Source organism: Planococcus faecalis (genome assembly GCF_002009235.1).
GTDB lineage: Bacteria > Bacillota > Bacilli > Bacillales_A > Planococcaceae > Planococcus > Planococcus kocurii.
In genome coordinates this window covers 1,402,571-1,863,943 of the sequence record NZ_CP019401.1, presented here as the reverse complement: position 1 = coordinate 1,863,943, position 461,373 = coordinate 1,402,571, and the positions used below count along the sequence as shown (strand labels likewise).

At 40.5% G+C, this 461,373-nt stretch carries 455 protein-coding genes, 1 tRNA gene, 1 other RNA gene, 4 pseudogenes, 4 riboswitches and 6 other annotated features (2 of these 471 only partly in view); of the genes and pseudogenes, 142 read left to right on the top strand and 319 right to left on the bottom strand.

The window, feature by feature from the left end; all coding sequences use genetic code 11:
- Nucleotides 1–295: 295 nt before the first annotated feature.
- The 14 genes from AJGP001_RS09285 to AJGP001_RS09220 all read left to right on the top strand — a co-directional run bounded on the left by AJGP001_RS09285 (nt 296) and on the right by AJGP001_RS09220 (nt 10,566).
- Entirely contained in the window at nt 296–889 is a 594-nt protein-coding gene (locus tag AJGP001_RS09285; RefSeq protein ID WP_071154572.1) for a YpjP family protein, read from the top strand.
- Nucleotides 890–1,133: 244 nt separating this feature from the next.
- On the top strand, nt 1,134–2,078 hold the full coding sequence (locus tag AJGP001_RS09280) for a thymidylate synthase (protein ID WP_078080456.1): 945 nt from the start codon (nt 1,134–1,136) through the stop codon (nt 2,076–2,078).
- A 103-nt stretch (nt 2,079–2,181) separates the two neighbouring features.
- The gene (locus AJGP001_RS09275) at nt 2,182–2,679 is read left to right on the top strand and encodes a dihydrofolate reductase (RefSeq protein WP_071154571.1); all 498 of its coding nucleotides are present in this window, start codon (nt 2,182–2,184) and stop codon (nt 2,677–2,679) included.
- Nucleotides 2,672–3,421, top strand: a complete 750-nt coding sequence (locus AJGP001_RS09270; RefSeq protein WP_058385232.1) for a lysophospholipid acyltransferase family protein — start codon at nt 2,672–2,674, stop codon at nt 3,419–3,421. The genes AJGP001_RS09275 and AJGP001_RS09270 overlap by 8 nt, the downstream gene beginning before the upstream one ends.
- A 75-nt stretch (nt 3,422–3,496) precedes the next feature.
- Entirely contained in the window at nt 3,497–4,336 is an 840-nt protein-coding gene (locus AJGP001_RS09265) for a DegV family protein (RefSeq protein ID WP_071154570.1), read from the top strand.
- Nucleotides 4,337–4,375: 39 nt separating this feature from the next.
- Entirely contained in the window at nt 4,376–5,173 is a 798-nt protein-coding gene (locus AJGP001_RS09260) for a GDSL-type esterase/lipase family protein (protein WP_071154569.1), read from the top strand.
- An 11-nt stretch (nt 5,174–5,184) separates the two neighbouring features.
- Complete coding sequence (locus AJGP001_RS09255; RefSeq protein WP_071154568.1) at nt 5,185–5,760, top strand: YpmS family protein; 576 nt, start codon at nt 5,185–5,187, stop codon at nt 5,758–5,760.
- Nucleotides 5,761–5,776: 16 nt separating this feature from the next.
- On the top strand, nt 5,777–6,307 hold the full coding sequence (msrA, locus tag AJGP001_RS09250; RefSeq protein WP_071154567.1) for a peptide-methionine (S)-S-oxide reductase MsrA: 531 nt from the start codon (nt 5,777–5,779) through the stop codon (nt 6,305–6,307).
- Entirely contained in the window at nt 6,304–6,729 is a 426-nt protein-coding gene (msrB, locus tag AJGP001_RS09245) for a peptide-methionine (R)-S-oxide reductase MsrB (protein ID WP_058385237.1), read from the top strand. Before msrA (AJGP001_RS09250) ends, msrB begins: the two co-directional genes overlap by 4 nt.
- Before the next feature lie 58 nt (nt 6,730–6,787).
- Nucleotides 6,788–7,003 carry a YozE family protein gene (locus AJGP001_RS09240; protein WP_058385238.1) on the top strand — a complete coding sequence of 72 codons (216 nt, stop codon included), beginning with the start codon at nt 6,788–6,790 and terminating at the stop codon, nt 7,001–7,003.
- Between the two features lie 69 nt (nt 7,004–7,072).
- Nucleotides 7,073–7,777 (top strand): purine-nucleoside phosphorylase, encoded by a 705-nt coding sequence (deoD, locus tag AJGP001_RS09235; protein WP_058385239.1) that lies wholly within the window; start codon nt 7,073–7,075, stop codon nt 7,775–7,777.
- Nucleotides 7,778–7,878: 101 nt separating this feature from the next.
- Nucleotides 7,879–9,393: a lmo1851 family serine protease gene (locus AJGP001_RS09230; RefSeq protein WP_078080455.1), complete on the top strand. Its 1,515-nt coding sequence runs from the start codon at nt 7,879–7,881 to the stop codon at nt 9,391–9,393.
- A gap of 55 nt (nt 9,394–9,448) precedes the next feature.
- Nucleotides 9,449–10,330 (top strand): CobW family GTP-binding protein, encoded by an 882-nt coding sequence (locus AJGP001_RS09225; protein ID WP_071154565.1) that lies wholly within the window; start codon nt 9,449–9,451, stop codon nt 10,328–10,330.
- On the top strand, nt 10,327–10,566 hold the full coding sequence (locus AJGP001_RS09220) for a hypothetical protein (protein WP_071154564.1): 240 nt from the start codon (nt 10,327–10,329) through the stop codon (nt 10,564–10,566). The genes AJGP001_RS09225 and AJGP001_RS09220 overlap by 4 nt, the downstream gene beginning before the upstream one ends.
- Nucleotides 10,567–10,626: 60 nt before the next feature.
- Here AJGP001_RS09220 and AJGP001_RS09215 read toward each other — a convergent pair whose 3' ends face one another.
- Nucleotides 10,627–12,003, bottom strand: a complete 1,377-nt coding sequence (locus AJGP001_RS09215) for an MATE family efflux transporter (protein WP_071154563.1) — start codon at nt 12,001–12,003, stop codon at nt 10,627–10,629.
- Between the two features lie 273 nt (nt 12,004–12,276).
- Here AJGP001_RS09215 and AJGP001_RS09210 point away from each other — a divergent pair, with 273 nt between their 5' ends.
- The 9 genes from AJGP001_RS09210 to AJGP001_RS09170 all read left to right on the top strand — a co-directional run bounded on the left by AJGP001_RS09210 (nt 12,277) and on the right by AJGP001_RS09170 (nt 24,092).
- Nucleotides 12,277–13,353, top strand: coding sequence for an undecaprenyldiphospho-muramoylpentapeptide beta-N-acetylglucosaminyltransferase (locus tag AJGP001_RS09210; RefSeq protein ID WP_071154562.1), 1,077 nt, complete (start codon nt 12,277–12,279; stop codon nt 13,351–13,353).
- Between the two features lie 29 nt (nt 13,354–13,382).
- Nucleotides 13,383–14,336, top strand: a complete 954-nt coding sequence (gene dapF, locus AJGP001_RS09205) for a diaminopimelate epimerase (protein ID WP_071154561.1) — start codon at nt 13,383–13,385, stop codon at nt 14,334–14,336.
- A gap of 18 nt (nt 14,337–14,354) precedes the next feature.
- Entirely contained in the window at nt 14,355–16,001 is a 1,647-nt protein-coding gene (locus AJGP001_RS09200) for a sensor domain-containing diguanylate cyclase (RefSeq protein ID WP_078080454.1), read from the top strand.
- A gap of 246 nt (nt 16,002–16,247) precedes the next feature.
- Entirely contained in the window at nt 16,248–19,058 is a 2,811-nt protein-coding gene (locus tag AJGP001_RS09195) for a 2-oxoglutarate dehydrogenase E1 component (RefSeq protein WP_078080453.1), read from the top strand.
- Between the two features lie 24 nt (nt 19,059–19,082).
- On the top strand, nt 19,083–20,342 hold the full coding sequence (odhB, locus tag AJGP001_RS09190; protein WP_078080452.1) for a 2-oxoglutarate dehydrogenase complex dihydrolipoyllysine-residue succinyltransferase: 1,260 nt from the start codon (nt 19,083–19,085) through the stop codon (nt 20,340–20,342).
- Between the two features lie 89 nt (nt 20,343–20,431).
- Nucleotides 20,432–21,022, top strand: coding sequence for a DedA family protein (locus tag AJGP001_RS09185; RefSeq protein ID WP_078080451.1), 591 nt, complete (start codon nt 20,432–20,434; stop codon nt 21,020–21,022).
- 88 nt (nt 21,023–21,110) lie between these two features.
- Nucleotides 21,111–21,311: a DUF6501 family protein gene (locus AJGP001_RS09180; protein ID WP_071154324.1), complete on the top strand. Its 201-nt coding sequence runs from the start codon at nt 21,111–21,113 to the stop codon at nt 21,309–21,311.
- Nucleotides 21,312–21,371: 60 nt separating this feature from the next.
- Nucleotides 21,372–22,229 (top strand): ATP-binding protein, encoded by an 858-nt coding sequence (locus tag AJGP001_RS09175; RefSeq protein WP_078080450.1) that lies wholly within the window; start codon nt 21,372–21,374, stop codon nt 22,227–22,229.
- A 9-nt stretch (nt 22,230–22,238) separates the two neighbouring features.
- Complete coding sequence (locus AJGP001_RS09170) at nt 22,239–24,092, top strand: vWA domain-containing protein (protein ID WP_078080449.1); 1,854 nt, start codon at nt 22,239–22,241, stop codon at nt 24,090–24,092.
- Between the two features lie 226 nt (nt 24,093–24,318).
- Here AJGP001_RS09170 and AJGP001_RS09165 read toward each other — a convergent pair whose 3' ends face one another.
- Nucleotides 24,319–25,500, bottom strand: coding sequence for a toxic anion resistance protein (locus tag AJGP001_RS09165; RefSeq protein ID WP_058385253.1), 1,182 nt, complete (start codon nt 25,498–25,500; stop codon nt 24,319–24,321).
- Nucleotides 25,472–26,179: a 5-bromo-4-chloroindolyl phosphate hydrolysis family protein gene (locus AJGP001_RS09160; protein ID WP_078080448.1), complete on the bottom strand. Its 708-nt coding sequence runs from the start codon at nt 26,177–26,179 to the stop codon at nt 25,472–25,474. The genes AJGP001_RS09165 and AJGP001_RS09160 overlap by 29 nt, the downstream gene beginning before the upstream one ends.
- A 202-nt stretch (nt 26,180–26,381) precedes the next feature.
- Between AJGP001_RS09160 and AJGP001_RS09155 the strand changes: the two genes are divergently transcribed.
- The 4 genes from AJGP001_RS09155 to AJGP001_RS09140 all read left to right on the top strand — a co-directional run bounded on the left by AJGP001_RS09155 (nt 26,382) and on the right by AJGP001_RS09140 (nt 27,936).
- Complete coding sequence (locus AJGP001_RS09155; protein ID WP_071153007.1) at nt 26,382–26,678, top strand: DUF1033 family protein; 297 nt, start codon at nt 26,382–26,384, stop codon at nt 26,676–26,678.
- Nucleotides 26,679–26,861: 183 nt separating this feature from the next.
- Nucleotides 26,862–27,062 (top strand): cold-shock protein, encoded by a 201-nt coding sequence (locus AJGP001_RS09150; RefSeq protein ID WP_058385256.1) that lies wholly within the window; start codon nt 26,862–26,864, stop codon nt 27,060–27,062.
- Nucleotides 27,063–27,220: 158 nt separating this feature from the next.
- Nucleotides 27,221–27,427, top strand: a complete 207-nt coding sequence (locus tag AJGP001_RS09145; protein ID WP_058385257.1) for a cold-shock protein — start codon at nt 27,221–27,223, stop codon at nt 27,425–27,427.
- 32 nt (nt 27,428–27,459) lie between these two features.
- Nucleotides 27,460–27,936, top strand: coding sequence for a YkvA family protein (locus tag AJGP001_RS09140; protein WP_058385258.1), 477 nt, complete (start codon nt 27,460–27,462; stop codon nt 27,934–27,936).
- 116 nt (nt 27,937–28,052) lie between these two features.
- Here the strand turns inward: AJGP001_RS09140 and AJGP001_RS09135 are convergent, their stop codons facing one another.
- The 4 genes from AJGP001_RS09135 to msrA (AJGP001_RS09120) form a co-directional block, all read right to left on the bottom strand.
- Nucleotides 28,053–29,660: an ABC-F family ATP-binding cassette domain-containing protein gene (locus tag AJGP001_RS09135; protein WP_071153006.1), complete on the bottom strand. Its 1,608-nt coding sequence runs from the start codon at nt 29,658–29,660 to the stop codon at nt 28,053–28,055.
- Between the two features lie 107 nt (nt 29,661–29,767).
- Nucleotides 29,768–30,001: a hypothetical protein gene (locus tag AJGP001_RS09130; RefSeq protein ID WP_058385260.1), complete on the bottom strand. Its 234-nt coding sequence runs from the start codon at nt 29,999–30,001 to the stop codon at nt 29,768–29,770.
- A 387-nt stretch (nt 30,002–30,388) separates the two neighbouring features.
- The gene (locus AJGP001_RS09125; RefSeq protein ID WP_078080447.1) at nt 30,389–30,706 is read right to left on the bottom strand and encodes a hypothetical protein; all 318 of its coding nucleotides are present in this window, start codon (nt 30,704–30,706) and stop codon (nt 30,389–30,391) included.
- Between the two features lie 103 nt (nt 30,707–30,809).
- Complete coding sequence (msrA, locus tag AJGP001_RS09120; RefSeq protein WP_078080446.1) at nt 30,810–31,340, bottom strand: peptide-methionine (S)-S-oxide reductase MsrA; 531 nt, start codon at nt 31,338–31,340, stop codon at nt 30,810–30,812.
- A 283-nt stretch (nt 31,341–31,623) separates the two neighbouring features.
- Between msrA (AJGP001_RS09120) and AJGP001_RS09115 the strand changes: the two genes are divergently transcribed.
- From AJGP001_RS09115 to AJGP001_RS09105, 3 genes are all read left to right on the top strand, one after another.
- Nucleotides 31,624–32,571 (top strand): LCP family protein, encoded by a 948-nt coding sequence (locus AJGP001_RS09115; protein ID WP_078080445.1) that lies wholly within the window; start codon nt 31,624–31,626, stop codon nt 32,569–32,571.
- 58 nt (nt 32,572–32,629) lie between these two features.
- Entirely contained in the window at nt 32,630–33,817 is a 1,188-nt protein-coding gene (locus tag AJGP001_RS09110; protein WP_078080444.1) for an AI-2E family transporter, read from the top strand.
- 64 nt (nt 33,818–33,881) lie between these two features.
- Nucleotides 33,882–34,301 (top strand): sporulation protein, encoded by a 420-nt coding sequence (locus tag AJGP001_RS09105; protein WP_058385265.1) that lies wholly within the window; start codon nt 33,882–33,884, stop codon nt 34,299–34,301.
- A gap of 276 nt (nt 34,302–34,577) precedes the next feature.
- Here AJGP001_RS09105 and AJGP001_RS09100 read toward each other — a convergent pair whose 3' ends face one another.
- Genes AJGP001_RS09100 through AJGP001_RS09085 form a run of 4 tightly spaced genes read right to left on the bottom strand, consistent with a single transcriptional unit; the run spans nt 34,578 to nt 37,910 of the window.
- Nucleotides 34,578–35,333, bottom strand: coding sequence for an energy-coupling factor transporter transmembrane component T family protein (locus AJGP001_RS09100; protein WP_151897509.1), 756 nt, complete (start codon nt 35,331–35,333; stop codon nt 34,578–34,580).
- Nucleotides 35,314–36,744 carry an ABC transporter ATP-binding protein gene (locus AJGP001_RS09095; protein ID WP_078080443.1) on the bottom strand — a complete coding sequence of 477 codons (1,431 nt, stop codon included), beginning with the start codon at nt 36,742–36,744 and terminating at the stop codon, nt 35,314–35,316. The genes AJGP001_RS09100 and AJGP001_RS09095 overlap by 20 nt, the downstream gene beginning before the upstream one ends.
- Nucleotides 36,737–37,318 (bottom strand): ECF transporter S component, encoded by a 582-nt coding sequence (locus AJGP001_RS09090; protein ID WP_078080442.1) that lies wholly within the window; start codon nt 37,316–37,318, stop codon nt 36,737–36,739. The genes AJGP001_RS09095 and AJGP001_RS09090 overlap by 8 nt, the downstream gene beginning before the upstream one ends.
- Before the next feature lies 1 nt (nt 37,319).
- Nucleotides 37,320–37,910 (bottom strand): YkoF family thiamine/hydroxymethylpyrimidine-binding protein, encoded by a 591-nt coding sequence (locus AJGP001_RS09085; protein WP_071154687.1) that lies wholly within the window; start codon nt 37,908–37,910, stop codon nt 37,320–37,322.
- Nucleotides 37,911–38,001: 91 nt separating this feature from the next.
- Nucleotides 38,002–38,107, bottom strand: a riboswitch (TPP riboswitch).
- Between the two features lie 973 nt (nt 38,108–39,080).
- On the opposite strand from AJGP001_RS09085, the gene AJGP001_RS09080 reads away from it, so the two are divergent.
- Nucleotides 39,081–39,485 (top strand): hypothetical protein, encoded by a 405-nt coding sequence (locus AJGP001_RS09080; RefSeq protein WP_078080441.1) that lies wholly within the window; start codon nt 39,081–39,083, stop codon nt 39,483–39,485.
- On the top strand, nt 39,478–39,792 hold the full coding sequence (locus tag AJGP001_RS09075; RefSeq protein WP_071154685.1) for a type II toxin-antitoxin system RelE/ParE family toxin: 315 nt from the start codon (nt 39,478–39,480) through the stop codon (nt 39,790–39,792). Before AJGP001_RS09080 ends, AJGP001_RS09075 begins: the two co-directional genes overlap by 8 nt.
- A gap of 300 nt (nt 39,793–40,092) precedes the next feature.
- On the opposite strand, the gene AJGP001_RS09070 is transcribed toward AJGP001_RS09075, so the two are convergent.
- Nucleotides 40,093–40,383: a hypothetical protein gene (locus tag AJGP001_RS09070; RefSeq protein ID WP_071154684.1), complete on the bottom strand. Its 291-nt coding sequence runs from the start codon at nt 40,381–40,383 to the stop codon at nt 40,093–40,095.
- Between the two features lie 241 nt (nt 40,384–40,624).
- Nucleotides 40,625–41,827: an MFS transporter gene (locus tag AJGP001_RS09065; protein WP_078080440.1), complete on the bottom strand. Its 1,203-nt coding sequence runs from the start codon at nt 41,825–41,827 to the stop codon at nt 40,625–40,627.
- Nucleotides 41,828–41,911: 84 nt separating this feature from the next.
- A riboswitch (purine riboswitch) is annotated at nt 41,912–42,011 on the bottom strand.
- Nucleotides 42,012–42,405: 394 nt separating this feature from the next.
- Here AJGP001_RS09065 and AJGP001_RS09060 point away from each other — a divergent pair.
- Complete coding sequence (locus AJGP001_RS09060; protein ID WP_071154683.1) at nt 42,406–43,695, top strand: M48 family metallopeptidase; 1,290 nt, start codon at nt 42,406–42,408, stop codon at nt 43,693–43,695.
- Nucleotides 43,696–43,963: 268 nt separating this feature from the next.
- On the opposite strand, the gene AJGP001_RS09055 is transcribed toward AJGP001_RS09060, so the two are convergent.
- Complete coding sequence (locus AJGP001_RS09055) at nt 43,964–45,010, bottom strand: bifunctional glycosyltransferase family 2/GtrA family protein (RefSeq protein ID WP_071154682.1); 1,047 nt, start codon at nt 45,008–45,010, stop codon at nt 43,964–43,966.
- A gap of 331 nt (nt 45,011–45,341) precedes the next feature.
- Between AJGP001_RS09055 and AJGP001_RS09050 the strand changes: the two genes are divergently transcribed.
- The 3 genes and pseudogenes from AJGP001_RS09050 to AJGP001_RS09040 all read left to right on the top strand — a co-directional run bounded on the left by AJGP001_RS09050 (nt 45,342) and on the right by AJGP001_RS09040 (nt 47,826).
- Complete coding sequence (locus AJGP001_RS09050) at nt 45,342–46,103, top strand: uracil-DNA glycosylase family protein (protein ID WP_071154681.1); 762 nt, start codon at nt 45,342–45,344, stop codon at nt 46,101–46,103.
- A gap of 23 nt (nt 46,104–46,126) precedes the next feature.
- Nucleotides 46,127–47,109 (top strand): annotated as a pseudogene (locus tag AJGP001_RS09045) (macro domain-containing protein).
- 81 nt (nt 47,110–47,190) lie between these two features.
- Entirely contained in the window at nt 47,191–47,826 is a 636-nt protein-coding gene (locus AJGP001_RS09040) for a vWA domain-containing protein (RefSeq protein WP_071154680.1), read from the top strand.
- Nucleotides 47,827–48,062: 236 nt separating this feature from the next.
- Here AJGP001_RS09040 and AJGP001_RS17630 read toward each other — a convergent pair.
- Nucleotides 48,063–48,209: pseudogene (locus AJGP001_RS17630) on the bottom strand (AIM24 family protein); the annotation flags it as partial.
- 102 nt (nt 48,210–48,311) lie between these two features.
- On the opposite strand from AJGP001_RS17630, the gene AJGP001_RS09035 reads away from it, so the two are divergent.
- Both AJGP001_RS09035 and AJGP001_RS09030 read left to right on the top strand, forming a co-directional pair.
- Nucleotides 48,312–49,196 carry a proline iminopeptidase-family hydrolase gene (locus AJGP001_RS09035; protein WP_078080439.1) on the top strand — a complete coding sequence of 295 codons (885 nt, stop codon included), beginning with the start codon at nt 48,312–48,314 and terminating at the stop codon, nt 49,194–49,196.
- Nucleotides 49,197–49,492: 296 nt separating this feature from the next.
- Nucleotides 49,493–50,479, top strand: coding sequence for a TIGR03571 family LLM class oxidoreductase (locus AJGP001_RS09030; protein ID WP_071154679.1), 987 nt, complete (start codon nt 49,493–49,495; stop codon nt 50,477–50,479).
- Between the two features lie 102 nt (nt 50,480–50,581).
- Here the strand turns inward: AJGP001_RS09030 and AJGP001_RS09025 are convergent, their stop codons facing one another.
- Both AJGP001_RS09025 and AJGP001_RS09020 read right to left on the bottom strand, forming a co-directional pair.
- A complete protein-coding gene (locus AJGP001_RS09025; RefSeq protein ID WP_071154678.1) occupies nt 50,582–52,114 on the bottom strand; it encodes a PH domain-containing protein in 1,533 nt (510 codons plus the stop codon).
- Nucleotides 52,111–52,605 (bottom strand): PH domain-containing protein, encoded by a 495-nt coding sequence (locus tag AJGP001_RS09020; protein WP_071154677.1) that lies wholly within the window; start codon nt 52,603–52,605, stop codon nt 52,111–52,113. The genes AJGP001_RS09025 and AJGP001_RS09020 overlap by 4 nt, the downstream gene beginning before the upstream one ends.
- A 167-nt stretch (nt 52,606–52,772) precedes the next feature.
- Here AJGP001_RS09020 and AJGP001_RS09015 point away from each other — a divergent pair, with 167 nt between their 5' ends.
- The 5 genes from AJGP001_RS09015 to AJGP001_RS09000 all read left to right on the top strand — a co-directional run bounded on the left by AJGP001_RS09015 (nt 52,773) and on the right by AJGP001_RS09000 (nt 56,187).
- Nucleotides 52,773–52,928, top strand: coding sequence for a WGR domain-containing protein (locus AJGP001_RS09015; protein WP_078080438.1), 156 nt, complete (start codon nt 52,773–52,775; stop codon nt 52,926–52,928).
- A 928-nt stretch (nt 52,929–53,856) separates the two neighbouring features.
- On the top strand, nt 53,857–54,255 hold the full coding sequence (locus tag AJGP001_RS09010) for a DUF1259 domain-containing protein (RefSeq protein WP_071154676.1): 399 nt from the start codon (nt 53,857–53,859) through the stop codon (nt 54,253–54,255).
- A 31-nt stretch (nt 54,256–54,286) separates the two neighbouring features.
- Nucleotides 54,287–54,649, top strand: a complete 363-nt coding sequence (locus AJGP001_RS09005; RefSeq protein ID WP_071154675.1) for a hypothetical protein — start codon at nt 54,287–54,289, stop codon at nt 54,647–54,649.
- A 34-nt stretch (nt 54,650–54,683) separates the two neighbouring features.
- Nucleotides 54,684–54,833 (top strand): hypothetical protein, encoded by a 150-nt coding sequence (locus tag AJGP001_RS17510; RefSeq protein ID WP_169835266.1) that lies wholly within the window; start codon nt 54,684–54,686, stop codon nt 54,831–54,833.
- A 343-nt stretch (nt 54,834–55,176) separates the two neighbouring features.
- On the top strand, nt 55,177–56,187 hold the full coding sequence (locus AJGP001_RS09000) for a DUF1835 domain-containing protein (protein ID WP_078080437.1): 1,011 nt from the start codon (nt 55,177–55,179) through the stop codon (nt 56,185–56,187).
- A gap of 52 nt (nt 56,188–56,239) precedes the next feature.
- On the opposite strand, the gene AJGP001_RS08995 is transcribed toward AJGP001_RS09000, so the two are convergent.
- Entirely contained in the window at nt 56,240–56,974 is a 735-nt protein-coding gene (locus tag AJGP001_RS08995) for a Bax inhibitor-1/YccA family protein (RefSeq protein WP_071154674.1), read from the bottom strand.
- A 481-nt stretch (nt 56,975–57,455) separates the two neighbouring features.
- Here AJGP001_RS08995 and AJGP001_RS08990 point away from each other — a divergent pair, with 481 nt between their 5' ends.
- The 7 genes from AJGP001_RS08990 (at nt 57,456) to AJGP001_RS08960 (ending at nt 64,934) form a co-directional block, all read left to right on the top strand.
- Nucleotides 57,456–58,439 (top strand): ketoacyl-ACP synthase III, encoded by a 984-nt coding sequence (locus AJGP001_RS08990; protein WP_078080832.1) that lies wholly within the window; start codon nt 57,456–57,458, stop codon nt 58,437–58,439.
- A 448-nt stretch (nt 58,440–58,887) separates the two neighbouring features.
- Entirely contained in the window at nt 58,888–59,211 is a 324-nt protein-coding gene (locus tag AJGP001_RS08985; protein WP_058385308.1) for an IDEAL domain-containing protein, read from the top strand.
- A gap of 171 nt (nt 59,212–59,382) precedes the next feature.
- Nucleotides 59,383–59,748: a DUF5412 domain-containing protein gene (locus tag AJGP001_RS08980; protein WP_151897508.1), complete on the top strand. Its 366-nt coding sequence runs from the start codon at nt 59,383–59,385 to the stop codon at nt 59,746–59,748.
- Nucleotides 59,749–60,104: 356 nt separating this feature from the next.
- On the top strand, nt 60,105–61,133 hold the full coding sequence (locus tag AJGP001_RS08975; protein WP_071154673.1) for an ABC transporter substrate-binding protein: 1,029 nt from the start codon (nt 60,105–60,107) through the stop codon (nt 61,131–61,133).
- A gap of 36 nt (nt 61,134–61,169) precedes the next feature.
- On the top strand, nt 61,170–62,912 hold the full coding sequence (locus AJGP001_RS08970) for an ABC transporter permease (protein ID WP_078080435.1): 1,743 nt from the start codon (nt 61,170–61,172) through the stop codon (nt 62,910–62,912).
- The gene (locus AJGP001_RS08965; RefSeq protein WP_078080434.1) at nt 62,909–63,979 is read left to right on the top strand and encodes an ABC transporter ATP-binding protein; all 1,071 of its coding nucleotides are present in this window, start codon (nt 62,909–62,911) and stop codon (nt 63,977–63,979) included. Before AJGP001_RS08970 ends, AJGP001_RS08965 begins: the two co-directional genes overlap by 4 nt.
- A gap of 151 nt (nt 63,980–64,130) precedes the next feature.
- Nucleotides 64,131–64,934 (top strand): metallophosphoesterase, encoded by an 804-nt coding sequence (locus tag AJGP001_RS08960; protein WP_071154671.1) that lies wholly within the window; start codon nt 64,131–64,133, stop codon nt 64,932–64,934.
- A gap of 111 nt (nt 64,935–65,045) precedes the next feature.
- Here the strand turns inward: AJGP001_RS08960 and AJGP001_RS08955 are convergent, their stop codons facing one another.
- On the bottom strand, nt 65,046–66,020 hold the full coding sequence (locus tag AJGP001_RS08955; RefSeq protein WP_071154670.1) for a proline dehydrogenase family protein: 975 nt from the start codon (nt 66,018–66,020) through the stop codon (nt 65,046–65,048).
- A 301-nt stretch (nt 66,021–66,321) separates the two neighbouring features.
- Between AJGP001_RS08955 and AJGP001_RS08950 the strand changes: the two genes are divergently transcribed.
- Nucleotides 66,322–66,882 (top strand): GNAT family N-acetyltransferase, encoded by a 561-nt coding sequence (locus tag AJGP001_RS08950; RefSeq protein WP_078080433.1) that lies wholly within the window; start codon nt 66,322–66,324, stop codon nt 66,880–66,882.
- A 383-nt stretch (nt 66,883–67,265) separates the two neighbouring features.
- On the opposite strand, the gene AJGP001_RS17590 is transcribed toward AJGP001_RS08950, so the two are convergent.
- The 4 genes from AJGP001_RS17590 to fdhF all read right to left on the bottom strand — a co-directional run bounded on the left by AJGP001_RS17590 (nt 67,266) and on the right by fdhF (nt 72,869).
- Nucleotides 67,266–67,394 (bottom strand): YhfH family protein, encoded by a 129-nt coding sequence (locus AJGP001_RS17590; protein ID WP_211272184.1) that lies wholly within the window; start codon nt 67,392–67,394, stop codon nt 67,266–67,268.
- A gap of 72 nt (nt 67,395–67,466) precedes the next feature.
- Entirely contained in the window at nt 67,467–68,759 is a 1,293-nt protein-coding gene (gene aceA, locus AJGP001_RS08945; RefSeq protein ID WP_058385316.1) for an isocitrate lyase, read from the bottom strand.
- Between the two features lie 688 nt (nt 68,760–69,447).
- Nucleotides 69,448–69,927: a helical membrane plugin domain-containing protein gene (locus AJGP001_RS08940; protein ID WP_071154668.1), complete on the bottom strand. Its 480-nt coding sequence runs from the start codon at nt 69,925–69,927 to the stop codon at nt 69,448–69,450.
- Nucleotides 69,928–69,941: 14 nt separating this feature from the next.
- On the bottom strand, nt 69,942–72,869 hold the full coding sequence (gene fdhF, locus AJGP001_RS08935) for a formate dehydrogenase subunit alpha (RefSeq protein WP_078080432.1): 2,928 nt from the start codon (nt 72,867–72,869) through the stop codon (nt 69,942–69,944).
- 256 nt (nt 72,870–73,125) lie between these two features.
- On the opposite strand from fdhF, the gene AJGP001_RS08930 reads away from it, so the two are divergent.
- From AJGP001_RS08930 to moaA, 9 genes are all read left to right on the top strand, one after another.
- Nucleotides 73,126–73,509: a Na-translocating system protein MpsC family protein gene (locus AJGP001_RS08930; protein WP_071153778.1), complete on the top strand. Its 384-nt coding sequence runs from the start codon at nt 73,126–73,128 to the stop codon at nt 73,507–73,509.
- Nucleotides 73,496–74,326: a formate dehydrogenase accessory sulfurtransferase FdhD gene (gene fdhD, locus AJGP001_RS08925; RefSeq protein WP_078080431.1), complete on the top strand. Its 831-nt coding sequence runs from the start codon at nt 73,496–73,498 to the stop codon at nt 74,324–74,326. The genes AJGP001_RS08930 and fdhD overlap by 14 nt, the downstream gene beginning before the upstream one ends.
- 183 nt (nt 74,327–74,509) lie before the next feature.
- The gene (locus AJGP001_RS08920; protein ID WP_078080430.1) at nt 74,510–75,793 is read left to right on the top strand and encodes an L-lactate MFS transporter; all 1,284 of its coding nucleotides are present in this window, start codon (nt 74,510–74,512) and stop codon (nt 75,791–75,793) included.
- 258 nt (nt 75,794–76,051) lie between these two features.
- Nucleotides 76,052–77,296: a molybdopterin molybdotransferase MoeA gene (locus AJGP001_RS08915; protein ID WP_078080831.1), complete on the top strand. Its 1,245-nt coding sequence runs from the start codon at nt 76,052–76,054 to the stop codon at nt 77,294–77,296.
- Complete coding sequence (gene mobB / locus AJGP001_RS08910) at nt 77,284–77,805, top strand: molybdopterin-guanine dinucleotide biosynthesis protein B (RefSeq protein ID WP_078080429.1); 522 nt, start codon at nt 77,284–77,286, stop codon at nt 77,803–77,805. The genes AJGP001_RS08915 and mobB overlap by 13 nt, the downstream gene beginning before the upstream one ends.
- Nucleotides 77,792–78,232 (top strand): molybdenum cofactor biosynthesis protein MoaE, encoded by a 441-nt coding sequence (locus tag AJGP001_RS08905; protein WP_058385322.1) that lies wholly within the window; start codon nt 77,792–77,794, stop codon nt 78,230–78,232. The genes mobB and AJGP001_RS08905 overlap by 14 nt, the downstream gene beginning before the upstream one ends.
- Complete coding sequence (gene moaD / locus AJGP001_RS08900) at nt 78,229–78,462, top strand: molybdopterin converting factor subunit 1 (RefSeq protein ID WP_071154289.1); 234 nt, start codon at nt 78,229–78,231, stop codon at nt 78,460–78,462. Before AJGP001_RS08905 ends, moaD begins: the two co-directional genes overlap by 4 nt.
- A complete protein-coding gene (locus AJGP001_RS08895) occupies nt 78,459–79,022 on the top strand; it encodes a molybdenum cofactor guanylyltransferase (RefSeq protein ID WP_078080428.1) in 564 nt (187 codons plus the stop codon). Before moaD ends, AJGP001_RS08895 begins: the two co-directional genes overlap by 4 nt.
- 15 nt (nt 79,023–79,037) lie before the next feature.
- Nucleotides 79,038–80,054 (top strand): GTP 3',8-cyclase MoaA, encoded by a 1,017-nt coding sequence (gene moaA, locus AJGP001_RS08890; RefSeq protein WP_071154290.1) that lies wholly within the window; start codon nt 79,038–79,040, stop codon nt 80,052–80,054.
- 95 nt (nt 80,055–80,149) lie between these two features.
- Here moaA and AJGP001_RS17755 read toward each other — a convergent pair.
- From AJGP001_RS17755 to AJGP001_RS08860, 5 genes and pseudogenes are all read right to left on the bottom strand, one after another.
- Nucleotides 80,150–80,233 (bottom strand): annotated as a pseudogene (locus AJGP001_RS17755) (citrate/2-methylcitrate synthase); the annotation flags it as partial.
- A gap of 456 nt (nt 80,234–80,689) precedes the next feature.
- Nucleotides 80,690–81,448, bottom strand: coding sequence for a peptidoglycan editing factor PgeF (gene pgeF, locus AJGP001_RS08875; RefSeq protein WP_071154291.1), 759 nt, complete (start codon nt 81,446–81,448; stop codon nt 80,690–80,692).
- Nucleotides 81,449–81,555: 107 nt separating this feature from the next.
- Nucleotides 81,556–82,686, bottom strand: a complete 1,131-nt coding sequence (gene ald, locus AJGP001_RS08870; protein ID WP_058385327.1) for an alanine dehydrogenase — start codon at nt 82,684–82,686, stop codon at nt 81,556–81,558.
- 120 nt (nt 82,687–82,806) lie between these two features.
- Nucleotides 82,807–84,048 carry a PucR family transcriptional regulator gene (locus AJGP001_RS08865; protein WP_078080427.1) on the bottom strand — a complete coding sequence of 414 codons (1,242 nt, stop codon included), beginning with the start codon at nt 84,046–84,048 and terminating at the stop codon, nt 82,807–82,809.
- A 143-nt stretch (nt 84,049–84,191) separates the two neighbouring features.
- Complete coding sequence (locus AJGP001_RS08860; protein ID WP_078080426.1) at nt 84,192–84,878, bottom strand: GIY-YIG nuclease family protein; 687 nt, start codon at nt 84,876–84,878, stop codon at nt 84,192–84,194.
- A 204-nt stretch (nt 84,879–85,082) separates the two neighbouring features.
- Here AJGP001_RS08860 and AJGP001_RS08855 point away from each other — a divergent pair, with 204 nt between their 5' ends.
- A complete protein-coding gene (locus AJGP001_RS08855) occupies nt 85,083–85,400 on the top strand; it encodes a DUF1648 domain-containing protein (RefSeq protein ID WP_078080425.1) in 318 nt (105 codons plus the stop codon).
- A 315-nt stretch (nt 85,401–85,715) separates the two neighbouring features.
- On the top strand, nt 85,716–85,841 hold the full coding sequence (locus AJGP001_RS17710; RefSeq protein WP_256204387.1) for a hypothetical protein: 126 nt from the start codon (nt 85,716–85,718) through the stop codon (nt 85,839–85,841).
- 47 nt (nt 85,842–85,888) lie between these two features.
- Here AJGP001_RS17710 and AJGP001_RS17505 read toward each other — a convergent pair whose 3' ends face one another.
- The gene (locus AJGP001_RS17505) at nt 85,889–86,056 is read right to left on the bottom strand and encodes a hypothetical protein (RefSeq protein WP_169835265.1); all 168 of its coding nucleotides are present in this window, start codon (nt 86,054–86,056) and stop codon (nt 85,889–85,891) included.
- A gap of 244 nt (nt 86,057–86,300) precedes the next feature.
- Nucleotides 86,301–86,963, bottom strand: a complete 663-nt coding sequence (locus AJGP001_RS08845) for a TetR/AcrR family transcriptional regulator (protein ID WP_071154292.1) — start codon at nt 86,961–86,963, stop codon at nt 86,301–86,303.
- 168 nt (nt 86,964–87,131) lie between these two features.
- Between AJGP001_RS08845 and AJGP001_RS08840 the strand changes: the two genes are divergently transcribed.
- The 7 genes from AJGP001_RS08840 (at nt 87,132) to guaC (ending at nt 94,422) form a co-directional block, all read left to right on the top strand.
- Nucleotides 87,132–87,869 (top strand): SDR family oxidoreductase, encoded by a 738-nt coding sequence (locus AJGP001_RS08840; protein ID WP_071154293.1) that lies wholly within the window; start codon nt 87,132–87,134, stop codon nt 87,867–87,869.
- 28 nt (nt 87,870–87,897) lie between these two features.
- Nucleotides 87,898–89,370: an aldehyde dehydrogenase family protein gene (locus tag AJGP001_RS08835; protein ID WP_071154294.1), complete on the top strand. Its 1,473-nt coding sequence runs from the start codon at nt 87,898–87,900 to the stop codon at nt 89,368–89,370.
- Between the two features lie 173 nt (nt 89,371–89,543).
- Nucleotides 89,544–90,137 (top strand): class I SAM-dependent methyltransferase, encoded by a 594-nt coding sequence (locus tag AJGP001_RS08830; protein ID WP_071154295.1) that lies wholly within the window; start codon nt 89,544–89,546, stop codon nt 90,135–90,137.
- A 259-nt stretch (nt 90,138–90,396) separates the two neighbouring features.
- Complete coding sequence (locus AJGP001_RS08825; RefSeq protein ID WP_058385335.1) at nt 90,397–90,963, top strand: RNA polymerase sigma factor; 567 nt, start codon at nt 90,397–90,399, stop codon at nt 90,961–90,963.
- Nucleotides 90,956–91,675 carry an anti-sigma factor gene (locus AJGP001_RS08820; protein ID WP_071154296.1) on the top strand — a complete coding sequence of 240 codons (720 nt, stop codon included), beginning with the start codon at nt 90,956–90,958 and terminating at the stop codon, nt 91,673–91,675. Before AJGP001_RS08825 ends, AJGP001_RS08820 begins: the two co-directional genes overlap by 8 nt.
- Nucleotides 91,676–91,800: 125 nt before the next feature.
- Entirely contained in the window at nt 91,801–93,159 is a 1,359-nt protein-coding gene (locus tag AJGP001_RS08815; RefSeq protein ID WP_071154297.1) for a copper amine oxidase, read from the top strand.
- 279 nt (nt 93,160–93,438) lie between these two features.
- Nucleotides 93,439–94,422 carry a GMP reductase gene (gene guaC, locus AJGP001_RS08810; RefSeq protein ID WP_078080424.1) on the top strand — a complete coding sequence of 328 codons (984 nt, stop codon included), beginning with the start codon at nt 93,439–93,441 and terminating at the stop codon, nt 94,420–94,422.
- Nucleotides 94,423–94,438: 16 nt separating this feature from the next.
- Here guaC and AJGP001_RS08805 read toward each other — a convergent pair whose 3' ends face one another.
- Complete coding sequence (locus tag AJGP001_RS08805) at nt 94,439–94,990, bottom strand: TVP38/TMEM64 family protein (RefSeq protein WP_143039548.1); 552 nt, start codon at nt 94,988–94,990, stop codon at nt 94,439–94,441.
- 252 nt (nt 94,991–95,242) lie between these two features.
- On the opposite strand from AJGP001_RS08805, the gene AJGP001_RS08800 reads away from it, so the two are divergent.
- Nucleotides 95,243–96,304: a DmpA family aminopeptidase gene (locus AJGP001_RS08800; RefSeq protein ID WP_078080423.1), complete on the top strand. Its 1,062-nt coding sequence runs from the start codon at nt 95,243–95,245 to the stop codon at nt 96,302–96,304.
- A 722-nt stretch (nt 96,305–97,026) separates the two neighbouring features.
- On the opposite strand, the gene AJGP001_RS08790 is transcribed toward AJGP001_RS08800, so the two are convergent.
- Nucleotides 97,027–98,685, bottom strand: a complete 1,659-nt coding sequence (locus AJGP001_RS08790; RefSeq protein WP_078080422.1) for an ABC transporter substrate-binding protein — start codon at nt 98,683–98,685, stop codon at nt 97,027–97,029.
- A gap of 97 nt (nt 98,686–98,782) precedes the next feature.
- Here AJGP001_RS08790 and AJGP001_RS08785 point away from each other — a divergent pair, with 97 nt between their 5' ends.
- From AJGP001_RS08785 to AJGP001_RS08760, 6 genes are all read left to right on the top strand, one after another.
- Nucleotides 98,783–100,033: an MDR family MFS transporter gene (locus tag AJGP001_RS08785; protein ID WP_078080421.1), complete on the top strand. Its 1,251-nt coding sequence runs from the start codon at nt 98,783–98,785 to the stop codon at nt 100,031–100,033.
- Between the two features lie 31 nt (nt 100,034–100,064).
- Complete coding sequence (locus AJGP001_RS08780) at nt 100,065–100,553, top strand: GNAT family N-acetyltransferase (RefSeq protein ID WP_078080420.1); 489 nt, start codon at nt 100,065–100,067, stop codon at nt 100,551–100,553.
- 203 nt (nt 100,554–100,756) lie between these two features.
- The gene (locus tag AJGP001_RS08775) at nt 100,757–101,872 is read left to right on the top strand and encodes a GGDEF domain-containing protein (RefSeq protein ID WP_078080419.1); all 1,116 of its coding nucleotides are present in this window, start codon (nt 100,757–100,759) and stop codon (nt 101,870–101,872) included.
- A 187-nt stretch (nt 101,873–102,059) separates the two neighbouring features.
- Nucleotides 102,060–103,013, top strand: a complete 954-nt coding sequence (locus tag AJGP001_RS08770) for an HNH endonuclease (protein WP_078080418.1) — start codon at nt 102,060–102,062, stop codon at nt 103,011–103,013.
- Between the two features lie 55 nt (nt 103,014–103,068).
- Nucleotides 103,069–103,262: riboswitch (cobalamin riboswitch) on the top strand.
- 163 nt (nt 103,263–103,425) lie between these two features.
- On the top strand, nt 103,426–103,974 hold the full coding sequence (locus tag AJGP001_RS08765; protein WP_071154694.1) for a hypothetical protein: 549 nt from the start codon (nt 103,426–103,428) through the stop codon (nt 103,972–103,974).
- Nucleotides 103,971–104,915: an ABC transporter substrate-binding protein gene (locus tag AJGP001_RS08760; RefSeq protein ID WP_071154695.1), complete on the top strand. Its 945-nt coding sequence runs from the start codon at nt 103,971–103,973 to the stop codon at nt 104,913–104,915. The genes AJGP001_RS08765 and AJGP001_RS08760 overlap by 4 nt, the downstream gene beginning before the upstream one ends.
- Nucleotides 104,916–104,973: 58 nt before the next feature.
- On the opposite strand, the gene AJGP001_RS08755 is transcribed toward AJGP001_RS08760, so the two are convergent.
- Complete coding sequence (locus AJGP001_RS08755) at nt 104,974–105,732, bottom strand: arylamine N-acetyltransferase family protein (protein ID WP_245830150.1); 759 nt, start codon at nt 105,730–105,732, stop codon at nt 104,974–104,976.
- Nucleotides 105,733–105,892: 160 nt separating this feature from the next.
- Between AJGP001_RS08755 and AJGP001_RS08750 the strand changes: the two genes are divergently transcribed.
- Nucleotides 105,893–106,909, top strand: coding sequence for a LacI family DNA-binding transcriptional regulator (locus AJGP001_RS08750; RefSeq protein WP_245830149.1), 1,017 nt, complete (start codon nt 105,893–105,895; stop codon nt 106,907–106,909).
- A 127-nt stretch (nt 106,910–107,036) separates the two neighbouring features.
- Here the strand turns inward: AJGP001_RS08750 and AJGP001_RS08745 are convergent, their stop codons facing one another.
- The 3 genes from AJGP001_RS08745 to AJGP001_RS08735 form a co-directional block, all read right to left on the bottom strand.
- Complete coding sequence (locus AJGP001_RS08745) at nt 107,037–107,771, bottom strand: YqcI/YcgG family protein (protein WP_058385347.1); 735 nt, start codon at nt 107,769–107,771, stop codon at nt 107,037–107,039.
- A gap of 107 nt (nt 107,772–107,878) precedes the next feature.
- The gene (locus AJGP001_RS08740) at nt 107,879–109,549 is read right to left on the bottom strand and encodes a DUF2207 domain-containing protein (RefSeq protein ID WP_071154696.1); all 1,671 of its coding nucleotides are present in this window, start codon (nt 109,547–109,549) and stop codon (nt 107,879–107,881) included.
- A gap of 292 nt (nt 109,550–109,841) precedes the next feature.
- Nucleotides 109,842–110,843 carry a potassium channel family protein gene (locus AJGP001_RS08735; RefSeq protein ID WP_245830147.1) on the bottom strand — a complete coding sequence of 334 codons (1,002 nt, stop codon included), beginning with the start codon at nt 110,841–110,843 and terminating at the stop codon, nt 109,842–109,844.
- 225 nt (nt 110,844–111,068) lie between these two features.
- Between AJGP001_RS08735 and AJGP001_RS08730 the strand changes: the two genes are divergently transcribed.
- The 3 genes from AJGP001_RS08730 to AJGP001_RS08720 all read left to right on the top strand — a co-directional run bounded on the left by AJGP001_RS08730 (nt 111,069) and on the right by AJGP001_RS08720 (nt 114,474).
- Nucleotides 111,069–111,530, top strand: coding sequence for a putative immunity protein (locus tag AJGP001_RS08730; protein WP_058385350.1), 462 nt, complete (start codon nt 111,069–111,071; stop codon nt 111,528–111,530).
- 311 nt (nt 111,531–111,841) lie between these two features.
- The gene (locus AJGP001_RS08725) at nt 111,842–113,272 is read left to right on the top strand and encodes a carbon starvation CstA family protein (RefSeq protein ID WP_078080416.1); all 1,431 of its coding nucleotides are present in this window, start codon (nt 111,842–111,844) and stop codon (nt 113,270–113,272) included.
- Nucleotides 113,273–114,009: 737 nt separating this feature from the next.
- Nucleotides 114,010–114,474, top strand: coding sequence for a low molecular weight protein-tyrosine-phosphatase (locus AJGP001_RS08720; RefSeq protein WP_078080415.1), 465 nt, complete (start codon nt 114,010–114,012; stop codon nt 114,472–114,474).
- A gap of 12 nt (nt 114,475–114,486) precedes the next feature.
- Here AJGP001_RS08720 and AJGP001_RS08715 read toward each other — a convergent pair whose 3' ends face one another.
- The gene (locus tag AJGP001_RS08715; RefSeq protein ID WP_071154302.1) at nt 114,487–115,341 is read right to left on the bottom strand and encodes an NAD(P)H-hydrate dehydratase; all 855 of its coding nucleotides are present in this window, start codon (nt 115,339–115,341) and stop codon (nt 114,487–114,489) included.
- A gap of 216 nt (nt 115,342–115,557) precedes the next feature.
- Between AJGP001_RS08715 and AJGP001_RS08710 the strand changes: the two genes are divergently transcribed.
- Complete coding sequence (locus AJGP001_RS08710; protein ID WP_071154303.1) at nt 115,558–116,511, top strand: MBL fold metallo-hydrolase; 954 nt, start codon at nt 115,558–115,560, stop codon at nt 116,509–116,511.
- Between the two features lie 335 nt (nt 116,512–116,846).
- Nucleotides 116,847–117,566, top strand: coding sequence for a 3-ketoacyl-ACP reductase (locus AJGP001_RS08705; RefSeq protein ID WP_078080414.1), 720 nt, complete (start codon nt 116,847–116,849; stop codon nt 117,564–117,566).
- 41 nt (nt 117,567–117,607) lie between these two features.
- On the opposite strand, the gene ptsP is transcribed toward AJGP001_RS08705, so the two are convergent.
- Complete coding sequence (gene ptsP, locus AJGP001_RS08700) at nt 117,608–119,326, bottom strand: phosphoenolpyruvate--protein phosphotransferase (protein WP_071154304.1); 1,719 nt, start codon at nt 119,324–119,326, stop codon at nt 117,608–117,610.
- Entirely contained in the window at nt 119,323–119,592 is a 270-nt protein-coding gene (locus AJGP001_RS08695) for a phosphocarrier protein HPr (protein ID WP_058385357.1), read from the bottom strand. The genes ptsP and AJGP001_RS08695 overlap by 4 nt, the downstream gene beginning before the upstream one ends.
- 188 nt (nt 119,593–119,780) lie before the next feature.
- Here AJGP001_RS08695 and AJGP001_RS08690 point away from each other — a divergent pair, with 188 nt between their 5' ends.
- From AJGP001_RS08690 to AJGP001_RS08665, 6 genes are all read left to right on the top strand, one after another.
- On the top strand, nt 119,781–120,533 hold the full coding sequence (locus AJGP001_RS08690; protein WP_058385358.1) for a DeoR/GlpR family DNA-binding transcription regulator: 753 nt from the start codon (nt 119,781–119,783) through the stop codon (nt 120,531–120,533).
- Nucleotides 120,530–121,462, top strand: coding sequence for a 1-phosphofructokinase (gene pfkB, locus AJGP001_RS08685; RefSeq protein WP_071154305.1), 933 nt, complete (start codon nt 120,530–120,532; stop codon nt 121,460–121,462). Before AJGP001_RS08690 ends, pfkB begins: the two co-directional genes overlap by 4 nt.
- Nucleotides 121,459–123,369, top strand: coding sequence for a PTS fructose transporter subunit IIABC (locus tag AJGP001_RS08680; RefSeq protein ID WP_078080413.1), 1,911 nt, complete (start codon nt 121,459–121,461; stop codon nt 123,367–123,369). The genes pfkB and AJGP001_RS08680 overlap by 4 nt, the downstream gene beginning before the upstream one ends.
- 207 nt (nt 123,370–123,576) lie before the next feature.
- Nucleotides 123,577–123,936: a nuclear transport factor 2 family protein gene (locus tag AJGP001_RS08675; protein WP_078080412.1), complete on the top strand. Its 360-nt coding sequence runs from the start codon at nt 123,577–123,579 to the stop codon at nt 123,934–123,936.
- Nucleotides 123,937–124,383: 447 nt separating this feature from the next.
- Nucleotides 124,384–124,716, top strand: coding sequence for a hypothetical protein (locus AJGP001_RS08670; RefSeq protein ID WP_078080411.1), 333 nt, complete (start codon nt 124,384–124,386; stop codon nt 124,714–124,716).
- Nucleotides 124,717–124,812: 96 nt separating this feature from the next.
- The gene (locus tag AJGP001_RS08665; protein WP_058385363.1) at nt 124,813–125,400 is read left to right on the top strand and encodes a histidine phosphatase family protein; all 588 of its coding nucleotides are present in this window, start codon (nt 124,813–124,815) and stop codon (nt 125,398–125,400) included.
- 37 nt (nt 125,401–125,437) lie between these two features.
- On the opposite strand, the gene AJGP001_RS08660 is transcribed toward AJGP001_RS08665, so the two are convergent.
- A complete protein-coding gene (locus AJGP001_RS08660; RefSeq protein WP_078080410.1) occupies nt 125,438–125,620 on the bottom strand; it encodes a hypothetical protein in 183 nt (60 codons plus the stop codon).
- Between the two features lie 149 nt (nt 125,621–125,769).
- Between AJGP001_RS08660 and AJGP001_RS08655 the strand changes: the two genes are divergently transcribed.
- The 5 genes from AJGP001_RS08655 to AJGP001_RS08635 all read left to right on the top strand — a co-directional run bounded on the left by AJGP001_RS08655 (nt 125,770) and on the right by AJGP001_RS08635 (nt 130,772).
- Entirely contained in the window at nt 125,770–126,222 is a 453-nt protein-coding gene (locus AJGP001_RS08655) for an SRPBCC family protein (RefSeq protein ID WP_078080409.1), read from the top strand.
- Between the two features lie 15 nt (nt 126,223–126,237).
- Entirely contained in the window at nt 126,238–126,687 is a 450-nt protein-coding gene (locus AJGP001_RS08650; RefSeq protein ID WP_058385366.1) for an SRPBCC family protein, read from the top strand.
- Nucleotides 126,684–127,199, top strand: coding sequence for an AAA family ATPase (locus AJGP001_RS08645; protein ID WP_083387012.1), 516 nt, complete (start codon nt 126,684–126,686; stop codon nt 127,197–127,199). Before AJGP001_RS08650 ends, AJGP001_RS08645 begins: the two co-directional genes overlap by 4 nt.
- Nucleotides 127,200–127,406: 207 nt before the next feature.
- Nucleotides 127,407–128,666 (top strand): MBL fold metallo-hydrolase, encoded by a 1,260-nt coding sequence (locus AJGP001_RS08640; RefSeq protein WP_071153889.1) that lies wholly within the window; start codon nt 127,407–127,409, stop codon nt 128,664–128,666.
- A 102-nt stretch (nt 128,667–128,768) separates the two neighbouring features.
- Nucleotides 128,769–130,772 carry an ABC1 kinase family protein gene (locus AJGP001_RS08635; protein ID WP_078080407.1) on the top strand — a complete coding sequence of 668 codons (2,004 nt, stop codon included), beginning with the start codon at nt 128,769–128,771 and terminating at the stop codon, nt 130,770–130,772.
- A 790-nt stretch (nt 130,773–131,562) separates the two neighbouring features.
- Here AJGP001_RS08635 and AJGP001_RS08630 read toward each other — a convergent pair.
- Complete coding sequence (locus tag AJGP001_RS08630; protein ID WP_071153888.1) at nt 131,563–131,952, bottom strand: VOC family protein; 390 nt, start codon at nt 131,950–131,952, stop codon at nt 131,563–131,565.
- A 235-nt stretch (nt 131,953–132,187) separates the two neighbouring features.
- On the opposite strand from AJGP001_RS08630, the gene AJGP001_RS08625 reads away from it, so the two are divergent.
- A complete protein-coding gene (locus AJGP001_RS08625) occupies nt 132,188–132,979 on the top strand; it encodes a helix-turn-helix domain-containing protein (RefSeq protein ID WP_071153887.1) in 792 nt (263 codons plus the stop codon).
- Between the two features lie 168 nt (nt 132,980–133,147).
- On the opposite strand, the gene AJGP001_RS08620 is transcribed toward AJGP001_RS08625, so the two are convergent.
- From AJGP001_RS08620 to AJGP001_RS08580, 8 genes are all read right to left on the bottom strand, one after another.
- Nucleotides 133,148–134,749 carry a pyruvate oxidase gene (locus AJGP001_RS08620; protein WP_071153886.1) on the bottom strand — a complete coding sequence of 534 codons (1,602 nt, stop codon included), beginning with the start codon at nt 134,747–134,749 and terminating at the stop codon, nt 133,148–133,150.
- Between the two features lie 205 nt (nt 134,750–134,954).
- The gene (locus AJGP001_RS08615; protein ID WP_078080406.1) at nt 134,955–136,163 is read right to left on the bottom strand and encodes a Bcr/CflA family efflux MFS transporter; all 1,209 of its coding nucleotides are present in this window, start codon (nt 136,161–136,163) and stop codon (nt 134,955–134,957) included.
- Between the two features lie 452 nt (nt 136,164–136,615).
- Nucleotides 136,616–137,377, bottom strand: a complete 762-nt coding sequence (locus AJGP001_RS08605) for a kanamycin nucleotidyltransferase C-terminal domain-containing protein (protein ID WP_078080405.1) — start codon at nt 137,375–137,377, stop codon at nt 136,616–136,618.
- A gap of 174 nt (nt 137,378–137,551) precedes the next feature.
- Nucleotides 137,552–138,469 (bottom strand): DMT family transporter, encoded by a 918-nt coding sequence (locus AJGP001_RS08600; RefSeq protein ID WP_071153885.1) that lies wholly within the window; start codon nt 138,467–138,469, stop codon nt 137,552–137,554.
- A 228-nt stretch (nt 138,470–138,697) separates the two neighbouring features.
- The gene (locus AJGP001_RS08595) at nt 138,698–139,624 is read right to left on the bottom strand and encodes a hypothetical protein (RefSeq protein WP_245830266.1); all 927 of its coding nucleotides are present in this window, start codon (nt 139,622–139,624) and stop codon (nt 138,698–138,700) included.
- Nucleotides 139,625–139,684: 60 nt separating this feature from the next.
- Complete coding sequence (locus tag AJGP001_RS08590) at nt 139,685–141,136, bottom strand: MBOAT family O-acyltransferase (RefSeq protein WP_071153884.1); 1,452 nt, start codon at nt 141,134–141,136, stop codon at nt 139,685–139,687.
- Nucleotides 141,137–141,280: 144 nt separating this feature from the next.
- On the bottom strand, nt 141,281–142,675 hold the full coding sequence (locus tag AJGP001_RS08585; protein ID WP_078080404.1) for an AMP-binding protein: 1,395 nt from the start codon (nt 142,673–142,675) through the stop codon (nt 141,281–141,283).
- On the bottom strand, nt 142,668–142,916 hold the full coding sequence (locus AJGP001_RS08580) for a hypothetical protein (protein ID WP_078080403.1): 249 nt from the start codon (nt 142,914–142,916) through the stop codon (nt 142,668–142,670). The genes AJGP001_RS08585 and AJGP001_RS08580 overlap by 8 nt, the downstream gene beginning before the upstream one ends.
- Before the next feature lie 838 nt (nt 142,917–143,754).
- Between AJGP001_RS08580 and AJGP001_RS17705 the strand changes: the two genes are divergently transcribed.
- Together AJGP001_RS17705 and AJGP001_RS17700 are read left to right on the top strand one after the other, a co-directional pair.
- Nucleotides 143,755–143,919 carry a DUF1572 family protein gene (locus tag AJGP001_RS17705; RefSeq protein WP_078080402.1) on the top strand — a complete coding sequence of 55 codons (165 nt, stop codon included), beginning with the start codon at nt 143,755–143,757 and terminating at the stop codon, nt 143,917–143,919.
- Nucleotides 143,891–144,097: a DUF1572 family protein gene (locus tag AJGP001_RS17700; RefSeq protein ID WP_078080401.1), complete on the top strand. Its 207-nt coding sequence runs from the start codon at nt 143,891–143,893 to the stop codon at nt 144,095–144,097. Before AJGP001_RS17705 ends, AJGP001_RS17700 begins: the two co-directional genes overlap by 29 nt.
- Before the next feature lie 249 nt (nt 144,098–144,346).
- Here AJGP001_RS17700 and AJGP001_RS08565 read toward each other — a convergent pair whose 3' ends face one another.
- From AJGP001_RS08565 to AJGP001_RS08525, 9 genes are all read right to left on the bottom strand, one after another.
- The gene (locus AJGP001_RS08565; RefSeq protein WP_078080400.1) at nt 144,347–145,942 is read right to left on the bottom strand and encodes a long-chain-fatty-acid--CoA ligase; all 1,596 of its coding nucleotides are present in this window, start codon (nt 145,940–145,942) and stop codon (nt 144,347–144,349) included.
- Nucleotides 145,943–146,103: 161 nt separating this feature from the next.
- A complete protein-coding gene (gene arsC / locus AJGP001_RS08560; RefSeq protein ID WP_078080399.1) occupies nt 146,104–146,520 on the bottom strand; it encodes an arsenate reductase (thioredoxin) in 417 nt (138 codons plus the stop codon).
- 53 nt (nt 146,521–146,573) lie between these two features.
- The gene (locus tag AJGP001_RS08555) at nt 146,574–146,921 is read right to left on the bottom strand and encodes an ArsR/SmtB family transcription factor (RefSeq protein ID WP_058385378.1); all 348 of its coding nucleotides are present in this window, start codon (nt 146,919–146,921) and stop codon (nt 146,574–146,576) included.
- Between the two features lie 333 nt (nt 146,922–147,254).
- Complete coding sequence (locus AJGP001_RS08550) at nt 147,255–148,331, bottom strand: ABC transporter ATP-binding protein (RefSeq protein ID WP_078080398.1); 1,077 nt, start codon at nt 148,329–148,331, stop codon at nt 147,255–147,257.
- Nucleotides 148,332–148,343: 12 nt separating this feature from the next.
- Nucleotides 148,344–149,159 carry an ABC transporter permease gene (locus tag AJGP001_RS08545; protein WP_078080397.1) on the bottom strand — a complete coding sequence of 272 codons (816 nt, stop codon included), beginning with the start codon at nt 149,157–149,159 and terminating at the stop codon, nt 148,344–148,346.
- Nucleotides 149,159–150,043: an ABC transporter permease gene (locus tag AJGP001_RS08540; protein WP_078080396.1), complete on the bottom strand. Its 885-nt coding sequence runs from the start codon at nt 150,041–150,043 to the stop codon at nt 149,159–149,161. The genes AJGP001_RS08545 and AJGP001_RS08540 overlap by 1 nt, the downstream gene beginning before the upstream one ends.
- Nucleotides 150,027–151,274, bottom strand: coding sequence for an ABC transporter substrate-binding protein (locus AJGP001_RS08535; protein ID WP_078080395.1), 1,248 nt, complete (start codon nt 151,272–151,274; stop codon nt 150,027–150,029). Before AJGP001_RS08535 ends, AJGP001_RS08540 begins: the two co-directional genes overlap by 17 nt.
- Before the next feature lie 36 nt (nt 151,275–151,310).
- On the bottom strand, nt 151,311–151,970 hold the full coding sequence (locus AJGP001_RS08530) for a TVP38/TMEM64 family protein (RefSeq protein ID WP_071153380.1): 660 nt from the start codon (nt 151,968–151,970) through the stop codon (nt 151,311–151,313).
- Nucleotides 151,967–153,850, bottom strand: a complete 1,884-nt coding sequence (locus AJGP001_RS08525; RefSeq protein WP_078080394.1) for an FAD-dependent oxidoreductase — start codon at nt 153,848–153,850, stop codon at nt 151,967–151,969. Before AJGP001_RS08525 ends, AJGP001_RS08530 begins: the two co-directional genes overlap by 4 nt.
- 191 nt (nt 153,851–154,041) lie before the next feature.
- Here AJGP001_RS08525 and AJGP001_RS08520 point away from each other — a divergent pair, with 191 nt between their 5' ends.
- Together AJGP001_RS08520 and AJGP001_RS08515 are read left to right on the top strand one after the other, a co-directional pair.
- Nucleotides 154,042–154,623 (top strand): CDP-alcohol phosphatidyltransferase family protein, encoded by a 582-nt coding sequence (locus AJGP001_RS08520; protein WP_071153381.1) that lies wholly within the window; start codon nt 154,042–154,044, stop codon nt 154,621–154,623.
- A 16-nt stretch (nt 154,624–154,639) separates the two neighbouring features.
- Nucleotides 154,640–155,731 carry an FAD-dependent oxidoreductase gene (locus AJGP001_RS08515; protein WP_071153382.1) on the top strand — a complete coding sequence of 364 codons (1,092 nt, stop codon included), beginning with the start codon at nt 154,640–154,642 and terminating at the stop codon, nt 155,729–155,731.
- A gap of 560 nt (nt 155,732–156,291) precedes the next feature.
- Here the strand turns inward: AJGP001_RS08515 and AJGP001_RS08510 are convergent.
- The 19 genes and pseudogenes from AJGP001_RS08510 to AJGP001_RS08410 all read right to left on the bottom strand — a co-directional run bounded on the left by AJGP001_RS08510 (nt 156,292) and on the right by AJGP001_RS08410 (nt 177,062).
- Nucleotides 156,292–158,013: a helix-turn-helix domain-containing protein gene (locus AJGP001_RS08510; RefSeq protein ID WP_071153383.1), complete on the bottom strand. Its 1,722-nt coding sequence runs from the start codon at nt 158,011–158,013 to the stop codon at nt 156,292–156,294.
- A gap of 133 nt (nt 158,014–158,146) precedes the next feature.
- Nucleotides 158,147–159,364, bottom strand: coding sequence for a M20 metallopeptidase family protein (locus tag AJGP001_RS08505; protein WP_078080393.1), 1,218 nt, complete (start codon nt 159,362–159,364; stop codon nt 158,147–158,149).
- Complete coding sequence (locus tag AJGP001_RS08500; protein ID WP_078080392.1) at nt 159,354–160,535, bottom strand: metal-dependent hydrolase family protein; 1,182 nt, start codon at nt 160,533–160,535, stop codon at nt 159,354–159,356. The genes AJGP001_RS08505 and AJGP001_RS08500 overlap by 11 nt, the downstream gene beginning before the upstream one ends.
- A gap of 18 nt (nt 160,536–160,553) precedes the next feature.
- Nucleotides 160,554–162,101, bottom strand: coding sequence for an AbgT family transporter (locus tag AJGP001_RS08495; protein ID WP_078080391.1), 1,548 nt, complete (start codon nt 162,099–162,101; stop codon nt 160,554–160,556).
- Nucleotides 162,102–162,570: 469 nt separating this feature from the next.
- Nucleotides 162,571–163,935: a murein hydrolase activator EnvC family protein gene (locus AJGP001_RS08485; protein WP_078080390.1), complete on the bottom strand. Its 1,365-nt coding sequence runs from the start codon at nt 163,933–163,935 to the stop codon at nt 162,571–162,573.
- A 304-nt stretch (nt 163,936–164,239) separates the two neighbouring features.
- On the bottom strand, nt 164,240–165,214 hold the full coding sequence (locus AJGP001_RS08480; protein ID WP_078080389.1) for a glycosyltransferase family 2 protein: 975 nt from the start codon (nt 165,212–165,214) through the stop codon (nt 164,240–164,242).
- Nucleotides 165,215–165,251: 37 nt separating this feature from the next.
- A complete protein-coding gene (locus AJGP001_RS08475) occupies nt 165,252–165,995 on the bottom strand; it encodes a WbqC family protein (RefSeq protein WP_078080388.1) in 744 nt (247 codons plus the stop codon).
- A gap of 77 nt (nt 165,996–166,072) precedes the next feature.
- On the bottom strand, nt 166,073–166,846 hold the full coding sequence (locus tag AJGP001_RS08470) for an SDR family NAD(P)-dependent oxidoreductase (RefSeq protein WP_058385396.1): 774 nt from the start codon (nt 166,844–166,846) through the stop codon (nt 166,073–166,075).
- A gap of 199 nt (nt 166,847–167,045) precedes the next feature.
- Nucleotides 167,046–167,612 (bottom strand): GNAT family N-acetyltransferase, encoded by a 567-nt coding sequence (locus AJGP001_RS08465; protein WP_078080387.1) that lies wholly within the window; start codon nt 167,610–167,612, stop codon nt 167,046–167,048.
- 988 nt (nt 167,613–168,600) lie between these two features.
- Nucleotides 168,601–168,936 (bottom strand): putative periplasmic lipoprotein, encoded by a 336-nt coding sequence (locus tag AJGP001_RS08455; RefSeq protein ID WP_245830264.1) that lies wholly within the window; start codon nt 168,934–168,936, stop codon nt 168,601–168,603.
- Nucleotides 168,937–169,025: 89 nt separating this feature from the next.
- Nucleotides 169,026–169,838, bottom strand: coding sequence for a S26 family signal peptidase (locus AJGP001_RS08450; RefSeq protein ID WP_078080385.1), 813 nt, complete (start codon nt 169,836–169,838; stop codon nt 169,026–169,028).
- Nucleotides 169,825–170,379, bottom strand: a complete 555-nt coding sequence (locus AJGP001_RS08445; RefSeq protein WP_245830262.1) for a sigma-70 family RNA polymerase sigma factor — start codon at nt 170,377–170,379, stop codon at nt 169,825–169,827. Before AJGP001_RS08445 ends, AJGP001_RS08450 begins: the two co-directional genes overlap by 14 nt.
- Nucleotides 170,380–170,590: 211 nt before the next feature.
- Nucleotides 170,591–171,730 carry a PstS family phosphate ABC transporter substrate-binding protein gene (locus AJGP001_RS08440; protein WP_078080384.1) on the bottom strand — a complete coding sequence of 380 codons (1,140 nt, stop codon included), beginning with the start codon at nt 171,728–171,730 and terminating at the stop codon, nt 170,591–170,593.
- A gap of 147 nt (nt 171,731–171,877) precedes the next feature.
- A complete protein-coding gene (locus AJGP001_RS08435) occupies nt 171,878–172,219 on the bottom strand; it encodes an ASCH domain-containing protein (RefSeq protein ID WP_071153362.1) in 342 nt (113 codons plus the stop codon).
- Nucleotides 172,220–172,310: 91 nt separating this feature from the next.
- Nucleotides 172,311–172,691, bottom strand: a pseudogene (locus AJGP001_RS08430) (cytidine deaminase); the annotation flags it as partial.
- A 22-nt stretch (nt 172,692–172,713) separates the two neighbouring features.
- Nucleotides 172,714–173,199: a GNAT family N-acetyltransferase gene (locus AJGP001_RS08425; RefSeq protein ID WP_078080383.1), complete on the bottom strand. Its 486-nt coding sequence runs from the start codon at nt 173,197–173,199 to the stop codon at nt 172,714–172,716.
- Between the two features lie 107 nt (nt 173,200–173,306).
- Nucleotides 173,307–174,530, bottom strand: coding sequence for an MFS transporter (locus AJGP001_RS08420; RefSeq protein WP_078080382.1), 1,224 nt, complete (start codon nt 174,528–174,530; stop codon nt 173,307–173,309).
- Between the two features lie 60 nt (nt 174,531–174,590).
- Nucleotides 174,591–174,848 (bottom strand) — a binding site (T-box leader).
- A gap of 266 nt (nt 174,849–175,114) precedes the next feature.
- A complete protein-coding gene (locus AJGP001_RS08415; RefSeq protein ID WP_078080381.1) occupies nt 175,115–176,005 on the bottom strand; it encodes a peptidase MA family metallohydrolase in 891 nt (296 codons plus the stop codon).
- A gap of 109 nt (nt 176,006–176,114) precedes the next feature.
- Nucleotides 176,115–177,062, bottom strand: coding sequence for an MBL fold metallo-hydrolase (locus tag AJGP001_RS08410; RefSeq protein ID WP_078080380.1), 948 nt, complete (start codon nt 177,060–177,062; stop codon nt 176,115–176,117).
- 260 nt (nt 177,063–177,322) lie between these two features.
- On the opposite strand from AJGP001_RS08410, the gene AJGP001_RS08405 reads away from it, so the two are divergent.
- On the top strand, nt 177,323–177,913 hold the full coding sequence (locus AJGP001_RS08405) for an ArsR/SmtB family transcription factor (protein WP_078080379.1): 591 nt from the start codon (nt 177,323–177,325) through the stop codon (nt 177,911–177,913).
- 21 nt (nt 177,914–177,934) lie between these two features.
- Nucleotides 177,935–179,185 carry an MFS transporter gene (locus AJGP001_RS08400; RefSeq protein ID WP_078080378.1) on the top strand — a complete coding sequence of 417 codons (1,251 nt, stop codon included), beginning with the start codon at nt 177,935–177,937 and terminating at the stop codon, nt 179,183–179,185.
- A 345-nt stretch (nt 179,186–179,530) separates the two neighbouring features.
- Here AJGP001_RS08400 and AJGP001_RS08395 read toward each other — a convergent pair whose 3' ends face one another.
- The 4 genes from AJGP001_RS08395 to AJGP001_RS08380 form a co-directional block, all read right to left on the bottom strand.
- Complete coding sequence (locus tag AJGP001_RS08395; protein WP_078080377.1) at nt 179,531–180,325, bottom strand: phosphotransferase; 795 nt, start codon at nt 180,323–180,325, stop codon at nt 179,531–179,533.
- Between the two features lie 34 nt (nt 180,326–180,359).
- Nucleotides 180,360–180,905 (bottom strand): P-loop NTPase family protein, encoded by a 546-nt coding sequence (locus AJGP001_RS08390; RefSeq protein WP_071154064.1) that lies wholly within the window; start codon nt 180,903–180,905, stop codon nt 180,360–180,362.
- Nucleotides 180,906–181,010: 105 nt separating this feature from the next.
- Nucleotides 181,011–181,385: a hypothetical protein gene (locus AJGP001_RS08385; protein ID WP_071154063.1), complete on the bottom strand. Its 375-nt coding sequence runs from the start codon at nt 181,383–181,385 to the stop codon at nt 181,011–181,013.
- Nucleotides 181,386–181,617: 232 nt separating this feature from the next.
- A complete protein-coding gene (locus AJGP001_RS08380) occupies nt 181,618–182,193 on the bottom strand; it encodes a nucleotidyltransferase family protein (protein WP_245830260.1) in 576 nt (191 codons plus the stop codon).
- A gap of 164 nt (nt 182,194–182,357) precedes the next feature.
- Here AJGP001_RS08380 and AJGP001_RS08375 point away from each other — a divergent pair, with 164 nt between their 5' ends.
- Nucleotides 182,358–182,888 carry a DinB family protein gene (locus AJGP001_RS08375; protein WP_071154061.1) on the top strand — a complete coding sequence of 177 codons (531 nt, stop codon included), beginning with the start codon at nt 182,358–182,360 and terminating at the stop codon, nt 182,886–182,888.
- 352 nt (nt 182,889–183,240) lie between these two features.
- On the top strand, nt 183,241–183,696 hold the full coding sequence (locus AJGP001_RS08370; protein WP_071154060.1) for a GNAT family N-acetyltransferase: 456 nt from the start codon (nt 183,241–183,243) through the stop codon (nt 183,694–183,696).
- 219 nt (nt 183,697–183,915) lie between these two features.
- Here AJGP001_RS08370 and AJGP001_RS08365 read toward each other — a convergent pair whose 3' ends face one another.
- Nucleotides 183,916–184,128 carry a hypothetical protein gene (locus AJGP001_RS08365; protein WP_071154059.1) on the bottom strand — a complete coding sequence of 71 codons (213 nt, stop codon included), beginning with the start codon at nt 184,126–184,128 and terminating at the stop codon, nt 183,916–183,918.
- Nucleotides 184,129–184,414: 286 nt separating this feature from the next.
- Nucleotides 184,415–186,106 carry an arginine--tRNA ligase gene (gene argS / locus AJGP001_RS08360; RefSeq protein ID WP_071154058.1) on the bottom strand — a complete coding sequence of 564 codons (1,692 nt, stop codon included), beginning with the start codon at nt 186,104–186,106 and terminating at the stop codon, nt 184,415–184,417.
- 54 nt (nt 186,107–186,160) lie between these two features.
- Nucleotides 186,161–186,373: a binding site (T-box leader), on the bottom strand.
- 413 nt (nt 186,374–186,786) lie between these two features.
- Here argS and AJGP001_RS08355 point away from each other — a divergent pair.
- Complete coding sequence (locus AJGP001_RS08355; RefSeq protein WP_071154057.1) at nt 186,787–187,383, top strand: hypothetical protein; 597 nt, start codon at nt 186,787–186,789, stop codon at nt 187,381–187,383.
- Nucleotides 187,384–187,686: 303 nt separating this feature from the next.
- On the opposite strand, the gene AJGP001_RS08350 is transcribed toward AJGP001_RS08355, so the two are convergent.
- The 7 genes from AJGP001_RS08350 to AJGP001_RS08320 all read right to left on the bottom strand — a co-directional run bounded on the left by AJGP001_RS08350 (nt 187,687) and on the right by AJGP001_RS08320 (nt 197,141).
- Nucleotides 187,687–189,327, bottom strand: a complete 1,641-nt coding sequence (locus AJGP001_RS08350; RefSeq protein ID WP_071154056.1) for a thiamine pyrophosphate-binding protein — start codon at nt 189,325–189,327, stop codon at nt 187,687–187,689.
- 998 nt (nt 189,328–190,325) lie between these two features.
- The gene (locus tag AJGP001_RS08345) at nt 190,326–191,915 is read right to left on the bottom strand and encodes a sensor domain-containing diguanylate cyclase (protein ID WP_071154055.1); all 1,590 of its coding nucleotides are present in this window, start codon (nt 191,913–191,915) and stop codon (nt 190,326–190,328) included.
- Nucleotides 191,916–192,465: 550 nt separating this feature from the next.
- Nucleotides 192,466–193,395: a phosphotransferase gene (locus AJGP001_RS08340; RefSeq protein WP_071154054.1), complete on the bottom strand. Its 930-nt coding sequence runs from the start codon at nt 193,393–193,395 to the stop codon at nt 192,466–192,468.
- Between the two features lie 223 nt (nt 193,396–193,618).
- Complete coding sequence (locus tag AJGP001_RS08335; RefSeq protein ID WP_071154053.1) at nt 193,619–193,987, bottom strand: type II toxin-antitoxin system PemK/MazF family toxin; 369 nt, start codon at nt 193,985–193,987, stop codon at nt 193,619–193,621.
- A gap of 83 nt (nt 193,988–194,070) precedes the next feature.
- Nucleotides 194,071–194,352 (bottom strand): AbrB/MazE/SpoVT family DNA-binding domain-containing protein, encoded by a 282-nt coding sequence (locus tag AJGP001_RS08330; RefSeq protein ID WP_071154052.1) that lies wholly within the window; start codon nt 194,350–194,352, stop codon nt 194,071–194,073.
- A gap of 203 nt (nt 194,353–194,555) precedes the next feature.
- Nucleotides 194,556–195,023, bottom strand: coding sequence for a GNAT family N-acetyltransferase (locus tag AJGP001_RS08325; protein ID WP_071154051.1), 468 nt, complete (start codon nt 195,021–195,023; stop codon nt 194,556–194,558).
- A gap of 303 nt (nt 195,024–195,326) precedes the next feature.
- A complete protein-coding gene (locus tag AJGP001_RS08320; RefSeq protein WP_071154050.1) occupies nt 195,327–197,141 on the bottom strand; it encodes a M3 family oligoendopeptidase in 1,815 nt (604 codons plus the stop codon).
- Between the two features lie 229 nt (nt 197,142–197,370).
- On the opposite strand from AJGP001_RS08320, the gene AJGP001_RS08315 reads away from it, so the two are divergent.
- Nucleotides 197,371–197,817, top strand: coding sequence for a site-2 protease family protein (locus AJGP001_RS08315; protein ID WP_071154049.1), 447 nt, complete (start codon nt 197,371–197,373; stop codon nt 197,815–197,817).
- A 225-nt stretch (nt 197,818–198,042) separates the two neighbouring features.
- Here AJGP001_RS08315 and AJGP001_RS08310 read toward each other — a convergent pair whose 3' ends face one another.
- The 6 genes from AJGP001_RS08310 to AJGP001_RS08285 all read right to left on the bottom strand — a co-directional run bounded on the left by AJGP001_RS08310 (nt 198,043) and on the right by AJGP001_RS08285 (nt 202,353).
- On the bottom strand, nt 198,043–199,374 hold the full coding sequence (locus tag AJGP001_RS08310; protein ID WP_078080375.1) for a peptidase MA family metallohydrolase: 1,332 nt from the start codon (nt 199,372–199,374) through the stop codon (nt 198,043–198,045).
- Nucleotides 199,375–199,632: 258 nt separating this feature from the next.
- Entirely contained in the window at nt 199,633–200,052 is a 420-nt protein-coding gene (locus tag AJGP001_RS08305) for a hypothetical protein (protein ID WP_071154046.1), read from the bottom strand.
- Between the two features lie 3 nt (nt 200,053–200,055).
- Nucleotides 200,056–200,247, bottom strand: coding sequence for a PIN domain-containing protein (locus AJGP001_RS08300; RefSeq protein ID WP_071154045.1), 192 nt, complete (start codon nt 200,245–200,247; stop codon nt 200,056–200,058).
- On the bottom strand, nt 200,237–200,980 hold the full coding sequence (locus AJGP001_RS08295) for an ImmA/IrrE family metallo-endopeptidase (RefSeq protein ID WP_071154044.1): 744 nt from the start codon (nt 200,978–200,980) through the stop codon (nt 200,237–200,239). Before AJGP001_RS08295 ends, AJGP001_RS08300 begins: the two co-directional genes overlap by 11 nt.
- Nucleotides 200,970–201,314, bottom strand: a complete 345-nt coding sequence (locus tag AJGP001_RS08290; RefSeq protein ID WP_071154043.1) for a helix-turn-helix domain-containing protein — start codon at nt 201,312–201,314, stop codon at nt 200,970–200,972. The genes AJGP001_RS08295 and AJGP001_RS08290 overlap by 11 nt, the downstream gene beginning before the upstream one ends.
- A gap of 484 nt (nt 201,315–201,798) precedes the next feature.
- Nucleotides 201,799–202,353: a recombinase family protein gene (locus AJGP001_RS08285; protein WP_071154042.1), complete on the bottom strand. Its 555-nt coding sequence runs from the start codon at nt 202,351–202,353 to the stop codon at nt 201,799–201,801.
- A 396-nt stretch (nt 202,354–202,749) separates the two neighbouring features.
- On the opposite strand from AJGP001_RS08285, the gene AJGP001_RS08280 reads away from it, so the two are divergent.
- Nucleotides 202,750–203,595 carry an MBL fold metallo-hydrolase gene (locus AJGP001_RS08280; protein ID WP_078080374.1) on the top strand — a complete coding sequence of 282 codons (846 nt, stop codon included), beginning with the start codon at nt 202,750–202,752 and terminating at the stop codon, nt 203,593–203,595.
- A 749-nt stretch (nt 203,596–204,344) separates the two neighbouring features.
- Here AJGP001_RS08280 and AJGP001_RS08275 read toward each other — a convergent pair.
- The 4 genes from AJGP001_RS08275 to AJGP001_RS17500 all read right to left on the bottom strand — a co-directional run bounded on the left by AJGP001_RS08275 (nt 204,345) and on the right by AJGP001_RS17500 (nt 206,641).
- Nucleotides 204,345–204,908 (bottom strand): GrpB family protein, encoded by a 564-nt coding sequence (locus tag AJGP001_RS08275; RefSeq protein WP_071154041.1) that lies wholly within the window; start codon nt 204,906–204,908, stop codon nt 204,345–204,347.
- A 285-nt stretch (nt 204,909–205,193) separates the two neighbouring features.
- Nucleotides 205,194–205,760, bottom strand: coding sequence for a signal peptidase I (lepB, locus tag AJGP001_RS08270; RefSeq protein WP_071154040.1), 567 nt, complete (start codon nt 205,758–205,760; stop codon nt 205,194–205,196).
- Between the two features lie 101 nt (nt 205,761–205,861).
- A complete protein-coding gene (locus AJGP001_RS08265) occupies nt 205,862–206,359 on the bottom strand; it encodes a hypothetical protein (RefSeq protein WP_071154039.1) in 498 nt (165 codons plus the stop codon).
- A 129-nt stretch (nt 206,360–206,488) separates the two neighbouring features.
- Entirely contained in the window at nt 206,489–206,641 is a 153-nt protein-coding gene (locus AJGP001_RS17500; protein ID WP_156423921.1) for a hypothetical protein, read from the bottom strand.
- 754 nt (nt 206,642–207,395) lie between these two features.
- Between AJGP001_RS17500 and bsh the strand changes: the two genes are divergently transcribed.
- Nucleotides 207,396–208,370, top strand: coding sequence for a choloylglycine hydrolase (gene bsh / locus AJGP001_RS08260; protein WP_078080373.1), 975 nt, complete (start codon nt 207,396–207,398; stop codon nt 208,368–208,370).
- 85 nt (nt 208,371–208,455) lie between these two features.
- Here the strand turns inward: bsh and AJGP001_RS08255 are convergent, their stop codons facing one another.
- The gene (locus tag AJGP001_RS08255) at nt 208,456–209,361 is read right to left on the bottom strand and encodes a LysR family transcriptional regulator (protein WP_071154038.1); all 906 of its coding nucleotides are present in this window, start codon (nt 209,359–209,361) and stop codon (nt 208,456–208,458) included.
- A 105-nt stretch (nt 209,362–209,466) separates the two neighbouring features.
- Here AJGP001_RS08255 and AJGP001_RS08250 point away from each other — a divergent pair, with 105 nt between their 5' ends.
- Nucleotides 209,467–210,501 (top strand): YeiH family protein, encoded by a 1,035-nt coding sequence (locus tag AJGP001_RS08250; RefSeq protein ID WP_071154037.1) that lies wholly within the window; start codon nt 209,467–209,469, stop codon nt 210,499–210,501.
- Between the two features lie 275 nt (nt 210,502–210,776).
- Nucleotides 210,777–211,694, top strand: a complete 918-nt coding sequence (locus tag AJGP001_RS08245; RefSeq protein WP_071154036.1) for an S-layer homology domain-containing protein — start codon at nt 210,777–210,779, stop codon at nt 211,692–211,694.
- Between the two features lie 150 nt (nt 211,695–211,844).
- Here the strand turns inward: AJGP001_RS08245 and AJGP001_RS08240 are convergent, their stop codons facing one another.
- Together AJGP001_RS08240 and AJGP001_RS08235 are read right to left on the bottom strand one after the other, a co-directional pair.
- Nucleotides 211,845–212,741, bottom strand: coding sequence for a DMT family transporter (locus tag AJGP001_RS08240; protein WP_078080372.1), 897 nt, complete (start codon nt 212,739–212,741; stop codon nt 211,845–211,847).
- A gap of 75 nt (nt 212,742–212,816) precedes the next feature.
- Nucleotides 212,817–213,668 carry an aminoglycoside phosphotransferase family protein gene (locus AJGP001_RS08235; RefSeq protein ID WP_071154035.1) on the bottom strand — a complete coding sequence of 284 codons (852 nt, stop codon included), beginning with the start codon at nt 213,666–213,668 and terminating at the stop codon, nt 212,817–212,819.
- A gap of 341 nt (nt 213,669–214,009) precedes the next feature.
- Between AJGP001_RS08235 and AJGP001_RS08230 the strand changes: the two genes are divergently transcribed.
- Nucleotides 214,010–214,303, top strand: a complete 294-nt coding sequence (locus AJGP001_RS08230; protein WP_342743353.1) for a DUF305 domain-containing protein — start codon at nt 214,010–214,012, stop codon at nt 214,301–214,303.
- Nucleotides 214,304–214,375: 72 nt separating this feature from the next.
- On the opposite strand, the gene AJGP001_RS08225 is transcribed toward AJGP001_RS08230, so the two are convergent.
- The 9 genes from AJGP001_RS08225 to AJGP001_RS08185 all read right to left on the bottom strand — a co-directional run bounded on the left by AJGP001_RS08225 (nt 214,376) and on the right by AJGP001_RS08185 (nt 227,718).
- Complete coding sequence (locus AJGP001_RS08225; RefSeq protein ID WP_071154033.1) at nt 214,376–214,816, bottom strand: NUDIX hydrolase; 441 nt, start codon at nt 214,814–214,816, stop codon at nt 214,376–214,378.
- A gap of 61 nt (nt 214,817–214,877) precedes the next feature.
- On the bottom strand, nt 214,878–215,327 hold the full coding sequence (locus AJGP001_RS08220; RefSeq protein WP_078080371.1) for an NUDIX domain-containing protein: 450 nt from the start codon (nt 215,325–215,327) through the stop codon (nt 214,878–214,880).
- A 203-nt stretch (nt 215,328–215,530) separates the two neighbouring features.
- A complete protein-coding gene (locus AJGP001_RS08215) occupies nt 215,531–217,579 on the bottom strand; it encodes a GAF domain-containing sensor histidine kinase (protein ID WP_071154032.1) in 2,049 nt (682 codons plus the stop codon).
- A gap of 228 nt (nt 217,580–217,807) precedes the next feature.
- Nucleotides 217,808–219,739 (bottom strand): fructose-bisphosphatase class III, encoded by a 1,932-nt coding sequence (locus AJGP001_RS08210; protein ID WP_071154069.1) that lies wholly within the window; start codon nt 219,737–219,739, stop codon nt 217,808–217,810.
- A 510-nt stretch (nt 219,740–220,249) separates the two neighbouring features.
- A complete protein-coding gene (locus AJGP001_RS08205) occupies nt 220,250–220,810 on the bottom strand; it encodes a DNA-3-methyladenine glycosylase I (RefSeq protein ID WP_071154031.1) in 561 nt (186 codons plus the stop codon).
- 130 nt (nt 220,811–220,940) lie between these two features.
- Nucleotides 220,941–222,230: a threonine ammonia-lyase IlvA gene (gene ilvA / locus AJGP001_RS08200; protein WP_058385451.1), complete on the bottom strand. Its 1,290-nt coding sequence runs from the start codon at nt 222,228–222,230 to the stop codon at nt 220,941–220,943.
- A 561-nt stretch (nt 222,231–222,791) separates the two neighbouring features.
- Nucleotides 222,792–225,218, bottom strand: a complete 2,427-nt coding sequence (gene parC / locus AJGP001_RS08195) for a DNA topoisomerase IV subunit A (protein ID WP_078080370.1) — start codon at nt 225,216–225,218, stop codon at nt 222,792–222,794.
- Entirely contained in the window at nt 225,215–227,185 is a 1,971-nt protein-coding gene (gene parE, locus AJGP001_RS08190) for a DNA topoisomerase IV subunit B (RefSeq protein WP_078080369.1), read from the bottom strand. Before parE ends, parC begins: the two co-directional genes overlap by 4 nt.
- Before the next feature lie 119 nt (nt 227,186–227,304).
- Nucleotides 227,305–227,718, bottom strand: coding sequence for a CoA-binding protein (locus AJGP001_RS08185; RefSeq protein WP_058385454.1), 414 nt, complete (start codon nt 227,716–227,718; stop codon nt 227,305–227,307).
- 130 nt (nt 227,719–227,848) lie between these two features.
- Between AJGP001_RS08185 and plsY the strand changes: the two genes are divergently transcribed.
- Nucleotides 227,849–228,442, top strand: coding sequence for a glycerol-3-phosphate 1-O-acyltransferase PlsY (gene plsY / locus AJGP001_RS08180; RefSeq protein WP_058385455.1), 594 nt, complete (start codon nt 227,849–227,851; stop codon nt 228,440–228,442).
- A 20-nt stretch (nt 228,443–228,462) separates the two neighbouring features.
- Nucleotides 228,463–228,753, top strand: coding sequence for a HesB/YadR/YfhF family protein (locus AJGP001_RS08175; protein WP_058385456.1), 291 nt, complete (start codon nt 228,463–228,465; stop codon nt 228,751–228,753).
- Between the two features lie 15 nt (nt 228,754–228,768).
- Here the strand turns inward: AJGP001_RS08175 and AJGP001_RS08170 are convergent, their stop codons facing one another.
- The 4 genes from AJGP001_RS08170 to AJGP001_RS08155 all read right to left on the bottom strand — a co-directional run bounded on the left by AJGP001_RS08170 (nt 228,769) and on the right by AJGP001_RS08155 (nt 232,995).
- On the bottom strand, nt 228,769–229,077 hold the full coding sequence (locus tag AJGP001_RS08170) for a hypothetical protein (protein WP_071154030.1): 309 nt from the start codon (nt 229,075–229,077) through the stop codon (nt 228,769–228,771).
- On the bottom strand, nt 229,061–229,501 hold the full coding sequence (locus AJGP001_RS08165) for an acyl-CoA thioesterase (protein ID WP_058385458.1): 441 nt from the start codon (nt 229,499–229,501) through the stop codon (nt 229,061–229,063). The genes AJGP001_RS08170 and AJGP001_RS08165 overlap by 17 nt, the downstream gene beginning before the upstream one ends.
- Nucleotides 229,502–229,648: 147 nt before the next feature.
- The gene (gene acnA, locus AJGP001_RS08160; RefSeq protein ID WP_071154029.1) at nt 229,649–232,363 is read right to left on the bottom strand and encodes an aconitate hydratase AcnA; all 2,715 of its coding nucleotides are present in this window, start codon (nt 232,361–232,363) and stop codon (nt 229,649–229,651) included.
- A 128-nt stretch (nt 232,364–232,491) separates the two neighbouring features.
- Nucleotides 232,492–232,995, bottom strand: a complete 504-nt coding sequence (locus AJGP001_RS08155) for a DinB family protein (protein WP_071154028.1) — start codon at nt 232,993–232,995, stop codon at nt 232,492–232,494.
- Between the two features lie 221 nt (nt 232,996–233,216).
- Here AJGP001_RS08155 and AJGP001_RS08150 point away from each other — a divergent pair, with 221 nt between their 5' ends.
- The 3 genes from AJGP001_RS08150 to AJGP001_RS08140 all read left to right on the top strand — a co-directional run bounded on the left by AJGP001_RS08150 (nt 233,217) and on the right by AJGP001_RS08140 (nt 235,287).
- Entirely contained in the window at nt 233,217–234,086 is an 870-nt protein-coding gene (locus tag AJGP001_RS08150) for a tyrosine-type recombinase/integrase (RefSeq protein WP_071154027.1), read from the top strand.
- Between the two features lie 313 nt (nt 234,087–234,399).
- Nucleotides 234,400–234,942 carry a cysteine hydrolase family protein gene (locus AJGP001_RS08145; protein ID WP_071154026.1) on the top strand — a complete coding sequence of 181 codons (543 nt, stop codon included), beginning with the start codon at nt 234,400–234,402 and terminating at the stop codon, nt 234,940–234,942.
- Nucleotides 234,943–235,032: 90 nt separating this feature from the next.
- Nucleotides 235,033–235,287: a GlsB/YeaQ/YmgE family stress response membrane protein gene (locus tag AJGP001_RS08140; protein ID WP_071154025.1), complete on the top strand. Its 255-nt coding sequence runs from the start codon at nt 235,033–235,035 to the stop codon at nt 235,285–235,287.
- A gap of 43 nt (nt 235,288–235,330) precedes the next feature.
- Here AJGP001_RS08140 and AJGP001_RS08135 read toward each other — a convergent pair whose 3' ends face one another.
- Nucleotides 235,331–235,969, bottom strand: coding sequence for a lytic transglycosylase domain-containing protein (locus AJGP001_RS08135; RefSeq protein ID WP_071154024.1), 639 nt, complete (start codon nt 235,967–235,969; stop codon nt 235,331–235,333).
- 155 nt (nt 235,970–236,124) lie between these two features.
- On the opposite strand from AJGP001_RS08135, the gene mscL reads away from it, so the two are divergent.
- Nucleotides 236,125–236,514 (top strand): large conductance mechanosensitive channel protein MscL, encoded by a 390-nt coding sequence (gene mscL / locus AJGP001_RS08130; RefSeq protein WP_058385465.1) that lies wholly within the window; start codon nt 236,125–236,127, stop codon nt 236,512–236,514.
- A gap of 284 nt (nt 236,515–236,798) precedes the next feature.
- On the opposite strand, the gene AJGP001_RS08125 is transcribed toward mscL, so the two are convergent.
- The 4 genes from AJGP001_RS08125 to AJGP001_RS08110 form a co-directional block, all read right to left on the bottom strand.
- The gene (locus AJGP001_RS08125) at nt 236,799–237,362 is read right to left on the bottom strand and encodes an SCO family protein (RefSeq protein WP_071154023.1); all 564 of its coding nucleotides are present in this window, start codon (nt 237,360–237,362) and stop codon (nt 236,799–236,801) included.
- A gap of 94 nt (nt 237,363–237,456) precedes the next feature.
- Nucleotides 237,457–237,585 (bottom strand): YvrJ family protein, encoded by a 129-nt coding sequence (locus AJGP001_RS08120; RefSeq protein ID WP_078080368.1) that lies wholly within the window; start codon nt 237,583–237,585, stop codon nt 237,457–237,459.
- 61 nt (nt 237,586–237,646) lie between these two features.
- Entirely contained in the window at nt 237,647–237,862 is a 216-nt protein-coding gene (locus tag AJGP001_RS08115) for a DUF2922 domain-containing protein (RefSeq protein WP_058385467.1), read from the bottom strand.
- Nucleotides 237,863–237,883: 21 nt separating this feature from the next.
- On the bottom strand, nt 237,884–238,102 hold the full coding sequence (locus AJGP001_RS08110; protein WP_058385468.1) for a DUF1659 domain-containing protein: 219 nt from the start codon (nt 238,100–238,102) through the stop codon (nt 237,884–237,886).
- Between the two features lie 119 nt (nt 238,103–238,221).
- Between AJGP001_RS08110 and AJGP001_RS08105 the strand changes: the two genes are divergently transcribed.
- Complete coding sequence (locus AJGP001_RS08105) at nt 238,222–238,656, top strand: DUF2621 domain-containing protein (protein WP_058385469.1); 435 nt, start codon at nt 238,222–238,224, stop codon at nt 238,654–238,656.
- Between the two features lie 14 nt (nt 238,657–238,670).
- On the opposite strand, the gene AJGP001_RS08100 is transcribed toward AJGP001_RS08105, so the two are convergent.
- The 7 genes from AJGP001_RS08100 to AJGP001_RS08070 all read right to left on the bottom strand — a co-directional run bounded on the left by AJGP001_RS08100 (nt 238,671) and on the right by AJGP001_RS08070 (nt 245,111).
- Nucleotides 238,671–239,171 (bottom strand): CcdC family protein, encoded by a 501-nt coding sequence (locus AJGP001_RS08100; RefSeq protein ID WP_071154022.1) that lies wholly within the window; start codon nt 239,169–239,171, stop codon nt 238,671–238,673.
- On the bottom strand, nt 239,164–239,487 hold the full coding sequence (locus AJGP001_RS08095; RefSeq protein ID WP_071154021.1) for a thioredoxin family protein: 324 nt from the start codon (nt 239,485–239,487) through the stop codon (nt 239,164–239,166). Before AJGP001_RS08095 ends, AJGP001_RS08100 begins: the two co-directional genes overlap by 8 nt.
- 24 nt (nt 239,488–239,511) lie before the next feature.
- Nucleotides 239,512–240,222, bottom strand: coding sequence for a cytochrome c biogenesis CcdA family protein (locus AJGP001_RS08090; protein WP_058385472.1), 711 nt, complete (start codon nt 240,220–240,222; stop codon nt 239,512–239,514).
- 553 nt (nt 240,223–240,775) lie between these two features.
- Nucleotides 240,776–242,149, bottom strand: a complete 1,374-nt coding sequence (gene argH, locus AJGP001_RS08085) for an argininosuccinate lyase (protein WP_071154020.1) — start codon at nt 242,147–242,149, stop codon at nt 240,776–240,778.
- A complete protein-coding gene (locus AJGP001_RS08080; protein ID WP_058385474.1) occupies nt 242,146–243,378 on the bottom strand; it encodes an argininosuccinate synthase in 1,233 nt (410 codons plus the stop codon). Before AJGP001_RS08080 ends, argH begins: the two co-directional genes overlap by 4 nt.
- A 132-nt stretch (nt 243,379–243,510) precedes the next feature.
- Nucleotides 243,511–244,071 (bottom strand): DUF3221 domain-containing protein, encoded by a 561-nt coding sequence (locus AJGP001_RS08075; protein WP_058386911.1) that lies wholly within the window; start codon nt 244,069–244,071, stop codon nt 243,511–243,513.
- A gap of 92 nt (nt 244,072–244,163) precedes the next feature.
- Nucleotides 244,164–245,111 (bottom strand): MBL fold metallo-hydrolase, encoded by a 948-nt coding sequence (locus AJGP001_RS08070; protein ID WP_078080367.1) that lies wholly within the window; start codon nt 245,109–245,111, stop codon nt 244,164–244,166.
- Nucleotides 245,112–245,484: 373 nt separating this feature from the next.
- Between AJGP001_RS08070 and proC the strand changes: the two genes are divergently transcribed.
- Together proC and namA are read left to right on the top strand one after the other, a co-directional pair.
- Complete coding sequence (proC, locus tag AJGP001_RS08065) at nt 245,485–246,288, top strand: pyrroline-5-carboxylate reductase (RefSeq protein WP_078080366.1); 804 nt, start codon at nt 245,485–245,487, stop codon at nt 246,286–246,288.
- A 47-nt stretch (nt 246,289–246,335) separates the two neighbouring features.
- Nucleotides 246,336–247,352, top strand: a complete 1,017-nt coding sequence (namA, locus tag AJGP001_RS08060; RefSeq protein WP_078080365.1) for an NADPH dehydrogenase NamA — start codon at nt 246,336–246,338, stop codon at nt 247,350–247,352.
- Nucleotides 247,353–247,739: 387 nt separating this feature from the next.
- Here namA and rnz read toward each other — a convergent pair whose 3' ends face one another.
- From rnz to mce, 5 genes are all read right to left on the bottom strand, one after another.
- Nucleotides 247,740–248,699: a ribonuclease Z gene (gene rnz / locus AJGP001_RS08055; protein ID WP_078080364.1), complete on the bottom strand. Its 960-nt coding sequence runs from the start codon at nt 248,697–248,699 to the stop codon at nt 247,740–247,742.
- Between the two features lie 7 nt (nt 248,700–248,706).
- A complete protein-coding gene (locus AJGP001_RS08050) occupies nt 248,707–249,948 on the bottom strand; it encodes a DNA polymerase IV (protein ID WP_071154019.1) in 1,242 nt (413 codons plus the stop codon).
- A 91-nt stretch (nt 249,949–250,039) separates the two neighbouring features.
- Nucleotides 250,040–251,158, bottom strand: coding sequence for a M20/M25/M40 family metallo-hydrolase (locus tag AJGP001_RS08045; RefSeq protein ID WP_058385479.1), 1,119 nt, complete (start codon nt 251,156–251,158; stop codon nt 250,040–250,042).
- Between the two features lie 21 nt (nt 251,159–251,179).
- Nucleotides 251,180–252,721, bottom strand: coding sequence for an acyl-CoA carboxylase subunit beta (locus tag AJGP001_RS08040; protein WP_058385480.1), 1,542 nt, complete (start codon nt 252,719–252,721; stop codon nt 251,180–251,182).
- A 14-nt stretch (nt 252,722–252,735) separates the two neighbouring features.
- A complete protein-coding gene (gene mce / locus AJGP001_RS08035) occupies nt 252,736–253,134 on the bottom strand; it encodes a methylmalonyl-CoA epimerase (RefSeq protein WP_071154018.1) in 399 nt (132 codons plus the stop codon).
- A gap of 166 nt (nt 253,135–253,300) precedes the next feature.
- Here mce and prli42 point away from each other — a divergent pair, with 166 nt between their 5' ends.
- Nucleotides 253,301–253,396, top strand: coding sequence for a stressosome-associated protein Prli42 (prli42, locus tag AJGP001_RS17365; protein ID WP_149456201.1), 96 nt, complete (start codon nt 253,301–253,303; stop codon nt 253,394–253,396).
- A 75-nt stretch (nt 253,397–253,471) separates the two neighbouring features.
- On the opposite strand, the gene AJGP001_RS08030 is transcribed toward prli42, so the two are convergent.
- From AJGP001_RS08030 to AJGP001_RS07970, 13 genes are all read right to left on the bottom strand, one after another.
- On the bottom strand, nt 253,472–254,464 hold the full coding sequence (locus AJGP001_RS08030) for an aromatic acid exporter family protein (RefSeq protein ID WP_058385482.1): 993 nt from the start codon (nt 254,462–254,464) through the stop codon (nt 253,472–253,474).
- A gap of 54 nt (nt 254,465–254,518) precedes the next feature.
- Nucleotides 254,519–254,959 carry a BrxA/BrxB family bacilliredoxin gene (locus AJGP001_RS08025; RefSeq protein WP_058385483.1) on the bottom strand — a complete coding sequence of 147 codons (441 nt, stop codon included), beginning with the start codon at nt 254,957–254,959 and terminating at the stop codon, nt 254,519–254,521.
- Nucleotides 254,960–255,025: 66 nt separating this feature from the next.
- Complete coding sequence (meaB, locus tag AJGP001_RS08020) at nt 255,026–256,093, bottom strand: methylmalonyl Co-A mutase-associated GTPase MeaB (protein WP_071154017.1); 1,068 nt, start codon at nt 256,091–256,093, stop codon at nt 255,026–255,028.
- Nucleotides 256,093–258,240 carry a methylmalonyl-CoA mutase gene (gene scpA / locus AJGP001_RS08015; protein WP_078080363.1) on the bottom strand — a complete coding sequence of 716 codons (2,148 nt, stop codon included), beginning with the start codon at nt 258,238–258,240 and terminating at the stop codon, nt 256,093–256,095. The genes meaB and scpA overlap by 1 nt, the downstream gene beginning before the upstream one ends.
- Complete coding sequence (locus AJGP001_RS08010) at nt 258,240–259,934, bottom strand: methylmalonyl-CoA mutase family protein (protein ID WP_078080362.1); 1,695 nt, start codon at nt 259,932–259,934, stop codon at nt 258,240–258,242. The genes scpA and AJGP001_RS08010 overlap by 1 nt, the downstream gene beginning before the upstream one ends.
- A gap of 97 nt (nt 259,935–260,031) precedes the next feature.
- Nucleotides 260,032–261,354, bottom strand: coding sequence for a dihydrolipoamide acetyltransferase family protein (locus AJGP001_RS08005; RefSeq protein ID WP_078080361.1), 1,323 nt, complete (start codon nt 261,352–261,354; stop codon nt 260,032–260,034).
- 214 nt (nt 261,355–261,568) lie between these two features.
- Nucleotides 261,569–262,552, bottom strand: coding sequence for an alpha-ketoacid dehydrogenase subunit beta (locus tag AJGP001_RS08000; RefSeq protein WP_058385488.1), 984 nt, complete (start codon nt 262,550–262,552; stop codon nt 261,569–261,571).
- Complete coding sequence (locus AJGP001_RS07995) at nt 262,552–263,556, bottom strand: thiamine pyrophosphate-dependent dehydrogenase E1 component subunit alpha (protein WP_058385489.1); 1,005 nt, start codon at nt 263,554–263,556, stop codon at nt 262,552–262,554. Before AJGP001_RS07995 ends, AJGP001_RS08000 begins: the two co-directional genes overlap by 1 nt.
- Nucleotides 263,557–263,570: 14 nt before the next feature.
- Entirely contained in the window at nt 263,571–264,998 is a 1,428-nt protein-coding gene (gene lpdA / locus AJGP001_RS07990) for a dihydrolipoyl dehydrogenase (protein WP_071154016.1), read from the bottom strand.
- Between the two features lie 64 nt (nt 264,999–265,062).
- Nucleotides 265,063–266,145 (bottom strand): butyrate kinase, encoded by a 1,083-nt coding sequence (gene buk / locus AJGP001_RS07985; RefSeq protein ID WP_071154015.1) that lies wholly within the window; start codon nt 266,143–266,145, stop codon nt 265,063–265,065.
- A 167-nt stretch (nt 266,146–266,312) separates the two neighbouring features.
- On the bottom strand, nt 266,313–267,407 hold the full coding sequence (locus AJGP001_RS07980) for a Leu/Phe/Val dehydrogenase (RefSeq protein ID WP_058385492.1): 1,095 nt from the start codon (nt 267,405–267,407) through the stop codon (nt 266,313–266,315).
- A 2-nt stretch (nt 267,408–267,409) separates the two neighbouring features.
- Complete coding sequence (yqiS, locus tag AJGP001_RS07975) at nt 267,410–268,342, bottom strand: phosphate butyryltransferase (RefSeq protein WP_071154014.1); 933 nt, start codon at nt 268,340–268,342, stop codon at nt 267,410–267,412.
- Between the two features lie 130 nt (nt 268,343–268,472).
- Complete coding sequence (locus AJGP001_RS07970; protein WP_071154067.1) at nt 268,473–270,521, bottom strand: sigma-54 interaction domain-containing protein; 2,049 nt, start codon at nt 270,519–270,521, stop codon at nt 268,473–268,475.
- A gap of 125 nt (nt 270,522–270,646) precedes the next feature.
- Here AJGP001_RS07970 and AJGP001_RS07965 point away from each other — a divergent pair, with 125 nt between their 5' ends.
- A complete protein-coding gene (locus AJGP001_RS07965; RefSeq protein WP_058386914.1) occupies nt 270,647–270,880 on the top strand; it encodes a DUF2627 domain-containing protein in 234 nt (77 codons plus the stop codon).
- Nucleotides 270,881–270,891: 11 nt separating this feature from the next.
- Here the strand turns inward: AJGP001_RS07965 and AJGP001_RS07960 are convergent, their stop codons facing one another.
- The 20 genes from AJGP001_RS07960 to AJGP001_RS07870 form a co-directional block, all read right to left on the bottom strand.
- Complete coding sequence (locus AJGP001_RS07960; protein ID WP_245830258.1) at nt 270,892–271,626, bottom strand: glycerophosphodiester phosphodiesterase; 735 nt, start codon at nt 271,624–271,626, stop codon at nt 270,892–270,894.
- A gap of 256 nt (nt 271,627–271,882) precedes the next feature.
- Nucleotides 271,883–272,059 (bottom strand): hypothetical protein, encoded by a 177-nt coding sequence (locus AJGP001_RS17495; RefSeq protein WP_169835264.1) that lies wholly within the window; start codon nt 272,057–272,059, stop codon nt 271,883–271,885.
- A gap of 177 nt (nt 272,060–272,236) precedes the next feature.
- A complete protein-coding gene (gene spo0A, locus AJGP001_RS07955) occupies nt 272,237–273,004 on the bottom strand; it encodes a sporulation transcription factor Spo0A (RefSeq protein WP_071154012.1) in 768 nt (255 codons plus the stop codon).
- Between the two features lie 89 nt (nt 273,005–273,093).
- Nucleotides 273,094–274,791: a DNA repair protein RecN gene (recN, locus tag AJGP001_RS07950; protein WP_071154011.1), complete on the bottom strand. Its 1,698-nt coding sequence runs from the start codon at nt 274,789–274,791 to the stop codon at nt 273,094–273,096.
- A gap of 16 nt (nt 274,792–274,807) precedes the next feature.
- Nucleotides 274,808–275,257: a transcriptional regulator AhrC/ArgR gene (gene ahrC, locus AJGP001_RS07945; protein WP_058385497.1), complete on the bottom strand. Its 450-nt coding sequence runs from the start codon at nt 275,255–275,257 to the stop codon at nt 274,808–274,810.
- 96 nt (nt 275,258–275,353) lie between these two features.
- Nucleotides 275,354–276,172: a TlyA family RNA methyltransferase gene (locus AJGP001_RS07940; RefSeq protein WP_188074734.1), complete on the bottom strand. Its 819-nt coding sequence runs from the start codon at nt 276,170–276,172 to the stop codon at nt 275,354–275,356.
- On the bottom strand, nt 276,172–278,076 hold the full coding sequence (gene dxs / locus AJGP001_RS07935; protein WP_071154066.1) for a 1-deoxy-D-xylulose-5-phosphate synthase: 1,905 nt from the start codon (nt 278,074–278,076) through the stop codon (nt 276,172–276,174). Before dxs ends, AJGP001_RS07940 begins: the two co-directional genes overlap by 1 nt.
- A 92-nt stretch (nt 278,077–278,168) precedes the next feature.
- Entirely contained in the window at nt 278,169–279,050 is an 882-nt protein-coding gene (locus AJGP001_RS07930; protein ID WP_071154010.1) for a polyprenyl synthetase family protein, read from the bottom strand.
- Nucleotides 279,047–279,283 carry an exodeoxyribonuclease VII small subunit gene (gene xseB / locus AJGP001_RS07925; RefSeq protein ID WP_058385500.1) on the bottom strand — a complete coding sequence of 79 codons (237 nt, stop codon included), beginning with the start codon at nt 279,281–279,283 and terminating at the stop codon, nt 279,047–279,049. The genes AJGP001_RS07930 and xseB overlap by 4 nt, the downstream gene beginning before the upstream one ends.
- Nucleotides 279,276–280,637, bottom strand: a complete 1,362-nt coding sequence (gene xseA, locus AJGP001_RS07920) for an exodeoxyribonuclease VII large subunit (protein WP_078080358.1) — start codon at nt 280,635–280,637, stop codon at nt 279,276–279,278. The genes xseB and xseA overlap by 8 nt, the downstream gene beginning before the upstream one ends.
- Nucleotides 280,638–280,721: 84 nt before the next feature.
- Nucleotides 280,722–281,582 (bottom strand): bifunctional methylenetetrahydrofolate dehydrogenase/methenyltetrahydrofolate cyclohydrolase FolD, encoded by an 861-nt coding sequence (gene folD, locus AJGP001_RS07915; protein WP_078080357.1) that lies wholly within the window; start codon nt 281,580–281,582, stop codon nt 280,722–280,724.
- Between the two features lie 14 nt (nt 281,583–281,596).
- Nucleotides 281,597–281,986, bottom strand: coding sequence for a transcription antitermination factor NusB (nusB, locus tag AJGP001_RS07910; protein WP_071154009.1), 390 nt, complete (start codon nt 281,984–281,986; stop codon nt 281,597–281,599).
- A gap of 178 nt (nt 281,987–282,164) precedes the next feature.
- Nucleotides 282,165–282,560: an Asp23/Gls24 family envelope stress response protein gene (locus AJGP001_RS07905; protein WP_058385504.1), complete on the bottom strand. Its 396-nt coding sequence runs from the start codon at nt 282,558–282,560 to the stop codon at nt 282,165–282,167.
- Between the two features lie 16 nt (nt 282,561–282,576).
- Nucleotides 282,577–283,926: an acetyl-CoA carboxylase biotin carboxylase subunit gene (gene accC, locus AJGP001_RS07900; protein ID WP_078080824.1), complete on the bottom strand. Its 1,350-nt coding sequence runs from the start codon at nt 283,924–283,926 to the stop codon at nt 282,577–282,579.
- Nucleotides 283,927–283,961: 35 nt separating this feature from the next.
- The gene (gene accB / locus AJGP001_RS07895) at nt 283,962–284,468 is read right to left on the bottom strand and encodes an acetyl-CoA carboxylase biotin carboxyl carrier protein (RefSeq protein ID WP_071154065.1); all 507 of its coding nucleotides are present in this window, start codon (nt 284,466–284,468) and stop codon (nt 283,962–283,964) included.
- Between the two features lie 127 nt (nt 284,469–284,595).
- Nucleotides 284,596–285,156: an elongation factor P gene (gene efp / locus AJGP001_RS07890; protein WP_058385505.1), complete on the bottom strand. Its 561-nt coding sequence runs from the start codon at nt 285,154–285,156 to the stop codon at nt 284,596–284,598.
- Nucleotides 285,157–285,173: 17 nt separating this feature from the next.
- The gene (locus tag AJGP001_RS07885; protein ID WP_211272188.1) at nt 285,174–286,235 is read right to left on the bottom strand and encodes a M24 family metallopeptidase; all 1,062 of its coding nucleotides are present in this window, start codon (nt 286,233–286,235) and stop codon (nt 285,174–285,176) included.
- Between the two features lie 2 nt (nt 286,236–286,237).
- Nucleotides 286,238–286,678 (bottom strand): type II 3-dehydroquinate dehydratase, encoded by a 441-nt coding sequence (gene aroQ / locus AJGP001_RS07880; RefSeq protein ID WP_071154008.1) that lies wholly within the window; start codon nt 286,676–286,678, stop codon nt 286,238–286,240.
- Between the two features lie 183 nt (nt 286,679–286,861).
- Complete coding sequence (locus AJGP001_RS07875; protein ID WP_078080356.1) at nt 286,862–289,423, bottom strand: vitamin B12-dependent ribonucleotide reductase; 2,562 nt, start codon at nt 289,421–289,423, stop codon at nt 286,862–286,864.
- A gap of 186 nt (nt 289,424–289,609) precedes the next feature.
- Complete coding sequence (locus AJGP001_RS07870) at nt 289,610–290,389, bottom strand: lipoate--protein ligase family protein (protein WP_211272193.1); 780 nt, start codon at nt 290,387–290,389, stop codon at nt 289,610–289,612.
- A 156-nt stretch (nt 290,390–290,545) separates the two neighbouring features.
- On the opposite strand from AJGP001_RS07870, the gene AJGP001_RS07865 reads away from it, so the two are divergent.
- Nucleotides 290,546–290,929, top strand: a complete 384-nt coding sequence (locus tag AJGP001_RS07865) for a rhodanese-like domain-containing protein (RefSeq protein WP_058385509.1) — start codon at nt 290,546–290,548, stop codon at nt 290,927–290,929.
- Between the two features lie 189 nt (nt 290,930–291,118).
- Entirely contained in the window at nt 291,119–291,316 is a 198-nt protein-coding gene (locus tag AJGP001_RS07860; protein WP_177167599.1) for a hypothetical protein, read from the top strand.
- A 264-nt stretch (nt 291,317–291,580) separates the two neighbouring features.
- Here AJGP001_RS07860 and gcvPB read toward each other — a convergent pair whose 3' ends face one another.
- From gcvPB to comGA, 11 genes are all read right to left on the bottom strand, one after another.
- Nucleotides 291,581–293,044, bottom strand: a complete 1,464-nt coding sequence (gene gcvPB / locus AJGP001_RS07855; RefSeq protein WP_071154397.1) for an aminomethyl-transferring glycine dehydrogenase subunit GcvPB — start codon at nt 293,042–293,044, stop codon at nt 291,581–291,583.
- Nucleotides 293,037–294,404, bottom strand: a complete 1,368-nt coding sequence (gene gcvPA / locus AJGP001_RS07850; RefSeq protein ID WP_071154396.1) for an aminomethyl-transferring glycine dehydrogenase subunit GcvPA — start codon at nt 294,402–294,404, stop codon at nt 293,037–293,039. The genes gcvPB and gcvPA overlap by 8 nt, the downstream gene beginning before the upstream one ends.
- Before the next feature lie 28 nt (nt 294,405–294,432).
- Nucleotides 294,433–295,533 (bottom strand): glycine cleavage system aminomethyltransferase GcvT, encoded by a 1,101-nt coding sequence (gene gcvT, locus AJGP001_RS07845; RefSeq protein ID WP_071154395.1) that lies wholly within the window; start codon nt 295,531–295,533, stop codon nt 294,433–294,435.
- Nucleotides 295,534–295,703: 170 nt separating this feature from the next.
- Nucleotides 295,704–295,795: riboswitch (glycine riboswitch) on the bottom strand.
- 142 nt (nt 295,796–295,937) lie between these two features.
- Complete coding sequence (locus AJGP001_RS07840; RefSeq protein WP_071154394.1) at nt 295,938–296,450, bottom strand: shikimate kinase; 513 nt, start codon at nt 296,448–296,450, stop codon at nt 295,938–295,940.
- Between the two features lie 22 nt (nt 296,451–296,472).
- Complete coding sequence (locus AJGP001_RS07835; protein WP_071154393.1) at nt 296,473–296,676, bottom strand: hypothetical protein; 204 nt, start codon at nt 296,674–296,676, stop codon at nt 296,473–296,475.
- On the bottom strand, nt 296,651–297,094 hold the full coding sequence (gene comGF, locus AJGP001_RS07830) for a competence type IV pilus minor pilin ComGF (protein WP_071154392.1): 444 nt from the start codon (nt 297,092–297,094) through the stop codon (nt 296,651–296,653). Before comGF ends, AJGP001_RS07835 begins: the two co-directional genes overlap by 26 nt.
- On the bottom strand, nt 297,082–297,342 hold the full coding sequence (locus tag AJGP001_RS07825; RefSeq protein WP_071154391.1) for a hypothetical protein: 261 nt from the start codon (nt 297,340–297,342) through the stop codon (nt 297,082–297,084). Before AJGP001_RS07825 ends, comGF begins: the two co-directional genes overlap by 13 nt.
- A gap of 25 nt (nt 297,343–297,367) precedes the next feature.
- A complete protein-coding gene (gene comGD / locus AJGP001_RS07820; protein ID WP_256204404.1) occupies nt 297,368–297,805 on the bottom strand; it encodes a competence type IV pilus minor pilin ComGD in 438 nt (145 codons plus the stop codon).
- Entirely contained in the window at nt 297,792–298,106 is a 315-nt protein-coding gene (gene comGC, locus AJGP001_RS07815) for a competence type IV pilus major pilin ComGC (RefSeq protein WP_071154389.1), read from the bottom strand. The genes comGD and comGC overlap by 14 nt, the downstream gene beginning before the upstream one ends.
- Nucleotides 298,107–298,117: 11 nt before the next feature.
- A complete protein-coding gene (comGB, locus tag AJGP001_RS07810) occupies nt 298,118–299,161 on the bottom strand; it encodes a competence type IV pilus assembly protein ComGB (RefSeq protein WP_071154388.1) in 1,044 nt (347 codons plus the stop codon).
- Nucleotides 299,115–300,158: a competence type IV pilus ATPase ComGA gene (comGA, locus tag AJGP001_RS07805; protein WP_071154387.1), complete on the bottom strand. Its 1,044-nt coding sequence runs from the start codon at nt 300,156–300,158 to the stop codon at nt 299,115–299,117. The genes comGB and comGA overlap by 47 nt, the downstream gene beginning before the upstream one ends.
- Before the next feature lie 311 nt (nt 300,159–300,469).
- Here comGA and AJGP001_RS07800 point away from each other — a divergent pair, with 311 nt between their 5' ends.
- Nucleotides 300,470–300,712 carry a DUF2626 domain-containing protein gene (locus tag AJGP001_RS07800; protein WP_058385521.1) on the top strand — a complete coding sequence of 81 codons (243 nt, stop codon included), beginning with the start codon at nt 300,470–300,472 and terminating at the stop codon, nt 300,710–300,712.
- A gap of 86 nt (nt 300,713–300,798) precedes the next feature.
- On the opposite strand, the gene AJGP001_RS07795 is transcribed toward AJGP001_RS07800, so the two are convergent.
- A complete protein-coding gene (locus AJGP001_RS07795; protein WP_078080354.1) occupies nt 300,799–301,437 on the bottom strand; it encodes an MBL fold metallo-hydrolase in 639 nt (212 codons plus the stop codon).
- A gap of 150 nt (nt 301,438–301,587) precedes the next feature.
- Here AJGP001_RS07795 and AJGP001_RS07790 point away from each other — a divergent pair, with 150 nt between their 5' ends.
- The gene (locus AJGP001_RS07790) at nt 301,588–301,770 is read left to right on the top strand and encodes a DUF2759 domain-containing protein (protein ID WP_058385523.1); all 183 of its coding nucleotides are present in this window, start codon (nt 301,588–301,590) and stop codon (nt 301,768–301,770) included.
- An 83-nt stretch (nt 301,771–301,853) separates the two neighbouring features.
- Here the strand turns inward: AJGP001_RS07790 and AJGP001_RS07785 are convergent, their stop codons facing one another.
- The 13 genes from AJGP001_RS07785 to AJGP001_RS07725 form a co-directional block, all read right to left on the bottom strand.
- Nucleotides 301,854–303,758, bottom strand: coding sequence for an LTA synthase family protein (locus tag AJGP001_RS07785; RefSeq protein ID WP_078080353.1), 1,905 nt, complete (start codon nt 303,756–303,758; stop codon nt 301,854–301,856).
- A 136-nt stretch (nt 303,759–303,894) separates the two neighbouring features.
- Complete coding sequence (locus tag AJGP001_RS07780) at nt 303,895–304,092, bottom strand: YqgQ family protein (RefSeq protein WP_058385525.1); 198 nt, start codon at nt 304,090–304,092, stop codon at nt 303,895–303,897.
- Nucleotides 304,089–304,664: a 5-formyltetrahydrofolate cyclo-ligase gene (locus tag AJGP001_RS07775; protein WP_071154386.1), complete on the bottom strand. Its 576-nt coding sequence runs from the start codon at nt 304,662–304,664 to the stop codon at nt 304,089–304,091. The genes AJGP001_RS07780 and AJGP001_RS07775 overlap by 4 nt, the downstream gene beginning before the upstream one ends.
- A gap of 65 nt (nt 304,665–304,729) precedes the next feature.
- Nucleotides 304,730–304,879, bottom strand: coding sequence for a 50S ribosomal protein L33 (gene rpmG / locus AJGP001_RS07770; RefSeq protein ID WP_006830468.1), 150 nt, complete (start codon nt 304,877–304,879; stop codon nt 304,730–304,732).
- A 188-nt stretch (nt 304,880–305,067) separates the two neighbouring features.
- Nucleotides 305,068–305,727: a phosphate signaling complex protein PhoU gene (gene phoU, locus AJGP001_RS07765; protein WP_071154385.1), complete on the bottom strand. Its 660-nt coding sequence runs from the start codon at nt 305,725–305,727 to the stop codon at nt 305,068–305,070.
- Between the two features lie 17 nt (nt 305,728–305,744).
- The gene (gene pstB, locus AJGP001_RS07760) at nt 305,745–306,557 is read right to left on the bottom strand and encodes a phosphate ABC transporter ATP-binding protein PstB (protein WP_071154384.1); all 813 of its coding nucleotides are present in this window, start codon (nt 306,555–306,557) and stop codon (nt 305,745–305,747) included.
- A gap of 28 nt (nt 306,558–306,585) precedes the next feature.
- Entirely contained in the window at nt 306,586–307,464 is an 879-nt protein-coding gene (gene pstA, locus AJGP001_RS07755) for a phosphate ABC transporter permease PstA (RefSeq protein ID WP_071154383.1), read from the bottom strand.
- 1 nt (nt 307,465) lies between these two features.
- Complete coding sequence (pstC, locus tag AJGP001_RS07750) at nt 307,466–308,392, bottom strand: phosphate ABC transporter permease subunit PstC (RefSeq protein WP_071154382.1); 927 nt, start codon at nt 308,390–308,392, stop codon at nt 307,466–307,468.
- Between the two features lie 111 nt (nt 308,393–308,503).
- Nucleotides 308,504–309,463, bottom strand: a complete 960-nt coding sequence (locus AJGP001_RS07745) for a PstS family phosphate ABC transporter substrate-binding protein (protein WP_071154381.1) — start codon at nt 309,461–309,463, stop codon at nt 308,504–308,506.
- Between the two features lie 164 nt (nt 309,464–309,627).
- The gene (locus AJGP001_RS07740; RefSeq protein WP_078080352.1) at nt 309,628–311,805 is read right to left on the bottom strand and encodes a peptidoglycan D,D-transpeptidase FtsI family protein; all 2,178 of its coding nucleotides are present in this window, start codon (nt 311,803–311,805) and stop codon (nt 309,628–309,630) included.
- Nucleotides 311,806–311,915: 110 nt separating this feature from the next.
- Nucleotides 311,916–312,524 carry a superoxide dismutase gene (locus tag AJGP001_RS07735; RefSeq protein WP_058385533.1) on the bottom strand — a complete coding sequence of 203 codons (609 nt, stop codon included), beginning with the start codon at nt 312,522–312,524 and terminating at the stop codon, nt 311,916–311,918.
- A gap of 128 nt (nt 312,525–312,652) precedes the next feature.
- Nucleotides 312,653–313,132 carry a DUF456 domain-containing protein gene (locus AJGP001_RS07730; protein WP_078080351.1) on the bottom strand — a complete coding sequence of 160 codons (480 nt, stop codon included), beginning with the start codon at nt 313,130–313,132 and terminating at the stop codon, nt 312,653–312,655.
- 120 nt (nt 313,133–313,252) lie between these two features.
- Complete coding sequence (locus AJGP001_RS07725) at nt 313,253–314,884, bottom strand: Na/Pi cotransporter family protein (RefSeq protein ID WP_058385535.1); 1,632 nt, start codon at nt 314,882–314,884, stop codon at nt 313,253–313,255.
- Between the two features lie 167 nt (nt 314,885–315,051).
- On the opposite strand from AJGP001_RS07725, the gene AJGP001_RS07720 reads away from it, so the two are divergent.
- The 3 genes from AJGP001_RS07720 to AJGP001_RS07710 all read left to right on the top strand — a co-directional run bounded on the left by AJGP001_RS07720 (nt 315,052) and on the right by AJGP001_RS07710 (nt 317,482).
- Entirely contained in the window at nt 315,052–315,576 is a 525-nt protein-coding gene (locus AJGP001_RS07720; RefSeq protein ID WP_078080350.1) for a DUF1189 family protein, read from the top strand.
- 175 nt (nt 315,577–315,751) lie between these two features.
- A complete protein-coding gene (gene ispG / locus AJGP001_RS07715; RefSeq protein ID WP_058385537.1) occupies nt 315,752–316,879 on the top strand; it encodes a flavodoxin-dependent (E)-4-hydroxy-3-methylbut-2-enyl-diphosphate synthase in 1,128 nt (375 codons plus the stop codon).
- 12 nt (nt 316,880–316,891) lie between these two features.
- On the top strand, nt 316,892–317,482 hold the full coding sequence (locus AJGP001_RS07710) for a hypothetical protein (protein ID WP_078080349.1): 591 nt from the start codon (nt 316,892–316,894) through the stop codon (nt 317,480–317,482).
- A gap of 46 nt (nt 317,483–317,528) precedes the next feature.
- On the opposite strand, the gene AJGP001_RS07705 is transcribed toward AJGP001_RS07710, so the two are convergent.
- The 5 genes from AJGP001_RS07705 to AJGP001_RS07685 all read right to left on the bottom strand — a co-directional run bounded on the left by AJGP001_RS07705 (nt 317,529) and on the right by AJGP001_RS07685 (nt 322,039).
- A complete protein-coding gene (locus tag AJGP001_RS07705; protein WP_071154379.1) occupies nt 317,529–317,939 on the bottom strand; it encodes a Fur family transcriptional regulator in 411 nt (136 codons plus the stop codon).
- Nucleotides 317,936–318,790 (bottom strand): metal ABC transporter permease, encoded by an 855-nt coding sequence (locus AJGP001_RS07700; protein ID WP_078080348.1) that lies wholly within the window; start codon nt 318,788–318,790, stop codon nt 317,936–317,938. The genes AJGP001_RS07705 and AJGP001_RS07700 overlap by 4 nt, the downstream gene beginning before the upstream one ends.
- Nucleotides 318,787–319,554 (bottom strand): metal ABC transporter ATP-binding protein, encoded by a 768-nt coding sequence (locus tag AJGP001_RS07695; RefSeq protein WP_058385541.1) that lies wholly within the window; start codon nt 319,552–319,554, stop codon nt 318,787–318,789. Before AJGP001_RS07695 ends, AJGP001_RS07700 begins: the two co-directional genes overlap by 4 nt.
- A 283-nt stretch (nt 319,555–319,837) precedes the next feature.
- A complete protein-coding gene (locus tag AJGP001_RS07690) occupies nt 319,838–320,731 on the bottom strand; it encodes a deoxyribonuclease IV (protein WP_071154378.1) in 894 nt (297 codons plus the stop codon).
- A gap of 12 nt (nt 320,732–320,743) precedes the next feature.
- Nucleotides 320,744–322,039: a DEAD/DEAH box helicase gene (locus AJGP001_RS07685; RefSeq protein WP_058385543.1), complete on the bottom strand. Its 1,296-nt coding sequence runs from the start codon at nt 322,037–322,039 to the stop codon at nt 320,744–320,746.
- Nucleotides 322,040–322,169: 130 nt separating this feature from the next.
- Between AJGP001_RS07685 and AJGP001_RS07680 the strand changes: the two genes are divergently transcribed.
- Both AJGP001_RS07680 and AJGP001_RS07675 read left to right on the top strand, forming a co-directional pair.
- On the top strand, nt 322,170–323,150 hold the full coding sequence (locus tag AJGP001_RS07680) for a 4-hydroxy-3-methylbut-2-enyl diphosphate reductase (RefSeq protein ID WP_078080347.1): 981 nt from the start codon (nt 322,170–322,172) through the stop codon (nt 323,148–323,150).
- Between the two features lie 276 nt (nt 323,151–323,426).
- Entirely contained in the window at nt 323,427–323,615 is a 189-nt protein-coding gene (locus AJGP001_RS07675; protein ID WP_071154377.1) for a hypothetical protein, read from the top strand.
- A 22-nt stretch (nt 323,616–323,637) separates the two neighbouring features.
- Here AJGP001_RS07675 and AJGP001_RS07670 read toward each other — a convergent pair whose 3' ends face one another.
- Nucleotides 323,638–324,930, bottom strand: a complete 1,293-nt coding sequence (locus AJGP001_RS07670) for a S41 family peptidase (RefSeq protein ID WP_245830283.1) — start codon at nt 324,928–324,930, stop codon at nt 323,638–323,640.
- Nucleotides 324,931–324,987: 57 nt separating this feature from the next.
- The gene (locus AJGP001_RS07665; RefSeq protein WP_071154375.1) at nt 324,988–325,824 is read right to left on the bottom strand and encodes an alpha/beta fold hydrolase; all 837 of its coding nucleotides are present in this window, start codon (nt 325,822–325,824) and stop codon (nt 324,988–324,990) included.
- Nucleotides 325,825–326,291: 467 nt separating this feature from the next.
- Between AJGP001_RS07665 and AJGP001_RS07660 the strand changes: the two genes are divergently transcribed.
- The gene (locus AJGP001_RS07660) at nt 326,292–327,113 is read left to right on the top strand and encodes a GNAT family N-acetyltransferase (RefSeq protein ID WP_078080344.1); all 822 of its coding nucleotides are present in this window, start codon (nt 326,292–326,294) and stop codon (nt 327,111–327,113) included.
- A 320-nt stretch (nt 327,114–327,433) separates the two neighbouring features.
- Here the strand turns inward: AJGP001_RS07660 and AJGP001_RS07655 are convergent, their stop codons facing one another.
- From AJGP001_RS07655 to ccpN, 8 genes are all read right to left on the bottom strand, one after another.
- Nucleotides 327,434–328,546: a Nif3-like dinuclear metal center hexameric protein gene (locus AJGP001_RS07655; RefSeq protein WP_078080343.1), complete on the bottom strand. Its 1,113-nt coding sequence runs from the start codon at nt 328,544–328,546 to the stop codon at nt 327,434–327,436.
- Entirely contained in the window at nt 328,533–329,246 is a 714-nt protein-coding gene (locus AJGP001_RS07650) for a tRNA (adenine(22)-N(1))-methyltransferase (RefSeq protein ID WP_058385550.1), read from the bottom strand. Before AJGP001_RS07650 ends, AJGP001_RS07655 begins: the two co-directional genes overlap by 14 nt.
- Before the next feature lie 63 nt (nt 329,247–329,309).
- Complete coding sequence (gene cccA / locus AJGP001_RS07645; RefSeq protein WP_071154374.1) at nt 329,310–329,696, bottom strand: cytochrome c550; 387 nt, start codon at nt 329,694–329,696, stop codon at nt 329,310–329,312.
- 263 nt (nt 329,697–329,959) lie between these two features.
- Nucleotides 329,960–331,099: an acyl-CoA dehydrogenase gene (locus AJGP001_RS07640; protein ID WP_078080342.1), complete on the bottom strand. Its 1,140-nt coding sequence runs from the start codon at nt 331,097–331,099 to the stop codon at nt 329,960–329,962.
- 153 nt (nt 331,100–331,252) lie between these two features.
- Nucleotides 331,253–332,407: an RNA polymerase sigma factor RpoD gene (gene rpoD / locus AJGP001_RS07635; RefSeq protein ID WP_058385553.1), complete on the bottom strand. Its 1,155-nt coding sequence runs from the start codon at nt 332,405–332,407 to the stop codon at nt 331,253–331,255.
- A gap of 33 nt (nt 332,408–332,440) precedes the next feature.
- Nucleotides 332,441–334,240 carry a DNA primase gene (gene dnaG / locus AJGP001_RS07630; RefSeq protein WP_071154373.1) on the bottom strand — a complete coding sequence of 600 codons (1,800 nt, stop codon included), beginning with the start codon at nt 334,238–334,240 and terminating at the stop codon, nt 332,441–332,443.
- Between the two features lie 199 nt (nt 334,241–334,439).
- A complete protein-coding gene (locus AJGP001_RS07625; RefSeq protein ID WP_058385555.1) occupies nt 334,440–335,246 on the bottom strand; it encodes a pyruvate, water dikinase regulatory protein in 807 nt (268 codons plus the stop codon).
- Between the two features lie 10 nt (nt 335,247–335,256).
- Complete coding sequence (gene ccpN, locus AJGP001_RS07620; protein ID WP_058385556.1) at nt 335,257–335,895, bottom strand: transcriptional regulator CcpN; 639 nt, start codon at nt 335,893–335,895, stop codon at nt 335,257–335,259.
- Nucleotides 335,896–336,220: 325 nt separating this feature from the next.
- Here ccpN and AJGP001_RS07615 point away from each other — a divergent pair, with 325 nt between their 5' ends.
- Nucleotides 336,221–337,597: a glycine--tRNA ligase gene (locus AJGP001_RS07615; RefSeq protein WP_058385557.1), complete on the top strand. Its 1,377-nt coding sequence runs from the start codon at nt 336,221–336,223 to the stop codon at nt 337,595–337,597.
- 237 nt (nt 337,598–337,834) lie between these two features.
- Here the strand turns inward: AJGP001_RS07615 and recO are convergent, their stop codons facing one another.
- From recO to lepA, 20 genes are all read right to left on the bottom strand, one after another.
- Nucleotides 337,835–338,617, bottom strand: a complete 783-nt coding sequence (gene recO, locus AJGP001_RS07610) for a DNA repair protein RecO (RefSeq protein WP_058385558.1) — start codon at nt 338,615–338,617, stop codon at nt 337,835–337,837.
- Between the two features lie 12 nt (nt 338,618–338,629).
- Complete coding sequence (gene era, locus AJGP001_RS07605; protein WP_058385559.1) at nt 338,630–339,547, bottom strand: GTPase Era; 918 nt, start codon at nt 339,545–339,547, stop codon at nt 338,630–338,632.
- The gene (locus AJGP001_RS07600; protein WP_058385560.1) at nt 339,531–339,941 is read right to left on the bottom strand and encodes a cytidine deaminase; all 411 of its coding nucleotides are present in this window, start codon (nt 339,939–339,941) and stop codon (nt 339,531–339,533) included. The genes era and AJGP001_RS07600 overlap by 17 nt, the downstream gene beginning before the upstream one ends.
- Before the next feature lie 19 nt (nt 339,942–339,960).
- A complete protein-coding gene (locus AJGP001_RS07595; RefSeq protein ID WP_058385561.1) occupies nt 339,961–340,314 on the bottom strand; it encodes a diacylglycerol kinase family protein in 354 nt (117 codons plus the stop codon).
- The gene (gene ybeY, locus AJGP001_RS07590; protein ID WP_281251064.1) at nt 340,301–340,786 is read right to left on the bottom strand and encodes an rRNA maturation RNase YbeY; all 486 of its coding nucleotides are present in this window, start codon (nt 340,784–340,786) and stop codon (nt 340,301–340,303) included. Before ybeY ends, AJGP001_RS07595 begins: the two co-directional genes overlap by 14 nt.
- A 10-nt stretch (nt 340,787–340,796) precedes the next feature.
- Nucleotides 340,797–342,917 (bottom strand): HD family phosphohydrolase, encoded by a 2,121-nt coding sequence (locus AJGP001_RS07585; RefSeq protein WP_071154372.1) that lies wholly within the window; start codon nt 342,915–342,917, stop codon nt 340,797–340,799.
- Nucleotides 342,918–343,096: 179 nt separating this feature from the next.
- Nucleotides 343,097–344,056 carry a PhoH family protein gene (locus AJGP001_RS07580; protein ID WP_078080341.1) on the bottom strand — a complete coding sequence of 320 codons (960 nt, stop codon included), beginning with the start codon at nt 344,054–344,056 and terminating at the stop codon, nt 343,097–343,099.
- 300 nt (nt 344,057–344,356) lie between these two features.
- Complete coding sequence (locus AJGP001_RS07575) at nt 344,357–344,854, bottom strand: hypothetical protein (protein WP_071154371.1); 498 nt, start codon at nt 344,852–344,854, stop codon at nt 344,357–344,359.
- Nucleotides 344,855–344,884: 30 nt separating this feature from the next.
- Nucleotides 344,885–345,871 (bottom strand): flotillin-like protein FloA, encoded by a 987-nt coding sequence (gene floA, locus AJGP001_RS07570; protein WP_058385566.1) that lies wholly within the window; start codon nt 345,869–345,871, stop codon nt 344,885–344,887.
- A 4-nt stretch (nt 345,872–345,875) separates the two neighbouring features.
- A complete protein-coding gene (locus AJGP001_RS07565; RefSeq protein ID WP_078080340.1) occupies nt 345,876–347,201 on the bottom strand; it encodes an NfeD family protein in 1,326 nt (441 codons plus the stop codon).
- Between the two features lie 224 nt (nt 347,202–347,425).
- Nucleotides 347,426–347,599 carry a 30S ribosomal protein S21 gene (rpsU, locus tag AJGP001_RS07560; protein ID WP_006828698.1) on the bottom strand — a complete coding sequence of 58 codons (174 nt, stop codon included), beginning with the start codon at nt 347,597–347,599 and terminating at the stop codon, nt 347,426–347,428.
- Nucleotides 347,600–347,694: 95 nt separating this feature from the next.
- A complete protein-coding gene (gene deoC, locus AJGP001_RS07555; protein WP_078080339.1) occupies nt 347,695–348,363 on the bottom strand; it encodes a deoxyribose-phosphate aldolase in 669 nt (222 codons plus the stop codon).
- A gap of 42 nt (nt 348,364–348,405) precedes the next feature.
- Nucleotides 348,406–349,143 (bottom strand): 16S rRNA (uracil(1498)-N(3))-methyltransferase, encoded by a 738-nt coding sequence (locus tag AJGP001_RS07550; RefSeq protein WP_071154370.1) that lies wholly within the window; start codon nt 349,141–349,143, stop codon nt 348,406–348,408.
- A gap of 12 nt (nt 349,144–349,155) precedes the next feature.
- Nucleotides 349,156–350,097, bottom strand: a complete 942-nt coding sequence (gene prmA, locus AJGP001_RS07545) for a 50S ribosomal protein L11 methyltransferase (RefSeq protein WP_078080338.1) — start codon at nt 350,095–350,097, stop codon at nt 349,156–349,158.
- 126 nt (nt 350,098–350,223) lie between these two features.
- Nucleotides 350,224–351,336, bottom strand: coding sequence for a molecular chaperone DnaJ (gene dnaJ / locus AJGP001_RS07540; RefSeq protein ID WP_058385570.1), 1,113 nt, complete (start codon nt 351,334–351,336; stop codon nt 350,224–350,226).
- Between the two features lie 109 nt (nt 351,337–351,445).
- A complete protein-coding gene (dnaK, locus tag AJGP001_RS07535; protein ID WP_078080337.1) occupies nt 351,446–353,272 on the bottom strand; it encodes a molecular chaperone DnaK in 1,827 nt (608 codons plus the stop codon).
- A 21-nt stretch (nt 353,273–353,293) separates the two neighbouring features.
- Nucleotides 353,294–353,890, bottom strand: a complete 597-nt coding sequence (gene grpE, locus AJGP001_RS07530; protein WP_078080336.1) for a nucleotide exchange factor GrpE — start codon at nt 353,888–353,890, stop codon at nt 353,294–353,296.
- 17 nt (nt 353,891–353,907) lie between these two features.
- On the bottom strand, nt 353,908–354,942 hold the full coding sequence (gene hrcA / locus AJGP001_RS07525; RefSeq protein ID WP_071154368.1) for a heat-inducible transcriptional repressor HrcA: 1,035 nt from the start codon (nt 354,940–354,942) through the stop codon (nt 353,908–353,910).
- Nucleotides 354,943–355,032: 90 nt separating this feature from the next.
- Nucleotides 355,033–356,172, bottom strand: a complete 1,140-nt coding sequence (hemW, locus tag AJGP001_RS07520) for a radical SAM family heme chaperone HemW (protein WP_071154367.1) — start codon at nt 356,170–356,172, stop codon at nt 355,033–355,035.
- A gap of 59 nt (nt 356,173–356,231) precedes the next feature.
- Nucleotides 356,232–358,061 carry a translation elongation factor 4 gene (gene lepA / locus AJGP001_RS07515; protein WP_058385575.1) on the bottom strand — a complete coding sequence of 610 codons (1,830 nt, stop codon included), beginning with the start codon at nt 358,059–358,061 and terminating at the stop codon, nt 356,232–356,234.
- Between the two features lie 216 nt (nt 358,062–358,277).
- Here lepA and rpsT point away from each other — a divergent pair, with 216 nt between their 5' ends.
- Nucleotides 358,278–358,526: a 30S ribosomal protein S20 gene (gene rpsT / locus AJGP001_RS07510; protein ID WP_058385576.1), complete on the top strand. Its 249-nt coding sequence runs from the start codon at nt 358,278–358,280 to the stop codon at nt 358,524–358,526.
- Between the two features lie 51 nt (nt 358,527–358,577).
- Here the strand turns inward: rpsT and holA are convergent, their stop codons facing one another.
- The gene (gene holA / locus AJGP001_RS07505; RefSeq protein ID WP_071154366.1) at nt 358,578–359,606 is read right to left on the bottom strand and encodes a DNA polymerase III subunit delta; all 1,029 of its coding nucleotides are present in this window, start codon (nt 359,604–359,606) and stop codon (nt 358,578–358,580) included.
- A 157-nt stretch (nt 359,607–359,763) separates the two neighbouring features.
- Here holA and AJGP001_RS07500 point away from each other — a divergent pair, with 157 nt between their 5' ends.
- On the top strand, nt 359,764–359,898 hold the full coding sequence (locus AJGP001_RS07500) for a YqzM family protein (RefSeq protein WP_078080335.1): 135 nt from the start codon (nt 359,764–359,766) through the stop codon (nt 359,896–359,898).
- Nucleotides 359,899–360,139: 241 nt separating this feature from the next.
- On the opposite strand, the gene AJGP001_RS07495 is transcribed toward AJGP001_RS07500, so the two are convergent.
- From AJGP001_RS07495 to AJGP001_RS07440, 12 genes are all read right to left on the bottom strand, one after another.
- Nucleotides 360,140–362,308, bottom strand: a complete 2,169-nt coding sequence (locus AJGP001_RS07495; RefSeq protein WP_245830256.1) for a DNA internalization-related competence protein ComEC/Rec2 — start codon at nt 362,306–362,308, stop codon at nt 360,140–360,142.
- 104 nt (nt 362,309–362,412) lie between these two features.
- On the bottom strand, nt 362,413–362,985 hold the full coding sequence (locus tag AJGP001_RS07490; protein WP_078080333.1) for a ComE operon protein 2: 573 nt from the start codon (nt 362,983–362,985) through the stop codon (nt 362,413–362,415).
- A gap of 81 nt (nt 362,986–363,066) precedes the next feature.
- The gene (locus tag AJGP001_RS07485; protein WP_245830254.1) at nt 363,067–363,492 is read right to left on the bottom strand and encodes a helix-hairpin-helix domain-containing protein; all 426 of its coding nucleotides are present in this window, start codon (nt 363,490–363,492) and stop codon (nt 363,067–363,069) included.
- Between the two features lie 337 nt (nt 363,493–363,829).
- A complete protein-coding gene (locus tag AJGP001_RS07480; protein WP_058385581.1) occupies nt 363,830–364,555 on the bottom strand; it encodes a class I SAM-dependent DNA methyltransferase in 726 nt (241 codons plus the stop codon).
- Nucleotides 364,552–364,890 (bottom strand): ribosome silencing factor, encoded by a 339-nt coding sequence (rsfS, locus tag AJGP001_RS07475; protein WP_058385582.1) that lies wholly within the window; start codon nt 364,888–364,890, stop codon nt 364,552–364,554. The genes AJGP001_RS07480 and rsfS overlap by 4 nt, the downstream gene beginning before the upstream one ends.
- A complete protein-coding gene (gene yqeK, locus AJGP001_RS07470) occupies nt 364,887–365,462 on the bottom strand; it encodes a bis(5'-nucleosyl)-tetraphosphatase (symmetrical) YqeK (protein ID WP_071154365.1) in 576 nt (191 codons plus the stop codon). The genes rsfS and yqeK overlap by 4 nt, the downstream gene beginning before the upstream one ends.
- Nucleotides 365,431–366,018, bottom strand: a complete 588-nt coding sequence (locus tag AJGP001_RS07465; protein ID WP_058385584.1) for a nicotinate-nucleotide adenylyltransferase — start codon at nt 366,016–366,018, stop codon at nt 365,431–365,433. The genes yqeK and AJGP001_RS07465 overlap by 32 nt, the downstream gene beginning before the upstream one ends.
- A complete protein-coding gene (gene yhbY / locus AJGP001_RS07460; protein ID WP_058385585.1) occupies nt 366,015–366,314 on the bottom strand; it encodes a ribosome assembly RNA-binding protein YhbY in 300 nt (99 codons plus the stop codon). Before yhbY ends, AJGP001_RS07465 begins: the two co-directional genes overlap by 4 nt.
- Nucleotides 366,301–367,128 carry a shikimate dehydrogenase gene (gene aroE / locus AJGP001_RS07455; protein ID WP_071154364.1) on the bottom strand — a complete coding sequence of 276 codons (828 nt, stop codon included), beginning with the start codon at nt 367,126–367,128 and terminating at the stop codon, nt 366,301–366,303. The genes yhbY and aroE overlap by 14 nt, the downstream gene beginning before the upstream one ends.
- An 11-nt stretch (nt 367,129–367,139) precedes the next feature.
- The gene (gene yqeH, locus AJGP001_RS07450; protein ID WP_078080332.1) at nt 367,140–368,243 is read right to left on the bottom strand and encodes a ribosome biogenesis GTPase YqeH; all 1,104 of its coding nucleotides are present in this window, start codon (nt 368,241–368,243) and stop codon (nt 367,140–367,142) included.
- Nucleotides 368,240–368,761, bottom strand: a complete 522-nt coding sequence (locus AJGP001_RS07445) for a YqeG family HAD IIIA-type phosphatase (RefSeq protein ID WP_058385588.1) — start codon at nt 368,759–368,761, stop codon at nt 368,240–368,242. The genes yqeH and AJGP001_RS07445 overlap by 4 nt, the downstream gene beginning before the upstream one ends.
- Before the next feature lie 38 nt (nt 368,762–368,799).
- On the bottom strand, nt 368,800–369,573 hold the full coding sequence (locus AJGP001_RS07440) for a phosphatidylserine decarboxylase (RefSeq protein WP_058385589.1): 774 nt from the start codon (nt 369,571–369,573) through the stop codon (nt 368,800–368,802).
- Nucleotides 369,574–369,669: 96 nt separating this feature from the next.
- Between AJGP001_RS07440 and pssA the strand changes: the two genes are divergently transcribed.
- On the top strand, nt 369,670–370,209 hold the full coding sequence (gene pssA / locus AJGP001_RS07435; protein ID WP_058385590.1) for a CDP-diacylglycerol--serine O-phosphatidyltransferase: 540 nt from the start codon (nt 369,670–369,672) through the stop codon (nt 370,207–370,209).
- Between the two features lie 58 nt (nt 370,210–370,267).
- Here the strand turns inward: pssA and mtnN are convergent, their stop codons facing one another.
- From mtnN to cymR, 15 genes are all read right to left on the bottom strand, one after another.
- The gene (gene mtnN, locus AJGP001_RS07430) at nt 370,268–370,972 is read right to left on the bottom strand and encodes a 5'-methylthioadenosine/S-adenosylhomocysteine nucleosidase (RefSeq protein WP_058385591.1); all 705 of its coding nucleotides are present in this window, start codon (nt 370,970–370,972) and stop codon (nt 370,268–370,270) included.
- A 67-nt stretch (nt 370,973–371,039) separates the two neighbouring features.
- Entirely contained in the window at nt 371,040–371,729 is a 690-nt protein-coding gene (locus AJGP001_RS07425) for a DUF1510 family protein (RefSeq protein ID WP_078080331.1), read from the bottom strand.
- A 131-nt stretch (nt 371,730–371,860) separates the two neighbouring features.
- Nucleotides 371,861–372,337 (bottom strand): transcription elongation factor GreA, encoded by a 477-nt coding sequence (gene greA / locus AJGP001_RS07420; protein WP_071154363.1) that lies wholly within the window; start codon nt 372,335–372,337, stop codon nt 371,861–371,863.
- Between the two features lie 76 nt (nt 372,338–372,413).
- A complete protein-coding gene (gene udk / locus AJGP001_RS07415) occupies nt 372,414–373,058 on the bottom strand; it encodes a uridine kinase (RefSeq protein WP_342743354.1) in 645 nt (214 codons plus the stop codon).
- A gap of 15 nt (nt 373,059–373,073) precedes the next feature.
- Nucleotides 373,074–373,679 carry an O-methyltransferase gene (locus AJGP001_RS07410; protein ID WP_058385595.1) on the bottom strand — a complete coding sequence of 202 codons (606 nt, stop codon included), beginning with the start codon at nt 373,677–373,679 and terminating at the stop codon, nt 373,074–373,076.
- Between the two features lie 90 nt (nt 373,680–373,769).
- A complete protein-coding gene (mltG, locus tag AJGP001_RS07405) occupies nt 373,770–374,894 on the bottom strand; it encodes an endolytic transglycosylase MltG (protein ID WP_143039551.1) in 1,125 nt (374 codons plus the stop codon).
- Between the two features lie 125 nt (nt 374,895–375,019).
- The gene (locus AJGP001_RS07400) at nt 375,020–375,328 is read right to left on the bottom strand and encodes a DUF1292 domain-containing protein (protein WP_058385596.1); all 309 of its coding nucleotides are present in this window, start codon (nt 375,326–375,328) and stop codon (nt 375,020–375,022) included.
- Between the two features lie 13 nt (nt 375,329–375,341).
- Nucleotides 375,342–375,758, bottom strand: a complete 417-nt coding sequence (gene ruvX, locus AJGP001_RS07395) for a Holliday junction resolvase RuvX (RefSeq protein ID WP_058385597.1) — start codon at nt 375,756–375,758, stop codon at nt 375,342–375,344.
- A 2-nt stretch (nt 375,759–375,760) separates the two neighbouring features.
- A complete protein-coding gene (locus tag AJGP001_RS07390) occupies nt 375,761–376,027 on the bottom strand; it encodes an IreB family regulatory phosphoprotein (RefSeq protein WP_058386921.1) in 267 nt (88 codons plus the stop codon).
- 89 nt (nt 376,028–376,116) lie between these two features.
- Complete coding sequence (gene alaS / locus AJGP001_RS07385) at nt 376,117–378,741, bottom strand: alanine--tRNA ligase (protein WP_078080330.1); 2,625 nt, start codon at nt 378,739–378,741, stop codon at nt 376,117–376,119.
- Nucleotides 378,742–378,783: 42 nt separating this feature from the next.
- Nucleotides 378,784–378,993, bottom strand: a binding site (T-box leader).
- A 294-nt stretch (nt 378,994–379,287) separates the two neighbouring features.
- The gene (gene recD2, locus AJGP001_RS07380) at nt 379,288–381,705 is read right to left on the bottom strand and encodes an SF1B family DNA helicase RecD2 (RefSeq protein ID WP_071154362.1); all 2,418 of its coding nucleotides are present in this window, start codon (nt 381,703–381,705) and stop codon (nt 379,288–379,290) included.
- A gap of 24 nt (nt 381,706–381,729) precedes the next feature.
- Nucleotides 381,730–382,389 carry a tetratricopeptide repeat protein gene (locus tag AJGP001_RS07375; RefSeq protein WP_071154361.1) on the bottom strand — a complete coding sequence of 220 codons (660 nt, stop codon included), beginning with the start codon at nt 382,387–382,389 and terminating at the stop codon, nt 381,730–381,732.
- Between the two features lie 14 nt (nt 382,390–382,403).
- A complete protein-coding gene (gene mnmA, locus AJGP001_RS07370) occupies nt 382,404–383,519 on the bottom strand; it encodes a tRNA 2-thiouridine(34) synthase MnmA (RefSeq protein ID WP_078080328.1) in 1,116 nt (371 codons plus the stop codon).
- A gap of 13 nt (nt 383,520–383,532) precedes the next feature.
- Nucleotides 383,533–384,666: a cysteine desulfurase family protein gene (locus AJGP001_RS07365; RefSeq protein WP_071154360.1), complete on the bottom strand. Its 1,134-nt coding sequence runs from the start codon at nt 384,664–384,666 to the stop codon at nt 383,533–383,535.
- 15 nt (nt 384,667–384,681) lie between these two features.
- Nucleotides 384,682–385,098 (bottom strand): cysteine metabolism transcriptional regulator CymR, encoded by a 417-nt coding sequence (gene cymR, locus AJGP001_RS07360; protein ID WP_058385603.1) that lies wholly within the window; start codon nt 385,096–385,098, stop codon nt 384,682–384,684.
- 332 nt (nt 385,099–385,430) lie between these two features.
- On the opposite strand from cymR, the gene AJGP001_RS07355 reads away from it, so the two are divergent.
- Nucleotides 385,431–386,720 carry a replication-associated recombination protein A gene (locus AJGP001_RS07355; protein ID WP_058385604.1) on the top strand — a complete coding sequence of 430 codons (1,290 nt, stop codon included), beginning with the start codon at nt 385,431–385,433 and terminating at the stop codon, nt 386,718–386,720.
- A gap of 128 nt (nt 386,721–386,848) precedes the next feature.
- Here the strand turns inward: AJGP001_RS07355 and AJGP001_RS07350 are convergent, their stop codons facing one another.
- The 4 genes from AJGP001_RS07350 to hisS form a co-directional block, all read right to left on the bottom strand.
- Nucleotides 386,849–387,613, bottom strand: coding sequence for a tRNA threonylcarbamoyladenosine dehydratase (locus AJGP001_RS07350; protein ID WP_058385605.1), 765 nt, complete (start codon nt 387,611–387,613; stop codon nt 386,849–386,851).
- A gap of 102 nt (nt 387,614–387,715) precedes the next feature.
- A non-coding RNA gene (gene ssrS / locus AJGP001_RS07345) (6S RNA) lies at nt 387,716–387,898 on the bottom strand.
- A gap of 44 nt (nt 387,899–387,942) precedes the next feature.
- Complete coding sequence (aspS, locus tag AJGP001_RS07340) at nt 387,943–389,727, bottom strand: aspartate--tRNA ligase (RefSeq protein WP_071154359.1); 1,785 nt, start codon at nt 389,725–389,727, stop codon at nt 387,943–387,945.
- Nucleotides 389,728–389,729: 2 nt separating this feature from the next.
- Nucleotides 389,730–391,010 (bottom strand): histidine--tRNA ligase, encoded by a 1,281-nt coding sequence (hisS, locus tag AJGP001_RS07335; protein ID WP_078080327.1) that lies wholly within the window; start codon nt 391,008–391,010, stop codon nt 389,730–389,732.
- A 56-nt stretch (nt 391,011–391,066) separates the two neighbouring features.
- Nucleotides 391,067–391,305: a binding site (T-box leader), on the bottom strand.
- A gap of 112 nt (nt 391,306–391,417) precedes the next feature.
- Here hisS and AJGP001_RS07330 point away from each other — a divergent pair.
- Entirely contained in the window at nt 391,418–392,989 is a 1,572-nt protein-coding gene (locus AJGP001_RS07330) for an N-acetylmuramoyl-L-alanine amidase family protein (protein WP_071154358.1), read from the top strand.
- Nucleotides 392,990–393,148: 159 nt separating this feature from the next.
- Here AJGP001_RS07330 and dtd read toward each other — a convergent pair whose 3' ends face one another.
- From dtd to ruvA, 16 genes are all read right to left on the bottom strand, one after another.
- A complete protein-coding gene (gene dtd / locus AJGP001_RS07325; RefSeq protein ID WP_071154357.1) occupies nt 393,149–393,589 on the bottom strand; it encodes a D-aminoacyl-tRNA deacylase in 441 nt (146 codons plus the stop codon).
- Nucleotides 393,589–395,781 (bottom strand): RelA/SpoT family protein, encoded by a 2,193-nt coding sequence (locus AJGP001_RS07320; protein ID WP_058385610.1) that lies wholly within the window; start codon nt 395,779–395,781, stop codon nt 393,589–393,591. The genes dtd and AJGP001_RS07320 overlap by 1 nt, the downstream gene beginning before the upstream one ends.
- Nucleotides 395,782–395,861: 80 nt before the next feature.
- Complete coding sequence (locus AJGP001_RS07315; RefSeq protein ID WP_078080326.1) at nt 395,862–396,386, bottom strand: type 1 glutamine amidotransferase domain-containing protein; 525 nt, start codon at nt 396,384–396,386, stop codon at nt 395,862–395,864.
- Nucleotides 396,387–396,411: 25 nt separating this feature from the next.
- On the bottom strand, nt 396,412–397,965 hold the full coding sequence (locus AJGP001_RS07310) for a glycosyl hydrolase family 28-related protein (protein WP_071154356.1): 1,554 nt from the start codon (nt 397,963–397,965) through the stop codon (nt 396,412–396,414).
- Between the two features lie 91 nt (nt 397,966–398,056).
- Nucleotides 398,057–398,569 (bottom strand): adenine phosphoribosyltransferase, encoded by a 513-nt coding sequence (locus AJGP001_RS07305; protein WP_071154355.1) that lies wholly within the window; start codon nt 398,567–398,569, stop codon nt 398,057–398,059.
- Nucleotides 398,560–400,674: a single-stranded-DNA-specific exonuclease RecJ gene (recJ, locus tag AJGP001_RS07300; RefSeq protein ID WP_256204395.1), complete on the bottom strand. Its 2,115-nt coding sequence runs from the start codon at nt 400,672–400,674 to the stop codon at nt 398,560–398,562. Before recJ ends, AJGP001_RS07305 begins: the two co-directional genes overlap by 10 nt.
- An 87-nt stretch (nt 400,675–400,761) precedes the next feature.
- The gene (locus tag AJGP001_RS17490; protein WP_169835262.1) at nt 400,762–401,142 is read right to left on the bottom strand and encodes a hypothetical protein; all 381 of its coding nucleotides are present in this window, start codon (nt 401,140–401,142) and stop codon (nt 400,762–400,764) included.
- 694 nt (nt 401,143–401,836) lie between these two features.
- Entirely contained in the window at nt 401,837–402,127 is a 291-nt protein-coding gene (locus tag AJGP001_RS07290; RefSeq protein WP_058385616.1) for a hypothetical protein, read from the bottom strand.
- A gap of 84 nt (nt 402,128–402,211) precedes the next feature.
- Complete coding sequence (locus AJGP001_RS07285) at nt 402,212–402,601, bottom strand: LapA family protein (RefSeq protein ID WP_071154352.1); 390 nt, start codon at nt 402,599–402,601, stop codon at nt 402,212–402,214.
- A 76-nt stretch (nt 402,602–402,677) separates the two neighbouring features.
- Nucleotides 402,678–404,954, bottom strand: a complete 2,277-nt coding sequence (gene secDF / locus AJGP001_RS07280; RefSeq protein ID WP_071154351.1) for a protein translocase subunit SecDF — start codon at nt 404,952–404,954, stop codon at nt 402,678–402,680.
- A gap of 282 nt (nt 404,955–405,236) precedes the next feature.
- Nucleotides 405,237–405,545, bottom strand: coding sequence for a post-transcriptional regulator (locus AJGP001_RS07275; RefSeq protein ID WP_058385619.1), 309 nt, complete (start codon nt 405,543–405,545; stop codon nt 405,237–405,239).
- Nucleotides 405,546–405,666: 121 nt separating this feature from the next.
- Entirely contained in the window at nt 405,667–405,942 is a 276-nt protein-coding gene (yajC, locus tag AJGP001_RS07270; RefSeq protein WP_058385620.1) for a preprotein translocase subunit YajC, read from the bottom strand.
- Nucleotides 405,943–405,984: 42 nt separating this feature from the next.
- Nucleotides 405,985–407,127 carry a tRNA guanosine(34) transglycosylase Tgt gene (gene tgt, locus AJGP001_RS07265; protein ID WP_058385621.1) on the bottom strand — a complete coding sequence of 381 codons (1,143 nt, stop codon included), beginning with the start codon at nt 407,125–407,127 and terminating at the stop codon, nt 405,985–405,987.
- Nucleotides 407,124–408,206 (bottom strand): tRNA preQ1(34) S-adenosylmethionine ribosyltransferase-isomerase QueA, encoded by a 1,083-nt coding sequence (queA, locus tag AJGP001_RS07260; protein WP_078080324.1) that lies wholly within the window; start codon nt 408,204–408,206, stop codon nt 407,124–407,126. The genes tgt and queA overlap by 4 nt, the downstream gene beginning before the upstream one ends.
- Nucleotides 408,203–409,201, bottom strand: a complete 999-nt coding sequence (gene ruvB / locus AJGP001_RS07255; RefSeq protein WP_058385623.1) for a Holliday junction branch migration DNA helicase RuvB — start codon at nt 409,199–409,201, stop codon at nt 408,203–408,205. Before ruvB ends, queA begins: the two co-directional genes overlap by 4 nt.
- Before the next feature lie 18 nt (nt 409,202–409,219).
- Complete coding sequence (gene ruvA, locus AJGP001_RS07250; protein WP_058385624.1) at nt 409,220–409,816, bottom strand: Holliday junction branch migration protein RuvA; 597 nt, start codon at nt 409,814–409,816, stop codon at nt 409,220–409,222.
- A gap of 124 nt (nt 409,817–409,940) precedes the next feature.
- Here ruvA and AJGP001_RS07245 point away from each other — a divergent pair, with 124 nt between their 5' ends.
- On the top strand, nt 409,941–410,474 hold the full coding sequence (locus tag AJGP001_RS07245) for a transcription repressor NadR (RefSeq protein WP_071154350.1): 534 nt from the start codon (nt 409,941–409,943) through the stop codon (nt 410,472–410,474).
- 93 nt (nt 410,475–410,567) lie between these two features.
- Here the strand turns inward: AJGP001_RS07245 and pheA are convergent, their stop codons facing one another.
- The 26 genes from pheA to AJGP001_RS07120 all read right to left on the bottom strand — a co-directional run bounded on the left by pheA (nt 410,568) and on the right by AJGP001_RS07120 (nt 431,796).
- Nucleotides 410,568–411,431 (bottom strand): prephenate dehydratase, encoded by an 864-nt coding sequence (gene pheA / locus AJGP001_RS07240; protein ID WP_071154349.1) that lies wholly within the window; start codon nt 411,429–411,431, stop codon nt 410,568–410,570.
- Nucleotides 411,432–411,446: 15 nt separating this feature from the next.
- Nucleotides 411,447–411,899, bottom strand: a complete 453-nt coding sequence (locus AJGP001_RS07235; RefSeq protein ID WP_078080323.1) for an ACT domain-containing protein — start codon at nt 411,897–411,899, stop codon at nt 411,447–411,449.
- Between the two features lie 16 nt (nt 411,900–411,915).
- The gene (gene obgE, locus AJGP001_RS07230) at nt 411,916–413,205 is read right to left on the bottom strand and encodes a GTPase ObgE (protein ID WP_078080322.1); all 1,290 of its coding nucleotides are present in this window, start codon (nt 413,203–413,205) and stop codon (nt 411,916–411,918) included.
- A 1-nt stretch (nt 413,206) separates the two neighbouring features.
- Complete coding sequence (locus AJGP001_RS07225) at nt 413,207–413,722, bottom strand: Spo0B domain-containing protein (protein ID WP_071154348.1); 516 nt, start codon at nt 413,720–413,722, stop codon at nt 413,207–413,209.
- 146 nt (nt 413,723–413,868) lie between these two features.
- Nucleotides 413,869–414,159: a 50S ribosomal protein L27 gene (gene rpmA / locus AJGP001_RS07220; RefSeq protein WP_078080321.1), complete on the bottom strand. Its 291-nt coding sequence runs from the start codon at nt 414,157–414,159 to the stop codon at nt 413,869–413,871.
- Between the two features lie 13 nt (nt 414,160–414,172).
- Nucleotides 414,173–414,502, bottom strand: a complete 330-nt coding sequence (locus AJGP001_RS07215) for a ribosomal-processing cysteine protease Prp (protein ID WP_058385631.1) — start codon at nt 414,500–414,502, stop codon at nt 414,173–414,175.
- 2 nt (nt 414,503–414,504) lie between these two features.
- Nucleotides 414,505–414,813 carry a 50S ribosomal protein L21 gene (gene rplU / locus AJGP001_RS07210; RefSeq protein WP_058385632.1) on the bottom strand — a complete coding sequence of 103 codons (309 nt, stop codon included), beginning with the start codon at nt 414,811–414,813 and terminating at the stop codon, nt 414,505–414,507.
- 14 nt (nt 414,814–414,827) lie between these two features.
- Nucleotides 414,828–414,909 (bottom strand) — a sequence feature (ribosomal protein L21 leader region).
- A 159-nt stretch (nt 414,910–415,068) separates the two neighbouring features.
- A complete protein-coding gene (locus tag AJGP001_RS17625; protein WP_245830253.1) occupies nt 415,069–415,431 on the bottom strand; it encodes a hypothetical protein in 363 nt (120 codons plus the stop codon).
- A 69-nt stretch (nt 415,432–415,500) separates the two neighbouring features.
- Complete coding sequence (locus AJGP001_RS17620; RefSeq protein ID WP_245830251.1) at nt 415,501–416,004, bottom strand: nuclease-related domain-containing protein; 504 nt, start codon at nt 416,002–416,004, stop codon at nt 415,501–415,503.
- 61 nt (nt 416,005–416,065) lie between these two features.
- Nucleotides 416,066–416,866, bottom strand: coding sequence for a septum site-determining protein MinD (gene minD / locus AJGP001_RS07200; protein WP_058385634.1), 801 nt, complete (start codon nt 416,864–416,866; stop codon nt 416,066–416,068).
- Between the two features lies 1 nt (nt 416,867).
- Entirely contained in the window at nt 416,868–417,539 is a 672-nt protein-coding gene (minC, locus tag AJGP001_RS07195) for a septum site-determining protein MinC (RefSeq protein WP_071154347.1), read from the bottom strand.
- A 16-nt stretch (nt 417,540–417,555) separates the two neighbouring features.
- Nucleotides 417,556–418,086 (bottom strand): rod shape-determining protein MreD, encoded by a 531-nt coding sequence (mreD, locus tag AJGP001_RS07190; RefSeq protein WP_071154346.1) that lies wholly within the window; start codon nt 418,084–418,086, stop codon nt 417,556–417,558.
- Entirely contained in the window at nt 418,083–418,967 is an 885-nt protein-coding gene (gene mreC, locus AJGP001_RS07185) for a rod shape-determining protein MreC (protein ID WP_058385637.1), read from the bottom strand. The genes mreD and mreC overlap by 4 nt, the downstream gene beginning before the upstream one ends.
- Before the next feature lie 13 nt (nt 418,968–418,980).
- Nucleotides 418,981–420,009, bottom strand: coding sequence for a rod shape-determining protein (locus AJGP001_RS07180; RefSeq protein WP_071154345.1), 1,029 nt, complete (start codon nt 420,007–420,009; stop codon nt 418,981–418,983).
- 93 nt (nt 420,010–420,102) lie between these two features.
- Nucleotides 420,103–420,795, bottom strand: a complete 693-nt coding sequence (gene radC, locus AJGP001_RS07175; RefSeq protein ID WP_058385639.1) for a RadC family protein — start codon at nt 420,793–420,795, stop codon at nt 420,103–420,105.
- Nucleotides 420,789–421,397: a Maf family protein gene (locus AJGP001_RS07170; RefSeq protein WP_071154401.1), complete on the bottom strand. Its 609-nt coding sequence runs from the start codon at nt 421,395–421,397 to the stop codon at nt 420,789–420,791. Before AJGP001_RS07170 ends, radC begins: the two co-directional genes overlap by 7 nt.
- Before the next feature lie 310 nt (nt 421,398–421,707).
- Entirely contained in the window at nt 421,708–422,463 is a 756-nt protein-coding gene (locus AJGP001_RS07165) for a prepilin peptidase (RefSeq protein ID WP_071154344.1), read from the bottom strand.
- A gap of 510 nt (nt 422,464–422,973) precedes the next feature.
- A complete protein-coding gene (locus AJGP001_RS07160) occupies nt 422,974–423,765 on the bottom strand; it encodes a pilus assembly protein PilO (RefSeq protein ID WP_071154343.1) in 792 nt (263 codons plus the stop codon).
- On the bottom strand, nt 423,762–424,496 hold the full coding sequence (locus tag AJGP001_RS07155; RefSeq protein WP_071154342.1) for a PilN domain-containing protein: 735 nt from the start codon (nt 424,494–424,496) through the stop codon (nt 423,762–423,764). The genes AJGP001_RS07160 and AJGP001_RS07155 overlap by 4 nt, the downstream gene beginning before the upstream one ends.
- Before the next feature lie 2 nt (nt 424,497–424,498).
- The gene (gene pilM / locus AJGP001_RS07150) at nt 424,499–425,425 is read right to left on the bottom strand and encodes a type IV pilus biogenesis protein PilM (RefSeq protein WP_078080319.1); all 927 of its coding nucleotides are present in this window, start codon (nt 425,423–425,425) and stop codon (nt 424,499–424,501) included.
- Nucleotides 425,426–425,458: 33 nt separating this feature from the next.
- On the bottom strand, nt 425,459–425,920 hold the full coding sequence (locus tag AJGP001_RS07145; RefSeq protein ID WP_078080318.1) for a prepilin-type N-terminal cleavage/methylation domain-containing protein: 462 nt from the start codon (nt 425,918–425,920) through the stop codon (nt 425,459–425,461).
- 133 nt (nt 425,921–426,053) lie between these two features.
- On the bottom strand, nt 426,054–427,265 hold the full coding sequence (locus AJGP001_RS07140; protein WP_071154341.1) for a type II secretion system F family protein: 1,212 nt from the start codon (nt 427,263–427,265) through the stop codon (nt 426,054–426,056).
- Between the two features lies 1 nt (nt 427,266).
- Entirely contained in the window at nt 427,267–428,307 is a 1,041-nt protein-coding gene (locus AJGP001_RS07135; protein ID WP_058385646.1) for a type IV pilus twitching motility protein PilT, read from the bottom strand.
- Between the two features lie 4 nt (nt 428,308–428,311).
- Nucleotides 428,312–429,970: a GspE/PulE family protein gene (locus AJGP001_RS07130; protein WP_058385647.1), complete on the bottom strand. Its 1,659-nt coding sequence runs from the start codon at nt 429,968–429,970 to the stop codon at nt 428,312–428,314.
- 22 nt (nt 429,971–429,992) lie between these two features.
- The gene (locus tag AJGP001_RS07125) at nt 429,993–431,396 is read right to left on the bottom strand and encodes a VanW family protein (protein ID WP_078080317.1); all 1,404 of its coding nucleotides are present in this window, start codon (nt 431,394–431,396) and stop codon (nt 429,993–429,995) included.
- Nucleotides 431,389–431,796, bottom strand: a complete 408-nt coding sequence (locus tag AJGP001_RS07120) for a hypothetical protein (protein ID WP_071154338.1) — start codon at nt 431,794–431,796, stop codon at nt 431,389–431,391. The genes AJGP001_RS07125 and AJGP001_RS07120 overlap by 8 nt, the downstream gene beginning before the upstream one ends.
- 314 nt (nt 431,797–432,110) lie before the next feature.
- Between AJGP001_RS07120 and AJGP001_RS07115 the strand changes: the two genes are divergently transcribed.
- The 3 genes from AJGP001_RS07115 to AJGP001_RS07105 are packed head-to-tail and all read left to right on the top strand — an operon-like array spanning nt 432,111 to nt 434,849.
- A complete protein-coding gene (locus AJGP001_RS07115; RefSeq protein WP_071154337.1) occupies nt 432,111–432,515 on the top strand; it encodes a type IV pilus modification PilV family protein in 405 nt (134 codons plus the stop codon).
- Nucleotides 432,508–433,062, top strand: a complete 555-nt coding sequence (locus AJGP001_RS07110) for a PulJ/GspJ family protein (RefSeq protein ID WP_071154336.1) — start codon at nt 432,508–432,510, stop codon at nt 433,060–433,062. The genes AJGP001_RS07115 and AJGP001_RS07110 overlap by 8 nt, the downstream gene beginning before the upstream one ends.
- On the top strand, nt 433,059–434,849 hold the full coding sequence (locus AJGP001_RS07105; protein WP_071154335.1) for a PulJ/GspJ family protein: 1,791 nt from the start codon (nt 433,059–433,061) through the stop codon (nt 434,847–434,849). Before AJGP001_RS07110 ends, AJGP001_RS07105 begins: the two co-directional genes overlap by 4 nt.
- Nucleotides 434,850–434,906: 57 nt before the next feature.
- On the opposite strand, the gene AJGP001_RS07100 is transcribed toward AJGP001_RS07105, so the two are convergent.
- Nucleotides 434,907–436,610, bottom strand: coding sequence for a sensor domain-containing diguanylate cyclase (locus tag AJGP001_RS07100; protein WP_071154334.1), 1,704 nt, complete (start codon nt 436,608–436,610; stop codon nt 434,907–434,909).
- A 46-nt stretch (nt 436,611–436,656) separates the two neighbouring features.
- Entirely contained in the window at nt 436,657–437,844 is a 1,188-nt protein-coding gene (locus AJGP001_RS07095; protein WP_071154333.1) for a bifunctional folylpolyglutamate synthase/dihydrofolate synthase, read from the bottom strand.
- A gap of 70 nt (nt 437,845–437,914) precedes the next feature.
- On the opposite strand from AJGP001_RS07095, the gene AJGP001_RS07090 reads away from it, so the two are divergent.
- Nucleotides 437,915–438,778 carry an ATP-grasp domain-containing protein gene (locus AJGP001_RS07090; RefSeq protein ID WP_071154332.1) on the top strand — a complete coding sequence of 288 codons (864 nt, stop codon included), beginning with the start codon at nt 437,915–437,917 and terminating at the stop codon, nt 438,776–438,778.
- The gene (locus tag AJGP001_RS07085; RefSeq protein ID WP_071154331.1) at nt 438,775–439,572 is read left to right on the top strand and encodes an ATP-grasp domain-containing protein; all 798 of its coding nucleotides are present in this window, start codon (nt 438,775–438,777) and stop codon (nt 439,570–439,572) included. Before AJGP001_RS07090 ends, AJGP001_RS07085 begins: the two co-directional genes overlap by 4 nt.
- Nucleotides 439,573–439,839: 267 nt before the next feature.
- Here the strand turns inward: AJGP001_RS07085 and AJGP001_RS07080 are convergent, their stop codons facing one another.
- Nucleotides 439,840–442,473 carry a valine--tRNA ligase gene (locus AJGP001_RS07080; RefSeq protein ID WP_078080314.1) on the bottom strand — a complete coding sequence of 878 codons (2,634 nt, stop codon included), beginning with the start codon at nt 442,471–442,473 and terminating at the stop codon, nt 439,840–439,842.
- Between the two features lie 50 nt (nt 442,474–442,523).
- Nucleotides 442,524–442,746, bottom strand: a binding site (T-box leader).
- Between the two features lie 1,224 nt (nt 442,747–443,970).
- Nucleotides 443,971–445,257 carry a glutamate-1-semialdehyde 2,1-aminomutase gene (gene hemL, locus AJGP001_RS07075; protein WP_078080313.1) on the bottom strand — a complete coding sequence of 429 codons (1,287 nt, stop codon included), beginning with the start codon at nt 445,255–445,257 and terminating at the stop codon, nt 443,971–443,973.
- Nucleotides 445,254–446,237, bottom strand: a complete 984-nt coding sequence (hemB, locus tag AJGP001_RS07070; protein ID WP_071154330.1) for a porphobilinogen synthase — start codon at nt 446,235–446,237, stop codon at nt 445,254–445,256. Before hemB ends, hemL begins: the two co-directional genes overlap by 4 nt.
- The gene (locus AJGP001_RS07065; protein WP_071154329.1) at nt 446,234–446,935 is read right to left on the bottom strand and encodes a uroporphyrinogen-III synthase; all 702 of its coding nucleotides are present in this window, start codon (nt 446,933–446,935) and stop codon (nt 446,234–446,236) included. The genes hemB and AJGP001_RS07065 overlap by 4 nt, the downstream gene beginning before the upstream one ends.
- Nucleotides 446,928–447,857: a hydroxymethylbilane synthase gene (gene hemC / locus AJGP001_RS07060; RefSeq protein WP_058385661.1), complete on the bottom strand. Its 930-nt coding sequence runs from the start codon at nt 447,855–447,857 to the stop codon at nt 446,928–446,930. The genes AJGP001_RS07065 and hemC overlap by 8 nt, the downstream gene beginning before the upstream one ends.
- 17 nt (nt 447,858–447,874) lie before the next feature.
- Nucleotides 447,875–448,705, bottom strand: coding sequence for a cytochrome C assembly family protein (locus AJGP001_RS07055; RefSeq protein WP_071154328.1), 831 nt, complete (start codon nt 448,703–448,705; stop codon nt 447,875–447,877).
- An 84-nt stretch (nt 448,706–448,789) separates the two neighbouring features.
- Nucleotides 448,790–450,163, bottom strand: a complete 1,374-nt coding sequence (gene hemA, locus AJGP001_RS07050; protein ID WP_071154327.1) for a glutamyl-tRNA reductase — start codon at nt 450,161–450,163, stop codon at nt 448,790–448,792.
- Between the two features lie 400 nt (nt 450,164–450,563).
- Nucleotides 450,564–451,145: a ribosome biogenesis GTP-binding protein YihA/YsxC gene (yihA, locus tag AJGP001_RS07045; protein ID WP_058385664.1), complete on the bottom strand. Its 582-nt coding sequence runs from the start codon at nt 451,143–451,145 to the stop codon at nt 450,564–450,566.
- Entirely contained in the window at nt 451,142–453,469 is a 2,328-nt protein-coding gene (lon, locus tag AJGP001_RS07040) for an endopeptidase La (protein WP_071154326.1), read from the bottom strand. Before lon ends, yihA begins: the two co-directional genes overlap by 4 nt.
- A 428-nt stretch (nt 453,470–453,897) precedes the next feature.
- The gene (gene clpX / locus AJGP001_RS07035; RefSeq protein ID WP_058385667.1) at nt 453,898–455,169 is read right to left on the bottom strand and encodes an ATP-dependent protease ATP-binding subunit ClpX; all 1,272 of its coding nucleotides are present in this window, start codon (nt 455,167–455,169) and stop codon (nt 453,898–453,900) included.
- A 174-nt stretch (nt 455,170–455,343) separates the two neighbouring features.
- A complete protein-coding gene (tig, locus tag AJGP001_RS07030) occupies nt 455,344–456,630 on the bottom strand; it encodes a trigger factor (RefSeq protein ID WP_058385668.1) in 1,287 nt (428 codons plus the stop codon).
- Nucleotides 456,631–456,732: 102 nt separating this feature from the next.
- On the bottom strand, nt 456,733–457,743 hold the full coding sequence (locus AJGP001_RS07025) for a tetratricopeptide repeat protein (protein ID WP_245830249.1): 1,011 nt from the start codon (nt 457,741–457,743) through the stop codon (nt 456,733–456,735).
- A gap of 57 nt (nt 457,744–457,800) precedes the next feature.
- Nucleotides 457,801–458,100: a TIGR04104 family putative zinc finger protein gene (locus AJGP001_RS07020; RefSeq protein ID WP_078080312.1), complete on the bottom strand. Its 300-nt coding sequence runs from the start codon at nt 458,098–458,100 to the stop codon at nt 457,801–457,803.
- 233 nt (nt 458,101–458,333) lie between these two features.
- The gene (locus AJGP001_RS07015; RefSeq protein ID WP_078080311.1) at nt 458,334–460,334 is read right to left on the bottom strand and encodes an acyltransferase family protein; all 2,001 of its coding nucleotides are present in this window, start codon (nt 460,332–460,334) and stop codon (nt 458,334–458,336) included.
- Between the two features lie 218 nt (nt 460,335–460,552).
- Nucleotides 460,553–460,626: transfer RNA gene (locus AJGP001_RS07010), tRNA-Arg, on the bottom strand.
- 138 nt (nt 460,627–460,764) lie between these two features.
- On the bottom strand, nt 460,765–461,373 hold the 3' portion of the coding sequence (locus AJGP001_RS07005) for an XTP/dITP diphosphatase (protein ID WP_078080310.1). It continues 3 nt past the right edge of the window; the window shows 609 of its 612 coding nt (coding positions 4–612); its start codon lies off the right edge, out of view; its stop codon occupies nt 460,765–460,767.
- Nucleotide 461,373 carries a 1-nt sliver of a ribonuclease PH gene (gene rph / locus AJGP001_RS07000; RefSeq protein WP_058385672.1) on the bottom strand. Its footprint extends 749 nt past the window's final position, so only 1 of the gene's 750 nt is visible here; its start codon lies off the right edge, out of view; only part of the stop codon is in view: it crosses the right edge, with 1 base visible at nt 461,373. Before rph ends, AJGP001_RS07005 begins: the two co-directional genes overlap by 4 nt.

The following is a 461,373-nucleotide window of genomic DNA, read 5'->3' as shown; positions in this document are numbered from 1 at the left end:
AAGTCTGATTTATCGACCATCTGAAACAAAAAACTCCCTGAAATTCAGGGAGTTTTTTTAGTGTTTATTAGTCTGTAAATGAAAGTGAAGTCAAGTATCCAAGCATAAACAGGAGACCCAGTCCGATTAATAATGATGCATCCACAAAAATTCCTCCTTTTCAATAAAAAAACAAGGCGTTGTTAATGACTTTATTGTACAATGAATTTCAAGAAGATGAAACCTTTACCCGCGAAATTCGTATAAATAAGCAAACCTTATGACAAAAATGTTCATAAAAGAAAAGGTGATGTTGATGAAAAATTGGTGGCAAAAGTCGCTGATGATTACTGTTGCCGTTTTAACATTGGGAGCAATCTCTCCGAACCATTTAATCTGGGAGTCGCTTCTAGACGAAAAAGGTCAACCGAAATCACATGCAGCGGAAAGTGATAACAAACAATATATCTACGATTGGGTCGACCCCAGTGAGTTCTACGACACCGGTGACTCTTTTATCCATTCTGTGTATCAATCTGCAGAAGAGCAATCGTATTTGAAATTTGGTTCGCGAATTGGACCTGTTATTGGAGACCAGTTCCAAACCATGATTTTGCCAAACATTCAACGAGCGATTGATGTCCATTTGGCAACCCTAGATATCGGCAAATTAAAAAAATTAGCCATTTCTGAAAAGCCATCTGGTGATTATGCTGAAAAAATCTTCCATGTATATAACACTGAAACCAACAAAGACGAAATCCGTTTCCACGTTAGGACGGAGAACAAACCACAGCTAGGCTATTCTTTTAATTTTCACTATCATTTAGCTGAAGATGATTTCCAAAAGCATATTACGCTAGGAGACATCTACTGGTCTAAAAATACACCGCCGAAATGGCTTTCTTAAACCGCCCAATTTTGGCGGTTTTTTTTATGTGTGCTCGATTTTTTTTGCCAAACTAGCGTAACTGGTGCGTCCAAGGGAGAAGGAGAAAGAGAAAGTGTGTGAATTTATCGGTTTATCGAGTGAACCATAATGAGAGCGAAGAGGTTTTAGTAAATACAAATTTTCCGTATAATTTAAGATGTCTAAAATCTTTATTAACACCGGTAGTATTGTTATGATTAAACTAACAACGGAGGCGAGTTATATGAAGCAATATTTAGACTTATGCGAACACATTCTACATAACGGAGCAACAAAAGAAGATCGGACCGGTACAGGTACTTTGAGTGTCTTTGGCCATCAAATGCGATTCGATTTAACGGAAGGGTTCCCTTTAATGACAACAAAAAAAACGGCGTTCCGCTTGATTGTCTCGGAACTTCTTTGGTTTATTAAAGGTGATACCAATATCCGATCTTTATTGCAAGATAATAATCACATCTGGGATGAGTGGGCGTTTGCACAGTGGGTAGCAAGCGACGAATACGCGGGACCTGACATGTCTGATTTCGGTCGCCGTGCACAAACAGATACGGAATTTGCGGAAGTATATAAGATTGAGATGCAAAGCTTTCAGCGCAAGGTAATTGAAAGTCCAGAGTTTGCTGAAAAATACGGAGACCTCGGTCCCGTTTATGGCAAGCAATGGCGTTCATGGGCGACAACAGAAGGTGGTACCATCGACCAATTGAAAAACGTCATTGAATCGATTAAAAAAAATCCAGATTCCAGACGTCACTTAGTGACCGCGTGGAATCCGGAATTTATTGATGACATGGCTTTACCACCATGCCACATTATGTTTCAATTTTATGTAGCGGATGGCAAATTGTCGTGCCAACTTTATCAACGCAGTGCAGATGTCTTTCTAGGCGTGCCTTTTAATATCGCATCTTACGCGCTATTAACACAGCTAATTGCCAGAGAATGTAACTTAGAAGTCGGTGATTTTGTTCACACAACAGGCGATACACATTTATATTCAAATCACCTGTCTCAAGTGCAAGAACAATTAGCTAGACAACCAAAACCACTGCCAACCTTAAAAATTAACGAGGAAGTCAAATCAATTTTTGACTTGAAACTAGAAGACATTACGATCGAAGGCTACGATCCACATCCTCGGATTAAAGCGCCTGTTGCAGTTTAATAGCAAGTACTAACTTTCATCTACAGTGTATCAATTAGTTTGAACTTCAAAATAGTTTAAATAATACGTATTACCCGCAAAAAGCGGGATAGGAGGAAGATACATGATTTCATTAATGGTCGCGCATGATCCGAACCGAGTTATCGGAAAAGATAACGAACTGCCTTGGCATATTCCAGCGGACTTGGCATATTTTAAAAAACAGACAATCGGAAAAGGGATTGTTATGGGCCGTAATACGTATGAATCTATTGGGCGACCGCTTCCGAAGCGCCGCAATATTGTAGTTACGCGCAACGATGATTATCAGGCAGATGGAGTAGATGTCGTTCATAATGTGCAAGATGCTATAAAGTTAGCGACAGAATTTCATGAAGAAGTAATGATTATCGGCGGAGAACAGATTTTTGAATCGATTTTACCAGATGCTGACCGTCTTTACATAACACTGGTTCATCAAACTTTTGATGGTGATACGTATTTCCCGGAATATGGACGTGAATGGAAACTCGTTTCTGAATCTGAGCAGCAAATTTCAAATGAAGTGCCTTTTTCGTACTTGGTATACGAAAGACGGCGAAAGAAAACGGCCAATGTTTAATACCATTCGCACGTTCTCTTTTTTATTTGGTTATTTACCGATTAGCGCTGTGAATTTGAAAAAAAATATCAAGCAAAAATCAACATTAAGCGTAAAAGAGTACGACCAGCTGATTCATACAGAACCTCAAAAATGGGCAGCCGGTATTATGAAGCGCACAAAAAGTACCGTTACGATTGCAGGACTGGATAAATTACCTGATGGACCGGTGTTGTTTGTCAGCAATCATGAAGGGAATTTCGATATCCCCACATTGCTTTCGACCATTCCGAAGCCTTTTGGTTTTATTTCCAAAAAAGAAGTAAATAAATTCCCGATTATTCCGATGTATATGAAAGAAATGAACTGTGTCTTTTTAGACCGCACAGATCGTCGGAGCGCATTGAAATCCATTACTGACACTATAGAAAAATTAAAAGAAGGTCATTCGATTTTGATTTTTCCGGAAGGCACAAGAAGTAAAGGTCAAAGTATGGGTGAATTTAAAGCAGGATTTATGCGTATTGCAAAAGATGCAGATGTCCCTATTTTACCGGTTGCGATTCACGGAACTTCAGACATAATGGAAAAAAACAACAATAAAGTAAAGGCAGCTACGGTCACCGTACAACTTTTGGATCCTGTCTCTGTTGATGTTCTTAAGGACATGAAGCCAAAAGAAGCAATTGCGGTGATCCATACGCAAATTGAAGAAGCTGTTTCTGCTATGTCTGCGGAAAAACAAAGAAATAATGACAACTAACCAGGAAAACAATCTGCTTTGTAGTTGTTAGATATTAAATAATTGCTTAGACTAAGGTAAAAAGGAAGTGATTTCATGTCAAAGATTCACATCGTCACGGATTCGACCGCTGATTTAAAGCCAGAGATCATTGAAAAATATGATTTGTATGTTGTTCCTTTAAGTATTCAAATTGGTGGAAAAACCTATTTGGACCGCGTTGACTTAGAGCCAGCATCTTTCCTTGAATTGATGAAAAATACCGATGAAATGCCAAAAAGTTCTCAACCAGCACCAGGCGTATTCAAAGAGTTGTACGATAAATTAGGTAGAAACGGTGATCAAGTCTTGTCTATTCATATGACAGGTGGGATGAGTGGTACTGTGGAGTCAGCAAAAACAGCAGCTCAATTGACTGATTCAGACGTTACTGTCATCGATTCTCGTTATATTTCTCACGCCTTAACTTTCCAAGTATTTGAAGCGGCAGAGATGTCAAAAGCGGGAAAATCAATGGAAGAAATCATTAAACGAGTAGAGCAGATTCGTCTCAATACAAAATTGTTCGTTGTTGTAGATACCCTTGATAACTTGGTGAAGGGAGGCCGCATTGGGAAAGGCCGTGCTTTGTTAGGATCTTTAATGAAAATCAAACCAATTGCTTCTTTAGATGATGGATCGTATACTCCGGTTGCTAAAGTCCGAAGCCATAAGCAAGTAGTCGATTACTTGATGAAGGATTTTATAGAGCGGACAGCAGGCAAAATTGTTAAAGGGGTTGGCATTGCTCATGCGAATGGATTGGCAATGGCTGAGCCACTGCGTGAAAAAATTAAAGAAACAGGCTTTAGCGATATCCAATTTGATTTTACAACGCCAGTTATTTCTACTCATACAGGTATTGGGGCAATTGGTTTTATGTACTATACGGATTAAACGAATTAGCAAGGTCTAGTTGAAAAAGGAGAGACAATCGTGAAAGTCATCCTGTTTATCATCATCTTGTCTATGGGTATACTAGCGGGGTGCAGTCCATCTTTTAACTTTGGCAATGAAAAAGCAGAACCGAGAAATGAACCGGCTATCGACTCTTATACCATACCGCCAAACTTCATTCCTCAAGCAGTGGTTATTACCGCTCTTGGGGATTCCTTATCTCAAGGTGTTGGCGATGAAGAGGAGTTAGGCGGCTACACAGGCAGAGTGGCAGCAGAGGTTAAGACCTGGCAAGGAATTAAAGGCGTGGCTGTTGAAAATACAGCAAAACGTGGACGTCGTAGTGATCAGCTGCTGGCCATGTTCCAACAAGGAAAACTAACGAGTCCTATAGCAGATGCCGATTACTTAACGCTGACCATTGGGGGAAATGATGTTATGCGAGTCGTCAAACGTGACTTGTTTTCATTGAATACAGAAGCCTTTGAAGACGAATTGGTATTTTATGAAAGTAGATTTGATCATATTTTGACAGCCATTCGAGGTATTAATCCGAATGCGCCTATCATCATCATGGGCATCTATAACCCGTTTTCACTTGTTACGGATGAAGTAGAAGAGTTTGATCAAATTATTGATTCCTATAATCAGGCGATGCAAAAAAGAGCAGAATCAGATCCACAAGCATGCTTCGTGCCTGTCAGTGATTTATTTGTTGGCAATCAGAATTTGGTTTACCATTCTGATTTTTTCCACCCGAATAGCAAGGGCTATGATTTAATGACAGAACGTATTTTAAAGCGGATGAATGAATGTGGCATGACTTATGAAGGATAGGTGGTGAACTGATGAAAAAATGGCGCGTTGCATTTTTTATTTTACTCGCAATAAATGTGTTGGCGCTTGTGGGAGTGGTACTTTTTGTTACGACTCCTTCCAAAGATTTTACGTCTTATGAGGCTTTGAAAAATACCTCTACGGAAGGAAACACGGTAGTCGTCAACGCTACAAAAGCAGATTTTGAAGGAATTGCCAACACCTATATACAAGAAGCTATGAAAGACCAGCCAATTCCTTTGGCATTATCAGTTGATGATGACGTTAGTATATCAACGGAACTTACCGTTTTTTCAGTAACTTTGCCTATTTTAATGAAATTCGAACCACTTGTACAAGAAGATGGCAATTTGCTGTTAGAACAAAAGTCAGTAGAAGTCGGTATGCTGGATATTCCTCCTGAAGCTGCGTTAAAATTGCTTAGAGACTCAGTAGAACTTCCAGAATTTATGGAAGTCATGCCTGCGGATGAAGAAGTGTTGTTAAAGTTAACGGATATTCCGTTAGATGGAGGAATTTCCGTGCGAGCGGCATCGTTCAATTTGGAAGAAGACGATATTCGATTATTGGTGACAATTGAACCATAAAGAATGGAGTGGGTATATGAATACGGAAAAAGCTACATTTGCAGGAGGCTGTTTTTGGTGTATGGTCAAGCCTTTTGATTCATTAGACGGCATTGAAGAAGTAGTAAGTGGCTACACAGGTGGAGAGTTAAAAAACCCAACTTACGAACAGGTTTGTTCGAATGCGACTGGTCATGTGGAAGCAGTCCAAATTACATTTCAGCCAGACATCTTCCCATATGAGAAATTATTGGATGTTTTCTGGACACAAATAGATCCGACAGATGCTGGTGGTCAATTTTTTGACCGTGGCGAATCTTACCAAACCGCGATTTTCTTTCATTCCGAAGAACAGCGTCTAGCTGCAGAAAAGTCTAAGCAAGAATTGGACAACTCGGGAAGGTTTGAAAAAATTGTTGCAACGCCGATACTAGAAGCAAAACCATTTTATTTAGCAGAAACGCATCATCAAGATTACTATAAGAAAAATCCTGCTCATTACAACCGTTATTCAGTTGGTTCTGGGCGGACTGCGTTTATCGAAAAGAATTGGGGTGGACAAGCATGAAAGAAGAGTTAAAAGCAAAATTAACGCCAATGCAATATCATGTAACCCAGGAAAGTGGGACAGAACCACCTTTTCAAGGTGAATTTGATCAGCATTTTGAAGACGGCATTTACGTAGATATTGTCTCCGGCAAACCGCTATTTAGTTCTAAAGATAAGTTCGACGCTCATTGCGGATGGCCGAGCTTTGCAAAACCAATCGAAGGTACAGAAGTAAAAGAAAATCTAGATACCAGTCATGGCATGAGAAGAACAGAAGTCCGATCCTCAACCGCTGACTCTCACCTAGGGCACCTATTCCCAGATGGACCATCGTCTATGGGAGGCCTTCGCTATTGCATCAATTCTGCAGCACTACGTTTTGTTCCTAAAGAGCAATTGGATGCAGAAGGTCTATCCGAATACAACAAACTATTTGAATAATGGGTCAACCGGACAACTAGTCCGGTTTTTTTTGCCCAAAATACGAAAGGAGACCGTTATGGAACGTTCTTTTTATCAATTTGCATTAAAATATCGTGGGAAAATTGACCCGGATGACTATTCAAGTTTTGCCGATGCGTTATTTTTGGATCATTCATTTCCTAAAACAGCAACTGACTTTGAACTGCTTTCTAAATACATCGAAGAAAAAGCGCATCCCGTTATGAAAGCCTCAATCTTTGATGAAATATGGGAAGACTACATAAGTGAATAGGCTTGTCGTTGCACTATAGTTAAAAAAACAGTATGATTAAATCTACTATATAAAAGTGAGGTTTTTTAGATGAGCGTTCATATTAATGCGAAAAAAGGCGATATTGCCGAAACAATTTTACTACCAGGAGACCCGCTTCGCGCAAAATACATAGCGGAAACTTTTTTAGAAGATGTAACGATGTACAATGAAGTTCGTAATATGTTTGGTTATACCGGCACATATAAAGGCAAACGTATTTCTGTTCAAGGAACTGGAATGGGTGTACCATCAATTTCAATTTATGTAACAGAATTAATGCAAGAATACGATGTGAAAAAATTGATTCGTGTTGGAACATGTGGTTCTATCCATAAAGACGTAAAAGTACGTGACGTGATTTTGGCTCAAAGTGCATCAACCGATTCAAAAATGAATGATATCATTTTTAAAGGCATTACTTATGCACCGACTGCTGATTTTGAATTATTATTGAAAGCATATAATGCAGGTATGGAAAAAGGATTAAACTTGCGTGTCGGGAATGTCTTTACTGAAGATGTTTTCTACAACGAATTTGCAGAACACGAAAAATGGGCGCAATACGGGGTGCTTGGTCTTGAAATGGAGTCTTCAGCTCTATACACATTGGCTGCCAAATTCGGTTGCCAAGCGTTGTCTATTTTAACAGTAAGCGATCACTTACTGACGGGTGAAGTGACGACTTCTGAAGAACGTCAAACGACGTTTAACGACATGATTGTTGTAGCTTTAGAGGCAGCAATTCAAGAGTAGAAAAAAGCCGTTCTTTCTTAAATTAGAAAAAGACTGTCTTGACAGTCTTTTTCTTTTCATATCCTATGGTTCTAAAGGCAATTACGAAAGTGGTGAAATAGATGGATGATAAACGCCCGGAAGACGAGCAGCAACAAACTCCGCCGGTAGAAGAATCACCGTCACATATTATTAAGATGAAAACATTCACTTTTATTATGCTTGGATTCCTCTTAATCTTGACAACGGCGGGATTAACTGTTTTTGCATTAACATTCGGCGACGATAAAGCTGTAGAAGTAAATTCTCCAGAGCGTCGCGAATTCGAGAAACTCTATACAGCTTATGATCAAATACAGGATCAATATTTTGAAGATGTCGACAGAGATGTTCTAGTTAATGGAGCCATCAATGGGATGGTCGATTCTTTGGAAGATCCTTATTCCGATTATTTGAACGAAGAAGAAGCTTCTCAATTTCTGGAAGGAATTTCATCAAGCTTCCAAGGCATTGGCGCAGAAGTGCAAGAGCGTGAAGGCTATATCACGGTAGTTTCACCGATCAAAAATTCACCTGCTGAAAAAGCAGGCGTATTGCCAAATGACCAAATTATAGCAGTTGATGGCGAAAGCATACAAGGCTTTACAACAACTGAAGCTGTCATGCTGATCCGTGGCGAAAAAGGAACTGACGTCAAGCTGAGCATTATGCGTGGTAAAAATGCAGATCCAATTGATATTACCATCACTCGCGATGAAATACCGATTGAAACTGTGTACGCAGAAATGATTGGAAACAATGTAGCTCATATTCAAATTACTAGTTTTTCTGAAAATACGTATCAAGAATTGCTTGATGCCATTAAAGAAATGGAAGCCGAAGGAATGAAAGCGGTCGTTATGGACGTTCGTGGAAATCCAGGTGGCTTACTTGATGTAGCGCTTGATATTTCTGACTTGTTTATTGAAGAAGGGAAACCATTGTTTGAAGTTCAGGCAAAAGGCGCTGAATCTGAAGTTTATATGTCTTCACCAGGTACGAAAATCAAAGTACCCGTTACCTTATTGATTGATGGTGGAAGTGCTTCGGCATCTGAAATTTTGGCCGGTGCAATGAATGAGTCAGCAGATATCAAATTGGTCGGAGAAAAGACTTTCGGAAAAGGGACTGTACAAACAGCTAACGATCTTCAAGATGGTTCGAACCTGAAGTTTACAACGGCTAAATGGCTAACACCAGACGGCAATTGGATTCATGAAAAAGGAATCGAACCAGATGTAGAAGTTGCGTATCCCGCATATGCGTCGCTTCCGCTTTTGGATACTTCACTGGAGCTAAAAGACGGCACTATTTCCGAACAAGTCAAAACCGCTGAACAAATGCTTGAAGCGCTTGGCTTCAAAGTTGGAAAAGTAGATGGCGTCTTCGAAGAGCAGATGCAAGAAGCTGTAGAAACTTTCCAAGAAGAAAACGAATTGGAAGTGACAGGTATCTTGACTGGAGAAAGTACATTCGCAGTAATGGATGCATTGCGTGAGAAAATTGAAAATGATGATCCGCAATTACAGAAAGCTAAAACAATTATAATGGAAGAAGCTGGAATCAAAGCTTCTGCATCTAAAAAAACTGATGAATGATTTGGAGGTCCGCTTATGCGGGCCTTTTCTTCTTCGAAATTGAAAGGATGAGAAGATGAAAGATGTATATTTATTTAGTGGGTTTTTAGGAAGTGGCAAAACAACATTATTAAAAACAATGATTAGTCAAATGAAAGATAAAGGGTTAAAACCGGCAGTTTTCATGAACGAACTAGGCCAAATGAACATGGATTCGGATGCAGTAGAAGAGGGCATTCCACTGAAAGAAATTCTTGATGGATGCATCTGTTGTTCGGGATCAGAGAAATCAGAAGCGCAAATTCAAACATTATTGGCAGAAGAAGATTTTGATGTCCTACTCATTGAAACAACAGGTGCAGCACACCCTGTAGAAGCACTGGATGCTATTTTTTCCCCACTGTTTGCTGAACAACTAAACTTTAAAGGCATTGTAACAGTAGCAGACAGCAAAAGATGGATGGATCGCAACAGCTTATCTCCACAAATTCGTTCGCTGTTTTTAGAGCAGATTCGCCATGCTGACCTACTACTGGCCAATAAAATGGATTTGTTGACAGAAGGACAGCAGGCCACTGTCGTATATGAAATCCAATCACTTAATCCAAAAGCACAAATCATTCAAACGATACACGCTAAAATACCATTCTCGGCATTAGAAAAATTGTCGCCATTACAAAATGAAGATGTCGTCAAAGCACCTGTTTCAAAATTGAATTTAAATGCTAAGGTGTTGAAATTTGAGGCGCCAGTTCGAAGAGAGCTATTTGAAGAATGGCTACGTGCGCTACCAGATACGGTTTTTCGAATCAAAGGCTATGTACCGCTTGAAGGCGATAAATACCCTCATGCTTTTCAGTTTGCTTACGGAATGGCACAATGGCTTCCCGAGTACATGAAAATGCAGAATCAAATTGTGATTATTGGAGAAGGGCTGGAAGGAGTCGAGCTTCCATGATTGAATCATATCGCAAGCTCTGGCCACAACGAGTAGCTGTACAACAAATCACCACTCAACAAGAACTCGAAAAATACGTACTTATCGAACTGAATGACGAACTGACTCATCCACGTGTTCGCAAAACCAAGCAGCAAAAGCTGGCGTTGGCTTCAGAGAGAATCGAGCAATCGGATTTATCAGATTCAGAAAAAAGTGAATTAATTACACTGTATAATAAGCTTGCGAACCCATAAAGAGAACGCTATTAAAAAAGCAGGACACGAAAAATCATTGATTTTTCGTGTCCTGCTTTTTTATGGTTTGGAATTAATAATCTTAGGTTGAACATGCTGCAATTTTTTTTGGATCAGTAGTAAACGGAGTGATAACGTAATTGCTCCTGCTGTCAAACCAACAATCAAGCCGATCCAATAACCGAAAGCTCCATAATCAGTGAAGTTTGCGAGTAAGTAACCTGTAGGTAGCCCAATAACCCAGTAAGAAATTAACGCCATGACGAAGGTAATGTTAACGTCTTTATAACCTCTAAGTGCCCCTTGGACGGGCGCTTGAATAGCATCTGACAATTGAAACAAAGCAGCAAACAGTAGGAACTGAACAGCCAGTTCGACTACTACAGGATCTGACGAATACAAGGCTGCAATTTCACTGCGCATAAAGAACAATACGCAAGCTGACAAGAAGCTTAACGAAACAGCCGTGCCAACACTCAGCCAGCTATACTGCTTCGCATCCTGCAAACGCTTGGCACCGACTTCATAGCCTACAAGAATTGTGGCACCCATAGAAATGCTGAGCGGTAACATGTATAGCAAAGATGCAAAATTTAACGCAATTTGATGTGCGGCAATAGTGACAGTGCCGTAAACAGCCAGCATAAACGTGACGGCAGAGAAAATACTAGTTTCTACGAATATGGATATACCAATCGGCACGCCAATGCGACTAATCTCCATCCAGCGAGTTAATGACAATTTCGGCCAAGTCCGGAAGATATTATAGGAGTTGAACGGGCTTCTCGTATGGATGATCCAGACTGCAATAACTAAAATCAGCCAGTAGGTAATAGCTGATGCAAGTCCAGCGCCCGGACCTCCGAGTTCTGGGAAACCAAAGTGTCCAAAAATTAGTAAGTAGTTAAAGAAAATATTGATAGGTGCTGATAAAAGCGAAATAACCATCGTTACGCGTGTAGCTCCAAGTGCATCGATATAAGAACGCAAAGCGTTATAGACAAAGAGCGGAATTAACCCAATCGTCATTGCGAAAATATAGCGGCTCGCAACGTCGGCAACAGTCGGTTCGAGATCCATAAAGGCAATCAAGTAATCAATGCCAAGATAGAAGAAAGCGAAGACAATAGCAGCCAACAAAATAGCCAAATAAATCCCTTGTTGAACAGCTTGTTTTACTTGATCTTTTTTCTTAGCTCCCATCAATTGTGCTACAATTGGAGTAATGGACATGAGGATACCGGCAAGTCCGATGTAGACGGGAACCCAAAATGAGGACCCGATGGAAACGCCGGCTAAGTCTTCTGTTCCGTAGCGGGAAGTCATATAAATATCAAAAAACGTCACCATGTACATCGCTATTTGTGTGACGAGAATCGGGAAAATAATTTTCACTAAAAGCAGTAGCTTTTCTTTTTTGGTTCTTGTCTGGTACATATCTCGTTCCTCCCGCAATTTACCTTTAGTAAGTCAAACTTATGCATCAAATGTTATCGATCAAAGCACAGCAAATTTTATACTATTTTGGACGGACGATTTCTAGCACACAGTCGGGATGTAAAAACGTTACAGCGCCAACTGCCCAGAAAACGTTATCATGAGATAAACTTACCCAATTACAATTTAGCAAATAAAATCCAGTATAGCATAGATAGGTATGCTTCAGGCATATCCTCTAAGCCAAATTAACAGATGAGAGTAGGACAAGAAATGAACAACAAAACAATTTTATTAACCGGAGGCGGAACAGCAGGACATGTTTCCTTGAATCAGGCATTGATTCCAGAATTAAAAAATTTAGGCTTTAACGTTGAATATATCGGTTCTAAAGACGGTATCGAAAATGAGCTAATCCGGGAGTCCTTCCCTTCCGTTCCTTACCATGCAATTTCTAGTGGTAAATTGAGACGCTATTTTTCAACTAAAAATTTCTCGGATCCATTTCGCGTAGGAGCGGGACTTATGCAAGCAGTTGCTATTATTCGTAAAACTAAGCCAGTAGCTATCTTTTCTAAAGGTGGATTTGTTTCTGTACCAGTCGTAATGGCAGGGCGTATGATGTCAATTCCGGTCATTATTCACGAATCGGACGTTACACCTGGATTAGCAAATAAAATTGCCTTACCTTTTGCTGATCATATCTTTACTGTATTCAAGGAAACTTTGGCGCATGTGCCAAGCAGCAAATCGACTTGCACGGGATCACTTATTCGTAGTGAACTCATGGAAGGCTCTGCAATAAAAGGACAGGAAATTTGTTCATTCGACAACGACTTACCGGTTCTACTGATCATGGGAGGTAGTCAAGGATCGGCTATGATTAACTCGGCCGTCCGCAACAACCTAGAGCGTTTACTAAAGCAAGTTAATATCATTCACCTATGTGGTAAAGGAAATTACATGACAGAATTAGATCATCATTCAAATTATCGCCAATTTGAGTATGTCACGCATGAATTGCCGCATCTATTACATCTGACAGATTTTGTCGTATCGCGAGCTGGTTCTAATTCCATATTTGAATTTTTGGCTTTGAAAAAACCAATGCTACTCGTTCCATTATCTATGCAAAAAAGCCGCGGTGATCAAATTCTGAATGCGAATTTATTTGAAAAACAAGGATTTGCGCATGTTGTGGAAGAAGAACAGCTGTCTGCAGATCGTTTCATGGAAGAGCTAGAGCGTTTACAAACGGATAAAGAGCAGCTAATTACAGCAATGACACAAGCAGAAGCCCCGATTACGGCGGCAGAAATGGCTAAATTAGTAGCAGTTCATACAAAATAATACCTAACTAATTTAAAGAGGTGATCAAAATGGAAATGACGTTGCTAAAAGTCCACGGCTCTATGAACACTTTTTATATGTTTGAAGGTGAGGAACATGAGGATTATGCACAATTGGCAATTCAGCTTTCTTCAATAGATCAAGACATCGATGGAATTTTAGTGATTTTGCCATCAACGATCGCTCATGCAAAAATGCGAGTTTTCAATACTGACGGTTCAGAAGCTTCCATGTGTGGAAATGGTCTCCGTTGCGTTGCTCGGTTTGTGTGTGAACGTGACGGTGTGACCGAAGCGGTGATCGAAACGATGAAAGCTTCTCTTCATGTTAAAAAAGAAGAAACCTTGAACGATAAAATCGAAACTTACGCCGTGGAAATCTCCCCGATATCATTTGCATTAAATAGTTTACCAATGAGTTACTTAAGTAACAGTGAATGGCTTCACAAACCATTGCCTTTTATATCGGAAGAAATTCCATTTTCAGCGGTATCTGTCCCCAATCCACATTTAATTGGCATCGTTCCAGCAGCATTACAGAAAGATACAAGCCATCAGCAAAAATGGGCACACTATTTTAATGAAGAAAACAATTATTTTTCAGATGGTGTTAACGTTAGCTATGTAACGCCAGTAGAAAACGGAATCTTCGTACGGACGTATGAGCGGGGTGTGGGGTTTACAAATGCTTGTGGTACAGCAATGACAGCTTCGGCACTAATCAGCTGTCTAGCAGGGCTCGTGCCTTATGGCGACGTAACGGTATACAATCCAGGTGGCATGGTGAAATGTGCTGTCTCTGAAACAGAAGATACTATTCGTCTTCAACTAACTGGTAATGCGACGTATTTATCAGTTGTTAAATTTAACTGGTCTAGCAGTGGGGAAAATAGCTGCATTTTATCTACTGAACCTTTGGATGAGCAAACAGATTACAAAGAATTTATCGAACAAGTTACAACTCTTTCAAGTCAATTTGTGTAACGGAAAGCGGTGCGTTAGATGCGAATGCCTTTTACTACAGAACAACTGGATTTGCTTTACAAAAATCTTGAAGATCCAGTTTACTTTATGAAGCAGACGGGTAATACATTCGGTTATCTGTATGTTAATCCGATATGTAAAGCAATATTTAAAAAAGAACTAATCGGAACTAATCTTGATGACAGCATGCCACCAGAACTTTCGAAGGAAATTAAAAAGCAGTATTTGATTGCCTTAAAAGTAGGGGTGAGACATACTTACCGTGATTATAACCTGTTCAGTGACCTGGATGTGGCAATGGAAACCGAATTGACGCCAATTGTGTTTGAAGGTGAGGCATTTGTGCTCGCAGTAACAAAAAATGTTGCTGATCAGAAGAAAATAGAAGAAGATTACTTGTTTTATGAATCTTTGGTCCAAAATTCTGTAGATCCGATGATTATGATTTCAGCAGAATACATGATTATTGATTTGAATACAGCCTATGAAAAAGCATTTGGAGTAAAAAAACAAGATTGGGTCAGTCTTTTTTATGAAGATATACCCGACAAGCAAAAAGAACTGTTTCGTGCTGGGAAAAATCTTTTAAAACAATTCTCTTCCACATCAGAAAGCACTTCTGTCATCATGAAGCGCAAAAAGCAAAATGGGATAGAAGCAAAGTTTTCCGTCAGTTATTCTCCCGTTAATGAAAATGGCATAATTCGTGCGTTCCACGTTGTCTTTAGGGAATTAACGAGCGAACTGTTATTAAAAAATGAACTGCAAAAAACGGAGAATATTCTGGAAAGCTACAAGGATGCTCTTAATTACGCAGCACTTGTCGCAATATGGGATGTCTCTGGTACGATAGAATTCGTCAATGATAATTTTAATGAATTAACGGGCTATAAATCTGAAGAATTAATCGGCTTAACTATCTCTAAGATAGGAAATACAGAAATTTCTGCAGAACAATACGGTGAGATTCGCAACGTGATTCGAAAAGGTCAGATTTGGCGTGGACAAATTAAAAGTATGAAGAAAAATGGGGACTTTTTCTGGGTAGACTGCACAATCATTCCTTTAATGAATGTAGACGGAAAGACCTATCAAGTTTTATCAATCTTATTTGACGTGACAGACCGAAAGCAGCTAGAAGAGCAACTACATTTTATGGCTTACCATGATAGCTTAACGAGTCTACCGAATCGCCGTTATATGGTCCAACAATTTGAGCGAATCACAAAACAGGCAGATCAAAAAAAAGAACACGTTGCATGGCTCTATGTAGACGGAGATGACTTCAAATTGATCAATGACCAATTCGGCCACGACGTAGGCGATGAATTTATTTACCATTTTGGTCAAGCAATTCAAAATAGCGTACGAAAAAACGATTTAGTCGCCAGAATAGGCGGCGATGAATTTTTAGTGGCATTGTGCGACGTTGTTCCAGAAGAAAGCCAGCAGCATATCGAAAAAGTTATTAATCGAATCAATCAAACGCTTTCTGAAGGTTGGTACATTAACGAACATCAATTCACGCCAACATCATCAGCGGGAATTGCCGTTTATCCTGTTCATGGAAATAGTTTTGACAGTTTAGTAAAAAAAGCCGATGCAGCACTCTATTTAGCGAAAGCCAAAGGCAAGGGAACTTGTCATTTCTATTCAAACTACTGACTAAATCTCTGTAAATTGGTCAGATGAGAGTAAGAAAATGGATAAAATCACATTAAATCCTGTTATGTGAATCTTTTCACGAAAATGCTTTGTTTTTCATCGAGGAAGTAGTAAGATTGATAGGGAATTTTAAACTTGTCCTACCTAAGCGCCTTCTGCTTTAAGTCTAATGGGATGCGTGATAAAATAGGCAAGACATATACAAATAAAGTGACTGCCGTCAAACAACTAGTTGGAGGTTTTTTAATGTCTAGCAATTATTCAGATGCAAAATCACCGTGGAGCTCCATTACGGGTCCTAACTTGGGATACATAATGGAAATGTATGACCTGTATCAAGAATCCCCGGAATTGCTTGATCCAGAATACGTTGAACTTTTTAAGCAATACGGATCACCCATTGAAGTTACTGTAGGCCACCAAGCTTCAGCTACAACAGCTGTAGAGCCGAATAATTTTGAAAAGGTTTTGGCTACTGTTCATCTAGCAGAAGCAATTCGTGCACATGGTCATTTGGCATCAGATATTTATCCGTTAAATGATCAACCAAAAGATACGAGTCGTATGGAACCATCAACATATGGCTTGAACGAACAAGATTTAACAGAAGTACCTGTAGCGTTGATTTTAAATAATGCACCGAGCAATGTAACAAATGGCTTGGAAGCGATTAATTATTTGAAATCTCTTTATACAGATAAAGTTGCTTTTGAATTTTCACACGTAATTCAGCCACAAGAACGCAGCTGGTTGCAGGAGAAAATCGAAGCAGGCGAAGTTAAACCAACACTCGATGCAGACAAGAAAAAACAAGTTCTTGATTTGTTAACTCGCGTTGAAGGTTTTGAAAAATTCGTTCACCGCACATTCGTCGGACAAAAACGCTTTTCTATTGAAGGTGTCGATTCATTAGTTGTCTTAATGGATGAGCTAGTTCAGTTATCTGAATCAGCAGGCACAAAAGACATCATGATCGGGATGGCGCATCGCGGTCGTTTAAATGTGCTTACGCATATTTTGAACAAACCATATGAGATGATGTTTGCCGGTTTCGCGCATGTAGGAGACGATGCTTTTCTACCAGAAGACGGTTCACTTCAAATCACTAAAGGTTGGTTTGGCGATGTGAAATACCATATGGGTGCAGCTTATAAGTCTGCCAATGGAACAAGTGTGAAACTCGCGTATAACCCTTCTCATTTGGAAATTGTCGGTCCCGTTGTAGTCGGGCAAACACGTGCTGCGCAGGAAGTAACGGATGAAACCGGTATCGCAAAAATGGATCCTAAAAAATCCTACGCGATACTTGTACACGGGGATGCGGCATTCCCAGGACAAGGTATCGTAACCGAAACATTAAATTTCAGTCGTGTTAAAGCCTATCAAACAGGTGGTTCTATTCATGTTATTGCCAATAACTTAATCGGCTTCACGACAGAGCAATTTGATTCGAGATCAACACATTATTCTTCTGATCCTGCAAAAGGTTTTGAAGTGCCTGTCATTCATGTTAATGCGGATGAGCCTGAGGCAGTAGTTGCAGTTGCTCGTTTGGCCTTTGAATACCGTGCGAAATTTGGCAAAGATATACTAATTGATTTAATCGGTTATCGTCGATACGGACACAACGAAATGGATGAGCCATTAGTGACGAATCCAACCATGTATCATGGCATTCATCAGCATGATACAGTTCGTGAACTTTATGGTAAACAATTAGCAGCTGAAAAAGTGTTATCTGAGGCTGATGTGAAGAAACTTGATACTGATACTCAAAAAGAAATGCAAGAAGCTTATGACAAAGTGAAAGAAAACAAATCTGCAGAATTCCCGAAACTTGAAATTCCGGAAGCTGTTTTAAACGGTTATCCTGAAGTGCCAACGGGCGTTGATAAAGCTGTCTTAACTAAAATGAACGAAGAATTATTGACTTGGCCAACCGACTTTTCAACTTTTGGTAAATTAGCTAAAATTTTAAAGCGTCGTGAAGAGCCTTTTAAAGGAAAAGGGAAAATTGATTGGGCGCATGCTGAAACACTTGCATTCGGTACGATTTTGCAAGACGGCAACCCCATTCGATTGACTGGTCAAGATGCACAGCGAGGCACATTTGCTCATCGTCACCTTGTTCTGCATGATGATAAAAACGGCAATGAACTCGTTCCATTGCATCACATTTCAGATGCTAAAGCATCATTTGTCGTTTACAACAGTCCACTCAGTGAAGCATCTGTATTAGGCTTCGAGTATGGTTACAATGTTGAAAATAATAAAGCATTAGTTATTTGGGAAGCTCAATATGGCGACTTCGCGAATATGGCACAAATGATGTTTGATCAATTCATTTCTGCGGGACGCGCGAAATGGGGACAGAAATCGGGCCTTGTTATGTTACTGCCTCATGGTTATGAAGGCCAAGGACCAGAACACTCAAGTGCACGCCTAGAAAGGCATCTTCAAATGGCTGCTGAGAATAACTGGACAGTCGCGAATCTTTCTAGTGCAGCAAACTATTTCCATATTTTGCGCCGTCAGGCTAAAATGCTTGAGGAAGATTCAATACGTCCATTAATCATCGTTTCACCAAAATCGCTGTTGCGTCATCTACTAGTAGGTGCGTCAGTAGATGATTTAACAGAAGGTCATTTTGAGACCATCATCGAACAGCCAAATATGGGCAAATCTGTGAAAAAAGTAGAACGTATTCTTTTTGCAAGCGGTAAAATGGCGATTGACTTAGCAGAACGAGTGAAAGACGGAACGGATTATGAATGGGCACATATCGTCCGCGTAGAACAATTGTATCCATTCCCAGCTGAGAAGATTAAAGCGGTTATCGATCGTTATCCAAATGCTAAAGAATTAGCTTGGGTACAAGAAGAGCCACAAAACATGGGTTCGTGGACATTTGCAGATCCGTATTTACGCGAACTGTCAGACGGTAAAGAAGTGAAATACTTCGGGCGCACGCAGCGTCAAAGTCCGGCAGAAGGTGACGGAGAAGAGCATAAAGTAGAACAAACACGTATTATTGACGAAGCATTAGCTAAATTGTAAGGATAATCTAAGGAGGAATTTTTTGTGGCAGAGATCAAAGTACCAGAATTAGCAGAATCGATTACAGAAGGAACAATCGCTCAGTGGCTTAAACAGCCAGGCGAATCAGTTGAAAAAGGAGAATTCATCGTTGAACTAGAAACAGATAAAGTTAACGTTGAAGTTATTTCTGAAGAAGCTGGAGTGGTTCAAGAACTTTTAGCACAAGAAGGCGATACAGTTGAAGTTGGGCAAGTGATCGCGATCGTTGGTGAAGGTTCTGGCGAAGCTGCAAAACCTAAAACTGAAGAAGCTCCTAAATCGGAAGAGCCAGCTAAAACAGTAGCTCCTGCAACTCAAGAACCTGTAGAAAAAGATCCAGCAGCTGAAGAGCAATCTTCTTCTGACCGTACCATTGCAAGCCCAGCAGCTCGCAAATTGGCACGTGAAAAAGGAATCGATCTGGCTGCGATTTCTCCAGTAGATCCGATGGGCCGTGTACGCGTTCAAGACGTTGAAGCTCACGGATCACAACCTGTAGCTAGTACACCTGCTGCAAAAGCAGAAGCACCTAAAACTGCTAAACCTTCTTCTGATGAAGAAAATGGTCGCGTTGTTCGTGAAAAAATGACAAGACGCCGTCAAACAATTGCAAAACGTCTTCTTGAAGTAAGACAATCAACTGCAATGTTGACAACATTCAACGAAATCGACATGACAAATGTTATGGCATTGCGTAGCCGCAAAAAAGATCAATTCCTTAAAAATAACGATGTGAAACTTGGCTTTATGTCATTCTTCACAAAAGCAGTTACTGCTGCACTAAAAAAATACCCATATGTTAATGCTGAATTAGAAGGTACAGATGTATTGCTAAAACAGTTTTACGATGTAGGAATTGCGGTTTCAACTGAAGAAGGACTTGTGGTACCGATCGTTCGCGACACGGACAAAAAGAACTTTGCTGAAATTGAAGCAACAATTGGCGAACTTGCTAAAAAAGCTCGCGATAAAAAGCTTTCAATCGCAGACATGACAGGCGGTTCATTCACAATTACGAACGGTGGCGTCTTTGGTTCATTACTATCTACACCGATTTTAAATGGTACGCAAGTAGGTATCCTTGGAATGCACACAATTCAAAAACGTCCAGTAGCTATTGGCGATGAAGTTGAAATTCGTCCAATGATGTACGTGGCTCTTTCATACGATCACCGTGTAATTGACGGAAGCGATTCTGTTGGTTTCTTGAAAATGGTCAAAGACATGATCGAAAACCCAGAAGATCTATTGCTAGAATCTTAATAAATGATGTAAAAGATGGTCCTGCATTGCAGGACTATCTTTTTTTTGTCATGATAAAGGAAAGAGTAGTTTAAAGGCGGAAATGTTCTATGGATATTTCATTTTTAATCGAATTGATACAAAAGCATGGATACATAAGCATGTTCATATTCAACTGGCTTCTGTTATTTGGCTTACCCATTCCAAATGAAGTAGCAGCGGCTTTATCAGGCGTGTTAACAGAAATTAGTGACTTTAAGCCAACTTATGCTTTTTTATCAGCGTATGCAGGATTGATTACTAGCAATACATTTGCTTATTTTATTGGTCGTAGCTTAGGGCATCGCTTGCTAATGCGATTAAGCGGCACCCGTCTGAAGCAACCTATCAGTCGATTTAGTGAGTTTCTGGAAAAAAGAGGAGAATGGGCAATTGCTCTTAGTTTTTTCCTGCCGGGCATTCGTTGGGCCATGCCCTATGTTGTGGGTGCTAACCGCTTTCCGGTTATGCGTTATATGATGTTTGCCTATACAGCTGGATTTGTCTGGCTGCTCGTTTATTTTAATGTCGGCAGAACATTTCCTTATGCCTATGAGACAATTCTCGAGCACGTACAAGTGTTTCTAATTTTACTGTCGTTTGTTGTTGTAATGGTTGTGCTATTGCGTTATTTGTATCGTGCGAAATTTACGAAAAAGTAACAAGGATATCCATCTAGTAAGAGTCTGTTTGAAATTAATCTGCTTTTTCCTTATACTGAAGAGAGACAGATAGAAAAGGATGAGGACAATGATTCATAACGAATGGTTAGCAAAAGAAACAATCAAAACCGTTACATGTAAGCATACAGACGCAGCTAAATTTTTGGTCTCGAATGTACTAACTGTAGGTAAAGAATATGAAGTTAAAAACGAAACCGAAGAATTCATTTTTGTAGTGGACAATACCGGAAAAATTGGTGGGTTCTATAAAACTTATTTCGAATCATAATAGAATGATGAAAAGTCGATGGTGTACATCGGCTTTTTGTGTGGAAAAGAGGAGATCCAAATGTCAGTGATTGAGCAAGATATTGCAAATAGACAACAACGAAATCATGAAGAATACGATAAATTGATTGGTAAGTCAGGGTATATTGCACCGGACGATCATCTTTGGCAAGACATTTTGTCTGCAATTGTATTGCGAAAGCCTGTGCTATTAAAAGGACCAACGGGAGCCGGCAAGACAAAGCTTGCAGAAAGTATATCATCGCTTTTTGGCCAGCCGATGCAAAGTATCAATTGTTCTGTAGATCTTGATGCAGAAGCGCTTTTAGGATTTAAAACGTTGGTACAGCGAGACGGACAAAGCATCATCGAGTTTGTTGAAGGACCTGTCGTGACAGCGATGAAAAAAGGCCATTTCCTTTATATCGATGAAATCAATATGGCCAAAGCAGAAACTTTACCAATTCTCCACAGCGCCTTGGACCATCGTCGAATGATGACCAATCCGTTTACAGGAGAAGTGATTAGAGCTCATCCTGATTTCGGTGTGATTTCAGCGATAAATGAAGGCTACATTGGGACTGCACCTATGAATGAAGCATTAAAAAACCGATTTATTGCTTATCCGATTCCATATTTAACGGGTCAGCAATTAGCTGACTTATGGGACCGCGAATTCCCAGATGCAGAAGAAAGTTTGAAATCGTTTATCCTGAATTTAGCAGAGGATTTAATGAAACAAGTAAAAAATGGCTTATTATCAGAAGAAGCGGCTTCGATTCGAAGTTTGCTAGATGCAACGGCTCTATCTCAACATATGGACCCTCTGCGCGCAGTACAATACGCCATTGCAGAAAAATTAGATGATGAAAGTGAACGTGATTTGTTCATGGACTTGGCTCATACTTGGAAAAAGTAGGTGGAAATGATGGCATCAGTTAACCGCTTTATTCAGTTTAATAATGAAACCATCGATACGAAATTGCTTCACCAAATGGAAATGCTTGCGGGTGCACTGGCCGATGCACCTTATTTAAAAGTAACAACCCGTAAACTAGTAGAGTTGCGGCCGTCAGAAGCTGCCATGTCGATTAGTGTCTTTTGGCGCCATCGTTCTAAGCGAGTCGAACGCAACGGTTATTTATCGGATATTTATTTAATGGCGGGTGGATTTTGGCGTGATTTCAGTTTAGCTGCGTGGCGCGAGTTTAAGAAAAGTAAGACGACTTTGCCCAATTTAAGAGAACAATTACTGTTATGTGCAGAAGAATTTCGGTTATCTGAAAAGATCAAGACGGCTCGACCAGGAACAGTGGCAGCTTTTGACATAAGAGACATGGTTTATAAGGAATACCACAAAGACCAATCCAAACAAAATCTCAAAAAAGGCTTTAAAGCGGATTTTTTGATCAATGCGGCCTATTTGCGTTTGCGTAATGTTGAAATAGAGATGGAGGTCCTGCCTCGGGCATTATCTTTAATTTGGACTGAATTGTATGATGCGAAAACAACGATGGATTCTATAAGAGTCGTAGATCAAATAATGGACCGTGCTGAATTTATGTTTGAAACAGACGCAATCCATAGCTATTATACATTTGGCGAAGCGTTGGAAAAAGTGCCACCTTTTCATTACCATGAAGGGATTGAAAGTGACAGAGCAGAAGAACCAGAAGAAATTGACACCATTGAAGAATGGTTTGAGTCTTGGCACCGAGAAACCGAGATGAGTGAGGCCCCTGCGATGGAGTTTGAGCTTGAACGTGGCGATTCGCAGCTTGCTGAAGGTGGCAGGGAAGAAGAGGGTACAGGAGACGTGGAACAAACGGCAAAAGGCGATTCAAGAGGCGAACATTTAGAAGATGGTGATGCAGATGACCGACAAATGACAAGCAAGCCTAAAAAAGCAGAAGGTCAATTTGGCTCAGCGAATGATCAAGTGGTTTATTACGAATCGCGGAGTCAAGTAGACGGCGATCATCGCTTAGAAATTGAAGACTGGCGTCAAAAACAAGCGCCTTACGTACGTGCGTTATTAAAAGAATTAAAAAAACGAATGACACAAAGGCAGGAAGGTGTGCGTAGTAATCTGAACGCAGGCAGGTTATCAAAAAAGTTAGTGCCGCTTGCTATCGAAGAACGACCCAAACCATTTTACCGAAAAACAGCACCTTCTAAAGAATTAGATGCGGTTTTTTGTTTATTGATCGATGGCTCTGCTTCAATGCTTGATAAGTTAGAAGAAACCAAACAAGCTGTGTTGTTGTTTCATGACGTGTTGCGAGGCTTGAATGTGCCACATGAAATTGTGCTGTTTTATGAGGATGCATACGAAGCAAGTGATGCTGAGCAGCCAAACTATTTTGAGTGGATGCATAAATTTGAAGACCGCGGCATAGACCATGCTAAAGAAATCGCTTCCTTTGAAGCCCATGAAGACAATCGGGATGGATTTGCTATTCGCTGGATGAATGGCCGGATAAAGCGCCGGACTGAAAAACACCGATTTTTACTGGTCTTTTCCGATGGTGAGCCATCTGCCTATAATTACGCGCAGAACGGCATAGTGGATACAGCAAACGCTGTAGCAGAAGCTAAAAAACAAGGCATTGAAGTGTTGCATCTGTTTTTAAGTAGTGAATCGATTTCTGAAGAGCAGGCAGCATTTTATCAGATGATGTATGGCAATAAATCCGTTAGCGCCGATTCTTTAGAACAGTTTGTTGAACAAACGTTGCGTTTGTTGAAGCGAAGCTTACATTTGGTAATTCAGACAGGCTGAAGGCGTATAAAGCTAAGCGCAAGTTTTTTTTGATTCTTTTTTGTATAATAGATTATAGTCTTTTCCAGTTAATTGGATATACTGTCCGACCGGACACAAATACTGTCGGGTTTAGCTGAAATACTGTCGGAATAGAGCCTGATACTGTCGGATTTAGATAAAATACTGTCCAAACGACCTTATAGAATAAAATGCCTCTGAAGCTTTAGCTTCAGAGGCATTTTTGTCAGTTGTTATTTGATTCATGACCATCATGAATGGCGAGCAAACGCTGTTTTAAATCTTCTTCCATGCGACCGATTTCAATCTCAGCAGCTTTCCGGTTTCTGCGACCTTCTGACTGGATTTTTAAGGTTTCTTCAATTGTTTCTAATAGATTTTCTTGTGTTTTTTTCAAGGTGTCAATTTCAACAATGCCGCGCTCATTTTCACGAGCTGTTTCGATTGAATTCATTTTCAGCATTTCAGAGTTTTTCAACAGTAAGTCATTAGTAGTTGCAGTGACTTGCTTTTGAGCTTCAACAGCCTTTAACTGTTTGTTTAAAGTTAAAGCAATGGCGATTTGATTTTTCCATAACGGAATGGATGTCATGATAGATGACTGAATCTTCTCTGCGAGCGTCTGGTTGGTTTGTTGAATCATACGAATCTGTGGTGCGCTTTGAATGGTAATTTGGCGTGATAATTGTAAATCATAAAGGCGTTTTTCCAAACGGTCTACATATTGAACCATATCGTTAACTTCTTGATAAACCATTTGGTCCTGTGACATTTCTGCTTTTTTACGTAGTGCTGGAATCGTTTCGCTCATAATTTCATCACGCTTAATTTCTGCAGCAGCGATGTAGACATTTAATGCTTGGAAATAAGTCTTGTTTTGGTCATAAAGCTGTTCGAGCATTTGCACATCATCGAGAAGTCCACGTTTGGAATGATCCAGTTGGATGCTGATGCGGTCCACTTGACTACTAAGCTTTTGGTATTTCGTCATCATTTCTTGGATCGAATACTTAGCTTTTGAAAAAATCTTGCGAATTCCTGATTTTTTACTTTGTGTCAACTCTTCAGGATTCAGTTCTTGTAACTTTTTCATCAAATCATTTAACACATCACCGACAGGACCAATATCCTTGCTCTGCACATGGTCAAGCATTTTATGCGAAAACTGGCTGAGTTGGTTTTGAGCATTGGCACCATAAGTAAGAATCGCTTCATTGTTCCCAATAGGAATTTGTTTAGCAAGCTCACGCGCTTTCGCTTGCTCGTCTTTTGATAAACGATCCATCAACGTAACAGGACGTTCTTCTGCTATCTCTCCAAGTGTTTGTTCCTGCGTTTTCATTTGCATACCAAAAGGGGATTCCAATAAATCATCTAACTCACTTCGAGTTGAAGGTTTTTCTGTCATCTTCCACGTCTCCCTCATGTTCAGATTCTGGCTGAACGAGTAATTTTTGATTGTTATGCTGATTGACAGCCAATTGTGCATAATCTAATTCCATACGCAATTTTTCAATGTCGCTAGACAACACACGTTTTAAATCCTGCTCCATTACTTTGTTAAGTGATAGCAGCATTTCCCGTGTGTCTTGCAAAGCAATGCGCATTTCTTGGTCTTTAACGGGTTGTCCAACAAGCAACGTATATTTTTCTGTTAATTCAATTGCTGAATCTAAATGAGAATAAAAAAACGGTTCAGCTAAATAGAACTTCCTTGGGTTTTGTTGCACGATGAGTATGATTTTATTGGCAATTTTCGTCATATCCATCAACTGCTTAAAAGAAGAAATCGAACGAACTTTATAATAATTGCCTTGCAACTGTTTGATTTTTTCTTTGCCTTCTTTTATTTGGGTTCGCACATTTTTTAACTCGCTGCGCGTCATGCCAAGACTTTTGGAGTCCGTAGAAATTTGAACTTGCTTAAGGGTGCTGTTGCTAGCGATATAAGTTCCGGCTGCAACTGCTCCAGAAGCAATCAACCCAATTTCTGCACCTAAATAAAGGACTGGGAACATCACAGCCATTATCGGTAGACTCACGGATTGTCTCTTGATAAAATTTTCAATTGGCTTTAAGGGCTTCATGCAAAGGGCCTCCTTCACTGCTACTTAATCTATACGTCCTGCGCATTGAAAAGTTTCATTTCACTGCACTTGCTACTCTATATTTTACGTGAAACAAGAAGTCAATACAAACTTTCGAAACTCGTAAAAAAAATGAATGAAACACTTTACAAGCCTATTAAGATTTGGCACAATGCTAACTAGGGAGAAATGAGGCTGTTGCATGCATGACATTATTTACATAAGAGCAAATTTTGAACCTTGGTGGATGTTTGAGGGATGGCAAGATCAAATTATTTCGCAACAACAGTTCACTTTAGCGGAAAACGCTAGAAACTACCTTGAAGAATTAAAAAAAGAATTCAGCCAACGATTTGCTGAAAACGAGCAAAGAGAGATAGCTTTTTCCTGCTATTGGAATGAAGAAGAAGTAGAGTACTGTGAATCATGTGAAGAAGATTTGCAAATATTTCACGGCTTGATTTGGTTATTTAATGGGAATCCTCAAACAAGTTTTTAGATTTGTTTGACATTTGTGGTTAATTTGATATAATAAATGAAACAATATGAAATCTTGACCAATCACAGCTATTCACATATTCCCAAAAGTGATCAGCAAGTAATGGTACTTTAGGGAATATGTGAATTTTTTATTGAAAAAGATTCCATATTAAAATTTTTCTTACTACAGGAGGTAATTTACATGCAAGAAGGAACAGTAAAATGGTTTAACTCAGAAAAAGGCTTTGGTTTTATCGAAGTTGAAGGCGGAGACGATGTATTCGTACATTTCTCGGCAATTCAAGGTGACGGCTTTAAAACGCTTGACGAAGGGCAACGTGTTGAATTCGAAGTAGAAGAAGGCAACCGTGGACCACAAGCGACAAACGTAACTAAAGCATAATAACCAAGAACCGCTCTTTCGGGAGCGGTTCTTTTTAATGGAATGAAAAAAGGTAATGTCCGTTAGCAATTGATTAGCTTTAATCGGCAAGGTTTTTATTAAGTGTCAGAAGGGTATAAAAAGATGACTGGATAAAGACGATATGGGAGGTTTTCAAAATGGAAGGCAAAGTGAAATCATTTGATGAAAATAAAGGAATTGGTATGATTCTAGGTGATAACGGGGAAGACTTTTTTTTCGAGGAAATGAATATTAACGTAGAAGGATTCCGAAAATTGAATCCAGGTCAACCAGTAAAATTCACCATTTTTGAAGGTGTAGCTGACAAAGAACGTGTAGCCACTAATATTACCTTAGTATTTTAATGGTTAACAGAATGCCCAAGGGGGACAAACAAATGACGAATGAGTATTTGAAAAAACCGATGCCAAGTGAAGAAAAGCAGCATGACTTTTACCAAAAGTTACGGTTAAAAGTGCAGAACTGGGTAGATAGTAAACCGGGGGTTGTCGGAACAGTGAGCGGGTATGTTTTGTTTGCTCCTGATTTGTTCCATTTGTTAACGAGGTTAATGCTTGATAGCCGAATTGATTCGAAAAGTAAAGCGGCTATTGGTGCTGGGATTATGTATTTTATCGCACCCATTGATTTCTTGCCAGAGATTCTCGTAGGACCTGGTGGATTTTTGGATGATGTTGTTGTTGCGGTATTCGTTATCAATACGATGTTAAACAAATTCCCAACAGAAGTCATTACCGATCACTGGGCAGGCGACGAAGATCTATTAGCGCTTGTTAAAAAAGTATCGAATTCAGGAAACAAATACGTTTCCAAATTACCTGCAGGGAGATTAGTAAAACGTTTCACCAAATAAACAATAAAAAAAGCTGAAGATCTGTACAGATCTTCAGCTTTTTTCTGCCTAACAGAAAAAAACAGGCTCCCTCAGTCGTGCGAGGGGAGCCTGTTTTAAGTCAACTAAACGATTGATTAGTTTGTAATGCCTTGCGTCTCTTTCCATTCTAAATATTCATCGTAGCCTAATTGCTTATCAAGAATTGAACCGTCTTCACGGATTTCAATGACACGGTTTGCAACGGTTTGGATAAACTGATGATCATGAGAAGTAAAGACCATGGCGCCTTTAAAAGCAATCATGCCGTTATTTAATGCTTGAATCGATTCAAGGTCCAAGTGGTTTGTTGGCTCATCTAGTAATAGAACGTTAGAATGAGAAAGCATCATTTTCGAAAGCATACAACGTACTTTTTCGCCACCAGATAAAACAGAAGGTTTCTTTTTCACTTCTTCACCGGAGAATAGCATTCTACCAAGGAAGCCGCGCAAGAAAGTTTCGCTTTCGTCTTCAGGTGAGTACTGACGAAGCCAGTCTACTAAGGATGTTTCGCTGCCTTCAAAGTAGGATGTGTTGTCGAGTGGCAAGTAAGCACGTGACGTTGTCACACCCCAACGGCTGTCGCCTGTTTCGGGTTGGTCTTCTTCAGCGAGAATACGAAGAAGCGCGGATTTAGCAAGTGGATCGCCAATCAAGACAATTTTGTCTTCTTTGCTCATATTAAAGCTAATGTTGTTTAACAATTTCTTGCCGTCTACAGTTTGACTAAGATCTCTAACTGTCAACACATCGTTGCCGATTTCACGGCCGACCGTAAAGTTAACAAACGGGTATTTACGAGAAGACGGACGAATATCATCCAGCTCAATTTTATCAAGCATTTTTTTCCGTGATGTCGCTTGCTTCGATTTAGATGCATTGGCAGAAAAGCGGGCGATAAAGGCTTGAAGTTCTTTGATTTTTTCTTCTTTTTTCGAATTTTGATCTGATGCTAAACGCGTCGCTAATTGACTTGATTCGTACCAGAAATCATAGTTACCTACATACAGCTGAATTTTACCGAAATCAAGATCGGCGATATTCGTGCACACTTTGTTCAAAAAGTGACGGTCATGTGATACAACGATGACTGTGTTCGTGAAGTTCATTAAGAAGTCTTCTAGCCATTGAATAGCTTTCAAATCTAGATGGTTTGTTGGCTCATCCAGTAATAGAACATCTGGTTTACCAAACAAAGCTTGTGCCAAAAGCACTTTTACTTTATCTGACCCTGAAAGTTCAGCCATTGTTTTGTCGTGAAGATCCTCAGAAATGCCAAGTCCTTGCAAAAGAATAGCTGCTTCAGATTCTGCTTCCCATCCGTTAAGTTCAGCGAATTCGCCTTCAAGTTCAGCTGCGCGCATGCCATCTTCGTCAGAAAAATCTTCTTTCATATAAATAGCGTTTTTCTCAGACATGACTTCATATAACTTTTTATGGCCCATAATAACTGTTTCAAGGACAGCATGCTCTTCGTACTCAAAGTGGTTTTGTTTTAATACCGCTAAGCGTTCACCAGAACCCATATAGACATTTCCAGACTGTGCTTCAAGTTCACCAGAAAGAATTTTGATGAATGTCGATTTACCAGCACCATTGGCACCAATTAATCCGTAGCAATTACCAGGGTTGAATTGAATATTTACATCTTCGAATAGTTTGCGATCACCAAAGCGAAGACTCACATCGTTTACTGCTATCATTTATACGTACCTCCCAAATTTCACAATAAGATTAGTATACCACGAAATCCACGGAAATCGATAGCAATCGCCCGTGGTCTCGGATAAACTAAAAATAGAAGCAGGTTTTATCTGGATTTGCGTTCTAAATAAGCTTCCAACATACCTAACTCTTTATTTAATAAGTATTCCATCTGAACATAATCACGCCGACCGGGAATATGCTCTTGGGTCAGGCCTTTCATCGAATAGATAAAATAATAGCCACCAATTTGACGGAATAAAACGACGACATGAGGAAATTCATCGAAAATCGCTTTTATATTATAGCGCTTTGCGTAACTCCAATTTACGAGTTTCATTGACAACCCGCCTTTCACACCTCTATTTTAAATGAATAGACAGTGGGAACACAAGTTTGTATTCATTTATAAAATAAATAAAATTTGAGTAAGGAATAAAAATTATAGTAGGATTATAATAGATTTGAGCGAAGATAGAGAAATGATGCTGACCAACGTTTTTTGAAAGGATTGCTTTCACATAAAGTACTGCTAGGATTCTTAAAAGGTAGGCCTTTTTATGTAAATTTTATGGTGACAGACTAGCATCGTTTATCGCAGTCAGTAACTTACCGAGTTTAGTAATTGCTATTTCGCTATGCGGACTTTTTCTGAATGGTTTGTTTATCATGTTTAGTAGATAGCGATAATTGCTGTCTTGTTTTTCTTATTGCACAATAAAAAAGATTAATCGATTTTTCCAGGTTCCATTTTAAACAAAGCTTTAATGGATTTAATTTGGATCGAAACAAGCCAAGAAAGATAGAGAGATATTAAAGGGAAGATGATGCACCAAGACGAAACCATCGTAAATGATAATTCTGAATTGGGAAAAAAAGTCGTGAAATACCAATAATTATAGCTTAAGGTTAAAACCATCGTTACAATCGGTCCAATGTAGATGCGTCTAGTGATAATGGACAGTAAAATTCCGATTCCAATAACAACGATGGGAACGACTAGCAATTGCATAATGATTGGGTCAATAGATTCAATAAACTTCAATCGAGTACCTCCCTGAAAACGAAGAATAAAGTAAAAAAATCTAAACCAATTTTTTATTAGTTGAATAATCAGTTTATTTTAATGGGTAAAAAAAGCTGACACATTAAGCGTCAACTTTTTCCCAAGTAGAGGAAAGAAATTCATCGCGACCAGATGCTGCTCGGTCGTTTTCGTAGTGTTCGGGATTTTTCTTGTGAAAGTCTTGATGATAATCTTCAGCTGGGTAAAAAGGTGTGGCCTCGCGGATTTCAGTGACAACCGGTTTAGTGAAACGTCCGCTGTCGTTGAGTTCCTGCTTTGACTTTTCCGCAATCACACGTTGGCGTTCATTATGAACGAAGATGGATGCACGATAAGAGGGACCACGGTCTTGAAATTGACCTTCGTCGTCTGTCGGATCAATTTGTTGCCAAAAAATATCGAGTAATTGTTCGTAAGAAAAGACATCAGGTTGGAAAGTGATTTCCACAACTTCCAAATGACCTGTTGTTCCAGATTTTACTTGTTCGTATGTAGGGTTTTCAACATGTCCCCCACTATAGCCTGAAACGATCTGTTCAATGCCGTCAAACTGATCGAACGGTTTGACCATGCACCAAAAACAGCCGCCAGCAAATGTCGCTTTTTCCGTCATTTAATCGTCTCCTGTCAGCTTGATAAGAAGAATCTTACCACTCTAGTGGATTTCCGACAATAAAAATGTCTTCTCTATTAATACTAGCAGTGGAACGCTTCCTTTAGCTTACTGAATTTCGGTATAATAATGTGCTGATGGTGAACGACCGCCAAGTATATTCACGGAATGGGGACCGGCACTATTTATTTTATGTCCAGTTGCACTATTTAAAAAATGTCGAAACTTAATGATCACGATAACGTCTTATTGACGTGAAAGTTTAGAAAGGAGTGCATTCCTTATGGAAGAAGAATTACAACCCATTAAAAGAAAAAGACGCAGAAAAAGAAGATTTCGACTGCGTGGTATCATCTTCCTGCTCCTGATTGTCTTGGTCGCTATTGGTACTTATGCATTCATACAATTTAAAAATGGTGAAAGTTTAGCAGATCAATCACAACAAGAACCTGTTACCTTCAATGAAGACGAAGCAAATGGAGAATATGAAAATATTTTAGTGTTAGGTGTGGATTCACGCGGGGAGGAGAAGTCTCGTACAGATACGATGATGCTCGTAACACATGACAAAGTGAACGGCGAAATTAAATTAACTTCATTTATGCGGGATATTTATGCAGATATTCCGGGCTATCAATCTTATAAACTTAATACCGCTTATTATTTGGGCGGTGTTGATTTACTTGCAGAAACGTTAAGAGGTATGTTTGGTGTAGAAATTCATCATTATGCACTAATCGATTTTTCGAGTTTTGAAAGTCTTGTTGATGTAGCTGCACCAAATGGTGTGGAAATTGATGTCGAAAAAGAAATGTCTGAATATATCGGTGTTTCTTTAACACCAGGTGTTCAAAAATTAACTGGTAAAGAACTTTTAGGATATGCTCGTTTTCGTGCCGATAACGAAGGAGATTTTGGACGAGTACGTCGTCAACAGCAAGTTATTACAGCGATGAAAGATGAAATGGCTAGTGTTACGGCTATTCCAAAACTTCCTAAGTTAGCTGGAGCATTACAAGGTTATGTCCAAACCGATATGCCGTTACTGGACCAAGTGAAGTTAGCGGCGCAATTAGCAACTGGAGGAGGCGGGGAAGTTGAACGATTGACTTTGCCGGTTGAAAACAGCTATAGCTATGGGAATTATTCTCACGCGGGCTCAGTTTTGGATATCGATGTTGAACAAAACAAACAGGCGTTACGCGAATATTTGTCGCAACCCTTAGACTAACTTTGTTATAATTATGCTAATATGAGACTATAAAGTTTATTCAGAAAAGAGGAAGCTTATGCAGTCAGAGGACAAGCCATCATTCTTTGCTACTAGTTATATTCGCTTTTTAGGTGGCAGAAACACCCTATTCACGCTAATTTCGTTGCTTTTGCTCGGATTGGTGGTATATATTTTTAGAGAAGTTTCGTTCTTGTTTCATCCTATTAGCGTTTTCATGAAAACAGTCGTGCTGCCGATTGTATTGGCATTGGTTTTCTTCTATTTATTGCGACCGATTTTGCGTATGTTGGAGAATTTTAAAATAGCGCGTATTTGGGGAATTATTATTATTTTTCTTGGTGTAATTGGACTAATCACCTTACTAATCGTCTTGGTTTTTCCTTTTTTACGCTCCCAATTCGAAACATTAATCGTTGATTTCCCAAAATATTTTATGCAATTATTGACGAATGTAGATGGATTTTTGAGAACATCATTTGTCGGCGACTACTATAGTGAATCTAATTTCACGGTTGATACCTTACTTGCCACATTGCCTGCAAATATAGCAGATACGTTGCAAAATACAGTAACCAGTGTCATTACTGGGATTACGGGGTTAATTTCGACGATTACGGGCGTTATTTTGTCGATTGTTATTGTTCCATTTATCTTGTTTTATCTTTTAAAAGACGGCGAAAACTTGCCGGATTATTTCTTGAAACTTTTGCCGCCAAGATTCCGCGATGATACACGTGAAGTATTCGCAGAAGCAGATAAGCAACTAGGTGCTTATATTCAAGGTCAGTTAATTGTTGCATTTTGTATTGGTGTCATGGTTTATATTGGGTTTTTGATTATCGGTATGGAGTATGCATTATTATTAGGAGTCCTAGCAATGGTTACGAGTGTCGTTCCTTATATCGGTCCGGCAATTGCTATTGCACCAGCTGCTATTATTGCTTTAGTAACGTCACCATTCATGCTCGTCAAGCTGGCGGTTGTTTGGACTGTTGTACAATTAGTTGAAGGCAACTTGATTTCACCGCAAGTCATGGGCAAGACCATGTTTATCCATCCAGTGACAATTATTTTCGTCTTATTAACAGCAGGTTCCTTGTTTGGCGTCGTCGGTGTAATTCTAGGAATACCGATGTACGCTTTAGTGCGGGTATTGGTTTCTCATTTTTATAAATTGTTTAAACGTCGCTATAATCGACACGAAATCAATTTAGAAAATCAATACGATTATACAGATTTGTAGTCGTGTTTCAAAATGATCGAATTGTGGTATATAAGTACTAACAAAAGTTGGGGGTTTCCACGATATGAAGTTTAAAGATTTTTTATCATCTATTGGCATTGGGTCACTAAAAGTGAATACAGTGGTTGAGATGCCACATTTAGAAGAAGGCGAAACACTGAATGGTACGATTTATCTTGATGGTGGGGACGGAGAACAGACAATTGATTTTATCGAATTGAATGTCATAAGACTCGTTGAAGATACACGAGATGACAGCGACTTTGATTTTTTTGAAACCATCATTGCGAAACAATCAATGGAGTTTGCAGGATCGGTCAAGTCAAAAGACACGGTCATGCAGCAATTTGAAATTGTTCCAGATGAGCGTTGGATGTTAGAACACCCAAAAGCTAAATTGATTTTACGAACTATTGTCCATGTCAAAAATGGCGTTAATGCAAGAGATGAAGACCTTATCACATATGGGCCGTTAGAGAGCTGAAGTGCAGCTCTCTTTTTTTTATGTAATAAAAGCGAAAGAATTTCTCAATTGAAAAGCAATGCAGTCAAATCTATTAATAATAATATTATATAAACTAAAAAGAGCCTATTTATCCCATGCAAATCAACTGAAAAGGTACAGAGGCTCTGTTTTTATTTACTATGTAAAATATTACATAAGGTTATTAATTGAAATTCAAAACAAAAAACATGCAATACAAGAAAGACGAAAAAAAGGAAATTCTCTTTAAAGAGATTTCCTTTTTTGAAAAGATTTTTAGCTCAACCAAACGCCGCCAAGACAGCTAATAAGTAAAATCGTCATAAAAACACCAGACATGAAGATATCTATGCGACCTAATCGAATAGGGCAGTAATAAGCGCTTCTAATGTTACCTGTAAACCCGCGTGCTTCCATAGCAAATGCTGATCGTTCAGCCTTTCTAACGGCTCCAGCAAGCATGGGAATTAACACACGGTGCATAGCTAGTATTCGTTGCCAACTATATTTCTTCGTTTCAACAACGCGCAGTCTTTGAGCTTGTTGGATTTGTAAAAATTCTTCTTTCATAACCGGTAAAAATTGATAGCCGACCATTACACCATACGCAAGCTTCGGGGAAAGCTTTAGCTGTTGCATGAGACTCATAATAAACTTTGCCGGATCGGTCGTAAAAGCGAATAACAAAGACAAAGTCGAGAACGCCATAACGCGAAAAGCTAGTGACAAAGCGTATGCCCATTGTGTATCAGTCACATCAATTCCAGCAAATGACCAAATAACGGTACCGCCAGTATTTGCGCCGAATACGACAGTAGTCCATAAATAACCAAAAGCACCAATCGAAAAAGGGAGCATGAAGACCAACCATAGCTTCCAATTTGTACGACTCATTGTTAGTTGTAAAAGAATGATGCCTAGCCAAAACAACAGGGGCGTCCACGGATTAAAAAAGAACGCAATAATAAGCATTGAAATCGTCACTAAGATAAATTTGATTGAAGGATTCATGTCATGCAAAAGATTTTGCAAGGTCAGCCACTCCTTTTGGTGCTAGTAAATGGTGTAACGTGAGCAGTCTTTCGTTCTGCCATACGTCTTTTGCTGCAAATTTACCTGTCAACTTGCCACCTTTAATGAGTAGCACCGAATCAGCAAGGCTCGCCGCAAATTCCATATCGTGTGTCACAATCAAAAGCGTTGTACCTTCCCGAGAGCGCTGGTCAATCAATTCAAAGAGTTCGAGCAGCGCGGCAGCATCCTGCCCAGAAGTCGGTTCGTCCATCAATAGTACTGGGCGTTTATCGGCGAGCATAGCGGCAATCGCTACACGGCGTTTTTGTCCGTGGCTAATGGCGAAAGGATGAGCGTTGTGAATTTCATCCAGACGTAAGTTTGTCATTAATCTATCGAGTTCTGAGCGACTAGAGGCTCCTGAATAAGCGACTTCTTGAGCGACTTGTTGCGTCAAAAACAAATACTCAGGAGATTGTGGAACATAGCCAATGCCTTTTGACTCAACAGTACCGGTCGACTTTTTGTAAATACCACATAGTGATTTGACGAGTGTGGATTTACCGCTGCCATTAGGTCCCGCAATAACGACTATTTCACCGCGTTCAACTGAAAAGGATAAAGGCGACAGCAATTGGCAGTTGTTAATCGTGAATGACAGTTCTTCAGTTCGTAATGCTGTGGTCTCTCGTATTGCAGAATAGCGTTTGGGGAATAAAACCGGCTCTCTCTGTGTAAAAGACTGGTCCACTACTAGCCGACCATCCCCATCCAGTTGGATTTCTCGTTCGAAAAAGGAACCCCAACTGCTTAACCTGTGCTCAACCGCGACAATAGTTAAAGAAGATCTTGTCTGTAGTTTCTCTAGCCAGTTGACAAATTGTTGTGCTGTATACGGATCCAAGTGAGAAAGCGGTTCATCTAGCAATAACACTTCCGGGTCCATGATTAGCGCACAAGCAGTTGCAACTCGTTGTTTTGTACCACCTGACAACGACTGAATGACGGTTTTTCTTAGATAGGTCAGGTCCGTCAATTCTAAAACCGCGGTAATGCGAATGTCCATGTCTTCAAAAGGTGTATGCAAGTTTTCTAATGTAAACGCCAGTTCTTCTTCAACGGTAGGCATGCAAAACTGTGAATCAGGATCTTGAAAAACTGTTGCAACGCGGTGATTGATTTCTCCAGGGGCATAATCACTAGCTGGTTTTCCAAATAGGCGAATTTCACCGTCAATTGAGCCATCGCAGTTGTCAGGATACAAGCGATTTAGTATATACAAAAGCGTGCTTTTACCGCAACCACTGGGCCCAGAAATGACTAGCTTTTCGCCTCGACAAACCGAGAATGAAAGATTTTCTAAGGTTTTTTTAGAGTCTTCAGGAAAGTGAAACGACACTCTATTTAAAGAGAAAATCTCTTCAGGCATTGATATCACCTTTTTTCGTTCGAGCAATGGCGTAACCGCGGAGTGATCCGGTCGCAAGTAAAGCGTCTCCGATATACTTTCCACCAATACCCGCAATTATTGCCCCACTAAGAACGCGAATCGTAAACATTAACGCGACGAATGATGGATCCAGTGCTGCATAACCAGAAATGAAGTAGCCGTAAACAAAGCTGAAAACAGCTGATCCGATTCCTGCAAGCATAAGCACCAAAATAGTGAAATGCTTATAACCGGTTAATGCAAATGCCGCTTCAGCACCGAGCCCTTGAATAACACCAGATAAAATGAGACGCGGGCCGACAGCATTGCCAATTAGGACTTCAATTGCCGCAGCCATCGTTTCAGAAAGAAAGGCAGCACCCGGCTTGCGGATAATATACATGCAGATTATTGATACAATAAACCAAATACCGAACATCCATTCATAAGCAAGTGGTCCAATTATAGCTGCCCAAATATTCGCTGCGTGAACAAACAATAAATAGACGATGCCGAAAACGACCGCAAATAACGACATCAATACCACTTCTTTTAATTTCCACGACTTCAACATATTATGCACCTCCATGAGACGAACTATTGATGCTCATGGATATGGTCATGACCAAATGGCGATGTTTATCAGAGCGGGCATTGGTGAATGCTTCTTCATAAAAATCGAATACCTCATGAATATCGCCATGAATACCACTTGCGTAATGCATGGAATCGTTGAAAACGCCTTGATGTTTAGCGCGCTCGACTTCACGGTAAATTACTGTCATGTAATCTGGATTGTTCATCGGGTATAGCGCAAATTGTGAAGATACGTATTGTTGTGTATTGTCGGTATTTACTAGCACATCGTCTTTTTCTAAATAGACATCACCTGACGAATCACCAGGACAACCAATTGAAAAAGTGCCGGACAGTGCGACATGTTCGCCTGTCTTTGCCGTATGCAAGGCTAGAACTTTAGCGACATTAAAGACGTGAACTTGCTTGCCTCGTATTACTGTAGAGACGTCGTCCGTATGCATCCAAACGTTCGATGTGTCGGTATCGTTTAACGCCCTTTTAATTACTTTGATAAAATCGCCAGTCATCGGATGCAGTGAAAAGCGAAATCCGACGATGGGGTTTGTGCCGCATTGCAGTGAGTCCATGAATAATTCCTCCTTAAAAATGTGCACAAAAAAGACCGCATCCGTGAAGATGCAGCCATAGTCTACAAATAATTAATAAAAGAAATTATTTCAGAAATGCGCCGCACTTCCTCACGCAGGTATTATCCTGATCGAGTTTTGAGGGATCGAAGCTTGCGCTTGCATCTCAGCCAAAGTGGGCACCCCTAGTGCAGAAAACGGTATGCGGTTTTTGTGTTCGGGTTGTTCCCGATGAGTTTAGTGTAGAGGAAGTGACTGAGGAAGTAAAGAGGGGATTTGGAGACAGTAGAAGTGGCGAGAGGGGTTGAGAAAGAGAGACAGGTGAAAGTCGCTCCGATCGCTTTGGGCATGGCTCTCGCACTAAGTCAGAAAAGAACACCTGTCTCAGTGCTTCGCCGAGCCCGTGACCGCGCCTCGCTTGGTGAGTTGACAGTAGGGGAGAAGTAAAGTTAGTTTTTTGTGATTTCTCATGAGCTTATAGTTTGTAATAGCTTGCGAAAATCCTTCAAAGCTTTTACGAATGTTTTTTGCAAATGAAATATCGGGCAACATCATACGTAGCTTTTCGATAGGATAGTATTAGTAAAAATGAAAATCACAAGATTACTTTGCTTAATACTTGTATAAAATGGAAGAACTGCACTGTGAAATGGAATTGGAATAAGACAAGCATCATTCTTCTATATTCTCATGAAAAGCTTATGAAGATGGACCTCCCCAAAGTGGAGTTGGCCTCGTATTGGTTTAAAGAATGGACAGCTGAATTAAACGGGAAATAGCCAGCAAAGACTGGTGTTTGAATGTAACTTAAGTGCAGTTAAGTTACATTCAAATTGGTCAGGAAGTAACGAGTTGGAACTTTTAAAAAGGAGTTTAGTAGCTTGAGAGAATTTTTGCATGAGCAATCAAATCGATTACAAGACAAGAATAGTAGCTTTACACTAGTGCCAAACAAAGAGAATGAGCTAGAGCATCAATTAAGCTGCTTTTTTAATATCTGAATGTAACTTAATGTGAATTATGTTACATTCACTTTCTTTTCTATGGCTCTTCAATAAGTCGCCGGTAGCCAATGTTTTTTCAGTTCGTCAAACGTTCCTTCACCCTAAAAAATGATATACTTTAAAAAAAGAAATAAATAATTTTATTTTAAAGTTAGGGGTGAAACTAATGAGTGGTATTATGCCGAAAAAAAGAGCGTCTGAACACGGACTGAAGCCCGGAAAAAAAGCAAAAAGACGGGTACGTGTTTCGCAGCAACGACAATTGAGCATCCCCAAAGATTTTTACCTGGCTCTTGGACTCACCGATGAAGCCGTCATGGAATTTACGGGGACAGAGATCATCATCCGGCCTGCCACATTCGAAGAAGTCGATTTCTCTGCAGATATTTTACAAGACTTAATCGCTCAAGGTCTTTCTGGGCAAGAGTTGTTGCAAGAATTCAAGAAAATCAAAGCCCGCATTCCAAAAGCCCTGCAAGCATTGGAACAGGAAACGATGGCTCAGCCTGTCATCCAAGGAAGTTTAGACGACTATTTAGACGCTCTGGAGGATAATGAAGAAGATGAGTGAAGACTTGTTGCCAGTTCAGCTCAGCAAACGAGCTGGAAAAGAGTTGAAAAAGATCAAGAAGTCCGACCAAGTCCTCTATCGGAAAATGGACGAAGCCATTACGAGCATCCGTAAGGATCCGGCCATTGGCGAAGCGAAAAAAGGGGATTTAAAAGGCTATTCCTGCTTGGACGTTCATCACAGAGGCACCAATTATGAGCTGTGTTATGCCCTACGAGAAAATGAAGAGGGCGAAATGGTTCTGGTTGTATTACTGGGGACTCGCGAAAATTTTTATTTGGAATTAAAACGGTATCTAGGCAACTGATAAAAGCCATCCTAAGCAAAGGATGGCTTTTTGTTGGATTAAATACAGCTAAAAAATGAAATTTTGAATGTAACTTAAGCGCAGTTAAGTTACATTCAAAACAAAGATAATTTCTGATTGACCAAATATCCGATAGTAGGATTATTACAGGATTTATTTAGTAGAAAAAGACTTTAATCACCTGATCTTTCTGAACTAAATGTTTTTCTGCATTAATCTATCACAACATTTAATTTAATGACTGGAGAAAAATCTTTCCAAAAAGATGAAGGCGAATGTATGAAATTAATATTTAAGTCCTTAACCTTCAGCAATTATTACATACAGCCTTTTTTTATTATTAACTACAGCAATATCCCCCTGGTTTGGGCTAGCTGCTTCATAGATTACTGTACCTACCGCCAACTTAGAAGCTGCCCCATTTACAAAATCATCAGCGTCATCTGTTTGAGTTTTGATTTCAAGTACTTTTTTCCCTAATTCTAATTCCGGATAAAAATCTCTGTCGATCTCCTCGGCATTGATGTAAGTAAGATCATCCACCATGATAATGTCCGCATCTGGATTTTCTGTTAACCGTTCCTCACACATTGTGAGACCCATTTAGCATTAAATAAATTAAGACATTTTAATTTGTTTACCCTATAAAAATTTAAAAAATTAAAGAAGTTCACTCTTTTTGTCGTCAAATTTGAATGTAACTTAATCCTAAGTAAGTTACATTCAGAATACTAGTTCCAGTGAAATTCGACGAGTAGCAATAGGAAACAAAAGCCCCTTAGAAAACCAGTTGATTTCCTAAGGGGCCTTCTTTTAGCTGAATAAGTAATGTTTACTTTTGCTCGAAGTTCGCTTTAACGTATTGATTGTCAGAAGCTTTGGTTGTGCGCTTGATGGCAGGACGTGTGATCGAAAACACTGCGCAGCCAAGAGCGACAACAACAATAACAGCGCCAACCCACGGCATACTTGAAACTGAGCCGGTTTGAGTCAAAGCGATTCCACCGATTGCCGAACCGAGCGCAATACCTACTTGAAGTGCAGAATTATTAAAACTTTGCTGAACGTCAGACGTTGCTGGATCCGTTTCAATCAAGTAGCTTTGCTGAGCAGGTGCAAGAGTCCAACTGAGTGCTGCCCAAATGATCATTACCGGTAAGAAGACGATCAATGAGAATGTAGTGAACGGAAGGAAAAACAACACGATCGCAAACGCAGAGATCACAAGAATGATACTCTTTTTCGAACCAATCGAATCAGATAATGCGCCGCCAATTGCGCCCCCACTTACTGCCGCTATACCAAACAGTAAATAACAAATACTGATCCACGTCGAGTTTAGCTGCAAGTTCACTTCTAAGTAGGGTGTGAAATAAGCATAAACGGTATAATGCCCAGCCAGCATAAACAAGGTTGCAAGGTGTGCAGTGCCAATTTTTGCGCTCGCCACTGCTTTTAACTGCTGTTTAAGTGGAACTGCAGTGCCACCAGGAATTGGCTGGATGTAAAGTGCAATTAGCACCATTGAACCGATCGACAACAAAGCGATACCGAGGAAAATAAAACGCCATCCAAAAGCGTCTGAAATGAGAATCCCAAGCGGCACACCAAGAACCAGTGAAGAACTAATGCCCATAAAAATAAAACCAATTGCTTTGGCACGATAACGTGGTTCCACAAGCTTCGCAACAATGGTTAGAGACAAAACGACGATAAGTGCTGTACTCGCTGCAGTGATCACGCGTGCAATCATCATCCACGTAAAGTCAGGGCTGAAATAAGTTAGTAAGTTACCAAGAAAAAAGACAAACATAGAAATTAAATAAACTTTTTTTCGTTCAACTTTGCTGGTGGCGACAAGTAAGACCGGACCGGCAATAGCAATAATCATGGCGAATACGGTAATCAGCTGTCCAGCGGTTGCTAAAGATACATCGAATTCTTCCGCAATTGTCGGCAAAATCCCCCCCACAATTAGTTCGACAAGTCCAACAGCGACGGTAGACAAGGCTAAAATATACACTTTTAAATTCATTTTTGTACGCTTCCTTTCTTGAGTGCATTAATCAAACTCTCAAAGATCTTTATGAGAAAACATAAAAAAATCCTGCTTACAAAAAACGAACAAGTCGTTTTCTGTAAGCAGGATTTTTCGGCTCCTGGTAGAGACCCCTAAGCCATATCCTTAAGGTTATACAGATGCATATAATAAGTACTTTAAAAATAGTACTACAGTCTAGAAGTTTCTGCAAGTATGCTACTAAATAGCTCAAAATTTATAATGAAAATAATTATTCAACTGCTATATGTTGAACTAATAAACCGATAGCAGTCGATATTCCGCAAAACAACTCGCTTGCCGGGGACTCGCGCTGAAATCCACTCGGGCTAAACGCCCGAGTGGATTTCAGCACTTCGCTTGTTCCCCAAGGCGTCTTCGCTATTTTGCTCTATCTCTTCAGAGACACTTCCCAGCAAAGGCTTGTCCATGGCGCCGAAGCGGCATATTTGTTGGATTCTTTAATTCAACAAATATAATTTAAAATTACATTCTCTAGATGGGCACTATGTGCTATTATATGTAAGATATTCCAATTTGAAAGGAAGTACACGATGAATCAGACGAGTATTCAGTCAAACAGAGAAACTACGTATTTTATTATTAGCTTAGTTTTCAGCATTGTTATTTACGCACTAGCAGCTGTATCGATTATCGGTATTGCCATTGTCTTAACCATTTTTATCATTTTACTTTTCACAAACGCAATTATGCTTGGTTCGATTCGCGGAAATGGAGTCCGGATTCATGAGCGGCAGTTTCCAGACGTTTATGAGCGTGTCCAAGTTTTAGCGAAACAAATGGAACTGAAAAAAGTGCCGGATGTTTTTGTCATTCAATCGGAAGGGGCACTTAATGCTTTTGCAACTCGTTTCTTCGGTCGCGACATGGTCGTTTTGTATTCTGAAGTGTTTGAACTGGCACGCGAGCAAGGGCAAGAAGAGCTAGACTTTATCATTGCTCACGAACTGGCACATATTAAACGCCGCCATGTATGGAAAAATTTATTGATTTTACCAGCTGGATTTATTCCGTTTTTAGGCGAGGCGTACAGCCGGTCTTGTGAATACACGTGTGATCGTCATGCTGCGTTTACAATTCAAAACGCGTCAGCTGCAAAACGTGCATTAACACTTCTTGGAATTGGCAAGAAGACATATGCAGAAGTAAACGAAGATGCTTATTGCGAGCAAATCGCTACAGAGTCAAACGCTGTTGTGTGGTTAAGTGAAGTGTTATCGACGCATCCCCGCTTACCAAAACGTATTCAGGCTATCAGCCAATTTGATAATAAGGATGCCAAGTTTTACGAGCCTGCTCACGGCAAAATCGTTGTGGGTGCCGTAGCAATGCTCGGTGTGCTCGGTGCTGCTTACTTGCTGACGGTTGCTCTTTTTGCCGGAAGCGCATTTGCTTTTTCGCAGTTCTTGCCGGATTTTGAAGATGCTCTTTATGAAGAGGATTACGCAGTAGAAGGCCAAACCGCTTTAATGTCTGCTGTTTCGATGGATGACCTTGCAGCAGTTGAAGAAGCAATTGCAAACGGGGAAGAGTTGAATGCAAAGGATTCTGAAGGAGCAGATGCTTTGATGTACGCCACTTATTCTGGAGATTTGGCGATGATGGCGTATTTGTTAGATGCTGGAGCAGATGCCAATACGGCGGATGACTACTCAACAGCACTTGGAACAGCTGTGATCTATGGTGAAAATGAAAGCGCATTGCTGCTAGTGGAAAACGGAGCAGATCCTGCTTTGCCTGGACCGGACGGCTTGAGTGCAATCGATCATTCGGGGGCTGAGAGTAGAGCGGAGTTTTTGGAGATGTTGGAAGAAGGAAATTGATCTTACTTGGTCTTCAATAATTACTTGAATAGTTTCGTTTTTTAACCTACATCCCAATTGATAGAGAAACCAAAAGAGTGGAAAACTCTCTTGGTTTCTTTATTTTTTTATGTAGAATGAACTTGTGATGCGCGTAAATGTTATTAGAAGGGGAGAAAGTTTTGATCATCATGCCTATAGAGAAAACTGCAAAGCACCAGTAATACGATCGGTTTTTTAAGTATGCAATAATTGTTCCTCAAAAAATGATTCGGTGCTTTTAGATCAATTATTCTTTACGAAATACCCAAGCACGCTGAGCCACAAAGCCAACGATAAAGAGAATGGCATCCACACCGACTTTCAAAATCATCTCTCCACGTCCGAGCCACTCGGCATAAAGCAAATGAACTGAACCGGCAGAAGTTAGCATGATAAACGCAGCCAGTATATAATAACGAACAAGCGACTTACTGGATCCTTGTTTAAAGACTTTATTGCGGTTGACGTAATAATTAAACAATGAAGACAAAATGCGTGCCGCAATGGTTGCTAAAATAATGAACAGCTCTGGAGCGGGATCTTTAAGCAGTTGGATAAACACCCAATAAAGTCCGATGTCCAGTGCAAAAGATGCTCCTCCTGACAACCCATAAAAGATAAATACTTTATAAATATGGTAGGAATCTCTCAACGGGTGGAAATGGGAGGTTTGGTTGTCATCTAAATAGATGGTGTCAATTGTCACTTCTCCTACACCCATCTTATTTTTTCCTAAATACGCCAACACATTCATTTCATATTCAAATCGCTCACCGATTACCGTAAGCATTTGGGGGAGGTAGTTGACCGGAATGCCTCTTAAACCGGTCTGTGTGTCAGAGAGGACAACGCCGGTTGAAAGTCTAAATAGCAACCGCGTAAAGCGATTGCCAAATCGACTTCTAAATGGAATGTTTTTTCCAGTGAAGTCTCGAACACCAAGCACAACTTGATCAGGTGTCTTGAGCAAATATTGCGCTAATTTTACCATGTCATTGGCTGAATGCTGACCATCTGCATCCGCTGTGATGACGGCTTTAAATGGAAGTTTTTTTGTGAGTATGTAGTGAAAAGCTGTTTTTAAAGCGCGCCCTTTTCCTTGGTTAACGGCATGACTCACTACTGTTATTTCTTTATGTAATTCCAGTGACTTAAATATAGTCGAATATTCTTTGCCGCTGCCATCATCAACAACGATAATGTTTTGGAAACCAGCATCGATTATTTGTTGGACTACATTCAAGCATTTTTGATCTGGTTTATATGCTGGAATAATAATAGCGAATGGTTCCACATAGGGCCTCCTTTCTGCTTTTGCTAGCACGTGAAGTTTACCATCAAGCGATTAACTAAATGCTTTGACAGTAGAGTCTTCATTATAAGAATACCCTCGTGTCATTGACTTCACACAGTATTTAAAAAAGTTAGTAGAAATTTTATCTGAATGTTAAAAGTGATTAGTAAAAAAAGAGGAACTTTAATAATATCTAAGAAGTAGAGCCTTATTTTTAAAGGTAAAATCAATAAGAGTGTTGAATGACTTTTAAAAAATTAAGTCATCAAACTATAGGTTTCCAAATAGTGGTAAGTTACAAGTGTGTTCAGTAAAAAGGAGAGTAATATCCGTGTCAATCACCAACTATGCTAAGTTTCAGCAATACAAAAAAAGGATTCAATCGATTCCATCGTCATATACAAAAGAAGAACTAATTACCGAAGAATTTTTACTGGCAAGAGACGACAAGAAAAAGTTAGAGATTTATTATGCGCCTTTTGAGTATGTGAATAAAGATGCAAAAATAGTAATTGTGGGCATCACACCTGGATTTCATCAAATGAAAAAATCGTTTTCAACGGTGATAGATGCAGCAGGGGCAGAACACAATGATGAAGAAATTCTTCGGAAAGTAAAAAACAACTCTAGTTTTGAAGGACCTATGCGAAATAATTTAGTAAAGATGCTAGATGAGTTGGAGTTGAATGAGCATTTGGGTTTGTGTTCCAGTTTAGAATTATTCGAGGAAGCTAGCCACTTGGTACATACAACATCCGTAATTGCTTATCCGGTATTCTATAATGGCAAAAATTACAGCGGCTCAACTCCGAATTTAGTGAAAAACAAGCTGTTGAAAAAATACATGACAGAGAATTTTGCGGAAGAATTAAAGGATTTAAGTGAATCTTTGATTATCCCTTTAGGTGTAAACGTTTCGAATGCCTTGAATTATTTAGTAGAGCAACGAGTGATTTCAAGCGAGCAAATTCTCTCAGGTTTTCCGCACCCTTCAGGAGGCAACGGACATCGCCATAAGCAGTTTGCAGACAATAAAGACGCGATGAAAAACAAACTGAAAGATCATTTTGCGAAAGTAAAATTCATCAACTAATTTAACGAAAAGGAGATGTCCGTATGCCACTAGAAATCGTCCGAAACGACATTACGAAGATGACGACGGATGCTGTTGTCAATGCTGCCAACAGCCATTTAAAAATGGGTGGCGGTGTGTGCGGTGCTGTATTTAATGCGGCAGGAGCTCAGGCGTTACAAAAGGCATGCGACCAGATTGGTTATTGCGCTGTGGGAAGAGCGGTGCATACAGATGCTTTTGCGCTGAATGCCAAATACATTATCCATACGGTTGGACCTGTCTGGCAAGGGGTAGCCACAACGAAGAAGAAAGGCTTCGAGAATGTTATAAAAATTCACTAGAACTTGCTTATGAGCTTGGCTGTGAGTCGATTTCTTTTCCGCTCATTTCCACTGGAATATTTGGCTATCCAAAAGAACCGGCTTTGCAGATTGCCATTTCCGCAATTGACCTATTTTTGAAGGCGCATGAAATGCATGTGTCTGTAGTGGTGTTCGACAAACAATCTTTTGGAATCAGTAAAAAACTTTATCGATCCATTTCGGCTTTTATTGATGATAATGAGGCAAGTGTGCTAGAGGAGAAGAGTACTCGCTATCGTAAGAAAAGTAGTTCAGAACCTGCCTCTAGTCCAGAAGCAGAAGCTGACGTAGCATCCCATTTACAGGCTATTTTTAAAGGTATGAATGAATCTTTTTCACAACGACTACTCCGCTTTATTGACGAAAAAGAAATGACAGATACTGAAACCTATAAAAAAGCGAATATTGATCGCAAGCTGTTTTCCAAGATTCGGAACAATACAGACTATACCCCTTTAAAAAAGACCATTATCGCTTTTGCAATAGCTCTTGAACTGGATCTGGCTGAAACAGAGGATTTACTTGAAAAAGCAGGATATCGATTATCGCGTAGCCATAAATTTGATTTGATTATTCTTTATTTCATTGAACGTAAAAATTACGATATTCATGAAATCAACGAAGCTTTGTTCGCGTTTGACCAAATGCTTCTCGGTGCGTGAGATGTCGCTTTAAAAGCGACCCATTTGATTGTTGAAAATCATATTCTTAAGTTGTAAAGAAAACTTGAGGAGGAATAGATGATGAAAAACAAAACGACAGAATTGGTGTTTATTCTCGACAAGAGTGGATCAATGGCTGGACTAGAGCAAGATACCATTGGTGGCTTTAACGCATTGATCGAAAAGCAGCGGAAGCTTTCGGGCGACATCCATGTTACAACCGTATTGTTCAATCAAGGCTACGAACTCTTGCATGACAGAATTTCGTTAAAAAGTGTTTCTCCACTAGCTGAAAAAGACTACCAGGTAGGAGGAATGACGGCGCTACTGGATGCAATCGGTTTGACAATACAGAAAATAAGCAATGTACAAGAACAGCGAGCAGGTAAAGTAATGGTTGTGATTACGACAGATGGCTTAGAAAACTCCAGCTGTGAATACACGTATAAAAAAATCCATGAAATGATTGCGATGCAGAAAAAACAAGCACACTGGGAATTCATCTTTCTTGGCGCGAATATCGACGCAGTCGCGACAGCGCGTCAATTTGGAGTAAATGAGGAATTCGCGGTCAACTACCATGCAGACGCTAAAGGAACTCAGTTAAACTATGACGTATTGAGTGAGGCTGTCACTTCTTTTCGAACTGGAAAAAAGGTCGATCGCAGTTGGAAAAAAGATATTGAAAAAGACTTTACTACTCGCGCGAAGAAATAAAGTTCCTTCGTTTCCTTTCATGAGGAAACGAAGGTTTTTTACTTGCTGAGTTAAAAGCTAAAAGTTACTTTTACTCTCTGCTACTCACTTCTTCCTGAAGATAATCTGCAAAATCAAGACAAGTAATTTTATCTGTGATTATTTCTGAATTTCTACACTCATAAATTTCACGAATACACTTACTCAAATCAATAGCAAAATTATTTTTGCTGTACTTGGTAAACTTTCTCAAAAGGCTATGCGAAGACAAAGCCATTGCTTGGAAACTTCATTTGTACCGATTCACCGCTGCCTCTGCCGAACAAGCTCTTAAGCTAACTGACTGTGACGACATCCGGTTCTAAATTACCCGACCATGCCACCGTTGCGTTTGGGTTGTAGAATGGTTCTGTAAAACGAGGCTTCTTGCGAGCGATAAAAAAGGAGTTTTTTATCTTAAAGAGAATTAAGAGGAGGAATGGCTAATGAGAAGGAGGGATCGCTTAATGGAAAACGTTACAGAAGGTTTTATCTCTGTTACAGGAGGGCGAATTTGGTATCAAGTCAGCGGTGATGGTCCCGGTATCCCGCTTTTGGTTTTGCACGGCGGTCCAGGTGGCAAAAGCAGCGACAACAGTCCACTTTGTCGATTAGGCGACGAACGACGAGTGATTCACTACGACCAACTAGGCTGCGGAAAATCAGATCGACCAACAGACACGAAACTTTGGACAGTCGAGCGTTATGTAGAAGAGCTAGGGCAAGTAATTAAAGCATTGAAACTTGAAGAAGTTCATATTCTGGGACACTCCTGGGGAACGATGCTAGCTGCTTCTTATTTGTTCGAAAAGCCAGACGGTATCCGCAGTGTTATTTTTTCTGGTCCCGCTTTAGATGCACAGAGATGGGAACGCGACCAGCGCAATTACTTGAAACAATTTCCGCAAGAGATTCGGGATACAATCAAACAAAGTGAACTAAAAGGTACGACAGACTCTGCAGCATACAATAAAGCAATGCTGGTCTTTTATAAGCGTCATGTATGCCGTGTTGATCCATGGCCAGAAGAAATGCTAGAAGACATGGTCAAGATGAACCAACAAATTTATAACTTCATGTGGGGTGCTTCCGAATTTACCGTTACCGGCACATTAAAGAACTTTGATGCAACTGGACGCTTGCATCAAATTGAAATCCCTACTCTTTTTTCATGTGGTCGCTATGATGAGGCTACGCCAGAAGCAACAGAGCGTTATGCAAAGCTCGTTCCAGGTGCAGAATTCCATATTTTTGAAAACAGTTCTCATATGCCAGCAATCGAAGAACCGCAGGCATATGTAGCAATGATTCGTGAATGGCTAAGTCGGCATGATTTGCGATCGCAAGTATAAAAGAAGTTTTATAGAGAAAGTGGAGTAAGTTGCTAAAAAAATTAGTACTATAAAAAGCTTCTTTTAACATTAAAAAGTAAACGAATCAACAGAAAATCCAGCATCCTGTGAGCAAACGACAAAAAAATGTACATTCAAAAATAATCATGATATCCTAATGTGGATAGATGTTATCCACATTGGGAGACATTCGTTTTTCATAAAAAGATGATGTACATGCACGAAAAAAAGCAATAACTGGCCTACTACTAGCCAGTTTACATAACTAGGAAATGTACCAGACAGGTGGAATACAAATGAAAGATTTTCAATCTCATAACGGCTTTGCACGAACGTTCAAAGAAAATAAATTAACGCTTGGAATTTCGTTCCCTTTAGAATCGGCTAGAGACAATCCGTTTGCAATGGACATAGCCTCACAGATGACACTAGCGAAACAAGCAGAAGAAGCTGGATTTGCTTCTTTGTTTGTAAGGGATTCTCCACTTTTTGATCCAAACTTTGGAGATAAAGGTGTTATCCACGACCCATTTCAGTTACTTGCTTACACAAGTGCGTACACAAAAGAGATTGCTCTTGGCATTGCCAGCGTCATCACAACGTTACGGCATCCGCTTCACTTAGCAAAGTCCGTTGCTTCTTTAGATGATTTATCTGATCAAAGACTCTTATTAGGTGCTGCAACGGGAGACCGTCCGATAGAGTTTCCGGCATTTAAAGTAGAACGACAAGAACGTGATGAGTTGTTTAGAGAATCTATTTGGGTCATGAGAAAAATATGGGAAGAATCGTTTCCCCAAATACATTCAAAGAGAGTGGAATTAGTCGAGGGGGACGTTATTCCTAAACCTCATTTAATGGGTATCCCAATCCTCGGAACAGGCTATTCTGGACAAACAATTGAGTGGTTAGCGGAACATACGGATGGCTGGATGTTTTATGCACAAGAGGCAAATCGTCAGAAAGAGCTAATCAAAATTTGGAGAAACGCAACAGGTCGATTTAAACCGTTTTCTCAACCATTGGTGATCAATTTATCAGAAAATCCAAAGGCTTCTCCTAGACCTATTCCGATCAAAGTTGGCTTTACGTCAGGTCACCAGTTTTTGGTCGACTATCTTCATGCCCTGCAAAGGATGGGGGTTAATCATGTCATTCTGAGTTTAACTAATGGCAATCGACCTATAACTGAAGTCATACAAGAATTAGGTGAGTATGTTGTCCCACATTTTCCTGCACATACAAACTACATGCGTGAAATAGCGGTAGATAAAACTAGGTAAAATTACAGACTAAACGGTGCATTTACTCATTTTTTGAAGCCAATGTTCTAAGAAACGGTTTGAACGAAAAAGACTCTTTGCCGGTATTTCGGCAAAGAGTCTTTAAAGTGTTGAATCCAGTTCAACTTCTTTCGTTCGATCACGGTACCAGCGGTGAAATATGTCAACAAGTGAATTGGGTACATCTTCAAGATAAGACGTATGAACGGGTCTCGCGCGCGTGACTGTTTGAAGAGAAGAAAGTCCAAATGCACGTTGAATCCGGTTTTGCGTAATTTCAACTTCCACAATTTTTTCTCGCTTCGTGATAAATAGAGTAGAAGTAAAGCCGCCATTTTTCAATTGAATCAATTCTTCATTTAAACAATAACGTGTGTGGAGGAAATCCAGGGTACGCGACATAACAACTACTATTAGTAAGACAATAGAAACGATCCACCACATATTTTGAATTTTCAAGAAGTTGGATTGGAAGTAAAACAACAATGCAGTCGCAATTAGCCATAGCCAGCTTGGCTTTAGCAAACGAATCCAAAGTGCACGTTTCGGCAGTCGTTGCATGTCTTCTTGAATGCGATAGCCGGGTAACAATTCAGTAACGATTGCATATGCTTTTCGCTTTGGCAGAAAAGGATAGAGCGAGCTAATATTTAACTCTTCTGAACCCAAAGACAGGCTGCCGGCACTAATCAGCTTAACTTCTGCCAGTCCAAGAATACGTTTTGTAAAAGATTGTGTAATTTCAATGGCTTGAACGCGCTCTTTTGCGATTGAAAAAGAGGCTTGCGACAACAGACCTTTTTTGATGTACACACGCTCACTATCAGAAGAAATCTCATAGTTCCCATATTTAATAAATGAGTGGACAATCCCGAATACGAAAGAAGCCAGAATAATTAGGGTAGTTACGATAGCAATCATCCAAGTCGATGCTAGCAAACTTGTGCCCACTCCGCTTAATCGTTCTTCAAAGCCGCTAAATTCAGAAACATTGTAGTATAGGGAAACGAGCAATGGCACAAGTAGCAAAAAGCTAAAGGACGTCATAGACGCTTTAAATAAATCCTTACGTGTCGGTTCGAAATGAATGACACGCTCTTTCAGTTTTTTCTGCCCAGGCTCGATTTGTTCAGCAGCAGGAAGCTCTTCCGTATCGTCTGAAATTGTCTCGTGTTCCGTCGCAACAGATTTGTTGCGTTGTTGGACTGCAGATTCTAGCCGCAATGCTTCCTTTCTTGTGACAACTTCGAATTTTACAGAAGAATTCTCACCAGCAATACCCGTTTCGAAACTAATCGATGTCAGCCCCAATAAACGGTGAGCAAATGATATGTGACGGTTGATGTTCTGTACTTTTGAAAAAGGAATCGACTGGTCAGTTTTACTGAACACACCTCTTCGCAAATAGAATCGTTGGTCATCGATTGCATAAGTAGTTGTGAACCAATTTAAAACAGCGAATACAACGGATCCAAGAAAAAATAGCAAAAATGCGTAACGACCGTAAACCAAAAGCATGGAGCTATTGTCTGCTTGAAAAACGAATAAGACTAAAATGAAAAAAATTGAGCTTCGAATCAGTTTTCCGATTTTAAAAAGAAGAGAAGCTGGATGATGGCGACGATTAGCAATCATTGTTCCACTTCCTTAATTTTGGCGAAATGAGCAACGCGTTCACGAAGCTCGGTTGCTACGGCTTTTGGCAATGCCGGGATGGCATGACTTGATCCCATTGTTTCCACTGAAAGAGAAGCGAGTTTAAATTTCCGCATCAACGGTCCTTGTGTAAGAGACACTGCTTGAATCTTTGTCATCGGGACCAATTGTTGTGTTTGGTTCCAAATGCCAAACTGCAGATACAAAAACTCCGCATCTAAATCATAGCGCCAAGACTTAAAAGTGAGAGGTGGACTGATAATGGACCATACGAATCCGATTACCCAAAAGATGGCTAAGGCAATCAAGACCCAAAAGATCCAGTTGTACCAGTCAAAGCGCCAATCCAAGTAAAATAAGACAGCAAGAACGATAAAGGCGATAAGGTTGGAAATAAGTTCTTCCAGACGCCAGTAGCTGACGGCATTGGGGGAAAGAGAATGTTGTGGAGCGTCGTATTGATTATTCATTTAGGGAACACCGCCATTTTCACAAGATACTACTTTATACGTTCCGTCTTTCAGAAGGTTTCATATAGTGAGTATAAGCTGAAACATGAGTAGTCAAGTATTGTGTAAAGTAAAGCTAGCAAATAAATTGAGAACAAGACTACAAAAAAGAAAGTAGCGACATTTAAATGAAGAAATCACTAGTTTGCATCACCGCTTATTCCAATAAGTTTTGGGAAATAAACGTTCAAGGAACTATTTTTATCGTGCTATATGGAAAAATAGGGAGCAAAGGCTCAGTGAATACAAAAGAATTCGTTTCTGAAGAGCTCTGTATGAAATGAGCGAACAAATTAATCGAGTCGAAGTTTAAAAAAGGATATTGGGAAATTAGAAAAGACAACGGACGGAGTCAGACAAGTATTAGTCGAAATTACTAAACACTATTTTCGTATGTTAGGGCAAGACAAGCTGTTATCTTTAACGAGCGATACACTGAATTAGTTAATTAATATCCAGCATGCTGAATAATTTTGCGCTCATTTATAGTTAGGATGCAGAAAAGAACGAGAAAATATTTGAAAGAAATTTAGCAGTTACCTTATTTTAGTAAAATATTATGAAATTAAGAAATCGATGCTTTTTCAACAAGAGCCAACAAAAAGACCGTGATGTGACAGAGTCAAAATAGAGGAGCGGCTGCAGAAATTTATGCAACTGCTCTTTTTGTGTTACGAACAGCTGTGATTCTATTTAGAAAGAAAATTTAATTCAATACGATTTGATGGCTCATAAACGCAGTTTTTGCTGGGAATACTAACAGTAAACAGTAGTTGGATTCTCTTTTTTAAACAATTGTTTTTATTGATTTAATATGTTTTCTTTAGTTGGATAACGTGAAAAAATTTTCAGTTGATTCTATTCAAATAGAGTTCTATTTTTAAAAAAAGTATATGAGAAAAACGTTTATATAATCTGAATTAAAAGAATATTCTATAACACTTTACATATTTTGTGGTGTAATATAGTCTTATCGTATTGGATGTCAACAATTTAACAGATTTTTTAATTTTCTATTGATCAAAAAGTTGTGCTCTTGGCATGAAAAACAGTTAGCTTACAGAGCTATCTGAAAAAATATTTATCTGAATTTTAAAATAAAAATTGTGTGTTAGTCAGATAATAATGTGGTGGAAAATGTCATCGCCAGGCACGAAAAAAAGATTTGATGAATAGCACTTACATAAGAGTGTAAAAGGGGTGGTTAGCGTAATGAAAACAGATTCACTGTCTTTAGCGGCTGAGAAAATCGGCGAGATTTTAGGCGCAGAAATGGAATTACATGAAGGGTTTTGGCAAGTAATAAAAAAGCGGACAATCAAAGCGCATAAGAGTTTCGATATGTGTGTCAGCTGGTCACTAGAGCTATCCATATCATTTAAACCATCTACACATAATCAAGTGGCGATTAATAAAGCTGAAGTCTTTCTTCTTCCTGAAGAACTGGCATCTTTTACAGGTGCACTTATACAGCATCCGATTCACTTTCCCAGTAGTTTTTCGCAACGGCTGTCAACAGAGCGCGGAATGCACTGCATTCGACTAGCGTCAAAAGAGCCACCTGAAGATTTTGCTAAACGTCTAACTGAAGCGCTTTGCGTGCTTAGCTAACAGTAATTATGCTTTAAAGGGGAGAAGTGAAGTGGAGCAGACAGAGCAATTGCCTCAAAAAAAAATTGACTATTATTTTCTGAGATCTAAAGATGTCCATATTGAAAATGGAACTGCTTTTATTACTTTCTTTGCTCGGTTGACACGAGAAGTATCTTTTCAAAGAAATGGAGAGCAACAAACGCGAGTTCAAACCATATGGGTAGATATTAACGAGGTAAAGTTAAAACATGCACCTATAAAAGCAAAAGCTTTACCAAATGGCATGCAGCGGTACGAGCTGTCGCAAAATGTCTTTTACAACCTGTATCAAGTAGCCAAGAAGAGTCCAAAATATCTGTTTTATGTAATTCCTTTTCACCAAAAATCCACACGTGAGAAATTCAGTAGTTAACGTTGTACGACCATACTAAAGGAGGATGAATTAGATGACTGTAATGAAAAATGGAGAAAAAAGAATAGATCAGCTAACGAAAACGTATTTGGAAATGTATAAGGAATATCTCTTTGGGTACAAACAATATAAAACAGAAAAAGCGACTTTGAGTAAGGAACTAGAGAAGCTTAAAGAAGCTTAATTGTAATTGCAGTTGAGTGTATATAAAAGTGGAATTGTCCTAATAGCCTCAAAAAAGTAAACCGAGAAAAAGAAACTCTTTTCCTGGTTTACTTTTTTGAATTCCGCGCAAAATCCTAAATTCAGTAAGGATTTTTTTGAGGTCTCGAAGGTTCGGTGTCTAAGACGATTTATTAGTTTTGATAAGTTTGAACATGGTTTTCACTTCATTTCTGCGTTATCCATTCATCCTCCAGTGTTGCTTCGGCGTTTTCTTTTATCTTGAAAAATTTGCTATACTAGACAGGAATTAGATTAATTGAACTAGCACGTATAGCCAAATGATAAAAAAAAGGAGTGATTGGATGGAAAAGCTACGCGAATCAATAGAAAAACTGAGTGGTAGTGATGCGAAAAGTTTGTTGTTGAATGTAATGTACCGTTTAGAACTCGTGAAAAAAGAAGATTTACAAGACGAAATGATAAACGAGTTGTTGTCCTTATCTAATGACTTATCTGATAGCCTGCAAAAAGAAGTCCACTACGAAATGGATGAGACTGCTGTACATATTATCAGCGGTGAGTCTCCAGCAGGTTCTTTGCGAATAGGACTAAGCCATGAAAATCGAATCATTGGTTTTCCCGATTTTTTTGCTGAAGGACCTGTTTGGAAAATTCATACAGAACAAGGGCGCACCTTACGTTATGAGTGGTTACGAGATCACATTAATTATGAAATGGATTACATAGAAGAAGAATACATAAATCGGTTCTCGAAAACACTTGCAACAATCGAAGAAATCCCTGCTAACATACCAATTGTCCTGTGGACGGCAAATAATGCAGATGAACAAACAGGCCTTCGTTATTTTCTCTATCTTCTGCGAGAAAAGAAAAACGATATCTATATCATTAATACCCCAGAAGCTTTTGAAACTCTTTATGGAAAAGGAGAAACTCAATTTAGAGTGAGACATTCGGGCGAATTAGCGTCCTATCAATTTAAGGAAATCTATCAAACGAATTTAGGGAATCCTTTGACAACTAAAGAGAAAGAAATATTACGAAATGAATGGCTCCTGTTGTCAGAAGAAGAAAACGTGCTGCGAATTTGGAAAGGCGGTAGCTTTCAAGTTATAGAAGAAGATCATTTCGATTCGATGATCATCGATGCGGTTCGAAGATTGCAAAGGGAACAGGAAGCGACTGATTTTATTTTGGCAGCGAGAGTAATTGGTGAAATTCTTTTCCAATCAGAACACCTTGTTAGTCATAGCTATTTGGAGTATCGCATCAGATATTTAGTTTACAACGGGACGTTTAAAATAAGAGGAATACCTAAGAGTATGCGGCATTACCACGTGCAGGTAAGCTGAGTCCGAGTGACTTTTTTCTGCAAATTAAAAAAACGTCCCGTAGGACGTTTTTTTACCTGCTGCGAATTTTCGACAACAATCGAAGAATTTCGAGATACAGCCAAACCAATGTGACGAGCAAACCAAAAGCTCCATACCATTCAAAGTATTTCGGTACTTGTTTATTGGCTGCACTTTCGATAAAGTCAAAATCCAATACTAAGTTCAGTGCAGCAACGATAACGATAACCACACTAATGCCAATGCCTATAGGCGAAGATTCATGCAGGAACGGAATTTCAAAGCCGAAAAAGCTGCCAATAAATGAAATCACATAAACCAAGAAGATGGCACCAGTAGCTGCTGCAACGCCGAGTCTAAAGTTCTCTGTCACTTTTATGAGACCAGACTTGTAAACAAGCAATAGACTTAGTAATACACCTATCGTGATTAAAACGGCTTGAAAGACAATCCCGCCATACTGAACTTCGTACTGTGCAGAGATTGCACCGAGGAACAAGCCTTCCAATAGCGCGTAAATAGGCGCTGTGAAAGGAGAGACTTTGGGCACGAAGATCGTGATTAACCCTGCAATAAGTCCACCAATCGCACCTACGAGAATCAAAGGCAGTACGCTATCGGGACTGTTAACAAACTGATTCCAAGAATAGACGAACGTTACCAGCAATAGCAAGAGTAAGATAAATGTTTTGTTGACAGTACCTTGGATCGTCATTTTCTGACCAGTGGCAGTACCTTTAAAATTTTCGAACGTGTCGGTCTTTAAACTTGGATTTCCACTTCTCAATTCGATCACCTCATACATTATTTTAAGCAGACTTAAGTATATCTTTTTATTGATGAAAAATACATGATGAACAAACCCGTCGAGAAATGTATAGGTCTCTAATTGCTACACCTTGCATTTTACCATAGGAGAAACCTGCGGAATGGTCACATGTAAAAGCATAGAAAAGCTGTAGAGCCTAATATGGCCTACAGCTTTTATTTGTTTCGGCGAGCAATATAGCTGACATCTCGAAATCGGCTAAAGTAAATAGCTGACAGATCAACTAACAAGAACAACGATCCTCAGTAATTTCGTCTCGCAATCAACTCTTTATGCTTTTTCCAATAGTAGAATTTGTGGAAATGGAATTATCGGTATTCTTGTGTAATTTATGTTCTTGTAAATCATATTTTTAAGTGGTGATAAATTGTTATATTAGTACCTAATACTAATAGTTGGTGGTAGAATAAGACGAGGATATCAAGAGGGAGTGATGAAAATGAATGTTTCAAAAGCTAGAATTACAGCTATCGGCTCATATGTACCTGATAAGAAGCTGACAAATCACGATTTAGAAGAAATGATAGAAACCAATGATGAATGGATTGTCCAACGGACTGGGATAAAAGAGCGTCGTATTGCGTTAGATACTGAATTTACCAGCGATATTAGTATTAAAGCTGTGGAAAATTTAATCGAACGTTATGAAAAATCGCTAGATGATGTGGATATGGTCATTGTCTGTACGATGACACCGGATTTTAAAACACCAAGTGTCTCTGCACTAGTGCAAGCTAAGTTAGGTATAAAAAATACGGGAGCCATTGACTTAAATGCAGCATGTTCCGGATTTGCCTACGGTCTTCACATTGCCAACGGTTTGATTACTTCGGGGTTGAACAAAAAGATTTTGGTGATCGGAGCAGAAACCTTCTCTAAAATTCTAGATTACAGCGATCGTTCCACGTGTATTTTATTTGGAGATGGTGGTGGTGCTGTTTTAGTTGAGTTTGATGAAGAAAATCCAAGCTTTATTGATGTGCACATGGGAACTAACGGAGAGCTTGCACACAATCTTTACTGCACGGATCTTTCCAATCAAATGTTTGGGAATGAGTTGGCAGTCAATGGCTTTGTAAATCAAAATGGACGCGAAGTTTATAAGTGGGCAGTCAACACGGTGCCAAAAGGCATTAAAGCATTGCTGGAAAAAGCACAATTTGAAACGACCGATGTGGATTGGTTCGTGCCGCATAGCGCAAATCTTCGAATTATCGAGTCGATTTGCAGTAGGACCGGTCTGCCGCTTGAGCAAACAATTTACAGCCTTGAATATTACGGCAACACTTCTGCAGCTTCGATTCCACTGTCGCTAGACAAAGGCGTAAAAGAAGGCAAAATCAAAACTAATGACAAAATGTTGCTTTACGGTTTTGGTGGAGGCTTAACGCATGCGGGTATGTTGATTAATTGGACGATTTGATGGTTTGAACATAGAATGATAAATTCGCTTCTAAGCGGATGCTTTAAATCTACAGACTAAGCAGTAGATTAGCGCAACATATTTGTAGATAACTAATATTCAAGCAACTAGCTATTTCTGAGAGGAAAAAGCTAGTTGCTTTTTTCTAAGGCTATGTTAATTTATCCGCGTATCAGTTATCTCGAAATCGAGGCAAATAAATTGTATTCACAGATAAGGAGCCGTAGAATTAGGGGTAGCAACAAGTTCACCTGGCTTTTAGAAAGTGAGCGAATACATTTCTAGCTCAAAGTACGGATGGCGTCATTTCTGATGCCCCCAAAAATTATGGAAATTTCGTGTATGACGTTTGCTTTGGTTTGTTTAGGGAAACAATGATCATAAGGTAATGTCCAAATTTTCATTGATCGGTATTGAACGATAAAAAATGTAAAGAAGGTGCATAGATATGGGTACGAATAAAACGATTCTGAAAATAAGTGATTGGGTAAAAGGAAAATCCCGCCACGACGAACTGATTATCGGCTTTATCGATTCTATGGATGTTCTTAAAGAAGCGGTAAATGTGACAGTAGTGGAAAGTGATAACGAAGAAATGATTGGCATGACGATCCCGATGTCTGTACATCAAGTAGAAAGCATTCCACAGTCAGTTAATAAAGATGCTGCGCAACTAGACTTCTTAATCGATTTAGCATTAGCGACGGACGATAAAGAATGGTTCCAAGAATTGTCTGCTCAGTTAAATGCTAAAAAAGAAGCGGTTAACTAAAATTCCCATACATTTGAATGTAAATTTTAACAGTTTAAAACATCAATAGCACTTTAATTCACAAAGCTTTTAGTAGCTAAAAATTGTGGGTTAAGGTGCTATTTTTTAGCATTTTTTTGGAAAATTGAACTTATTCTATTTTTGAACGTTATTAATCAAGAGGTGTTGAATATGAAAAAAGGTTTAGTTATTGGAGTAGCAAGTTCAGTAGTCATTGTAGCGCTCTTTGGATATGTAGTTTACTGGGCTTTTTTTGATATGCAGCGTTTGCCTGAAGGTGAATTTTTGACGGAATCTGTATCACCAAATGGCGCGTATACTATACGTGCCTATGTGACAAACGGTGGAGCAACTGTGGCCTATGCTGTTAGAGGAGAGTTGGTTTTCAACGAAGAGAATAAAAAAAATGAAAATATCTACTGGAATTACAGAGAGGATTCTGCAACGATACAATGGGTTGATGAAGATACGGTAGATATTAACGGACACTTGTTGCGTGTTCCAAAAGAAAAGTATGATTTCAGAAATGAGCAATAAACTAGATAATTAGAATTGTTTCTAGGATAGTGTTCAGAACGGTTGAGTTACTCGGGGCTTAGCTAAAATAGTACTGTGTACTTTTCCTTCAGTAAATCTGCATACTTATTTCTTTAGTAGGAATAGTGCGTCTAATTATATTTGACCTCATACACTGTGCAATTTATAGTTACTATATAAGGTAATAACTAGCAGAATCTAGCTCCACCTATAGACTGTCTTTTGCGTTCCTTCGACTTATACAAAGCGATTCTTAACACTAGTTTAACAATTACTCTAAGAAAATGTTCTATACTACTAAACAGGTAGTACATAAAAATAGGTAAGTCGAATAAAAAAACTGAGGGGGAAATAGAATGAAGAAATTTTTTTACGGTTCGGCGACAGTGTGTTTAGTAACCGTTCTTGCAGCTTGTGGCAGCGATGAAAGTGGAACAGATTCAAAAGCAGGAATAGCAGGCGAAGGCGTCTCGGGTACTTTGGATTTTTATACATCCCAGCCGGATGCGGATGCGCAAGGTTTAGTTGATGCTTTTAAAGCGCAAAATCCTGATGTCAATGTTAGTATTTTTCGTTCCGGAACAGAGGAAGTTGTGTCAAAAATCCAAGCAGAAAACCAAGGTGGTAATATTCAAGCAGACGTACTGTTAGTCGCAGATTCGGTAACTTTTGAGAGCTTTAAAGCAGACGATCTATTACTGAACTATAAATCACCAGAAACAGAATCCCTCGATCAATCACTTGTTGATCCGGATGGTACGTATGCAGGAACTAAAATCATGGCTACAGGTTTGATTGTAAATACCAATGATGTGACAGAGCTTCCTACGAGCTGGACTGACTTGACTGACGAGCCGACGAGCGGACAAGCTGTTATGCCAAGCCCACTTTATTCTGGAGCAGCTGCTTATAATTTAGGTGTCATGACGCGTCAAGATAGTCTTGGCTGGGAGTTTTATGAAGCACTTCAAGATAATGATATTACCATCACACAAGGCAATGGCGCAGTGCTAGAAAGTGTCGCGACTGGTGAGAAGAAGTATGGCATAATTGTTGACTTTTTAGCCGCACGCGCTAAAAATGACGGATCTCCAGTAGAATTAGTTTATCCAGAAGAAGGCGTTCCGGTTATTACCGAACCGGTTGGTATACTAGCCAATACTGAAAATGAAGAAGCCTCGAAAGCATTTGTTGATTTTATTCTTTCAGAAGAAGGTCAGAAATTAGCTTCACAGCAAGGCTACACACCAATTCGTGAAGGCATAGATGCACCTGAAGGTTTAAAAACACTAGATGAAATGACTATTTTGGACGCTGAAGCGGTGGAACTACTGGAAACACGGAGTGATGACAAAACGAAATTCGGAAAGATTTTCGGACAATAAAAACCAACCTGAATTTTGGTGTGAGGAGTTACGAATATGACAGCAAAACAGCCAATAGATGGGGAGAGAAAAAAGAGGGACTCCTCTTTTTCTCTCTTTTTTCAACGTAATAACTTGTATAAAATAATCGGTTTGATCGTTATTTTCATCTTCTTCTTATTACCAGTACTACGACTTATTTGGCTAAGCTTTGTCAATGATGGTTCGGTAACGATGCAATATTACACCGAAGTTCTTAGAGAGCCCACCACTTGGAAAACGGTGAAAAATACGTTAATTGTCGTTGGAGGTTCAACGATTTTGGCTTTGGTGCTCGGTATTTTGTTTTCTTGGCTTGTTGCTTATGTGCAGTTGAGCGGAAAACGAGCGATGCAACTATTTATCTTCTTGCCGTTCGTTATTCCTTCTTATATAACAACACTCGCATGGACACAGTTTTTTAGCGCATCCGGTCCAGTAACAGCGATGTTATCGTGGTTGCCCGGAGAACTCGCGGCACCAAACTTATACAGTATGAGTGGCATTATTTTATTGCTTGGGATATCGCATTACCCGCTCGTGTATTTGTTCACAGTTAATGTCTTTCGAAAAATCCCACGTGAATTAGAAGAAGCAGCGGCGACAAGTGGATTATCGAAACAGCGGACATTTTGGAAAGTCGTGTTGCCACTCGCACTGCCAGGTATTGCTAGTGGTGGCCTAATCGCGTTCTTATCAAATTTGGACAATTTCGGAATTCCAGCATTTCTCGGAACACCTGCAAATATTCGTGTCTTGAGTACGTATATTTATGAGCAGGTCGTAGGATTCGGTCCTTCTGCTTTTTCGCGCGCAGCCGTTTTATCGGTCATTCTGGGGTTTATTGCACTGCTCGGAACAGTTTTACAATGGTTCTTGTTGCGCCGTAGCCGTGTCAACGAAACAAGCAGAAGTGACTCGACGCCGCGTATCTATTTAACAGCGGGCAAACAAAGGCTAGTAGAAGCTTTATTGTGGATTTTCCTTCTCGTAACGAGCTTAATGCCCCTGATTACCATGGGTGCATTATCGCTTATTTCGGCTTATGGAGTACCGTTCAAATTGGAAAACTTATCGCTGCGAAATTACGAATACGTTTTTATGACAGATGTGAAACCCATGTCAGCTTTGTCGAATAGCTTGCAACTGGCCTTGTTTACGATGATTGTTTGTTTAGTGCTTGGAACGGCTATGGCTTATCTGCGCTTTAAGTATCCAAATTGGAGTATAAAAACAGCGGAGCTGTTTATGACGATTCCATATGCACTACCGGGTACTGTTTTTGCGCTATGCATGATTTTCATGTGGCTAGAGCCAGTGCCTGGATGGAATCCAAGTATATACGGCACAGTTTGGATTCTATTTATCGCTTATGTCACACGTTTTCTCGTATTACAAGTTCGAGGAAGCTATACGGCTTTTTTACAAATTGATCCTTCGATGGAAGAAGCGGCACGAACCTCTGGAGCTGCTGGATGGGTAAAGTGGCGCCGGATTTTATTGCCATTATTATTTCCAGGAATTCTTAGTGGAGCGCTACTGGTGTTTTTGATGGCACTCACAGAATTAACCGTTTCAAGTTTGTTGTGGTCGTCTGGCTCTGAAACGGTCGGGGTTGTGATTTTCGGCTACGAGCAAGCTGGTTACTCTACCTACTCGACGGCGTTTTCAACGGTGCTCGTACTGGGTATCCTACTTGGAGGCGCATTGTTTATGCTGCTTGGTAAGCTGTGGGACAGAAAGGTGCTGAAAAATAAATGATAAAAGTAAATCATGTATCAAAAAAATACGGTTCATTTACAGCTTTGCATGCGATTGACTTAGAAATTGGCGACGGAGAATTTATTGCCGTGCTTGGCCCATCTGGATGCGGAAAAACAACTTTGTTAAAACTATTGGCAGGTTTTATGGGGCCAACGGATGGCACCATTTCGATGGACGATACGGTTCTGGCATCGACAAAACACGTCTTGCCACCTGAAAAACGCAATATTGGTATGGTATTTCAGTCCTTCGCGCTATGGCCACATATGACGGTTGCTGAGCATGTTAAATTCCCACTTAGCTATCACCCCAATAAGGTCAAGGAAGGCCGTAAAGAGTTGCAGGCACGAATCGATAAAGTGCTGAAGTTGGTCGGTTTAGACGCTTTAGCTGAACGTTACCCGTCAGAACTATCAGGCGGTCAGAAACAGCGTGTGGCGCTCGCACGTGCCATTGCACCGTTACCGAACTTACTGTTGATGGATGAACCATTGAGCGCATTAGATGTTGAGTTGCGCATGGAGATGCGCAAAGAAATTCAAAAACTTCACAGAGAAACGAAAGCTTCTATTGTCTTTGTTACGCATGACCAAGGAGAGGCACTTGCTATCGCTGATAAAATTGTCGTGATGAACCAAGGGCGCATAGAACAGATTGCGCCACCGGAAGTTCTTTATACACGTCCAGAGACTGAATTTGTCGCGACCTTTGTAGGTAAATGCAATCTTGTAAAAGGGCAATGGCGCGGTGATCAATTTGTACCAACGATTGATTCGGACAATGTCTGGCACGACCTAGGCGTTGCGGACAGCTTTAAGACCAGTGGAATTTACCCTGTACGTCCAGAACAGTTTCAGTTGATGACAGCTGACAGTAAGGGGATGCAGGGAGTTGTGTCTTTTGTTCAGTATCAAGGATATGAAATCCATTACACAGTAGAAGTTGGAGAAGCAACCTGGACCATCCACGAATCAGTAGTTGCGACACGTTTTGAGACTGGCGATGTGGTTGGTATTTCCTTGAAAAATGCACCAAAGCAGACCGGAACAATTGTCTCCAATTAACAAATAGGTTTCTAGAACAGTTGTGCATCATTGCGCGATTGTTCTTTTTTTGTAAGGATATTCAGCAAATCATTATAAAAAACTGAAATATCAGTTATAATGAATTCAGGTAGGAAAACTTTAGCAGCTACATGCATAGGGGGGATGAGCGGTGAAAATCGCTGTCTTATCGGATATACACGAAGGGTTAAATCGAAAAAAATCAGAAACTGATATATTTGGCCTGTTGCGCGACAGTTTGATCCATCATGCACCAGATGTGTTTATTCTCAGCGGAGATATGGCAGCAAATCCTGAAAAAAGTTTGAACTTGCTTAACCAGCTAAAGCAGCAATTACCGGACATTCAGCTTTTATTTGTTCATGGAAATCACGATGTGTATCATGAAGATTCAACCGTTGCGTACGATAAATTACTAGAATTTAAAGGCAATCTAGGCAATGGTCCAGTCCAGTTGACCCGTGACTGGGTCGTCATTGGAGATGGAGGCTGGTACGATTATACGCTAGGCGTCGAGGGGTACAGTCATGAGGAGTTTGCGGAAGGTCGTTTAAATCATTTCACATGGCCAGATATGTTGTATGCGCACTGGCCAGAAAACGATGTAGCGGTCACGGAACATTATGTAAAAAAATTAGAGCATTGGTTAAAAGAACATCAAGGTAAAAACATTATTCTAGTTACGCATTTTGTGCCGTTTGCTCATTTTATTCGAGTTAAAAACGAGCCGTACTGGGATTTTTTCAATGCCATGATGGGGAGTTCTCGCTTTGGCGAACTGGCGGAAAAATACGGTGTCAAAAAAATGATTTTTGGGCATATTCATATTCGTTATCATGAGGAATACAGAGGGATCGACTGCATTTGCAATCCGCTTGGGCACTACCCAGAAGAATGGGTCAGTAGCTCAGCACAAGAAGAAATTAAGACAGCGATTAAAATTATTGAAATTTAAAGTGCATTGGTTAGTTTTCTTGCATTTTAACGATGCGAAAGTTAACCGGGTTGAATACCATTACTAAAAACCAGCAGGTCCTTTCAAGGACCTGCTGGTTTTATCATTTGCTTATGATTTTTTACTCGTTAAACGACCTAGTATGAATGCGCCTGCTAAAACACCAATTGCAGTGTTGGTCTTTTTAGTGAATACTTGCTTAACGACCAAGTTCAAGTTTTGTGGACGTTCTGCTAGTCTGCGCATGAAATAGCCGTACCAATCAGTACCGAATGGGATATACGTACAGAAATTATAGCCTTGTGCAGCAAGCTCTATCTGCATGTCTTTGCGGAAGCCATACAACATCTGGAATTCGAATTTCTCTCTTGAAATATTGTGATCAATAACAAATTGTTTTACATGATTGATCACTTCATGATCATGTGTCGCAATCGAAGTAAATTTACCATTTAACAAATGATACTCAATCAATTCGATGAAGTTTGCGTCAATTTCTTCTTTGCTTTGGAATGCGACTTCTTCAGGTTCTTTATAAGCACCTTTGACGATGCGTAAACGGTAGTTGCTATAATCTTTAATATCATCTTCTGCTCTAAAGAAATAAGATTGAATGACAGTGCCGATATTGTCGTAGTTTTTCGACAGTTCTTCTAATAAATCAAAAGAAGGTTGAAGACGTGCATAGTTTTCCATATCAAAATTGATAAAGATATTGTGTTCAGAAGCCTTATCGACAATTTCTTTAATGTTTTCTAAGCAGAAATCATAGTCTATATCCAGCCCAAGCTGTGAAGGTTTTAACGAGATATGAGCATCTACTTGATGTTTATGAATAGCATCTACAACACCAAGAATTTGATTTTTTGCGGCTAAAGCTTCTGCTTTATCGTGAACAAATTCTCCAAGGTTATCAATCGTACAGCTGATGCCTTGTGCGTTCAGTTCTTTAATGCTCCCAATAGCTTCCTCAATATTGGTTCCAGCTACAACGCTATGAGCGCCGAGCTTAAAGCCGTAGTTTTGAGCTGCTTTATTTAAAAGTTGGTTTTCTGAAAGATGCATGAAGAAGTTTTTAACGATCATTTTTTATTGCCCCAATCTTCTCTGTATTTTGTAACGGAACAAATCGTTGAAGGTCTATAAAGAAACTCTTCAACTTAATAGAATAAACCCTTACCGCAAAATTATTTTGCATTAATAATTATCCCTATCTATAATAATGCAAAAAAATAATGCATTTTGCAATCTTTATTTTTCAAATGCTAATGATATTCGTATTTTTGAACGAATAAAGTATTGTAAAGTGACGAAAAAGTGGACAGGTATGCGGAAATGACCTATTTTGCTAAACTAATAGGAAATAAAAGAGTAAAGGAGACTGCTGGTGGAGACGAACTATCTATTTGAATCAGAGAGACTGGGCTTTAGGCCTTGGAAAGATAACGACCGAGATTTTTTCGCCAGTATGACTGCAGATTTAGAAGTCATGCATTATTTTCCAGAAACCTTAACAAAACTACAAGCCGATCAATTGATCGATCGTTTTAACAGACATATGGATGATGAAGGCTATACGATGTGGGCAGTAGAAAGGAAAAAAGACAGAGTATTTATTGGCTATGTCGGCTTATTGGAAATTACGATGGCAATTGAAGGGAAGGGACGTGCAGAGATTGGCTGGCGCCTAGACAAACGTTTTTGGAAACAGGGCTTTGCGACTGAGGGGGCACTCGCTTGTCTTGCGTACGCATTCGACGTGTTACATATGACTGCAGTTTATTCGTTTACAGCAACGATCAATGTGCCATCTGAAACCGTCATGAAAAAGATTGGAATGTCAAAAATTGAAGAATTCCAGCATCCGAAATTAGCTTGCGATAGTCCATTAAAGACCCATGTATTGTACAAGATTGAAAAACAACAATTCACAAATTCAAAAGGCTGAAAAAGATGAAAAAGCAAGTGGTGGCAACAGTCAATAGCTTAGACTTTACATTATTTAAAGAATTGGCATACGGCTTTTGCAGACCAATGGAATAAAGCAGGAGAAACTGATCATGTTCCATTTTACCGCAGGCCATTAAGTGAAATCCTTAACACCTGTATAGAAATTTTTTCGATTGAACAAGTAATAGAGACGAAGCCTACTGCGAAATTCCAAAAACTAGCGCCAGAATAATACGCTCGACTAATAAAAATCGCTAATTTTTTGATTTTAAAAGTTTTTAAAAGGTAACGAGTTAATGCCAACTAAACTAATTTAGTTGGCATTGAGTTTGCTTATGTTAGAACAAAAAAGTCCCACTCGACTTCGAGTGGGACTTTTTATTAGTCGTCTTTATTACACATGCAGCGCTCACATTCGTAGATGATGGATTGCTGACGTTCTTTGATTTCGCATCCGCACTCGCGGCATTCTTTCTTCGTGCGTGTCTCATACGTTTTTGTTGTTTTCATAATGATCTCCTCCAATAGTTTGTTTTTTGAATGCCGTGGCAGTTGAGATGTTAATCAGTGGATGACAATTTGTTAGTTAGCTGTTGTGAATTGAGCTGTTTCAGTCGAACCTTTCATTGCAGTAGTTGAGCTTGTGCCACCGGAAACAATTTGGGAAATTTCATCAAAGTAGCCAGTGCCAACTTCACGCTGGTGGCGAGTTGCTGTATAGCCTTTTGATTCGTTGGCGAATTCCGCTTGTTGCAGTTTTGAGTAGGCAGCCATGCCATGATCTTTATAGTCGTGAGCCAGTTCGAACATGCTATGGTTTAATGAATGGAAACCAGCTAGTGTAACGAATTGGAATTTATAGCCCATTTTACCGAGTTCAACTTGGAACTTTGCAATCGTTTCTTCATCGAGTTTTGCTTTCCAGTTAAACGATGGCGAGCAATTGTAAGCAAGCAATTTACCTGGGAATTCCGCATGAATGGCATCGGCAAACTGTTGTGCTTCTTCTAAGTTTGGATGAGACGTTTCACACCAGACAAGATCTGCAAAAGGCGCGTAAGCTAAGCCGCGAGCAATGGCTTGATCGATGCCTGGGTTTGTGCGGTAGAAGCCTTCAGGTGTACGTTCGCCAGTAATGAATTTATGGTCACGTGGATCGATATCGCTAGTGATCAAATCAGCCGCATCCGCATCTGTGCGCGCGATAATTAATGTAGGCACTCCAAGTACGTCTGCTGCTAACCGAGCGGAAACTAAATTTCGAACCGCGTTTTGAGTTGGCAGTAATACTTTGCCGCCTAAATGACCGCATTTCTTTTCAGAAGCCAACTGATCTTCAAAATGAACACCAGATGCACCAGCTTCAATCATCGCCTTCATCAGTTCGTAAACGTTTAGTGGACCACCAAATCCAGCTTCCGCATCGGCTACAATTGGTGCAAACCAGTCAAATCCTTCAACGCCTTCAACGCCATCAATTTGATCGGCACGTTGAAGCGCTTGGTTAATTTTCTTCACAACATCAGGAACAGAGTTGACCGGGTATAAACTTTGATCGGGATACATCTGACCTGCAGAGTTAGCATCAGCTGCTACTTGCCAGCCACTCAAATAGATTGCTTTTAATCCTGCTTTTACTTGCTGAACTGCTTGATTACCAGTTAAAGCACCTAAGGCGTTGACGAAATCCTCTTCATGAATCGAACGGAATAAACGCTCAGCACCTTTTCTTGCTAATGTGTGCTCGATTTGTACAGATCCACGAAGTTTTACAACTTCCTCTGGCGAATACGGGCGTTCAATTCCATTCCAGCGGCTATCCTCTGTCCAGCTAGTTTTTAGTTCCTCGATTTGTTGAAGTTTGTTTGCGACCATGTCATCCATCCCTTTCTGATTTGAAGAATTAATTAACAAACTGTATTAATACAGTTTGTTTTCTTGTTAATTAATATATAACAGATAATTTCAGATGTCTTTAAAATTCGATAAAAGAGATTATTTTAGGACAAAAGCAGTTAATAAGCGATGAACACTAGGCTGTTGTCTTATAGGCTGTATAAATAAAACGGCTAAAAATGAAGTATCTAGCGTGTTGAAGATTGATAGGCGGTAACTCTTACTATAGATCAGCTGAGGAGTTGTTTTTTTAGCCTTCCACTCTGGGAAATTGAGTTTGTTTGCAGGATAGGGGAGTTTGTTTGCAGAACTCCAACGTTTGTTTGCAGAACTACAGTAGTTGTTTGCGCAAAAGCATAGTTTGTTTGTGGGATAATGAGCTTTGTTTGCAAAAGTGAAAAAACATCATTCTAAGTTGGAATTAATCATTTCAAGAAGAATGTGCAGGCTATTTTTTGCAGTTTCTTCTATATAATAGAGTGTTCCAGAACTTCTGAAATAATAAAAGAAAAACTGATTTTTCGGTAGTGAAGAAATCTAGTTAAAATCGTGATTCTCACATTAAGCGATTCGACAAGCTCATTGCGAAAAACTTTACACAATAAAAAACAGTTGCGGCTATAAAGAAAGCCGCAACTGCATATGGAAATTCGGAATGTTAGTTAAACTAGCGATCTAATCCTTTTCCCATCCCTTTCAGGAAATTGAGTCCAAACTTAATGGCGCGATTAATGTCAGGATCTCTGAATGCCTTAACCATTTGAAGCACACCCAGTTTCTTGCCGTTATGGTTTTGCGACTCGGCTTCTTTCAATCCATTAACGACACTTGAAGCCAGCTTTTCCGTAGATGCGGGTTCAATCGCTGTTAATGCAGCAGCTGCACCCATCATGTTATTGATGAGGTTGGTTACGGGTACACGCGTGGCTTGTCCTATTACTACCTCAGAAATGCCTTCTTTTGCCTTGACCATCGCTACGACGGCATCTAACACGCCAGCATCATCTAAATCGCCAGTGATTGCTAATAGTTTATTGAGTGCCTGATTTTGTTCAGCAATCAATGATTCCAATTCGTAAAGCTTCTGCTGTCGAATTTCTTCAGGAGTCCATTGTCTTTTTTTAATCTGTGTTATTGGACTTGCCATAGGCCATCACCTTTCTATCGTTGATCTGTTAAATGCACATAGCCTTCACGTGCCCATTTGCGCTCGACTTCAATGCCGGATTGCGGTGTGCGTTTTTTGTCACGCGGATTTGATTTTGGTAACGGACTTTTAACGTGATCTTTCAAGACTTCCATACGTACTTTTGTCTGTTTATAAGCAGGTGTGTTCGTCCGTTGATCAACAGCAGGACCTGTCAAGAAATTGATCGCTGTTTCTTTTTTCGTCGAGTTCATCGGTAAGAACAGTTCGTTTCCTTTTACACGTCCCGTTACGATAACTGGTAATTTCAATGCACCATACGGAGACACTAAGCGAACGGTAGAGCCGTCTTCAAGTCCTCGTTCTTTTGCCAATTGGGGAGACACTTCAACAAATGTTTCTGGTAATTTAGAAAGAATGCCGCGAGATTTGTCCGTCATATTGCCTTCGTGGAAATGTTCCAACAATCGACCATTATTAATGTGTAAATCGTATTCTTGTGGGAATACTACCGGCTCAACCCAATCAGATAAAGCAAAACGTGCTTTTTTATCAGGGAAGTTAAAGCCATCGACATATAGAAGTGGTGTGCTTTCGCCTTCTAAGCTACCCCATAAGAAACTGTCCCAGCCTTCCATATTTGTGTAATCTGCTTTTGCGAACAGGGGAGACAAGCTCGCCATTTCAGCAAAAATTTCACTCGGATGGCTATAGTTCCAACCTGCACCTAGACGGTTTGCGATTTCTTGGACAATCCACCAATCGGCTTTTGATTGGCCTAGTTCTGGAAGAGCTTTGTATAAACGCTGAACACGACGCTCCGTATTTGTAAATGTACCGTCTTTTTCAAGTGACGGCGCCGCAGGCAAAATAACATCTGCATATTGTGCAGTTCTAGAGAAGAAAATGTCTTGCACAACGAAAAAGTCGAGTTTGGCTAAAACTTCATCAACATGATTCGCATTAGAGTCAACTAAAGCCATATCTTCACCGACTACATACATTGCCTTCATGATGCCTTCGTCAACAGCTTGTAGCATTTGGATGTTATCCATTCCTGGCTTATCATCAATTTTCACACCGTAAGCTCGTTCGAATTTTTGACGCGCATTGTCGTCAGTAACGTGCTGATAGCCTGGTAACCAACCTGGTAATGAGCCCATATCGCAAGCACCTTGAACGTTGTTATGACCACGAAGCGGATAAGCGCCAGCACCAGGGCGGCGATAGTTACCTGTTGCCAGCAAAAGGTTAGAAATTGCAGCGGATGTGTCAGAGCCTCCTGTGTTTTGCGTAACGCCCATACCCCAAAGAATACACGTACCGTCAGCATCACGAATCATTTCTGCTGTTTGGATAATTGTTTCTTTTGAAACACCACTCCGTTTTTCAGCATATTCTAATGTATATTGAGCCAATACTTCTTTAAATTCCTTGAAATAATTGACGTTTTCATCTACAAATTGCTGATCGTGCCAGCCTTGATCAATCATGTATTTCGTTACAGCCATTAACCATACTTGGTCTGTGCCTTGTTTAGGTGTAATAAAAAGATCGGAGCGTTCGGCCATTTCGTTTTTGCGCATATCCGCGACAATCAATTTTTGTTCGTGCAATTTATGCGCACGTTTTACACGTGTGGCTAAGACTGGGTGACCTTCTGCTGGGTTAGCACCAACAATGATGACGAGTCCAGCGTTACCAATGTCTTTAATCGTACCGGCGTCTCCGCCCATCCCGACTGTGCGGAACAAACCGTCTGTCGCAGGGGACTGGCAATAACGCGAGCAGTTGTCGACGTTATTAGTTTCAAAGACTTGGCGACTCAGTTTCTGAATGACATAATTATCTTCATTGGTAATTTTCGAAGAAGAAATAACCCCGATAGAATCTTTGCCATTCGCTTCTTTGATTGTTTTGAATTTTGATGCTACTAGGTCAAGCGCTTCTTCCCAGCTAGCTTCGACAAACTCACCATTTTTACGGATTAAAGGAGTTGTGATGCGTTCTTCGCTGTTGACAAAATCCCAACCAAACTTGCCTTTAACACAAGTGGAGATTTGGTTTGCAGGTGCTTCCGAAACCGGTTGGATTTTTAGGATTTCACGATCTTTTGTCCAAACTTCAAATGAGCAACCAACGCCACAGAACGTACAAACTGTTTTGGTTTTTTTCGTGCGTGTTTCACGCATCTTCGCTTCAGCATCTGAAATAGCTAAAATACCGCTATAACCTGGCTCGACATCTTTTACTAAATCAATCATTGGGTTTAGAATTTTTTCAGGAATTGCGGTCATAAAACCTGCTTCACCGAGCATGGAGGTTTCCATTAGCGCATTACACGGACAAGCTGTTACACATTGACCACAACTCACGCAAGAAGAGTCGTTGATCTTTGCACCGCCGTCCCATAAAACGATAGGGCGATCGCGTGACCAGTCCATCGTCAAGGTTTCGTTTACTTGTAAATTCTGACACACTTCTACGCACTGTCCGCAAGCAATGCACTGGTTCGGGTCGTAGCGATAAAATGGATTCGTTAAGTCAACTTCGTCAACCGAGCATTTTGGTTCAAACGGATATTTTTGATGTTCGATTTCCATTAAGTCAACTGTATTGTGGACTTTGCAGTTACCGTTGTTATTATCGCAAACAGTACAGTAAAGCAAATGGTTTTCTAAAATTCGATCCATTGCTTCAGTTTGCGCTTCTTTAGCACGCGGTGAAGCGAGTAAGACTTCCATACCAGCAGTAGCAGGAGTTGCACAAGAGCGGACGAGTTGTCCATCGACTTCGACGATGCACGTGTCGCATGTTTGTATTGGATCAACTTCGGGCATATAGCAAATCTGAGGGTGAAGAATTTTCTGTTCATTGAGCACCTGTAGAATGGTTTTTCCTTGTTCGAACTCGGTAGGTGAACCGTTAATCTTGATGGACATGCCAAAACCTCCTTTTTTGAATAAAAAAATCCACTATGAAGAATACACTTGACAAGTGCCTCTGTTTCATAGTGGAATAGTGTCTTAACAGGACTTGTTAAATGACCAATCCAAGCGTATAGGTAGAGTGAAAGCGTTACCGCAATAACTTACGGTGACGCCAACATATGCTATTATTATAAACAGTAAAAATATGTTACACAACTAAAATATCAAATAGTCAGCAAATAATTAGTAAATTGAGGAGAAGATAGGTATGACCAGACAAATTCACGAGTTTAATGACATTATTCGAAAACTACGAAAAAATTTGTTCGGTAAAGGACCTGAGCGTATCCAAACGATTTTCGTCAACGATATGGCGATTGCTACTTTATATGGCAACTTGAGTCCGTCAGAACAATTCATAGCGAGAACAGCGGAAGGAAAAGAAATGGTTCATGCTGCGCGTACTCGTATGATCCAAAGTGTTTACGATTCTGCTGCACCAGAAGGGATGGAAGAGTTGGTCGGCGCAAAATTCGTCCATCTGTTTTCAGATATTAAAATTGAAGACGATATTGCCGTATCTGTTTTTCTTTTTGACCGACCGATTGACCAAAAAGGTATCGCGGGAGGCAAGCCAGATGAAACAAGATAAAACACGGAAAATTATGCGCTATGAAAAAGGGTCATTTACCGAAAAAGAAGATCGTGTCGTGGTTGAACAACCTTCAACCATCAAAATCAATGGCAAGGAATTTATCACAATTGTTTGTTCACCTGCACATATGGAAGAAATGGCTATCGGATTTTTAGTTTCTGAACGAATTATTCCAAATTACCAAGCCATTCAAGACATTCGAGTGGATGAAAAAACGGGAACCGTTAATATTACAGCTGAAAAAGTTTATCCATTTTTCGAGCAGTTGCAGAACAAGCGGTTTATTAGTTCTTGCTGTGGCATGAGCCGTCAAGGCTTCGTGTTTGCTCACGACGCCATGATTGCAAAGAAAATGACAGAAGTGCGTGTAACTTTGACACCAGAAAATTGTTTTCAGCTGATGACGGACATGGGCGACACAGCTGAAATGTTCAAACAAACAGGCGGAGTTCATAATGCAGCTCTTTGTGATGCGAATGGCATAATTGTTTCGCGAATGGACATTGGCAGACACAATGCGCTCGACAAAATATATGGCTATTGTTTGATGAATCACATAGACGTGCGTGATAAAGTAATCGTTTTTAGCGGTCGTATTTCTTCTGAAATTTTACTAAAGGTAGCAAAAATTGGCTGTGAAATCGTACTGTCGAAATCTGCTCCGACAGAACTAGCCTTGACACTCGCAGACGACTTAGGCATAACAGCAGTAGGGTTTATTCGCGGTAGCTCGTTTAACTTGTACACACATCCCGAGCGAATTGTCAGCGACAAAGCAACGGCAATACCTGTAAAAAAATGGGGTGACAAATAAAAAGAACGGTGCTATGATTCTAATCGTCTCATTATTTGCAAATTGACAACAAGAAATAATAAGATTATTCAACGATCGGTCTATTGTTTGAATCTCCAAGCTTGGCACAGGAAAAATTGATGGTTTGGCTTTTGGGAAATCATTTTATATAGGGAATATCAATTTTATCAGGAGGTCAAAAAAATGAAAAAGAAGCCGAAAAACAGATGGTTGATTGCATTATCCGCAGTAGGGATACATATTTCGATTGGCTCTGTTTATGCGTGGAGCAATTTTACAAACCCGCTGATTGACCAGTTTGGATGGACGACCAGTCAAGTGCAATTGACGTTTAGCATTGCGATTTTATTCTTAGGATTATCCGCCGCCTTTTTTGGTAGTTTTGTTGAGAAATACGGACCGAGAAAAGCTGGACTTGTCGCTGCACTTTTCTTTGGCACCGGTATTATTGGTTCAGGTTTCGCTGTAAGCGCTTCCTCTTTACCAATGCTTTATGTGTTTTATGGAGCACTCGGTGGAATTGGTCTTGGAATCGGCTATATTGCACCCGTTTCGACATTGGTAAAATGGTTTCCTGACCGTCGTGGTCTTGCAACGGGCTTAGCGATTATGGGCTTTGGTTTTGCAGCAGCAATCAGCAGTCCGATTATGGAAAAGTTGATCACAACTGTCGGAGTCGAGCAAACTTTTTATACATTAGGTGCTGCGTATCTAATTATTATGGTGCTATCTTCTCTATACCTTGAAAAGCCGCAAGAAGGATGGTCACCAGCTGGCTTTGAAGAAAAAGTTAACAGTGGTAAAATCGAACGGAAGACAGATTTGTCTCAGCTGACTGCGAACGAAGCTATCAAAACAAAACGGTTTTACTATTTATGGTTTATGTTGTTTATAAACGTCACCTGTGGAATTGCGATTTTATCGGCTGCAAAACCGATGGCGATTGACAGTATTGGTATGACAACAGTTCAAGCTGCAGCTTTAGTAGGTGTACTTGGAATCTTCAACGGTCTTGGTCGTCTTGGATGGGCTACAATTTCCGATTATATTGGACGTCCGAATACTTATACTGCATTTTTCGTCATTCAAATTGCATTGTTTGCTTTCTTACCCTTTACGACAAATGCAATATTTTTCCAAATCATGTTAGCGATTATCTACACGTGTTACGGCGGAGGATTTGCTTCGATACCAGCTTATATTGCTGATATCTTTGGTACCAAACAGCTAGGAGCAATTCACGGTTATATTTTAACAGCATGGGCAGCAGCTGGACTTGCCGGTCCGTTGTTTGCAGCGTTCATGAAAGATAAAACGGGCAGTTATGAAAGCAGTCTGTTATTCTTTGCCGGTCTATTTATTGTAGCGCTGGTTATTTCATTAGTTATTCGTCTCGATATTCGGAGACTTCAGACTAAAAACAAAGAAATGGCGGTATCCCGAAATACTGAAGTGGTTAGTGATTAATAGGAATTGTCTAACTTCGTTTCCGCTAATTAGTAATAGGTGATGAGCATTTTTGGAAAACCTTGAAAGTAATTATTTTCAAGGTTTTTCCTTTTGTATCAAAAGTCCGATTTGACAGCAATCCCTACTTTGTATAAGTTTAATACGACATAGACCACACTTGAAACGACAAAAGACTTGGCGAATAGAGCAAGATATACATAGTGAAATAAAAAACGAACTTTTGCTTATCCTAAAAGATTGAGGAGCTGAACAATGATGGTTGAAAAACGAACGCCTCTTCCTGTAATAAATGCGGTTGAGCGGGTATTAGAATGCGCTTTGTCACTAGGAACTGAAAAAATAGAACTCGAAGAAAGCTTCGGCCGCATTTTGGCAGAACCAATTATTGCTTCTAGCGATGTGCCATCTTTCGACCGGTCTCCTTATGACGGTTTTGCTATTCGTTCCGTGGACTCTGTGGGAGCAACAGGTGACAATCGCATCGCATTTAAGGTAATTGATCATATTGGCGCGGGAGAAGTATCAACAAAAAAATTAGCAGCTTTTACGGCGATTCGCATTATGACAGGCGCACAGCTTCCAGAAGGGGCTGATGCGGTCGTCATGTTTGAACAATCAGTCGAAACAGAAGAAAGTATGACGATTCGCAAGCCGTTTAAAGCATTGGAAAATGTATCTTTGCAAGGAGAAGATCTTCGGAAAAACGAAGTTGTCATTAACAGTGGGAGTTATATTAATCCAGGAACCATTGCACTTTTGGCGACTTTCGGCTACTCGCAAGTTTTAGTAGCCAAACAACCGTTTGTTGGCATTCTATCAACTGGAACTGAGTTGTTGGCAGTCAATGAGGAACTAGAGCCTGGCAAAATACGAAACAGTAATGGGCCAATGATTGTGGCACAACTAAAGCGAATGGGTATACGCTGTAAAATGTACGGAATATCAATTGATCAACTAGATGAGAGTTACGAAGTGGTCAAAAAAGCGGCAACAGAAACGGATTGCCTGATTACAACAGGTGGCGTTTCTGTCGGTGACTTCGATTTTTTACCGGCAATTTATGAACGACTAGGAGCCGAGGTATTGTTCAATAAAGTAGCGATGAGACCAGGCAGTGTAACAACGGTAGCTGTAGCGAACGGTCGGTACTTGTTTGGTTTATCAGGTAATCCATCTGCATGCTTTACAGGATTTGAATTATTTGTTCGACCTGCACTTTTAAAAATGATGAGTGCCAGTAAACCATACTTGCCGCATACGACAGCGCGACTAGGTGAAAATTTCACTAAAGCCAATCCGTTTACTCGTTTTGTTCGTGCTCTATATGACGGCAAAATTGTGTCGCCAGCTGGATTCAATAAATCCAATGCCGTATCATCCATCGCGCGAGGCAATGCATTGATTGTTTTGCCAGGTGGCACGCGTGGCTACCAGTCAGGTGATTTAGTAGATGTACTGCTTCTCGGTATGGAGGAAGGGTCAGACAAGTGGAAACTGTGAAAGTGTTACAAATGGTCGGTTTTAAAAATAGCGGCAAAACGACCTTGGTTTTGGATTTATTGAAACAAGCAAACGATAAAGGCAAATCAGTTTCAACAATTAAACGTCATGGTCACGAGGGTGCACTTGACATGCCACCAACTGAGACAGACAGTATGCGCTTTTTTACTGAAGGGGCAAACAGCTCGGTTGTTTACGGCGGAGGAGTCATTCAGCTACATCAACGAAAAGAACAAGCGACGCTCGACGAGTTGATTGTCCTTACTTCTTTGGGACATCCAGACTATATTTTCATCGAGGGCTTTAAAGAAGCAAGGTTTGAAAAAATTGTTTTGCTGCGGTCAGCAGACGAGTGGTTACAACTTCAAAGCTTGCAACACATCTCTTTAGTAATCACACAAGAAGTGATCGAACTGGACAATATCCCTGTGATTCTGCAGAATGACAGTAAGCAATTACGTGAGTGGTTTACTAACTGGATGGATGGTGACAGGAATGAAGGCGTTTGAAATCGTAACAGAAGCAATTAATCCTCAAATTTACGCAGATTTTGTATTACGGCCGGAAGCGGGAGCGGTCACTTTGTTTACGGGACATGTTCGTGAATGGACAAAAGGCGTGCGGACACTGCATTTATCATACGAAGCCTATGTACCGATGGCTGAGAAAAAACTGGCGCAAATTGGTGAAGAAATTGAACGGCGCTGGGAAGGAACACAAGTCGCCATTGCGCACCGCATTGGCGAGCTGCAAATTAGCGATATCGCAGTTGTCATCGCAGTTTCGTCCCCTCATCGAAAAACAGCTTACGAAGCAAATGAATACGCGATAGAACGAATCAAGGAAATCGTCCCCATTTGGAAAAAAGAAATTTGGGAAGACGGGGAAGAGTGGATTGGCGATCAAAAGAAGAAACCAGAAGGAGGATTAGCATGATCACCTTATGTTACTTTGCAGGACTCAAAGAACAGACCGGAGTTTCTGAAGAACAAGTCGATATGGCCGGACAGACCGTTGATGATTTGTGGCAGTGGGCAACGACAAAATATCCGGAGTTTCTGTCGGGTGCAGCTCGTTTAGCTGTCAATGAAGAATACGCGTTGCCGACTGATGTCTTAGAAAGAGGGGACGTCGTGGCTTTTATTCCACCCGTTAGCGGAGGATGAAGTCAACTGTCGGAATCTTGCTTGCAGGTGGACTGTCGCGCCGTTTTGGTTCGCCAAAAGCGTTTGCCGAGTTAGCAGGAATCCCTTTTTACGAGCACGCTTATAGAGCATTAACGAATGTCTGTGACCATGTAGTCATTATTACTAGGCCCGAGTTAATCACTCGTTTCCCTTCTAAGTATGATGTCATCACAGATCTAGACTGGATTTCCGGACAAGGCCCCCTTGCTGGAATCTTGTCGGGGATGAACCATATGCAAGCGGATAACTATTTGGTGCTGCCTTGTGATATGCCGTTTGTCGGTCCAGCTGAAACAGCAAAGCTTCTAGCTTTAACCGAAGATTCTTCAAATATATCAGCTGTATGGAACACCACTGAAAAAATTCCTTTGTTCAGTGTTTGGGATACCTGTGTACAAGAACCGCTACAAAAAGAATTAGAAACTGGTCAATTACGTGTGATGAAATTTATGGAAAAAGTGACCACTCAGTGGATAAACTCGTCAGAAATCCATAAAGATCAACTTGTTTTTCGCAACGTGAATCAACCTGACGACTAAAAAGGAGGTGGCGTAATGGCCATTAAACCAGTACAGGACTATTTTCAACGTCCAATACGGGATTTGCGGATTTCAGTCACCGACCGCTGCAATTTCCGTTGTTCGTATTGCATGCCTAAAGAAGTATTTGGTGATGATTATGCATTTTTACCGAAGCAGGAATTGTTGTCATTTGAAGAAATACATCGCTTGACTAAGGTGTTTGTAGCAATGGGCGTTAAAAAGATTCGGTTGACAGGTGGCGAACCTTTAATGCGCAGAGGATTGCCAGAATTGGTTGAGAAAATCCTTTCGGTTGAGGGTGTAGAGGATATTGGACTGACAACAAATGGTTTGCTTCTTGGCAATCAAGCACAGGCGCTATACGATGCTGGACTTCGCCGGTTAAATATTAGTTTAGATGCACTAGATTCGGAGTTGTTTGGAAAGCTGAATGGTAGGGGCATTGATCCATCGCATATCTTAAAACAAATCGATTTTGCGCAACAAGTTGGATTTGAAATCAAAGTCAATATGGTCGTCCAAAAAAATGTCAATGAGCAAGAAATATTGCCGATGACAGCTTATTTCAAAGAACGCGGCATTACCCTAAGGTTTATTGAGTTTATGGATGTTGGCAATGATAATGGCTGGAGCTTTAAAAAAGTTGTCACCAAAAAGCAGATTCTTGAAAAGTTGCAAACAGTCTACAACCTAGAACCCGTCGACAAAGATTATTACGGAGAAGTAGCAAAGCGCTATCGTTTTGAAGAAGGAGAGGCACAAGTAGGATTTATCACATCGGTGTCAGAATCCTTCTGCTCATCTTGTACGCGTGCTCGTTTGTCTTCAGATGGCAAGTTCTATACATGCTTGTTCGCCACAGGGCATTTCGATATTCGTGAACTGCTTCGAAATGGTTTGAGTGACGAAGAGTTATTGGAGAAAATCTCTGCTGTTTGGGAACGTAGAGACGACCGTTATTCAGATGAACGAACTGAACTGACAGCTAAAAACCGTAACAAAATCGGCATGTCGTATATCGGTGGATAAAACGATGCCGATTGCAAAAAAGGCGTTTCCTGAGTATTTACAGGAAGCGCCTTTTTATGTTTACTTTGGGTAAACCGATGTACGTGACTCAGCAAAATCGGTGTGAACAAATCGTGTTCGATGTTCAAGCTATGATAAACCGATGCCGAGTAAAAATCAACGTTCAGTGGCAAGTTTTCTGACCGGTACGATTTCATGCATCACCAATGCATTAATTTTCCAAGATTTAATTTGGGTCATTGTTAGCTGCTACAGGGGTGGGTTTTCAAACCTACCAGCGTTTGTTGGAACCGTTTTTGGTACAAAAAAATTAGGAGCAATTCACGGTTATTTATTGACGACTTGGTCATATTATTGGGCCAGCCATCGTTTCATAAATTCATCAGCATACAGAAAGCTATGTTCCTGTGTTCTACTTTTTCATTGTCTTGGTGTCAATTGGCTTCCTAATTTCTTTGTTAATCCGCTGGGGTATCTAAAGGGGGACATCTTCAACAACGTAATAACTAATTAACTAAAAAGTAGTATTTTGAAAGGGATTCTGTAGTCGCTAATGAAGCTATAGAAAAGGCGAGAAAAATCTTTATTTTCCAGAAAGACACGTCTTTTTTAGAGCTTTCTTAATACGTATCCGGTCAGTTCCTCATCACAAAAATCAAATGTCTGCCACTCCTTCGATCTTGTCGATAGGAAAATCCAGTCGGTTCTAGAAACGTACAAGTTTTATCTACGTGAATATTTTTGGGAGAAACGCCTGCTAGTTCGCATTGTTTTTTGACTATGGCTTGATTGTCAATATGGTATTTTTTCGTATCTTCGTTAACATACATAAAATTACTTGCGTAGCCAAGAGCATCGAACTTTAAATAGACGTCTCGATCGACCTCGAATTGTTGTTGACTAATAGCTGCACCAATTTGAATTTCCAAGTTAGCAGGATCGCATTGTTCAACCTCAATTAATTGGTGAAGCAATTTGAATGTAATTTCTTTGATGGTACCTTGCCAACCAGAATGAACAACACCAATCAAACCGGCTTTTCTATCATGAATAATTACAGGAACGCAGTCAGCTGCGAAACTGCACAATACGATGCCCGTATCAAATGTATAAAGAGCGTCCGTATCAGAAAAAGCATCTTCTGCATCGTATGCTCCACGTCCCTTATCTTTTTGTGATACGCGACGGAAATTGGCGCTGTGCGTCTGTTGTGCACAAATAAAACTAGCCAGAGGTACCGCTAGAAAATCGGCTAATTTTTGTCGGTTATCAATTATTGTTTGTGTGTTTTCACAAGCATGTAATGCCATGTTATTGCTTTCAGGTTCGGTCAGGTCTTTTACCGTCATGCCTGAAACAAGTTGTTTATCCTGAACATAAAATGTCGCTTTCATTTTCATCACCTTTTCTTAATATAAACGATGTTAAATCAGATGTACAGAAGAGTAAAACTCTAAAAAAACAGCCTCCCACTACTCGTAGTGGAAAGCTGTTTTTAGGACTAAATTGACGATGTCGATTGAACAAGGGCTTCATCAACGGAAACGAATGTAAAACCAAGATCTTTGGCAACAGCTTCATAAGTAACATGACCGTTCGCCGTGTTAACGCCCAGTTTTAGTGCTGGATTTTCTGCAACAGCTTTTTGAACACCTTTGTTCGCCATTTGAAGTGCATAGCCCACTGTGACATTTGTCAAAGCGATGGTTGATGTACGCGGAACAGCTCCAGGCATATTCGCAACTGCATAATGAACGACTTCGTGTTTAACGTAAGTCGGGTCGTCATGTGTACTGATGCGATCTGTTGTTTCGAAAATTCCGCCTTGGTCGATAGCGATATCGACAATTACAGAACCAGGGTTCATCGATTGAACCATTTCTTCTGTTACTAATTTAGGAGCTTTTGATCCTGGAATCAGTACAGCGCCAATAACTAAGTCAGATTCTTTAACCGCTTGGGCAATATTGAACGGGTTGGAAATCAATGTGGTCACATCCGTACCAAAAATATCATCCAATTGACGAAGACGTTCTGGACTCAAATCAATGATTGTTACTTGTGCACCAAGACCAATCGCCATTTTCGCGGCGTTAGTTCCTGCCACGCCGCCGCCAATAATAGTCACTTTTCCGCGTTGAACGCCGGGTACACCAGATAACAGAATCCCTTTGCCACCATATATTTTTTCGAGGAACTGGGCACCAACTTGAGCAGCCATTCTTCCAGCTACTTCACTCATTGGCGTTAATAAAGGAAGTGTCCGGTTTACCGATACGGTTTCATAGGCAATCGCTGTCACTTTGCTGTCTACTAATGCTTGAGTTAACGCAGGTTCAGCTGCAAGGTGGAGGTAAGTAAACAACACCAAATCTTGACGGAAGTAGTGGTATTCAGAGGCAACGGGCTCTTTTACTTTCATCACCATTTCTGCAGACCAAGCTTCTTGCGCTGTGTCGACCATTTGAGCGCCAGTCGCGATATAGTCAGCATCTGTGAAACTGCTTCCTAAACCAGCACCTGTTTCGATGATAACTTGATGACCAGCTCTAACAAAAGCATCGGCACCAGCAGGCGTAATTGCTACACGGCTTTCGTTGTTCTTGATTTCTTTTGGAATTCCAATAATCATTTTTATTCCTCCTATGAAACGAATGGTGTAGATATCCATAAGTATAGCTGTATGCTTGCTAGACTGCATTGGATGAAACAAAGAAAATAACGCTTTGCTTTTGTGAAATTTCACAAAAGCTTATTTCTTATCCATTTTGCGCATGTTCAAATCCAGATAGATACCTAGTTTTTCATGAACATTTGTCAAACGGACACTGCCTATTTCCGAAATGCGCTTTATCCGATAATGCAATGTGTTAGTATGCACAAACAGCTTTTTAGCAGCATCGTTCATATTGCTATCTTGTTGAATAAAAACTTCAAGTGTCTTCAGTAAATTGGTTTTGTGCAGGCTATCATATGCCTCGAGCTTAGCAATTGCCGGGTGTTCATGGCGCTTGTCTCTCTGTTCTTTCGGCATCAAGTTCAAGTACCTAAAAGCACCGAGTTGTCTAAAGTGAAACACATCTTCTAGTTCTTCAGGAAAGTCTTGTTTTAGCTTTAGCACGGTCACGGCTTCTTGATAACTCATTTCCGCTTTGCCAAAATCATTATAGCTTGTACCCAAACTGCCTCTGACGCCCGAAATAGAAAAGCGATTAGCCATTTCAGATGTAAAGTAGGAAATAAAGCCTTCAAAAGCATGATCGCCAGATTGGGAGGCATGAGGAGAAGCGATTAAAATCAATTCATTGTCGATAATTACTAAAAAGTGATTAGTGATTTTTTGACTAGTAGTGATCAAATAGGAAATTTGCTCTTCTATTTTCCGTGTAATGTCTTGGTCAAAACGAAAAACAAGAACAGTAAAGCGATCGGGTATTTTCAAGTTCAGTTCGTAAAATTTTTCTTGAATATCCTTTGATGACTTGTAGTGGCCACTCAAAATTTTCCATAATAAATCCTGATAGTGTTCTTCTTTTCTTTTGAGGTTTTGATGAAGTTTAGCCATCAAAGGTGTCGCTGCAATAGCCGCGTCTTTCAATAGCTTTAGTTGAATATCATTTAATTTTTTGACGCCTTCAACAATCCAAATATAGCCTAAAATCTCGTTATCCTTCCGAATGGCAATCGCTACACGGTCGCGAAGACCAATGTCTTCAATATGTGGAATGCGCAAGGCACAATCTGATTGCATCAATTTTGGGATAATGCCTTCTCTCCAAAGACGATTGATCACTTTTTCAGGTACGCGTTGAGAGATAATCGTACCAATTCGCGCGGAATCAGTATCCACTTCATGAGAGCTATAAGCATGTAGACGGTGGTTTGTATCCTCAATCGTCGTTGGGCACCCTAAATTTTCTTGGATGCTGTCAACGAGCTCTTTCAAATCGAAAAATGATTTCTTAAATGGATTTTTGAATGACATTTCGTACATAAAGCAACTCCTTTAGCGATTTGTACTTGTTAAAACCATAGTCACTTTAGTATAACGAAAAACCACAGCTTACTCTAGCGTATGCTGAGGTTTGAGGTATTAGCCTGTCCAAAAAAGCTTCTATAAATCGGGAGGAAAGGAGTTTATCTTTTAGTTAAAACGCCACTTTTCACCAGATTAGCTAAGGTACCATCATTTCTATAACGGAAATAGCTACTAAGGCGATTTAAGTCTTTTTGTGTCCAAGTCGTATATGCGTTATTTAACTCATAATCTTGTTCGAGTCGTAGCACGAGAGTTTTGGCGAATTGAATTTGTTTGAATGTCAATGACTTTTCGTCAACTTTTCCTTTGTTGGCATTGAGTTGCTTTATAACTTCTGAAGGAGAGTTGATTGTTTTTTGGATTTTATCCGTGTAGAAGCCTTGTTTGATCCAACGAATATCGTCTGCCGTCAGGTTAAACCATTCGCCTTCTAATCTTTTGTCAGAGAAATGCAGATGAAATGCGCTTTCAGTTTGATGATGATCAGCAGTCTTAATAAGAAATATTAATTTGTTTTCAAACGGCAGTTTAACATTGAAGACGTTCATACGTTTATCGATTTGCTTTGTTTTACCAATCTTAAAAGAACCTGTTATATGTTCTTGAACAAAATAAACGTAGCCGGGTGCTTTGCCTGTTACTAGAGGAAGCTTAATAATTTGATCTAACTGTTGTTGATTAGCTTCAAAAAGATAACTTTTTTCTGCAGCTATTTTATTGCCGGAGCTATTTGCGGAAAGGATAGGTGAGGACGATTTAAAAATGCTGAGAAACTTTTTTAACATGGCAAGTGCCTCCTTAAGGTGAGTAGAAAATTACTGCTTGCCATTCATTATAGTATAGGTAAACTCTATTTAGTGGATGGAAGTACAAAAAATGTAAAACATCTAACTAAACAGGGGATGTATGGGAAAAGGTTAACGTAGTTTAGAAAAAGGTTGACTTAAAGCACACTTGTCGGTCGAAGAAAAAAGATAGAGATCATTTTTATGGCAAAACAACCAGAACTAACGCTAGCAAGTTTAGTGTTTGGAAAAGGTTTCAACAGTGTGTCGGTGCTCACCTTTGTATGGTTACTAGTATTTTTCTTTACTCAATACGATTCATTGCCCGAACAGGTGCCAGTGCATTACAACGGAGCGAGTGAAGTTGATCGGTGGGGAGGAAAATCTGAACTATTCAATCTGCCAGTAATTGGTGCTGCGTTATGGATCAGTATGACAATACTCGAAAAGTATGTGCACTTGTACAATTATTTCAAATTAACGACAGAGAGTGCAAAGCTTTACTATGAAAATGGTCGATAAATGATCAATGTATTAAAAAATGAAACACTAATTTTATTCAGCTTTATCAATTTCCAGAATGTCCAAATAGCTTCTGGAGTTGAAGCAAAATTTTCATACTTACTCGTCTAATCGTAATACTTGAAGCGATCTTGTTCTTTATAATCCACGTGCCTCAAAATTAACTCGTCACTAGAAAAGAGCAGTTAGAAGTTGGTGAATTCGAATGATTTGTTTAAAATCAGTAGCTTTTTAAAAATAAGTTGATTTGGTAATAGTTTGTTCACATTTACTTTGTATACTGAAGCTATGAAAAGCCTTTGGAGGATGATCAAGATGACTGAAACTTCATGTTGTGCAATACGAAAAGTGCAAACAGCCAGTGAAATTGTCGAAAATCTGAAAAAACAGGGGATTAATGCAGAATTGTGTAAAAAGTCTGCAAGTCTGCAAGGTGTTTAGTAAAAAAACTCGCTGGCCATATTAGCCAGCGAGTTTTTAAGGATTAGTTAATAACTTAATGCTTTTTCATACATCCATCTTTTTAAATTACCGATTGAATGAAAAGAGATGGCTTCTCCTGTTTCCTTATGCTCCGCTTTAATAATGACGTCGAACTCATTCGGGGTGAATAACCAACCATCTTCCACTAATGCACGTGCCATTTTTACAATCATGCTCGAGCCTCTAATTGAGTCTAGGTTCATATTGACCATCTCCTTTTCTAGGTAGTTAATGCTTATTGTATTCTATTTGACGGAATTTTAAAACTATTATTTTGGAACTGAAAAAAACGGTCTATCTGTGTTTAATACTATTCCCAGTTGTTTAAAAATCCAAACTATTTTACCTGATTTCAAGTCAAAAAAAAAACCTTGTCACAGAATTGTGACAAGGTTTTTCGTTTTCTCACTAGCTATCTTATTCTTTCGTTAACTGGCTAACGATTACTCTCACTGCTTTTTCGATATAAGGATCTCTTCCGGTTTTTAAAACTGCCGGAACAAAAGTACGTTGCTTCATCATTTCATAGTAACCGTACATGCCGTCTTCTAACGATATGCCTTGCTCAACTAGAAAAGAAGAGTTTAAAATCCTCCGTAGAGATGCTTCATCTTGCTCAATTACGAGCGCAGGGGAGTGCGGATTAAAATCTCCATCGATGATACCGTTTTCATAAAAAGAGTGAAGTGTGACTAACCGCTCGTTCGCTAATGCTAATTTCCGTTCATAGAATGTCGGGCATACTGACTTTAATTCAGTTAAATATATTTCAGACGCGTAAACAGCAGAGAACACCGTTTGTTCAAATACAGCTGGCAACCGCTGAATATAAGGATAACAAGAATTGTTGATAAACTGGTTGCTTCTATTCAAGTAGTCGATATAGATTTCCGTCACTTCTAGGATGATGTCTTCTTTAGATGCGAAAAAATTATACAAAGAAGCGCGGCTAATACCCATTAATCGTGCCAAATCTTGAATTGTCAACGTAATAAATCCCTCTGTACGAACGGTTTCTATAATTTTTTCAGTATAGGTACGGCGCATAATCTGCCGTTCTTCTGGTGAAATTTTCCGCATCTAAACACCTCCATCTTGTGAAAATTATAACACAAGAAAACCGTGAGCAGATGTCCTTTTTTCTTCATTGTTTAAACAGGCTGTAAGGGTGGTAAACAGTTAGAGTGTAATAATAATAGACAGTTTTTATGTTAATCGTCTAAAGTGATGGGAATGGAGTTGACGAATATGGCATTAGGGAAAACTGCAATCGTTACAGGTGCAAGCAGTGGTATCGGTCAAGCGACGGCGAAGGAATTAGCTAGCAAAGGCTATCATGTGCTACTTGCTGCAAGACGGGAAGATCGATTGATCGCCTTAAAAAAAGAGATTGAAGCTGCTGGTGGTACGGCAGATTATAAAATTACAGATGTTACTTCTCGAAGTGAAATGACTGCATTAATAGAAGCTGGGCTCGAGACAAACGGTACGATTGATGTATTGGTGAATAATGCCGGATTAATGCCTTTATCATTTATGAATAAGCTAAAAGTTGATGAATGGGACAAAATGATTGATGTCAATATCAAAGGTGTTCTTTATGGAATTGCTGCTGTGTTGCCAGTTATGGAAAAACAAAAATTTGGTCATATTTTAACTATTTCATCCGTGGCAGGTCATACAATTTCTAAAGGAAGTGCGGTATACAGCGGTACCAAGTTTGCAGTTCGTGCGATTACAGAAGGGTTGCGTCAAGAAATTGATCCTTCACATGAAATTCGCGTGACGATTGTGTCACCAGGAGCGGTTGAAACCGAATTGACCGATACGATTACAGACGAAGATATAATAACTGCTTTTAAAAATGGTCAACCGATGGAAATGCTTAAAGCACAAGATATTGCCAATGCGATCGCTTTTGCCGTGGAACAACCGGCATATGTGGACGTTAATGAGATTTTGATTCGCCCTAGACAACAACCGTAAATCAAAAAAAAGAATGGAGACGATCCAAGTGAAAACCGATTTTTCAAAAATTTATATAAATGGTGAATGGATTCAAGGTTCTAGTAATAACCAGATGAAAAATACCAATCCATTTACTGGTGAAGAACTAGTAATCACACAAGCTGCCGATAAAAGTGATTTAGATTTGGCTTATAAAGCTGCTGCAGAAGCACAAGTTGAATGGGCAAAAGAACTACCGCAAAACAAACGAGCGGTTATTGAAAAAGCAATAGAAGTCATGCAGGAGAACAAAGAGCTAATTATTGACTGGTTAGTTAAAGAAGCAGGCAGTACTGTGATTAAAGCAACAGTTGAGTTTGGTGCGTCAGTTAACATCTTGAAAGAAGCAGCAACTTTCCCTTACCGGATGGAAGGTAAAATTCTTCCTTCGCAACAAGCAGGTAAAGAAAACCGTGTATACCGCAATGCACTAGGAGTTATCGGTATTATTAGCCCGTGGAATTTCCCATTCCATTTAGCGATTCGTTCTATCGCGCCTGCTATTGCAACTGGCAATGCGGTTGTGATCAAACCTGCAACCGATACACCCGTAACAGGTGGATTGTTGTTTGCCAGCATTTTCGAAGCAGCTGGATTGCCCAAAGGTCTATTAAACGTCGTAGTTGGACGTGGTTCAGAAATCGGTGATGACATTGTAACGCATCCAACACCGCGTTTGATTTCCTTTACTGGGTCTACGCCAGTCGGAAAGCGTATTGGTGAGCTCGCGGGTGGCGCGTTAAAGAAAACTGCGTTAGAACTTGGTGGAAACAATAATTTTATCGTCTTAAAAGATGCTGATGTAGATCAGGCTGTCGATTCCGCATTATTCGGTAAATTCTATCACCAAGGTCAAATTTGTATGTCTATCAACCGCATTTTTGTTCATCAAGATATTTATGACGATTTCGCAGAGCAGTTCATTACACGTGCTAGCAAATTAAAATTCGGAAATCCTGCCGAACAAGATACGCAAGTCGGACCGCTGATTAACCGCGATCAAGTCGACCGGATTCTCAAAGACATCAATGCAAGTGTGGAGCAAGGTGCCCAAATTCGTCTTGGAGGACAAGCGGATGGCAATGTGCTAGAACCAACTGTTCTAACTGGCGTTACAAATGATATGCCTCTTGCAGAAAATGAAATTTTTGGTCCTGTAGCAATTCTGATTCCTTTTGATAGCGACGAGGAAGTCGTGAAGATGGCAAATGCTTATCCGTATGGATTGAGCGGAGCTGTCCATTCCTCAAATATCGAATACGGAACGACCATCGCTCATCAAATCCACACGGGCATGATTCATGTAAACGATCAATCGGTTAACGATGAAGCGCATATGCCGTTTGGTGGAGAAAAAGATTCAGGTCTAGGCCGTTTCAATGGTGAATGGGTACTAGAAGAGTTTACAACGTTAAAATGGCTATCGGTTCAACATCAACGTCGTGAATATGGACCATTTGTTACTAACACCAAAAAATAAAAGACTGTGACATCGGCAGCCTCAGCATTGGGGTTGTCGTTTTTTGTGTTAAACCAACTAGCTGTTTCTAAAAAATGATTCGTATTCTATCATTAACTGTTAGTGAAAGGGAATGGACGAAGCTAAGTCGAATTTCATATTGAGTAAAGACATGATGAAAGGAAATGATGAATTTGGCTAAATGGTTCCCTCATATATACGATGTTGCAATGAAGCCGCTAGAAAAAATGCGTTTTGAGCGGATTCGTGCAAATCTTGTTCGTCAAGCACAAGGGAAAGTTTTGGAAATTGGTTTTGGTACTGGCGCAAACTTCCACTACTATCAGGATGTTGAACGCGTTGATGCTATTGAACCAAATCCTGCTATGAGTAAACAAGCAAACAAACGCATCCAAAAAACCCATACCCCCATTTATACCTATCAAGCAAAGGCAGAGGAATTGCCTTTTGAGGATAACCGCTTTGATACCACTGTTGCAACACTGGTTTTTTGTACGATTCCTGATCCTGAAAAAGCACTTCAAGAAATACGGAGAACTTGTAAAGTAGGAGCAAAAATCCTGTTATTTGAACATGTCAAAATGGATCAGAAGATGATGGGCAAAACTCAAGAAGCATTAACACCAGCCTGGAGAAAAATGTGCGATGGCTGTCATTTAAACCGTGATACGCTCAAACTGGTAAAGCAATCAGGATTAGAAGTGCAGAAAGTAACTTCTTATTACGGTGGACTTTTTCTTACGATTGAATGCTGTAATTCTTTATAAGCAAGTAGATCATGTTAAACTGCTCTTTTAACAAACATTAGATGCTATTGCTTTTATTTTTTTAAGGAATATTAATATCGTAAAAAAGTGATCTAATTACCGGCTTACTGCGTAGTATAAGTAAGAGAAATAAAAGACACAGCGATAATCTATTTCTCGAACTCCACATTTTAAGGAGATTGATAAAAAGAAAAGATTTTCCTGTAGCGGGAAGTATAGTAAGGTAGTAATACGAAATACGTGACAAAGGAGACAGGGGATGGAAAAAAGTACTGATACAAATTTGTATATGCGGGTCAGTCAACAAGATAAAGCCGCATTAGAACAATTATACGACCGCTACGAAAAAATCCTTTTTTCTTTTCTGTATAAAATGCTAGAAGATCGCGAGCTAGCTGAGGAAGCCTTACAAGAGGTGTTCATTAAAATTTGGCGCGGTAAAGGGGTTTACGATGAAAGCAAAGGGAAATTTACTTCCTGGCTTTTTAGAATGGCGCAGAATACAGCTATTGACTTAATACGAAAACGCAAACAGCCATCTGTTCCAATTGAAGAAGCGGCGCAAATGGTCAGCAATGATGCACCGGTTGAGCAGCAGGTCGAATGGCAAGAAGAGAAAAGTCAGATTGAAATGGCTGTTCAACACTTATCAGCAGAGCAGCAAAAAATGATCGATTTATTTTATTTCAAGGGACATACACATGAGACAATCGCGGACATGTGCAATATTCCACTGGGAACTGTTAAGAGCCGAATAAGACTGGCATTAAAGAAGTTGAAAATATCACTGCATGGAATGCAGGAAAGGGGGGCTTATGATGACTAATATAGATTGTGATTACCTACTAGATTATTTGAATGGAACATTGTCAATAGCTGAGGTTCAGCAATTTGAAGAACACTTAAAAACGTGTACGGAATGCCAAGAGATAGTAGAAGCAACTGGTCAGCTCCCTTATCTTGCAGACCCAGTGGAACCACCGACAGCGATGAAAGCACGAATTCTAGCTAATGTATTTGAAGAAGAACCTGTTCAGGATAATCCGTCAGTGGCATTAAAACCAGCAATGTCTGCGATACCGATAAGCAAAAATAAAAGCAGGAGAAACACCTGGAAACCGCTGCTCGCAGCTGTACTTTTATTGTCACTACTAGGTAATGGCTATGCTTTCTTTCAGCTATCTGACAAAGAAGGTGGACCAGAAACAGCGATTCAATCATTCCAGTTAGAGCCGAATGCAGCATTCTCAGGAACTGCAACAGCAGAAATCATCGAAGAAGATGGGTTAGTAAACCTTGTTGTCCAGGCAGATCGATTAGCTGAATTAGACGCAAGTCAAGTTTATCAAGTTTGGTTGATCAAAGATGGGAAGCCAATTCCAGCCGGCGCGTTTTCGCCTAATCCCAATGGAGAAGGTGCAAGCTACTATCAACTAGAAGAGACAGCAGCAGAATGGGATACTATTGCTGTGACGCTTGAACCTAAAGCAGGAAACCAATTGCCAGAAGGCGAAATTGTATTAAGTTCAGAAATTTAACTATCCGCTTTTGCGGATAGTTTTTTTCTTTTGAATCTTTTTTCAAATAAAGTGATCTAATGGATCGCTCCTTGCGTTATGTCTGTATAACGAAAAAAAAACAAGAAAAAGGGAGCGATTTTAGTATGAAATTAAACAAATTACTGTTAGCCCTACCACTTAGCCTAGCGTTGCTTGTACCAACAGCAGCACTTGCCGACAGCCACGGCGGTCATTCAACAAGCGAAACTGCAACAGAAGTAAGCACGACAACACCTGCGGCGGAACTGCGCATCGCACTGGATACGACCTTAACAGAGCACGCATTTCTAGCAGTTGAAGCGATGCGTAAAGGCGTCGACGGGGCAGAAGATTTTGATCAAGCAGCAGGAGCCTTACTGGCAAACGCTGACGACTTGTCTGCAGCCGTTGGTTCAGTTTACGGGGAAGAAGGCGCCGCACAGTTTGACGAAGTATGGAAGTCGCACATCGGCTATTTCGTCGATTACGTGACAGCAACCGCTGAAGACAACCAAGAAGGCAAAGATCAGGCGTTAGCGGAACTGGAAACCTACAAAGTCGAACAATCGAAATTCTTTGATACCGCCACAGGCGGACTCTTGCCAGCAGCGGCGGTTCAAGAAGGATTGGACATGCACGTCGATCAGTTGATCATGGCGTTTGACGCGTATGTGGCCGGCGATTTTGAAAAAGCTTACTCACTTGAGCGCGAATCGATTCAACACATGAGCATGTTCGCCGAAAGCTTGTCTGTAGCGATCACGACGCAATTCCCGGACAAATTTGACAACACCAGTGCCGATACACCGGCCATTGATTTGCGTGCCACACTCAACACAACATTCACTGAACACGCAGGACTTGCGGTCATGGCGATGCAAGACGGCGCGGACGGCGCCGAAAGTTTTGACCAAGCAGCAGGGGCACTTCTTGCGAATGCAGATGACTTGTCAGCAGCCGTAGGATCGGTTTACGGCGACGAAGCCGGTGCACAATTTGAAGAAACATGGAAGTCACACATTGGTTACTTTGTGGATTACGTAACAGCAACCGGTGAAGGCAACAAAGAAGGGCAAGAACAAGCGCGTGCCGAGCTTGATCAGTACATCGTAGACCAAGCAGCCTTCTTAGACGCAGCAACAGAAGGTCGTGTTCCTGCAGCAGCACTGGAAGAAGGTTTAACTGCTCATGTTGGGCAACTACTGGCGGCATTTGATTCGTATGTAGCGGGCGATTATGACGCAGCGTACAGCTCGATTCGCGAGGCGTATGCACACATGCAAATGCCAGCAGCGGGCTTGTCAGCAGCGATTGTCGATCAATTCCCAGACCAATTCGGCGCGACTGAAATGCCAGCCGAAATGCCAAAAACAGGCATGGGTGGTATGTCTGATACCGGATCATTCCCATTCATGTGGGTACTGGTCGGATTAATGTTAGCGGCATTGACGACCGTAGTCGCAGTTCGTACACGTAAACAGTAATAGCAATGCGTGTTTGAATAACTAATAAATAAATCCCTAAGTCATGTACATGACTTAGGGATTTATTTTGAGTAGGTCGGGATAAGAAAAAGCAGCGAGGCATTGTAAAAACTAAAGAATAATTTTGCGGCAAATTCTGAAGTAGAAGACGAAAAGTAAATAATTAAATTTTTGCTTTCTATCGTCTTTGACATCTCTTCGAAAATAAAGTACATTATCATATGGGCGAACAATTATTAAGTTATATAGATATATCATTCGTGTATAGGGGTGTAATTTATGGAAAATGTATTTGATTACGAAGATATTCAATTAGTTCCTGCAAAAGCAGTAGTGAACAGCCGTTCAGAATGTGATACATCAATTGAATTTGGTGGACGAACTTTTAAATTACCGGTTGTACCTGCCAATATGCAGACAATCGTAGATGAAAAAATTGCGGGATATTTAGCGGAAAATAATTACTTCTATATCATGCACCGATTCGAGCCAGAAAAGCGCTTAGCATTTATAAAAGACATGCAACAGCGTGGACTTTTTGCATCGATCAGTGTAGGGATTAAACCAGAAGAATATGATTTCATTCAATTAGTAGCTGATGAAAAAATAATACCTGAATATATTACAATTGATGTGGCACATGGTCACTCAAACGCAGTTATCGACATGATTCAGCATGTTAAAAAACTACTGCCAAACAGTTTTTTAATTGCTGGAAATGTGGGCACACCAGAAGCTGTTCGCGAACTTGAACACGCAGGGGCAGACGCGACAAAAGTGGGCATCGGGCCAGGAAAAGTTTGCATTACGAAGATTAAAACAGGTTTCGGTACAGGAGGCTGGCAGTTGGCGGCACTTCGTTGGTGTGCCAAAGCAGCAAGTAAACCCATTATCGCAGATGGGGGTATTCGTACACATGGTGATATTGCAAAATCAGTGCGCTTTGGGGCGTCAATGGTGATGATTGGTTCACTTTTTGCTGGACACGAAGAGTCGCCTGGTCAAACGATCAACCAGGACGGAAAACTATTAAAAGAGTATTTCGGTTCAGCCTCAGAATTCCAAAAAGGCGAAAAGAAAAACGTTGAAGGTAAGAAGATGTTTGTAGAATATAAAGGTCCATTAAAAGAAACGTTAGTAGAAATGGAACAAGATCTTCAATCGGCGATTTCTTATGCGGGTGGAGACAAACTATTAGCAATTCGCAATGTTGATTATGTTATCGTTAAAAATTCCATTTTCAATGGAGATAAAGTGTATTGATTTATTGAAAAGCCCATCAATTAGTTGATTGATGGGCTTTTTTCTGCTTAGTTGTTAGTAGCCAGATGATGACAGAAACCGTTAATAGTGCCCCAAACAAGAGGTATTGAACACTTTTAGGGACGACTTGTATCAAACCGTAAACTACGGCCAACTCCATAATTACAGCTGGAATTTTACCAATGGTGCTGGCGACCCAAAACTTTTTCCCATTAATCGTTGTTAATGCGGCACCCGCTGTCACAAAACCTGAAGGCATAAATGGCAGCAGACGGAGGAAAATCACCAAACTGAAAACTTGTTTTGTTGTTTGTCGCTGAAACTTTTGCCAGAACGGATGGATGAGCCATTTAGGGTCTGCTTTGGAAAAGCCAAAGCGGTAAAGATAAAATCCAAACAAGGCTCCGAATATTTCACCAGCAAATGTTAAAGTAGCGCCACCATAGAGTCCTAGCGACTGAATATTGATGGCGGTCATGAGGGCGCTAGGAATAAATCCAACAGCACCAACGACTATATTGGCGATAAGTAAAATGACGGTTTTAACTAAAGTAAGTAAAATTTCCATAAGCGATGACTCCTTTTTAGCATTCAATCTTTAACATGTTTTACAAATCCCTTACGAACAAAGAGAACGAATCATTCATATATTTTACCATCATGGGCAAAGAATAGGGAGAAGAGACTGTATCGTACTGTTAAAAAGGGGGCGATAAGTTTAAAAGTCCTTCAGTAAAACGTGTGCTAGTTGTATGATAGTGAAAGAGACTATCAGCCGGATTCGAACATAATTAGAAGATAAATGATAAGGAGTGAGCTTTTGCACAATCAAAAACGAATTAGAGATTACGGTGTAGAGATCGGATATATAAAAACTGGAAAGCTAAACGCTATAACAGATGTAACAGGCGTTACAGTAGGTCACGTCACATTGAGTAACGGCAATATGCAAACCGGGGTGACGGCGATTTTGCCGCATGCAGGAGACTTATTTCATAATAAACTCATTGCTTCTAGCCATGTCATCAATGGTTTTGGAAAAACAATGGGCACTATTCAACTAGCCGAACTAGGGACGCTAGAGACGCCAATTGTCCTGACAAACACCTTAAATGTCGGCACAGCGGCCAATGCCGTCATTGATTACATGTTGGAGAAAAATCCTGATATCGGCAGTACGACGGGTACTGTTAATCCGGTAGTCGGTGAATGCAACGATATGTTCTTAAATGACGTACGGGGGCGCTTTGTTCAAGAGCAACATGTACGTCAGGCACTCGAAAATTGTGCTGTCGAGTTTGAAGAAGGCGCCGTCGGAGCAGGCAGAGGCATGCTATGCTATTCGCTAAAAGGTGGAATTGGTTCAGCATCTCGTATTGTCAAACTAGAGCATAGAGACTACACGATGGGAGTTTTGGTGTTATCCAATTTTGGTATGCTAAGCGATTTGACTGTCAGCAGCAATCCGATTGGCAAAGCTTTGAAAGAAAAAATGCTGCACTCGCATAAAGAGGAAGACAAAGGCTCTGTCATGATTATTGTTGCTACAGATCTTCCGTTGTCTGAACGCCAGTTAAATCGTATTTTAAAGAGGTCAGTGACTGGACTTTCACGTACAGGTTCGATTATTACCAATGGGAGTGGCGAAATCGTACTCGGGTTCTCAACAGCTAACAAAATTCCTCATGCGAAAACGCAACAGTATCTAACAATTGATACGATTCACGAAGAGGATATGGACGAAGCTTTTAGAGCCGTCGGAGAAGCGACAGAAGAAGCTGTATTAAATTCATTGATTACGGCAGAAGCTGTTATTGGCCGTAATGGCAATGAAAGACCAGCGTTAAAAGAGTTGCTTGAAAAATTCAATTTAACACTCTAGAGCCTTTAACAGGTTCTTTTTTTAATGCAAAAGAATTTTGTGAATACGCATGACAAAAACTTCTGGTAAACCCACCGCGATTTTCTGCTTGAAATTGTGTGCGGGTATACAGAAATACAGATTAACACTTATAGAAAAAAGGTGGAAACTAGTTTGAAAAAATCATTACATAAAATTAATGTGCAATAAAAATAATAAAATAGTATATTTTTTTTTGCATATTGTACCATCGGCTATAGTCTAACAAGGACAAAAGAGATCTTTAAATGCATTGGAAAATAAATTTTAGTAGTCTAGAAGTCTTGCTAGTGAACAAACTACTAATTTTTATAGCTGTCTTTGAAGCGTTGAGGCCGATAACAGTAAAAGAGGGTGCTTACGAATGAGAAATGTTTCACGTGCATTTCAGCAAGTCTCTGTCTCCTGACTTTGTTGCCACTGACATTAAGCGATTCATTGGTTCGAGGGACCGCTCGATTTTCTGCTGAACCTTCACCTTCATTTCCCAAATTTACTAAGTGGGCTAGGAGTTGTAACAGCGTTGATTGGTAAAAAAGGAGATTTAAAATTCAATCTCGTACTGTTCACTATGTTGAGCTTGAGTCTTTATGTCATTTTGACCACCCACCTCAATTCCCTTTAAATCGATATCAAAAGTCAGTTAAACCAAAAAGATGAGACATAACGTAGAGTGACGTTATGTCTCATTTTTTTAGTTATCCCTAACTAGTTGGACGTACCCATAACTTGGAAAAATTGATGTATCCGAAATGACTGAGCGTGATGTTCATTAAATCCATTGCGAAAGGAATTTGTCGCTTTTCGTAGTAAAGAGGAATCATAATAGACGATGCCATCAATTGTTGTTCGATTTTTAAATTTAATGCCGTCCACTCTTCAAAAGGTGTCTGAGCATATTGCTGCAGATAATTAGCGAACTGTGGTTGAGATTTCATAATCGTTGCTATTGGGGATGAGCCGTTTGATAAAAAGTAAAAAAAGGAAAAGTTTTGATCTAGTTCAAATACTTCTCCGTGAACGAAAAGGTCCGCTGTTTGGTCTTCTGTTGTATCCAATAATTTATCTTGAAAAGACATCCACTGAATTTCGACTGCAATTCCTTCACTTTCTAGAGCCTCTTTCAGCCACAATGTAGCACCGCTTGTGTAGTTTGCCGCTTTTATGATTAAAGGCTGATCGATTTGGGGCCGTACTGGACAGCTGAAGGAAACAATTTGTTGTTGCTGACCAATTAAACAACTCGTCTGATTAGCTAGTGCCCGTGTATGAAACAGTTCAATTTTATGGCGGTGTTTAGCAATAGCATAATGAACATAATCACGCACTTCTTGTTGGTTAATGGGGGAATTTCTAAGTGCATTTAAAATTACCACTCCAAATCCCGAATCGCTTTCTACTTGAAAGGTTTTTCCCTCCAAATATTGCACAGTAGACCGATACGTAAAATCATAATCCTCAGAAACCTGAATAAACTCTACGATATCGATCAAAGGTCGTTCTTGAAAATAATCTCCAAATGCTTGCAATGTCGTTTTAAGTTCATGATTTTCTACGATAAAAAAACTTCCAGAACCGGTAAGTTGCTGTGCATTTTCTTTGTAAATACTGGCATTAATCATGCCGAGCATCTGTAAACAATAGCTGCAGCCGCTTGGAAAAGAAATATCAATAATATAGGGACTAATCGCTACAATCTCTGTAATGGGTTGCCACAAATCCACATAGGAAGAATCTGTGCGCAACCGGTTTAAACAGTCGATTACATCATTTGCAGACAAATACGAACCGTCATGAAAGCGGACTTCTTTTCTTAGGTATAGCCGAAGGTCGGTAGCTGTTAAATCCCAACTATGAGCTAGTTCAGGATATACGACACCACTAGCATCAACAAATACTAGTCTGTTGTATATAGTGGCTACCATATTGGCACTTTGAATATCTGCAGCTTCGAGAGGGTGAAGTGTTAGTAACGGATATTGTCTTGGGATAATCAGTTTGTCCGTGTTGCCCATACTATTTTGAACATAACCGAAATTAGCACGAATTTGATGCAAGATACGCTGTTTGACTTCGGGTGACCAATCAAATAAAAGATATTTGCTGACAGTTTCGATTGATTTTTCTTCTATCAGTTGTAGAAGTTGTTGTTCATATACTTCTTCTACATGTTGGTGCCACTGAAGATGCGAGGCGTTCCCTCTACCTTGGCCTGAAATAAACGTAAACCAACCCTCATCAGACCATTTGCGGAGAAGACGTGCCGTTTGTTTTGTGCTTAAACCGAGTTTGTTTGCTAATTGAGTTTGTTTAATATTGCCAGATGGGACAGTTCGCCATAACGCTAAAAGAATTTTTTCCATAATGCCTCCTGTTAAAAGTGGACATAACTATAAAAATTGTCTATTTTTAGTATTTTCCGTCTAGTTTAATATACATAAGACAAAGGAGGCTGACAAGATGAAATGGAAAGACTATCCACAGAATATTAAAGTGCGTTTAATTACTTCTTTTTTTAATCGAGCTGTGGCTTCAGCTGTGATGCCATTCATGGCTCTTTTCTTTGCACAGGAAATGAGCAAAGTTTGGGCGGGGTCTTTTTTGATTATCACCGTATTCATCGGTTTTTTTGTGAATATGATCGGTGGATACATTTCAGACCGCTTTCCTAGAAAAAAAGTACTGGTCATGACATCTTTCTTGAGTGCCTGTATGTTCTTGCTAATGGCAGTAAGCTTGCTACCTACGGATAGATGGATTGGCTTGTTTGCATTAGCCTATGTGTTCTTCATAATTGCGAGTAGTTTAGGACGCCCCGCGATGCATGCCATCATCATTGATTCAACGACTCCAGAAAATCGCAAAGCTATTTATGCCATCGATTACTGGATGGTCAATTTGTCGATGGCTATTGGCGCTGCACTTGGTGGCTTGTTGTATCTTAATCATCAAATTGAACTATTTATGTTGTTGACAGTGACATCTGCAAGCTTGCCAATTGCCTATCACATTTGGTTGAAAGATGAGCGTGTTGTGAGCTTGAAAAAACAGCATCACAATGTTCTGATTGACTTACTGCAAAACTATCGAGTGGCTTTTCAGGACCGTCCATTTGTTAAAGTAGTCATTGGATCGATGTTTATATTTTCAGCGGAATTTTCATTGAATAGCTATATTGGTGTCCGGTTAGCGGAAAGCTTTCAGACATTCACGATTGCAGACTTTGATGTCGCAGGTGTACGAATGCTTAGTTTGCTAAATATCCAAAATATGTTGCTAGTTGTCTGTTTTACTTTTGTTGTCAATCGATTCACGGATCGCTTTTCTAAAAAGCATGTTTTATTGACAGGATTATTGCTTTACAGTATTGGCTATGTCACGATTACATCAGCGAATAGCTGGTATTTATTGATTTTGTTTAATTTTATTGGCACGATTGGGGAGTTGGTTTATTCACCTGTCCGAAATGCGGAAATGGCCAATATGATACCAGAAGACAAACGGGGATCGTATTCGGCGTTTTCTAACATTTCATTTAGTGGGGCAGATCTTTTAGCGCGCTCGACCATTATTATTGGTGCTTTTTTAATTCCAACGATGATGTCTGTCTATATGGGCGTGTTGCTTATGATTGGTACGCTTCTTGTATATACAGGATTATTTGTCAGAAAGCCCAAAAGAAAACTGGCGAATAGACCCGAAATCATCTGAAAATTTCGTTTAAAAAGGTAGGAGAATGGCTGTGTTGATTAGAAAAGCAGTTCCAAAGGATGCCGAACAATTGGCTAGCCTAATGAAACAAGTTGAACAATCCGGGTTGATGCTATTTGATCCTGGTGAACGAAAGACGACTCCTGAGCAATTACAACAACGCCTTTTTTCAATGGGGCAAGAGTCAATTGTGTTCGTTGCAGAGGAAGGTCAACAATTAATGGGATATTTGTTTGCGATAGGAGAAGAAATCCAACGTAAGCAACACTCGATTCACATCGCAATAGGCGTTTCGCGGCGAGAGCGGGGAAAAGGTATAGGGTGTCAATTGTTCGTGGCCATGGAAGAGTGGGCAAAAGACAAAGAAATTCGCCGCATTGAATTGACCGTATTAGAACACAATCACGCTGCCATTGCGTTGTATAAAAAAAGAGGTTTTGTAGTAGAGGGACTCAAAAGAGAGTCGATTGGTATTGGTGGTAACTACATGAATGAATGGTTTATGTCGAAATTACTCTAGAATTTTTTTAGTCAATACATGCACTTTAGGCAGTCTTGAACTGAGATTGCTAAAGTGTTTTTTGTCTTTATAAAAAATACATGGATATGAAAAGGAAAAGCACAAATCAACTAGAATTTTGTACAATATTGTATTTAATCTATATTTTTAGACTTATTAACTGTAGACTATTATAGAATATCTTATGAATAGGAGATGTATAGATGGCAGCATTGCTTTTTTTCTTTCTTGAAAACATGGCATTAATTATCGCCTTATTGTATTTGGCGTTAAAAGCAAAAGAATTATTATTCCCAAACTTGACTGAATCAAAGTTCTTATATCTATTAAGTGTTGTCTTCATAAGTTTTTTAACCTTTTCCGTCATGTATAATCCGTATTTTTATATGGGCATGAGACTGGATTTGCGTGAAGTTCCACTTTATTTTATTTCATACATTGCTGGTTGGAAAGTTGGACTGCTATCTGCTATATTCCCGGCATACTTCCGGTACTCTTTCGAAGGTCCGACGGTTGTATTGGGTATTTTGCAAACGATTGTACTGCCAGTCGTTATTGGCAGCTTGTTTCACAATCAAAAATCATCAAATAAGTTTTTCAATTTATTGAATCTCAAAAAAATGATGGCTGGTTTTTTGATTTTCGAAATGTTGAAATCAGTCTGGATGTTTTTATTTACACCAGCAACTATTTCTATTATTATTGCCATGTTGTTTTTTGCTGGAGTTGCGGTATTGGCGATGGGTTTAATCACCAATGGAGAAAGTCGTCAACTATTGCTGCGAACAGAACTGGAATATTACTCAAATCAAGATCCGATGACGCAGTTGCCCAATATCCGTTTTTTCAAAAAGACACTAGCGCCGTTGATTGTGCAACAAATTCCACTCGCCATTGTTATGATGGATGTGGATTATTTCAAAATTTACAATGATACACATGGGCATCAAAAGGGAGATGCCGTACTTCGTTCGCTTGGCCAATTAATGAAAGACAATACGCGTAGCAAAGATCATGTAGCTCGTTATGGAGGAGAAGAATTTATTTTTTGCATTACGAACCCTCAAGACCAACGTGAAGCTTTGATGCTTGCTGAAATTGTTAGAAAACAAATAGAGCTTTATCCGTTTGTCGGAGAAGAGTTGCAACCAGCAGGAAAACTAACAGTGTCAATGGGTGTCAGCATGAGTACAGGAGACAAAAGCTTAGATGAATTGATTGGTGAAGCCGATAGTGCCATGTATGAATCAAAGCATAATGGAAGAAATTGTGTGACAGCTCATTCTGAAATAAACACACGTGAATTGGTAAAATCTTAATCGGAAAAAATGATGAAACAGTCACTGCGTATAGTGGCTTTTTTTGTTGCGGCGCTTATGCTTTTCTTAATCCCAACAAAAGCTTTGGATTTAAGTTAAAATAAAAGGAAAGGTTTTTCTTTATCTAACTTGATATATTACATAGGAGTCATTGAATTTCAGCAATGTTATTATTAGGAGGATATTCATGAATAGTTTTATTGTTATGCAAGGAGAGACCTATCAAGAAGAACGCAACGCAGAGGTTCTTTGGTCACCGAGGGTTGATAAATCGGGGATGATTCCACACTCTTGGAAACGAATGCAGGAGTTAAAAAAAGGCGATATCGTTTTTCATTATGTAAAAGGATTTTTAGTAGCTATTAGTCATGTACGAGAAGATTGTAAACATGGAACCAAACCTAAAAGTACAGACGAGCAGCAGGACAGCACTGAAGAGGTATTTATCGCACGGGCTGTTTATCGCGAATTGGACAATCCGTTATCCATTAAGGCGTTTTTTAGCGACATAGAGCCTTTACTGCCCGTAAAATACGCGGCATTTCAAGAAGATGCTAGTGGCAATTCAGGTTATTTGTATCCGTGCAATGAAGAACTGGCGATGAAATTTTTAGAACTAATTAGCGCCTTAAATATTTTCACCTTGGAAGTCGAACAATTGGAGTTGTCAATGGAAGTGATTAAAAAAACAGAGCATGATCCATTAATCAGCTTGATTGCAGAAGCAGAACTACAAATCAAAACGAAAATGCGTAGAGGTAAAGAACAATTCAGAGAAAGTTTATTGCCGCTTTGGAACGGAGAATGTCCACTTTGTGGAATTGGTATTGACACTGTGTTGAAAGCGACGCATGCCAAGCCTTGGAAAGACAGCTCAGCTGAAGAGCGGCTAGATGCTTTTAATGGCATCTTACTTTGTGCCAATCATGCTGCTTTGTATTCAGCGGGATTCATCGCATTTACCGGAGGCGGAAGTCTCCGTATTTCGAGTCAAATTCCAGAAGAACATTATCCCACCTACCAATTAAAAAGAGGGATAAAAATACCCGTTTCGCCAGAGCATGCTCTTTATTTAAGATGGCATAAACGAATCGTTTTTGCCGAACTGCCTAAAGTGAAACTGCTGGTCAATCAACAATAATCGTTCGATAAGTATGTCTTTTGTCGTACGACATATGCTAAACTAGAAACAAGTGAATAATCATGCAGAAAAAAGGTGCTGATTCGTCAGCATAACAGGGAACCCGGTTAGATTCCGGGGCTGTTTCCGCAACTGTAAGTGCGTATGAAATAAGAAAATGCCACTGTTTAGTGTTACCAACTAAACGGGAAGGTTCTTAAAGTAAAGCGATGCACAAGCCAGGAGACCTACCTTTTTTTGAACGTATTTTTACTCTTCGGAAGATAAGGGAATCATACGGCAACGTTTCTATTTTGACTGCTGAAGTATGTCTCTAAATAGCTATGCCGCCGTCCTCTTTTGAGGGCGGCTTTTTGCTGTTTAGAGAGCGTTCAATGCCATGATCTTCACCAAACGGAAGTGAGGTGGAATGATGAAAAAAGACATGCGTTATCTTTGTTATCCATTTATGCAGGAATCTGCAGTTACTGTGGATTTTGAAATTAGGACTGATTCGTTAACTACCCGAATCGGAGAAGCCCTGTCATTGACACAAGATATAGAAGCTATACAACGAGATCTGCAGATTTTACAACCTATGGCTTATCATTTGAACGGCTCAGTTCGCGGTAAAATAGCCGTTCATGAGGAAGACTTGATTGAGCTAAGTAACATGTATGATTATTATGTAAACTTCACAAAGGATAAAATCGGTAATTTTGTTTTGCCGCAAGGAACACACGCTGCATGCGTCCTGCATGTTTGTCGCAGTGAAGCGAAAAAATCAGTAAGAGCCTTGCACAAAGTGAGTTTAGAAAGAGAAATACCGAACATTCTCTTTGATTATGCCAATTTGTTAGCCAACGTGCTTTTTACGATGGCTGTTTATGTTAATCAGCATCACGGAGTGGAAGAAATCCCGTTCGTCAGCAAGTCCTATCCAACTAGACCTAAAAAGAAAGAAGTGACCAATCAACAATGAAAATTTCCTCGTTCAAATACGTAGCTATCGGAGCAGTTGTTTTAACTCTAGGTGCTTGTCAATCAGAAACAACAGAAAAAACAGATGCAGAACCAACGAATAAAGGAGAGGAACAAGCAAACTATACCGTTACAGATGATTTAGACAACGAGTTGACGTTTGAAAAAGTACCTAAAACAGTTGTCTCACTTATTCCAAGTAATACTGAAATTTTGTATGGCATTGGCGCAGGAGAAAAAGTGATTGGCGCGACTGATTATGATAATTATCCAGCAGAAGCAGCTGAAGTTGAACGTATTTCAGATTCAGTCGTTTTTAACGCAGAACGCATCATTGAAATGGATCCAGATGTCGTCATCGGTTATTCTACAGGTGCGCCAACCGGTTATGAAGAGTTAGAAGCTGCAGGTATCCAAGTATTTGTTATTGAATCAGCGCAATCTTTTGAAGATGTGTATGGCGACATCGAACAAATTTCGACCGTCATGGGTCTTGAAGACAAAGGGGATACGTTAAATAGCTCAATTCAGCAGCAAATTGAAGAAGTACAAGAAAAAATAGAAGGGGTAGAAGCGAAAAAACAAGTGTTTTTTGAAATCAGTCCTTCGCCCGAAATTTATACAGCAGGTCAAAAAACGTTCCAACAAGAAATACTGAACCATGCCAATGTCGAAAATATCTTTGGTGACCTCGAAGGGTGGCCAAAAATTTCAGAAGAAGAAGTCATTACACGAAATCCAGAAATTATCACAACAACGGTTTCTTATACGGAAGATCCAATCGGGGAGATCAAAGCACGTGAAGGCTGGAGCGATATCGAAGCGATTCAAAACGATCAAGTCTTTTTCTTGGATTCTGATATCACATCACGCCCTGGACCGCGCATTGGTGACGCTGTGGAATTAGTAGCTAAAACAATTTACCCAGATTTATTTAACTAAAACACAAAAACTCCTCGCCTTAAAAGCGAGGAGTTTTTTTATGCAGGAAATCATAGCGTTATTCCAAGCTAGCTGGATCTATTCCGAACTCCTCTTTTAATACGTTCCTCTTATCGGCTGGAGACAGCTCGATTTTTGTTTTTCGTCCATTTTCTGAGCGTGTTAACTGATGATCTGACAAAGTAATTCGTCCGTTTTGAGTTGCCCGAGTGACTAAGTCATTGTGTGTAAAAGAAGAGTCTTTAGATACTTGATTAAAGACACATCCTTCATGAAAGTCAACCAGCTGCTTTTCATCTGTTGAAAATCTATAAAGCACTTTTTCGTTCTCTTCATTTTCACGAATCAGATCATAATAAACGTCATCCACTTTTTCGATGCGGTAAGTACCACTGTGATCAGTATGGCGTTCACCACCAAGCGGAATTGGACTCATCGTCGAGTCTCCAAAACCGGCATCTACTAAGTAAAGCGTATCAAACTCCACGAGAATCGCCGCATGCGTATCAGTTTTGGCCCAAGTGCCATTTGGTCTTTGAACGGTTGCCGATATTAGTTTTGCTTGATATCCTAACTGACTGAGAAGCCAGTGAAACAACCCATTTAATTCGTAACAATACCCACCTCGCCGCTGATTAACAATTTTTTCATAAATTTTCTCTAAGTTTAAGTAAATTGGAACATGTCGCATAACGTCTAAATTTTCGAATGGGATATTTTGCATATGCAAAGATTGCAATTCAGTCAAATCTTGCAAATAATATTCTTGAATCGCAGAAGCGTTAAAACGAGCTAGGTATTTTTCTTTATTCATCATGACTAATCATTCCTCCTATTACTGTAAATGTTTTTTTTGTAGATGCTATTCATTTTTAAGTGTAGTTATTTTTGCAGACGTGATACAATGAATGGGTAAATAAATTTAGGTGAAAAATCAGTTGAATAGTGAATTCAATTAGATGAAAAAAGAAGGTAGGGTGATAGATTTGGTATCAACGACTGATGTAGCAAAACATGCAGGTGTATCACAAACGACTGTTTCACGCGTACTGAATAAACCAGATCAAGTAAGGAAAGACACGTACGATAAAGTAATGGCTGCAGTGAATGAGCTAAATTATTCATTGGGTGGAGTAGAGGAGACTGTTCCATTTACTGCGAATGCGAACCAAGTGAAAATAATTCATTTGGTAGTTGGATCATTAGATGATCCAATCTTTACTGAAGCCACCCCGGCTATTATAAATTATGCAAAGCAGCAAGGCTATGAAGTAATTAGTCATTTTATTGCAAAAGAAAATGAATCGGATGTATTCGATGCGGTATTGTCTAGCAAAGCACAAGGCATCGTTTTGATTTCTGTGTTACTGAATAAAGAAGAGTATGATAAAATAAGTGAATCGAACACACCGGTGATTTTGCTGAACTCTAATTATTCAGGTAGTCATCATTCAATTGGCTTGAATGACACTGAAGCTGGGTATTTAGCTGCCCATCATTTAATAGAAATGAACCATCAAGAAATTGCTTGGGTAGGAGGTACATTGAATAATCCCTCTTATAATAATCGTCTTCTAGGATTTATTCAAGCTATTCAAGAACAGAAAATCAAAGTTCGTAAAAAGCGGTTAGTGGTTACGGAGACAGATAAAAACTCGTTATTTAAAGCTTTTAAGAATTTACAAGCATTAAAGAAAAAGCCGACAGCTATTGTTGCTGCTACTGATGAAATTGCCATCCAATTACTGGATTTTTATCAACAGGAAGGCTATCAAATTCCACAAGACATCAGCATCGTTGGAATTGGCAATTCAGAGATTGGCCAACATTCATCTCTGAACTTAACTTCTGTCGGAACGTCCGATAGCCTGGAAAATTTAGGTCAAGAAGCGGTAAAAAGACTATTTGATATGCTTCTTTACAATCAAGACGAAGCGTTTAATGTGACTAGAGATGTGCAGTTTTATGAACGGAAAACGACTGCTCTACGTTAACAAGCCATAGTGGCTGGAAATTCATCTAGTCAATTTAAAAAGCCGTGCCGGCAAACATACCGGCACGGCTCTTTTTGGTCTTTCAGATTTATTTACAAAAAATTTTCATTAATGGTAAATCTACTGATCATTTCATTTCTTTGTGAGTAAATGGACATTTCCCTTGGATAGGTTCGCTGTCGTCACCGATGAAAAATTGCTTCCATTCGTTATGTTGTGGGTCACCAAAGTGGCTAATGTCGGGATGAGTTGGCAAATGATCCCATGCTTCTACACGTTGTCGAACTTTATCACGTGACATTATGCCGCCTTTTTCAGTTCCTGTTAATCCTTTAAAAATACGGCGGGGCTGGAATCCTAAAACCATCGCATTGCCGAGGTCACGAGTTTTGCGCTGTTTATAAGCGGGTGTATTGCCAAAAATAAAGATGGGTTCCCCTTTAAAAGTAAAATCCCATAAATAATGGTCTGGATCGCGCGGGGCTTCTTTCGGCCATTCTGTGTCATCTTCATCATGTAAGTACTGCAAAATGTCCCAAAACTGTTGCCGATAAGTTTCAAGTGAAGCTTCTTTCTTGAAAGGCTCAACAAAGACAAATAGCCCGTGGCGTTTATGCTTTGGGTCATCAAATAACGTTAAGAATGCATCAACAGCTGCAGGTAAATTGCGCCAGTCTTCTTGTGTGATATACGCATAGCGTAATTCTCCTTTCATCTCGCCGTTCATGCCGAAGTAGCATGGAAAAGTTTTATCCGTTACAGTTTTGTGAAAAGTAGTGTATTCGGCTAATAGCCATTGAGGCAAGTCTGTGCGTGTTGTAAAATCTTCTTTCGTTAATAAAGCAGAGTTTGTCGTAATCATGAGAAGTTCCTCCTGTTGTATAAAATTGCGTTTTACTTGTTGTTCCCTAAGAAACAGCGGGCAAAACAAAAAAAGGCTGAGATTTTCTCAGCCTCTTGGTCAAGCGATTAAAATGCACCAGATCCACCACCGCCACCGCTAACACCCCCGCCTGCAGATATCGCTCCTGAAGCACTAGCAGAAGTGCTGGTGCTGGAATAGGCAGCAACAAACAGTCCAGTCAACAAAACAGGATTATAAAACAATCCGAAATCTGCAAATGCCGAATCGCTATAGGCAGTGGTGAAGCTTAGTGTTGTAAGGTGGGTGGATTTTTCGTCTGCCCCAAGTAGGTAGCTAAAAGCACGCATCTTTTCGTCTTGCGTTAAATGATTCCAAGCTGTTGGCTCTAGATTTTTCATCGCAGTCCGTAGCTGTTTCCATTCTTCTCGAATCACATGGCCTTTATAAGTAATCGGAGAGTAAAAACAAAATCCAATAAAGCCAATAGCAATGATTATAGAAACAACCATCATTGGAAACAATTCTAAGAACCCGAAAAAGATGGAAGCTACACCAAATACCAGTCCGCTAGTTCCAACGATCCCACGCAACAAGGGGTGTTTGTCGTAAAGCTCATACTGTTTGACCTCTTCTTGAATGCCTTGCTGCCAAAGAGTGATAGAGTCGGTGTAAGAAGCATGATTCAGCTCTTGTTTTGTGTAGCTTTCCAACTCTTTTGTTTCAAAAATTTCACCATCACCTACTTTATCAAAAAGCAGTTCGATTAACGTAGCCTCGTGAATAAATTCAGTATTGCGGTCGATCAGTCGGAATTTTTCTTCTGATAGCTGTTCAATCTTTTGTTTACGTACCAGTTCCATTAAGGCTGCTGCTGTTACAGCAGGTGTTAAAATGGAAGACTTAGTAAAATAGAGAGTCGCTGGAATGCTCATTTTTTGCTTTGGTACGAAAAAGTGAGGCGTGTCTGGTTTTGCTTGCTGCTTGGTTTTGCGCGCATGACTAAAAGCCCAAGCGAAGAAAGCCAGTAACGCTGCTCCGGCAGCTGGAATCAGCCAGTTGCCAATAGATTTTCCTACCTGTTGTTTAGCTAACAAAGCTGCAGCGTCGTTTGCCATTTGCTCTTTGTCAGCGGCTAAGTCAGCGAGGACCAAGCCGTCTTTCTGAGGTAGACTCGGGAATAGATGTTTGTCAAAAATGACGCGGACGTCTCCGTTAGAGCCTGCTAATACCTTGCCCATGTCAAACTGAACCCCACCATCACTTTGTAAACTGCCGGTTTGGTAAGCACCATCGTAACCGATAAAAGCTGTTTTTTCTGAATCAGCAGGCGGTGTAATGGTTATTGTCATTTGTTCATAGTCACTGTCGTTGCGGTCATCAAAAAATGGCCAATAAAATTCAGCGCCGTCCGCGTATGTATCGACAGCTCCTTGAATTTCGTAACGCAATTCGATGGTAATGGTTTCATTTTCACCTGAACGGAAGATGTTGTATAGTTCTTCATCCTGTTCGACTTTTAATTCTTTCCCCTGTTCAGAAGCGGTAAACTCATGAATCGACGTTCCTTTTTTTGGAACGATTTCCCGTATAATGCCATTAAAATCATCTTGAAATTTGTACGTATGATTTTCCGTGACAGCAACCGTTCCGTTGCTAGTTACTTGCGCATCGATGGTGACTTTAGAAATGGAATAGTCCACAGCAAATGCTTGAAGAGGAAACAACGTGAAAACGAGCAGGGTCCATAAAACGATAAATTGGTTTTTCTTGTGCATTTACCTCACTCCTTTCGTTCGTTACGAAATGCTCGGTAATAAGTTTCAGAAAGTCGATTGTTTCTAATCGGATGGTATCTCTGCCGGTTAAAACAGGTCTAAACTTTCAAATAAAAGAAGTATGGAAAAAGCTTCATTGGAGTGGATCGTGTGTTAACCTCTTTTCAACTAACTGAATTTTCATTTAACATTCTAATTATAGCAAGCAACTTAGCAAAATCACAAATAACACTCATCCGCGTTTTGTTGCAAGTTAAAGGGATCGCAGACAAATGAGATCCGTTTGAGACGGTTAACTTGAAGACCATGAACGTCCATCTGCTTCGAGTCCTCCTAATAATTTTCGGCGGCGATTTTCTAACGTTGCAAATGCGTTAAGGTAATCTGTTTCTGGCATCATTGGAATTTCTGCTTCCTGAAAAATGTTGAAATTAGGAATAGGTGGAATCTGTTTGGACGGCTTATAAAATGACTTGTTCAGTGTGTCTAAATACTGATCGATACTAGAGCGCATTTCTTTCAACAATAGCTGATTCGGATGATAGCTAACGGGAACAGCGAATTTGATTAAACTCACTGCTTCATCTAAAATCGCAATTGCTGATGGCATAGCGGTCTTATGACTCACGGCATGATAGTAATGTAAAACAGGATAAGCTGCGTGTTGGGCAGCAAGTGAACTGAGTTGCTCTGAGTAGCTAGCTAGTAAAAGATCAAGGTTATGAAAGTCATGGCCGTTCCAAGCGCTACTAACTAGCTCTTCAGCAGTTTCTCCAAGACCATGAATGCTCGAAGCGAAAGAACGTTTCATCGTAACCGCGCTTAAAATGGAGATTAGATACGTAACACCAAAAGTGATGAACAGCATACCTGTACCTGTTGCAAGAACGGAAACAATTTGCGCACTTCCTTCTTTTGGGCTGAAATCGCCGTTGCCGAGTGTAAAGATTAAATAACCGGCAAAGTAAAAGCGGTCGACCCAGGAGATAGCATCAGTTCCATGAGAAGGGGCAATCGCTTGCCCAAGTCCCGCAAAAATCAAAGTCCAGCCAATCCACAATAAAGAAATCCACATCAACAACGTTGCACTCAATACGAACGGACCTGCTAAGCTAAGTGATTTGGAATGATTTCCTCCAATCATTCTAGCCATTCTCCAAATAAGTGAAGACAAGCGGTTCGTAACGGGTCCCGCACCACCATCAATCCACAAAGTCGTCCAAATAAAATCGACGATGCACAGGATAATAAATGCCATGCCAACAAGTAAATAAAGTAAATTCAGAATAATCACTCCTTTCTTTTAGAAGGTGTAACATAAAATAATGACGTTAAACTACAGCAACAGCTTTGTTACTTGGATCAGGATGAGTAAACGAAGAACCTGATTTAAACGGCCACTTTGTGGATCCTGTTAATTACTACGGTAAGTCGTTTATTTAATTATCATACCCTTATAACGAAAATCTTAAAAAAGTTTATAACTACTGCAGTTTACTGCGGTAAGGAGGAGATAGCCATGACAGATAAATCAAAAATCAAAATCGTAGATAATACGGTGTTGCGGAGTGAGATAGCAAGAGCGACAAAACGGGTAACTCACGTTCATTTGGCAACGTGGGCATTGAGTGTGGCAAAACGCGTGCTCTGTTACGTTGAAAAAGAGTTTCCGCATAGTGACCAGTTACAAAATGGGATTCAAGTTGGGGAACTGTGGCAACGAGGCGAAGCTTCTGTTCAGGAAGTTAGACAAGCGGGATTCAACGTACATGAACTAGCAAGACGATGTGAAAGTGAAACGGCAAAAGCGGCAGCTCGGGCAATTGGACATGCTGTTAGTGTGGGGCATATGCGGGGACATGCAGTAGTTTGTTCAGATTACGCCATTAAAGCAGTCGGGCTTGATTCAAAAGCTGACATGAATAAGATTACCGAAGAAAGACAGTGGCAATTAAATGAATTAGAACAGTATCGCGATTAGGTTTTTTACAGATAGACAAGGGGCTAGAGCGTTCTCAAAACAAAAAGACCTGTTTTTTGCTAGCAAGCATTAATTTGGTAAAAAGATTTGACCGAGTAAGTTGTTGCCATTGAACAAAAAAAGATTGACTCGTCCAAATTAAAATACTAATATAAAATATATTGCTAATAGCTAATGGTTTTTTGCTTGTTAGAAATCTGAAGAGATTGAAAACAAAGAATCGCATTGGAAATTTTACATAAGTTAAAGTAAATCAAGCTATTTTTTTGTTATAGCAAGAAAGCGTTTTCACTACAGGATAGGGGTGTCAAATGTATACTTTTTTAATTTCTATCGTCATTTTAGTGGTAGCCTATTTTACATATGGTAAATTTATCGAAAAACTATTTGATCCGGTTGAAGCAAGGAAAACACCAGCTTATGCGAATGCAGATGGTGTCGACTTTGTCCCAATGAATAAACACAAAAATGCACTGATTCAATTGTTAAATATAGCTGGAACCGGTCCAATTTTCGGTCCAATCATGGGTGCCTTGTACGGACCCGTCGCATTTTTGTGGATAGTCATCGGTTCGATTTTTGCTGGAGCGGTTCATGATTATTTGACCGGCATGATTTCCATACGCAATAAAGGTGCACATATCCCAGAACTTGCAGGAAAATTTCTTGGGGCAGCGTCAAAGCACATCGTCAACGTCTTTGCGTTGCTGCTGCTATTGTTAGTCGGAACAGTATTTGTTACGACGCCCGCATCGTTGCTTTCGATTTTGGTGGATGGTAAAATCGCAGCGGGTATTATCATTGGTGTCATCTTTATTTATTATTTCTTATCAACGATCTTGCCAATCGATAAAATTATTGGACGATTTTATCCTTATTTCGGTGCTGTATTATTAATAGGGACACTGGGCGTGGGCATTGCGCTGTTATTCTCTGATTACAAAATACCGGAACTCAACTTCACGAACATGCACCCAGGCAATTTGCCAATTTTTCCGATTTTGTTTTTCACCATTACTTGTGGCGCGTTATCTGGGTTTCATGCAACGCAGTCACCGATTATCTCTCGGACGGTTGAAAAAGAATCGCAAGGCCGTTATATATTTTATGGCATGATGATTGCAGAAGCCATCATCGCGATGATTTGGGCAGCTGCGGCTATGAGCATTTTTGATGGACAATCTTTGAGTGGTCTGATCAATTCAGGAACGCCATCTGCCGTTGTTAATGAAGTATCCATGACTTTGCTCGGTGCAGTGGGTGGTACCATAGCAGTTCTCGGTGCGATTGTTTTACCCATTACTTCAGGAGACACAGCATTCCGTGCAGCTCGTTCTATTATTGCAGATTACATCAAGATGGATCAGACCCAGCTAGTAAAGCGATTGATTATCGCTATTCCACTTTTTATTATTTCAGCGGCTTTGACTCAAATTGACTTTAATCTTCTGTGGCGCTATTTCTCTTGGGCCAACCAAGCAACTGCGGGAATCGCTTTATGGATCGCAACGATGTATCTCTATATCCAAGGTAAAAACTACTTGGTGTCGCTTGCGCCTGCTATCTTTATCACCTATATGGTTTTTGTCTATATACTCAATCAAAAAATCGGCTTTAATCTCGATCTTGATCTTTCATACATCGTTGGGTTAGTGCTGACTGCGGTAGTGATTGTGCTATTTTACGGCAAAGCCAGAAAAAATCGACAGCAAGATGTCCAAACAGTCGTTACAGTAGAATGACAAAAAGCAGGCTGCGACAGCCTGCTTTTTCTATGACAATTAGTTGGGAAATACCATCATCAAATAAAGAAAATAAAAAATTCTTTATTTATCCTAAAAATTTGCTAAAATAAGATGTTGAGTTGATTAGAAGCTTTCGTAGATAAAGTCGGTCGCTCGCAAAAGGGAGGAAGCGTCAATTTCTAATAACTGGTTATGGTTGCCGGTACTGATTCTGACAATGAATTGCATCCGTTACGGAGAAACAATGCTGCATAACAGTTTGGCTCTTCATCAGGTTATGCTGTTTTCATTGAATATCGTCGGCATTCTATACGTGCTGCGGGTTATGTATAAGGGTAAAAAAATACACAATAAACCAACCGCTAAAAGACATTTCAAAATCTGATCACTGGCTAAAACAGCTTGCTCCATTTACCGATGGAGCAAGCTGTTTTATTGTTTGCTGGTCAATTCGAATGGTGTCTTCCATTTAGTATGTTTTCAATGTTTGTCGTTCTAAAGGGATTTTGTACGAATGCCGTTTAGCCGAATGAAAATGGGCAGAGGACTTCAGCCGTATCATGCTTGCTGCACCATGAAGGCGCTAGCCATGCCAATTAAATAAGCCTATTCCGCACAGCATTTCCGCTAAACTTATTAAGTCAACGAATTGTCCTGAACTCACTCATAGGAGCGGTTGATTAGTGAATCAAGTTATAATGCTTAAGTATCCTAATTAAAAGAGGAGTGATTCCATGATTCGTGTGTTACTTGTTTGTCTCGGAAATATTTGCCGGTCACCGATGGCAGAAGCTGTTTTACGTGAGCAATTAAAAAGGGCGGGAATGTCCAGTTATGTAGAAGTGGATTCTGCTGGAACGGGGAATTGGCATATTGGCCAAGATCCGCATCCGGGAACTTTGAAAATTTTAAAAGACCACAGCATTTCGGCAACAGGTTTAAAAGGGCGTCAGTTGCAGCCGGATGATTTTGCTGCATTCGATTACATTCTTGGAATGGATCAACACAATATCATGGATATCCGTTTGATACTCGGTCAGACCACTCATCCGAAAATCTGTCGTTTTTTAGATTTAACCGATCAAGCGAAAGACGTACCCGATCCTTATTTCACTGGCGATTTCGAAGAAACCTATGAACTCGTAAGCAATGGCAGTGCAGCATTAATTGGAAAGATTAAAAGAGAACATAATGTATAGTTGGGTTTTTATTCATTCGGACTTTTCTAACTGAAACCACAGTTCCGGCAACAGCACGGTCAACTCATGGGCAAGTAAGGTATGAGGCGAGCGCGTTTTAACCCACTCGTCTGCGCAGGCTCCGTGAAGATAAACGGCGTTTAATACTGCGTGCTTCCAGTCAGCGTGGCAGCACAACATGCCGAGCAGCATACCGGTCAGTGTGTCGCCGGTTCCACCTTTTGCCAGCGCGCTATTGCCGGTTGAGTTTGACCAAACCTCACCATCAGGAAAGGCAGTAATAGTATTTTGTCCTTTTAAAACAATTGTCACACCCATTTTTTTCGCCCAAATCACCGCATAGAAAGCGCGGTTTTTTTGCAATTCATTTACGTCCACGCCAGTAATGTGAGAAAATTCAGCAGGATGGGGTGTTAAGATTACGGGTGAGTGACGTTTCACGTAAGTTCGCTTGCTCAGTGCACCTGCGTCCAATATAACCGGTACGTGGCTGTCGAGTAGTGTACTAACGGCGTTTTCCGTTAACGCATCTGGATTTGTGCCGGGTCCAATTGCGATCGCGCGGTATGAATCGATGGGTGTCTTTTTTTCTGCAATCTGCTGTAACCCATTTTGTACGTAAGTGGCTTCTGGCAATTGAGAGACGATCATTGCCACCACTTCAGCTTCTGTCGCAATGACTAGTTTACCGACACCGCTCCTCGTCGTACCAAGTGCCGCGAGTAGCGCAGCGCCTGGCATTTCTTTTGTACCAGCAACTAATAGCGCTGTACCGTAGCTTCCTTTATGACTCGATGGCTGTCTTTTAGGGAGTGATGCGGCGACTTGTTCGGTTGTCCATGATTGCAAGATGACGGATGAGGTCATTTTTATTCCTCCCATTTTCAGAATGTGTACAGTTCGTTTAGTTAACTGTACGCATTCTTTTTATCAATAGCAAAACTCATCATTCTTTTTCTCCATGCTCAAAAAAAGTGAAGCAGAAAAAGCCAAAGCTCCCATTATAAATGATAGAATATTCTTTCAATGGAAAGCTAAACACCGGATTGATAGGTAGTTGATAAAACAAAGGAGATGGATAAATTGATAAACTCACAACCCATTCGCTTTAGTGAACGTTTGCACTTAATTGACGGATTTGACTTAGGACTCACTAGAAGAACCGGCACTTATGTGATTGGAGAGAAAGAGTTGACTGTAGTCGATACAGGATCAAGCCCTTCTGTCAAACACGTCAAAAAAGGACTAGCGGCTTTAGGATTTACTCTTGAAGACGTCAAATACATAATCGTTACCCATGTCCATTTGGATCATTCAGGGGGAGCGGGACTGTTGTTACAAGGGTGTCCAAACGCTCAAGTAGTTGTTCATCCTAAAGGCGCTAGGCACCTGATTGAGCCTAGCCGACTGATAGCGGGAGCACGAAAGGTTTACGGAGAGCAGTTCGATCAATTGTTTGACCCAATCGTTGCTATTCCAGCAGATCGCTTACTTGTTAAAACTGAAGGCGATCAACTAGTCATTGGACCTACGTGCACACTAGAATTTTGGGATACCCCAGGACACGCCAACCACCATTTTAGTATTTACGATCCTGTCAGTAATGGCATGTTTGCCGGAGATACAGTTGGAATTCGCTATGAACAATTAGTCAGTGAAGGCATCGACTTGTATTTGCCTTCTACATCGCCCAATCAATTCAATCCACAAGCGATGCAACATGCCGTTGAACGGATGTCCATGTCAAAGCTTGATGCCATCTATTATGGTCATTTTGGAAAAACGGATCAACCAGAAAAGGCGCTTCGCCAGGTAGCAGAATGGCTAACAGTATTCGTGTCAGAAGGTCAGCGTGCTTTTGCTAATGAGATCGGCGTTGAGCAATTGGCTGACCGACTTTATGAGCGGATTCAATATTATTTACGGACGCAAGGTGTGCCAGACAATCACCGGGTATATCCATACATTCGACTGGATATGCAAGTGAGCGCCATGGGCATTTTAGATGCGTTATCGAAACAACCAAAGCACACCTAAAATTAAATGGCATTTAACTAGCTATTCATCATATATTCATTCATTTGAATATTATTCTAATCGAAACAAAGTGGAGGAATGCATCGAAATGATTCAATTGAAATTATTTCGATAACAAATGAATAAAAATAATTATTCATTTGTTATTGAATTGAAGTGAATAATGTGATTGAATTGAGGTGATTTGCTAATCTCTACTAAATTTGTGAGTCGACTGTTTAAGTTGACTGCTCTTAGGGGTAAATAAAATCCATACAGCTTTCGAATTTGCTAGTCTGACCTCTAGATGCAGACAACTAAACGAAAGAGACAAGTGAGAGGTGGAGTTTTTAGGTATGCAAGTATTAACAGAGAAAACAGCCATTATTACAGGAGCGGGAAAAGGCATCGGGCGCGCAACTGCACTGGCTTTAGCCAATGAAGGTGTCAATGTCGGATTGATTGCGCGGACCGAAGCAGATTTAATAAAGCTGACTGCAGAAATTAAGTCATTACGCGGTCGTGCGGCATATGCTGTGGCAGATGTATCTGATTTGGCGCAAGTAGAAGCAGCAGTTAAAAAGTTAACGAACGAACTTGGAACGATTGATATTTTGATTAATAATGCAGGAATCGGCAAATATGGACCGTTTTTAGAACTAGATCCAAAAGACTGGAAACAGATGATTGATGTCAATTTGATGGGGATGTACTATGTTACTAGAACAGTCTTGCCGCAATTGATCAACAAGAACGGGGGGGACATTATTAACATTTCCTCAAGCTCGGGATTGCGAGGAACTGTCGGGTCGAGTGCTTATAGCGCTTCAAAATTTGGTGTGCTCGGCATGACAGAATCGTTGTCTCAAGAAGTTCGTAAGCACAATATTCGGGTTTTCGCTTTGACACCAAGTCGCGTAGTAACAGATTTAACAGTTAAAGAAGGTGAAACAGAACAACAAAAAGAAAAATTTATGCAGCCAGAAGATTTGGCAGAATACATGGTAGCGCAGCTGAAACTGCATCCACGTATTTTCATTCCAACTTCTAGTCAATGGGCAACCAATCCATTTTGAACAAAAAAACGAGCCAGGGAGAATTTTCCTGGCTCGTTTTTTTAATTATTGGCTAGTTTTGTTACGTAATCTTCAACTTCCTGGGAATTGCTTAGCGCAAGGATGTGATCCGTGTGCTGTGCCATTTCTGCTTTGGACAGTTTGCTGATTTGCGAACGGGCTTTTAAAATCGATGAAGCGCTCATTGAGAATTCATCAAGACCGAGACCCAGAAGAATCGGAATGGCGATTTCGTCTCCAGCCATTTCTCCACACATCCCAGTCCATTTGCCTTCACGATGCGACGCATCAATGACCATTTTAACTAAACGCAAAATAGCAGGATTAAATGGCTGATACAAATACGACACGCTTTCGTTCATGCGATCAGCGGCCATTGTGTACTGAATCAAGTCATTCGTACCAATCGAGAAAAAATCCACTTCTTTTGCGAATGTATCTGCCATCACTGCGGTAGAAGGAATTTCGACCATGATACCGACTTCGATCGATTCATTTACTGCCACGCCTTCAGCTTGAAGCTTCGCTTTTTCTTCTAATAATAATGCTTTTGCTTGGCGGAATTCGTCAAGCGTTGCAATCATCGGAAACATAATTTTCAAATTTCCATGAACGCTGGCACGCAGTAATGCCCGCAGCTGCGTTCTGAACATGTCTGGCATTTCTAGGCACAAACGGATTGCACGTAACCCAAGAAATGGATTAAGTTCTTTCGGTAATTCGAGATACGACAATTCTTTGTCGCCACCGATGTCTAGCGTACGAACAACGGTAGGTTTGCCTTTCATGCCTTTTAATACAGACGAATATGCTTCGACTTGTTCATCTTCTGTTGGGAACTGATCACGTCCCATATAAAGAAATTCGGTACGGTATAACCCAATCGCTTCGCCGCCGTTATCAAGAACGCCTGCAATGTCTTTAGGTGTTCCGATGTTGGCACCCAGTTCAATCGCTTGACCGTCAGCGGTGATGGTTGCTTTGTTTTTCAAGACAGCCCATTGTGCTTTTTGTTTGTCAAAGTCTGCTTGTTTGTTTTTATACTCTTCAATGACGCTGTCTTCTGGCGCGATTAAAATCTTTCCATCTAAGCCGTCAACAATAATGATTGTGCCATTTTGAATATCGGCCATGGCTGTTTTAGCGCCAACTACCGCAGGGATTTCCAGCGTGCGTGCCAAAATCGCCGAGTGGGAAGTGCGTCCACCAATATCGGTAATAAAGCCTTTAACGAACTTCGCATCTAGTTGAACCGTATCCGATGGCGTTAAATCTTCTGCGATGATAATCACTTCGTCTGAAATCATGCTTGGGCTTTGAATCGTGACACCAAGTAGGTGAGCAAGTACTCGTTTTCTCACGTCACGAATGTCAGCAGCGCGTTCTTTCATATAGTCATTGTCCATAGCTTCAAACATCGCAATGAACATATCAGTTGCTTCTTGCAAAGCAAACTCAGCGTTAACGTTCTCAGTCTTGATTTTCTCTGTAACCGGCCCAACAAGTTCAGGATCACTCAATACTAAAAGATGAGCGCCAAAAATCGCCGCTTCTTTTTCACTAATTGCTGCAGCTGTTTTTTTCTGAATCACTTCTAGCTCTTGGATGGATAGGTCTAAAGCTGCTGTTAAACGTACGACTTCGCCATGGGCATCCAAAATTGTCCGTTTATCAACATTCAATTTCGGATCTTCCAAGCGAAAAGCTTTCGCGATCGCAATTCCATTGGAGGCTGCTATTCCGGACATGGTTTGTGTCATTGGTTTGAAATCCCTTCTTTTTCCATAACAGCTGTTGCTTGTTCAATTGCTTCGTTTTCATCTTCACCGTCAGCGGCAATCGTTACCACCGAACCACTTGGTACGCCAAGTGACATAACACCTAAAATAGATTTTAAGTTTACTTTTTTGCCTTTGTGTTCAATCGTAATGTCCGATTTGAATTTCGATACCGCTCCAACTAATGCGGATGCGGGACGGGCGTGCATACCTGCTTCATCTGTAATTGTAAATTGTTTTTCGACCATGATTAATTTCCTCCTCTAATGGGTTTTGCCATTTTAAACTAAATGACCGTTTATGACGGTTATCAAGTGAAATAAAATAAAAAACGGCTTTTTTGAGTGCTTATGACCGATTATGATTGATTTTGGAAGCGATTTCAAGTATCATCCCTTTAACAGAACATTTACTTTATTGAAAAGAGGGTGAATACTTGCTAACCAACGAACGGCATGCGTATATTTTACAGCTACTTGAAGAAAAGCAAACAGTCAAAATTCAACAACTGGTGGAATCCACCGGCGCATCCGAATCAACCATTCGAAGAGATTTGACCGATCTTGAACAGTTGCAGAAGTTAACACGTGTTTTTGGTGGTGCTACTGTAACCGGGCAGAATCTGCTAGAACCTAGTATTTTCGACAAATCGACACAGTTTTTAGATGAAAAAATAAAGATTGCAGAATTTGCATCTTCACTTGTCCAGCAAGGCGATAGTGTTTTTCTAGATGCCGGTACGACAACCTTTCAACTAATTCCGTTTCTCAAAGATAAAGATTTGGTCGTTGTAACCAACGGGTTAACGCTTGTCGAAGCTCTTAATGAGCAAGGCATCACTACTTATTTAACCGGTGGATTGATGAAGCCGCGAACTGGCGCATTTGTCGGTTCTCAAACGATTCAAGCCTTGCAGAACTACCGCTTTGATAGTTGTTTCCTCGGCATCAACGGTTGTCACCCGGACTATGGCTATACAACGCCAGACCCGGAAGAAGCAGCCGTCAAACAAGTAGCCAGTTCGTTAGCGCGAAAAACCTTCGTGCTCGCTGATCATTCCAAAATCAATAAAATCAGTTTTGCCAAGATTATGGACTTAGAACGTGCCACCTTAATTGTAGATGAAATTTCCAAAGAAGCCAATGCTATGCTTGAAAAAAAGACAATTGTAAAGGTAGTGACTCGATGATTTACACGTGTACAATTGCACCTTCTATTGATTACACCGTTTATGTACCGGACTTTGAACAGGGGAAATTGAACCGTAGCAACGACGTTTACTATTATCCAGGCGGCAAAGGCATTAATGTTTCTCGTGTGTTGCAGCGGCTAGGCGTCACAAGTCGAGCGCTTGGCTATGTGGGAGGCTTTACCGGGCATTATATAGATGCGTTTTTAAAAAACGAAGGCATCACGACGGACTTTATTGAAACGACTGAAATCACCCGCATGAACGTTAAAATCAAATCAGCAGAAGAAACGGAGTTAAACGGTCCCGGTCCAGAATTAACGAAAGCACAACTGTCTGCATTGACCGAAAAAGTGCGCCGTATGAAGAGTGGCGACTGGTTTGTACTGGCTGGGAGTTTGCCAAGTTCGATTGCACCGTCGTATTTTTTAGAACTGGCCACTATTTGTGAAGCCAAAAACATTCGCTTTGTAGTAGACACATCCGGTCCGGCCTTAAAGAACATACTGACGACACCGGTTTTTTTGATCAAACCCAATCAACAGGAGTTGGGTGACTTGTTCGGTGTTGAAATCGCTCATTTGTCAGATGCCTACGACTATGCCAGTAGGTTAGTGGCACGAGGTACACAACATGTGATTGTTTCGATGGGAAGTGAGGGTGCGCTGTTTGTAACAAAAGATCTTGCGCTTGTCGCGAGAGCCCCGCAAGGAACTGTCGTTAACACAGTCGGCTCTGGCGATTCATTGGTATCTGGATTTATCGCGTCGTACGTAGCGGGTCAAGATGTGGCGCAAGCTTTCCGCTACGGGGTTGCTAGTGGCAGTGCCACTGCTTTTCGGTCGGATTTGTGCCAAAAAGAAGAAGTTGATCGATTAGTCGAACAAGTCGTAGTTTCCCCATACGGAGAAAAGGATGTGACAAAATGAACATCACTCAGCTGTTAACCGAACAAACGATCATTTTAAACTTATCCGCCACAACCAAACAACAAGTACTAGAAGAACTGGTATCTCAACTTGAGCGTGCTGGTAAATTAGCGGATCAAGATGCTTTTACCACAGCCATATTAGCACGTGAAAGCCAAAGTACGACAGGAATCGGTGACGGTATTGCTATCCCACACGCCAAGTCCGCTGCAGTCAAGTCACCAGCCATTGCATTGGGTCGGTCGGTTGAAGGGCTTGATTTTGAATCGCTTGACGGTCAGCCTGCGCATTTGTTTTTTATGATTGCGGCGAGTGAAGGCGCTAACGACGATCACCTAGAAGCGCTGTCCCGCTTGGCGACATTTTTGATGGATGAACGGTTCCGTACGAATATTCTCGCGGCAGAGTCGAAACAGCAAATCCTGCAAGTGGTCGCAGAAAAAGAAGCTTCTTTAGACAAAGCGGAAGTTGCAGAAATGGCATCCACCGATCGTTCAGAAAAGAAAATTCTTGCAGTGACTGCTTGTCCAACAGGGATTGCGCACACGTATATGGCGGCTGAAAAGTTAAAAGAACGGGCCAAAGAGTTGAATATTTCGTTAACAGTAGAAACCAACGGCTCGAGTGGTGTGAAAAATGGGTTGACTGCTGAAGACATTGCCGGAGCGGATGCCATTATTGTTGCAGCAGACACCAAGGTGGAAATGAGTCGTTTTGACGGCAAGCCAGTTATTCAAACAGCGGTGGGCAAAGCCATTTATGAAACAGATCAGTTATTAAACCGTGCAGTAAATGGAGATGCACCGATATATAAACACGACACATCGCAAGACGAAGCGAAGACAAACGACACGAAAAGTGGATTTTATAAGCATTTGATGAACGGCGTATCGAATATGTTGCCATTTGTTGTCGGGGGTGGTATTCTCATTGCTATTTCGCTTTTCTGGGGTATTAATGCCGGCAATCCCGACAGTCCGGAATACAACGAATTTGCGGCTATGCTGAACACCATTGGTGGTGCCAATGCGTTCTTCTTAATGGTTCCGGTTCTCGCCGGCTTTATTGCGATGAGTATTGCGGATCGTCCTGGATTTGCACCGGGTATGATTGGTGGCTTGATTGCGATTACGGTGACAGGTGTTGAAGGCGCGAGTGGCGGTTCTGGATTTCTCGGCGGCCTGATTGCTGGGTTTCTCGCCGGGTACGTCACACTTCTAGTAAAAAAACTATTTTCTCGTTTACCTGAGTCATTAGAAGGATTAAAACCGGTGTTGTTTTTCCCGGTGTTTGCGATTGCCATTACCGGCATTATTATGATGCTTGTCAATCCACAACTAACGAAAGTTTATACAGCGATTTCTACATTTTTGGAAAGTCTCGGTGGTACGAATTTGGTGTTGGTCGGATTGTTACTCGGCGGGATGATGGCCATTGATATGGGTGGTCCTATTAACAAAGCAGCTTATACATTTGGTCTAGCGATGTTGGACGCGCAAAACTTCAATTTCATGGCGACGGTCATGGCAGCAGGAATGGTCCCACCGCTCGGCCTAGCCATTGCGACAAGTTTGTTTAAAAACAAATTCACCAAACCTGAACGCGAAGCAGGTAAAACCGCATACGTGCTCGGAGCTTGCTTTATTACTGAAGGTGTTATTCCATTCGCAGCAGCAGACCCAGCGCGCGTTATTCCGGCTTCAGTGGCGGGAGCGGCAGTGACAGGTGCTTTGGTCATGTTCTTTGATATCGGACTGCGTGCTCCTCACGGCGGCATTTTTGTTATCGGCCTGGTCGACGGCGGCGTTCCCAGCATCTTACTTTATATGTTGGCTATTTTAGCAGGTGCTGTCATAACGGCATTAGTTGTCGGTGCTTTGAAAAAAAGAGTAGTTTCAGCTGCCTAATCCAAAACCGTTTCAGGAAAAATCCTGGAGCGGTTTTTTGTGTACATCACACAGAAAAAGGACAGATCCAATGGATAACTTTAAAAGAAATAGGGTATTGAATAATGCAGAAAAAAGCAACGGACCGGTCGTTACATGCTAAAGACAGCTATAAATAGCTATCTCATAGTAAAACGATAACTTACTAATTGAAAGGAGTGGCGGGAGATGAATGAAGAATTTTTCCATCAATTTAATCAAGCCTTTTTTCAAGGAGACCGGCAATTCATTGAAAACTATATCGCTGAGGACATTGTCTGGACGATGGTAGGAGCCGAATCGATCGTAGGGAAACAAGCGTTTCTTGATGCGGCATTCGGGATAAATGAAGGGTACACGGGGATGAATTATTCAACTGAGTTGTCGTTAGTTGGGAAGAAGGGAGCGGCACTTACCGGTAAAATGAGTCGAAAAGGAGAAGATGGTACTGAGAAAGTCTACACGTATTGTGACTTATATGAAGTAGACGACGCAAAAGACAGCAAGATAAAGACATTGATCACTTTTGTCATTGAGTCGACTGACTAAGCGAAAAATTTTGATTAATAAATAAAAGTTTGTCAGGTTATGGAAAACCGAAAGATTCTGGTGTTTTCCGAAGCTTGTGTTACTGCAAATGCTCTTTCACATACGGAATCAGGTTACTTTTGTTGGAGGAAAAGTAACCTGATTTTTTTATATGCCGTTAGAAATGTACGGGAATCAATCGAAGGAATCCATGTAGTCTTTTACTTATGGTTAAATAGGTATGCATTCCATACTAGCCGCGAAATACAGATAGTTAAATCTTATGGATAACGAAAAGATTACAAAAAAATCAGTTCAATCTTATTTTCTCGATAACTTCTCGACAATTGGTCCTTATAATCAAAACAACAACGTTTACTATACCGGAACAAATGAACTTTCTATTAGATGAAACACCCATAAGCAGTTCATATGCATTCATGAACCTTGACTAAAGGAGGAATAACTATGGAAATCCATGTAACATGTGACGATTGTAAAATCACCGGTAAGTTTAGCTCACCGCAAAAAAATGGAGAAGTCGGAATTCATTCGATTACAACTGGTTTTCAAGTAGGGGTTAGTTGGAAAAGTGAAGTAATTGAAAATTTTCAAGAAGCGTTTATCCGCCAAGTGGGCAAAGCTACAACTGATGCACAACGAAAAGAAATCTTAGAAGAGGGGATTTCTGAAAATGCATTTTCGGAAACCATTGATTTTGAATTGTGTTTTACGTGTCGAGGTTGTGGCAATCGAATCACGCTAAATGATTTTCAATTAATCGATTTGATTGGATTTTAGTTTTGTATAGACGGAGTACGTGCTTTTTAGGTGAGTTCCATAATATTTTGTGATAAAATAGCCCAATATCAAGTTAAGATAGAAGAGGTGAACAGTATGACCACCATCTGTTTGGTTCGCCATGGTGAAACGGATTGGAATGCCCAAGGGAAAATTCAAGGAAAAACAGATATTCCATTAAATGCAGCGGGTGTCGAACAGGCGACTCGCTGTGGTCATCATTTGTCAGCTTCTAATTGGGATTTAATGATCACAAGTCCACTCCAACGTGCTCGTACAACTGCAGAAATTATCAATGAATCTTTAATGTTACCACTTATTGAAATGGAAGAATTTGCAGAAAAGCATTTTGGTGACGCCGAAGGAATGACCTATGAAGAGCGGGCACTTACTTTTCCGGATAGGTTTTATCCAAATCAAGAAGACAATGATTTGTTTGCCAAGCGATTAGAAATCGGATTGAAAAGGATTGCCGATCGGTACCCAAATCAGCGGGTGTTGCTTGTTTCACACGGAGGTGTCATCAATGCCTTGCTCGGTGAATTGTCAAATGGTGAAATTGGTTCTGGAAAAACAAGACTCCTGAATACTTGTCTTAGTCACATTCAGTTTGACCGAGACCAATGGCTAATCAAAAATTATAACCAAGTGAGCCACCTCCAAAAATCGGGTAGCAAAATTTAACCAAAAAAGCAGCAAAGACAAAAGTCTTTGCTGCTTTTTATTTACCCGCCGCTTTGTCTTTATCCATGCGGTATACATAGACAGCAAGTGCTCCCATGAATAACGCGGAATTGAACCAAAAGACAATGTCTCCCAGCCCACCATCAAAAACAACTGCGTTCGCTGTAGTGATTACTTGCATCATGACAATAAATAAAATCAATACGGTTGAAGTTTTCATTAAATCAACTCCGTTCTGTTATCCATTATAAAGCGGCTGCACATTAATTCAAGCGGCTGCCTGCAAAAAGTAGAGCAATGAGACGTGAATCTTTCGTGTGCTAATGGGATAATAGTCAAAAGAGTCGTTAACCTCAAGGAGGAGTCATTATGGTTAAATGGAAAGAAGAAATGATCATAGCTGTTGAAATCGATAAAGTTTGGAGTTTATTTCGGGATGACTGTGTACAAAAACTAATGCCCAAAGTAGAAGAGCATGTGTTGCTTGAAAACGATCACGATCAGCTAGGCGCTAAACATGCCCAAAGCTATTACGAAGGGGGGCAATTGCAAACGTACATTGTGGAGACCGTCGGTTATGAAGATTTGCCAGACAAAAAAATCAAACAAACTCAGTTTGACATGAATCAGCTAGTTGTTGTGTTTTATTCGTTTACCTTATTAAAAGACGGAGAAAAGCGCACAAAATTTATCTACGAAGGATCTAATAAAGGCAAAGGAATGATGGGCAAAGCGATGCTGTTGTCGGGCAGTAAAAAAACTCGCCAGCAAACCATTAAGACGTTTATGGAGCGGGTAAGAGACGAAGCATTAAAACTGTAAAGGAGAGTGTGGGACGTGATTCAGTGGAATGAGCAACGCATTATTGCAGCACCAATCGATCAAGTATGGGCGTTATTTTCAGATGAGCAACTGCAGCGCATCATGCCGCAATTGGAAAAACATCAATTAATTGAAGGATCACCAAACAGAGTGGGATCAAAATATGCGCAGCAAAACCGAATAGCTGGCCGTTTGGTTAGCTATGTCATGGAAATTACGGCCTACACCGATTTACCCGAACAAAAACGCAAAGACATCCATTTTGTGGCAGCCGGACTTTTCGAAATTACATTGAGTTTTGCATTAAGTCGACTGGATGCTGAACGGACTTTATTTGTTTATAGCGGTTCTAATAAAGGCGCCAATGTAATCGGAAAAACTTTACTCAAAATTGACCCTCATGACAGCAGTAAGCAACAAGTAGATGAGTTACTGGCGCGGGTAGTAAAGATCGCTGAATCGTGAAGATTTACATCATCGGCTCGGTTGGGAGCGGCAAGACCACATTGGCTCGTCAGTTGTCTAAGGTTTTAACAATTCCTCATTTTGAAACAGATAATTTTGTTTGGAGTCGGCAAGGAGACGGAGACATGCGTAATGCCGAATCAGTGAGAGACGAACAGTTGCTTACCGCTGTTAGACAGATAAACTGGATTGTCGAAGGTGTACACACGGGTTGGACAGAACGAGCGATGCATGCTGCAGATGTCGTAGTCTTTTTGGATATGCCTTATGCTGTAAGAACATATCGATTCGTTTTTCGCTATTTGAAACAAAAAGCGAGAGTAGAGCGCTCTAATTATAAACCCAGTCTTAGTATGTTAGTCAAAATGTTTAACTGGAACCGATATTTCGAAGAAACGATAAAGCCCGCGTTTCTTCTGCAATGTGAAACCTTACCCAATCAATTTATTGTCATTAAAAATCGTCAAGAGATTGACCGGTTAATAAATGATTTATTAACGACAGAGCAGTAAAAATCATTTATTTACTTAATATGTAGTATCCTACATAAGGATTTATCACATAAAATCAATTACGTCAACAAGAAAAAAACTTTGCACAACTTAAAACTAAAACCCATTCATAAAGCTGCGATTTTAAGTAGCAGAGAGCTGCCAAATTCTGTATCATACATAAAAAGTACAACAGGGTGCTTAAATTTTGCGAGGAGGGAATAGCCGGTGATAAAGGTCTACGAAAAAGAACAGGTGCTATGTGTGGAAGGATTTTTAGAAGCAACACGTAGTAAAGTCTTTGTCTATTTGGTTGACGGCATGTTGATTGACACAGGTGCTGAAAAGCTTCAGCCTGAATTGATTGATTTTTTTACGAATCAGTCATTTGATCAAGTGGTTTTAACGCATCATCACGAAGATCATACGGGAAATGCCGCGTGGCTCCAGCAGCATCAGCATAAACCCATTTTTATTCATTCAATGGGAATCGCGATCACCAAAAAAGATGGGGAATACCCAGATTACCGAAAAATTACTTGGGGAAATCGTTTCGCGTTCGATGCGTTGCCACTGAATGATCAAATCTGTTCGCGATCACTGAGCTGGCAAGTGATCCATACGCCGGGACACGCAGACGATCATATCTCGTTATTCCATGCACCATCCGGCCGGCTTTTCACTGGAGATTTGTTTATCTCACCGAAAACTCGTGTCATGATGACAAGTGAATCGCTGCCGCTCATTGCTGCTTCTCTTCGTAAATTACTAGCGCTGCCATTCCAAACCGTCTTTTGCAGTCATGCAGGAGTTTTAGAAAATGGTCGGTCTTTATTAGAGCAAAAACTGCTGTATTTAGAAACCCTTCAGCAAACAATCATTGAGCTTTATGAAAAAGGACTGCAGTTAAGTGACATCAACGAACAACTTTTTTCGAAATCTTACCCAATTACCCAATTTTCAAGCGGTGAATGGGATACCGTTCACATTGTCACCTCAGTCATAAATGATTGGCACGATAAAAAAAGTCGCCATCTTCGACCTCGAGCAACTACACTGGGAATCCTGAGAAAAGGACAATCGATTTTAGTTGAGCAACAATTTGCGCATCATTCAGCTGGAAATGGTCCGTTTTACCGACCACTGGGTGGAACCATTGAACTTGGCGAGCCCTCTACAATGACCTTACAGAGAGAGTTCAAAGAAGAAATCAATGCCAGTATTGAGATTATACGCTATGTAGATGTACTGGAAAACATCTACACACTGAAAGAACAAGTCTTTCATGAAATCTCACTCATTTATGAAGTGGAATTTACGGACAGCAGTTTTTACAATCAGCGCGTATTTGACGTGGTAGAAGGAAGCAATAAGACCAAAGCGACTTGGATTAGTTTACAAGAGCTGTCGCTTGCTGAGACCATTCTTTATCCAGTTGGATTGCTTGCAATCTTAAAAAAGATGATGGACCCTGTTAACACTAACTAGTCGTTACTTTCTATCGTTTCAAGAACATTAAACGGAGCTTTGGTATACTGAAGAAACCAAGTCCGCAAGTTAGGGATGGATGAGAAAAGGAGAATGTCCTCCATGATTTACGTCATTATGTTACTGGAATTATTGGCAATCGCTTTATTTATTTATTACGTCAGTGGCCGTTTAATGGGTTCTAAGATCAATTTCACGAAAAGAATTCTTTCTGTCTTATTGGGAGTCAGCTTAACAACATTCGTGTATTGGTATTCCTATTTACGTTATATCGATTTTATGAGCGAAGATATTGGTTTTGCGGTTGCAGATGCTAGTGCCATTATTTGGGTCGGCAGTATGTTGCTAATTTCCATGCTCTTTTATCTGTTTTTTGAACTGTTTGATCCAATTGAACTCGGTGAGCGTGGAGAACGGATCACCGGTCAGAAATTTATCTTACAGCGCATCAGACATCGGTGGAGACGTCAAAAACGATTGAGTCAAGTACTAGAAATCGCCGTCAGAAACGGGTTTTCACGCACAATTCGGTATGCGCGTCACCGGGAGAATAATCGTGATTTCGCTATTGCTTTTCGCGATACATTAGAACAAAGTGGTGGCATTTTCATCAAATTCGGGCAAGTGTTATCGACGCGCACAGAGTTGTTTTCACCGGTTTTTATCGAAGAACTAGAGACCTTACAGCAAGATGTTAAACCGTTAACGAGTGAGCAAGTAACAGCGATTTTAAAGAAATCATTAGCTGCTGGAGTGGAAGATGTTTTCTCGGAATTCAATATGGATCCATTAGCTGCAGGTTCAATCGGACAAGTCCATCAGGCTGTGTTGAAATCAACGCAAGAAAAAGTTGTCGTTAAGCTACTACGTCCCGAAGTAAAAGGCGTTATGCGTAACGATTTGGATATTCTTGTTGAGTTTGCAGAATGGGTGACGAGTAAATCTACTTGGGCTGAGAACATCGGTTTTCGTGAGTTAGCGATTGGCTTTGCGAACGGTTTGCGTGAAGAAATCAACTTTGAAATTGAAACACGTAATACCATTCAAGTCGCAAATGCCTTAAGAAAAAGTGATTATCCTGTGAAAATTCCGCATATTTTTCAGGAGTATTGCAATGATAATTTGATCGTCATGCAGTATTTTAAAGGAAAAAGCATTTCGCGCGGACAAGCTGTTTTTGATCATTTTGCTATCGATCAAAAAGAGTTTGGACGTACAGTGTTGTTTTCGTTTTTTGAGCAAATGCTGTTTTCAGGTATTTTTCATGCCGATCCGCATCCTGGCAATATTTTTATTGATGAACAAGATGGAAAACCCATATTACTCGATTTTGGAGCTGTTGGACGTCTTGCAGCGCAACAGCAAGATGGACTAAACCTCTTTATCATCGGTGTGCAACAAAACGATGCAGAAGTCATTTGTGACGCGATTAGCGTGCTTGTAGAAGACAATAGTCATATTGATCGTCAAAAACTTGAACAATCAGTTGGTCAATTGCTGTTGAAAATTGCCTATGTCGATAAGATCCAAACTGAAGAACTGATTCATGCGATGTTTGATATTGTCCGTGAATTCGGGTTATCGTTTTATCCATCAGTCGGAATGGCACTTCGGTCATTAATCAGCCTGGACGGCACTTTACACACGATAGATCCGAAATTTGATATGTTCACGGAAGCTAAAGTGTTTGCGAAAAAATACAAAACGGCTGTCTTGAAAAAACCTTTTAAAGAACCGCGTGAAACGAAACAAAGAGTAGAAGAAGAATTAGCGTTATTAATCCCAGAATTGATGAAGTTGCCTAAACGTGCCGATCAGCTGATCCAGCGCATAGAAGGTGGCAAAATGATTCTCCATCATGATGTGTTTTCCGACAAACATAATGCCAATTTCATTTTGCAGCTATTTTCTCGGTTTGTGTTATTGTTTTCGGGCATCACATTCGGGTTAATCTCAGCAGCATTACTAGCCATTGCACAGTTTATCAATACTGCCTATGCCGTTTACTTAAACACAGCAGCTTATACCGGACTGTTTTTATGTGTTATTTTACTAGTAAGGCTGTCCATTCAAGCTATTCGGGACATGAAACGCAGCAATACTTGAGAAAACCTGCATCCAATCTGGGTGCAGGTTTTTTGTGTTTACCTAATGTGTTTTTGGTAAATCTTAGCTAGATGAAGGGGGAGGTTTTACTTCTATGAAATTAATGGTCTTGTAGTAATTTTTTTGATAAGGAACTACTAACTCAATAGACTTCATAACTGGATAAACTAGGGGTTACATAGAAGGGATTTATTTATTTGTTTGTTTTTGTTATGAAGTGACTGACAGGATGCGTTACTATAGACTACGAACTAGTAGTCTATGAATTTGTCGTTGGGACTAAGAAAAAACATATAGGAAGTTTATAGCTATAGGATGAGATTAAAAAACCCAATAAGGAAACAACAGTGAACTTAATGAAGTCAGAGGGAACAAAATATAAGACAGTGGCTAGATTGCAAAGAAACTAACGTCGAATTAGCTGGATAACAAGGAACAAAGGCGGGAAGCCAGAAACCGTGCCTAATCGTTAAATTCTTTTTAAGTTTACATAATATAAATTATCGGAAGTAACGTTTCACTCATTGAGTATACTTAAGACAGTGAGACAAAATCAATTTTTTCGTCGTTTTAAGCTAATTTATAGTATAACTATTTTTGTAACTATTTTTGTAACATTTTCTGTGTAACGTTGTTTATAATTTTACAATTGATCAACAAATTTAGTAATTGAAGAATTTTAGTTTTGAAAATTCTTCTGTAAAATTTCTTTTTAAAAATTCCTTTCTAAATAAATACAAATCTTCATGTTCATATTTTAAGTAGCTTTTAATTTACAAACTTCGCTAAACTACATCACCAGCAAATTCCACCGATGTCCATCCAAATCTGCAAATCCTGCGCCGTACAATCCATTTCGCTGTGTCGGCTCGCCAAACACAAATCCGCCTGCTTGTTTCACTTTTCCAATCGTCTCATCAAGTTCTTCTTTAGTCTCTACTGAGATGGAAAATAATACTTCTGTCGACTCGTTTGTGTTTGTTAACTCATTTTGCGTAAACCCTTTAAATTGCTCGTCTGTAAATAACATAATTTGTACGGGTGGATTGCCGATTAATAAACCTAGCATTTGATCTGACTCACTGCGACTTTCCATGATTGGTATTCCAATATTGCTGAAAAACTCTTTCGATCGATTTAAATCGTTAACAGGTAAATTAATCCATAATTGCTTCATCATATTCAACCTTCTTTCTTTTTTTATTCGATTATCTTGCGTTTATTTTAGTATAATTATCAGAATATTCATATCTAGAATTGGTTTTTAAGCTATTCTACTTGAAAATCTTTATCTTTAATAGATTTTCTATCAATTCTTGTATTGACTATTGAAATTATCTTTAAATTTACCGGTATTATACAGATTTTCTTATCAATTCTTGCTAAACTTAAAGAAAAAGAAATGAGCGATTTAATTGTCTGCAGCCACGGATCCAACCTTATTTCATAGCATTCAATCTTTTTCTATCCCATATGGTACGTCGGAATATCACCCGCTCCACCACCACCCCGCAACAGTAGAGTTGCTATTAGTGGTAGCTGGAACGGTTCACTGCAAAATTGACGGACAAACCTACTTAGCCCCCGCTGGAACGGTTCTTTTCATAGAAGCAGGAAAATGGCATGAGCAACTATATGCTGCTTCTGACATGCAGAGTGGCTATCGACTCACTTTTTGTACCGAAAACGTTGAAAGTTACGCGGAATTGCCTTCTATTATTCCTATTAGTCAGATTGATAGCTTCAATTCACTCTTGATGCAATTGAAGCAAGAAACAGAACATCCACGACCGGACTCTAGCCAAATAGCACATCACTTGATAAATTTGATCTTGCTACACGTAATTCGTTCTGCGAATAACCGAGAATCAATCAGTTACTCAAAATTGGATAAAACAATTCAAGAGATCAAGCATTATATGGAGGAAAACTACACAAAATCGCTGTCATTAGAAGAACTTGCTACGCGATTTGAGTTGAATAAATATCAATTAGCACGTCTTTTTAAACAAGTTACCGGTGTGAGTCCGCTCCAGTACATCATCTCTTGTCGTATCAATACAGCGAAATACTTACTATGTACGAGTAATAGTTCCATCTCCAAAATAGCTAGTAAAATTGGATACAAAAGCGATACGCAGTTTCAAGCGGCATTTAAGAAAGTTGTGAGTGTTACACCAAGGCAATATCGGGTAAACAACAAATAACGACGATACGCAATTAGCCTTTTTACGAGGTAAAAAATGCGATAAAGACCAAGGATATTATTTTGGACGTCCCTTGCCTGCAGCGTTGCACGATTTGACCACGGTATATAAAAAATAACCAAAATAAAAAAGTGGACGAAGATAATCGTCCGCTTTTTTATTTTGAATTTAAGAAGGTGGTGTGCTGTCTTCTACAAACACGTCGATAATCACCGGTTTCCGACTACCTTTCGCTTTTGTCAACGCTTGTCTCAGCTCATCACGGTTTTTAGCGGTATACCCTTCTCCGCCACAAGCATGAGCAAAGGCGGCAAAGTCGATATTTGCTAAATCTACTTGGGTTGATTTGTTGCCCATTTCTTGTTGTTCGTGTTCAATCAATTGGAGTTTTTGGTTATTAAAAACAACGAGAATCATCGGCAAGTCGTATTTAACTGCCGTGACGAAGTCTTGCATGCCCATTGGAAATCCGCCATCCCCGAGTAAAGCCACAACTTGCTTGTCGGGATACGCCAGCTTCCCTGCAATGGCACCCGGAAGGCCGCACCCCATCGTCCCGAGCCACGCCGACACCACGAGTTGTTGATTGTTTAGTTGCAAATAGCGTGCCGCCCACAACGTAATACTGCCAACATCGAGTGAGACAATGGCGTCCTCTTGTAAAATGCGTTGTACCTCCGCTATAACTTGCTGCGGCTGCAATTGGTGAGTTTCTGTATTCATGTCTTGTTGCAACGTGTCATGCCACCGTTCACGCTTTTGCTGGTACGTTAAAAGGAAGGCATCTTCTTTTTCCGTTAGTCTGGCAGTCAACCAAGTAGCAGTTGCTGCGAGTTCACTCACTAGTCCAAGCAACACCGGATAATACTTGCCGATTACTTTCGGATCTGTATCAATTTGAATAGCAGCTACATCCGCAGGCAAATAATCTCGGTATGGAAAAGCAGTACCTGCTAGGATCAGTAAGTCTGTTTCTTGCATAGCCTGTTCAGCCGGATCAGTCCCTAACTTTCCCAATTGACCGAGATTATGTGGGTGGTCGTCCGGAATAATGCCTTTCGCTGGAAAAGAAGCAATTAATGGCGCTTTCAGCTTTTCTGCCAATGCCAATACTTCCGCTTTTGCCCCTTTTGCCCCTTTACCAGCCAATATCACGGGTTTTTTCGCAGCATTTAGCAATTTTAATGCGTCTTGCAAGTCTTCTTCAGAAGCTCGTATATTCGGTCTAGAAAAAATAGCGGACGTAAGTGGTTTTTCATGTTTGATTTTTGTACTAAACAAATCACCTGAAACAATCAGCACTGCAGGTCCTTTTTCAGCATAGGCAGTACGAATCGCTTGATTAAGCATAGCCGGTAGTTGTTCTGCATGCTGAACAGACCGATTATAAACAGCAACTTCCTCAAACAGAGATTCCATTTTAAGCTCTTGAAACGTATCTGTTCCGACCAACTTGCTATCGACCTGTCCAATGATAGCTAGCATGGGTGTTTTGTCTTTTTGCGCATCGTATAGCCCATTTAACAGATGAACCGCTCCGGGACCTGCAATAGACAAGCAAACACCGATGTTTCCTGTCAATTTGGAAAGAGCGGCAGCTGCTAATGCACCGGTTTCTTCGTGCCGAACTTGGATAAAACGGATGCTTTCTTCTTTTCGCAATTCTACCATCAATTCATTGATCGAGTCTCCGGGCATCCCGTAAATGTGATTTACTTTCCACTCTTTCAGCAACTCGGTGACATAACTCCCAGCTGTTTTGTCAAACATGAATATCCCTCGCTCTCTACTGTTGACACAAGCTTTTTTGTTCCTTATACCTCGAGTTAGGAAACGTTAAACAAAAAAGACTCTTTAATTGCGAGGTTCAACAAAAGAGTTTTCCAATTAACACCCAAGATATTTGAATACTCATGTTATTTATGAAAATTAAAAAACAAGAGCGAGATTAACTTTCCTCTGCTCTTGTTTCTCATTATTGTTTGACTTGCTGTCGATGTCCAGTTAAAAAGAAAAAGGCAATCGTTCCGAGTACAGACGTTCCAAATAAAATAGCGCCCATTGGAACCGCAGAGGTTTCATTGATTCCAACGAGCGGTGACACAAGCGACCCAATAACTAAAGGCAACATGCCCACAACGGCACTTGCACTCCCTGCTCGGTGTCCTTGTCCTTTCATCGCCAGCGTAAACGAACTCGTAAAGATCATGCCAATCGCAATCATGTAAATAAAAATGGAAATCACAAGTGTTGCGAGTGGCCCTTGGATGAGTGTCATCATCAGCAGCACAAACGTAGCACTCACGGCGACCACGACAGCTCCTTGCAGCAAACGGTGCTCAGAAACATTGCCACCAAACTTTCCGATAATGAAACTGCCCAGAATCATAGCAATACCGTTAATGCCAAACAACACACTAAACGTTTGAGGCGACACACCGTAAATTTCTTGGTAGACAAAAGGCGTCCCGGCAACATAGGCGAAGCTTCCCCCGTGAATTAGTCCGACCACAAGCGCGTAGCCAATAAAGGGACGTTCCTTAAACAAACTGGCCATTGTCCGAACCGAATGACCGATGGAACTTGGCACGCGTTGTTCAGGCGGCAAAGTTTCCGGTAAGCGCAAAATCACCACAATCACCATGATTACACCTAGTAAACCAAGGAAATAAAATATTGTTTCCCAGCCAGCAAACGGCAACGCCAAAATGGCACCCCCTGCAATAGGAGCAGCCATAGGAGCAACTGCATTAATCACCATCAATAACGCAAAAAACTTGGTCATTTCTCGTCCTGTAAACACATCGCTCACGACCGCTCTCGATAACACCACACCACCCGATGCAGTAAATCCTTGAACAAAACGAGCCGCAACCAATGTTTCAATGTTCGGAGCAAGGGCACAGAGTACGGAGGCGAGTGCAAACAAAATGACGGAAACAATGAGTGGCTTTCGTCTTCCTACCGCGTCACTAAAAGGCCCAACGACGATTTGCCCAGCCGCGAGTCCAATTAAACACGCAGTCAAACTAAGTTGAACTAATGACACGTGCGCATCTAGTTCATCTGCAATCGCTGGAAACGCTGGTAAGTACATATCAATGTTCAATGGCGCTAATATGCCGAGCATGCTTAAAATCAATGCCAGCCCGAGCCGTTTTCTTCCTGTTGGGTTTTGCATCATCTTTTGAAAACCCCTTTCACTTCTCTCTATATCCTTCATTACTATACAGCATTTTTTCACAAGATGGCAGTAGCTACGTAGAAGATACTTACTGTTTCCATCTATTTTTTTCTAAAATTCAAAGACCGCAGTTCCAGTTGAACTGCGGTCTTTGTGTATTGATTGCACTTTTGTTCAGTCACTTGAGTAGTTCTTTAGTTGCTATGTTGTGAATTTAATAGAATATCCTTAAGTAGATAACTACATTTTTAATAAAAACCCATACTTTCTTTTTCGTTTAGTTTATATCCCCTAAATACACAACATTTTTCTGATTCTCTGCAAACTGCTGGATCGGTAACCGAATCCCTTGTGGATATATACGGTACTCCTGTAATTTAGCAATTGCTATCCACTTTATAAGTTCCTCCGTTTTGAAATACTTATTATCAAAATTCATTTCCTGCTTAAAACTAAAATGGAAGTTTAGTGAGTCGATAATTTAAGCCTAATGACTCCATCCATCTATTTAACCCTGTCCATAAACTTTCACAAAGCTGGTAAACGGTTTCCGTATCCGTCAACTGTCCATTCATAACGAACTGCACGAGTTCTCGGTAACCAGTAGGCACCGACTTCATCCGTACGGACTCTTCATAAGTTTTTGCTCTTGTACTGTAGTATGTATGATTTGCAAGACCGATTAACTTGGCTGTTTCCCATACCAAATCGTTTGCGCCAAGTGGGATGTAGTTGTGGTTGCCGCTATGGTAACTATTACGAATTTTTGCCATGGTCTCATATGGCTCCCCCACCATGAATTCTTTCATTACACGGTGAGCAGATGAGCTCAACCCTTCAAAAGGCAAGCATTTCACTTGTTCAAACAGGTTTGTAGGATCGTATACAGGTAAAACATGGATAAACGCTCCTGCTTTGATCGCCCAAGCATCATCAATCTTTTTGGCTTTCTCAAAAAACGCCTGCTTGTCATGAAAACCTATTTCGATTTTGAACTTGTCGTAAACAAATTCAAGATCTTCTATCGAATGATACTCTTTTGTCACCACATGCATTTCAATATCTGAATACGGTCCTTCTGTTTCTAACGCGATAGAGCCGTATACTCCGATGGCTAGTAGCTGCTCCCCGTAAGCTGCCAACAACCGGTCTTTTAATACAGCGATCATTTCTAACTTTTCACTTCGAGTAGTAGAAACAGGATACGTTAACAAAACAACTACCTCCTTACATAAAATCTCTTTCTACTTTCAAACAGTCAAAATTTTTCCCCCGCCATTCACAAGTTAAAGTGATCTTTAATTTTCGATTCCGCTCCAAACGGTTTGTGACCATGATAAACTTTATCATATCCTCCTATTGAGTAGTAAAGAGGTTGTTTAACCAAATCACACGCCAGCTTGGTCAAATTGCTGGGGACGATTGGCTTTTTGTTTTTTTGATTCCTGTACAATAATGACCGAGCTGATCACCATAACCATCCCTACGTATTGCCACGTTGATAACGTTTCATTAAAGATAAAGAACCCTACGACCGAAGCAACGACAGGTTCAATCGTTGCGATAATAGAGGCGCGGCTTGACTCGACATATTGAAGACCTTTTGTATAAAAAATAAATGGCAACATGGTCGAAAGAAAGCCAAGTCCAATTACCAGTCCAAGCACTTTTACGTCCATCAGAAGAGTTATTTTTGCACCTAATCCACTAAAAGGGACAATTGCCACGGTCGCGAAGAGAAACGTGTATACCGTAACGGTTAACGAGTCATATTTTGATAAGGCTGCTTTTCCGAATATGCTGTAAAGCGCATAGAAAAATCCTGATCCGAGTCCGAGGATTAATCCATAAAGTGAAATGGATGCGGTAGAATTAGAAAAGATTCCAATGACAAGCGAGCATCCTACTAACGTAATGAGAAGGGCTGTGAGTTTGCGAGTGGTTAATGCTTCTTTAAAGAAGATGCGCGATAAAATCGTCACGAACGCCGGTGCTGTATACAGCAAAATAAAGGCAACCGAAATGGAAGACTCTTTCATTGAACTAAACAAACACCAATTAAAGAGAACAATACTAATAATACCGGTACCTATGAAATACCTAGAATCCTTCACCTTTATTTTGAACAACTTCCGATTTTTCATCAAAACATAAGGAACCATGAAGATTGATGCCGTTAATACGCGCACAGCGACAACTTCAAGTGGCGTAAACCCTACTTCATAAAGGTAAGTGACAAAAACCCCGATAACACCCCATAGTGAAGCACCGATTGCAATAAGTAGCCACGCTGATTTATTTTCCACCCTATCCCTCCTACTTATAATCTATTTATACTACCATAGGACTTGTTACCTCATCAAAGCCATATTTGGATGAAAATACATTTTTTTGTTCTAGTCAGATACCTTTTTAGCATTAAATAGTTCTGACTAGAAGGTATCGTGGCTTTAACCATCAATTTCTCCATATAAAAACAGCACCTCCATTGTAGTTGTGTCTACCAATGGAGGTGCTGTTTTTTAATAAATAGCTCAGAAATACCCTAAACGCTTGAGCTCTTCGTAAACAATCCAAGAATATTTTTTTCTTCCTTCACTATTCAAATGGTCGGAATCAATAAAATACGCTTTGTTGTCTGTGAAACGTTCATCGTTCATATAATTTAAAAATGGGACATCTGTTTCAAGTTTGTTTAGGTACTGAAAAACAAGTCGATTCATGACTTCTTCATCGAAATGTTCTTGGTACGTCTTGTGTACGGGCTCCATAGTTAGAATGACTTCGTAGCCTTGCTCTTGACAATAATCTATTATTTCTTTTAGCCGCTCTAGGTTTTGTTCCATGTAATTATGTTCCATTGCTTTTCTATATTGCTCTTCTACGTATTCGGTTTTTCTTTCCGCATAATTTTGCCCATTATTTGCCCAAGATTGATGAGAAGTCCATTTAAGGCCTTTCCATTTGCTTGAGAGCGCAGAAGTAAAATTGTCACTATTTGTACCTGGAAAATACATGTATTTATAATAATCCAACAATCGAAACGATTCAATTTGCGTACGATCTAAAATTTCATAATAACGTCCTTCGTCTACATCCTCGTTCTCACTATTTATGAACGTCATTTGAGAAATGGATACTATGACAACTCCATCCGATTTCAAATACTCACCATACTCTTTCAATAATTTAAAATCGTATTCGAGCGCCTGACCAGGAAGAGCTAAATCCAAATGAGCCAAACCCGTTGGCTTAAAATAATAACCATACATGGAATGAGAGGCACCTAAATTGATGACGTCAACGGGATAAGGATCTTTCTTAAACGTCAAGATGTCCTCGTTGATGTTGTAACTCCGAGACTGCTTGACAAAGTTATTGACTGGTATAAACAGCAGTAAAGCCACAGTGATGATACTAGTTAACTTAATGAATAAACGGCCCATGGCAAATCCTTTCAATCTTGTCCTCTTTTTACTAAACTGATAGTCTGGCACGCACATGAGTCCGTTTGTTTATGATTAAAACCCACCATAAACAAATCCTTGACCTGTAGCACCGAACACCAGAACTGATACAACGATTAATACATACACGGCAAAACGAGCAACTGCCGGGCGTTGCGATAGCCAGTTCCACGTTGAGGTATTGTTTCTTTCGATATAATGAAACAGTTGCATCACGATAAAGAAGAAGCTGAAAATTACTAAGTCGAGAAGTGAAAACATCTCAAACGCCGCAATGATTCCCGAAGGATTCCACGAACTTGGCGATAAGAAATGACGTGCATTTTCAAAAGCAGCTGAAACGGAAGTTGAACGGAAGAAAACGCGCGAAAAACACACGAGTAAAAAAGTGGTAAGAATTTTCATCCATTTATGCAACGACGGGCTTTGATCTAAGTAGACAAATGTCGCCACCTTCCCACGAAAATGTTTTGTGTGATCTCCAAAAGCGCGGTAAAACCCGTGAATCAATCCCCATAGCACAAATGTCCAAGCCGCTCCGTGCCAAACGCCACTTATTAAAAATGTAATGATGATAGCTACATAAATTTCGCTTCTTTTCTTTTTTCCTTTACATAAAGGCATAAAGATATAGTCTCTAAGCCATGTCGAAAGCGTGATATGCCATCTATTCCAAAAATCTCCGATTGACGTAGCAAAATGCGGTTGCTTAAAGTTTTCAGTAAGTCTAATCCCGAGCATTCGTGCGCAACCAATGGCAATGTCACTGAGTGCTGAAAAATCAGCGTATAATTGAACCGAGAATAGAATTGTTGCTAAAACAATTTGAGAACCGGTTGGGTCGGGACTATCGTAAACACTCGCAACAATTGGAGCGAGTCGATCTGCAATTAAGGTTTTCTTAAAAAATCCCCAAGCGATTCGCTTCATCCCGTAGCTTATATTGTCATAGGTTAAGGTTTGTTCAATTTTGAATTGAGGAAGCAATTTCTTCGCACGTTCAATAGGTCCCGCAACGAGTTGTGGGAAAAAGGCAAAATAGATGGAGAAATAGCCATAATGTCTTTCAGCTTTTTGCTTGCCTCTGGAGATATCTACAAGATAACTCACTGCTTGAAAAGTATAAAAAGAAATGGCTAATGGCAGGATAATTTCTTGATAGGGTATGGCGTAATTCCAATTCATATAGGTTGAAATGGCTCGAATAGAGTCATTTACAAAATTAAAATATTTAAACCAGCCGAGAAAAAACAGCAATACGCAAATACCAACCAGCATGGCTCTTTTCTTCTGTTGTTTGGTTTCCTGTTTTTCGATGACTATTCCCGTGAAATAAGTAAATAAAGTGCTGATCAGTAGTAAGACGATAAAGTAGCCACTCAGCGTAGCGTAAAAACTGTAACTTGCGGCTAGTAATAGAATCCATCTCCACTTGTGCGGAATTAAATAATACGTAAAAACGATACCTGTAAAAAATAACAAAAACTCAATCGATATAAAAGTCATCTAATCACCTGATCAAAAATAAACTTAAGATTTTACATAAAACAAGATAAACAAGTACTTTAACTACACTCAATTTCAGCTTTCAGTAGATAAGGTTTTGTCACATCTGATACATCTCCTGTTACGGGTTAAGGTGATCATAAATTATTTAGATGTAAGTAACTCGGAATAAAGGATCTTCCCAAAAGGGGTACGTGGGAATTCCTCAATTCTGATAATCTTAACGCCCCTTAAGTTTAATTTTTCCTTAATTTTTTTTTTAATGTGAAGCTGATCTTCTTTTAACGTGTAAACGATCAGTTGGTCATCTGTCCCCGCGCAGACACAGTCATGACCATGCTCAGTTAAAAGTCTTTCAACTTCATCTAAGCTGATGCGACTTCCGGCGACTTTAATCATTCGTTTGATTCGACCTGTGATATAGAAATAGCGGTCTTGATCATAGTAAGCCAAATCCCCTGTGTGCAATACCCCATGATTCTCATCTTTTTTCGATAAATCGACTAACGACTCGGCATAACCTAAAGAAACGTTGGCTCCTTTGTATACCAATTCGCCGATCTCATGATGCGCTGTAATGTTGTGGCCATTGTCATCTTGCAGCATCAGTTCGCCACCTGGTATGGCGATTCCAATGCTTCCGGCTTTAACCAGGTTTTTTTCGACCGGTAAATAGCTCATTCGTGCCGTTGCTTCTGTTTGCCCGTACATAGTAAAAAATTGAATCCCTTTTTGACTACACACATCTGAAAATTTAGCGAATAGCTCTGGACTTAATTTACCGCCTGCTTGCGTTAGTTTTTTCAAACTTGGAAGATCCATCTCTTCAAACTTCAGCCGATCGAGCATCTCATAGACAAAAGGAACGCCTCCAAAAGTTGTGGCTCCCTGCTCTTTGCATACTTCCCAAAACTCTTTTTTCATGATCGATGCATCCGTGACAATTATGGTCGCTCCACTAATGAAGTGACTGTTGATGATCGACAGGCCATAAGAGTAATTCATAGGAAGTGTGGTGATCGGTTTATCTTCTGCCTTAATATCAAGGTACTTCACGATCGATTCAGCGTTTTTGAAGATATTTTCATGACTTAAGCGTACAAACTTGGGGCTGCCAGTACTTCCTGAGGTCGTTAAAAGGAGCGCAAGATGTTCATCAAAATCATGTTGAATAGCTATCGAACATTTGAATAACGTGTAATTTCCAAACACAAAAGATTGTTCCAGTGTATTTAAGAGCTCTTGATTTTCACTACTCGCCCAAATGTACGCAGGTTTATAAAGCTCGATTAGCTTTTGCAACCGCTCTACCTGGATAGATGCATCTAACAAGACAGGGACAACATAACCTCTCATAAAGCCCACGTAGCCAAATAAAGACTCTTTGTTATTTGAAGATAAACAAAAAACAAGCGTTCTTTCACCTACATGACTGCAAATAGCGTCAGCAACCTCTACCATTTCAGCGTATGAGTATTGTCGCTCTGCATAGATAGCGGTGCGGTTGCCAAACTCCTCAAGCTTTTGGAACCTATTCATTTACAAAGTCTACTCCTAAACGATTCAAAAGCTTTTGTCCTGCCTTATACGAATCGAATTCTGTCATCCATTCAGCATCTATTGACACTTCAAAAACCTCTTCCATCGTTGAAATCAGAATCATATGTCCAAGTGAATCCCATTCTCTTGTTTTTCCTAATGCTAACTCTTCACTTACCTGGTCTTCTTCCAATTCCAACGCATCCATAAATGCACTTCTATATTTTTCGATATTTTTCATCATTTACACCCTTTCAATAGTTATGTCCACTAGCGCCTGCTTTAGCGGAACGTTGGCTTTTATAAACTGTTACTCCCTTTAACTCTTCCTAGGAAGTATCTTTCAATAATCTTATTGAAAATGATTCTCATAATCAATTATAAATATATGAAGAGAAAAGTCAATATCGTAATAACAGGTGGGTTTTTTATCTTTATAACTGAATTGTGCGTCTTTAATGTATCGAAATTTGCCTCTAATAACCATGGATTGGGTACTGTAAATCACCCGATTTAGGATGGCGTCAAAAAATAGGAATCTTTCTTGTTAGAATCAGGAAAAAATCCGACCGTTCAGTTATTCTAAGCAGAACAGTAAATGTCACATGCCTTTACATTTTTAACATATAATGAAAGTTAGGAGCGAATTTCATAAAAAAAATCATAACCGTATTTTCATCTCTCTTTTGATTATTGGAATAATCGTGGGTGCAGTTTATGTGTATAGCGAACATAAAGCAAATGAAATGGCTGCCTTTCATTACGCAAAAGATTTTATCGTAATTAACTATCACGAAAGCAACAACTTGTCTCACGGCGGGATTAGATATAATGATGGATATTTAGTTTCTATAGAAGACCATACAAGTGCCGTAATAGATTCTGGACGATAAAACACTTCAATAATGAAGACGGAAAATGGAAGGAGCGAAAGAATAATTGGGATTTTTGTAGGTTTTACTCTTCCGCTCTTCTTTTTCATGATCAAATGCGATATATATGTATGCAAAACACTTTTTTACAACTCGGCATTTATAAAAATGAAGGAGTGTGTACGTATGGAACTCGGAAAAGACTAGGTGAAGGTGATTCAAGAGAGGTGTCAAAGTGTTAAGGATCTGGGGGATCGAACCATCAATCAATTATCTCAGACGGATATACACTGGAGTTTAAACGAGGCTTCTAATAGCGTAGGAATTATCGTCAAGCATGTAAATGGAAACATGGTATTTAGAATCTTCTAGAAATCGTAATCAGGAATTTGTAGATGACATTCTCTCCATACAAGAATTGATCATCGTTTGGGGAAAAGGCTGGACTACATTGAGAAGTTTAGAAAGCCGGGATTCATTAAAAAGTATCACCATTCGTGGTGAATCGGAAACGTATTTACAGTCAGAGTTCAAGAAACACCATTCTTAATTTAACATAGCCAATAAAACGATCGGAGGAGCTCTTGATGTTATATGTACCGCTTATCATTGTTGTTGTGTTTATCGCTATGTTACTCATTAATTTTATCGTAGGATTTCTTTTACTCAATATTCGCGACAGAAATTACTGGGTGATATCAACTGTTATTAGTTTGGTGTTCACCTTAATCTTTGGAGCCGTTTTATCACCATGATGAATTACAAAAACCGGCTATTCATGAATAGCCGGTTTTTAACGTTAATTTACTTTTTTTCCACGACCCCAATATATTTCTCGTAACTGGAACTTCTGCAGTTTGCCGGTTGCAGTTTTAGGTAACGCTTCAACAAAGTCTACAGATTTTGGCACTTTGAAACGTGACATGTGTTCACGCGTATAATCCAGAATTTCTTGTTCGGTCGCTTGTGCTCCTTGATATAGCACAACAATAGCTTTTGGCACTTCTCCCCATTTTTCATCCGGCACAGCAATCACAGCCACTTCAGCAATGGCCGGATGCTTATACAAAACACCTTCAATTTCTGTAGAGGAAATGTTTTCGCCACCAGAAATGATCATGTCTTTCATGCGATCTTGAATTTCGATAAAGCCATCTGGATGCGTCACCGCCAAATCGCCTGTGTAAAACCAGCCATCGCGAATTGCTTCTGCTGTTTTTTCAGGATCTTTGTAATAGCCGGCCATCACGACGTTGCCCCGCGTGACGATTTCACCCAGTTCTTTGCCGTTCCATGCCACTTCCTCCCCATCTTCTTGGTTAACCACTTTGGTTTCTCCGTTAAAAGCGAGTTCAATTCCTTGGCGCGCTTTTATAGATGCTTGTTGTTCAGCGTCTAAATCGTTGAATTCATTTTTCCATTCACAGTACAAAATAAACGGTGACGTTTCTGTTAAGCCGTATACATGCATCATATTCAATCCCAGAATGCTTTGTGCTTTGGCAATTAACGCCGCTGCAGGTGGTGCGCCCGCAGTTCCCATGCGGATCGAGTGCCTTAACTGCAGTTCTTTTGCTTTAGGCTCATTGACGAGCATATTGACTACAGTAGGCGCCCCGCAAAGTGACGTAATGCCATGACTTTCAAATAAATCTAAAATTAGCGGTGGGTCTACTTTTCGTAAGCACACATGCGTCGCTCCCGCTGCAGTAATGGCCCAAACACCGCCCCAACCGTTTGTATGAAACATGGGCAAGGTATGCAAATACACATCATCAAATTTAATCTCCAAATGATGCAAAAAGTTTGCGGCATTCATGTAATTGGTACGATGCGTTTGCATTACGCCTTTAGGGCTAGAAGTTGTCCCACTCGTATAATTTAACGACAGCATTTGGTTTTCATCTAACTCAACGTAAGGCACTTTTGCACCCTCTGCTACATTGCTGATAAACGCTTCGTAATCTTCCCCTTTAATGGATGACTCGATTCCGTCTACAGCGACAACAATATATTTTTCAATCGGTAGCTCGTCTTGCACGTCTTCGAGCATTTTGCCAAACTCAGCATCGACAATCAGCATTTTTGCGTCACTATGTTTTAAAATATACGTTAAATCTTTTGTCGATAACCGGTAATTGAGTGGCACAATAACCGCTCCGAGTGGCGTAATGCCATAAAAGCATTCAAGCATCGCGTGATTATTCGGCAGCATAACCGCTACGTGGTCTTTATTGCCAATCCCTGCATGATGTAACGCGATAGAGAGTTGATCTACTCGTTTGCCAAACTCTTTGTATGTAAACTTCTTGTCGCCGTCAATTACCGCAACTTTCTCCGGATAGTATTTGACTGCACGTCGTTTCCAATCAAGTGGTGTTAACGTTGCCAGCATAATAGAACCCCTCTCGTGTGAAGATAGCTGAACTGTTATATAGCAAGTATAAATAGCCCCTTGAACTGTGTCAATACAGTTTTTGGAATCGTTCGATATTTCGGAGTAATGAAAAACCACAAGCTTTTGATCTGCTTGTGGTTTTGGTAAAAGTACTTTTATTAAATGCCCGTTTTCGCAAATGATTCGATACGTGTTCCAATAGCGTCACGAACCGTTTGGAACACAGCCCACTTTTCTTCTTCTGTTCCTTGTGCTTTTGCTGGGTCTTCAAAGCCCCAATGTTCGCGTCGAATATGACTAGGCGTCACCGGACATTTATCCGCTGCATCACCACATAAAGTTACGATAAAATCCGCACGATGGAGTAAATCTTCGTCAATAACATCTGATGTTTGAGTGGAAATATCTATTGCCACTTCATCCATTGCTTTCACAGCATTCGGATTCAACCCATGCGCTTCAATTCCAGCGCTGTAAACATCCCACTCTGCTGCTAAATGTTGTTTTGCCCAGCCTTCAGCCATTTGGCTTCGGCAAGAATTTCCGGTACATAAAAAGTAAATGGTTTTTTTCACAGTCAGTTCTCCTTTGCGACAAAATATCGCGAATTCATCCAATTTGTGCTTATTTAACAGCAATCTACTGGTTTTTCTTTAGCACGTAAATCTTGAAGGCGCACATCAGTATCCCCGATGTGACTTACTATACTTAGCAGTAAAGAAGCATGAACTGATTCATGATTCATAGAAGAAAATCGCCACTGTCCTCTTCTACTTTCTTTTACCAGTCCTACTTGTTTTAGCTTGCGTAAATGCTGACTAATGGCCGGCTGGCTCATACCAAACATCTCAACAAACTGACAGACACAATATTCATTCGTCTCCATCAATTTCATCATCATGAGGCGTGTTGGATCACTGACAGCCTTCAAGCAGGCTGTGACCTCAGCAGCCGTTTGTTTTGCTAACGTCTCCACTAAAACCCACTCCTTTGTAATTAGTGTATTACAATTTCGTTATATAAGTCAAAGCTTATAAACGTGTTCTTCAGATTAACAATGGGTTTCAGACTCCATAGCGATCAACTCAAAGTTTCAGGCACGCAAAGTGTTAAATTATGAATAATAAAATAACATTCCTCATGTAAATTATGAGTGAATGAATAAAATATGAATGACTAATTATTATATATATATATATATATTCATAATAGGCAACCGGCGAATGAGTGAATAACTTTTGAATGATATATTTTATTCAAAAAATAAAAATTCAACACTCATACAGACTCGCATATCTTGAATATTATATTACTCCTTCACAAACCACAAGTCTTCATTATTCACAAAAAATTCAACCGCATCACCAACCGCTATTGTGTCAGCTTGTTGACTTGAGACTGCACAGTCTACTAAATAATCACCTACTTGTATAGTAGCTGAATAAAACCCATGATTAAATCTAAGCCCATCGACCTTCCCAGTAAACTGAATGGCGTCTGAGGCCAAGTGAATGTTTTTTGTTGCAAGTTGCAGTACTTCTGGACGCAGAATCAAAAAACATGGGCCTACTTCCGTACTATTCACAGAGAATTCGATTCCATTATAGGCAGTTGAATAAAAACGTCCATCTGAAATTTTGCCTTCAATGATATTTTTTAATCCTAAAAACAAAGCGACTTTTGCGTTTTCAGGATGTTCATACAAGTCCTTGGCTTTGCCCACTTGAAGCAAAGTTCCCTCGCTCATAACACCAATTCGATCGGATAAATAGAAAGCTTCTTCCCGGTCATGCGTCACAAACAATACCGTCACTCGGAATTGTTGCTGAATCTGCAGGAGCAATTCTCTCATTTCTTCTCGCAGGCTCGGATCTAACGCACTAAACGGCTCATCCATTAACAACACGTGAGGATTAGCTACAAGAGCTCTCGCTAATGCCACTCGCTGTTGCTGGCCACCGCTAAGTTCGTTCGGAAAACGACTGCCATAACCGGCTAAGCCGACATGCGCTAACATGTTTCGTGCCTGGTCTAACCGAATCTTTTTACCAACTTTTTGCATTTTTAAACCGAACGCCACATTGTCTTCTACGGTCATATGAGGAAACAACAACGATTGTTGAAACACCATGGCAAACTTTCGTGCTTCTGATGGAACGGTCGTTAAATTGTTATCTCCTATCCAAATCTCCCCGTTATCTGCAGGCAATAACCCCGCTACTAACTTTAACAGCGTCGTCTTGCCACAACCGGAAGGACCCAGTAACGAAAAGAATTCCCCCTCATGGATTGTCAGTTGAATGGGTTGCAGGGAAAAGACCGACTCACTTTTCTGATGACTGTATGTGTAATGCTTTTCGATATTTACAATGTGCAAATCCCCCATCGTTACACTCCTTTAAATTTTCCCTGCAGTATTTTTCTTGTTTTGATAATAGCGCTTTAAGGCTAGGTCCATACCGAACAGCGTCAAAATGGCGACTCCTGCGAACAGTAAGGAATACGCAGATGCAACAGCTGGGTCACCTCCGCTTATAAACGGAAATAATAGAATGGGCAAGGTTACGACTTGCCCTGAACCGATAATGAACGTGATTAAGTATTGACTGAGTGAAATCAAGATACTCAAGCTCGCCCCTGCCGCAATGCCTGGCAATAAATGAGGAATCACCACAAAAGTAAAGCGAGAAACAGCTCCCGCACCCAGCATTCGCGCTTGATCTTCCCAGTCGGTTGATAAGGTATGATAGCTGATCATAATCGCGCGCACCATGTACGGTAAAGTCGGTGCAATATGCGCTAACACGACCCCCAAAATAGTCTCAGTCAATCCGAGCTGCAAAAACGTCAAATGAATGCCCATCACGGCGACAAAAGGTGGAATCACAATCGGCGCAAAAATAATTGCTTCGAAGAGCCACTTGCCGCGGAGCGGATAACGCACCAATGCATTTGCTGCAGGAACTGCCAACAGAACATTCACAGCTGTGACGATAAACGCAATCACTAGACTAACGCCGACCGCTTGCCAAGTACCAGAATTCCCATTAACCACATATTCCCACGCGCGAAGATTAACTGATTCTGGCACAATAGCGGGCCACTGCCATCCGAAAGAAACACTCGATAATAGTAAAGGAACAAAAGGCAGAACGATAAAAATGAACAATAGACTATATGCAATAGGCTTCATTAACGAGCAGGGCTTTTTCATCAATCCCACCCCTTTAAAACATTCCAGCGTTTACTGAAATAATAAACGACCAGTCCGAGTAAAACGGTTAACACAGCTAACACGATGTTGACGGCAAGCGCTTCTGGTCGATCAGCTAATGTGCCGCTGGTATAAAGTTGATACGAATACACCGGCAACACAGTAGGATATGTAACGCCTAGTAAAAATGGTATTTCAAATGCCGAAAAGGTGAAAACAAAGACGATAAACGTTGCAATAGTCCACGCTGGCAAGATAACCGGCAGGACAATTTCACGAATAAAATTCCAGTTGCTTGCTCCGAAAACACGAGCAACGTCGCGCCAAGACCTGTGAATACGCGACAGCACTGGATAAATCAGTAATGACACAAAAGGCGCTTCTTTCCATGCATAAGTCAAAATGATGCCCCAGCCAAACGAATCGTTTACCAGCACCGGGAATTCTGTTATGGCATCAATCATGCCAAGATTCGCAAAAATCCTCGAAATAAAGCCACTTTGCATAAACAACAACACGATAATATAACCACCCACGAGATGCGGAATCGTTAACGGCAATTGAAACAGACGGTGCCAAATTTGCGTACCACCAGAATTCGCTGATTTATTCAACATGAATAAAGAAATGGCAATGCCAGCACCTAATATTGCAGCTAAAAGTGAAGACAGCGTAGCAACACGTAGCGTCAATTCAAGTGATTCCCAAAACTCAGACGACCGCAGCAACGCAGTATAGGCGGTCAGTGTAAAGCGCGTTTCTCCGATTGCAGGAAAATAGCCGAAGCTTTTCAACAAGCCGTCAAAAAGTCCTCCAAAAAAAAGGAGGACAATGACACTGATGGCTGGCAGCAACAAAAGATAGGGTTTATTCTTTTGCCACATTTTCCATCCATCCTTTTTCGATAATTTCGATATAATCCGCTGACAGTTCTGGTATTTGATGTTCTTCCAACTCATCAAGTGACAATGTTGCCGCACCTAACTCGACATCGTTCATGGCTTGTTGCTGCTCAGCAGACAATTTATCTAAGTCGAGTGCTGTTAAATTGCCCCAGTTTTCAGGAGCCAATTTAGCAGTTTGAGCTTCAGGTGACATCATTTCATTGATGGCGACCATAGCCCCTGCTTTTGCAGAAGAATTAAATGGAATGGATAGAAAATGTGTATTAGCAAGTGTGCCTGCGTCTAACACGAATGTTCGTGTCGATTCAGGAAAACGCCCCTTCAATACTTCGCTCGCAGCAAGTATCGGATCGTAACTCATCGTCATCCCGATTTCGCCAGTTGCAAACAATTGATCTTGTTTGACTAAACTTTCTGGATACGTTTCGCCTTCACGCCACAAATACGGCTCAAGCGCGTTTAAGTAATCCCACATTGGCTCTAATTGAGTAGCTAAATCATCAATATCGGCAGCAGGTTTTTGGTATTGCTCATATCCGCCAGTCGTTTCGTATAACACGTGACGGACGAATGCACTTCCTGTGAAGTCAGGTAACGCAGGATACGTAAACTGTCCGGGATTAGCTTCTACCCACTGGGCCAGTTCTTCCATCGATTTCGGAGGATTTTCCGACTTATTTTTATCGTGAACAAAAACAAATTGTGCTTTGCCCCACGGTGCTTCTAATCCCTCTACAGGTTCACCAAAATCACTGGCAATATCAGGTGCATTTTGGTCGACATAATCATTAAAATTCGGCAATTGCCCACTAAATTCTTGCCACAACAAATCGTTGTCTTTAGCGGTTTTAAAGTTTTCGCCATTGATCCAAATAATGTCCATACTACCTGCGGTTTTAGCGGCTGATTTTTCATCAAGCAACTGATTGATGATGTCCTGTGAATCACTCATCGGTACACGATTCAACTCAACATTATGGTCTTTTTTCAAACGAGGAGCGACCCACTCGTCAAGGTAGCGATTGATGTTTTCGCTACCTCCCCACATGTAAATGTTGACTTTTTGTCCAGCGGCCAGTTCCGAAACTTGTTGCCAGTCGTCTACCAGTAAGTTATCCGCGTCTTCTGCATTACTAGTTGGATCTTGTTGAGCACATGCAGCTAAAGACAGAGCGAGTAGGCTAGAGGTCACCACTAAGTAGTTCTTCATGATTTTCACTTCCTAAATCCGTTGATGAATTTGTGGTTACTTATCGAGTAGCTGTTTTTTGTTCCAGCGATTTCGCAACGTAATCGGCACCACTGTCATAATAACAAAAACGACAACGGCGAGAATGATAATTTTCGGGTTTCCGCTAACAAAACTACTTCCTAAAAAATTGTAAGCGAAAGTGCCCGGAATGATACCAATAAAAGTAGCCAGAGCAAAGGAAGTGAAACGAACCTTTGCAAATGCGGCAACATAGCTAATCAAATCAAAATTAATGACTGGAATAAAACGAAATAGCAACACGTAAAAAAAGCCATTTTGTTCCATTTGAGATTGAATTTTTCTAACGTTTCCAGTCCAAGTTTTGCGAACTAGCTTGTTGCCTAGTGTTTTGGCAACATAAAATGACAGCATCGCGCCGAGTGTCGCGCCGATAATGGTATAAAGCGTTCCCAGCCAGGCGCCAAAGGCTAAGCCGCCGGCGATTGACAAGATCGATGCCGGAAAAAAGATCAATGGTCGAACTGTATAGATTAAGATATAGATCACTGGTGACCACAATCCAAATGACAGGATCCATTTACGGAGGTCATTGGCATCTACTTGAAATACAGAACGGCTAAGCCAAATCACCAGTCCCACTGCAACAGCAATCAGTAGCCACTTAGCTATTTGTAACGCTCTACTCTTACTCATGAGTTAAGGCGATGGGTCGAGATGCTATAGTAGCGATTTCTCATATCATCGTACCGTTTTCGGTTGACGCCCCAATCTGAGTAGCCTACACGTGAAGCAGATCGGAACTCAATTCGCTGAGTAGCATCGTTAAAGAAGAATTCAATATCATCTTTAAATTTAAGCGCTTTAGACGTAACAACAACGTAAACGTAATTTTCATCATTTTGTCGAATTTTTGCACCTTCATAACCTTTTAGCATACCGATCAAACTTTTTTTAGCATCATTTTTACTGCCGTTGTAAGGCCATGCTGGGACATACTTGTCTTTAGCAGTAGTTTGTGATGACACAGCATTGGGCGATGAAGGCATTTCTTTTAAGCGACCGTTTTCTACGCCGAGTTTCGGTTTAACATTGTTTTGAATGGCGATGTTCGCTAGGCCAATTCCTGCTACAGCCGCAGTACCATACATGGCCATTTTTTCGACTGATAATTCCCCATCTTTAGCTTTATTAAAAGTTTTAACGAGGGGTTGGTTCAATAAATTATCTACATAAACTTTCTTGCCGATTTTCACCAATACTTCACTATAAGTTGGGTACGGATGGATAACTCCTGATAATTTGCCCATATTAATTTTCAAGGTTTTAATGGTTTGGATTTGGCTAATGATTTCACCTGCACGGTCCCCCAAAATACTCGCGCCCAAAATATAGCCTTTTTTATCCAAAATAATTTTCACTTTGCCAATGCTATCTTTTTTCGTATTGGCACGGTCTAAATCCGCATACTGGTGTTCATAAACGCGAATTGAATCGCCGTATTTTTCACGCGCTTCTTCTTCAGATAAACCAGATCTGCCGAGTTCAGGATCTGTGTATGTACACCAAGTCACATGCTCGTAATCCATTTTTCGGTTAATCGGCAAAATGGCATTTTGAGTAGCGGTGATCCCTTGTGCGTTTGCCATATGGGATAATTGATAAGGACCCACAACATCCCCAATCGCATAAATCCCTTTAGTTGTTGTCTCTAAATGATCATCTACTTGAATTTTTTTGGAATCAAACTCAACGCCTGCTGTTTCCAGACCGTATCCTTTAACGTTTGCCTGACGACCAAGCGCAACAAGCAGTCCTTCACCAGAAACCGTCAGTTCGCTGCCATTTTTTTCGATTTTCAAGTCGATAATGTCGTCTTTTTGCTCAGCTCGCACAGCAGTCGCACCTGTATGAATGATGACACCTTCATCAATTAAACGCTGCTGAATCATCAATACTAATTCTTCTTCGTCTTTCGGCAAAATCCGTTCGAATTTTTCAACAAGCGTTACCTTAACACCTATTCGGTTTAACGCTTGACTCAGTTCAACTCCGATCGCTCCACCACCAAGAATAGTCATCGTTTTCGGGAACGATTTCTGTGTGAAAATGGTTTCATTCGTTAAATAAGACACGTTGTCCAATCCGTCTATTGGTGGCACCATTGGTGATGACCCTGTAGACAAGATGATTTTCTTTGCTTCGATCCGTTCACCGTCTACCTCCAATGTATGCGGTCCAACAAATTTGGCGTAGCTATTCATAAAGTCTATGCCCGATTGCTGCAATACTTCCGGAGATTCACCAGCATAAACTTTTTGGATAACTTCTTGAATGTCTGTTAACACGACTGAAGTATCCACTTGAAGACTTGGCGTGTACTTCTTGGCGTGATGAACTTCTTTTGCGATATTGATTAATGACTTACTCGGAATACACCCCGACCAAGTACATTCTCCGCCCGGTAGATTTTTATCGATTAGCACAACGCTTTTTGAGAACCCCGCTGCTGTAAATGCGGCCGTTAGTCCAGCTGCGCCAGCTCCAATTATTGCGATATCATAATTTTTAACCATCAATATCATTCCCTTTCTTTTCTGAATTAATTCTATCTTAACAATAAATACTTAAAACTTACTCTTAATTTCCCTCGGTCCTTTATACTTAGTCTTAAATCCAGTTCCTTTCAAATCCGAGTGGAATTACGGGTTAGAAACGGCTCTGTATTATATACTGAAACTATCTTGAAAATAAGAAGGTGCATTTGATGCTGGATACGCACGCACGGAAACACGTTCAGCCGACTGTTGAAAAGACGGCAGATTTATTACTTAAATTGGGTTTCACTGCGGATGGTGTAACAAAAATCGCCTTTATTGTGGGCATGTCTTCAGGCCTTTTTATTTATTTAGACCAGCCATTTTGGGCAGTTGTTGTTTTGTGGTTTTCTGGTTATTTGGATGTAGTCGATGGCACGATGGCCAGAAAAACCAAGCCGTCTGCCTGGGGGACATTGCTCGACATAAGCTTTGATCGTCTCGTAGAAATCAGTGTCATTTTAGGGCTTGCCTTCCGCTTTCCCGATTCCATGTGGGCATTGTTGTTGCTGAGTGCCTCTATTATTGTCGCCATGACTGTTTTTCTGACAGTTGGTGCATTGGCAGATAAAGAAGGAATGAAATCATTCTATTACCAGGCAGGACTAGCTGAAAGAACAGAAGGCTTTATACTCTTTACCCTAATGATTGTTTTTTCAACATACTTAACACCGATTGCCCTGATTTTTTTCGCGGTGCAGCTTGTTACGATAGGTCAACGCATGGCTGAAGCTAGGCGGATTTTGAAATAGGGAGAAGTGAAATGATATGAAAACTCTGATCTTAGTAGGAGGCGGCCATGCACATTTGCATTGTCTAGAACAGCTAAATAATGATCATTCGAAAAGTTGGCGCGTCTTGTTGATTTCTGCTTCTTCTTATCAGTATTATTCTGGCATGTTCTCAGGTTACGCAGAAGGTGTTTACAGCCTAGATGATATTCGAATTGATTTGAAAAAGCTGTGTGAAAAAATTGGTGCTTTGTTTGTAGAAGATGCCATTATCTCGATTGATCCAAAAGCGAAAACCTTAACTGGTGCAGACGATGCGATCTATTCGTATGACGCAGTATCGTTTGATATTGGATCCCAAACAGATGTCCCAGAGTCTATATCAGAACACGCCTTATCGATTAAACCCAACTACCGGTTCCCAGAACAACTCAAACACGTGCGCAATGCTGCTCACCCCGTGATTGTTGGAGGAGGGGCTTCTGGTGTTGAATTGGCCTTTTCTGTTCTTGCGTGGAGAAAGCAAGAACATTTACCGGCAAACATCGCCTTGTTTAGTTCAACTGCTTTGTTGATTGGACAAGGCAAACGGGCTTCGAAAAAAATTGAAGCGATCGCTACACAAAAAGCGTTGTCTTTTTTCTCAGGCGTGTCAATTAAATCGATTGATGACACCCGTGTTACCACCAGCACAAATCAACAGCATCCCCAATCAGCCGTTCTTTGGCTGACAGGACCCAAAAGTGCAGCTTTGTTCCGCACTTCCGGATTACCCACAGATACCAGTGGATTTCTATTAGTCAATGAGGCGTTGCAAAGCGTTCTGTACCCCGATATTTTTGGTGCCGGGGATTGCATCACAATCGCCCGCTATCCGACGCTTGCGAAAAATGGGGTATACGCTGTTCGGCAAGGTCCGATTCTTTGGAAGAACTTAACTAACCACTTCTCCAAAGACCAGCTGTTGCCATTTCATCCACAAAAAAAATTCATCGCAATCTTATCGACAGGCGAAGGCGAAGCATTTCTTTCTTATGGTAAGCAACTGCTACATGGCAAAATCCCTTGGAAGCTCAAGCAGCGCATCGACCGAAAGTTTATGAGGCGCTTTAAGGATCTTTATGAATAATCTTTTCTATTTCAAATAATTCAACAACATTTATAATTTTAAAAATAGAAGCGAAAAAAAGAGAAAAGAACAACCGGGCCGAATCCGTTTGTGTTTGGCTCTTTTTTCGATTAGTTAGCTAATTTCTTTTTTCTCTTGATGCTTTCTTGACAGTATCATTTGCATCCACAATCTATTCCATCGATTTTTTAGCTCATTCACTACCATTCCACCGTCCAAAAGATATTGCTAATAATTTTCCCTCTAGAAAACACCCCTCACTCTGTCCACCTGCATAACAACTGCCGTTGAACTTTAACTTAGCTTTTTGGACCCTTTGATATATTAAATATGGCCTAGCTGAAAGTGATGATTCATCTCGTTCTCTTTAATACCCTAAAGTATCAACAGCCAACATTTTTACTATAGACTCCAAGTCTGCTATGGTTGCCAGTCTAAAATCTATTTAGTTCTCCATCTTCTCCACTCTTCTTACATTCGTTAAATTGGATACCGTCAAGTTTTTATCAAAAATAATGCTAGTCAAGAAATAGTTTGAATGATGGCAGTACTACTGCTTACTAAGTCTTAGAATTTCTCAAAAGCTTACAGGCAAGCTGGATATTTAATAACTCATCGGGGTTTTGTAAATCTGTATTTAATAGTTCTGAAATCCTTTTTAATCGATAATGCAGCGTATTCAAATGAATATGCAATTCTTTTGCTGCTTGACCTGGAAATTGAATAAATTGTGTATAGGCTATTAGCGTTTTTAAAAGCTCTGCACTTTTTTTCCGATCATAGTCGATGACCGGTCCCAATGTCGAAATAATAAATGCTTCAATATCCTTGTCTTTATTAGATACGAGAAGTCGCTCGAAACCAAGTGATTGGTTGTCCATTACTTTATCTTTAACTCGAGAAGAGCGCATAAACGTTAATACTTTCAAAGAGTCTTCTATGGAATCCGGCAAACGATCGATTTGCGAAACGCACGGTCCAACAGCCAACTTGACAGTAGCATCTAGCTGTTGATGCGAAATAGCCACTTGCAAATCTTTTGCCATGCGCTTAACTTTTTCCAATAAGTCATGTTTTGTGGCTTTGTCCTTGATTGACAACAAAAAAATAAAAGACTGCTCTTTTGAAACGATTAAACTTCCTGGAAAACGTTGGTTTACTTCCATCTGAAACAAATGAGCGATTTCTCTTCTAGCCATAAGTGCTGCAAGTGTGTTACTATCCTCTTCCATTACGGCTTCTGCAGCGACTGGCAAAAATCGGAAACGCGTATCTAACCCTAAATCTTTAGCTCTTTTGATAAACGTATCACTTAACATTCCTTTTAAAAGGTCTTCCATTAATTCAGATTTAAAGCGGTGTTCCACTTCACGGAGTGCAGCGTTCCGGTTAATTTCGAGAGTGAGATACAGAATACTTTGCTGAATAAAGTACACGTCTGAATCGGAAAGCTGTTCATTCTGTTTGGTAGCTACTAGCAATTTGCCCAACAAGAAACGTCCACTTTGTATGAGGAATTCATGTTTATGAGTGTGTTTTTCTTGGTCTCCCATTTGCAAATCTTCACCATAAATTGTCAATATTGATAAAGGTTTCTGAATTTGATCTGCTAATTGTTCGAGCATTTGCATCAAACCGACACCATCACTCATTTTTATGAGAAGTTTTTGCTGATACTGGATAATTTGCTCGAATTGTTCATTTTTCTTTTTTACATCTTCGTGCAGACGAGCTTTGGCAAGTGCAATGGCTGCTTGACCTGCAATTGCCTGAAGTAAACGTAAATCTTTTTCTGTAAAAGTTCCATGTTCTGCAAACCCATTCAGCGTAATGACACCGATGCACGCATCATTTTCTGTAATTAAAGGAACACACATAGCCCGGTAAGCATAAGGACCTGTATGTTGAGCAATTGAAGTTGCAAGCAGTGCTTTATTTTGATCACTCATTGATTTCGTTCCGCCTGCAAGTTGAGAAGCAGAAGTGATTAAAACGGGTTCTCGCGTAGAAAAACATTTTCCAGTAAACGATTCATGTGAATCTAAGCAAATACCTTCTACATCACTTGTGAAATTGACATATGATAAACAGACAAGTTTCTGTATGCTTTCATCGTACAAAAAGAGCACGCCTCCATCAGCATCCGGAATTGCTTTGATCGCTTCTTTTAGAGTTAATTGAAACAATTCATTCATATTTAATGTAGAATTAACTGCTTCCGCCACTTTAATAAGCGCTTCCATCTGGGAAGGAGAAAAGTTTTTTTCAGGTATCTGGTTCATAGCAATCCTCTACTTTCTCTAGTTATGTAGTGAATTCTAGCTTATCACGATGACAAGAAAAAACAGACAGGGAAAAAGAAACTCTTTTTCCCTGTCTGTTTTAGATTAGAGGCTTATGGGACCGTTACAAAGTTTATTTTACAAGCTCATATTCAAATAAAATCGCAGCAAATGATTTGGCTGTATGGAGCATTGCCGTTTCGTCAAAATTAAACCGAGCGTGATGATGTGGATACACTCTGTCGTCTTCTGCTAATTGAGCGCCCGCGAAAATAAAAGAACCCGGTCTATGTTGTGTATAGTAGCAAAAGTCTTCACCGGGCATGACTGATGGGGTTTCGATCACCGCTTCAGCCCCAAGAATTCCCTCCATTGCACGTTTGGCTAATTGGGTTTCCTCAGAATGATTCCACAAAGCATCATAACCTTTTTCAATTGCGGTATCGGCTTCAGCCCCAAATGCTTTTGCCACTTGATTTGCGATTGTTGTTAATCTTTCAGTAGCGAGAGCGCGTATTTCCGGTTCATAAGAACGGATCGTCCCGGTCATGACCGCTGTAGTAGGAATGACATTATTGGCTTGGCCGCTGTTAATAGAGCCGACAGAAATAACGAGTTGCTTTAAAGGATTTGTATTACGGCTGACGACCGACTGAAGTGCTGTAACAATGTGTGACGCTGTGACAATGGGATCGATTGTTTCTTGCGGTATAGCACCGTGTCCACCTTTGCCGTTAACGGTAATGACAAAGGTATCAACCGCAGCTTGGATAAATCCTTCTTTGTAGTACATGGTTCCTGAAGGCATCGTACTTTGAAGGTGGCACCCATATACTGCGTCAACGCCTTCAAGGCAACCATCTGCAATCATCGCTTGTGCACCTCCTGGGTATTCTTCTTCACCAAATTGATGGATAAAGACGACATTGTTGTTCACTTGCTCAGGATTTTCAACTAAGCTTTTAGCAAAAACCATTAATGCCGCTGTATGACCATCGTGACCACAAGCATGCATAACACCAGGAATTGTCGACTTATAAGCGACATCTTTTTGATCTTGAATCGGCAAAGCATCAAAATCTGCACGGAAAGCAATGGTTTTTTGCGCATGAGCACCATTGAATTTAGCGACTACACCTCGCCCGCCAACACCGGTTCTGACTTCTAATCCTAAAGTTCGGTAGTACTCAGCAATGTATTTAGGTGTTTCGACTTCTTGATGAGAAAGTTCAGGATATTGATGAAGATGACGACGGATACTAACCATTTCAGAATATAGATTTTCTAATCGATCTGCTAACTTTTGGATTTTTTCATGTTGTATAGACGTTTTCTGAATATTAGTAGACATGGACAACTTCTCCTCCTTGATATACGGTTTCGACTGCACGAAAAGCAGAAAGCTTATCTTCTGGGTCTTCAGACAGGATAATAAAATCGGCTGTTTTGTCTTTCTCCAATGATCCCGTTTCGTTTTGAACAGTGAGAACGGAAGCGGCAGAAAAAGTTGCAGCAGTAATAATGTCACGAATAGACATCCCACCTTCATGCATCAACTCAAGTTCTTTAGCAAAGTCACCGTGCAAGTTAAACGGTGTACCAGCGTCTGTGCCCGCAGCAATTTTCACGCCAGCAGCTACAGCTTTTCGAAAACTTTCTTTGTGAACTTCGTAACAGTACCTAGCTTTTTTGACAGCGTGTGGTGGAATCGCTCCTGAATCTGCATTTTGCACAATATAATAAGGTGCTGCAAGAGTAGGAACTAATACGGTATTGTGTTTAATCATTAGTTCAATCGTTTCATCATCAAGAAAAATACCATGCTCAATCGTCGTAATTCCCGCACGCACAGCATTTTGAATGCCAATAGTCCCCTGAGCATGCGAAGCCGTTGTCTTACCAGCATGTAGCGCTTCTTCAACCGCTGCCCTCATTTCGCTTTCCGATAGCTGTGGAGAACCTGGATCGACTCCAGGTGTCATGACACCTCCAGTTGCCATTAACTTTAATACATCGGCACCCTGTTTCAAAGTTTGGCGTGCCATTTTACGGACTTCGTCTTCCCCATCAGCCTCAGAAGCGAGTGGATATCCGTGGCCACCTGTCATGACAATAGGTTGACCAGAGCCATAAACAGTAGGCCCTGTAACAATTCCGTTATTTACGGCATCCCGGTAGGCCAAATCAATGTGCCATTTAGATCCTAAATTGCGGACGCTGGTCACGCCTGATTGTAACTGTTTTTTTCCGTTAGCTTGATGACGATACGCAGAAGTCGCCTGACTATCAGTGGCAATTTGAGAAAATGGGTCAGCTATTCCGTCCATGCCAAGATGAATATGCATATCAAAGAATCCAGGTAAAATGGTTTTCCCTTGACCATCGATTACGGTTTCAGCTTCTTTATCAATGGCTTCTTCTCCAACCGCTATAATTTTATTTGCTTCAACAATGATAGCTGATTGAATGAGCTTGTCACCTCTACCTGTGTAAATCGTGACATTTTTTATCTTCAAAGACATTGAAATTCCTCCTTTAGTTTACGGTAAATAAATATTTCCTCCAGGACCGAGCGGCAAACCGAGTAAGAACCACACAGTGAATAAAATTAGCCAGAAAATCGCAAAGGCTATCGAATATGGCAACAAGGCTGCAAGTAAGGTACCAATCCCAATATTCTTATCGTATTTTTTTGCAAACGTCAATAAAATTGCAAAGTATGCAAGCATAGGCGTGATTGGATTCGTGATCGAATCGGCAATGCGATAGGCCACTTGAGTGACTGCAGGATCGTAGCCAAGCATCATGAACATGGGAACAAATATCGGTGCAAGTAATGCCCACTTAGCAGAAGCACTAGCAATTAGTAAATTAATTAGTGCTGCGATCATAATAAATCCAAGAATCAATGGTAGACCTTCAAAGCCAATGCCCTTCAAGAAACCTGCACCTTCAATCGCAATGATGGGTCCCAAATTGCTCATACCAAAAAACGCAATCATTTGAGCAGCTACGAAAGCCAGAACAATATAACCACCCATTCCAGACATGGCCTTTGTTAGGTGCTCAGCAACGTCTTTATCATTTTTCAGTACTTTCGATCCGAAACCATAGGCTAGGGCAGGGAGTAAAAATCCGAAAAGCATAATGGGTACAATCCCTGTCATAAATGGCGAAACAATAATGCCGCCGGTTTCTTGATTACGCAAAATACCGTTTTCTGGAAGTACTAAAAGCAAGATCACAACTGCATACAGTGCAAGCGCAATACCAGCCCACAACAAACCACGTTTTTCTGCAGTAGTTGTTTTTTCTAACTTATCGACTTTTCCTGTATATACCCCAAGTCGTGGCTCTGTAATTTTGGTCGTTACAAACATAGATACAGGAATGATGACAAAGGTCGAGGCAATCATAAAATACCAATTGATTGCCGGGTTCGCAACATAACTAGGATCAATTAAATTTGCTCCTGCTTGTGTAAATCCAGATAATAGTGGATCGAGCATGCTGACGATTAAATTAGCACTAAAAGCGCCGGTAACGGTTGCATAACCCGCGACCAGACCAGCGATTGGATTGCGGCCAAGTGCTGCAAAAATCATAGCGGCAATTGGAGGTAGCACAACTTGAGCGGCATCAGCAGCTGTATTTCCCAAAACGGCAATTAAAAGAATCGTTGGCAAAATCACTTTAGCCGGAGCGTTCAAAATCGTTGTTTTCATGAACGTCGTAACAAGTCCTGTCGATTCTGCAAGACCTACGCCTAACATGACCACTAACACCAAACCGAGTGGCGGAAAACCGGTAAAGTTTGGTACTAGTGTTTCAAAAATTGTACGAATACCATCACCATTCAACATATTGACAACTTGAATTTCTTCACCGGTACCTGGATGCGTAGATGTAATTCCTAGTGACGAAAAAATAGCAGATGCTACTAAGATAATGAGTGTAAAACTAGCGAAAAGAGTGACGGGATCCGGCATCTTATTGCCGTACACTTCTACTTTCGTTAGCATCTTTTGAAAAAAGCTTGGTTTTTCACTTTTTTGAAGCTTAGCGGTTGATTCTGCAGTTTTGTTCATCTTCTCACCCTCCAGTAGTTAGAATAGTTAAGATACTATTGATTTTCTCGCGATTACTATATAGATTTACATACGAACTATTGAATTATTATTTGTGGATAGTCACAAATAATGATTGGTTTTATAAGAGCTGAATCGGTAAACGGAGCTAAACGTAATTGAAAATCACAACTGTAAAATAGTTTATGCATAAAATGGACTGCCCTGTAAGTTTCTAACATAAAACAGACTGAGAATCCCGAAATCGGTGTGCAGTTTTCAAGGTGCCGAAGGTAATTTCTTTGAAACGACCGATTGTCCCTGATCGTCATGAACCCACTTGCTGCATCCATTTTGCGCCTGCCATGGAAAGCGGCCGTTGCAATCGACCTCTGCTTGTTCTGTCGCATGCAAAAAGGGCTGTCCCAGAAAGTCATTGTTCATGACCTTCTGGGACAGCCCCTTCAACTATTTATCCGTTTTAGAAAGCTTATCTTATATAGAGAGATGGATCTACAGCATTAGAACGTGAACCGTTCCAAGTTCCCACATGAACCTCAAAGTGTACATGGGTTCCTGTAGAACGACCGGTGCTGCCCATTCCTCCAATTTTTTCTCCTTGTGACACGGCTTGACCAGTTGAAACATTCATTGAACTCATATGACCATAAACGGTTGCATAGGTTTGTCCTTCGATTGAGTGTGTAAGAATCACAACTTTTCCATAGCCACCCATTACTCCGGAGTAAGAGACATATCCTGTTGCTGCGGCCACTATAGGCGTGCCAGTTTCATTGGCAATATCGTATCCTAAATGTGTTTCAGCTCCATCTCCAATATCGCGTCCGCCAAATCCTGATGTATGACGACCGTCTGCTGGGCTAATAAAAGGAGACCCCACAACTGGAGTTACCGGCAGTGTTGCTACAGGACTGGATGCGTTCGAAATCTTGTTTCCTGAGTCTTTTGCTGCTTTACGCTCTGCAGCTATACGAGCTTCTTCAGCTTTTCGCTGTCGTTTTTGCTCAGCTGCTAACTTCCGCTTACGCTCTTCTTCAGCTTTTCTTGCCAACTCGGCGAGTCGAGCTTGTTCATCAGCGATTTGTTGCTCTAATTCGGCACTAATTTCTATTTCTTCTTCGAATTGATCTTCAAGCTTCAACTTTGCTGCTGCCAACCGTTTCTGTTCTGCTGTTACCTCTTTTGCAAGTCCATTTTGTTTATTCTTTTGATCAGCAAGTGAATGATTCAATGCCAGAAGCTCTTTTTGAAGCTCTCTTTGTTGAGTCACCTTCGTTTCCACAATCGTTTGTTGTTTAGACAAAAGCGTTTTATCTGCTGTTTGCTGAAGCATGATTTCTCGGTCTGCTTCTAGTAACGTATTTACAGCAGAGATGCGATCGATAAAATCAATAAAACTATGAGCTCCTAGCAAAACATCTATATAATCTACCGAGCCGCCACTTAACTGGATTGCACGAGCACGTTCTTGTAACAGTTTATCTCGTTCTGCAATTTTCATTTCCAATTCTGCAATTGATTTTTTCAGCACATCAATTTCATTTTGGGTTTGGTCTATTTTTTCTTGTACATCAGCTATTTTAAATTCAACTTCTGTGATTTTATTGTCTAATTCTGTGATTTCCATCATAATTCCAGTTAACTTTGTTTGGTTTTCGTTAATTTCATTGGATTTTTTTTGAATACCCGAATTTAATTCACTCTTTTTTTGCTCAGTATCCTGCTGTTTTTTTTCAAGTTCACTCAACGGACTTGCGTCAGTTGTCGGCAAGCACAGCGTAATCGCCAGTGCAGATACTAGACCGGTTACGATCCACTTTGATTTTAGACTCAAGTTTTTGTTCCCCTTCCAATTACTCATTTTAAGCTAAGCAATTTAAGCCTTTTATTATATAATACAGGAAACTTATGGAGAATCTATTAAAATCAAAAAAATAGTTGCCATTCTTATCTTTGCTGAATCTTAAAGCTACTCTTTTCTTCTCATGCGCTTAAATCTTATAAAGATGTGGAATTCAACAGTGGTTAGCGTGTATAAACAATCCAAAAAGCAACTAGTGAAACATCACTAGTTGCTTTTTTATGAGATATGCCTTTACTACTGATTTATCCGCGTGAAAATGCTTTTTTTGTACAGGCTAAAAAGGCAATTTTTTTGATTTTCTTGACCAATGAAACGCAGTGTTCTTTGAATAGTGCATGGTTTTTGAAACTTTTTTATATATTCTTGTTATAAATTCTTTACGCAAATAAAATGCTGCATACTCTCTACCGAAGGCTTTCTTGAATTCCTGTTGTCTCAGCAACAAATAGAACATATTTTTCTTTTTTGTCTGGACAATCGTTTCGTTGTATTGAAAATTTGTATCGCCGTTTATTGCATCTAACAAACTTGCTACTTCTTCATTTCGACGAACTTCCTTCATCACAGTGGACATCGCACTTTCAGACCAGGCGCCTTTTACGTCTACTCGGTAAACAGCCATGGTTTGGTCTGTATAATGCACTTGACCATGGTGTGCTAGGTGAATGGTTAGGGGATAGTCGCCAAAACCCGCATCAAAATAAAAAGCGGGTACATAATCGGCCACTTCACGTCGGTAAACCATCGCATTCGTTGGAAAAAGTTCGCCACCACCTTCAATAATTTCGTTAATCGAAAATATTCGATCTCTACGACTTGGCCTCACTTTCCCCACTACTCGTTTGCAGGTATCGGAAATTTTAAAAGCAGAATGAACACTCAACACACACTCAGTATTTGCTTCTAAATAATCAACTTGTTTTTGTAATTTGTAAGGATCAGTCCAGTAGTCATCACCTTCGCAAATAGCGATATACTTGCCATTTGCTCGGCGTTGATTTATTTGAAGCATCGTTGCACCTTGAGAAAACTGATTTTCTTTTTGGTAAATAGGTTTTCTCAGATTCGGAAAATCTTGTTCATATTTCTTAATGATTTTAGCCGTGTTGTCTACTGAAGCATCATCATGAATGAGAATTTCAAAGTCGAAATTCGTTTTTTGCATTAAAAATCCCTCAATCGTTTGTGCTATATAATTTTCATGGTTATAAGCCAGGCAATCGACACTTACTAGAATATCTTTTCTCATTGCGGCTGACCTCCTAACCTTCCTTGCCTTTCTCAAACTAATCGCTGATGCTCACGGAATGAATTTGAGGGGCGAAATCTTTAATCACTGTGAAATCATCCAACATAGCGCTAATTTTCACAGGACTATTGAACATCATCACATCAATAATGGATAAATTAGGAACAAAGTTCGCTAACTCTTTTTGTGAATAAGCAATATCGTTTGTTTTGATGAGCTTTAATTTAACGCCCTTCGATTCAAAGTCCATTGAAGAATAAAGGGATAGACCTCCATAAGCGTTAACATATTCTTTTGCTGAAAGCAGTTCGCAAATCTCTAATATTTTATCTTGACCTTTAAGCACCTCATTTTTTTTCAAGTCAGAAGAAAGCAAAATAGTTGTCTGAATATTTAAGTATTTGCAAATCTCTTGAATCGAATTTGTAAGGTATTTAGCCAAATTCGTCTCTTTTTGGTTGATAACATTTTCTATCAAGTTGAAAACTTCATGAAAATAAGGAGCCTTACTATAGGTTTCTTTGATCGTTTTCAGCAATTTTTTGTTATAAATAACGTCATTTTCAATTTCAATTTCATTAATTCGTTTATTTTGGCTTACTTTAGTTATTTTTAACGAGATAGCCATTTCTTCTCCATTCACTAAAATAATGTTTCGATTGATCCACCCTTTTTTCTTATAATTCACATCATCATAAATCACATAGGTGTCAACAGTTTTAATCAATTGCCAGTATCCGATGTACGGGAAAAAGTACGGTTGCATAATGCCTAGTTTCATAACCTCATCCCCTTTATTTTAACGCCGAAGAAAGCCGCCTCGTTTTTTTTCTAGAATTTTACATCTTGTCATGTTGATTAACGCGCTCCCATGCCCCCATCAATACGGTATTGGCTACCTGTTATAAACTCCGAATCATCACTTGCCAGGAATAGAAGAAGTTTTGCCACTTCTGACGTGGACCCATATCTTCCTAAAGGGATACGGGATGAAATTCTTTCCCGGACTTCTGATGGATTGTCGCTGTTAATGCCTTCTTCGTTTTTCCTCATCATTGTGGAGTCTAGAGGTGCTGGGTGAATTGAATTTACTCTGACTGATTGGTGACCTGCTTCTAAAGCTGCTGTTTTAGTCAATCCGACTACTGCATGCTTTGAAGCCGCGTAAAGCGAATTCCCACCACTTCCCATTAAACCGGAAACAGAAGAAGTATTAATGATACTGCCACTTTTTTGCTCAATCATGATAGGTAGTACTTTTTTCAATCCGAGGAAAACACCTTTCACATTGATATTCATAATCAAATCAAAATCTTTAACAGATTGTTCTACTAAAGGTGCAACTCTTCCTAAAATGCCTGCGTTATTCAAAAAAACATCGATTCTTCCCCATCGCTTCACAACTTCATCAACATAGTCTGCAACTTCTTTTTCTGAAGTCACATCAGCTATGATGCTAAATAGTTCACCAAATTGCGAAAGGTATTCTCTGGACTCTGTAAGTTTTTGTTGGTCCCGATCGATTAGCACAACTTTTGCGCCTTCTTTCAGAAAAATTTCTGCAGCAGCTGCCCCTAAGTCTCCAGCTGCACCTGTAATTACTGCAATTTTCCCTTTCAATCTATCAGTCATTTCTTCACCCTCCAAAATAAAAGCTGTGATTTAAGCCTTTAAAATAAGTAACTTTCGTTGGATTGATGATTTTATATCCGCTTACTTAAAAAATCCTCAAAAACCCGATTAACTGTCATCACACAACAGCTTGATCGAGTTTTATGACTTCATCTCATAAGCCGAGGTTTGTTTATCAACAATACAATTCTCAAAAAAGTTAACTGTCTGCCTTCCAATAACCATGTTCCAAACATAAGTGATCATATTCTTTCTTTAAAATACTGACGATTACCTGGTCATAATAGCGGTTGTTGCGGTATGCATAATCCCGTTTTCTACCTTCTTCAACCCAGCCACATTTTTTTAGAAACAAATTGGAAGAAGGAACATTATGTTCAAGGATATCTCCTTCTAAACGATGTAGTTGCAGTTCTTCAAATGCATATTTCATGGTAGTCATAACCGTATCACGCCCATAACCGTGTCCACGCATGTTCTTTTTTCCTATTAAAATTCCGTGATGGGCTGAACGATTTCTATAATCAATATTTAAAATATTTGAAATGCCGATAAAGCCATCTTCTTCTGTCTCAATCGCCAAACGTAGATTTCGATTATCAAATTCTAAGCGGTCGAACCATCGATTTTGTTGTTCAGAAGAAATTGGAATTGTCCATCCTCCGAGAAGGTGGGCTACTTCTGGATCATTGTAATAACTACGCAACTCTTCCATATCTGCTCTTTCTAATGCTCGTAAAGTCACTTTCTTCCCTTTAACATTCATCTTCTCATCTTCTTTCTTTATAGTTTTTTCTCTCTTAGTCCTTCTATACTTGCTTGAGTATCCAGGTTAGTAATCGTTATCTTCCGAGAAACACTTTCAATAAGATGTAACGCGTCCGTTTTGTCATTAACTCACGAGTTAATGACAAAACGAATTCAATTGGTGTATTTTCACGATTTTATATAACTTTTCATTTATGCAAAAAATTAACCATTACTTCTGTTCCGAAAAACTAGGAGTGAAATATTATATCCAGTTCAATAATACCATGTTTACTGAAAATTTAGACATATTTTTTTATTTTTATTTTAATTTAATTTTTTGACCAATCAAAGTATGTATACTTAAGAAAATATAGTTTTAATTTTTATCTAATAAATTTATTTGGGAGGGATTTACATCAAAAAAAAGATCCCATGCTTTCACATGGGATCTCAGACTGTAGACAAAGTCTTATTAAACTGAATCGTGATGTATAACCTCCAACTAGGCTGGCCACTTCGCTTTTCGGTGAGCTCAGCTTCAGCCTCCTCGTCACTGAAAACCCGTGCTCCTGCATCGCTGCCCTAGCTTCGTCGCAAAGCCACTGCCCGAAGTCCCTTCGGTCACTGACTTCCCTGCGGAAAAACGAAGGGATGGGACCCCGTAGGAGCTTGCGACGAGGAGGCTCAGCGCGCTGAAACGTTATCCATCATTTAGAAGTAGATGCGCTTTTCTTACATTAACTCATGCACGCATCAAAGGAATTTCTTTTGCGATCGTTCAAGATGTTTATTTAACCTTATCAATTGATTAATCACAACAACCAGTAGAACGCCTATAACAATTGCCAATGAATAGAGAATAACTATATCGCTGTCACCTACTGTGAAAATTAAAAATGTGACACTCGCAAAAAACCCAATAATAGCAAGTAGAATCGTAATTACTGTACTTAACGCATATTGCACCTGAACTCACTTCTCTCTTTAATCATATAGAAATGCAGTTAATCAAGTTCTTGAAACGCTTTGCCAACTACAGTTTTCTGATCTAAATCAACATAGACGATAAGGTTGCCAGCTGTAGCTGTGTAAGTACCATTGAATACTACTGAATAAACTTGTTGTTGTTTATAAGTAGAATGGATCTGAGCTTTGATTTTTGCAGATACCGCTTCTTTAGTTACTAATGAGTCTTTGGGACTTGTTGGAATAAGTAGTTGCTCTTCATCAGATAGACTATTGTGAGCTATCATTTCGATTGGTAATTTTTTCTCAGTAATTGAGGAAGAACATGCTGTTAATGTTGCAACTAAAAGAATGAGAACGCTCCATTTCTTCATAAAAAGTCTCCTCACTAGTTATGATGTGATTTACACAATCCAATCAACAGTAATAACTGAACATTCCAGCACAGTTGACTTTAATTAGTTTAGTAAACTGATTTGTAATAACCGATTACTTCGCCTTGAATTTTCTTTAACTTCAATGTATACTGACTTCCTCGTAACCAATCATCTCCAACTAGAAAAACTTCATTTTCTGCCAACTGGATTTTTTTCATATTCGTTTGGAATATCTCTTTCATTCCTGAAGTATCGCTAGTAGAAGATGTGTTTTTTTCAACCTGCTGGCTGTACTCTTCATAAGAATCTATTCCCAATCGATGGACGCTGCTATAAAAAGTTTCCAATTTCTGTTCATCAACAAAAATGTGGCCATCTACAATTTCAACGCTTTCACCTGGCAATCCGATAACACGCGAAATGGTCTTCTGTAAACCTTCGGAAAATTTATATTCGTATGTGACTACGTCTCCTCGGGCAATCTTTTTCTCACTATACGCAAGTGGATCAATCAATAAGGGCTGTGCTGCATACTCGTGATTTCCTCTATCCATGGTATCGTACTTGAAGTCAAATATTTCTAAAGGCTCCTCGTACGCTGTAAAGATCGGAATTTCAGCTACAGTATCCGTATCTGTCACTACTAATTCCTCCACTTTTCCAGTCGACGGTTTCTGTGTTTCTTGTGCTGTTTCGTTTACAGCTTGTACTAGAAAAAATGTGACCATTGATAAAAGAATTGCGAAGATGGCCGTATACTTAAAAAAACCATATCTTTTACTAGAAAATTTATTCGATTTAGCTTCTTTTATATTCAAGAGCATCTTGTGTTTTAAGGATTTGTTGAATCTAGGATTAACGCCAAAAAAATCATCCATTTCATGCTTAAATTTGTTCATCCTGGAATCCCTCCCATTCACTTGAATCGGTGTTATTCTTCAACAAGCGCTTGGCTCTTCGCAGTCTAGTTTTAATAGTGTTTTCTGGACATGCCAGCAGTTCACTGATTTCTTTCATAGTGAGCTGCTGGTAATAATAAAGAATAATGGATTCTCTATATGTAATCGGCAGTTCCATTACATTTTTGATTAGGTCAGATCTCACGACTTGGTGTTCATACGTTTTTTCAGTGGATTTCGAACTAGAAATCCACTGGGTCATTGCATCTGAGAAGACAATTCGTCTGTTTTTCCAGCTTCGTAAATGGTCATGACAGCGATTGATAGCCATTTTGGAAAGATATGTCTTTAAGGAAGAACGAGATTCAAACTGGTGAGATTTTAGATAGTAAGCTACAAATACTTCTTGCAAAATATCTTCTGCAGTAGACCAATCTTTGACGTATACATAAATGAAACGAAGCAAATATTCGCCATGTTCATCCATTATTTGCTCAATTTGTTCTTCGTTTAAGTTGTACTCTCCATCATTTTCAACCACTCATTACACCATCCTCTCCTGGATACCCCATAGACGTAAGATTTCTGAGAATAGTTTCACTATTTCAATGTAAATGCTTTTACTTCTTCTTGTCTTTTATCATTCCAATTTTATTAGCCCTAAAAAACAAACCCTTCCTAGCTCTTTTTAGTTTATTTGGTTATTGATTTTGTATTTTTTTGGTTATCTCCTCTTAAGGTTCTTTAAATTTCTACTGAACTGCGACAAACCCTGTGTCTTCTACCAATTTTTGTCCTTCTTCAGAAAGGATCCACTCAATAAACGGCTGTACATTTGTATTTTTTGTTCCGGCGGTAACAGCATAAAATTCAGCAGCTAAAGGATATTTGCCCGAACGGATATTTTCAATGTTTGGTTCAATGCCATCAACTGCTATCAATTTGATTTTGTCATTGCGAACCATTTGAGTAGAATAGAATCGAAACGTATAACCAATGGCATTTTTGTAGTTCCGGTAGCTTGCTACTTCCTCTATTATACCGCCCATTCCTCCAGCCAAATCTTCAGTTTCAGGCTCTTTAATTTTTTGATCTTCCATGAATTTAATAAACATCGTTTGGCTGCCGCTATCTTCAGGGCGTTGAAAAGGGCGGATTTCATCGTTCTTCCCACCAAGTTCTTTCCAATTTTCAATATCTCCTGAATAGATTCCTTGGATATCTTTGCTCGCTAAATCAGTAACCGAGTTTCGAGAATTGACGAAAAACACAAAAGCTTCACGTCCAATCGGCGTCAGTTCTAGCTCTACCCCTGCTGCTTCTGCGGCTTTTTTTTGGCCACTGGAAGGTTCTGCAGCAAAAATCACATCGGCATTTCCTTTGATAAGCCGACTATAAGCAGAAGGAGTCGTAGTCGTAGCGACAGGACCTTTATATGGATCATAAAGATCTTCTGGATAAGTGGCTTCTGCAAATGCTGAAAATAAAGGGTAGAGAGCCGTTGCTCCGTCTATTATCGGTACTTCTCCCACTATTTTGAAAGAGGCTTGTTGATCCAATCTAGCTAGTTTCTCACTTTCTTTAAATGGCTCGTATGCATAGAGATCTACTTCTGAATCATTCACTTTCTCAAAACTTTCTTTATAGTAATGAGGAACAGCAAAGGCGGCCCCTGCCATTAAACACAAAGAAATCCACATAGTTGTTTTTTTTCCACTTCTTTTTTCTGTAACAAAAACAAAGAAGATAACCAACGATATGATAATTGCGCCAAAGAAGGCAAATAAATGGACATCTCCTGTATTCAAGATATGAAGCATGCCTCCAAAAAATACAGAAAGAATTCCAGCGAAGATTAATAAAGCGGTAATAAACTTTCCAAAACCATTCATCTCATGTCCTCCGATCATGCTTGATTTGTTTGAATAGATAGTCAAAGATTTAACCAATTTCTAGTCGTCAAGATAAAACACATTATATGAGTCTTTAAATGATACCAAAAGCCTACTTGCTGTTTTTGAAGTGACCATTTTCTACTCTTAAATTAGTTTTATTCCAATAGCTAAAGCACCCCAAGCTTGCTCTTGTTCTACCGAATAGATATCAAAAGTCCCTTTTATCATTTCTTCCATTGTCCATTCTTCGCAATCAAAATCACTGAATGGAACATCTTCATACATAGCTTGAAACGTAGGATATGATTTAAGTTCCAGTACAACCACTCGTATCACTTCATTCTGATTGGGGATTTTGATAAATTTGATGGTATCCCCAATTTTAATTTTTCTTCTCTTTTCATCGTTCAATCTTACTTCTACTTTTTTCTTTCTTTCAATAATTGATTCAACGTATTCATCATATAAACCCATCGTGTGTTCCATGATTCCACTCCCCTCTTCTAATTTCTATTCGAATAGAATCTATTTGGTATCGTTTTCTTAAAAGCTTTCACATAACCGCGGCTTTTCTAACTTAATCTTTAAAGGCATTAAACCAGTGGTAGGGTTGTAACTCTTTCAATGTTTTACAAATCAATCTGTTCTCAGAAGTTGTGATGGTGGCTTTTACTTCTTCTCCCCACTAAAAAAGACGTTCTTGACAAACACTACAAGGAGTGAGAATCATGTATTGTACTTTTGCATCTTCACGAACCACGCAAATCGAATGCGTTACAGCATTGTTGAGTTTATGTGCTTCTGATATAGCTCCTGTTTCAATACATAATTCTGTAGATGCATTAATTACTTCAGGAGCAATGCTCGTCAAACTAGTTTCGTCTTGGGTATACAGCGCTGCAGCACCTCCCCAGCCAGCAGGAAATCTTTCTTGGATAAGCTTTTTTGCTACTTCGTATCATCTTTTTTCTACTGTCATTTTACCTTCCTTTATACGGTTCATCACATTGATAAATCATCTTTAAAAACTCAAACTCACTACCATTTGTCGCTTGTACAAAATACTCGACCTCTTTAAATCCCAGCTTTTTATAAACAGTTATCGCTCTTTCATTAAAAGTAGCAACTGATAAGGTAATCTTTTTGGGGCTGTATGTTAATGTTGCAAAGTCTATGCCTTTCTTCAAAAACTGAAGACCATTTCCAATGCCGGTTAAATCCGGTTTCATTCCTAGTCCTATATCAATCACGTCGTCCGTAATCTGATTGAAACTGTAAAATCCGCTAATCTGTTCTTCTTTGATAACTACAAAATAAGAATCTTTACGTTTTTGGGGATTTAAAAATGCTGCTAAATCTTCTTGGTCAGCATCCATGTTATAAAAAGAATACTGACCTTCATAACGCCAATGATTCGCAATTTCTTCTGCTTGTTCTTGTGTCATCACTTGAAAGAAATCTTTCATCAGTTCTTAATCTCCTTCGAATTATTTGACATTCTAAAATTCTTGCCATAACTTCCATCCTGTATTAGCCCAAGGATGCATCCATTAAAATAGAAAAAGATAAAAAATTAATCATTTAAATTCAAATTCTCCCTAAAATAGATATTTCGCTTGCTAGCTGTTACGACCTTAAAGACCCTAACGCCTAGCAATAAGAACATAAACGACCCAATTAATCCTACAGGCCTGATTGAAGTTAGTTCAGCGGCTAATCCAATTAAGATAGTTAGAATAATAATAAAAAATGCTTCAACTATACCGAATAAGCTGCTAAACCTCCCCATCATAGATACCGGTACAGTATTTTGATAAAAGGTTAAACAACCCGTGTTTGCAAAAGTGATAGCAAATCCAATAATGAACGTTCCAAGTGCAGCACTAACAAACCCTTGTGCACTGTAGAGAGTGATATAACCGACTGCAGTAAACACAGAGCCAGCGCCTATTAACAAGTTGACTGTTAATTTTTTGGGAAAAATGGTGTTTATTAGTGAACCCAAAATAATCCCCGTTCCAAATATACTTAATAGGAATCCATAGTTAGTGTCTGACATGCCAATAACTCCTTTTGCAAAAGCCGCTTCTAATGAATCGAGGGCAGTCATAAATATCGTCATTCCCACAAAAAAAAGATACACTTTCAACACAAATGGGTAGGTTTGGCTAAACTTGTAGACTACATCAAAATCAGCTTTTATTAGTTTCCAAGAAAGCTTTTCCGTTTCCAATAAGACTGTTTGTGTATCAACATTAGGCAATAATAAAATGATGAAAGCTGATAATATTAAAGCCACTGCGTTTATATAAATAGCCGTGTCAGGTGTCCCCATCCAAAACAATAGACCAGCTATTGCAGGTCCAGTTAATGTTCCGCAAGAATTAATAAAGCTTCTTAACGCATTAAATCGTTGACGATCCTTCTCTGGTATGAGTTTGGTCATATACACCATTGACGTGGGTTCAAACATGGCACTTCCCATATTAATGATAAATACGATGACATAAACATAGAACAGTGAAGGAAGCATAGGGATTAATGCAATACATAAAGCACGTGAAATATCTAACCCAATCATAAATTTCCTCGTATTAATTCGGTCGATCAGGCTACCTGCCCATGAGTTCGAGCAAATAGTCGCGATCGGTCCTAAAATGTATAGCCAAGCGATCGCTAGAGGAGAACCGGTTTCATTCAGGATAATTAAGTTCAAGGCAATCAGATAAACCCAGCTGCCTATATTTGAAATACCGATACCACCTAACAATAAAAAAGAGTACTTCCAATTTTTCATCGTAATCGCTCCTCCACTGAATTTTAGCTAAACAAAAAATCTCGTCCCCAAGACAATTGTCTTGGGGACGAGATTGCTAAAATCGTGGTGCCACCCCTATTTGTTAATACGTCACCGGATTAACCTCATTCGGTACGGCCAAAAAATGGCGATTACCTAGCTCAATAACGGGAGCTCCCGTCACAACATCCCCTTAAATGCAGGTTCCTTCATGATGCTCAGAGGCTTGTTTCAATAACGCACTTCTACTCCTTTTCACCAATGGGAGCTCTCTAGAAAAAGTGTTTAGCTATCTACTGTTCTCTTCCATGCTTTTCTCATTTATAATTTCCATAATATTACCACAACTTCATTTAACTAGTAAATACCAATTTTATGATAATTTCTGATACTGATGAATCGAGATGTCTAAAAGAATTGCATCTCTGCATCAATATAAAGACAACTGCTCTAAAATCCAAATGAGAGACTGATTTTTTCTATTCTCTATCACAAACCATTCTGAAAAGCATTTTGGAATAACAGGAGACAAAGTGTTTGTTAAGCCTTATCCCCCTACTCTGAAAGTAACGGAAGATAACAATTTAGTTTTTATAAGAGTTTAAAAATACCTTTTCTAGTTCATGAAGGGTTAACCCTGTAACTTCAGTGAAACTTTCTTCAAAATCCTGCGTTTCTTCTACTAACTCGATGATTTCCCTAATTACTTGTTCTTCATAGTTCGTTGTCAGAAACTCAAAAGTATAGTAGCTCTGCAAATAGGGGTCACTCATAACGAGTGTCCGAGCTTCCTGCCATTGTTCAGAACTTGTTAGTTGTTCGAAAGAAATTTTCTCGAAATATGGAAAGCTTACTTCATTCGGGTCAGTTCCTACGTATTCAGCTATCCCTTCTATAAACCAAATGGGATAAGTAGCTGGATTTTGTACTTTTTGAGAAAATACATAGTGAGTATATTCATGCAACAGCATCTTCTGAAAAGCGTACATGGCAATTTTATCTTTTGCCAATATAAGTTCCTTATTAGAATTATGAAAAGCTAGTACTTTATCGAAATCAGAATAAAATCCATCTATATTTTCAAGTTCTGAAAATCCTCTTAATTTCTTGAGATCTTCAAAGACGAGTAGATCCACCGGTGCTAATCGGACTTCACCGAAAAGTTTTTCGTTTTTGGCAATAGCTAAGTCTAATGTTTCTTTCGTAAGAGGCAAAAGAGCGGCGAAATTTTCTTCATAGTAAATAGTAATATGTTGATGATTTTCATGCACAGAAATTTCTTTTATCCGCCTTTCACTTTCTCCGTTCGCATTTTGTATCAGAAGGGCTTTCACTGATTGAACATACGTAATGTTTGGATCAAGTGTTTCTTCTAAGAACTTATGCAAAAACAAGCTTCCACCTAGCAAGACGAGAAATGCGATGAAAACAAAACTAGCTGAAATAAGAAAGAAAAATCTAATCGGTTTTTTCATAAAATCCTCCTCCTTTATAGGAACACCTTCATCGCTCTACAGGTTTTCTACAGCGAGGATGCTGATTATTTTGAAGAGCATATGTATTTCCTCGTAAGAACGTGTTGTCTTATTTTGTCGCCTCATAAAAATTGTAAACGGATGCTAAGTTACGCCGGATTCCTTGCGTTCCCTTCCACTTTTCATATTCGCTTGGAACAACAAAGGTTGCAACAAAATCAGCTAAAAGAATATTGGCATTTTGTGCATCTTTTACAGCATCAATCAGCATGGATATGTACTGAATCATTGTGTCAACCTTTTCAGTGGTACCAATTTGTCCATGTCCAGGCATTAGTACCTGTATGTCTATCTTTTGGATTTCTTTTAAAATAGTTAAAAAGTTATCTGGTTGAAAAATTGGTAGATGGAGCTCTTCGGTTACAATATCGCCCATGAAAGCCGCTTGCTCTTGCGGAACGTACAGAAACGTGTCACTCGGTGAATGCCCTCCACCTAGGCAGTATAATTCAGCATTTCGTTCTGTTCCTGAAATAATCACTTTTCTTTCAAAAGTAAAAGAAGGCAGAACGAGCTTTAGCGTAGGAAGCTCGTCAAGCAACTTAGTCATTTCTAAATATTGATTTGTTAAGCTCTGTTGGATGATTTCGTTTTCCTCAATGGATATTTGTAATTTTAGGTTATGTAGATATTGCGTGGTTTCTGTAAGTTCAGTTTCCACATCCCCTATGGCGTTTTTTTCTTTAATCCATTCTTTGGTTACCTCAGTAGAAATAATCACTTCTTCTTCAAAAATCTGATTGCCAAAAATGTGATCGCCATGATAATGGCTGTTGACGAGGTATTTCACTTTCTTTCCAGTCAATTTCTCAGCTTGCTGTCTTAACTCTCTGGCAGCAGAAGGTGTATTAAATGCATCAAATACAAGAAGCTCAGTACCTAAATCAACAAAGCCAGCGTTACTGAATGCGCCTTTACCTGGTTTTGCGATGGCTGCAAAAACACCATTAGTCATTTTCATTAAAGTGAAAAATTCAGTATCCATTAATTTTTTCATCGTTTTAATCCCCCTATAAATTTTGGTGTAAACATTCAGGTTTCTATTCTAGCGTTGCACTTTCTATTTCTCTTTCCTCTAAACTACATCTACTAGATTAAAAACTCCAATTTAATTTTTAATCTAGTAGATGTAGTTATACGATAGTTCAATTTTTTTAAGTAGTAGCTAAAATTTTTTTCAGAAAATTTGCACTCTCTTAATTTTTATGTGTATAATCAGGTTAATAAAAGTTAACCGGTTAAGAAAGGAGTTTTGAAATGGAACAACAATCAATTTTTATTCTGGAAACGTACGAACAGTTAAAAGTCATTAGTGATCCGCTGCGCACTAAAATGCTCATTCATTTAGTGGAACAGCCTCATACGGGACAAATGCTAGCTCAGGAACTCAACCTTTCACGAGCCAAAATTCTCTATCACCTCCGAGAATTGGAGAAGTATGGCATCATTCAGCTGGTCCGAAAAGAAGAGCGCGGAGGAAATGTCCTGAAATTCTATCAGGCAGTCGCCAGAGGGTTTATTCCAGCGGATCATCTGCTCACGTATGTGGAATCCAAAGAAGCTACACGCCAGTCGTATCTGGAAGTCATTGACCGGGCGAAAACCCGCGTGTTGACGGCTCCGGACGAATCCTTCGAACTGCATTCTCCTCATGTAGAAGAATGGAATAATCTATCGCTTCAAACCGAATTTACGGTGAGTCAGAAAAAATTTGTGGAATTCACCCAAAAATACCGGGAACTCTTGAAGACATTGAAAGAAGAGGACGATCATCCCGACAAGCAGCATTATTACCTGATGTCCACGGCTTTCCAGATCGAAGAGTTACTGTTTAAGAAAGAAAAGTAGGCTTGTGAAAGAAGGGATTCCATGGCAATCGACCAAGTAACAGAAGTACCTGTACAGGAAAAGTCGATTCCGAGTTTGTTCAGCAACCGTTCGTTTATTTTCCTCTGGCTTTCCAGTACCGCATCTTTTCTGGCTTTATCGACATACCTGTTTACCGAACAATGGTACATCATCACCGTTCTGGAAAAAGAGAGTCTGCTGGGCATCGTCATGATGGCGACTATGGTGCCACGGATCTTGTTCATGACGCTTGGCGGTGTCTGGGCCGACCGATTCCGTCGGTCGCGCATCATGCTAATCTCCAGTTTCGTGCGTTGCCTGTTGGTGCTGGGCATGATTTTACTGTTGCAGCTTAGCTTGCTGGAACTGTGGCCACTTATTCTTTTTGCTTTGTGTTTTGGAATTGTCGATGCGTTCTTTTCACCGGCAAATACGTCGCTCCTGCCATCGGTCGTGGCGAAAGAGGCGCTTCCCCGGTCGAATTCTTTCATTCAAAGTTCCAATCAAATTGCGCTTTTTTCCGGTCCGATGCTGGGCGGTTGGATTCTTTCGTTTGGTTCGTTCAGTCTGTTATTCGGAGTCATTGCCGGTTTTTTGCTGCTGACATTTCTTTTCTCTTCACTCATTAAGGAGGAAAAAAGAACGTTAACCACTAACAGAGCTTCTACAAAATCCGAACTGAAGGAAGGATTTTCGTATGTATGGAGCATGCCATTTCTAAAAAATATATTGGTGATTTTAATCTTTATCAATTTCTTTTTTTTCGGTCCGCTACTGATGGGGATTCCGTTACTGGTGGATAGTGTGCTCAAAGGAAAGGTACTGGATTTAAGCTTTCTACAAAGTTCTTACCAAGGTGGAATGTTGGCTGGTGCCGTCATGGTAGGTGTGCTGAATTTGCGAAAAAAGCAAGGGTTAACCATGCTGGTGATGATTGGTGTTTTAGGTATTTTCTTAACTTTACTGGGTCATATCAGTTTTCTGTGGCAAGGAGTTCTTTTGCTTTCGCTCATGGGCATTCTGTCTTCTTTTATTAATGTTTCGCTTATTTCAACGATTCAAGCCCAGACAGATCCAACTAAAATCGGGCGTGTTATGAGTCTTGTTAACGCCTCTTCAAACGGACTTGTGCCTTTGTCTTATGCATTTGTGTCATTAGCACTTATGATGCAGTTCACCATTTCCAGTATCATGATGGTATGCGGTTTGCTGATTCTATCGATTTCCTCTATTTATCTCTTGCGCTCTAACATTATTAAGAATGTAGAATAGAAGTGAGCATACTTTCTCGTTCAATGTTTCTCAGACCAATAATTGAATAAGAACTTGGAAAAAGACCTGTTGCACTTCTATTTGCATTTCAGATTTATCCTTAAAGGAAACTGTACAATTTCATTAAAAAAGAAGCGATGATGTATAACGTATAAGATCTTTTTCCCTTAAGACTCGATCCCTATAAAAGAATAACCTGGCCATCTATATACCTTAAAATTAGATTGTATTTTTACTTATTAATAAACCCTGTAAATCGAGGCGGATTTGAAACAAGTAGTCTGTTCCAAGCTTATTTTCTTGCTCAACTTTTTTTCATACTGTGTGAAACTCAGAAATTCTACATTATATCCACTCATGACCGTATTCACGAATGAACTTAACTTCCTTTTGATAATGCTCGACGTGGCCTTCTAGTATCATCTTTTGAAAGGCTAGATCACCTTCATTCGCTTTTCTTGCTATTGTTTCACATAATCCTTCTAATCGCAGCAATACCATTTCCAAAAACGTTTCTTCTATATCCTCCCCATAAGATTCAAAAAATAACTTTATTCGCCGTTTTATGCGATCAGCATCTGTTGAAGAATCATAATAACCTTCTCCTTTATCTGCTTCGGCTAAATTATCCCTACTTAAAGGGACACATGTATAAACGGTATATGCTATGTCCCAAATTCTCGGGCCAGGACCAGCATTATCAAAATCAATGATACCAACCGGTTTTTCATGATTGAAAATAATATTGTATATGGCAAAATCATTGTGGCACATCACTTCATAATTCGGGGGAGTATTATCTAACGATTGCCAGCTGTCATCAAATGAAAAATTGCTTACTGAATCATGATAAAGACGTAGCATTTTCGCTATCTCTTGCAGCACTTCATCTGACCACATATACTTTTTTACTGGATAATTACCAGCCTCTCCTTCAATAAACGTTAAAATCTCTTTCCCCTTGTTATCTATCCCTAAAAATTGGGGTGACTGACGGAAACCTGTAATCGCTAAATGCTTTAAAAGCTCATGAATTTTAAAACTTTCTGGCTTTAACTTTCGGTGAACTGTGTCTCCATTACGATAGACATCCGAAACGTTTCCTCCAACTAGTTTTTCTTCATTTTGGTAATTGGGCACGCTCAACTCCTCCTCAATTTTACTTCCCTTAAATTTAACTTGAATTATTCCTATTCAAGTAGTTCATAACCTTCGCAACACGTTCTTCGATTGAATAGTCACCCTTGATTCTTAAAAGTGGACAAGATAACTCGGCCATCCATTGTTCATGCAAGACTTTGCTTCTGACTTCCATGCCTGCATGGTCATAAAGGGATGCCCACTTCAGAAAAACTTGCGATTCCTCGTATCTACTGCCACTAGGCGAAACCGCATTTCCGTATCGTTCTATTTCCCGCTCTTGCAACCTTGCTAGCCTGACTTCTGATGGAATCCATAAGAAAATAACTAGGTTGAAATAAGGCACAAAGCAGTTTCCCCAGCCAGCTACAGCGCCTGTCAGGATACATTGATCATCTCGCGACAAATCCTCCTTAAGCATTTTCTGTCTTTCAAGTGTAGACCTTTGTTCAGTAAACTTGGTTTTCCAAAAATAATCATCCGTATCCAAATGGGTATATGGCAGGACGTTTGCTAACGAGTTGCCAAGTGTCGTTGTTCCTGATCCTGCAGCCCCCATGATATGAATTTTACTATTCATCATTTCTCCTCCCACATAAGAACTTGGAAAAAACAAATTCTAGCATCTGCTCTTTCGATAATCTGAAGATATGTAAATTAAATAAATAGAATCAATCTTCACGTATTACAATAAATTTGAGCTCGTTGACTCCTTATTCAAAGACAACCAAACATCTACAACTTCTTTAATTGAAAAATCAATATATCCTAAAATCTGTTGGAATGAATACACTTCCAGTTCTTTTAGTAAATCTTCCTGACTATATATAAAGTCTTCAAGAGTTTCTTCTTTAAACTTTTTTAAATCCTCCAATTTGATTTCATCTATAGCGCTTTTGAAAAGAATGTCTTCGACTAATTCACCCTTCAGATACCTGCAGTTAAACCATTCAATTAGTTTCCCGTTTAATTTTCTAAAGTCGTTATGCCATCTTTCCAACAGCTTTGGATCAGCATCTACACGATTTTTGAAATTATTTTTGAAATAAACCTGCTTCATCCATCGCGGCAAGAGTGACAGGGATTGGTCAGCTGCGAAGCAATGTTGAAAATGTTTCAGTAATAGCTATAGGTGGTTCGTCACATATGATTCAATGGGACGAACCACAACAAATCGCTATAATTATCAGCAAGTGGATCATGGGGGAAGGTTGCGCCATATTTCTACCTTTTACGGTCATTTAGTCTCTGACAACTGATGCTAGGTTACTTTACATATATCGAAGAAGCTTTTACTCATTTATATGTAAGGTAGTGATTAACCGATTCCAAGTAAGCCTCCAATTTTTCTGTTGAATGCGCTTTTGATAGACTGCAATACGCTCTTTATTTGCCGTGAAAAAAGGAGTCGGTCTAACCGTTAAGCTAATTACATCTATGATTCCATGAGGAGCTATTAATACTAGGTTATCGTTTTTGTCTAATTTAATTCCTAGCGCGGTCGCAGTTTCTGGGAACTTTGCTATTGCGTCAATAGCTGAACTATAAGGTGCTACTCTATTTCTACTATGCATCCGTGCCTGATTCTTTACGGACCATGGCACATTAGGAAGTAAACTTACTAAGGTGCTTTCTAGTTGTTTTTCTATTTTTTCATCTAAATTTTCAGCATCATAATAAATTACATCAATATCCCGTAGAGTAGTTCTTTCACCATATCCATGCAAGGTATCCCAGACTTTCGAGCGAATAAAACCCGCACAAATCCAGCTATCAGGAAGATTTAATCCCTTCACCGTTTTAAGTAGTTTCATCATCCATGCGTCTTTTCGTATCAATTCAATAATATCGTTCTCACTTTTAATCACGGACTTCTCTCCCCTTCCACAAGTATTTACTATTAGCCAGAGAAAAAAGATCATCAGGTGGTCGTCTTTACAGTGTAGCTATAATTATATCAAAACTTTCGGAATTATAAGTCTTTAAAAAATCTATATTACGAGTAATCTTAATAAAGAATGGAGGCAACCAGATGATAGATTATCGAATAATACCCACAGAAAATTTTTCTGAAAAAATTGGGGAACTTGTTTCCATGTTGGAACATACGAGAGAAGTTACGCTAAATGAGATTTTTGATTTAAGTCAAAGAGATTTGGATTATTTATCCGATAAAAGAGGGAATTCCATCGGTTCTCTTTTGACCCATATTGCATCTATTGAATTTGTTCATCAAACTATTTCAAGCGAAAATAGAGATTTGACAGAAAGTGAATACATAAAATGGAGAACTTCTTTAGAACTTGGATATACAGCTAGAGTGGAGATCCAAAAAAATCCTCTTGTTTATTATTTGAACGAATTACATCAAGTTCGACAAGACACTTTAGCATTACTAAAATCTAAGCAGGACAGTTGGTTAGCAGAAGAGAAAATATGGCCTAATGGCACTCTCTATAATAATTACTATCTTTGGTTCCATGTCATGGAGGATGAGATTAACCATCGCGGACAAATTCGAACAATTAAAAGATTGTTAAAAAGTAAAGATTTTAATTATTAGACTTGATTCCCACAAACAATAAAAATTTCCAAATCAGCTAGATTTACTGTTTTAAAAAAGTTGTATGTAAATTTGGACAAATAAGCAATTGAATGCATCATTTTTCTAGCGAATCTTCTATCTTCTTGTTTTTTATGACACATTTTTTTGGTATATTATTCCTCAATCATCTAGAAAAATTTACTAAGAAATGCTATAGTCAACAGGATCAGAAATTTCACTAAACGAGCCAGTGCTATACAAGGAGGCGTTTATTATGACAAACAAAATTACCGTTTCCATTAATGAGTACAAGGGGATAGCGCCTAATTAACATTATTTCGCATTCCCCGAAAATCGAAAGGGGAAAATTATGAGTATAGAAAATGTGAAAATCGTCGAATTGACTGCAGAAAATTGGTATGACTGCTGTGAATTAGAGGTAGCAGAAGAACAAGTACAATACATGGAACCAAATGCTGTATCAATTGCTCAATCGAAGTTTGAAACTAGCTTAAAACCTTACGCCATCTATACAGGTGAGAAAGCAGTCGGCTTTTTGATGTATAACTCTATTCCGGAGGAACTTGACGGTTATTGGGTATACCGAATAATGGTGGACAAAGCCTTCCAAGGTCAAGGAATTGGGAAAGCTGCAACTAAATTAATGATTGCTGAGATGGCCAAATCACTGCATGCCACAAAAATTGTCGTCGGCTATCATCCAGACAACTTGAATGCCCATAATTTATATGCAAGTTTGGGATTCGAGGACCATGGAGATCGGTTCGGCAAAGAAATGGCTGTTGTAAAACAATTAGTCGATTAACGAATCAAAAAAACGATTTTTGGATGCATACAAGATGAGACCGTATTGCGCAAATGTCCGAACGATTAATCGAACGTTACTCGATAAACTTTTTGTGATCTATAGTTATCGTAAAAAGCACTCGCTACTCGAGACATTTATACACCCTGCACACGAAAGCATAAACGCCCAACCAGTTCCCTGGTTGGGCGTTTTCTTTTTGAAAGCAATCCACTAGAATTAAGAAAATAGTTCTTTATCTGCAAAAACCTGACGGTAAAGTGAGAAAACCTCTTCATTTTCCTTCTCCCACGTTAAATCTCTCTGCATTGGAATCGCATAAGCTGCCTCCATGTCACTCACAAGAGTAGCCAACATTCGTTTTTTCCGATTTGTCGGATACGCTCCCTGCTTGATTACTTCATAACGTTTCGTATAGTACTTCAACATCATTCTACATACTCCCTCAAGTAAAAAAATGGCCGTGCTATCCGCTATTTCTTCGTTTAGCCTTTCAGTATACCGGAGTATTTCATATCTTTATATTAAATATACTCATACGAACTCCAGATAGCTACTTCTAAACAGTGAAACGGGTACATATGATTTGATCCTAGACATAAAGCAAGAGAAAAGCACTTCAACCTCCTCCCTTCCTGATATTCAATCCTAGATAAAACGTTTCTAGCGTTTATTATCAAAATAAGAGTTAGTTCGTGCCCTTCGCTAAATTTCTTCCTTACATTTTTTCAGGTGCTTTGACTCCCAGTAATCGTAACCCTTCCTTTAAGACAATTGTTACTGCTTGAACCAATGCTAATCTCCCTTCTTGCTCAAGATCTTCGTTTAGTATTTTCACGTGGCTATAATAGGTGTTAAATTCTTGTGCCAGTAAAATTAGGTATTTAGCAATTTGTGAAGGTTCAGCATGATCAAAGCTTTTTGCAATAATTTCTGGGAATGCAAGTAATAACTTTACGATCGGCCAACTGTAGTCATCATTTAACCCCACTGGATTGAGATGATAACTATCAATGCCAGACTTGGTTAAAATCGAACGAGCTCTTGCATGCGCATATTGAACGTATGGACCCGTAGCACCTTCAAATTTCAGCATTTCTGAAAGCGAGAATTCTATATTATTTTGACGTTCGTTTTTTAAATCATGAAAAATGATAGCTCCAACTCCGACCATTTTTGCAACCTCGTCCTTGAAAGCCAAAGTCGGACTTTTTTCAGCTATATTTTTCTCTGCCAGTCCAATTGCTTCTTTGATGACTTGCTCCAGCAATACTACTGTGCCTTTTCTAGTGGACATCTTTTTCCCATGCTTCAAGATGAAACCAAAAGGAACATGGATCATGTCATTTGCCCATTCGTATCCCAGTTTTTCCAGCACAAAAAACAATTGTTTAAAATGCAGTGTCTGTTCTTGTCCTACTACATAAAAGGATTTATCAAATTGATAATTTCTTTTTCTGAAAACAGCTGCTGCTAAATCACGGGTGCCATATAGTGTAGCACCATCTGATTTTCTAATTAATAATGGCGGCAAGTTATAGTTGCTCAAATCAACAATGTCAGCTCCATTTGACTTCACCAACAATTGTTTTTCCTCAAGCAACTTCACTATTTCATTCATTTTATCGTTATAAAATGCTTCACCATTATAGGAATCAAAATCAATATCTAATAATTTATAAATTTTAGCGAATTCTTGAAGCGACTCGTTTCGGAACCATTCCCATAATTTTCTCGCTTCCTCATCTCCGTCTTCAAGCTTTTTGAACCACAGTCTCGCGCTATTTTCCAAGGCCGGATCTGCCTCAGCTTTCTCATGGAACTTAACATACAGCTTCAACAATTCACTAATGGGTTCATTTTTTACATCTGCTTCTTTCCCCCAAGCTTTATAAGCAGCAATCAATTTACCGAATTGAGTTCCCCAGTCACCTAAGTGATTGATTCGAACTGTTTGAAAGCCACATTTTTCGGATATGTTTGCTAAAGAGTTACCAATAACAGTTGATCTAAGATGACCCATAGAAAAGGGTTTCGCAATATTTGGAGAAGAAAAATCTAAAGTCATAACCTTTGACTGTCCCATATCAGAAGATCCGTATTCAGTGCGCTTATGTAAAACTGTTTTTATTGTTTTTAAACTGACAACAGTTTTGTTATAAAAACAGTTTACATACGGACCTTCCGCCACTACCTTTTCAAAAAAAGGATGGGAAACTTTTTGTGCCAAGTCTTTTGCTATTTCTACTGGAGACTTTTTAAGTAGCTTTGCCAATGTGAAACAGGGGAAAGCTATATCTCCTTGTGTGCTATATTTTGGTTGTTCAATCAATTTCACAACCTCATTAAACTCCAGTATTCCGCTCAAACTTGAAGCAATTTCATCAGCGTAAGTTCTCAATAAATCCATACAATCTCCCCCTTTTTTAGATAAAAATAAAAAAGCCCGTCTCTGTATATGTTATACAGAGACGGGCTTTCCCGCGGTACCACTCTTATTGTCCAACTATTATGGACCGGCTCAACATGATAACAGGATATCCCGACAATACCCTACTAAATTATTCAGGCAGTTTCTTAGAAGTGCGCTTCATCGTAATAGAACCTATCAGGCTTTCACCATCCCTGACTCGCTAGTGGATCTAATTACAACTACTCTCTTCATCATAGAATTTACATATTTTTCAATTAGCATACCCTACTAATTTCCTTAAGTCAAACTCCTTAAAGAACAGACACTATTTATTATTACTTTCAAATAGCTAACTCAGTAAAAAGGAAGCTTTTTTAGTTGCTTTTGCCTTCTGCAAATTTCCAGATTGTCCTTGACTAGTTTCGACTACTCTGGCTTTAAGATGAGAAGAATAATAGCTTTCTCTTCTCATAGATTAGCTTTTATTATACTGTTTCTTTATATAAACTCGTTAAAACTAATGATTAACCAATACAAAACTTGTAAAAAGATGAATTTCCAGCAAATCATCAGTCAAAATCTATTTCTTGCGATATAATAAAAATATTCAGTTAGTTTCTTCAGCGCAACTAGACTATAAACAGATAATAGAATAGATAGATAAAAGGAGGCATTAAATGAAAAGAGTAACTACACTTCTCGCACTGTCGTTCGTTTTTTTGAGCGCCTGTGCAAATGATGTTGAAAAATCAAACTCTATTTTTGCTGTTGAATTAACAGAGAAAGAACGTGCGATATTGACAACTACTTCAGATAAATCATTTGTTTTCGATTTCAGTATTAATAGTGAATACAAAGAGGTATCTGTATGGGTTGAAAAATACCAATCAGGTACATTGATTGAGGAGACAGTTGGTTCTCTATCTGCAGAGGCAGAGGGTAACGGTACTATTATTTTTGCAACCTCCAAACTAGAGAACGATGGTGAAAAACAGACGTTTAATATTGGAATTAGTAGTAACGGTCATACAGGTTCCGTAAGTAATATAGAAATTAATCCAGAAGATTTGGTTGATATGGCAAGTGTTTGGGGACAACTTGAAGGTGAAAAAAAGTCGATTGACGATGAGTTGGTATTAGCTAATATTAGTTATTCAAATGATCAAGTTATAAGTAGTCTATCTACTGATTTTTTTAACGATGTTGAAAATCACATAGATGAACTAGCACAATATGATTTTGTCTATCTTCTTAAAGCTGAATTTAAAAAATAAAGATATAAGTGTCTTTCTCTTGAGAAAATGCTTAAGCTCTTACTAGACAAGTGTACATCCTAATAAAAATCACTTCGTATACGCTTTAATCCATAAACGCCACAGCTCTATGACAAAGTGAGCTGTGGCGTTTATTCTATTTCTATAGATTTTCAAATAAGGCATAGCCTTTTGATAAACTTCATTTCTTCAATATCGCCTACGCTATTTTCTTAATGATATTACGTTTACTGAAGCTTAAATGGCCTCTCTTTTTAAACAGTAACCTTTTAGAAATCAGTTTATCAATAGCAATTCCCTTTCCTATTTCCCAAAAGAAGAAAGAAATTTAACTCGATCTCCCATTGGCGGGATGTTGTTATCAACCAATGCAACCTCTAAAATTGCCGGGCCCTTCAAATAGGTCAATGCATTTAACACATTTTGAGATAAATCTTCAAAGCTATCTACACGAAAATTCGGGATGTTTAATGCTTCAGCCATTGCTGCAATATTGACAGGTTCTTGTTCAAAGGATGGATGTGAACGCTTGTATTGCAACGTATGTCCCTGATATACCATCCCTAAACGCGCATTATTCATTACGACGAACAAAATAGGCAATTTATATTCTTTCGCAGTTAAAATTTCCATCCCGTGCATAAAGAAGCAACCATCTCCTGTGATGGCAACTACCGGTCGATTGGGTTCAGCAAGTTTCGAGCCAATTGCTGCGCTTAATCCGCTTCCCATTGCACCAAAATGTACGTTGATATCGAACGTGTCTTCCTCCATCACTTCCATGTCATGGATTACATAAGCCATAAATTCTCCGATATCTATCGTATACCGAGTAGAAGATGGTAAGAATTCCTGTAACTTCCGTAAGACATTCTTTGTATTAAATTCCTCTTCTGTATCAGCGGATGACTCTCGTCCAATTGCCTTCACAGTTGTCGGTCGCTCTAGTCCTCTTGCTTTGAGTTCTTCAATTAGTTTAGTTAAACCCTCTGACATATCTCCATGTATTGGAACATCAACCGGATACTTTCGGTTAAAAACGGTAGAATCAAAATCAATTTGAATGACGAATCGGTCTTTTGCCAGATTTGGGTTATAATTACTTGTCGCTGTTTCACCTAAACTTGATCCCAGAACAAGTAGTGTTTCTGCATCTCCCTCATTCACTAACAAAGACGTATCATCTTTTCCAGCGAAACCAAACACTCCAGAAAATAAAGGGTGGTCTTCCCGGAAAAGCCCTTTTGCCACAGGTGTTGCAACAATTGGCCAATTGAGCAATTCTGCAAGTTCTAGTACTTGCGCTACCGAATTACGTACGCCTTGTCCCGCAAAGATAAAGCCTTTTTTCTTCTGCAGCAAATGATCAGCTACTTGTTTGACTAATGTCGCATCTATAGGTGGATGTCGCTCTATTTCTATCTTTGGTATAGGAAGTTTTTCGACATTCCCCATTTGCACATCTATTGGCATCGCAACATGAACCGGTCCGGGTATACCAGAAAGGGCAATTTGTGTCGCTTTTACAATCTCATCCAATAAATCCGCTGAATCCAAAACCGTAACACTATACTTGGCTATAGGTTGAAAGAGTGCCTGAGCATCGAGTTCTTGTGAAGCATTTAGTCCCATTGTGCTGACCGGCACTGCCCCAGTAAGAAACAGAATGGGCAAATGCTCCCGCATTGCATTCGCAGCTCCTGTCAATAAATTAGTGCCTCCGGGGCCACTACTGCCGATGCACACACTCAGCTGCTGAGAATATTTTGCATAAGATGCTGCCATATAAGAGGCAGCCCCTTCGTGTTTTGTAACAATTGGAGTGATTTCTGGAAAATCTAAAAGCTGATCATAAAAAGCATTGACCGAACCTGCTGGTATTCCAAATACGTACTTAACACCATTTCCCTCTAAAAATTCCAAAACATTACGAACCGCTTTCATATCAAACCTACTCTCCATAAACATTGATAGATACTGTAAATACTTTTAATTTTATCAGCCTGCTGAAGTAGCACTCTTGAGTGTGCTACAGTTTTTAACTATTACATTTTGTTATTCGTTCGTCTCAATGCCTTCTGGAAGCTAATCGAAACGATAACAACTCATCATTCAATTGTTGTTGGTATCTAAAAAATTCGTATCTTTTTTAAATCAAAAAATTCTGATGAATCTTCTTGTTCTGCATTCCTATTACTAAAAGGATATTCTTCGTTGTAATGCCCGTAACTGGCGATACCTTTTTCTACTCTTACGTCTTTTTTAAGATGTGTGTTCCAGCATAAAACCTCCTCGCCACTTTAATTACTTTTAATTTAGAAAATTCATTTATGTAAAGTTTACCATAAATTCCATTAGAGGAATATACAGTATTAAAAAGAAAATCTCAGTAAATAATAGTAGTCCAGATTCATTCATACAAAAAGAAAAAGCTCTTATTTGAGCTTCTCAGACTGTAGACAAAGTCTATAATAATGTATAATTTAACCGGTTCGGCCACTTCGCTTTCCGTGGATTCAACTTCAGCCTTCGCTGTTCTACAGGAGGCTGCGTGGCCAAATCGGTTGTCAGCATGTGACTCAGATTAGCGAGAGTAACCAACGAATCTGCTTTTAATCAATACTCTTTCAAGGATTCGGAGTGCAATGCGGCGAAGAGCAAAGAGATGCCCCTGTATCGCTGCGCTAGCTTCGTCGCAAAGACTTGTCTGCGGAAAGCGTCCGCATGGAACGCAGAATCCTGTATCCCCAAGATGAGTCGACTATTTATTCTTTAACTAACATAAAAATGTTCTTCCAACCATCGAATTAAATCCTCAGTTATTTCTTCAAAAACTGTATGATTAATAATTTAGCCTTGATTGCCATTCGGTAACAAAATAGGATGAACACTTTTTTTACAAATCGGATTATAAGAGGTTAACAAGGATAATTGAATTTCGCTTAACTTGAGTAAATCGTAATTCGGTTTCTTCCTGCAACCTTTGATGTAAACAATGCCGAATCCGCGAACCCAAAAATTTCGGTTACCGAATTTGTTTGTGCTGGATATTCTGAAATTCCAATAGATACTGTAATGGTTTTATTAGGTATGTAGTTGGTCTTTTCAACTTTTCCCCTAATCTTTTCTGCCACATTATAAGCACTTTGAGAATCGGTATGGGGAAGAAGTATAACAAACTCTTCTCCTCCATATCGAAAACAAACATCATTTTTTCTTACAACTGTACAAAGTGTTTCGGCCATCATTTTTAAAACCTTGTCTCCCACTTGATGTCCATACGTGTCATTAACGGACTTGAAGTGATCGATATCCAGCACCAGTAGAGAGAACAACCGGCTTTCCGCTGACCAGATGCTTAAAACTTCGTCCAGATTTCTCCGGTTCAGTAGTCCTGTCAACGAGTCGGTCTGTGCAGATTGAGTGAGTTGCAAATTATTTTTTTCGATTGTTTCAAAAGCCAAACCCACACTTTTGGTTAACAGGTCCGCTTCCCGGTTCCAATGAGCTTCTGTCAGAACTTCCTTTTCCGATTGGAAAATCGGTTTTCCTTCAGCTAATCGATTTACGAGAGTGCCCAGTCGATTAAAAGGAGCTGCTAACTTTCGCGCGATCAAGATTGACAACAGAAGCAAAAACAAAAACGGCACCAATACCTTCATTAGCAATTGCCGGAGCTCAGTTAGCAGTAAATTCTCAACAAATGAATACGGAGTTTGCTGCACAATTCCCCATCCTGCTTCTGGAACATAACTATAAGCGGATAGCATAGAAACCCCTATGGCATTTTCCGCAATCTCTGTTCCACTTTTTCCCTCTGCTATTTTACGTACCAGTGAATGTTCATAAAAATTTTCACCAATCCGCTGGCTTTGTGGATGAAACAACAATATTCCGTTGGGGCCAACAACATAGTAGTGGGAACCACTAGTATCACTCGCCTCATTATCAAGAATCTGATTCAAGGCATTTTCTTTTTGAAGATAAATGGTTCCTCCAATCATCCCTCTATAAGTTCCATTATTCGAATAGATGGGTTGACTCATCAAAACTAGTAGCTGATTCGAGGGACCCACATAAGGTTTAGTCAGCATGGGCACTCGTGCATCTAAGACATCTTTAGTAACACCAGAGGTTATTTTTGTTCCTTGCAATCCAATGCCCCCTGGACTGTTAACTCGGATAACTCCCGTTTCATCAACCCACGATAAAGAGTTGAAATAGCCACTGCTGACTCTTAAAAGCTCTAGTTGCTCCTGGATTTCTGGATCAGTCATCTCCTCATGGTCTTCCAAAAACTCTGCGGTAGATTCTAAATGGGTTCTCATCGAAATAAATAATGAGTCGACAGAATGGCTCATCTTTTTAGCCTTGGAAAAATTAAGCGCCAAGTAAGTTGATGTTAAGGACTCTTTATTCGAATGATAAGTCGAAATCGTAAGAATCAAAAGAGTTGATATCACAGAAACGGAGACAAGTAATGATAACAACGTTGCTAAACTTACTTTTCGAGTAGTGAAAGTTTTTCTCATTTAATATACTCCTTAATAACCTATAAAATAATTATTTGAAAAGACGTAGTTTTATTGAGAGCGAAAAATAGCTGCTAAAAAATGCGTCCTAAAGAAGTCCACTTTTCCGTGAATTAGTCATGATAATTTCATCCAACACAAAAAGGTCTTTCTTTTCTTTTTTGTATTCCACGAGAAATTTTATGCGCATTTTTTAACATACATTTCTATTATTTTATGTACTAGTCTTGATTTACACATGGTGAATATTCCCTTATACTTCAAGGTAATTATACCATTATTTACCTCAATATCTTAAATATTCTTTTCTCATCTATAAAAAGGGATTTTAGTATATGATTACTTTTTAAGAAAAGAGAAAAAAGAGGTGCTTTGAAATACCTCTTCTCTTCTCTCCTCTCTTATTTACACAGCTTTCAATAAGCTGCGATATGTTAAATATCATCCATTCAAAAATACAGTTTTAAATTCTTGAAATGCATCTTTTGATGGGATTATTTCCCCTGGTACATTCAAACCCTAGTTATTTCTTCAATTAACTCCATATTACTCAAGTTAAACTGTACTCCTCAAAATCTAAGAACAACTGGATAAGATTTTCAAACAACGTGCGTTGTACTGAATTCTGCCAATCTTCTTCCACATCTGCCATTAGCCACACGACTTCATCAAGGAAAACATGTTCCAGTGCTTTTAGCCAATTCGCTTTCTCCACTTGAGATAGGATTACAAATTCCCCGTACCCTAGTAAAAACAGGTGCCACTGCTGTTTTGTAAAAGGTCGATCTGGCGCAGAGACCAGTTCATTGTGAAATAACAACAGGACCAGCGCCAAATCAAAAATTCGCGGAACCCATCCAGCATTATCCGGATCAATCAAATAAGGCTTTGGCGTATAGACAAGGTTATTCGCTTTAAAATCATGCGGTGTTGCAACGGAAATAAGGTCTGCTTGCTTCAGCTCTGCCTGTTGACGAACCGCTTGCAGAAGCCGGACTTCTAATTTCGGATTTATCGTGATGCCGTGTGGAGCTGCATTTTGCACAATGTGCTGGAAGCTCTCTGTGACTTCCTCTTCCGTGAAATCAAATACATTGTAGATATCCAGTTCAAATTCATTGTTAACAGGAGATAGCGCGTGAATTCTTCCAAGCAACCTTCCTGCTTCTTGGATTTCCCAATCCTTCCCTATATAAGACTCTCCATGAATAAACGGATAAACAACGTAGGTTTCTTCGTCGAAAGTCCTCGGGTTTTCTACAGGAATCTTTGCTGGAATAATCACCTCAATGCCTTGTTTGTTTATTGTTTTTGTATACTTCATGAGACGATTCGCTTTCTGAATTGGATGTTGCGTTTTTTTGACGATAAAGTCGCCTTCAGGTCTTTTTAGCCGGTAAACTGGCGAGAACGGATAGATACTGATTGGCTCTTCTTCTAATTCAAAACCAAAATTCTTTGCAATTGTTTTAGCTTTCATTAAATTCTGCCTGCTTTCTCTTGGTCATCTTCATATGGACTGCTTCTAGTATTTATCTTATTCGAATAAGTATATGATTATATTACCAATAAGCAGAAAATTTAGAAACGGTATTTTAAAAGTTTATATTCAAATTTAAAAGCGTTCGTAAAAGTACACTTTTACGAACAAAATGAATTTCAGTACTCAAAAAGACCAATCATAATGATTGGCCTTCCTTTCTTTACCCTATAAAAGTAATGGCATCGATGATAGCCTTGCATTCTTCAATCAACTCTTGATCGGCCTCGTCTGTTAATTTTGCAGCTCTAGCCAATGGATCAATTGCCTTTATCTTTTCACACAATACATACCCAGTTGCCTGATTGTTTACTACGCTGTTCTTGTTATTCTTGGTTCTTCCATTTACCGGTACATGAGTCGGGTAAGCTTTATTCGTATTGGTGATTGGCAAAACCCAAATTAAGTCGGTCTCTTTATGTACATTTTCTTCTGAAACAACGATGGCTAGACGATAACCTTGCTGTTCGTGCTCTTTTGCCGGCGACATATCGACCTTTATAATATCCCCAACTTTAAAAAATCTTGTCATCACTACTCCTCCAATTAAATAGTGCCTGTACTTTTCCATTGAGGATTAAGTACAGGCAAACGATTTTTGAGCCTATTAATTGCTTACCACTCTTCTTTTCCGACTGGTGCTACTTCATCCCAAAGTGCTTCAGGCTCAGGTTTTTCACCATTATAACCAACAAATAACTTTTGAAACGGAGTTAACTGGCTTTTTCGAACTAATGAAATTCGATTTGGTTCAATCTCTACATCAAATACAGCATCATCAGTTGCATTAAATCCGGCTTCCTCAAGGATATCTCTTGTAAGCCGAACTGCTTTACTGTTACCCCAATTCTGAAGTTTAGCCTCTCGGTGACTAACTTTCTGCTTGATTTGCGGCACGTGAATCAACTCCTCAGAGTGCTATTTATATACCAAGTATATACAGTGTATCTACATTCAGCAAACAATAGCTCTTTTAAGATTCTTCTATAATGGAACTCGATTAAAAAGTAGTCACCATTCGCAATAAACTCTTTTGATCAATCTAGCTGTTTATTTCACTTCGGATAATTCGGAATATATAAACTTTTACATTTTTTATTTTAGATTTTTTTCCCCATTGCTGTTGATTGCGTTTGATAGCCCAGTTTTTTATAAAGTTTATAAGCATTAGGATTTCTGCCAAAAACATTTAATCCCATAGAGGTAATCCCAGCACTTTTCATGTTTTCTTCTAATTCTTTCAATACCAAGGTAGCGAATCCTTTCTTTCTAAACTCTTCATGGATTAAAATATGGTAGATATAAGCTTTATTACTTTCGGATTGTATAGTGTACCAAATCACCCCAATTGTTTTATCTTCTTCGGTTGAATAAATAGTGTAAACTAACTGGCCTTCTGTGCCTTGTTTGTTTGGAAGGAGTTGTTCCATTAAATCTTTTGATTCTTCCATCGCCTTTTCTAATGGAATCATATAGTTTTCAGATAAGTCTTTAGCGTAGTCAGGTATAAAATATGCCAAGTAACGATCAAATTCTTCCTCTGTCATTTGTTGTAGTTTTGTTTTCATAATAGTCACTCCTCACATTTTATAAAAATTCTAGAATGTTCTATATTTTATTTCATCCCAACTAATTATACCATTATTTCCCTATCGTTTGTTTTGTCATTCCTCGAGCTCATTCTGAAAGAAAAACAGCTTATAGAAATAAAGCGTTCCTAAAAGTTCACTTTTCAAAACAAAAAGAGACTCAGGTTTGAGCCTCTTCTTCCGATAATTGGTCATATGTCAATGAAGCTGCTTTCACCATTCCTCACATTAACTTTAAATACATTTTATGGTAATTAAAACCTATTTGATGCAACAAAGATATTAGTTACTTTCGTTACAATACTGTTCAGTCAGTCTCAAGTATTCTTTTATAGCTCCAATTAACGACTGCTGGGAGGCATTCCAAAATTCGCTCATTGATACATCTCTCCCTAAAAAGGTTTGTGCCAGTTGTTTCACTGTCTTTCTTCCCGAGTTGCGCAATAGTTCGTCATATCGTTCGTTAAATCCACTAGGCTCTAATTTTGCCAATTCATAAATGCCATTGCTGAACAAATAACCGATAGTGTAAGGAATATTATAGAATGGTTTTTCAGCGTCATAAAAATGAACCGTATACATCCACTTATAAAGTGCCAATTCTTCAATTTCTCCTTCATAAAAGGAATTTTCTGCTTCGCTCAGCAGTAATTTTATTTCCTCTATATTCAATGGACCATTTTTTCTTTTTTCATAAAAGGCCTGTTTAAACCGGAACATATTGGGTACGGTTCCAACGTACATCAAACCATTTTTGATTTTTATTTCGAGAAGAGCCAGTTTTTCCAATTCATTGGTGGTCTGATTAATAACAGCATCCAATACCAGGTTTTCCATGAAAGTAGAAGCTGTTTCATCGACGCTTGTTCCTTTCCGTTGGGCAAGAGCCGGTTCCTCATGAAGGATAAAGTTATGGTAAGCATGACCTAATTCGTGGGCTAGGGTTACGATATCCTGATAAGTTTCTCGATAAGTGAAAAATATTCGGCTTTCTTTTGCCAACGGCATGGATGCACAAAACCCACCTTCTGCCTTGTTGGGTCGATTTTCAGTTTCGATCCAGCCTGCTTCAAACGCCATTTCCGCAAAATGACCTAACTTTTCATTGAACCGATAAAATTGCTTAAGGATTAAGCTCCTCGCTTCAGCATAAGACACTTTCTCGACAGGAGCGAATACGGGGGCAACTAAATCAAACCAACTCGTTTTTTTAGTCTGACTGAATTGCAGTTTTCGCTGAATATAGGCTTGATAAGTTTTCTTATTCTGATCAATTGAAGCTAGTACAGTATGAATGGTCTTTTCGTCTAAATCATTTTGTTCAACTGCTTCTTTTAATTGATTGGTCCAGCCACGCTGTTCATATATGTCTAACCGAGAACCGGCAATTCGATTCCATACGGAAGCAAAAGAGGCAGCTTCACCTTCACAAGCCACTTTTATTCCTTGAATCGCATGTTGGCGTAAATCCTGATTCTTTGAATAAATCGCATGATTTAAGGCTTGGCCAATCGATACCTCTGTTATCTTCCCATCTATTTTTATGGAAACTCTCAATTGCGATAGCATCAGTTGGTGTTGCTCTTCCCATCCCTTTATTCCGTTAACGGATAAAACGCTGATGAGTCTTTCCATTTCAGCAGGGAGCTGGTCATGAACTGCCTGTCTCTGTTTTTCTAAATAAAACGAAATGGGTTCCACTGCTTCCAAATTGATAAATTCAGTCCATTCATCTTCGGGAATCGCAGCAAGAACGTGGTCTAAGCTGATTTTTACGGAATCCAACTTTACTTTGATATTAGCACTTTGGTCCATAAGAACGAACGTTGCACTGTCTTTCACGTTCTCGGCATACACACAAGTCAAGAACTCATCCAATTCCTCCCATTCACTCAGCATAGATTGAAACTGGTAAAAAATATCGAGAATTTTTTGAAATTCCTTTTTTTCTATTGCTGCTTCTTGAGCTTCGAAATTCTTACTTAAGATATGAAGATTCTCCGTCAAGCGATTTATGAGTTTTCCTAGCTCTACTGATTGGCTTCCGCCTTCGTATAAAGAATCTAAATTCCAATTTTGTTTAACTGTTTGATTCAATGTCAGTCTCCTCTTCTTTTTACTTTACCGGTAAAATAGCTGCTACTTCCGATAAACTGTTTGTGCTGTCTTTAATGAAATTACAGTAAGCTAACTAAGCAATTAGTGAAACCAACTCTCTAGTTATACGTATTTGTATCATGTTATCAATTTACATATGCGTACGAAAGGGCAAACTAGCAATCGTTAGATTGGTTCAATGCTTATCTAGAGAAAAAGGAGATAAAATATGAATTTTTTAGTTAACTTCATGATCATTGGTTTGTTTATTTTTCCTTTTGTTGCATTTATTCATGAGACCGGACATGCCTTTTTTCTTAAGCTATTTGGTGGAAAGATCAATGAGTTCAGTATTGGGAATGGTAAAATTATATGGAAAAAGAACAACTTCAATATCAGAAATGCTTATTTCGCCGGCGGAAGAGTCGTCGCAAATACGATCAACTGGATGAGCATAACTCAAAAGACCTTCTTCTTTTTAGGTGGAGTACTATTTAACTTAATTTGCGCACTGGTTCTGGATGTGACCACTGGATATGAGTTCGGAGTTTTCCGTCATTATTTAGATAGCTTCATATTCGTATCTTACTTAAATGTTTTTGTCAATTTAGTTCCACTCACTACTATCTTTGGTGAAACCGACGGTAAAAAATTAGTAGAGCTATACAAAAGGTGATCAGAATTACAGTTTTCATTCTTTTTCTAATAGCAGGTACATAAAAGTATCAAGTGAGTTAGGGAAAATAGTTAAGCCTTTTAACATATTTTAAATAACTGTTCGTAAAAGAATGAATTCACAAGTAAAAAGGAGAAAAGATGTGCTAGTTACAGACTCTTTCCTCCTTAAAAATACACATAGCTTCCGATAAGCTGCGATATGTAAACTAAAATTATTATTTATTTAAAATTCATTTGGATATTTGCTTTTTAAATCTTCCACTATTTTTTTTCTAATTTCTTCTGTGAAAACCATGTCCTCTTCAATCAAGGTTCTATACCCAGTTAGTTCCTGGTCCGAATTTATTTGTTCATAAGGTAGAGCCACTTCAACAAGCCGGTTATAAAAGAGATCTTTAGGCATTACATATTCTTTGATTATTTGGATGGTTTCCAATGCTTTTTGCGGGTTATCGATCAAATACAATTCTGCCAATGTGAGAAAGTCGAGTGGCCTCATGTCCTTACTCTCTTCATCTAATTTTTTTTGCAGCTTTAAAGCTAACTCGCTATACCTTCCCTGTTTAAGGTAGATTTCGCTTATCTTTGTTTCGGCTAAGCTCTGATCAATTAAATCTAAACGGCTTTCTCTGATTTCGAGCAAGAGGTTCTCAGCATGTTGATATTGCCCTTTCTCTATGAGCTTATCTACTTGCTTGAATTCTCCTATGATTTCAGCTTGGTTTGCTATTAAATCCATTAAAAAACCTGTTTGAAACTCATTTAAAGGTTTTTGGGCAATTCTCTCGAGATTATCATAAAACGCATCCATTGTTTGCGATTTTAAAAGTTCAGGAATTACTTCGATGCCGTGTGTATTTACCAACAGCTGTACTGCGAAATAACTCTGCGCGTAAGGAGAAAAACCTTCTTGCTGGATTTCCTGAAAGCTTTCGGTAGAATCCATCTTCCTAAAATCCGATACAGTTTCTAGTTGAGAAGGCGCCATCAGGTTTAATGGGTCAGCCATATATTCTGCTATCCCTTCTTCAAACCAAGTAGGAATTTGATTGACAGGTAAGTCTTGCATTTCATAGAATTGATGAGTGCGATAATGAGTATATTCGTGAATTAAGATGTTCTGCCAGCTCTCTATTTCCATCGACATATGAAGAGTGGAATCGTTGGTTATGTAATATCCACCCGTAATGGAATTTTCTGAGGACACTTCTGGGGAATTAAAAGATTCATGGCTTTCTATAGTTAACGGATTTTTTACTTCGCTTCCAAACAGTTCATCAAATCTCGTCTTTTTACTCTTTATTTCAATTGCATACTTTTCAATCTGTTGTTCGCCGTCAGCTGGAAAAAGGTATAGAATCTTATCTTTTTCTTTTTCAATAAAATTCTCTTTTGATGTGTCTTGCGAAATTTGTTTCGTGCCAATGCTGTCTTTAGTTTCTGTAACGGCATTTTTTCCATTGGTAATCATTTCTGAATTGGAATAGGATATGACAACTACTATCACTAATACCCCTGCAAGAAAAATACTTAAGAATAGAAAAATTTTTTGCATACATTGGATCCTCTCTAATATAAATATACTTATTTATCAATATCTAAATTTTACCACAATTGTAATCCACATTTAGAAGTTATCATGTTAATTTAAAAGCGTTCGTAAAAGTACAGCTTTACGAACGCTTTAAAAACAAAGAAAAAATAACAAAAGAACGTTCGTAAAGGTCTCAACACACTTTACGAACGTTCTTTTATTGTATGCCACGTTTACGAACACACCCTACCCGTGTGTAACCTGATTGTTCCTCACAAGTCAGGTTATTCGTCTATCTAATTTCTCCATCTTCTGCGGTTGAATGGCTTTGAAAAATTTTTGTACCATACTCCGTTCGGCAATTTCATATGAAATCACAAAGTAACAAAAATCTTCCAGTGTATCTTGTTCCATCAATACACTTTCTTCGTCTTCTTCAATGGTGATGTAAATCGGGGCATCTTCAATGACTTCACGAATATCCAAGTCATTGCTATAAATGATTCCTGCACTCAGTAGCATGGCGGCTGCTAGGCTGTGAATTTCACCAAGGTCGTTTGTGTTTTTCAATCGGCGTCCTTCAGCCTCTTTTTTTACATCGAGCTGATAAAATGCCTTGCGCATTTCCCTCAGATAGATCGCATATAAATCATACAATTCTTCTGTCGGGATGAGCGTTTCTGCTTGCGGATCAAACAAAATCTATTGCCCACTCGCTATGAATTCATCTGCCTGTTTTCGTACCGATGCTACCTGAAGCTCGTTTAGAACTTCTATATGAATATAAATCTCTTCGTATAACTGATTCAACCATTGAAATACATCCGTCTTCTGAAAACTTCCAGCATGAATGATTATATTGGCGTCAATAAACACTTTGCCTTTACGTTTCATGCTGTTCTGCCTCTGCGACACGCTTCATTTCTTGTTCCTGTAATTTTTTCGCCAACTGACTGTTATACTTCTTTAGTTTGTGGGATGCGGCCAAAGAATCAACGACTCCATTTTCAAGAGCTTCTTCGACAACGCGCTCATAGGCAGTAAAACGTTCAAGCCGTTGGGAAACATCTAACCTGCTCTCAGACAAGTCCAACTTTACTCGTTCGTTCTTCCATTCCTCTTCCGTAAAGGAAATTCCATTAAGGGAAATCCCTAATTCTTTCAACCGGCGAACCACGGCTTCATAAGGAACTTCCGAAAAATCTGCAATGAGAATAACGGATTCTTTCGGCTCATATAATTTCTTGAACTGAAGCCACAAATCCTTCATTATTGCCTTCGGCAACATGATGGCTGCGGCAAATCGATCGGCTGCGCGTTCGTGATCAAAATGTTCATCTTGCAACTGGCTAGCTTCCGATAAATGCCATAGCTCATGCGCTGCGGTGAAATAACGCACCCGCAATGAATGGAACGTATTCAGCGCAATAAATTGCGTCCCCGATTCATGACTGACAGCTGCCCCGTAGTAAGTTGGATCTTCTACGTATTGGTAAATTACGTTTGCCTTACTCGCGAGGATTCGTTCGATATGAGAGCCAATAAAGATCGCACTGGCGGTAGTTTCTGCTAAAAAATCAGCCGCAAACGCTTCTGCGACTGCCTCTGCCTGTTTTTTACGATCCATTCGTTTGCCCACGCTTTAAACCCAGGTAATCTTCAATCACGAATAACATCTCTTCCACTTCTTGCTTGGAACGTCGGTTGGACGTGGTTCCTCTCAACTGGACGACCAACCGTTTTGAGTTGAAAGAACTGTCTTCCATCAGTTCATTCACCGACATCCCAAGTACTTTTGCTAACTCAGGGATTCTTTTAGGTTGAATCGTTCGATTCCCCGACAGCATATGACCAACTAATGCTTTGCTTATGTTTAGTTCTTCAGCTAACCATTGATGTGACTTTCCATTTTCTTGGAGCCAGATTTTCACTTTTTCGATTACTACTTCATTTGTTCTCATGCTCTACCGCCTCCTCTAACTACATCTATTATATAAATTTTTGTAGTCGACTACAATTTAACTTACTTTTTCTTTCTTCTGTCTCTTCCATAGTCACTAATGAACAACTTCTTTTCGAGCCGCATAGTTGGATAATTTTAAGCGCTTTTGACCGGACTATGTTCATGCTATAGTGATACCAATCATTCCGGCCGCTGCAGTTGGGAACTATATAATAGAAGAAACTCATGTTACACTGGGAAGAACAGAACCCATCACGCCTTTTCATCATGCGGACCACGGTGGGTCGAATACTTTTTGAGCCTTATACTAATAAAGTTAAGCTATTAAGGTGGGAAAGGTTCCCCATGCGCTCACGATGAGTTATCAGAGATCCCGGATACGCCGTCCGGGTAATAGCTCCCTAAACAAGTAACTCCGCTAACTTCGGTTAGCGGAGTTTTTTTACATGCTTGATTTTCTTACAATCCGTACTTTGTTAAGGTTATTGTTTTTCTAAGTAACGATAAATAGTGGTACGAGAAATGCCCCATCTTTCAGCCACATCTTTGATGGGGGTCCCCCCTTGAATCAGGGAACGCATCATCTCAATATCTTTTGGTCCGAATTTTTCTGGCCGTCCACCTAGCCGTCCTCTCGCCCGGGCAGCAGTTCGTCCTGCAGCTGAACGCTCCTCAATCAAGTTTCGTTCAAATTCAGCGAATGCCGCAAACAAATGGAACATCAATTGTCCTGTTGCGTTGCGTTTATCCATCGTCAAGTTTTCCTGCAAACTATGGAAGGCGACACCCCGTTCATTTAAGGCATTTACCAGTTGAATCAAGTCCTGCATATTTCGTCCCAAGCGATCCAATCGCCAAACGACAATCGTATCTCCTTCATGAGCATACGAGATGGCTTCTTCTAAACCGGGCCGTTGCTTTTTCGTTCCACTCATTTTGTCATGGAATGTTTTATCACAACCATAAGCAGTTAACGCATCCATCTGTAGATCCAAATTTTGTAATCCTGTAGACACACGCGCATATCCAATGAGCACTCGATCCCTCTTCTCTTCTTTTTCGTTGAATTTATTGTACCATAAGATAAAAACGAAGTGCTTAATGTACATAGAATACTGTACAGTGTTTTATAACATGAAACGCATGAAAAAGATCCTTTTTAAACCGACGAGTGTCGTGTTCAGAAAAGGACCGAGTTTTGGAAGATAGATTACAGATAACAATCAAAAGAATTAAGAATAATCAATAAATAAAACTTTAAGTATTCGTAATATGGTACAATTTTCCACACATTACATAGGAGGTACAATCCAATGGTGAGAAAATAATCGGAGAGAATCTTAAAATGTTTTATTAGTTTTTAAAATACATATATGGATTTTCTCTTTCATCGAATTAAGATCTAGATCTAGTATAGAGGAGAGAGATATACAATGTTAAATAAATTAAGTGAGTCCATTTATTATTTATCAAATCAAGATGATCGAGAACGTCCAGCTTTAGGATTGGTATGTGGTGAAAAACATAGCTTAATCATAGACGCTGGTAACTCCACACAACACGCCAAAGAGTTTTTATTAGAAATTCAGAAACTAAATGTACCACCAGTTAAATATGTCGTCATTACACATGCGCATTGGGATCATTTCCTAGGTATGAATGAGTTTGATGCATCGGTAATAGTTAATAGCCAAACAAACGAATTAATGAAAGAATGGCAAAGCTTTTCGTATGATGACAGCTCGCTCCAAAAGTATGTGAGCCAAGATCTAATGAATGTGAAGTGTGCGGAGATTATAAAAGACGACATCCCAAACAGGAATGATTTCAAGTTGAACTCTCCAGATATCATCTTTGAAAAGACGTTAACGATTGATTTAGGAAATAAGGTCTGTCTGCTTAAACAAGTCAAAAGTACGCATGCAGACGATTCAACAATCGTGTATGTTCCTGATGAGAAAGTTATTTTTCTAGGTGATTGTGCATATGGGACAACCACAAATTCTTTGTTCCACTTCAAACAAGCTTTATTGTTGCCAATGATTGAAGACATTCAGAAATTTGATGCAAAAATGTCTCTTCTTGGTCACGAGTCTATTTGTGATTCGGATGAAATGAATCTCTATTGGCAAGAGTTAACGGCAGTAAATCAAGCTGTAAAATCAAGGTCATTAGAAGATGCTAAAGAAAACTTTGTAGCAGAAAATAAAAGAGAGCCTAATGATAATGAGCTGTTTTTTATTCAAGCATTTGTGAATGACCAAATCATAAATTCGTAAAAATATTAGCGAACATGGAAGTCACCTCATTTGAACTAAGGTGGCCTTCTCTATCTTCAACTTTAGACTAATTAGAAAATTGCTATCTCCCTTTGTCAACAATGGAAGGTTTTAACGGGAACTTGAAGTGCCGCTCCAGTAAAGACTGGTCCGTTAAGAAGAATAACGCATCTGCATCATATGGCATCTATGCAGTATATCTTTCTTTTCCTCCAGCAGCACCATTTTTTAACTCATCTACACAGAAGAGTTTTTCGCAAAATGCCACGGTGAAATAAAACAGCAATAAACTCGATGCGTTCACATGACAATTTCGGGCCTATCTTACTAGTAATGCCAGATTATTTTCAGTGGCAAGCTTCTGTACTTTTAAATCCGTTTTCATTTGGATAGAGCTTTTTGCCAGTTCTAAACAAAATTCACTTTCGTCAAACCGTACAAAGCCAAACAATTGTGTAGAAATCCATCCCATTACGAATCATCTGAACATCTCTTTCTAAGGGTATTAACGGGTGCGCGGAGGGATGACAAGCTGTCATCTTATATCGACGATTTTCGTTTTGATAGGTATAATCGATTCTTGAATGATTACGGATCTTTGAACCTATCATGTATGTGTCTGTGTTTACATATTTGATTTTGCTTTTATCCAACAGGTTTATAAGCCTATTGGCAAACGTCTTTTTCTCTGCAGCACCATGACCGGATATTCAGATAATAATTTTTATCCGTCTCTTTTATTCTTTTTGCTAACTCTTGAATAAAATCTTCCATTCTTCTTCTTTTAGGCTTGTTGTTGGCTTTTTTGAATCCCATTCTAAAGCTTCTTTTTGAATTTTTAAAGCCAGTTGCTCTTTTCCCTGGATATAGGATTCGATGTCGTACGGAAACTTCTGGCTCAAACGGCTTTTTAATTCTCCATATTCTTTCCTAGCAATCGAATGAGTGCGAAGATAGTCACGAAATGCTAAATGTCTTTCAATTTCAAGACTTCCGATTTGATAAATATGGAGATGATGCGTCCGTTCATCTCCGCCTTTTTGAAAATACCTGCGTCCTGGAATTCCATTTTCGCCTTTTCCTTCGTATCCTAAGCCTTGTAATTGATTAGTATAGGTATCTACTAAAGTGATTTCTTTGACTATAGCTAATATGTCTATGACCGGCTTAGCTTGTAATTCTGGAATGGATGTACTGCCAAAATGATGAATCGAAACAATCTCTTCGCCTAAAATTTCCTTTAACTTAGTTGCCTCTTTGACAAATAAGGATACCCACTGTTTATCATATGGCAAAACTATAACTTCTCTCAAAACTTCACCCTACTTTCGCTAATTCACAAATTTTTCATAACCATGAATTCTCTCAAATGTCATCAAGAAATGGTGGTTTGTATCTTCAAAAACAAAATGTTTCTTAAAAGTGCACCCATTGAGAGAAAGATGGAAAGCACTAAAAGTTTGGTCTTTATCCTTCTTCGTTCATGTATAAGAATTTCATGGCAAAAAAAAGCCATTTAAATTCTAAACGGCTAAGACAGTTTGAATTTATTTTGAGTAAACAAAACGAAGAATAGGCATATTCGTTTCTAGAGTATATTATTCCACAAAGCCCATTTCATTCAATGGCCAAAAGACGTAATTAGTGCTACCGATTATATTCGTTATCGGCACGAGACCAATAATTCGACTATCGGTGCTATTTCGACGATTATCGCCTAAAACGAAGACATAACCTTTAGGAATCTTGTCCAGTTCTGTAAGTCCTGCAAGTGTAAAATCTTCTGTTAGCGTTCCACTTCCCAAGTTATATTGCTCCTTAAGAGAAGATAAATACGGTTCAGCTTGAGCTTCCCCATTTATGTACAGCTGATCATTCTCGTAGGCTACATAATCTCCCGGAACGCCAATTACTCGTTTAATATAATCTTTGTCTTTTGTCGCATGAAACACCACAATATCGGATCTTTCAGGTTCTCCGATGAAATAACCAATTTTGTTCACCAACATTCGATCCTCATTTTCAAGTGTCGGCATCATTGATTCTCCATCGACAACAACTGGGGCGAATAAGAAAAAACGAATGAGTCCAGCGACTGCTAAAGCAACAAAGAGCGCTTTTCCCCACTCCCAAAGTTCATTTTTCTCTTTTTTTGTCTGATCCACGGTTTACTTTCCCCCTTACTATACTAAATCTGAATGTAACTTATTTACTAATAAATTACATTCAAAAAATAAACAATAACATGAATTAATGGTGAGAGTGCCTATTTAATAGTTAAAGGGAAAACATAATATCCTGTTCCTCGTTCCCAAGTGGCGACAACTTCATAGATTGTTTTCCCACTTTGTCCATCCAGCACTACATCTTTGAAAGAACCTTTTAGATTATCTGTAGAATCCCAAATATTAACCTGGTAAGAGATTGGTTCTTCCTCAAACTGAAGTTCAATGGATGTACTTGTATTTACGATTGGCCCGTTTCGATCACCAACTAATTCAGAAACACCGATAGCTTCTGCCTCTATCTCAACCATAGAATTTTCTTCTTGATCAAAGTAACTCCAGGCATAACCACCTAAAGCAGCAGAAAACTCCTCTTCATTCACTTCTATTTTTAATTGAGGAGGTTTTTTTTCAGTATATTTTACATTTCCCACAGAATCACTCATGTTTTTTTCGTTTTCTGTTGCTTCCTTTTCTTGAGAGCAACCAGCTAATACAACAATCATTAGCATGCTTAAAAATAATAATTTGGATTTCATCTTCATCCTCCTCCTTATCTCAACTTTAGACGTACAGTACAATCTATTGGTTACATGTAAAGCTCTCAGTCTAGTGAGCATAAAGTATAGCTTTTTAGCAATGGAGAATTTTAAAGAACATTAATCTTATTATTCCCTGTAGTTTTTACCAGTTAATTGACCAGCAATTAAAGCTAATAACATATTAGTAATTATAAGGGCGCTCAGAGGCATATTCGAAACGATAAGAATTAAAGTCAATATACCTGCGACTCCAGCAAACAAAAAAGCATTGTAATTCATAAAGTTCACCTCCTCGATTTATTCTTCGGATTTTGAATGTAACTTACTTCATCTTCAGCTACATTTTGTTTCCATCGTTCTCAATCGCTTTCAACGCGTATTATTTTTCGCATCTCGATCTTCTTGCCAAAAAGCTGGACCCATTACATCCGATAACCAAAACAAAACATCCTGTTCATGATTCTCGGGCTTTAAGTTGCTAATGGGCCCGATATCATAGGTTTAGATGTAACTTTTCTAAACATCTGTTGCATTTAATGGCTTGCGCTATTATATGTTCTTCAATCAAAAGACTCAGCTATATAATAGGATGGTTTATTGCACCCAAATTTTATAGTTAAAATGAACCAGTAGGATAAACTACTAGGAAACTGATGGCTTCCCTTTTTTATAAAAGACGATGTTCAATATCAACTTGGACGACTTGAAAGTCTTTAGCAATAAAAAGGATTGGTTCTAAGCGTAGGTCGCTAACAAAATTTTCATTTGAAAACTGGGAATCCATTAATTGTTACTTCAAATATACATATACCACAAGAAGATAGCTAGCTAATTTTGGAAATTAAACCATTCGTAAACATATCGAAATCCGTTATGAACGTTCGCATGTTTACAGCTACTTTTGCGGTCTGATTTGTTTAAGATAGAATGGATGAAAACACGTTTTTTCTATAATTGTATGAATCACTTTTATTTTGGACTAACTAAAACGAACCGTGTAAAATTGAACTTTAACGACGAGGAGGTCATGGCTATGTGCACATCCCTAACGTATTCAACGAAAGATCATTATTTTGGGCGTAACTTGGATTTGAATTTATCGTATGGTGAATCGGTCACGATCACACCTAGACATTTCCCATTTGAATTTAGAAAAGTGAAGGCTGTACCACATCATTACGCTTTGATTGGGATGGCGGTTGTAGTGGACAACTATCCTTTGTATTTTGATGCTACGAATGAAAAAGGGTTGAGCATGGCGGGGTTAAACTTTCCGGACAATGCGTATTTCTTTTCAGCAGTAGAAGGCAAAGACAATGTGTCTCCATTTGAGTTTATCCCGTGGATTCTTGGGCAATGCGCATCGATTACAGATGCAAAAAAGCTATTAGCAAACTTGAACCTTGTGAACATTAATTTTAGTGAGGACTTACCGCTGTCGCCGCTCCATTGGATCATTGCAGATCAAACCCAGTCCATTGTTGTGGAATCGGTAGCGGAAGGATTACAGATTTACGACAACCCAGTGGGCGTGCTGACAAACAACCCGCCTTTTGATTATCACTTGCTGAATTTAACAAACTACCGCCATCTCTCTACAACTACACCTGCAAATACGTTTTCCTCACAACTAGAGCTGGGTATACACAGCCTTGGCATGGGAGGACTTGGGCTTCCGGGAGACTTATCGTCACCTTCTCGCTTTGTCCGAGCGGCTTTTGCGAAATCAAATTCGGTAGCGGGTGATTCAGAAGCAGAAAGCGTCGGTCAATTTTTTCATCTCTTAAAATCGGTCGCCTATGCAAAAGGGTTGTGCGAAGCAGACGAAGGAAAATTTGAATACACGATTTATTCTTCTTGTTGCAATGTGGATAAAGGAATTTATTATTACACAACTTATGAAAATAGCCAAATTACGGCCGTACAAATGAACAACGAAGATTTGGATGGTGCTCAATTGACTGCGTATCCACTCGTCAATAAAGAGCAAATCAATATTATCAATTAATTTAAGTAACAAAAATGATTCTGCGATTAGCTGCAGAATCATTTTTTTACTTACAGCTATCTTTGCTATTAAATCACGACTCTCTCTAACGAATTTTGAAATCGTTCAATCCTCTGTGTCTTCTCAATAAATCAAGAAAAGCAGAAAGTGCTTTTGTTTGAAAAGGTGATCTCGTGACAATTGAAAAGTCTCTGGTATACGGCATTTCTTTAATGTTTAAGATTTTTAAATCGCCATAACGCAGCTCTTTTTGAATCGCCCACTCGGATAGTAAACTGATGCCCATACCAGCTTCAATCATTGCTTTGATTGGCTGTGTACTACTGAAATGCATAATGGATTGTGGAGACATTGAAAATTGCTTGAAGACATTTTCAGCTGCTTCTCTCGTACCCGAGCCAAGTTCTCTTAAAATCCATGTTTCTTCTATTAAGTCTGGCATGGTAATTGACTTCTGTTGGCGCGTTAGCACATGATCTGCACAAGCAACGACTACCATTCGATCTTCTGCAAATGGTTCGGTTTTCAATTCTGGCACCTCTTTAAAATGACCTTCTACTATCCCCACATCTAACTGATGACTGAGTACAAGTGCTGCAATCGTTGTTGTGTTGCCAATCGTCACAGTTGGTTTAATGTCTGGGTATTGTTCTTTTGCTTCTGCAATAATGCGTGGTAATAAGTATTCTCCAAATGTATAACTAGCCCCGATCGCAATCGACCCGCTGGCTTTATGAGTCAAGTCTTCAAGAAGGTGATTCATTTTTGTATAAAGTTCTTTGATTTCAATAGCATGATGATAAACAATTTCGCCTGCTTTGTTTAACCTGACGTATTTATTGGTTCGTTCTAACAACTTGACCCCTGTCAATTCTTCTAATGACCGGATATACTGACTAACGGCAGGTTGTGTCATATGCAACGCTTCGGCTGCTTTGGAAAAATTTTTCTTTTCAACTACCTTGAGAAATACTTCCAATCGTTGATCCATCTCTATCCTCCACTCTTACATACAGTTTTACTTATTATCACTATTCTACTTATTTATTTTACTAATGTATAGTGCTTTTCTATACTTACTACAGGAGGTTTTATCATGTCTGCTTATTATCAAAAATTAAATCGTTTCAACTTGAATTCGTCATCCCCTAAAACTGCTTGGTTAGGCGGCGTGGCATTCACATTTTTAATTGCTTTTCTCGGATATCTGTTAGCACAAGTACCTGGATTTGATCAAATTGGTCAGTTAGCCTGCGCGATTATCATTGCGGTTTTCTACCGTCAGATTTTTGGTTATCCGAATGCCATTCGTTCAGGTATCACATTTTCGTCCAAACGTTTATTGCGTGTTGCCATTATCTTATACGGACTAAAATTAAACATTGATACAGTTTTAAGTGATGGACTTTGGCTTTTAGTGCGTGATCTTGGTGTTATTACTTTCGCTATTTTAATGACGGTATGGCTAGCGAAACGCTTTAAAGCCGATAAGACCATTTCGTTATTGCTTGGTGTTGGTACCGGCGTGTGCGGAGCAGCTGCGATTGCAGCGATTGCACCAATTATTAAAGCAAAAGACGAAGATACAGCTATTGGGGTTGGAATTATTGCGTTAATGGGGACAGTATTCGCGATTTCTTATACAGTTATTCGTCCTTTTTTACCGCTTGACGACATTGAATATGGCATGTGGGTCGGCATAAGCCTGCATGAAATCGCCCATGTTGCATTAGCAGGTGCGCCAGCTGGAGAAGACGGATTAGCTATGGCTTTACTTGGAAAACTAGGGCGCGTCTTTTTACTTGTCCCTCTTTGCTTTATCTTTATTTTTATGATGAAACGCAAAAACAAAGGTGAAGAAACAACTGCAAAGATTGAATTTCCATGGTTCTTGCTTGGCTTTATCTTGTTGAGCATTTTAGGAAGTTATGTCTTTGGTCCCGTTATTCCTTTCCCCGATGCATTGCGTGACTTTGTATCGACATTGACAACCTGGTTATTGACGGCTGCAATGGTCGGGCTCGGCTTGAACGTCAGTTTGCGAGATTTGCGAGAACGTGCATTACTGCCGCTCGCCGCCATGACTATTACGTCAATTTTGCTGTCGATTCTTACGTATTTTATCGTTTGATATTTCTATCCCCTAAAGTTATTCTATGGAATAACTTTAGGGGATTTTTTTGAACTAGTTCTTTCTAAATTGAGTATTTTACATTGTCTTGAATAGTTTTTAATTTAGACAACAATTTTTCACTAATAATTCGTGTTTTTTTGAAAAAATTACTATACAAAAGAGAGGTAATAAAGCTATAATAATTTCAGTTTGATAATTTGAACGGAAAGGGCATCTGATTTTATCATTAATTAGTAATTTGCATTTATTATATTGAGATTGGGGATATATCATTGAACATTAAAAAATTCTTATACACAACTACAGCTGTCGTACTTGCTGTCGTCGCTCTTGCTTCACCCGCATCAGCTGCATCAACTACTTCTTCACATTCTTTTACTGATGTCGGAGACCGCTACGCAAAAGCAGTAGATTTCTTATATGCGGTAGAACTTATTAACGGAAAAAGCCCAACGAAATTTGGTACCAATGATCCTTTGACGCGCGGAGACGCTGCTGTTATCCTCGCAAATACGTTGTTTTCAACTATTGAAAATCCAAAAGATGCAGGATTTAAAGATCTGAATACTCGTGTACGTGCCTCTGTAAATGCTCTTGCAGAAGTAGGAATTGTATCTGGAGTAACTCCAACTGAATTTCAACCTGGAGCCCCGTTAAGCCGAGGCGCGATGGCAAAGTTTTTATCTTTAGCATTTGAATTAGAAGAATACCAACAGCAAACACCATTTTCTGATGTAGGCGGCGTATTTAAGCCTTACATCGAGTCATTGTATGGCGCACAAATTACTGCCGGTAAAACACCATCAACTTATGGAACACATACACAAATTACTCGTGGAGAATTTGCAAACTTGCTTTATAAAACAATCGAAACAACTACAGATTGGTTATATTATCCAGAGGTTGCTGATGTTAAAGTGACTACAGTGACTTCTACTACGGTCACGTTAACAGAACCAGCATTGGCTGATTACACAGCTACTGAAATAGCTGACTTCTTGGAATTTATGGTGATTCTCGAAGATGGAACTGAAGTACCTGTAGAACCAACTTCGTTCAAATTATCTACGGATCGTTTGGTGTTGACCATTGGACATACGAAGCAAAACTTAACTGGAAAAGCGGGTCACTTTGTTGTGAGTGATTTTGATATTAGTTTCGAGTCACCATTTAACTTCAAATTGAAATAAGCTTTATAAAACCCCTTGAATGGAATCACTCGTAAGTGAACTCCTTCAAGGGGTTTTTCATATGTATTCAATTAGTCAGTTAGAGACTTTCGCGTAATGGCATCGTTAAATTGTGCCTCTTACAATATATTGACCTTTCTTATACGATCATTATTCTAGATTTTTTGTAACGGGCACTTTCACGGCTCTTCGCTTTTCTGGCCAGTTCACAAGAAAAATCCCTGCAAAAATCAAACTCCCCCCAATAAAAAGCGGCAATCCAACATCTTCTCCTAACACGAACCATCCGGATACAATGCCAAAAAAAGGAGCTAAAAAGAGAAAAGCACTCACTTTTCCAGAATCTCCTTTTTGCAATAAATAAAACCAAATAGTAAATTGAACAATTGAAGCTGGAATAGAGAGCCACAATAAAATGGAAATAGATGTCGGGTTGATGACAAGGTAAGAGACTTCCAAGAAAAAGGAGCCAACCAGTAAAATAATACCTCCGAATAACATCTGGTAAGCGGTCAAGACCCACATATCAATGGAGCCTCCCCATTTCTTAATCAACAGTGTGCCGACTGACCAAAAAACAGCGCTTGAAAATCCAAATAAGGTACCGATTTGAAGATCTAAATGACTTCCCATTGTCACAAAAACACCCAAAAAGCCAACAAGCACGCCTAACCATTGAATGACTCGGTAACGCATACCCAGTGCGAGTGTACCGATTAATACCACGAGCAAAGGATTCATAAAAGTTAAAATAGCCGATTCGCCGGAAGTGATGGTTCGCAAGCTTAGAAAAATAGCACCCATGACGCCAGCAGTTTGAACGGCACCGATAATGATGATTTTTCCCCACGTAGTTACAGTTTGAGGGTGATTTCTTTTAAACAATCTGACAAACAACATCATGATACTACCTGCAATCGTAAACCGGATGCCTGCTAATAACAAGGGGGATATATAGAGTAAGCCAATTTTAGCCACTACAAAGGAAGAACCCATTAAACCCGTGGTCAGAATGACTAAAAAAGAGAACAGTAATTTGTCTTTCAATGTGCCACTCTCCTTTTTTAAGGGTGCGTTGTTTCTTGTTTATTTTTGTTAAAGACTAGTTTACTTCAGTGTTTGCTAATGGTTATCGACGATTGCAGTCCAGTAATCCCAAACTTCCAAATAAGCTAGCCAATCAGCTGGATGATGCTTTAAACAAATAGCTAACCGTTGATACAACCCTATTCGTACTTCTTCATAGAGCTGCTTCGTATTAGATGTGTTAACAGTTAACCTGGCAGCTGCCGCATCAAATCCCTCTTTTGTTAAATCATACGGTGAAGAAAAGAAAGCGTAAATTAAATCATAATGTGGCCAGCCGAAAATCGGGGTTGGATCGATAATACCTGTTAATTGTTCTTCACTGACTAAAAAGTTATGAAATCCACAATCACCGTGAAGCAAATACGGAATTGGCTGCAAGTTCGCTTGTTCTCGCTTTGTTGGTACCGGAGCTTCTATATGTAGGCCTGCTCTTTTAAAACAAGGCGCCAACATTTCTTTTGCTGCTTCTACTTCTGCTGTTAAAAATTGTTCCCACGTGCTCACAGTTGCCCCTTGCCAGCCCCACTGTTCGTGTGTGGAAGTAGGCTGATAGTGATTGAGTAAACCCGAAACCAGATGTTGCATTAGTTTATTTTTACTACTGTTAAAGGATGTAGCAATCGCACCAGGAATATGTGTATAGACCATGAACTGAAAACCGGGATCGACAAGCGTGAAATCTGGTAGTAAGGGAATGGACTGATAAGTAGACAAAAAATCTACTTCTGCTTGAGTTGTTTCGGCTTTATTTATTTTGAGGACATGAGCTTTGTCATTTTCTTTAGTAAGCAGATAAACCTCACTCCTTGTTCCACCACTCAAAGCTGTGCACGTCCAATCCAGTTTGTCTCCATTCAGTTGGGTAAGAATTGTTGTTATATCCATTTATTGCTCCTCCGTTTAAATCAGATCAGTAGAATAAGCATACCATTATTCACATTGAAAATTTATACTAGTTAAATTAATCTGAATCAGTAACTTGCTTACTCGGTTAGATAATTAGCCAATTGTGTATTTTTTATGGAGCTTATTCTGAGTAAACGAAAGTATACACATACTAAGTTCAGCTTGTTAGCAGACTCACGAGAGAAGGTGGAGAATTATTTGTGAATGCTTATGCGAAATTCGGTATAATGATTTTGACTTCAACTTTTTTGATGTATTAGTTAATGTTCTTGAATGTTTTTCAACTTGACCCTATTTTCTACAGTGAGACTCGCGTTTATATGGCCTTGATCATGGCCTCGGTGATGGTGATTGTCATGCTGCTGTTCATGTGGCCAATGTACAAAAACAAAAAAACCAATACCGTGATTCTCGGAGGAAGTGCAGTTATATTCGCGCTTTCGCTATGGCTCGTCCGTAGCCAACTACTTGTAGAAGATGTTAACTTGACGAGTGAACGCGCCAACATTTCAGATCCTCGTGTTCGTGAACTGGCAGACTCAATTATCGAAGCACAACGTAAAGAAATTGCCGAAATGAAAAAGCTGATTAAAGATCTTGAAGACGAAGAATGATCAAAGTCAATTAACCAGAAAAGCCAAGAGCAGATTGGATGCTCTTGGCTTTTTTCTATTGCTAGTTCTTTATTAAAAGGCAATAACAAATGGCTGTTTACGATCATCTAAACAATACTCAATTCTTTCTCTAAAGTTTCCCCAAGTAACCATTGCCAAAGCTTCGGCAATTGGATAAAAACCTACTAGTAGACTTTCAGCAGATGTTGTTGCTTGACCACCGACAGGTTTTGCTAAAAAAAGCATATTGCAAATTGAATTTTCCACATTTTGAAACACACCGCAAAATTTCTGGATTTCAATATCAATACCCGTTTCTTCTTTTACTTCTCGAATCGCAGCCATTTCAAGCGATTCTCTTTCTTCTACTTGTCCGCCTGGCATTTCCCATCCTCTACGTGGTCCTTTTATCAGTAATATCTCGCCTTCGTCATTTAGAACAATTGCTGCCGCAGACAAGATATGACTCGGAGGTAAGAAAGCTGGTGTCTCATCTTCATTACGTAGAACCATGTAACTTCACTCCTTAAATTTAGATAGAATCTGAATAAGTTTACTTAGCCAAAGTAACTCGTTACAATTCATCTCCAGCTATTTTTTCTATTGACCAACGATGACGTTTATATCGCTCCCATACGGTCGGAATAACTAATTGTTGACTGTTCATTTCTTCCCACTCTGCTAACGTTGCAAATTTAGCACCACACACCTCACCTGCTTGTAATTTTAAGTCTGTCAGGTTGAGCAGATTTGGACTTTTCCATACATAGCTATCTAAATAATAAGGATGTTTCTTCATGCTGCTAATGTGATGCAACTTGCTTGGGTCAGCGAATATGCCTGTTTCTTCTTCCAGTTCACGAACTGCTCCGATTCGACTGGTTTCTCCAGTCGTAATAGATCCACCTGTAAATTCCCATAGCAATGGATACGTTTTTGCCTCATCTCTTTGAGTAACTAATAGTTTTCCGTCTTTATTGAGTGTTAAAATTTCAACGACAATATGATATTCATCTTGCTCCACGAGTTCACGGCGGACATGTTTCTTGCCAAGTGGTTTTCTTGCTCCATCAACTAAATCTCAAATTTCCATAAGACTGGTTTCTCTACCTTCTGTTTATTCTGTCTTTCAATCGCAGATTACAACTTCCAACAAAAGGAACAGACCACACAAATCGCCAGCTCTATTCCTTTTATTGCGACAAGCTATAGCAAGAATACTAAGTTTCAAAATTGGAATTTAACGTAGAAAATGGTTCCTTGCTCGCTAGATTCTACTTCAATTTTCGCCTTATGACGTGCCGCGATTGCGTACGAAATACCCAATCCTAAACCTGTTCCGTTATCTTTTGTTGTATAAAAGGGTGTGCCGATTTTTTGCATGACTTCCTTGTCCATGCCGGTACCTTGATCTTCTATTTCAAGTACGACCTTTTTTCCGTCTTCTATATACGTTCGAATAGACAGCAGCTTTTCTGGCTTCATCGCCTCTAAACCATTTCGACATAAATTAATTAATAATTGACGAATTTCATCTCGGTTTAATAATAATTTGGGAATTTCCAATGTCTCAAATTCGATAAATTTGTTTTGATTAAACGTATCAATCTTTAATAACGGAGAGATGTCGTAGATGATGTCATTTAAATTTTGCATCTCCAAATCTGACGATCGGGTATTTCCCATCGATAAAAACTCCGAAATGATTGCGTTGGCACGGTCCAATTCATCGATCATTAAATCAAAATAAGGATTGAATTTCTGTAATTCATTGTTGTCGGTAAGTAATTGCAGAAATCCTCGAACAGTCGTCATTGGATTTCGAATTTCATGGCTTATTCCTGCAGCCATCTGCCCGATCAATTCCAAATTGGATAAACGCTTTAGTTCGTTCTCATAATTCTTTTTCTCTGTAGTATTTTTACATAAACAACAAATGCCGTCATCAAAAGGGTAGGCAACTAAATCGTAGCAATAGCCGTCTTCTGTAGATGAAATTTCAAAATGTACGGGCTCTCTATTAACCATGGCTTGAGAAAATTCTTTGTACAAAATCTTATTGAAATCATCTGGAAAAATAGACCATAATTTCTTGCCTAGTACATTTTCAGCCGTTTTTCCTATCGGCAGTTCTTGGTATTGATTGATGTATATAAATTCCCAGTCTTTGTTTAGCGCAAAAAAACCATCCATAATACTTTCAATTACACTGGTGACTTTGTCGTTGGCATTTGCCAATTCTTTAGTTCGTCTTTGGACACGAAGTTCTAACTGATCCATATAAGTTAAATTCGAATAAGTAAGTGCTGTCGTATCAATAATAGACTGTGCTAGATAGACCTGCGATCTCTCATCTGATTGAAGATTTTCCAGTAAGCAAGCGATCATGACAACGCCAAAAACGTCGCCTTTGGAAATAAGTGGAATGAGAAGTAATTGACAGTTGTCTTCACTCGGAATAAATTTGGTATTCTTTTGAGCGAATATTCCTTCAATAATTGTTGCTTTGCCGTCATGAGGCTGAATTTCGTCTAGTATATTTTCCCATTCGGATTCTGTCCATTCGGATTTTTTGCTCATTTCTTTGAAACAAATAGTCTCCATATCATTGGGATTTCTTAAGTAAACTGCAACATTTTTGCACTTCACAGCCTTTTCTAAATAATAAAAACAAGTGTCCAAACTTTCTTTCACAGTTGAACATCTAGAAAGATCACGGTTAGCATCTAGTAACAATTGTTTCTCAGCAAGCAGCTGCTCTTTTTGTTTTAAATTGTTGGCATTTTGAACTGCAACAGCTGCCATATTGACGTATGCTTCCACACTTTGTATTTGCAATTCTGTTAAATTCATCGGCTTTCCACGATCAAACAAAAAAACCAGTCCGAATAAATTTTGCTCATAAATAATGGGAAGACCGAGCAGCGAATGAATGTTAAACGCGGCGATCGCTGCAGGATCTGGACGTGGATCTACTGATGTATCCGGAATGTAAATAACTTGCTTTTTAGTTGCGATATCATGCGAAAATCGATCTGTGATAAAATTGATTTTCTGTGAAGTGAGAGACTGTCCGTTGATGAATTGCGGTTTCCCAGCTACGGCGCTAAATACTCCATCACTATCAGGTAAATATATACCAATCGAGTCACATTGCACAATTTCTTCTGATATGGCTACCGAAACATGTTGCAACATATCACTCAATTCAAGCTTTGTATTAACAATTCTCGTTAGTTCTGCTAGTCTGGAATATCTATTTTGTTCTTTTAACATGGCTATTCGCTCCACTCTTAATCTTGATGAAGTAAAGAATACCAGTTGCATTGGATAAACTTCTCTATTTCATTCGTCTATTATTTCTGTAGCTTATCATAAAAAATATTGCGCCGGCTAACAATTTCTGATGTTTTTGCTACAAAATTGATTTTTCTAGTCAAACATTTAAAAAAGGAAGAGACAGCGTTTTAGCTAAATCTCTTCCTTTTTTATTTTGCTCGGTCGTTACTTCATGTAGCGGTATTCCCTCAAACTGTTTAAATTAAAAATTTCTTGCATCAAACCATTTCCAATATTGGTTTCTCTAACTTTTTTACGCTCTAACTCTTCATCAACTAAGCGCTTAGCTGATAGTACATCTGTACCGTTTTGCAAAACTTCTTCTTTTGAATTGAACAATTGATGAGCGACCAATTGCATGCCATAGGAGTTGTAAAGCAACGTATATCCGGCTATCCCTGTAGTCGATTGGTAAGCTTTCGAAAACCCTCCATCGATAACCAGCATTTTGCCGTTCGCTTTGATTGGGTTTTCTCCATCTCGCTCTTTAACAGGCGTATGGCCATTAATAATACGTCCATAATCCGGATTCATATCAAACTCCGTCAATATTTTGCGACAAATTTCCTCGTCTTCCCGCAAATAATAATAAGGATTTTTGCGCTCTTTGTGCGTTTCTTTGTCTTTGATAAAGTAACGTTCAAATGTAGTCATTTCTCGTTTCCCAAAGAGTGACGAATACTCTCCGGTCCACAAATACCAAACCATATCTGTCGCAAAGTCATCAGTTTCTTCCGGATGAGCAAAAGAGTAACGGAGGTAACGTTCAAAGACATCTAGCAGTTCTCGTCCAGCATAGGATTTCCCTTCGATCTCCATTTTCTCCATATTGCCGTCTTCATCTAATGGAATACAACCATGAATCAATAAATTACCATTATACTTTAAATAAAGACTCCCTTTTTTCATCAAAAATTTCATGTGTCTTGCTAGTTTTTCTGAATGTTGAACTGAAAAAAGTAATTTGTCCATAACTTGGCTTTCTTCTTCAAGCAATTCGTCTGGCTGTTCCGGATTAATGGTCGTAAAACACGTCCCATCTAATGAATACGTGTTTCCATGAATCGTTGCCGTATTTTTTTCATAATCAACTTTTTCAAGCACTAAGCGATCCGTCATATCGAAACAAGCTCTTCTTTTGATAATTGGGCTTTCCAGCTTGAATTGGATAATTGAAATGGCCTGATGGATTTTAGTGATTTGCAACTGTTCTTGCTCTGTCATTTTTTCATCTGAAATTCTTTTTGGGCGAAAAGCTACATTGTCTTCATAGTATTTCTCCGCTAAATTCAACAACGGCCTCAAGTTGATGCCATACACGTCTTCAATAATATCTAGGTTATTATAACGCGCACATATCCGTAAAATATTCGCTAAGCACACTTTCGATCCAGCAAATGCTCCAATCCAAAGTACGTCATGATTTCCCCACTGAATGTCAACGGAATGGTAATCAATAAGTGTATCCACAATCTTATGCGGATCCGAACCTCGGTCGTAAATATCACCCACTACATGAAGATGGTCGACCACTAAACGTTGTGTCGTATAAGCCAAGCCAATAATTAGCTTGTCTGCCTGTCCTAAGGAAATGATTTGTGTCACCATTTTGGCGTAATAATCCTTTTTGTTCTTAAACTCGTCAGTCTTATATAGCAGTTCTTCTATAATATAGACAAATTGTTTTGGCAAAGCTTTACGCAGTTTTGAGCGTGTGTATTTGGAAGAAGCATAAGAAATCAATTTTAATAGCCGCTCGATAACTTCTATGTACCATTCCTGCAATTCTGCTTTACTGCTAAAATGGCTTTTAATCAACTGTAATTTTTCTTCAGGGTAGAAAACCAAAGTCGCAAATTCGTTTAGTTCTTCTTCACTCAGTTCATTTTTAAATAAATCCTTTATTTTTACTTTTACGTTTCCGGAACCATTGCGTAATACATGTTGAAATGCCTGAAACTCTCCGTGCAAATCGCTAACGAAATGCTCTGTTCCTTTTGGCAAATCTAAGATTGATTCGAGGTTAATGATTTCGGTAGCCACTTTTTCTTCGCAATCGTATTTTTGCGCTAACAAATCCAAATATTTTAAGTTCAACACCATGCATCCTCTCCTTGTCTATTTTTTATCGTTTAGCTATTGTGCTGATGAGAACCATTAAAATGCCCCCTAGTAATTCGGGCATCGACCAGTTCGAAAAGAATAACTAACTACTTTGCAATGCAGCTAGACTGTGTGTATTTAATTTGACTTTAAGGTTTACCATACAGCTCACTAAATCTTGTTCAAAAAGAGTTGTGTCTTATACCTCAGTTTACCCCAGAAACACCGCAATCTCTAGGTGATAAAAAAACCTTTGGAATTTTTGCCAAAAATCAATAGGAATTCTTTTGTCCTACTCAATTTTTTGTTTTAAATTCGTCTGATTTCACTATTTTATACTAGTTTTAATAGCTTTCTGAAAGAGATTAACAACTTCGCATATTCTGTTACAGTCATGCTAACACCCTTATCTACCTCTATTCTTCATTTATCTAAAAATTCCTTGTGAAATGACAAAAAAACAGAGAAGCATGGTGCGACTTCTCTGTTTTTTGTTGTGTTTCATTAACTCCGCATCCGGTAGTCGCAACTTTTAATATGATCATTGACCATGCCGATAGCTTGCATAAAAGAATAAGTCGTTACCGGTCCTACAAATTTAAAGCCCCGTTTTTTTAATTCTTTACTGAGCTTTACAGACAAAGCCGACTGCGCAGGAATCTGCGCATCGGTATCCCACTTATTGTCGATTGACTTGCCATCTGTAAAACTCCAAAGAAATGCTGCAAAACTACCCCATTCTCTAGAGAGATCTAAAATGGCTAGTGCATTAGTTCGTACTGATTGAAGTTTGGACCCATGCTTGATCACCGCAAAGTTTTCTTTTATAAAAGACAACTCTTCGTCCGTTAGCTCCGCACAATACGCGACGTCAAATTGGTGAAACGCTTCGCGATAAGCGTCTCTCTTTGATAAAACGATATTCCACGACAATCCTGCCTGTGCACCTTCAAGTACCAGCATCTCAAAAATGTACCGATCATCTGAGCTCACTCTGCACCATTCTTTATCATGATAGTCCTGCATAAGTGCGTTACGCTGCGCCCACAAACACCGATTCCCCATTTTCTCCCTCCATTCTTTTCGTGAACTTTAGTATTCTCGCACAGTTACTAGTTGGGACATTCCTCTATCCAAAACACATAAAAGGACACTTGCCCATCTACTAGGGCAGGCGTCCTTTTATGTAGTGTACTTAAATTAACAAGTTAAATAATAAGGAATCATTGTTAATGTCTTTATAAGGAAAGCCGTTTTCTGCCATACGTTTAACAAGTGGCTCATAGTCCTCTTGGCATTTCAATTCAATGCCCACTAAAACCGGACCTTGTTCACGATTTGTTCGTTTTGTGTATTCAAAATGCGTGATGTCGTCGGTATCGCCCAGTACCTCACCCATAAATTTACGTAGCGCACCTGCCCGTTGCGGGAAAGTGACGATGAAATAATGTTTCAAACCTTCATAAATCAAGGACTTTTCTTTAATTTCTTGCATCCGCTCGATGTCGTTATTGCCTCCACTAATGACGCAGACAATGTTTTTTCCTTTGATCTCTTCTTTATAAAAGTCAAGAGCGGCCACGGACAAAGCGCCTGCGGGTTCCGCGACAATTGCATTTTCGTTATATAGCTGTAAAATCGTTGTACAAACTTTGCCTTCTGGAATCAATACAATATCATCTAAAACTTCTGAACAGATAGCCATAGATAGATCGCCTACTTGTTTAACTGCTGCACCGTCAACAAACGTGTCAATTGTATCAAGACGCGTGACTTTACCGTGAGTTATAGATGTTTTCATACCCGGAGCACCTTCGGGTTCGACACCGATCAGTTTTGTTTTTGGGCTAATGCCTTTTAAATAAGAACCAACCCCTGAAGCTAATCCCCCTCCGCCAATTGCACAAAACATGTAGTCGATTGATTCTTGCATATCATTTAAAATTTCCACCGCAACGGTTCCTTGTCCGGCAATGATTCGGTTGTCATTAAAGGGATGGACAAATATTTTTTCTTCAGCGTTACAATATGCCATTGCTGCTGTGAACGAGTCATCAAACGTATCTCCTACCAATTCAACCGATACTTGGTCACCGCCAAAACGTTTTACTTGAGAAATTTTTTGGCGTGGTGTTGTTAAAGGCATAAAGATTTTCCCTTCGATGCCAAGGGCAAAGCACGAATATGCAACACCTTGTGCATGGTTGCCCGCACTGGCACAAACAACGCCTTTAGCACGTTCAGAAGCATTTAGACTACGGATAAAATTGTAAGCACCGCGCAACTTAAATGAACGAACAATTTGAAGATCTTCTCGTTTTAAATACACATTGCATTCATACCGTGCAGACAGCAATTCGTTTTTTTGCAAAGGTGTCTTGATGACAACATCTTTGAGCGCCTGGTTGGCTACCATAATTTCTTCTACCGATACTTTTGTTAACGTCACTTCTCTCTCAAGCTCTTTGATGTTGCTCTTAGTCATAGTTGTCACCCTCTTTTTTTAATTTATCTCACTACTCTACCACATCGAAGCGTCAAATTGGAGAGAAAATTGCGACAATTAAACAAAAAGTTAACGGATGAATATATAGCTTCTACAAGTTTATGCGTCTCTTGACATTGGATTCTATTTATTTAACATCCTTAATAATTGCCGACTGCATGCATCATCAGACAGTTGAACATCTTCTAAAAAAATTATTCATCAACTATTATTAAAGATAAATATTATTCATATCATTTCATCAATCGATCCCAGAAGTCGTTCTTCTAATTATTCAATTGCTTGCAACAATACATATTATTCGTTAATGCAAGTATAAATAAAAAGATTGAATGATGAATATCCGTTATTATATTCATTTCGAATCCCGCTATTCAAAAGATTGGTTTCAGTGACAGTAAGATTGAAGTTGCTCCTACAGCAAGTAGAATAGCTGAATAATCCAAACTTATAAGCTGTTATTTAGTTTAGTTGGACTTAGCATGCAGTTAAGCTGATGAATAGAAAACCCCTCTTGCTATTTACAAGAGGGGTTCCAATTTATTCTTTTACTGCTACTCGATAAGCTGTAGTTACTTCGCCATCTGTTGCTTCATCAGCTATAAATGAACCATTTGAATACCGATCCACATTTTTCAATGCGTTAGCGACCAGCGGAATTCGAATGCCTTTGTTAGTTTCTAAAATAATTCCCTCTTTTCCTGTTGCACCAATAACGGCAACTACACGATGAGGGTTCGACTTTAGTTCACGTAGCATAACTACGCCACGCTTCGCACGACTGCCACTTTCAAACTCCTGTAGCTTCATTTTCTTCGCTGAACCACGATGAGTAATGAGGACAAGTTCCTGTTTAACTTCTGGATCGATTAGAACAGCAGATACAGCTTCGTCATCATCTTTCAAGCTGATGCCTTTAACGCCCCCTGTTCGAAGTCCAGTAAGTGGCACTTCGTCTAATGGGAAACGAACACCGTAAGCTTGTTTCGTACCAATAAATAATTCAGTTTCTTTTGTAACCAATGCTGCATAAATCATAGAATCACCAGATTTAAGATTCATGGTTTTAACCGTTCTTGAATACCGTTGAATCTGATAATCTTTCAATGCTGACCGTTTGACTTGACCCATTTTTGAGACAGTTAAAATACTGCCATCTGTTTCAAAATTCTCAAATGGGTAAACAGCAAGTATAGATTCATTCGCCTCTAGTTGAATAATACTTGATAAATGTTGGCCCAAGTCTTTCCATTTGATATCAGGCAACTCGTTAATTGGCTGGAAAACAAAGTTACCTGCTGTAGTAAAAATTAGAATCGTATGCTGTGTATTCAGATTGCCTTCAAATAGCAATCGATCTGACTCTTTCATTGCAAAATCTTTGCCATTCGAAGCGGCGTGTGAACGTGTACTCGTACGTTTTACATACCCTTCTCTAGTAACAGTTACCACCACTTCTTCGCTCGGAATCATGATTTCACGTGTAATGGTAATCTCTTCGATTTTATCTTCAATAACCGAACGACGCGGCTCTGCAAATTGCTTTCGAATACTGGCCAATTCTTTTTTGATAATATTTTTTAATTTAGTTGAACTAGTTAAGATTCCCGTTAGTTCAGCAATCAGTTTTTTTAAATCGCTTTCTTCTTTTTGCAGGTCGGTAATATCGGTATTGGTCAATCGGTATAGTTGCAAAGAAACAATCGCTTCCGCTTGTGCCTCTGAAAAATCATAAGACGCAATTAAATTATTTTTGGCATCGCGCTTGTCTGTTGAAGAACGGATGGTTTTAATAACTTTATCAAGAATCGACAGAGCTTTCATCAAGCCTTCGACAATGTGCATGCGATCACTAGCTTTTTGCAAATCAAATTCAGAACGTTTCGTAATAACTTCTTTCTGGTGTTCAATATAAGCATCTAACATAGTCTGCAAAGTCATCATCGTTGGACGACGCTTGTAGATTGCTACCATGTTAAAGTTGTAGCTGACTTGTAAATCCGTGTTTTTATAAAGATAGCTCAAAATCCCTTGTGCTTGTACATCTTTTTTCAATTCAATTACAATGCGCAATCCCGTTCTGTCGGATTCGTCGCGCACTTCCGAAATACCTTCGAGCTTACGATCAAAGCGATGATCGTCAATTTTTTTAATCATTGTCGCTTTATTTACTTCAAACGGAATTTCCGTAATGACAATTTGTTCCTTGCCACCTTTTAACGGTTCTATTCGAGCTTTTGAACGAACGATAATTTTACCTTTTCCGGTCTCATAAGCTTTTTTAATCCCGTCGATTCCTTGGATAATACCACCTGTTGGAAAATCTGGACCTTTTATGACAGTCATTAGTTCAGCAACAGTCGCTTGCGGATTATCTATGCGCATCAATACAGCGTCAAGAGCTTCATGCAGCGCATGCGGCGGAATATCGGTCGCGTATCCAGCAGAAATTCCTGTCGATCCGTTAACTAAAAGGTTCGGAAAACGTGCTGGTAAAACGGTTGGTTCCATGTCCGAATCATCAAAATTTGGGATAAAATCCACTGTGCGTTTATCAATGTCGCGCAGCAACTCAGAAGAAATAGCAGACAAACGAGCTTCCGTATAACGCATCGCAGCTGGCGAGTCACCGTCCATTGACCCGTTATTTCCATGCATTTCAACGAGCATGTGACGGATTTTCCAGTCCTGGCTTAAACGCACCATCGCTTCGTAAACAGAGCTGTCTCCGTGTGGATGGTAGTTACCTATAACATTACCGACAGTTTTGGCCGATTTACGAAACGCTTTATCGTTGGTATTGCCTTCATGATACATTGCGTATAAAATGCGGCGCTGAACAGGTTTTAATCCATCACGAGCATCTGGAAGTGCTCGGTCCTGGATAATGTATTTACTATACCGGCCAAACCGATCGCCAATTACTTCTTCTAATGGCAAATCTTGAAATCGTTCGGTTTGTGTCATACAACTTCCTCCTCAGCGTGAATCAAATCATTTTCAAGTATGTTGCTGTCATCTTCTAATCCAAAGTCGACGTTGTTTTCAATCCATCGTCTTCTTGGTTCAACTTTATCCCCCATCAACGTAGTAATGCCACGCTCTGCACGCGCACTATCTTCAATCGTTACACGAATAAGTGTACGGGTTTCGGGGTTCATCGTCGTTTCCCATAATTGGTCTGCGTTCATCTCGCCCAAACCTTTATAGCGCTGCAAGGTGTAGCCTTTACCAACTTTTTTAATCGATGCATCTAGATCGGCTTCCGTCCAGGCATAGTCGATTACTTCTTTTTTACCGACACCTCGAGAAACTTTGTATAACGGCGGCAAGGCGATAAACACTTTGCCCGCCTCTATTAATGGCTTCATGTAACGGAAGAAAAACGTCAAAAGTAGCACTTGGATATGCGCGCCATCAGTATCAGCATCGGTCATGATAATGACTTTATTGTAGGCAATGTCATCGATTGAAAAGTCGGAAGAAACACCCCCACCAATTGCATGGATAATCGTCGAAATCTCTTCGTTTTTCATAATTTCTTCCAATTTGGCTTTTTCGGTATTTACAACCTTACCGCGCAGTGGCAGAATGGCTTGGAAAGTTCTGTCGCGTCCTTGTTTTGCAGAACCACCGGCAGAGTCTCCCTCCACAAGGTACAGTTCATTTTTAGAAGCGTTACGGGATTGGGCAGGTGTTAATTTGCCAGATAGTAATGCATCTGATTTTTTGCGTTTTTTGCCGTTTCGCGCGTCTTCTCGTGCTTTTCGAGCTGCCAAACGAGCTTGAGACGCACGAATTGCTTTCCGCACAAGCGAAGCACTAAGATCTGCATTTTCTTCCAAAAAGTACATTAACTTTTGTGAAACGACTGAATCGACAATGCTGCGGGCTTCACTCGTCCCTAGTTTACTTTTTGTTTGACCTTCAAACTGTAGCATTGCTTCTGGAATACGCACTGAAATAATCGCTGCTAATCCTTCGCGAATATCAGAGCCTTCTAAGTTTTTATCTTTGTCTTTTAATAAATTAATCTTTCTAGCGTAGTCATTAAAGACACGTGTCATAGCTGCTTTTGCACCAGTTTCATGCGTACCACCATCACGAGTCCGGACGTTGTTAACGAACGATAAGATGGTTTCAGAATAGCCATCGTTAAACTGGAACGAAAATTCGATTTCCATTTCGTCCTGCTGACCTTCGATGTAAGCTACTGGATGCAGCACATCTTTTTCTTCGTTGAGGTAAGCGACAAATGCCTCAATTCCTGTTTCGTAATGAAAAATGTCTTTGGATTGTGTTCGTTGATCGACTAACTCGATTTTTAGTCCCTTTAATAAGAAAGCAGACTCACGCAATCGTTCAGAAAGCGTTTCATAATTGTATTTAGAGACAGAGAAAATAGACTCATCTGGCAAGAAATGAATCATTGTGCCTGTTTCTTTTGTCGAACCAATTTCCTCTAAAGTTGTGGCAGGCTTGCCACCCTTTTCAAAGCGCTGACGATATTTTTTGCCGTCACGGTAAATGGTCACTTCTAAAAAACTGGATAAGGCGTTGACAACAGATGCGCCAACACCATGCAAACCACCACTTGTTTTATAGCCACCTTGTCCGAACTTGCCGCCTGCATGCAAGACTGTCAGAATTACTTCAGGTGTAGGTTTTCCGCTCCGGTGCATACCGGTAGGCATACCACGCCCAAAATCCCTCACACTGATGCTGTTATCTTCGTGAATCGTAACGGCAATTTTATCTCCGTGTCCTGCAAGCGCTTCATCTACCGAGTTGTCAACAATTTCATAGACCAAATGGTGTAGTCCTCGCGTATCTGTAGAACCGATATACATACCCGGACGTTTTCGAACGGCATCTAAGCCTTCGAGTACTTGAATTGCTTCTTCGTTGTATGCCGTATTTTGAATTTTAGCCATCTAATTCCCTCCAACAAACATTTGTTCGCTTTTTAATCTCTCTTTATCGTATTCTATTTTCAGGTCATCTGTCAAACTTCATAGAAAAAGAGCGCCAAGCGCCCTTTAGCGGTGATGCCTTATTTCAGAATGGCGTGTTCCACTTTGACACAACGATCCATAATGACAGTATAGCCTGCATCGCTGAGTCGATTAAAGACATTTTCATCTACTACATTTAGTTGTGTCCAAAATACAGGACACTCCATTTTCATAAATTCATTTGCGATATCTTCTAGAAACTCACTGCGCCTAAACACGTTAACGATATCTACTTTGCCCGGAATGTCACTTAACGAAGCATAACTTTTCTCACCCAGCACAACATCTGCTAGTGGATTTACCGGAATGATACGATATCCTGCTCGTTGCATAGATTCTGAGACGATATAGGAAGTTCTGCTAGGGTTTGGGCTAAGGCCAACAACCGCAATGGTTTTTGCCTGATCGAGTATTTTTTTAATTTCTACACGGCTAGGGTTGTTCAAAATCATCACCTGTCCTTTTTATTCTATCATACACGATTTTGTTCTGTCTGTTGAATAATGTGTCGTCTATTGTTTAAAGAACTTCAGTCATGGTAAACTAAAACTACAAAATAAGCTTGTTGTAAAGGAGTTCCTCATGACGATATTGCTGCCTATTCTATTAGCTTACCTGCTTGGCTCGATTCCTTCTGCCTTATGGATCGGAAAATTATTCTATAACACAGACATCCGTACAAAAGGAAGTGGCAATTTAGGAGCTACAAATACCTTTCGGACACTCGGAAAAAAAGCAGGAATTGTTGTAACAATACTAGATATCTTAAAAGGAACAGCGGCTACACTAATTCCTTTTTATATCGCTACTGATATTCACCCCTTATTACTTGGTGTCATTGCTGTTATTGGTCACATTTATCCCGTGTTTGCTAAGTTTAAAGGAGGCAAAGCAGTTGCCACTTCTGGCGGCATTTTGATCGGTTATCAATGGCCATTGTTTATTATGGCGGTTGCTGTGTTCTTAGTTGCATTAAAAATCACAAAAATGGTATCATTATCTTCAATTATATTGGCGGTCGTTTTTATCGTTTACATTTCCATTTACACAATTTTTTCAGCAGATTACTTGTTTATGGCCGTGATTTATGTTTTAGCGCTATTCATTATTTTCCGTCACCGCGCCAACATTACCCGAATTCGAGCTGGCACGGAACCCAAAATCAGCTGGATGTAACCAGTGGAAGGACGTGTAATATGCAAATTAACATTAGCAACGACGCTCTCGATTGGTTTAAGAAAGAAATGGAAGTCGTATCGGGGGAAGCTGTTCGCTTTTTTGTCCGGTACGGCGGTTCAAGCAAACTGCAGCCTGGTTTTTCATTGGGAGTCACAAAAGATCAACCAAATGAAATAGCAGCCAAAGTAGAGCAAGATAAAGTTATTTACTTTGTTGAACAAAACGATGTTTGGTATTTTGATGGACACAATCTTGATGTCAGTGTTAACGATGACTTACACGAACTCGATTATTCATACACAAAATAAAAAAGCATGAGCTATTCATGCTTTTTTATTTTGCAGTTTATTCAGTTGCTCTAAATGGCCCTCACGTTGCAAAATTTCACGTTGGCGTTCGCCAAACAAATCAAAATGCGGATAATCCCCCCGTAAATCCATCCATTGACGTTGCAACCCGTACTGTTTCCCCCAATTTTCCAACTTATTTAAGTCGCAGCACCCCACTTTTGTGACCGTACTGCATCCTGGGAAACGATCATCTACCCAATAATGAGTCAAAAATGAAATTTCACCGCTCTCGACTCCTTGTTTCCAACATTCTAGTTCGTATCGTTTAATTCCGAACGCCATCTGGCACCTGCTTTTTGATTTCTTCGTATTTTTTATGCCATTCGGGGTTAACTTTTTGAATAGAAATCGGTCGGAATGACTCTTTTTTAACAACAATATGCTCAGACATTGCGGTTGCGGCAATTGTTCCGTCTTCGTGAATGATTTCATAGCCGTATTTTGTCCGCAAACGGCCGTGCTCCTCTACCCATGTTCGCACAAACGCTTTTTGGCCATATCGTAGAGCTGCCTTGTATTGAATGGAGATATCCATTACGGGTGATAGGTATCCATCTTTCTCCATACCAGCGTATGTAAAGCCTATATCTTCAATCAACTTGGTACGTCCTATCTCTAGCCAAATAATATAATTGGCATGATAGACGACGCCCATTTGATCGGTTTCTGCGTAACGGATTTCAATTTCTTTTTCACTTATAAACATGTCTATTTCACCTCTTTATCAGTATACAAGAAATTTCTTTTTGGTTGTACCAAATCAATTTCTTTAACTCCTTGGCTACAGCAAATAACCGATTACAAAGAGAAATAAGCTGTCGGGAAATTCCCCGGCAGCTTATTGAGTTGGTTCTTATACTTCTAGTAATTTGTTACGTAGCACCATTTGCAAGATACCGCCGTGACGGAAATAATCTACTTCCACTTCAGAATCAAAGCGTGCGAGTACTTGGAACTCCGTTACATTACCGTCTTCAGCAGTAGCTGTAACCGTAAGAACGTCGCGTGGTTTCACGTCATCAGTCAAGTTAACACTGATTGTTTCGCGTCCAGTTAATCCAAGAGAATCTGCGCTTTCGCCGTTAACGAATTGTAATGGTAGAACTCCCATCATTACAAGGTTTGAACGGTGAATACGCTCATAGCTTTCTGCGATAACTGTTTTGATGCCTAAAAGGAAGGTTCCTTTAGCTGCCCAGTCACGAGAAGAACCCATGCCGTAATCTTTACCAGTCAAGACTACAAGTCCTGTGCCTTGCTCCTGATACTTCATCGCTGCGTCATAAATCGCCATTGTTTCGCCCGTTGGCCAGTAAGTTGTGTACCCACCAGTTGTATCTGGTGCTACTTGGTTACGGATACGGATGTTCGCAAATGTTCCGCGCATCATAACTTCGTGGTTACCACGACGAGATCCGTAAGAGTTAAAGTTACGAGGCTCAACGCCGTTCTCGCGAAGATATAAACCTGCTGGCGTATCTTTACCAATCGCACCAGCTGGTGAAATATGGTCAGTCGTGATAGAATCTGCAAATTTCGCAACTACACGTAAGCCAGACAACGCTTGGATTGGAGCCGGTTCTTTAGAAAGTCCTTCAAAGAATGGCGGGTTTTGGATATATGTTGAGTTTGAATCAAATGCATACAATGAATCGTCATTTGTTTCAATCGCATTCCATGCTTCGTTTTCGTTAAATACATGCTCGTATTCTTTACGGAACAATTCTGGAGTAACCGTATCTTTCACTGTTTTCTTGATTTCTTCAGTTGTTGGCCAGATGTCTTTGAAGAAGACATCTTTACCTTCTTTGTCTTTACCAATTGGATCTACTGCAAAGTCGATATCCACTGTTCCAGCAAGTGCATAAGCTACAACTAGCATTGGAGATGCCAAGTAGTTTGCTTTGACAAGTGGGTGAATACGTCCTTCAAAGTTACGGTTACCAGACAATACAGACGATACCAGTAAATCGTTATCAAGAATTGCTTCTTCGATTTCTGGAAGCAATGGTCCTGAGTTACCGATACATGTTGTGCAGCCATATCCGACTAAGTTAAAGCCGATTTGGTTCATGTAATCTAGTAAACCAGAATCGTTCAAGTAACCAGTAACGACTTTAGATCCTGGAGCTAATGAAGTTTTCACATAAGCAGGTGGCGTTAATCCTTTTTCTACTGCTTTTTTCGCTACTAATCCAGCACCTAGCATTACGTATGGGTTAGAAGTGTTTGTACAAGACGTAATCGCTGCAATTGCCAGTGCACCGGTCTTCATTTCAGCAGTTCTGCCGTCTTTAAAGTTAACCGTTGCTGTTTTCGCAATTTCAGCTTCATCTAATGCAAAACCATGTGGCCCTTCTTCGCCTGTTACAGCTTTGTTGAACTCAGTTTTCATTTGAGATAACGGAATCAAATCTTGTGGACGTTTCGGTCCTGCAAGGTTTGGTTCGATTTCAGTAAGGTCAATTTCCACAAGGTCTGTGTAGATTGGTTCTTCGTTATCGACTGTAAAGAACATGTCGTTTGCTTGCAAATAGGTTTTTGTTACAGCAATTTGATCTGCATCACGTGCAGTTAAACGCATGTAATCAAGTGCTTCTTCGTCTACTGGGAAGAATCCGCAAGTAGCGCCGTATTCTGGAGCCATGTTGGCAATTGTTGCACGGTCGGCAAGTGGCAGTGTTGTAACACCAGGGCCGAAGAACTCAACAAATTTACCAACTACACCTTTTTTACGTAATGTTTGCGTCACTTTTAATGCCAAATCGGTAGCTGTTGCACCGTTTGGAAGTTCGCCTGTCATTTTAACGCCGATAACTTCTGGAATTGGGAAGTAAGAAGGTTGTCCAAGCATTCCCGCTTCAGCTTCAATACCACCAACGCCCCATCCAAGAACTCCGATTCCGTTAATCATTGTTGTATGAGAATCTGTACCAAACAATGTATCAGGGAAAGTTTCGAATGTGCCATCTGAGTTTTCTACAGCATGAACAACGTTTGCCAAGTACTCAAGGTTTACTTGGTGAACGATACCAGTTGCTGGTGGAACTGCACGGTAGTTATCGTATGCTTTTTGAGCCCAGCTAAGGAACTGGTAACGCTCGGCGTTGCGCTCAAATTCAAGCTCCATGTTGATACGAAGTGCATCTTGTGTCCCGTAGTTATCAACTTGTACCGAGTGATCAATTACAAGATCAACTGGAATTTCAGGGTTGATTTTGTCCGGGTCTCCACCCATTTCAGCCATAGCTGAACGAAGTGCAGCCAAATCAACGACTACTGGTACGCCTGTGAAATCTTGCAAGATAACGCGTGAAGGTTTGAATGGAACTTCTGCCTCTTTGTTCGCATCTTTGCCCCATTTTGCTAATTCTTCAACGTGCTCGTCTTTGATAACATATCCATCATGCTGACGCAATACAGATTCCAATAGAACTTTAATCGAATAAGGAAGGCGTGATACTTTAGCGATCCCTGCTTCTTCTAATGCAGCTAAACGATAATAATTATACGTTTTGCCGTTAAGCTCAAAAGAAGTGCGGCTGTTGTGCAAGCTGCTCTTTGCCATATGTGTGTTCCTCCTTTGAATCTTCTGAAAAGCCCGTGGTAGCGCTTCTCTCCTCTTCTATCATACCGAATGCAGGAGCATAAGTAAATTACATTAAAATTATAGAATGTGATAAGTTTTTTGAATGACTATTCTTTTTCGCCATCAAGTTTTCTTAAGGTCTTCTCTAACTGCTTAAAGTGGCGCTTTTCATGCAGTCCAACAAATGGAAACCATTGGCTCAGTGGAACTTTTCCGAATACCGGATGATCCATTGATTTTTGTGCAAGTTGTTCCGGCGTTGCTAAGCCATATACTTCGTACAAGAAATTATGCGAGTCATTTAATCGTTTTTTCATTTCTTCTAGTGTGACAAAATCGCTCGTAGGAATAACATTTTTGGGCGCCTCCACTTTAAACGACCGATTGGCTGTTAATGCAATTGGTTTTTTAAGAGCTTTTTCACTGGCATCGTTTTTAAGTTCTAGGGAAACACCTTTTGCAACTGTCGTTTCCATAAGTTGAAGATGATCTAAAATCTGAAGAGCTGACCATTCTTCCGCTGATGGTTTCTGGTTTAGTTTTTCATCCGTCATCCCTTCTACTGCCTGAAGAATTTGATTTCTGATTTTCGCATTATCTTCTTTGAACATGTTTTTTCCACCTTTTTTGTCTGATTGCCTATCTCTCTTAACATACCCTAATCTATTCGAATTATATACATTGTTTCGGAACGATTTCCTTGTTACCTACAACAACGCGATACATTTTCCCTAGTTGATCGTGGTACTGCGATCAACTAGGGAAAATACGTTCTATTTTTCTGAATTAATGGTATAATTTAAGGAAATCCATTTAGAAGAGGTGACGCATAATGCCTTATGGTTATGAAAAATTCCGACTGGATAACGGCATTAGTCCGAATACGGTTGTTCATGAAGTCCAATTGATTCGCTCGCTCTTCGCTTTTCTGAGACATACCTATAAAAAACCGGTAGAACCGCATGACATCCGTCCTTCTGATATCCAACAGTTTCTCCAGGACCAGCATGCATCAGGTATTAAAGACAGTACGTTGAACCGCAAACTAATTTACATTAGAAGATGGTTTGATTATATGTGGCAAATTGGACGCATACCAAACGATTTTATGCCCAAATTTAAATTTAATCGAAAGCTTGACTTGACGCCTTCTGATATCTATTTAAATTATGAAGATTTGCTGAAAAAGAAAGACGCTGTGCTGCAAACTGACAGTTTGTCGTTAAACGCCAAAATTCTCTATATTTTATATCTACGTGGCCTTCGCCTTCGAGATATGGTTACCATCGATGTTGATAATTTTGATGACCGCAATGGACAACTGACTTTAATCGTCGAGAAAAAAGACGGCTATCAATGCCGCCTAGAATTTTTAGACAAAGAGATTCCTGTCATGCTTGATGGAATCGAACGTGCTGTATTTCGTGGTACGCCGTATTTATTGTCATCTAAAGTGAAAAACGAATACACCTTATTTCAGATGGGCTCGCTATCTGATTACACAGAAGCACTATCCTCTTTTGTTGGCATGCCCATGCGCTCTGGCGATATCCGCTTTGCTTATGTTCATTATCTCTATTCAGTGAAACATAAAAACTTGGAAGACATTCAAGAAATACTTGGCGTCTCGATTGACTCAGCATCGCGTATCCTCAAAGACTCGCTCGTTCGACTGAAAAAAAGAGAAAGTGGCACAAATTAAAACAGCCTATCCCCGTGTAAATAGGGATAGGCTGTTTTACTAGTTCCAATCATGTGAAAAAACCAAAGTCCAAAGCAAAATTTAAAATAAGCAATGTATGAATTGCGACAAAAACCATTGCTTGTCTATTCAATTTCTCAACATTTTCGTATTGCATATGGACCACCCTCTCTTCTTAATAGTCTGATTATACTGAAAAGTGATTACAATAGCAAGGATTTTTTCTCCAAAGCGAGCTGCAAAAATTAACTATTTGAGTGTTGTTCGCAAGCTTGCGGTATACTTATAGTTACTTGCGAAAGGAGTGCATACTATGAAAAAAGCATTGTTGGTAGTAGATTACACAGTAGATTTTGTAGCAGATGATGGGGCCTTAACATGTGGAAAACCCGGGCAAGTTATTGAAGAGAAAATTTGTTCCTTGACTGAGGAATTTCTAGAAGATGGCGAGTTAGTAATCATGCCGGTGGATTTGCACGAAGAAAATGATGCCTTTCACCCAGAAGCAAAACTGTTTCCTCCTCATAACATAAGAGGAACTTACGGTCGCAAATTATATGGACGTCTTGCAGATATTTATGAAACACATAGTGAAAAGATCGTTTGGATGGATAAAACTAGGTATAGTGCTTTTGCTGGTACTCATTTGGAGTTACTTCTACGCGAACGAAAAATTGAAGAAATTCATATTGTTGGCGTCTGTACGGATATCTGCGTATTACATACAGCAGTCGATGCGTACAACAAAGGTTTCACCATTTATATTCATGAAAAAGGGGTTGCAAGTTTTGATCAAGCGGGGCATGACTGGGCTTTGCGCCACTTCAGCACAACCTTAGGCGCGCATCTTTTATAAGTTTTTTATGTTTTTATGTTTCAAATGTCCTGAATAAGGTTATATCTAAAGTGTAGCAATTATACATTACCTTAAAAGGAGCTGGAAAAAATGGGTTTTATTTTATATCTAATTATGGGTGGTATCATCGGTTGGATCGCAGGAATGATTCTTGGTAAAGATGTACCAGGCGGCATCATTGGTAACATTATCGCAGGTATCGTCGGTGCTTGGTTAGGCGGATTGATTCTTGGAGATTTAGGTCCAGCTATTTGGGGCGTAGCGATCATCCCAGCATTAATTGGTGCTTTGATCTTCGTATTTGTACTAAGCCTGATTATGGGTTCTATGAGAAAAAGATCATAAAACTTACTAAAAAAGAGTGGACAATTGTCCACTCTTTTTTTCTTTAATTAAATTCTTCTTCATATAACCGATAATAATGAAGGACATCCGCTACATATTCATCACTGTGATTGTATTGAAAAATAGCATTCTCTAAATCGCCTTCAGCCGCACCATTTTGTGATAAATAATTCGCAGCACTGTAAAGAGAGTCCGCTAAATTATATGGATCGGCAATGCCGTCTCCATTGCCATCAACTCCGTATCCACCATAATAGGCAATGACGTCGAGATTTGTTTTATCTTCTTCACTAATATCGCCTTGGCCTTGACCTGAACAACTGGGATGGCTCCACCCGACAAATGTACAAGGCATAAATTGCAAATGTCCTTCTGCACCAACTGGCGATAATAACGGATCCATCGTTGAAAACCTAGTTTCAATCCGGTGATGAGCTGCCAGTAACGTCCAGGGGATGTTATAGGCGTCTGCCGCTTCTTGATAAAGCGGAATGTTTTCTTCCGGTACTTTGAGTTCGATCAAATGGCTTGGTGCTTCTTTTATTTTGTCAACTACTGAAGTTGCATTAAAAAGCATAAACAGGAGGACCCCAACCGTCGCTATAACGACCGCTGCAGGGATAAACAAAATCAGACAACCTAGTTGACGCTTGTATTTTTTGGGTATTTTCTTTTTTTTCATTTCTCCACACCTAATCATTCCTTTGTTTTAGTGTAGCATATCTGCTGTTGCAATACCTTTTCTCGTCAATAGACTGCTTATATAAAAGCTGAAAATAACTTTAATTTTCTGAATACTTCTGATAGAATTATTCATTAGGACAGGAGGTGAAAATTATGTGGGAAGATTTCAAGAAATTTGCTTTGAAAGGAAATGTTCTCGACCTTGCTGTAGCGGTGGTTATTGGAGCTGCTTTTGGGAAAGTCGTTTCTTCTTTAGTTGAAGACATCATTATGCCAGTAGTTGGCATATTAGTAGGCGGAATAAGCGTTGAAAATTGGAGTTATACATTTAACGATGTTGTTTTAAATTACGGTTTATTTATCCAATCGATTATTGACTTTTTCATTATTGCTTTCTCTATCTTTATGGTGATCCGTCTCTTTACAAAAATGAAACGCAAGAAAGATGTACCTGCTGAGGAAGAACCAGAAGTGTTGGACAAAACGCAGGAAATCCTTTTAGAAATTAGAGATCTCTTAGGTAAAGAAAAAAAAGAACTTTGACTAAGCCTTGATCTATAAAGTCACAAACACTAAATTCAGAACACAAAAGGAGTGCCCATTCGTTTGTGAATGGGCACTCCTTTTATATTAATCGTTGCTTCAAAAAGATTTTTTAAAAGTAAGTCCACTTATTTTCAGCCCCACTAAATCTCACCGTATAGCCAACGTCAAAACAAGCTAAACAACAAAATTTTAATTTAACTTTATTATTTTCAACAAAAAACATACCTTCTCTAAAGTCCTGAATATCCAGAATTCTTCAAGAATTGATATGTTTTAAAGCTTTAATTTTCTTCGATTAATTTGCCTAAGTCTTTTTTAATATCTTCAACGGGTACATCTTCAAAGCCGTCGTAGTTATTAACGACAACCCCTTTTTGGTCCACTAGATAAAAATTAGTACCGTGTATGACCTGATCACTCTCAGGGTCATTTCGGACAAATGAACTAAAGTTATTTTTTGCAAAATCAGTGATTTCCAGTTGGGTATAGCCTGTTAGCAAATGCCATTTCGATTCATCTGGAACCGAATACTGAGCCAAATAGTTTTGCAGCGTTTCAGGTGTATCCACGACCGGATCAACGCTAAATGCTACAATTTTATAATCTTCCAAACCCGATGCAGCCAACTCTTGTTGAATATCGCTTAAATTGAAGGTCATCGGTGGACAAACCGTCGTACAATTTGTAAAAACAAAAGTCGCTAGCCAAGGCGTTCCTTTTAAATCTTCTAAGCTCACTGAATCTCCACGTTGATCTGTATAAGAAAAATCTTCAATTGTAGAACTACCACATGCTGATAATAGCAGCACCAAACTTACTAATGCTGAAAAAGAAATAAATCGCATAAAACTGCCTCCACTCTTTCATCTCTTTCATCATAGCGAAAGTATAGAAACAGCACAATACATGTTAAACCGCCATTGTCACGATTTTGTGAAATCAAGACAGCTTTAATGTGATGAGTGCATCGTGAATGGCGACTAATTTCGCTTCCACACGGTGCATCAAATAAAAAGATACAAAAATAGGGAAACCAAGTTCTTGAACCCATTGCATCCACTCAGCCATAAGCTTTACCTCCTCATTCATCTGATAAAAAAAGCTCTCCCAAATTAGGAGAGCTTCGTGATTATACTTCGTATTCTAATACATTTCGTTCGATGACTCGTGCACCTTTTATCGAAGTGAAAGAAGAACCTTCGACTTCAAAGACGTTTTGTGTGATGATTGCTTGCATACCTGTCAGCAATTCCGCATCTGTCACATTCGCACGCGGCTCATCTACGGTCAACGTCACATCTTTTCCTGCAGCAGTTGTGAAAATCAATTCTAATGTTTTTGCCATCTGTACTCCTCCTCAAAATAATTACTGATAGATTGTCATTGCGGATTGTTTTTCAACATCCATCAATGTCTTCGTTCCGAAATTCGTCAAGACAGCGGCTGTTTCAAAGATTCCATCTGCAGCTGCTGCTTCTTTGACATTATGGTACGATTTAAACTTTCTCTTTACTTTGCCGTTAACATCCAACCCATTATCGTAGGTAAAACGAATGCTAGCGTTCTTAAAATCACTAAAGGCCATGTTCTTCACCTCCTTTCATTCGCTATATAGACACAGATAGAAAAAAGAGATACATTTTTGATGAATTTCTTTCTAAATCCTTCTATAATAGAAGTAATGGAAAAATGAGGTGAAACAATATGGAACTGAATGGCTGGTTTTTGTGGTTTATCCTATTTTGGGTATTCGTACTGGTAGGACTTTTTGCCATTGGTGGATATTTCATGTTCAGAAAGTTTCTGAAGTCTATGCCGAAAGAAGACGGACTTTCAGATTTGAACTGGGAAGAATACTACGTTGATAAAACGATTCATTTATGGGGCGACGAAGAAAAGGCAATGTTAAACGAGCTGGTTCAGCCGGTTCCTGATTTATTTCGTCCGGTAGCAAAACAGAAAATCGCCGGCAGAATCGGTCAGGTTTTACTTGAAGAAAAAGCTAAAAAAATGAAACTCGAGCATATTATCCGTGGGTATATCCTAGCAACCCCAAAGCGAGATCATAAATTTCTGCGAAAAAAACTAGCAGAACTTAAAATTGATGTAAGTCCGTACGAACAATATTTTGAACAGTAAAAAGCGCTACTCCCTTAAGTGGGAATAGCGCTTTTGTTTTTTGCTGCGATTTTTTTATATTGCCAAAGCATTGAAATTCGCCACGGCCAAAGCATACCAAAGGCCAAAATCCAGAACATGCCTGCTAGTTCGCCAATGTCTATACTCGAACTCAAAACGACTTTCCCAATAACTCGTACTAGCAATAGCCCGAACAAGATAAAGACAAAGGCTTTTGACTTTTTCAAGTAAATATCTCCATCACGGACTTCAAATCGGGAAGTCCATATTAAGACAGTTGAAAAAAGAATGCCTACTGCTAGCGCCTCGAGAATCTGCATGGGCGGAACGCGAAAAAACGGAAAGATGAACATCAATGCACCGGTTGACATAAAAAATGGCGGCAAAATGATTTTCTTGACCGTCGCCGGTTTTTTTGCCGATTTTGTACGGATAAACATTGCCAGCAAACCCATCGCAAAAGCACCGACCGTTGAAACGATCAAATACACTTCGGCAGGGATTTGATCAAACATTTAAACTCTCCTCCAACCCATTTAATCGGTGACGTAACTCATCGATTGGCACAAATCGTGCAAAACGGTTTATTTCTTTTCCTTGTCGGAACAATAAAACGACAGGTGCTGTAAAAAGCATCAGCTGTCCTGCCAATTCTGGCATTTCGGCAGCATTGACCAAATAGAAAGGCGTTTTATAATCATCTTCAAAATCTTCAACTTGAGGACGTAAGCCTTCACAAACTGAGCAATTGTCTGTTTTGACAAAAAGTAAAAATGACTGTTCTTCACTAATTTTAGATTGATATTCTTCTATCTTTGTAATGGTTTCCATCATTTCCACCTGCCTAACGTCAATTTAAAACCCTTGGAAATCACCAAAAATTGGACTTAGAATACGAATTAGATACGTCATACCATCAAAAAACAATAGTATGCCCACACCAATCATAACATAGCCACCAATTTTCATGATTTTTTGGTTATGCTTACGTAACCAACCCATGCGGGCGACAAAGAACGATAAGACGAAAAACGGAATAGCAAAGCCAAGAACATAGGCCAACATATACCAAACACCAGATCCTGGATTAGTGGCAGCAAGAGCATAAATAGCTGCAGTGATAGGCCCCGTACACGGTGTCCATCCGGCAGCAAACGCTAACCCGATAACGAATGTTCCTAAAAATCCAGACGGACGATTCTTAAACGAAAACTTGCGATCTTGCATAAGGAATTTCGGTGAAAAGACACCCACAATCATCAACCCAAATAGAACAATAAAGATAGCACCTATTTGACGGATCAAGTCATCATAAAGGACAAACCATTCATAGAAAAACGATGTACTGAAACCGAGTGCAATGAATATTGTTGAAAATCCTAGTAAGAAAAATAGAGTATGATACATCCCTCGTCGTTGCATAACTTTTTTATCGTTCTTTATTTCATCCATCGTCATACCCGTTATATAGGATAAAAATGCAGGATACAAGGGCAATGTACATGGCGAAATAAAACTTAAAAAGCCAGCACCAAAAGCCAAAAATAAATTAATATCAGATGCCACTAGTAATTCTCCTTCCTGTGTTCTTCTCATCTTACCAAATTTAAAGATGAAACACTGCTCTAGCACCTGTGAAATCTTTGTGGACAAATAATCTATTACAACCCTCTATTTTTTCCACGAGATTACTTGCTGCTTGCTTACTTCTAAGAAAAGTAAGCAAGCTCTCGTCTTATTCGCAAGTAATTCTGATTTTTTGTTGTTAGCGTTTTTTGGTTTTTTGCTATTATACTTATGTAATTTACTACATAGTAAGTAAAAATACAGCTACTTTATGAAGTATTTTGGTCACACCAAATATTCGGGTGTTAGAGTTTCTTCATTACTACCCAACTAATAATGCGCGGAGGCAACACACCGAGGAATGCGACAATCTTCAATAAAAATATTCCTAGAGCATATTGTTTTTTCCGTTCTTTAAAAAACCCGCCTAATTCCAAAAATACGCGTATTACACAAAAAATAGAAGCCGATTTTCCAAGGGGAAGAGGAAAATCGACTTCTATGGACCGACAGCGAGTACCAATCGCTAGCGGCTCTATAGGGAATGGACTGTTTACCCGATGAGTTGCTTGGCAAGTCCCAATTGATGATGTACTTGTTCAAAACCTGTGCCTCCCAGTGAGTTTCTTCTCTCGACTGCAGTTCTCGGCTTTAAGGTATGGTAAATGTCTTCATCGATTAGCGAACTTGCTTGTTGAAGGTCAGCAAGTGGCAAATCTTTTAAGAAATATCCACGCTGAATGCAAGTGAAAACGAGTTTCCCGGTCACGTCATGCGCTTCTCTAAACGGCATCCCTTTGGCAGCAAGATAGTCCGCCAATTCGGTAGCATTCGAAAAATCCATGTGTACCGCTTTTTCCATAGATTCTGTACGCACTGTCATGGTCCGGATCATGCCTTCAAAAATCGGCAAAGAACCCAGTAAGGTATGGACCGTATCAAACATACCTTCTTTGTCTTCTTGCAAGTCTTTGTTATAAGCCAGTGGCAGGCCTTTCAATGTCGTCAGCAAGCCAAATAAATTGCCGTAAACACGTCCCGTTTTTCCACGTATTAATTCTGCCATATCGGGATTTTTCTTCTGCGGCATAATACTTGATCCTGTAGAGAACGTATCATCTAACTCGATAAAACGAAATTCCTCACTCGACCATAGAATAATTTCTTCCGCAAAACGCGACATGTGCATCATCAACATCGACGAATTGCTAAGAAATTCCAAAATAAAGTCACGGTCACTGACAGCGTCTAAACTATTTTGATAAACAGTTGAAAATCCTAGCAGTTTTGCTGACATTTCGCGGTCAATCGGAAAAGTTGTTCCCGACATCGCTCCCGCTCCAAGCGGTGAAATATCGATGCGTTTCAACGATTCTGTTAACCGTTCTTTATCGCGCTGCAACATCCAAAAATACGTCATCAAGTGATGACCAAAAGAAATGGGTTGTGCACGTTGAAGATGCGTATAACCTGGGACAATCGTTTCCACATGCGCTTCCGCTTGCGTGACAATCGCATCTTGGAAAGCCGTAACGGCATCAATAATTTCGCCAACACGATTTTTCAAATACAAATGCATATCTGTCGCTACTTGGTCATTCCGACTTCTGGCTGTATGCAATTTACCGCCAACTGGACCTATTTCATCGATCAACTGTTTTTCTAAGTTTAAGTGGATGTCTTCATTTGATACGCTAAACTCCAAATCCCCGTCTTGCGCTTTTTGTTTAAGTGTCGCAAGACCAGACAAAATAAGCTTTGCATCTTCTTTAGAAAGAATTTCGCAAGCAGACAGCATTTTTACATGCGCCGTGCTGCCTTCCAAATCTTCCATGACCAACTTTTGGTCATAAGCAATGGAAGCACCAAATTCATCGACCCACTGTTCGGCCGATTTTTGAAAACGGCCGCCCCACAGTTTGGTCATGCTTTCACCTTCTCTTTTAAGTCTTCAGGAACTGCCACTTCTTTTTTGTTGACCATAGAGTTCACAACTGTCGGAAGACCCCATAACTCAATAAAGCCAACTGCAGACGCGTGGTTAAATGTATCATCTGTCGAGTACGTCGCTAATTGTTCATTGTAAAGTGAATTTGCTGACTTACGTCCTTCGATTATGGCATGACCTTTAAACAACTTCACACGCACAGTTCCGTTAACAAACACTTGCGTTTCTTTTAAGAACGCTTCAAGTGCAACACGTAACGGAGAGAACCACAAACCTTCATAAATTAATTCAGTCAATTTTTTCTCGATTACTGGTTTGAAATGAGCCATTTCTTTCACCAACGTAATATCTTCCAACTCTTTATGCGCTGCGATTAATGTCATCGCTGCAGGAGCTTCATATACCTCACGAGATTTGATCCCGACTAAACGGTTTTCAATATGGTCAATTCTGCCGACACCATGTTTCCCAGCAATCTCATTTAGTTCTAAGATCAATTTAGAAAATGAGTACGAAATACCGTTTAATTGAGTTGGAACTCCGTTAACGAATTCGATTTCAACAATATCCGCTGTATCTGGTGTTGTTTCAAGAGAATTTGTAATGTCATAAGCTTCTTCTGGTGGAGTAGTCCATGGGTTTTCCAATACGCCACATTCGTTGGCACGTCCCCATAGATTTTGATCGATTGAAAATGGGCTATCCAAATTCACTGGGATTGGAATATTATGCAGTTTTGCATAAGCGATTTCTTCATCACGTGACCATCCCCATTGTCTAACTGGTGCTACAACTTCAAGATTCGGGTTTAACGACTTGATCGAAACTTCAAAACGTACTTGATCATTGCCTTTGCCCGTACACCCATGTGCTACTGCAGTTGATCCAGTTGCTTCTGCAATTTCAACTAATTTTTTTGAAATCAGTGGACGAGACAAGGCAGACACCAATGGATATTTCCCTTCATACAATGTATGAGCTTGCAACGAGATTAATGCATATTCATCTGCAAATTCGTCTCTTGCATCAATCATATAACTTTCAACCGCTCCCACTTGAAGCGCTTTTTGTTTAATAAAATCCAAATCTTTTCCTTCCCCGATATCCAGGCACACAGCGACAACGTCGTAGCCTTCTTCTTTGAGCCACGGGATGGCCACCGATGTATCTAATCCACCTGAGTATGCGAGTACAATCTTTTTAGTCAATATGAAAACCTCCAATGTATTTTTATGCAAATTATTATATGAATATACACATAATATCATGGATATTTAGTAAGTGCAACACATACGAGCAGAAATTTTCAAAAAAAAAAAGCAGCCGCAGCTACTTTTTGATTACTCATTTAGTTCTCCACTTATAGTATATTCATGCGTATCAAGATCGATACGCACTTCAGACATTTTTCCTGCCTCCATATTGCTGAACAAAAATCCGATTTCGTTGTCGCGAACAATTGGTTGCCCCATCATAATCAATTTTGGCAATTGCTCGCCATTGATAAATGCTTCAAGTGCTTCTGATTGTTTGACAGAATCCTCGTCCGTTAGAATCGTAATGGTTTCCGCCTCTCCTTGCATAGGAAAAGACTCTGCAAGCGGACCTTGATAGTCCATGCTAACTTTCATCCCTGTACGAATATCACGAATTACACCTTCAGTCGTTTTAGCGCCATCACTTAACTGAACGTTAACATCTTCAGGAATGCTGAAATAGATATTATTGACAAGGATGCTTTCTCCATCGACTTGAGTGATAAATCCTTCTTCTGTCATACTTTTTTGTTCGACTGCCATCTCCGGTTCGTCTTTTTCTTTTGTTTTAGCCGGTTCAGTTTCTTCATTTGAGCATGCTGCAAGTAGCAGGATACTAGCTAAAAATAAACTCCATTTTTTCAAAGCTACCCATTCCTTTTCCTGTAAATTCGTGATGTCTACACTGTTCAATTAATTTTACCTGTTATACGAAATAGTTGCAATTATCCGCCGAGCTATACTTTACTGTAGTAGAAAATGCCATCTTTACTCAACTGCTCTATGATGGAACCGTCTTCTAACAAGTAGTCAATTTGGCCAATGGTTTCCGATAAGGTAAGTCCTAATTCTTTTTCGTAAGCATGAGCAAACAGTTCTTTTGTCAGTTCATAAACCGTGCACTGACCTTTCCCAATAATGCCAAGCGTTTTCATGGCACGTTGATGTTGCTTTGTTAAACGAGAAGTAATCAATTCGTTGACATTGCGTACTTCTTCACCATGACCACTGTAAATCACATCAATCGGCATTTTTAGTAAGCGTCTGAGCGAAGCATTATATTGAAGCAACGATTTCGGGCGGCCGAGTGCAGGATCTAGTGGTGGTTCTATTAATGGATTGGAAGATACAGTCGCGATCACATGATCGCCTCCAATCATTTCACGCGTCTGTGCATTCCAAAATGATAAGTGGCTCTGTGCATGTCCCAGTGTTTCAAGAACTTGCCACTCAGTGTGTCCTGGTAGCGTATCTCCTTCATTAATGAACATATCTAGTGGACGATTGCCCATTAAATTTAAGGGCCGTTTCATTTTTTTAACCCAAAAATGCAAATCGCCTGGAACTCCTTCTTCCTTTAATCTTTCCAAGTAAAATGCGTCATGGTAATCAAAAAAATCTTGGTCACGGCGAAGCCAAGGATCATTATAAGGATGTCCGTATAATTTCGCGTTCTCAAAGCCGTCTACCCACCCCGAATGATCCGGGTGATGATGCGTTAGTACAACTTGGTCAACATCTTTTGGTTCTGCACCAAATTCTTTAAGTCCCGCTTTTAAAGCGAGCCAAGCTTCGGGAGTTTTAGGTCCGGCATCGATCAAAGTTAGCATGTCACCTTGTATCAAGTAAGAATTAACATCTCCTACAGCAAACGGTGTCGGAATAATAATCTTATGTAAAGTCAAATTAACCCTCTCCTCTAAGTGAATCACTATTCATCTATCATACATGGAAAATTTGAAATCGTCACTTCTTTACGCTATTTGACAAAGAGTCAAGCTATCCTCTATAATTTATTAACATATGTGAGCGAAGATAAAGATTAGTACACAAAGTGAAGGTGTCAAGAGAGTGTTGCTTTAGCTGAAATGCACGCCCCCTCTCCTTTGTAGAACCTGCTTTTGAGCTGCCGTGAAAACACGGCCGTCTGTCCGCGTTATGGATATTGAGTGGTGTCTTCATGGCAAACTTAGGTGGTACCGCGGAAACAAAGCGTTTTCGTCCTTGTATAAACAGGGACGAATGCGCTTTTTATTATGAGGAAAGAGAGTGATACCAATGAAAATTGTCTGTGTTGGAGCCGGATCCATGGCTGAATCCATGATTCATGGCTGGATCAATAAGCGAATTATGAAACCAGAAGAAATTTCGGTGATGAACCGATCAGATCAGGACCGACTTGAATTTCTAAGTGACGAATATGGTGTAAATATCGTTTGCGAGGAACAAACAGAATTAAAAGATGCCAATTTCGTCTTACTTGCGATGAAACCAAAAGATGTAGAAGCAGCACTCAGTGGAATTAAAGAAAAATTGACGGGGAACACGGTTATCTTGTCTGTCGCAGCAGGCGTTTCAATCGCAACGATTCAAAAACATGTCGGAGATTTTCCAGTCGCACGTGCAATGCCAAATACTTCTGCGAAAATCGGGAAATCGGCGACCGGCGTCGCATGGAGCAAACACGTTTCGCTGGAACAGCAACATGAATTACGAGATCTACTGTCGTCGATTGGCGGTGTCACAGTCGTTGAAGAAGAACAATTGCATGCCGTTACTGGAGTTGCAGGAAGTGGACCAGCTTATATTTATTATTTTGCTGAAGCAATGACTGAAGCGGCTATTGAAAATGGATTGTCCCCTGCCGATGCAAAAAAACTAGTACGCCAAACTTTTGCAGGTGCTGCTGAAATGCTGCAACAAGAAGATTTTGCTGAGTTGCGAATAAAAGTAACCAGTCCAAACGGCACAACTGCAGCAGGTCTGAACTCACTGGCAGAAAATAACTTTAAAGACATTGTCGGACAATGTGTCACGAAAGCCTCCCAACGATCTCAAGCGCTTGGAAAAGAATTTAAATAAATGCTGCTGTATAATTTGTAGTTGTATCTATATGAGGAGGGCATTCCATGGCAAAGCTATTTGAATCATTTACAATCAAAGAAACTGTTTTTAAAAATCGTATCGTTATGGCACCGATGTGTATGTACCAAAGCGATCAAGAAGATGGCAAAATAACAGACTGGCACCGCGTTCATTATCCAAGTCGTGCAGTCGGAGGCGTCGGTCTCATTATTACAGAAGCAACAGCAGTTCAACCACAAGGTCGCATTTCATCAAGAGATCTTGGCATTTGGAATGATTACCAGATTGATGGACAAGCAGAAGTTGTCCGGTTGATGAAACAAAACGGTGCCAAAACTGGCATTCAATTGGCACACGCTGGTAGAAAAGCAACAGTTGACGGCATTATCTATTCTGCAAGTGCTATTGCTTTTGATGACAGCTATCAAACACCCAAAGAAATGTCTTTAAGAGACATTGAAGAAACAATTGAAGCGTTTAAAAACGGAGCGATCCGCGCGAAAAAAGCCGGATTCGATGTCATCGAAATTCATGCAGCACATGGATACTTAATCAACCAATTCTTGTCTCCTTTAATCAATAAACGGAGCGACTTATACGGCGGTAACGCTGAAAACCGTTATCGTCTTTTGAAACAAGTCATAGATGTTGTCAATGAAATATGGAATGGCCCGCTATTCGTTCGAATTTCTGCGCACGATTACAGTGATGGGGGCATGACACCAGAGCAATATGTAGAAATGTCGCAATGGATGAAACAGCAAGGCGTCGATTTAATCGATGTTAGTTCTGGTGCTGTGGTACCAGCCCGCATATCGGTATTCCCTGGCTACCAAGTACCATTTGCAGAAACCATCAAAAAGCTCACACCAATTGCGACTGGTGCAGTTGGCTTGATCACTAGTCCGTTGCAAGCAGAAGAGATTCTCCAAAATGAGCGTGCAGATATGGTCTTCCTGGCACGTGAGCTGCTTCGCGACCCTTATTGGGCATATACTGCTGCTAAAGAACTTAAAGCGGAAATCACCGCTCCAGTGCCGTATGAACGTGGTTGGGTATAAGGCGGTTGCAAAATACTTCAGATTTAGTATACTTAAGATAACGTAAAAAACCGAATGCTTTCGCATTCGGCCAGCTGTATGCCGCCACGAGAGCGGTTGGCTGGAATATAGGCTTAAAAATAACCGTCATTCCACGCCACATGGGACGGTTATTTTTTTTTGTTAATGACCAAAATCATGGAAACGACAAGTGTTAACGCGCTGATCGTTAATCCGATACTCGCAAAAACGAGACCGAATGATTCTGTGATGGTCATGATACCACCCCCTTTCAACGGGAATGGCCAAACCGCCCTCATACAACTGTAACTTTATTTTAACACAAAAAGAACGTATGTTCTATTATTTCCAAAAATAATTTTATCATTAACCAAAAAAAGCCATTCCCTAGGAATGACTTGGCTGTTTTTTCCTAATTTTTTTAGCGTGCTGTAGCCATTCCAACTCTAAAAAATCGTGAGCGATAAATCCATGTGGCTGTATTTCCCTCATTTGTTTCAACAAAAATTTGTCGTCTTCTGGTAAAAAACGTGCACTAATATGATTCATGATTAATGTAGTAGCACCAGCTAAACGAGCTGTTTTAGCAGCATCATATACGGTTGAATGGCCATATTCGCCAGCCATCTTTTTAGCAGTTCCATCGAAGGTTGCCTCATGCACTAAAACATCAGCCCCTTGACTCAACTCGACAGCAGCGTGACAAAACCGCGTATCTCCCAGAATTGCAACAACAAATCCTCGCTCTTCTGGCTCAGTTACATCTTCACTACGGACTAATTGACCAGTAAGGGTTTCCACATCTTCCCCATTTTTTAACTTCGCTAGTAACGGACCTTTTGGAACACCAAGAGCTAGTGCTTTGTTAATAAGTAACTTCGGCGGCAATGGTTTTTGGGTAATTCTAAAACCATAGGACGGAATAACATGATCTAGCAACCGGGTTTCTACTGTCATTAGCTCATCCTCAAATAACAAACCTTCTACTAATTCATGATAAACAACCGAGTAAGTTAAATGCGTACGACTCAATTTTAACGTCATTTCGATGTATTCTTTAATTCCCGAGGGACCATAAATTTCAAGTGCTTCATCCCCTCCTTGGAATGACCGAGACCCAAGAAGGCCAGGCAAGCCGAAAATATGATCTCCATGCATATGAGTAATAAAGATTTTTTCGATTTTGCGCGGCTTAATGGTTGTATGGAGAATTTGGTGCTGCGTCGCTTCTCCGCAGTCAAATAACCAAACAGTTCCCCTTTCTTCCAGCAATTTTAGTACTAATGCAGAAGTATTACGTTGTTTAGAAGGCATTCCAGCACCGGTACCAAGAAATAATAATTGCATATGTCTCCTACTTTCTGTCATGTTCATGATCGTCAAGAAAATCTTTACTAAAGCTTGTTTGGGAATCGTAGTTTGCTTTTTTTATTTTTGTTCCTCGTGTTAAGACACTTTTCCCAAAACGACTTTCCAGTTTAGCCATCAAATCGAGGATGGGTTCTTCTTTAGCATGTTCTTGGAAATTGAAAATCGACAATTGTTCTGTCATATCGACTTTAGCAGCCACATTCGACACCGTCACGCCAATCAGCCGCAAAGGCTCACCGTTCCAATGCTTCGTAAACAATTGCCATGCATTGCGGTGAATATCATCGGCTTTCCAAACCGTGTTGTTTAGCGTAACGCTGCGCGTTCTGTTTTTCCAATCAGAGCTGCGGGTTTGAATGCTGACGGTGGGACCCGCTAATTCTTTAGCTTCTAGACGGTTAGCCACTTTTTCACTGAGCTGACGAAATAAGGCTTTTAAATTTTGTTCATCTGTTTCATCTACCGGTAGGGTAGTTGACGTACCCACACTTTTTGTATCATAAATCGAATCGGGATCAACTTGACGGTCATCGATACCATTGGCACGTGCCTGCAGGCGAACTCCATTTTTACCCATCTTTTCTTTAATCAACCCTTCATTTGCTAGAGCCAACTCACCGATCGTTTCGATTTTCAAATTTTTTAGCCTCGTTGCTGTACTGTCACCAATACCATGCATATCAATGACGGGATTTGGCCATAGTAAAGTTTGAATATCGCGTTTTCGCAATATCGTAATGCCCATCGGTTTTTTCATATCGGAAGCCGTTTTGGCTAAAAATTTATTAGGAGCAATGCCAATAGAGCAAGGCAAGTCTAATTCGGCAAGCAAACGTTGTTGAATGTTTTTAGCAATTTCAAGTGCATGCTGTTGTTGTGTCAATTCCGTGACGTCCACATAGCCCTCGTCAATCGATACGGGTTCGACCATCTCCGTATAGGAACGCAAAATCTCGAACATTGCTTTAGAGGCTGTCCGGTAACGTTCAAAATTCGGTGGCAATACTAAAAGTCCAGGAAACTTACGTTTGGCTTCATGTACTTGCATCGTCGTGTAAATGCCATAGGCTCTCGCTTCGTAGGAACACGTAACGATAATGCCTTTACGTTCTTTGGGATTTCCAGCAATAGCAATCGCTTTGCCTTTTAGTTCCGGATTGTGTGATTGTTCAACGGAAGCATAAAAACTATTCATATCAATATGAAAAATAACTCGGCTAGCCATAAAGCGCTCTCCACTTTTCTTTTCTTTTCAGTGTATCAAAAAAAGAGAGAACATACATCCTGTTCTCTCTTTTCTGTGAAGCTTCTATTAGTTAGTTGGTAGTTGATTCTTTAACAATTTCAACGAGTAATTCCGTCAATTTTTCAAGTTCTTCGATTGGCATCCGTTCATTTTTTGTATGGATTTCTTCATAGCCTACACATAAGTTAACAGTAGGGACACCAAAACCGTTGAAAATATTAGCATCACTACCGCCTCCACTTGTTAGGATTGGCGACGGACGACCGATTTTAGCTGCTGCTTTTTGAGCAATTTCAACAACTGGATCCATGTCATCAAAGTAGAATCCTGGATACATTAGTTTAACTTCTGTTTTTGCACGTCCACCTAGGTTTTCTGCTACTTGTTCAAAAACAGTTTCCATGTGGATAGTTTGTGCAGCTAGTTTGTCTTCGCTAATTGAACGTGCTTCTGACAAAATATGGACTTCATCACAAACAATATTAGTAGCACCGCCACCTTCAAAATGTCCGATATTTGCTGTTGTTTCTTCATCTATACGGCCTAAGGTCATTTTAGCAATCGCTTTTGCAGCAATACTAATAGCTGAAATTCCTTTTTCTGGTGCAATTCCAGCATGTGCTGTTTTCCCATAAATGGTCGTCCACAATTTCGCTTGGTTTGGTGCAGCTGTAACAATACCCCCAACTTTACCGTCGCTGTCTACGGCATAGCCGTATTTTGCAATTAATAGCGAAGGATCCATTTCTTTCGCACCGACCAAGCCACTTTCTTCTCCAGCTGTAATAACCAATTGAATATCGCCATGCTCAATTTGCTGTTCCTGAAGCACCCGGATCATTTCAAACAAAGCAGCAATACCTGCTTTGTCATCTGCACCTAAAATCGTCGTGCCGTCTGAATAAACGTAGCCGTCACGAATTTCAGGTTTAACACCTACTCCCGGTGTAACGGTGTCCATGTGAACTGTGAAATATATAGGCGCAACATGACTTAATGTTCCCCGCAGTGTAGCAATAATATTACCTGCACCATGACCTGTAACTTCAGCTGTATTGTCTATTACAACATGAAAACCCATCGCTTCAAGCTTAGTTTTTAAAATTAGAGAAATGACGCCTTCGTGTTTTGTTTCAGAATCAATTTGAAGCAATTCCAAAAATTCATCCATTAATCTTTCGCTATTCATCTAAAACACTCCTTCTATATCTTACAGCGGCATATTGCCGTGTTTTTTTGCAGGACGCGTATCTTTTTTATTGCGCATCATTTCTAATGCTTGAATCAATTTGATGCGCGTTTCGCGTGGGTCAATAACATCATCGACCATGCCACGAGCAGCCGCAACATAAGGATTCGCGAACTTAACACGGTATTCCTCAATTTTTGCTGCACGCGTTTCTTCTGGGTTGTCGCTTGCCGCGATTTCGCGTGCAAAAATGATATTCGCTGCGCCATTTGGACCCATAACCGCAATTTCTGCATTTGGCCATGAATAAACCAAATCTGCACCGATAGATTTAGAGTTAAGTGCAACGTAAGCACCGCCGTATGCTTTTCTTAGGATCACAGTCATTTTAGGCACAGTTGCTTCTGAATAAGCATATAAAATTTTCGCTCCGTGACGGATAATACCGCCGTGTTCTTGCTTAATACCTGGGAAAAATCCTGTAACATCTTCAAATGTAATCAGCGGAATATTAAACGAATCACAGAAGCGAATAAAACGGGCTGCTTTATCAGAAGAATCGATATCAAGCCCGCCTGCCATGACTTTCGGTTGGTTACAGATTAACCCAACCGTTTCCCCTTTGATGCGTGCCAGGCCAATAACAATGTTACGCGCAAATTCTGGTTGCACTTCCATGAAACTGTCTTTATCGACAACTTGCTCAACTACCTTACGCACGTCATATGGCCGAATCGCTTCAAAAGGGACGACGTCAGCTAAATCTGGACGGTAATCATCTTCTTCTCCACCATCCAGACGTGGAGGCATTTCCGTATTATTCTGCGGCAAATAGCTAATCAATTGACGTACCATTTCCAGCACTTTTTGTTCTGAATCCCCACGGAAGTGCGCATTGCCGCTAATTGCTGTATGTACTTTCGATCCTCCAAGGTCTTCAGAGGAAATTTTCTCACCAGTAACGGTTTCAATGACTTTCGGTCCAGTAATAAACATTTGGCTCGTTTTATCGACCATAAACACAAAGTCCGTAATCGCTGGCGAATAAACTGCGCCACCTGCAGAAGGTCCCATAATAACAGAGATTTGCGGAATAACTCCAGAATAAATCGAGTTGCGATAAAAAATTTGGCCATAGCCATCTAGGGACAAGACACCTTCTTGAATACGTGCACCACCGGAATCGTTTAACCCGATAAAAGGTGCGCCGTTTCGCGCAGCTAAATCCATGACATTGGCAATTTTTTTCGCATGCATTTCCCCTAAAGCTCCACCAAAAACAGTAAAGTCCTGCGAAAACAAGTAAATCGCTCTGCCATTTACTTTACCGTACCCCGTGACTACCCCTTCACCAGGACCTTCTGCCATACCGAAATCGGTTGTGCGATGTTCAACAAACGGGCTCAGTTCAACAAATGTTCCCTCATCGACTAATAAATCAATTCGTTCACGCGCTGTCAGCTTGCCTTTATCGTGCTGCTTTTTGATGCGCTCTTCGCCACCACCAAGTTCGATCTCGCGTTTACGGTCGTACAATTCATTGATTCTCTCGTAAATATCCATTTCCCCACTCCCAATCACTCTTTTTCGCAAAGTTCGTACAATACCCCATTTGATGATTTCGGATGCAAAAAGGCTATCATTGCTCCACCTGCACCCGGCTTTGGCTGTTCGTTTAGTAGTTGGACACCTTTGTCACGCAGTTCTTCCATTCGCTGTTCAATATTGACGACACCAAATGCAATATGGTGAATGCCTTCACCCTTTTTCTCTAAAAATTTGAAAATGGCACTTTGTTCATCCATCGGTTCCAGTAATTCTAGTTTGACATTTCCCGCATCGATAAATGCGACGCGTACTTTCTGAGACTCTACTTCTTCGATTTTCATCAGTGACAGTCCGAGTGTATCCGTGTAATAAGGAAGGACAGCATTCAAATCCCGCACTGCGATTCCGATATGATCTACTTTTTTCATCCTAGTTTCACTTCCTTTTTTATCTTCTCTCTTATTGTACAGATTCGCTGTTAAAAACTCTAGTTGTTAGCGAATATTTGGAAAACCGTAGCGTGTCTCTTCAACTTCTACTCAATATATGATATGATTTCCTCAAGGATTTGATTGATAAAGGAGTTTACCACTAATGAGAAATGCAGCTTTTCGCAAGTTTATCGTTTATGCGATGATTGGCATCATGCTACTATCAAGCTTTATGTTTGGTTTGAGCTTTATTCTTTAATGGATTTTAAAAGACAGCAAGAGCTAAATCGCTCTTGCTGTCTTTTTGATTTTCATTTTTGGGAAACGAATAGAGTTAGCCGGCTGCTTCTGTTTTTCTTGTTTGAAAGCCTTTATAGGATTGCTTGATTTCCAAATACGTTTCCATTTCATGAATCACTTGGTAAAGTTCCGCCATGGCGAGGAATTTTTCGTGACTGTCAGGTAGTGGCAGTGCAGCAAAGTTTTCTTTGACTTTATTTAATTTAGATATATAGCGATACGCTGTATTGCCTGAGTGAACGTGCTCTGACAAATCTTGCAGAAAGTCAGCGACCAAATCTGTTTGATCCACGATTACTGGCAACGCTGTAATTTTCGGTAAAATTCGCTCAATAATTTCAAGTTGCTGTTCACGCATTTCAAAGTAATGATAGTATTTGTTTTCATGGCGTCTAATGTGATTTTCAACGTCTTGATACGCCAACGCTTTTGCTTTTTCCAGTAACTTTCGGGCATCCATCAATTCTTTGCCGCTCCATACAGATTCTCTTTCCCTCAAATAAATAACAATTTCACGAAAAATAGAGGCGTATAGATTTTCAATTTCGTAACGATAGCTTTTCAGCTTTTTTTCAATGCTCGGCATGTACATATTGACGACCAACGCTGTACCAAAACCCACAAGCATCAGAATCAATTCATTTGTCAGCAAATCCATATCTAGATTTTTGGCATCGTATATATGCAGCAAAATTACGGCACTTGACACAAAACCATCTTGAAAACGTAAGGTTACCAACAAAGGAATAAAGAGGACAATGAGAACACCAATCATAACAGGATGGTAAGAAATCCCTTCAAAAAAGATGAACGCATAAAGGATACCAATCAAACTGGCGATAAACCGAGAAAACGCTGCACGAATCGACTTTCTCTTCGTCGGTTGTATACAAAGAATCGTTAAAATTCCAGCCGATACATAATAATCAAGCTGGAGCAATTGAGCTAACGAAATAGCAACGGCTACACCTAGCGCGGTTTTCAACGTACGATAACCAATTGAATAAGGCTTAAAATTTAGCTTCATTGTCCCCTCCAAATTTAGACATGAAAAAGATGCCTCCATAAAGAGGCACCTTTTTTAAACTTCTTCGCAATGCTGTTCAAATATCGCTTGGATATGCGTAATAACAGACATAGGATCATGTCCTTCAATTTCATGACGGCCGATCTCGTCAACCATTTTTCCGTCTTTCATAAAAACGAATGATGGCGAAGACGGTAAGTGATCGTCACCGAAAATTGCGCGTGCTTGAGCAGTTGCTTCTTTATCTTGCCCAGCAAAAACGGTAAACAAACTATCTGGACGCTTATCGTAGTGAATCGAATGCAACGCTGCTGGACGAGCAATGCCGCCTGCACATCCACATACCGAGTTAATCATGACAAGACTAGTTCCTTTTTGTGAAAATGCTTCATTTACAGCTTCAGCTGTTTCGAGCTGTGTATATCCACCATCAATCAATTCTTGGCGAGCTTGTGTTGCTATATCGTTCATTAGGAAGTTAAAATCCATGCTCATCAAATACCACTCCTTATTATTGCTTCTTTTATCATAGCAGTTGTTCTGTCGACTTGCAAAAAAAGCTTACTCAAAAAGCCGGACGATTGCCTGCGCTACAGTCAATTCATCGCTCAATACTTGCTTTTCTAACACGGTCACCAATTGACGGCGATTCACATCGTCAAAAAAGCGACTATGTAACTCGTCTGTAATCATCGAACGGAACCAATCTTTTGTTTGTTCTTGACGACGCCGCTTCCAAAACCCGCTATTTTTTACTGCTATTTCAAATTCCTGAATCATTTCCCAAACGCCTGGAATACCCGTACTTTCTACAGAAGAAGCAGCAATCGGTCTAGTTGTCCAACTTTCAGTTGCCGGCTGCAGAAAATGCAGCATTTGCTTGTACTCTGCCACTGTTCGTTTTGCCAGTCGGACATTATCTCCGTCCGCTTTATGGACGACAATCGCATCTGCCAATTCCAATATCCCTTTTTTCATCCCCTGTAATTCATCCCCAGCACCTGTCAACACTAATAACAAGAACATGTCGACCATACCACGAACTAAAGTTTCACTTTGACCAACTCCGACTGTTTCCACTAAAATTATATCGTATCCTGCCGCTTCACAGAGTAACATCGTTTCGCGCGTCTTTTTATGAACACCACCAAGCGTGCCGGCTGTAGGTGACGGCCGGATAAAGGCATTCGGATTTCGCGCTAGCTCCTCCATACGGGTTTTGTCTCCGAGAATACTGCCACCAGTAAGCGATGAACTTGGATCAATCGCCAGTACCGCAACACGGTGGCCAAGACTTGTTAGCATTTCACCAAAGGTTTCAATAAAGGTACTTTTCCCAGCTCCGGGTACGCCGGTAATGCCAATACGCAGACTGTCGCCTGTAAACGGCAGCAATTGGTTGAGCAATTCCTGACCGTTTTGTTTATGTTCTGGATTTGAGCTTTCAAGTAAGGTAATTGCTTTTCCAAGATACAGCCGCGATCCGCTCTGTACGCCTCGTGCAATGGTTTCAATATCCAAATTTCCAGTATCCGGTTTCTTGAACTTTTTCCGTGGCAAAGGTTTCATGCCGTCATGCGCTTCATGAACACCTTCCATGACACGTCTGAAATTTTTTTCATGGCTCATCAGTCTGCCACTTCCTCATAACCTAAACGCACGTAAATTTCTTCGATAACTTTTTGTGCCGCTACTGGGATGACTGTTCCAGGACCAAAAATAGCACTAGCTCCATTGTTGCGCAAAAACTCATAATCTTGCGCGGGAATAACTCCCCCAACAACAATCAAAATATCTTCTCGTCCAATTTTCGTAAGCTCTGCTTTTAAATCTGGAACCAATGTCATATGTCCAGCTGCTAGTGAACTCACACCAATAACGTGAACATCATTTTCCACTGCTTGTTGCGCTGTTTCGGCTGGTGTTTGGAATAATGGGCCAATGTCAACGTCAAAGCCCAAATCAGCAAATGCCGTGGCAATAACTTTTGCTCCGCGATCATGGCCGTCTTGGCCCATTTTAGCAATTAAAATACGTGGACGACGCCCTTCATTCTCAATAAAGTCTTCTGTCATTTTTTTGACGATTTCCATTTCTTGCTGATTTGAAAAATTTGAACTATAAACCCCACTCACTGAACGAATCACCGCCTTATGCCTTCCGGATGCTTTTTCAATGGCGTCGGAGATTTCACCAAGAGATGCGCGGTGACGTGCCGCTTCAATGGCACAAGCTAAAATATTGTCTTTCCCGCTTTGTGCTGCTTTGGTCAATGTTTCTAGAGCTGTTGCAACTTTGTCACTATCGCGCTCAGCTTTCATCCGATCTAATCGTTCAATCTGCGTTTTACGAACCATTGTATTATCGATATTCAAAATATCGATCGGATCTTCTTGATCGAGACGGTACTTGTTGACACCAATAATGACTTCTTCATTGGAATCGATTTGCGCCTGCTTTTTCGCTGCGGCTTCCTCAATACGCATTTTAGGTAAACCCGTTTCGATAGCTTTCGCCATTCCACCTAGTTCTTCAACTTCTTCTATCAATTCCCACGCTTTTTCCATTAATTCATTCGTTAAGGTTTCAACGTAGTAAGAACCGCCCCATGGATCGATAACATTGGTCATCATCGTTTCTTCTTGAAGGAATAATTGTGTATTGCGGGCAATTCTTGCAGAAAAATCTGTCGGTAAGGCAATGGCTTCATCGAGTGCATTCGTATGAAGCGATTGCGTATGACCCATTGCCGCTGCATTGGCTTCGATCAATGTGCGTGTGACGTTATTAAACGGATCTTGCTCAGTCAAACTCCATCCTGATGTTTGCGAATGTGTCCGCAAAGCCAATGCCTTGTCATTTTTCGGATCGAAAGTTTTCATCATTTTTGCCCAGATTTCTCGTCCTGCACGCATTTTTGCAATTTCCATGAAATAATTCATGCCAATGCCCCAGAAAAATGACAACCGCGGTGCGAAATGATCGATATCTATGCCTGCCGCAAGTCCTGTCCGAACGTATTCAAGCCCGTCTGCTAGTGTATAAGCTAGTTCAAGATCTGCCGTTGCGCCTGCTTCTTGAATATGATAACCAGAAATCGAAATTGAATTAAATTTTGGCATATGATCTGAAGTATATTTAAAAATATCTGCGATAATTTGCATCGACATGGCTGGCGGATATATATACGTATTACGTACCATATATTCCTTTAAAATATCATTTTGAATTGTCCCCGCTAGTTGGTCAGGAGATACACCTTGTTCTTCAGCTGCGACAATAAAAAACGCCATAATCGGCACAACTGCACCATTCATCGTCATAGATACTGACATCTGATCCAATGGAATGCCATCAAACAAAATTTTCATGTCTTCAACGCTGTCAATGGCAACGCCTGCTTTACCAACGTCTCCAACAACGCGCTCGTGGTCTGAGTCATAGCCACGGTGTGTCGCCAAATCAAAAGCAACGGATAAGCCTTTTTGCCCCATCGCTAAATTGCGACGATAAAAGGCATTACTTTCCTCTGCAGTTGAAAATCCAGCGTACTGGCGCACAGTCCAAGGACGCGAAACGTACATCGTTGGATACGGACCGCGAACATTTGGAGCAAATCCTGGCATGCTTTCTTCTAGAAAATCGATATCTTTTGCCGTATAAACTGGCTTAATAGCAATTCCTTCATTTGTTGTAAAGACGCTTTGTTGTTCGACCGTTTGAGTCGCGGTAGCTAATTGATCAAGCGTTACTTTTGAAAAATCGGGTTTAGCCATTAGAACGCCTCCTTTCCTAAAGCGAGAATTTTGTCGAGTTTTGTAGTCATATGCTTACCCGAATAGAGCGTTTCATTAATACCAAATTGTGCCCACTCTGATAGCTGTTCTTTTGGATACCTACCTGCGAGATCAATACTCGCCTTTGTATCCAATCCAGTTACAACTGCCTCAACTGCCTCTTTTGATCCACACAACACACCATAATCAATCGCTTCATTTGCTAAAAATTGATTAATTTCTTTAGCCGTCGCTAAATGTGAACTTACTAGAGGCTCTATTCCCCCTACTGCTAAAAAGCCTGAAACAAAGTCAACTTGTGCTTTTATGTTCTTTACTGGCTCGAGAAGAATGATTGCAGATTTCAAGTTCACTACTTTACTTTGTGCACGAAGATTTTCAAATGGTGTTGCCAAACGTTTAGCTGTCATGTATTCCAAGTGACTGTCACCTATTTTCGAGTCTCTCACGGGTTCTTGTGGATTGGCATAAATATTCGTGCCAATCAGCGACTGTTGACGCGTTGCGGTATTGTTTTCTCGATCAACCCATTTTGCTTGAATATCGTCTGTCAACCAGCCTGATTTAATAACTTCGGAATAGCCACCTGCTTGTTCGATTTCCAGGAAATAATTCCATCCAGCTTCTACGTACTCTTTCGTTAAAGTTTCAACAAAATACGAGCCGGCTGAAGGATCCACCACATGAGACACATGAGCCTCTTCTTTTATGACCAATTGGACGTTGCGCGCGATACGTCTACTTGATAAATCCGGTTTGGTCAAAAAATCATGCGGATGGACCGTATGCGCATCTGTTCCACCAAGAACAGCCGCAAATGTGGAATTTCCTGCACGCAATAAATTCACATAAGGATCTAGCTTTGAGTAAGAACGGACAGACGTTTCTGTAAATAATGGAATCATCGGCGCTTCTTCTCCAAAAGCAGAACTGAAAGCTTGCCATAATACACGGAATGCACGCAACTTTGCGATTTCTTGGAAGAATTGTGTATCTACAGCAAAGCGAATCCACGTATTTTTAGCAGTTTCCGAAAAATCACTCTCTGCCATTCGTTCTGACAGAATACTCAGTGCAACGCCTAGTTCGTGTACGGCTGTTCCTCCAGCATGATGAATTGGAATGGTATCTACCAATTGAGTCCGAACGTTTTCTGGGGCTTTCACAGCTTCTTCAGAAAAAACAACACCTTGTACGTGTGCTAGCTGTTCCGGTGCCACAAAATCAAAAACACGCAAAATGTCTTGATCGTCACTTGTCAATTTAAAGTACAACGGTTTCTCGATGATCAATTCTGCCAACTCACTCAATTGCTCATCTGTCCAATCAAATTTGCCGAATCCTGTATAGACAACGGTTTCATTTCCGCGAAGTATATCGTCTTTCACCAAAGTTAAATATTGTTCTGCCGACTCGGCCATCACTTCTTGTGCCACCAACCAACTCGGCTGATATTTGCCATGTTGGATAGCCCCAACTTGTGCCGGTACATAACTCCCTAATTGATCGAGCATGTTTTTGGTGTATAGCGGTTCAAGTGTAATATCTTCGATTGTTGAAGTTTTCAACGTTTTCTCGAAAGGTTTGCCTTTAATCGCTTTTACAGCTGCATGCTGCCATTCACTATATGTACGCTTTGGAAATTGTATGTTCTTCATCGATTCGATTGTCAAACTATTCCCTCCTCAAAGGCTATCTGTCTCCATTTTAACCGACTCGACGCCGACATTAAAGCAAAAAAAGCTTGAAGTCCGAAGACTCCAGCTTTTCTTAGTAAACAGATGTATTTTCTTTTGACATATTCTCTAATATTTCTTTCACGCGAGCCAAGAATTGACCGCAAACAAGACCATCAAGTACACGGTGATCGAGTGATAGACAAAGGTTCACCATGTCACGCGCTGCAATCATTCCGTTATCCATAATAACCGGACGTTTAACAATTGACTCAACTTGCATAATTGCTGCTTGCGGATGGTTGATGATGCCCATTGACTGAACAGAACCAAATGATCCTGTATTGTTTACAGTGAATGTTCCACCTTGCATATCAACTGATTTTATTTTGCCTGAACGTGCTTTTAATGCCAATTCGTTTACTTCTTTGCCAATGCCTTTAACCGATTTTTCATCAGAATTTCTGATAACCGGAACAAACAAAGCACTGTCAGAAGCAACTGCAATTGAAATATTGATATCTTTTTTCTGGATAATTTTATCTCCAGCCCACATCGAGTTCATCATTGGGAATTCTTTCAAAGCTTGTGATACAGCTTTTACGAAGAAAGCAAAATACGTAATATTAAAGCCTTCTTTTTTCTTAAATTCGCCTTTGATCGAATCACGGTATTGAACAAGGTTCGTAACATCCACTTCAATCATCATCCATGCGTGCGGTGCTTCGTGTTTACTCTTCAGCATATTTGCTGCAATCGCTCTACGAACACCCGTGACTGGAATTTCAATATCTCCCGGAGCACTTTCGATTGGAGCAGGTGCGGCTTTTGGTGCTTCTGGAGTTGCTATTGCTTGCTGAGCTGCCGGTTGTTCTTGTTGCGTTGGTGTCTGTGCTGCAGGCACATCTCCAGCTTTTGGAATAGTTCCACTGTCAATCAACTTCATTAAATCTTTACGCGTAATACGGCCTTCGTTTCCTGAACCGTCCACTTGCGTTAAGTCGATATCGTTGTCTTGAGCCAAGCGCAAGACAGCTGGTGAATAACGGCCTTTTGAGCCAGCTGGTTTCGCAGGTTGAGCTGCCGTTTTTGTTTCTTCTTTTTTGCCTGCTGACGGTGCTGCTGATTGTTCGTCAGGTGCGTTTTTTTCTTCTTTTACAGGTGCAGAGTTGCCGCCTTCAGTTTCAATCGTGCAGACAATTTCACCGACTGCTAGAGTTTCACCTTCTGAAGCAATTAATTCTTTAACAACTCCTGTGAACGATGATGGAACTTCCGCTGTCACTTTATCTGTATTAACTTCAGCGAGTGGATCATATTTATTTACATGATCACCTGGCTGGACAAGCCATTTTTCAATGGTGCCTTCTGTGACACTTTCACCCAGCTGGGGCATTTTGATGTTTTCAATAGCCAAGAGAATTCCTCCTTTACTTGTTGTTCGGTTTTATGTTTCTTACTCTTTAAGTAATAAGCCACTCTGACTTTGCGGCCGGTTCAACTTTTCTTTTGTCTAGCTTCAGCGCCCAGATTCTAGGGTCATAAGCCACTCTGGCTGTGCGGCAAAAAACGCCGCTTCGCCAGTGTGTCTTACGCCCGTCGAATCTAGATGGGCGCTTACGCTTTTCTTTTTAAAATTCAGCTAGTTCTCTCATTGCTTTTTCTACTTTGTCTGGGTTGATCATGAAGAATTTCTCCATTGTTGGTGCATATGCCATTGCTGGGATATCAGGTCCAGCTAGACGTTTAATCGGAGCATCTAGGTCGAATAGGCAGTTTTCAGCGATGATCGCTGCTACTTCTCCGATGATACTTCCTTCTTTATTGTCTTCTGTAACTAGAAGAACTTTACCTGTCTTTTTCGCAGCTTCGATAATGCCTTCTTTGTCCAATGGATAAATTGTGCGCAAATCAAGGATGTGCGCAGAAATACCATCTTCGGCTAGACGTTCTGCTGCTTGAAGTGCAAAGTGGACTGCTAAACCATAAGTGATGACTGTAATATCTTCACCTTCGCGTTTCACATCTGCTTTACCAATTTCAATTGTGTAATCTTCTTCTGGTACTTCACCTTTAATTAGACGGTATGCACGTTTGTGCTCAAAAAACATAACCGGATCTTCATCGCGAATTGCTGCTTTTAACAAGCCTTTTGCATCGTATGGAGTTGACGGGATAACGATTTTTAACCCAGGCTGATTAGCGAATATTGCTTCTACTGACTGCGAATGATAAAGTGCGCCATGAACACCACCGCCAAAAGGTGCGCGGAAAACGATTGGACAAGTCCAGTCGTTATTTGAACGGTAACGAATGCGTGAAGCTTCCGAAATAATTTGGTTGATAGCGGGCATGATGAAATCCGCAAATTGCATTTCTGCAATTGGGCGTAATCCGTACATCGCTGCACCAATGCCGACACCGGCAATCGCTGATTCTGCAAGAGGTGTATCTAAGACACGGTCTTCACCGAACTGATCGTACAGACCTTGAGTCGCTTTAAAAACGCCGCCTTTTTTACCGACATCTTCTCCGAGAACAAAGACGTTTTCATCACGTTCCATTTCTTCTTTCATGGCAAGCGTGATGGCATCAATATAAGACATAATAGCCATTATTCGTCTCCTCCTTCTTCGGCATAGACATACTTCATTGCGTGCTCTGGTTCTGCATATGGTGCCTCTTCTGCATAATCCGTTGCTTCATTGACAATTACCATGATGCGATCATTAATTTCTTTTTCAAGTTCATCGTTCATTACACCGTTTTCTTTCAAATAAGCACCAAATGTCAAAATTGGATCTGTTGATTTTTGTGCAGCCAATTCATCCGCAGAGCGATACTGGCGGTGATCATCATCTGACGAGTGCGCTGTCATTCGTTCGCAAACTGTTTCTATCAGGCTTGGTCCTTCGCCACGGCGTGCGCGATCAGCAGCTTCTTTAACATGTTTGTATACTTCAATCGGATCGTTGCCATCGATTGTTACACCTGGCATACCATAGCCGATTGCTCGATCCGATACGTTTTTACAAGCTAACTGGCGTTCAACGGGCACCGAAATTGCATATTTATTGTTTTCGACCATAATGATAACTGGTAACTTGTGAACGCCGGCAAAGTTCATGCCTTCGTGGAAATCCCCTTGGTTGGAAGATCCTTCACCCAGCGTCGTAAACGTGATAAAATCTTTTTTCTTCATTTTTCCTGCTAAAGCAACGCCCACTGCGTGAGGCAATTGTGTCGTAACAGGCGAAGAGCCTGTCAAAATACGGTTACTCTTTTGCCCAAAATGACCAGGCATTTGGCGCCCACCAGAGTTTGGATCTTCTGCTTTAGCGAAAGCAGACAGCATCAAATCTTTTGGTGTCATTCCAAAATGAAGGACGACACCAATATCGCGATAGTAAGGAGCGATATAATCTTTTGAATTATCAAGAGCAAAAGCAGCGCCTACTTGTGCTGCTTCTTGACCTTGGCACGAAATCACGAAAGGAATTTTTCCTGCGCGGTTTAATAGCCACATCCGTTCATCTACACGTCGAGCCATCAACATTGTTTCATACATTTTGAGTAAATCTTCATTTGTTAAACCAATTTCTTCATGTCTAGAAGCCATTATGTTTTCCTCCTTTAACTGTGAATTGCTTTTCCATCAACTGCCAAAGCCGCTTCGCCCATTACTTCTGATAGTGTCGGGTGTGGATGAATTGTTTCAGCAATTTCCCACGGAGTTGCATCTAACACCATTGCAAGACCCGCTTCCGAAATCATATCGGTTACATGCGGCCCAATCATGTGCACGCCAAGTATGTCGTTCGTTTCTTTGTCTGCGATAATTTTAACGAAACCATCAGATTCCCCGTAAACCAATGCTTTACCAATTGCTTTGAACGAAAATTTACCAACTTTTACCTCATGACCTTTTTCTTTTGCCTGCTCTTCTGTAATACCAACACTTGCTGCTTCTGGATTGGAATAAATGCAACGTGACACTAAGTCATAGTTAATTGCATGTGGATTATTGCCTTTAATGTGCTCGATTGCCGTGATGCCTTCGTGTGAAGCAACGTGCGCTAATTGAAGACCACCAATGACATCACCAATTGCGTAAATATGAGATTCTTTCGTTTGGAAAGATTTCTTCACTTGAATAAACCCTTTTTCAACAATAATGTCCGTGTTTTCAATGCCAATATTTTCAACATTTGCTTGACGACCGACTGATACTAGCATTTTTTCAGCAGAAAAACTTTCGTTTTTGCCACTGATTTCTGCTTGAATGGTAACGCCATTTTCACCTGTTTCTAATGTATCTGCCATTACTTTTGCGCTTGTCACAAACTTAACGCCTTTTTTCTTCAAAAGTTTCAACATCTCTTTAGAGATATCTTTATCTTCTGTTGGAACGATACGGTCTGCATATTCAATAACAGTTACGTCCACACCAAAATCGTTAAGCATTGAAGCCCACTCGATACCAATAACACCCCCACCAACAATTAGAATCGATTGTGGTAAAGTTTCCATCTTCAAGGCTTCATCTGAAGTCATAACGAACTTGCCATCAACAGCTAATCCTGGCAAAGTACGCGGACGTGAACCTGTAGCGATAATAACATTATTAGGAATTAACATTTCATTTTCTTCACCATTGTTCATTTCAACAGAAATGGTTCCAGCATTTGGTGAGAAAATAGAAGGTCCAAGAATTCGACCGATACCCTCGTAGACATCAATTTTCCCTTTTTTCATCAATCCTTGCACGCCTGCATGCAATTGGTCGACGATGCCTTGTTTGCGTTGCTGAACACGTCCAAAGTCTAGTGTAACTTCACCTGTCTGAACACCAAAATCAGCTGCATGATTTTTAGTCGTCGAATAAACTTCTGCACTTCTAAGCAATGCTTTGCTCGGAATACAACCTCTATGTAAGCAAGTCCCACCCAGTTCACTCTTTTCAACGATTGCTGTTTTCAATCCAAGTTGCGCAGAGCGTATTGCTGCTACATAACCGCCGGTTCCACCGCCTAAAATAACAACATCATAATTTTGAGCCATAGCTGTATCCTCCTTTATCTGTTCTACCGTTATTCCAATTTCTTGCTACATTGTTGTCCACTACTTAAAACGGATAGACTTTTGCGCGTTCTTCTCCATTTAATACCCGTGCTGCACCTTCAGCTAATGCTTGAAGTTCGTTTTCACCGGGTTGAATTTCGACATCGGCAATCCAACTTACCCGTTCCGATATTAGTTCTACCAAGCTCTCGCCATATGCTAAGCCACCCGTTAAAATGATGGCATCTACTTGGCCTTTTAAGACCGCACTGATTGCGCCAATTTCTCGCGCAATTTGATACGCCATCGCGTGATAGATCAATTCGGCTTTTTTATCTCCCGAAACAATACGCTGCTCTACTTTGACCACATCACTTGTTCCCAAATAGGCGAATAACCCACTTTGTCTCACCAATTTCTTGATGATTTCTTGGTGGCTGTAATGTCCAGAAAAGCATAGTTCGACCAAATCGCCTGTTGGGACCGTTCCAGCACGTTCAGGACTAAACGGACCATCACCATGCAAACCGTTGTTGACATCAATAACGCGACCATTGTGATGAGCGCCAACTGTTATGCCATTTCCCATATGCGCAACAATTAAATTGACCTCTTCGTATCGACGTCCTCTTTTTTCAGCACATCGACGCGCAACCGCTTTTTGATTGAGAGCATGAAAGATAGATTTTCTTTTAATTGACGAAAATCCAGATACACGTGCAAGTGGCTCTAATTCGTCAACAACGACCGGATCTACTATAAATGCGGGTATATTCAGTGCATCCGCAATTTCAAATGCAATAATGCCACCTAGATTAGAAGCATGCTGTCCTGAGTACCCTACGCGTAAATCTTCTAGCATTCCACTGTTAACTTCATAAGTTCCACCTTCAATGGGACGTAATAACCCGCCCCTGCCACAAACTGCGGCTAAATTAGAAACATTCATACCCTCTTCGTCCAACGCTTCCAAAATCGTATTTTTTCTGAATAGATATTGGTCGTTAATACTGGAAAATTTACTTAGGTCTTCTGTGGTGTGGCGTATCATTTTTTCCATAATCAAAATATCATTATCGAAAACACCAATTTTTGTCGATGTAGAGGCAGGATTAATGGCCAGGATCCGATTCGACTGCCTTTGCACGTCGCTCCCTCATTTCTTCTTATACTAATAGATTTTTTCTTCCATCTCCGACAACCGACTTAACGAAGCAAGAAGCCAGGCGTAGTTTGCCTGACTTCTTACGGGAGCCATGCAGCATGCGGCTGAAACGGAATAGAAGAAAAAATTCTTTCGATTATTCTACTTTATTATCTTCTGCTTAAAATATTGTGTTCATTTCTAAGAAACTGAGTTCTTGAATTGCGAACGCGTTCGATTCGCTCTTCAGCCATGCGGTCTGCAGCGATGTAACTCGGTACGTTATCACGTTTAGAAATTGCATAAATTTTCGTGATGCTGTCATAAATTGTTTCAACGCGTTTCATCGCGCGTTCATTGTTGTAACCATATAATTCATCTGCAACGTTGATAACACCGCCTGAGTTAATAACAAAGTCAGGTGCATATACGATACCACGTGCTTCAAGCTCATCGCCGTGACGCTCTTCTTTTAATTGGTTGTTAGCAGAGCCAGCAACTACTTTTACTTTTAATTGAGGAATCGTATCATCGTTGATGATTGCGCCCATTGCACACGGTGCAAAAATATCTGCTTCTTGTGAGTAGATGTCATTTGGTGCAACTGCTGTTGCGCCGAATGCTTCTACTGCCCGATTTACAGCATCTTGGTTAATATCTGTAACGATTAATTTCGCACCTTCTTTGTGAAGATATTCGCAAAGTGGGTACGCGACGTTCCCAACACCTTGAACTGCAACTGTTTTGCCTTCTAAAGAATCGTCGCCAAATGCTTCTAAAGCCGCGGCTTTCATTCCAATATAAGCGCCGTATGCTGTAACAGGTGATGGATTACCTGAAGAACCAAATGCTGGCGAGATTCCTGTTACGAAATCTGTTTCTTCGTGGATTAAATCCATATCCGCAACAGTTGTTCCAACGTCTTCAGCAGTTATATAACGCCCGTTTAATCCTTGAATAAAACGTCCGAATGCACGGAACATTTCTTCGTTTTTGTCTTTCAATGGATCTCCGATAATAACTGTTTTTCCGCCACCCAAGTTAAGGCCTGCTGCAGCATTTTTGTAAGTCATTCCGCGAGCAAGACGAATGGCATCTTCAATCGCTTCTTCTTCTGTTGCATAATTCCACATGCGCGTACCGCCAAGTGCCGGTCCTAGAGTCGTGTCATGAATACAAATAATAGCTTTAAGGCCCGAGCTTTTATCTTGGCAAAATACTAATTGTTCGTAATCGTGTTGTTCCATTCTGTTGAAAATTTCCATTGTTAATTCCCCCTAGTAGATGTTCTTAGCGTTAATGATGAGCAAATGGCCAAAGCCAATGAATACAGTTTGCTGTCTGCACTATCAGCACGCGACGATAAAACAATTGGCGCTTTAGCACCAGCTACAATACTGCCGACTTTGGCATTTGCAAAAAAGACCAGCGATTTATACAGGATATTTCCGGATTCAATAGTTGGAACAAGTAAAATGTCGGCGTTTCCGGCATTGTTTCCTGCTATTCGCTTATGTTTGGCCGCATCTACTGATATCGCATTGTCGAGAGCAAATGGCCCGTCTACGATACAATTTTTGATTTGGCCACGCCGATTCATCGCAGTAAGCGCTGCAGCGTCTAGTGTCACTTGCATATTCGGATTAATTACTTCTACCCCCGCAAGTGGTGCAACGATTGGTAATTCTACACCTACTGAACGCGCGATTTGAACAGCATTTTGAATAATTTGTACTTTTTGAGGTAAATCAGGACTAATATTCATGCCTGCATCTGTCAAAAAAATCAACCGATCAAACCCGGCGACTTCAAAAACAGCTACATGAGACATGACCGAGCCCGTCCGCAGACCATAGGTTGGATTTAGTACGGCCTTTAACAGTACCGCTGTCGCAATCTGACCCTTCATCAAGATATCGGAATCATTCCTGAATACGGACTTTACAGCTTCTTGTGCAGCCATTTCCAAACTATCAACGTGACACAACTGAACTTTAGGGTGATTGAGCAGCTCAGGAAAATGCTCCCTTAGCATTGCTGTTATAGTCAATTCATTGTCGTATAGTTGGAAATGAGCCATATTGCGTTCGATAGCCATACTTACGGCTTTGAGAACGGACACATCAGCAGCAGCTGCAACAGCCACCGTATGATTAGACTCATCCGAAACCATCTCGAATAACTGATTTAATGTGGCCATTACCGCTCACCTCATTCTTCTTAATTAAAACAGAACAAATGGTCATATATAAGAGATGAAAGCGTTTTATTTGCTTTTTAGCACGTAAAACATTGCAATTAATTGCAAAACCCTGCAATAATTTGCAAAACTATTGCATTAACCCGTATTTCTCTAATTTGTAATACAAGGTTCGGAGAGAGATTTCTAATTGTTTTGCCGTTTTGGATTTATTGCCGTTAGCCTGTTTCAAAGCATGATGTAAAATTCCTCGTTCAACAGTATCCAATTGTTCTTGCAAAGGCATGGAGGATTGAATGAGTACTTCGTTTTTCGCTTCTGCAACTCGTAGCATACTAAGTGGGATGTGTTCTTCAGTTAATACACGGTCGTTCATCTGCATGAAGATCATCGAACGGCTCAGTACGTTTTCCAGTTCCCTGACATTACCTGGCCAATCATAGACACGCAAATACTGTAAGGCTTTGTCAGAAATCGATTCAACACTGCGCCCGTACTCCTGATTTAACTTCAACAATAGACGCCCAGTAATTCTCGGAATGTCTTGCTTTCGATTACGCAAAGGCGGAATTAAAATCGGCATCCTGTTTAACCGATAATACAAATCCTCACGAAACTTCCCTTCAAGCAATGCTTTTTCCATGTTTGCATTTGTCGACGCAATCACACGCACGTTAACAGGAATCGGTTTACTCCCACCTATACGCAAGGTTTCATGTTCTTGTAGTACACGTAGCAATTTACTTTGAAGCATCGATGACAATTCACCAATTTCATCTAAAAAGATACTGCCATTATTGGCTTCTTCAAACAATCCGCGCTTTTCTCCTGTTTTAATACCTGGAATGGCTCCTTCTTCATAACCGAAAAGTTCACTTTCTAACAGTTCCTCTGAAAGCGCAGCGCAATTGACGCGGACGAATTTGTTGTATTTCCGCTCACTAGCGCTGTGGATGGCGTGTGCGAATAATTCTTTACCAGTCCCCGACTCACCGCGCAATAATACGGTCACTAAAGTTTGTGCGGCTAATTTTGCTTGTTGAAGAGATAATTGCATTTCTGACGACAACCCGATGATGTCATCAAAGGTATACTTCGATTCCAGTGTACGAATAATACTTCGAGCACGATCTAGCTCTTTCATTAGGGAGCGAATTTCGGTCGTATCGTGAATGACGCCAACACTGCCTTTTAACTTATTGTCGACGATAATGGGTGCGACGTTAACAATAACTTCACGGTTTGACGGACCTACTTTTAAATTAACTCCGCGTACAGGCTTGCGTGTTTGCAGTGCTTTTAAGTGCATGCTTTCTCCTTCAGAGATATCTGCCGATGCCGGCTGACCGATAACATCCTTCATCTGCAAGCCAGTAATTCGTGTATACGCTGGATTTACAAGCAATCCATTGCCCTTTTCATCTACTACGGATATAGCATCATCACTCGACTGGATAATGGCTTCTAACATGGTCTGCACTTCTTTCAGATCTGTTATTTCTTCTGCTAACGCAACCACTTCCGTAATATCTTTAAACACCGCAAAGGCACCGATGATCTCTCCATCATCACCAATCATTGGGAACCGGGAAGTAACAATTCTCGAACCATTTTCTAACGGCAGTTCTTTGTTCAATTCGGTGCGACCCGTTTCGTAGATTCTTGGCAATTCACTCAAGGAAATAAATTCGTGAATATGCTTCCCGAGTGTTTCATCAACTGTCACTTCAAGCATTCGCGCTGCACTTTTATTGATAAATGTAATATGGCTTGTTTTATCAATACCAATCATGCCTTCTTCTATTGAATTGAAAATGATTTTTTCTCTACGACTTTCTTTACTTAACCGATTAATAAAATGCTCTTTTTCTTCCAACAAACGAACCAATACATTTGCAAGACTGCCAGGAACGATAACCGTCTTTTTCAAAAAATACGTTTTTAGCTCTTGATAAAAAGAATCACTTCCAGTGACATTAAAGACAATATCAATATCCGCTTTATTGAATTTCCGGTAATCCTCCGCAACCGAAATACCGTGAGACCGCGCAGTTAAAACAGCAGGCGCATCCATGTGTAAATCAACGACGCCATGTACGTCTAAATAATCCGTTTCAAGAAGAGTCTTTAAAATAGCAGATCCTCCAACACCACCGCCGACAATTAATACTGTTTGCAATTTCATTCAAACTCCCTTCCACCAATATGCAAGTAATTGCAATAATATTTTAAGCGTACATCAGGAAGGTTTTCTTGACAACTTTAATAGAATTAGAAACAATAGAAGCAGAAGGATGTGGAATTATGGGTCGTCTAGTGGCATTTATCATCTTGCTGATTCCTGGAATTATGGCGGCATATGGCATTAAATTAATGCGTGATACGTTATTTAATAAATTGCTCGAGCCTTTTCCGGCTCTTTGGCTCCAGTTTACATTCGGCACTCTTTTTGTCGTTCTAGGAATCGGTTTTTTTGCCGGATTTCTACTGAATCGCGATCGAAAAAAAGGGACCGTTTCAAAAAGATTCCAGAAATAAAAAAATTGCGTCTACCCAAAAAGGGGAGACGCAATTTTTCTTTTAACACGATCTGGGTAATTGGTAATAATACCAACCGTTTGTGAATTAAGTTGAGTGATAAGCGACTCCGACCCTAAAACTCCGTACAACCGAACTTTCTTGTCCAACTCTAGGACATCGGCCCATAAAGCTTTATTAAGAAGGCGTTTATGAAGATGAATACTGTCGACCCACTCCATTTCTTTCACGTAAGGCAGCTGTTTATTCTTTTTAATAATCAGAGCCATTTCAGTAGAAGGCATCAATTTCTTCATTTCTTCCAGCAATTGCGGATTAAACGAAGACAAATGGATATCCCTAATCCCTTCCAACATAGCTGCAAGAATTTGTGGTCCTTTTGGATTTTTCACAAATGATGCTTTTAACTCAACGTTCAATGGAATGTTCTTTTTTTTTGCCCATTGAAACACTTCATACGCTAATGGGATTTGATAATGCTGAAATGGACGTATCCATTTTTTGCCGACACGAAGATCTTTTATGTCTTCGTAAGCAAGTGCCTCAATATCCGCATTAAAACCAGTTAGTCGCCGCAAGTTGTCATCATGAAAGACAACAACAACGCCGTCTTTCGTAATTTGTACATCAAGCTCAATCCCAACACCAAATTCACAAGCCTTTAAAAAAGCGTCCCATGTATTTTCCAGTGCATATCCTGAAGCGCCTCGGTGTGCATACACTTTGACTTCAGACAATAAAATCATCCTCTTCCATTTCTGAAATCCACTAAACGAGTAAAACCGAATTTACTATCGATTCTACTAGCCGTTTCTTTGCAGTTCCATCACTATTTTATCATTTATTAGGGCAAACTAACAGCATTGCCGTTTTACTGACTTTTTTGGTTTTGCTGTTTTCGTATACTTCCTTATGTAAAAAAATACATTGTAAGCTTTAAAACAAAAAAACCGATGAATTAAAGTCTCATCGGTCGATTATCTATTGGATCATAGTAGGTTTTTAAAGCGACGCCATCGTAAAAAATGCAATCAACATGCTAACGCAATAAACACCATAAAAATACAGCCGGTCGGTGACAGTTCCTTCACCATTACCTAAAAAATAGTCATCAATTTGCCGAATCAATTGCAATTGCGCTCGCCTCTTTTCATTCCATTGATTTTCCGGTCTCGTCATTCTTAATCATTCAGAAAGTTCTCTTTTTTTAAAACGATGTCTTATCCTTTTCCTTTATTGTGCTTTTTTTAAACCTACCAATTCACTCCAACAAACACCATAAATGTGCTTAGAATTAACTAAAAAAACTTCCCTACCGCCATTTTGGCGACAAGAAAGTTTCGATAAATTCTCCGATTATAAATCGTCTCGCATTTTCAGCTGCAAACTATCTGCGACCATTGCAATAAATTCCGAATTAGTTGGTTTTGATTCTAAATGCGCTACACTGTAGCCGAAAATTTTCGAGATATGATCGACCGTTTCATGACGATTCCAGACTTGCTCAATTGCATGGCGAATCGATCTTTCTACCCTCGACGACGTCGTGTCAAATTTAGTAGCAATTCCCGGATATAATACTTTAGTGACTTTATTTAATATTTCTGGTTGTTCCAGTACTAACGAAACGGCTTCTTTTAAATAAAGATAGCCTTTAAGATGAGGTGGAATCCCAATATCTTTCACCATATTCGTAATCAAATCATCTTTCGTTCGCTTGTCTTCAGTTTGCTTTGATCTACCAGTTCGTGCATTCATAATATGATTAATCTGGACTGCAAGGCGTTCTACCTCAAAAGGTTTCATAATAAAATAGGAAGCTCCGTACTCCGCAGCCTGGCTCATGATCGATTCCTGTCCAAAAGCAGACAGCATAATTACATCAATTCCCTGTAAATCTTCATTTTCTTTGATAGCGTCTAAAACAGCTATGCCGTCTAGATAAGGCATAATAATATCCAATAATAAGATATCAATTGTGTGATTTCGGAGCATTTCGATACAAGTTTTGCCGTTATAAGCAACTTTTACTACTTCCATGTTAGCTTGTGCATTTAAATAATCTTCCATCAGTCCGACCAATTCGCGATTATCATCTGCAATTGCGATTTTTATTTTTTTCATTCGACTCTCTCTCCTTGGTGACTGACTCTAGCAGGATTGTTTTTCTTCTTAATTGACTCTCTTTACCCTTACTGGCTGTCTTTATAACTTTATTTCATCAATAGTTTACGGTCTGCCGCGAGTGATAACAATTCTTCCGCATGTTGCAAAGTCAGATCTGTTATTTCAGCTCCTGACAGCATACGACTCATTTCTTCCGTTCGCTCTCTTCCATTAAGCTCGGTCACCGCAGTGGTTGTTCGTTGCTTGTCGACTTTTTTCTCAATAAACAAATGCTGATCTGCCATCGCCGCTACTTGAGGCAAATGGGAAATACAAAGCACTTGAGAATCGACTGAGATAGCAGCAATTTTCTCAGCAATAGCCTGAGCCACTCGACCGCTAACACCTGTATCCACTTCGTCGAATATAATGGAAGTTATGCCTTGATGCTTAGAGAAGATGGTTTTTAGTGCCAACATCATACGGGACAATTCCCCACCCGATGCTACTTTAGTTAAAGGTTTCAACGGTTCGCCAAGATTTGTTGAAATGTAAAAAGTAATTGCATCATGACCATGACGATCAAATCGACCGCTTGGCAACACGGTAAAGTTTACTTCAAACGATGCCTTTGCCATATGTAATTCTTTTAACTGCTCCATAATCGCTTTGCCTAGGCTTTTCGCTGCTTTTTTGCGAAGAATCGTTAACTCTTCCGCTTCCACACGCAAATCCTCAGTTAATTCTTTTAACTTTTCTTGATCTAATTGATAACGCTGATCTCGGTTAACCAATTTATCCAATTCATCTGTCTGCTTTTCATGATACAGCAAAATGTCTTCTACAGAAGTCCCGTATTTTCTTTTTAACGATTGAATAGCAGCTAAACGTTGCTCGATTTCATTTAATCTACCCGGATCGAATTCCATATCATCTAAAATCCGCTTGATTTCCGTACCGGTATCTTGGATTAAATAAAAAGCACCGGATAAAGTTTCAGAGGACCCTATAAAAGTTTCATCTACTGCTGCTGCATGTTCAAGTTCAGACATAGCGGATCCAATCCAATCCAGTCCTTTGCTTTCTCCTTGAATTGCTTCGTGCGCCGCAGAAATTGACTCGTATATCTTATTAAAATTTTGTAATTTTTTACGTTCTTGAATAAATTCCTCTTCTTCTCCTATAACCAACTCCGCTGCTTCGATTTCTTGCAGTTGGAAAGTCAATAAATCAATACGCTGTGCAATTTGCTGCTCATTTTCAGTATAAGAAGAAAACTCTCGCTTTAATTTTGTGTACTTATCAAATGTGTGGCTATAGCTTTCTTTTGACTTCGCTAAGCTTCTACCGGCAAACTGATCGAGCAAGTAAAGATGCTGTTTTTCATCCATCAATTCCTGTGTTTCGTGTTGGCCGTGAATATCAATTAGAGAAGCTCCAACTTCACGTAAAATAGAAATGGTAACGAGTTTACCATTTATTCGACAGACATTTTTGCCTTTATCATTTAATTCTCTGCGCAACAAAATATCGCCATCACTCCAAGTGATACCGAATTCCTCTAATCTGCGAAATACCGGGTGTTGTTCATTTTCTAATGAAAACAAGCCTTCGATTTCTGCCTTTTTAGCGCCATGACGAATAAATTCTTGGCTTCCTCGTCCACCTGCTAAAAGATGAACCGCATCGATAATAATGGATTTACCGGCTCCGGTTTCTCCAGTCAAAACAGTCAATCCTTCAGAAAAGCTAACTGTCAAAGCATCAATAATAGCAAAATTGCGTATATCTAACTCCCGAAGCATATCCGCTCACCTCTTCTTAAAGCATTTCGATTAAACGTTGTTTTAAAATTTCACGCTGTTCGGTATCTCGGCAAATAATAAGACATGTATCATCCCCACAAATTGTTCCAAGAATTTCTTCCCAGTCCAAATGATCAATGAGTGAGCCAATTGCATGAGCATTACCTGGCAAAGTTTTCATTACTAAGAAATGGCTAGCTCCGTCAATGCTAACAAAAGCATCTGTCAATGCACGATGCAGTTTTTGCATTGGGTTAAAACGTTGATCAGCTGGCAAACTGTATTTGTAACGCCCATCTTGAAGCGGTACTTTTACTAAATGCAATTCTTTTATATCACGTGAAACAGTTGCTTGTGTCACTTCATAGCCCGCTGATTTTAGTAGTTCTACCAACTCATCTTGTGTTTCAATTTCGCGATTTGATATAAGATCGCGTATTTTAATGTGACGCTGTCCTTTATTCATGTTGTGCCCCCTTGAATGAATAATTATTCCATATACCTAATATTCTAACTCTATTTCATACACAAGACAAGAAAACACATTCCTTTTGGAATGTGTTTATAGTAATTCATGTGCTGTCTTGACAGTTTCATCGATGGACTGCTCAGAAACCCCTGCTATATCAGTGCCTTCAATAGCCGATTGAAGGTGAAATAAAAATTCAATATTACCTTCTCCACCAGTAATCGGTGAGAACGACATGTTCTTCACATGAAAACCGGCTTCAACTGCAAATTTTCCGACTTTAACTAACACATCACGGTGTATTTGGGGGTCGCGAATAATGCCTTTTTTCCCAACATTTTCTCTACCTGCTTCAAATTGAGGTTTGACCAGTGCGATGACGTCGCCCCCTGGGACCAAAACTTGTTTTAACACAGGAAAAATAATGCGCAAAGAAATAAACGAGACATCAATTGTAGCAAATTCCGGCAGACCTTGATTAAAATCTTCTGGTTTGGAATGGCGGAAATTGACGCGTTCCATGACAGTCACACGCTCATCCTGCCTAATCTTCCATGCCAACTGATTGTAACCAACATCAAGTGCATAGCAGTGCTTAGCGCCGTTTTGAAGAGCGCAATCAGTGAAGCCCCCTGTTGAAGAGCCTATATCAAGCATCAGTTTGTCGGCAACTGATAAGTCAAACTTTTCTAAAGCTTTTTCAAGCTTTAAACCGCCTCGGCTAACATATTTCAAATCATTTCCTTTCATTTGCAAAGGAGATTCTACTGAAATTTTTTCACCAGGCTTATTCATGCGTTCAGATCCAGAATAGATAATACCAGCCATGATGGCTCGTTTTGCTTTTTCACGTGTTTCACAGATGCCTTGTTCAACCAACAAGACATCTACACGTTCTTTTTTGGGCTTGATCATAGAGGAATCGAACCTGCCTGCTTTTTGGCTTGCGCACGCTTGTTAATGACACGCACGACTTCATCGCTATTTAAATGAATTTCGTCCATAAGTTCAGCAACGTCTCCGTGTTCAATAAAGTGATCCGGAATTCCTAAACGGTCAATAATCGATCCGCGGTACTGGTTTTCTTGTACAAATTCTAACACGGCACTACCAAAGCCACCTTGAAGTACCGCTTCTTCGATCGTTACGACCGGAATGTCACGTTTAAAGACTTCGTGGAGCATTGCCTCGTCCATCGGTTTAATGAAACGTGCATTTACCACTTCCACCGAAATGCCTTGCTCGAGTAATTGTTCTGCTGCGCGCATAGCCATTGGAATGGTCGTACCGAACGTTAAGATGACAGCATCTGTTCCTTTTTGTAACACTTCCCACGAACCGATTGGCAACGCGTGAAGTTCTGTATCCATTGGTACACCTAAGCCGTTACCTCTTGGATAACGAAGCGCAATTGGGCCACCATTATAATCAATAGCAGTTTTCACCATATGCTGTCCTTCATTTTCGTCTTTTGGCATCATAATGACCATGTTCGGCAAATGACGTAAGAATGCAATATCGAAAACGCCTTGATGCGTTTCACCATCTGCTCCAACAAGACCTGAGCGATCAATTCCAATAAAGACATTTAAATTTTGACGACAAATATCATGAACGACTTGATCGTATGCACGTTGTAAGAACGTTGAATAAATCGCTAAGAATGGCTTCATGTCTTGTGTAGCAAGTCCAGCCGCCATCGTTGTCGCATGCTGTTCTGCAATTCCGACATCAAACATACGGTCAGGAAATTCAGAAGCGAATCCTTCTAATTTCGAACCAACTGGCATAGCCGGTGTAATTGCGACAATGCGCTCGTCTGTGCGTGCTAGTTTACGGACAGTTTCTGCTACCAAACCACTCCATGAAGGCGCTTTTGAAGATGATTTTACTAAATCACCAGTCTCCGTTTTATAAGGACCCGTACCATGCCATGTTCCAATTGTATCTTGTTCAGCAGGTAAAAAGCCTTTGCCTTTTTTCGTTATGACATGAAGTAAAACCGGTCCTTTGGTTTTCTTCGCGTAACGTAAGTTTTCTTCCAGTTCTTCTATGTCATGTCCATCAATTGGCCCTAAATACGTAAAGCCCATTTCTTCAAAGAACATTCCTGAAACTACTAAATATTTCAAAGAATCTTTTACGCGTTCAGCAGTTGCGGCTAATCTGCCACCGACTGCCGGTACTTTTTTTAGTAAATATTCCAAATCATCCTTGACTTTGTTGTACTTCCCAGCTGTTCTCATACGGCCAAGCATACTGTGCATTGCTCCAACATTTGGAGCAATAGACATTTCATTGTCATTTAAAATAACGATCATATCGGTCTTCGTATGACCAATGTGATTTAATGCTTCAAAAGCCATTCCACCGGTTAATGCTCCATCACCAATAATTGGAACTACATAATTGTCGGTTTTTTTGATATCACGAGCAGCTGCCATTCCCATTGCAGCTGATAGAGACGTCGAACTATGTCCAGTTTCCCATACGTCATGGTCGCTTTCATTGCGTTTCGGAAATCCACAAAGACCTTTAAATTGACGCAGTGTGTCAAATTGGCTAGCTCTTCCTGTTAAAATTTTGTGGACATATGACTGGTGCCCTACATCCCAAATAAATTTGTCTGATGGGCTATCGAATACTTTGTGTAGCGCAACCGTTAGTTCCACTACTCCAAGATTCGGACCAATATGCCCACCTGTTCTTGATAAATTCTCTATTAGAAACCGTCTTATATCTTCACTTAATACTTCAAGCTGTTTTGTGTTCAGCTCTTTTAAGAAAGATGGACCAGTAATCGATTGTAGATCCATTGCCATCACGCACCTTTTTTAAAATTTTCCTTCAGACTGTCTGTTCATATTATATCAGTCTACAGCGATTGTACAAACCAGAGCCTTAGAAATCAGCTTTTTCTTTGAACAATTAAGTCTGTCAGTTGTAACAGCAATGTTTTTTCTCCCATCAGCTTATCGAGTGAATTGATCGCTTCAGAAGCATGAAAGTCTAACTTTTCCTTTGCTTTTGGCAATGTCAATATGCCTGGATAGGTACTTTTATCGCTCGACTCGTCTTTTCCAGCAGTTTTTCCAAGTTCCTGAGAAGTTCCCGTAACATCTAGAATATCGTCTTGAATTTGGAACGCAAGCCCAAGATGCTGACCAAATTGACTGAGTGCTACCATTTCTTCGTTCGAAGCTTGTGCTAAAATACCACCCGCTAAAATGCTATACGTTAACAAAGCACCCGTTTTCAAGCGATGTACTTGCTCTAGTTCTTCAAGTGTTAGTTGTTTTTCTTCACCTTCAATATCTAATACTTGTCCGCCGACCATTCCTTCAGCCCCCGCAGAAACACTCATCAAATCAATTAAACGGACTTTATCATCACTTGAAACGTTCGACAACCTTGCAACAATACCGAAGCTATAAGTTAAAAGTGCATCTCCAGCAAGAATAGCTACAGCTTCTCCAAATACTTTATGGTTTGTTGGCATGCCCCGTCTTAAATCGTCATCATCCATACTTGGTAAATCGTCATGAATCAATGAATACGTATGAATCATTTCAATTGCAGCCGCTACTTTAAGTGCATCGGGATGTTCTTGTCCGCTTAACTCATGAAGAACTGCCAGCAAAAGAATTGGACGGATTCGTTTTCCTCCTGCTTGCAACGAATAATGCATCGACTCTCTTAGCGAATCGGGAATCGGCAATGATAAAATTAGTTGAGCCATTTCCTGTTGGATAAGTGGTTCGTAATGCGTACGAAATTCAGTTAAATTCATTTGGCATTCCCGCCCATTTCTATGTCGATTGGCACTTCCTTGCCGTCTTTCATCATTGTCACCAATTGACTTTCTGCATTCTGTAATTTATCGTGGCATACTTTTGACAGTTCCATCCCTTTTTGATAAAGGGTAAGCGCTTGTTCAAGTGGAACGTCTCCCTGTTCGAGTTGACGAACAATTTCCTCCAATTGTTCCATTGCATCGTTAAACATGATTTTCTTTTCAGCCATCGTTTACGTCTCCTTTACTTGCTGGATTTATTTCATTGACAGTTGCCTGGATCATACCGTCTTGCATTGCGATCGTCAAACTGTCACCTTTTTTTACCTGCGTTACACTTTTTACTACAGCTCCTTCTATATAAGGAATCGAATAGCCACGGTCCATAATCTTAAGTGGACTTAGCGCATCCAATGTCCGAATAGAAGAGGACAGCTGTTGCTGGCGATCTTTTAGCAATTGGTTTACTTGATAATCAAGCCTTCTCCCAAGTTCCGTTACATCTGTCTCCGACTGACGAATTTGTTGCAGGGGCATGCGCGACTTTAATCGGTGGTCGAACGTGCGGTATTGTTCTTTTGAACGACTCACATATTGTAAAGACTCACGCTGCAGAGAGTCCGTAGCCCGCTCTATACGTTCTATAAATGGACGGTATAGACGTTCTGGGTAAGCTAGTGGAAACGATGAAGTTAATCGTTCTAGCATTTTCTGTTGCTGGCTGATCGTGATAGAAACGGTCCGGTACATCCGACTGCGATAGCTTGATATTTTCTCAAGCAGCTCTGCCTGACTTGGTACGGCTAGTTCGGCAGCGGCAGTCGGTGTCGGTGCTCGTAGATCTGACACAAAATCAGCAATCGTAGTATCCGTTTCGTGACCAATGGCTGAGATAATAGGAATTTTCGAAGCGACAATAACACGCGCCACTGCTTCTTCGTTAAAAGCCCATAGATCCTCGATAGAACCGCCACCTCGACCAACGATTAAGACGTCATAATTGCTTGTATTGGCCGCCTGTATCGACTGAACTATGGATTGGACTGCACCTGCCCCTTGTACGAGTGTAGGATACAATACCACCTCTGCTAAAGGATAACGACGATGTAAGGTAATAATAATATCGCGCACAGCAGCTCCCGTCTGAGCGGTCACTACTGCAATTCTTTTCGGAAAACGCGGCAGTTGTTTTTTATGAAGTGCATCGAACAAGCCTTCTTTGGCTAGCTTTTCTTTTAATTGTTCAAAAGCTAAATAGTAATCACCAATGCCGTCTACTTGCATAGATTGTGCATACAATTGATATTGACCCGATGCTTCGTAAACTGAAACGTCTCCACGGATCAATACTGTCATGCCGCTTTCGGGCTTGAATTTAACAGACTTAGCACTTGCTGAAAACATGACGCCTGGTAATCGTGTGGCATTGTCTTTTAATGTGAAATAAATATGGCCGCTCGTATGGATTTTAACATTCGATAATTCACCTTTGACGTAAACATCGCGAAGATGTGGATCGGCATCAAACTTCTTTTTTATGTATTTGGTTAAGGCTTTGACACTTAAGTACGGGTCGGTTGACACACTTTCAACCCCTATCTGTGAATTTAAAAAGCTGTCTTTCTTTCGAAAAACAGCCCTATTGCTCTTTATTTTACATGCTTATGCTTATTTTGTCTTTGATAACCCTTTTTCCGCTGACTGTAGTGTATTTCCCATCAGCATCGCAATGGTCATCGGTCCGACACCACCAGGAACTGGAGTTACAAAGCCAGCTGTTTCTTGAACATCTTGAAAGTCAACATCCCCGCACAATTTACCGTTTTCATCTCGGTTCATTCCTACATCAATAATAACTGCATCTGGTTTGATAAATGTGTGATCGATAAACTTGGCTCTACCGATAGCAGCAATCAAAATATCCGCTTGTGCTGTGATGCTCGCTAGATCTTTGGTTTTGGAATGGCAGTAAGTCACAGTCGCATCTTTTTGAAGCAATAGCTGACCAATTGGCTTGCCCACGATATTGCTACGTCCAATTACAACTGCATGCTTGCCAGCTGGATCAATATTGTAATGAGCTAGTAGCTCCATTATGCCGTGCGGTGTACACGGTAGGAAAGCTTCTTTACCAATCATCATATTACCGACCGAAATTGGGTGGAAGCCATCGACATCTTTTTCTGGACTAATTGCTGAAATAACTTTAAATTCATCAATTTGTTTTGGCAAGGGCAGTTGGACAAGAATGCCGTGAATTTCTGGATTTTGATTTAACTCCTCAATTTTCGTCAGCAGTTCCTGCTCGGTCAATGTATCTGGATATTGATGAAGGTCTGAACGCATACCAAGTGCTTCACACGTTTTTTTCTTGTTTTTTACATATGTAAGAGAGGCGGCGTTTTCTCCCACCAATATAACGGCAAGTCCTGGGATGATGCCTTGCTGTGCCAATTTTTCCACGCGCTCTTTTACCTGGATTTTAACTTTCTGGCTTACCGCTTTTCCATCAATCAATGTTGCAGTCATATTAACTCCTCCAATTAATTTGCTGTTTCGTCTGTAAATTTCGAAAGAACGCCGTTAACAAAGCGGCTCGATTTATCGTCTCCAAAAGTTTTGCACAGTTCAATCGCTTCGTTCATGATGACACGTGCAGGTGCATCTTCCATGTGGTCTAGTTCAAAGATTGCCATGCGAAGAATTGTTCGTTCAATTTTTGGTAACCGTTCTAACGACCAATTTTCCAAATGTCCAACTAATTTTTCATCAATTTTTTTCATATTGCTGTAAGTGCCTTGAACTAATAAACTATAGAAGTTATCATTTTCTCCAGCCATTACATGGTCCATAGCCTCATCAATTGTCAGTTCAGTGCCTTCAAGTTGAAATAAGGTCTGAAGCGCTTTTTCGCGTGCTTCGTGTCGTTTCATAATATGTCCGGTCTCCTTTTCACAGCTAATTACCTCTTATTATACAGGTTTTCAGACTGAACTTCCATGTTTGAAATGTTCGGTCAATAGTTCAACACAACAAAATTCTGAGCTTAGCAGACAAAAAAGACGAGGCTGTCCCGAAGCCAATGCTAGCGCTTCAGGACAGCCTCGCTGTCTATTCTGTTGCTTGAGACTCGAAGTTAATGCCTGTAATGTGCACATTCACTTCTTGTGTTTGAAGCGACGTCATATTTTCAAGCGTTTGACGAACCTGCTCTTGAATTTTTAAAGCTGTCTTTGGAATTGATACACCATAGTTAATGACGCAATAAACATCAATCGCTAGTCCTTCTTCAGACAAGTCGGTTTTGATGCCTTTGCCGTGAACTTTCTTGCCTAACCGCTCAACTACATCAGAAGCAAAATTACCACGCATGCTTGCAACACCCTCAATATCTGTCGCTGCAATGCTCGCAATGATCTCCAAAACTTCTGGAGCCACTTCGATGTTACCTAAATTTTGTGCTCCATGAGACTTCATCCGTACATAAGGTGCTGTTTTTTCTGCCATTTGCAAAGCTCCTCCTTTAAGATTCCAATACGTCGTATTTTTCCAGGAATTTCGTATTGAAATCGCCTGATTTGAATACTTCGTGATCCATTAATTTTGAATGGAATGGAATCGTCGTGAACACGCCTTCAATGACAAACTCATCTAACGCGCGTTTCATTTTCGCTACCGCTTCTTCGCGCGTATCAGCAAAAGTAATCAGTTTAGCAACCATGGAATCATAATACGGGGGAATGCTGTATCCCGAGTACATAGCCGAATCTATTCTTACGCCCATACCACCTGGGGGCAGGTACATCTCTACTTTGCCTGCTGAAGGCATAAAGTTTTTCGCTGGGTTTTCCGCATTTATACGGCATTCGATTGACCAGCCCTTAAAAACGACATCTTTTTGTTTATAAGCTAGTTTTTCGCCCGAAGCAACTTTTAATTGCTGTTGAATCAAATCAATTCCTGTAATCATTTCTGTTACTGGATGCTCTACTTGAATGCGTGTGTTCATTTCCATAAAGTAAAATTTCTGGTTAACTGCGTCAAAGATAAATTCAACTGTCCCAGCACCACGGTAATTGACGGCTAAAGCAGCTTTTACTGCAGCATCGCCCATTTCTGCGCGCAACTCAGGAGACAAAGCCGGTGAAGGCGCTTCTTCAACTAATTTTTGCATGCGGCGCTGAATTGAACAGTCACGCTCACCTAAATGAATGGCATTGCCATGTGAGTCCGCTAACACTTGAATTTCAATATGACGGAAATCTTCGATAAATTTCTCGATATAAACGCCTGGATTGCCAAAAGCAGCTGCTGCTTCTTTTTGCGTCATTTTCAGACCTGCAACAAAATCTTCGCGCGTTCGGGCCACACGAATTCCTTTTCCACCACCGCCGGCAGTTGCTTTAATGATGACCGGAAATCCGATTTCATCTGCAATCCGTAAGCCGTCTTCTTCACTAGCTACAATACCAGTGGAACCTGGAACAACAGGGACACCGGCTTTGCGCATCGTTTCACGGGCTACGTCTTTAGTACCCATACGCGAAATAGCGTCGGCTGTTGGACCGATAAACATCATATCGCAAGCTTCGCATAATTCAGCAAAACTCGCGTTTTCAGCTAAAAATCCGTACCCTGGATGAATGCCATCACAATTTGTTAGCTTAGCAACTGACATGATATTTGAAAAGTTCAAATAACTATCTTTTGATAATTTTGGACCGATGCAATAAGCCTCATCTGCAAGTTCCACATGAAGCGCTTCTTTATCTGCTTCTGAATATACTGCGACCGTCTCAATGCCCATCTCTTTACAAGCGCGAATAATCCGGACCGCAATTTCCCCACGGTTTGCAATTAATACTTTTTTCATCGCTTTCATCGCTTTCATCGCTATCTCCCCTTTCCTCAGTTTGCTTTCACGAGGAATAAAGGTTGGCCGTATTCGACAAGCTGACCATCTTTTACAAGTATTTCAGCAATTTCCCCATCCACTTCTGCTTCGATTTCGTTGAATAATTTCATCGCTTCAACAATACACACTACTTGATCGGCAGTAACTTTAGATCCTACTTGTACATAAGCCGCTTCCTCTGGAGATGGAGATTCATAGAAAGTACCGACCATTGGTGAAAGAATTTTGTGATACGCTGAATCGCTGCTAGCGGGAATTTCGGGTGTTTCTTGTGATACCAGTCTTTCTGCTTCTGACTCTTTTGTCGGTGCAGATGCACTTGGTGCTTCTACCGCTTTTGGTTGTTGAGGTGTTTGTGCTACTGAGTTAAGCGTTTGTTGAGCAGTGCCCAAACCATTTTTTTTCATTTTCACTTTAACGCCTTCAAATTCGTAAGAGAACTCTTCAATTGATGACCCATCTACCAATTTGATGATTTCGCGGATTTCTTGAATTTTCATATTCATCCTACTCCCCTAATATGTAGTTAATTGATTTCTATTCTATTTTAGACTTTTTCGTTCTATTTTGAAATAGCTAAGCTGACTTTTTAAAAAAAGGCCTCTAGCAATAGAGGCCTTCCGCTTGTTATTGAGCTCTTGATACGTATGACGAGTCTGTCGTGTTGATAATCAAGTGATCGCCCTCGTTGATGAAGAACGGCACTTGAACAGACAAGCCAGTTGACAATTTCGCTGGTTTTGATCCACCGCTTGCCGTATCTCCTTTAATGCCTGGATCCGTTTCAACTACTTCTAGAACAACCGTATTCGGCAATTCAACACCTAATACTTCGCCTTGAAATTGAATAACTTGAACTTCCATATTTTCTTGAAGAAACTTCAATTCGTATTCAATGTTTTTTTCAGGCAATTCAATTTGATCGTATGTTTCCATATCCATAAATGCGTGCATATCACCATTAGCATACAAATACTGCATTTTGCTATTATCGATTTGTGCTTTCGCGACTTTTTCGCCTGCACGGAATGTCTTTTCAGTGACACTTCCAGAACGCAGGTTGCGAAGTTTTGAACGCACAAATGCTGCGCCTTTACCTGGTTTTACATGTTGGAATTCCATAACGCGCCAAATTCCGCCGTCTACTTCAATTGTGACACCTGTCTTAAAATCGTTTACTGAAATCATAGTAGTTCCTCCGTTTGTTATAAAATGCGTAGCTCTTTTGTGGAGTTAGTCAACCGTTCATTTCCTGACTCGGTTATCAGTATATCATCTTCAATGCGCACTCCGCCAATTCCCGGTAGATAAATTCCCGGTTCTACTGTCACAGCCATGTTCGGGTCAAGAATTGTTTCTGATTTAAAAGACAATCCCGGACCTTCGTGAACTTCTAAACCGATGCCATGACCCGTTGAATGGCCGAATGCGTCGCCATAGCCTTTAGATTTAATATAATCTCGTGCGATAGCATCCGCTTCTATCCCACTCATACCTGGACCAATTTTCTCTACACCTAGTTCTTGTGCTTTCAAGACCACATCATAGACTTCCTTCATTTTTTCTGAAGGCTGACCGACTGCAACCGTGCGGGTAATATCTGAAATGTAGCCATTGTATAAAGCACCGAAATCAAGTGTAACCATGTCACCTTTTTCAATAATTTTATCTGTAGCTACGCCATGAGGCAATGCCGAACGAAGTCCAGACGCAACGATAATATCAAAACTTGATGATGTCGCTCCTTGTTTTCTCATGAAAAATTCCAGTTCATTAGAAACTTCAAGTTCTGTCAATCCTGGACGAATAAATCCGCAAATATGCTCAAAAGCATCATCTGCAATTTTAGCAGCTGCTTTTAAAATTGTGATTTCTTCTGGTGTTTTGACCATCCGAATTTTTTCAACCAAATCGCTGACAGGTTGTAATTCTATATCCATCTTGGATTTATACTGCATAGCTGTTGCATAAGTCATATGATCTTGTTCAAAAGCTAGTGTTTGAATAGCTAACGACTTAACCGTTTTGATTGCCTCGTCAGTCAAGTTTTTTTCTGCTTGGACAACAACAAAATCTTCAACTTGATCATTGGCTTGCTCAGTGTAACGAAAATCAGTAATAAAAACCGCCTTTTCCTGTGTCACGATTGCCAGTCCAGCTGTTCCCGTAAATCCAGTAATATAGCGCAAGTTAAAAGAACTGGTAATAAGCAGTGCCTCAATATTTCGGCTGTTCATTTCCGTACGTAGTTTTTGAATTTTCAACATCTTCATCCTCTCTCTTGTTTCAAGATCAATGCTTGTAGTGCTAATTTGTAGACATCCTGACCAAAGCCAACAATTTGTCCGAAAGTAACTGGGGAGATGTATGAATGATGGCGGAACTCCTCACGTTTGTGGACATTTGATATATGTACTTCAATAACAGGGACTTTGATTGCGGCAATCGCATCTCGAATAGCGATGCTCGTATGCGTATAGGCACCAGCGTTCAATACAATTCCTGATAATGCATCGTCTCCTGCTCCGTGAATCCAATCAATCAATTCTCCCTCGTGATTCGACTGCCGACAAATCAATTCAATATGATGTTGGTTAGAAAATTCCACTAATTCTTGTTCTAACTCTTCTAGCGTAAACGTTCCATAAGCTTCTTTCTCTCTCTTGCCCAAACGATTTAAGTTAGGACCGTTCAAGATCAGCACGCGCATTCAACTTTCCCCTCCCCTTTTACATTCTTAATTATTTTAACATATCGGAACAATCGAGCAACTATTTAGAAAAGCTCAAGCACCCGTGTAAGTCCGACGGGCATAAGACAGACCAGCAGAGCGGCGTTTTGGTACAGAATATAAAAAAACGCGGTAGCTTGTTAGCCACCGCGTTCATTATTTTTACAATCCGCATTTAAGTTGAGCGTTACAGTTGGTGCATGTATTGCAGCCACCCATTTCTTCTACTGTTCCTTTTCGGCAAACTGGACATGTATCGCCCACTTCAGAACCGATAGTAACGTTAGTTGAACGGAGATCCTGGATGGTATCGATTAAAACGATCGGACGCTTGCCAGTTTCTTCTGGTTGTTGCTCTTCTTCAAAGTTATTGTCTTCAGCTTTTAATGTTAAAACCTGTGAATCACGGCTGCCATCAACATAGACCGTACCGCCTTTTGCTCCACCTTTATACAAACGCTCATAAACGCCTTCTACTTGTTCTACTGTGTAACCGCGTGGTGCGTTGACAGTTTTTGAGATAGACGAATCAATCCAGCGTTGAATAATGCATTGAACATCAGCATGCGCTTCTGGAGCCAAGTCCATTGACGTTACAAATGCCTTTGGAAGGTTTTCTTCGCTTACTTCAGGATTATTTCTCAAATATTCTCCAACGATATCAGCTTTGACTTCAATAAATTTACCAAGTCGGCCGCTACGGTAGTAAGTAAATGAATAATACGGCTCAAGTCCCGTTGAAACACCAACCATCGTTCCTGTAGACCCTGTTGGCGCAACCGTCAACAGATGTGAATTACGGATACCTTTTTCAAGAATTGCTTCGCGAACATGTTCTGGCATACCTTGCATAAAGCCAGTTTCAGTAAATGCTTTGCGAAGTGCCACTGTCTCTTCGTCCGTCTTACCAACTAGGAAGGGGAAACTACCGCGTTCTGCTGCTAAGTTTGTCGATACTTCATATGCTGCTGTAGCAATAGTTTCGAAGATTTCATCAACAAGTTTATTGCCTTCTGGTGATCCGTATTCTTTATCGCAATAAATTAGCAAATCTGCTAATCCCATAACGCCAAGACCTACACGGCGCTCACCAAGTGCTTGTACTCGGTTTTCTTCGAGGAAGTATGGCGTTGCGTCAATAACATTATCTTGCATGCGGACACCGACGCGAACTGTTTCTTTCAAGCTTTCAAAATCAACCATTTTCGTTTTTGGATCTGCAAATTGCGCCAAATTAACCGCAGCCAAGTTACAAACCGAATAAGGTGCTAACGGCTGTTCCCCACAAGGGTTTGTCGCAACAACTTTTTGACCGTATGCTGCAGCATTGGTTTTTTCATTGGCATTATCAATAAAGAAGATACCTGGTTCAGCTGAATATGTCGCACAAATATTGATCAAGTTCCATAGCTCACGAGCTTTCATCGTACGGTAAACGCGGACACCATGCCCCATACTTTCCCATTCACGAACGTCGCCCACTTCTTGCCATTTCTCATTATAAATCGCCATTTCTTCTTTTGAGTACGACTCGACTGCTGGGAAACGCAAATCAAAATCTGCATCATTTTCGACAGCTGTCATGAAATCACTCGTTAGCGTAACGGAAATATTTGCACCGGTTAAGAATTCTTCATTATGAACAGAGTACGTTCCACCGTCACGTAACTTCGTGTCAGCATCACGCATGATTTTTTCATTAAATCCGCCCATGCCAGGAATTGTGCGGTAGTTCAAAATTCCTTGGAACATCGCTTCTTCTTGGGCTGTTAACGGTTTGAATTTCAATTTATCATGAGCCAGTTTTTTAATCGTCTCATCTTGCGTGTTTTCGATCAAATAACGCAAAATACGAGGGTTTTGCATTTTTGAAATGATAAATTCCGCAATATCTGGATGCCAGTCTGCAAGCATAATCATTTGCGCACCGCGACGTGATCCACCTTGTTCAACAAGATGTGTTAATTTCGCGATATCATCTAACCAAGATACAGAACCTGATGATTTGCCGTTAACTCCACGTGCTAATGTATTCCGTGGACGAAGAGTCGAACCGTTCGTACCAACACCGCCACCGCGGCTCATAATTTCCATCACTTGTTTACGGTGATCCGAAATACCTTCGCGTGAATCCGCAACAAACGGCATTACGTAACAATTGAAATACGTTACATCTGTATCCGCTCCTGCTCCGTAAAGAACACGTCCAGCTGGAATGAATTTCAAGCTAACCAATTGCTGATAAAATTTCTCAAACCATTCTTGACGTTTTTCAGAAGTTGTTTCTACTGAGGCAAGGCCTGTTGCATTGCGTTTCGCAATTTGCTCGTAGTACACTTCCATTGGCTTTTCAATCACGTCGATCGGACGATTGACAATGCCTGCTACTTGTTCTTCTGGATTGTCGATTGCACTTCTGTAATCTTCCTCAATCCAAACTTTCGCTTTGTTCGTAGTTTTATCGATCGAAACGATGTAACCTAGCCCACGAGCTGGGAATTTCGGATCTTCTTTAACAGTTAATACAACAAAATCTCCCGCTTTGAGCGTTTTTTTCTCTGTATCTTTGAAAGAGTAACGATCAATCATAACAAGACGCGAGACACCTTTGTGCGTTAACTTCATATCTGAAGTGATGGCATGTACTTGCGGAAAGGTTTTGATATCTTCGTTTAAAGCTGATGCATTTAATGAATACTGGGATTGTTGTGTGGCGGAAACCATTTGACAATTCCTCCTTTATGTTATATGGAGTCGGATACTATATATAGTATTACTTCGATTCCCATCATACTACATGTTGAAACTCATTTTCAATAACAAGTTTTTTTTATAGAATTCTGTTAGTTTATAAAGCTATATTTACCAAGGTTTCGAGCTTTTAAATTCGGTAAAATGAGCCAAAAGACCTCACACTCGGAAATTCCACTCGTGATTCGCGTATTTTTTTTCCTCTAAAGCCTTGACTTCTGCTAATTGTTGCTCAGTCAACACATAGGGCTCTAAATCGATAAACAAAGCTTGCTCAAACCCTTTTTTAAAGGCAGCAATGCATTCTTCAGCAGTTGCTGGCGTTTTTCGTAGTGAATTAATCGACACTGCTTTTTCAGGTATCTTCATGCGCATGCGCTCTTTTGCTTCTTCACTCGGAAATTTGAAAACAGATAACAGTTTCTCGGTATCCAAATCAATTAAAATCGCACCATGCTGTAGAATAACACCTTTTTGACGTGTTTGTGCACTTCCTGCCACTTTTTTACCTTCGACGACCATCTCATACCAGCTCGGCGTATCAAAACAAACTGCAGATTTTGGTTTTTTTAAGTCAGCGCGCTTTTCAGCTGTATCCGGTACCGAAAAATAAGCATCGAGCCCCAAGTTTTTAAAGCCTTCCAATAACCCTTCGCTCAGTACACGATAAGCTTCTGTAACAGTTTCTGGCATCTGTGGATAATCTTCGCTGACGATGATACTGTATGTAAGTTCATGTTCATGAAGTACACCTCTGCCCCCTGTTGGACGACGCACAAAACCAAGTCCTAATCGATTAACAACATCCATATCAATTTCCTTTTCTACTTTTTGAAAGTAACCAATTGAAAGAGCTGCCGGTTGCCAACCATAAAAACGAATGATCGGCGGAATAAGCCCTTCACTATGCCAAGTCAGCAAGGATTCATCGAGCGCCATATTAAAAGAAGGGGTGCCCGCACCTGAATTTATAAAAACCCATTTCGGATAATTCACAAGATCGCCTCCTATTTCCGATAATTAGTGTAACATTGGCATTGAATATCCGTCATCTCTTCTCTTATAATAAAAGAAGAGTAGAAAGGGGCAAGACCATTGGAATTTTTGTATATTACGATCGCAATACTGTTAGCCATCATCATTTACGCGGTGATTACTTATTTTCGCATTAAAAAAACTGTCACTAACTTGACACAGGAACAGTTTATTGAAGGCTACCGCAAAGCTCAATTAATCGACGTGCGCGAGCCAAAGGATTTTGCAGCAGGTCATATCCTTGGAGCTCGCAATATTCCGCAATCACAATTGCGCCAGCGTTATAAGGAAATTCGCGAAGACAAGCCGGTCTACTTATACGACCAGAACGGAGCTCGCAGCGGACGAGTCGCCATTTTCCTAAAGAAAAAAGGCTATAACCAATTGTTCCAATTGCAAGGCGGATTCAAACAATGGACTGGCAAAATAAAAGCCAAAGTCTAATCATTAAAAAGGCCTTCCACATCGCTGGAAGGCCTTTTTATATTTATTACAGATATTGACGAGGATATGCTGTGAAAGCAGCTCACCCGCCGGCCAGGCAATTATTTAAGGGATTGTACCTTATATAGTCAGAAGCAAAGAAAGGGCTGGCTCCTAAGTCTCTGCCTGTTTTTAAAATCACCTTCAGATATGATGATGATTACGGTGCTAATTGCGACCGCTATTCCAAGCGTTACGAAACAATCATCAGCAGTAGATGAAAAAGGGTGTGAAGCATTTGTGCAGATGCTTCAACAGCAAGTTAAATCCTATCAACTGGACTTAAAGGTGATTTCGACTTTGCCGGATTTTTTAGATGAGATTTCCAAAATGGGCGATTGCTTTTGATGGGACCGAAGGCACTTTCTACGTTGATTTTACATTTGTCACCAATCTACCTCATCAATCTATCTGCAAGTGCTACTTTTTCTTCCATTTTATAGAAATGAACGCTTTTTTTATTTTTAGAGTCAACATGGCTGATGACAATGAAAACGGTTCGACTGGGTGAGACAAAAAGCGGCTGACACACTGTTCTTCAGCAGGAAAAAAGGGTTGTACTCAAAAAGTCGTTTTTCACGACCTTTTAAGACAACTCCTTCTTTTTAAAATTTACTCGACTTTCGTGTAGCGAAGCACGGGATGACGTGCTGCTTTTGTTTCATCTAGACGATTGATCACCGTCGTATGTGGTGCATTTTGAACGATTTCTGGATTTTCTTCTACTTCTTTCGCAATTTGAATCATCGCGTCTATAAAAGCATCCAATGTTTCTTTCGATTCTGTTTCGGTTGGTTCGATCATCATGCCTTCTTCAACATTTAACGGGAAGTAGATTGTTGGTGGGTGATAGCCAAAGTCAAGTAAGCGTTTCGCCATATCTAATGTGCGAACACCCAGTTTCTTTTGACGACGACCACTTAAAACAAATTCATGCTTGCAATGACGGTCGTATGGCAAATCAAAATGCGGCTGCAATCTGCGCATCATGTAGTTGGCATTTAATACCGCGTATTCTGTTACAGCCTTCAGGCCGTCTGGTCCCATAGAACGAATATACGTATAAGCACGCACATTGATTCCGAAATTTCCGTAGAACGGCTTAACACGGCCGATTGAATCTGGACGGTCATAATCGAACGTATAAGCATCGTCTTTTTTCACTAATACTGGTTTTGGTAAGTATGGCAACAAGTCATTTTTCACACCAACTGGGCCAGATCCAGGTCCACCACCACCGTGGGGTCCTGTGAAGGTTTTGTGTAAGTTCAAGTGAACCACGTCAAAGCCCATGTCTCCTGGACGTGCTTTTGACATAACTGCATTCAAGTTAGCGCCGTCATAATAAAGCTTACCGCCGACTTCGTGAATAATAGCTGCCATTTCCAAAATTTGTTCTTCAAACAAGCCAAGCGTATTCGGATTTGTCAGCATCAATGCCGCTGTGTCATCCCCAACAACGCGCTTCAAGTCTTCCAAATCTACGAGACCTTTATCGCTAGATTTTACCGTTACGGTTTCGAATCCGGCAACAGTTGCTGACGCCGGGTTTGTGCCGTGCGCTGAATCTGGAACAATAACTTTTGTGCGTTTAAAATCCCCACGTGCTTCGTGATAAGCCCGAATCATCATTAATCCTGTCCACTCACCATGTGCACCTGCAGCAGGCTGCAAAGTAACTTCATCCATACCCGTAATTTCTTTTAGATGCTCTTGAAGATCAAACATCAACGCAAGAGCACCTTGAACAGTTTTCTCATCTTGTAATGGATGAATATTAGCAAATCCTGGGTAACGAGCGATAGTTTCGTTGATTTTCGGATTGTATTTCATTGTGCAAGATCCTAGTGGATAAAATCCAGAATCCACCCCGTGGTTACGGTTCGATAGCGCTGTATAGTGACGCATAATATCCAGTTCTGACACTTCCGGTAGTTCTGCTGCTTGTGTCCGAATTAAATCGTTCGGTAATAATTCGCTCAAGTCAATTTCAGGTACATCAAGTGTTGGCAAGCTATAACCAACGCGGCCTTCTTTAGTCAGTTCAAAAATTAACGCTTGGTTATCTTTATGCATGAGTAGCCCCCGCTTCCTTCACTTTTGCAGCAATTTCCTGTACGAATGCATCAATCTCTTCTCTAGTTCGTTGTTCCGTAACCGCAACTAGCATATGATCTTGAAATTCATCAAAGCTGAGCCCAAGGTCATAGCCTCCGATCATGCCTTTTTCAAATAAGCGGTCATTTAACTGCTTAACAGGTTCTTCGGTTTTAACCACGACTTCGTTAAAGTGTGCGCCTTCAAATGCAATTTCAAGACCTGCTTTTTTCAATTGTTGTTTCATATAATGTGTCTTTTTAATATTTTGTTTTGCAATTTCTTGCGTCCCCACTTTGCCAAGTGCGGTCATAGCAACAGAAGCCGCTAATGCGTTTAACGCTTGGTTTGAACAAATATTTGATGTCGCTTTATCACGACGAATATGCTGTTCACGTGCCTGCAATGTTAAAACAAAGCCACGACGACCTTCTTCGTCTGTTGTTTCACCGACCAAACGGCCTGGAACTTTACGCATTAATTTTTTTGTTACAGCGAAATAGCCACAATGAGGTCCGCCGTATGCTTCAGGAATACCAAAAGGCTGTGCGTCTCCTACTGTGATATCTGCCCCAAGTTGACCTGGTGAAGTTAATGCACCAAGCGCTAATGGATTTGAAGAAACAGCTAGTAATGCGCCTGATGCGTGAACAATCGGCTCAATTTCTTTCAAGTTTTCAACCTGTCCGAAAAAGTTCGGGTATTGAATCATCACTGTTGCAACGTTTTCATCCATCATTTCTTGTAATGCGTCTAAATCTGTATGACCATCTTTTAATGGAATCTCAATAACTTCGATCGACTGACCAAGAGCATACGTACGGACAACGTCACGTGATTCCGGATGAACTGCACGTGACACAAGGATTTTCTTGCGCTTTGTGTGTCCTGCAGCAAGCATACCCGCTTCGGCAAGCGCTGTACCGCCGTCATACATGGACGAATTAGCAATATCCATGCCCGTCAATTCACTAATCATTGTTTGGAATTCAAAAATAGCTTGTAATTCCCCTTGTGAGATTTCTGGCTGATACGGTGTATATGCTGTATAAAACTCAGAGCGCGAAATAACGTGATCCACAATAATTGGCTTGTAATGGTCATAGACGCCTGCACCTAAAAACGACGCATAGCGGTTCGTATCAGCATTTCGAGCAGCAAGCTGTGCCAATTCTTTCGTTAACGAAGATTCTGATTTGGCGGCCTTAATGTTGTATTCACCTTTAAAGCGCACGTTTTCTGGAATGTCCGAGAATAATTCATCAATTGAGTTGATGCCGATCGTTTCCAGCATTTCTTTTTCGTCTTGAGCCGTCATTGGTAAATAGCGATGTTTCATTGAGCGCTGTCCCCTTTTCAAGTTAAATTTAGTTGGATCGTTTATAAAATGGCGTTTGTACTGTTGTTGCTTTTAGTCGTTTGCCGCGAATTTCAACTTCTAATTCAATTCCGAGTTCAGCATAGTCACTTGAAACTAGCGCTAACCCGATATTCTTCTTAAGTGTTGGCGATTGAGTACCAGTTGTCACTTCACCAATTTTTTGATCTCCTGCATATACCGTATAGCCATGACGCGGAATGCCTTTGTCAATCATTTCAATACCTACTAATTTACGTGGCACTCCTGCTTCTTTTTGAACAGTCAATGCTTTTTTACCAATAAAATCTTGCTCTTTTTTCAATTTCACAACAAAATTAATACCGGCTTCTAGTGGCGTTATGTCTTTAGTCAATTCTTGGCCGTATAAAGCAAGGCAGGCTTCAAAGCGCAATGTATCACGTGCACCAAGACCTACAGGCACAATACCTTCTGGTTCACCTTCAGACAAAATTTCATCCCAAAGAACAAGTAGAGATTCGGGAGCTGCGTATAGTTCAAAACCATTTTCGCCCGTGTAACCAGTGCGCGACAAAATCACTTGTTGTCCCGCAACTTCAATATCTTGTTTAAAGCGGAAAGGTTTAATGGCTGAAAGATTTTCTTCTGTTAAACGCTGAAGTACCTTTTCAGCTAAAGGACCTTGCAGAGCCAATAAACCATAGCGTTCAGAGGCATTATCCAATATAACGTCACCCGTTTTCGCTTTTTCCATCCATTCAAAATCCTTCTCTATATTAGAGGCATTCACAACCAATAAATAATGTTGATCTGCTAACTTATAAATTAGCAAGTCATCTACTGTGCCACCGTCTTCGTAACACATTGCTGTATATTGCGCTTGCCCATCTTGAATTTTAGAGACATCATTTGTGACAAGGTGTTGAAGATAGTCTAAACTATCTGCTCCTGTGACAAAAATTTCACCCATATGTGACACATCAAAAAGACCTACTTTTGTTCTAACTGCTTCATGTTCTTCTTTAATGCTCGAAAATTGCACGGGCAGTTCCCAACCGCCAAAATCAATTGTTTTGCCACCATATTTCGAATACGTTTCAAACAGAGGTGTACGCTTTAACTGTGCCAATGATTTTCCTCCTTATTTCTCAACTTCCTATCGGCCAGTTCCAAGAGACATCTGGGCACGAAAAAAGGACAGAGATTTCCCTATAAAGGGAAATCTCTGTCCTGGAACCTGAAAGTTTACCGTAATGGCTTTCCTCGTTGGTAGCTGACATGCAGCATTCTCCAGAGATGCGTCCTGTCCGAGTCTTTTTGCCTGAGAGATTCATAACTTCTGTTATTTGCTCCTTCGGCGACGCTTCCGCGTTCTCTCCTCGTACAATCATCCGCCCAAATCAAAATTGATTGGTCCAAACCGTTATACAGAATAGTATAACTTTGAATATATCCTAACATTGATCGTCAGAAAGCGCAATCTTTTTTCTTTAATAGGACAAAAGGCGAATGATTTGATTAATTAAAATCAAATCATTCGCCTTTTAAACGTTTTACTTGAAAAGAAGCGTATTGTGTAATTTGTCGTAACGTTCGAAATTCGGTACGAATCGTGATATGCGCCGTCTGCTTATAATCACGATAGCGGGCTTTATGCAATTCCTCAATTTCTTCGCGAGTCGATTGGCGGACAATCGGACGGTTCGGATCCCTATGAATACGCCGCCAAATTTCCCGAAACGGCGCATCTAAAAACAATACCAAGCCTGTGTTTCTCATGATTTTTTGATTAGCTTTTCGCATGGTGACGCCACCACCTGTAGAGATGATGCAATGATCATTTTTAAAATTTTGCAAAAATTGCGTTTCTAGTTCCCGAAAATATTCTTCGCCATGCTCTTCAAAGATTTCCGGAATCGTTTTGCCTGTCTGACGAACAATTTCCTTGTCCATGTCATAGAAGGGCAGTTTTAGCAGAAAGCTTAGCCTTCTGCCGACCGCGCTTTTTCCGCAGCCCATAAATCCAATCATATATATTCTGTTCATCCTACCCACCCGATACTTACCTCTACTCAGGTATTTTATTTTGCTCAAATTCCTTTAGTAGTTGTATCGTAGCATGTCTATGCGCATTTTCCAAACCATCATACGTTTTATATTGGATGGAATAGAGCGCTAAGGTATGAGATAACAGCAGCAAAGCAAACATGAAAAAGACGATTGCAATTGGATAAACAGCCCCTTTTTCATTTTTTAGGTTGCGTAAAAACATATTCAGCCTCTTCCGTGTTTCCGCTCAAGAATTCGGTCTGAACCTTCAGCTTGTTACCGACCAGCGAAAAGTGACTCTGACGAACACGAGTTAACATCACCTCGTGACCTTTTCTATTTTTTTGTTTGCGAATCATATCCGTGTAGAGTTCAATGTCAAATTCCTCCCCCATTTGGGCAATACGAATCCCACTGCCTCCATTGATAATTTCAATCGAGTCACTACGATTTAAATAACTTTGTAAATCAATCGCGAAAAGCTGCCATTCTGCTCTATGAGGATCCAAGTCTTTCGCAAAACCAATAGCGAAGCCGAAAAACAACACAATTAGCGGCAGCATCAACAGCAATACCAGCAAATCAAAAATAGCTGTCAAAAATGAAAATCCTTTTTCATCTAGCCGAACTAATCGATGCATAGTTGTTCACGCTCTCCTTTATAATCTGCATAATCAACACATAACTGATCCGTTACTTGCCAACTATAGACAATGCCATTAACGACGCGCTGCCCTTGAATTACACCCGTCGAGATTTCTCTTGCTGCTTCATGTAAGGTTTCATAAGCGCTAACGCGTTCTTTTTTTACCTGGAGACTTTGCTGAACCCCTATCATCACTGGAAGTAAACTACCAAAAATGATGAATACGATGGATAGGCTAACCATAGTTTCTGCCCAAGAAACTCCTCTATCATTCAGAAAACACCACTCTCCCTCTTCCAAGATGAACCACCAATGCCTTTTCTCCGCGACTCGTCGCAAAACGGAACGTCCCAGACTGAACGACTGAGCCATTTGAATTGAAATAAATTTCAGTGAGGTTACTCGTTTTCTTCAAAGACACCGACACTGGCATCTTTCTGGACACAACGACCATTTGAAGATCTGTAAATATTTCGTACGTCCCTTTCTCTTCCCTGAAAATAATTTTTGACGTTTTCCCTAAAGAATAACTTTGACTTTGTGCATAATAGATATCTTGTTGAAGAATATCAAAAAATTGTTGTTCTTCTTTTTGAGTAGTGAAAGCCTGGTAGCTTGGAATCAGAATGGAAACAATCGTCATTAAGACAGTAAGCACCAGCAACATTTCTAGTAAAGTAAACCCACGTTCTTTAAGGTTTGGCAGATGTCACCACCCCATCAACTGCAATACTTATCACGTCGCCATTTGGACAATCGGTTTCTCCAGTTTTTAAATAACCTGCTGATACAAGCTGCGGCAAAGTCGGAATTACCTTTAAGTCCATTCGATAAGATTCAACTTGGCCTTGAACCATCTGCACAAATGCTTTACACCCTTTTTCATCTACTGCTGATGATTGTTTCGTAACGTTTGGAATAGCGATTGCAATTAGCACCGTAATAATTAACATAACAATTAGCATTTCAATTAATGTAAATCCTCTTTGATTTTTTAATAATCGCATGTTTTTCCTCCTCAAATGGTGTGGACTAAGTTATACATCGGCATCAAGATTGCTAAATAAGCGCCTACAATACAGACCGCAATCATAATAAAAAAACTCGGCTGGATAATCCGCAATAATTGTTGTGTTTGCAGTTCAATACGCTCCATTAATACTTCGCTGTAAAGAATTAGTTCTTTGCCCAAATAACCGGTCATTTCACCGTGGTGAACAAAAGCAGCCATATCTTTCGAGACAAACGAAAAGCGATGGAGCGATACAGAAAAAGTTTGTCCCATCATCAATTCTTCATGTGATAACCGCGTCATAAATTGAATAATCTTATGGTAGTTCTGACGCTGCAGCAAATCGAGTGATTCTTGCATGGAAATACCGCTGTGTAACAAAGTGCCGAGTTCCCGAGCCAATAGGTGTGACCAGTACAACTTCACAAAGCTTCTAATGACTGGAATGGCCAGCAACCAGTTAATTTGACGCTGAACTGGCTGTTTTTTCAGCAATAGCCTGAATACGTATATCGAAAAGGCCGCTATTGCAAAAAACGCAATGAAGAAATCCGGCAGACTAAGCAAATAAGCAGGAATTCCCGTTTCTCCATCTCCTGACTGCAATGATTTCATCATTGCCGTTAAATTCGGCACATAACTAGTCCGAAAAAACAAAAATAAAATTGAAGTAAAAATCAGCAAAGAGACAGGATAAATTAAAATATTTTTCAACTTTTTCTGCACTTGCTCCGTGCGTGCAAAACTCTTTGCAATACTGTCTATCGATTCCGGTAATCGCCCATGATATTCTGCGATTTCCACAGGAAATAATACATGATCCTTAAACCCCAAAAACTTTAGGATTTCAGCAGCATTACCGCCTCCTTTTAAAATACCCGTCATTCCGTTCAATGTTTCTTCAAATTTCGATGTATGCATCGGCAACAATAACGTCAGCGCAACTGGTAGTAAATAGCCCTCTTTCATTAAAACTGCGAGACGCGTTAGAAATTGCTCACGGTCACGAAGATGAATCTTGTCGGAGCGCATAAGAAGCTTGAATCGCACCAATTTTCACCCCTTCCCGAATCTGTCCACTAAATGACAGAGAATCTGGCAATTCATAGGGTTTTTTCAAATTCGCTGACAGTAGAGCATCTTGTAATCGTTCACCTTCAAGGATTTCATACAGTGCACGGTGACAAGGTTCTGATTGTTTACTATCAGAAAACGTCGGAATTATTTTCTGAGCAGATACCGCCACTAAAGTCTGTGACATGTCTTCAAAAGAGACACCCAAATCATGCAATCGGTGTAGACAGCCAACAGAATGTCTAGCGTGAATAGTGGAAAAAACCAAATGACCTGTTAAAGCTGCGCGTACCGCAATTTGAGCCGTCTCGGCATCACGTATTTCCCCAATCATAATAATGTCAGGATCATGCCTGAGAATCGCTTTTAACCCTGCAGCATAGCTAAGGCCGGCTTTTTCATTAACTTGAATTTGCAAAATTGCTTGATTTTTTCGTTCCACAGGATCCTCAAGCGTGATGATGTTACGGTTCAACTTTTCAGCACAATGTTTTAGCAACGCGTATAAAGTGGTTGATTTGCCACACCCAGTTGGGCCGGTTAGTAAAATAAGCCCTTGAGATGCCTCGGCCAATTTCTCCAATAACCGAGCCGAGTCACGAAAAGCAGCCAGCTGATGAATGGATTGAGCATTGTCGTCTGCCATGATTCGTATAACAATGCTTTCTTTCGTTAACACAGAAGGCAAAGTGGAAATTCGAAAATAATGAGATTGTTCGTTAATGGAGAGTTCGAATGAGCCGGTTTGGGGTTTTCTTCTTTCACTCATGTCTAAAAGGGATAAATATTTGAAATAAGCAATCATGCGATCACCCAAATCAAAGGGGAGTTGTGTTACTTGCCGCAGGTTCTGGAACGAGCGGTACGACACAGTATAGCAGGATGGTTCGGGTTTAATATGAATGTCCGTAGTATCATTTTTTGCCGCATCATGCAAAAGGTCTACACAGCGACGTTCGATAATCGATTGCATATCCACCTCCAGTTTCGGTTTGAACAAAGGCTGCCGCTCTGTTCCCCCATAGTATAACTAGCTCTTTTTAAGAAAGAAATAGTTTTTGTCAAAATAAAATTTTGACCTCCGAATTCGGGCTAAATCTCATATTTGAAGGGATTTATTTTTCTGTCGAAGAACAGGTTCGTATATTTTTTTGAAATACTCAAGCGCTCTCACCCGTACACCTGTTTGTCACAAAGAAAGATGAACTCGCTGTTTACACAATCACTCTGTTTCCTATATAATGAATGAGAGATTATTGTGTTGTGGCAAAGGAGGGATTACCCATGAATAATATGTTCAAATTAATGGGATGGTGGACTGGTATATTTGCAGTTCTCTTTTATGTAGGCGATATGGTTGAAGTATCATTATTAATGGTCGCTAACACCGGATTTTTTGTTCTTCTTGGATTTTTAAATATTTCTGAACGCATGTATTTGTATATTTTTGGCGCCTACCTAACAGTATTTTTCGTAGGCTTCACGTACTACTCAACGTTCATCCACATTCCTGGTGCTGGACATTAATCAACACGAATAAAAAACAAAAGGTGTATCGGAAAAATCCGATACACCTTTTGTTTTTTTGTAAACTCTAGCAATTCTTCGTCTCTTTACAACCCAGTAAGGAATGGATTGCTGTTCATTTCTTGCTCAGGGGTCGTTTCCACGCCGTGACCAGGATAAAGGATCATCTGTTTAGGAAGTGTCAACAAGGAGTCTTGAATGGATTTCAGAAGCTTTTTCTCAGAACCGTCTATTAAATCCGTACGACCAATACTGCCACGGAAAATGGTATCGCCAACAATTGCAAAGCCTTCGTCGCCAAATGAAAAACTGACGCTGCCTGGAGAATGCCCAGGGGTATGAAAAACATCAATTTTGAAAGAACTAATCTGCAACTTTTTTTCATTTGTCAGCAAAATATCTGCGTCTTTAATTCGGTAATCAGGCACAGCTGGATATTTCCCTGAACCATTTAAATTGGGTCGGCTCAACCACTCTTTCTCCAAGTCGTGCAGATAAACTGGGATTGAATACCTGTCACGGATGTCGTCAACTGCTCCGATATGGTCAAAGTGAGCATGAGTCAGAAGGATAGCAATTGGTTTGAAGTTTTTCTTTTTTACCACTGCTTCAATTTTTGCACTTTCTTCTCCCGGATCAAAAATTAGACATTCTCTCTGGTCATTCGATATGATATAACAATTTGTTTGAATGGGTCCTAACTCTAATTGATCTATTTTTAACATTTTCTTCACCTCCCTTCAATTATAACATGCTGTTCTCTCCATACTGTCAAGATACGGACACTTTTTATCCTCGACAAAACAGCTGATTATCTTTACAATATAAAGAGAACAAAGCGGCACTGGCTGTTAAAGTTGAAGGGAGTGTCATCGATGAGTTGGATGTTATTAGTTATTTTTGGACTTATTGCAATTCTTGCAGCAATCGGCACTGTACAAACGCTTAAAAACAAAGAAGTCCTTGGTTTTCTTTTTAACTTCGGAACTTTTGTGATTTTTGGCGCATTTACTGTCGCTACACTTATCACACAAGGTTATCCACCAAGCCTTCATTAATCAGAGAAAAGCTACTGCCGTTAAATGCAGTAGCTTTTTTCATGCAATAAAAAAAGAGAGTACGCTCTGCGCACTCTCTCTTTTTATTGTTTTAATTCGACATCTGGAATAGTAGTCAGTTGGCCATCTTCTTCATCGTAAAAACGCAACAAATCTCCGTTAATAATTGACTCCGAATATTCCAGCTCTGTAAATGCCTGTTCGATAAATGGTGCACATAACTCTTGTTCAGTTGGTTCACCGGTTTCTTTATCGTAACAAACATTGCCCGCATATACGACTTCATCAGTTACGAGTCGACCATCACGGAATATCACCAGTTCCTCGTGTTCTTCTGAGAATAAGTCTCCACCGAACTGAATGTCTTTTGATGTATCCATGCCCATCAAATTCATGATCGTTGGACGCATATCGATTTGTCCACCAACTTCATCGTCAACATCCCCTTTACCGTAGCCGGGGATGTGTACAAAGAAAGGCACTTTCTGCAATTCAGCAGAAGTGAAATCTGTCACTTCTTCTCCAAGATATTGCGTCATGGCCTCATTGTGGTTTTCGGAAATTCCGTAATGATCCCCATACATAACAATAATGGAGTTTTCGTATAAGCCTTTTTCTTTTAATTCTTCAAAAAGAACTTTTACAGATTCGTCTAAATAACGTGAAGTTTGGAAATAACGATTTAACGTACCTGAATTTGAATCGTATTCATCAATCAATTTATCTTCTTCATCTAAAGTAAATGGATGATGATTTGTCAGCGTCAGCAATCGGCTATAAAAAGGTTGCTGCATTTCAGTCATATGATCAACGGACTGCTCCATAAATGGAATGTCCTTCATGCCCCAATTGACTGCTTGACCTTCTGCAATCTCATAACTTTCAATATCGTAAAACTCATCGATATTTAACGATTCATACATAATATCTCGGTTCCAAAAACTTTTCGTGTTGGCGTGTTGAACATTTGTAGAATAGCCTTCATTGCCAAGACTTTCAGCCATTGAATTGAATGTATTACCGCTATGTGTAAAGAACACCGCGCCACCACTCAATGGATAAAGAGAATTTTCAAGTAGAAATTCTGAATCTGATGTTTTACCTAACCCTGTTTGGTGATAAAAATTCTCAAAATAAATTGTATCTTGATCTTTTGTTAACGAATTAAGGAACGGTGTTATGGTTTGCCCATTCATTTCTTCGTTGATAGCAAAGCTCTGCAAAGATTCCAAAGTCACGACAATCAAATTACGTCCCTCAGCAATTCCTTTCATGTCTTCTGAAGGCTCAATTTGATTAGCACGCACATAGCTATTGGCTTCAACGAGCTCAGAACCGTCTGCTAATGCACGTTGTGCCTGTGATTTCGACTGAATGTAAATATCGTATAAATGATAATTGTACATTCCTAAATTTTTTACTAACATCTCACGATCAAAGCTACGCGTCAGCAATTGAGGACGCTCTGCTTCAGCAAGTCCTAAGTTAAAAAACAAAACAGCAAGCGCCAATACATAATAGGCTTTGCGCTGAACAGAATAAGAGCTTGCTGTACCCGTTTTTACTTTGACAAATTTAATCGCCACTAAAATAATCAGGACATCTGTAAAGTAAAAAAGATCTGTCCAGAATATACTCGCAGCGGCACTTGCTCCTAAATCGCCAAAGTTATCAGTCTGAAACAACACGGGTAACGTGATAAAATCACTAAAAAATCGGTAAAATGCAACGTTTCCATAAAGGACAATCGATGTTACCACAGCGACCGCCACTAAATAACGATTTTTGGCTTTCTCACTTTTAAGAAATAACGAGACCCCATAAATAAACAACAACATACTCAAAGGATTAATGAACAAGATAAATTCTTGCAATAAATTATCGATTGTAATCGAAAAGCTGGTCTTATAAACAATGTATGTTTTTAGCCAAGTGGCGATGATGGCAATTGCCAGAATTGAATGTTTCGGCCATTCTTTTTTCAACATTCCCAGACACCCTCCTATTCTCAGTGATTTTTTCGAACATGCCTTAATAATCCAGTATAGAAGATTAATAAATTTATATGAAGTAATATCCCTTATTTTAGACGACTAGAGCTAAAATAAGTTTCGTTAAACGAATTTATTTTTTATCATATTCGGATTTTTTTTGGCGTAAGATGAGCATTGCCGTTGCGTATTCTTTAGCAGTGATAAATTGCAAGCGATACAATTCTTTTATTTCTTCTTCCATCAACCCAAGATCGGCACTATAATCAGCCGTATAAATAATTGTCCCGTAACGTTTTAACAATTGCATCACATCATACAAGCTTTTCATCTATCCACCGCCTTCGGAGTAATAATTTTACTTTCTGTGAAAATCCTTTGAACTGGTAAATCATGCGGTTCTACAGGTATCGACTCCGCAACCTGGCAGTCGAAAGCTAAAGAACGTGTAGCGCCAGAAAAACTCGCTAAGAAACGATCGTAATAACCTCCTCCAAAACCGATTCTAAAGCCTTCTTTTGAAAAAACTACACCCGGTACAATTAATAAATCAATGTCTTTAGGTTCTATGTATAGTGTTTTTGAAACGATCGGTTCCTGTAGGTTCATATAGACAACTTCCAACTGGTTTTTGTGCTCAATTGCATGGAAGTCTAGTGTGCGGCTCACCCGGTGACATTTCGGCACGACTACTCGTTTACCCCTTCCCCAACATTTTTCAATCAAGTCCCATGTAGCTACTTCTGGGAATGCAGAAATTGTTATACCGATTGTTTGGGCTGCTAAAAATGCAGGGTCTTCCAGTAAACGGTCGACTATAATTGCCGACTTCTGTTTATATTCTGTTGCTGTCATTTCCTGAAGTAAACTTAGCACTTTTTTTCGTTGTGTTCTTTTATCCATAATCGCACCAGCTCCTTTAAAAAGAAAAAAGCCAAAACCCGTATTAGGTTTTGGCAATCAATGAATTACTTCGTTTCACGGTGTACTGTCATTTTCTTTTCACGTGAGCAATATTTTTTCATTTCAAGACGCTCAGGGTTGTTGCGCTTATTTTTAACAGTGCTGTAGTTACGTTCGCTACATTCTGTACAAGCTAAAGTGATGTTAACACGCATCGGTATCCCTCCTAATTCTTTCAAAGATCATTTGTAAATAAGCGTGATCTATACGACTTAATTATTATAGCATATCTCATGGCAAAGTCTACTGTAAAATCCCATTTTTATTGAACCTTTCTAAATAAACAGAAATGCCAGTAGCTTTTTGCTTTTTGCAGTCGCTATTCATAGTCGATTGGTTCTTTTTATTTGTTCAGATCGTAATGTTGTCCGCGCACCAAGTAAAACAATTGTTCAGCGATATTAGTCGCATGGTCGGCTGAGCGTTCCATATAGCGGCTGATAAATGCCAATTGTGTAATTTGGCCAAGCTTGTCTGGGTTTTCGCCACCTGCTTGTATCAATTTACGAATTACATCCCCGTACAATTCATCTACTTGGTCATCTAATTCAGCAATTTCTTTCGCTTTAACGATATCTTCTTCGACAAACGCATCAATCACTTGATGCAACATTGCAACCGCTAACTTCTGCATTTGCTGAATTTGCGCTATTTGAGGCAATAATGGTTGATTGCCAATGCGAATTGTTTCTTTAGCAATATTTACTGCATAATCACCGACACGTTCCATATCTGACGCCACTTTTATCGTAACGATTAACCGCCTTAAATCGGTAGCAACTGGCGATTGCTTTGCAATCAATAAAATGACACGGTCATTAATAAACTCTTCTAACTGGTTGATATCCTTATCGTCTTCAATCACTTCGAGTGCCGCATCCACATCTTGCGTCATAAGTGCATCCATTGATTTATTTAACGCCTTTACCGCCATCGTACTCAACGACACCAATTCTTCTTGCGCAGAATTTAACTCAAATTCGAATTTTTCACGTACTGACAAAAATTCCACCTCCTCTTTTAGCCGAATCGGCCTGAAATGTAATCTTCCGTTCGTTTATCGGAAGGATTTGAAAAAATCGTATCTGTGTGATCATATTCAATCACTTCTCCGTTTAAAAAGAATGCTGTCTTATCTGAAATCCGCGCCGCTTGTTGCATATTATGAGTCACAATAATAATGCTATAGTCTTTTTTCAGTTCTTGAACCAACTCTTCGACTTTTAACGTGGAAATGGGATCTAAAGCTGATGTCGGCTCATCCATTAAAATAACGTCAGGTTCAATCGCCAAAGCACGTGCGATGCAAATTCGTTGCTGTTGTCCACCTGAAATGCTATACGCATTGTCGTTCAAGCGATCTTTTACTTCTTCCCAGATAGCCGCTCCACGTAAACTTTTTTCAACAATTTCATCAAGTATTTTTTTATTTTTAATGCCATGGATACGAGGACCGTAGGCAATATTATCATAAATTGATTTTGGAAATGGATTGGGTTTTTGAAAAACCATGCCCACGCGAGTCCGCAACTCTTCGACGCCGTAATCTTGATCGAAAATATTACGTCCCCTATAAAGAATTTCTCCAGACGTCTTCACTGAAGGCACTAATTCAACCATGCGGTTTAAGGTTTTAAGGTAAGTTGATTTGCCACATCCTGAAGGTCCGATAATAGCAGTAACTTCATTTTCCTTAATTTCTAAATCAATATTCTTTAAGGCATGATTGTTGCCATACCAAAGATTTAGTTGATTGGTTTCATAAACAGCTTTTTTTGCAATCTCAGTTGATCTTTTCTCTGTCACTGTTTTTTTCGTCATAATAGTAGTCATCAGTAGAACCCCTCCCACATCATTAACATTAATAGCGTTTATCAAATTTATTGCGGATAATAACTGCGATGGAATTCATAAACAACAGAACTGCCATCAACACCATAATTCCTGCAGCTGCCACAGTTTGAAATTCTTGCTGCGGTCGGCTTGACCAATCGTAAATCTGCATAGGCAGCGCTGTAAAAGTATCCATAACACCAGCTGGCAAAAATTGAATAATAACTGGCACACCAATAACAATCAATGGTGCTGTTTCTCCTATGGCACGTGATAATGCTAAAATACTGCCTGTTAAGATGCCGGGGATAGCCGCTGGCAAAATAATTTTGACGATAGTCTGCCATTTTGTAGCGCCCATACCGTACGATGCATCTCTAAGTTCACCTGGAACTGAGCGAATTGCTTCTTGTGAAGCTACGACAATGACTGGCAAAATCAATAGGCTCATCGTAAAGCCTGCCGCTAAAATACTATTTCCTAGTGCCATAGCACGAACAAATATCGTCAGTCCAAGCAAACCAAATACCACTGATGGAACTCCTGCTAAATTGGAAATGTTCATTCGAATAAAACTAGTAATGCGGTTTTGTTTTGCGTATTCTTCAAGGTAGATAGCAGAGCCAACACCTAAAATAATAGAAGTCGGAGCGACGACGACCATTAACCATAACGAGCCGATGAGTGCCGCTTTAATTCCCGCTTTTTCCGGGAACCGCGAAGCGAAGTTAGTTAAAAATTCAATCGATAGATGCCCTGCTCCTTGCGTGACAATCCGGTAAAGCAAAATAACCAATGCCAATAATGCCAGTAAAGTTGCAGCTAAGAAGATGACTTTGAAAATACCGTTAACAAGCAATCTGCCATTCATTCGCTTTATAACTTGCTGGTGTTCAATATACCTCATCTTAATATTCCTCCCTGAAACGTTTTGAGACGTAGCCGGCAAGGACATTCATCATCATTGTAAAGACAAATAATGTAAATCCAACTGCATAGATGGAATAGTAGATAGTTGTGCCATATCCCGCGTCCCCTTTTGATACTTGGACAATGTATGCGGTCATGGTCTGTATGGATCCGGTAAAGTCCCCATCGAATCTGGGTGTTGATCCTGCGGCAAGCGAAACGATCATCGTTTCTCCAATGGCTCTCGATACGGCAAGAACCACAGATGCAATGATCCCTGAAAGAGCAGCCGGCACAGTAATTTTCCAAGCGACTTCAAATTTTGTCGACCCCATTGCCAAAGCGCCTTCTCGTATACTTTTCGGTACAGCAGACATGGCGTCTTCTGACAAGGAAGCGATCATCGGAATAATCATAATACCGACAACAATTCCGGGTGAAATTGCATTAAAAATTTTAATTTCTGGAAATACCGATTGAAGAATAGGTGTCACAAATGTTAGCGCAAAAAATCCATAAACAATCGTTGGAACACCGGCCAGTACTTCAAGAATTGGCTTTAAGACACGCCGAACATTTTCGCTAGCGTATTCACTCAAATAAATAGCAGCTGCAATTCCGATTGGCACCGCCACTACAGTGGCGATTAACGTAACTTTCAAGGTTCCAACAATTAAAGGGAGAATCCCAAATTGTGCATCTTTATTTGAAAACGGTAGCCACGTAGTCCCAAAAATAAAGTCAAAAAATGGTACGCGCGTGAAAAATGTTATCGTTTCAACAATTAATGTTAAAACGATTCCAATAGACGTCAAAACGGATACTGACGCAATTAAGAACAGTATAATTGGAATGATTTTTTCAATCATTTTTTTGTTTTTCTTGCCATTTGACTGTGCGATCATTTCTTGTACAGATGGTCGCATATAAAATCCCCTTTCAACCGCGAAAGGTGAGCAGTGGCTGCTCACCCGTAACTTAAACTATATAAATGTATCAACCTGTTGATATTCCTTGCTTATTTAGACAGTTATTACTTATTTTAAAGCTTCTAAATCAGCTAATCCTTTATCGTACGCTTCTTGTGGCAAAGCAACATAACCGACTGCTTCTGCCATAGCTCCAGCGTTTTCTAACGTATACTTCATGAAATCATATGTCGCATCGTTATCTGCAAGTGCTGCATTGTTCGCATAGGTGAATAGTGGACGCGATAGCGGCGCATAGTCTCCCGATTCGATTGTTTCGTTAGTTGGTTCAACACCATCAATTGAAACGACTTTCAATGTATCTTGGTTAGCTACGTAATAGGCATAGCCAAAAAATCCGATGGCATTTGGATCCGCTTGAATCCCTTGTACCAATGTGTTGTCATCTTCCGAAAGAGTTGCTGAGCTAACCAAGTCTTCGTCTTCAAGAATGACTTCATTGAAATAATCGTAAGTTCCTGAATCTGTTCCTGGCGCATAGAAGACGACTTCTTCCTCTGGCCATTCCGGGTTGATGTCAGACCATTTTTTCGTTGTGCCATCTTCTACCCAAAGTTTTTTCAAATCTTCTACTGTCAAATCTTCTACCCAGTCATTTTCTTGACTGACAACAACTGATAGCCCATCAAAAGCCAATTGAAATTCTGTATAGTCAATGCCTGCTTCTTGAAGACTTGCTATTTCTTCTTCTTTTATAGGTCGAGAGGCGTTAGAGAAATCTGTTTCGCCTTGAATGAATTTTTCAAATCCGCCACCAGTACCCGACGTACCAACTGTTACTTTGACGTCTGGCTGAGCTCCAGCATATTCTTCCACAATGCCTTCCATAATGGGTGCGACTGTAGAAGATCCGTCACCTGCTACGGTTCCTTCAGCAACTGCCTCATCTCCAGCTGTTTCTGAACTGGTTTCTCCTGTTTCTGTACCGGCATCTGTGCTACCACAAGCACCAAGAATTAAAGCTGATCCAAGAATTGTTGAAGCCATTGCGAATTTCCAGTTTCTCATTACGTGATGTCCCCCTATGTGTTTGTATTTGTTTACATTCTTTACTATAGAGAAGGATTGTTGAGAACATATAAAGGCTATGTTAAGAAATTGTAAATTGAGCGCACTACAGAAAAAGCCCTAAAGAGCATTCTCTTTTAGAGAAATTTCTTCAGGGCTTTACTTTATTCGCCTTCTACAACAACTGAATCGCTATAAGGCTCTTTTATTACATTGGATGCTGCTTGCGCTTCTTTGTTTTTTAACTCGAAATACTTATCTGCTGCCGCACGGGCGATTTCGTTGTTTGCTTTTGGTACATTGTTTGGGTCTGTTGTAACGTACGGAATCACTACTGCGTAAGCAATTTCCGGATTTTCATAAGGTGCATAGCCAACATGTGCAATATTAATTGCGTATTCGCCATTCATTTCATGATCTTTTTCATAGAAATAAACTTCAGCTGTTCCGGTTTTTCCGGCAGCGCTATACGGTGCATCACTAAATTGAGCACGTGCCGATCCTGAACTTCCAATATACACATTACGCATACCAGTTTGAACCTGTTCTATTTCTTCTTGTGTGTTATTAATGCGATTCAAGGTTTTGGGTTCGATAATCGTTTCAATCGGCCCAAGATGTTCACCATCTCTAGAAGCTTCGCGTATTTCCTTAACAACGTGAGGTTCCATCCGGTAACCATCATTTGCAATTGTTGAAATGTACTGCGCTAGCTGTAGCGGTGTGTACGTATCAAACTGACCAATTGCTAAATCGAGCAGTTTGGGACCAGGAGAAGTCCCACCCATATAGCCCGTTGCTTCATTTGGCAGATCGATACCTGTTTTAACACCCAATCCAAATTGTGCAAACGAATTACGCATTGTGGCGAAACTTTCTGGAGCTATATACAAACCGCGGTTGTATTGATACTCTGCTCCCGCAATTTTCAAGGCAATCTTAAACATGTACACGTTAGAAGAACGCTCGATGGCCATTAAATCACTAATTGGGATACGATTAAATAATTGTGTGTTGAAAACAGAATTTTTCTGAGGCGTGCTGGCAAACTTCAAAGGCTCATCTATTTGAACTTCATTTAATTCGACTGCTCCTTCAGAATAACCCGTCAGCAGTGTTGCCCCTTTAACCGTAGAACCCATTTCATGAGAGGCTGTAAATGTACCGAAAGCATAGTCATAAACAGCTTGGTTGCCATTTTCATCTTCACCTAAGCGCTTTCCAACCATTGATAATACTTCTCCGGTCTGTGGATCCATCATAACTAGATACGCATCTTTTACCAATTTCGAGCTCGGCCCAGCTTTTAATTGCAACAATTTATTTTCAACTATTTTTTCAAGTTCACTTTGTAGCTCGCTGTCAATCGATAAAACCAAATCTTTTCCAGCTTTCCCTTCATCCACAGGTAAGGTTTCAATGACACTACCTTGACCATCTGTCACATTTTTGACGACTGATTTCTGACCTTGCAGTACCGCTTCATACTGCTGCTCTAAAAAGCTAGTGCCCACGCGATCATTGCGAGAGTAGTCGCGTGCCAAATAATAATCTAGTTTAGTGGCAGGTATTCCCGTTTCCGGTGTTGTCGTACTTCCCAAAATCGTCAAATCACTTGATTTTACTCGTTTCCAATCTGTTACGGTATTGACTCCTTTTAACTTAGGGTCAGTTAAACGCTCTGAAACACGTGCAAATTCTTCATCTGTCACACCTTCATTTTTGATCATCTGAGGCGTCAGTGCGTATCCCGAAGTCATTTCACGGTAGATAGCCAATACTTCTAAGTCTTCTGCACTTAAACTGGCTAACTCTTTATCAGTGATCTTCTCTCTAATCAATGCGTCAAGCGCCTGCTGCTTTTCTTTTTCTGGAATGTCTTGTGCTGCAATTGCCTCTTTTTCTTTATCCGTTACTTTTTTTGTCGCACTTTCGGTATTTAACTGTATATAGAAATCCTGCTTGTCCCGTAGCGTCACTTTGTTATCATCTTTTTCGATCAACCTAGCTAATTCTCTTGCCACAATCATCATTTCTTCTCTCTTGGTCGTCTGCATTGCCGTATAGGTAATCGCATTAACCGGTGTATTTCCGACTTGAATCCGTCCTTCACTATCAAAAATACGTCCTCTTGGAACACTTGTATTGACAGGAACTTCTTCAGTTCTTGCGATTGCACGCGCATAGTCTTCTCCTTTGACAATTTGAAGAAATCCTAAACGCAGAATCAATATGGAAAACAATAAGAAGATTGTGAAGAACAGGACATTCATTCGAAAGGCTGTATTGGACTGCAACTTCACTCTTGCAAGTGAAATCCGTCTTTTTTGAGGCGGTTTCATGAGCTATATGCTCCTTTCGCAAAAATATCCATTTACCAGTATATCATTACATCAAAAAAACACACACTTTTTCAGACGAAAAAGTGTGTGTAAGGTTTCAATTATAATTTTTATTTTGCTGTTTCGTAACGAGTTGAAACTTCTTCCCAGTTTACTACATTCCAGAATGCGTTAATATAATCTGGGCGTTTGTTCTGGTATTTCAAGTAATAAGCATGCTCCCAAACATCAAGTCCAAGCAACGGCGTTTGACCGTCCATTATTGGAGAGTCTTGGTTTGGTGTAGAAACAACTTCTAGTTCTCCGTTTGAAAGAACAAGCCAAGCCCAACCAGAACCAAAACGAGTTTTACCAGCTGCTGCGAATTTTTCTTTAAATTCGTCAAAGCTACCAAATTTGCTATTGATTGCTTCGCCTAGCGAACCTGTAGGGTTGCCACCACCGTTTGGAGATAACAATTTCCAAAATAATGAGTGGTTCGCGTGTCCACCGCCGTTGTTGCGGACAGCTGTACGGATGGATTCAGGAACTGCATCTAAATCAGCGATTAGTTCTTCCACCGTTTTTGAAGCAAGATCTTCGTGGCCTTCAAGAGCCGCATTTACGTTTGTGATATAAGTATTGTGGTGTTTCGTATGGTGAATATTCATCGTTTCTTTGTCGATGTGTGGTTCAAGTGCGTCATACGCGTAAGGTAATTCTGGTAATTCATATGCCATGATTAAATTCCTCCTTGAGTCTATTGGTCTACCTTCTTAGCGTATCAAAATTTCTAGAGCGTTACAAACATAATGCATGTTTAATCCATTTATTCAGACCTTTGACTGAATCATATTGATTTGCTCAGTTAAATTGTAAAAAAAAAGATGACAATCATGACAATTTGGATAATGCCTTTAGTAAAGACCGACGTAATAAATCCGACTACTGAGCCAACTCCAGACATGAACGACTTTTTCAAAGTTGATTTATTGAATAAGATCTCCGCAATAATTGCTCCAAGAAAAGGTCCAATTAAAATACCCACAATTGGAATAATGAACGGACCAACAATTAAACCAATCGTACTGCCCCAAAGTCCAGCTCTTGAGCCACCGAATTTTTTCACACCAAAGGCATTGGCAATGGCGTCCGCCCCAAATAATAAAATCACAAACAAACTCTGAATCGCCCAAAACCACCAAGGTAAATCGCCGAAACTAAAAAACAAGCCGTACATAACAAAGCCCCCGAAGATAAACAAGACTGCGGGAATAATTGGGTAAACTAACCCAATAAAACCAATTACAAAACTTAATAGGATCACAATCCAGCCGATGATTTCCATCCGTATTCCTCCCTATAATAAAAGCTCTCTTCCATCGTGCCCTACATTTTTTAAAATGTAAAGCAAGAGGAAAAGAGCTTCTATTAGTCAGCACTATGTGGGCACTTCCGCTTTTCTTCGTTAAGCGCGGTTGCCTAAAATGGCTTCTGCAATATTAACTGCATGGTCTCCGATTCGTTCAAGGTTGCTGACAATATCGACAAAGACAATTCCGGCTTGTGCTGTACATGTTCCTGCATTCAAACGCAAGATATGCTTCTTCCGGAATTTGCGTTCCATTTTATCGATCAAGTCTTCTTGTTCAGCTACTTCGCGAGCTAATTCATGGCTTGTTGTATTTAACGCCTCAAGCGCTTTTTGAACAGTGGCAATGGTTAACGTAAACATTTCAGTTAAATCTTCCATCGCGCTTTCTGTGATTTTTACTTTGTTGTTTTCCTGATAGTCAACCAATTCGATGATGTTTTCGAAATGATCCCCGATTCGTTCAATATCTCGAACCGTTTCCATCAGCATCGTGTGCCGTGTAGAATCAGCTGCTGAAATAGATTCTGCTGAAATCAACACTAAGTAATCTGTGATTTTAGCATCCAGATTATTAATGGCGTCTTCCAACTGATAACCCATTTCGGCGTTTTTCTTACTTTTCGTCATTAAGTATTTATATGTCTCCTGTAAACCTTGAACCGAATATTCACCCATACGTAAAATTTCTTCTTTTGCTTGTCCTAATGCAATAGAAGGAGATTGCTCAATAAAATGGATATCCAAGTGTTTTGGTTTAAATTCAATCAATACTTCTTCTCCTGGAATCGCTTTTGTAACGAGATAAGCCCAGGCACCTATTAATGGAAATTGAATAATCGTGTTTGCTACGTTAAATGAACCGTGTGCAAAAGCAATCTGCATCTTCGGCTCTAATGCTAGGATGCCAGAGATCCATTCTACATAAGCAGTAAACGGTATTAACAAAATCAAGAAAATGACCGATCCAACAATATTGAACAAAACATGTACTGCTGCTGCACGACGAGCTGCTATTGACGTACCCAGTGCTGCAAGAACAGCCGTAATCGTCGTTCCAATGTTATCACCGAATAGAACTGGTAGTGATGCAGCTAACGATAAAATGTTCTCATCATAAAGTCCTTGAAGAATCGCTACTGTCCCACTTGAACTCTGAACAATCAACGTGAAGACTGTTCCAACCACAACTCCAAGAATCGGGAATTCGCTCAAACTGACTGTTAAATCGATAAAAGCTGGTAATTCTCGTAGTGGCTTCATGCCGCCACTCATTAATTCCATACCGTAGAAAAGACCACCAAAACCGAAAATGACCTGTCCAATGTTCTGAATTTTATTTTTCTTGATGAAGAAAATCATCGCCGCTCCGATTGCCATAATCGGTAAAGCGTACTCTCCAACATCTAGGCCAATAATGAAGGCTGTGACAGTGGTACCAATATTTGCTCCCATAATGACACCAATCGCCTGTCTCAACGTCATAAATCCAGCACTTACTAATCCAACTACAATTACAGTTGTACCAGAACTCGATTGAATCAGGATCGTAACGATAATTCCGACTAGAACACCCATGAATGGATTGGTTGTAAAACGATCCAAGATGTCACGAAGTTTATCGCCAGCTGCTTTTTGCAAAGCATCCCCCATAAACTTAATTGAAAATAAGAAAATCCCTAGTCCACCGAAAAAGGAAAAGAAGATTTCTTGCCAGTTCATTTCCACGATACTTATTCAACTCCTAAATTTCATATTCACACCTAACCTATTATGCGTAGTTTACTAATAATTTGTAAACACCTTTATGTAAAATTTACATTCCCGTAACAAAGCGACCTTTTTTCTTCCTTTCTACATGGTACGATTATTATATAAATGAAAGGAAGATGATTTTGAACCTATACCAATTATTCAAAGCGAGCTTAATGGAACCAAAAAGGCAAGCTGCCGTCCGTATTATGACTATCGGTAAAATTATGCAGTTTATTTTCATCTTTATTGCTTTTTTAACAGTCATTGCTTTTATCGAATTGATTTCCGGTTTAGACGTTGCTACAAGTAACTTAGACGGTCTTGTAGAGTTTGTTGAGGAAATTGAATGGCTGCTTTATCCATTTGCTGTCATCTCTTTGTTTGTCTCTACGACCATTTATCATTTCGTTAAAATTAGTTTGTTCGCATTGATTGCTTTAGTAATTTTAAATGCCAGAAAACGGCGCGGTGAATATCGCCATTTATGGCGCACTACAGCTCTTAGTGTCACAGTTCCGACATTACTAGCATTTGCCTTAAGTTTTTTAGACTTAGGATTTAGCGTTTCCCTGTTGACCAGCTTATTAACCGTCCTCTATTTGTATTTGGCTATCGGTTACTATCCCAAAAAACCGCCTATCCAAAAAGCGCAATCTAAGGCTTGAGTTTTTGTGAAGACCTTAATAACTAACCGTCTTTCTTGTCTTTTAGAGCGCTACACTGCTAAAATGGCTATAGGTAATAGAAGAGAGCCTGCAAATTTCGGTTAATCCATCATTTATAGGACAAAGACATGTGAGCCGTAAGAATAGGCCACCATTAAAAAGGAGAGATTTTTTCATGAGCGAAATGACACACCGTTCAAAAACACGCCCCGTAAAAGTCGGAGATTTAACGATCGGCGGTAGTAATGAATTATTCATACAAAGTATGGCAACGACTAAAACGCACGATGTGGAAGCAACAGTTGCAGAAATTCTGCGACTTGAAGAAGCAGGATGCCAAATCGTCCGCGTGGCATGTCCTGACGAACGTGCGGCTTACGCAATCGGTGCCATTAAAGAGCGCATTAACATTCCTTTAGTAGTAGACATTCATTTTGATTATAAATTGGCTTTGATTGCCATTGAACAAGGTGCAGACAAAATCCGCATCAACCCAGGGAACATCGGACGTCGCGAGAAAGTAGAAGCTGTTGTGAATGCCGCAAAAGCAAAAGGCATTCCAATTCGGATCGGTGTTAACGCAGGATCACTAGAACGTAAAATTCTAGAGAAATATGGCTACCCAACGGCTGAAGGTATGGTCGAAAGTGCACTTCACCACATTAAAATTTTAGAAGACTTGGATTTCCACGATATTATCGTTTCATTAAAAGCTTCAGATGTAAGCTTAGCTGTTGAAGCATATGAACTTGCTTCAAAAGCGTTTGACTATCCATTGCACTTAGGAATTACAGAATCCGGCACATTATTCTCAGGCACAGTGAAAAGTGCGGCGGGTCTTGGGGCATTGTTTGCAAAAGGCATCGGTAACACCCTTCGCGTGTCGCTTAGTGCCGATCCTGTCGAGGAAGTTAAAGTAGCACGTGAAATGCTGAAAATCTTCGGTCTTTCTTCAAATGCTGCGACACTTATTTCTTGTCCGACATGCGGACGCATTGAAATTGACTTGATCTCCATTGCAAACGAAGTGGAAGAATACATCTCTCATATTAAAGCACCCTTAAAAGTAGCTGTATTAGGCTGTGCAGTTAACGGTCCTGGTGAAGCTCGTGAAGCCGACATTGGGATTGCTGGCGCTCGCGGGGAAGGCTTACTATTTATGCATGGTAAAACTGTCCGTAAAGTTCCTGAAGCCACGATGGTTGAAGAACTGAAAATCGAAATCGATAAATTAGCGGAAGCTTATTTCGAAAAACAAGCAGCTGAAAAAGCGCAAAAAGAATTAGAACAACAACAAGTATAAGGTTGTGAATAGATGAGATACCGTTTTGGAATAGATATTGATGGAACTGTGACTTCTCCAACGTCATTACTTCCTCATATAAACGAACAATTTAACAGTGCGCTGACGTTGGACGATATTAAAGAGTACGATTTGACTGCGGCTCTCCCCCATTTGACACAGGGTGAATTCTATTCCTGGTTCCGTAGTTCTGAGCCAAAAATCTATGCAGCTTCTCCTGTTTCTGAAAATGCCAAGCAGATTTTAAACGACTGGAAAGACCAATACGAACTGTATTATATTTCTGCTAGGGGCGATAATGTTCGCGACGTTACTGTTGATTGGTTTGCAGAGCACGCGATTGCTTACGATCACATTGAATTGATTGGTTCACATAAGAAAATCGAAACTGCAAGACGCCATAATGTTCACTTGTTCTTCGAAGACAAACATGATAATGCTGTCGAAATCGCTGAAGAGCTAAGCATTCCTGTTTTGCTGTTTGATACACCTTATAATCGTCTAGCGATTCCGAGTAATGTTATACGGGTTACTAACTGGCTCGAGGCAAATGAATGGGTCAAAAATGAATTCAGCACTCAAAAAATCTTGAGTGGCAAATAATTTGTTGAAACGAATAAAAGCGAGAGTGGAAAATCCACTCTCGCTTTTATTTACATTCCGGACATTTTCCGTATATTTCAAACTTATGATTGGCAATCTCATATGCCGGCAAAGCCGCTCCAACCAAATCCATTGGGCAGATTGGAATTTCTTTTATTTTTCCGCAATCCATGCAGATAAAATGATGGTGGTGGTGATCGCTTTCACATTGCATGCGAAAATGGCGTTCGCCCGATAGTTCTGTTTCTTCTAATATGCCAAGCGACACAAATGTCGCTAGATTGCGATATACCGTATCGTAACTCATGCTCGGATAGTCTTTTTGCATGACGTCTAGCAAATCTCGTGCCGTCAAATAACGTTCATCATTAGCAAACAATTCCAGAATCTGGTTACGCTTAGAAGTTTCTTTAAAACCTTTTTCTTTAAGAACCTGCCATGCAGTCGTTAAGTTCATGCAATCACTCCTTTTTTATATAAAACCATGATTTTTTTATAAGCAAGGACTAGTAGCAACAGGAAAATAGAAGTTACGACAATCGTGCCACCTGGTGCCAAATCAAAATAAAAGGCTGTTACTAGACCTGTGATGACTGAAATCTCACCAAAAACGATAGATAGAATGATTGTTTGTTTAAAGCTTTTTGTTACGCGCATTGCCGTAGCCACCGGAATCGTCATTAAAGATGAGACAAGTAAAATCCCGACAATACGCATAGATCCCGCAATGACCAATGCCGTAACAATCATAAACATAAAATGAATCCATTTTGCAGGTAACCCAGAAGCTCTAGCATATTCGTCATCGAAAGACAAAACAAATAATTCCTTAAAGAAAAGATAAATAAAGGCTAATACAACTAGTGCAACTCCTGCTACAATCAACAAATCTTCTCTGCTAACTGCTGAAACTGAGCCAAATAAATAACCAAACAGATCATTTGAGAAACCTTGTGCTAACGAGATGAAGATGGCACCAAAGCCAATACCAGCCGATAAAATAATGGGAATTGCTAATTCTTCATAATGCTTATAGAGACTTCTCAAGCGTTCAATCAGTACCGAACCGGCGACTGAAGCTGCAATACCGAGAAATAAAGGATTTAACAAGGCGAGTGACGCGACGCTTTGACTCAAATATAAGCTTCCTGCTATGCCAGCTAGTGTTACATGGCTTAAAGCGTCTGCAATGAGCGATAATCTACGGACAACAATAAAGACACCAAGAAGAGGTGCGATTACTCCGATAATTAATCCAGCCGCAAAGGCATTTTGTAAGAATTCGTAGGACAATATGGCTTCAATCATGCGTGACTTCCTCCGATATGGTGAATTTTACGAACAGAATGACCGTACCATGCTTCACGCTGTTCATCACTCATCGTGTGTAGCTGTTCTTTAAAGCCATGGAAATGAATGGTTTGATTCAAACAAGCGACATGGGTAATGCGGTCTGTTACCGTATCTACATCATGAGTAACCAAAACCATTGTAATATGTTTGTCACGGTTGAGTTTAGCCAACATGTCATAAAATGATTGGACATTCTGGTGATCTACACCAACAGTTGGTTCATCGAGGATTAGAATTTTTGGCTTTGCTACTAGCGCTCGTGCGATAAAAATCCGCTGCTGCTGGCCACCCGATAATTCACTGATGCTTCTATCAATAAAATCAGCCATACCAACCGCCTCTAATGCTTCTGCGACTTGTTCATGAGTGGATTTTGGTAACCGGTGAAACAAACCGGTCTTCTTTGCAAGTCCACCTGCCACAACTTCTTTTACAATTGCTGGAAATCCTGAATTAAACGAATTGGACTTCTGAGATACATATCCGATCCATTCACGTTTCTTAAATTTTTTTGCATCTTCACCGAAAAGCTCAATTTTCCCTGCAGTCGGCTTGATTAGCCCTAGCATGATTTTCAATAATGTCGACTTACCTGAGCCGTTAGGACCCAAAATCGCCAAAAAATCGCCTTCTTCTACTGTCATGGAAATATTATGAAGTGCTTTTGTTTGCTCATATTCAAAACTGATATTTTTAATGTCAATTAATGGCGCAGCCATTATGCCGCCTCTTTTCTAATTAATAATGATTACGATTTACATTAGAAAAGTATAGTAGAGTTCGCTACTAATGTAAATGGATTAGACTTAAATAACTTGAGTGCAACCGTACAAATAAAGCTTCTCCTATGTAGTAAATATGATTTTTAAATTTACGAGTCATCGATTTTGCAAAAATCACATGACTCGTTTAGTTAGCTGACCGTCATTTCGCATACTTTCATCATAAAAAATGAAGACAGTCCCCGATTGCAGGGACTGCCTTCAACTATAACTGATTTCCTTATAAAGGAGATTTCAATTCCTCGATCACGCCTGGTGAAAAGATACCCGCCCTAAACATTTCAATTTCAAATGCATATGGCGCTTTTTTATTTTTAGCATCTAATCCGACGTAAGGCGTTTCAAGGATTTTAGGAACGTGCATCAAATCAGGATGATGAACGATGCCATTTAACGCATCGAATCCGATTTCACCAAAGCCAATGTTTTCGTGGCGGTCTTTACTTGCGCCTCGAATATTTTTACTGTCATTGATGTGCAGTACTTGAAGGCGGTCGATCCCAACAATACGGTCGAACTCTTCTAATACGCCGTTAAAATCTTCTTTGATGTTATACCCGGCATCATGTGTATGACACGTATCAAAGCATACAGATAGGCGTTCGTTATGTGTCACACCATTAATGATTGCAGCAATTTCTTCAAAACTGCGACCACATTCTGTGCCTTTTCCAGCCATCGTCTCAAGTGCGATATTGACTGGATAATCCTGTGTTAATACCTCATTCAAACCTTCGATAATTTTAGCAATACCGGCATCTGCTCCGGCTCCGACGTGAGCACCTGGGTGCAAGACAATTTGTTTTGCACCCAGTGCTGCAGTGCGTTCAATTTCTTTTTGAAGAAATTCCACGCCCAGTTCAAAGGTTTCAGGCTTTTGGGTATTGCCTAAATTGATAATATACGGGGCATGAACCACAATATTCGTTAAATTATTGGCAGCCATATGCGCAAAACCTGCGTCGATATTCAATTCTTCAATTGGCTTGCGACGTGTGTTTTGAGGTGCACCGGTATAAATCATAAAAGTTGTAGCTCCGTAAGAAGCCGCTTCTTCGCTTGCGCCAAGTAGCATTTTCTTACCGCTCATCGAGACGTGAGATCCTAGTAACATGAAACTATCTCCTTACTTTTTGCGATTTTTACGTCGTTCCATTTTTTTGATTTCGTCCATTTTCCACTTCATCTTCTTTTTGTACATCGGTCTTACTTTTTTCGGCTTATGAACCATTGTTTTTGCTTTGGCATCGGCTGCGTCCGTCTTTTTAATGCGCGTTGTCCGGCTGTGACGTTCTTTTAAATCAACGAATTCGCCTTTCACAATATCTTTTTGTTGGAACGGAATGCCCATTTTCTCAATACGAACAATCGCATCGTCTTCCTCTGGCTTGAATAGCGTAATCGCTAGCCCTTTCATCCCAGCGCGAGCTGTACGTCCCACACGGTGAATAAAGAACTCCAGGTCTTCCGGCAATTCGTAGTTGATTACGTGGCTGACGCCTTGAATATCAATTCCACGTGCAGCAAGATCTGTCGCTACGATGTATTGATACTCCAAGTCGCGAATTTGACGCATCATTTTGACGCGTTCACGCGGTGCCAAGTCGCCGTGTACACGCCCAACACGAATGCCTTCTTTTGCTAATTGATCGGCAACATAATCGGCGTTTGTACGAGTATTAACAAAGATGATCGCTAAATAAGGGTTGATGACTTTCATCACATCTTGCAAGCGCTCCATTTTCTTCTTACTACGAACAGGGACCAAGTAAAAGTCTAACCCTTCTGCAGTTGGGCGTTTATCGCCAATTTTGACATGAACTGGTGATTCCATGTATTTTTTTAAGAACGGTTTTAACTTTTCTGGAATTGTTGCTGAAAAGACATACATTTCCAGGTCTTCTTTCATTTTTCCAGCAACTTGGTCAATTTCTTCGATAAAGCCAAGATCAAAAGCTAAGTCTGCTTCATCAATTACAAGGATTTTACCTGTGTGTACCAACAATGCGTTTTCTTTCACCAAGTCTCTTAACCGACCAGGAGTTCCGACTACGATATGGGGCTGTGTTTTTAATTTGTTAATTGAACGCTGCTTGTCTGTCCCACCGATAAACGATTTTACTTCTATGCCAGATCCAATAACTAGTTTTTGCAACTCATTGAAGATCTGCATTGCAAGTTCACGCGTCGGTGCTGAGATTACCGCCTGCACTTCCTGTTTGCTGACGTCGATACGTTCTACAATTGGAATAATGAAACTATGCGTTTTTCCAGTTCCTGTATGGGATTGGCCAATTGCACTTGTGCCTTTCAATATATGGGGCATCATTTCCTGTTGAATCTTTGTCGGTTCTGTAAACCCGAGTTTTTCTACCGCTTCTAATAGGAACGGTTTGAATGGATATTCGTTGAATTTTGTCATGGGATTAAATTCCCTCCTTACGCTCTAGACATTATAGCATAAAACCGTCTGTTTACGCGATGCAACTTTTGTAAAGCTGTGCCGTCTCCGTTATAATGAATATATGATTTTGAAAGGAGCGCGGTACTTGATGAAAGTTATGAAAATATCGCCAAGGGGATATTGTTACGGAGTGGTCGATGCCATGGTTATCGCAAAGAACGCTGCGATGGATGAAAGTTTACCACGTCCCATTTATATACTAGGAATGATTGTTCACAATAAACATGTCACAGACGCTTTCGAACAAGATGGCATCATTACTTTAGATGGACCAAACCGTCTTGAAATTTTGGAAAAAGTAGAAAGCGGTACGGTTATTTTTACAGCACACGGTGTTTCTCCACAAGTACGTGAGTTAGCAAGACGGAAAGGCTTGGTATCGATCGATGCGACTTGCCCAGACGTGACTGTTACACACGACTTGATTCGTGAGAAAACGGCTGATGGCTACCAAATCGTTTATATTGGAAAAAGTGGACATCCTGAACCAGAAGGCGCCATTGGTGTTGCACCTGACATGGTTCACTTAGTTGAAAGTGTCGAAGACGTTAATCGTCTAGAACTCGATTCCGAAAAAATTATCGTCACGAACCAAACAACGATGAGTCAATGGGATGTTGTGGACATGATGGAACGCTTAAAAGAAAAATTCCCACACTCTGAAGTTCACAAGGAAATTTGCTTGGCCACGCAAGTTCGCCAAGAAGCAGTCGCACAACAAGCTGGCGATACCGATTTGTTAATCGTCATTGGGGATCCAATGAGCAATAACTCAAATCGTTTAGCGCAAGTATCACAAGACATTGCTGGAACTCCTGCATACCGTATTTCCGATATCTCTGAACTCAAATTGGAATGGCTAGAAGGTGTTGAAACGGTAGGTATCACAGCAGGTGCTTCCACGCCAACACCAATCGTTAAAGAAGTGATGAAGTTCTTGGATCTCTATGACCCAGCAGACCCAAGTACGCATGAACTAACTCGTTCTGTACCGCTCAATAAAATTTTACCGAAAATTAAGCATCCAAAACCATCGGATCGCATTGAGCCTTATCCAGTAGGCGAATAAGTAAAAGCTGTCACAAAAGTTAAAACCTAACTTTTGTGACAGCTTTTCTTTGTGTCTTGCAGTATTCAATTCTAAAGGCATACGCCAAATACTTTATCCCACTTATCATTTATGGTTATTACAGACGAAAAAACGATTTGAATCGGTTCTTTGTTTCACTTTCCTGTCCAAATAGCTTTCTTTATTCTTATTTATTCAGTTATACATATTTTTATCTTTCATATATAATCAAATCATTACAGTTAGAACAAGTAGATAATTCAGGAGGCAGAGGAATTGATGAATTATTTCGCTATTGCATTAGCAACTTTAGGGTTGAGCATCATTATTTTCTTTATCTTAGGAGGACTTGGCTTTACAGACTATGTGGATGGTCTAATCATAGCCGTAGGATTAATTATCGTCATTTTACTATCCATCATTATTAGTTTATTAATAAAGGTTGATCGAAAACTCAAGAATTGATAACCAAAAATCTCAATTAACCTTACGTCTTTGATGAAAGGTATTTCAACGCTTTGTCCAAATCTACATCAATTCTTACATGCTCCGATGTCCAAGGAATATGTGTATGAGGTGGTATGCCGACTCCGGTCATGCCTTCATTGGCATCAACTCTAGAGAGACGGGAAGTCGGGTACAGCAATTCAAAACCTTCTTCCCATTCTTTACAGACAAGGTTCGCATAATCATTCAGCCCCATGGTGGGTCTTCCCATCACATGCACCTTTCTAGATTTTTTGCAGGTCTCTACAAACGATTCGCCCGCACTTCCGCAACTATTGTCTGTCAGTACGACAATCGATTTGGGTTGAGTGGTTCCTTTGATGACAGTTTCCGGCATAATATCCTCAAAATTGAATTCCACAAATCCCTTGCCTTTATTTTTCGTCCACTCTCGTTTGAATACGCTTAAAAATTGCTGGGCATTGTCATCTTCTGTTTCTGCACGTTGTTTAACAATCATCGCTAATTCCCGTTCCGCATTTGCAAGGGTACAATTGAAATGCATCTGTTCGTCACCTGCTGCCAGATCCACTCCTTCTTCTGGCATGATAAATGGTAAGAAAGGGAAATAGCTCCCATCGCTGCCCCCGTAATTGACGCGCACATCAATAATCCAAGCATCCGCATTTTCCAGAAGACTTTGATTTTCTTTGATCATCTTAACAATGGCGTCGGGATTCATGAAATCTGTCATCGTCAGTAAAATCGCCTTGTCTAATTGCTGGACCGAATAGGTGGCCACATAGCCCTCTTTAGCATAAGTTTCAAATGAAAACCTTTGCTTCTCGCCTATTTCAGTTTCAATTTCACCAAAATCATAAAGAGAAAAAATCAAATTCCAGTTTTCACGTTCTGGATGATTTTCATTCAGCAGACGCGAATGCTTTTCCTTTAGTTCCGGGATTGTATAGCCCCCAATTGACGTAAAAGCCATTCCTTTCGAAACGCGATTCTCCTGGAATACTGTAGTCACGTATAGCTGATCTTCAAAGCGCCTAACCCGAAATCCCCTATCTTTTCTAATTTCCTCATTTATCCCCTTACTAGCAAAATGAATATGCTGATCCTTAAAATCTAGCAAGTACTCTTTGACCAGTTCTGTGAATTGAGCTTTGTTCAGCCTTCCCTGATTTTCTAAATCTCTCAAGTTCCCAAGGTAATAATCGGGGTTGTCCCAACCTTGTTTATCTTTCCATCCCGCATAGTCGTGCTGCATAATATGGACGATTTCAGTAAATAGACGTTCCATAATTCTCCCCCTTGTAATTTTCATCACGGATCGAGGTTCCATGAAGTCATCTCGTTATTTGTTAACTCTTTCTTTTATCCTCTATTTAAGTGTTCCTCCAACAAATTCTTGGAACTTAATTTCTTCTTCCGAAAAGGGATTGTGATTGCTTTCTTCAAAAATCGTGAACTTGGCATTTGGAATCAATTCGGCAATTTCCTCTCCGAACTTTAACGGACATTGTGCATCATATTTTCCTGAGTAAATATAACTTGGAATATGTATTTCTTTCAGTTCTTCTCTGATATCGAATGTCGGATATTCCATCTTGCTGAAATACTCTAAACGTGAACCGACAATTTTACCGCTATTCGGTTTTTTCATCGATTCTTTCAATTTATCTTCTGATTGGTATGACATCAAGGCCCATTCGTAACTGATTGCTTGGCGTACTTCAACTGGAGTTGATGGTGCATTCAATAGGTCCATAATTTCAACAATTCGATTGAAATTTGGATTCTTTCTACAATAGATGCTGTTTTCATCTTTTCCGTATTCGTAACTTGCTGCAGCTCCCCCTGCAATTATTTTTGTCAGCGATGCTTGATGGATAATGGCGTATTTTAATGCCAGCATCCCGCCTGTTGAATGCCCGGCAAACGCCCACTTTTTATCGCCTAAGGCTTTTCTAATGACCTCTAAATCGCTCACTGTTTCCTCCATGCCATATTCATCAGGTGTTGCTGCTTTTACAGAATGTCCAGCTCCACGAAGGTTAATCAAATAGACATGATAATAGTCGGTAAAGGGATCAGCCAGCAAATTTCCCTTCTGATTGAACTCGCTGTAAAGGTGAGTAATGGCTAATGGCTCACCCTCCCCTTTTTCAAAGATTTCAAAGCTTCCCCGATCTGTTTCGATGATGCACTCTTTCCACATTTTCCATCTCCTACTTTCTAATTTTTCTTTATACACTCATCCAATCATACAATATATGTAAAATAAAAAATACGATAATTACGAATATTCCACTTTTAAATTCAATTTATCACGTGTGTCGATTAATCAACAAATGACAGACTATTCCTGCTGAGCGCAAAATGCTCGTGCAGAAATGTCGTCAGGGCATCCCGCCAAATCAGCGGCAGCGTACCGGTCAATTGCGTATGCTGAAAGGCCAGAAGTGACAAAGCTGGCAATTGAATTGTCGATTTTGTCTTTTGATAGGGCCACCGCATGAGCACATAAGCAATCAATGCCGTAAACAATTGGTTGTAGTCGGCGTTGGGTGTTGTGGCTTATATGATTAAAATCAAAATGGGAGATAGCCGCTTGCTTCTCATTTAAGAATATGAGAAAATTTTTAATAGTGAATATTCAAAAAACAGTTTATTAAGGAGACTTAAATGTTAACAACAAGACAACTGAACGAGATAGAACAACTTCAAAAAGAAGTCGAAGCATATGATGTACTCGAATTAAAGTTAAATTGGGAAATGCTTCGATCAAGAGATTCTAAACAACTTGATTTTTTCCATTATGAAAGTAATAAACTAATCGCTTTTATCGGATTGTATTCGTTTGGTTCGACTGTTGAAGTAACGGGAATGGTAAAACCGACAGAGCGTCGCAAAGGACATTTCACAAAGCTATTTGAAGAAGCGATGACTTCAGTACAGCAAATTGGGTATAAGAAAGTTTTGTTGAATACACCAGCCAGTGCTAAAGCAGCTCAGGATTTCCTGAAGAATCAAGGAGCCCTCTACAAATTTTCAGAACATCAAATGCAATGGGAACCACAGCCTCTTACTACTTCAACCGGTTTCATATTACGTCAAGCTGAAAGTACAGATTTAAAAATGAGAATACGACTGGATGTGGAGGCATTCGATATATCCTTAGAGGATGCTACGGCAATGGCGAGCAGACTCAACGAAGAGCAAGATACAGAAATGCTAATGATTGATGTAAACAACGAGACCATCGGAAAAATCCGGATACAAAGAAGAGATAGCCAAGCATGGATTTATGGATTTTCAATTCTTCCAGAGTATCAAGGTAGAGGAATAGGACGCAAAGTACTACAACACACCGTTAAACAACAAAGTGAAGCCGGCTACTCGATTCATCTTGACGTGGAAACAAAGAATGCTCATGCCTTAAGATTGTACGAGGCAATCGGCTTTGTAGTTAAGCATGCACAAGATTACTATGTGTATCAAAAGTAATTACCAGAGTGCTCTAAACATGTTATGTTTTGGAGTATTCTTTTTTGTGTAGTAAAACTTCAGAAGTTAAAGGATAGGTAAAGAGTAAGCAGCGGAAAAGGTGGAGCGCTTGAGATATTTAAGTGTTTTTTGATTACCCATAGTTAGTCTTAGTAGAATCAGTTTTCTAAATGTAATTATTAAAAGGCGTTCGTAAAATTAGAAAAACATTTAACGAATGAACGCAATTCAACTAAACTTATGAGGCAACTCTATTTTTACTTCGTATAAATTTTAAAAAGAGACCTATATAAAAAAGCAGTGGCCGCGGCCACTGCTTTTTAGATGAATCGAAAAGGTTCTGTATTTATTTGTGACGACAAAAACTCACATTGCCAAGTAGGTTGCTGTTTAGACATATGGTCGACAACGCCTTGAATCATCACTTTTTCTACGTGATGGCCAGGATCGACAATATTTAGTCCGATGGCTTGTGCGTCTTGAGCCGTATGGAAATACATATCACCTGTGACATAGACATCCGCTCCAGCACGCTTAGCTTGTTGGAAGTATTTATTGCCATCTCCGCCGAGTACCGCCACCTTTTTAATAACAGCGTCTGGGTCTCCCACGATGCGTAGAGACGAAACATCCAATTGCTGTTTTGTCCAATTGGCGAATTCTACTAAAGTCATAGGTGCTACAAGCGTTCCTACACGTCCAAGTCCCATTACTACTCTTTTGTTTTCTAAAACAAAGACATCATATGCCACTTCTTCATACGGATGTGCAGCAAGCATTGCTTTGATGACACGGTCTTTTTCGTTTTTGCGAACCACGACTTCTACTTTCGATTCCGCGGTTACTTCCATTTCACCTGCTTCTCCAATAAATGGCTTCGCTTTAGCAGTCGGACGAAAGCGCCCTGTCCCAGATAAGGTATAACTGCATCCTTCGTAATCGCCAATCGTTCCAGCTCCAGCTTTAATAAAGACTTCACGAACAGTTTCTTCGTGAGTTTCCGGGACGAACACTGCAATTTTCACCAATTCTTCTTCATAAGTTGGCACTAATACTTTCGTGTTTTGTAAACCGAGTGATGCCGCCAATAAATCATTAACGCCGCCAATAGCCACATCCAGATTTGTATGTGCTGCGTATACGGCAATATCCGATTTTATTAGTTTTTCCATTAAACGCCCTTGCGGAAAATCTGTCTGCAAGTTTTTCATTGGTCGAAATATGGGGGGGTGATGTGCAATAATCAATCCTGCGCCTTTGGCTATTGCCTCGTCCACGACCTCTTCGTTCACATCTAATGTTACTAATACACGGTCGATTTTTTTGTTTAACGTTCCTACATGCAAACCAATCGGATCGTTTTCCATGGCCAAATATTTAGGAGACCATTTCTCAAACTCCTCAATAATTTGGTGACCGTTAGGAATTTTCACGTTGCAACACCTCTTCTACCAATTGTATTTTTTTCACTAATTCCTGTTTCTTTTCAATAATTTCGAGTGTTTGTGCAGTGGCTTCCATTGATGCTACAATTTTTTTCCATTGTGCACTTTCACGCATCCATTTTTCTTCAAAAATCACGGTTTGATTTTTTAGTAGCTCAGGACCCATCAATAATTGCTGTGGCGTCCAAAAAATGACGGCTTCCGTTTTTTCAAGCACCACTATTTCGTAAATTTTTTCATTTTCTTTTAGTATTTCTTCTTCTACAATGTCCCAGCCATTTACTATAGCCCAATCACGTATTGCTTTCGCGTGAACATTTGGTTGTAAGATTAATCTTTCGATACCTACTAGTTTTTCTTTGCCTTGTTCTAATATCGAACAAATTAACGGGCCGCCCATACCTGCAATGGTGACGGTTGTAATGCCATCTTCTACATCGATTGCATCAAGACCACTTGCTAGCCGGACGTCAATTTGTTCCGCTAATTGTTCTTGTTGAACTTGTTTTTGTGCCGATTCAAAGGGTCCTTTGACGACTTCTCCTGCAACGGCTTTATTCACTACGCCAGTTAATACTAAATAACAAGGTAAGTATGCATGATCGCTGCCAATATCGGCTACGACTGCGTTTTGAGGTACATAATGGGCAACTCTTGTTAACCGATGCGATAATTGTTGTGCATTCATCCAGATCCTCCTAATGTAACAGAAAAACCCTTAGCTCTAAAAGAACTAAGGGTTTTTCAGATGCTATTCGAGTGACAATACCCACTCAGCCATTGCCGCTGCGTTCGCCTCTTCAATGAGACCCGCTGGCATAGTGCCTTTACCGTTGACTAAAATATTTTCGATGTCTTCTTGTGGAAGTTCAGTAGCCACTAGTGATGGACCTACTCCGCCTTCATAGCTTGAACCGTGACAAGCGATACAGTTAGCTTGTGCAGTTGCTTCAGGATCGAAATCTCCTTCAGCTGTTTCTCCGCCTTCGCCTTCAGCAGCTTCTCCGCCACTTTCTTCTGTTGCATTTTCTTCTGCGATTTCAGCTTCGTCACCCACTCCTTGTACTGACAAGAAGAAAATTAAACCAATACCGAACGCCATGATTAAGATATAAGGTACAATTGCATTTTTTTGCATCCGTTACCCCTCCCTCTACTAAGTTCTGCTTGATGATATTATTCGTATCATTCATTATTGTACTGTATTATCAATGAAACGAAAAGTCTTAACAGATAACTTTTCCTCGTTTGTGACAAAAACGGTAATTTAATTTTTGCTTGTTGCTGTTAGAGATAGATTTTTCATGAATTTTCGAGAAATTCTTATTTCACAAAATCTTTAAAAGCAGTTTCTTATTAAGAAAAAAAGCCCCGTACGGAACAGGACTCAAAAATTGTTCTTTAGCACCCAATTTGACGCGCAATGACCATACGTTGAATTTCTGAAGTCCCTTCGCCGATTTCTAATAACTTCGCATCACGCATATAGCGTTCAACTTCATATTCCTTCATGTAGCCGTAGCCCCCATGAATTTGAATAGCTTCATCAGCCACTTCCATCGAAATTTCAGAAGCATACAATTTTGCCATCGAAGCTTCTTTAGTAAATGGACGTCCTTGATCTTTTAACCAGGCTGCTTTATAGACCATATTACGTGCCAATTCAATTTTCATTGCCATGTCGGCGAGTTTAAACTGAGTTACTTGGAACTCAGATAAGGTTTTACCAAACTGTTTGCGTTCTTTTGAGTAAGCCAGCGCTTTATTAAAAGCCGCTTGCGCAATGCCTACAGCCATAGCTGCAATACCGATACGTCCGCCATCTAATGTTACTAAAAACTGTTTAAAGCCATCTCCACGCTTGCCTAATAGATTCTCTTTCGGTACGCGGACGTTATCTAACACTAGTTCTGTTGTATTAGAAGAATGCAGGCCCATTTTTTCGTAATTATCGATAATGGTAAATCCTTCTGCGTCTGTGGGTACGATAATGGCACTGATTTCTTTTTTGCCATCAGTCATCCCCGTAATGGCTGTTATGGCTAAATGTTTCGCGTGACTGGCATTGGTGATATAAACTTTGGAACCACTAATTACCCAGTCGTCGCCATCTTCTACCGCACGGGTTTCTGTTCCTCCAGCATCGGATCCCGCATTTGGTTCAGTCAATCCAAAAGCGCCAAATGACTCACCCGTACAAATGGGCGTCAAGTATTTTTCTTTCTGGTCTTCCGTTCCAAATAAATTCAGTGGTGCACCACCAAGTGAAATGTGCGCAGAATAAGTAATTCCGGTAGATGCACAGGCACGACTTAATTCTTCTGTCACAATAGCAAAGCTAGTAGTATCCGCTCCAGATCCGCCGTATTTCTCATCAAACGGTAAGCCCATCATCCCCATGTCAGACAGCTGTTTAAAGATTTCAGTCGGAAACGCTTTTGAACGGTCACGATCAATAGCGCCTGGTGCTACTACCTTATCAGCAAATTCCTTGATTGTCTTTTTGATCATCTGTTGTTCTTGTGTTAAATCGAAATTCATTTGTGTACATCCCCTTTGTTTTGAATACGCTTACAACTTTCATTATATAGGGAAAATTAAGACAAGTTCAAGCGTTAACCTTAATTCCTTTTTTAGTATCAACAAAAGAGTCACATTCCGAAAAAAATCGGAATGTGACTCTAGCTGTTTTATTTATTCAAGAAAATCTTTTAACCGCTTGCTGCGCGATGGGTGGCGCAGTTTGCGCAAAGCTTTTGCTTCGATTTGACGAATTCGCTCACGCGTTACGCCAAATACTTTGCCTACCTCTTCTAACGTCCGTGTACGACCGTCATCTAAGCCGAAGCGAAGACGTAAGACGTTTTCTTCTCGATCCGTTAATGTGTCTAAAACATCCTCTAACTGCTCTTTTAATAATTCATAAGCTGCATGATCAGAAGGCGATTGGGCATCTGAATCCTCGATAAAGTCACCTAAATGCGAATCATCTTCTTCACCGATTGGTGTTTCTAATGATACCGGTTCTTGAGCAATTTTCAAGATTTCCCGAACTTTTTCTGGTAATAAATCCATTTCTTCGCCGATTTCTTCTGGAGAAGGATCACGACCAAGATCTTGCAACAATTGACGTTGAACACGAATCAATTTGTTAATGGTTTCAACCATATGAACCGGAATACGAATGGTACGCGCTTGGTCCGCGATGGCACGGGTAATAGCCTGACGAATCCACCACGTTGCATACGTACTGAACTTAAATCCTTTAGAGTAATCAAATTTTTCTACTGCTTTGATCAAGCCCATGTTTCCTTCTTGGATCAAGTCCAAAAACAACATGCCGCGACCAACATAGCGTTTTGCGATACTCACAACTAGACGCAAGTTGGCTTCAGCAAGACGTTTTTTAGCTTCTTCGTCACCTTGTTCAATCAATTTCGCTAAGCGAACTTCTTCTTCTGCTTTTAGCAGATCAACGCGTCCGATTTCTTTCAAATACATGCGGACAGGGTCATTGATTTTAACACCAGGTGGTACGCTTAAATCATTTAAATCGAATTTATCTTCTGTCGGTTTCATCAAACGATCCAAATGTTCTTCATCATCAGATTTACGTTCTAATTCGATGCCGTGACCTTCTAATTGGTCAATAAACTCTTCTACTGCATCGGATTCCATTTCGAAAACCGCTAATTTATCAGCAATTTGTTCGTAATTGAGTTCTCCGGTTTTTTTACCTGTTTCGATTAGCTGTTTTTTTGCTTCTTCCACAGTCGCTTCCGGACCTTCAGTAGTCAATGGAACATTGCTTGCTTCAACTTCAGTTTGGCGTTCAGATTTCTCGGCCATTTGACTTCCTCCTTTAAAAAAACCGGAATTAACTTATAGTGATTTGCGTAAAGCAATCACTTCTTGAGCAAGAAGTAAAGCGCGCTTTAAGTCATGCTGTTTTTCCGCTTCTTTTGATTGCTGGATTTTCAGATTGATTTGCTGTTCGACCCGATGTTTGTGCAGGTGCTTTAAACAATCGGAAATTTCTTCATCCGCGTGTTCCGGATCGCGTTCAGATAAGGCCGTTTCCATAACTAGTTTACGGAGTTCTGTATCTTGAAGCGTCTCTAAAAACTTGTGAAAATCTGCTTTATCCCATTCCTCATAAAAACCGAGCAATTGAACATACAGCGCCCGAAATTCTTCACTGATAAATGGAATGTCATTGTCTTCAACTACTAACTTTTCCATAACTGATGGATCTGCTAGAGCATGTGACAACAACATCCGTTCCGCTCTGTGCAGTGATGTAACCTGTTTGGGTGCTTTTTTAGCGGTTTTTACTACCGACGGTTCAGGTCGGTTACGCTCAATTGTTTTGTTTTCTAACTTTCGGTAATGCTGCAGGATAGCTTCCTGAGATAATCCAGTTTCTACTGATAATTGCTTTATATATAAATCTCGCTCTAAAGGCGAAGATCTACCAGCCAACAGTTGTAGCACTTCCTGAATGTATTGCAATAAGTCATTTTCATATTGAAAATTCTTATGCCTTCGGGCATGCATCATCGCAAATGCAATAAATGCATGAGGCTTTCCAATAATCTGTTCTTTAAAGGCTTCTGCACCATTTTCACGAACAAAATCATCAGGGTCCATTTTACCTGGCAGAACAGCTACTTCCACTTTGAAGTTTTCTTCATTCAAGGAAATTGCTGCTCTTTTGGCAGCTTCCCAGCCTGCGTCATCGCCATCAAAACAAATGACGACTTCTTGGGCAAAGCGTTTCATTTGCCGAATATGCTGGGCAGTAAGTGAAGTACCCATAGTTGCTAAAGCATTATCGACTCCTGCTTTACCCGCTGCAATAACATCCATAAACCCTTCAAACAAAATGATTTTCCGATTTTTACGGATGGCACTTCTTGCATGATGCACATTATAGAGCACTTGGCTTTTTTGGAAAATCGGAGATTCTGGGCTGTTCATGTATTTGGCTTCTTGTTTAGTGTGCTCAAGAACCCTTCCCGAAAAGGCAATCACTTTACCTGTTTCGTTCATGATAGGGAACATAATTCTACCACGGAATCGATCGAAATAGCCGCTTGACTGCTCACGAGGAATGCCTAATCCACTTGCTTCTAGCTCTTCTTCGCTAAAGCCTTTTCGCTTTAAGGCAGATGCCATGTAATTCCATTCCGGAAGCGACCAGCCAATTTTGTTTTTCTCAATAATTTCTCGAGTAAAGCCCCTATTTTCCAAATAGTCCAGCGCTGCTTGGCCTTCTTCTGTATTCAATAGAATATGGTGGTACATGTCCGCAGCAAACTCGTGCATCAGAACCAATTGGTGATCGCTTTTTGATTGCACGGGACCCGATTCAGCAGGCGACTGTATATCGACATCTATACCTGAGCGATTTCCCAGTCTCGATAAAGCTTCCTGAAACGTTAAATTTTCAATATCCATCAGAAAAGTGATGACATTGCCACCAGCTCCACAACCAAAACAATGAAAAATCTGCTTATCGGCAGTAACAGAAAAAGATGGTGTACTTTCTCCATGGAAAGGGCAAAGGCCGAACCAATTTCTGCCCCTTTTTGTTAGCTGAACATACTCACCGACGACATCCACAATATCTGTGCTAGATCGGATTTTTTCGATCACTTCTTCAGGAACTCGATTGGACATTATTTTCACCATCTTTGTTTGCTTAACTACTTTAATTCGTGATGTAAAGACAAAATCCTTCATTTTTCGACAAAAAGATAAAGCAAACTATTTTATCCACTAGTAAGCTTTAGCCACAATTCTTCATTATAAAACGTTTTTATTAAAAAATCCACAAAAAAAGAAAGAAAAACCGCCCATAGAGGGAGTTTTTCCAAAATCATTTTTGGCGTTTGCTTAATATTAAATTAGCCGTTTCTTCGACAGCCCGATTTGTTACGTCTACTATTTCACAGCCAATGCGATCGACCACTTTATGAAAATGATCGATTTCTTCGTGAATTCGATCAATTTTCGCATAATTAGCATCATCATTTAACCCAAGAGCAATCAATCGTTCTTTACGAATGTGGTTGAGCTTATCCGGTGAGATAATCAAACCAAAGCATTTTTTTGGATCTACGTGGTAAAGTTCTTCCGGTGGGTCAACTTCTGGCACCAATGGTACGTTTGCAACTTTCAGCCGCTTGTGCGCCAAGTACTGGGATAACGGCGTCTTAGAAGTTCTAGAAATCCCGACCAAAACGATATCGGCCATTAAAATGCCTCGCGGATCTCGTCCGTCGTCATATTTAACTGCAAACTCAATAGCTTCGACTTTTTTGAAGTAGTCATCGTCTAGTTTCCGAACCAAACCGGCTTCTTGTAGAGGTCTTGCATTTAGTTCTTGTGCTAGCGCATCCAAGAGAGGACCCATAAGATCGACTGCTGTTACACGAAATTTAGCAGTTTCTACCTGCATATAATCTCTCAAATCTTGTGAAACTAACGTATAAACGATAAAAGCTTGTTGGGCGACAGCCAATTTAATAATCTCTTGCAAATGCTCGATCGAATCAATGTAAGGAAATCGTTTCAATACCGCATTTTGATCTGCATTTAAGTATTGGCTGATTGCCGCTTTTGCGACGAGTTCGCCTGTTTCACCGACCGAATCGGAAACAATGAACAATCGGAGTGAATTCATAATTGACACCTCACAAATCGTGGTTTTCAGATAGTGATAAAAACGCACGAGTAATATTCGTTTTTGTTAATCTGCCGACAACTTTAAAGCCATCTGGCTGTTCTTCTACTACTGGCAAGGCATCAATCTGCTGATTAATCAACCGATGTGCCGCTTGGATTAAAGACTCATTTTTTGCACAATAAGTGATGTTGGGCATACGCGTCATAATAATATGTACAGGAATACTCGTTAGATTTTGACTCCCTAAACTTGCACGCAGTAGATCTTTTCTCGACAGCACACCAGACAAATACGATTTTTTATCTACCACAAAAAGTGTTCCAACATCATCCAAGAACATTTGGCTAATGGCATCGTAAACACTAACATCTTCTCTAACAACAACCGGAATCGACTGAAAATCCTTGACCTTCATGTTGTTCATCGTATCTGTTACGTCTTGCCCTGGTTTTTTACCCGAATAAAAATAGCCAACACGGGGACGGGCATCTAAAAAGCCTGCCATAGTCAGGATGGCTAAATCAGGTCGTAACGTCGATCTAGTTAAACTCAAGCGATCCGCTATTTGTTCGCCAGTAATCGGTCCGTTGCCTTTAACGATTTGCAATATTTCCTCTTGTCGTTTATTGAGTTCGATTGGACTCACCGCCTCAAAATATATATATGTTATACTCAATATCAATTATTATATACTAATGAACGTGATATTGCGAAGAAAACATTGCCGTGGTACAATATGAACGAACTCATATAGAGGCAATGACGGATAGATAAGTACTGTAACTTAAAGCGAGCAGGGATAGTGGAAGCCTGCATCTACAGGAAACGGTGATCCAGAGCCAATGTTATTTTAAAGTGGACTGTCTTTTGCAGTCAATCGAGGTGGAACCGCGGGTCTTAACGTACTCGTCCTCGGACATGGAGACATGTCCGAGGACGAGTGCGATTTTTTATTTTATGGAGGTAATTTTATGTCAATGGAAGATGTAGTAGCATTAGCAAAACACAGAGGCTTTGTATTCCCGGGCTCTGAAATTTACGGAGGATTAGCGAACACGTGGGATTATGGGCCACTTGGCGTTGAACTGAAAAACAATATTAAAAAAGCATGGTGGAAAAAATTCGTTCAGGAATCTCCTTATAACGTAGGACTTGACGCTGCTATTTTGATGAACCCGAAAACGTGGGTAGCTTCTGGGCATGTCGGTAACTTTAACGACCCAATGATCGACTGTAAGAGCTGTAAAACTCGCCACCGTGCGGACAAATTAATCGAAGATGCATTAGATGCTAAAGGCATTGAATTGATCGTGGATGGATTATCTTTTGATCGCATGGCAGAATTAATTCAAGAACACGAAGTAAAATGTCCAACATGTGGCAAACAAGATTATACGGACATCCGTCAATTCAATTTAATGTTCAAAACTTTCCAAGGCGTTACTGAAGCTTCAACAAATGAAATCTTTTTACGTCCAGAAACAGCTCAAGGAATTTTCGTTAACTACAAAAACGTTCAACGTTCAATGCGCAAAAAAATGCCGTTTGGTATTGCACAAATCGGTAAAAGTTTCCGGAACGAAATCACACCTGGTAACTTTACGTTCCGGACACGTGAATTTGAACAAATGGAACTTGAATTTTTCTGCAAGCCTGGTGAAGATTTGGAATGGTACGCTTACTGGCGCGATTTCTGCAAAAACTGGTTGCTGAACTTGGATATGACTGAAGACAATATGCGCCTGCGTGAGCATGACGAAGATGAACTTTCACATTACTCAAACGCAACTGTGGATATCGAATACAAATTCCCATTCGGCTGGGGCGAACTTTGGGGAATTGCAGATCGCACCGATTTTGACTTGAAACGCCATATGGAACATTCAGGAGAAGATTTTAATTACATCGATCCTGTAACGAACGAACGTTTTGTGCCTTATTGCATCGAGCCATCTCTTGGAGCTGACCGCGTTACACTGGCTTTCTTAGTAGATGCTTACACAGAGGAAGCACTTGAAAACGACGACAAACGCACAGTGTTGAAGTTCCACCCAGCTTTAGCTCCTTACAAAGCAGCAATTCTTCCGTTATCTAAAAAATTAGCAGAAGGCGCAACAGGCGTGTTTGCTGACCTAGCTAAGCACTTTATGGTAGACTACGACGAGTCGCAATCGATCGGTAAACGTTACCGTCGCCAAGACGAAATTGGCACACCTTTCTGTATCACATACGACTTTGATTCCGTAGAAGACGGTCAAGTTACAGTACGTCACCGTGATTCAATGGAGCAAACACGTATGCCAATTGCTGAAGTACAAGCATATATCGAAAAGCATATTCAGTTTTAAGTAAGAAAAGCGGAAACGGCCATTTAGCTCTGACAGGCATAAGACGATCTGGTGAAGCGGCGTCTTTTCAGCCGCACAACCTGATTGGCTTATGACCCGAAGAGCTGGCCGGTGAAGCTAGACACGGAAAAGCGGAAGTTCCAAAAGAAGTGGTGGACTGAGTCTATTCCACCACTTCTTTATTTTTTTTAATAGCCGACGTGACTTATTCCTTTCAAAAAAGAGCTGCTCAAAAGACTATTCGTCTTTTGGCAGCTCTTCTTTTTTAGGTAAAAATTCTGGTGTTCGTTCTAATTGTTCGAGAAATTTTCGTGACTTTAAGCGAATCCCTGCTTTTTCCTCATAAATTGTACGAACAATTTGTTTCAGCAAGCTCTTGGATTCTTTTTTCAACGTTAAGGAGCCTACACGGTCAATTGGCACAAAGTAAAAGGTGCGAATCAACTTCACTAACGCTGGACTCAAACGAATAATGTAGCGATCGATATGAAAACAACGATGACAAAGAAATCCGAGTTCTTGAAATGAAAATGCAAATTCTCCTTCTGTCGCTCCACAATTAGCACATTGATGAAGCGTCGGCGTTAAGCCTGCTGTCTGGAGCATTTTCCATTCCACAAACAAAGTAATAGCTTCAGGGTCGTAGCCTTCATCAATTGCATGAAGCGCCTGGAACAGCATATCAAAAATTGCAGGTTGTGACTCATCTTGTTCAGTTAGTCGATCAATCAATTCAGTGACGTAACTAGCGTACGCAGTCGACATAATGTCTTCTCGAATATGCCGCAACGATTCTAGCGGATCCCCTGCTTGCAAGGTACCCATGCCTCTTCCTTTGTAAACAGAAAATGTTCCATGAGTAAAAACCTGCGTAATGGCCGCTAAGCGACTAGCGGGTTTTTTTGCACCTCTTGCCATACAAGTAATTTTCCCTGCTTCTCTCGTAAACAAAGTGACGATTTTATTAGTTTCGCCGTAAGGCATCGTACGAATGACAATTCCCTCTACTTGGCTTTGCATGGGAAGGACTCCTTAGTATTCGTCTTCTCTAAAGCCAAAATCACGTAAATGCATGGCTTTGTTACGCCAATCTTTTTGCACTTTAACCCAAAGTTCTAAATACACTTTTGACCCAAGCAAGTTTTCGATATCTTGACGGGCACGTGTACCAATTTGTTTGAGCAAAACACCTTTTTTACCGATAACGATGCCTTTTTGAGAATCACGCTCAACCATAATTGTTGCTTGTATACGAATCATGTCTTTATTTTCGGAATCGGGTGCGATTTTTTCAATGACCACAGCAATCGAATGCGGAATTTCTTCGCGCGTTAAATGCAAAGCCTTTTCACGGATAAGCTCAGAAATGATAAAGCGTTCTGGATGATCTGTAATTTGATCTGCTGGATAATATTGCGGTCCTTCTGGAAGACGTTCGCTAATTTTTGCCAACAAAGTCTCCACATTATTGCCTTCTAGCGCTGAAATCGGAATTGCTTCAGCGAAGTCAAATTCTTTGCTGTACGACTCGATAATTTTCGGTAAATTATCAGGGTGTACTTGGTCGATTTTATTAAGAACTAGAAACACCGGTACATCAATGCCTTTTAACATATCCAGTACATAGCGATCTTCTTTACCAACGCGGTCGACACCACTTGCTACAAACAATAAAACGTCAACTTCTCGGAACGTATTTTTTGCTACTTTCAGCATAAAATCGCCTAATTTATGACGCGGTTCGTTAATGCCTGGCGTATCAATAAAAATCATTTGGTTGTCATTCGTCGTCACAACGCCTTGCACTTTGTTTCTGGTCGTTTGAGGCTTGTCACTCATAATGGCAATTTTTTGACCTACAACGCGGTTAAGGAATGTCGACTTGCCGACGTTCGGACGACCGATGATTGAAATAAATCCTGATTTGAAACCGTTATTCTCTGGCTGCATATTTTAAATCCTCCGTTGAAAATGCGCCGGGAAGCAATTCGCTAATTGTTGTTTCCTGGACGTCACCTTTTAAATTTGTTAAGTAAACTGGCATATCTGGCGGACAGAACTCAGCTAACACTTGTCTACACGCGCCACACGGCGATACAGGACCTGAAGTGTCGGCTGAAACAGCTAATGCCACAAAGCTCTTGTCGCCTTCAGACACCGCTTTAAAAACCGCTGTGCGCTCTGCACAGTTCGTTAACGAATAACCGGCATTTTCAATATTACAACCCACATATACTTTGCCTTCAGCTGTCAGTAATGCTGCGCCGACAGGAAACTTCGAATAAGGTACGTAGGCATTGCCGCGTGCTTTTATCGCTTGCTCCATCAATTGTTCTTTTTCCATTTTAATCACCTCTGCGAATTTAAAACCATTTGGGTAGAAATATTAGTAAACCAATTATAGCACTTGCCACGGCAAATACCAAAACTGCACCTGCCGCCATATCCTTGGCCTGCTTAGCAAGTGGCTGGAAATCGGTTGTCGCTAGGTCAACTACGCGTTCAATGGCTGAATTCACCATTTCTAATGCAAGCATCCCTGCGATTAATAAAATAACAACGAACCATTCCACATGAGATATTCTTGTCAAGCAGCCAGCAAGTACCACGATGATCGCTGCGATCAAATGAAATCTGATGTTTTGTTCTCGCTTGAAAGCAGTCACTATGCCTGCTGTTGCAAATCGAAAAGAGCGTAAAAACTTACGCATCATCATTCGAGTCACGCGTAATTCCAAGTGACAGCAAAATGGCATCTTGACGAGAAAACATTTTCTTTTCATCTTCTTCTGTCAAATGATCATAGCCGAGCAAATGCAAGAAGCCATGAACCGCCAAAAAGCCAAGCTCTCGTTCAAACGAATGGCCATAATCTGTTGCTTGTTTTTTAGTACGATCGAGTGAAATAATAATATCTCCAAGCATACGCGGCTCTGATGAACCGATGATGGCCGTTTCACCTTCACCTAATTCCTCCATAGCAAAAGAAATGACATCCGTCGGTTGGTCTTTCCCCCGGTATTCACGGTTAATATCGCGAATCATTTCATCTGTAACAAATGTTACCGATACCTCCGATTCTCCTACCGCTTCTTCTTTAGCTGCATGCTCCAGTATGTTTTGCACAAAATCCAATTCTGGTTGTTTTAGTGTTTCTGTTTCATCCATAAAATCAATCGCTATCATAATAGTCCTCCTATCAATTAGGTTCTTTCGGATACTCAATACGAGAATGGAAAATGCCATTCAGCGTTTCACACATTACTTTTTTTACCGTTTTCAGCTCTTTTAGCGATAAATCACATTCTTCAAATTGCCCATCTTTTAGTTTATCTTCTACTATGGCATCTACCAATTTTTTTATCTTTTCTGATGTTGGCTCTTTCATTGAGCGAACTGCTGCTTCTAAGCTATCTGCTATGCAAATAATGGCAATTTCTTTTGTTTGGGGTTTTGGTCCTACGTATCGGTACGACTCTTCTTCAACATCTGAATCGCTGTCTTTGGCCTTATAATAGAAAAATTTCAAAAGACTCGTGCCATGGTGTTGCGCTGCCACATCAACGATTTCTTTCGGCATTTTGTACTTCTTCAATATTTGAGCTCCTTGCACACCGTGCGCTAGAATAATATCTCGACTTTTTTCCGGTGGCAAACGATCGTGTGGATTTTCGATATTCACTTGATTTTCGATAAAAAATTGCGGATATCTTGTTTTACCGATATCGTGGTAATAACAACCAACTCTCGCAAGCAGTCCATTCGCTCCAATCGCTTCACAAGAAGCGTCCGCCAAATTGGCAACCATAAGGCTATGATGATACGTACCCGGTGTTTCTGTCAAAATTTTCTTTAGTAACGGATGATTCGGATTTGACAACTCGATCAAACGCATCGTTGATAACATACCAAATACCGATTCAAAAAAGGGCAAGAAACCAATGGCTAGCGCACCCGATAATACCCCCGATACAATCGCTGCCGTAAAATAAAAGCCGATCTCTGTCCAATTATACTGTGTTTGGCCAATCAATAGGTAAAAAGCGACAAAAAGCACATTAGCTCCAGCTACCGCTAAACTAACTTGCAACAGACGCCCTCTGCCACCATCTCGTTCAATTAAATAAATCGCAGTTAATCCTCCAAATAAAATATAAAAAGCAATGTCCACTTGCAACGAAGACGAATAGCCGCTTGGCAACATAATTCCTGCTGCTGCACTGACCAAAATCGTGACAAACACAGCGGCCCGTTCGTTAACGAGCAAACGAACAAGAATACCAGCTAATGCCGTAGGAAAAATAAATGAAATCACCAAATCGAAATTTTCACCGACTGCTGATAATAATTTCATCAACAGCAACGAGATGGTAACAGCTATTAGTATGACAAGCATCTCAGTGACCTTGCCTTTATCATCCCTTTGCGACCGAAAGATAACGGACAGCAAGAGACCTGTAGTAATGATGACAAAAACCAACAAACCAAGCAACGGTTTATAATTCTGTTGCTCTTCTGTCATGCCCGCTAGTTCTAATTGTCGATAAACTTCTCGATCTACTATTTGACCTTCTTGAACAAGAACTTGTCCTTGTAAAATACGAGTGGGCTCCACGCTGTTGCGCACCTGTTCTATTTGATTCGCTGTGAGCTCTTCATTAACCAATTCATTGGCAATTATACCAAATCGTCCAATGGTTACTGCCGCTTGAACAACCTCATCTGGAATTTGTTGATTCTGGCGAATTTCCTGCTCAATTTCAGTACGACTACGTGCCACTTCTTCTACTCGTATTGGTTCGTTTAAATAGGATGTTAACACCCCATCTAACTGTTCTTGAATGTTAATAAGACTATCGTCTGAAAGAGACACTAAAGACTCCAACATGTCATCTGTTAAACGTAGACCATTTTCACTAGTTTCCAGTAAGCGCAGATCTTCCGTGAGTTTCGCAATCATAGCGTCACGAGAAAGTTTCTCTTGTCCTTTTTCAGGCGCAGCTTTTACGTCTAACAAATAACCAAACAGCGAATCGATTAAGGCTATTTGATTATCGACGATCTCATCCATAAATTGATAGCTTGGGGCTACTTCTTCAGTAAGTCGTTGCCGCTCAATTTCCGTCTTAACCGGGTCCTCGACTGTTTTCTCCGAACGAATGGTTTCAGTCGATAGTTGAAACAGTTGGATATCGTATGTATCGCTTTGGACAGAGTCCATTAAACAAGCATATAGGATTATGCCAGTCAACAAGATGCCAGCCATCATTATTTTCCGGTAACCCAATTTCTCAAAGATTTCTTGTACTCTTTGACGCATGCCAGTACACCCCACATTTCCTATTTCCATCATAACAAGTAAAGAAATAGATTTCACGGTGTTTTTCTAAAAATTTGAAATTATCCCCATATTTATGAGAAATAATAGGTTGTGAGTCCTTTTTAAAAAAATGCTAAAAAAGATGCAGGGATTTTCGCCCCTGCATCTTTTACATTTAATTATATCGGCTGTTTTTCGTAGGCATCTATGATCTTTGCTACAAGTGGATGACGAACCACATCTCCGCTTTCAAGATACTGAAAATGAATAGTTGGAACATCTTTTAAAATGGTTTCTGCTGCAATCAACCCTGACTCAGCCCCACGCGGCAAATCAATCTGTGTTTTGTCACCGGTAATGATCATTTTCGAGTCAAAACCTAGCCGCGTCAAAAACATTTTCATTTGTGCCTTTGTGGTATTTTGCGCTTCATCAAGAATAACAAATGCTGCGTCAAGTGTACGACCTCTCATATAAGCAAGAGGAGCAATTTCAATCGTTCCGCGTTCGATAAAGCGATTTGTTTGCTCAAGACCCAACACATCGTGTAAAGAGTCATAGAGTGGTCTCAAATAAGGATCTACTTTTTCTTTTAAATCTCCTGGTAAAAAACCAAGACTTTCCCCTGCTTCCACAGCAGGCCGTGTCAAAATAATTTTCTTTACTTGACCATTTTTAAGCGCCTGAACTGCCATGACGACGGCTAAATACGTTTTACCTGTCCCAGCAGGACCAATTCCAAAAACCAAATCCTTGCTACGCATAGCTTGAATATAATGACGCTGACCTATTGTTTTTGCCCGAATAGACTTGCCATTAGCGTTGCGCGCCACTTCTTCGTCGTAAAGTTCGGCAAAATATTCGATTGTGCCACTTTTAGCCATTTCAATAGCAGAGATAATATCTCGCTGATTGATGTTAATATTTTTGCGTATAACCCGCAATAACTGTTCTATTAATAATTTCCCCGTTTGCTTGCCTTCTTCAGAACCTGATAACTTGATGACCTCACCGCGGGTAATAATTTGAATGTTAAAAGCTTCTTCGATTAATGTTAAATGACTATCTGAGATCCCGAGCAGTTGAACCGCTTCATTTGGGTCTTTCACATGTAGTTCTAGTAAGTTGTTTTCTGTCATGTGGACGCTCCTTAGAATCGAGTATTTACTGCTAATTTCACTCTATCATTAAAGATAATCACTTGTAAAATTTTTGTTCTGGATAAATTGATTGAAAAAACTAAATAACAAAAATCGAACAAGAAGAGCAGCTAATAAATGATGTTTCGCTTACGAAATAACAGTAACTCAAAACAGTAGTTTAACTAACAACTTTTAAATCTGCTATGTAAATCAATAAGCAGTTTAAATGCTATATAAGTTTACATAATATTATTATTAATAAAAAAACAGCAACTAGTGGGAACTAGTTGCTGTTTTTTATCTTTTGGATTTGGGCGGTAGTAAAATCTCTGCCATAATAATGCCTCTTCTTACATCTTCACTACTCAACGGCAAAAATTCATGCGATATTTCTTCAGGACTTTGACTAACAGGCTGATCGCGTAGCGGCTTTGATCTATGCGTAGAAATGCGATCTTGGATTTCATGTTGTGCATCTCTAGACGAAACACGACGCTGCACTTCTTGTCGTGCTTCACGAAGAGGTGCACGGTTCACCATTTCTTCCGCTTTTTTCTTTGCCTGCCCTACACGCTCAGAACCTTGATTTTTTTGATTTTGTAGTTCCCCATAAATTTCTTTAGCGTAATCTTCCACCCGTTTGAACCTCCCTTGGCCAGAGCGACCGTCCCGATCAGTTGACGCTTTTGTTGAGACGGGCTTAGCAGGAACATCTCCATCGGATGAATCTTTTTTGCTTTTATTAAAAAAAGCACTTACCGCCATGATAACAAGTCCAAATATGAGAGCTTCCATACGACAAACCTCCCTTATGACTACTGCCGATTATTTATCGTCGGATTTGTCCATGCCCGTTTTTGAGATAGACTCTCTCATACCTGTATCTGCTTGGACATTTTTATAATTGACGTAATCCATAATGCCAATATTGCCGTTGCGTAGCGCTTCCGACATAGCAAGTGGTACTTCCGCTTCAGCTTCTACAACTTTTGCTCTCATTTCAACAACTTTGGCTTTCATTTCTTGTTCACTTGCTACAGCCATTGCACGACGTTCTTCTGCTTTTGCTTGAGCAATTTTCTTATCTGCTTCTGCTTGCTCTGTCTGCAACTCTGCGCCAATGTTTTTACCAATATCAACGTCTGCAATATCAATCGACAGAATTTCAAACGCTGTTCCAGAATCTAGGCCTTTAGATAAAACGGTTTGAGAAATCAAGTCCGGATTTTCTAGAACTTTTTTATGACTAGTGCTCGAACCTAAAGTAGAGACAATCCCTTCACCTACACGTGCAACGATTGTTTCTTCTCCTGCACCACCGACTAAACGGTCAATATTAGCACGAACTGTGATACGAGCTTTTGCTTTCACTTCGATTCCGTCCATGGCAACACCTGCAATAAATGGTGTTTCAATCACTTTCGGGTTAACCGACATTTGAACTGCTTCTAATACGTCACGACCTGCAAGGTCAATCGCTGCTGCACGTTCAAACGGCAATTCGATATTAGCACGATGCGCCGCAATCAACGCATTAACGACACGGTCAACGTTACCACCAGCTAAATAGTGACTTTCTAATTGATTGATGGTTACTGTTAATCCTGCTTTTGATGCTTTAATCAATGGATTGACGATACGTGACGGAATAACGCGACGTAATCTCATTCCGATTAGCGTAAAGATACTGATTTTGACCCCTGCAGCTAATGCTGAAATCCATAATGTAATTGGTACGAATGTGAAGAAAATTGCCAAAACGACGATAATACCAATTATCGCAGCACCTAAACCAATTGTTTCAATTCCCATTTCTCTATTCCTCCTCTTGTTTTTCAAGTTCACGAACGACGATACGCGAACCTTCTACCTTGATTATCTTAACATCTTTACCACTGTCGATAAATCTGCCTTCTGATACAGCGTCAATGCGCTCATCGTCTAATTTAATGGTACCGGAAGGACGGAGCGCTGTCACTGTTTGGGCAATTTTACCGACAAGTTCTGGGCGATTTGTAGTCGATACATAACCACCTGCCGTATCGGTAGCATCCGTCAAGATAATCCGTTTGAACAAATCAAGCCGCTTACCAAAGAATTTCACTACAATCACCATCCCTATTGTTGCTACTATCATTGCAATAAGTACTGCTATGGCGGTGGTTTTAAGATCTCCTCCCGCGAGTAAAACACTTCCTAGGATCGCTGCAATTCCCAGGAATCCAGCAACACCTCCAGGAATAATAAACTCAGCTATTAATAGGCCAAAACCAATAACTAATAACACAATGGACTCATAACCGGCTAACCCTGCTACCAAATGTCCGTAGAAAAACAGCATAAGGAACGTCAAGCCAATAAATCCAGGAACTCCAACTCCAGGTGTAAATAGCTCCAGAAGTAATCCAAGACCTGCAATTGATAGAAGAATTGGCACAACAATCGGGTTGGTCAAAAAACGAGCGAGGCTTTCTGAGAACGTTTCATCGATTGTCACGACTGTGGCGTCTTCAAGTCCTTTCAAACTAAGTAGCTCGTCTAACGTAGATACCGTCCCTTGCGAATAGTTCACCTGTTCAGCTTCAGCCGCACCCAAAGTTAACAACTTCCCTTCAGCCGCACCAAGTTCAGGCAAATCTATGGAAGCATCAGCCATCGCTAAGGCAATCTGAGGATTACGACTTGCTGTCTGAGCCGCGTTCTTCATGGATGCCAGCCAAGCGCTATTGGCTTTGTCAGCAGCTGCGTTACCGGCTTGATCAATTACCTGTGCTGCACCCATACGACCATTCGGATGCATATAGATTTCATCATTGTGCAAAGCTAAAAAAGCACCTGCAGACAAAGCATCTTGATTGATGAAAGCTATTTTTTTCAATGACGTTTTGTCCAATAGACGGGCAATGCCATCTGCTGCTGCGACAAACCCACCTGGTGTATCTATCTCGAATACGATTGCTTCGGCTCCAGCGTCTTCTGCTTCTTCAATGCCCCGTTCAATAAAAGCCTGCAGTCCTCTTTCGACCTCATCTTCAATAGGTATCACGTACACAGTCGAAGTATCAGCCTGTATGGCCGGGAGCATGAGCAGAAACGATAGCAGCAAAAGCCCAAAACCAATACAGACTTTGACTCTGCTCAACAGGATCTCTCCTTTCGCATTTCAAATTTACTGTTTGTATCTATACGGATGAACAGGAAATAAGTTTCAAGGTACGTCTCCTATTATAAAGTAAATCTTCAGTAATAACGAAAGAACGCGCTTACAAATAGAATAAATAGAAAAACCACCATCACGATACTCGTGATGGTGGTTTAGGCTGGTCGTTCATATTTTTTAAAAGTCATTATACTGCTTAAGGTCAATTAAAATTTACGTTTACGCGCAGCTTCTGATTTTAGTTTACGTTTCACGCTCGGCTTATCATAGTACTCGCGCTTTCTTACCTCTTGCATTGTTCCAGATTTAGAAACAGTGCGTTTGAAGCGGCGAAGAGCATCTTCAATCGATTCGTTTTTACGAACTGTAGTTTTTGACATCTCTTTTTCCCTCCCTCCGAACACACGTTGAAGCGAAGAACAACAAGTGTTATATACTCAAAAATTATATCGTATTCTAGATGAAAGGTCAATAGTTAATAATCAGAATCAGAAGTTAACCCTTGCATGATTTTGACGCCTGAACTTGCACCGATGCGCGTAGCTCCTGCTTTGATCATGGCTTCTACATCTTCAAGGCTACGAACGCCACCAGAAGCTTTAACGCCCAAATCTGGACCTACTGTCTGACGCATTAGTTTGACGTCTTCAACTGTAGCTCCAGCAGTTGAAAAGCCCGTAGAAGTTTTGACAAAGTCAGCTCCTGCTTCTTTGGATAAACGTGAAGCAGTCACTTTTTCTTCGTCAGTCAATAAACAAGTTTCTAAAATCACTTTGACAATCGCCTTGCCTTTTGCTGCATTGACAACCGCTTCGATATCTTTTTTCACATGGTCAGTATTGCCACTTTTAAGTGCTCCAATATTCACGACCATATCGATTTCACCAGCGCCTTTTAGAATAGCATCCGTCGTTTCAAAAGCCTTCGTTTCAGACGTTGACGCACCTAATGGAAATCCGATAACTGTGCAAACTTTCACGTCGCTGTCTGTCAACTCAGCCGCTGCCGTTTCAACCCAAGCCGGATTAACACATACAGAAGCAAATTTGTATTCAGCCGCTTCTTGACAAAGCTGAACAACTTGGCTTTCTGTAGATTCAGGTTTTAATAAAGTATGATCAATGTATGATGCAATTGTTGTCATGACTAAAAATCCCCATTCTTTTTTTAAAATTATTATACAGTGTTATTCAAATTCATAAGAAATCGCAGATAATGCATACAAAGGTGCCGTTTCTGTCCGTAAAATCCGTGGACCGAGAGCAGTAAAGCTCGCTCCAGCGTTTTTTAGAGACGCCACTTCTGCTTGTGAAATTCCACCTTCTGGACCAAAGATGATCAGCACTGAATCTTTATCATACAATTCTTTTAAAATTTCAGCAAACCGAGTCCTGCCCTCTTGCCGCGCCTCTTCTTCGTAAGCTACAATGACCGCGTCATACGAGTTGGCTTTATCTAGCAATTGTTTAAAACTGTGAATGCCCTGTATTTCCGGGACATGCGTTCTATGTGATTGCTCAGCTGCTTCTTTGGCAATTTTTTGGAGACGTCCAATCTTCTTTTCACTTTTAGCACTGTCCCATTTTACAATAGAGCGTTCTGCCGAAAATGGTAATAATGCATACATTCCGAGCTCTGTCGCTTTTTGCGTGATCAAATCCAGCTTGTCACCTTTTGGCAATCCACAAGCGATGGTCACTTTTTTCGGCAATTCCACTTGCATTCCCAAATCGCTACCGATTTTTACCTCTACGTCAAAATCTGCACTGACTATTTTTGCCTGATACGCTTGATCTTCCATAACTACAATCAAATCGTCCCCAATAGTTTGGCGCATAACTTTGGCGATGTGCTTTGCATCATCGCCAGTTATCGCCACTATTTGATTTTCAGGAATTTTGCCTTCTATAAAATATCGTTGCATTGTGGCACCTCATTACTCAGGTTTTTTTGAAATGATCGTAACCCAATCTTCCATCATCATGACATCTTCAATGACAAACCCAGAAGCTTCAAGTGAGGCTTTAACGTCGTTCTTTTTCGCTTCTATGATACCTGAAGTGATATAGCTACCGCCTGGTTTAACGATATTGAAAGCATCATCTGTAAACGACATGATAACTTCCGCCAAAATATTAGCTACAACTACATCAGCCGGTTGATCTACTTTATCAGTTAGATTGCCTTTTTCAACTGTCACAATGCCTTGAACTTTGTTTAGTTCAACATTATCAATCGCCGCTTTTACAGCAATTTCATCCAAATCCAGTGCATACACTTCTTTGGCAGACAATAATGCGGCACCAATTGCCAATACCCCTGAACCTGTACCAATATCGATGACACGATCAGATGGTCGTACTACTTTTTCTAACGCTTGAAGACTCATAACAGTAGTAGGATGGGTACCCGTTCCAAAAGCCATTCCTGGATCTAACTCAATAATTAATTCGTCACTTGATACCGGATTGTAAATTTCCCATGTTGGAACAATCGTGAAACGTTCGGAAATCTTTACAGGGTGGTAGTACTTCTTCCAAGCTGTGGCCCAATCTTCTTCGTCCACTTCACTAATTGTCACTTCGTTTTTGCCAAGGTTGATATCAAAAGCAGCTAGATTATTAATCGCCACTTTAATCGCATCGACCGTTTCTCCCAAAAAACTATTGACGGGGAGATAAGCTTTCAAAATCACTCCATCTACTGGAAAATCTTCAGGATCTAGTGAATAGATTTCTCCGAAGCGATATTCTCTTTCTTTCGTTAAGTCTTCCGAGTCTTCTATGACAACCCCGCTGGCTCCTGCTTCATGCATGATGTTTGAGACCGCTTCAATTGCTTCGTTTGTCGTATGAAACGACAGTTCTGACCATTTCACTTCCACTCAGCTCCTTTTCGACTTTACAGTCAGTAAGACTCTCGCTTTTCGCCAGAGTCTTCTGTTTGTAAAAATCCAGTTGCTTTAACTATTCATAAAAAGAAAATTTCAATCCCGTAGCTCTTATTAATCGCCTTTAATTGTACGTTTGATTTTTTCAAAAAGAGAACTACTATGCTCTTCTGGAATATCGCCGCTAATTTCAGCAAATTCACGTAATAGCTGCTTTTGCTTTTCGCTGAGGTTTGTTTGTGTTTTTATTCGAACAATAACATGTTGATCGCCCGTTCCGTAGCCATGGACATTTTTAACACCTTTGCCTTTTAGACGGAAACGCGCACCACTTTGTGTGCCGGCCGGAATTTTTAATTTCACTTTCCCTGAAGTTGTCGGCACTTCAATTTCGTCACCCAACGCTGCTTGCGGATAGGTGATGGCAATATCTAAGTAAATGTCATCGCCTTCACGTTGGAATTGTTTATGTGATTTCACACGGAAAACAACATATAAATCTCCTGAAGGTCCTCCGTTTACACCTGGTCCACCTTGTCCAGTGACACGCAATTGCTGGCCATCATCGACCCCTGCCGGAATAGTCACTTTGATTTTGTTGACTTTGCGAACCTTGCCTTGACCACGGCAAGTTGAACATTTTTCTTCGATAATTTGACCAGAGCCTTCACAATGCTGGCAAGCACGACGATTGACCATACGGCCGAAAGGTGTGTCTTGCGTTACATTTGTTTGACCAGAACCATCACAATATGGACACGTTTTTTTCTTGGTGCCAGGCTTTGCACCGGAACCGTCACAAGTATCGCATGTTTCATCTTTAGGAATTTCAATTTCTGTTTCTTTGCCGAACACAGCATCCATGAAATCGATCGTCATCGAATACTGTAGATCGTCACCCTTACGCGGAGCACTTGGATCGCGGCGTCTTGAACCCCCACCAAAGAACGTGCTGAAAATATCGTCGAAACCAAAGCCATCAGCTCCGCCGCCACCAAATCCTTGATTGGGATCTTGGTGCCCAAATTGATCGTATTGTGCCCGTTTTTGTTGGTCACTCAGTACTTCATAGGCATCTTTTACTTCTTGGAATTTCTCCGATGCATTGGCATCTTTATTAATATCTGGGTGGAATTTTTTCGATAAAGTCCGGTATGCTTTTTTAAGCTCTTCTTTAGAAGCAGTCTTAGATACACCCAGTACTTCATAATAATCTCGTTTATTCATGAGTCACTCTCCCTCTAACAATCAACTGTAATTGTACACGGTTTAAATCGCTGTTGCAAAGACATTGAAAGAGCCAAAGCATGTTGCTTTGCTTTGACTCTTCAAGGTCTTACTTATTATCGTCGTTTACTTCTTCAAATTCTGCATCAACGACATCGTCATTTCCTGATGCAGCATTTTCTTCTTCTCCAGCTTGTTGAGCTGCTGCTGCTTGCTCATAAGCTTTCATTGACAATCCTTGCAAGATTTCCTGAAGTTTGTCTTTTTTCTCACGAATGTCGTCGATGTTATCCGACTCCAATGCCGCTTTTAGTTCATCGCGTGCATCTTCCGCTTGTTTTTTCTCTTCTTCTGTAACAACTTCGCCTAGGTCTGCAATTGTCTTATCTGTTTGGAAGACTGCTTGGTCCGCTTCATTGCGAACTTCTACTTCTTCTTTTACTTTCGCATCTGCTTCGGCATTTTCTTCTGCTTCTTTGATCATGCGTTCAACTTCTTCGTCAGTTAAAGACGAATTCGATTGAATTGTAATTGTTTGCTCTTTTTGCGTTCCAAGATCTTTCGCTTTAACGCTAACGATACCGTTTTTATCGATATCAAAGCTTACTTCGATTTGTGGTACACCGCGTTGTGCTGGCGGAATATCCGTTAATTGGAAACGGCCAAGTGTTTTGTTAGCTGCTGCCATTGGACGTTCGCCTTGTAATACATGAATATCTACGGCTGGCTGGTTATCAGCAGCAGTCGAGAAGGTTTGTGATTTCGAAGTTGGGATCGTTGTGTTACGCTCGATCAATTTCGTGAATACGCCGCCCATTGTTTCGATACCAAGTGATAATGGCGTTACGTCTAGTAAGACCACATCTTTTACGTCTCCAGTTAATACGCCACCTTGTACAGCTGCACCCATTGCTACAACTTCATCCGGGTTAACACCTTTATATGGCTCTTTGCCTGTTTCTTTTTTCACAGCTTCTTGTACAGCTGGAATTCGAGTAGATCCACCAACAAGGATAACGCGATCAAGATCAGAAGCTGAAATACCAGCATCTTTTAATGCTTGGCGTGTAGGTCCCATTGTGCGTTCAACTAATGAAGAAGTTAACTCGTCAAATTTTGCACGGCTCATCGTAACTTCCAAGTGAAGCGGTCCTTCTGCTCCAGCAGTGATAAATGGCAATGAAATTTGAGTTGAAGAAACACCTGACAAGTCTTTTTTCGCTTTTTCAGCAGCATCTTTCAAGCGCTGAGTAGCCATTTTGTCTTTAGACAAGTCAACACCATTGTCTTTTTTGAATTCTTGTACTAAATAATCAATGATCAGTTTATCAAAGTCATCGCCACCAAGACGGTTATCGCCGGCAGTAGATTTTACTTCGAATACGCCATCGCCAAGTTCAAGAATCGATACGTCGAATGTACCGCCACCAAGGTCATAAACAAGGATAGTTTCGTCTGTTTCCGTTTTATCAAGACCGTATGCTAATGCCGCTGCAGTTGGCTCGTTAATAATACGTTCTACTTCAAGACCTGCAATACGTCCCGCGTCTTTTGTTGCTTGGCGCTCTGCGTCATTGAAGTAAGCTGGAACTGTAATAACCGCTCTTGTTACTTTTTCGCCTAAATATTCTTCAGCGTACCCTTTAAGGTATTGTAAAATCATTGCAGAAACTTCTTGAGGCGTATAATCTTTGCCTTCAGCTGTTACTTTTTCCTGCGTACCCATTAAGCGTTTAACGGATTGAATGGTATTCGGGTTAGTGATTGATTGGCGTTTAGCTACTTCGCCGACTTGACGTTCGCCATTTTTAAAAGCGACAACAGAAGGAGTTGTACGGTTGCCTTCTGGGTTTGGAATAATTTTTGGCTCGCCGCCTTCTAATACTGCGACTGCTGAGTTTGTTGTTCCTAAGTCAATACCGATAATTTTGCTCATTGTTAAATTCCTCCAATATTTTTATTCGTTTACTTTTACCATTGCCGGGCGAATAACCCGATCTTTTAACATATAGCCTTTTTGCAATTCTTGTAACACAATTCCTGCTTCTGCAGATTCGTCTTTTTCTTGCATAACTGCTTGATGGAAATTCGGATCAAATGGTTCGCCGACCGCTTTAATTTCTGCTAGGCCTTCACGGTTCACAGCTTCAATTAACGATTTCTGTACCATTTCCACGCCCTTTAGCAAGGACGCTGACTCTTCACTGCTTGTCGTAAGAGACAAAGCACGTTCAAAATTGTCTAGTACTGGCAGAATATCCGCTAATAGTGATTGTGAACGGAATTTATTGGCGATTTCTTTGTCTTTTTGAGTACGTCTTTTGAAATTATCAAAGTCAGCCAATAGCCGCAAATATTTGTTTTGCTCAGCTTCAAGTTGCGCACGAAGCTCTTCAGCTTCATCCGTTATTGAAGATTCTTCCTCACTAGAAGATTCGTCAGGCGCTTCTGCATCTACTAATTCTGGTGACTGTTCAGCTTCAGCGTCTTTTACTTCAACAGCTTCTGGTGCTACATGTTCTTCTGCTTTTAATGAATCATTTTTTTTCGACAAATCTGTTCCTCCTTTGTTCACGTTCCATTAAACAACCGGTTCAGTTCTTTCGATAAATCACCGCTTAGCAAATCCAATATAGAAACGATGCGTTTGTAATCCATTCGTTTTGGACCTATTATAGCGATCGAACCGGTCTGTTCTTCTCCGATATCATAAGATACCGTAATGACACTACAATCTTCCATTGCTGTAAGCGCATTTTCCGAGCCAATGCGAATATGGAGGCCTTGGCTTCCAACTGGCAAGATCATCGGAATGTGCTTTACTTCTTCCATGACATCCATTAAATTTCTGATTTTTTGAAGATCATGAAAATCTGGTTGTCTTAAGATGTTTAGCTTACCGCCGTAATAAATATTTTCATCCGTATGTGGCAATAAAACGGCTTGCCTAAACGTATGAAACAATTCACCATAGCGTTCAACATGCTGCTGTAAAATCGTCAATGTCTCTTGTTCTAACCGCAGGTGCAGATTGTTTAGCGATACACCAACGAGCCGTTCATTTAGGATATTCGTCATTTTTTCAATATCCGATGGATCGAGTCCAGGCGGAATGGGAAAAATCCGATTTTCCACATGACCAGAATCGGTCACAATAATCGCCACAGCTGTGTCTAAAGTTAAAGGAACAATCGACAATTTCCTAACGATGTGTCTACGTACATCAGGACCCAATAAAATAGAAGTGTAATTGGTCAATTCCGAAAGAATCATGGCAGAGCGTTTGATAATTTCTTCTGTCTCTGTCAGCTTTTCTTCAAAAATTGAACGCAACTGTAAAATGTCCTGTTGTGGTAGCCGTCTTGGTGTCAGCAAGTGATCAACGTAATAGCGGTATCCTTTCTCCGAAGGAATGCGTCCGGAAGACGTATGTGTTTTTTCTAAAAACCCCATCCCCTCTAAATCCGCCATTTCGTTGCGTATAGTGGCAGGACTAAACGGAATATCAGGTCTTCTGGAGAGTTGGTTCGATCCTACCGGCTGAGCTGATTGAATGTAATCATCTACTGTCACCTTTAAAATGAGCAGTTGCCGTTCTGTTAACATGATCATCACCTCTGTTAGCACTCTAAGTACCCGAGTGCTAATACTACATTAAAATTAACAAATAAAATGATCAATGTCAACGGAAGAGCTTTAAGCTAATAAAAATTGCTCAAAAACTTCATTACCAACAAATCGTCCTTTACGGGTCAGTCTAACAAAATCGCTAGCAACTTCTAAATTTCCTTTAGCAATTTCTTTTTTCAAGATATCTCCGTAAACATCTTGAATCGGTTTTTGAAATTTAATTTGGAAATGAGACAGCGACACCCCGCCTGTTTTTCGTAGCCCTAGAAACATCTCTTCTTCCATTTTTTCATGGAGCGGCACTTGGTGTGTACTCAAAATTGGACGCTCACCTGCATCTAATGGAGACATGTATTTTTTTAAAGGTCCGGCATTGGAATAGCGAATACCATCTACATAACCGTGCGCACCGGCACCAACGCCAATATATTCAACATTGTCCCAGTACAGTAAGTTGTGTCGTGATTCATGACCAGGACGCGCAAAATTGGAAATTTCGTATTGTTTTAATCCACGTTTGTCCATTTCATTCATCAACTTATCGTACATATCGGCTTCTAAATCTTCTGTTACCGTATTTAACTTACCTTTTGTCATTAAGTTATAAAATACTGTTTTCGGCTCAATGATCAAGGAATAGGCTGAGAAATGCGGCATATCAAATGCAAAAGCTCGCTCCAGTGTATCGTCCCATTGTTGCATCGTTTGGCCAGGTAATCCGTACATCAAGTCGAAACTCAAGTTTTTAAAGCCTACTTTGCGAGCAGCATTAACTGCACGTGTAACATCTGAGTTGCTGTGAGTTCGGCCAAGTCGTTTTAAAAGATCTTCATCGAATGACTGAACGCCCATGCTTAGACGGTTGACACCTCCGTCAAATAGCACTTGCATTTTATCTTGTGTCAATTCATCTGGGTTGGCTTCTGATGTCCATTCCAAATTAGCAGCCATTGGGACATAGCGATGAATATGTGCCAGCAATTTCTCTAATTGAACAGGTGTTAACGATGTAGGAGTCCCTCCACCAAGGAAGATTGTTTCCAAAGGATGATCGAGTGCTCCTTGTTCTTTCCATAACGCCAACTCTTTTCCTACGGAATCAATGTAAGCATCCACCGGCTGATCTTTGAAATATACTTTATTGAAATCGCAGTAAAAACAAATTTGGTGGCAGAATGGAATATGGATATACAATCCTTTTACCATTTTATTTCCTCTTTTCTAATAAGAAAAGGAGGCTAAAATTCCGCCTCCTTTTTTTCGTTTTATTTTGATTGGTCGTCCATTTTTAAAATAGCCATGAATGCTTCTTGTGGAACTTCTACAGATCCAACTTGCTTCATGCGTTTTTTACCTTCTTTTTGCTTATCGAGAAGTTTCCGTTTACGGGAAATATCGCCACCATAACATTTAGCAAGAACGTTTTTGCGTATCGCACTAATCGTTTGACGTGCCACAATTTTTTGACCGATAGCCGCTTGAATAGGCACTTCAAATTGTTGGCGTGGAATTAGATTCTTCAACTTATCGACAATGGCTTTTCCACGTTCATAGGCAAAGTCACGGTGAACGATAAAACTCAAAGCGTCTACTTGTTCAGCATTTAACAAAATGTCCATTTTGACCAATTTAGATTCTTTGTAGCCAATTAATTCGTAATCAAAAGAGGCATAGCCTTTTGTCCCTGATTTTAATTGGTCGAAGAAATCATAAACGATTTCAGCCAATGGCAACTCATAAATAATGCTAACACGTGTATCATCAACGTAATCCATTGTTAAGAAATTACCGCGTTTGCGTTGGCAAATTTCCATAACCGCGCCTACGTAATCATTGGGTACCATAACTGTTGCTTTCACATAAGGTTCTTCAACTAGTTGAATTTTTTGTGCGTCAGGCATCATAGCCGGGTTGTCGATTTTCAAAACTTCCCCGTCTGTCATATGAACTTCATAAATTACACTTGGTGCAGTTGTGATCAAGTCAATATTAAATTCGCGTTCGATTCGTTCTTGAACGATTTCCATGTGCAACAAGCCAAGGAATCCACAACGGTACCCAAAGCCCAGTGCTTGAGAAGATTCAGGCTCGAATTGCAAAGCTGCATCATTCAATTCCAATTTCTCTAGCGCGTCACGCAAATCATTGTATTTAGAAGTATCAATTGGGTACAACCCACAATAAACCATTGGATTTAATCGACGGTAACCAGGCAACGCTGAGCTTGCTGGATTATTAGCAAGTGTAATTGTATCACCGACTGTCGAATCACCCACGTTTTTAATAGCAGCTGTTAAAAAGCCAACATCGCCAACTGTTAATTCTTCGCGAAGAGTTGCATGAGGAGTGAAAACACCTGCTTCAATCACTTCAAATTCTTTTCCAGAAGCCATCATTTTTATACGATCTCCAGGTTTTACAGTTCCTTGAACAATCCGAATATACGCTACAACACCACGATAAGGATCGTAAAGAGAATCAAAAATCAACGCTTGTAACGGCGCACTTGGATCTCCCGTTGGAGCTGGAACTTTTTCAACGATTTGTTCGAGAATTTCTTCAATTCCAATTCCGGCTTTTGCTGATGCCAATACCGCTTCAGAAGCATCCAAACCGATTACTTCTTCAATTTCCTGACGAACACGTTCTGGGTCAGCGGCAGGCAAATCGATTTTATTGATAACTGGTAGAATTTCTAATTCATTATCTAGCGCCAAGTAAACGTTTGCTAATGTTTGTGCTTCAATTCCTTGTGCCGCATCGACAACAAGTACAGCGCCTTCACAAGCTGCTAAACTGCGTGATACTTCATAGGTAAAGTCGACGTGCCCTGGAGTGTCAATCAAATGCATAATATAAATTTCGCCATCTTTGGCTTTATAATTAAGCTGAACAGCGTTCAATTTAATGGTAATGCCACGTTCCCGTTCAAGATCCATAGAATCGAGGGACTGTGCTTTCATTTCTCGGGAAGTCAGTGCTTCCGTCTTTTCTAAAATTCGGTCTGCAAGCGTAGATTTACCGTGATCGATGTGCGCAATAATCGAGAAGTTGCGAATTCTGCTTTGCCGAGATAATCTTTCCTCATTATTCATTCTCTTCACTCCTATATAAACTACTATGAATTATAGCAGTACAACAAGCATTGAGCAATAAAAGCTCGTGAATTCATTTTTGCTGTCAAGGAAAACTTCTTTGCACGTAACTATTGCAATCCTTCCGCTGATTTGATAAAATAACTCATGTTGTATAGAGACATTAAAGAGTTGGGATGATTTCCTCTCTTTCATATTGTCTAGGAGGTGAAAGATATGCCAAACATTAAATCTGCAATCAAACGCGTGCGTACGAACGAAAGCAAAAACGTTCAAAACTCGCATACGAAATCAGCAATGCGTTCTTCTATTAAGAAAGCTGAAACAGCTTTGACTAACAAAGACGATAACGCTAGCGATACTGTAAAAGCGGCGATTAAACAGGTGGAAAAAGCGGCTTCTAAAGGCTTGATCCATAAAAACACTGCAGCTCGTAAAAAAGCTCGCTTGATGAAACAAGCGTAAAACATAAAAAAAGCCAGATCCTTTAAAAGGATCCGGCTTTTTTTATTCATTTTAACGTTGTTGTTTGATCGCGCGCTTCATCAAGAAAAATTCCAAAATGCGCTCACGATTGCCACTAAGTGTTTTTAGCTGAAGATCGATGTCTGCTAAATCACCAAGTACCTGCAACAGTCGCTTTTCAGAAATCTGTTGGCGTTTTTCCACTAGTAGCTTAACGCGATAGGGATGCGCCTTTAGTTGTTTAGAAATTTGTTGCGCATGATACCCTTTTTTCTGCAAATAATACACTTGAATCATAAAGCGTATTTGCGAAGCCAGTAAAGCCGCTAATGCTACCGGCTCTTCTTTTTGACGCAACAGGTCGTAGTAAACACTTAGGGCGCCGCTAACATCGCCGTCAAGATACGACTGAAGCATTTTAAATGCATCTTGCTCAAGCGTCCGTGCTGTCATTTGTTCTACAAGGTCTACCGTAATGTCTCCTTCTGCTGCCCCGAGATACAGCGACATCTTCTCAATTTCTGAAGACAGTAATGTCAGGTCGGTACCTGCCATCTCCATTAATCGCTGAGCCGCTTTCAAATCGATGCCTTTGCCAAAATTTTTCGCTTCGTGCATTAGAAAACTTTCTAAGTCATTAGTTTGGAGTGACTTGGCTTCTATTAGTACGGTATGTTGCTTCATCAGCTTGGTTACTTTTTTGCGCTCGTCTACTTTTTCATAAGGCGCTACAAAAATTGTCACCGAACTACTTGGTGGATGTTCTAACCAGGCTTCGAGTGCCTTTAGATCGTGATTGATCTTTTCTTTGCCACGCTCTGCTGCTTTTAAAAACGTTGCATTGCGTGCAATAATCAGCTTGCGGTCACTGAAAAAAGGAATGGTGTCTGCCTCATCAATAACGTGGTCAACCGGTACTTCGTCCAAATCAAAAAAAGTTAGTTCTAATTCTCCGCTGTCCGTCAATTTATCTTTTAGCAAATCCAAGGTTTTTTCAATAAAATAGCTTTCTGTTCCCACGATGAGATAAACAGGGTCTATTTGTCCGCTGCGTATGGCTTTCCACACGGAAGTAATCATCTTATCAGCCTCCCCTTCTTCTACTATATCGGATTTATACGACTTTGGGTATTTGACAGTTATGTGTCAGTAAAGAATTTCACCCTTTAAACTTTACTTCAATCTAGATTTTTACTTTGTCTTCGCTTATAATTAGAAGGAATTAGGAGGGATTTCAATGAATGAATTTGAACAGAATGTACAGTCCAAACGTAACGATGCAATCGACGCGGGAATGGGCTTTGTCGTATCCTTTGGATTTTTCGCCCTTATCTTCATTATCGCCGGAGTTGTAGAATTCGCTGCACGGTAATTAAATCAAAAAAAGGTTTCGGTTTTCATAACCGGAACCTTTTTTTGTTGCATGGAAATGAGCCACTTCGCCGATTTGTCTTATGCCTGTCAGAGCTATACGGGCGCCTGCGCTCTTTGTCCAGACTCCGGCGCCCAGCTCTTCGGGTCATAAGGCCACTCTGCTGTGTGGCAAAGAACGCCACTTCGCCGACTTGCCTTATGCCGGTCAGAGCTATACGGGCGCCTGCGCTTTTCTGAGATCAGCGCATTGTTTCGAGCTTTAACTCTCCTTTATTATAAAGTAATCGGATGGTGCCGTTTTCTGCGGTGTTTAACGTATCAAGTTCCAATTCATCGAATCGGTCGACTACTTCTGGACTCGGGTGGCCGTACCGGTTATCAACGCCGGTCGAAAAAATTGATACAGCCGGATTGAGTAGCGTTAAAAATTCCTCGCTGCTGGACGTTTTACTGCCGTGATGTCCTACTTTTAATACCGTCAGATCAGCGAGTTCGCTGCTGTAAGTTTCTACTAATGCCTTCTCCCCTGCAGCTTCTAAATCTCCTGTAAATAAGACACGGTAATCACCTGTTTTCATAAATAGCACAAGTGAATCGTTGTTGCCTTCGTAAGTAGCATCTGTTGGGGAAAAATAGCTGAATTGCGTGTCCGCAACGCCCCAATTTGATCCAGCTCCCGGAAACACGATATTGGTTTGCTTTGTATAAGGAGCCAATTGAAGCATCAATGCGTTTGTAGCAGATCCCGGTGTTAAATGAAGCTCTTTAACTGGAAACAACTCGAAAATCTCATCTGCCCCTTCTGCATGGTCAGCGTCTGGATGCGAAAGTACAAAAACATCAATTGAAGAAATGCCGTTGCCTTTCAAATAAGGCGCTACAACTTGCCGCCCAATTTCATAAGGTCGTTTCTTCTCTTTAAAAGCTTCTGTGTCAAAGCGCAGCAAGCCACCACTATCGACTAAATACACAGCTTGCCGAAAAGGCAATTCAATTACAGCACTATCGCCTTGACCTATATCGAGAAAAGTTACTTTCAAACGCGGATCGACATAAGGCACAGCCGTAAACAGGAGTGCAGGAACTACTAAAATCAACAACTGACTAAATTGAAATTTTCGCTCAGCGACGCAGTAAAACAAATAAACACTGGCTGCTAAAAGAAACACGATAAAAAGAGTGGGCTTTCCAGGATTCCAAAGTTGATAAGGCAATGCGGCCAGCCGGTTCATGAATTGATCGATCAGTCCGCGCAAAGGTTCATAACCATTAAAAACAACATCTGCTACTGGCTGAGATAAAAAAGTCAGAAACAATAACAGAAAATTGGCCGGTAAAACCAGCAAAGTAAACAAAGGAACAAAAAGGCTATTGACCACAAATGCAGACAACGACAATTCATAAAAATGAAAAAGAAGTAACGGGTATAGTGTCACCTGAGAAATGAATGTTAAGACAAAGCCTGTTTTTATAGCAGATCGGATTTCACTTAGGAACTTTAAAGAGTAAATAATGCCAAAGGTTGCACCATAGGACAACTGAAAACCAATTTTGTACAGGACGTATGGATTCCATAGAATAAAAATGACCACACTAGTTAACATAATACTTGCAATAGGTAACCGGAAGCCGAAAAGCTTGCCTACTAGTACAGCGCATACCATACTAACTGCTCGCCAAACTGAAGGCGCACCACCAGCTAGAACCGCGTAAAGCGGCAATACAACTAACAAAATGACGAGCGCCATCTCTTTTCGAACATGCAAACGGACAAGAATGCCATAAAGCAGACCCGATGCAATTCCAACATGCAATCCTGAAATAGCAAACAAATGAGAAATACCTAAGGTTTGATAGACACGTTGATCTTCAGGATCCATGTTTTCTCGCTCACCAATCAGTAAAGCTTCCGCTTCTGCAACTAGACTTTCTGGGAAATGCTCGCGTATATGATGCTTTAAAGCCTCTCTCCTGCTAAGTAGCCGATTTTTCCACGTATCGTTCTCTGTCACCCCATCTATTGACTGGATGACCAATAACGAGTTTGCTCCATTATGCCGCAAATATTTACTCATATCAAAAGAATAGCGATGCGAGGGAGATGATGGTTGTTCAAAAATACCATTAACTTGAAATATGGAGTCGTCAACTAGACTTTCTAATTGAAGCTTTTGTTCAGCGGAACTTAAGCGGTATCGTGCGTAAACGACTGTACGATCTTCTAGTACTGCAAATCCTCTAAGACTATCGCCATCGATGACTGCACCCGTATGAAATATCAGTGTTCCCGAATAAGGCTGTAGCTTACTAACTAGCTGCTGACTTCTAAAATCCTGTACCAAATACACCGCACAGGTAAATAAAAAAACTGCGACAATAAGAACTCGCCCTTCTTTTTTCCAACACATCCAACTAAAAAGCAGCGCCATGAACACGAGTTGAACCGCTGTTTCATGCGCTGCATATGTAGCAAGAATGGTAGCTGCTGCTAAATATAGAAAAGGAGTAGTTGTTACACTTCGATTTCTCCGAATAATTGATTCACCCGTTCAGTATAATGGGCCAATTCTTCATCACTTCCACCTTTTTCACGCAACTTTTCCAGGAGTTCCATATAAAGAGCAGATTTTTCGACACTCAAAAAATCAATCTTCCGCTCGTCAAATACTACTTGCACGACTTCTACACCTGCCTGCTCTAATAATTCAATGGCATATTCATGATTTTTGTAGTCTGTCGCGTAATAAAGTCGGGCAATTCCGGACTGGATAATCGACTTAGTACATGGCAAACAAGGAAAATGGCTGACATACATATCCGCGCCACTGACGCTAATGCCGTATTTCGCACATTGCAGTAGCGCATTCATTTCTGCATGGATTGTCCGCACGCAATGTCCATCAACCACGTAGCAGCCCTTATCGATGCAATGGTCTCCTCCTGAAATTGATCCATTGTAGCCTCCTGCCATAATTCTTCGGTCACGCACAATGGTTGCGCCGACAGACAGTCGTTGACAAGTGCTTCTAAGTGCGAGCAAATGGCTTTGCGCCATAAAAAATTGGTCCCAAGTTATTCGCTTCATTTAATTGCCTCCTGCTCATGTAGTTAAAATAATTGTAGCAGAGGCATCTATTTCGTCAACCGTCTTTTCTTGTACGGCTTTCTATTTGGCAGAAATAAGATCTTTTAGTTGTTCAAAGGTTTTGTCGCCAATCCCCGTAACCTCGGTTAATTCTTCTGGTGTTTTAAAGCGCCCTACCTCTTCCCGATAAGCAAGGATAGCAGCGGCCTTAGAAGGACCGATTCCCGGTAGTTCCATCAATTCGGTTTCACTCGCCAAGTTGATATCAATCAAACCGCTACCACTAGCTGAAGCTGTCTGAGACGATGCCGCTGGCAAACTGATTTCTTCGCCTACTACTGGTACGTAAACACTGGTTTCATCCACAATTACGAGCGCCAAATTAATAGCACGACTATCGGCTTTTGTTGTGAAACCACCTGCAGCTTGAACAGCATCTTGCATACGGGATCCTGCGGGTAGCTCGTATACACCTGGATGAACCACTTGTCCTTTCATATCAATCATTAAGGTAGTCTCTATTACGGGAACTTCATTTTCTGGAGGTTCTGTCTGCTGAGGGGATTCAGCGTTGATTAGTTCAAGAGAAGTAGCAGGAGCTGTTTCTGACTTACTTTGAGGAAACAAGAAGTAAATTAGTAGCAGCACAATGACAGCTGTGGGGATCAGCAGCCATGCAAATTTGTTCTGAAGCTCGGAAAATTTCAGTTCGCATTCCTCATTTCTTCAGAAGGCAATTAAATAGAAGCTGTTTGAATTATATAATAATTCAGTTGCTGCTGTCTAGCTTTTTTGAATAGACAAAAAGCCACCTGCACGTTGCAGATGGCTCCATCAATTCGCCTCAAACTTTTCTAGCATAGAAGAAAATACGTTCACTTTCTTCATCCGGCACCTGATCTGAAAAATCGGCTGTCACCGACTCTACAGAAAATCCAGCCGCTTCCAACCATTTTGTGTAAGCATCAACAGAAAACGTTCGCTGTTCATGCGTTTCTTCAAAACGTTCGAATAACTCATTGTGACGAACGAAAAAAGTCATGTCGTGAATCACGCTATGTTCTGCTTCTCCAGGCTCAGTATGCCAAATGTACGCAATTTCTTCTGCATCATAAACAAATGGACTGGCCATGTAGACTTTATCCACTTTGACAATGGAATGCACGTCAAAGAAAAAATGACCACCCACATTTAAGGCTTCATAAACTTCTTTAAATGTTTGCTGAACCTGTTGCTCATCCTGCAAATAATTAACCGAATCAATAGCGATCGTCACGATATCAAAATCGGTCAATCCCTCTAAATTATCCATCGACAATTGAAGTACCGGAATTGACTGGTTTGCATCTTGAAAGCGTTGATTGGCAATCGTCAACATGTCTTCAGACAAATCACTCGCTGTTACGTTATAGCCCATTTCAGCAAAAAGCTGTGACAATGTGCCAGTTCCACACGCTACATCCAGCAACTTGCCGGATGCAACATGGGAAGCGACCCACTCCACATACTTTTCGTAAGGAATATCTTCCATCAGCCCATCATAGACTGCGGCAAATTTTCCGTATTTCATATTTCCATTTGCGGAGCTTCTCTCCACAGACGTTCAAGGTTGTAGTATGAGCGCTCGTCTTTATGGAAAACGTGTGCGACTACATCACCAAGATCGACAAGAATCCATCGTGCAGAGTCGAATCCTTCAATGCTTTTCACTTCATGGCCTTCTTCGTGGGCTTTATCCATAATTTCTCTTGCAATTGATTGAACTTGACGATCTGAATTCCCTGTACAGATGACAAAATAGTCAGCTAGCAACGAAATTCCCTCCATATTTAAAACAACGATATCTTCTGCTTTTTTATCTTCTGCTGCGTTATACGCTACTTGTAGTAAAGTTTCTTTAGTCATTCTTTCACTTTCCCTTTCTGTTGCACGAAGTAATTGTAACACTTCAGTGAATCCGGAAATACCGGTTGATTTTTTGATTTTAAAAATTCGATGGAATGTTTGATCGCGGCTTCCATCATAACATCCAATCCTTGATTTTTTAATTGTCGCAATTCTTCAACACCTGAAAATTTGCGGTTTGGTTCGATTAAATCAGCAATATAGACGACTTTTTCCAAATCAGACATCGCTTCACGTCCCGTCGTATGGTAACGAATGGCGTTAAGTACGTCTTCATCGGTAACCCCAAATTCGCTTTTCGCTAAATGAGCGCCTACAGGAGCATGCCAAAGTTCTGCGTGGTATTCGAGTAGTAAAGGATCCATGTTTTCAGAAACGATGACAGATTTCATCCATTCTCGATCTGAAAATTTTGCAACATCATGCAAAATTGCTGCTGTTTGCGCATTGGATTCGGACACTTTAAATGCTTTAGCGAGTTCAGTTGCGGTATCCACTACACCAAGCACATGAGTAAATCGGTTTTCTGGAAGTCGTTCTTTAACGGTCTGAAGCATGTGGTTGTGATCCATACAAGCGCTCCTTTCGAATAAAAGCTTCCACTTTCTCCGGCACCAGAAAGGCGAGGGGCCCGCGTGCAGCAACCCGTTCTCTCAATAATGTGGATGACAATCGCAATTCCGGAGAATCAATCAGCATCACCGGATAAGGTGTCTCTGTAGTATACCCCGGCCGCTTAACACCAATAAAGCGAATCAACTTTACCAACTCATCAATTCGGTGCCAAGAAGACAAACCTTCTACCATGTCGGCTCCAATAATAAAATGGAATTCGACGTCAGGTTCTTGTTCAGACAGTTTTGTTAAGGTATCAAAAGAATAAGAAACTCCACCCTGTTTGATTTCGAAGTCTTCTACTTTAAATTGGTCGTGATCAGAAATCGCGAGCCTAGTCATCGCGAGCCGCTGCTCGGCACTAGCACCTGCAACTTCTTTATGAGGCGCAATATAATTGGGCATAAAACGGACTTCAGCCAATTCGGCCGCGAAAAGCGCTTCACTCGCCATGATTAAATGACCGAGATGAGGCGGATTAAATGTTCCGCCTAGAATCCCAACTTTTTTCATCTTTTAACCGGTAGCTCGATTCGTTTATTATGAACCGATTGTTTGTAAAGTACGACAGTGTGACCAATCAATTGAACCAACTGTGATTTTGTGCCTTTAGCAAGAGCTACTGCTACTTCATCTTTGCCGTCTTCATTGTTTTGAAGAATACTAATTTTGACCAATTCGCGCTTTTCTAATGCTTCTTTGATTTGAACGAGCATGGCATCACTGACGCCGCCTTTACCTACCTGGAAAATGGGTGCAAGATGATGTGCTTCGCTTTTCAAAAAGCTTTTTTGTTTAGTTGTTAACATAAGTGCCTCCTAGTTTTTCTGTGATCATTTGGATCATTTTTTCAGTATTTGGCTGTATCCCTGTCCATTTTTCAAAAGCAATTGCTCCTTGATAAACAAACATACCAACGCCATTTGAGATAATGCAATTTTTTTCTCGTGCTTTTTTCAAGAACGGTGTTTCCAGTGGATTATAAATAATATCCGCTACTAAAGTTCCTGATTTTACTCGGTCCAGTGAAATCGGCAACGCTTCACCTGTCGCTAATCCAACAGAAGTCGTTTGAATCACAATTGCAAATTCATCCAATTGTTGTTCAGATTCAATGAGCGTCATGGCAGAAGCATTTGTTTCTGCCGCTAGCTCTTCTGCACGCCGGTAGGTTCGGTTGGTAATGGTCACATTCGTAAAGCCAGCGCGCTTCAAAGCAAAAGCAATTCCTCTTGCCGCACCACCTGCGCCAATCAGTAACACTTTTGATGTCTTATCGATGACATGAACAAATAGCGAGCGAACAAAGCCGTCACCATCTGTATTTGATCCAACATAATGAGTTCCATCAAAATTCACCGTATTGACAGCATTCATTTGCGAAGCACTTTCTTCTAGTTTTCCTAAAAGTGGAACAATGGATTGCTTGTGCGGAAGTGTAATATTAAAACCACTGATGCCCAATGTTTTCATAGCTTCCAATGACTTTTTCAATTGCGACGGTTCCACATGAATCGGTAGGTAAGCAGCTTCTATGCCATGTTCATCAAACCACGATTCATGCATAAATGGGGATAAGGAATGAGCAATTGGATCACCAATTACTGCGTACCATTTCTTCATCTAAAAACCTCCTAAATCAACGATGGGCGTAAGAGAACTTCCACACCCTTAGGCGCGTGAGCAGCAATAACGGCGTTGCCGTGCTGTATAGTAATCCAACCAAGTCCAGAAAACACAATATCCATTTTTGCATCTTTGACACTAAATTCGTGGCGCACCAACTCTGGAAAATCGTCTTTGTATTCAGCTGACGGTGGTGCTAGCATATCGCCTAGATGTTGTGCGTACAAAGCATCCGCGTTCTCTAGTTTAGTTCGGTGAATCCCTAAGTCATTAGCAATGTGGACAGTGAATGATGAACGCTCACCTTGAATAAAGTCAAATCGTGCCAATCCGCCAACAAATAATGTTTGCCCTGCATTTAATTGGAACACACGAGGCTTAATTTCTTTTTTCGGCATAATTTGTTTGAGATCTGCTGTTTTTAAATGGTGAGCCAATTGATGATGATTGATAATTCCTGGTGTATCAAATAATGAACGTTTATCATCCAAAGGAATTTCAATCATATCCAATGTCGTTCCAGGGAAATGTGAAGTCGTAATGACATCTGCTTGCCCTGTCGCTTGCTTAATCACGCGGTTGATGAATGTCGATTTCCCAACATTCGTACACCCTACCACATAGACGTCTTTGCCTTTACGGTATTTTTCGATTGCTTCCATCGCTTCTGGAACTCCGGTTCCTCTGTGAGCACTTACCGTTAATACGTCAATCGGTTTCAATCCTAATTTTTTAGCTTCTTGTTTCATCCAGTTGATTAATTTAGGCTGTTTCACTGACTTCGGTAACAAATCCGCTTTATTGGCAATCAGTAAAATATCATTATTCCCGACAAAACGGTGAAGACCAGGAAGCCAGCTGCCATTAAAATCAAAAATATCGACGATTTTGACAATCAACCCCTCGCGTTCGCCCAAGCCGTTTAAAATCTTCAGAAAGTCATCATCCGTTAATGAAACAGGCTGAAGTTCATTGTAATTTTTCAGGCGAAAACAGCGTTGACAAATAATTTCTTCTTTTTCTAACGAAGACGGTGGTGCATAGCCTACCTCTTCTTTATGTTCAGTTTGAATCTGCACACCGCATCCGATGCAAGTTGGCATTTCGCTCACTTTTCTTCCTCCCACATCAATTGTCCTTTTTCTTTCAACTTCTTCATGATTTTACGCTCGACTCTTCGGTTAAAACGAGTAAAAAAGCCATCTGACTGCGCTACTGGCAATACTAGTATGGTATGCATCTTGTTCAAATTGCCTCCGAAGATATCCGTTAACATTTGATCTCCAATAACCACGACTTGATCGCGTTTTGCTTCCATAATGCGCAGTGCTTTTCTAAAAGCGCGGCCCATCGGCTTACGAGCTTGATAAATAAATGGAATTCCTAAAGGATCCGCAAACGACTTGACGCGCAATTCCTTATTATTGGAAACGATTACTACTTGAATACCGGCATCTTTCATCGATTTCAGCCATTCAATCAATTTCGGGGTAGCATCTGGACGATCCCATTCTACAAGTGTATTATCTAAATCCGTAATTATCCCTTTAATATTCTTTTCAATTAATATTTCTGGCTTAATGTCAAAAACGTCTTTTACATACTCACTAGGTACAAAATTTTGATACACTCTAACTCACTCCTGTTTTCCGAACTTAATTCTATTGATTATACCATATTTCCTAGTGCTTCTCCCACCTTGATCCGTTGTCCAGAAGACATATCTTCGACAAATCTAACGGAATTGTTCTCAAAAAACAACACAACCGTTGAACCAAAGCTGAAATAGCCCACTTCGCTGCCTTTTTCCCAGTCACTACCGGTCTCTGTGAGTTTAATAGAATTTACAAACATGGCACCGACTTTGACGACCAACATCTTGCCAAACTCAGTTTCTAACTCCGTAATCATCCGGTAGTTGCCACTGATCGGCGCTTTGCCGTATTGCAATCCAGCTGCGTTAACCGGATATGATTTTTTGCCAAGCACATATTGTCTCTTCACTGTGCCATCAGCCGGACTGTGGATACGGTGATAGTCAGCTGGCGATAAATACAGCACTGCGTATTTCCCGTTTTGGTAGCAATCAGCTAAATCGCTATCCCCTAACAAGTCGGCTAATGAATAGTCGTGTCCTTTCACAAAAAAACGACTATCTTTTCGTAGGTCCCCAATGATTTCAATTTTCCCATCCACTGGAGACACGACAGAAACTTCAGCAATTGGCCGACTACTGCCAGTAAGTTTACGAACAAAAAAATCATGAAGTGTCTGAAAGCTTTCTAAAGGTTTTTCGATTTCATCCGTTGCGATTTGATATGTTTTTATATAGCTCGGTATAAATCTGCGGCTTTTTTGAGAACCGGCAAATTGGCGAATTAAATTAGAAGTAAAAGCTCCGTTCGTTAGTTCTATTGAACGCTGGTACAAATATTTTTTCATCGAGATGCCTCCGTTGCTAAAATAGTCTACCATTATTTTACCTTTCGCAGTATAATAGATTGAACAAGTTTACAAAAAAAGAAGGAGTGTTTTCCATTGTTAATAATCGAAAGAATGGATCACACCATAAAAAAGCTGAAGTCACAGGCCGCAAACTCCATTACGATTGGTAATATGTTGTTTGGCGGGGCTTCTCTTATGGCCACTTTAAATGGATCTTATAGCTATAGCGTGCTATTTATATTTATTGCAGCTTTTTTAGACCGCTTTGACGGTATGGTGGCAAGAAAGTTTAATCAAGAATCTGATTTAGGCAAACAACTCGATTCAATGAGCGATTTGTTGTCCTTTGGTGTTGCACCCGCAATTTTAATTTATCAACTTGTCTTGTCAGACTTCGGTTTTATTGGAATGGTTTTTACTGTACTTTATCTGTCATGTGGCGCTTTTCGCTTGGCGCGTTTTAACATTTCAGACTCGACTGGATACTTTACTGGGTTGCCTATTACAGCTGCAGGTACAGTTATCACTTTATCGTATTTTGCGTTGTCGGTATTTTCACCGGTCGTCTATATGTTTTTATTTGTTCTTTGTTCTTTGTTAATGATCAGTACCTTTACCTTGAAAAAAGTTTAAAAAAAGCTGAGTGACGTTAAGAAAACGTCCCCAGCTTTTTTATTTTGTCTTCACAAAATCAGATACGTGCGGCTAGCTGGCTGATGACACTGAAAACAATTTCTGTTGAATGCTTAGCCGCTACAGGCAAGAATTCTTCAAACGATACCGATGATTCTTTTCCGGCAATATCTGACAATGCACGAATGACGATAAAAGCCACATCAAATTGATAGCACACTTGCGCAACTGCCGCCGCTTCCATTTCAGCTGCTTTCATCGACGGGAAATGTTCCCGCACTTTTGCGACACGCTCTGGATCGTTCATAAATGAATCTCCTGTAGCAATCAATCCAACCGCATAATCGTGCTGCCCCATTTCCTTAACTGCTTTAACGGCTAGCTCAATCAATTCTTTATTAGAAGTAAAAGCTGCTGGCAATTGAGGTACTTGGCCCATTTCATAACCAAAGACAGTTACATCTACATCATGGTGACGAACTTCGTCTGAAATCACGACTGCACCGACTTCTAGTTCCTCATCAAAACCGCCTGCTGAGCCAATATTGATAACAATATCAGGTTTATATTGTTGAAGTAAAATCGTCGTTGACATGGCCGCATTTACTTTACCAATTCCGCTTTTTAACAATATAATTTCCTGTTCTTCGTATGTACCTAAAGTAAATTCGCATTTTGCAATTTCTTCCGTTTGCGGATTTTCTAGTCTACTTCTTAATAATTGAACTTCTTCTTCCATTGCACCGATTACACCGATTCTCATATTGCCATTCCTCATTTCATCTTAATTTCATTACAATTTCATTTGATAAAAGAAAAAGACGCCTTTATTAATAGGCGCCATTAAGCGTTTTTAAGACGTCCATTTTTACTGGTTTCCAGCCTTCGCCATCGACCCATTCCATATGGACGCGGTATTTTTCAGATTCATCTTTCGACTGAACAGTCGCTATCGATTTCTGCGGACCACCGCCATTTTTTATCATCATGACATACATATTATTTTGATCAAGGCCGGTCGCATAAGAAACGGCTTGAACTTTTTCGTTCCAGTCAGCTGAATTTTTTTGATAGACAGAAACATGATCGCCTTTTTGCTTCGTGCCAATCGGCTCCCAGCTGGTGTTAATCACGGTTTCTTCGACAATCGGATCGCTCGAGTCTTCCCGTGTAATTGTTCCACCTTTAATGGCAGACTCTTCTTTTTCTTTTTCTTCTTCCGCTTTTTTAGCGGCCTCTTTTTCTTTTTCAGCAGCTTCTTTTTCAGCAGCTTCTTTTTCTTTAGCTGTTTCTTCAGTGCCTTCGCTGTCTTCAGTACCACTCGTTTGTTCGTCGATTTCAGGCGAACTCGCTACTTGATCCGGATCTTGAGCTTGTTCGTTCCCTCCGCCAAAAAGCATGGAAACTCCAATTATGAGAATCAATGCAAATACCAAGCCAATCAAAATGTTCAAAATCGAATTTGATCGGTTTTTCTTTTTCTTCAAACGAGAGGGATACGGCTTTTCTTCGTTATTCATGGAATGTCCCCCTTTCTTAATAGTTTACCATTAATACACTATGACAAATTTGACGTTTCAGCGTTAAATACGTTTCATTTACAGTTCAACTAATGAGAAACGGCCATCCTTTTTAAAGAATGGCCGCTTGATCACGTGATTGAAAGAATCTTGATTTCCATTTCTCCGCCTGGTGTTAATACTTTAACATTTTCACCAATCGTGCGGCCAATCATGCTTTTCGCAATTGGAGAATCGTTTGAAATGCGACCTTCTAAAGGATCTGCTTCTGCTGATCCAACAATTGTATAAGACTCTTTATCGCCATCTGGAACTTCTATGAATGTTACAGTCGTCCCTAAGCGAACGACATCTTTGTTTGATTCATTTTCATTTATGATAACTGCGTTACGGATCATCGATTCAAGTGTTGAGATGCGACCTTCTACAAAAGCCTGATCTTCTTTCGCAGAGTCATACTCAGCGTTCTCAGATAAATCACCAAAATCACGAGCGATTTTGATTCGTTCGACTACTTCTTTACGTTTAATTGTTTTTAAAAAATCCAGTTCATCTTCCAACTTCTGCTTTCCTGCAGCTGTCATTGGAAATTGTTTTTCGTTAGCCATTGTTCCCACTCCTTCAACTGCTGACCTGGATGCCTACATCCGTCAGTCTCGTATCATCATATTATAGTTTCACTATCTATTCAAGAATAGTTTTAATTTTTGTAACCATTAAATCGATTGCCACTTCATTTTGGCCACCTTCAGGAATAATTACATCGGCATACCGTTTTGTCGGTTCAATAAATTGATTATGCATCGGTCGAACAACCGTTAAATACTGTTCAATAACAGAATCGATTGTCCGCCCGCGTTCATTAATGTCACGCAATAGACGACGAATAATGCGCAAATCACCATCTGTATCGACGAATAATTTAATATCCATTAGTTCACGCAAACGCGGATCTTCAAGTACTAATATGCCTTCCAGTATAATAACATCTTTTGGCTCGATTACTACAGTTTCTTCTGCACGTGTATGTAAAGCATAATTGTAAACCGGTTTTTCGATTGCACGACGCTCAAGCAATTCGTTGATATGATCAATTAACAAATCCGTATCAAATGCTAATGGATGGTCGTAATTTGTTTCCAAGCGCTCATCAAAAGCCAAATGACTTTGGTCTTTGTAATAATAGTCCTGCTCGATGACGACGACTGAGTTTTCTTTAAAGACTTCATAAATTGAATTCGTTACACTCGTTTTTCCCGAGCCCGAACCCCCTGCGATTCCAATAACGACCGGCCGTTTAGTAGACATATTAGTTAGCTCCCTGTAAATCTCTTTTTAGTGTATTTATTTCTTTCTGCAAATCAGTATGCCATCACCTGAGGATAATAATTCTGTATCATAGCACGGGTGATTGAGCATATGTTCTTTAAAAGTCGCCAAATTGCGAATCATCGTCCGTTTCCTTCTCGGTACGTCCGACAATGGCATATCTGAAAGACCATGCATGGTCATGTTATCGCAATAGATAATACCACCTGTTGGCAATAACGTTTCGTATTTGTCGAAAAAGCGCTCGTATTGACCTTTGGCAGCATCTATAAAAATTGCATCATACTGCGGTTTCAGTTGGGATAGTTCCAGTTCTAGTGCATCTGCATGATAAATACGGATGCGACTCGCTAACTCTGTTTGAGCAATAAATTCCAACGCCTTTTGATACCGTGAGTCATCGCGTTCTACAGTATCCACTGTGCAAGCAGGTAACGCCTCAGCCATTTTAATCGCTGAAAAACCAATCGCTGCACCAATTTCAAGAATCTGTTTAGGCTGTTGAATTTTTAAAAGTTCAACTAGCTCTCCGATACCTTGATCCTCCATGATGGGAATGTGATGCAGAGCAGCATACGTCTGAATCGCTTTAAGCGTCGTTGATAATTGATTGGTCACCATACAAATAAGCTCCTTTTCGACTCAGCAAAAATTACTTCAAATCTTACCATAAAAAGAGAAGGAAAGCGAGGACGCTTCCTTCTAAGTGGTTTACTCTCCAATATACTCGTCTCGATTCTTCAAATGCTCTTCGTAAGTTTTAGCAAAGTGATTCTTGCCTTCCTTGTCCGCTAAGAAATAGAGGTAATCGGTTTTTGCAGGGTCTAGTACTGCTTGAATCGAAGAGCCTCCTGCATTTGCGATAGGTCCCGGTGGCAACCCTTTGTTTTGGTATGTGCTGTACGGGTGTTCAAATTCGTAATCCTTGTTAAACAAACGCTCTTTGTGTTTGCCCATTGCGTAAATTACAGTTGGATCTGTCTGCAATGGCATATCGTCTTCTAAGCGATTGTAAAAAACACTAGCAATCGTTTGGCGATCAGATTGTGCTGTGGCTTCTTCTTCTAAAAGAGAAGCAAAAGTCAATAACCAATGAGGCGACTTTTCGAGTTCTTCTAAGACACCTTGGTATGGTACAACGTTGGATTGTGTCGCATTGAGCATTTGCTCAATAATTAACGTTAACGATGGCTCTTCTTCATACATAGGATAAGTTGCCGGGAATAGATATCCTTCAAGAGGGTGACGAATATTATCACCTCGTATTTCGTCAGTCAATAAATCTGGATATTTAACCATCAACTCTTCAATATATGCAGGGTCATCAATTTGTTTCAGAAATTCTTCTGCCGTATACGATGTTTTTTTAGCGATAACATTTTCAGCGATTTCTTCAACCGTTAAACCTTCTGGAACATTAATGGTAAACAACGGTTCATGATAAACCTTACCCGTTTTCAAACTTTCCGTAATTTCATCCAGCGTCATCGACTGCATCAAATCATAGGTTCCTGCTTGAAACTCAGATTCATTTTTAAATTTGACATAGTATTTATAGATGCGCGCGTCTTCAATCACATTATTTTCTTCAAGCAGTGCCGCAATGCTGTCCAGACTCGAACCGATTGGGACTTCAACGGTAATCACTTTTTCTGAGTCGGCATCTACCGGCTCTAAGGCATCAGTGACATAGCTATAGGTTTTAAAACCTGCAATCCCAATGATAATTACTAGGATCAGTGCGACTATTAATACGATGCGTCGGACGACTCTCACTTCCTTCTTTTTTTCTTTCATACGTTCAAACATAATTTCTTTTTTTGATGGTTTCCCCACGGGTTTTCCCCCTAGCTTTTCTGTACTGCAAAAGTTGAGCTAGTTATAGCTCACTTCTACCAGTATACAAGAAAAGTGCACAAAAGAAAAAGGCGGAATCAGCAATCAATTCCGCCCTCATCTTTTTAAAGCTCTTCGTTTTCTTCTTCTTCGTCAAGGAACGTGTTCAACATTTCTTCAATCATGTCCCACTCTTCATCAGTTTCAACTGGGCGAAGCTCTCCGCCACCTTCAGTTTCATCTGATTCAGGGTTTTCTGTGAATGAAGATGCGTGAATTTCAATTTCGCCTTCTTCATCTTCTTCAGCGCCAATTGGGAAATACAAAACATATGATTTTCCGAAATCTGCTGATTCAAATGTAAACAATACTTCAAATAATTGCTCGTTGCCGTTTTCATCAACGACTGTAATGTGTTCTTGTCCGTGTTCCATTTGCGTCACCTCATTATTTTTTAAAATCAAGATAGCCCTGCAAAATCATGACTGCTGCCATCTTGTCGATCACTTTTTTGCGATTTTTGCGACTGACATCCGCGGAGATTAACATCTTCTCTGCTGCAGACGTTGTAAGCCGTTCATCCCATAGGACCACCGGTATACTATACGCTTCTTTCAGCAAATCTGCAAATCTTTCGGATGCTTGAGCACGTGGCCCAATTGAATTGTTCATGTTTTTCGGGTACCCCACAACTGCTTCAGTCACTTCATATTGTTTGATTAGTTCACCGAGACGGACCATGCCAAATTCCTCGATGGCTTCATTTATTTTGATGGTTTCGATTCCCTGAGCTGTCCAGCCCATCGGATCACTAATCGCGACTCCAATTGTTTTCGAACCAACATCAAGTCCAATTATGCGCATCCTTATTCTCCGTTATTCTTCTTAATATAGAACTTTACAAGTTCCTCTAGAATTTCATCCCGTTCTAGTTTGCGAATCATATTTCGCGCATCCTGATGGCGAGGAATATAAGCCGGATCACCTGATAATAAATATCCGACGATCTGATTGATCGGGTTATAGCCTTTTTCTTCAAGTGCAGCATGGACCTGTAGCATCACTTGCTTCACTTCTTGCTCCATCGACTCATCAGACGAATCGAATTTCATAGTTCGATCAAATGAACTCACGACAAGCACCTCGCTTTCGGATTTTAAATAGGAATAATTGCTCCTGCTGTCTGCTTCTTATTATAACCGATAGCGGTCATTTATTAAACCTATTTCACTAAGCTATAAACGGATTCAAGTGCCGACTCTAACTTGTCGACATCTTTTGCACCTGCCATTGCCATATCTGGCCGGCCGCCACCTTTGCCGCCACATTGTTCTGCTACGTGTTTAACGATTTGTCCTGCATGATAATCTCCGCCTGCCAAGTCTTTTGTCACGCCTGCTGCAAGCATCACTTTATCTCCGTCTGTCGCACCAAGAACGATTACTGCTTTACCCATTTTCGTTTTCAAGTCATCCATCATTTGACGCAATTGGTTATTGTCTTTTGCTTCGACTTTAACGGACAGTACGGTAATGTCTCCAATTTTTTGAGCTGCATCTAAAATGCCCGCAGATTGCGCGTTAGAGATTTTCGCAAGCAAGGATTCATTTTCACGTTGCAAGGCTTTTATTTCAGCTTGAACCGATTGCGCTTTTTGAATCATCTCTTTCGGAGAAGATTTTAATAATCCTGCCGCCTGTTCTAATACGTGCTCACTGTCTTTCAAGTTTTCATAGGCACCTTTACCTGTTAGCGCTTCGATTCTGCGTACCCCAGCACCTATGCCGCCTTCAGAAACAATTTTAAACAAGCCAATTTCCGATGTATTGAATACGTGAACGCCACCACATAACTCTAGTGAATAGTCGCCAATTTCAACGACGCGTACAACATCCCCGTATTTCTCACCGAACAATGCCATTGCACCCATATCTTTTGCTTCTTGCAAGTTATGGTATCCAGTTTGAACTGCGATTCCTTCCCATACTTTTTCGTTAACGATTTTCTCAATGGTCTCTAACTCTTCTTTCGTGACTTGGCCAAAATGAGAAAAATCAAAACGTAAACGATCTGGACCTACATAAGATCCCGCTTGGTTAACATGCGTTCCTAACGTATCTTTTAGCGCTTGGTGCAAAAGGTGTGTCGCTGTATGGTTTTTCACCGTATGACGACGATCTGCTGCGTCTACTTGTGCTGTTACAGACGCCAGTGTTAATTCTCCCGTGTTAATACGAACAGAATGTAAATTTTGGCCATTTGGTGCTTTTTTAACGTTTAATACAGTCGCTTGAACCAAATCATTGCTCAAGGTTCCGCGATCTGCTATTTGTCCGCCACTTTCTGCATAAAATGGTGTTTGATCTAGAATAACTTGAACTTCTTCGCCTTCATGTGCACGGTCAGCAAGTTCACCATCCTTAATAATAACTACTACTTTAGCATCTGAAACAGTCTGGCTATAGCCAATAAATTCACTGGCTGTTTTAATATTACCCAAAACTTCAGATTGAGTTTGCATCGAATTAACGTTTTGACGCGCGTTTCTTGCACGATCACGCTGCGCTTGCATCGCTGCTTCAAAGCCATTATGGTCGATGGTCATGCCTTCTTCTTCCGCATATTCCTCAGTCAATTCAACCGGGAACCCGTATGTGTCATAAAGACGGAATGCATCTTCACCAGGAATTTCTGTTTGTCCGTTCGCTTTTTGTTTTTCCACAACCGAAGACAAAATTGCTAAGCCGTCATGAAGTGTTTCGTGGAAACGCTGTTCTTCTAGTTTCATCACACGAATGATAAAGTCTTGTTTGTTGTTAACTTCTGGGTAAAAGCTCTTCATAATGTCTCCAACCACTGGTACTAGCTCAAACAAGAATGGCTGTTCAACGCCTAATTTTTTCGCATAACGTACGGCACGACGTAATAAGCGACGTAATACATATCCACGGCCTTCGTTAGATGGAAGGGCTCCGTCACCAATCGCAAATGCAACCGTACGGATGTGGTCAGCAATCACTTTAAACGCCATATCCATATCCGCGTCTTCGCCATATGTTTTCCCCGAAATTTCTTCCGTTTTTCGGATAATCGGTACGAATAAATCCGTATCGTAGTTGGTTGCTACATCTTGAGCCACACAAGCCATGCGCTCTAAGCCCATTCCTGTATCAATGTTTTGTTTAGGCAGTAATGTGTAGGTGTGATCCGCGTTGTGGTTGAATTGTGAGAACACCAAGTTCCAAATTTCCAAATAACGATCATTTTCGCCACCAGGATATAATTCAGGGTCAGTCAAATCGTTGCCGTAGCTTTCGCCGCGATCATAGAAAATTTCAGAGTTCGGACCACTTGGGCCTTCACCGATATCCCAGAAATTCCCTTCCAAACGAATAATGCGCTCCGCAGGTACACCCACTTCATTTAACCAAATTGCATATGCTTCTTCGTCTTCTGGATGAACTGTTATAGAAAGTTTTTCAGCGTCAAAACCGATCCATTTGTCGTCCGTTAAAAATTCCCAAGCCCAGTGAATCGCTTCAGTTTTAAAGTATTCGCCGATTGAAAAGTTCCCAAGCATTTCAAAGAATGTATGGTGACGCGCTGTTTTACCAACGTTTTCAATATCGTTCGTACGAATTGATTTTTGTGCATTTACGATTCTAGGATTGTTTGGAATGACACGGCCATCAAAGTATTTCTTTAAGGTAGCGACGCCACTGTTAATCCACAACAAGGAAGGATCTTCAAAAGGAACAAGCGGTGCACTTGGCTCCTGATCGTGGCCCTTTTCTTTAAAGAAATCAATATACATTTGTCTAATGTCTTCTGCTTTTAAATTTTTCATCTATTTTTCCTCCTTAACATAATAAAAAGCCTTCATCCCAAAAAAAGGGACGAAGGCTTTATTTCGCGGTACCACCCTAGTTACACAAAGCAGCATGCTCTGTGTCTCTCGAACACCTTAACGCGGTTCAACGGCAGGAATTAGCTGCACTCCGGAGTAGCTTTCTAAAATCGACTGTCGTCGGAGCCTTTCAGCCTAGGGTCCCGTTTCTTTTCGAATGCGATTTTATACTGTCTCCATCAATGTGTTTGTCTATCAATCTAATTTGAATTATAGAAAAAGCTTTGCGTGATGTCAATAGTGATACTTTAATTGGGCAGTGTTACTGCGTAAACCAAATCCGCTTTCCTGCGGGCTTGCGCCGAACTAACTCGGCCTTAACGCCCGAGTGGATTTCGGCACTTCGCTATCCCGCGGGAGTCTCCGTTGGTTTACTTCGTAACTTACATAACAAGTATTTATATGAAATTTAGTTTCAACACAAACAGGAAACCGCATTCTAAATTACGGTTTCCTTTGCATGTTGTGTAAATTTTAAAGATCTACTCAAGCTTCCATAAACTTTTGTGGAGTAATGCCTTCCATGCCAATCATTGGATGGATGGCGTGGACATTTTCGGCAGTTAAACTGACGGGACCGCTCTGTTCTGTCTCGACTTGTTGCTTTGTTTGTTGTTCGGTTTTTGGTTGTTCGGTTGTGACCGCTAGACGGCTTTTTAATGTGGTCATGCGCTGTGCGTCGTCCGTGCGTTCAACTCCGTAACGGAAGACGCTTGGATCTCCACAGAGAATAAGAAAATCCCTACTCCGGGTAATGCCCGTGTAAAGCAAATTGCGGCGCAACATTTTCATGTAGCCCCGAACTACTGGCATGATGACGGTTGGAAATTCAGATCCTTGTGACTTATGGATTGAACAACAGTACGCTAGCGTGAGTTGGTTTAAATCGCTACGTTCATAAGTTACTTCAATGCCATCAAAAGATGCTACTAACATGTCTTGTTTTTCAACGGTTTCTTTGGCTTTCATAATAGCGACAATTTCACCCATGTCACCATTAAAGACATTGCTTTCTGGTTGATTGACGAGCTGCAACACTTTATCGCCAATGCGGTACGTAATGTCACCAAATGCTAATTCTTTTCGTTTGCCATCCGGATTCGGGTTGACCATTTCTTGAATCAGACGGTTCAAAGCATCGATTCCAGCTGGTCCTTTATACATCGGAGCAAGCACTTGGATGTCTTTAATCGAATGACCTTTCGACAAGGCACTCCTCACAACTTTTTCAACAACAGCAGGAATTTGGTCGGCTCCCGCTTTGATAAATGAACGATCGGCCGTCTTTACAGTGATGTCTTCAGGCAATTGTCCATTTTTCATTTGATGGGCGAGTTCAATGATGGAGGAACCTGACGCTTGTCGGTAAATATCGGTTAGCTCAACAGTTGGAATCCGTTTTGATTCGAGTAAATCTCTTAGCACTTGTCCGGGACCAACCGGCGGCAATTGATCTTGGTCTCCAACGAAAATTAGCTGTGCGTCTTCTGGTACTGCTTTTAGCAGTTGATGAGCAAGCCACGTATCAACCATCGACATTTCATCGATAATAATTAATTTGCCTTCGATTTCTTTTTCGGTTTCTTCGTCTTTTTCTTGGCCATTAAAGCCTAATAAACGGTGGATTGTCATTGCCGGTAGGTCAGTGGATTCACTCAAGCGCTTGGCCGCACGTCCCGTTGGTGCTGCTAGGATAATGGGAAACGGCTCTTTTTTCTTGGCGTATTCTTTCGGATCGAGTGACAACCCGTGCAGTTCTGCATAGATTTCCACCAATCCGCGGACAACCGTGGTCTTACCGGTACCCGGTCCACCCGTTAAAATCATGACCGATGAATTAATACTGTTTTCAATCGCGTCAACTTGCGTTTCTGCATAATTCACACCAAGACGTTCCTCTGCTTCACCAAGCGCTTTACGAACTTCTGAACTTGGAAACTTTGTGCGATTTTCTTGTTCGGCCAGTAAAGTTTCCAGTTTCGTCGCAATTCCAACTTCTGAATAATACAGCGATGGCAAATAAAGCCGCGTTTCTTCGCCTGCGACTTTACTTTCTTCATTTAATTCGATAGCGGCTTTCGAAATCGCTTCAATCGCAATTTCTCCTTGCTGACGTGATTCGAGCATTTCCTTAACTAGCGGAATCAAGGTTTTAGCGTCTACATAGACATGGCCTTCAGACAGAGAAGCTTGGTTCAGAATGTGCAAAATTGCCGCTTTGATTCGGTCCGGATGACTGCCAGTGATGCCAAGCTTGGTTCCGAGTTCGTCGGCACGTTGAAAACCGATTCCTTCGATTTCTTCAATCAGCTGGAAGGGATTTTTCGTCAAAATTTCAATGGTTTCTTCGCGGTAAGCTTGATAAATACGCATGCCCACTTGAGGGCCAAAGCCCCAGTCGTTGAGCTGAATCATCACACGCTCCAGACCGAGATTCATCTGTAAAGTCGCGCGAATGGTGTCTTTTTTATCATCTGACAACCGCGGCACTTTATCTAATGCATCAGGGTCTTCAAGAATTTTCTTAATCGCATCTTTGCCGAGTTTTTTGACGATTGTTTCTGCTGTTTTCCGGCCAATGCCATTAAACATATCACTGGACAAGTAATGAATAATTCCTTGTTCGGTTTCTGGTACTTCTTTCGTAAACGTTTCTACTTGGAATTGAACACCATAACGCGGATGATTTTTCACGACGCCTGTAAAACGATACTGTTCTTCGAGCGTTAACATCGGAAAATAGCCAGATACAATAATTTCTTTTTCAGTGTACGGGGTGTTGGTTTCTTGAATTTTCACTTTGGCTATGGAGAATAAGTTTTGAGGATTGTGAAAAATCGAGACGACAGGACGCCCTAATACAAACTGTTTTTCTTCTTGAAATAAATCGATTTGTCCGGTCATTTCTGTCGTCTCCTCTTCACGTAGCTATTGTAATGTCGTTGCAATCATATCGTAAGCATATCGTGCCATTTCATTGCGCTCATCTAGCGTATACGCCTGTTTCAAATGATACATAGCGTCTTCTGTACGATTTGTCGAGACTGCGTAAAGAACACCCACATTATAATGAGCATCCGAATGATCTGGTTCGCTGTCGATTACTTGTAGAAATTGAGGTTCTGCTAGTTCAAATAATTCCATAGATGCCAAACAGATGCCATAGCTCAAGCGTGCTTGAACATCCTGTTCATCCAGTTCTACCGCGCGTTGAAAATACGGCAACGCTAGTTTCGGCTGCTCTAGTTTTTCAAAGCATTTACCGATCATAAAATGCGCATCTGCGCCTTCAAGTTCGTATTGCAATGCTTTTTCATATAGCTTTAATGCTTCTGAATAACGCTCTGAATTAAAATACAAGTTAGCCAAACCATAAAAAGCCGTCGCTGATGTCTCATCAAGCGTAATGGCTTTTTGGAAAAATCTTTCCGCACGGTCAATTTCGTCCATCGACGTTAAGACATGCCCAAAATTGATATAGCCTAGCGGGTTGTCCGGTTGTTCATCGATTGCTTGTGTGAAAGCTTCAACGGCTTTTTCTGTATTGCCTTCTTGTAATGCTTGTATCCCGATTTCGTTGTAATTCATTGTTGTCTCTCCCATTAACCGACATATTCCAAACGTGCGCCATTTTTAAAGACACGATCGATCGTTCCACCGCCTAGGCATTCTTCACCATCATAAAACACGACAGCTTGACCAGGCGTAATCGCGCGGACCGGCTCTGCAAATGTCACGATGGCTCTTTCGCCTTTGAATTCAACAGTTACACCGACATCTTGCTGACGGTAACGGAATTTTGCTGTGCATTCTAATATCCCGCTTGGTGCTGTATTTGATGTGAAGCTTAAGTTTACCGCAGTTAAGCTATCTGAGAAAAGGGCATCGTGATGAATGTTTTGTCCAACGTATAATACGTTGCGCTCTAAATCTTTTCCAATAACAAACCACGGATCTCCTGCCCCGCCGATACCAAGTCCTTGGCGTTGGCCAATTGTATAATACATCAACCCGTCATGTGAACCCATTTTAACGCCTTCTAACGTTTCCATTTGACCCGGTTGTGCTGGCAAGTATTGACCTAAGAACTCTTTAAAATTCCGTTCTCCAATAAAACAAATACCCGTGGAATCCTTTTTCGTCGCTGTTGCAAGTCCCGCTTCTAGCGCGATTTCACGGACTTTCTTTTTCTCCATATGGCCGATTGGGAACATCACTTTCGACAATTGATGTTGGTCTAGTTGATTTAAAAAGTAAGTTTGATCTTTGTTGTTGTCTTTGCCACGCAACATTTTTGTTTCGCCGTTTTCTGCGTGTTTAACTTGTGCGTAATGACCAGTTGCCAAATAATCGGCCCCCAGACTTAAAGCATGCTCTAAAAAGGCTTTGAATTTAATTTCTTTATTGCACATAACATCTGGGTTTGGCGTACGTCCTGCTTTGTATTCTTCCAAAAAATACGTGAAAACTTTGTCCCAGTATTGCTTTTCGAAATTTACCGCATAATATGGAATGCCAATTTGGTTACAGACGCGAATGACGTCTTCGTAATCTTCTGTCGCAGTGCAGACGCCATTTTCATCGGTGTCATCCCAGTTTTTCATAAAGATGCCGATAACATCGTAACCTTGTTCTTTCAATAAATACGCAGCAACCGAAGAGTCAACCCCTCCGGACATGCCGACGACAACACGTGTATCTTGTAATGATTTTGTCATTTTATTCACCTTTTCATTTTAATGCCAAACGCTGGCTGATTTGAGCTGTCTTTTCGGCAGCTTGCTTAATTGTTTCAGACGTCAATCCTAAGCCGAAGCTAAATCGAATAGAATTTCGGCTTTCAACAGCCTTATCGCCGTACATGGCAACAAGCACATGAGATGGATCAATTGAACCTGCTGTGCACGCTGATCCGCTTGAAGCTGATATTCCCGCTAAATCCAAGTTGATTAAAAACGACTCAATTTCTATACCTGAAATACTGAGATTTAAAATATGCGGCATAGAATGACTGCCATTTTCTTTATAGTTGACGTTTTGTTTATCCAAAACGTCTTTAAACATCGTTTTGTATTGCTCGTAAGCCGTTGTTTTTTCTTCCATCGTTGCTAACGCAATTTCTACCGCTTTAGCAAATGCGGAAATCGCCGGTACGTTTTCCGTTCCTGCCCGGCGCTTACGTTCTTGTTCTCCTCCGTACAACAATGGAGTTACTGCCGTTCCTTTGCGTTGGTATAAAAAGCCAACACCTTTAGGTCCGTTTAGTTTATGCGCAGAGACCGATAACAAATCAACGTTTAAGACGTTAACATCGATTGGCAATATACCAAATGCTTGAACCGCGTCGGTGTGGAATGTCACATCTGTATCTTTTAACAATTCACCGATTTCGGCAATCGGTTGTATGGTTCCAACCTCATTATTGCCCATCATGACCGATACTAGAATTGTATCGTCACGCAGCGCATTTTTCACGTCTTCTGCTCGCACGCGTCCATTTTCACCCACCGGCAAATACGTTACGTCGTAGCCTTGTCGTTCTAATTCCTCACAAGCATGCAAAATGGCATGGTGTTCAATCATTGTAGTGATGATATGCTTTCCTTCTTTTTTTGCAGCCGTGCCAAAAATCGCCGTATTGTCCGCTTCAGTACCCCCGCTAGTAAAAATAATTTCATGGTCATGAGCATGTATGCTGTCAGCTAGCAATTTGCGTGCATCATCCAGTTTTTTACGTGCCGCTCTACCGGTACCATGGATACTTGAAGGATTGCCGTAAACCGTTCCGAGTGCTTCAGAAAAAGTCGCCACCACTTCGGGATGCATGGGCGAAGTCGCCGCATGATCTAAATAAATTCGATTCATAGTTTGTTGACCCCTTTATATATAGTACATGTAATTTTCAGTTTCACCGTTTTCGGCGTTTGCCAAATCTTCAATCGTTGTGGTATCGAGAACATTTTTTACTGCATCACGAATGCGTACCCAGAGCTCACGCTGCGGTTGCTTTTCGTCTTCAATGCCTTCAACAGGTTGGATGGGACCTTCTAAAACACGAATCACATCTCCTGCTGAAATTTCTTTTGGGTGGCGCGTCAACATATAACCGCCATATGCCCCGCGAACACTTTTAACAAGCCCCGAGTTGCGTAATGGCCCCACTAGTTGCTCTAAATAAGCTTCAGAAAGGTCATTTTCCGCCGCAATTTTACGCAATGGAATCGGACCTTCTCCGTATTGTTTACCAAGTTCAATCATAATTGTCAGACCGTAACGGCCTTTGGTTGAAATTTTCATGAGTACACCTCTAAGTTTGATAATTTTCATAAGATTGGTATTCCGTAAACTAGCTGCGCTTTCCCGTGGGAGTCTCCGCTAGTTTACTCCATACTTGTTTAAAATAAATAAATTATTCTCGATAAAAATCGAATTTATTTTTCTCGAATACTTCCCCACGTGCGACTAGTTTTATTAACAGAATAATGCTAATAATACATCATAAAATAGCCGGTTTAACTACGTTTATTCTTCAAAACAGTATATCATAATTTGACTTGAATGGACTTGCAATGACTTTTGAAACCTCAAACGCTATACTGATAGAACGAATATCCGAAAGGAGTTTTTCTATGCACAACGAACCTTTAGCTTTTCGTATGCGTCCTCGAACGATTGATGAAGTCGTCGGACAAAAAGACGTCATCGGACCACATACGGCTTTATATAAAATGATTAGTAATGGACATGTACCTTCTATGCTGCTGTACGGCGAGCCTGGCATCGGCAAAACTTCTATCGCTCACGCTATCGCAGGGACATCGAATTTACCTTTTATCGCGCTGAACGCCACAACTTCTGGCAAGAAAGACGTTGAAGAAGTCGTGACCGAATCACGGATGACCGGTAAAGTATTGTTGTTTCTGGATGAAATTCACCGTTTTAACAAGTTGCAGCAAGATGCTTTGCTGCCGCATGTTGAAAGTGGTTCGATTGTTTTGATTGGTGCGACAACGGAAAATCCATTTCATGACGTTAATCCGGCAATCCGTTCGCGTTGCGGTGAAATTAAGCAATTAAAGCGGCTGTCTCAAGAAGATATTGTGCAGTTGCTAAATAGCGCATTGGCCGAACCCAAACGTGGACTCGGCAGCGAACACATTGCGATTTCCAAAAAACAAGTCGAACGCATTGCAGAAGGTACCAATGGTGACGCCCGTAAAGCATTAACGATGCTTGAATCGATTGTCATTGCTTCTGATGAAATCGATGGTAAATACATTGTGGAAGATCAGATGGTCGAACAAATGATCAAGCGTGTCGGCGTGTTCGGTGATAAAAAAGGATCGCATTTTTTTAATTTATTGTCTGCATTACAAAAATCAGTGCGCGGAAGTGATGTCAATGCAGCAATGTATTATTTGGCGCATTTATTAGAAAATGGTGACTTAACTGCTGTTACACGCCGTTTACTCGTTATGGCTTATGAGGACATTGGACTTGCCAATCCTGCTGTTGGCGGACACGTTCTCTCCGCTTGCCAAGCAGCTGATCGTCTCGGTTTACCGGAAGCCCGCATCCCGCTCGCTCAAGCAGTCGCTGAAATGTGCTTGTCCGAAAAATCCAATTCTGCCTATAAAGCCATTGATGCTGCAACTGCAGCTATTAATAAAGGCGATGTTGGCGACATTCCATTGCATTTGCGCGATACACATTACGCAGGAAGCGCCGAACTGGGGCACGGCGGATACCGCTATCCACACGACACGCCCGTCGGCTCGTTCGGTGGTTGGGCAGATCAAGATTATTTGCCAAAAGAAATAAGGTCAGCCGAGTTTTATAAGCCCATCATTGCTGGTGAGGAAAAGAAATTTGCAGGCATTTACGAAAAACTGAAAAGCTTTCGAAAAAACAAAAAATGATATGAATATCGAGCAAAGGGGCTGTCTTAAAAGTCATAAAAGTGACTTTTAAGACAGCCCCTATTTCTACAAAATTATCCGTTATAACAACAGAAAAAACCGGCTCATAAAAAGAGCCGGTTTTTTGATTAATTCATACGTACCCGTGTAATCGGAATGGATTTGGTAATATCGTTAACTACCCAACTCGCAGCAATCAAGCCCACAGTTGATGGCGTAAAGGCATTTGATGAAGGCGGCATTTGAGCTTTTCGAATGGTTGCATCCGGCTTCCCAACGGTTTCTACTACGTCTTCACGAACAATGATTGGACTTTCATCTGAAAAAATTACCGGAATGCCTTTGTAAATTCCGTTTTTGCGTAATTTTTTGCGAATGATTTTCGCTAATGGATCCGTATGGGTTTTTGAAAAATCCGCAATTTTGAAACGCGTGGGATCAGTTTTATTGGCCGCTCCCATACTGGCAATGATTTTTATGTCACGACGATAACATTCTTCCATCAAATGGACTTTGTAAATCATTGTATCGGACGCATCGATCACGTAATCAGGAGTGTAACTAAAAAATTCTTCGCACGTTTCTTCCGTATAAAACATATGCAATGAAATTACTTTGCATTCTGTATTAATGTCAGCAATCCGAGTTTTCATAACCTCTGCTTTCGATTGTCCAACCGTTGATAAATTCGCAACAAGTTGACGATTGATATTGGTGATGTCTACATTGTCTTTATCAACGAGTATAATCGTACCCACGCCGCTCCGCGCACAAGCTTCTGCTGCAAACGATCCGACACCTCCGACGCCAAGTATCGCGACAGTCGCATTTTTTAATAAATTGATTCCTTCTTTTCCTACAGCTAATTCATTTCTGGAAAATTGGTGTAGCATTCCGTCACTGCCCTTCAAAGTTGATACGCATAATAGGGATTATACACATTAAAAATCCCTCCGACAATAAATTGTCAAAGGGATAAAAATGATTTTTTAATTAAGAATCCCAATCGTGCCGTCTTTGTTGGTGCGCATCGTTTGAACCCGCTGAAAGCAGGTGGGTGACCTCTTCACCACTTATAACTTCCCGTTAAGGCATGTTAGCCATGGTGAAATTCGATCTCCCGACGACATAATGTTGGGTCAAAATCGAATTGCTTAAAACGAACACATCAGGATTCTCTATAGACTTATGTTAGCACACCTTTTTTATTTAAACAAGCTTTTTACTCTGTTACTTTTTTATTATTCTGAATGTTCAAAGATAGGCTCAATTCCTCAAGTTGCGCACCTGATACTTGACTCGGCGCATCTGTCAGCAAGTCGCTAGCGCTGGCAGTTTTGGGGAACGCAATTGTGTCACGCAAGTTCGTGCGACCTGCAAGTAGCATAACAAGACGATCCAAACCAAATGCAATTCCACCGTGTGGAGGTGTTCCATATTCGAATGCTTCCATCAAGAACCCAAATTGCGCGTTCGCTTCTTCTTTGCTAAAGCCAAGCACTTCAAACATTTTCTCTTGAATGTCGCGACGATAAATACGCGACGATCCTCCACCAAGCTCATAGCCGTTTAAAACAAGGTCATAAGCTTGTGCGCGAACGTTTTGTGGCTCAGTTGCCAGTTTGTCTAAGTCTTCTTCGAACGGCATGGTGAAGGGATGGTGAGCTGCATAGTAGCGTCCATCTTTTTCGTCGTACTCAAGTAATGGCCAATCGGTAATCCATAAGAATTTATAAACTGCGTTGTCGATTAACGCTAATTCTTTGCCAAATTTCAAGCGAAGTGCGCCTAACGCATCTGCAACTACCGATTTTTTATCTGCAACAAATAATAATAAGTCGCCTGCTTCTGCTTGCGCTCGTTCTGTTAAAGCAGTTGCGGCTTGACCTTCAAAGAATTTAGCGATCGGTCCTTTCACGCCTTCTTCTTCCACTTTCAACCAGGCAAGTCCTTTTGCTCCGTAAACTGCGGCAAAAGCACCTAGCGCGTCAATATCTTTACGAGAATAATTTGCCGCTTGCCCTTTAACATTAATCAGTTTTACTTGACCGCCGTTTTCGATAGCGCCAGTAAAGACTTTGAACGCTGAATCTTTTACTAGATCCGAAACATCCGTCAACTCTAAACCAAAGCGTACATCTGGTTTGTCTGAACCAAAACGGTCCATTGCTTCTGTGTAGCTCATGCGCTGGAAAGTTGGTTCGATGTCGATTTTTTTCACATCTTTCATCATCTGAACCATTAAGCGTTCATTCATACTGATGATATCTTCCATTGACTGGAAACTCATTTCCATATCGATTTGTGTAAATTCAGGTTGACGATCCGCGCGAAGATCTTCATCACGGAAGCAACGTGCAATTTGGTAATATTTATCAAAGCCAGATACCATCAACATTTGTTTGAATAATTGCGGAGATTGAGGCAAAGCGTAAAATTCGCCATCATGAACTCGGCTTGGTACTAAATAATCACGTGCGCCTTCAGGTGTAGATTTTGTCAAAATCGGTGTTTCCACTTCGATAAAACCTTCTTCGTCCAAAAAGCGACGAATCGATTTTGTCACGTCTGAACGCATTTTGAATGTTTCGTACATCGCAGGACGACGCAAATCCAAGTAACGATATTTCAAGCGTAAATCTTCATTAACATCTGTATTGTCTTCGATGGCAAATGGGGGATTTTTCGCAGCGTTTATTACAGCTGCATGATCTACTTGCACTTCAATTTCGCCAGTTTTCATCGCAGTATTAACTTGGCCTTCCGCTCTTTTGACAACCAGTCCGTCAATATGAACGACAAATTCATTACGTAACGATTCGCCAATGGCAGCGGCTTCTTTTGAAATTTCCGGATTAAACACAACTTGCACAATTCCAGAACGGTCACGGACGTCCACAAAGATTAATCCACCAAGGTCGCGACGTTTTTGTACCCATCCTTTTAATGTGACACGTTGTCCAATAGCCGTTTCGTTCACTTCTCCACAATAATGCGTTCTTGACATATTTATTCCTCCAGTGATTTCTTTTTCAATAAGCTTGCTGCGATTTCTTCGAATGCCATTTCCTGTTGCTCACCCGTCGCCATTTCTTTTAATGCCACTTTGCCGCTCTCAAGTTCCGTTTCACCAATAACGACAACAAATGCAGCTCCTTTACGGTCAGCTGATTTCATTTGCGCTTTTACTTTGCGCCCGGCGAAATCCATGTCAGCCGAAATGCCGTTCAAGCGTAAATCACGAACAACAGCAAAGGCTTTTTTCTTCGTCGTTTCGTCCGTCGCTACTACGTAAACTTCTAAATTATTGGATTGACCAATTTCGACTTTTTCCATTTCAAGCGCTAGTAACAGTCGCTCAATACTCATCGCAAAACCAATTCCAGGTGACTCGGGTCCGCCAAGGTCTTCAACAAGTCCGTTGTAACGTCCTCCACCAGCTAAAGTGGTAATGGCACCAAAGCCTTCCGCATCGCTCATAATTTCAAAAGCGGTATGGTTATAATAATCAAGTCCGCGCACTAAATTCGGATCCACGACAAATTCAATATCCATGCTTGAAAGGTAAGCTTGCACTTCATCAAAATAAGCTTGTGATTCTTCATTTAAATAATCGGCCAGTGACGGCGCTGTTGCCATTAACGGATGTTGACGGTCTACTTTGCAGTCTAGAATACGTAACGGATTTTTCTCGAGACGCGTCTGGCAATCGCTACAAAATTCATTGATACTCGGTTCGAAATGGGTAACCAAGGCTTTTTTGTGTGCTACGCGACTTTCCGTATCACCAAGTGAGTTGATGACTAAGCGTAATTGCTTAAGCCCGACAGCACGGTATACTTCCATTGCCAGTGAAATTACTTCAGCATCGATTGCTGGATCTTTGGAACCAATTGCTTCTACTCCAAATTGGACAAACTGGCGCATGCGCCCTGCTTGTGGACGTTCGTAGCGAAACATTGGACCGGTATAAAATAGTTTTACCGGCTGGTCCGGCATACCAAATAATTTATTCTCAACATAAGAACGAACGACTGAAGCTGTGCCTTCTGGGCGCAATGTTAACGAACGTTCGCCACGATCTTGGAATGTGTACATTTCTTTTTGAACGATATCTGTCGTGTCACCGACACCGCGCTGGAATAATTCCGTGTGTTCAAAAATTGGCGTGCGTATTTCTTTGTATTGGTAAAGTCTGCAGAGGTTATTTATTTTTTGTTCAACTTCTTGCCATTTAGCAGATTGATCGGGCAGCACATCATATGTGCCGCGTGGCGCTTGAATATTCATCTGTTAGTTCACTCCTTTATTTTTCCATACAAAAAAGCTCTCGCCCCTTGCTTTACGCAAGGGACGAGAGCTCGTATTAGCTTCCGCGGTTCCACCCTAGTTGATGCAAAAAATGCATCCTCTCATTCCGGGTAACGGCCGGTTCCGTTTTTTCCTAATAAGCGGCAAGCGCAGTTCAGAAAAAAGCCTCAAAAGTGTTTTTCGTCGCACTTGTCTGCAGGAAAGTTTACAGCCCGAGACTTCCCCTCTCTTTTCAGCCAAATCATGCAATTACTTTCTTTGTCGTCAGCAAATATATAAGGATAATAAATCAATCTTAATAATTTGCCCGTAGCTTGTCAACCTTTTTGACACAAGCGCTGTAATATTTGATACTATTGAAGAGAAGTTCTCTTAGGGGGTAACGCATGAAACACAAGGGCTTAATTGCAATTATTCTATTCTTTTTATTCATAGCCAGTAGCTTTCCGTTGCTAGATAACAATCATGTTTCGGCTGATTCAGGCACAGTTGAAATTACCGGAACCATGGTCAACGTTCGTTCAGGTCCTGGGTTGTCCTACAGCGTCACGGGTGATTTAGAACAAGGGCAGACAGCTTCCGTTATTTCCAAACAAGGTGACTGGTTACAAGTACAGGTCGACCGGCAAGAAGGATGGATTGCTTCGTGGCTAACTGCAGCGTCTGACGAAGACCAAACGGCCACTGGGCAAACAGCTGTCTCTTCTGTCAATGGTCTCAACGTACGTTCGCAAGCTGATTTATCGGCAGCTGTGCTCACCAAAATGGATGCCGGCGATACCGCTGAAATCATTGGCGTGGCGGATGACTGGCTTGAGATTAGTTTTCGTAATACACGCGGATTTGTTTCCAAACAGTATATTGTCTCTAGCGACAAAGACACAACGTCAGAAAAACCGGCAGATTCAGCTGAATCTGAACAAAAGAAAGAACCTATCTCCAAAGTTTCTTCTTTTGAAATCGCAGTCAACACATTAAATATTCGTTCAAAACCTGACCTCAGTTCAAAAATTCAACAGACTGGCACGAAAGGCGAAGTCTTTCCTGTAATTTCTATGGAAGGCCATTGGGTAGAAATCGAATTGGCAAAAGGAAAAAAAGGCTGGGTTTATGCTTTTCACGGCCAATTATCAGATCAGACAGCAGAGACTGTTACAAGTGACGACAAAGAAGCTGTCACAATTTTAACGGATGGCACCAATTTGCGGAGCCAAGCTTCGACTGATTCTGAAGTAGTCAGCCGGGCAGATGCTGGAAATCAGCTAGCCGTCGTTGATAAGCAAGAAGATTGGTATCAAGTTCTTCTCGCCGACGGGCAGACTGCTTTTGTAGCAGAGTGGGTCGTATCTACAGAAGAAACATTTTCCCAAAAAGAACAAGTTGATTCTCCTGACCGCAAAAAAGGAACATTGGACGGTCTGACTATCGTTCTAGATCCGGGTCACGGTGGCAATGACGGTGGTACAGTGGGCGTGCGCAAAACACAAGAAAAAGAGTTAACCTTAAAAACAGCAGAAATTTTATCGCGTCATTTAAATGCAGCAGGTGCAGAAGTTGTTATGACGCGGCAATCAGATACTTACGTCGACCTTCGCACACGCGTCGCTGGAAGTCACCAAGCTGGAGCAGACGCTTTTGTCAGCATCCACTATGATGCGACCGACGACAGCAGCGTCTCCGGATTCACATCGTACTACCAACACGATTTCCAAAAAGAATTAGCCGCCTATTTAAATGAAGAACTTGGCAAAAAATTGACCTTGCAAGACCGTGGCGTTCAGCATGGCAATTACTTGGTATTGCGCGAAAACAAACAGCCTGCCGTTCTAGTCGAACTTGGCTTTTTGAGCAATTTTAACGAAGAACGCGTGTTGACTAGCAGTCAATTCCGCGAACAGGCGGCGCTCGGCCTCTACACTGGTCTAATCAACTATTTCGATGCACAGCTTGTTGAGTAATAAAAGCACGGAGGACATGTCCTTCGTGCTTTTTTCTGTGTATATTTGGCGACCTCCCACTAGATCGCGCGTTTTTCCGCTGGACCGCACTTATCGCGCAAACACCGCTACAGCAAAAAAGAAGCGCAGGCATATTCCGCCTGCGCTTCTCTCAACTGCCTATTTAGATTCAACTAAAATCGTTACGGGGCCATCATTCACTAGCTGAACGTCCATCATGGCACCGAAAACACCCGTTTCGACAACCAGGCCGTACCTTTGTAACGCTTTGTTAAAAGCTAACCAAAGAGGTTCAGCCGTTTCTGGTCGTGCCGCCGCGATAAAACTTGGGCGACGCCCTTTTTTCACATCACCATACAGCGTAAACTGAGAAATCGATAGGATTTCACCGCCGTGATCGAGAATTGATCGGTTCATCTTGCCTTCTTCATCTTCAAACAGACGAAGTTGTGCAATCTTGCCCGCCAAATAATCCGCGTCTTTTTCCGTATCTTCGTGGGTGATGCCAACAAGTAACACATAACCTGATCGGATCGCGCCAGTTACCGCGCCGTCGACTGTCACCGATGCACTTTTAGATCGTTGCAGAACTACTCTCATTAATTTGTCACCCGTAAAACGGAATAAACATCTGGAATCGATTTGATGCGTTCAACAACGCGGTTTAGATGCTTGATGTGAGGAATCATGATCGACAAATTGATCGTCGCAATTTTGTCTTTGTCTGCTCGACCGCTGACCGCTGTAATCGTCGTTTTCGTTTCACTGACCATGTGCATCACTTCATTAATCAATCCGTTGCGGTCGTATGCTTGAACTTCAATATCAATTTGGTAGGATTTGTTATCAGGCGATCCTTCATTTTCCCACTCGACGGGAATAAGTCGGTCGTTTTCTCCAGAGTGGACATTTGGACAATCCGTGCGGTGAACCGAAACGCCACGCCCTTTTGTAATAAACCCGATAATATCGTCACCCGGTACCGGGTTGCAACACTTAGACAAGCGAATCATCATATTATCGATTCCTCTAACAATGACACCGGAATCGGTTTGTTTTTTAGGCACGTTGGATTTCATTTCAACAGTAATTTTTTCAATTGCCTCTTCTTGCTCGCGCTTTTTACGCATTTTTTCAGCTAATCGGTTTACAACTTGTTGAGCCGTAATCCCGTTAAAGCCAACAGCTGCATACATATCGTCTTCGCCTGCAAAATTGAATTTTTCACAAACACGTTTGATGTTTTCATTACTCAGTACTTCTTTTAGAACAAATTCTTGCGCTTTTATTTCTTTTTCAATCAAATCTCGACCTTTTTGGACATTGTCTTCACGCAATTGCTTTTTGAAAAATTGCTTGATTTTATTTTTGGTTTGCGTGGATTTCGCGATTTTCAACCAATCGCGACTTGGACCAAAAGATTGCTTCGAAGTTAAAATTTCCACAATATTACCGGTGTGTAACTCCGTGTCGAGGGGCGCCATCTTGCCGTTTATTTTTGCGCCAATGGTTTTATTGCCAATTTCCGAATGCACACGATAAGCAAAATCGATTGGACAAGAGCCTGCTGGCATTTCAATGACATCGCCTTTTGGTGAAAATACATAAACCATGTCAGAAAACAAATCGTATTTTAACGATTCCATAAATTCTTCAGCATTATCCGATTCGTTCTGGAAATCCAGAATTTCACGGAACCACGACAATCGTGAATCGACAGAACTTTTCGGCTTGTCGATAATCTTGCCTTCTTTATAGGCCCAATGCGCTGCCACACCATACTCCGCAATGCGGTGCATTTCTTCCGTGCGAATTTGTACTTCAAGCGGATCGCCTTGAGGACCAATAACCGTCGTGTGAAGCGACTGGTATAAATTTTGCTTTGGCATGGCGATATAATCTTTAAAACGCCCTGGCATCGGCTTCCAAGTAGAATGAATAATTCCTAGTACCGCGTAGCAATCTTTAATGCTTTCCACTGTTATGCGGACTGCCAGCAAATCATAGATTTCATTAAACTGCTTGTTTTGAATTGCCATTTTCCGGTAAATGCTGTAAATGTGTTTGGGCCGACCGAAAAGATCCGCTTTAATATCGACTTCGTCGAGTTGTACGCGAATCTCACTCATGACCTTATTCAAATAATCTTCTCGTTCGGTACGTTTCTTTTTCATCAAATTGACAATCCGGTAATACTGTTGCGGATTCAAATAACGCAACGCTGTATCTTCCAGTTCCCATTTAATGGTATTGATACCGAGACGGTGCGCAATCGGGGCAAAAATTTCCAGCGTCTCATTAGCTTTAATGCGTTGCTTTTCGACGGTCTGGTATTTCAACGTACGAAGATTGTGCAAACGATCTGCCAATTTAATCAAAATAACACGAATGTCTTGTGCCATTGCGACAAACATTTTGCGGTGATTTTCTGCTTGTTGCTCTTCTTTTGATAAATACTTGATTTTGCTTAACTTCGTCACGCCGTCAACGAGCATGGCAACTTCTTCATCGAAATCACGAACGATGTCTTCACGGCTGACTTCCGTGTCTTCGACTACATCGTGCAAAAAGCCTGCCGCTACTGTAGCCGGGTCCATTTGTAATTCTGCCAGAATCCCTGCCACTTGCACCGGATGCACAATATACGGTTCGCCTGATTTGCGAAACTGTCCCATATGGGCGTCGTACGCAACTTGATAGGCCCTCTTGATTGTTTTCACATGTTCGGCATTCATATAAGACGCAACCATCTCGAATACATCTTCAGCTGTTCTCACTAGATCTTTCGCCATAATTGCCCACCTTGCTTTAAATTTTTCCAAAAGTATATCTTTCTATTATAAAAAACAATGGGGTTAAAAGTAAAGCTTTGTTAGCTGTTCTCTAGCACTTTAATAAATTCCCTGAGATAATCTGGTAAATCAGGCGGACGGCGGCTCGATACTAAGTGCCCATCGACCACCACTGATTCATCAAACCACTCGGCGCCAGCGTTGATCATATCATCTTTTATTCCTGGTGTACTGGTCACTTTTCGACCGGTTAAAATATTGGCGGAAATAAGCACCCAACCTGCGTGACAAATTTGACCAATCGGTTTTTGCTGATCGTCCATACGGCGTACCAACTGTAAAACGTCAGGAAACCGTCGTATTTTGTCTGGTGCCCAACCACCAGGAACGAGAACGGCGTCGTATTCATTGTCAAGCGCTTGTGCATAAGACAAATCAGATGTCGCTGGAACGCCATATTTGCCAATATAATTAACGCCCGATTCTTCTCCTGCAATGTCCACTTGTGCCCCTTCTTCTCGCAATCTTAAAATCGGATACCATAGTTCCAAATCTTCAAAGTCATGATGAATAAAACTCAGCACTTTTTTTCCTGTCAGTCTCATGTGATTGCCTCCTTGTTGATGTATGTTAAAGCAGATGAGAACTCCGCTTTCTAATATTTTCTAAGTGAACCAACTCGCTACCTGCTCCAACAACGACTGCTTGTTCAGCTGAACCGGTGCTGACCAAATTTTGAACGCTTACACTGCTGGCGTGTTGTTCACCGCCAGCTATTGAAAGATCCGTCTCCGCTGTCGTAAACCCTTGAATCTTACCATTACTCAAAGACACACACGCGGCACGGTATTGAACGGCTGAAGCTGGCTGAAGCTTGTAATCATAGTCTGGATCTCCGACAAACAAAAACCGGTTGATCGCCACATTGCGGTAAGCTGAAATGACTAAACTGCGCGGCGCAGAACCTTCGTATAAAGTTGTTTCGATTGGATCAATTGACACTAACCGTTGTGCACGAATGGCAAACGCCGAACGCGATTCGGGATCCTCTTTTTTATGATGACCAATGTGACGGAAATTAAACGACCGGTTATCGTGAACCGATAAATGTCCCGAAATAAAGACATTTGAGGCTGCTGAAGAATTGGCATGCGCTTTAATTTCAATTCCACCAAAACAACGCGCACTCGAATTATTAACTAACCAAACGTAACGGGATCCATCATCTATTTCAAAGCCATTGGAGTTTGAAAACCCTTGCTGATGCGCGCGTCCACTCGGATCACTAAAATGTGAGTTGGTGACAAAAATATAGTCACTATGATGCGTTGTCAATCCGTCGTCGCCAAAACCAGAACCGCTAACGCCATCAAGCCAGACAAAACGACTGCCACTTTTGCCTCGCAATCCATCTCCTGCGTAATTATAAAGCGGTGACGTAATATCAAAACAATGCAGACCTGGATTTAATGCCTCCACATCTTTGACCCAGCCAAATGTTACGTGGGCATAAGTTAAACAGCTGGAATAATTTCCGCCTGCACTGGTTTTTTCGACATCTCCCAAACGTTCTACATGCCAATCAAGCGTCAGCCCTTCTACGGAAATATTGCGGTTACCCATTAAGTAATTGCGGTTGGTCAATAACCGGGTCTTGCGAGAGGCTTTAGGATGCAACTTTAAAACAGTTGCTCCTTTTCCAGCACCCGTCAAACGTGTCCAGGAAGGCAAACGCAGTCCCTTTACAAGATAGACACCTTTTGGAACCTCTACTTGTACTCGGCCTTTGCCAAGTGCTCGTTTGAAAGCATCTGTGCAGTCGGTCTTTCCGTCACCTATCGCGCCGTAATCGGTAACGTTGACGCACTGTATAATCGTCGACTCAAGTTTTCGGTACTCGCTGTCTAGCTGCGCTTTCCATGCTGGGTATAGCTCATTGTCAGAAACACAGGTCTCCGAAGAACGTTCATCTTCCACCGAATATTTTTCAGCTACTAAAGACCACATTTTTTCAGTCATGCTTTTTTTAGGCCTTGCATACTTGCTAAAGACGAACTCTTTTCGGATGTCTTGAAAGAATTGTTCCGTTTCGCAGGTGATTTTTTCAAGAGGGGTGCGGTCGTCTAGTAATTGATCTATCCACGTAGCGTTTAATCGGGGGTTGTGTTGTTTGCTCAGCTTCATTTGGTCACCTCCAATTTATGGCCTTACCTTTGTCCATACCCTGATTCAAGAAAAAAATCCCTTCACCTTAAAAAGGCGAAGAGATCCGGTATTAATATTGCATTAAAGTCGTGACATCATAGCCGCCTAAGTTTTTGCGTCCATCTAAATAAGTCAATTCAATCAAAAATGCGCAGCCAACGACAATTCCGCCAAGCTGTTCTACTAAATTAATCGTCGCACCGATTGTGCCACCTGTTGCAAGCAAATCATCCGTGATCAACACACGTTGTCCCGGTTTGATTGCGTCTTTATGCATCGTTAACACATCTGTCCCGTATTCAAGACCGTATTCGGCTTTGATCACTTCGCGCGGCAACTTGCCTTCTTTACGAACGGGTGCAAAGCCAAGTTCAAGCGCATAAGCAACTGGGCAGCCGATGATAAATCCACGCGCTTCAGGTCCTACAATAACTTCAGCATTTACTGTTTTTGCGTATTCAACGATTTTGTCTGTTGCATACTTATAGGCAGTTCCGTTGTCCATCAATGACGTGATGTCCTTAAAACGAATTCCAGGTTTTGGCCAATCTTCAACAATGGTGATGTACTGTTTTAAATCCATATTTGTTCCTCCTTGGCAGACACTGTCGCATCGAACCACTCTTTTAAATCTTTATAAGACGCATACAAAAGCTTCTGCTCCAGAGCAATCTGCTGCTCGCGACGTTTGTAAATCGGCGCTTCTGACAGATCCTGTTTGCTTGGCGATTGCGCAATCTCGGTAATGCCATTGTTAAGTGTAACAAAACCGAGTTCAAAAAACACCTGCAGCATGAAAAATAATGACTCCCGCGTCCAACCTTTGTGTTTGGCCAGTTCGTCACAATGTTTAGTAAAGTCAAAAGTCCCGCGTTTTTTAATAAACGAAAACAGCCATTTAAATTGTTCACGTGTGGGAATCTGTTCAAAATACTGAGAATCTTTCGCATGAAAATGAGCATACACCCGCTTTGGCTTCATATTTGCTAAAACAGATGCCAATTGCTCTTCTGATTCCGGCAAATCCAATAACACCAAGTGGTCTTTACTTCCTGACATGGCTTTTACTTGAGCAACAGTGCAAATGGGTTGAGCCAATAGGGACTGGAATAATGCGGGTGTTTCTTCTTTAAACGCTAGGAATACTTGGTTTTCTTTCGGGATCAACTTTGACCAACGCGATACTTGGCGAATGCCGCGAATATCAAATAATTGCCATTGATCGGTACGAACGTCTTCCACCATCAATTGCGGTTTTTTCCGACCATTCCATTCATTGACCTGTAAATCACCGATAACATCTATTTTGACATCCGGTGTTAATTCATCACCAACTGAACCGAGACCAAAACCTACAGCGTCTATAGAAGCTGATTGCTGTGTCAGTTCCATCTTCAAGTGATTTTGAGCAGCTCCAATTTTACGAATAGATGCCACATGGACCCCTTCAAGATAAAATTTCGGCTTAGCAAAGCCCATTCCAAAAGGAGCAAGTAAGCGCATGGACTCGATTGCCGTTATGTCGATTTCGTCAAGACGGAGCGGAATATCGATGTTGACAACAGGCAATAACTCTTCTTCCGTTAAGCTAATTTCCGCTTGTTTGTTTAAGCGCTCACGCAAATCATCGACGTCACTTGCCGCAAGCGTCATACCTGCCGCCATTGGATGGCCTCCGAAATGAGGCAAGATGTCGCGGTTTTTAGCAAGTTCGTTATACAAATGAAAGCCTTCAATACTGCGAGCAGAACCTTTTGCTTTGTTGGTTTCAGGATCTACCGACAAAACAATAGACGGGCGATAAAATTTTTCTGTTAGTTTCGAGGCAACGATTCCAACAACACCCGGGTTCCAGCCTTCTTGAGCGACAACTAACACATGCGGCACACCGTCCGGATAACGCTGTTCGACTTGCTGCATCGCTTCTTCTGAAATTTTCTTCACAATCGCTTGCCGCTCTTTGTTTAACACATCTAACCCTGAAGCCAGTGAACGTGCTTCTGCTGGGTCTTCTGTTAAGAACATGCGAACAGCTGGATCAGCATCTTGCAAACGTCCAATGGCATTAATGCGCGGTCCAAACATAAAGCCAATCGTTTCTTCTGTAATGTCTTGCTGTTTAACGCCTGACACTTCGCACAATGCAGCAATGGCAGGACTCGGTGAATCGATAAGTGCAGCTAGTCCTTCTTTGACAAAAATTCGGTTTTCCCCGTGAAGCGGAACAAGATCGGCCACCGTACCGATCGCTGTTAGTTCAATCAAGTGGTCTGGAATTTCCTCGTACAGTGCATGTGCTATTTTAAACGCTACACCAACTCCAGCCAGTTCACCAAACGGATAGTGGCCTTGTGGATGACGCGGGTGAACAACCGCTAGTGCATTTGGTAATTGGTCACCGATATCGTGATGATCACTAATAATAACGTCCATCCCTAAAGCGTTAGCAAAATCAACTTGTTCGATTCCTGAAATGCCATTATCTACCGTGACAATTAGTTTCGTACCCTGATCAAATGCTTGTTGAAACAGTTCACTATTCGGTCCGTACCCATGCTTAAAGCGGTTCGGTATCATAAAGGACACATCGGCCCCTAGATCTTGTAATACGGTCATCATGACGGTTGTACTGGTGACACCATATAGTGATAGGTAAGCCTTTGAGTCTATCGTCAGCTTTTCCCCCACTTCACACCGTGCGTGAGACTTTCACCTCACACGGCGTTCCATCGAAAAAATTTCAAAACTTTGGTAATCTACATAACTTAACAGAATTCACTTGTTCGTTTGTCTGTCTAATCGTCCAATTGGATACTTTGAGATTATTTCTTCATCGCATTCTTTCTTAATAAAATCAGGTGTTATCACACCTGTTTTCTTAATTCGCCTTAACATACGATGGTCTTTCATGCATGCATTCACTTCGTATGCAATGTTCCCCATATCTTCGGAAATCATTGTAGCGGTACGGAAATATTGATGAAGTCCTATTACAGTCGAGTTGTAGAGTGCTATTTTTCTTCCTTGGTCGTTAACACCGCTAACATATCGAATCCCGTTTATGATTTGCTTCAAGTTTTTCTTTGTGCGTCGAACTGCTTTGTCGCACATCTGACTTTTCACAACCCATTTCTCACCTTTTGGCATTAACTTCATCTTAAACCCTATGAATTCTGAGTAGTGCTTGTCTGTTATACATTTATAAGTCTTTGAAATTTCCGACTAGAGCCTATTCCTCCACCAATTATTATCATGGTTTCAAAGGTACTATGGCTCCACTCTCACGAATGGTAAATCAGTTTTAATAGGTTGCCCCTTTATATACCGAACTGTTTCGTAGGTAGATTAATACCTCCACATCCTTCGCTTTCCACGTTCCAATTTCTTTATCCTTACATGTATCCTTAGGTTTCTCCTATGGTCCTGTATGCTTGAACTTGCCTATAACAAGTTATGGGGTTTCATAACGCCAGATTTTTACTCGCCCACACATACGATGGCACTGCCACCTGTCACATTTCCGTGACAACTACGTCTAGACCCGTACATTCAGAGATTCGTCAGTGCTTCTGCAGCACATTCTAACCATAGATACTTTATGGACTCCCGGCATATAGGAAACACCATCCACCTCTGGACAGCTTTCGTGTCGGGTACTCGCTATGCTTTCCCTAACTTACGGTCTCTCTCTGCCGACTTCACCGAGCTTCATACCTTTCAATTTAACCATTGAGAAGGCATGTCGGAGGATCAGAGTAGGCGTTTCAAGGCGTTACCCTATCATTCCACCTATCAAGAAATCAGTTCTCCTAGGGATTTTAATGGACTCCCTAGTGTCTAACCTTTTCAGTTAGAAACGTGTCGCACCCGCGTCGTAATCGCCATAGACAACAATTTTTTCTTGATTATCAATCGCCTGTCGAATACGCTCGACAGCTAGATCCATGTCTTTCATCAAATACGGATCGTGCATGCAAGTTGCATCCATTTGCATAAATGTCCGAGCCGCGTCAGCTGTATTCAAGCCCCGTGTCACCAAAATTTTAGCCAGCACTGACGATAGGTTTAATTCTTTTTGGATTTCTTGAACTGTTTGTTCATCTGGCGTCGTCAAGCGCCATCTTTTTCTAGATTCAATCATTGGTATCACTTCCTCACCGATCTATTATACAGCAAAAAATCACAGACAAAAACCTTTCGGCGTCTCTACCGAAAGGTTCCTTTTTTAGATTTCATCTTTTCTTGTATCAACTACTGGTTCTACTCGTAAATCATTGACTACTGGTTCGTTTGTAACAATTTGGGGTTCTGGTTGGATGCCGACTTTTTGGTATGCACCAATTTCGTTTTGTTGTGTAGCGATTAACGTTTCTTTTACCGCCACTTCTTTTTGAAGCACTTTGATTTTACGTTGCAGCTGGTAATTGCGCATAATAGCTAGCACGCTGCTGAGTAAGAATCCCAGTAATGCTGATGCCAGAATTACCAAGATCAACGGCCATTCGGCTTCGCCAAATACGTAATTGACGGGTACATCCTCCACATTGACAACTGCAAACACGGCGATGATTACTGCGAAAATAAGTCCGATTAAAAGTAGCCATTGTAATTTCATTGCTATTCCCCCTTTAAGTTTAAAAAAATGGAACAAGGTCATTGTCATTATACCCTGTTCCATTGCTATTTTAAACTTATACTACAGGCTCATCAGAACCCCATTTAGATTCTTGTTCTTTCTTCTCGATATCGATCGGTCCTTTTTTCTTCAACTCCCCTTTTTTCAGCACTAGCCATAGCTGCGCTGCAATAAAGATCGAAGAATAGGTACCGGCAATCAAACCGATTAATAACGCAATGGAGAAGTTTGTAATCGATGGCGCACCAAAAATTAATAGCGCGATTACGACTAATAATACCGTTAATACCGTATTTACCGATCGACCAAGCGTTTGACGAAGCGATACGTTAACGACTTTTTCCAATTGTTCTACTGAATCAATTTTTTTCATGCGTTTCATGTTTTCACGGATTCGGTCAAATGTCACAATCGTGTCATTGATCGAGTAACCGATAATGGTCAATACCGCTGCGATAAAGGTAATGTCTACTTCTAGTCGGAGCATACTGAAAATAGCAACGATAAAGAATGCATCGTGAATTAATGCAACAACCGATGCCACACCCATACGCCATTCAAAACGGAAAGCTACATATATAATTATGCCAAGCGCAGCAATGGACAATGCATACAATGCATTTTTCGCCAATTCCTGACCCACTGTGGCTGATACCGTTGAAACGTTTGGTTCAGAACCAAATTCTTCAATAGCTGTCGCTTTCAAGCTATTGATTTCTTCTTGACTAAATTCTTCATTGTAACGAGCTACACCGATATTCGATTCATCACCTGAAATGACGATATCGTCTGTTTCAAAGCCTGCACCATCTAAGAAGCTTTGTACTTCTTCTTTCGTCAATGCTGCTTCTGAAGCAATTTCAACACGTGTTCCACTCGAGAAATCGATTCCTAAGTTCAAACGGAACACACCAAGAACAGCCATTCCAGCAACGATTAAAACAATCGAAGCCAAGAAGAATTTATTGCGATTGCCTGCAAAATCAAACCGGTCAAAACGAGTTGAAAGATCGGTAATCTCTAAACCTTCTTCTGGTGAGTGGATAACTGACTTTTTTAACCCAAACAATCCGGGTTTGTGGTCGAGTGCTCCGCTGTTGACCCATAGACCAAGCAATAGACGCGATCCCCAAACAGCTGTTAAAAAGCTGACCAAAATAGAGATAATCAATAGCGTCGCAAACCCTTTGACGGAACTTGTTCCGAAATAGAACAAAACAATCGCTGCCAATAAGGTCGTCACGTTGGCATCAATAATTGCCGAGAATGACGAACGTGCCCCGACTTTGAAAGCTTCTTTTACTGACTTGCCGACACGCATTTCTTCACGAATTCGCTCATACGTGATGATGTTGGCATCTACTGCCATCCCGACACCGAGCATGATTGCCGCGATACCTGGTAACGTCAGAACGCCGCCAATCCATTCAAATACCAACAGAATTAAGTACACATACGCTGACAACGTAACCACTGCGACCATTCCTGGTAAGCGGTAATAAATAAGCATAAATAGTAACACTAATGCTATACCGACAGCAGCTGCGACCATCGTCTGATCAAGTGCTTGTTCACCAAACTGAGCACCAACAGAAGTCGAGTAGATTTCTGTCAAACTTACCGGCAAAGCACCTGCATTCAAGATTCCTGATAGATTTTGTGTTTCTTCTACAGTAAACGATCCTGAAATTTCAACAGATGGTGATGAAATACGCTGACTAACACTCGGTGCTGAAACAAATTTCGGATCTGCTTTTAAGCGTTCTTCTGCGAACGAATCGACACCTTCTTCAAAATCAAGCCAGATGACCAAGACATTGTCAGGTGCTGGCATTTGCGAAATACTTTCTGTCACTTCGGCAAATTTTCCTGGGTCATTTAATTCCAATGTGACAATAGGATTGCCATTCGAATCAAAAGTTCCCGTTGCGCCACCTTGCTTCAAGTCATTTCCAGCAAGCAGCAAATTATCTTCCGCATCACGGAACGTTAAATTTGCTTCAGTCGACAGCAATTCACGCGCTGACGATTGATCTTCGACTCCCGCTAATTGAACACGAATGCGGTTGTCTCCTTCAATCTGAATAACGGGCTCACTGACACCGAGTACGTTGATTCGGTTCATCAATGCATCGGTTGTGTCCGTCAACACACTTTCTGTAATTTCTTGGCCGTCTTCAAGTGCTGTCACTTCGTAAAGCACTTCAAAACCACCTTGTAAATCCAACCCTAATTTAATGTCTTTTGCGATGGGTAAACTCGTAGTGCCAATAATTCCTATCAGTGCAATGACTAGTAAGAAAAAGGCAATAATACGACCTCTTGCTTTCATATGTAAATTTCCTCCTCAGGTGTGTAAAACACAGCACTATCATTATGAAACAGCTGCCGAATACTGTCAAATTGCACTTCATGAATTGAAGTTTGTTTCTCTAGTTAGACTGGGTTGATGAAATCACTCAAGCTAGTACTTTGCGGCTAAGTTTGCGCATCGATGCAGGAGCATCCCTTTGCCATTTGCCGCCTTAGGTTCTTGTAAATGTATTTGTACATTTTCAAGCGTCGGCACTTAAAACGATAGCCGCAGTAAGAAAATATACGTGCTAAAACTGGTTTATTTTTTCGGAGACGGTCTTAAAAGGTGTTCGATATTTTCAAGTGTGCTGACGTCATTCCAACGCGCTTTTTTCAGCGCTTCTACTTGGTGGTAAGCTAAAAAATCCGAAGCAGTCATATCCATAATGTCGTTAATCATTTCGTAAAGGTGCATCGTCTCTATATCTTTTTTTCGCCATTTTTTCTTAACACAAAATTCCCATAGATCGGCTTCTGTAAATGTATCGTATTGAAAGTGGTGGAATTCACTGCATTTGCTTTCGAGTGCCGGCAAAACGAATTCAAATTGATGGGGATAACTCGTCATGCGTATACTCCTTTCCGATGTACTGTACCCATTGTACCTTGTAACTGGAAAATTTAGAATAAGGACAGAATGTTTAATTAAAAAAATCGCCTTCAAAATCGAAGGCGAACTTTTATTTGGTTTAGATTGTTGCTTTTGCTGAATCCACTACACGTGCGATTGCTTGACGCTCAAACTGCAAGCGCGTGCCATCCGCTACGGTGATGAAGATTGTCGCATCATCAACTGCATCCACAAGGCCGTGTAAGCCGCCGATTGTGACAATGCGGTCGCCACGTCTTAGTTCTGTCTGCATGTTCTTTGTTGCTTTTTGGCGTTTTTGGGCAGGACGGATGATGAAAAACCACATTAGCAAGAACATCAATAGTAAAGGTGATAACGCAATTAACGTTTCCATTATTCAATTTCCCCCTTTCACTTTCTCTATTCTCGTACAAACTCAGAAATTTTTAGCATTGGGTTTGTTGAAACCGTACGCTTCGAAAAATTCTTCGCGGAAATCTCCCAGGCGGTCTTCACGAATTGCTTGACGCACCTGTCCCATTAAGTTTAACAGAAATTGCAGGTTATGATAACTAGTAAGCCTAATTCCGAATGTTTCGTCTGCGCGAATCAAGTGATGAACATAGGCACGCGAATAATTTGTGCATGTGTAACAATCGCATTTGTCATCAATTGGACCAAAATCACGCTTAAACGCCGCGTTTTTAATGTTCAAACGACCGGTACTTGTCATCAATGTACCGTTTCGAGCAATCCGTGTCGGTAAGACACAATCAAACATATCAATGCCGCGAATGGCACCGTCGATAAGTGAATCGGGTGAACCAACCCCCATTAAATAACGCGGCTTATCAGCTGGCATTAACGGTGTTGTATATTCTAACGCACGGTTCATGACGTCTTTTGGTTCACCAACTGACAATCCGCCAATTGCGTAACCCGGGAAATCCAGTGACACAAGGTCTTGTGCACTTTGCTTACGCAAGTCTTCAAATTCGCCGCCTTGGATAATGCCAAATAACGCTTGGTCTTGTGGACGCTGATGCGCTTCAAGGCAACGTTCTGCCCAGCGCGACGTACGCTCTACACTGGATTTCATGTATTCGTGTGTTGCTGGGAAGGGCGGACATTCGTCAAAGGCCATCATGATGTCAGATCCTAAATCGTTTTGAATATGCATAGCCTTTTCAGGACTTAAAAATAATTTATCGCCGTTCATGTGGTTACGGAAATGAACGCCTTCTTCTTTAATGTTGCGGAATTCACTTAGTGAAAATACTTGAAAACCACCAGAATCCGTCAAAATCGGGCGATCCCAGTTCATGAATTTATGCAATCCACCCGCTTCTTTAATGACATCATTTCCGGGACGCAACCATAAATGATACGTGTTGCTTAAAATAATCCCAGCGTTCATGGCTTTTAATTCTTCTGGTGACATGGTTTTAACGGTCGCTTGCGTTCCGACTGGCATAAATGCCGGTGTTTCGAAAGAACCGTGCGGTGTATGGACGATTCCAAGTCGTGCACCTGTTTGTTTACAGGTTTTGATGTGTTCGTACGTAACTGCTGCTGTCATGGATGAGTCTCCTTTTTCTGTGGTTCAATAAACATCGCATCGCCAAAGCTGAAAAAGCGGTAACGTTCATCTACTGCTTGGTTGTAGGCGTTTAAGATATAATCGCGGCTCGACAATGCGCTAACGAGCATGACCAAAGTCGATTTCGGCAAATGGAAATTGGTAATTAAGCCGTCTACCGCTTTGAATTCATAACCCGGAAAAATAAAAATATCCGTCCAGCCACTATCTTCTTGTAATTTGCCGTCAAATTTTTGAGCGACCGATTCAAGCGTCCGTGTCGACGTGGTGCCAACCGACACAATTCGTCCACCATTCTGTTTGGTTTTATTGATCATATCGGCTGTTTCTTTTGGTATTCGGTAAAATTCCGAATGCATTTCGTGGTCTTCGATCGAATCGACCGACACCGGACGGAAAGTTCCGAGTCCCACATGAAGTGTGATAAATGCGATGTTCACGCCTTTATCACGAATTTGTTCCAACAACTCGTCGGTAAAATGAAGTCCAGCAGTTGGAGCTGCAGCACTTCCTCGCTCTTTTGCAAAAACAGTTTGATAACGGTCTTGGTCTTCTAATTTTTCGCGGATATAAGGCGGCAACGGCATTTCGCCGAGCTGATCCAAAATTTCGTAAAAAATTCCGTCGTAAATCATTTTAAAATGACGGCCCCCGTGATCTAATATGCCGGTACATTCAGCACGCAACAAGCCATCGCCAAAAGAAACAACCGTTCCGACTTTCACTTTTTTCGCAGGCTTCGTCAGCGTTTCCCACACATCGTCCTCCACTTGCTTTAATAGCAATAATTCGATATTGGCACCTGTGTCTTCTTTGACGCCCATTAACCGTGCAGGTAACACGCGCGTATCGTTTAATACGAGTGTATCGCCTTTATGCAAATAGTCGATAATGTCGCGGAAATGGCGGTGCGACGTCTGTCCTGTTTCTTTATTCATCACCAATAGCCGACTTGACGTCCGGTCAAGTAACGGTGTTTGTGCAATCAATTCTTCAGGCAAGTCAAAATCATAATCTTGTATGTTTAATGTTGTGTTTGGTGTAGTTAGTTTTGTCATTCAGGCATCTCCATTTTAAAGTGTTCATAGGCAAGTTGGGTGACAGTGCGTCCTCTTGGTGTCCGTTGAATAAAACCAATCTGCAGCAAATACGGTTCGTAGACGTCTTCAATGGTCGTCGACTCTTCTCCGATACTTGCAGCGATGGTATCCAGTCCAACCGGACCGCCGCGAAAGCGTTCAATCATGCCTGTCAATAATTTATGATCAATGTGATCGAGTCCGAGTGGGTCCACTTGCAGCATTTCAAGTGCTTGTTCCGCCATGTCCATCGTAATCGAACCCGTTCCGCGAACTTGTGCATAATCTCGTACGCGCTTAAGTAAGCGGTTGGCAATACGCGGTGTCCCACGAGATCGACGCGCAATCTCAACAGCCGCATTCGGATCGATATCGGCTTCAAACAGTTTCGAACTACGGACAACAATTTCAGTCAATGCTTCTGTGTCGTAATACTCAAGACGAGACAATACTCCGAAACGGTCACGAAGTGGAGCTGATAAAGCACCAGCACGTGTCGTCGCACCGATTAACGTAAAGGGTGGTAAATCTAAACGCACCGATCTCGCAGTAGGTCCTTTACCAACGACAATATCGATACAAAAGTCTTCCATCGCTGGGTACAACACTTCTTCAATTGCTCGGTTTAACCGGTGGATTTCGTCAATAAACAAGACGTCTCCGGGCTCGAGTGACGATACAATCGCTGCTAAATCGCCGGGACGTTCGATTGCGGGCCCACTCGTCATTTTCACATTTACTTCCATTTCATTGGCGATAACAGCAGCCAATGTCGTTTTGCCAAGTCCAGGAGGCCCGTATAACAAGACATGGTCCAAACTTTCTTGACGCATTTTCGCAGCTTCAATGAAAATCTGCAAATTGTGTTTTACTTTATGCTGCCCAATATACTGAGACAAGTATTGGGGACGCAGCGATTGCTCGAAGCGGTCATCAAACTCTGTTACTTCACTGTCTATAATGCGGTCTTCCATGCCGTCCGCCTCCTTTCATCAGTTTTGTTTAAGCAGTAGCTGCAGTGCTTTTTTCATAAAGCCTTCGGTATCTAAATCCAACTCGCGCAATTGTGGTTTCACTTTATTGATTTCACGTTCTGAATACCCGAGAGCTCCAAGTGCTAGCATCGCTTCTTCAAGCTCAACTAGGTCGTTTGATAAGAGCGTGGTAGTTTCTTCTGAATCGAATGGATCACCGAAAAACTCAGTCAACTTGCCTTTCAAATCCAAAATCATTTGACGAGCTGTTTTTTTGCCGACTCCAGGGAATTTTACTAAATACGATTCATCTTCGCGTTCGATCGCTTCGATGACGTGTTGCGGTTGTCCACTGGCCAAAATAGCGAGCGCACCTTTTGGACCAATACCCGATACCGAAATTAGCTTACGAAACAATTCACGTTGCTCAAATGTCGGAAAGCCAAATAACAACTGCGCATCTTCACGCACGTGGTGATGCAAGAACACTTGCAAATCTTCTGTGCCGAACGAATACGGGTTTGGCGCAAAAATCTGCCAGCCGATTCCTTGCTGTTCTATCACTAAATATTCAGGCGTTACGCGTGTAACTTTGCCTTTTATGTAATCGTACATGGACAGTCTCTCCTCCAATTCAACTCACTAATTATAGCATATTCGCACACTTAAACGAAATAAACCCACTGTTGTTCAGCACATGTTAAGATGTTCTTAACAAGTTGATAAGCGAGGGATCTTTATGAAAAAACTATTCGGTGAACAACGGCGCCAGTTTCTGTTGGAAAAAATAAAATCGTCAAACGAACCCATGACAGGCAGTGATTTGGCTGCATTGGCAAATGTGTCACGACAAGTGATCGTTGGTGACATGACCTTGCTCAAAGCAAAAGGCGAGCCAATTATCGCCACTAGCCAAGGCTATTTGTTCCTAGCTGAGCGCGTGACTGAACTAGCTACCCGGCGCATCGCTTGCCGCCACCAAGGTGAAGACACCGAACGCGAGTTAAAACTTTTGGTCCGAGCAGGCGTTACCGTAAAAGATGTGTCGATTGAGCATCCGGTATACGGTGAACTAACCGCTGGTATTCACGTAGCAACAGTCGAACAAGTCGAGGCCTTTATGCAACGCGTCCATGACACCGGTGCTAGTTATTTGCTGGAGCTAACAGACGGCACACATCTTCATACCATTACAGCAGCAAATCACGTGACACTTGAAAAAGCCATCAATGATATGCGAGACAATGGATTTTTGCTAGAGGAAAGCGAATAAAATTTAGTGACAACCCGTCCACCTGAACATAGGTAGACGGGTTTTGCCATAAAAAAGCCCTGCAGCATTTTCCGCTACAGGGCTTGTCGTTGATCATTTGTACGTGTAGTACGATCCGAGTGTTTTAACGGTGCACCCAAGAGCGGCAAGCTCTTCAAAAGCCCCACGCATCATCGCATCTTTTTCTTCTGCTAAGACGTCCGCAATAAAGAAATAATCACCTAGCCCCGTTTTCAATGGACGTGACTCGATTTTACTCAAGTTTAGGCGGCGCCATGCAAAAACAGACAAAATTTGGTGCAAGACACCCGAACGGTCATCATCTGGTGGCGTAATCATTAACGTTGTTTTGATTTGATCGTCATGCGCCGGGTCTGTCAGTTTGTGATCAGACTTTGACAACACGAAAAAGCGGGTATGGTTAAAATGGAAATCGTGAATATCCCGTTGCAAAATATCCAACCCGTATTTATACGCAGAGAATTCATTGCCAATCGCTGCGATGTTGCGTTCCGGTAATTCCGAAACCATTTTAGCTGCAGCCGCTGTTGAACTGTATTGTTCTAACGGCGTATTTTTGTATGTATAAAAAAGATATTTGTGGCATTGCGCCAAAGCGTGTGGATGCGAATAAATCGCTTCAAACGATTCCGCGTTGCGGTTTTCAGGGTGCACCAACAAATGTTGTTCGATTGAAGATAATACTTCAGCCGTCACATACAATTGCGCTTCGTGGAATAAATAATCCACAGTCAGTGGAACCGATCCTTCTAACGCATTTTCCAGCGGCACGACAGCGTAATCTACGCTGCCTTCTGCCACTGCTTCTATGCATTCAGGAATGGTTGTAAAAGGTACCAGTGTCTCTCCGGGGAAAACTTTTGTTGCCGCAAGGTGTGTAAATGACGCTTCCGGCCCTAAATATGAAATTCGTTTACTTACAGCGTGTCCAGTCATTTAAACATTCCTCCATTAAGATGCTCCACTTGATACCACATCAGCCGACTCGACAAAATCGAGTTTTTTTAGCTGGTGCAAAAATACGTCCAAATCCCCATCCATTGCCGTTACGTCCAGAGACAAAGTCACGTTCGCCCGTCCTTGAATTGGAATCGTTTGGTGGATGGTCAAAATATTACAGCCATTTTCAGCAACTGCCTGCAAAAGTGTCGCGAGGGTTCCTGAGCGGTCTTCTAATTGTAAGAAAACCGTCAAGATCCGTTCTTTGACAATCGAATGGAACGGAAAAACAGCGTCCCGATATTTATAAAACGCAGAGCGTGAAAGACCTGTTTTGTTGACTGCGTCCATAATGGACATGCGATCGTTTTGCAGCATTTTTTTCACTTCGAGCGTTTTTTGCATCGCTTCTGTCAAAACATCTTCACGCACTAAATAATACCGTTGCTCCGAAATGTCCTTCATTCAAGCTACCTCCGCATCAATCCATAAATTCAAATTCGAATTCAAGCAAGCGAACCGTGTCGCCATTTTCTGCTCCACGTTCACGAAGAGCGTCATCAATTCCCATACCGCGCATTTGGCGAGAAAAACGGCGAATTGAATCTTCACGAGAAAAGTCCGTCATCTTGAACATCCGTTCAATGGCATAGCCAGTCAAGATGAACGCACCATCAGGACCACGCGTAATGTCAAAGCCATCTGCATCCGTTTCGTGTTTGTAAAGAACAGTGCTTTCTGAATCGGCTTCTTCTTCGTCGATCAATGGGAACTCCGGCGTTACTTCAATAACGTCAGCAATAGCGAACAATAAGTTATTCAACCCTTTTCGTGACAATGCAGAGATTGGGAAAATGCGTGCATCTTCCGGTAATTTCTCACGGAATTTCGCTAAGTTCTCTTCAGAATCGGGCATATCCATTTTGTTGGCAACAATCAATTGCGGACGTTCCGTCAAGCGCATGTTGTATTGTTTTAATTCTTCGTTAATCGTTACATAATCGTCGTAAGCGTCGCGACCTTCAAGACCGGACATGTCAATCACGTGAATAATCACACGCGTACGTTCGATATGACGCAAGAATTGATGACCAAGACCAACTCCTTGGTGAGCGCCTTCGATTAATCCAGGAAGATCGGCCATAACAAAGCTGCGTTGATCTTCTGTTTCAACCATGCCCAAGTTTGGAACAATTGTTGTAAAATGGTATTCAGCAATTTTCGGCTTCGCTGCAGAAACGACGGACAAAAGAGTCGATTTCCCGACACTCGGGAATCCTACAAGTCCAGCATCTGCCAATACTTTCAATTCCAAAATAACGTTACGCTCATAACCCGGTTCGCCTTTTTCAGACAGTTCCGGTGCAGGGTTTGCAGGCGTCGCAAAACGTGAGTTCCCACGTCCGCCGCGTCCGCCTTTAGCGATAACAGCTGTTTGGCCATGTTCGACTAAATCCGCAATGGTTTCACCGGTATCGACGTCTTTTACTACTGTGCCTGGTGGAACTTTAATAAACGTGTCTTCTGCTTTAGCACCGTGCTGGTTTTTGCTCATGCCGTGTGTTCCACGTTCTGCTTTAAAAATCCGTTTGTAACGGAAATCCATTAGCGTACGAAGTCCCTCTTCAACGATAAAAACGATATTTCCGCCTTTACCACCATCTCCGCCGGCAGGTCCGCCGTTTGGTACATATTTTTCGCGACGGAATGCAACCATGCCATCTCCGCCGTCGCCACCTCTAACATAAACTTTTACGTGATCGACAAACATATTATCCCTCCATCTGTGCGCGAACAACAATCATAACGCTGTCTTCGCTGCACTCTTTTGTTACCGTGAATCCAGCTGATTCCACTAGTTCTAAATCTAGCCAACTCCCTGGACCTGTAATGCTTATTTCAAAAAACGAGCTACTGGATGTCAATAAAATTTCGCTACTGTACACCTCATATGGAGTCAGGTGTAGTTTTGCTGATTGAACGAAATCCTCTAGAAAACACCGCAATTCGGCGTCTTTCTGTGCAGGTGCCTGAACCGCTAAACACATTACCTGAAAATCAAATTCCAGAAAGCGCCAATTTGCCGTCAACAGCCATTCTTCTGTCAGCGGCAGACCGATGTCGGCCAGCCGACTGGCATGCATAGACGCTTCGGCATGCGAACGAATTATCGCTTGCGCCTCTTGTAGACGGCCAAGATCCAAATTCATTTTGATTAATTGAAGTTCGTTTAAAAAATCATGGCGCGCATGCCGAAGCGATTGTGCCACTGTCATTGGTTTTTCCATACGTCACGTCCCGATTCAGCTTCTTATTTCAGTATACCAACAATTCGCAGCAAATTCCTAAAATAATGTGTTCTGCTCGTCTCGCAGACGGTGCCTATTATTTTCAAAAGAAAAAGGACTGCGAAAGCAGCCCTTTTCGTTTTGTATTAAGCTTCTTGTGCAACTGGATATACGCTAACTTTTTTCTTATCGCGTCCGTAACGTTCAAAACGTACGATTCCGTCGATTTTAGCAAAAAGTGTATCGTCTCCGCCGCGTCCAACGTTCTCGCCCGGATAAATTTTAGTACCGCGTTGACGGTATAAAATTGAACCACCAGTAACTTCTTGGCCGTCTGCACGTTTTGCGCCAAGGCGTTTAGATTCAGAGTCACGTCCGTTTCTCGTTGAACCTACACCTTTTTTGGATGCAAAAAACTGAAGATCTAATCTTAACATTCTGTCCCACCTCCTAAGCTGTGAAGGTTATTTTAATATATTCTTCATAGTCTTGTTCAATCGTTTTTAACGAAACAATCATTGCGCGTACTAGCAGTTGAACCTGCTCGTCCGTCTTGTCATTCAGGTTGTTCGGAAAACTGACTTTTAAAAAGCCGCTGTTTGCCTGCTGAATTTCTGGTTCGATTCCCGTCAGCTCCATGATGGCGTTCACCGCTCCAAAAGAGACAGCAGACGCTCCAGCACATACGAGGTCTTGCCCATGTTCAGCATAATCCGCATGGCCTGACATTTCAAAAGACGAAATGCGTTTTGACGTTTCCTTTACAGTTACAAGTATCATTCTTACAGGTTAATCGCATCGATAGTCAATTTCGTGTATGGCTGACGATGACCTTTTTTTCTATGGTAGTTCTTTTTCGCTTTATAAGTGAAAACTGTGATCTTTTTAGCGCGGCCGTTTTTAACAACTTTAGCCGTAACAGTAGCTCCTTCAACAAAAGGAACACCCACTTTAGTATCATCTCCACCTACAAATAGAACTTTATCAAAAGTGATCACGTCACCAGCTTCTCCAGTTAATTTCTCAACGTAGATTTCTTGGCCCGCTTCAACTTTGATTTGTTTTCCACCAGTTTCAATAATTGCGTACATATCCTTGCACCTCCTCTAAGATTAAGACTCGCCTATTCAGGTGACTTGCCGAAGCAACTTCTTAATGTAACCTGATTCGAGCGGTTGCAGCACGGTGCGCTACAAACATAACATTAGAATAATACCATGCGGCAACTAGTCGAGTCAATAGACAATGTTAGTTTTCATGAAATTGCTTGTGCGGCTTGGAGTTTTTATTTGTGCGAGGTGCGGTCATCCCGGCGCGAGGTGCGGTCTTTCGCGTTTGAGGTGCGGTCACTTATAAACGCGACCAAAATAAGCTCTTAGTAAATCACGATTTTCAATAATCTGTCGCTTGCCTCGTACATTACTCTTGGGTGCTGATTTTTCGAGTAGCCGGTACAACACGTATTTGTCTTTGACACCAAGCAGCTGGTACGCAACCCGCGTGTCGAGTTTATTGCCAAACAGCACTGCGTATTCTTGCAGCGTGACTTCGTGTGCATCGCGCGAAGTAAACTCACATCCGTCGCAATGCCATTTACGTTCTTGCCAGAAGAGTGGACAGTTGCGGCATGTTGGACAAGTCACACCAAGACGCAGTGAATCGAGCGTGATTTTCTGGCGCTCGAGCCAGTGGCGATTGGTATTGCGCATGGGCAATCCCTGCAGCTTTGCTGTTATTGTCGCGACATTAAAAAGTTTCGCTCCGTGCGCTAGTTGCTCTTAATGAAACGGCAAATAATCGAGCGATACGACCGGATACTGTTTTGGCGCCTCCACTACTTTTCCTGAGCGACTCGCCAAAACGATGACGCCGTGTACGGGAACGCCGAGAAATCCAGAAGCTGCCTTTACCGCCCGGTGCAATTGTGCTTCTGGATTACGCATTCCTTCCCTGCGTCCATCAATCATTCGGTGAAACTGAAAATTCACTGAGTCAAAATAAAATTCGCCGATCATGTTCTTTACTTCCAGCACACAAATAAAATCCGCGTGTACGAGCAATAAGTCAATTTGCGCATTTCCTTCTTTATATGGCATATGTACATCGCTCAGAAAAATTGCTCCTGGTAAATCCAACTCTCTTTTCAATAAACTTGCCGTACGCTGTTCACCACTTGCACCTGCTAAAGAATTTTTCAGTTCAGACAACACGACTTGCTTTGATTCATGCGCTACACACAAACGTTCCGCCGCGACCATTTGCATCAGTAAAAATTCGTTCATTCGACACCTCCCAAAAGTTTTAAAAAAAGCCTTCGCTCCAATAGCGAAGGCTCAGAATATGTTATTTTGTAAAAACGGCTTTGATTTTTGTAAACAAGCTTGGTGGCGCTTTTTCCATGCTCATTAATGGCACTGATTCTCCGAGTAAGCGGCGCGCAATGTTGCGGTAGCCAAGTGCTGCGGTGTTTGACGGATCCATCACGATCGGTTCGCCTTTGTTTGAGCTCGAAATAACGCGCTCGTCATCTGCGATAATCCCCAAAAGGTCAATCGATAAATGCGTTGTAATTTCATTGACATCTAACGCTTCTCCCGCTTTCATCAAATGTGGACGAATGCGGTTGATGATCAAACGCGGTGCGTCGATGTTTTCTTCAAGTTCCAGTAACCCAATGATGCGATCAGCGTCACGAACAGCTGAAATTTCAGGAGTTGTCACGACAATTGCGTGGTCTGCTCCAGCTACGGCATTTTTATAGCCTTGCTCAATACCGGCTGGGCAATCGATGATAACAAAATCGTAATCTTTTTTCAGTTCCGTTACCAATTCTTTCATTTGTTCAGGGTTGACGTCATTTTTATCAGCCGTTTGTGCAGCTGGCAATAAATACAACATATCTTCAAACCGTTTGTCTTTAACAAGGGCTTGATGCACTTTGCAACGGCCTTCTAAGACATCGATCAAATCGTAGATAATGCGATTTTCTAAACCGAGAATAACGTCTAGATTGCGTAATCCAATATCGGTGTCGATTAGGCATACCCTTTTTCCTTGAAGAGCCAATGCAGTGCCGAGGTTGGCGGTTGTCGTCGTTTTACCGACGCCTCCCTTGCCTGATGTTATTACGATAGCTTCTCCCACACTAGCTTCCTCCTTTAAACGTTGAAATTTGCGGACGAATAAACCGCAATTCCTGCAAACGGTCAATGATGATTGTGCCATTTGTATGTAAATAAGCGCATTCCATTTCCGGTTGTTCCGAAAGACTAGACAATTCGTCTGTCATCGTTTCCAATTCGTCGTGAATTTTCAATTGCGTTGCTTCTAACCACGATGCCGCAATAACTGCGTCACGATTGCCCTTTGTCCCTGCATGCGCCGCGCCTTTTAGTCGGCCCAGTACATAGACACTGCCGCCTGCTTCTACCCGACCATTGGGGTTAACATCTCCAATAACGACCAAATCGCCTTCAGCTTTAATCACTTGACCCGACCGAACAATGCCGACATAGGTTTCCGACTGACTTTCAAGAATTTTTTGTTCACTTTCTTGAACTGTCAAGATATCACTTGTCGTTGCGATTACCTTTAAATGAGGATTTGTTGACACCACTTTGCTTAGTTCTTGAATCTGGCTGTCTGTGCAATAGCGTTTGTTCAAATGCACCGTGACTTCGGTATCGCTGTCAAGCGCAGGATCCGATACTTTCGCTGCTACTTCAACCAATAAATCCGCATACGCACATTGATCGTCAAGATACAGCACAAGTCCTTTATTTTTCCCTTTAATCGTAACGAGATTTTTCAAAAAAATGTCACCTGCGCTTTCATTAATATAACCCTATCTTATTGTCACGCTCAGATAATTGCGTGACCATTACCGACTTGAAAACCCAGCCGAGCATCACCAAGAAAATGGAGTTGGCGATCATCGTTGGCCATAACCGCGTCGTGATAAATGTACCAAGCGGCATTCCTGTTAATGAAATAAGCAGGAAGAATTGGTAAAGCAAAAATTCGAACAATGCCAATAAAACAAGTGTCAGCAAGGTTGCCGTCAATAAATTCCGGGGGATTCTTTTGAATGCGAACGCCGCAACCAGACAAATAGCTGGATACAAAAAAGAATATAATCCAATAATATCAATGTAAAAGACATCATACAAGAGCCCGAAAAATAATCCGTAAAACATCGCATGCTTTAAATCATAATAAAGCGTCAAGAAAATCAAGAACATAATTAAAAAACGCGGCACGATGTAATTCAATTCACCGTCAATATTGAGCGGCGAAAAAAGACCGAAAACCGGTTCCATGAAAAACAGGACGAGGCAGATCAACGGGATAAGAAAACGGATCATGATTCATCGTCTCCTGTCACGCCATTGTCTTCACCGTCCACTTCCGGCATCAATCGGTCTGCGATAATTACATGGTTTAAAAGAGAAAAATCCGCAGCGGGCTTAACATAAGCAAGCTTTGTCAACCCAAACTCATCAATCGTCACTTCTGTGATGGTGCCGATTAAAATACCTTTTGGAAAAATACCACCAAGTCCACTCGATATCACTTGATCGCCTTTTTTCAATTCAATATTGGCGTCAATCCGCTTTAACAGAAGTTCACGACGTTCTGCGTCGTATCCTTCAATTAAGCCGAAAACGTCTTTTGCACCACCAACGACCATTGCAGAAACACGGTAATTTGGATTGATCGTAGAAATCAACTCGACAGTTGACGTCGTCGGTGTGGTCAATGTGACTTTCCCAATCAAACCGCTCGCCGTCATAACGGCCATATTTACTCCGACGCCTTGATTTGAACCTTGGTTAAGAATAATTTTTTCTTCCCATTGATCGGGATTTCGCGCGATAACCGTAGCCTGAATTGGATTGTAATCACGCAGCGATTGTTCTTTGCCGGTAATTTTTTTCAATTCTTCGTTTTCAGAACGCAAGTCCTTAACTTCAGCCTGCACTCCTGCAAATTCTTCTAAACGCGTTTTTAGATGCTGGTTTTCTTCAAATGTATTTAATAAAGAATCCACATTTTCAAAAATTCCAGTGACAAAATGAGCAGGGCGTGAAAACACCGACTGCCCCGCTCCAACAGCATCTTTTATAAGTTGTTCCGGAAGCGACACATTGTCACGATCACGGAGCGAAAAAGAAATCAGGGCAACGAGCAGGATGACACCCAACAGCAGCAATATGAGCCGCTTGTTCGTAAAAAGCTGTGGCATATTGCCATCCTCCTTATTTAATTGATAACTGACGTCGGAATTTCTCGATATTTTCCAACGCCTTGCCTGTGCCGAGCGCGACACAATCCAGTGGATATTCGGCAATCGATACGGGCATCAACGTCTCAGCCGAAATAACACGGTCGAGATTTTTCAAAAGTGCGCCTCCGCCTGTTAACACAATACCATTTTCTAACACATCTGCGCTCAACTCAGGCGGTGTTTTTTCTAAAGTCGCTTTAATACCTGCGACAATAGCCGCTACTGGTTCACTCAAGGCTCCGGCAATTTCTTCGGAAGTCACTTGCAAAGTTTTTGGAAAACCGGTCAACAAGTCACGTCCACGAATTTCCATCGAAGCATCCTTGTCATCGGTTTCCATCATGCGCGCAGAACCGATACCAACTTTAAGTGCTTCCGCTGTTCTTTCACCTATCAACACATTATAGGTTTTTCGGATATACTGCGTAATTTCCATATCTAAGGCATCTCCAGCTACACGAATCGATTCGCTCGAAACAATGCCGCCTAAAGAAATAACCGCCACTTCAGTCGTTCCGCCTCCAATATCGACGACCATACTGCCAACAGGTTCCCAAACTGGCAAATCTGCGCCAATCGCTGCTGCAAAAGGTTCTTCAATCGTGAACGCTTCACGCGCTCCCGCTCCGTGAGCAGCATTTAACACAGCGCGCTGTTCCACTGACGTAATGCCGTAGGGCACACAAATCAGTACCACACCGCTTTTCCATTTACCGCCTGCTGCTTTAAACGCTTCAGCTAAACAATGCTTGATCATCGTCAACGTGGTATCGTAATCGGCGATCACGCCGTCACGCATTGGACGAATCGCGACAATTGAGTTTGCGGTACGGCCCATCATGTTTTTAGCTTGGTTGCCGACTGCAACGATTTCGCCATTTTTTTTATTTTTAATGACTACAGAAGGTTCGCGAAGAACGATTCCTTTGCCTTTAATATAGACCAATGTATTTGCAGTACCTAAATCAATTCCAACATCTTTTAAACCAAATCCAAACACGTTTTTTCTTCCCTTCCATTACAAGCCGTATTTCGGCAATTGTGTTGACACAATACCACTCATTATAGACGAAAAGAAAAAAAATAAACAGTGCTACATGAACCCCTTTTCTTTCAACGAAATGAATTGGTGGTCACCGATAATGACGTGATCAAGAAGTTCAATACCGATGATGCTACCGGCTTCGACAAGTCGTTTCGTCACATTGATATCTTCTGGAGAAGGCGCTGGATTTCCTGAAGGATGGTTATGTGCACAGACAATAGAAGCTGAAGAACGGCGCACGGCTTCACGAAAAATTTCACGAGGATGAACAATAGAGGCATTTAGGCTCCCAACAAATATAGTTTGGCGATGCATCACTTGGTTTTTAATATTGAGGAATAAGACGACAAAATGTTCTTGCTTGAGGGAAGTCATATCGGCCATCAAATAAGAAGCCGCATCTTTTGGAGAACGAATGGTGAATTTTGTATCCGTTTGTTTCGAAGACAAACGGCGGCCCAGTTCTACCGCGGCAAGCAGTTGAACGGCTTTTGCTTGGCCGATGCCGTTGATTGCCACCATCTCTTCGATGGTGGCATTTTTCAATTCTTGAATTTGTTCAAAATGAGTGAGAATCCGATTAGCCAAATGCAATACCGATTCTTGTTTGCTGCCTGTGCGCAGCAAAATCGCAATCAGTTCTTGATTCGACAAAGCCGCTGCACCTTGATTGATGAGTCGTTCACGCGGACGGTCAGAAACATGGACGTCGCGGATCATTAACGATGTTTCGTTTAGCATCTGACACTGCTCCCTTCTAAGTAGATAAATCCGGCACTGACAAGTTTCTGTGTTAATGCAGCAATGGGCAAACCGACGACTGCGTTGTAGTCCCCTTGAATTTCTTTAACGAACAAGCCAGAAAGCGTTTGTATGCCATATGCACCTGCTTTGTCATACGGATCTTCCGTATCGGTATAGGCGTCAATCCATGCCTCTGGCAAATCAAAAAACGTCACTTTAACTGTTTCGTAAAATGTGTGCTCACTGGTATCTTGCACAACCGTAACGGCCGTAATCACTTGATGTGTGCGACCCGATAATTTCTGCAAGTAGCCTGTAGCTTGTTCTTTATTTTTGGGTTTCAATAAAACCTCATCACCTAAAACGACAATGGTATCCGAACCGATCACGATGGCGTCCGTGCGTCTGGCCGCAACTTCCTGTGCTTTTTGCGCAGCGCATGCTAAAACATAACCAAGTGCCGTTTGAAACTGCTGCGGATCCGGTTCATCTTTGGTGCTTGGGATAACCTCAAAATCAACACCAAGCATCCTTAAAAGCTCCTGACGACGCGGTGATTGTGATGCAAGAACAACTGGGAAATCAGTTTTAAACTTCATGATGAGAATCGCTCCTTTTTCAAGAATCATACCACCTAACGAATCTCCAAAACAAATGAAGAAAAATGAATTTTGGCCGTATTAAGCGGTTGAAAAATAAGATTTGACCGATTGGATTTGCAAAAAACGCTGCCTGTAGCGGTTGAAAATTGAGATTTACGAGAAACAGAAATTCCCAAGCGCCGGTGTGTCCAGTCGTTAAGCAAAACCAGGCGTTCGTTCGCTTATCTCGCTTGTTGCAGAAGCCAAGCGGTCGGTAAAGGAGAACTGCCTATTACGTTTCAAAATAAAAAAGGATGAAGCCTCAGCTTCACCCTAGAAAATTCATATACCACGCAAGCAACCCGTCTCCCCAAAAACAAACGATGACAGCCGCCAACGCGATCGACGGGCCAAACGGAATCGGTGTTTTGCGTCCTTTTTTCGTGACGCGCAATTGGATGATGCCTACGATGGCGCCAATAAACGAAGCGAAAAACAAGGTCATTAGCGTTCCGACGGTCCCGAGCACTAAGCCAATAACGAAAAACAATTTAATGTCGCCACCACCCATGCCGCCTTTCGAAACAACCGCAATCAAAAACAGTAAGCCAAATCCAACAACGGCTCCAAGTAAACTATCCCACCACGGATCTAACGGAACAAACAAACGAAGACCGAGCAACACGACTGCGAACGGCAAGAGCACTTTATCCGGAATGAGCATATACGCGATGTCTGACACGGTGATGATGACCAATAGCGACACAAACAGGATCGCAACGACAAATTCTGGCGTAAAGCCAAATACCAAAAATGATGCGACGAATAAAACCGCAGTCACCGCTTCCATTAACGGATAAACCCAGTGAATCTTAGCACCACACGTTCGGCATTGACCTCTTAAAAACACATAAGAAAACACCGGTACCAAATCAATTGCCGTTAAGCGCCGGTCGCAATTGGTGCAATGCGAAGGCGGGTAAGCAATCGATTGTTTTTTCGGCACACGTAAGCCGACAACATTAAAAAAGGAACCAAAAACAAGACCAAACAAACCAATAAAAACAGAATATGTTAATACCATAGAAACCCTCTTTGCTTTAGTTTTTTGGGGGGATAGTTAGTGATGGAGTTGAAGAAATCACTGCAGGTGGACGCTTTCCGCGGACAAAGCGCAGAGCCTCCTCGTCGCAGGCTCCTGCGGGGTCTCACCACTCCGTTTTTCCGCAGGAGTCGCCGCCTTACGTTCTTTCTTCTAAGGTTTTCATTCAAAAGTTTGTATTCCACGCTACAAAAAAGACAGCTTGAATTTGGCTGACATAAACTTTTCTTAGAGTAGATACAAACTTATATTTAAGAGTCCACATTAGAGATATGGAGCAAAACAGCGTAGACTCCCGCGGAATAGCGAAGTGCCGAAATCCACTCGGGCGATAGCCCGAGTTAGTTCGGCGCAAGCCCGCAGGAAAGCGAAGTTGCTTTGCGGAATATCTAGAAGTGAAACTTCATAACTCGACTTATACACAAATCTTCAAACCACCTCTACCAAAAAAAGAGAAATCGCAATGATTTCTCTGATTTTTCTTTATCTTTATTACCGATTTACAGCTTCTGCATTTTCTTGCACTTCTACTTCTACCTTTACTTCGGTTTCAGAATCGTCGGTTGAAACTCCGGTTTCTTCTTGCGTTGTTTCCAGCGCTTCTTCAGGTGCAACTAAGCTAGTGCCGTCATTCTGAGGCAAGGGGTTTACTTTTTTTGCTGGTGCTGGAGAATCAACTTTCAACGATCCATCTGCAAGTTCTATCAAATCCGGTCGGTAAAATGCTGAAAAGGATACGGAAACTGTTAGTGGTTCGCTTATTTGATCGGCTTTTGTCAATTCTGGATTTGCAGTGAAATCAATAGCTCCTACAACCATAATTCGTTCCATCTGCTCGATTTCTTTGATGAAAGTTGCAATACTTTTATAATCTCTGGCATTAAATTCAACAGCCGTAACAATTTCTTGCACGTTCTCTAATCCTTCTACCGGCTGAAGTAATGTCAAAGGTGCCTCCACAAAGTTTACAGACGTCACAAAAGTCTGCGAGATCAATTCAGCTTGCTCAATTTGCAAAAGGATTAAGTCTGTTAATGGCTCAACAGAAACTTTTTGTTGCAAATCCCTTACACTAATTTTCTCAGTTGGAGGTGCTGCTTTTTGCTGCACTTCTAAAGCCATCAACACTTCTTTTTCCGCAGTTAATAATTGCTCGGACTGAAGACGTGCATCTTTCGCTGGTATATACAAAGAAAAATAGGAATACGCTGCACTTCCTGCTAAAAAAATTGCCGCTAACACGATCAAGGCTAGTTCTTTTTGTCGTTTAGTCCAGTTGCTCATTGAACATCCCCCTCAGATTCTTCAGGAACCGTTTCTTCTACCGGCGGGGTGTCTGTAACAGGCGGTTCTTCTACAACAGGAACCTCTTCTATTGTTGGGGCTTCCGTTATCGTTCCATCAGCATTGACCGTGCCTTCTGCCGCTGGCAAACGTTCATCTATGTAAACCAAACTATACGTAGCTAAATAACGTGGATTTTCTATTAACGCTTCTGGATCCTCAATAGATCCTTCTTCTTCCTCGATCAAATCCAATTCTTCGTTCGTTACAGAATCCAGTGTAGCTGACTCTAAAAATTCAGAAGCCTTTAACTGAGTCAAGTAATAAGCGGCTTCACGAGACGTATCGAATTGAATGGTTAACGTACCTAAGTTCGGTTTAACAAATGAAAACGAATCAAAAAATCCACGTTTGGGTAAACGGGAAACAAGGTCACCAAGCAGTGGCACAGTATCAAATTGATAGCCTTCTGCCCACACAACCGTTGCTTGCAATTGCTGCTCATCATTTAACCCAATAGACGCTTCTAATTGTGCACGAATTGCTTCACTTTGACTCGTGACCAATGTGTATTCTGCATCTGTTGCGACTTGCTGCTTGCTCTGTGACTGTGCCATAAAGAAAAAAGTCGCCCATATTAAAACAGCCGCCAATATAATGCCAAGCACCGCAAAAAGGGCAACGGGACGTTCCCGTTCTTTTTGCGGCAATAAATTAATATCTACTAACATGCTTACACCTCTTTCAGGGCTAAACCGATGGCACGGTTAAACCGTTCGGGAACGCTATCGTTTAATTCGGACGGGATGGGTTTCATGACAATCGGATAAACAGGCACGGATAGCCGGTTTTCAAGTCTAGCTTGAAGTTCTGGCCAATTGTCCAATCCATTAAAAATGACTTTCGAAATCCCCGCTTCGCCAGCATTCATACTATAACGATAAAAATTGCCCAATTTTTCAGCTTCTGTTTCAATCTCTTCTATCAACATAGCGGAGTCCAAGAAATCTTCTTCAGCCAACTGGAATTCAACGGGACGCATGAACAGCGGATAATGTTCATGAAAAATTGACACCGTCATTTTTTTTGATTGAAGATCAATTATCATAATATGTTCTTCTTCGGCAAAATCGTGTTGCACGTACGCCAAGCGATATAAAGCGAGCGGCGTAATGTCTGCCACTGCCGCTTTCATCTTCGCTCCGTCAAACAGCTGTTCATAGGAACGGATTACGGATTCTTTTGAAGCGATGATCAACACTTCAGCATTGTCGTTGTAAGGCACAACATCGAACACCGGGTCTTCAAAAGGCAGATACAGCGTCGAACCGATTTCAATAAAGAAATGGCCTTTTAGCTCATCAACTTTAACACCTTGGGGAAAAGTAACTTTGCGGATAATAACGAATTCGTCAGGGGCGAGGAATCGGACTGACTTCTTAGAGAGACCCCACTGATGGACAGCCTCATCGAGTAACGAACCAAGCGCCTTCACGTCGACAATTTCACCATCTTTGATAATCCCAGGCGGAAGAGCCATCTCTTCCGCTTGGCTTATATGGAGCGGTTCTGTGGTTTTGAACTCCACATAGCGGATGGCATCTTCTTCTATAGTCATTGTCACAACACGCGCTTTTTTCGTTAAAAACGATAAGGCCATTTTTTCAGCTCCTAGATGTATATCAAATATAAGTTAGTTAGAAATTTCTTTCGTTCCAGTTACTGCGCTGCCTTTATCAGTATCACCTGTTATTCCTTTAATAGAGGCAGCTGTAAATTTAATTTTTTTACTACCTGAAAAATCAATAGGAGTGGTAGTTATTTTTAAAACTCCTGAAGTACTATCCTTTGTAATTGTTGAACCAACTGGAATTTTACCTTCACTTTCTACAAATCCAGAACTTTTTAGAAGTGTGACAGTTAAAGGAGTGTTTGCACCTGGTCCCTCAGGAGTTTCCGTATAGTATAGCTGAGCAGCATTTAACACATTTGTTGCATCAGCCTTAACAGCACTATAACGACTATTCTCAATAATATTCCCAATCGCCGGAATAGCAATTGCAGCAATAATGGCGATAATAACGATAACAGCTAATAGCTCGATTAACGTCATCCCTTTTTCGTTATTCAATTTGTTTTGAAGATATTTCTTCATTTTCTTTTCCCCCTATTTTTTTACTTTTATATACTACTTTGAGTACGTCTCAATTATAACAATAGAACCAATTATAGCAATAGCTTTTTCTTGCTATTTTACAATTATTTTAAAAATAATTGTAAATATTACACTACATACTGTCTACATTATTAAACATTTCAAACATCGGTAGCATAATAGATAGCACTATAGTACCAACTAATGCAGCAAGTAATACAATCATTAAAGGCTCAATTAGCGCTTTCAGTCGATCTGTTTCTGCATCTACTTCACTTTCATAGAACTCGGCCACTTTTAATAACATGTGATCCAGCGAACCCGTTTGTTCTCCGATTGAAATCATATGTGGAATCAGTGGTGGAAAGGCCCAGTGATTGCGCATCGGTTCTGTTAAAGAACCACCACGTTCGAGCGAGTCACGTGAAGCGATCAACACTTTAGACATTACCGCATTGCCTACTACTTTTTCGACCATTGTCATCGCTTGCAAAATTGGGACAGAACTTGAAAACATTGAACTCAGCGTTCGAGTCAAACGTGCCAATGCCGATTTTTTGAAAATTTTACCGAATATCGGCATTCGAAGCAACATCGTATCAAGCAGCATTCTGCCTTTTGTGCTTCGCTTCATCGCCCAAAACAAAACACCGATCAATAGCACGACGATAATGATTACATACCAATATTGGATAACCAGGTTACTTGCTTGCATCACCACTTGCGTTAATAACGGAAGTTCACCACCAAATCCTTCAAACATTTCAACAAACATCGGGACAATTGTTGCTAACAAAAAGATCACAACACCGATAGCAATAACACCAACAACCGCTGGATAAGACATAGCGGAAACCACCTTTTGTCTCGTCTGGTATGCTTTGTCGTAATGAGTCGCCAAACGGTCTAACGATTCGTCGATATTTCCGGACATTTCACCTGCTTTGATCAAATTAATCGTTAGAGGCTCAAAAATTTTGGGGTGTTTTGCTAAACTATCCGATAAGCTATTCCCTTTTCGCAACTCATCTTCTATCATTGCGAGCGTCTTTGCTAATGCTTTTGATTCGACTTGTTGAGACAAAATACGAATGGTATCCACAATCGTCACTCCAGCACGCATCAATGTAGAAAACTGACGCAAAAACATAATAAATTGATCGCGTTTCACCGGATTTCCAATACTAATATCCTTTTGGAGAGTCGTGGTTTCAATTTCTTTAATATCAATTACTTTGATGCCGTCATCACGTAATTTAATAATCGCTTCTCTGCGGTTTCCGGCAGTAATCATCCCAGTTCTTACTTTCTTGGTATCGCGTCCTTCGTATTTGAAGCGTGCCATATTAGTCTTCCCCTCTTAAATAGGGGTGAGCCACTTGACGCGTGATTTTCCCACTCGTTAACAGTTCTTGAATCGACGTTGACATCATGTGCATGCCCGCTGCACGATTGGTCAAAATGACGTTTGGTATTTGGTGTACTTTTTCGGTACGGATTAAGTTCGCAACGGCCGTATTATTAATCATGACTTCTGTTGCAGCGATACGGCCTTTACCATCTGCTTTTGGTAACAAACGCTGTGAAACAACGGCTTTTAATACACCACCCAGTTGCGTGCGGATTTGCGCTTGCTGACCCGCTGGAAACACATCGATAATTCGCTCGATTGTAGATGACGCGCTAGATGTATGAAGTGTTGCCATCACCAAATGTCCTGTTTCAGCCGCCGTAATGGCGGTAGTGATCGTTTCCAAGTCACGCATTTCTCCAACTAAAATAACATCTGGATCTTGGCGCAAAGCCGCTCTCAAGCCATTTGAAAACGAATTGGTGTCAAAGCCAATTTCTCGTTGGTTAATAATTGATGTACCGTGTCTGTGTAAGTATTCAATTGGATCTTCTAACGTAATAATATGCTTCGTCATTGTTTCATTAATATGGCGAATCATTGCAGCCAAGGTCGTCGATTTACCAGAGCCTGTTGGTCCAGTGACTAATATCAAACCTTGATGAGTTTCGGCAAGTGTTTTTAGTATGGCTGGCATTTTTAATTGGTCAATTGTTGGAATTCCTGAAGCAATGGCTCTAAAAGCATGCGATACAGAGCCTCGCTGCTGAAACGAATTGACACGATATCTTGCAACACCAGGTAACGAATAGGCATAATCCATTTCTCCTTTTAACACAAACGTGTCCCATGCTTTTTTGGGAATCAACGCTTCACTGATTTCTCTCGACTGATCTGGCGTTACGATTTGCTCGCCGTATCGCTGAAGTTCTCCATTCATCCGAAAGACCGGTGGGATACCTGCTGTTAAGTGAATGTCTGACACATCTAACTTACTGGCTGCTGTTAATATTTCATCTATATAGGTAGTAGGCATAGGCTTAATCCATCATGGCAACGCGCAGAACTTCTTCTGTAGTTGTCATGCCCTCCTTCACTTTTGATAGGCCATCGTCAATCAAGAAAATCGTTTTGTTTTGCAGTGCAATTTCGCGAATTTCTCCAGCTGTTCCGTTACGATTGATAATGTCTTTTATCTCTTCGTTGACAACAAGCACTTCATGAATCGCCATGCGACCACGGTAGCCCGTCATGTTGCATTGTGAACAACCACTCCCACGCGCAATTGTTTCAATTGTTAAACCTCTTTTTTCAAAAATATGCTTTTCGCGTTCCGTCGCTTGATGGATTTCACGGCAATCTCGACAGACACGACGGATTAACCGTTGTGCAACTACCGCATTTAGAGAAGCCGTTACAAGAAACGGTTCTATGCCCATGTCCATTAAACGCGTAATCGAAGCAATTGAATCATTCGTGTGAATCGTACTCAGCACTAAATGACCTGTAAGTGATGCCCGTATCGAAATATCAGCTGTTTCTTTGTCGCGAATTTCCCCTACCATGACGATATCGGGATCTTGGCGCAGGATAGAACGAAGTCCAGCCGCAAAAGTCAAGCCGACATTGGTATTTACTTGAATTTGGTTAATGCCTTCTAGTTGGTACTCAACCGGGTCTTCTACCGTAATAATATTAACCTCTTCACTATTTAACTTGTTCAAGGCTGCATAAAGAGTCGATGATTTACCTGAACCGGTAGGACCAGAAATCAAAATGATACCATTTGGTTTGTCAATTTCACGCATAAAGCGCTCCATATTCAGTTCACTAAAGCCAAGCTTGGAAATATCAGTTAAGTTTGCACTTAAATCTAAAATTCGCATGACAACTTTTTCTCCGTAGACAGTCGGCAATGAAGAAACCCGCAAGTCGATAGGTCGCATATCTACATTTGTTTTAATCCGACCATCTTGTGGAATCCGGCTTTCTGTAATGTCAAGATTCGCCAAGATTTTAATGCGCGCTGTGATCATCCCTTGCATCGCTTTTGGCAATATACGTTCCGTTCGGAGGGACCCATCAATTCGGTAACGAATCAATACTCGGTTTTCTTGAGGATCCATGTGAACGTCACTTGCTTTTAGCGATACAGCCGTTGAAAGAATCTGACTGACTAAACGGACAATTGGTGCATCTAAGTCTCCCATATCTTCTTGTTGTCCTTGCTCTTTTTCAGGCAAATCAACAATAAACTCATCAAACGATTCTTCGTCATAATACTTAGAAATTGTTTTAGTAACATCTTCTTTTGAGGCGATTACTGGCGCTATCTGAAACCCCGTTGTCAATCGAAGATCATCAATCGTAATATAATCCATCGGGTTTGTCATAGCAATAAATAATTTATCACCTTCTATTTTTAGCGGCACTAGCTGATTGCGCTTTGCCATTTCCTTTGGCACCATATTAAACAAGTTTTTATCGAAAGGATAACGGAACAATGAAACGTGTGGAATGCCTAATTGCACTTCAAGAGTTTCAATCAGCTGTTGTTCTGTAATCAATCCTCGTTGTAATAGCGCATCTCCTATTTTTTGTTCTGGTTTTTTGGTGTTGAGGGCTTCATCAAAGTCTGACTGTGTTAACAAGCCATGGTCGACTAGAATATCCCCCAGTCGCTTACGTATTTTTGCCAAGCTTTTTCCTCCCTCACATCGATTAAGGATTAACTAAATTTCCACCCTTATCATATATAGGTTTATCGGTTTCCGAATTCTTGTCTGAATTTGGAGTTGAATTATTTGTTTCTTTGTCTGTAGAACTATCTGCCTTACCAGAATCAGCTTCAGTTTTAATGTTTTCAGCCGCTTGCTCTTTTCCTGATTCAGAATCAGCTTCGCTCTTTTCGTCTGCTGATTCACCCGGTACCTGTTCTTCTTCTAGAGATCCATCTAATCCTGTTTCTGGAACTACTTCTGCAGGAGGAGCTGTTAATGGATAAAGTTCTATACGATTAATAGGTGGATAGAAGTCAGTAGAGATGGCTTCAACTTTTAGCTCGTCTCCGTTATCCATAATCGACCTGACTATTTCAACACGAACACCTTCGCTCCCTTCTTCTTCTATTGCTTTTCCAGTCGTAACAAAAGCACTGTACTGCTTAATCAATCGAGGATTGACAGCTTCTTTACTAGAAGTTGAAACAGTATAGTCATATACAAAAGGAAAGCCTTCTAATGACACAGTTAACGAATCATCCGTAAATGCTGTATTTAATGTAAAAGAACTAGCATTTGGATTAGAAAAAACCAAGTCAATGCCAAGCGAACGATTAATGGTTGCTTCTTCGCCAATAGCAATCTTTTCTGGAATTCGATTTCCAATACTACGTTCTTCTATTTTGAAATTTGTCTTGAGTACTACCGCATAAATTGCCGAAGCGATTTCAGTAAGTTCGGAATCTGATAATCCAATAGGTTTTAGTTCATTGATAAAGGTTAAAAAGGAAATTTTTTCACCAGGAGCAATCTGCATACCATTGATGGCTGCCACAACAGCTACTGTGTTTTCATTGATTGATACTTGTGGGAAAGCTACTTTTGATACGGTCTCTTGTTCAACATCAAGAGAATCATCACTAATTGTTACGGTTGTTTTTTCAAGACCTGCTTCAAGCGCTTCTTCTAATTTTACGTTAATTTTTTGTACTTCTGCTTCAGAAAATGCCACTCGCGGGAAATTCTCAGTTAAAAAGCGCTCAGTGGTCTTTTCTGGAAGGTTGTATAAGAAACTATTTTGCATACCGGACTGTGCCTGCTGAGCTGTTTCTTCTAACAGAATTTCTGCATCATCTAGCGGATAATTTGCAGTAGCATCTTGATATCTTACTAGTAATTCGGAAGACTGATGCCAATTTTCGAGCGTTCCAGAAAATTGCGCCATAGCTCCAGCTACTTCCATGTTTGAAACATTTGTTGTGCCTATATACGTATCGTCACCAAATTGCTCTTTTGGAAATAGCCATTTGTCTATGACTGTAGCTCCTGCATTGGAAACGCCAAAAAACAACAACCCCGATAAAAAAATTGTTAAAAACGTCTTACCGAAAACTTGATTATTCAACTTTCTGTTCCTCCTTAATCACAGCGATCGTCTGCATACCAAATGGCTTCTCAACTATCGGTTCATGCACTGATTGCTGAATCGGTTCCACATGTTTAGGTTGTTTCAATGACGTGCTACTTTTTTTGTTCCTGCGCTCTTGAATAAGTTGCTGATTTTTTAGTTGTTCTTTTTCAAGGAATTTCGTATAACTCAATGCAACTAGTAAAGAAACTCCAAGTATGCCAGCTATCGAAAGAATTAGTGAAAATGTACTTTGCATAAAAAGTCCAATGGCAGCCACGAATATACCTCCACCTAGTAAGATCATTTTATTTTTTCTAATATCACCTTTTGTAAAAAAATACAAAATAGACAACGTACTTGCAGCAAAAATTATGAATAGTAAAATGCGAATCATTAAAACTCCCCCTGTATAGTCAGTACTTGATACTGCAAGATTAAAAATGATCTTTCCTTTTAATTTGTAAATTAAAGTAATAAGATAGGTTAAAGTATCTCATCTGATATAGCTATAATACAAGATAAATGGTATAAATAGTAGTGAATTATAAAAATAGTTATCAATACTTATTTCCTATTTAACGTATAATTTATTACATTTTTATGTGGTCAAGTTACAACTAAAATGATATACATAACAAGATGGTTAAACTTTCTAAGTTATTACTACTACTTTTTACATAAGCGGGTGAAAATACAATGAGGTTTTATATGAATAACGATAGAGGGTTTACACTAGTCGAGGTACTTGCTTCCCTAGTCATTCTTTCTATTGTATTGACGAGTTTTACAGTAGTTTTTGCGAATACAAATCGGTTGGCAGTATCCAATAATGAAAAATTGGTAGTCATTAATTTGGCTGATGCCTATTTGGAGAGGGTTAAAGCTAATCCCTCTGAATTTATTACCCCTTTTCCACCCACTATACAAAATGCTAGTAAAGGTAAAGTACAAAGTTCTTTTGAAATGAATAGTAAAAAATATAAAGTTACCATCAAAATTTCGCAAACTACAGATGAATTTAACAAACTGTCCCTCTTGAATGTGGTGGTTACGGTTAATTCTGAAACATCAAAACATAAAAGTTCAGTGGAAGGATATGTTCCATATGATTAAAATCATAAAAGACAATAATGGTGTGACCTTAGTTGAACTATTAGCCACCCTTGTAATCGTAAGTATTATCGCCACTCTTACGTACTCCGTTCTTTTTCAAGGATATTCAAATTACCAAAGAATTCAAGTTGAATCACAACTTAGAGACGAAGCTGACTTAATTATGGCAAGTATGGTAAAAGATTTGTTTGTACTAAAGAAGTCTCAAATAAGCTTAAAAAATCAATGTACTGCTGGAGTTAACAAATCATTAATCGAGGTAAAAAAAATTAAAGCCAGTAATGGAACTATCGAAATCTATAAAACTGGATTTGAGAATGGTAAAGTTTTCGTGAAAGGAAATGAGATTAATTTCTATAACGACAACATTAAGCTCTTGAATACTGATTGCAGTCCCCTTTCTCCTACTATAATTAGAAAAAAAGACGATTCGAATACCTATACAATTATCTTTACTCTGCAAACATTAAAAGGGAAAACTATGCATTCGATAAAATTTGAAAATACAATTAATGTAATTGATGATTCTAAGGAGGCTTCAGGATGAATAAATCATTAGTTAATGAAAAAGGATACTCCCTGATACTTACCTTAGTGGTAATTGTGTTGTTTAGCATCCTAGGTGCTAGTTTGATGGCTATGACTTTCAACGGAGCACAAAAAAATAGTACAAGAGAGCACATAATTCAATCTCAAGATTTAGCTACCAAAGGAATAGTAAGAATAGAAAAAGAAGTGTCTGCCCAATTAAAGATTTTTCCTACTCAATATAAAAATGGCATGACAAATACTCAGTTTGAAGCCCACTTTAATAATATAACTAACAATTTTTTATGCTCAACAAAGAAAGATATATCAGCAGTCGATGAAGCAGGAGATGGAAAATTTAAAACATGCATTGATAAAATTAATGACTTAACTGATGGTAGCGGTAGTAAAACGAAAAAAGAATTGGTTTTCAAAAGTACTGGTTATAAAGGCAACCAAGAATCGGCTGTTTATGAAACTATTGTCATGGGCGCAGATGATGTTCAAAAAGTTCTCAACTACACCGTTTCTACTGTGAAAAAGGGTGATAATGGTGGGAATTTTCTTCTTAACGGCGGCTCTGAAATTACTGGTGATATGAACATTGCCGGAAATATATTTTCTACTAATAACGGCCATGGGGACGGAGGCTGGCTTCAAAGTGTATATCCCCGCTCACTCAAAACGCTCAACAGTGATAATAATTTAGTAAACAGCAAGCTTAATTTGGGTGGAAAAGCGTATCAATTTAGAAGTACTCCTAATAGAACTTATGCACAACACATTACCGGAGACTTTACTAACTCAAACTATAGTGAACTTAGCAGAGAAAATACCGAAAGAATTTTTGCTACTGACTATGCGCCTGATGTTCAATTCGAAGTCGAAAAAATTAAACCTGTTAATTTTGTAGATGAATTTAATATTGATAGAAGCTCTTATTCAAAAGTAACGAGTAATACAACTGTTACATCGGATCTAAGCTCCAAAACTTCAACTAATTACGCAAAAAACTTAACAATAAGAGGTAACGGTACTGATGTTAAATTTGATAAAAATATATATGTTAATGAAGATCTTACGATTGGAAACTCTTCCAATAGCAACTTCGAAAATATTTCAATTGAAGGGAAAAGAATCTATGTAAACGGCGATGTCACTATTAATAAAGTTAATCTTCAAGCAAATTTCACCATGTTCGTAAAAGGAAAAGTCTCTATTCAATATGTAACAATTTCTGGTATTAAAGAAAAAGATATTCAAAGAGGATCACTAATTGTCTTCTCAGATGGAAACTTCATTCTTTCAAATTTGTCTGAATTTCTTGATACTCCTAGTACAGTCAATGGTTTCTTTTATTCCTCTGGGACTATGGAGTTATATGGTTTTGGTTCCAACACAAAAATCATTGGAGGTGTTGCTGCTAATAATATTGTTTTGAATGCAATGAAGGGTAAATCAAAGAAGGATCTATCTGAATGGCAACAAACAGTTCAAAATGGAACCAAAGAAGAATGTCGATTTTCGTTTAAATCACCTGGAAGTGAATGGCGCTATGAAAGCTTTTTGTATTGGTGTAGAGACGTACCTGATATATCCTCTGTTCTGAAACCATATCAAACAATTAACAATCACTTTTACGAAACTAGAGAAAACCAAGAAAGCGCCGCCTCAAGACTTCAAATTATTTACGACCAAGAACTATTAGATACGTACAAAAATACAATCGATTACACAAGTAGCGTTATTCTGCCGCAAAATATTATTGACCCAATAAAAAAAGAGAGAAGTCTTAATCCAGACTAAAATATATATCCAGACAAAAAAAAAGACGGGGATGATCCCCGTCTTTTTTCTTTATTTTTACTTTACATACGCCGCAACCTTGTTCCGTCCTGCCTGCTTTGCGCCAATATACAACGCCCTGTCCGCATTTCGAATGAGCGTCATTCCTTCATCACTATCGTCAGGTGCAGTTGATACACCCATGCTCATCGTAATGTGGACAATTTGTTGCTGACGATCTGCTCCTAAATCGTTTTCGATTAGAAAATCATGATTTTCAATGCGCTTGCGCAAGTTTTCAGCAAGTAACATAGCGAGCTCTTTGCTGTAATTTTGAAGCAATACGACGAATTCTTCGCCGCCGTAACGAGCAATCGTTCCTTCGTCGCCAATCTCTTCTCTTAATATATCCGCTAGCTGCATGAGGATATCGTTGCCGCTTTGGTGTCCATACCGATCGTTTATGCTCTTGAAGTAATCAATGTCCATCATGACCAAGGACAATTGATCCAGTCGTCCTTCTTTCAGTTCTTTTATGCAGCTTTCTAAGCTTTCATCTAGAAAGCGGTAATTATACAATTTGGTTAAGCCACAGCGTTCGCTTTTGGCAATAACTTTTTGCATATAGCCGGCTTTTTCCAGTGACACGGCAAAATACGTACTGAGGATTTCTAAAATTTGCAGTTGGTGCTTGGCGAAGGCGTATTTCTTTTTAGATGCCAGTACAAGCACGCCTTCTATTTTGTTGTTGCGTGCGATAGGTGTCGCCATGATGCTTTCTGTATCTGCTGGAAAATTGCCTGTCACCAATTTTCCCCAATCTGCTTTTTCATTGTAGATAGAAGATTCGCCGGTCAGGATAGCTTGTCCCGCGACGCCCTTTTTATAGGGGACTGGGGCAATGTTACGCGACTCAAATTGATCGTTTTCATAAATTCGCAAAAATTGCTGCAACTCGTTACGGTAATCGATGACATAAGTGTATTCAACTTTAAACATTTTGGCGACTTGCGCGACAAACAAGTCGAGTATTTCGTCTGTCTCTAAACGCGCAGCAAGTTGATGACCGATTACGCCCGCTTTTTTTAAGTCGCTATTAATTTGCTCTGAATGGTTGTACATTTTCATGACCACAGTCATTGTCAAAAACGGTACTCCTAGTAAAACCAGTGCGGCGATACCAATATAGGCTTCGAATAGATACAACGCAATGGCATACGGAAAAACCAGCAGCATTAAAGCGAAGTCCCATATGGCGTCTATCGAAAAGAACTTGCTGCGATTGCCTGTCGTATAATCATATAAGTAATAAATGATTTGATTGCTCAATACGGAAGCTACTTGGAAGATCAGTCCGAAGATGATAACAGTTGTCAGGTTGAGCGAATTAAACTCACCCCCTACTGCGATATATGTTAGGCCAGCAATGAGCGAAACAGCTAAAAACATCATGGAGTTAAAAGGAATTCGCACCGACTGCTCCTCATCTGTCCGACTGCGATACAAAACTATGAGCATGGTCAATTGTGAAACCAGTATTTCAATAAAAATTCCATACTTTAAGAACAGTGCAACTGTCACCCATTGCACTAAAAAAGTCGACGCCCCGTTAATATTCATCGGCATCAAACTCATTAATACAAAAAACAACACATAAGCAAACAAGTTCCAAGGATCCTCTATGGTCGGTGGGAACAACTGATAAGCAATGATTAAACTTATCGGCACCAACAATACCCACAGCATCCAAAGAATTTTTTTCCGTTTATTGTTACCGGCCATAACATCCTTCCCTTCCTTATGCAGCTATCTATTATTTAACCTATGCCTATGACTGATAACATTGAAAAAATGGAGAAGTAGAATTTCTCAGAACAGTAAGCAGGTAAATCGAACCAGTGACTATAGTCACTTCCTCTTTATCTTGTACAGGTAATATATCATACCAATTTAGAATTGTCTTCCTTTTGCTAGAGTTTTCTGAAAATAATATTTCTGCGGGTAATACTCTGCTGTCATCAAAGTCAACAAAGGTAAAATGATCGCTAACCGTTTCTAATTGACGTAGCACACTCGCATAGTCTTTCCCTTTCAGTACTCCCATAACAATGTGAATCGGACGATTCGGAAACAGTTGTTTGATCGTCTCAACCAATGCTTCGGCGCTCGCTTTATTGTGGGCACCGTCAAAGAAAACTTCAGGAAAAACTTCTTCAAACCGGTAAGCGATATGTGCAGACGTCAAGCTTTGTAGAGCTTTTTGTTCGCTAAACCTAGCGCCAAGCAGTTCTCTCGCAGCTTCTAATGCCAAACTCGCATTTACTAACTGATGCGGTCCTTTAAGTTTTAGTTGAACAGTAGCTAACTCTTGTGGTTGGATTACTTCAGCATGCAAATCGTTCGCAGTGGCTTGAACGATTTCCAATGCTTCACGTGGCAGTTTACCCACTACGACAGGTTTCCACTTTTTAATAATTCCTGCTTTATGCCAAGCGATTTCTTCTATTGTAGTACCAAGAAAGTTTGTGTGGTCCATGGAGATGGATGGGATGATCGCAATTTCTGGATGGATCACATTTGTGCTATCCAATCCTCCCCCCATTCCTGCTTCAATAATGGTAAAGTCAAGTGCATGATTTCGAAAAATCATAAATGCGGCTGCTGTTAATAGTTCAAAATCAGTTAATGGTGTTGTTACCATACTTAACTGTTTCATCACCAGATCAAGTTCATCTGAACTAACCGGTTTTCCATCGATTTGAATTTGATCATGAAGATTTTCAATGCAAGGCGAGTAAAAGTTACCGACACTGTGTTGGTGTGCTTGTAAGATCGCTGACAGAAACGTTGCGGTGGATCCTTTGCCATTTGTTCCAGCCAGATGAACAAACTTGCCTGCTTTATGTGGATTGCCTAATTCCTCCAGAACAGATGTGATGGCCTCTAATCCAGGGTGAATGGCTGAGTCTGTCTGTATGTTCCATTTTGTTTTGTATTGTTCTAGTCCGATGATCATAAAGAGCCTCTTTTCTTAGTAAACATGATACACTTTTTAAGTAGGATATTAGCCCGAAGGTGGAATGGATATGACAAGTTGTTGGGTTATTTATAATGGAAGTTTAGTTTCCGATAAGTTTGAAGACCAAGCTAGGCTGGTTGCCGAGGCAGCAGAAAGAGCCGGCATAGATGTAAAAATTATGAAAAATTATGAGGTTGTAATGGATTTATCAGTCAATTTAAGTATACCCGATTTTGCCGTGTTATTGGATAAAGATATCTTACTTGGCTACTTTTTAAAAAGTCGAGGGGTGCCCGTTTACAACGACCCCGCAGTGATTGATTTATGCGACAACAAAGCGACTCAATATGTCCAACTAGCAGCGCACGATTTGCCCATGCCACGGACGATTGTTGCCCCAAAAGTTTATCCGAACTTCTCCATAATAGAATCTGGTTATTTCGAGAAAATTATCAATCAGTTGAACTTGCCGATGATCATTAAAGAAGGTCACGGCTCTTTTGGCATGAAAGTCTATTTAATTGAAACCGAAGCGGAATTTTACGAAAAAGTCGATAACCTACGAGGTGTCGATTTTGTATTCCAGGAATTTATCGCATCGAGCCGCGGTCGCGACATTCGCGTTAATATTGTAGGAGATCAAATTGTGGCAGCGATGTATCGTCATTCTGAAACAGATTTCCGCGCGAATATAACAAATGGCGGTGTGGCGTCGCCAATCCAACTAACTGTCGTTCAAGAAAAACTAGCGTTAGAAGCTGCTGATGCCGTTGGCGCCACCTTTGCTGGAGTCGATTTGTTGTTTGGTGACAACGATCAGCCATTAGTATGCGAAGTCAATGCCGCCGCGCACATCCGCAATATTTTAAATGTCACAGGCATTAATGTCGCAGACGCCATGATTGCCTATATAGTGGAGGACTTAGCATGAAACTTCTCTATGAAACAGCAGACGCAAAACGCAACCACGAATTTATAGAAGAACTGCAGCGTTTTGGTGATGTTCGTTTGATTCAGTGGGACGATTGGAGTTCAAACGGACTCCAGCTACTCGCGGAAACCGTTAAAAGTGAAACCGTGGTGTTTCGCGCGCGGCGCCCTCAAGCTGCACGATTTCTAGAAGACCAACAGGTTCGACTGGTAAATCGTGCCGAAGTCAACCGCATTGCCAATGACAAATGGCAAAGTTATCAATTGTTTCTATTCCTTGGAGTGCCTGTTATTCCCAGCTACCAAACAGCAACTGAATTTCCGTGTGTGGCAAAAACCGCAGACGGGCACGGAGGTTCCGAAGTTTGGCTGCTCCAAGCCGTTCAAGACATACCCGTTACCTCTTCGCCATTGATTTTCCAGCCGGTCATTCAGCACCAAGCGGACGTCCGTGCTTATGTAATCGGCAATAAAGTCGTTGGTGCTGTCAAACGCAGCTCTAAAGACTCTTTTAAAGTGAACTATTCTCTCGGTGGTACTGTTGAGAAATACATCCTCACTGCCGCTCAAGAAAAGGATGTCTTACGTATTGCCCGCGCTTTAAAAAGCGACTATGTCGGAATCGATTTTTTACTATTAGAAGACGGTCAGCACCTGTTCAATGAAATCGAAGATCCTGTTGGGGCCCGGTCATTTTATAAAACACACGAAGAAAACATCGCCGAATTGTTAGTAGAGTACCTGCGAACACTGGAACAACATGCACCGTTCGGGCGGGAAGATCGACCGAAATGATTTCTAGTTAAGTTGGACTATTTTTTACCTCTGGATATTCTGCCGGAGTCTGCTTTATTTTTATGTAAACACCGAAAAAATTCGACATTTCTGATTTAGTGAATTTCTTAGCGTCGGCGTGTTCAGCGGCTAAGCGAAGCGAGAAGGCTCGCTTTTTGCGAGAGCTATACCAAAACGATATGTGAAATGTCCATTCCTAAGTCTAATTTATTAGCTTGTTAACTACAAAAAACCGCTCTCCCCATTGGGAAAACGGTTTTTTTCGTTTTACAAGTTCTTTAATTCTTCGATACGTTTTTCAACTGTTGCGTGTTTTTCTAGGTAATCGGCTTGTTTCGCACGTTCTTCGGCGACAACTGCTTCTGGCGCTTTAGACACAAAGCGTTCGTTCGACAATTTGCCGCTCACGAGCTTGACTTCTTTTGCCCATTTTTCGCGTTCTTTACCGAGACGCGCAAGTTCTGCATCAATGTCGATCAAGCCTTTAAGTGGCACAAACAATTCAGCACCGGATACTACTGCAGACATCGATTTTTCAGGAGCTACCATGTTTTCGCCGATCGTTAAGGTTTCCGGGTTACAGAAACGTTCGATATACGCGGCATTTGCTTCTAGCACGGCATGCGTATTGGCATCTTTTGCCGAAATCGTCAACGGCACTTTTTTGCTCATTGGCGATTGTACTTCTGCACGGATCGTACGTACAGAACGAATCACATCCATTAACAGCTTCATGCTTGAAGACTGACTTTGGTCTGTTAATGAGTTATCTACTGTCGGCCACGCCGCAACGGTAATCGATTCACCTTCATGCGGCAAGTTCTGCCAAATTTCTTCTGTAATAAATGGCATGAACGGGTGCAATAGACGCATCGTGTTGTCGAGTACGTAAGCAAGAACTGAACGCGTCATTTTCTTCGCTCTTTCGTCCTCACCGTATAATGGCAATTTCGACATTTCGATATACCAGTCACAGAAATCATCCCATATAAAGTTGTAAAGTGAACGGCCCACTTCGCCAAATTCATAGCGTTCTGCAAGTTCCGTTACTTGTTCGATGGTTTCATTCAAACGCGTCAGAATCCATGAATCCGCAACGGACTTTTTGCCTGACAAGTCGATTTGGTCGTACGTCATGCCTTCCATGTTCATCAACGCAAAACGAGACGCATTCCAGATTTTATTGGCAAAGTTCCAAACGGACTCGACTTTGTCGTTTGCGTACCGAAGATCTTGTCCTGGAGACGAAGCTGTTGCGAGGAAATAACGCAGCGAATCGGCTCCGTACTCAGAAATAACGTCCATCGGGTCAACGCCGTTGCCAAGTGATTTGGACATTTTACGCCCTTCAGCGTCACGCACAAGTCCGTGAATCAAGACATCTTTAAACGGTTTTTCACCCGTGAATTCTAAAGCTTGGAAAATCATCCGTGACACCCAAAAGTTAATGATGTCGTAGCCTGTCACCAATACGTCCGTCGGGTAGTAACGGCTAAGATCATCGTTTTCTTCTGGCCAGCCAAGTGTCGAGAACGGCCATAAAGCAGATGAGAACCACGTGTCTAATACGTCTTCGTCTTGTGTCCAGTTTTCAGCGTCTGCCGGTGCTTCGTGGCCTACATAGATTTCGCCTGTTTCGTTATGATACCAAGCTGGAATTTGATGTCCCCACCAAAGTTGGCGCGAAATACACCAATCGCGAATGTTTTCCATCCAGTGCAAATAGGTTTTCTCAAAACGATCCGGCACAAAGTTAACACCCGCATCGTTTTTTTGTGCCTCAACTGAAGCAGCAGCAAGTGGCTTCATATCGACAAACCATTGTGTTGATAGGTAAGGCTCAACCACTGCTCCGCTACGCTCAGAATGGCCTACTGAATGCAAATGCTCTTCAATTTTAAATAACACATCCAGGTCTTGCAGATCTTTGACAATTTGCTTCCGACATTCAAAACGATCCAGTCCTTCATACTTGCCAGCGTTTTCGTTCATCGAACCGTCTTCGTGCATAACTAGTACGCGTTCTAAATGATGACGGTTTCCAATTTCAAAGTCATTCGGGTCGTGAGCCGGTGTAATTTTTACAGCACCACTTCCAAATTCTCTATCTACGTAATCATCCGCTACAATTTCAATTTCCCGGCCAATAATTGGCAAAATTACTTTCTTGCCGATCAAGTGCTGGTAACGCTCGTCTTTCGGGTGAACGGCAACGGCTGTATCGCCAAGCATTGTTTCGGGACGTGTCGTGGCGATTTCAATATGACCACTACCATCTGCAAGTGGGTAACGCATATGATAAAACGCACCTTGTACGTCTTTGTAAATAACTTCAATGTCGGAAATCGCTGTTTTTGTGTTCGGGTCCCAGTTGATGATGTATTTGCCGCGGTAAATGAGTTTTTTCTCATACAGCTTAACAAATACTTCTCTTACTGCTTTTGATAAGCCGTCATCTAATGTAAAACGCTCACGCGAATAATCAAGACCTAGCCCTAGTTTTGCCCATTGCTCGCGAATGTGCCCTGCGTATTGATCTTTCCATTTCCATGATTCTTCAAGAAACGCTTCGCGTCCTAAGTCATAGCGTGAACGACCTTCTTCTTTCAGCTTGCCTTCCACTTTTGCTTGCGTTGCAATACCTGCATGATCCATTCCTGGAAGCCATAACGCATCAAAGCCTTGCATCCGTTTCATGCGTGTCATGATGTCTTGTAATGTTGTATCCCACGCGTGGCCTAAGTGCAACTTGCCGGTAACGTTTGGTGGTGGAATCACAATGGTATACGGCGTTTTGCCGCTTTCAGGTTTTGCTTCGAAGAATTTGTTGTTGACCCACCAATCGTAACGCCCTTTTTCAATCGATTGTGGATCGTACTTGGTGGACATTTGTTCAGTCATTGGAATTCCTCCTTTAATTTCTGGTAGAACGCAAAAAACTCCCGTCGTCTGTAAAGGACGAAGGAGTTTTTCGCGGTACCACCTTTATACACAGGTCCACTTGCACACCTGGCTCTCAAGTTTCATAACGGATGTTCAGTCCGGTTCCCGCTACTCGTTTCACGGCAACTGCTCGGAGGTGACATTCAACTGGACGCTCATGAAAACCTCTCACCAACTGGTCTTCTCTCTGAAATGTAACGTACAATTTACTATCCTCTTCAACGCATGAATATCTAATTACTCTTATTGTACTCAATACTTGGTTTTAGCGTCAAGTTTATTTTGTAAGGTTTGATTGAGGTGGTAGTTATTTCTGCTTTCTTATGTCGCTTCGGTCGCTTTGGGCATGGCTCCCGCAATAAGCCCGGAAGTTCACCGGTCTTTTTGCTTTGCCTAGCCCGTGCTCGCTCCTTGCTTAGTCAATGGACATGGCTTTGGTGGTGTAGGGTAGGTAGTTGGTGTTGTTTCGTTACTTCGCCTAGTGAATGAAGATTGATGTGGGGGTGCAAGCTCGAGAAAGTAGCCTCGCTTTCTTATGCCGCTTCGGTCGCTTTGGGCATGGCTCTCGCGATAAGCCCGGAAGTGCACCGGTCTTTTCGCTTCGCCTAGCCCGCGACGCGCCTCAGCTAGGGACTGCTGGATGCACAAGTGCACCTATTTTTATGTGGGAGTAGAGGGTGTAAGGCTCTGGAGACGCTCGGCGGCGGTGGTGCACGCGCCGTCGCTAAGTCAGGTTGCATTGAACGTTTTTCTTAGGTTCTATACACCGCTTCGGTCGCTTTGGGCATGGCTCCCGCACCAAGCCGAGAAGAGCACTCGTCTTAGCGCTTCGCCTAGCCCGCGACGCGCCTCAGCTAGGGAGTGGTGGATGTATAAGTGCACCTACTTTTATGTTGGAGTAGAGGATGTGAAGTTCTGGAAACGCTCGGCGGCGGTGGTGCACGCGCCTTCGCTGAGTAAGGTTGCATTGAACTGAGATAATACGTTTTCTTAGGTTCTATACACCGCTTCGAGCGCTTGGGGCATGGCTCTCACACTAAGCCGAGAAGAGCACTCGTCTTAGCGCTTCGCCTAGCCCGTGACGCGCCTCAGCTAGGGAGTGGTGGATGCATAAGTGCACCTATTTTTATGTGGGAGTAGAGGGTGTAAGGTTCTGGAGACGCTCGACGGCGGTGGTGCACGCGCCTTCGCTGAGTCAGGTTGCATTGAACTGGGATAGTCGTTTTTCTTAGGTTCTATACATCGCTTCGGTCGTTTTGAGCGTAACAATGTGAGACGAGATGAATAGCTTGGAGCGAGCTTTGGAACAGCAATACCGATTTTCTATATCTTGCTAATTTTTCACTACTAACTATTGAGATAAAAGCGACTACTTAAACAGATCAAAATCACTCTAAAAAAAGGGCTATCCCAAAGGGTCATTTTTATGACCTTTCAGGATAGCCCTGTCTATTTTTAGCGTGCCAATTTAGCAAATACGGCATGGAATGCTTCTACGGTTTTTGCGATATGCTCTTCCGTGTGGGCAGTCGATAGGAACATGCCTTCAAATTGAGACGGCGGCAAGTAAATACCTTCTGCCGCCATTAAACGGTAATAGTCAGCGAACAAATCGGTATCTGAAGTTTTCGCTGTTGCAAAGTCGACCACGTTTTCGTTTGTGAAGAAAAAACCAATCATCGAGCCTGCACGGTTGACTGTGTGCGGGATGTTGTATTTGGTTGCAGCTTCTCGGAATCCTTTTTCAAGCTGGTCGCCGCGTTCGATAAAAGTGTTGTAGCTTTCTTCTGTTAAACGAGACAACGTTTCAAAGCCTGCGCGCATTGCGAGTGGATTTCCAGAGAGTGTGCCTGCTTGATAAATAGAACCACTTGGTGCGACTTGCTGCATAATTTCACGCTTACCACCGAATGCACCGACTGGTAAACCGCCGCCGATTACTTTACCGAGACACGTCATGTCGGGTGTAACGCCGTAATGACCTTGTGCACAATGATAGCCAACACGGAATCCGGTCATGACTTCGTCAAAAATAAGAAGCGTGCCGTTTTCGTGCGTTAAGTTGCGCAGCTCCATTAAGAAGCCTTCGTTTGGCGGAACCACGCCCATGTTTCCAGCAACCGGTTCTACGATAACTGCCGCTAGTTCACTGCCGTATTCTTGAAAAGCCATACGAACGCTTTCTAAGTCATTAAATGGCACGGTAATGGTATTTTTAGCGACTGATTCGGGTACACCTGGTGAATCTGGCAAACCTAAAGTTGCGACACCTGAACCTGCTTTGATTAATAGACTGTCGCCGTGACCGTGATAGCAGCCTTCGAATTTCAAGATTTTATCGCGGCCGGTATAGCCACGTGCTACACGCAATGCACTCATCGTTGCTTCTGTTCCAGAAGATACCATACGAATCATTTCAATCGATGGAACGCGTTCCATAACTAGTTTCGCCATCGTATTTTCAAGTTCAGTTGGCGCACCGAATGACGTTCCAAGCGCTGCTGTTTCTTGAATTGCGTTGACGACTGCTGGTTCAGCATGGCCTAAAATTAATGGGCCGTATGACAAAACGTAGTCAATATACGAATTTCCGTCAATATCTGTAATTGTGGCACCGCTTCCTGACTTCATGAAAATCGGATCCATATTGACCGATTTAAAGGCACGGACTGGGCTATTAACGCCACCTGGCATTAAAGTTTTTGCTTCAGTAAATGCGGCTAGTGATTTTTCGTATGTCATTCTTTTCCCTCCAACCAGCGTGCTGCGTCTTTCGCGTGATAAGTCATAACGATATCTGCTCCCGCGCGTTTCATGCTCAATAAAGTTTCTAAAACGATTTTCTTTTCATCAATCCAGCCATTTGCGGCAGCTGCTTTGACCATCGCGTATTCACCCGATACGTTATAAGCGACAATCGGTACATCAAAATTATCGCGAACTTCACGGATAATGTCTAAGTACGACAAAGCTGGCTTAACAATCATGAAATCTGCACCTTCTTGAATATCAGAAGTTGCTTCACGTAACGCTTCCATACGGTTTGCTGGATCCATTTGGTACGTTTTACGATCCCCAAATTGCGGTGTACTGTGAGCCGCTTCACGGAAAGGTCCGTAATAAGCAGACGAATATTTAACACCGTACGACATAATGGGTGTGTTTTCGAATCCCGCTTGGTCAAGTCCGTAGCGAATTGCAGCAACAAAACCGTCCATCATATTTGATGGTGCAATAATGTCAGCTCCAGCTTTTGCTTGAGAAACCGCAGTGCGTGCTAGTAAATCTAGTGATTCGTCATTTAAAATCACACCATTTTCGATTACGCCACAATGGCCATGATCGGTATATTGGCACAGACAGGTATCTGCAATAACGACTAACTCAGGATGACGATTTTTCGCAAAACGGATGGCTTCTTGAGTGATACCATGGTCGTGATAAGCTTGTGTGCCAACCGCATCTTTTTCGTTCGGTACGCCAAAAAGAATAACAGAAGGAATTCCAAGGTCCACCACTTCATCTAATTCTTCACCTAATTTATCCAACGAAAAATGGAAAACGCCTGGCATTGAAGAAATTTCTGTTTTAATGTTTTCGCCTTCTACAACAAAAATCGGATAAATAAAGTCCTCTTTATGTAAGCTCGTTTCGCGAACCATTGAACGGATATTAGCAGAACCGCGCAAACGACGGTGACGGTTAAAATTTAATTCTTTCATTTCGACAAACTTCCTTTCGCTATTTCATTGATAACTTCTATATACGTATATTTTTTAGGCGTGTAATCCACTGTTCCGCCGCTTTTTAGTATCGTCTTTTTCGTAACGTGGCCAATCGCCGCGGTGCGGATATTCGACCAATCTCCACCTGCTTGTCGGTACGCCGACACAGCAGAAGGACTGGCGAAAAGAATAATAACGTCTTTTAGTTGAACGACCAGCTTAGCGTTTTCGATATTCAGAATGGTATCGTAAACAACCCACTCATCCACTTGCATCGACATAGAGGCGATGGTGTTTTTCGCCATTTGACCTTTTATAAACAAGCATTTGGCGACGCCAGAAACAGGTGGGAATTCTTCGATAAAATGATCGGCACTAAAAACTTTCGGTATAAAATCAACGCTGTGGCCATGCCGTTGCAACACAGCAGCCGTTTGATCACCTACTGCTGCAATTTTAGCGCTAACGGTTTCATCCAGTTGACAAAACACTTCAGCACTTGTACGGCTAGTAAAAATTAACCAGTCATAGCCTGCAAAATCTGGTTTTTTTGACTGCCGACTTATTGTTTCGACAAGTGGCAAGTAACGTGTTTGGGCACCAAACGACTGTGCATGTTCAAGCGCTTCTATAGGTTCTCTGGAACCTGTAAAAATCACAGTTTGACCTTCGAGCAAATTTTCTTTTTTAGACATTGCTTTCGGCTTTGACGCGCTGAATTAACTCATAGCCGCCTTGTGCACTAATTTTCTCAGCTACGATGCGGCCAGCTTCGATTGGATCGCGACTAATCGCCACTTCTTTGAAAACTTGATCAGCTTCTGGTGAAGAAATTAGTCCAGTAAAAGTGATTTCTCCCTCGTTCACTGTTGCATATCCTGCAATGGGAACTTGGCAGCTGCCATCCATGTCTTTAAGGAATTTACGTTCTGCGTTAACAGCTAATGCTGTATTGTCATCGTTAAGTTTCGCTAATTCAGCCATCAATTCTTTGTCGTCTTCACGGCACTCGATCCCTAATGCGCCTTGTCCGATTGCTGGCAGGCATTCGTCCACTTCCATAAATTCAGTGACTAAGTCATCTTTCCAGCCCATCCGTTTCAAACCAGCCGCTGCTAAAATAATGGCGTCAAAATCGCCCGCATGTAATTTCGCAAGACGTGTATCAATATTGCCGCGAATCCATTGAATATCAAGGTCCGGACGTATTAGTAACAATTGAGAACTGCGACGCAAACTACTCGTTCCAACAACTGCGCCAACTGGCAATTCCATTAATTTTACATGGTCGTTCGCAATATAAGCATCACGCGGGTCTTCACGTTCAGGAATACACCCAATTGCAAGACCTTCAGGTAATACAGAAGGCATATCTTTCATGCTGTGAACAGCAAAATCGATTTCTTTAGCAAAAAGAGCTTGTTCAATTTCCTTAACAAATAAGCCTTTGCCGCCTACTTTTGATAGCATCACATCAACGATACGGTCGCCTTTCGTGACAATTTCTTTGATTTCAAATTCAAATGGTACGCCTGCTGCTTTTAACTTATCAATAAACTGATTTGTTTGTGTCAACGCCAACTTACTTCTTCTTGAACCTACAATAATTTTTCTCAACTAAATCCTACCTTTCTTTAATACCAAAAATGAAATTCAGATAACCGGCTACCCAAAAAGAAATTAATGAGCAACAATAAAAATGCATAGACATGCGCCAACGCATAATTCATTCCGTTTAACGAGCCTTTGCGGTGCCACCAGAGTATAAAGCTATACACCACTAGTAAAATAAACGATCCTACAATCTTCATGTCGAGCAATGAAAACTCCGACAACGAAATATACGCCCATTGCAGACCCAATACGAGTGACACGAATAAAAGCGAAATACCAACCAAAATAGAAATGGTCATAAATTGCTGTGTTTGGCCAAGTGACGGCAAATTTGCCCATTGCTTTGTCCATTTTTTCTTTTTCAACATTCTGTATAAAATCATATGCAGTGCCGCAAAAACAAACGACAGCGAAAAAGCAACATAGGACAAAATGGCAAAACTAATATGGATGAATAATAATTCCGAAACAAGCGTTTCTCCTACCGGTGAACGCTCGATTTGAACCGGTGCAAACGTGTGGATTGTCATGAAAATAAAGCCAATCACATTAATGAAAAATACCGCAAAATCAAAGCGGTAGAACATCCTAAGAACAATCGACAACGTCACCAATAACCAGGCATAAAAATAAATGCCTTCAAACAAGGTCAATATTGGAAAGCGTTGCGTTTCGAAAATGTACAATCCTAGAAATAGGGTTTGCAAAGCCCAAACAATGCCGAGCAGCGTCATCGCAATCCGACTGGCTTTCTTTTCTTTATATAAGTAATCTATAAAATAAAAAACAAGGCTGACAGCATATAGAATAACCATAGCTTCATGCAGCCTTGCCATTGTTATATCAGCCATCCCATTCCCCTTCATCTCCATAGTTAAAGGCGTTCCGTCTCTACATTTTAACATATAGATTCGAAAACGCCTCTTTTAGAAAGCTTAAAATGAATATCCGGGAGTTTCTGTTGTTGATTGCTGAGTTTGAAGAACGGCTTTATCCGTTTTTTGTTGTGGTGCTTTCGACTGCTTTTCTATTTCTTTTTCAACTTCTTCTTCAATTCCAAAGATTTGCATGAATAGCTCCAGCTGCTCACGGGATTTGGGCCCACCGCCCATTTCCTTAGCCTGCAAAATTGGATCTTTTAATAATTGATTGATAATCGATTTCGTATGCTTGTTGAGAATTTTCTTTTCACGATCTGTTAAATCAGGCATTTTGTTTTCAATGCTCGCCATCGTTTCTGCTTGAATGCCAAGCGCTTTTTGACGAAGGGCAGAAATCACCGGAACAACACCAAGCGTCGTTAGCCAGTCGTTAAACTGCAGAGATTCCTGGTTAATCATCGTCATAATTTCACCAGCTGCGCGTTCACGCTCTGCTAAATTCGCTTCAACAATTCCTTGCATGTCGTCAATATCATACAAAAAGACATTCGGCAAATCACTGATACGCGGGTCCATATCACGCGGAACGGCAATATCTACCATAAACAAAGGTTTGCCTTTACGAAGTTTCTCTACAAATTCCATTAGCTCTAGGTCAATGACAAAATCTGCCGATCCCGTCGAAGAAATTAAAATGTCTGCTTCTAATAAAGCGCATTGCAATTGGTTTAACGGTTTTGCATTGCCACCAAATTTATCCGCCAATAGTTCAGCCTTTTCAAATGTCCGGTTGATAACAGTTACGCGGTTTGCACCGCTGCCTTGCAAGTTTTTAATAGCCAATTCGCCCATTTTACCGGCGCCTAAAATAACAACATGCTTGTTTTTAAGCGTGCCAAAAATCTTCTTGCCCAGTTCAACTGCTGCGTAAGACACGGATACGGCATTTTCACCAATAGCTGTCTCAGAATGCGCTCGTTTCGCCAAGGTTACAGCTTGCTTGAACAATTGGTTAAATAGCGTGCCTGTCGTTCCATGCTGTTGCCCTGCAAGAAAACTACTTTTTACTTGTCCGAGAATTTGCGTTTCACCTAATACCATCGAATCGATACCTGCAGTAACGCGGAATAAGTGTTCAATCGCCTCATCCTGTTCATGGACAAATAAATAAGGAGAAATCGCTTCTTGCGAAAAACCAAAATAATCGGCGAGGAATTGCTTCACGTAATATTTTCCCGTATGAAGCTGGTCCACGACCGCATATATTTCCGTTCGGTTGCAAGTGGAAACGATGACGTTCTCCAATATACTTTTTTGCTCTTTTAACGCCTGCATCGCCTGTGGCAGATCCGCTTCAATAAATGATAGCTTTTCGCGTATCTCCACGGGTGCAGAACGATAATTCACCCCAACTACTAATGTGTGCATGGGTACAAAACACCTTTCACGTTCATTATTTCATCTACATTCATTATATCACTTTTCAGCTTATTTATGCCTTTAAATTTGTGAACAAGACATGACGCTATTGCTTCTTTATAATTATTATAAACTAATACTAGCAAAGGAATTTCGTGTCTACAAGTATAACGCTCTTAGTCGGAATTGACTGTTAACTACAAGCTGAATGAAGCAGCCTTTGACGCACAAAGTCCGTGATTGCATTGAAATTTACTAGATAAGTTGAAGTATAGAAACCAATTTTTCTCTACCGCTTTGGGCATGACTCTCACAGCAAGTGAAGTGTAGCAGCTTCGCGGAATGGCGACAAGTAGCAGGCATGATCAACCTACACAATAAAAAAGCGCAGCCCAAGGGCTGCACTTTTTTACATTCTGCTTTCGATTTCCAACCACGCTTGGTCTTTACCCAGTCCCGTTTCCGATGAAAAGATAATAAGCGGATCATTTTTATCCATATCCAGCGTCGTGCGGACAATTTTCTTATGCTTGTCCCATTTGCCTTTTGGAATTTTGTCTGCCTTGGTTGCGATAATGATACACGGAATTTCAAAATGTTTCATGAACTCATACATCGCGATATCGTCTCTGCTTGGTGGATGGCGCAAGTCAACGATTTGGATAACTGCGCGCAATGGCTCGCGATTCGTGATGTAACGTTCAATCATCTTGCCCCATGCCTCGCGTTCACTTTTCGACACTTTCGCATACCCGTATCCTGGAACGTCAACATAAAACAATTTTTCTTCAATTTTGTAAAAGTTCAATGTTTGTGTTTTACCCGGTTTAGATGAAATGCGCGCCATGCTCTTGCGACCAATCATTTTGTTGATAAAAGACGATTTTCCGACATTCGATCGTCCGGCTAAAGCAAATTCCGGCAACCCATCTTCTGGATACTGATCCGGACGAACGGCACTAATTACTAATTCTACATGATTAACTTTCATTCATTTTCTCCTTCTAAGGCAATTTCCAATGCCTCATCTGCTTGAGAGACCAATTTAAAAGTCAACTCTTCACGGATTGTCTCTGGTATATCTTCCAGGTCTCGCTCGTTGTCGAGTGGCAAAATGATGGTCTTTAAGCCAGCACGATGTGCACTCAAGGTTTTTTCTTTAATTCCACCGATTGGCAGGACGCGACCACGAAGTGTGATTTCACCCGTCATGCCGACTTCACGTCGAACCGGACGCTTTGTCAAAGCAGAAACCAAAGCTGTCGCAATGGTAATACCTGCTGAAGGCCCGTCTTTAGGAACAGCGCCTTCTGGAACGTGGATGTGAATATCATGTGACTCATGGAAATTCGGATCGATGCCAAGAGATTCTGCTCGCGCTCGAACAAAAGATAATGCCGTCTGCGCAGATTCTTTCATGACATCACCTAGTTTACCCGTCAATTGCAGCTTTCCTTTACCTGATGACAAAGAAACTTCAATTTGAAGAGTATCTCCACCGACAGTCGTGTAAGCAAGTCCCGTTGCAACGCCGATTTGGTTTTCCGTCTCTGCCATGCCGTAACGGAATTTACGTTTTCCTAGATACGCCTCGACCTCTGCTTCTCCAACAACTACCTGTTCTTTTTCTTTTGAAATAATTTGTTTCGTCACTTTGCGACAAATAGAAGCGATTTGACGTTCTAGTCCACGGACACCTGCTTCGCGCGTGTAATAACGAACGATGTTCAGCAACGCGTCATCTTTAAACTGCAGTTGCTCGATTGATAAACCATGTTCTTTTAATTGCTTTGGTGCTAAATGATTTTTGGCAATCATCTGTTTTTCAACTTCTGTATAACCAGCAATCGAAATAACTTCCATGCGATCACGCAGCGGTCCAGGAATTGACCCTAAATCATTGGCTGTCGCAATAAAAAGCACGTTAGAAAGATCATAAGTTTCTTCAATATAATGGTCACTAAACGAATTGTTCTGTTCTGGATCAAGTACTTCTAACATCGCAGAAGACGGATCGCCACGGAAATCATTCGACATTTTATCAATTTCGTCTAATAGGAAAACAGGATTTACGGTTCCTGCTTTTTTCATCCCTTGAATAACCCGTCCTGGCATTGCACCGACATACGTACGACGATGGCCGCGGATTTCCGATTCATCACGAACGCCACCAAGTGATACACGAACAAAGTTGCGGTCTAATGATTCGGCAATCGATTTTGCGAGAGACGTTTTCCCGACACCTGGAGGTCCGACAAGACAAAGAATCGGTCCACGCAAGGAATTGGTCATTTGTTGAACAGCCAAATACTCCAAAACGCGTTCTTTGACACTTTCTAAGCCATCATGATCACGATCTAATACTTTTTCTGCATACTTAATATCCAAACGGTCTTCCGTTGCTTCTGACCATGGGATTGTCACTAGCCACTCAATATAGTTACGAATAATCCCACTTTCTGCAGCAGCAGAAGGCAGCTTCTCGTAACGATCAAGTTCTTTTAACGCTATTTTTTCAGTAGTTTCCGGCATTTCCGCTTCTTCAATCCGCTTTTTCAAATCAACTACTTCAGCTGATTTGCCGTCTTTATCACCCAGTTCGGTTTGAATGGCTTTCATCTGCTCACGCAAATAAAATTCTTTTTGTGTTTGTTCCATTGCTTTTTTTACACGCAGATTAATCTTTTTTTCAAGATCGACTACTTCTTGTTCGCTGTGTAACCGAGTAATAAGTAGCTCTAATCGTTTACTAACATCAAAAGTTTCCAGTATTTCCTGCTTGGTCGATACTTTCATCGAAAGGTGAGAAGCAACCATATCTGCTAAGCGACCTGGCTCTTCAATATCAGCTACCGTGTTGTATGCTTCTGTACTAACTTTTTTCGAGCTTTTGACGTAATTCTCAAAATGCTCCAATAGCAAACGCATAAGCGCATCTTGTTCTGCATCTCTTTCTGTTTCATCAGCAAAAGGTGTTACTTCAACAATTGTACAGGCTTCCGTTTCTTCGTAATTTTTTAATTGGCCACGTTCCAAGCCTTCTACCAAAACACGAATCGTGCCATTTGGTAATTTCAACATTTGTTTAACGTAAGCCAATGTTCCAATTTTATGAAGATCGGCTCTTTTAGGTTGTTCTATACTCATGTCTTTTTGAGTTGCTAAAAAAACAATATTATCCTCTAACAATGCTTGTTCCAGTGCAGCTACGGATTGCTCTCGACCGACATCTATATGTAGCACCATTGTCGGAAATACAAGAAGTCCGCGTAATGGTAGTAAGGGTACACGTTTTGTTACTTTTCTCTTAGCCATGTGGCAAGTCACCTCCGGGGATATTTTCAATGTGAGTGGATAACACCTAATCTGATAGGTGCTATCGTTGTTGTCTAGCTCCACTTAGGCTCCTTGGGTCATAAGCCACTCTGCCTGTGCGGCAAAGAACGCCGCTTCGTCAGATCGTCTTATGCCTGTCGGAGCTAAACGGTCACTTTCGCTTTTCTTTGTCCAGCTCAAGTGACCAGCTCCTCGGGTCATAAGCCACTCTGCCTGTGCAGCAAAGAACGCCGCTTCGTCAAATCGTCTTATGCCTGTCGGAGCTAAACGGTCACTTTCGCTTTTCTAATAAAAAACAGGCTAACTCAGAACGCGCGGATTCGCACGATCAGAGTCAGCCCGTATCATCCTTTTGATTGGTCTATCTACCACTCAGCAAGTTTGCGCACTGTGTGGAGTTCCACTCATTATGCGGATGTTTTCTCATCGTTGTCGTTAACGTACTCTGAACCATCTTCTAAGATAAGTTTAGGTTGCACGCTGTCCGCAACAGTTTCTTTTGTAATGATGCATTCAACAATGTCTTCACGTGAAGGCAAGTCGAACATGACTTCAAGCATCGTGTTTTCGATAATTGAGCGTAGTCCACGTGCACCGGTTTTGCGCTCAATTGCAAGTTTCGCAATTTCAACAAGTGCTTCAGGCTCAAACGTTAATTTGACGCCATCAAGCTCCATCATTTTTTGGTATTGCTTGATCAATGCATTTTTAGGCTCAGTCAAAATCTGGACTAGCGCTTTTTCATCCAATTGCTCAAGGCTTGCCAATACAGGCAAACGACCGATAAATTCAGGAATCAAACCGAACTTCAACAAATCTTCAGGAATCAATTGACTAAGCAATGATTTCTCATCCATTTCCTCTTTGTTCGGATCTGCACCAAAACCGATGATTTTATTGCCAAGACGGCGTTTAATAATTTGATCGACTCCGTCAAATGCACCACCTACGATGAACAATACATTCGTCGTATCGATTTGGATAAATTCTTGATGAGGGTGCTTGCGTCCGCCTTGTGGAGGTACGCTTGCAGTTGTGCCTTCTAAAATTTTCAGAAGGGCCTGCTGCACGCCTTCACCCGATACATCACGTGTGATCGATGCATTTTCAGATTTACGTGCCACTTTATCGATCTCATCGATATAAATGATTCCTTTTTCTGCGCGTTCAACATCATAATCTGCAGCTTGAATTAGCTTCAAAAGAATGTTTTCCACGTCTTCACCGACATAACCTGCTTCTGTTAATGAAGTGGCGTCTGCAATTGCAAACGGTACATTTAGAATACGCGCTAACGTTTGTGCCAGTAACGTTTTACCGCTTCCTGTTGGTCCGATTAAAACAATATTGGATTTCGATAATTCAACATCATCAATCTTGCTATTAGAGTTCACGCGTTTGTAGTGATTATAAACCGCTACAGCTAGTGATTTTTTGGCTTTTTCTTGGCCAATTACGTAGCCATTCAAAATGTCTAAGATTTCTTTTGGCTTAGGCACTTCTTTGAATTCTACTTCTTCATCTGTACCAAGCTCTTCTTCTACGATTTCCGTACAAAGCTCAATACATTCGTCACAAATATAAACACCTGGTCCCGCGACCAGTTTACGAACCTGCTCTTGTGGTTTGCCACAAAACGAACATTTTAAATGCTCTTTTTCGTCATTGAATTTGAACAATGTATTCACCCCTATTCAAGCCATTATCTTACAAGATTATCGTAATTGTAGCAACTAATTGGATCTATCGTCAATTCAGCGGATTCATCTCTGTGAAATCGGTGTTCTATGTAGTGGAAAACAAGGTGCGTCTCCGCACCTTGTTTCTCTTATTACTTATGTTTTACTTATGTGTTACTCAGAAATTTTAGCGTTGTCCACTAGGAACTCAACTGTGTTCTGCATGCGGATATCATTTTCAAGCATTTCAGTTCCACCTAAAGCTGTTTTGATCTGCTCAATGTCCATGTTGAATTGACCAGCCATTTTTTCAAGCTCTTTATCGATATCTTCTGAAGTAACTTTCATGTTTTCAGCTTCAGCAATTGCTTCAAGTGTTAATGAAACGCGTACACGTGTTTCAGCATCACCGTGCATTTGCTCACGAAGTGCAGCTTCGTCTTGACCTGAGAATTGGAAGTACAATTCAAGGTTCATGCCTTGCTGAGTCAAACGCTGTTCGAAATCACTCATCATACGGTCCATTTCTGAATGGATCATTGCATGAGGAATATCAATTGTTGCGTTTTCAGCAGCTTTTTGAACCAATTCGTCACGAAGTTTTGCATCAGCAGCTGATTTTTTCTCAGCAACTAAGCTTTCTTTCATTTTTGTGCGAAGTGCTTCTAGGCTTTCAACTTCAGGATCGATTTCTTTAGCTAGTTCGTCGTTAAGCTCAGGAAGTTCTTTTCCTTTAACTTCACTTACTTTAACTTTGAACGTTGCAGCTTTTCCTGCAAGCTCAGCAGCATGATATTCTTCTGGGAAAGTAACTTCAACGTCTTTTTCTTCTCCAGACTTCACGCCTACCAATTGTTCTTCGAATCCTGGAATGAATGAGTTTGAACCGATTTCAAGAGAATAATCATTTCCTTGTCCGCCTTCAAATACTTCTCCGTCAACGAATCCTTCAAAGTCGATTACAGCTGTATCGCCTTCAACGATCGCTTCGTCTTCTTTAACAGTCAACTCAGCTAAACGTTCTTGGTTTTCTTTCAATTGGTTTTCAATATCTTCATCCGTTACTTCCGTATCAGGTTTTGATACTTCAAGACCTTTGTATTCACCAAGCTCAGCAATCGGCTTTACAACTACTTTAGCTGTAAACACTAGCGGCTGGTTTTTTTCGATTGTTTCGATGTCGATTTCAGGACGGTCAACTGGGTTGATTCCTGCTTCTTCAACTGCATTTGCATAGGCGTCCGGTAAGATGAAGTCTAATGCATCCTGGTAAAGTGATTCTGCACCGAAACGTTTTTCGAACATTTGACGAGGCATTTTCCCTTTACGGAAACCTGGTACGTTGATTTCTTTAACAACTTTCTTAAACGCTTTATCAAGACCGGCGTTTACTTCTTCTGCAGGAACCTCAACTGTTAATACTCCTGTGTTACCTTCTTGTTTTTCCCATTTTGCTGACATATTATAAGCCCTCCAAACATTTTCTAAAAAGTCATTTTACGTTTTATACGAATTTTGACAACCTACATATTATAGCACACATGCTGTCAGGTTCAACTATTTCTACCCATTACGCATCTCAAACCACAGTTCCGCTTGCTGAATCAGTTCCAGTAGCTTTTCATCTTCATTAAATGACGTCTTTCCATTGAACAAACCTTCAGTATAATCCATATACGCCTGTACAACTTCTTCTACCTTAAAATCATCCCAAACGAATGGATACAAGAGATAGATATGACGTTCGAATAATTCTTTAACCAATTCAAGTCGCGTCGGATCTTTTGCCAAAGAATCTTCTAAGAGATTCGTCATCTGCCTAATACGCTTGTTATTCAATGGATCGGGCAAACTTTCGGTTTTAAATACGCCTGTGTAATGGAATTTTTGAACTTTTACTTGTGCTTCAATTTTTTCTTGAAATAGCATAAATAATATGTATGTCTTCGTCAACAAATCGGCTTCCGGGTGCTCGATGATCGCTAGCAATTTTTTCTTTAACGCCTGGTAGGACGTGGTCGGCAAAGCTAAAATCAACTGTTCTTGCTCAGAAGGATGCAACACCAAAAAGTTTTCAATGGCATAAAGCGATGCATCTACTTTCTCAGTCGCTACATTCGCCGCAATCCGCTCATTCAGTTCACGCAATTGGTGAAACTGCTCAAGTCGCTCTTCAGGTAAAACTTTTTCTTCTATTAAGACTTCAATCATTTTTTCTGCTTCTTCAAATTCACGGACTTGCATTAAAATGCTTATGTATAGCTCCATCGTCTCCAAGTAATGGATCGGACCGATTTGCAACAGTTCTCTACACACCTCTAATGCTTCGACAAACTCTCCAAGTTCGTAGAGACAATATGCATAACCACCTAAAGCGGCTGCATGATCAGGTTCATAAGACAGCACCTGGTAGAGGCAATCTCGAGCATCTTCGTATTGTTCTTCTTTTAGGAACGTCATACCCTCTGACAATAATCGATTGACGGTTGTTGGAAAAACAATGACATTTCCTTTGCGTTTCAACTCCCGGTATTTCTTTCGCACAGTACCACCTCTTTTGTGTTTCATCATCATATCATATTCCCTTTACGCAGAAAATAAAAACCTCAGCATTGCTCAGGCAATCTAACTTCACCAAAAAACTTCATGTTCATTGCTCAACTCTAGAAACTTGGGAATCAGTAGTAAAGCACTTGCGAACAATCCGACCATCATAAGAAGTGAAGAAGTTAACGAAAGATCCATAAGTGTAGACAATGGCAAAGGCAATAAAATCACCCAATTTAGTATCATCGTACGTCGCCTTGATTTTGCAGTGGCGTATTGGTCACTTAGACAGTACGGGCAACGCATCGAGCTACTCATTTTCCATGATGCCTTCATTGATTGCTTCCAGGTCCATTGGTTTTTGCAGTGTTTACACGTCGGCACAGAAACACCTCCTTAGCATTACTACGCATTAACTACTGTTTGGTTTCATTAATCGTCATGTAGGAACTAGTAGAAACAATAGAAAAGTAAACAAATCCTTTCCATCCTCTCTCAGCTCGGTCTTCTGTTCACTAACTATTTGTTTCCGCTGCCTGCTCGTACAGCAGTTTTTCAACCAAAGAAAAATAAGCTACCAGCCTCTTACAGGCTAGTAGCTTATGAACGTTTCTACATTACTTTTCTAAGGCTTCGAGAATTGGTTTTTCAAAAACAGGCGCAAAACTTCGAGAAAACGTAGCCGTTAAGTGATTGGCATCAAAATGAGTAATAACATTTCCGACGACGTAATGACAATACTCACCGTCACAGAAATAATCCGTCAAATCAATGGTTGTAGCAGTTTCCGGCAGATAATCAGCTTGCGTTATCGGATTGACGTCTCTAACAATTTCTTCTTGTTTTGCTTTACACTGTTCTGGTTCATCTGCGTTCTGACTGAGGCAGGTTAAAACATGTTGTTTATACCAAGGAGTGTCGCGCACCAAAAATAAAGGAATGTCTTGTTTCTCAAAATACTTCCAAGCTTCGATAAAGCCGTCTGAAACTTCGTCAAACTCCTCTTGTTGGCTGCCTACATTTCCCACAGTGAAAATAAGGTCGGGTGTATCTTTCGCAATTTTTGTTTTCACGTTTGTGAACCACTCGGCACATTCTGGAGAACCGGGCACGTCCTCTTCTGTAAACCGACAACTGCTCTTGAGATAAGTGACAATTTTCAAGTTATGCATTTTAGCCAACTCTTCGAGCATGGGTTGCCAGTGGGCTGAATGAGATCCACCGACCAAAGCGATGGTGTAATCGTAATCTATGAGCTCCCCATATTCACAAACCTTTGCTGCGGTAGTGACTTTCCCTACCATGCAACGCTCTTCGTAAATAACCGATCGATCTTGTTCTGCAACTTCAAGTCTCGGAATGAACGGCTCATCAAATTCAGCTAGAGGTGTTAAGCGACCATCCTCCAAATAAACAGCTGCTCCTGGATGATCGTTGATTCTCTCACTTAATGTTTCTGAGTCAGTGACAGGTAATGCCAAAGAACTTTCTTGGTAGATAAATGTTGAAAGCCATATAGCTCCTGAGAAAACTAAAATGATACTCGCTGTTTTCCAAAGGGACAATTGGATGTTTCGAACAGGTACTTCGAAGCCGTAAATTGTCACATAAGCAAGAATCGCGGCGACGGTCATGATGAGCAATCCACCTATAAGTGACACGGTTTCGACCTCGAACAAAGCATAATAGAAAATCAGGAGCGGCCAATGCCACAAATAAAACGCATACGAAATACTTCCGAATTTCACTAAAGGCTTCCAGCTGAGCAATTGGAAAGCACTGAAATGGGTCGAATAATTCCCAGCAACGATAATCAGGACAGCGGACAACACTGGCCATAATGCAGCGTAACCTGGGAACAGCTGGGATACTTGCAAGACGATGCCGCAGCTAATCAATCCGATTAACCCCATCCACCCTAAAACCCAGGAAAGACGTGAGGAAATCACTATTTTATGAATGGTTAACGCAAGGATTCCACCTACTCCAAATTCCCATACACGTGTGAAGGTATGGTAATAAGCAACTGGCTGATTGACAATCGTTAAGTAAACAGAATAGCCGAAAGATGCGATCGCAACTACCGAAATCACGATGATCAGCATACGTTTAATGTGATTGCTTGAGAAAAGTCTTAATAAAGTAATCGCCACAAAAAACAGCAATAACCAAACTAAGTAAAACTGAAATTGAATGCTCAACGCCCAAAAATGCTGAAACGGAGAAGCACTGTTGTTCTGAGCCAAATAATCTACAGAATCGATGGCAAGCCGCCAATTCTGAAAATAAAACGCCGAAGCTAAAAATTCGTTAAGTGTTTGTTGCTTTGTAAACACTGGCAATATGTATAGACCCGCAATTAAAGTTGTAATACTAATTAGCCAAGCTGTAGGCAACAATCGTTTCATCAGTTTGACAATATAAGAAAAGTACAATACTTTGCCATTTTTCCGGTACATAGACAATAAAGATGTTGTGATCAAAAATCCCGATACAACAAAAAAGACATCTACGCCACCTGAAACTCGATTAAACCATATATGATAAATGGCTACTAGTATCGCCGCAATTGTACGCAAGCCTTCCAATTCGGGGCGAATACGCCTTTTGGTTTCCATAAACTTTCGCCACTCCTTATTATTGATAAATAGTTGAATACAATTGTATCATATTCTTAATTTCTCACTTTTTTTCTGTAAATTAGATTTATTCGAGTCGGCAATAGACCTACAAACAGACATGTTGAGCGTCCTTAATACTTTTTCTACACACAAAACCTCCACACCGTTTAATAAACGATGTGGAGGTTTTGTTCGAATTATGTACATTCCTATAATGTCCCAGGAGGGATTCGAACCCCCGACCGACGCCTTAGAAGGGCGTTGCTCTATCCAGCTGAGCTACTGAGACTAAAGCTTTCTTAGAGACTAGACGGTGGCACAAGATTTCGCTTGCGGCTTTGCTTTTCTATTGAAAGACAATTTTAATTATAGAAATGATTTGAAGAAAAGTCAATGCTATTTTAAAAAAACATTAAAATAAATGAATTCAGCTTTGTTTTTCTTCATCTAACCACTTAGGCATGCGCTGTTGTAACTCGCGCAAGGCATTGCCGCGATGGGAAATTGCAGCCTTTTCGTGAGGCAACAATTCAGCCATCGCTTTGCTTTGTGCAGGAACGTAAAAAATGGGATCATAGCCAAAACCATTATTGCCTTGAGGCGTACTAAGAATAATTCCTTCACAAGAGCCCGAAAACGTTTCAGTCTTCTCGTTAGGTGCTGCTACCGCTAGCACACAACGAAAACGTGCTGTACGTCCGTTTTCAGGCACGCCAGACATTTTCTCAAGCACTTTATCAATATTTGCGCTATCGCTCTTAGCAGCACCCGCATAGCGTGCTGAATAGACACCTGGTTCACCGTTCAATGCATCAATTTCTAATCCACTATCATCGGAAATAACAGGAATACCTAATACTTTCGAAACGGCTTCTGCTTTTAAGATGGCGTTTTCTTCAAAAGTGACACCCGTTTCTTCTACATCCAGGTCTTGTGCTACGTCTAGTAGAGTCAACACTTTATACCCAAGAGGGGCAAGCAAAGCTTCAAAATCTTTAGCTTTGCCTTTGTTTTGAGTTGCAATTACAATTTTTTT

Bases quoted from the DNA above. Each gene is read 5' to 3' on its own strand.
- AJGP001_RS08565 (WP_078080400.1), bottom strand. From the start codon at position 145,942: ATGCTGGCAACGTTAACACCACTTGATTGGAAACGACGTGCAGTCAAA.
- AJGP001_RS07775 (WP_071154386.1), bottom strand. From the start codon at position 304,664: ATGGATAAAAGAACACAACGAAAAAAAGTGCTAAGTTTACTTCAGGAA.
- AJGP001_RS07155 (WP_071154342.1), bottom strand. From the start codon at position 424,496: ATGTTAGTAGATATTAATTTATTGCCGCAAAAAGAACGGGAACGTCCC.
- AJGP001_RS08655 (WP_078080409.1), top strand. From the start codon at position 125,770: ATGGTTAAATGGAAAGAAGAAATGATCATAGCTGTTGAAATCGATAAA.
- AJGP001_RS07365 (WP_071154360.1), bottom strand. From the start codon at position 384,666: ATGAATCGAATTTATTTAGATCATGCGGCGACTTCGCCCATGCATCCC.
- AJGP001_RS08135 (WP_071154024.1), bottom strand. From the start codon at position 235,969: ATGAAAAAAAAGAAAATACCCAAAAAATACAAGCGTCAACTAGGTTGT.
- AJGP001_RS07615 (WP_058385557.1), top strand. From the start codon at position 336,221: ATGTCAATGGAAGATGTAGTAGCATTAGCAAAACACAGAGGCTTTGTA.
- AJGP001_RS07110 (WP_071154336.1), top strand. From the start codon at position 432,508: ATGATTAAAATCATAAAAGACAATAATGGTGTGACCTTAGTTGAACTA.
- AJGP001_RS08140 (WP_071154025.1), top strand. From the start codon at position 235,033: ATGGGTTTTATTTTATATCTAATTATGGGTGGTATCATCGGTTGGATC.
- AJGP001_RS07980 (WP_058385492.1), bottom strand. From the start codon at position 267,407: ATGGAAATTTTCAACAGAATGGAACAACACGATTACGAACAATTAGTA.
- AJGP001_RS09215 (WP_071154563.1), bottom strand. From the start codon at position 12,003: ATGTACCAGACAAGAACCAAAAAAGAAAAGCTACTGCTTTTAGTGAAA.
- AJGP001_RS07730 (WP_078080351.1), bottom strand. From the start codon at position 313,132: ATGGAAATCATCGGCTGGATTGTGATCCTATTAAGTTTTGTAATTGGT.
- AJGP001_RS09040 (WP_071154680.1), top strand. From the start codon at position 47,191: ATGAAAAACAAAACGACAGAATTGGTGTTTATTCTCGACAAGAGTGGA.
- AJGP001_RS08235 (WP_071154035.1), bottom strand. From the start codon at position 213,668: ATGGATATAACAACAATTCTTACCCAACTGAATGGAGACAAACTGGAT.
- AJGP001_RS08415 (WP_078080381.1), bottom strand. From the start codon at position 176,005: ATGAAAAAACCGATTAGATTTTTCTTTCTTATTTCAGCTAGTTTTGTT.
- AJGP001_RS09155 (WP_071153007.1), top strand. From the start codon at position 26,382: ATGCATGACATTATTTACATAAGAGCAAATTTTGAACCTTGGTGGATG.
- rpsU (WP_006828698.1), bottom strand. From the start codon at position 347,599: ATGTCAAAAACTACAGTTCGTAAAAACGAATCGATTGAAGATGCTCTT.
- AJGP001_RS09185 (WP_078080451.1), top strand. From the start codon at position 20,432: ATGGATATTTCATTTTTAATCGAATTGATACAAAAGCATGGATACATA.
- AJGP001_RS08150 (WP_071154027.1), top strand. From the start codon at position 233,217: ATGCCTTATGGTTATGAAAAATTCCGACTGGATAACGGCATTAGTCCG.
- meaB (WP_071154017.1), bottom strand. From the start codon at position 256,093: ATGAGCCATGAAAAAAATTTCAGACGTGTCATGGAAGGTGTTCATGAA.
- AJGP001_RS07705 (WP_071154379.1), bottom strand. From the start codon at position 317,939: ATGAACTTAACGACTGCATGGCAGGTTCTTAAAGAAAAAGGTTTTAAA.
- AJGP001_RS09085 (WP_071154687.1), bottom strand. From the start codon at position 37,910: ATGGACTCACTGCAATGCGGCACAAACCCCATCGTCGGATTTCGCTTT.
- AJGP001_RS07480 (WP_058385581.1), bottom strand. From the start codon at position 364,555: ATGAAATACGGAAAATTTGCCGCAGTCTATGATGGGCTGATGGAAGAT.
- AJGP001_RS07840 (WP_071154394.1), bottom strand. From the start codon at position 296,450: ATGAACAGAATATATATGATTGGATTTATGGGCTGCGGAAAAAGCGCG.
- xseB (WP_058385500.1), bottom strand. From the start codon at position 279,283: ATGGCTGAAAAGAAAATCATGTTTAACGATGCAATGGAACAATTGGAG.
- hemA (WP_071154327.1), bottom strand. From the start codon at position 450,163: ATGCACACATTAGTAGTTGGGGTGAATTATCGTTCTGCACCCGTGGAG.
- mreC (WP_058385637.1), bottom strand. From the start codon at position 418,967: ATGCCACAGCTTTTTACGAACAAGCGGCTCATATTGCTGCTGTTGGGT.
- ruvX (WP_058385597.1), bottom strand. From the start codon at position 375,758: ATGCGCATAATTGGACTTGATGTTGGTTCGAAAACAATTGGAGTCGCG.
- AJGP001_RS07330 (WP_071154358.1), top strand. From the start codon at position 391,418: ATGAAACACAAGGGCTTAATTGCAATTATTCTATTCTTTTTATTCATA.
- AJGP001_RS08510 (WP_071153383.1), bottom strand. From the start codon at position 158,013: ATGAACCAGATACCTGAAAAAAACTTTTCTCCTTCCCAGATGGAAGCG.
- AJGP001_RS08585 (WP_078080404.1), bottom strand. From the start codon at position 142,675: ATGAATAGGTTCCAAAAGCTTGAGGAGTTTGGCAACCGCACCGCTATC.
- AJGP001_RS07275 (WP_058385619.1), bottom strand. From the start codon at position 405,545: ATGACGAGTTATCCCCATCAATTTGAATTCGTTTTGCCGGCACTCGAA.
- gcvPB (WP_071154397.1), bottom strand. From the start codon at position 293,044: ATGCATAAAGATAACCAAGCGTTAATTTTTGAACTGACTAAAGAAGGC.
- ilvA (WP_058385451.1), bottom strand. From the start codon at position 222,230: ATGACTAAGAGCAACATCAAAGAGCTTGAGAGAGAAGTGACGTTAACA.
- tgt (WP_058385621.1), bottom strand. From the start codon at position 407,127: ATGACAGCAGCAGTTACGTACGAACACATCAAAACCTGTAAACAAACA.
- AJGP001_RS08705 (WP_078080414.1), top strand. From the start codon at position 116,847: ATGCAAGTATTAACAGAGAAAACAGCCATTATTACAGGAGCGGGAAAA.
- AJGP001_RS07080 (WP_078080314.1), bottom strand. From the start codon at position 442,473: ATGACTGAACAAATGTCCACCAAGTACGATCCACAATCGATTGAAAAA.
- dnaK (WP_078080337.1), bottom strand. From the start codon at position 353,272: ATGAGCAAAATTATCGGTATTGACTTAGGAACAACAAACTCAGCAGTC.
- AJGP001_RS07680 (WP_078080347.1), top strand. From the start codon at position 322,170: ATGAAAGTTATGAAAATATCGCCAAGGGGATATTGTTACGGAGTGGTC.
- gcvPA (WP_071154396.1), bottom strand. From the start codon at position 294,404: ATGAAACATCGCTATTTACCAATGACGGCTCAAGACGAAAAAGAAATG.
- accC (WP_078080824.1), bottom strand. From the start codon at position 283,926: ATGAAAAAAGTATTAATTGCAAACCGTGGGGAAATTGCGGTCCGGATT.
- AJGP001_RS08290 (WP_071154043.1), bottom strand. From the start codon at position 201,314: ATGAGAACAAATGAAGTAGTAATCGAAAAAGTGAAAATCTGGCTCCAA.
- AJGP001_RS07160 (WP_071154343.1), bottom strand. From the start codon at position 423,765: ATGAGCAACTGGACTAAACGACAAAAAGAACTAGCCTTGATCGTGTTA.
- AJGP001_RS08970 (WP_078080435.1), top strand. From the start codon at position 61,170: ATGACAGCAAAACAGCCAATAGATGGGGAGAGAAAAAAGAGGGACTCC.
- plsY (WP_058385455.1), top strand. From the start codon at position 227,849: ATGACGATATTGCTGCCTATTCTATTAGCTTACCTGCTTGGCTCGATT.
- AJGP001_RS09025 (WP_071154678.1), bottom strand. From the start codon at position 52,114: ATGATTGCTAATCGTCGCCATCATCCAGCTTCTCTTCTTTTTAAAATC.
- AJGP001_RS08405 (WP_078080379.1), top strand. From the start codon at position 177,323: ATGGAACAACAATCAATTTTTATTCTGGAAACGTACGAACAGTTAAAA.
- AJGP001_RS08720 (WP_078080415.1), top strand. From the start codon at position 114,010: ATGATTCGTGTGTTACTTGTTTGTCTCGGAAATATTTGCCGGTCACCG.
- AJGP001_RS07400 (WP_058385596.1), bottom strand. From the start codon at position 375,328: ATGGAACACGGACAAGAACACATTACAGTCGTTGATGAAAACGGCAAC.
- AJGP001_RS07825 (WP_071154391.1), bottom strand. From the start codon at position 297,342: ATGGTTAGCCTATCCATCGTATTCATCATTTTTGGTAGTTTACTTCCA.
- AJGP001_RS09065 (WP_078080440.1), bottom strand. From the start codon at position 41,827: ATGAATTTAAAAGTGTATATTTTAGCCTTGTCTACCGTCGCTGTTGGA.
- greA (WP_071154363.1), bottom strand. From the start codon at position 372,337: ATGGCTAACGAAAAACAATTTCCAATGACAGCTGCAGGAAAGCAGAAG.
- pheA (WP_071154349.1), bottom strand. From the start codon at position 411,431: ATGACTGGACACGCTGTAAGTAAACGAATTTCATATTTAGGGCCGGAA.
- mtnN (WP_058385591.1), bottom strand. From the start codon at position 370,972: ATGAGAATCGGTGTAATCGGTGCAATGGAAGAAGAAGTTCAATTATTA.
- AJGP001_RS07285 (WP_071154352.1), bottom strand. From the start codon at position 402,601: ATGAAATTACAATGGCTACTTTTAATCGGACTTATTTTCGCAGTAATC.
- ruvA (WP_058385624.1), bottom strand. From the start codon at position 409,816: ATGTACGATTACATAAAAGGCAAAGTTACACGCGTAACGCCTGAATAT.
- AJGP001_RS07490 (WP_078080333.1), bottom strand. From the start codon at position 362,985: ATGAAGCGAATAACTTGGGACCAATTTTTTATGGCGCAAAGCCATTTG.
- AJGP001_RS07625 (WP_058385555.1), bottom strand. From the start codon at position 335,246: ATGAATTCACTCCGATTGTTCATTGTTTCCGATTCGGTCGGTGAAACA.
- fdhF (WP_078080432.1), bottom strand. From the start codon at position 72,869: ATGTCCATCAAGATTAACGGTTCACCTACCGAGTTCGAACAAGGAAAA.
- AJGP001_RS09160 (WP_078080448.1), bottom strand. From the start codon at position 26,179: ATGAAGCCCTTAAAGCCAATTGAAAATTTTATCAAGAGACAATCCGTG.
- AJGP001_RS09135 (WP_071153006.1), bottom strand. From the start codon at position 29,660: ATGATAGCAGTAAACGATGTGAGTCTTCGCTTTGGTGATCGCAAACTA.
- AJGP001_RS08895 (WP_078080428.1), top strand. From the start codon at position 78,459: ATGAAGTCAACTGTCGGAATCTTGCTTGCAGGTGGACTGTCGCGCCGT.
- AJGP001_RS08025 (WP_058385483.1), bottom strand. From the start codon at position 254,959: ATGAGCATGGATTTTAACTTCCTAATGAACGATATAGCAACACAAGCT.
- AJGP001_RS08400 (WP_078080378.1), top strand. From the start codon at position 177,935: ATGGCAATCGACCAAGTAACAGAAGTACCTGTACAGGAAAAGTCGATT.
- AJGP001_RS07600 (WP_058385560.1), bottom strand. From the start codon at position 339,941: ATGGAAAAAGAACAATTGATGGAGCAAGCGATAAAAGCACGCGGCAAT.
- radC (WP_058385639.1), bottom strand. From the start codon at position 420,795: ATGCTAAACGAAACATCGTTAATGATCCGCGACGTCCATGTTTCTGAC.
- aceA (WP_058385316.1), bottom strand. From the start codon at position 68,759: ATGGTCGCAAACAAACTTCAACAAATCGAGGAACTAAAAACTAGCTGG.
- secDF (WP_071154351.1), bottom strand. From the start codon at position 404,954: ATGAAAGCAAGAGGTCGTATTATTGCCTTTTTCTTACTAGTCATTGCA.
- AJGP001_RS07960 (WP_245830258.1), bottom strand. From the start codon at position 271,626: ATGATTTTATTGTCTGAAGTCAAAGTGTATGCACACCGAGGCGCTTCA.
- AJGP001_RS09150 (WP_058385256.1), top strand. From the start codon at position 26,862: ATGCAAGAAGGAACAGTAAAATGGTTTAACTCAGAAAAAGGCTTTGGT.
- AJGP001_RS08350 (WP_071154056.1), bottom strand. From the start codon at position 189,327: ATGAAAGCGGTTCGTAATGTTTTGGAATTTTTAGAGGGAAATGGTGTT.
- AJGP001_RS09060 (WP_071154683.1), top strand. From the start codon at position 42,406: ATGAATCAGACGAGTATTCAGTCAAACAGAGAAACTACGTATTTTATT.
- AJGP001_RS07700 (WP_078080348.1), bottom strand. From the start codon at position 318,790: ATGATTGAAGCCATATTGTCCTACGAATTCTTACAAAATGCCTTTGCG.
- AJGP001_RS08110 (WP_058385468.1), bottom strand. From the start codon at position 238,102: ATGGCCTTTAGTGATTTTAAGAACGCTAGCATTCGTTTTACCTACGAT.
- AJGP001_RS07350 (WP_058385605.1), bottom strand. From the start codon at position 387,613: ATGCTACACCAATTTTCCAGAAATGAATTAGCTGTAGGAAAAGAAGGA.
- AJGP001_RS08455 (WP_245830264.1), bottom strand. From the start codon at position 168,936: ATGAAGAAATGGAGCGTTCTCATTCTTTTAGTTGCAACATTAACAGCA.
- rsfS (WP_058385582.1), bottom strand. From the start codon at position 364,890: ATGACTAAAGAAACTTTACTACAAGTAGCGTATAACGCAGCAGAAGAT.
- AJGP001_RS09195 (WP_078080453.1), top strand. From the start codon at position 16,248: ATGTCTAGCAATTATTCAGATGCAAAATCACCGTGGAGCTCCATTACG.
- lepA (WP_058385575.1), bottom strand. From the start codon at position 358,061: ATGAATAATGAGGAAAGATTATCTCGGCAAAGCAGAATTCGCAACTTC.
- dnaJ (WP_058385570.1), bottom strand. From the start codon at position 351,336: ATGAATAAACGAGATTATTATGAAGTACTGGGTGTATCTAAGACTGCT.
- AJGP001_RS07245 (WP_071154350.1), top strand. From the start codon at position 409,941: ATGAAAAAACTATTCGGTGAACAACGGCGCCAGTTTCTGTTGGAAAAA.
- AJGP001_RS08630 (WP_071153888.1), bottom strand. From the start codon at position 131,952: ATGATGAAGCAATTATGGATTAATTTACCTGTTAACGATTTAAATCGA.
- AJGP001_RS07090 (WP_071154332.1), top strand. From the start codon at position 437,915: ATGACAAGTTGTTGGGTTATTTATAATGGAAGTTTAGTTTCCGATAAG.
- AJGP001_RS07575 (WP_071154371.1), bottom strand. From the start codon at position 344,854: ATGGAAGCTCTCATATTTGGACTTGTTATCATGGCGGTAAGTGCTTTT.
- AJGP001_RS08480 (WP_078080389.1), bottom strand. From the start codon at position 165,214: ATGAGAAAAGATATTCTAGTAAGTGTCGATTGCCTGGCTTATAACCAT.
- dtd (WP_071154357.1), bottom strand. From the start codon at position 393,589: ATGAGAGTAGTTCTGCAACGATCTAAAAGTGCATCGGTGACAGTCGAC.
- recN (WP_071154011.1), bottom strand. From the start codon at position 274,791: ATGCTTCGGGAGTTAGATATACGCAATTTTGCTATTATTGATGCTTTG.
- AJGP001_RS08425 (WP_078080383.1), bottom strand. From the start codon at position 173,199: ATGAAAGATTTCTTTCAAGTGATGACACAAGAACAAGCAGAAGAAATT.
- mscL (WP_058385465.1), top strand. From the start codon at position 236,125: ATGTGGGAAGATTTCAAGAAATTTGCTTTGAAAGGAAATGTTCTCGAC.
- AJGP001_RS08365 (WP_071154059.1), bottom strand. From the start codon at position 184,128: ATGATGTTGAAGTACTATACGAAACGTTATGAAGTAATCAAGCAGGGA.
- AJGP001_RS09130 (WP_058385260.1), bottom strand. From the start codon at position 30,001: ATGAAACTCGTAAATTGGAGTTACGCAAAGCGCTATAATATAAAAGCG.
- AJGP001_RS08390 (WP_071154064.1), bottom strand. From the start codon at position 180,905: ATGAATAGTAAAATTCATATCATGGGGGCTGCAGGATCAGGAACAACG.
- deoD (WP_058385239.1), top strand. From the start codon at position 7,073: ATGAGCGTTCATATTAATGCGAAAAAAGGCGATATTGCCGAAACAATT.
- rpoD (WP_058385553.1), bottom strand. From the start codon at position 332,407: ATGGCCGAGAAATCTGAACGCCAAACTGAAGTTGAAGCAAGCAATGTT.
- AJGP001_RS07690 (WP_071154378.1), bottom strand. From the start codon at position 320,731: ATGTTACTAGGATCTCACGTCTCGATGAGCGGTAAGAAAATGCTACTT.
- AJGP001_RS08355 (WP_071154057.1), top strand. From the start codon at position 186,787: ATGAAAAGAGTAACTACACTTCTCGCACTGTCGTTCGTTTTTTTGAGC.
- AJGP001_RS08475 (WP_078080388.1), bottom strand. From the start codon at position 165,995: ATGAAACTAGGCATTATGCAACCGTACTTTTTCCCGTACATCGGATAC.
- AJGP001_RS08770 (WP_078080418.1), top strand. From the start codon at position 102,060: ATGAATAGTTTTATTGTTATGCAAGGAGAGACCTATCAAGAAGAACGC.
- AJGP001_RS07580 (WP_078080341.1), bottom strand. From the start codon at position 344,056: ATGACAGAAAACAACTTACTAGAACTACATGTGAAAGACCCAAATGAA.
- bsh (WP_078080373.1), top strand. From the start codon at position 207,396: ATGTGCACATCCCTAACGTATTCAACGAAAGATCATTATTTTGGGCGT.
- AJGP001_RS07375 (WP_071154361.1), bottom strand. From the start codon at position 382,389: ATGAATTACAACGAAATCGGGATACAAGCATTACAAGAAGGCAATACA.
- AJGP001_RS07495 (WP_245830256.1), bottom strand. From the start codon at position 362,308: ATGTGTTGGAAAAAAGAAGGGCGAGTTCTTATTGTCGCAGTTTTTTTA.
- AJGP001_RS08050 (WP_071154019.1), bottom strand. From the start codon at position 249,948: ATGGCTAGCCGAGTTATTTTTCATATTGATATGAATAGTTTTTATGCT.
- AJGP001_RS09000 (WP_078080437.1), top strand. From the start codon at position 55,177: ATGGAAAAGCTACGCGAATCAATAGAAAAACTGAGTGGTAGTGATGCG.
- alaS (WP_078080330.1), bottom strand. From the start codon at position 378,741: ATGAAAAATTTAAAAGCAGAAGACATTAGACAAATGTATATTGATTTC.
- scpA (WP_078080363.1), bottom strand. From the start codon at position 258,240: ATGGCTAAACCCGATTTTTCAAAAGTAACGCTTGATCAATTAGCTACC.
- AJGP001_RS08755 (WP_245830150.1), bottom strand. From the start codon at position 105,732: ATGATGAATAAAGAAAAATACCTAGCTCGTTTTAACGCTTCTGCGATT.
- comGC (WP_071154389.1), bottom strand. From the start codon at position 298,106: ATGCGATTATTAAAAAATCAAAGAGGATTTACATTAATTGAAATGCTA.
- AJGP001_RS07685 (WP_058385543.1), bottom strand. From the start codon at position 322,039: ATGACAAAATTCAACGAATATCCATTCAAACCGTTCCTATTAGAAGCG.
- AJGP001_RS17510 (WP_169835266.1), top strand. From the start codon at position 54,684: ATGACTGTAATGAAAAATGGAGAAAAAAGAATAGATCAGCTAACGAAA.
- dxs (WP_071154066.1), bottom strand. From the start codon at position 278,076: ATGGATCTACAATCGATTACTGGTCCATCTTTCTTAAAAGAGCTGAAC.
- argS (WP_071154058.1), bottom strand. From the start codon at position 186,106: ATGGATTTATTGAGAACTTACGCTGATGAAATTGCTTCAAGTTTGAGC.
- AJGP001_RS09210 (WP_071154562.1), top strand. From the start codon at position 12,277: ATGAACAACAAAACAATTTTATTAACCGGAGGCGGAACAGCAGGACAT.
- pstA (WP_071154383.1), bottom strand. From the start codon at position 307,464: ATGAGGTATATTGAACACCAGCAAGTTATAAAGCGAATGAATGGCAGA.
- AJGP001_RS09070 (WP_071154684.1), bottom strand. From the start codon at position 40,383: ATGTGTGAGGAACGGTTAACAGAAAATCCAGATGCGGACATTATCATG.
- AJGP001_RS09110 (WP_078080444.1), top strand. From the start codon at position 32,630: ATGCAGTCAGAGGACAAGCCATCATTCTTTGCTACTAGTTATATTCGC.
- spo0A (WP_071154012.1), bottom strand. From the start codon at position 273,004: ATGAAAAAAATAAAAATCGCAATTGCAGATGATAATCGCGAATTGGTC.
- hrcA (WP_071154368.1), bottom strand. From the start codon at position 354,942: ATGTTAACAGAACGGCAACTGCTCATTTTAAAGGTGACAGTAGATGAT.
- efp (WP_058385505.1), bottom strand. From the start codon at position 285,156: ATGATTTCAGTAAACGATTTTAAGACAGGTGTCACAATTGAAGTAGAC.
- AJGP001_RS08000 (WP_058385488.1), bottom strand. From the start codon at position 262,552: ATGGCTATTATGTCTTATATTGATGCCATCACGCTTGCCATGAAAGAA.
- AJGP001_RS07665 (WP_071154375.1), bottom strand. From the start codon at position 325,824: ATGTGGAAAGAGTGCATCATCGAAACAGATCGGGGAAGCTTTGAAATC.
- AJGP001_RS07735 (WP_058385533.1), bottom strand. From the start codon at position 312,524: ATGGCATATGAATTACCAGAATTACCTTACGCGTATGACGCACTTGAA.
- AJGP001_RS08665 (WP_058385363.1), top strand. From the start codon at position 124,813: ATGACCACCATCTGTTTGGTTCGCCATGGTGAAACGGATTGGAATGCC.
- AJGP001_RS08815 (WP_071154297.1), top strand. From the start codon at position 91,801: ATGAAATTAAACAAATTACTGTTAGCCCTACCACTTAGCCTAGCGTTG.
- AJGP001_RS08465 (WP_078080387.1), bottom strand. From the start codon at position 167,612: ATGAATGTTAAAGGGAAGAAAGTGACTTTACGAGCATTAGAAAGAGCA.
- AJGP001_RS09255 (WP_071154568.1), top strand. From the start codon at position 5,185: ATGAAAAAATGGCGCGTTGCATTTTTTATTTTACTCGCAATAAATGTG.
- dnaG (WP_071154373.1), bottom strand. From the start codon at position 334,240: ATGTCCAATCGAGTTCCTGAAGAAGTGATCGAAAAAATCCGATCTAGC.
- AJGP001_RS17710 (WP_256204387.1), top strand. From the start codon at position 85,716: ATGACTGAAACTTCATGTTGTGCAATACGAAAAGTGCAAACAGCCAGT.
- aroE (WP_071154364.1), bottom strand. From the start codon at position 367,128: ATGAAGAAATGGTACGCAGTAATTGGTGATCCAATTGCTCATTCCTTA.
- AJGP001_RS08295 (WP_071154044.1), bottom strand. From the start codon at position 200,980: ATGGATCGTAAAAAACAGGCAGAGGCAGTCGCAGAAGCGTTTGCGGCT.
- AJGP001_RS09270 (WP_058385232.1), top strand. From the start codon at position 2,672: ATGTTTAATACCATTCGCACGTTCTCTTTTTTATTTGGTTATTTACCG.
- AJGP001_RS08375 (WP_071154061.1), top strand. From the start codon at position 182,358: ATGATAGATTATCGAATAATACCCACAGAAAATTTTTCTGAAAAAATT.
- AJGP001_RS08410 (WP_078080380.1), bottom strand. From the start codon at position 177,062: ATGAAAAAATTAATGGATACTGAATTTTTCACTTTAATGAAAATGACT.
- AJGP001_RS08915 (WP_078080831.1), top strand. From the start codon at position 76,052: ATGGTTGAAAAACGAACGCCTCTTCCTGTAATAAATGCGGTTGAGCGG.
- AJGP001_RS07745 (WP_071154381.1), bottom strand. From the start codon at position 309,463: ATGAGAAACTGGAAATTCGCAATGGCTTCAACAATTCTTGGATCAGCT.
- yqiS (WP_071154014.1), bottom strand. From the start codon at position 268,342: ATGGCCACATTAAATCAGTTATTCGAGATGGTTTCGGATGAGTCTAAT.
- AJGP001_RS08905 (WP_058385322.1), top strand. From the start codon at position 77,792: ATGAAGGCGTTTGAAATCGTAACAGAAGCAATTAATCCTCAAATTTAC.
- moaA (WP_071154290.1), top strand. From the start codon at position 79,038: ATGGCCATTAAACCAGTACAGGACTATTTTCAACGTCCAATACGGGAT.
- AJGP001_RS17590 (WP_211272184.1), bottom strand. From the start codon at position 67,394: ATGAAAACAACAAAAACGTATGAGACACGCACGAAGAAAGAATGCCGC.
- AJGP001_RS08205 (WP_071154031.1), bottom strand. From the start codon at position 220,810: ATGGGGAATCGGTGTTTGTGGGCGCAGCGTAACGCACTTATGCAGGAC.
- AJGP001_RS08975 (WP_071154673.1), top strand. From the start codon at position 60,105: ATGAAGAAATTTTTTTACGGTTCGGCGACAGTGTGTTTAGTAACCGTT.
- AJGP001_RS07425 (WP_078080331.1), bottom strand. From the start codon at position 371,729: ATGAATAACGAAGAAAAGCCGTATCCCTCTCGTTTGAAGAAAAAGAAA.
- AJGP001_RS17505 (WP_169835265.1), bottom strand. From the start codon at position 86,056: ATGATTGTAAAAATGGCACGTGCATTAGTGGAAGATGGTTGGTTATTC.
- AJGP001_RS09265 (WP_071154570.1), top strand. From the start codon at position 3,497: ATGTCAAAGATTCACATCGTCACGGATTCGACCGCTGATTTAAAGCCA.
- AJGP001_RS08855 (WP_078080425.1), top strand. From the start codon at position 85,083: ATGGCAAAACAACCAGAACTAACGCTAGCAAGTTTAGTGTTTGGAAAA.
- AJGP001_RS09090 (WP_078080442.1), bottom strand. From the start codon at position 37,318: ATGTTGAAGTCGTGGAAATTAAAAGAAGTGGTATTGATGTCGTTATTT.
- AJGP001_RS08105 (WP_058385469.1), top strand. From the start codon at position 238,222: ATGGAACTGAATGGCTGGTTTTTGTGGTTTATCCTATTTTGGGTATTC.
- AJGP001_RS07315 (WP_078080326.1), bottom strand. From the start codon at position 396,386: ATGAGACTGACAGGAAAAAAAGTGCTGAGTTTTATTCATCATGACTTT.
- AJGP001_RS09230 (WP_078080455.1), top strand. From the start codon at position 7,879: ATGGATGATAAACGCCCGGAAGACGAGCAGCAACAAACTCCGCCGGTA.
- prli42 (WP_149456201.1), top strand. From the start codon at position 253,301: ATGAGAAATGCAGCTTTTCGCAAGTTTATCGTTTATGCGATGATTGGC.
- AJGP001_RS08515 (WP_071153382.1), top strand. From the start codon at position 154,640: ATGAAAACTCTGATCTTAGTAGGAGGCGGCCATGCACATTTGCATTGT.
- AJGP001_RS08300 (WP_071154045.1), bottom strand. From the start codon at position 200,247: ATGAAACGTAAAGGCAAAGTGTTTATTGACGCCAATATAATCATTCAT.
- floA (WP_058385566.1), bottom strand. From the start codon at position 345,871: ATGGGAATTGAAACAATTGGTTTAGGTGCTGCGATAATTGGTATTATC.
- AJGP001_RS08660 (WP_078080410.1), bottom strand. From the start codon at position 125,620: ATGAAAACTTCAACCGTATTGATTTTATTTATTGTCATGATGCAAGTA.
- AJGP001_RS08765 (WP_071154694.1), top strand. From the start codon at position 103,426: ATGAAAAAAGACATGCGTTATCTTTGTTATCCATTTATGCAGGAATCT.
- AJGP001_RS08680 (WP_078080413.1), top strand. From the start codon at position 121,459: ATGAACATCACTCAGCTGTTAACCGAACAAACGATCATTTTAAACTTA.
- msrA (WP_071154567.1), top strand. From the start codon at position 5,777: ATGAATACGGAAAAAGCTACATTTGCAGGAGGCTGTTTTTGGTGTATG.
- AJGP001_RS07065 (WP_071154329.1), bottom strand. From the start codon at position 446,935: ATGTCTAAAAAAGAAAATTTGCTCGAAGGTCAAACTGTGATTTTTACA.
- AJGP001_RS07145 (WP_078080318.1), bottom strand. From the start codon at position 425,920: ATGAAGAAATATCTTCAAAACAAATTGAATAACGAAAAAGGGATGACG.
- hemB (WP_071154330.1), bottom strand. From the start codon at position 446,237: ATGAAAGAATTAAATTTTAACCGTCACCGTCGTTTGCGCGGTTCTGCT.
- AJGP001_RS07695 (WP_058385541.1), bottom strand. From the start codon at position 319,554: ATGGCTGCGCCATTAATTGACATTAAAAATATCAGTTTTGAATATGAG.
- msrA (WP_078080446.1), bottom strand. From the start codon at position 31,340: ATGACGGAAAAAGCGACATTTGCTGGCGGCTGTTTTTGGTGCATGGTC.
- pilM (WP_078080319.1), bottom strand. From the start codon at position 425,425: ATGGCCTTATCGTTTTTAACGAAAAAAGCGCGTGTTGTGACAATGACT.
- AJGP001_RS08670 (WP_078080411.1), top strand. From the start codon at position 124,384: ATGGAAATCCATGTAACATGTGACGATTGTAAAATCACCGGTAAGTTT.
- AJGP001_RS08040 (WP_058385480.1), bottom strand. From the start codon at position 252,721: ATGGATATTTACGAGAGAATCAATGAATTGTACGACCGTAAACGCGAG.
- AJGP001_RS07595 (WP_058385561.1), bottom strand. From the start codon at position 340,314: ATGATGATGCGTAAGTTTTTACGCTCTTTTCGATTTGCAACAGCAGGC.
- rplU (WP_058385632.1), bottom strand. From the start codon at position 414,813: ATGTACGCAATTATTGAAACTGGTGGAAAACAAATCAAAGTTGAAGCG.
- rpsT (WP_058385576.1), top strand. From the start codon at position 358,278: ATGCCAAACATTAAATCTGCAATCAAACGCGTGCGTACGAACGAAAGC.
- fdhD (WP_078080431.1), top strand. From the start codon at position 73,496: ATGAAACAAGATAAAACACGGAAAATTATGCGCTATGAAAAAGGGTCA.
- AJGP001_RS08540 (WP_078080396.1), bottom strand. From the start codon at position 150,043: ATGTGGCAAAAGAATAAACCCTATCTTTTGTTGCTGCCAGCCATCAGT.
- AJGP001_RS08590 (WP_071153884.1), bottom strand. From the start codon at position 141,136: ATGACTTTTATATCGATTGAGTTTTTGTTATTTTTTACAGGTATCGTT.
- AJGP001_RS07485 (WP_245830254.1), bottom strand. From the start codon at position 363,492: ATGATTGATATGAAAGGACAAGTGGTTCATCCAGGTGTATACGAGCTA.
- accB (WP_071154065.1), bottom strand. From the start codon at position 284,468: ATGAAAATTCAAGAAATCCGCGAAATCATCAAATTGGTAGATGGGTCA.
- AJGP001_RS08145 (WP_071154026.1), top strand. From the start codon at position 234,400: ATGAAAAAAGCATTGTTGGTAGTAGATTACACAGTAGATTTTGTAGCA.
- AJGP001_RS07905 (WP_058385504.1), bottom strand. From the start codon at position 282,560: ATGGCAGAAAAAACAGCACCTTATGTACGGATGAAGTCTCATGGAGCA.
- AJGP001_RS07135 (WP_058385646.1), bottom strand. From the start codon at position 428,307: ATGCCTACTACCTATATAGATGAAATATTAACAGCAGCCAGTAAGTTA.
- AJGP001_RS07465 (WP_058385584.1), bottom strand. From the start codon at position 366,018: ATGAAAAAAGTTGGGATTCTAGGCGGAACATTTAATCCGCCTCATCTC.
- AJGP001_RS09095 (WP_078080443.1), bottom strand. From the start codon at position 36,744: ATGCCTGAAGAGATTTTCTCTTTAAATAGAGTGTCGTTTCACTTTCCT.
- mreD (WP_071154346.1), bottom strand. From the start codon at position 418,086: ATGATCCGTTTTCTTATCCCGTTGATCTGCCTCGTCCTGTTTTTCATG.
- AJGP001_RS08840 (WP_071154293.1), top strand. From the start codon at position 87,132: ATGGCATTAGGGAAAACTGCAATCGTTACAGGTGCAAGCAGTGGTATC.
- cccA (WP_071154374.1), bottom strand. From the start codon at position 329,696: ATGCAAAAAAATGCAATTGTACCTTATATCTTAATCATGGCGTTCGGT.
- AJGP001_RS08940 (WP_071154668.1), bottom strand. From the start codon at position 69,927: ATGGCAAGTCCAATAACACAGATTAAAAAAAGACAATGGACTCCTGAA.
- AJGP001_RS07410 (WP_058385595.1), bottom strand. From the start codon at position 373,679: ATGGTGACCAATCAATTATCAACGACGCTTAAAGCGATTCAGACGTAT.
- AJGP001_RS07740 (WP_078080352.1), bottom strand. From the start codon at position 311,805: ATGAAACCGCCTCAAAAAAGACGGATTTCACTTGCAAGAGTGAAGTTG.
- AJGP001_RS08100 (WP_071154022.1), bottom strand. From the start codon at position 239,171: ATGTTTGATCAAATCCCTGCCGAAGTGTATTTGATCGTTTCAACGGTC.
- AJGP001_RS07140 (WP_071154341.1), bottom strand. From the start codon at position 427,265: ATGGCACGCTTCAAATACGAAGGACGCGATACCAAGAAAGTAAGAACT.
- AJGP001_RS08825 (WP_058385335.1), top strand. From the start codon at position 90,397: ATGGAAAAAAGTACTGATACAAATTTGTATATGCGGGTCAGTCAACAA.
- AJGP001_RS08820 (WP_071154296.1), top strand. From the start codon at position 90,956: ATGACTAATATAGATTGTGATTACCTACTAGATTATTTGAATGGAACA.
- AJGP001_RS08310 (WP_078080375.1), bottom strand. From the start codon at position 199,374: ATGCAAAAAATTTTTCTATTCTTAAGTATTTTTCTTGCAGGGGTATTA.
- AJGP001_RS07995 (WP_058385489.1), bottom strand. From the start codon at position 263,556: ATGGCTTCTAGACATGAAGAAATTGGTTTAACAAATGAAGATTTACTC.
- AJGP001_RS08580 (WP_078080403.1), bottom strand. From the start codon at position 142,916: ATGAAAAATATCGAAAAATATAGAAGTGCATTTATGGATGCGTTGGAA.
- AJGP001_RS08985 (WP_058385308.1), top strand. From the start codon at position 58,888: ATGGGTACGAATAAAACGATTCTGAAAATAAGTGATTGGGTAAAAGGA.
- AJGP001_RS07710 (WP_078080349.1), top strand. From the start codon at position 316,892: ATGAGATACCGTTTTGGAATAGATATTGATGGAACTGTGACTTCTCCA.
- cymR (WP_058385603.1), bottom strand. From the start codon at position 385,098: ATGAAAATTTCAACCAAAGGCCGTTACGGTCTGACAATTATGATTGAA.
- AJGP001_RS08990 (WP_078080832.1), top strand. From the start codon at position 57,456: ATGAATGTTTCAAAAGCTAGAATTACAGCTATCGGCTCATATGTACCT.
- AJGP001_RS08545 (WP_078080397.1), bottom strand. From the start codon at position 149,159: ATGAAAAAGCCCTGCTCGTTAATGAAGCCTATTGCATATAGTCTATTG.
- AJGP001_RS08550 (WP_078080398.1), bottom strand. From the start codon at position 148,331: ATGGGGGATTTGCACATTGTAAATATCGAAAAGCATTACACATACAGT.
- AJGP001_RS07055 (WP_071154328.1), bottom strand. From the start codon at position 448,705: ATGGCTGATATAACAATGGCAAGGCTGCATGAAGCTATGGTTATTCTA.
- pstB (WP_071154384.1), bottom strand. From the start codon at position 306,557: ATGACTACTATTATGACGAAAAAAACAGTGACAGAGAAAAGATCAACT.
- obgE (WP_078080322.1), bottom strand. From the start codon at position 413,205: ATGTTTGTCGATCACGTAAAAGTTTATGTTAGAGGTGGCGACGGCGGA.
- AJGP001_RS08155 (WP_071154028.1), bottom strand. From the start codon at position 232,995: ATGTTCAAAGAAGATAATGCGAAAATCAGAAATCAAATTCTTCAGGCA.
- yqeK (WP_071154365.1), bottom strand. From the start codon at position 365,462: ATGGATCACAACCACATGCTTCAGACCGTTAAAGAACGACTTCCAGAA.
- AJGP001_RS07965 (WP_058386914.1), top strand. From the start codon at position 270,647: ATGGGTCGTCTAGTGGCATTTATCATCTTGCTGATTCCTGGAATTATG.
- AJGP001_RS08325 (WP_071154051.1), bottom strand. From the start codon at position 195,023: ATGAAAACAAAACTACAACAAATGACAGAGGAAGAATTTGATCGTTAC.
- AJGP001_RS08030 (WP_058385482.1), bottom strand. From the start codon at position 254,464: ATGAAGCTAAATTTTAAGCCTTATTCAATTGGTTATCGTACGTTGAAA.
- AJGP001_RS09170 (WP_078080449.1), top strand. From the start codon at position 22,239: ATGGCATCAGTTAACCGCTTTATTCAGTTTAATAATGAAACCATCGAT.
- AJGP001_RS08165 (WP_058385458.1), bottom strand. From the start codon at position 229,501: ATGTTTATAAGTGAAAAAGAAATTGAAATCCGTTACGCAGAAACCGAT.
- AJGP001_RS07225 (WP_071154348.1), bottom strand. From the start codon at position 413,722: ATGGAAAAACCAATGACAGTGGCACAATCGCTTCGGCATGCGCGCCAT.
- dapF (WP_071154561.1), top strand. From the start codon at position 13,383: ATGGAAATGACGTTGCTAAAAGTCCACGGCTCTATGAACACTTTTTAT.
- AJGP001_RS08095 (WP_071154021.1), bottom strand. From the start codon at position 239,487: ATGGAAACCATTACAAAGATAGAAGAATATCAATCTAAAATTAGTGAA.
- AJGP001_RS08170 (WP_071154030.1), bottom strand. From the start codon at position 229,077: ATGGCGTTCGGAATTAAACGATACGAACTAGAATGTTGGAAACAAGGA.
- AJGP001_RS08315 (WP_071154049.1), top strand. From the start codon at position 197,371: ATGAATTTTTTAGTTAACTTCATGATCATTGGTTTGTTTATTTTTCCT.
- AJGP001_RS07290 (WP_058385616.1), bottom strand. From the start codon at position 402,127: ATGATTGAATCTAGAAAAAGATGGCGCTTGACGACGCCAGATGAACAA.
- aroQ (WP_071154008.1), bottom strand. From the start codon at position 286,678: ATGCGCGTGCTGATCTTGAACGGTCCTAACTTAAATCGTTTGGGCAAG.
- AJGP001_RS08520 (WP_071153381.1), top strand. From the start codon at position 154,042: ATGCTGGATACGCACGCACGGAAACACGTTCAGCCGACTGTTGAAAAG.
- AJGP001_RS08215 (WP_071154032.1), bottom strand. From the start codon at position 217,579: ATGTTAAAAGAACAAAATAGATATTCCAGACTAGCAGAACTAACGAGA.
- comGA (WP_071154387.1), bottom strand. From the start codon at position 300,158: ATGCAATCGATTATCGAACGTCGCTGTGTAGACCTTTTGCATGATGCG.
- AJGP001_RS09165 (WP_058385253.1), bottom strand. From the start codon at position 25,500: ATGACAGAAAAACCTTCAACTCGAAGTGAGTTAGATGATTTATTGGAA.
- AJGP001_RS08435 (WP_071153362.1), bottom strand. From the start codon at position 172,219: ATGGAACACACGATGGGTTTATATGATGAATACGTTGAATCAATTATT.
- AJGP001_RS07105 (WP_071154335.1), top strand. From the start codon at position 433,059: ATGAATAAATCATTAGTTAATGAAAAAGGATACTCCCTGATACTTACC.
- AJGP001_RS07660 (WP_078080344.1), top strand. From the start codon at position 326,292: ATGTTAACAACAAGACAACTGAACGAGATAGAACAACTTCAAAAAGAA.
- aspS (WP_071154359.1), bottom strand. From the start codon at position 389,727: ATGTCAAGAACGCATTATTGTGGAGAAGTGAACGAAACGGCTATTGGA.
- AJGP001_RS09010 (WP_071154676.1), top strand. From the start codon at position 53,857: ATGAAAACAGATTCACTGTCTTTAGCGGCTGAGAAAATCGGCGAGATT.
- AJGP001_RS08785 (WP_078080421.1), top strand. From the start codon at position 98,783: ATGAAATGGAAAGACTATCCACAGAATATTAAAGTGCGTTTAATTACT.
- AJGP001_RS17700 (WP_078080401.1), top strand. From the start codon at position 143,891: ATGGAAACATGGTATTTAGAATCTTCTAGAAATCGTAATCAGGAATTT.
- AJGP001_RS07440 (WP_058385589.1), bottom strand. From the start codon at position 369,573: ATGAAAAAATATTTGTACCAGCGTTCAATAGAACTAACGAACGGAGCT.
- rnz (WP_078080364.1), bottom strand. From the start codon at position 248,699: ATGCAATTATTATTTCTTGGTACCGGTGCTGGAATGCCTTCTAAACAA.
- AJGP001_RS09175 (WP_078080450.1), top strand. From the start codon at position 21,372: ATGTCAGTGATTGAGCAAGATATTGCAAATAGACAACAACGAAATCAT.
- AJGP001_RS07780 (WP_058385525.1), bottom strand. From the start codon at position 304,092: ATGAAAAGCTTGTATGATGTGATGCAATTGTTAAAACGTTACGGGACA.
- AJGP001_RS08495 (WP_078080391.1), bottom strand. From the start codon at position 162,101: ATGAACAAAACTGCAGAATCAACCGCTAAGCTTCAAAAAAGTGAAAAA.
- AJGP001_RS07795 (WP_078080354.1), bottom strand. From the start codon at position 301,437: ATGTTAAAAATAGATCAATTAGAGTTAGGACCCATTCAAACAAATTGT.
- AJGP001_RS08635 (WP_078080407.1), top strand. From the start codon at position 128,769: ATGATTTACGTCATTATGTTACTGGAATTATTGGCAATCGCTTTATTT.
- AJGP001_RS09280 (WP_078080456.1), top strand. From the start codon at position 1,134: ATGAAGCAATATTTAGACTTATGCGAACACATTCTACATAACGGAGCA.
- AJGP001_RS08280 (WP_078080374.1), top strand. From the start codon at position 202,750: ATGTTAAATAAATTAAGTGAGTCCATTTATTATTTATCAAATCAAGAT.
- yhbY (WP_058385585.1), bottom strand. From the start codon at position 366,314: ATGTTAACAACTAAACAAAAAAGCTTTTTGAAAAGCGAAGCACATCAT.
- AJGP001_RS07790 (WP_058385523.1), top strand. From the start codon at position 301,588: ATGAGTTGGATGTTATTAGTTATTTTTGGACTTATTGCAATTCTTGCA.
- AJGP001_RS07120 (WP_071154338.1), bottom strand. From the start codon at position 431,796: ATGATTCGCATTTTACTATTCATAATTTTTGCTGCAAGTACGTTGTCT.
- AJGP001_RS09220 (WP_071154564.1), top strand. From the start codon at position 10,327: ATGATTGAATCATATCGCAAGCTCTGGCCACAACGAGTAGCTGTACAA.
- lpdA (WP_071154016.1), bottom strand. From the start codon at position 264,998: ATGGCTCAAAATTATGATGTTGTTATTTTAGGCGGTGGAACCGGCGGT.
- AJGP001_RS08920 (WP_078080430.1), top strand. From the start codon at position 74,510: ATGAAAAAGAAGCCGAAAAACAGATGGTTGATTGCATTATCCGCAGTA.
- queA (WP_078080324.1), bottom strand. From the start codon at position 408,206: ATGACAAAACTAACTACACCAAACACAACATTAAACATACAAGATTAT.
- lon (WP_071154326.1), bottom strand. From the start codon at position 453,469: ATGGCTAAGAGAAAAGTAACAAAACGTGTACCCTTACTACCATTACGC.
- AJGP001_RS08225 (WP_071154033.1), bottom strand. From the start codon at position 214,816: ATGGTTCTACGTAATGAAGATGAGACACCAGCTTTCTTACCTCCGAGT.
- AJGP001_RS07170 (WP_071154401.1), bottom strand. From the start codon at position 421,397: ATGAAGTTTAAAACTGATTTCCCAGTTGTTCTTGCATCACAATCACCG.
- AJGP001_RS08525 (WP_078080394.1), bottom strand. From the start codon at position 153,850: ATGGTTAAAAATTATGATATCGCAATAATTGGAGCTGGCGCAGCTGGA.
- AJGP001_RS07640 (WP_078080342.1), bottom strand. From the start codon at position 331,099: ATGAATTTCGATTTAACACAAGAACAACAGATGATCAAAAAGACAATC.
- parE (WP_078080369.1), bottom strand. From the start codon at position 227,185: ATGGCTAAAATTCAAAATACGGCATACAACGAAGAAGCAATTCAAGTA.
- AJGP001_RS07800 (WP_058385521.1), top strand. From the start codon at position 300,470: ATGAATAATATGTTCAAATTAATGGGATGGTGGACTGGTATATTTGCA.
- AJGP001_RS07870 (WP_211272193.1), bottom strand. From the start codon at position 290,389: ATGGCGCTCGATGAATCCTTGCTGACTTGGCATAGTGAAGGGCTTATT.
- AJGP001_RS07875 (WP_078080356.1), bottom strand. From the start codon at position 289,423: ATGGTTTCCGCCACACAACAATCCCAGTATTCATTAAATGCATCAGCT.
- parC (WP_078080370.1), bottom strand. From the start codon at position 225,218: ATGACACAAACCGAACGATTTCAAGATTTGCCATTAGAAGAAGTAATT.
- recD2 (WP_071154362.1), bottom strand. From the start codon at position 381,705: ATGACCGGACAAATCGATTTATTTCAAGAAGAAAAACAGTTTGTATTA.
- AJGP001_RS08175 (WP_058385456.1), top strand. From the start codon at position 228,463: ATGCAAATTAACATTAGCAACGACGCTCTCGATTGGTTTAAGAAAGAA.
- AJGP001_RS07015 (WP_078080311.1), bottom strand. From the start codon at position 460,334: ATGGAAACCAAAAGGCGTATTCGCCCCGAATTGGAAGGCTTGCGTACA.
- acnA (WP_071154029.1), bottom strand. From the start codon at position 232,363: ATGGCAAAGAGCAGCTTGCACAACAGCCGCACTTCTTTTGAGCTTAAC.
- AJGP001_RS09015 (WP_078080438.1), top strand. From the start codon at position 52,773: ATGAAGAAATCACTAGTTTGCATCACCGCTTATTCCAATAAGTTTTGG.
- AJGP001_RS08980 (WP_151897508.1), top strand. From the start codon at position 59,383: ATGAAAAAAGGTTTAGTTATTGGAGTAGCAAGTTCAGTAGTCATTGTA.
- AJGP001_RS08335 (WP_071154053.1), bottom strand. From the start codon at position 193,987: ATGACAAGATTTTTTAAAGTTGGGGATATTATAAAGGTCGATATGTCG.
- AJGP001_RS08845 (WP_071154292.1), bottom strand. From the start codon at position 86,963: ATGCGGAAAATTTCACCAGAAGAACGGCAGATTATGCGCCGTACCTAT.
- AJGP001_RS09180 (WP_071154324.1), top strand. From the start codon at position 21,111: ATGATTCATAACGAATGGTTAGCAAAAGAAACAATCAAAACCGTTACA.
- AJGP001_RS08715 (WP_071154302.1), bottom strand. From the start codon at position 115,341: ATGACCTCATCCGTCATCTTGCAATCATGGACAACCGAACAAGTCGCC.
- AJGP001_RS09200 (WP_078080454.1), top strand. From the start codon at position 14,355: ATGCGAATGCCTTTTACTACAGAACAACTGGATTTGCTTTACAAAAAT.
- mce (WP_071154018.1), bottom strand. From the start codon at position 253,134: ATGAAAAAAGTAGATCATATCGGAATCGCAGTGCGGGATTTGAATGCT.
- AJGP001_RS08745 (WP_058385347.1), bottom strand. From the start codon at position 107,771: ATGATTACGACAAACTCTGCTTTATTAACGAAAGAAGATTTTACAACA.
- AJGP001_RS08420 (WP_078080382.1), bottom strand. From the start codon at position 174,530: ATGAAAAATTGGAAGTACTCTTTTTTATTGTTAGGTGGTATCGGTATT.
- folD (WP_078080357.1), bottom strand. From the start codon at position 281,582: ATGACTGCAACATTGATTGATGGAAAAGCGGTAAGCCAGAAAGTTAAA.
- AJGP001_RS08340 (WP_071154054.1), bottom strand. From the start codon at position 193,395: ATGAAAGCTAAAACAATTGCAAAGAATTTTGGTTTTGAATTAGAAGAA.
- AJGP001_RS17620 (WP_245830251.1), bottom strand. From the start codon at position 416,004: ATGAACGAATTTTTACTGATGCAAATGGTCGCGGCGGAACGTTTGTGT.
- AJGP001_RS08865 (WP_078080427.1), bottom strand. From the start codon at position 84,048: ATGTACGAAATGTCATTCAAAAATCCATTTAAGAAATCATTTTTCGAT.
- proC (WP_078080366.1), top strand. From the start codon at position 245,485: ATGAAAATTGTCTGTGTTGGAGCCGGATCCATGGCTGAATCCATGATT.
- AJGP001_RS07785 (WP_078080353.1), bottom strand. From the start codon at position 303,758: ATGTTGAAAAAAGAATGGCCGAAACATTCAATTCTGGCAATTGCCATC.
- pfkB (WP_071154305.1), top strand. From the start codon at position 120,530: ATGATTTACACGTGTACAATTGCACCTTCTATTGATTACACCGTTTAT.
- pstC (WP_071154382.1), bottom strand. From the start codon at position 308,392: ATGCGACCATCTGTACAAGAAATGATCGCACAGTCAAATGGCAAGAAA.
- AJGP001_RS08620 (WP_071153886.1), bottom strand. From the start codon at position 134,749: ATGTTTGACAAAACAGCTGGGAGTTATGTCACCGAGTTGCTGAAAGAG.
- AJGP001_RS07860 (WP_177167599.1), top strand. From the start codon at position 291,119: ATGATGATGATTACGGTGCTAATTGCGACCGCTATTCCAAGCGTTACG.
- AJGP001_RS09020 (WP_071154677.1), bottom strand. From the start codon at position 52,605: ATGAATAATCAATACGACGCTCCACAACATTCTCTTTCCCCCAATGCC.
- ald (WP_058385327.1), bottom strand. From the start codon at position 82,686: ATGATTATTGGAATTCCAAAAGAAATCAAGAACAACGAAAGCCGTGTA.
- AJGP001_RS17490 (WP_169835262.1), bottom strand. From the start codon at position 401,142: ATGAAGTTAATGCCAAAAGGTGAGAAATGGGTTGTGAAAAGTCAGATG.
- AJGP001_RS09030 (WP_071154679.1), top strand. From the start codon at position 49,493: ATGAAAGATTTTCAATCTCATAACGGCTTTGCACGAACGTTCAAAGAA.
- AJGP001_RS07835 (WP_071154393.1), bottom strand. From the start codon at position 296,676: ATGTTTTTACGCAACCTAAAAAATGAAAAAGGGGCTGTTTATCCAATT.
- AJGP001_RS08505 (WP_078080393.1), bottom strand. From the start codon at position 159,364: ATGTCTACTAATATTCAGAAAACGTCTATACAACATGAAAAAATCCAA.
- AJGP001_RS08965 (WP_078080434.1), top strand. From the start codon at position 62,909: ATGATAAAAGTAAATCATGTATCAAAAAAATACGGTTCATTTACAGCT.
- nusB (WP_071154009.1), bottom strand. From the start codon at position 281,986: ATGAAACGACACGAAGCACGCGAAAAAGCGCTTCAGACCTTATTTCAA.
- AJGP001_RS08125 (WP_071154023.1), bottom strand. From the start codon at position 237,362: ATGCGATTTATTTCTTTTTCAGCATTAGTAAGTTTGGTGCTGCTATTA.
- AJGP001_RS08115 (WP_058385467.1), bottom strand. From the start codon at position 237,862: ATGGCAAAAACATTAGAATTGATTTTCACAACTGCTGCAGGAAAAGAT.
- yihA (WP_058385664.1), bottom strand. From the start codon at position 451,145: ATGAAAGTTAATCATGTAGAATTAGTAATTAGTGCCGTTCGTCCGGAT.
- AJGP001_RS07550 (WP_071154370.1), bottom strand. From the start codon at position 349,143: ATGCAACGATATTTTATAGAAGGCAAAATTCCTGAAAATCAAATAGTG.
- AJGP001_RS07215 (WP_058385631.1), bottom strand. From the start codon at position 414,502: ATGATACTTGTAACTGTAAAGGAAACGTCAAAACGCATTTCGTCTTTT.
- AJGP001_RS08740 (WP_071154696.1), bottom strand. From the start codon at position 109,549: ATGCACAAGAAAAACCAATTTATCGTTTTATGGACCCTGCTCGTTTTC.
- AJGP001_RS08805 (WP_143039548.1), bottom strand. From the start codon at position 94,990: ATGGAAATTTTACTTACTTTAGTTAAAACCGTCATTTTACTTATCGCC.
- AJGP001_RS08450 (WP_078080385.1), bottom strand. From the start codon at position 169,838: ATGAACAAATTTAAGCATGAAATGGATGATTTTTTTGGCGTTAATCCT.
- AJGP001_RS07235 (WP_078080323.1), bottom strand. From the start codon at position 411,899: ATGAAGGACATTTCGGAGCAACGGTATTATTTAGTGCGTGAAGATGTT.
- AJGP001_RS08120 (WP_078080368.1), bottom strand. From the start codon at position 237,585: ATGGCTGAGTGGATGCAATGGGTTCAAGAACTTGGTTTCCCTATTTTT.
- AJGP001_RS07085 (WP_071154331.1), top strand. From the start codon at position 438,775: ATGAAACTTCTCTATGAAACAGCAGACGCAAAACGCAACCACGAATTT.
- AJGP001_RS08930 (WP_071153778.1), top strand. From the start codon at position 73,126: ATGACCAGACAAATTCACGAGTTTAATGACATTATTCGAAAACTACGA.
- AJGP001_RS07320 (WP_058385610.1), bottom strand. From the start codon at position 395,781: ATGGCGAAAGATCTAGTGAGAACAGCTGAAGATGTATTCGAGATGGTT.
- AJGP001_RS07355 (WP_058385604.1), top strand. From the start codon at position 385,431: ATGCACAACGAACCTTTAGCTTTTCGTATGCGTCCTCGAACGATTGAT.
- AJGP001_RS07500 (WP_078080335.1), top strand. From the start codon at position 359,764: ATGAATGAATTTGAACAGAATGTACAGTCCAAACGTAACGATGCAATC.
- AJGP001_RS08345 (WP_071154055.1), bottom strand. From the start codon at position 191,915: ATGAGAAAAACTTTCACTACTCGAAAAGTAAGTTTAGCAACGTTGTTA.
- AJGP001_RS08370 (WP_071154060.1), top strand. From the start codon at position 183,241: ATGAGTATAGAAAATGTGAAAATCGTCGAATTGACTGCAGAAAATTGG.
- AJGP001_RS08675 (WP_078080412.1), top strand. From the start codon at position 123,577: ATGAATGAAGAATTTTTCCATCAATTTAATCAAGCCTTTTTTCAAGGA.
- AJGP001_RS08530 (WP_071153380.1), bottom strand. From the start codon at position 151,970: ATGAGTAAGAGTAGAGCGTTACAAATAGCTAAGTGGCTACTGATTGCT.
- rpmG (WP_006830468.1), bottom strand. From the start codon at position 304,879: ATGCGTGTTAACATCACTTTAGCTTGTACAGAATGTAGCGAACGTAAC.
- AJGP001_RS08725 (WP_078080416.1), top strand. From the start codon at position 111,842: ATGTATACTTTTTTAATTTCTATCGTCATTTTAGTGGTAGCCTATTTT.
- AJGP001_RS09140 (WP_058385258.1), top strand. From the start codon at position 27,460: ATGACGAATGAGTATTTGAAAAAACCGATGCCAAGTGAAGAAAAGCAG.
- AJGP001_RS08250 (WP_071154037.1), top strand. From the start codon at position 209,467: ATGTCTGCTTATTATCAAAAATTAAATCGTTTCAACTTGAATTCGTCA.
- AJGP001_RS08760 (WP_071154695.1), top strand. From the start codon at position 103,971: ATGAAAATTTCCTCGTTCAAATACGTAGCTATCGGAGCAGTTGTTTTA.
- AJGP001_RS07930 (WP_071154010.1), bottom strand. From the start codon at position 279,050: ATGAATTTAACTGAATTTCGTACGCATTACGAACCACTTATCCAACAG.
- AJGP001_RS07650 (WP_058385550.1), bottom strand. From the start codon at position 329,246: ATGAATGCACAACAATTATCGCATCGGTTAACAAGAGTTGCCCATTAT.
- AJGP001_RS07100 (WP_071154334.1), bottom strand. From the start codon at position 436,610: ATGGCCGGTAACAATAAACGGAAAAAAATTCTTTGGATGCTGTGGGTA.
- AJGP001_RS09145 (WP_058385257.1), top strand. From the start codon at position 27,221: ATGGAAGGCAAAGTGAAATCATTTGATGAAAATAAAGGAATTGGTATG.
- AJGP001_RS08535 (WP_078080395.1), bottom strand. From the start codon at position 151,274: ATGAAGAACTACTTAGTGGTGACCTCTAGCCTACTCGCTCTGTCTTTA.
- AJGP001_RS09075 (WP_071154685.1), top strand. From the start codon at position 39,478: ATGAGTGAAGACTTGTTGCCAGTTCAGCTCAGCAAACGAGCTGGAAAA.
- moaD (WP_071154289.1), top strand. From the start codon at position 78,229: ATGATCACCTTATGTTACTTTGCAGGACTCAAAGAACAGACCGGAGTT.
- AJGP001_RS09225 (WP_071154565.1), top strand. From the start codon at position 9,449: ATGAAAGATGTATATTTATTTAGTGGGTTTTTAGGAAGTGGCAAAACA.
- msrB (WP_058385237.1), top strand. From the start codon at position 6,304: ATGAAAGAAGAGTTAAAAGCAAAATTAACGCCAATGCAATATCATGTA.
- hemW (WP_071154367.1), bottom strand. From the start codon at position 356,172: ATGGTAAAAGGATTGTATATCCATATTCCATTCTGCCACCAAATTTGT.
- AJGP001_RS08265 (WP_071154039.1), bottom strand. From the start codon at position 206,359: ATGAAATCCAAATTATTATTTTTAAGCATGCTAATGATTGTTGTATTA.
- AJGP001_RS07885 (WP_211272188.1), bottom strand. From the start codon at position 286,235: ATGTTGAAAATTCAAAAACTACGTACGGAAATGAACAGCCGAAATATT.
- hisS (WP_078080327.1), bottom strand. From the start codon at position 391,010: ATGAATATTCAAGCGCCACGCGGCACATATGATGTGCTGCCCGATCAA.
- AJGP001_RS08045 (WP_058385479.1), bottom strand. From the start codon at position 251,158: ATGAATAGCGAAAGATTAATGGATGAATTTTTGGAATTGCTTCAAATT.
- recO (WP_058385558.1), bottom strand. From the start codon at position 338,617: ATGCAAAGCCAAGTAGAGGGAATTGTCATTCGTACGATGCCTTACGGC.
- ispG (WP_058385537.1), top strand. From the start codon at position 315,752: ATGAGCGAAATGACACACCGTTCAAAAACACGCCCCGTAAAAGTCGGA.
- AJGP001_RS08615 (WP_078080406.1), bottom strand. From the start codon at position 136,163: ATGATGCAAAACCCAACAGGAAGAAAACGGCTCGGGCTGGCATTGATT.
- AJGP001_RS08955 (WP_071154670.1), bottom strand. From the start codon at position 66,020: ATGATCGTTAAAAACTTCTTCATGCATCTTTCAGAAAACCAACTTTTA.
- AJGP001_RS08695 (WP_058385357.1), bottom strand. From the start codon at position 119,592: ATGGTCGAAAAACAATTTACAATTACAGATGAAGCAGGTATGCACGCC.
- AJGP001_RS08775 (WP_078080419.1), top strand. From the start codon at position 100,757: ATGGCAGCATTGCTTTTTTTCTTTCTTGAAAACATGGCATTAATTATC.
- ahrC (WP_058385497.1), bottom strand. From the start codon at position 275,257: ATGAATAAAGGACAGCGTCACATTAAAATACGCGATCTTATATCAAAT.
- AJGP001_RS09080 (WP_078080441.1), top strand. From the start codon at position 39,081: ATGAGTGGTATTATGCCGAAAAAAAGAGCGTCTGAACACGGACTGAAG.
- AJGP001_RS09035 (WP_078080439.1), top strand. From the start codon at position 48,312: ATGGAAAACGTTACAGAAGGTTTTATCTCTGTTACAGGAGGGCGAATT.
- AJGP001_RS08790 (WP_078080422.1), bottom strand. From the start codon at position 98,685: ATGGAAAAAATTCTTTTAGCGTTATGGCGAACTGTCCCATCTGGCAAT.
- AJGP001_RS08500 (WP_078080392.1), bottom strand. From the start codon at position 160,535: ATGTCTTTGAAGATAAAAAATGTCACGATTTACACAGGTAGAGGTGAC.
- guaC (WP_078080424.1), top strand. From the start codon at position 93,439: ATGGAAAATGTATTTGATTACGAAGATATTCAATTAGTTCCTGCAAAA.
- AJGP001_RS07115 (WP_071154337.1), top strand. From the start codon at position 432,111: ATGAATAACGATAGAGGGTTTACACTAGTCGAGGTACTTGCTTCCCTA.
- AJGP001_RS08470 (WP_058385396.1), bottom strand. From the start codon at position 166,846: ATGACTGATAGATTGAAAGGGAAAATTGCAGTAATTACAGGTGCAGCT.
- argH (WP_071154020.1), bottom strand. From the start codon at position 242,149: ATGACCAAACTGTGGGGCGGCCGTTTTCAAAAATCGGCCGAACAGTGG.
- AJGP001_RS08230 (WP_342743353.1), top strand. From the start codon at position 214,010: ATGGCCTTGATCATGGCCTCGGTGATGGTGATTGTCATGCTGCTGTTC.
- AJGP001_RS08730 (WP_058385350.1), top strand. From the start codon at position 111,069: ATGACAGATAAATCAAAAATCAAAATCGTAGATAATACGGTGTTGCGG.
- AJGP001_RS07165 (WP_071154344.1), bottom strand. From the start codon at position 422,463: ATGGTATTAACATATTCTGTTTTTATTGGTTTGTTTGGTCTTGTTTTT.
- hemL (WP_078080313.1), bottom strand. From the start codon at position 445,257: ATGACATACGAAAAATCACTAGCCGCATTTACTGAAGCAAAAACTTTA.
- AJGP001_RS08185 (WP_058385454.1), bottom strand. From the start codon at position 227,718: ATGATTTTGAACAACCCTAGCCGTGTAGAAATTAAAAAAATACTCGAT.
- namA (WP_078080365.1), top strand. From the start codon at position 246,336: ATGGCAAAGCTATTTGAATCATTTACAATCAAAGAAACTGTTTTTAAA.
- comGF (WP_071154392.1), bottom strand. From the start codon at position 297,094: ATGCATCGATTAGTTCGGCTAGATGAAAAAGGATTTTCATTTTTGACA.
- pgeF (WP_071154291.1), bottom strand. From the start codon at position 81,448: ATGAAAGCGACATTTTATGTTCAGGATAAACAACTTGTTTCAGGCATG.
- AJGP001_RS09275 (WP_071154571.1), top strand. From the start codon at position 2,182: ATGATTTCATTAATGGTCGCGCATGATCCGAACCGAGTTATCGGAAAA.
- AJGP001_RS07025 (WP_245830249.1), bottom strand. From the start codon at position 457,743: ATGATGATGAAACACAAAAGAGGTGGTACTGTGCGAAAGAAATACCGG.
- mnmA (WP_078080328.1), bottom strand. From the start codon at position 383,519: ATGACAAAATCATTACAAGATACACGTGTTGTCGTCGGCATGTCCGGA.
- ptsP (WP_071154304.1), bottom strand. From the start codon at position 119,326: ATGACACAAACCATGTCCGGAATAGCAGCCTCCAATGGAATTGCGATC.
- AJGP001_RS09115 (WP_078080445.1), top strand. From the start codon at position 31,624: ATGGAAGAAGAATTACAACCCATTAAAAGAAAAAGACGCAGAAAAAGA.
- AJGP001_RS09285 (WP_071154572.1), top strand. From the start codon at position 296: ATGAAAAATTGGTGGCAAAAGTCGCTGATGATTACTGTTGCCGTTTTA.
- AJGP001_RS09240 (WP_058385238.1), top strand. From the start codon at position 6,788: ATGGAACGTTCTTTTTATCAATTTGCATTAAAATATCGTGGGAAAATT.
- AJGP001_RS07670 (WP_245830283.1), bottom strand. From the start codon at position 324,930: ATGAAAATTACAAGGGGGAGAATTATGGAACGTCTATTTACTGAAATC.
- AJGP001_RS17495 (WP_169835264.1), bottom strand. From the start codon at position 272,059: ATGACGAGACCGGAAAATCAATGGAATGAAAAGAGGCGAGCGCAATTG.
- holA (WP_071154366.1), bottom strand. From the start codon at position 359,606: ATGATTACTTCCGTGTGGAAAGCCATACGCAGCGGACAAATAGACCCT.
- AJGP001_RS08385 (WP_071154063.1), bottom strand. From the start codon at position 181,385: ATGAAGCAGGTTTATTTCAAAAATAATTTCAAAAATCGTGTAGATGCT.
- AJGP001_RS07310 (WP_071154356.1), bottom strand. From the start codon at position 397,965: ATGAAGCTGAGCAAACAACACAACCCCCGATTAAACGCTACGTGGATA.
- rpmA (WP_078080321.1), bottom strand. From the start codon at position 414,159: ATGTTAAGATTAGATCTTCAGTTTTTTGCATCCAAAAAAGGTGTAGGT.
- deoC (WP_078080339.1), bottom strand. From the start codon at position 348,363: ATGACAACAATTGCATCATACATTGATCATACTTTATTAAAACCTGAA.
- AJGP001_RS09105 (WP_058385265.1), top strand. From the start codon at position 33,882: ATGAAGTTTAAAGATTTTTTATCATCTATTGGCATTGGGTCACTAAAA.
- AJGP001_RS17625 (WP_245830253.1), bottom strand. From the start codon at position 415,431: ATGCGCAATACCAATCGCCACTGGCTCGAGCGCCAGAAAATCACGCTC.
- tig (WP_058385668.1), bottom strand. From the start codon at position 456,630: ATGTCAGCAAAATGGGAAAAACAAGAAGGTAACACAGGAGTATTAACA.
- AJGP001_RS08440 (WP_078080384.1), bottom strand. From the start codon at position 171,730: ATGAATGGTTTTGGAAAGTTTATTACCGCTTTATTAATCTTCGCTGGA.
- AJGP001_RS08255 (WP_071154038.1), bottom strand. From the start codon at position 209,361: ATGGATCAACGATTGGAAGTATTTCTCAAGGTAGTTGAAAAGAAAAAT.
- AJGP001_RS07095 (WP_071154333.1), bottom strand. From the start codon at position 437,844: ATGATCATCGGACTAGAACAATACAAAACAAAATGGAACATACAGACA.
- AJGP001_RS17500 (WP_156423921.1), bottom strand. From the start codon at position 206,641: ATGAATTACAATGCTTTTTTGTTTGCTGGAGTCGCAGGTATATTGACT.
- AJGP001_RS07305 (WP_071154355.1), bottom strand. From the start codon at position 398,569: ATGGATTTAAAACAGTACATCACCATTGTTGAAGATTGGCCAAAACCT.
- AJGP001_RS07585 (WP_071154372.1), bottom strand. From the start codon at position 342,917: ATGCGTCAAAGAGTACAAGAAATCTTTGAGAAATTGGGTTACCGGAAA.
- yajC (WP_058385620.1), bottom strand. From the start codon at position 405,942: ATGGAAACGTTAATTGCGTTATCACCTTTACTATTGATGTTCTTGCTA.
- era (WP_058385559.1), bottom strand. From the start codon at position 339,547: ATGCAGCCAGAGAATAACGGTTTCAAATCAGGATTTATTTCAATCATC.
- ruvB (WP_058385623.1), bottom strand. From the start codon at position 409,201: ATGGAAGACCGCATTATAGACAGTGAAGTAACAGAGTTTGATGACCGC.
- AJGP001_RS08860 (WP_078080426.1), bottom strand. From the start codon at position 84,878: ATGTTAAAAAAGTTTCTCAGCATTTTTAAATCGTCCTCACCTATCCTT.